The organism is Streptomyces sp. NPDC017991 (assembly GCF_044328075.1).
Lineage (GTDB): Bacteria > Actinomycetota > Actinomycetes > Streptomycetales > Streptomycetaceae > Streptomyces.
Map to the genome: position 1 here is coordinate 57,672 of NZ_JBIRGP010000011.1, position 334,399 is coordinate 392,070.

The window sequence follows — 334,399 nt, forward strand, 5'->3', positions numbered from 1 at the left end:
CCGGGTGATGTCGACGGGATCCTGGACGAGGGCGGCGAAGTCGCTCGACATCGCGCCGACGAACACCGCCGTGCGGCTCTCCCGCAGCTTCGCCGGTACGATCCCGGCGTCCTCCAGCGCCTCCCAGGCCAGCTCCAGCATGAGCCGCTGCTGGGGGTCGGTCGTCGTGGCCTCGCGCGGTGAGATCCCGAAGAAGCCGGCGTCGAACCCGTCGATGTCGTCGAGGAAACCGCCGTGGCGCAGACCGGGCCGGTCCAGCCCCGGGGCGGCCGGGTCCCAGCGGCCGTCCGGGACCTCGGTGATCGCGCTCGCGCCGTCCCGCAGCAGTGTCCAGAACGCGGCCGGGGAAGGCGCCCCGGGGAGCCGGCACGCCATGCCGACGATCGCGATCGGCTCGCCCTCCTCGACGGTCATGACGCCGCGGGGCCCGTGCCGTGCGCGCGCAGCACCGACTCCAGCCGGTCCAGGGTCGTGGCGGGATCGGAGCTCAGGTAGAAGTGGCCGCCCTCGAAGACCTCCAGATCGAACGGCCCGGTGGTGTGCTCCCGCCACGACAGCGCCTCGTCCATCGTCACCTGCGGGTCCCGGTCGCCGGTGAACACGGTGACCGGGCAGCCGAGCGGGGGACCGGGCGTGTACGCGTAGGTCTCGACGGCGCGGTAGTCGGCGCGCAGGGCGGGGAGGAACATCCGCAGCAACTCCTCGTCGTCCAGGAGGGAGTTGTCGGTGCCGTTCAGCAGTTTCAGTTCGGCGATCACGCCCTCGTCGGAGCGCAGATGGACCGACTCCTCCCGGCGGCGCGAGGGTGCCCGCCGTCCCGACACCACCAGCGCGGCGGGTGAGACACCGTCCTCGCGCTCCATCCGCCGGGCCACCTCGAACGCGACGACCGCTCCCATGCTGTGTCCGAACAGGACGGGCCGCCCGGTGAGCACGGGCCGCAGCGCCGCGAAACTCAGGTCCGCCAGGGTCGCGATGTCGGTGAGAGGCTTCTCGGAACGCCGCTCCTGGCGCCCCGGATACTGGACGGCGAGCACATCCACCCGCGGATGCAGTGTCCGGGCCACGGGGAAATAGAAGCTCGCCGCGCCACCGGCGTGCGGAAAACACACCAGCCGGGCTCCGGCGTCCGGGGCCGGCCGGAAGCGCCGGACCCATGCGTTGCTGTCGACGAGCGAGTGCGTCATGGCGTTCATCTCTCCTGCGGGCTGCAGAGCGGGCATTCGATCATGATGCCGTCACCGGCAATTCAACCCAACCCCTAACCTCCCCTAAGAAAGCCGGGAGTTCTTGAACCGGCGCCGAAGGCTGGGAGACCTTGAGGCTGTCCGGATCTTTTCCTGGCCGCTTTCGGCCTCGGTAACCGGCGAGGAGAAACTGTATGACCATGGTCGCGGGGGAATCGGCGGATGTGAAGGGCACGGAGGACGTTCCGGGCCCGGCCGCCGGGGCGGACGAAGGGCCGCCCGACATGCGCTCGGGCGTCGCCGAACTGCTGCAGGCCCGGGCGGAGGCCGAGCGGGGCCCTTCGCCGGGCGCGACCGGGCAGCAGCACGCCCGCGGCAAACTGACGGTCCGTGAACGGCTGGACCTGCTCTTCGACCCGGGCACCTTCCGCGAGATCGAGCAGCTGCGCAGACACCGCGCCACCGGGTTCGGCCTGCAGGACCGGCGCCCGTCGACCGACGGCGTGGTCACCGGCTGGGGCAAGGTGACGGGCCGGACCGTGTTCGTCTACGCCCATGACTTCCGCATCTTCGGCGGCTCCCTCGGCGAGGCGCACGCGGAGAAGATCCACAAGGTGATGGACCTGGCCGAGGCGGCCGGCGCACCCCTGGTCAGCCTGAACGACGGTGCCGGGGCACGCATCCAGGAAGGCGTCACCGCGCTCGCCGGCTACGGCGGGATCTTCCGCCGGATCGTTCGCGCGTCGGGAGTGATACCGCAGATCAGCGTGATCCTCGGGCCGTGCGCCGGAGGCGCCACCTACGCCCCGGCGCTCACCGACTTCGTGTTCATGGTCCGCGACACCTCGCAGATGTACATCACCGGCCCGGACGTCGTGAGAGCGGTCACGGGCGAGGACGTCACCCACGAGCAGCTCGGCGGCGCGCAGGTGCACGGCTCGGTCTCCGGAGCCGCCACCCATGTCTGCGACAGCGAGAGGGAATGCCTCGAAGAGGTCCGGTACCTGCTTTCCCTGCTGCCGTCCAACAACCGCGAACTGCCGCCGGTCGCTCTCGCGGACGACCCGCCGGAACGGCGTTCCGAAGCGCTGCTCGACATCGTTCCACCGGACCCGAAAAGGTCGTACGACATGCGTGCCGTGATCGAGGAGATCGTCGATCACGGTGAATTCTTCGAGACGCATTCCCGCTGGGCCACGAACATCATCTGCGCATTCGCGCGCTTCGAGGGGCATGTCGTCGGAATCGTCGGAAACCAGCCCGCGGCCATGGCCGGAGTACTCGACATCCACGCCTCGGAAAAAGCGGCGCGATTCGTGCAGACCTGCGACGCGTTCAACATTCCGCTGGTGACACTGGTCGACGTACCCGGCTTCCTCCCGGGCACGGACCAGGAACACGACGGCATCATCCGGCACGGCGCGAAACTGCTCTACGCGTACTGCAACGCGACGGTGCCGCGCGTCCAGGTGATCCTGCGCAAGGCGTACGGCGGCGCCTACATCGTGATGGACTCACGATCCATCGGCGCCGACCTGTCGTTCGCCTGGCCGACCAACGAGATCGCCGTGATGGGCGCCGAGGGCGCGGCGAACGTGGTGTTCCGGCGTGAGATCGCCGCCGCCCCCGACCCCGAGGCGGTCCGGGCCCAGCGCATCAAGGAGTACCGGCAGGAGCTCATGCACCCCTACTACGCGGCGCAGCGCGGGCTCGTCGACGACGTGATCGACCCCGCCGAGACCCGCGCGGTGCTGGTGGACGCGCTGGCGATGCTGCGCTCCAAGGACGCGCGGCTCCCCTCCCGCAAACACGGCAACCTCCCGATGTGACGGCGGAGAAGACCATGGACACTCCCGAGATCCCGCTGCTGACCTTCGTACGCGGAACGCCCACCGACGAGGAGGTGGCGGCCGTGCTCGCCGTGGTGCACGGACGCGCCGACCGCGCCGCTCCCGACGAGCCGGCCCGCACAGCCGGGAGCCCGCGCTGGGCGCAGACCCGGGCCTACCGGACACCCCGGGCCTGGACCTCACGCTGACCTGCGCCAAACGTCCGGACGGCGGGCGGCGGACGTTCAACTTCCCGCCATCGCCCGGCTGTGGCGGGTGAGGAACGTACGGGCTGCCGACCGGTCCCCGTCCGGTCCTGTCCTACGGAGTGTCCATGACTGCGGCAGAACCCCAGAATCCCCTGCACAGACGCGCGCTGCTGCGCGTCGCGGCAGCCCTTCCCGTGGCCGGCGCGGCTGTCGCCGCCTTCGATGCGTCCGCGCAGGCCGCCGCCGGCTCGGCTTCCGCCGACGCCCAGGCCTCGGCCTCCGCCGGGCACGGCGCCCGCTTCGACCCGCAGAGCCCGCGGTTCGTCCTGGCCGTCCTGCCCGACACGCAGTACCTCTTCGACGCCGACAGCACCGACCCCGCCCCGCTGCGGGAGGCCTTCCGCCACCTGGTCGCCGAGCGGGGCGAGGCGAACATCGCCTTCATGACGCACCTCGGCGATGTCACGGAGCACGGCACCGAGGACGAGATCGAACGCGCCGCCGACACCTTCAGGACCATCCACGGCAAGGTGCCCTACAGCGTCCTGGCGGGCAACCACGACATCGCCTCCGGGGACGACCAGCGGGGCGACTCCGCGTACCTCGCCGCCTTCGGGCCCGCCCGCTACCAGTCCATGCCGACCTACCGCGGCGCCTCGCCGGACGGCTACAACACGTACCACGTGCTGAAGGCCGCGGACCGGTCCTGGCTGGTCCTCGCCCTCGACTGGCGGATCTCGGACAAGGGCCTGGCCTGGGCGCAGGGCGTCCTCGACGCGCACCCCACGCTGCCCGCCGTCCTCACCACCCATGACATCGCCTGGTCCGAGGACGACGGCAAGGCGCAGCTGTCGGACAACGGCAAGCGCCTGTGGGACGGCCTCATCCGCGCGAACGACCAGATCTTCCTGGCGCTGGGCGGCCACTACTGGCCGCCGGGCCGCACGGTCCTGCGCAACGACTCCGACAACGATGTCCACGTCCACATCACCAACTACCAGGACCGCTACTACGGCGGCGCCGGCATGATCCGTACGTACGGCTTCGACCTGGTCCGCGGTGTCATCGACGTCGAGACCTTCTCGCCGTGGCTCCTGGCCAGGGACCCCGGGAAGCGGTCGCCGCTGGAGGCCGAGACCATCGAACTGACCGGTGACGCCGACCGGTTCAGCCTGGACATCGACTTCGACGAGCGGTTCGAGGGCTTCGCCCCCGTCGTGGTGCCTAAGCCGCGGCCCGCCTCCGCGGTGATGCCGCGCGGCACGGTCGCGTACTGGCGCTTCGACGCCGCCGGGACCTCGGCGGGCGGCACCGCGGGCAAGCCCGTCGCGGACGGCGCCCTCGTACGCGACCTCACCGGCAATGGGAACGACCTGGCCGTCAGCCGGCTGGCTTCGACCGGGTCCGACGCGCTCACCTGGTCGGCCGACCACCACCCCGGCCAGCCCGCGCACGCCAGTCTCCGCTTCGACGGCGGCAAGAGCCCGGACCGCGGCGCCATCCTGACGACCGCCGCCCGAGCCGCCCTGAACAGCGAGAAGTTCCTCCGCGGCTACACCATCGAGACCTTCATCAGGCTGCCCGAGCCCTTCGAGGGCGACCACTCCTGGATGGGCATCCTCAGCTGGGAGGGCCGCAACGGGGACGCGGGCAAGACCACGGGCTGGTCGCCGCTGGAACCCACCTGCAGCCTCAACCTGTCACCCGAGCGGTTCCTCCAGTTCGTGGTCTATCCGCAGCGCCAGGACGCCGACCCCACGTCGTGGAGCCACGCGGTGCCCGTGGGCCGCTGGATGCACATCGCCCTCGTCAACGACGGCCGCAGTACGGTGATGTACGTGGACGGCTCGAAGATCGCCCGCAATCCATCGCAGCCGTCCACCGGCATCGCCACCCTCGGCAAGCCGTTCGTGCTCGGAGCCACCCAGTTCGACGAGAGCTTCGGGCAGGGCTTCTACGGCTGGATGGGCGACACCCGCATCGTGAACCGGGCCTTGTCCGTCCACGAGTTCCTCACGCCGTACGCGTAACCAGCGGTCGCACTTCACGAGTTGAACGCCTCGGTCTTGAGGAGCGGCTTCTGCGAGGCGAGTGCCCGGGTGAACCGCGAGTGACAGGGCGGTCGCGGTGAGGTGGTCAAAGGTCCAAGGTCACCTTCGGGTACGACGAAGGTCACAATTACATATCGGACACTTCGCACTTCAATCTTCACGCGAGACACACAAGTTGGCTAAGTTGACGGCTGGGCCGTACGACTCCCTCCGGTGAACCTCGCCGGGTCGCGCGGTCTCCGCCGAATCCGACCGGCCCTCGTGGCGGCCGGAGCCGGAGGTCCAGTCGACTTCCAGGGTGAATCGGCCCAACTGTCCAGCGGACAGAGGCCGTAGGGCATGCGTTTCGGAACCGCCCGCCCGAACCCGACGGTCGACCCGGCAGGCGGTGCACGGAAGGAGTCGTCTCCCATCGCGCCGGAACGAACGCAGCGCCCCGGAGGCACCGGCCTCCCCGGCATGTCCCGCTCCGCCCTCGTGAAGGCGGCCCCCGCATCCGTGGACCAGTTCACCCCTGCGGGCATTCCCGCCCAGCGGAGCGACGAACCCAGTCGCGAGGAAGTGCAGCAGCGGATCACCAACCTCTACGACCGGGTCGAGAACGCCACAGGCAACTTCAACGCGACCCGTGCGATGAGCACCGCGACGCGCGACACCGTCAAGCCGGCGTCCGGGGACAGGGGCGGCCGGGGCGGAGCCGCCGATGCCGCCGCCCCGCTGCCGGACGTCGCGAAGCAGTGGTTCGACGTGGGCCGCTCGCAGCTGGGCCCCGTCTTCCCGGCGGTGCTGCCGCCCGACAGGATGCCGGACCGGGGTTCCGCCGCGTCCCGGCCCGCCGATTCGGGCGGCCGTCCGAGCGGCGGCGGCCGTGAGGGGCGCGGCGGGCGCGAGGGTTCCGACCGGCCCGTCCTGGAGCTGACCGCCGGCCCGAGCGCCGGCCCCGGTGCCGCAGGCCCCGTCGCGGAACTGACCGCGAGGCCCGTCGCCGAGCTGACCGCCGGCCCCGGCACGGCGCTGCCGGCCGTACCGGCGCAGCGCCAGGCGGCCGAGAATGCCTTGCCCGGACCGTCCGGCGGACCGTCGCAGGAAACGCTGCGGACTTCGAAACGGCGGAACCAGCGGAAGCTCGGACAGGCCCGTGACCTGCTGGCCGGACATACGGCCCGGCGCAGCGCACCCGTCGCGGAACTGCAGCCCTTCCAGGCGATCGAGGGCGCCTGGGGCCCTGCCGCCCAGACGCAGAACTATCGCGCGCCCGCGACCGGCCTGGACGCGTGGCAGCAGCCGGCCGTCGGTACGGACATGCGCGCCGGCACGGACATGTACGCCGGAACGGCTACCTACGCCGGCATACCCGGCATACCCGCCGCGGGAGCGGGTGCCGTCGCCGACCAGAGCATCGGCAACGGCGTGTACCTCGGGGTCGACCAGTACGCCGGTGCCCCGTACACCGGTGCCCAGCAGACCGACACAAGCATGTACGTCGACGCGAGCACGCCCATCGCCACGGGAGTCGCCCTCGACATGCAGAATGCGGCCAACCCCGCATACGGAGCGCCCGCCCCCGCCTATGCGACGCCCGCCTATGGCACGCCCACCTATGCCGCGCCCGACCCCGGGTACGGCGGACAGGGCGCCAGGGCCGTCGACTTCGCACGCGCTCAGATCGGCAAGCCGTGCGTATGGGGCGCGATGGGACCGGGCTCGTACGACTGCTCCAGTCTCACGCAGGCCGCCTGGAAGGTCGCCGGAGTCGTGCTCCCGCGTTCCGTCCAGGACCAGGCGACCGCCGGCACGATGGTCCCCGTCGCGGACATCCGACCCGGTGACCTGGTTCTCTTCAGCGGACAGGTCGGACACGTCGGCATCGCCACGGGCAACGGCATGATGATCCACGCACCGAGCCCGGGCGTCGCCATCCGCGAAGAGTCGATCTACTGGGCCGGCGAGGCGGCGATCCACAGTGTGATCCGCCCTGCCTGAGGGGCCGTTGCGGGCCCATCCAAGGTCAGGAGCCAGGAGCCAGCAGTCAGCGTGATTGTGGCGTCTCCGCCGGCTTCGTGAGTGCCTTGGTGAAGCAGACGCTGAACGGATTGCGGTCGTACGGGGCGTACGGCCGCACCTCCTGCCAGCCCTCCCGCGCATAGAGTGCCCGGGCCTCCGGCTGGAGCGCGCCCGTCTGCAGCCACAGCCGGTCGACGCCGAGACTCAGCGCGGTCGACTCCACCGCCGCGAGGGCCGCTCGCGCCAGACCCCGGCCGCGGTGGTCGCCGTGCACGAACACCCGCTTCACCTCGTGCCGGTCGGGCAGCCTGCGCAGCGAGGCGGTGGCCACGGGCACGTCGTCGGCGTAGGCGACCCAGGTGACGACGATCTCCTCGGCGGCGGGCTGCGGCGCACGTACGCGCCGGTGCTCGACCGGCGCGTAGCGCGGGGCCAGTTCGGCGGACATCTGCTCCCGCAGCCGGGCCGGGGCCGGGGCGTCCCACTCCTCGGTCACCCAGCGGACCACCGGTGCCCGCCGGGCGGCCCGAGTCTCTTCCCCGGTCTCCTTGCGGGCTTCTTCCCTGACTTCTCCCTTGATCATGCGCACATGCTCACACCGGCGGAGGAGGCGTGTCGTCGGCTCGGGCCCCCTGTTCGCAGAACGGAAACACCGCGTTCGCAATGACGCCCGGCAGCCTTCTAGAGCGCCGTCCGCCCACTGCCCCGGAAGGCCGGGTGCAGGCCGAGGCGCCGGACGTACCGATCCAGGTGGGGGTACGCGGACCGGGCGCCGTCATTCGTGTCCGGGTGGGTGAGCGCCACCCAGAGATCCACGTCCGCGGCCGTGATCGCACCCCCCAATACATAGGGGCTGGAGGCCAGTTGATGATCGAGCAGGGTCAGTGTCGCCGCCCGGGCAGGGGGCTGGGAGGTCGGTGTGACGTCCCGGGCGAGGAGTTCACGCAGCGCGTCGATCTCGGCGGCGAGGGCCGGTGGACGCAGCGCGGGCGGGCCGGACGCCTCCTCGTCCCGGAGTCCGGCAAGGTCGGCGAGGTCGCGCAGGATGTCGGGCGTGTGGTTGCTGACGACGCGTCCGCTCCACCGGTCGCACAGCGCGGGCGCGGTGAGCGGGCCGTCGTAGTGGTGCCAGGTCGCCTCGTAGGCCCGGCGCAGCGAGGCGAAGGCATCGGGCGTCTCGGCGGGGCGGGTCAGCACGGTGGTGGCAGTCGAGTCCTCAAGTCCCAGCAGGGCGAGGGTGATCGAGACGCGCAGCGAACGCTGACAGCCTTCGGACAGATACAGCTGATAGCGGTGCGGCGCCGGGTAGAAGCCGCCGGCCAGGCCGACACCTATGCGGCCGCGGAAGCGGTGCGGACGTGCGGTCGCGCTCGGTGCGACCGTGCCGCAGGCGGGCGTGCCGGTGACGGCCGTACGTGCGGCCGTCGCGAAGGTACCTGTGCTCGAACCGCGGGAAACTGTCTCGGGCATGGCTCTCCAGAGGGAATCGCGGAAGCCCTGGCCGCCTTGTGGGCACCAGTGGCGAAACGGAGTGACTGCGCTGTGTCGTGCACGTCCGGCGGGTCCACGGGCCGACGGTCCGGATCGGGCGGACCGCAGGGACCGGGTGAACCGGCAGCGAACTAGTAAGCGCTGGAGACGCGCAACAGATCGATGTGCAGTCGCCTCGTCAAGCCGTTCCTGGGCAATTCCCACCCGTCCCGGTCGGGGCTCGCACGAGGCGAGACCACGCTTGTCCCGCCGCACCGGCGGAACCCGGTCGTCACCCGGGGCACCCCGTCGCGGTGGAAGGGTTGCCTGTCAGCGGGCCGGGGCCGATGACCGCACGGACGGAGGAGGACCTCGTCCGACGGGCGCTGACAATCGTGACCGTCCCCGCAAGTGTCGGCGCGCTGAGTGAGGTCGTCAAGACGCCGAGACGACGTCTCAACAGGTGGGCAGTGTCCCGTGCGGGTCGGTGGGGGCCGGCCGCGCAGTTCCCCGCGCCCCTTGAAGGCGGGGCTTCGCCCTCGCCCCCCAGGGGCGCGGGGAACTGCGCGCTCAGCCCTCACCGACCCGCACCCGACAACGCACCGTTCGCCCAGGGAACCGCCGAGATCAATTTCGGACTGCCGGAAGAAAAGGAACAGCCGTACTGTTGTGAGCGTCGACGAGCAGACGAGCCGCAGGACGGAGGTGACGCACGTGCGACCGCGCCCCGTACCCCGCCTCCGTGTCCCCAAGCTCACTCCGCGCCGCCGCGTCCGCCTGTACTCGCGGCAGCACATCGACCTGCTGCGTGTCGCCGGCGCGCTCTGTCGTCCCTGACCCGTACCTCCGCGGCCCCGCCCTCCTCCGGTGAGGGCCGGCTTCCTCCACGGTCGATCAGGAAGGCACCCCCGTCGTGTCGTCAGTACCTCCTTCTGCCCTGCCCACTTCCCCCGCCCTGCCCTCTACCCCCGCCCTGCGTCTCGCCGTAGCGCTCGACGGAGCCGGCTGGCACCCCGCCGCGTGGCGCGACCCGGTGGCCCGCCCCCGGGACCTGCTCACCGCCGGTTACTGGACGGACCTCGTCACCGAGGCCGAACGGGGTCTGCTCGACTTCGTGACCATCGAGGACGCCCTCGGCCTCCAGTCCTCGCACTTCACCGAGCCCGACGGACGGACCGACCAGGTCCGCGGCCGGCTCGACGCCGTCCTCATCGCCGCCCGGGTCGCGCCGCTGACCAGCCACATAGGACTGCTGCCTACCGTGGTGGCCACGCACACGGAGCCGTTCCACATATCGAAGGCCATCGCCACGCTGGACTATGTGAGCACCGGCCGTGCAGGCGTACGGATCCAGGTGTCGGCCCGCTGCAACGAGGCCGCGCACTTCGGCCGCCGTACGGTCCCGTCGTTCCGTATCGAGGACCTGGAGAGCCCCGCCGTACAGGAGTTGACGGTCGACCTCTTCGACGAGGCGGCCGACTACGTCGAAGCGGTCCGGCGGCTGTGGGACAGCTGGGAGGACGACGCGGAGATCCGGGATGTTGCCACCGGCCGCTTCGTCGACCAGGAGAAGCTGCACTACATCGACTTCGAGGGCGCGCACTTCAGCGTCAAGGGGCCCTCGATCACGCCTCGGCCCCCGCAGGGGCAGCCGCCCGTCGGAGCGCTCGCCCACGAGACCGTGACCGGTGCGCCGTTCCGGCTGCTGGGCCGCTCCGCAGACCTCGGGTTCGTCACTCCGCACGACGCCGGGCAGGCCGGCGCGATCGTCGCCGCGGTGCGCGCCGAACAGGACGCGGCCGGGCGGGCGGGGGAGCCCCTGCACCTCTTCGGCGACCTGGTCGTGTTCCTGGACGACGACCCCGCCGAGGCCGTGGCCCGCAAGGAGCGGCTCGACGCCCTCGCGGGCTATCCGTACACGAGCGACGCCCGGATCTTCACCGGCACTCCGTCCCAACTGGCGGACCTGCTCCAGGAGTTGAGCGAGGTCGGGCTGACCGGCTTCCGGCTGCGCCCCGCCGTCGTCGGCCACGACCTCCCGGCGATCACCCGGGGCCTGGTCCCCGAACTCCAGCGCCGCGGCGTGTTCCGGCACGTGTACGAGGCCGACACCCTGCGCGGACTGCTCGGACTCGAACGCCCGGCCAACCGTTACGCAGCCGCCTCCGGGGCCATCGCCCCCGAGGCCGCAGCCGACGCCGTCACCACCGCCTGAGCCGGAAGGATCCACGAACATGAGCGAGCCCCGCAAGCCCGTCAAGCAGATCCACCTCGCGGCCCACTTCCCCGGCGTCAACAACACCACCGTGTGGAGTGACCCCCAGGCGGGCAGCCACATCGACTTCAACTCCTTCGCGCACTTCGCGCGCACCGCCGAACGCGCCAAGTTCGACTTCCTGTTCCTCGCCGAGGGCCTGCGCCTGCGCGAACAGGGCGGCAAGATCTACGACCTGGACGTCGTCGGACGCCCCGACACCTTCACGATCCTGTCCGCGCTCGCCGCCGTCACCGAACGTCTCGGCCTCACCGGGACCATCAACTCCACCTTCAACGAGCCCTACGAGGTGGCACGGCAGTTCGCGAGCCTCGACCACCTCTCCGACGGCCGCGCCGCCTGGAACGTCGTCACCTCCTGGGACGCCTTCACCGGCGAGAATTTCCGCCGCGGTGGTTTCCTGCCGCAGGAGGAGCGCTACTCCCGGGCCAAGGAGTTCCTGGCCACCGCGAACGAGCTCTTCGACTCCTGGCGCGGGGACGAGATCGTCGCCGACCAGGAGTCCGGCACGTTCCTGCGCGACGCTCGGGCGGGAGCCTTCGTCCACCAGGGACAGCACTTCGACATCGAGGGGCAGTTCAACGTCCCGAGCTCCCCGCAGGGCCGCCCGGTGATCTTCCAGGCCGGCGACTCCGAGGAGGGCCGCGAGTTCGCCGCCGCCGGAGCCGACGCGATCTTCAGCAGGTACGCCACCCTCAAGGAGGGCCAGGCCTTCTACACGGACGTCAAGGGCCGCCTGGCCCGCCACGGCCGCACCCCCGACCAGCTGCTCATCCTGCCCGCCGCGACCTTCGTCCTGGGCGACACGGACGCCGAGGCCGCCGAACTGGCCCGCGAGGTGCGCCGGCAGCAGGTCAGCGGGGCGACCGCGCTCAAGCACCTGGAATTCGTCTGGAACCGCGACCTGTCGGCGTACGACCCGGACGGGCCGCTGCCCGACATCGACCCCGACCTCGGCGAGCACACCCTCGCCCGCGGCCGGGCCCAGGTGCGCATGTACCGCGACCCGCTGGCCACCGCCCGCGAGTGGCGCGAGCTGGCGGCGGCCAACAAGTGGTCCATCCGCGACCTGGTCATCGAGACCGGCAGCCGCCAGGCCTTCGTCGGCTCGGCGGCGACGGTCGCGCACACCATCGACGAGTTCGTCCAGGCCGACGCGAGCGACGGCTTCATCCTCGTCCCGCACATCACCCCCGGCGGCCTCGACGCCTTCGCCGACACGGTCGTCCCGCTGCTCCAGGAGCGCGGCGTCTTCCGTACGGACTACGAGGGCACGACCCTGCGCGACCACCTGGGACTGGCCCGGCCCGCCGCCCGGTCCGGTTCCGCGGCGCGGGGCGAGCGGGCGGTCGCCTCGTGAAGTTCCTTGCGATCACCCTGATCGTGCACGCGCCGGACCCGGTGACCGGCATCCAGAAGTCCACCGGCGACCGCTTCCGCGAGGTCCTCGACAACGCCCTGCTGGCCGAGGAGCTGGGTTTCGACGGTTTCGGCGTGGGGGAGCGGCACGAGCGCCCCTTCATCTCCTCCTCACCGCCCGTCGTTCTCAGCCACATCGCCGCCCTCACCTCCCGGATCCGCCTGTTCACCGCGGTGACGACCCTCAGCCTCCTCGACCCGGTCCGCGCGTACGAGGACTACGCGACCCTGGACCACCTGTCGGGCGGCCGTCTCGAACTGATCATCGGCAAGGGCAACGGGGCCGCCCAGCGCGACCTGTTCCACGTCACGCCCGAGGACCAGTGGGACCGCAACGCCGAGAGCTACGAGGTGTTCCGGCAGCTCTGGAGACAGGACAAGGTGACCGCCGCGACCCGCTTCCGCCCCGAACTGGTGGACGCCGAGGTGTGGCCCAGACCCCTCCAGCAGCCCGTCCGCGTCTGGCACGGCAGCGCCACGAGCAAGGAGTCCGTCGACCTGGCCGCCCGCTACGGCGACCCGCTCTTCTCCGCGAACGTCTCCAACCCCATCGAGCCGTACGCCGAGTTGATCCGGTACTACCGCGAACGCTGGGAACACCACGGCCATGACCCGGCCCGTATCGCCGTCGGCGCCGGAACCGCGGGCTACTACGCGGCCCGTACCTCACAGGAGGCGATCAGCGCCTACCGGCCCGTCTTCGAGGGGCAGTCGGCGTTCCAGAAGCGGCTCGGCCTCGAACCGGTCTTCCCCACCCTGGAGGACTTCGTGGAGCGCAGTTCGGCCCTGATCGGCAGCCCGCAGCAGATCATCGAGAAGGTGCACCGCTACCACGAGCGGTTCGGCCACACCGTCCTCCATCTCCACGCGGACGCAGGCGGTCTGACGGACACTCAGCACCGCGACTCGCTCGCTCTCTTCCAGTCGGCCATCGCCCCGGTGCTGCGCCGCGAGATCCCCGACCCGCCGTTCCCCTGGGGCCCGGTGCAGGCCGGACCCACGCCGGTACCCGTCGCCGCCGACCGCTGAGGAGAACCCGTACACATGTCAGACATCCCTCTCGGCGTCCTCGACCTGGTCCCGGTGTCGTCCGGCTCCACCGCGGCGAAGGCGCTGCGCAACTCCATCGACCTGGCCCGGCGGGCCGAACGGCTCGGCTACTCCCGCTACCGGATTCATTCGCAGCGCATCGGGCTTCAGCCCGGTGGTGAAGCGAATCTGATGGTTGCGACGCGGAGCGTCGCGGTGTCCTTCCGGCGGAGCCGGACTTTACTGTAGGAGCGGTGAGGGTTCGTACGAATGTTCCGTCATGACGGTGTGCGTTCGACGTGTCTAGTGTGTTCGGCATGCAGCTCAGGTACGTCTACAGGGTGTACCCGGACCCCGGCCAGCAGAGGGCGTTGGCGCAGGCGTTCGGGTGCGCCCGCGTCGTGTTCAACGACGCGGTACGTGCCCGCGAGGACGCACGCAAGGCGGGCGCGGCGTTCCCGACGGCCGCCGAGTTGTCCACCCGCCTGATCACCCAGGCGAAGCAGACCACCGCACGCTCCTGGCTGGGCGAGGTCTCCGCGGTCGTCCTGCAGCAGTCCCTGCGCGACGCCGAGACCGCGTACCGCAACTTTTTCGCCTCCGCAAGGGGCCCAGGATCGGTGCGCCCCGCTTCAAGTCCCGCAAGGATGCCCGGCAGTCGATCCGGTTCACCGCGAACGCCCGCTGGAAGATCACCGACAGTGGGCGGCTGAACCTGCCGAAGATCGGGGCGGTGAAGGTGAAGTGGTCCCGCACGCTGCCCACCACCCCCACCTCGGTGACCGTCATCAAGGACGCGGCCGGCAGGTTCTTCGCCTCCTTCGTCATCGACACCGACCCACAGGCGGATGCCGGGCGGATGCCCGCCACCGACCACACGATCGGCATCGACCTGGGCCTGACGCACTTCGCCGTTCTGTCCGACGGCACGAAGATCGACTCCCCGCGGTTTCTGCGCCGCGCGGAGAAGAAGCTGAAGAAGGCCCAGCGGGAACTGTCCCGCAAACAGAAGGGCAGCAAGAACCGCGAAAAAGCCCGCCTCAGGGTCGCCCGCGCCCACGCCAGGGTCACCGACGCCCGCCACGAGTTCCACCACCAGCTCTCCACCAAGCTGATCTCCGAGAACCAAGGGATCGCCGTGGAAGACCTGTCCGTGGTGGGGCTGGCGCGCACCAGGCTGGCCAAGAGTGTCCACGACGCCGGATGGTCGTCGTTCGTGAACATGCTCCAGTACAAGGCGGAGCGGTACGGGCGGACTCTGGTCAGGATCGGCCGGTTCACACCGACCAGTCAGACCTGCTCCACCTGCGGCGTCAAAGACGGGCCCAAGCCCCTGAACATCCGGGAGTGGACGTGTGCCGCCTGCGGCGCGGTCCACGACCGGGACATCAACGCCGCGAAAAATGTGAAGACGGCCGCCGGACTGGCGGTATCGGCCTGCGGAGCGCCGGTAAGACCGGGAGTAATCCCGGCTCAGCGTGAAGAAACAGGAAGTCACGGATTCCCGGCCGAGCCCCGTGCCGCGTAGCGGTACAGCAACAAGTCGAGAAGGCCAGAATCCTCGTGCTTCAGCACGAGGTACAAGTCAATGGTTCGCCGAGCACCACCTCAACCCCGGGGTGGCCGGGACCTCCCCGGCGGTCGTGCTCGCGCTCACCGCGTCCGCGACCTCGACGATCCGGCTCGGCTCCGGAGCCGTACAACTCGGGCACCGCACCGCCCTGTCCACGGTGGAGGAGTTCGGGCTCGTCGACGCACTGCATCCCGGGCGCCTCGACCTCGGTCTGGGCCGCTCCGGCGGCCGGCCGCCCGGCGGACCCGTCGAGCCGCTGCCGGACGCGACCCCGGTCGTGGACGGCCGGGCGCCCAACGGCCTGCCGATCCCCCCGAAGTTCTCCTTCGCGCACCTGCTCGGCTCACCCCGCGTCGCCCTCCAGCTGGCGCTGCTCAAGCAGCCGAACGCCGAGTCGCAGGAGTACGGCGAGCAGATCGACGACATCCTCGCGCTGCTGGCGGGCACCTACCGGTCGGCGGACGGCGTCGAGGCCCATGTGGTCCCGGGCGAGGGCGCCGACGTCCAGGTGTGGATCCTGGGCAGCAGCGGAGGCGAGAGCGCCGAGGTCGCGGGCCGGAGAGGTCTGCGGTTCGCGGCGAACTACCACGTCAGCCCCGGGACCGTACTGGAGGCGGTGGAGGCCTACCGGGCCGCGTTCCAGCCCTCCGACGTACTCGACAAGCCGTATGTGAGCGTCTCGGCCGACGTCGTGGTCGCCGAGGACGACGAGAGCGCCAGGGAACTGGCCGCCGGATACGGTCCCTGGGTCCGCAGCATCCGCACGGCCGAGGGCGCGATTCCCTTCCCCACACCCGAGGAAGCCCGCGCCCATGTCTGGACCGAGGCGGACCGGGCGCTGGTCCAGGACCGCGTCGACACGCAGTTCGTCGGCTCCCCGAGCCGGGTCGCGGGTCAGCTGGAACAGCTGGGGGAGGCCACCGGCGCCGACGAGCTGCTGATCACCACCATCACCCACGACCACGCCGACCGGGGCAGGTCGTACGAACTGCTGGCGCAGGAGTGGCGACGGAGGTGAGGGGGCCGAGGTGAGCGGGCCGAGATGGGGGGGCGCCGGCTCGCCCGCGGCGGGCTCGCGGGCGGGCGGCCGGGTGGCCGGGGCTCAGCCCAGGCCCACGTAGTCCTGCAGTGCCTGCGAGCGGGAGGGGTGGCGCAGCTTCGACATCGTCTTGGACTCGATCTGCCGGATGCGCTCACGCGTGACCCCGTAGACCTGGCCGATCTCCTCCAGGGTCTTGGCCTGGCCGTCCAGCAGCCCGTAACGGAGGGTGATGATGCCTGCTTCGCGCGGGGTCATGGCGGAGAGGACGGTCTGGATGGTGTCCTTGAGGAGACGGAACGACACCGCGTCGAAGGGGGAGACGCTTTCGCTGTCCTCGATCACGTCACCGAGTTCGGTGCCGCCCTCCTCGCCCAGTGGCATATGCAGCGAAACCGGTTCTTTGATGTAGGTGTCGAGTTCCACGATCTTGGAGACGGGTAGATCCAATTTCTCCGCGATCTGCCCCACCGTGGGCTCGACGCCCAGTTCCTGCAGCAATTCCCGACGCAGTCTGGCGACTTTGTTGATCGCTTCCACCGCGTGGACCGGAATGCGGATGGTGCGGCTCTGATCGGCCAGCGCCCGGGAAATCGCCTGCCGGATCCACCAGGTCGCGTAGGTCGAGAACTTGAATCCCTTGACGTAGTCGAACTTCTCGACGGCCCGGATCAGGCCCGTGTTGCCCTCCTGGATCAGGTCCAGGAAGTTGAGCCCGCGCCGCGTGTAGCGCTTGGCTATGGACACGACAAGCCGGAGGTTCGCCTCGGTGAGGTGGGACTTCGCCCGCAGACCGTCCTCGGCGACCGCGGTCAGCTCCCGCCGGAACAGGGGATCCAGACCGCGCTCCTCGTCGAGCTTGCGCTGGGCGAACAGACCCGCCTCTATCCGTCTGGCGAGATCCACCTCCTGCGCGGCGGTGAGGAGCCGGACACGGCTGATCACCTTCAGGTAGTCGCGCACCTGGTCGACCGAGGCTCCGTCGGACGTGAGCACGGGTTCAGGGGCGTCGGACTCGTCGTCCGGAGACAGCGCGAGGGCCGGCTGCTCCTGGTGGTCTGTCTCCATCGCGCTCAGCATCTCTTCCCGGGCCTCAGTCCCCGCGCACACTCAAGCAATGTCAACCAACGTGAACCAGGACCTCTGGGCCCTCTGAACCCCCACATTCTCGTCATTCCACTTTCCGCTCATAAAGGTACACCCGCCCGAGCGGTCGGAGACGGCTAAGAATTACTGCAAAATTCGGGTGAGATGTATCACGTGTTCGGTGCGGTTGCTTTTCGGGACGTTTCATGTGTCCCGCCTTGTGGCCTTTTCGTGGGGCACCGCTCGTGCGACGAGAGCGTCGAACCGGGCGGCTGCCTCGGCAACCGGTTGCGCCGGTAATTTTCGAAAGTCCACGCAAGCCCTTGACGGAAGGTCAGCTAGGGAAGAAGCTCTGCCCACTCGCTGACGGCAACCGGTTGGCATCCCTTCCGGCCGAGCTCCCGCCCACCCGGACAAGGACCCGCCATGCCCGACGTCCACGGCACCGACCGGCTCGTGGTGCACCCCGTCCCGGACGGACTGCCGCGCAATGCCGCCTTCTCCGTCAAGGCCATACGCCCGGCGGCGACTGGCACGCGGTGCCCGTCCTGCGGGCCCGCACCAGGACCGGTCGACGAACGGACCGGTGCCGCAGTCGTCAGGAGCTCCTCGGTCGCCTGCCTGGACTTCACCGGCACGGTGCAGGTCGAGGTCACCTCGTCCAAGGGCGCCATCGCTTCCGCACGGATCCGCCCCCTCTCGTACGGCATCCCGTACGAGGTGAGCGGCGACACCGTCGGCTTCGTCCTCACCGAGCCGCGCGATCTCTCCGTCGAGGCCGACCTGCACGACAACCTCCACCTGCACGCCAATCCGTACTGAAGGCCCGCGTCGAGTTCGTGAACGCCGAGAACGCCCGGCTGACCGGCCGCGGGGTCATCTCGGGCTCGGACGGCGGCATCAAGGTCGCGTTCTCCAGGAACATCGAGATCGACGGCGTTCTCGTCCTCGACCCGCGGTCCGGCTACGCCTGCGCCATCGGGCAGTCCCGCCAGGTCACCGTCCGCGCCCTGCACGCCTACAGCTCCGGGCGGTGGGGCGACGGCATCGACGTCCTCCAGCACCGCGAACCGCAGATCCCGTACCAGGGCTGCTTCGCCCTGAACCCCGGCGACAACAACCTGATGAGGGGCGTCCGGATCCAGGACGTCCGCGTGGAGGACTTCACCTGGGGCCAGCTGATCAACATGCGGGTCATGGCCAACCGCTACACCACCGCGCCCGGCCGGGGCGTCGAGGACGTGTACGTGCGCGACCTGACGTACGAAGGCACACGTGCGAGCACGGCGATCCTGACCGGCTACGACGCCCAACGGCCCGTCAAAAACGTCACCTTCCAATATCTGACCGTCAACGGCACGGTCGTCCACGACGCGATGAGGAAGCCGGGGTGGTTCCTGACCACGGACATGGTGCCGATGTTCGCGGGCGAGCACGTGCACGACCTCCGCTTCCTCGACGAGTCCACGGCCGCCGCCACCACGGCACCCGCGATCACCGGCGCGGGCGAGGCGACGGCCGTCGGCGGTCACGCCTTCTGCCATCTGATCACCGCGAGCGCGCTGCCGACTTCGTTCGACGCCGAAGGACTGCCGAAAGGCCTGGCCGTCGACCGGGCGACGGGTCTGATCTCCGGCACCCCCGAAATGCCCGGCGACCACACGGTCACCGTCTCGGCCACCAACGCCGTGGGCACCGCGACCGAGCCCCTCGAACTCACCGTGCACAGCCCATGACGAGAAACCGGGCCGCGCCCGATGTCCTTCGTCCCGCACCGGTCGAGACATCCACGTGGATCGCACGTACTACTACACGGTCTCCGTCACCGGCCCGCAGGAGGAGAGCGGCATCTCGGGGCGGGTGGCGGCGACCGCCTGCGGCCCGTCGTCCCGCCGACATCGTCTCGAAGAACCGGAAAGGACTGGAGACGCACATGGCGAGCCGCACATCCCCCCACCGGCACCTCCCCCAAGCATCCGGTACAACCGCTACGTCCGGTACAACCGACACGTCCGGTGCATCCGATACATCCGGTGCATCCGATACGAACGTGAGCCGACGCGGGCTGCTCAGGACCGCCGGAGGTCTCACCGCCGCACTCGCGGTCGGCGCCTCCGTCCCCGCCCTCACCGGCGGCAGGGCAGCGGCGGCCCCGGCGGCCTTCACCCACCCGGGCATGCTGCACGCCTACGGTGAACTCAACCGCGCCAAGGTCCGGGTCGCGGCGGGCGACGAGCCATGACTGTCCGGCTGGAACCGGCTGACCGCCAACCCCCACTCGGCGGCCGGCTGGACACCCCGCCCGACGGCCACGGTCATCCGCGGCGACGCCGCCAAGTACGACCAGGCCGTCACCTACTTCAAGAGCGGCGCGGGCAACGGCTCCCTCGCCCACGCCGTGCCCTTCCTGTACGACGCCCAGGGCCTCGCCCAGTGGCAGGAGAGCGGACGCGACCAGGGCCACACCATGATGGGCATGGGGCAACTGGGTGCCTTCTGCGAGATGGCGTGGTCACAGGGCGACGACCTGTACGGCCACGACAACAACCGGTTCATGAAGGCCGGAACAGCGGCGGCTTCGACCAGCTCGGCTTCGGGACGCTGCTCTACGCCAAGTAAGCGCCTCACAGCCGACGTTGGGCTCGTTAGGCTCCCGGCTCCCGGCGTCCGGCGCCCGGCGTCCGGCGTGCGGTCACGCATGGAGCGCCGGGGGTGCCACCGAGGCCCGTACCGTCACGTGGGTGCCCAGGAGCAGGTGTTCGTCGGGGGCGTCCGGGGTGCGCGTCAGGGCGGTACGGACCGCCAGGCGGCCCAGTTCCTCGTAGGGGACGTGGACCGTGGTGAGCGGCGGGTTCAGGTCGCGGGCGAAGGGGATGTCGTCGTAACCGGCGAGGGAGACGTCCTGGGGAACGGACAGGCCCGCCTCGTGCAGGGCGGTCAGGGCCCCCGAGGCCACCATGTCGGTGGACGCCATCACCGCCGTGAAGTCCAGTTCCCGGGCGAGGGCCTGGCGCATGAGGCGATGTCCCGAATCCCGGGTGAAGTCGCCGAAGAGGCGCAGCGCCGGGTCCGGGTCGATGCCCCGGGCCCGGTGGGCCGCCAGATAGCCCTGCTCACGGCCCTGGGCGGTGGTGTTGGAGGGTTTGCCGCCCAGGAACAGGACACGGCGGTGGCCCTGGGACAGCAGATGGGCGCAGAGAGCGAACGCCCCGTTCTCGTTGTCGTACTCGATGACCGTCACCGGAGCGCCCGGGTCCAGCGGCGGCCGGCCGCAGAGTACGAGCCGGGAGCCCGCGGCGGCCAGCGAGTCGGCGATACGCGCCATGCGTGCGCGGTACTCGGCGGTGTCCGCGGTGCCGCCGACCAGGATCACGGCGGCGGCGCGCTGGGCCCGCATCATCTCGATGAACTCCAGCTGCCGGTCCGCGTCCCCGTCCGTGCTGCAGACCAGACAGAGATGGCCGAGCCGGGTCGCCTCGCGCTCCACACCGTGGGCCATGTGCGCGAAGGACGGGCCCGTGATGTCGTCCAGGACGAAGGCGAGGGTCGGGGTGCCCGCCCCCGCGATGGCCTTGGCGCGGGCGTCGGCCACGTAGTCGAGTTCGCGGACCGCCCGCATCACGCGGGTCCGGGTCGTGGCGCTCACCGGGTAGTCGCCGCCCAGCACGCGCGACACCGTGGACGCCGACACACCCGCGCGTGCCGCCACGTCCCGGATGGTGCTCCGGCCGCCGTTGTCGCCGGCGGGTTTCCTCGTCATGGCTCGCCTCTCCCCCGGGGAAGTGCGGCAACGCTTTCGGCAACCGGTTCCCGGGCGGGAGGCTAGCAGCGCGGGAGGGCGGAGGGGAGGGGTCGGAGCCGGGGTCGGATCGGGTCGGATCGGGGCGGGTCGGGGTCGGGTATGTGTCGGGGGACCAGGAGGTCCCGGACGGTTCAGCCGGCGGGGCGGGTGGTGCCGCCGCCGCGTTCAGCTCCGGTAAGCGCGCAGCTTTCGGTACAGCGTGGCGCGGGCGATGCCCAGTGCCGCCGCCGCACGCGCCTTGTTGCCGCCGTGACTGCGCAGCGCCTCCAGGACGGCGGTGCGCTCGGCGTGCTCCATCGGGCTCAGCGGCCGTGCCGGGGGCCCTTCCCGGACGGGGTCCGGCAGTTCGGCCCGGCGCACCGGTCCGACGGTCCGCCTTGCGGCCAACGACCGGACCAGATGGGCGAGTTCGGCGACATTACCGGGCCACGGGTGCCGCTCCAGGGCGTGCAGCGCCTCCAGGGTCCAGGTCAGGGGCGGCTCGCCCGGCGCGGGGCCCGGCGTCAGTTCCGCCAGCAACTCCCTGATGTCGTCCGGGCGTTCACGCAGCGCCGGGAGCGCCACCGAGCGGGCGGCCAGGCTGTCCAGCAGCCGCTGGAGGCAGGGGCCCGGGGGAGTGCCGGGCGTGTACGTGACCAGGAGAGGCGCGTGCGGGTGCGCGTCGAGGAGGGAGTTGAGTGAGGCGACATCGGCCTGCGCGAGCAGCTCGGCGTGGCGCAGCAGGAGCGGGCGGTCGGTGACCGACGTCACGGTCCGGCCGTCGGCCGACGTATTGGCCCAGCCGTCGATCGCGCCTGTGGCCGGCCGTGCCGCCGCGTCCACGACGAGCGGGGCCGGTCCGCCGCGCGCGGCCAGCAACTCCCTTGCCAGGAACGCCTTTCCGGTGCCCCGCTCGCCGGTCAGCAGCAGGGGTTCGAGGGAGCGTGCGAGTTCCGCCGCGCGGCTCGTCGCGTGCCGCCAGGGGACCGAACGCCCGGCGAGCGCGACGCGTAGCGGTCCGACGGGCCGTGCGGGCGGTCCGACGGGCGGTTCGACGACGGCGACCACGCCGATGACGGCACCCCGATGGCGTACCTGCGTGATCCACGCGGTACCGGCGGCGTCGGGCAGCGTGAGCGCGTACGCGGCCGGATCGGGTGGTCCGTGCGTTCCGTGCGGTCCGGGTGGTCCGTGCGGCTCGTGTAGCGCATTCGGTGCGTGCGGCTCGTCCAGCCCGTTCGGCCCGTTCGGCCCGTTCGGCGCGGTGCTTCGCTCCAGCGCCTCCAGTGCCGACGGTGGCAGCAGTCCCGCCGCCGTCTCGTTGAGCAGGCGGTTGCGCCCGTCCAGCGCCACGACCGCCGTGCCCGGCCGGGCGGCGGCCTGCTGGTAGGCGTCGAGCAGCACGCGTTCCGCCGTGCGCGACCGGGTGAGGAGTTCCGCCTCGACGGCCGCCACCGTGGCCTCGGCGAGGGCGGCCCCGGGGTGCGGCGAGCGCTCGGCGCACAGGCCGGACGCGACGGTCACCGTGCCCAGGATCCGGCCGTTCTCCGGCGCCAGCACCGGAACGCTCACGGCGGACACGTTCTGCCACAGGTCGAGGAAGTGCTCCGGACCGTGCACCTCGGCGCGGCTCCTGCTGCGCAGGGCGAGTGCCGCGCTGTTGTGCCCGACCTCGCGCTCGGACAGGTCGGGGCACCTCTCGTCGTGCGGGGCGTTCCCGCCCGACCACAGCACCCGCAGGCGCTCGTCGGTGAGGACCACGGCCGACTGCCCGGAGGAGAGCGGGGGCTCCAGCCGTTCGAGCACCGGCCGGGCGGCGGTCAGCAGGGCGGAACCCGCCGGGGGTGCGGGCCGGGCGGGCTCCGTGAGATCGTGCGGTACGCCGAAGAAGCGGGCGCGGCGCCAGGCGGCGGCGACCTCGGTCGGTACGTCGTCGGGCAGCGGGAGCCCCGTCAGGAACCGCTCGCGCGCCCGGCGGAGCGGTGTGAGGGCGGGAGCGGTGGGGAGGGCGGGGGAGTCTTTTGCGGTGGTCACGGCGTTGCCCACGGTACCCGGTGTTGTTGAAGGGACAACAAGGGGTGGTGTGGGCCGTGGGGCTGTGCGGGTGCGCTGTGGCCGGGCGCGCAGTTCCCCGCGCCCCTTACGGGGCTGGGCGCGGTTGCTTCTGCCCTCGGACGCGACGCGACGGGGCGTGGGCCGTGGGCGGGTGCGGGTGCGCTGTGGCCGGGCGTGCAGTTCCCCGCGCTCCTTGGGGGGCGGGGCAGGCGCGGTTGGGTTCGGGTTCGGACGCCGTGGCGTGGCTGGGCGTGCAGTTCCCCGCGCCCCTTGCGGAGTGGGTGGGGGCAGGCGCGGCGGGCTCGGGGGAGGTGGGGGCGGGGCGATACTTGGCGGGATCCTGGAAACGCGAGGTGGGAGTCGTCATGAGTGTCGATGCCGGTGGGGACACGGTCACCGACGAGGCTGTCGGCAGCCTCGGAGCGGATACCGATCCGCGGTTGCGCGAGGTGCTGAGCGCGCTCATCCGACATGTGCACGACTTCGCCCGCGAGACCCGCCTCACCCAGCAGGAGTGGGAGCGGGCGATCGGCTTCCTGACGGCGACCGGACAGACGTGCACCGACACCCGCCAGGAGTTCATCCTCCTCTCCGACGTGCTCGGGCTGTCGATGCTGGTGGAGACCCTGAACGCCGACCGCGCCCCCGGCGCCACGGAGTCCACCGTCCTCGGGCCCTTCCACCTGACCGAGTCCCCCGTCCGCGAACTCGGCGCTGACATCGACCTCGTGGGCAGCGGCGAACCGTGCGTGGTCAGCGGCCGTGTGCTGTCCCAGGACGGCACCCCGCTGCCCGGAGCGGCCCTCGACGTGTGGCAGGCCGACGCCCACGGGTTCTACGACGTGCAGCAGCCCGGCGTCCAGCCCGCGGGCAACGGCCGCGGCCTCTTCACCACCGACGCGGCGGGCCGTTTCCACTTCCGCACCTGCGTGCCGAGCCCGTACCCCATCCCGACCGACGGCCCGGTCGGGGACCTGCTCCGTGCCACCGGGCGCCACCCCTACCGCCCGGCACACATCCACTTCATCGCCGGCGCCGAGGGGCACACCCCGGTCACCACGCACATCTTCGTGGCGGGCAGCGACTACCTCGACTCGGACGCGGTCTTCGCGGTGAAGCGCAGCCTGGTCCAGGACTTCACGGAAACCGACGATCCCGCCCTGGCAAGGGAGTTCGGCGTCCCGAACCCCTTCAGGCACGCCCGCTTCGACCTCGTACTGACCCCGGAGCGGACCGCGTGAACTTCTCGTACGAGGCACAGCCCATGCGGGTAGTCCTCCGGCCCGGCGCCTCGGTGACCGCGACGGCCGGCGAGGCCGAACGGCTCGGGCTGCGACGGGTGCTCGTGGTGTCCGGCGCGCGCGGCGCGGACACGGCCAAGGCCGTCGCGGACTCGCTGGGCGACCTCTGCGTGGGCGTGCACGCCCACGCCCGTATGCACGTCCCGGCCGAGGTCGCGGACCGGGCCGTCGAGGTCGCGCGCGAGACCGGCGCCGACGGCTGTGTCGCGGTCGGCGGTGGCTCGGCGATCGGCCTCGGCAAGGCGATCGCGCTGCGCACCGGCCTCCCGCTGATCGCCGTCCCCTCGACCTACTCCGGTTCCGAGATGACCCCCGTCTGGGGCCTCACCGAGCACGGCGCCAAACGCACCGGCCGCGACCCGTCGGTCCTCCCGCGCAGCGTCGTGTACGACCCCGAACTCACGCTCTCCATGCCCGTACCGCTCTCCGTCACCAGCGGAGTCAACGCCGTCGCGCACGCCGTCGAGGCGCTGTACGCCCCCGACACCTCGCCCCTGATCGCCCTGCTGGCCGAGGAGGGCGTACGGGCGATGACCTCGGCGCTCCCGGCGATCGCCGCCGAGCCGGCGGACCCGGAGGCCCGCAGCCGCGCCCTGTACGGGGCCTGGCTCTGCGGTTCCTGTCTGGGCGCGACCACCATGGGCCTGCACCACAAGCTCTGCCATGTGCTGGGCGGGACGTTCGGCCTCCCGCACGCCGGGACGCACACGGTGGTCCTCCCGTACGCCCTCGCGTTCAACGCCCCGGCCGTGCCCGCCGCGGTCGTCGCCCTGAACCGTGCCCTCGACACCGACGACGCCCCGCACGCCCTGTGGACCCTCGCCGGAGACCTCGGCGCACCCCGCTCCCTCGCCGGTCTCGGTCTGACGGAGGCCGATCTGAGGGTGGCGGCGGAGCTGGTCGCGGGGCAGGCGTACGCCAATCCGCGCGCTGTCACGACGGAGGACGCGCTGACCGTGCTGGAGGCGGCGTACGCGGGCCGGGCACCGCGCACGGCTGCGACCTCCTCCATGTCTTGACGTACGGCTGCGGGTGAGGCCGGGGCGCCCGTGGCCCGTGGGACACGGGTGGCCCGCAAGCCAACCGTCGGCTTCCGCAAGCTATCGAAAGAGAAAGCGCTGTCATGCGTCTCGACAACCGTTTGTGGCCGCCTCATTCTTCAAGCAGGTTGTGGCATGAGCGCGACAGGAGACCCCATGATCAAGCGCAGATCACTGCTTGCGGCGGCGGGCGGCACGCTGCTGGGCAGTGCGCTGGCGACAGGCACCGCCCGGGCCGACGCGACCATCGCGGTCAACCCCGCGACCAGCTACGGGCGTTGGGAGGGCTGGGGCACCTCCCTCGCCTGGTGGGCCAACGTCTTCGGCGCACGTGACGACTTCGCCGACATCTTCTTCACGACCAAGTCCGTGGCGTACGGCGGAAGGACCCTGCCCGGCCTCGGAATGAACATCGCCCGCTACAACCTGGGCGCGTGCAGCCCGAACAGCGTGGGCGGCCAGAGCATGGCCGCCTCGCCCAACATCCCGGCGTTCAAGCAGATCGAGGGCTTCTGGCAGGACTGGAACAACGAGGACCCCACGTCCACCGCCTGGGACTGGACGGCCGACGCCAACCAGCGCGCCGCACTGGTCAAGGCGACCCAGCGAGGCGCCGTCTCCGAGCTGTTCGCCAACTCGCCCATGTGGTGGATGTGCCTCAACCACAACCCCTCCGGCGCGTCCGGCGGCGGCAACAACCTCCAGTCCTGGAACTACCGCCAGCACGCCTCCCACCTGGCCGCCGTCGCCCTGTACGCGAAGAACAACTGGGGCGTGAACTTCGGATCCGTCGACCCGTTCAACGAGCCCTCGTCCAGCTGGTGGACCGCCACGGGCACGCAGGAGGGCTGCCACATGGACGCCACGGTCCAGGCGGCCGTCCTCCCGTACATGCGCAGCGAGCTGAACTCCCGCGGACTGTCCGGCGTCAGGCTCTCGGCGTCCGACGAGACGAGCTACGACCTGGCCCGTACGACCTGGAACTCCTTCGGGGCCTCGACGAAGGCCCTGGTCGGACAGGTCAACGTGCACGGTTACCAGGGCTCCGCCGGCCGCCGCGACCTCCTCCACTCGGACGTCGTCACGACGGCGGGCAAGAAGCTCTGGAACTCCGAGACCGGGGACAGCGACGGCACCGGCCTCACCCTGGCGAACAACCTGTGCCTGGACTTCCGCTGGCTCCACCCGACCGCCTGGGTCTACTGGCAGGTGATGGACCCGTCCACCGGCTGGGCGATGATCGCGTACGACCAGAGCACGCTGCAGCCGACGACCGTGCAGACCAAGTACTACGTGATGGCCCAGTTCAGCCGGCACATCCGCCCCGGGATGACCATCATCGACACGGGGGCCGGATACGCGGTGGCCGCCCACGACGCGACGCAGAAACGCCTGGTCGTCGTGGCGGTCAACTCCGGTGCCGCGCAGACGCTCACCTTCGACCTCTCCCGCTTCTCCGCGGTCACCGGCGGGACGGGCGGACTCGTACGGCGCTGGAACACGCTCACCTCCGGCAGCGGCGACCTCTACACCGCACGCTCGGACACCTATCTGAACGGCAAGAGCCTGAGCGTGCCGTTCGCCGCCGGCTCGGTACAGACCTTCGAGATCGACGGAGTCACCGTGTGACAGTCCCGGCCCGGACGGACAGTCCCGGCCCGGACGCACTGACCAGGGCGGTGGTGCCGTCGCCCCGGGAGGGCGGGTGTCTCGAAGTGAGACACCCGCCTTCACGCGTCCGGGTCCAGGATCGGCATGAGCTCCGTGCCGTTTCGCCGAAGCTCTGACGCAGGTGAAGAAAGGTGAACACCATGGGCCTCGCACTGCTTCGGCGCCGACGGCGGGAGCGGGCCTCCGGTGCCGGCGCGACGGGCGTCTCGCTTCCCCTCCCGACCGGCGCGGGTGCCATCGGCCGAGAGGTCGTCGACCCCATGGGCCAGCCGATGGGCGCGGCCGACGTGACGGTCACCGCGCTGGACACGCACCGGGTCGTCGCCCGCGGCACCACCGACCCGTACGGCTACTTCCTCGCGGCGCTGCCGCCCGGCCGGTACAGCCTGATGATCGCCGCCGAGGGTCTGCACCCGCACCACGAGACGGTCGACGTGGAGGTCGGACCCGCCGCCCCCGGGGAACCGATCCACCTGCAGCCCGCCAGGCGGCTGGAGCTGCCGGCGCCCGGCACCTGGCTCTTCGACCCGCCCCACACGGCGATCCGGTTCATCGCCAAGCATGTCGGCATGGCCCATGTGCACGGCCGCTTCGAGCGGTTCGACGGCGGCATCCAGATCGCCGAGGACATGGCCGACTCCCGGCTGCACGTCCGTATCGACGCGTCGAGCATCACCACCGGCAACCGCACACGCGACGGCCACCTGCGCTCCGGGGACTTCCTGGACGTCGAACGGTTCCCGCACATCGACTTCCACAGCACACGGTTCGCGTACCGCGGCGGCAGCAGGTGGACCGTGCACGGCTCACTGACGATGCACGGGGTGAGCCGGTCGGTGGCGCTGGACACGACGTATCTCGGCACGGTGAACGGGGGGTACGGCGAGGAGTTGCGGTGCGCTGCGCTGGCGAAGGCGGAGCTGCATCGCGAGGACTACACGCTCAACTGGCGCTCCATGCTGGCGCGGGGCATCGCTGTCGTCGGCCCGACGGTCCAACTGGAGCTGGACGTCCAGGCGATGTACCGCACACATGACACGCCTACGCCGCCGGGGTAGCTGTCGCTGGTTCCGGTTGTCTGTCTGCGGGTGCGTTTGGGCTGGGCGCGCGGTTCACCGTGCCCCTTCGGGGCGGGGCGTCAGCCCTCGCCCGTCAGTAGGCGGCGGGGGTTCGTGATGCGGAAGGCGTAGGCCGCTGCTCCGCCCAGGCCGAAGCCCGGGGATTGCGGAAGGTCGGCGTACGGGCGGTCCGAGCCCTGGACGATCGCGTCGGTGCCGAGGGCGCGGACGATCGAGTCCACCGCGCGCGGACCGTACGACGAGGTCTCGACGAACACGTTCGGGTCGATCTCCTTGTGGCCCTCCGCCCCGGCGCGGGCCACGAAGCGTTCGCCGTGCAGGGGCGCCAGACCGGCCAGCAGCGCGAAGCACACCCGCAGCCGCGGATGACGCGGCCGGCCGAACGCCCGGAACGCGAACCAGGCCGCGTGCATCTGCTGCACGTACGGCACCATCGCGGGCCACCATCCCGGCCTCGGAGCGGTGTCGGCGGCCGGGCCCGGGTGGATGAACAGGGGGAGGTTCCGGTCCGCCAGCAGGTCGAGCAGCGGGGCGCAGCGCGCGTAACCCGCCGCGTCGGTCAGGGCGTTCGCCGGGAGCTGGAGGCCCGCGAAACCCAGGTCCAGGTACCCGGCCGTCGTCTTCTCGTCGATGTCGCGGACACCGGCGGCGGCCCACGCGCCGAACGGGCGGGGCAGCTCCGCCGCGTCCTCGTGGTACGCGTCGAGCAGTGGGCGCGCCTCCGCGGAGGGGAGCCACTCCACGCCCAGCGGGGAGGAGAGCGAGATCAGCGCTCTGCCCAGGCCGTCGGCGACCGCCCGTTCGGCCCGCCGGGCCATGTCGTGGTCGGCGGGGGAGACCTCGTAGGGCGGCTCACCGGCCGTGTGCAGCGTCCAGCCGTCCAGGAACGGCGGCTCGGTGCGCGCCCGCAGAGCCGCGACGAACGAGCCGGTCCACAGATGCTGGTGTACGTCGACGTTGGTCACGAGGCTTCTTCCGTCAGGGCACGCAGGGCGTTCCGTACCTCGTCGGACCCCAGGATGTCATCGTTCACCCGGTCCACGTCCACGCCGCAGGGCCGGTCCTCGTCCAGGGGCGGGACCAGCTCGCGGATCGCCCCGTGGAGCAGGGCGGGGCCCCGCCCGAGCGTGGTGGGCGCGGCCAGGTCCACCGCCTGTGCGGCGGTCACGGCCTCCACGGCGAGCAGTTGCCGCAGCCGGACGAGCACGGTCGACAGCCGCCGCGCCCCGAACGAAGCGTTGGTCGAGTCGTCCTCGACACCGTCCGCGCCGTGCCGGGGGTCGGTGCTCACCGGCGCCGACAGGAAGCGGATCTCGGCGACCAGCGCCTGCGCCGTCTTCGCCAGCGGCGCGAAGCCCGAACGCTCCGGACCGTACGGGGAGAGGTTGGCGGGCAGCCCGCTGAGCCCGGGGTTGAGCAGGCGCCGCATGCGCTCGGCGGAGACCGCCGCGGTCTGGGCCAGGGCCAGCGCGAGGGTGTCGAAGGCCAGGGCGAGGGCCGGGGTGTGGAAGTTGCCGGAGGAGAGGATCTCGCCGGGTACACCGTCGGCGGCGGCCAGGACCACCGGGTTGTCGCCGCAGCCGTTCAGCTCGGGATCCAGTGCCGCGCCGGCGAAGTCGAGCGCGGAGTGCAGCGCTCCGTGCACCTGGGCCGCGCAGCGCAGACTGATCGGGTCCTGGACCCGGCGGGCGTGGAGGGGATCCGTGAGATCGCCGTCGGCCAGGAGAGCGAGCAGCTGCTCCGCCGCCCGGGACTGTCCGGGGGCCGGACGCAGGCCCAGGACCCGGGCGTCCAGGGGGCTGGTGTTCGCCCGGAAGCCCTCGAAGGTGAGCGCCGTGACCGTCTGGGCCAGCAGCAGGACGGTGGCCGCCTCGTGCAGGACGAGCCCGCCGTGGCCGGCGGCCAGCGGGCTCGCGCTGCACAGCACGTGCCCGTCCTTGGGGCCCAGCTCGGCGGGGGACAGCCCGGCCAAACGCAGGGCCGCAGCGCCGTCGAGCACCTTGCCGGAGAGTTCGGCGCGGCCCTCGCCGATGACCACGAGGCCGACATGGGCCATCTGGCACAGGTCCGAGGCGCCGATCGACCCCGTCTCGGGGACCAGCGGGTGGACGCGTCGGTTGAGCAGCCCGACCAGCAGCGGCAGGATCCGCGGGCTGATCCCGCTGCCGCCGGCCGCCAGACCGTTGACGCGGGCGATCAGGGCGGCGCGTACGACGGAGGCCGGCAGCGGGTCCCCGACCGCGTTGGCCCGGCCGCGTACCGTACGCACGCTGAACCGCGCGAGTTCGTCACGCGGCAGGGCGTACGACGAACGGCTGCCGAGTCCCGTCGTCAGTCCGTACGTCGGCACCTCGCGGTCGACCACGTCGTCGACCATCGCGCGCTCGCGCGCCAGCCGGGGGAGCACCTCGTCCGCGAGGACGACCCGGGCACCGCGCAGGGCGACGGCGGCCACGTCCGCGCAGGACAGGGAGCGTCCGTCCACGGTCACAGATCCGCTCCCCGATCCGCTCCCCGATCCGCTCTCCGATTCGGGCACCGGTTCGATCACTGCTTCGGATCGCGCGGGGTAGGGGCCCGTCATGAGAACCGCAGCTTCTGTCCGAGCCCGCGCTCCCCGGCCTTCGCGAGCACGGCCGCGCCCAGGGCGATGTCGGACAGGGACAGGCCGCGGTGCCAGAAGAGGATCGTCTCGTCGGACCGTTCACGGCCGGGCCTGTCGCCGGCCACGATCTCGCACAGTTCGCCGTGCAGGGTCGCCTCGCTGAGCCGGCCCGACTCGACGTGCGCGCGCAGAGCACCGAAGGGCCCGGACCGGCACTGGCCCCAGTCGTCGACGACGACCTTGTCCATGATGTCGGTGAGCGAGAGCTCGACCGCGCTCATCGTTCCGTAGGGGACGACGAGCGCGCCCGGCGCGATCCACTCCGTCCTCAGCAGGGGCTCGGGCCGCTCCAGCCGGGAGGCCTCCACGACGATGTCCGCGCCCTCGACGCACGACTTCCAGTCGTCGGTGACGATCACGGGCTTGCCGAGGTCGTCCTCCAGCCGCTTCGCGAAGGCCTCGCGGCTCTCCGGGCGGCGCGAGTGCACGCGGATCTCGTCGAGATCGAAGATCTGGTCGAGCAGCCGGACGTTCCAGTACGAGGTGGCGCGGGCACCGATGTGACCGAGCACCTTGGAGTCACTTCTCGCCAGGTGCCGTGCGCCGAGCGCGGTGAGCGCGCCGGTCCGCATCTCGGTGATCGTGGTCGCGTCCAGCACGGCCAGCGGCATGCCCGTACGCGGGTCGAAGAGGTTCAGCAGAGCCATCTCGGAGGGCAGACCGGATTTGTAATTGTCGACGTAGTCGCCCACGATCTTGACTCCGGCCATGCCGAGCGGGGCGACATAACCACGCAGGACGTTGAAGTGGCCGTTGAAGGCGGGGTCGGGCGTGAGATGCACCCGTGGTTCGATAACCGTCTCGCCGTGACCCTGGGCGAGCAGTCCCTGTTCGACGGCATCGAGTACTTCGATGTCGCTCAGTTCCAGCTGTTCGATGTCGGAACCGTTCAGGAACGTGAACCAAACGGGGTCAAGAGCGGTCATTCCGGGCGTCCTCTCGCTTTCTTCGGACGAACGTAACGCCCCGTTCACAAAAGGGGATTGACTGAAATTCAGTCACGAACAACTCTGCATGACGATATGCAGTCGGGTAAGGGGCAGCTTTGATCAGATTCGACGCGGTGAGCAAAAACTATCCCAACGGCACCACAGCCGTGGACGCACTGTCCCTGGAGCTGGCCGAGGGCGGCCTCACGGTCCTGGTCGGCCCCTCGGGCTGCGGCAAGACCACGACGCTGCGGATGGTCAACCGCATGGTGGAGCCGTCGGCGGGCACGGTCAGCCTGCACGGCCAGGACATACGGGAGGTGGCCGCCCCCGAACTGCGCAGGGGCATCGGTTACGTGATCCAGCACGCCGGCCTCTTCCCGCACCGAACCATCCTGGACAACGTCGCGACCGTGCCGCTGCTGCTCGGCTGGGGCAAGAAGAAGGCCCGCTCGCGCGCGGCCGAGCTGCTGGAACTGGTGGGGCTGCCGGCAACGATGGCCAAGCGCTACCCGTACCAGCTCTCCGGCGGGCAGCAGCAGCGCGTCGGGGTGGCCAGGGCGCTGGGCGCGGACCCGCCCGTACTGCTCATGGACGAGCCGTTCAGCGCGGTCGACCCCATCGTGCGCGGCGAGCTGCAGGCGGAGTTCCTGCGGCTGCAGAAGGAGCTGCACAAGACGATCGTCTTCGTCACCCACGACATCGACGAGGCCATCAAGCTGGGCGACCACATCGCGGTGTTCCGCACGGGCGGCAAGCTCGCGCAGTTCGACACCCCTGAGCGGCTGCTCGCGCACCCCGCCGACGACTTCGTGGCCGACTTCGTCGGACAGGACCGCGGTATCCGCCGGCTCTCCTTCGTGCAGGCCTCCGGTCTGCCGCTGCGCGAGGGCCCGGTGCTGCCGGTGACGGCTCCCGTCGCCGACGCCCGCTCCCTGGGCGAGCCGTGGGTGCTCGCCGTCGACGCCGCCCGGCGGCCCCTCGGCTGGGCCGCCGTCGCCGACCTGCCGCCCGGCGGCACGCTGGCGGACGCGGCGCTCGCCCCGCTCGGCCACACGTTCGCCCTGGTCGGCGACTCCGCACGGGCCGCCCTCGACGCGGCCCTGCTGTCCCCCTCCCGCCTGGCGGTGGGAGTGGACGCGCAGGGCGCGGTCGCGGGGGTCGCGGACGCGTATGAGTTGTCCGCCGCGATAGCGGGGGCCTCGACGCGCGCCGCCACGACAGCCGGCACCGCTGAAGGTACGGCTGCCGGCGCGTCTGACGGCACGGCTGCCGGACCGACTGCCGGCACGGTTGAGGCTACGGCTGCCGAAGCCGGTGCCCCGGCCGAGGGCGAGGGCGAGGCAGCAGCCGAAGCGGTCACACCAGTGGCACCAGTGGCACCAGTGGCACCAGCGGCACCGGCCGCACCAGCCGCCTCGGCGACGAAGCTCACCAAGAGCGACGCCGACGAGGGTGGCCCGGTGGAGAAGGACAGCACGGGCGGTGGGGACCGATGAGGGACGGGGAGCCGCTCATACGGTGGGTCTGGATCGGCGACCACGTCGGTGAGCTGGCCCACTACACCGGGGTCCATCTGCGGCTGGGCCTCCTGCCGGTGCTGTTCGGACTGATCATCTCCGTGCCGCTCGGCATGCTCTGCCACCGCTACCGCTGGGTCTACCCGCCCACCCTGACCGCGGCCAACGTCCTGTACTCCATCCCGTCGCTGGCCCTGTTCATGATCTTCGTCCGCTATACGGGGCTCACCGAACGCACGGTCATGATCCCGCTGACCCTGTACACACTGTCGGTGCTCATCCCCAACGTCGTGGACGGACTGGCCTCGGTGCCCGATCCGGTACGGCAGGCGGCCACCGCGATGGGATTCAGCACGGTCCGCCGGGTCGTGCAGGTGGAACTGCCGATCGCCGTGCCCGTCGTCGTCGCCGGTGTACGGGTCGCCGCGGTCTCCTCCATCAGCCTCGTCGCCGTGGGGCAGCTGATCGGCCAGGGCGGCCTCGGCTACTACATCACCCGGGGCCTCCAGCTCGACTTCCCGACCCCGATCATCACCGCGACCGTACTGATCATGCTGCTGGCCCTCGTCACCGACGCAACTCTCGTCCTGGCGCAGCGGCTGCTCACACCGTGGGCCCGCGGCAAGGGGGCGAAGGCGTGAACGATCTCCTGAACCAGATCCAGCTCGTCGGTGAGTGGCTTACGTCGTCCGCGCAGTGGCACGGCGACGACGGCATCCCGCACCGGCTCGCGGAGCACCTGACCTACAGCGGTCTGTCGCTGCTCTTCGCGACACTGATCGGGCTGGCGTTCGGCCTGCTGGTCGGTCACACCGGCCGCGGCGCGTTCGCCGTCGCCACCGTCGCCAACCTGGCCCGCGCGATCCCCACCTTCGGCCTGGTCGTCCTCGTGGTCACCCTCGCCGGACTCAGTACCGCTCCGGTGCTGGTCGCCCTGGTGGCACTGGCCGTCCCGCCGATCCTCATCAACACCTTCGAGGGGGTCCGCGGTGTCGACCCCGACGCCCGGGACGCCGCGAAAGGCATGGGCATGACCGGCTGGGAGGTCCTGCTGAAGGTCGAGGTGCCGATGGCGATGCCGCTGATCCTGCTCGGCCTGCGCGTCGCCGCCATCCAGGTGGTGGCCACGGCGACCGTGGCCGCGTACCCCGGTCTCGGCGGTCTGGGCCGCTACATCGTCGACGGGCTCTCCCGCAACGACTACCAACTGGTCATCGGCGGCTCCGCCGTCGTCGTGGCGCTGGCGCTCGTCGTCCAGGCCGTCTTCACCGCGCTGCGGCGCGCCGTCGTCTCGCCGGGGCTGAGGCCCGCGGCGGCCAAGTCATGACCCACGGGCCTCCCGCGCACCCGGACCGCGCGCAGGCCGCACCCGAGTTCCACCAAAGACCCGAGCCCGAGCCGTACCTGAGTCGTACCTGAGAAAGGGAACATCCATGAAAGCCACGTACCGCACCGCCGCCTTCAGCCTTGTCGCCGCGCTCTCCCTGACCCTCACCGCCTGCGGAGGCAGTGACGACAGCGACGACAATCCGCTGACGGGCAGCAGCGGCGACAGCGGAGGCGGCAAGGCCATCGTCGTCGGCTCGGCCAACTTCCCCGAGAACCAGCTGCTCGCCGAGATCTACGCCCAGGCCCTGGAGGACAAGGGGCTGAAGGTGACCCGCAAGTTCGACATCGGCGCCCGCGAGGTCTACTACGACCAGGTCGTCAAGGGAGGCATCACCGTCTTCCCCGAGTACAACGGCGCCCTGCTGTCCACGGCGGTCGACAAGAAGAGCACCGCCACCGGTACGGAGGAGGTCAACGCCGAGCTGAAGGCGAAGCTCCCCAAGTCGGTGGAAATACTCGACTCCGCCGCGGCCGAGGACAAGGACTCGGTCACGGTCACCGCCGAGACCGCCGCCAAGTACAAGCTGAAGACCCTGGCCGACCTCAAGCCGGTCGCGAAGGACCTGACCATCGGCGCCGGTTCCGAGTTCAAGACCCGCACCCAGGGCGGGGTCGGTCTCAAGGACGTCTACGGCGTCGAGTTCGGCAAGTTCCAGCCGCTGGACGCGGGCGCCCAAAGCACCCTGCTGAAGCTGCTGAAGGACGACAAGGTGCAGGCCGCCAACCTGTACACGACCGACCCCGCCATCGTCGAGGACAAGCTGGTGGTCCTGGAGGACCCGAAGAACCTCTTCTCCTCGCAGAACGTCACCCCCCTCGTCTACAAGTCCGCGGTGAACGACAAGGCCAAGTCGGCGCTCAACGCCATCTCGGCCAAGCTCACCACCGATGACCTGCTGGACATGATGAAGAAGATCAGCAACGACAAGGAGGACTCCGCGGACGTCGCGAAGGAGTGGCTGACGTCGGCCGGTCTCGCGGGCTGACCCGCACGGGGACCGGGGTGAGCGACACGGAGGGAGTGGGTGCGGGCGCCTACGGCGGCGCGTCCTTCGGGGCGGTGGCGCCCACGCGGCTGCACCAGCTCTTCGAGGGGCGCCGCCTGACGCCCACCCAACGGCGTATCGCCCACTGTCTGGTCCGCCGGACGGCAGCCGCGCCGTTCCTGTCGAGCGTGGAGCTGGCCCAGCTGGCCGGGGTGAGCCAGCCGTCGGTGACCCGGTTCGCGGTCGCCCTCGGCTTCGACGGATATCCGGCGCTGCGCAGACATCTGCGGGACGTCGTACCCGCCGGGCCGGCCGTGGACACACGGCCGGCCAACCCCTACCAGCAGGCGGTACGGGCCGAGGTCGACCATCTGCTCCAGCTGGCGTCCCTGCTGGCCGACCCCGGGCCGGTGGAGGACGCGGGCCGGCTGCTCGCCGCCTCCCGGCCGCTGCCGGTGCTGGGGCTGCGCGCCTCGGCCGCCCAGGCGCGCGGCTTCGCCTACTTCGCGGCGAAGGTGCACCCCGACGTGCGCCTGCTCGACGAGGGCGGATCGCTGCTGGCCGACCGGCTCGACGCGGCCCGTCACGCGGGGGCGAGCGCGCTCCTGTGCTTCGCGCTGCCGCGCCACCCGGCGGAGCTCCTGGCCGCGCTCGACCATGCCCGGGACGCCGGGCTGACCGTGGTGACGATCGCCGACGGCACGTTCGCCCCGGTGGCCGCCCACAGTGATTTGCTGCTGCCGGCCGCCGTGGGCACCGGCCTGGTCTTCGACACGGTGAGCGCCCCCATGCTCCTGGGGCAGGTCCTCCTGCAGGTGATGTGCGACGCCATTCCCGACGCCCAGGCCCGCCTGGAGGAGTTCGACGCGCGGGCCGCGGCGCGGGGTCTGTTCATCGACTGACTGACCGACCGACGGACCGAGTGGCCCGATCAGCCTGGACCTGGACGGCGCGATCAGCCCCGACGGCCCGGGGGCGACCTGGCAGGCCCGGGCGTCGGCCGGCCGGCGTGCGGTAAGGTTCACCTGCGTCTTCACGCGGTTCACCGCGGCGAGGCGCATCGGGACGTGGCGCAGCTTGGTAGCGCACTTGACTGGGGGTCAAGGGGTCGCAGGTTCAAATCCTGTCGTCCCGACGGAAACGTCGCAGGCAGGGGTCACCTTCGGGTGGCCCCTTTCTCGTGTTCGGGGGTCCGGCGGCCCGTTCAGTCGCCGGGCGTGCCGCCCGGTGTCCGTGCCGCTCGGTGTCCGGGCCGTCGTCGACGACGCTGATCTGTATCACCCGAGCACACTGACCGCCTTGCCCCTCAGGTGAGTTGGTGATGTCGGCATGTCGAGTCGGCTGTCGGCCCGTCAGCGGCGCCGATGCGCCAACGTCCGGTATTTCGTTCGGAGTTCGAGGTTTCGGTGCCGAAATCTAGGCCCGCGGTCACAGCCCGTCAATACCTTCGCCGCATCTGTGCGGGACCGCCACCGCTCCGCAACCGTGCGCTTCCGGTGCGTTACTCAAACGTGACGTGCCTCCTGCTGTCGGCCCCCTTGACCGGCATGAATTGTTAGCGCTCACAATGACCTCCGCAATCACCGGCCGACATCCGGGGCCCGACACAGGTCCGGCACAGGAAATTCTCGGTACACGACCGCCAAGGAGGTGCGGCATGGCACAATCCCAGCTTCGGCCGCCCACCATGGCCGATGTCGCGCGACTGGCGGGCGTGTCCCATCAGACCGTTTCCCGTGTGCTGGGGGATCACCCCCATGTGCGGGACGAGACTCGGGCCAAGGTGCTGCACGCGATCGAGGAGATGGGCTACCGCCGGAACTCCTCCGCACGAGCCCTGGTCACCCGCCGCACCCGGACCCTGGGTGTGGTCGCCTCGGACACCACGCTCTACGGTCCGGCCAGCACCCTCTTCGCACTTGAGGAGGCGGCACGGGCCGAGGGCTACCTCGTCTCCACGGTCAGCCTGCGCGAGCTGACCGTCGAGAAACTGGCCGAGGCGCTGGACCACCTCAGCGAGGGCGGGGTGGAGGGAGTCGTCGCCATCGCCCCGCAGCGGTCGGCGGTCGAGGCCCTCGCGGGACTGCGTCACCCGTTCCCGGTGGTGACCGTGGGCAGCGGGCCAGGCGTGGGGATCCCCAGCGTGAACGTGGATCAGCATCAGGGTGCCCGCCTTGCCACCCGTCACCTGCTGGCCGCCGGCCACCGTACGGTCTGGCACCTCGCCGGACCCGAGGACTGGCAGGAGGCCGCCGACCGGGCCGCGGGCTGGCGGGACACCCTCGAAGCGGCGGACGTGGAACCGCCGTTGGTCCTGCGCGGGGACTGGAGTCCGCTGTCGGGCTACCGGGCGGGACAGGAACTGGCCGGCTGGCTGGGCCGGGGGCTGACCGCGGTCTTCGTCGCGAACGACCAGATGGCGCTGGGGGTGTTGCGCGCCCTGCGGGAAGCGGGGGTGCGCACTCCGCAGGACGTGGCGGTGGCGGGCTTCGACGACATTCCGGAGTCGGAGTTCTTCGCGCCACCGCTCACCACCGTCCGGCAGGACTTCGCGGCGGTCGGAAAGCGCAGCATCGCCCTGCTCCTGGACCTGATCGAGGGCCGGGAGCCGTCAGGGGCACTCCGGATCGCCATCGAGCCCCAACTCGTCGTCCGCGCCAGCACTTTCCCGTACACCTCCGACCAGGGCGCCCCACCTGTCTGAAGCCCTGCCCGCGTGACGCACCACCTCGAAGGCCATTTCCCACCCGCCCCTGTATGACCGATATTTCGAACGATGATCGACATGCTGGACATGGTGGGACGTGTTCCGGCGAGCAGCACGAGTACCAGCAGGCCCTTCAGGGCCGGCTCTTCAAAGGAGAAGAACATGCTCAACAGAAGGAACTTCCTCACCGCGGCGGTCGGCGTGGCGGCCGCGGGCGGCCTGGCGGCCTGTGCCAAGGAGGACGAGGGCTCCTCCGGCTCCGACTCCGGCAGCGGCGGCGGCAAGAAGATCACTCTCGGCTTTGCCCAGGTCGGCTCCGAGAGCGGCTGGCGCACCGCCAACACCAAGTCGGTCAAGGCAGCGGCCAAGGACTCCGGTTACACCCTCAAGTTCTCCGACGCCCAGCAGAAGCAGGAGAACCAGATCTCGGCGATCCGCAGCTACATCGCCCAGAAGGTCAACGTCATAGCCTTCTCGCCGGTGGTCGTCACGGGCTGGGACGCGGTGCTCAAGGAGGCCAAGACCGCGAAGATCCCGGTCATCCTCACCGACCGTTCCATCGAGACCGCCGACGACTCCCTGTACGTCTCCTTCATCGGCTCCGACTTCATCGACGAGGGCCGCCGCGCGGCCAAGATGCTGGAGAAGGTCCTGGAGAAGGCCGGCCACAAGGGCGCGGTGAAGATCGCACAGCTGGAGGGCACCACCGGCGCCGCCCCCGCGATCGAACGCGCCAAGGGCTTCAAAGAGATCATGGACGCCGAGCACAAGGACGACTGGAAGGTCGTCGTCAGCCAGACCGGCGACTTCACCAGGGCCGGCGGCAAGCAGGTCATGGCGGCCTTCCTGCAGTCCAACCCGGACATCAACGTGCTCTACGCGCACAACGACGACATGGCCCTGGGCGCCATCCAGTCCATCGAGGCGGCCGGCAAGAAGCCCGGCAAGGACATCCTGATCGTCTCGGTCGACGGCGTGAAGGACGGCTTCGTCGCGATGTCCGAGGGCAAGATCAACGGCATCGTCGAGTGCAACCCGCTGCTCGGCCCGCAGCTGATGGACCTCGTGAAGAAGGTCAACGACGGCGAGACGGTCGAGCGCCGGATCAAGACCAAGGAGGGCGACTTCCTGCAGGAGCAGGCCAAGGAAGCCCTCCCGACCCGCAAGTACTGACCGGCGTACACCGACCGACCGCACCTACCGCCAGGGAGCCTCCGTCCAAGGGGGCTCCCTGCGGGCCTGAACGAATATCCATGAGGAGCGCTGCCATGGCAGAGCCGCTGCCCGTCCTGGAGATGACGGGCATAGTCAAAGAGTTTCCGGGGGTACGGGCTCTGTCGGGTGTCGACTTCCGGCTCTTCCCCGGCGAGATCCACGCCCTGCTCGGCGAGAACGGCGCCGGCAAGTCCACCCTCATCAAGGTGCTGACCGGGGTCTACTCCCTGGACGGCGGCACCGTCACCCTGAACGGCACGTCCGTACGGTTCCACAGCCCGTCGCAGGCCCAGCAGGCCGGGATCAGCACGGTCTACCAGGAGGTCAACCTCTGCCCCAACCTGTCGGTGGCGGAGAACATCTTCATCGGCCGCGAACCCACCCGCTTCGGCCGCATCCAGTGGAAGCGGCTGCGCCGCGAGGCCGCCGAGCTGGTCGACCGGCTCGGCCTCGACATCGACGTCGAGGCCCCGCTGTCCTCGTACCCCCTAGCAGTGCAGCAACTGGTCGCGATCGTACGGGCGGTGGGGACCGGGGACAGCGACGGTTCGGGGTCGGGCACCAAGGTGCTGATCCTCGACGAGCCGACCTCCAGCCTCGACCGCGACGAGGTGCTCGAACTCTTCGCCCTGATGCGGCGGTTGAAGGGCGAGGGCGTGGCGATCCTGTTCGTCTCGCACTTCCTCGACCAGATCTACGAGGTCTGCGACCGGATGACCGTCCTGCGCAACGGCGCCCTCGTGGGCGAGCACATGGTCCGCGACCTCGACCAGGTCGGCCTCGTCCAGCTGATGATCGGCAAGGCCCTGGACCAGCTGGAGGAGCTGCACGACCACCAACTCCACGCGGACGTCGGGGAGTCGCTGCTCACGGCGGACGGCGTCGGCAGGGCCGGCGGCATCGCCCCCTTCGACCTGGAGATCAAGAAGGGCGAGGTCATCGGACTCGCCGGACTGCTCGGCTCGGGCCGCACCGAGCTGGCCCGGCTGCTCTTCGGCGCCGACCAGCCGGACACCGGCAAGGTGACCATCGGCGGCAAGCAGGTCTCGATGAGCGCCCCGAACGACGCCATCGCCGCGGGCGTCGCCTTCTGCTCGGAGAACCGCAAGACCGAAGGCCTCGTACCGGACCTGACCGTGCGGGAGAACATCATCCTCGCGCTGCAGGCCACCCGCGGCTGGACCCGGCCCATCCCGGTCGCCCAGCGCGACGAACTCGTCGCCAAGTACATCAAGGCCCTGGACATCCGGCCGGCCAACCCCGAGGCGAGGGTGGGCCAACTCAGCGGCGGCAACCAGCAGAAGGTGCTGCTCGCCCGCTGGCTGATCACCCGGCCGAAGCTGCTGATCCTGGACGAGCCGACGCGCGGCATCGACATCGGCGCCAAGGCGGAGATCCAGAAGCTGGTGGTCTCCCTCTCCGAGGAAGGCATGGCCGTGCTGTACATCGCGGCCGAACTGGAGGAGGTCCTGCGGCTCAGCCACACCATCGGCGTGCTGCGCGACCGCAAGCTCGTGGCCCAGCTGGCCAACGGGCCCGAGATCACCCCCACCCGGATCCTGGAGACCATCGCGAGCGGAGAGCACCAGTGACCACCACACCCCGATGGCGAGCGCTGACCCGTCATCACCTGTTCTGGCCGGTCGCCGTGCTGGTCATCCTGCTGCTCGTCAACGTCCCCTTCACACCCGACTTCTTCTCGATCAGGATGACGGACGGCCACCTCTACGGCAGCCTCGTCTCGATCGTGCTCTTCGGCTCGCCCCTGATCCTGGTCGCCGTCGGCATGACCCTGGTCATCGCCACCGGGGGCATCGACCTGTCCGTCGGCGCGGTGGTCGCCATCACCGGCGCCCTGACCTGTTCGTACATCAGTGACCAGGCCGACCAGGAGGCACTCTCCGGAGTGCTGCTCGCGATGGGCATCGGCCTGGTGGCCGCGGTCGTCTGCGGCCTCTGGAACGGCTTCCTGGTCGCCAGGATGGGCATCCAGCCGATCATCGCCACCCTGATCATCATGGTCGCCGGCCGCGGTGTCGCCCAGCTGATCACCGACGGCCAGATCATCACCGTCAACAGCGAGCCGTACAAGCTGATCGGCGGCGGTTACTGGCTGACGCTGCCCTTCTCCATCTTCGTGGTGGCAGCCGTGGTCGCCGTCACCGTGGCACTGACCCGCCGCACGGCGCTGGGCCTGCTCGTCGAGTCGGTCGGCGGCAACGCCGAGGCCAGCCGCCTGGTCGGCATCCGCTCCCGCCGCATCAAGATCATGGTGTACGTGTTCTGCGCGCTGTGCGCCGGGATCGCGGGCCTGATGATCAGTTCCAACACCTCGGCCGCGGACGGCAACAACGCCGGTCTGTGGATCGAGCTGGACGCGATCCTCGCCGTCGTCATCGGCGGTACGTCGCTGCTCGGCGGCCGGTTCTCCATCGGTGGCACGGTCGTCGGCGCGCTCGTCATCCAGACCCTCACCACCACGATCTACACCATCGGCGTGCCCACCCAGACCAACCTGGTCTTCAAGGCCGCCGTCGTCATCATCGTCTGCCTGATGCAGTCCCCGAAGTTCCGCGCCAAGGTGTTCGGCGGCGGTCGCTTCGGCGGCAAAGGGGACGCCAAGCAGGCCGCGGCCCCGGCGGACGCCGCCGCGACGCCCGAGACCGTACGCAAAATGGAGGTGTCGTGATGACCACGACCACCCGGAAGCCCGCGGCGCCGGACAGCCGTGCGCCGGGCAGAGCCGCACGCGTCCTCGCCGACCGGCGCCTGCCCGTCCTGGTGACGGCCGGGCTCTTCCTCGTGATGTACGCCGTCGGCCTCAGCCGATACCAGAACTACGGGTTCGCCGAGACGCAGGTGTTCCTGAACCTGTTCATCGACAACAGTTACCTGCTGGTCGCGGCCGTCGGTGCCACCTTCGTGATCCTCTCCGGCGGCATCGACCTCTCGGTCGGCTCGGTCATCGGCTTCACCACCATGTTCACGGCTTGGCTGGTGGAGCGTCAGGGCCTGCCGCTCCTGGTCGTCATCCCCATGGCCCTGGCCGTGGGAGCCTTCGGCGGCTTCCTGATGGGCTACGTGATCCAGAACTTCGAGATCCAGCCCTTCATCGTCACCCTTGCCGGCCTGTTCCTCTTCCGTGGCCTGTGCCTGGTCATCAGCAAGGAGTCGATCTCGATCGGTGACTCCTCGGTGAGCAGCATGGCCCAGGCCCAGGTGTCCCTGGGGGGCGGGTTCCTCTCGATCGGGGCCATCGTCTCGCTGGTGGTACTGGCCGCGGCCTTCTACGTCCTGCACTACACGCGGTTCGGCCGCCGGGTGTACGCCATCGGCGGCAACGAGCAGTCCGCGCTGCTGATGGGGCTTCCGCAGGGCGGTACGAAGATCGCGGTGTACACGATGAGCGGGTTCTGCTCCGCGCTCGCGGGGCTCCTGTTCACGCTGTACATCCAGTCCGGGGACCCGCTGCACGCGACCGGGCTCGAACTGGACGCGATCGCGGCGGTCGTCATCGGCGGCACGTTGCTGACGGGCGGGTCGGGCTATGTGGTGGGCACGCTGTTCGGTGTCCTGGTACTGGGCCTGATCAAGAGTCTGATCCAGTTCGAGGGCACGTTGAGTTCGTGGTGGACGAAGATCGCGACGGGTGTACTGCTCTGCGCGTTCATCCTGATCCAACGGACGATGACGTCCCGACGCAAGGCGTAGGGGCTTTTCGCCCCGTGGGGGCGGGCCGCGCAGTTCCCCGCGCGCCCAGGTACCCAGGGGCGCGGGGAACTGGGCAAAGGGGGGCGAGGGGGCGGAGCCCCCATGCGGTGACGATATGAGCCCGGCGTCCGAGCCACCACGTGAGTGAACCCATCCCGGGAGGAACACCGTGAGACGTACGATCGCAAGGGCGATGACGGCCCTGTTCGTCATCCTGGCCGCGCTGGCCTCCGGCATCGCCGAGGCCGCCGCCCCCGCCTCGCCCGCCGTCACCTACACCAACCCCGTCGCCGAACAGCGCGCCGATCCGCACATCTTCAAGCACACCGACGGCTACTACTACTTCACCGCGACCGTGCCCGCGTACGACAGGATCGTGATGCGGCGGGCCACCACCCTCCAGGGGCTCTCCACGGCCGCCGAGACGACGATCTGGACCAAGCACGCCAGCGGTGACATGGGCGCGCACATCTGGGCGCCCGAGATCCACTACATCGGCGGCAAGTGGTACGTCTACTTCGCCGCCGGGTCCACCAGCGACATCTGGAAGATCCGGCCGTACGTCCTGGAGAGCAGCGCCGCCAACCCGCTGACGGGGACCTGGACCGAGAAGGGCCGCATCGCCCTCCCGCTCGACACCTTCTCGCTGGACGCGACGACCTTCACCGTGGGCAGCACCCGTTATCTGAGCTGGGCGCAGAACGACCCGGCGGTCGGCGACGGCACCAACATCTATCTGGCCAGGCTGTCCAACCCCTGGACCATCAGCGGCAGTCCGGTCATGATCTCCCGGCCCACCAACGCCTGGGAGAAGGTCGGCCACACCGTCAACGAGGGTCCGGCGGTCATCCAGCGCGGCGGCAAGGTCTTCATGACCTTCTCGGCGAGCGCCACCGACAGCAACTACTGCCTCGGGCTGCTGACCGCCTCCGCCTCCGCCGACCTCATGAACGCGGCGTCCTGGGCCAAGACGGCCACCCCGGTCTTCACCAGCAACGCGGCCACCGGCCAGTACGGGCCGGGCCACAACACCTTCACCACGTCCGAGGACGGCAAGTCCGACGTCCTCGTCTACCACGACCGCAACTACAAGGACATCAGCGGCGACCCGCTCAACGACCCCAACCGGCGCACCCGCTACCAGAAGCTGTACTGGAACGCCGACGGCACACCCAACTTCGGCATCCCCGTGGCTGACGGCGTCACCCCGGTCCGCCTCTCCTCGTACAACTTCCCCGACCGGTACATCCGGCACTGGGAGTACCGGGCGAAGATCGAGCCGAACGTCACCAACCTCGCCGACTCGCAGTTCCGTGTGGTGACCGGCCTCGCCGGCACCGGGACCGTCTCGCTCGAATCGGCGAACTTCCCCGGCCACTACCTCCGCCACCGCGGCAACGGCGAGGTGTGGGTGGACAAGAGCGACGGGAGTACGGCCTTCAAGGGCGACGCGAGCTTCTACCGACGGGCCGGCCTGGCCGACGCCGCCGCGGGCGTCTCCTTCGAGTCGTACAACGTCGCGGGCAGCTACCTCCGGCACTACGAGTACCTGCTCGTCACGCAGCCCGCCGACACGACGACGGCCAAGGCGGACGCGACGTTCTACGCCGAGTGACTCACTGACGAGTGGCTCGGCGCCGCCCGCTTCAACGCCGGGCCGTGAGGATGCTGAGCGCGTTGGCGGCGACGACCGCGCCGACGGCGGCCCACTCCACGGGGCCCAAATTCTGGCCCAGGACGATCCAGCCGACCAGACCCGCCAGTACCGGGTTGACACTCATGAAGAGGCCGAAGGCCGCGGCGGGGACGTGGCGCAGGGTGAACATGTCCGCCAGGTACGGCACCGCGGAGGAGAGCACGCCCGCCGCGACGGCGTACCCCACAGCCGCGGGGGTCGGCGGGTTCCGGAACGCGAGGACGATGCCGACCGGCAGGAACATCAGGGCGGAGACGGCCGCCGCGGCGGCGGAGCCCTGCGCTCCGGGGACGCGGCGGCCCACCGTGCGGTTGAGCAGGATGTAGGAGGCCCAGCAGGCCGCGGCGAGCAGCCCGAGGCCCATGCCGAGATAGTCCGCCGACGGCCGGGGGCGCATCAGGGTGACGACGCCCGCCGCGGCGACCAGCGCGCAGCAGGCGTCGATCCGCCGGCGCGCGGCGGACAGCGCGATGGCCAGCGGGCCGAGGAACTCCAGGGTCACCGCAAGACCGAGTCCGATGCGGTCGATGGCGGTGTAGAGGGACAGGTTCATCGTCCCGAACACCAGGGCCAGCAGCAGGACCGGCCACCACTGGTGCCTGGTGAACGAGCGCAGCGGGGGCCTGGCGACCGTGAACAGGGCGATCGCGGCCACGTACTGGCGTACCGCGACGACACCGAGGGGGCCGAGGACGGGGAAGGCCAGCGAACCGATCGCCGCGCCGGTCTGAGTGGACAGACCGCTGCCGAGCAGGGTGAACAGAGCCGCCAGGCGCCTGTCCTCGGGCGCCGGGACCGACGGCTCCGACGGCTCCGAGCTCGCGGGAGCCGCGGGCGCGTGCCGCGTGGACATCGGGGAGGGCGCGGACGTCGGCGAAGGCGCGGAGGCTGCGTGCATGCCCCGATGCTGCGCCGTTCGCGGGCATGCGCAAAATGCATCGTCGGATTCATCTATACGCTTGAGTCATGGATGTGGAACTGCGGCAGTTGCGCTGTCTCGTCGCGATCGTCGACGAGGGCGGCTTCACCGACGCGGCCATCGCCCTCGGTGTCTCCCAGGCGGCGGTGTCCCGCACCCTGGCATCGCTCGAACGCGCGCTGGAGGTGCGGCTGTTGAGGCGTACCTCCAGGGAGGTGACCCCGACGGCGACGGGCCTGCGCGTGGTGGCACACGCCCGGCGGGTGCTCGGCGAGGTGGAGGGCCTGGTCCGGGAGGCCGCCTCGGGTCGGTCCACCCTGCGGATCGGGTACGCCTGGTCGGCGCTCGGCCGCCACACGCTGGCCTTCCAGCGCGCCTGGGCCGCCGCACACCCCGCGACGGAACTGGAACTGGTCCGCGCCAACTCCGCGACCGCCGGGCTGGCGGAGGGCACCTGCGAACTGAGCGTCGTACGCAGGCCGTTGGACGAACGCCGCTTCGAGTCGGTCATCGTCGGCCTGGAACGGCGGCTGTGCGCCATGGCCTCCGACGACCCGCTGGCCCGGCGCCGTTCGGTCCGGCTGGCCGACCTCGCCGGCCGCACCCTGCTGGTCGACCGGCGGACGGGGACCACCACGACGGAGCTGTGGCCGCCGGACGCCCGCCCGGAGACCAGGGAGTCCCACGACATCGACGACTGGCTGACCACGATCTCCACGGGCCGGTGTGTGGGCATGACCGCGGAGTCGACCGCGCACCAGTACCCGCGGCCGGGGGTCGTGTACCGGCCGGTGCGGGACGCCGAGCCGATCGCGGTCCGGCTCGCCCGGTGGCGTGACGACCCGCATCCGGCCGCCCCGGCGGTGACCGAACTGCTCACGGCCCTCTACCGAGCGGACTGAGCCCCGTAAGGGGCGCGTGGAACGGCGCGACCGGCCCCCACGCTCCCGCACCCGACGAACGACCGAACCACCCGGACGCCCCGCCCCGGGATGGCATCGCCGCCACACGCAGTTCGCCGCGAGGTCCGGCCGGCGCCCCGCGTCGGCCTCGTAGGGGACGGCAGGCTTCCCGTCGGCACCGAACAGCGCCGCGTCGGGGGTCAGCCGGCCGATCACGGCCTGCCCGGCAGTTGCCGACGGGTCCGAGGTCGTCGGCAGCGTCACGGCACCGCCTTCAGGGGGTGTCGCGGACCAACGGGATCGTCAGCGTGAACGTCGTCGTTCCCGGTCGGCTCCGTACGTCGATGGTGCCGCCGTGGGCCCGGACCAGGGAGCGGGCCACCGCGAGGCCCAGGCCGCTGCCGCCGCGGTCCCGGCTGCGGGCCTTGTCGATGCGGAAGAAGCGGTCGAAGACGTGCTCCTGGTCGGCGGCCGGGATGCCGGGACCGGAGTCGGTGACCCGGACGACGGCCGCGCCGGCCGCGACGGACACCTCCACCACGACCTCGGTACCGGCGGGGGTGTGCACGGCGGCGTTGGTGAGGAGGTTGTCGAGGACCTGCCGAACGCGCAGGACGTCGAGCCGCAGCCGCACCGGACCGGAACCGGCCCTCACGGTCAGCGGACGGTCCGCGTGGGTGGCCCGGAAGGCGTCCGCGGCCTGCCGCACCAGTTCCGCGAGGTCGGCGTCCTCCAGCCGCAGCGGCGCTTCCACCTCGGCTGCGTCCAGGCGGGCGAGCAGCAGCAGATCGTCCAGGAGCACACCCATCCGGGCCGCCTCGGCGCGCAGCCTGGCCAGGTGCTTGTCCCGCTCGCCGGGTTCGTTGGCCGCCGCGTACTGGAAGAGGTCCGCGTAACCGCGTACCGACATCAGGGGCGTGCGCAGCTCGTGCGAGGCGTCCGCGACGAAGCGGCGCAGCCGCTGCTCGGCCTCCGTGCGGACGGCCAGCGAGTCGTCGATGTGCTCCAGCATGGTGTTGAAGGCGGTGCGCAGCTCCTCGACCTCCGGGCCGCCGTTGCCGCGGTCGGCGCGGACCGGCAGCCGGGCCGAGTCGGTGAAGTCGTGCGAGGTGATGCCGCGGGCGGTGTGTGCCATGTCGCTGAGCGGCTGCAGGCCCCGGCGCAGCACCGCGCGCCCGAACACCACGAGGCCGAGCAACGCGAGGGCGAACGCGACGACCTGGACCGTGACCAGCTGGTCCATGGTGTCCTCGATGTCCTCCAGCGGCGCCGCGGTGACCAGCACGACGCCCTGCCCGATCTTGCAGGCGCGCAGCCGGTACGCGCCCTCGTCCTCGATACGTGTGGTGTGGGACATCTCCGTCGCCCCGGCCCGGGCCAGCGACTCGGCGAAGGAGGTGAGCTCGACGGTGTCCTTCGGCACGTCACTGGGCTTGCGCAGCACGGCCGAGTCGCCCGAGACGTCGTACACCGCGGTGTACCAGCCGTAGTACGGCCGGCGCTCCACCGTGCCGTGCGCCTGGGCGTCCTTGGACTGGGTGGTCTGGACGAGCTTCATCTGATCGTTGAGCTGGCGTTCCAGGTAGTCCCGCATGTACATCGACAGCGCGGTGCCGACGGCACCGAAGACGACCAGCGAGAGCACGCCCATGCCGAGCGCGAGGCGGGTGCCGAGCCGAAGCCTGCGGTAGGTGTCGCGGAGCCGGCCGGTCACTCGGAGATCCGCCGTACCGCGTACTCGACGCCCCGCACGGTGTGGATGAGCTGTGGCCCGTCCTTCTCGGTGCCGCCGCCGCTGTCCTCGCCGTGGCTGTCGGTGCCTGGCAGCATCAGGTCGAATACCACGATGTTCCTGGCGACCGCCTCCCAGGCCCCGTAGCGGCCGACTGTCGCGACCAGGTCGGCGAAGGGCGGATCGCCGTCCACGGCGAGAAGTCGTACTTTTTCCACGTGCCCATAGTGCTCCACATGGCCGATCACGTCATAGCCGAGGGCACGTCGGGGCTGGATCGATAGACACTTGAAAGGTCGCCGACAGGTAAATGGCAGGGTTGAGCGGGTGGCTCGCTCACTGGTAAAGCCGGTCAAAGGTGGAGTCATACAGAAACCTGCCATCAGACTCCGTCCTCAACGCGGACGTCGGGAGCCGGGCGGGCGGACAAGCCGAGGATGCCGAGCGCAAGGTCGAAACGGCAGTGGTTGCAGCCGCGCGCGTCAGGTACGAGCGTCTGCGGGCTTCGTCATGGTCCGCGGGCCGCCGTCGCTCGCCCGCAGCCGCCGCCCGACGTGGGCTTTCGTACGCTGGGGTGTGGCGGCGGCTGACGATCTCTTGCGTGTCTGGATGGGGAACGAACGAGCACCTGTGCGTTCGCGGCCACCTGGGTGCCGTCTGCCGCGTCAGAACCCGCGGGCGATGGGCCCATTCGTCCAGGGCGACGGAGCCGATGTCGCCGACGGGCAGGTGGTCGAGTTCGTTTCCAGTGCCGTATCAGGCGATGTTCGCCCTGTTGGGCCGTGGAGGGGTGTCGCCTGGTAGCGTCGCTCTCTTCGGTTGGGGCGACCTGCTGGAGTTTTGACGGGGTGCCTTGTGACTCTTCCGGATGCCGATGTCCTCGCCGCTGCGGTGGCCAGGGTCGCGAAAGTCTTCGGCGGCATGACCGCCCGAGTGGACGAGACCGGCTGTGGCCGGTGCTTCGATGCGGGCGAGATCAGACTGCTGCGGACTCCCGATGTCCCAGTCCCAGCGGATCTTGCCCGCCGTGTAGCTCAGAAGCATCCTTCGCACTGGGACGATCAGCCCGCGATCATCAGACGGGTTTTGCCAGAGCTCGTCGTCATCCTGGCTGAGGGGGAGCACGAGTCCGACCTCACGGCTCGGGGACTGGCTGCGGCAGGCTGGCCGCAGTGGCCCCGCCAGCAGGCCCAGGCCGTCGCGGATTTCCTGGACGCCTGGTGGACCAGCACCCTGCGGACAAAGTCTCCGCCGATCTCGTCATCCGAGGTATTCGAGAGCTGCGTGACGGCGACGTCCTCGGTCACTCCATGGCTGGCCCGCTGGGAGATGGAGAAGGGTCCGATCGCCCGCCAGCACCTGGACGCGAGCGTCCATTGGTGGCGGGAGGAGCTGGATTCGGGCGACTCGCCATTCTCCTGGTGGTGGGGCGCGGAGCCAGAGGCGGAAGGGCGGGCCGCCTGGCAGGAAGTGAGGCTCTGGCTGACTGGTCAAGGCCGGTAGTCGAGTTGGGCAAGGGCCGCGGCCTGGCAAGCGGACGTGACCACCCTCCTGCGGCTGCTGCTGGTCGCCCCGTGGTGGCGTGGCTGCCAAGCGTCCACCGAGAAGGAAAGTCGCGAGCTCGCGGCCGGGTACCTGGAGGACATGCCGGATCTCGTGGCCCGAAGGGAACGAGCCGCCGCAGCCCTTGGCCTCGACCTTCCGGACCAGGCAGACGTCCTGGTCCGCTTGCGGGAGGTAACCGTTGGGGTGGGAGAGAACTTCGTTCTCATCTTCACGCCGGAGGGGCACCCCTACGAACCTCTCATCAGGAACTGAGACGCAATGGGACAGCGGACACGGGGCAGCACGCGCCGTCTCGGATCACCAGGCATCAACGGGGATCAACTGTCAGGGCCTCGTGCGTGCCCGTGCGGCCAGGATCTCAGGTGATGCCTTGTCTCTCGGCTTCGGCGAGGATGGCGTCGCGGTCTCTCCATTTCGCCCAGAACGCGCCGCGGTAGCCCAGGGCGGTGAGGGCGGTGAGGAAGGGGTTGTCGGCGTAGTTGTTGTCGTCCTTGGAGCTGCCGGGAGCGGTCGGCAGCATGACGCGCGGGTAGTCGGCGGGGTCGATGTGCGCCCACATCATTTCGACGGTGTGCAGCCAGCGGCCGGCGGGGTCGGCCATGGTGGCGGGGTCCTCGGGAAGGCCGGTTGAGAAGTAGCACACGGGACGGACCGTGCCGTCGGACTGGAACATGAACTGCCGCTCGTACTCCACGGGCGTGTGGCACTGGTCGGCGGTGCGCAGCACGATGGGTTCGGTGGCGGTGTCGGACTGTGTGCCGGGTACGTGCCGTACGCCCGCGCTCTGTCGGGCCAGCCACTGGCCCAGCGGCTGGTAGGGGAAGCAGCGCAGTCCCAGGCTGAACCCGGACACGGTCGCGTCCAGTGCCAGGGTGCGGTCGATGGCTTCGCGCAGGGTCGGCCAGGTCTCTCCGGGCATTCCCGCCAAGACCTCCACCATGCTGGCCATCTCGTATTTGTTGCAGAGCTTCACGAGGCGTTCGGTGTCGGACCAGGTGTAGTAGCGGGTCCCCTTGCCGGTGACTTTCCAGCCGTCCAGCATGTCGTCACGCACGTGGTCGGGCGCCACGTTCACCCCGGCGCACCCGGCCGCTGCCAGCAGTTCGGCGAACTCGTCGTCGAAGGGTTTGGGCTGGGCGTAGATCCACAGGCGCAGCCGGTGCAGCGGGGAGTCGGGGGTGGTGTCCTTGCGGCGGCCGATCTCGCGCAGTACGGCCTTGGTGTTCGCGATGGCGAGGTTGAACTCGGAGTCGGCGGTGTGGACGTCGCACACTCCCTGGTCCACCAGTTCGGTCAGTTCGTCGACCACGGCGTGCACGGACCGTTTCGCGAACGACGTGCCCTTGGCGTCGGGTTCCACGCAGTGCGCGCACGCGTAGGGGCAGCCGCTCTTGGTGAGGATGTTTCCCAGTCCGCCGCGTTCGTAGTAGCCGAGGTTGTCGACCTTCGACCGGTCGCCGGATCGCCGCGTGTAGGAGGAGTCGGTGTCGACCTGCCAGGCGCGCGACTGTCCGGCGCCGACCTCGCCCACCCCGCCCAGGGCGGTGTCGGGGTCGGGGGTGGGGACGCGGGTCACCAGGCCGTCGCCCTGGTTGAAGAGCAGGCCCGGAACCGAGGCCGGGTCGCCGTGGTGGGATAACTGGTCGGCAAGGTCCACCAGGATGCGTTCGCCCGGGCCCTTGACGCCGAAGTCCAGCCCGAAGTAGTCCACGCACGCGTACGGCATCGTGGAGAAGCCCACCCCGCCGCCCACCATGGGGGCCGGAGTCAGCGAGCGGATCTTCCGCACGATCTGCCGGTGCTCGGGGAGGAAGACGCGCTGCTGCTGCGCGTAGAGGGTGTCGGTGTTGCGTACCGAGATCCCTACCAGCAGCGGCGGCGGACGGGAGGTGAAGTACTCCTCCAGGATCTGCGGCCAGGCGTCCCGTGCGAAGCACAGATCGACGACCTCCGCGGTGTAGCCGTGCTGCTCCAGTTCTGTGGTCAGGACGTCCAGCGCGTACGGGGTGATCGGCGGGTGGACCTTGTTCGGGTTGATCAGTGTGATCAAGCTGTTCACGGGGTGTTCCTGCCTTCTTCGAGCGGGGTGAGCTTGGCGGTGAAGTGCCGCATCGGGGGCTGCGGGCCGGTGATGGTGAAGCCGGTCAGCTCCCCGGCCCGGCCGACGACGTCTTTCACCGCGTCCACCACGTACTCCAGGTGGGAGCGGGTGTAGACGCGGCGCGGCAGCGCCAGCCGCACCAGCTCGTGCGGAGCCTGCCCGCCGTCCTGGCCGAACGCCAGCGTGCCGAATTCCACCGTGCGCACCCCGGCTTGGCGATACAGCTCGCAGACCATTGCCTGCCCGGGGAAGTTCTCGGGAGGGATGTGCGGCAGCAGGTGTCCGGCATCGGCGTAGACGGCATGGCAGCCGGCCGGACGCAATGTGGGAAGGCCCGCCTTGGCGAGAGCGTCGGCGAACCACGCTGCGGTGTCGGCCCGGTGCGCCAGGTAGGCGGGGTCGGTGACCTCACTCAACCCCTGGACCAGGGTCTCCAGGTCTCGTCCCGCGAGTCCTCCGTAGGTCGGGAACCCTTCGGTGATGGTCAACCGCTCACGGCAGCGTGCCGCCGTCTCCGCGTCCCGCAGAGCGATGAGACCGCCGGTGTTGGACATGCCGTCCTTTTTCAGCGAGGCCCAGCAGCCGTCCGCGAGGTCGAACATGGCGCGGGCCACCTCACGCGGGGTGCGGTCCTGTTGGCCGGGTTCACGCGTGATGATCAGGTGTGCGTTCTCGGCGAACCGGGACGCGTCCAGCAGCAGGGGTACTTCGTGCTGCCGGCAGATCTCCCGCGCCGACCGCAGGTTCGCCAGTGACACGGGCTGGCCGCCGCCGCCGTTGTCGGTCACTGTCAGGATCACGAGGGCCACTTGCTCGTCGTCCGGTGCGTCCAGCAGTTCCCGTAGCCGGTCGAGGTCGATGTTTCCCTTGAAAGGTGCCTCGCTGACGAGATCGGCGGCCTCGGGGCACGGCAAGTCCACGGCACGGCAGTCCAGTTGTTCGATGTTGGCGCGCGTGGAGTCGAAGTGGCCGTTGGCGACGGTGGTCTGTCCGGGGCACAGCAGAGTGGTGAAGAGCAGTCTTTCGGCCGCGCGTCCCTGGTGGATGGGAATGACCTCCGGGAATCCGGTCAGTTCCCGCACGGTCCGTTCGAACCGCTCGTAGGACGAGGCCCAGGCGTAGGACTCATCTCCCAGAAACAGGGCCGCCCATTGCTTGGACGACATCGCCGTCGTCCCCGAGTCGGTCAGCAGATCGATGGTGACGTCGGCAGAATGCACGCGGAAAACGTTGTAGTCGGCCTCGGCCAGAATTCTCTGCCGTTCTTCCACGGTGCGTAAAGGGATGGGCTCCACGGCTTTGATGCGAAACGGTTCCATCACCGCAATCCATTCCGTCGAAATTGCTTCGCCTGGAAGAGAGACCGGTCGGAATCATGCACTGCGTGGGCGGGTGATAATCCTCCGTTCGACCGTACCGCTGATCGGCGGCGAGCACCTGTCGAGGGCTACGACACCGGTCTGCTGCTGTACTGCCCGGGTGCCCGACGGGAACAGCATGATCGGGCACCCGGGCAGTCAGCGATCTCCATCCGCAGACGTTCTATTCGTGCGGATCATGCGGCAGCGCAGGCATTCCTTGACAAGCGGGCCAGGGCTCGGCTTGCACGACGAGTGGATACGCTCCTTAAGTCCGAGTGCGCCGGGAGGCAATTGCACAAAGTCGTCGATGAGTCGATCGGCTGGGCAGCAGACTGATCCGGGTCACAGATGCAAGCGGAAGCTTTCGGGCTATCTGCGTTTTCGCCCACGGGCCGCGACGCCCGCGAGCAGTGCGCCGACGGCCAGCACGGCCGAACCCCGCACCCATACCTGGCCCTCGAACTGCGAGGCGAGCAGCACGCACGAGGCCGCGCCGAGCAGGGCGACCACCATCGGGGTTCTGAAGTGGTCATGCGGCACGGTGTCGGTCCGTAGCCGTAGAACAGCCGTGTTGACCAGGAAGAAGACGACGAGAAGCAGCAGAACGAGCGTCGAGGCGAGGGCGGCCACGTCACCCGTCGTCGCGAGCAGCAGCGAGAGCAAGGTGGTCACCGCGATGGCGGCCCAGGGAGTACGCCGGCCGGGCAGCACTTTCGTCAGAAACTGTGGCAGCAGCCCGTCGCGGGCCATGCCATACGCCAGCCGGGAAGACATGATGCCGGTCAGCAGCGCGCCGTTGGCGACGGCGATCAGGGCGATCACGCTGAACAGCTGTGTCGGTACGCCGTCCGCGACCTCGACGACGGTCAGCAGCGGTCCGCTGGACTGGGCCAGCGCGCTCGTCCGTACAGCGGAACTCGCCGCGGCACCGACCAGCGCGTAGATCACGCCGGCCGTGGCCAATGCGCCGAACAGGGCGCGCGGGTAGGACCGCCGCGGATCGCGGGTCTCCTCGGCCACATTGACCGATGTCTCGAAGCCGACGAAGGAGTAGAAGGCCAGGACGGATCCGCTCAGCACGGCGTAGGCCGGTGAATGCTGAGCCGTGCCGAGCTGTGTCAGCCGGCCCACATCCCCCTCACCGCGCAGGACCACCCAGGCACCCAGGCCGATGACCAGTACCAGGCCACCGACCTCGACGACGGTCGCGGCCACGTTGGCCCTAGTCGATTCGCTGATACCCCGGGCGTTGAGCAGGGCCAGGGCACCGAGGAACAGAACGGCTACCAGCGACACAGGAAGTGAGACGAAGACACTGAGGTAGTCACCGCCGAACCCGCGGGCGAGGCCGGCCGCGGACACGACACCAGCGGCCAGCATGCAGAACCCCGTGAAGAACCCGGCGAACGGGCCGTAAGCCAAAGTGGTGTAGTGCGAGGCACCGCCGGCCCGCGGGTACTTCGTGGCGAGTTCCGCGTAGGAGGAGGCCGTCAGCAGGGCCAGGCCGAGGGCCACGACCAGAGGAAGCCACACCGCACCCCCGGACTTTGCTGCCACCTGTCCCACCAGCACGTACGCGCCGGCACCCAGCACATCACCCAGGATGAAGAAGTAGAGGACCGGCGTGGTCAGCGTACGTCTGAGGCCTGCCTCGGGAACTCCCGTGCCATCTTGAGCGCGGCTGCTCATGCTCACCTGGCTCTGCGTTGCGGCGACCCGGATAGGGATTTTCATCCCCTTTTATTGATGAATGCCAGTATGTGTTCCGTCGTCATGCCCCGCCACGCTGCGGTGGATCAGAACGCGAACTGGAAGGTGCCTGCCCGTAAGCGCCGGCCATTGGCTGCTGTCGATCCGGCTGCGGTTCGACGCCTCCAGGAATGCGGTGCGTTGTAGACGGCGGTGCTCGCGATAGTCGCGACCGCGCCGCGCCGGCGGTGTTCACCAGCACATCGACCGTACGGCTCTCATCGGCCAGAGTCGTTGACAGGCGATCGGCGGCATCAGGCAGCGACAGATCCAGCGGGACGGTCGCGCGGAGGTAGCGTGAGACGCAGGGAGAAGCCGCAGGTCACGGCGTCGCTGTAGGACACGTGTGTCGAGAACCTACAGGCTTTCAGCGCGCGAGGAGTTGACCGGACCGGGACGCGCACCGCGACTGCAGCCTCGGACCGGTCACCGAGCCGGTCCTGCTTCTCGGCGAGCCTGCGTACGGGTACTGGTGAACCGGACGGCCGGTCCCCAGTTTTCCTGTACGGGGGAGAAGCACCACTGGCACAGGGGCAGTCCGCCACTGCCGTACTTGTGGGTGGGGCGCTGACAGCCGGAGCAGGGTCCGATGTAGCTGCTGGAGGTTTTGAAGGTCGACGGGTCCGGTTCGCTGATCGGTGGCGGGGGAGTGCTGGTCATCGCAGGGATGTCCTGTCCAGGAGTGAGTAAGAGGGTGGACACCGCGGTGCGGCGTGGCAGGCCGTGAGTATGCGGAAAGCCGGTCAGCGCGCCGCGGCGGCAAGGGCCGGGCGGCTGGATAACGGGATGTCGAGCGTGGTGTCCGGGGCGCAGTGGCTGCATGCGCGCGGTCCCGCGTCGGGAAGCCGGCGGGCTTCCGCACGGCTGATCGGCCGACGGCGCTTGCCGATGACGTAGCAGTGCCCGGCATGTACTTCCACGGGTGGGCGGCCGTCACCGATACCGAGTTCGACAACCCACTCCGGTCCCGGGAGCCGGGCGGGGCGGCCGCGTTCCTGCTCGGCTTCCCGTTGCCGAACAGCAGCGATCTTCGCGTCGATGCGGTGCAGCCACATGGCGTGCCAGGTCCTCAATGTGAGCAATCGTGCCAGGTCAGCAGGTAGGTCATCGAACGTAGTCCCGTTTGTGAATCTGCGGACCGATCGGCCCGCCACTCGCGTGTTCGAATACTAGTTCGATACTCTACGGGTGGAGGAGGTGGGGTGCCATGGCGGCAGCGGAAGACCAGATGAGGGTGTCGAGCGTGATGCATGTGCGCTGCCCGGACCGGCTGCCGGAAGAGACGTTCCGGCAGGTCCTGGAACAGTGCGCGGAGCTCTCCCCGACCGTCCAGGCCCTCCCGCCGTCCGCGGCCCTTGTCGAGCTGAAGGGCGCGCTGCGCTACCACGGCGCCGACGCCCGCCGGCTCGGGGAGGTGCTGCGGGTGCGCACGCTCTCGCGGCTCGGCATCGACGTACGCGTCGGGATCGGCCCTACGATCACGGTCGCGGCTACCGCCTCCGCGCAGATCGACGCACCCGGCGGAGTCCTCGCCGTGGACCCGGACCGGGTCCTCGACTGGCTCGGGCCGCTGCCGGTGGAAGCTCTGCATGGTGTGGGTCCGAAGCAGGCGGCGGCGCTGCGCGAGTACGGAGTGCACTGCGTCGGTCTGCTCGCGGCCATCCCGCCGGCCACGGTGCAGCGCCTGCTGGGTGGGAGGGCCGGACGGATCGTCGTCGACCGGGCCCGTGGCATCGACCCCCGCCCGGTCGCCCCGCGCGCTCTGCCCGCGTCGGCGAGCGTGCGGCACTCCTTCGTCCAGCACACCCTGGACGGCGCCGTGGTCCGTGGCGCCCTGCTCGATCTGGTCGTGCAGCTCGGTCTCCAGCTACGCGAGCGTGGTCAGGTGGCGCGCGGCCTCACCCTCGCGCTGCGGTTCGTCGGCGGCACCGGCTGGGAGAAGACGCGCCGCCTGCCGGAGGCGTCTGCGCACGAGGACGACCTGCGCACGATGGCCTTCCGGCTCATCGATGCCGCGGGCCTGCAGCGCGGCAGGCTGACCGGCCTTGTCCTCAAGGGTGAGGACCTGGTCGGCGCCGCCCAGGTGGCCGAGCAGATCAGTCTCGACCGGGCACGCGAGGACCGGCTGGTCGCGGAGGCGGTCAGCGACCGCATCCGCAGGAAGTTCGGGCCCGGCGTGATCGGCCCGGCCGCCGCCTCCCGCCGCGCCTCCTGACCACCCCTCACCCATCGGCCATATCGCCCTGACCTGTCCTGGAGACGACTGGTGCTGCTCAACCCGCCCGGAATGCCGGATCCTGCCTCGCTGCCGCATTGGCCCTACGCACGCGCCGTCGACCAGGAACTCGCCGGCCGCGGCATCCCGCCCGGCGCCGTCCGCATGGAACGTGACTACCGACGCGAGACCGCAATGCGCCTGGTCTTCACCTGGGACGCCTCCCGCTGCGCCGGCCCGGGCGGCATCCGGCTCATCTGGCACGACGACACCGGCTGGGCACACAGCCTGCTCCGCCCCGATGCCGTCGGCGCGATCCCGCGCGGCCCGCTCACCGCACTGCACCGCGTCTTCGCCACACCCGACGACGTCGCGGAGGTGGCGGGCGCGCTCGTGTCCCGGCGCTTCCACCACTACAACGGCGACCACCACCAGGAATGGGAGCAGGCACCGCAGGTGCGCGCCGCGATCGACGCCTTCCACCTGATGTCGGCGTACACGTGACTTTCTCAAGTACGCCGATACGCCGGCACCTGAGAGTGCGTGCAGACAGGGCGAGTTGACGGGACGTCTGTGGCAGCAGCGTTTCAAGGGTTCGGTTCCTGGTGCAGGTCCACAAAGCAGCACAGTCGTACGCCGGGCTCGCGGGGATCCCTCTTTTCATGTCAGCCGCATCGCCCCGTCGCTCCGGCGACACCGCTCGTGTGCAACGAGTCGCATGCCCCGCCGCCGTACTGCCTTTCCGGCCGGCTCCCGTCCACCAGGTCGACAGCGAGCACGCTATCCCTAGGGAGGGGGCAGGTCACCGACCGCTACAACGCCGCCGTCGGCAACGACTCCCGGGAGGTACGCCTGGGTGGCGTGCACGCCCTGCAACGCATCATGCAGGACTCGCCTCGCGATCAGCAGCGTGGTCCCGAGCGGAGGGTCACCGCTACCGGAGAGGGGCTGCCGGCTGTCAGTCGGTGAGGGCGATGTGGGCGGTGACGCGTTTGCCGACCGGTTCGAGACGGACGTGGAACGCCTGGACGACTGCCCTGACGATCTCCAGTCCGTGCCGGCCGATCCGCGTGGGGTCTACGGGGAGGGCGGCCGGCTGTGCCCGGACGCTGTCCTGCACACTCACCTCCACCGTCGTGTCGGCGACGATGCGCAGTTCCATCCGCAGGGGGCCGGGGGCGTACTTGATGGCGTTGGTGACCAGTTCGCTGACCACCAACTGCGTGAGGTCCAGCGCGCGGGCGGACACGGCCACCCCCCGGGAGCGGGCGCGGGTGAGGAACTCGGCCGCGTGGCGGCGCGCCCGGCCGATGCAGGAGCTGTCGCCGCTCAACGGCATCGCAGTGAACAGGGCGTGAGCATCCGGCCTGCCTGCACCGGCACGGCCGTCTGACTCCACAGTTCTGTCCACCTTCGCACTTGCTTGTCCCTCGGGTACCCGGCGTGGTGGGGCCCATGTGATTCTTTTCGGATCGGTCCCAATGAATTGGAGCACGCCTCCCGGTGTTTTCTTCGGGCATGCTCCGGTACGTGCTCGGGCCCGAGCCGCATCAGCGTCGTCGCCCTGTCCGGCGAGCTGGACCACGACGCGCGGGAGCGCATGGAGAGAGCCCTGATCCCGCCTGCCGTCGAGGGGGCGTCCGGGAGCATGGCCGACCTCACGGGCGTGACCTTCGTGGACTCCAGCGGCATCAACATGCTCATCACCGACATGTTTGCGGCTGGAGTCATGGCCGCGGATACGGGGCGCAGGCAACCCGTGGCGTTCGTCGGGGACCGCACTGGAAGAGGCCGACTGTGGACGTGAACAGCGACGGCCAGTACAGCGCCCTGGCCGTGGAACACGCACGCCTGGAAGCAGCGGTCGGAGCCATGGTCGCCGCCTGACCGCGAAGGTCTGCGTTGCCGGGACCGGAGGCGGCCAGACCGGGCCCGGTGCATTCGGCTGCCCCGTCTCATGCGCGCGTCCCGGTCGCGTGGGGCGTCCGGGAGCACCCTGGATGTGGGGCGAAAACGAGCGTCCGCAAGGGGCAGCGAGTGCGGCACCCCGCTGCCTCTTGCGGTCCTGCCGGGTTCCCTACTGGGGCTTGAAGGAACGGATCTGGTAGCTGCCTTGCAGGTTGCCGCCCGCACCGGCCGGAGTGGACCCGACGCGTGCGTGGTGGTTGGTCTGTGTGTAGTACTGCACGCGGTGCCCGGTTCCGTTCCAGACTGAGCGGACGTTCTGTCCCCTCTGGATGAAGGAACAGTTGTCGGCGGTGTTCGCCATACTGGGCTGCGACCACTGACAGCGAGTCCCCCCGCCATTCCAGTCGCTGTAGATGCAGAAGTATCCGGGGGTGCAGTTGTAGGCTGCCCGGCTGCTGACCACCGTGGGGGCCTCGGCCGCGGCGGGGGCGCCGGCCGCAGCAGGTACCGCCCCGAAAGCCGTGACCAAGGCGGCCGCGGCGACGGCGAGCGAATGGATCCGACGCATGGCAGGGTCTCCCTTTCCTCGTCGGCGATGTGGAACAGCCACACCGCCGTGGACGGACTGAGCGACCCAGATAGCTGCTCAGTCACCGAAGAGGCCAACGAGACATCCCCGATCAGGAAACGGGAGAGAACTGGCCGTGACTCCGGCGAACCGCAGCCCCTGATCCGACTTCGTTGGCAGACGGCGGTCAGGGTGGCAGGACCAGCCCCCGCATCCTGCCTACACAACACCCAACCGCCAAGCCCCACCACGAACTTCATTCTGAAACGATCAGTGAGTCGTAGGCGCGACGAGCTGCTTGGTCAGTCGTCGCTACTGGTCATTCCGATCCTCTCCGAAGGCCGTTGACCTGCGGGTTCAAGGTTCAGAAGCGGATGAGCTCTAGGAGCTGTCTCCAGTTGTGATCATTGGGCTTTGAGGAGGTTGCTGATCCAGATGGTGGCTGCGCGGAGATGGAGTCCGGCGAGGTAGCTGTCGGGCGTCTTGTCGTAGCGGGTCGCGATGCCTCGCCAGTCCTTCGTCCTATTGATGGCCCGCTCGACCGTGTTGCGGTCACGGTAGAGATCGGTGTCGTGGGCGACGGGCCTGCTGCCACGGCTGCCTTTCTTCCTGCGGTTGGCGGCCTGGTCCTTCTTCTCCGGGATGACTGCCTTGATGCGGCGTTTGCGCAGGTGGGCGCGGTTGGCGCGCGAGGAAGAAGCTTCATCGCCGGCCACGGCGTCCGGCCGGGTGCGGGGACGGCCGACGGGCAGGCGGACCCGTACCTTGCTCAGGACCGGGATGAACTTGGGACTGTCGGCGGCCTGCCCGGCGGTCAGAAGGAGGGCCATCGGCCGGCAACGCCGGTCGGCAGCCAGGTGGACCTTGCTGGTCAGCCCGCCGCGCGACCGTCCGAGCAGAGCGGCCTTGGGTCGGGCCACTGCGCCAGCGAAGCCCGGTACTCCAGGCGATAGGTCCGGGTCGAGGCGTTGCGCCGCAGCTCCCGCGAGGCCGTCGAGGGCGAACGGCCCAGATGCCTCGCGATCGCACGCACGCCGAGGTCCCTGGCACGCAGCAGAGCGATCTCCTCCCGCTCGGCGAACGACAGATATCGGCCCGAGACGTTCGGGGCAAGGCACGGATTCACCCCGCCAGCATGCCGAAACCACCGCGATCCCGCGGCCGGGGAGACCGCGATCACTACCGCGGCGTCTACCGAACTCAGCCCCCGCGCGATCGCCTGCCAGAACCGGACACGATCCTCACGCCAAGCGACACTTGGCCGGCCCGGCGATGGCATCTGCCCGCGATACTCCCGCGCCGCCCGCTGCCGATTCCCCACACCCACCCACAAACCTCCAGCTCACAGAGGTGTTGCGACGACCGATTGAATCCGCCCTGTGCGAATTCGTGCACTACCAGCTGGCCCTACTCAGGGGGCAGTTTGGCCAGCGCGATGAAGATGCCGATGGCCCGGTCGATCGGAGTCCAGGCGCGCATCGACTCTTTGAGTCGGGCGCTTTTTCAGGATCTCGATCGTCTGCTGCTGTTCGCGGACCTCCTTGCGCAGCCGCTTGAGCTCCTCGCGCTCGACGCTGGTCAGCTCACCGGACTCGCCCTCTCCCCGGACCGCCTTCGCGCGGCGGTACCAGCCGCGCAGGGACTCGGAGCTGATGTTGAGTTCCCGGGCAACGGCGGTGACCGTTCTGCCTGAGGAATCGACGAGCGCGATCGCGTCCCGCTTGAACTCCTCGGTGTACCGCTTCGTGCACTCGCTTCCCACCTGGTGCTACTTCCTCTGGAACTTCAAGATCCCAGTCTCCACATGTCCACGATCAAGGGGAAGCTTCAAGGACGTCCATGGCCGACACTCCGACCTCCGGAACCCGGAGAGCCAGCCCCGACGGGCGGCAGGAACCTCACGAACCATCCGATCCGGCGTCCTACGGAGACGCTACGAGCGGCCCACTCGACCGCGCTCCGCTACAGCCATACAAGTCGGAGCCTCATTAACTACCCGGCCTTGGGTCAAGGCTTTCCCCTCCGGTGGCCATGGCATCCCAACGCAGGCAAAATTGTTTTCAGCTTAGTGTGACTTGCTAGGCACGCGGCCATGACAGCTGGTTCAGTCGGAATGTGAGCGCTGCTCGGCGACTGCCTGGGCGGCATAAGGGAGGCGTGTCATGCGCAAGGTTCTCATCACGGGGTGCGGTACGGGGTTTGGCCAGGAGGCTGCGATGCGGCTGGCGGAGAAGGGGTTTGACGTTATTGCGTCGGTGGAGATCTACGCACAGGTGCAGACGCTGAAGCGCCAGGCGGCGGAGCGTGGTGTGTCGCTTCAGGTAGAAAAATTGGATGTGACAGATGAGGGGGACCGAAGGAAGGCGCTGGCCTGGGGCGTCGAGATCCTGGTGAACAATGCCGGTGTCGGTGAGGGGGGCTCGACTGTGGACGTGCCGGCGTCGAATATCCGTCGGCAGTTTGAGGTCAATGTGACCGGGCCGCTGCTGCTGACGCAGGGGATCGCCAAGCAGATGGCCAAGCGTGGCGCCGGTCGTATCGTGTGGGTGTCTTCTCGTGAAGGCATCAACGTCAATCCCTTCACCGGTATCTACGCGGCGTCCAAGCACGCGGTCGAGGCGATCGCGGAGTCGATGGCGGACGAGCTCCAAGAATTCGGTGTCGAGGTCGCGACGGTGAACCCGGGTCCTTTCCTGACGGGCTTCAACGACCGCATGTTCCAGACGTGGGAGAGCTGGGAGGACGAGCCGTCGGATCGTCTGTTCGACTACTCCGAGCTCGCTTTCCCGCGGGCGCAGTTCGACCCCGAGCCCGTGTACGCCACGCTGACGGCAGTTGCAGCGGGCGAGGTGGACACCTACCGCAACCTCGAGCCCAAGTCCATGATCGAGGAAACCAAGAGCCTTATCAACGCTCCCTGGGACCGCAAGATCAAGGAAAATCTGGGCAAGCGCCCGCCGAAGCTCCAGGCGTCGTTCGACATGGAACCGGAAACACCGGTCTCCGACTAGTCACATCAGTTCGCCAACGCGTTCATCGGCCCGGCTGCTCCGAAGGAATCACATGACCACTGACAGTGTGCTTCACGATCGACGCCGTAATCGCGGGACTGCGTTTACGCTGGAACAGCGGGCCGAACTCGGTATCACAGGGCGGCTGCCTTCTGCCGTCGAATCTCTCGATCAGCAGGCAGCCCGTGCCTACGCGCAGCTGCAAAAGCAGCCGTCTGATCTGCAAAAGTACGTGTACTTGAACGCAGTCCACAACCGGAACCAGGTACTCTATTTCAAGCTTCTGACCGATCACCTCTCCGAACTCCTCCCGGTCGTTTATGATCCGACGGTGGGCCAGGCGATCAAGCAGTGGTCAGATACCTTCCGTGATTCGCGGGCCATCTACGTATCCATCGACAGGCCCGACGACATTGAGGCCTCGTTCAAGTCCCTCGGGCTCGGGCCCGATGACGTCGACCTGATAGTGGTCTCCGACGCGCAAGAAATCCTCGGGATCGGGGACTGGGGCGTCAACGGAACCGACATCTCCATCGGAAAGCTGGCCGTCTACACCGCCGCCGCTGGCATTGACCCCGATCGTGTCATCGCGGTGAACCTTGATGTCGGCACGGACAACGAGCAACTACTCAACAAGCCGGACTACCTCGGCAACCGCCACGCTCGTGTGTCTGGCGAGCGCTACGACGACCTCGTGGACCGGTACCTTCAAACGGCTGCGCGACTGTTCCCGAACGCGCTCCTGCATTTTGAGGACTTCGGTCCATCGAATGCGCGGCGCATTCTTGTCGGTAACGCAGACAAGTATCGGATCTTCAACGATGACATGCAGGGCACCGGAGCGATCGTGATGTCCGCTGCCTTTTCGGGCCTGCGGATCACGGGGGGGCGGTGGGCCGACCAGCGTCTCGTGGTGTTCGGTGCGGGAACGGCTGGCACCGGCATGGCGGATCAGATCCATGCCGCCATGGTCCGCGACGGTGCGAGTCCTGAAGAGGCTGCACGCAATATCTGGCTCATCGACAAGCGCGGTCTCGTCACCGACGACATGGCTGGTCTGCCGGACTACCAGCAGCCCTATGCCCGGCCAAGGTCCGAAGTCTCATCCTGGGCTCAAGGAGAAATTGACCTGCTCACGACGATCAAACAGGTCAAGCCCACCATCCTCATTGGGACGTCGACTGTCCCAGGCGCCTTCACACAGGAAGTGGTCCGAGCCCTAGCTGACGGGGTCGAGCGGCCTATTCTGCTACCGCTCTCCAACCCGACCAGCCAGATCGAGGTCATGCCGTCCGATGCGTTGCGGTGGTCCGACGGACGTGCCCTCGTCGCCAGCGGCATTCCGGTGGCCCCGATCGAGTACAACGGAGTCACCTACACCATCGGACAGGCCAACAACGCCTTGCTCTACCCCGGCCTGGGGCTCGGCACCATCGTTTCGGGAGCCAAGCATGTCACGGACAACATGCTTCTTGCCGCCGCCGAAGCAGTGGCCTCGCAAGTTGATGTGTCTGCACCTGGCGCCGCCCTGCTCCCTCCTGTCGAGAACCTCAGGGCCTCCTCCGCCAGCGTCGCTGTGGCTGTAGCACGCGCTGCAGAAAAGGACGGCGTGGCCACACAGTCACACGAAAACCTCATCCAAGCCGTCCAGGATGCGATGTGGCAGCCCGTCTACCCGAGCGATGACGTGATGCCGGCGGAGAAGGAGCAGTCATGAGCGACGCCACCCCAGAGGTCAGGGACGTTCCGATCGGCATCGACGCGTCGGGACAGCGCGACGAATTCGACAGCATGGGTCAGGTAGCGGTCCCCGCAGACCGCTACTGGGGCGCTCAAACGCAACGTTCTTTGGTGCACTTCTCGATCGGGGACGATCGCATGCCCAAGGCGGTATATCACGCCTACGGCTACGTCAAGAAGGCTGCAGCCCTGGTCAACGGTGAAGCGGGGCGACTACCGGAATGGAAAGTCCAGTCGATCGCTCAGGCTGCGGAAGAGACGATCAAGGGCCTGCTCGACGACCACTTCCCGCTCTACGTGTGGCAGACCGGGTCGGGAACGCAGAGCAATATGAACGTCAACGAGGTCATCGCGAACAGGGCCTCGCAACTTCTCGGCGGAACGCTGGGAACGCAGAAGCCGGTAGGCCCCAACGACGACGTCAACATGGGGCAGTCCAGCAACGACAGCTTCCCGACCGCCATGCATATCGCCTCGGTTCAAGCCATTGACGATCAGCTGCTGCCCCAAGCAAAAAGACTCGCCAAAACCATCGAGAACAAGGCAGAGCAGTGGAAATCCGTCGTGAAGATCGGCCGTACCCATCTTGAGGACGCAGTCCCTCTCACCGTGGGCCAAGAATGGCTTGGCTACGCGGCACAGCTGCGCGCATGCATCAGCGAGATCGAACACGCTAGGGAAGGACTGCTAGAGCTAGCCCTGGGTGGAACCGCCGTAGGTACTGGCCTGAACGCGCCAAAGGGGTTCAGTTGCGATGTCGCTGCTCGCATTGCACAGTTGACAGGAAAGGACTTCGTCACCGCTCCAAACAAGTTCATGGCACAAGGATCGCTGGACGGCATGGTTCGTGCTCACGCCGCACTGCGAGGCCTGGCGGTTGCCCTCATGAAGATAGCCAACGACATGAGGTGGCTTGCATCCGGCCCGCGAACCGGGTTGGCAGAACTGCTACTGCCCCAAAACGAACCAGGCTCCTCCATCATGCCTGGGAAAGTGAACCCGACCCAGTGCGAAGCGATCGTCATGATCGCCATCCAGGTCCTCGGCAACGACTCCGCAGTGGCGTTCGCTGGCAGCCAGGGCAACTTCGAGCTCAATGCCATGCGCCCCGTCATCATCAACAACTTCCTGCACTCCGCCCGCATCCTCGCCGACGGGATGGAGAAATTCCGGACCTTCTCCGTCACCGGCACCGAACTCAACCAGGAAAAGATTACCCGCTACGTCAACGACAGCTTGATGCTTGTCACATCTCTGAGTCCCCTCATCGGATACCAAAACGCAGCGCACATCGCCGAATCCGCACTCGCCAACGGTCAAACGCTCAAAGAGGCGGCGCTGGCAAGCGGGCGCGTCGATGAAAAGACGTTCGATTCCGTTGTCAATCCGCTCTCCATGGTCGGGAATGGCGTTTCCGGCGCCTGATACAGCATGGGCGCCGCAGCCCCGCAGGCCAGCATCCCCCTCGGTGAGCGTGTGGGCCAGTTCACGGTCCAGCGTTGGGCCGACTGGTCTAATAGGGTTATGGTGGTTCCACGGCCGGGAAGCTTTCGACCGATTTCCGTAGGCGACATCGATCGCTCAGGACAGAGAAAGAAGTCTCAAATGCCGCTCGCACGAATCGATCTCCTCGAAGGCAAGTCGGAAGAGTACAAGCGCACCATCGCCGATGTCGTCTACGAGCAGATGATCATCCACCTCGGGGTTCCGGAGGACCGTTTCCAGACCATCTCCGAGCACAAGCCCGGAAACCTCATCGCCGACCCCGACTACCTGGGGATCCGCCGGTCGGAAAACGTCGTGTTCATCCAGCTCGTGTTCCTCGACGTCGCCACTCCCGAACAGAAGGGAAACTTCTACAAGGGCGTCGTCGGCGAGCTGAACAAGCGCCTGCACATCCGTACGGAGGACGTCTTCTTCAACCTCCAGACGGTGCAGCCGGCCGACTGGTCGATGGGCAACGGTGAGGTCACCTACGGCAAGGGAGTCCCCGCCGACCGACTGGACCCCAACAGCGTCCCGGCTGACTTCAAGTGGCCCGACTCCATCCGCGCCTGACGCGGCATCGGCATTCTGGCGGGCGCCTGAACGGCCCGCCAGACTGCCGGACCAACAATCGACCAAACTCCAGGATCATGACAATCGACCCTGCATAAATCAATACCCGTCAACGCATCATCGACGAGGCGCAGGAGATCATCAGCCGCAGGGTTACACCGCGGTGGGAATCAGTGGACTCCTCAAACTGGCCCAAGTCCCCAGGGGCTCGTTCTACCACTGGTTCGCTTCCAAAGATGCACTCGGTGTCGCCGTTATAGAGAATTGCTTCACCTGCTACCTTCGAGACATCGACGAGGTCGTAGCACAGCAGACCAGCGGTGCAGACCGGTTGTTCAAGTACTGGCAGCTTTTCTACGAGATGCAGTCCTACGAGAACTGCCTCGGGAAGTGTCTCGTCGTCAAACTCGGTGCCGAGGTTGCCGATCTGTCCGAACCGATGCGACTGACCCTGCTCGACGGCACCGACAGTGTTTTGGACCGCGTCGAGTGCATGATTCGGGACGGCATCGACGATGGATCACTCACCGCGGTCGGCGAGCCACGTGACACCGCTCGGACGCTCTACGAAAGCTGGGTCGGCGCCAGTGTCCTCGCGAAGATCGCTCGTGCTCCCCGGCCGCTGGACCTCGCCATGCAGATGACCCGCGAGCGACTGCGCTAGGGATTGTCTCCAGTTGTGATCAGGCGGCTTGGGGTGGGGGCTGGTGCGGTAAGACTGTGGTGTGACGCGTGCGCAACTCACCGACAACGAGTGGGAGTTCATCGGGCCGTTCCTGCCGACCGGCAAGTTCGGCCCATACCCCGAACGTCTGCGTGAGCAGTTCGAGGGAGTGATCTGGCGGTTCCGCACCAGCAGTCAGTGGAGAGAGATGCCCGAGCGGTTCGGCGCCTGGCAGACCGGCTACAACCGCTTCATGCGATGGCGGGACGCGGGCGTCTTCCAGAGCCTGCTGGACGAAGCGATCACCGAGGCCGCCCACAGGGACGAGATCGACATGTCCCTGGTCAGCGTGGACTCCACCATCACGCGGGCCCATCACGACGCCGCCGGCATACGGGTCAGCGAACAGACCCTGGCCGCACTTGAGGAGGCGGCCTTGCAAAAGGGGGAGCGCCAGAAGGACAAGACGGGCAAGACGGTGAAAGCGATCCGGTCCGCGCCGAACGCCAACGCGTCCGCTTACGACGGCGGGCCCGACTCAAGGCCGCTCTGCTCGGACGGTCGCGCGGCGGGCTGACCAGCAAGGTCCACCTGGCTGCCGACCGGCGTTGCCGGCCGATGGCCCTCCTTCTGACCGCCGGGCAGGCCGCCGACAGTCCCCGGTTCATCCCGGTCCTGAGCAAGGTACAGGTCCGCCTGCCCGTCGGCCGTCCCCGCACCCGGCCGGACGCCGTGGCCGGCGATAGAGCTTCTTCCTCGCGCGCCAACCGCGCCCACCTGCGCAAACGCCGCATCAAGGCAGTCATCCCGGAGAAGAAGGACCAGGCCGCCAACCGCAGGAAGAAAGGCAGCCGTGGCGGCAGGCCCGTCGCCCACGACACCGATCTCTACCGTGACCGCAACACGGTCGAGCGGGCCATCAACAGGACGAAGGACTGGCGAGGCATCGCGACCCGCTACGACAAGACGCCCGACAGCTACCTCGCCGGACTCCATCTCCGCGCAGCCACCATCTGGATCAGCAACCTCCTCAAAGCCCAATGATCACAACTGGAGACAGCCCCTAGAAGGAAGCTCCGCAGAGTGGCCGTTATGCCGGCGCGGCCGAACACTCGCAGGTGCTCGCGAGCGTCGGCGTAGTGGCGCTCGGCAACGGCCGTGGTGATGACCTAACGGCGATACGGAGTTCGCGTCGCCACCGCGCAGGATCGGTGCCCTGGAATTCATCTGTCGAGACAGCCGCGAGGTAGTCGCAGACGATCAGGAACCTCCTGCGACGGCGACCGAGATGTTGGTCAGGCGTCCGAGTGGACGTGCCACCGGCCTGGGCAGAGACATCCCCGGCGGGAGTCTGCTGCCGGAGCGGCGTCAGCTGTTCCAGATCCACATGGAACTGGTGCGGTCGTTGGCCTGCAGGGAAACGTTGCTTCCGGAGCAGCGGCCGCAGTAGTCGATCGACACACCGTAGTTGCTGTTGTCGTAGAGGGTGACGCTGTTGCAGGTGCCCCACAGCTTCCAGGAACTGAGGCGGTCGTTCCAGTCGTCACCGACGTACGCGATGCCGTAGCCCGAGGAGTCGCATCCGCCGTCATTGCCTCTGACCTGTGTGCTGGCGCCGTTGAAGTCGGAGTCCGCGTACCAGGTCATGAGGAGCGTGTCCTGGGCACCGGCGGGCTGTGCCTGGGCTGCTTGCGTTCCTGTGGTGCAGGTGTGTGACAGGACGCGGGACGACGTCTGTCCGGGCTGTAGTTCGTCCAGGACGATGACGCACTGCTGTGTCTCGCTGCTGTCCGCGGTGCCGGCGGTGGCAGCGGACGCGTATGTGCCGGTCATCGCAAATATCGTCGCGGTGGCCGCGGCTGCCATGGCGAGGCGTCCATGGTGCATGGGGCGGGACATGTGTTCCCCCTTTCGGACCCGGCCGCCGTGACCGTGGTCCACCACGCACGTTAATTCCAACTTACGTGTACCGGCAACGTATTCAGCGGAGACTAAAACTCCCTGATCAGCGCACGGTCTGCCTTCCACTCCGATCCAGCGTGAATCAGTAGGACTGAGCCGTACGTACAGTCGCCTGCGGAGGAACAGACACTCACACCAGTGCCTCTCAGAACCATGAACAGGGGTGCCAGGGCTGCCAGCGGAGGCATGGCACGCTGTGGGAACAGTCGTCCTACGAGATGTCCGACAGTGGCGAACGCGATAACGGTCGTGGTCCCGACAAAGGGTGCGGCGAACGGAGGCGAGCCGTCAGGCCCCCAACTGCACCCGGTGGGCTGGCGCCAGCACCTTGCGGGGCGGAAGACGTCCTGGTGTGGGGCAGGGGTACCTGCGCTTGCAGAACGGGGGCCAGTTCAGGGCGATGCAGTTGCCTTAACTACCATTCCGCTGAGGTCGAGGAGTGAGAAGTCGTCTCAACTGGGCCCGCTCGCTGTGTTGGCGGCCGCTACGGCGATGGTGGAGCGGGTAGTGCCGGACAAGACGCAGTCCAGCGGGTGGTACCGGCTGCTTCGGTGCAGCCTCGGGACATTCTCGACAGTGCAGGGGCGAACATGAACCGAAGACTCGGCTGCCTTGCGGGAGCTCTGATTCTGGCCGCTGTTTCGACCACGACAGGGTGCTTTGCCCGCTACTCACCTTGCCCGGGGCAGGGCCGACAGCCGGGCGGACTGGCCAGTCGGGATCTGGTCGGCATCTATCGGGATGCAGCAGACCGTTCCGTGACCCTCAAGGGTGATGGAACGTTCACGACGGCGGGGTGGCCGACGGACCTTGAGGGTGCCGAGGGCCCACCGGAGCTGAGAGAGGGCAACGGGACGTGGGAACTGACCAGCACTGACGGCGTTGATTACCCCATCTCGCTGACGTTCCACAGGATCAGTGGTTACTGGAACAGTTCGGAGGAGGGTGGCTACTACGGGACGGGGCTGTATGTCGACGGAAGCCGGCAGGTCCCTCGCCTCTATGAGTACCGGGGTGATCCGGACGTCTGCGACCTCAACAGGTTCAAGCGCGGCGATTGAACTTAGGCGTATACGGGAGTCAGCCAGGCCGAAGGCAGCGGTGGCACGGAGCACGTTCCCTTGAACGCCGGTCGTCCGGCCCGGCGGGTGCTCTTCGGCTTCTGGGTCGGGTTGTGGGCCCAGCGGCCGGGCTGCACCATGTTGCGTCCGGCACGGGTCCTTAGCACCGGCCATCGGTTCGGCTTCTTGACCGCACGCGGGCAGTTCCGGCCGCGGCGAGCCGAAAGGAGACGGCTGCGTGCCTCTCGTCCGGCCTCCCCGCAGGAGCGGGTGAGCCTGGCAGTGGTCGCTCCGAGCTGGGACGGGATGCTGCGACGGACGATGCTGAGGATGATGCGGACGCACTTCACGTAGGAGACACGGTCGGTGTCCACTGCCGGACGAGCGAGCGCCGCCGCGTGGGCGAACCCGCGGATCGCATGGTGGACCGCGAGGTAGGCCCACAGTTCCTGCCGGACGCCGTCCGGCGTGGGCGACCTGATCGGCCCGCCGTGGACGTCACCCTCAACCCGGTGGTCTTCCGCTCCTCCGGCCAGGAGCTGACCACCGCCGGCACGTACATCGAGATGGCCTCCCGCCTGACGGATGCCCGTCCTGCGGGCCCTCGCGGCCCTCGCGGACCTCGCGGTCCTGGCCGTCCGCATCCGGGTCACAGGCCGGCCCCGCCCACCCGGCACGAAGCGACCGGTGCACCCGCGCGCTAGGCGTTGCTCCACCCGGCCGTGCTGGAATACGAGGCAAGCAGGTCCACCACGAAGAGGAGGGTCGAGCCCGCGGGGATCAACGGTGACGGCGACTGAGTGCCGTAGCCGAGACGTGGGGGAATGATGATCTCGCGTCGGCCGCCGACCTTCATCCCCTTCACCCCCCGGTCCCAGCCCTTGATGACCCTGCCACCGCCCAGGGCGAACTTGAACGGCCGGCCCCGGTCCCAGGAGGCGTCGAACTCCTTCCCGGACTCGAAGGCCACCCCGACGTAGTGGACCCTGACCACCATGCCCGACTTCACCTCGGGCCCGTTCCCGACGACCAGGTCCCGGATGGTCAACTCGCCAGGCGCGTCACCCTCGGGAACGTCGACCTCGGGCTTCGTCAGTTCACTCATCGCACCCTCATCGCTTGCCGCCGAATGCCCTCCGTACGGGCCCTCCGGACACATGAGACCCCATGCGGCGGATGGACACGCCGTCGGGAGTGCCGAATCCGCTTGAAGGTCACTTCCCGTGATGCCGGCAACGCCGCCCGGTGCCCCGGCCAGGGGCATACGTGCCGGACCGTCACCAGGTGCTCGCACAGCCACTCCGGTCCTGCTTTTTCAGTGACCAACGCGCTCGCGGTCTTGCGACGAAACCCGGATTCCGATGGGATGCGTCCACCCGCTGAGGGTGGGTGTCCGGGACGCGGTGCGACCGTCCCCCGGGCGGCCGTCGCGACGAGCCCGAGGACCCGAGTGACCGAGCATCAGGGTGGCGCTGTTCCAGGACAGGATCCCTTGTACGACGTCTTCATCTGCTACACGTGGGCCGACGGCAAGCAATGGGCCGACGACATGCACGCGGCCCTGAACACCCCGGAACTGAAAGTCTTCCAGGACGACCGGTCGGTGCCCGAGTCGGACGAGTACGAAATGCTGCCGACGGTGAAGGCGGCCCTCCTCAACTCACGGGTCGTCGTTCCCCTGCTCACCCCGTGCTTCGACGACAGCGACCACTGCTGGTCCGAACTGCACCTGGCCCTGTCCTGCGCGAAGGCGCTGGGTGAACCCGCGATGCGCCGGATCGTGCCGCTGACGTGGAAGGTGCCGCCCAGGAACGTCAGGCCCAAGGCGTTGAAGAGGCGCAAGCTCATGCGTGAGGGCCGCTCCGTCGAGGAACTGGCGGACCACGTCGCACGGGTGGTGGACAAGGTACGGCGCGCCGACGGCCGGCGCTTCGGCGACGCGATGACCGACATGCCGGGCCGGCTCGTCGACGACCTGATCGGCGAGTCCGGATTCGTCGGACGGCGCAAGGAACTCTGGAGCCTGCACGACGCGCTGCAGGAGTCCGGCGGGACACTCGACAGCGGTGCGCCCGTCGTCTCCGTACGAGGACCGGGAGGGTCGGGGAAGAGCACTCTGTGCAAGCAGTACGGCCGTTGGGCGGCCCAGGATCACCCCGGCGGTGTCTTCGTCGTCAGGCTGTCCGGCAGCGACTCCCTGGGCCGGGACGACTCCGGCGCCGTCCGGGCCGGCTTCCACACGGAGATCCGGCGTATCGCAGCAGGTCTGTCCCTGCCCGAACACGCGGGCACGGGTGAAGAGTTGCGGCATGCCGTGGGCCGCCGCCTGGAGAGTCTGCCGCCCTACCTCTGGATCATCGACGACCTCCCCTCCTCACTGCGCCTGGACGACCACCCGTACCTGCTCGCCCGAAGCCCCAACGGCAAGAACCTCGTCACTACCCGCGGCAGCGTTCTCGGTAGGAGCCGCGACGAGATCACCCTGTCCGGCCTGGGCGCGAGACCGGGACTGAGCCTGCTGACCGCACGCCACAAGCTGGTCCGGGAGAACCTGGTCCCGGAGAACATCGACGAGCGCAACGCCGCTCGTGCCATCGTGGCGGAGCTGCAAGGACACCCCCTCGCCCTGCAGATCACCGCCGGGCTGACGACGGCGCAGGGATTCACCGGCTACCGTTCCCTCCTCGCGGACCTGCGCGCGGACGCCGAGCCCGTGCTGGAACTCGCGGAACACCTGGGCCACGATCTGCCCGCGCACACCGCCCGGCCGCTGAGCGGAGTCCTGCTGCGCGCGTTCGACGCCCTGCCCACCCCTGCCTCGCGGCTGCTCGCCGCCGCGAGCGTGCTCGCCGCGGCGCCCGTCCCGCACGACCTCCTGGTGGCCCTGACCTCCGAGGCCGACCGCCCCGACACGGACAAGGACCCCCATGCCGCGACGGCGGCCGTGACGGAGGGCGTTCGCGTCCTCGAAGGCCGAGGACTCGTCGAGCAGAGCCAGGACATCTCCGGTACCACCTACTCCGTCCACGCCCTGGTCGGTCGCGCGGCACGCGTCCTGCTGCGTGACGGAACGCGACGACAGGTCTCCCACCAAGCCGTGCGCGCGCTGGCGGACCTGCTCGACGGGGCAGCAGCCGACGCCGCGTCAAGACTGCGCACACTCGGGCTGCTGACACATGTCCAGGCCGCGGCGAACCTGGCGGCCCCGGAGGGCTGGGGCGTCGACATCGACCGGTGGTCCCTCGTCGCCCGATCCGGACAACTGCGCTCGGACCTGGGCGACAGCGCGGGCGCTGTCGACGACTTCCGGGCCCTGTACGCCTCATGCCGTGCCTCCCCGCTCTGCGACCCGTACACCACGCTGCGCGCGCTGGTCGGGTTCGGAGCCGTACTCCAGGAGAGCGGAGCCCTCACGCAGGCGCGCGAGCTACAGGAGCGGGCCGTCGGGGAACTGGACGTCCTGCACGGCCGCGACCTGTTCGGCAACCCCCACCCCGACACCCTGTGGGCCATGAACAATCTCGCCAACACCCACCAGGCGCTCGGCAACCATCAAGAGGCCCGCACACTGCTGCGGGAGACCTGCCACGGCTGGCACGGACGCCACGGCCCGTCCGCCCGGCAGACCCTGACCGCCCTGAACAACCTGGTGACAGCCGTCGGCCGAGGACCCGGCCGTCACGCGGCACCGGCCGCGCTGCGCATCGCCACCTTCGCCCACGAGCGATGGACCAATACGGCCGGCAGCGATGCCAGAGGAACGGTGGACAGCCTGTTCAGCATCGGCGCCAACCAGCTCCGCATCGGTGACACCGAGGCGGCGCTCACCGCGTTCGAAGAGGTCTGGCGGCGACGCCGGTCCCACCTGGGCGACGATCACCCCGACACCCTCGACGCACGCGAGAACATCATCACCGCACGCAGGAGGATCGCCTCGTGACCGCCGCTCCCGACGACTGGAGCCACTACGCCCTCTACGCGGACCGCCTGCGCCTGCAGGGGCCCGATCACCTGGCCACCGTCACGACCCTGTGGGCCCTGGTACGCGCAGGCCTCACCGACCTGCCTGTGCCGGAGGGCGGGAGCGGCACCGTCGGTGAGCCGAGCGACCTGCCCGACGGCGTCGGCCCCGACGGCGTCCATCTGGAGGGCGACCATGACGAACTGCTCTCCGACCTCCTGGTCGCCGCGGTCGATTTCCAGGAACGGCAGGTCGCGCGGCACGGCCCGGACGCCCCCGAGACGCTGCGCGCGACCCTGAGCCTGGCCCACGCGATGGCCGCGGCCAACCAGTACGAAGGACAGCGCGACCATGCCCTGATCCTGGCGCAGGATGCCCGCGAGGGCATCGACGACCTGGCGGTACGGTCACCCGAGACCGTCGGTGCCAGGGACCAGGAGGTCGCCCGGACCCTGCAGCACTGGATCCTCGACCTGCTGGGCGAGGACCCCACCCACTGAGCCGGGTCGCCTGTCGCCGAGGCCCGCCAACTGCGCGGCCACGGCGTCGGCGTCCGACGCGCCCAGCGATGCGAACAGCTCAAGGGACGCCTGCCACCGGGCACGGGCCGCGTCGACACGCCCCGCGGCGGCGCACAGGAAGCCGAGTTGCCGCAGGGCCCGTGCCTCCTCGTACCGGCTGCCGGCTCGTCTGCCGAACGCGATGGCCTGTTCGTAGGCCCGGGAGGCGGCAGCGTCGTCGCCGTCCCGTTCCAGGGCCGCACCGAGGGTGTACGCGGACTGGGAGACGTCGAGGTCCAGGCCGAGCGCGGAGAACAGGGCCATCGCCTCGGTCGCATGGCCCGTCGCGTCGGCGGTGCGCCCCAGCGCGGTCTCCGCCTTGGCCATGCTGCGCAGCGTGATGCCGACCTTCCGCATCACCGCGGTCCGGCGATAGACCTCCAGAGCGCGCTGCTGCAGGTCCAGCGCCTCCGCGTACGCGCCCTGCCGCCGACGGATCGAGGCGAGGTTGGCCAGGGAATCGCTGAGGCCGTGTTCGTCGTCCAGTTCCGCGAACCGGTCGCGCGCCAGCCCGTATTGGCGGGCCGCCTCCTCCACACGGCCCGATTCCAGCAGCGCACGCCCGAGGTTGTTGCGCGTCATGGCCTCGGCCCGGCGGTCGCCCAGGCGTTCGCATCCGGCCAGTGCCAGGTAGTGGCTCTCCGCCCAGCCGTTCAGGTGCTTGGTCAGGTAGAAGTAGTCACGCAGGGTGTAGGCCAGTTGCCAGCGGCGTACGTCGAAGACGGGGTCGTCCAGCCGGCAGAGCGCCACAAGGGTGCGCCACTCGGTGTCCATCCAGTGCAGTGCTTCGGCCCTGCTCGTCATCGGCGGCCCGACCGTGACCGGACGCCCACCGGTCTCCAGGGGGAAGCGGTGGCGGTACGGCATGATGATGCGTCCGGCGCGGTCCGCCATGGACAGGTAGTGGTCGTACAGCCCGCCGAGCGGGTGCGGGTCGTGCGCCGGCACGGTCGCGGACAGCGCCAGTTCGCGCCCGTAGGAACGCAGCAGATCGTGCATCGAGAACCGGTCCCCGGCCGTGTCGTCCACGAGGTGCGAGTCGGACAGCCGGCGCAGCAGACGGACGGCCTCTTCGCCCGGCGTTGCGAGCAGTGCTGTGGCCGACGCAAGGTCGAACGTGTCGCCGGGGTGCAGCGCAAGGAGTGCGAAGGCGTCACGAGCGGGCGTCGGCAGGCCTCGATAGGACCAGGAGAACACCGTGCGCAGGGCGGAGCGTGTGTCGTCGTCCGCGTCGAAGAGATCGAGACCCGCCCCGATGCCGTTCAGTTCGCCGACGAGCGAGGCGATGCTCCGGGCGGGACGCGCGGCGACCCGCTGCGCCGCGATGCGCAGGGCCAGCGGCAGGCCCCCGCAGTGGGCGGCGAGCCGGCCGACGCTTTCCTCCTCGGCTGCCGCCCGCCGCCCGATCGCGGCATGGAGCAGAGCGAGGCTCTCGGTGCCGCCGAGCACGCCGAGCGCCACGGTCCGTACCGAGTGGTGCACGCCCAGTCCGCTCAGTTTCCGACGGCTGGTGACCACCACGGCGCAGGTGTCCGAGCCGGGCAGAAGGGGGCGGACCTGGTCGGTGGAGGAGGCGTTGTCGAGAACGACGAGCACCCGGCGACCGCTCAGCGCCGTACGGAAGGTGGCCGCCCGTTCCTCCAGCGGTCCGCTCTCTGCGGCGAACGACCGGCCCAGAGCGCGCAGAAAGCCGCTGAGCACGGTGAGCGGGGAGAGTGGTTCCTCCGGACCGAAACCCCGCAGGTCCACATAGAGCTGGCCGCCCGGGAAGTCGGCGGCGACCTGGTGTCCCCAGAACGCGGCCAGTGCCGTCTTTCCCGTGGCGGCGGCGCCCGAGAGCAGGACGATGCGCGGCTGCCCGGCCGAGGGGGGCCGGAGCAGGACTCCCAGCTCCTCCAGCTCCGCGGCCCGCCCCACGAACAGACCCGCGCTCACCGGAAGCTGGCGCGGGATCTGGGTTCCCGGTGCGCTTCCGGTCACCTGGATCCCGCCGTCGATCCGGCCTGCCTGGATCACCACGCCCGCGGAGGTGTCGCTGACCCCGTTGGTGACCTCGTGGCCCCGGGGACGCGTATGACGGTCCGCGTGATCGGTCATGCGGCTCCCCTCGGCACACGCTCGCACAGGGCCTCCTTCCCGAGAGTAGCCACCACCGGCCGCCGCGGACACCGTGCTTCGACCGCGACGGGGCTGTGACCGGCAGGCGCCCCGCCGACCCGTGGAGCCGACCGGTCACTCGGTGACCTGCCGGACGACGTATCCGACGCCCCGTACCGTGTGGATCAGCTGCGGCCCGGCGTCCTTGTCGTCCTCGTCGCCGGTCGTGTCGGTGTCGCCGTCGAGTTTGCGGCGCAGGCGGCTGACGACCAGCTCCACCACGTTCGAGCGGCCGCCGAAGCCGTACTCCCAGACGTGGTCGAGGATCTGGGCCTTGGTCAGTACCGTCGGCGACTTGCGCATCAGGTAGCGGAGCACCTCGTACTCGGTCGGGGTGAGCGTCAGCAGCCGCCGGCCCCGGCGTACCTCGCGGGTGTCCTCGTCCATCGTGAGGTCGGCGACGCTCAGCACGGACCGCTGGAAGGCGGGTCCCGCGCTGCGGCGCAGCACGGTCCGCAGCCGGGCCATGAGTTCCTCCACCGCGAACGGTTTGACGAGGTAGTCGTCACCGCCCCTGGTGAGGCCCGCGACCCGGTCCGCCACGCCGTCCCGGGCGGTCAGGAAGACGACGGGCACCATCGTCCCGGACAGGCGCAGGCGGTCCAGGACGGCGAAACCGTCGAGCCCGGGCAGCATCAGGTCGAGCACCACGATGTCCGGGTGGAACTCGGCGGCGCGGTGCAGCGCCTCCTCGCCGGAGTACGCGGTGACCGCTTCCCAGCCCTCGTAGCGGGCGACCGTCGCGACCAGGTCGGCGATGGGCGGGTCGTCGTCCACGACGAGAAGTCGTACTTTTTCCACGTGCCCATAGTGCTTCACGTGGCCGAATGCGCCATAGCCGAGGACCCTCCGGGACCAGATCGATAAACACTTGAAAGTTCATCGACAGGAAAACGACAGGGTTGCCGAGGCAGGCTCGGAGTCCCAGGACCCGCGTCAAGGGATCCGAGGACCCCGATCAAGGAGTTGCCGTCCGTGACGACTGTCCAGACGACCGTTCCGCCGCCGACCGCGGCGGTGCGTCCCAAGGTGGTGGCCCGCGCCGGCCTGTACGGCGTGCTGGCCCTGAACGTGGTCGTGGTGACCGTGTTCTTCATCCAGGCCGGGTTCGCCTCGAACGCCCTCATCGTGCTGGGCAGACTCGCCGGGCTGTACGGCGCGCTCCTGATGGCCTTCCAGCTGCTGCTGGTCGCCCGGCTGCCGTGGTTCGACCGCCGCATCGGCATGGACCGGCTGACCTCCTGGCACCGCTGGGTCGGCTTCGGCCTGCTCTTCACCCTGCTCGGGCACGCCGTGTTCATCACCTTCGGCTACGCCCAGTCGTCCTCGATGGACCCCGTGGACCAGCTGGTGGACCTCGGACAGACCGTCGAGGGCGTGTTCCGCGCGATCGTCGCGCTGGGCCTGATCCTCGTGATCGGCGGGGTCTCGGCCCGCTTCGCCCGCCGCAGGCTCGCGTACGAGACCTGGCACTTCATCCACCTGTACACCTACGTCGCGGTGGTGCTGGCGTTCACGCACCAGGTCGCGGCCGGTACGACGTTCACCTCGTCGTCCGCCGCCACGACGTACTGGTACGTGCTGTGGGGCGTGGCGCTCGGCGCGGTGCTGCTGGGCCGGGTCGTCCTGCCGCTGTGGCGGAACACGCGCCACCAGCTGCGGGTCTCCGCCGTGGTGCCCGAGTCCGACAGCGTCGTGTCCATCCACATCACGGGACGCGACCTGGACCGGCTGCCGGCCCGCGCCGGTCAGTTCTTCCTGTGGCGGTTCCTCACCAGGGACCGGTGGTGGCAGGCCAACCCGTTCTCCCTGTCGGCGGCCCCCGACGGCCGGACGCTGCGGCTCACCGCCAAGACGGCCGGTGACGGCACCGCCGCCCTGCGGCACCTCAAGGTGGGTACGCGGGTCTTCGCCGAGGGGCCGTACGGCGCCTTCACCGCGATGCACCGCACCCGCTCCGAGGCCGTACTCATCGCCGGCGGTGTCGGCGTCACCCCGATCCGGGCCCTGCTGGAAGAACTGCACGGGCACGCCGTGGTCATCTACCGGGTGGGCTCGGACCGGGACGCGGTGCTCTACGAGGAACTGCGCGAACTCGCCCACGCCAAGGGCGCCGAGCTGCACCTGGTGTCCGGGCCGGTCAGCCCCGACAAGCTGGCACCGCACGAGCTCGCGCGGCTCGTGCCGGACATCAACGACCGGGACGTCTTCCTGTGCGGGCCGCCCCCGATGATGAACGCGGTCCTCGGCAGCCTGCGCGAGCTGGGCGTACCCAAGCCGCAGATCCATTTCGAGCGCTTCAGCCTGGCGGGCTGAGACATCGTGAGCGGGATGACAGACGTCCGAGCGGGATGAGAGAGACATCGTGAAGCGAGCAATACCTGTCCTGGTCCTGAGTGTCGCGGGCCTGATCCCGGTGTGGCGCTACGCCCCCTCGGACGGCACGACGACGACCACCGAGGCCTCGGCGCCCGCCTCGACGCCTTCCGCGTCCTCCTCCGGGGACGGCTCGTCCCAGGTGCTCAAGGGCACGACCGTGGACACCGAGAAGGGGCCGGTGCAGGTCGAGGTCACCTTCGACGGCGACGAGATCACCGCGGTGAAGCTGCTCCAGCAGCCGAACCATCCGCAGACCGAGGCGGCCGTGCCGAAGCTCGTCGCGGAGACGTTGGAGGCGCAGAGCGCCGACGTCGACACGGTGTCCGGCGCGACGATCACGAGCGACGGTTACCGGGAGTCGCTGCAGGCGGCCATCGACGCGCAGGGCGAGTCCGCCTCCGCGGCCTCCTCCTCGCCGTCCGCGTCGGCCGCCGCGCCCCAGGTGGTGGCGGGGTCCGCGGTGAACACCGAGAAGGGCACCGTCCAGGTCGAGGTCACCTTCGACGGCGACACCATCGGTTCGGTACGCATGCTGCAGCAGCCGAACCATCCGCAGACCGAGGCCGCCGTCCCGAAGCTCATCGCGTCGACGCTGGAGGCGCAGAGCGCCGACGTCGACGCGGTGTCCGGGGCCACGATCACGAGCGAGGGGTACGTCGAGTCGCTGCAGGCGGCGCTCGACGCGAGGGGCTGATGACGGCGATGTCCACGACCCACGTTGCGGGTGCGGGTACGGACGCGGGTACGGACGCGGGTACGGATGCGGCCGAGGCGGTGCATCGCGTCGAGCAGATCATGGGGCTGCCCATCTCCCTGCGGATCGAGGGGGACGGCATGGGCGCGGGGGCTTCCGGGGCCGCGGACCGGGTGTTCGCCTGGCTGCGTGAGGTCGACGCGCGGTTCAGCCCCTTTCTGCCCGACAGCGAGGTGTCCCGGCTGGACCGGGGCGAGCTGGCGGACGACGAGCTGAGCGCCGATCTGGTCGAGGTCCTCGACCTGTGCGAGCGGTACCGGGTCGAGAGCGGCGGCGCGTTCCAGGTGCGGCTGCCCGGCCGGGGGCTCGATCCCTGCGCCGTGGTCAAGGGCTGGGCGGTCCAGCGTGGCGCGGAGCTGCTGCGGGCGTCGGGCGCGACCACGTTCTGCCTCAACGCGGGCGGTGACGTGGTCGCGGCGGGGCGGCCCTGGCGGATCGGGATACGGCATCCGGAGCGGGCCGACCGCGTCTGCGCGGTGGTGGAGGTCGCCGATGGGGCGGTGGCCACCTCCGGGCGGTACGAGCGGGGGGACCACATCTTCGACGGCCGTACGGGGCGGGCGGCGACCGGGCTGCTCAGCCTGACCGTGGTGGCGTCCTCGCTGACGGAGGCGGACGCGGTGGCGACGGCTGGGTTCGCGATGGGTGTGGAGGGGGTGGAGTGGGCCGCGGCGCGTGCGGGGTGCGAGGTGTTCGCGGTGGACGCGGGGCGGGGGGTGCGGCGCAGTTCGGGGTTCCCCGTGGGATGACTGCCCGCCGGCTGCTGCGGGTGGGTGGGGGCTGACCGCGCAGTTCCCCGCGCCCCTCGGGGGCGCCGCGTGATGGCTGCCCGATGCGGGCTGCGGGGGCGTTGTGGTTGGCCGCGCCGTTCCTCGCGCCCTTCAAGGGCGCCGCCGCTAGCCCCGCCGGATCGGTGCCCCTCAGGGGCGCGGGGAACTGCGCGATCAGCCCCCACCGGGGCGCAGGGAACGAACAATCCGCCGTCAGGCGCCGGGGCCCCGTCAGCGGGGCCCTTTCCCGTTACCGCCGTCGGACCGGCGACTAATCACGAACAAAATTGTTGACAATCTTGTTCGTCTAGATTTAGGTTCGACAGGCACTCACTCAGGGAGGGCACACATGCCGAAAGAAGCCCGTCCGAGCACCGGAGAGCAAGCCAAGCGGCACGCGCTCACGCAGCTGCGGCAAGCCATCCTGCGAGGCGAAATGGCCCCGGCCCAACGCCTGGTGGAGAACGAACTCGCCGAGCAGTTCGACGTGACACGGGCCAGTGTCCGGGCAGCCCTGATCGAGCTGGAGTCGGAAGGACTGGTCGAACGCATCCGCAACCGCGGCTCACGGGTGCGGGTGGTGACCGTCGAGGAAGCGGTCGCCATCACCGAGTGCCGCATGGTCCTGGAAGGACTGTGCGCGGGCAAGGCGGCCGTCGAGGCCAGCGACGAGCAGCTGAACCAACTGGCCGCCCTGGGTGAGGCGATGTCCAAGGCCGTCGCCGACGGCGAGCCGGTGACCTACTCCGACCTCAACCACGAACTCCACGCCCACATCAGGCAGTTCAGCGGCCAACAGGTGGCCGTGGGACTGCTGGAACGGCTCAACGCGCAACTGGTACGCCATCGTTTCCAGCTCGCGCTGCGGCCGGGGCGTCCCCAGAAGTCCCTGAGTGAGCATCTGGCCATGATCGACGCGATCAGGGCCAGGGACCCGCAGGCGGCCGAAGAGGCCGTCCGCTCCCACCTCGCGGGTGTGATCGACGCACTGCGTGAATGACGTACTGCGTGCATGACGCCGCGGGGTGGGTCAATCGGCCTGTCCAGCAAGGAGATCGCAGGAATGACCCACGGCAACGCGCCCAACACCCCACGGTCGACGCTCGTCGTCACCGCTCACGCGGGGGACTTCGTGTGGCGGGCGGGGGGAGCCATCGCCCTCGCCGCCGCCCGCGGCGAGAAGGTCACCATCGCCTGCCTGACCTACGGCGAGCGCGGCGAGTCCGCGAAAGCCTGGCGCGCGGGCAAGTCCCTGGAGGAGATCAAGGCGATCCGCCGCGGTGAGGCCGAGGCGGCGGCCGCCGCGCTCGGCGCCGAGGTGGTCTTCTTCGACGCGGGCGACTACCCCCTGACCGTCACACCGGAACTGACCGACCGTCTGGTGGGTGCCTACCGCGCGGCCCAGCCGGACGTCGTGCTCACCCACCCGCTCGACGACCCCTACAACGGCGACCACCCGGCCGCCGCCCGCATGGCCCTGGACGCGCGCGTCCTCGCACAGGCCATCGGCTACCCGGCCGAGGGAGAGATCATCGGCGCCCCGCCGGTGTTCTTCTTCGAGCCCCACCAGCCCGAGATGTGCGGCTTCAAGCCGCAGGTTCTCCTCGACATCTCCGAGGTGTGGGAGACCAAGCGCAAGGCGATGGAGTGCCTGGCCGCCCAGCAGCACCTGTGGGACTACTACACGGACCTCGCCGTCCGCCGCGGTGTCCAGCTGAAGCGCAACGCCGGACCCAACCTGGGCCTGGCCCACAAGACCATGGCCGAGGCGTACATGCGGCCCTACCCGCAGGTCACGGAGGAGCTGGCATGAGCGGCGTGATCGTCACCGACCCGCCGAAGGCGGACGCGAAGGACGTCGAGGCGCTCGCCGCCTACGGAGTCGCCACCGTGCACGAGGCGATGGGCCGTACCGGCCTGCTCGGCACCCACCTGCGCCCCGTACAGCAGGACACCCGGGTCGCGGGCACCGCGGTCACGGTGCTCTCCTGGCCCGGCGACAACCTCATGATCCACGCGGCCGTCGAGCAGTGCGGCGAGGGTGACATCCTGGTCGTCACGACCACCTCGCCCTCCACCGACGGCATGTTCGGCGAGCTGTTCGCCACCGCGCTCCAGCGGCGCGGCGTACGCGGTCTTGTCATCGACGCGGGCATCCGGGACACCGTGGAGCTGCGCGAGATGGGCTTCCCCGCCTGGTCCGCGGCGGTCAGCCCGCAGGGCACGGTCAAGGCGACCGGCGGCAGCGTCAACGTGCCGGTGGTCGTCGGCGGCCAGGTGATCCGACCCGGTGATGTGATCGTCGCCGACGACGACGGTGTGGTGTGCGTGCCCCGCGAGCGGGCCCGCCGCACGGCCGAGGCCTCCGAGGCCCGCGAGGCCAAGGAGGCCGACGCCCGCGCCGCCTTCCAGGAGGGTCAGCTCGGCCTCGACCGTTACGGCCTGCGCGAGACCCTGGAGCGCTTGGGCGTCTCCTACCGGTCGTACGACGAGTACGAGCGGGAGCGCGAGGGCGAGCGGGACGGAGCGGGCTCGTGACCGGCACCGCCGGGGCCCGTACGGGAACCCCCGCGCAAGCCCGTACCGAAGAGGTGCGCTGCATGCTCATGCGCGGCGGCACCTCCAAGGGCGCCTACTTCCTCGCCGACGACCTGCCTGCCGAACAGGCCCCGCGCGACGCCCTGTTGCTGCGGATCATGGGCAGCCCCGACCCGCGGCAGATCGACGGCCTGGGCGGTGCGCATCCACTGACCAGCAAGGTGGCGGTGGTCTCCGTCTCGGCGGATCCGGAGGCGGACGTCGACTACCTGTTCCTCCAAGTCGGCGTCGAAAAGCCGGAGGTGAGTGACCGTCAGAACTGCGGGAACCTACTCGCGGGCGTGGGCCCCTTCGCCGTGGAGCGCGGTCTGGTCGCCCCTGGCCGCGACCGCACCGCCGTACGGATCCGCATGCTGAACACCGGGGACCTCGCCGTCGCGGAGTTCCCCACGCCGGGCGGGAGCGTCGACTACGCCGGCTCGGCGGAACTCTCCGCCGAGATCTCCGGCGTACCGGGGTCCGCCGCGCCGGTGGTCATCGAGTTCCCGCCGGGAACCGGTCCGCTGCTGCCGACCGGCCACGTGCGTGACCTCGTCGCCGGCACCCCGGTGACCTGCGTGAACAACGGCATGCCCACCGTGCTGATCGCGGCGTCCTCGCTCGGTGTCACCGGCTACGAGGAGCCCGCCGCGCTGGAGGCGGACCGGCAACTGGCCGAACGGCTCCGGGAGATCAGGCTGGAGGCCGGGAAACTGATGGGCCTGGGCGACGTGGAGAACACCACCGTGCCCAAACTCAGCCTGCTCGCCCCGCCGTCGGAGGGCGGCGCGGTCATGACGCGCACCTTCATACCGGTGCGCTGCCACACCTCGATCGGGGTCCTGGGCGCGGCGAGCGTCGCCGCCGGACTGCGTATCGAGGGCGGCGTCGGCGAGGGCGTGGCGAGCGTGCCGGAGGACGGGGACCGGATGCGTATCGAGCACCCCACCGGCTTCCTCGACATCGAGACGGCCCTCGCGGAATCCCTTGCCGAAGCCCTCCCGGTCGCCCGGCGCACCGCCGTCGTCCGTACCGCACGCAAGATCTTCGACGGCACGGTCTTCCCCCGGCCTGCCTGAGCCGCACAACACCCCTGAACCGCACAGCACCCCCGCGCCGCACCACACCCCTGAGGAGGCCTCATGGCCCCGCCGCTCGGCGACATCGCCCACCTCGGGCACGTCGAACTGCTCACCCCCGCCCTGGACGCCAGCGTCCGGTTCTTCATCGACTACCTCGGCCTCACCGAGAACGGCCGCTCGGCGGACGGGACCTCCGTCTACCTGCGGACCTGGGACGACTACGAACACCACAGCCTGGTCCTGACCGCGCACGAGACGTCCGGCATCCGCCGCACCGCCCTGCGCGCCTCCAGCGAGGAGGCCCTGCGACGCCGGGTCAAGGAGGCCGAGAGCGCCGGCCGGACCGGCCGCTGGGTCGAGGACGAGCCGGGCCTCGGCCCGCTGTACGTCACCACCGACCCCGACGGCCACGAGATCGCCCTCTACTGGGAGAGCGAGTGGTACAGGGCGCCGGACGGGCTGAAGCCGGGCCTCAAGAATCAGCCGCAGGCCAAGCCCGGCCACGGAGTGGGCGTACGTCGCCTGGACCACGTCAACTTCCTCGCCGCCGACGTCGGTCCGAACGGCGACTTCGTCCACGAGGTGCTCGGCGCCCGTCCGACCGAGCAGATCCAGCTCGACGACGGCAGGATCGCCGCCCAGTGGCTGACCTTCAGCAGCAAGTCGTACGACGTCGTCTACACCGAGGACTGGACCGGCTCCCAAGGGCGCCTGCACCACATCGCGTTCGCCACGGACACCCGTGAGGACATCCTGCGGGCCGCCGATCTCGCCCTGGACACCGGTGTGTTCATCGAGACGGGCCCGCACAAGCACGCCATCCAGCAGACGTTCTTCCTGTACGTCTACGAGCCCGGCGGCAACCGGATCGAACTGTGCAACCCGCTCACCCGTCTGGTGCTGGCCCCCGACTGGCCGCTGGTCACCTGGACGGAGAACGAGCGGAAGAAGGGGCAGGCGTGGGGTCTGAAGACCATCGAGTCCTTCCACACCCACGGCACCCCGCCTGTATCCGCTCCGTAGGTTGCCACGCCGGTGGTTCCTATGATTGTTGACAAAAACGTTGACAATCTTGGGCCGGATTCCTAGCGTCGAGCGCATCACCGGGTCAGCCGTCGGCCGTCAGTCGCACGGGTCGCGCGGCCCACCTCCCGAATCCCCTCCAGGCACCCGACTCCTGGACGAGAGGAACAACGATGTCCCCCTCCTCTTCCTCCTTCGCCCTGTCCGCACGCGGCAGCAGAATGGCCCTCCTGGTCCTGGGCCTGTGCTGGCTGGCCGTGCTCTTCGACGGCCTCGACATGTTCATCTACGGCTCCGTACTGCCGCACATGCTGGCCGAGAAGTCCCTCGGCATCACCCCGGACATGGCGGGCGACCTCGGCAGCTACGCCACCTTCGGCATGCTGGTCGGCGCGCTGACCGCGGGGACGATCGCCGACCGGGTGGGCCGCAAGAAGCTGATGGTCGCCTGCGTCACGCTCTTCTCGCTGGCCTCCGGCCTCTGCGCCATGTCGGGCAGCGTGGCGGTCTTCGGCCTCGGCCGGACCCTCGCCGGTGTAGGCCTCGGCGGGCTGCTGCCCACCGCGATCAGCATGGTCTCCGACTACGCCCCACGCGGTCGCGCCGCCCTCACCATCGGCATGCTGATGACCGCCCACCACGCGGGCGGCATCCTCTCCGCCTATGTGGCCCTGTGGATCGTGGAGCCCCTCGGCTGGCGCGCCGCGTTCTGGGTCTGTGTGGTCCCGCTGCTCTTCGTCCCGGCGCTCGCGAAGCTCATGCCCGAGTCGCTGAGTTTCCTCGTCGCCAAGGGCCGCACCGAGGAGGCCCGCGTACTGGCGGGCCGCTTCGAGGTGGAACTGCCCGCCGAGACCGGGAAGAAGGCCGCGGGCGACCGCTGGAACGCCCTCGCGAACCTGTTCCGCGGCGGTGAGTGGACCCAGACCCTGCTGTACTGGCTTGCCTCCTTCGGCGGTCTGCTGCTGGTCTACGGAGTCGCCACCTGGCTGCCCACGCTGATGCGCGGCGAGGGGTACGAACTGGGCTCGGCCCTGACCTTCGTCGTCCTCTTCAACCTCGGCGGCATCGTGGGCATGCTCGTCGCCGGACGGGCCGCGGACCGCTTCGGCGCCCCGCGCATCTCGTCGCTCTGGTTCGCGCTGACCGCCGCCGGGGTGTTCCTGCTCAGCGTCCACATGCCGCTGGCGCTCACCTTCGCGGTCGTCTTCCTCACCGGAGTGTTCCTCAACAGCGCCCAGGTGATGATCTACGCGACGGTCTCGATCCGCTCCACCCCCGACAGCCGCGCCACCGCCGTCGGCTGGACCTCGGGCATGGGCCGCTTCGGCGCCGTGTTCGGGCCCTGGCTCGGCGGCCAGCTGCTCGCCGCCGGGAACGGCGACTGGGGCTTCACCGCCTTCGCGATCGCGGGCCTGTCGTCGATGGTCTTCATCGGCATCGCCGCGCTGCGCAGCTCGAAGCGGGCGTCGGGGAGCGACACACGCCAGGGGCTGGTCACCGCCCACTGAGCCGCCGTCGCCGGGAGCCCGGGCCGCCGTGCGGGACGCTCAGCCGTGGGCGTCCCGCCGGTGTCCGGTCAACTGGTGGCCGGCCAGCGCGTGGGAGATGTCCCGCGTCGCCGGATACAGCTGGAGGTACAGGGCGTACAGCTCGTCGTAGCGGGCGCGCAGGAGCGGGTCGGGAGCGATCTGCTCGCGCACCGGGTTCCATACGTCGATCCGCGGGTCGCCCGCCGAGGCGGCGGCCAGGAAAGCTGCCCCGTAACTCGCGCCGAGCGACACGGTCCTGACCTCCTGCTCCAGGCCGGTCACCGAGGAGACGATCCCGGTCCACAGTCCGCCGCGGGTGCCGCCGCCCACGGCGACGACCCGGCGGACGTCCGCTCCGGCCGCGCGCATCGCCTCGACGTTGTGCCGGACACCGAAGGCCGTCGCCTCCAGGGCGGCGCGGTAGAGATCGCCGCGGGTGTGCTCCACCGTCAGCCCGGCGATCACACCCCGTGCGTACGGATCGGCCACCGGCGTCCGCTCGCCCGCGAAGTAGGGGAGCATCAGCAGCCCTCGCGCGCCGGGCCCGGACGCCTCGGCCTCGGCGAGCAGGGTCGCGTGGTCGGGCGCTCCGGACAACTCCCGCAGCCAGTCCGTGATCACGCCGGACGTGGCCATGCCGCCCGCGAGGCTGCGGGTGCCGGGCAGGGCCCCCACGGTGCTCCACAGCTCGGGCACCAGCAGACGGTCGGCCAGGGTGTGGATCAGGAACATGGTGCTGCCATACATGAGCATGAGGTCACCGGTGTGTTGTGCCCCCACGCTCAGCGCCTCCGACCAGGCGTCGACCGTTCCGGTGATCACCGGGACTCCGACGGGCAGACCGGTGGCGCCCGCGGCCCCGGCCGTCACGCGCCCGGCGATGTCTCCGGGCCACAGCAGGCGGGGCAGTTCCAGCCAGGGCGCGATGTGCCGCGTCCAGGGGGCGTACCACTCCTGGGTGACGGAGTCGTACAGCGGGACGGCCTGGCTCGCCGAGTGGTGGTCGAGCGTGTAGGCCCCGGTGAGCCGGCGCACCAGGTACGAGCTGGGCATGTAGAGGCGCCGGGCCCGCGCGACCGTCTCCGGCTCGTGCTCCGCCAGCCAGGCGATCTTGGGTCCCACGGCCTGGGTGGACAGCAGGGAGCCGCAGCGCCGCAGTACGGCCTCCCGGCCCAACTCGGCCTCCAGGCGGGCGATCTGCTCGGTGGCGCGGGTGTCGACGCCGTACAGGATCGCCGGACGCAGCGGGTCGTCCGACGCGTCGGTGAGCGTGACGCACGGGCCCATGCCGCTGACGCCGACCGCGGTGACGGACTCACCGCCGGACGAGGACTTCAGCAACTCCCGGGCGAGGGAGGCGAACTCGTCCCACCACACCCGTGCGTCCATCTCGACGTGCCCGGGGCGCGGCCGGTCGACCGTGTGCGGCCGCACGGCCGTCGCGAGGACCGTTCCGTCCGCGTCGACCAGCACGCCCTTGCTGCTGGACGTACCGATGTCGACCCCGAGCACCGTCATGGCCGCGTGCCCCGCCCTCTCGTCGCTGTTCTCTCTTCCGCTGTCCTCCCTTGTTCTACGGGAGGGACAGGGAACCGTCGCGCTGCGGGGGAATCGCCACGCCGTTCTGCTGGAGGGCGACCGTGCGCGCGGGGGAGGGGATGCGGATGCCTTCGAGGCGGTACCGCTTGTGCAGCCGCTTGATGAACTCGTGCTTGATCCGGTACTGGTCGCTGAACTCGCCGACGCCCAGGATCACCGTGAAACTGATCCGCGAGTCCCCGAACGTGTGGAAGCGGATGGCGGGTTCGTGCTCGGGCATCGCGCCCTCGATCTCCGTCATGACCTCGACGACGACCTCCGAGGTGACGCGCTCCACGTGCTCCAGGTCGCTGTCGTAACCGACGCCGACCTGCACCATCAGGGTCATCTCCTGTTCCGGCCGGCTGTAGTTGGTCATGTTCGTGCTGGACAGCTGGGCGTTCGGGATGATGACCAGGTTGTTAGAGAGGTTGCGTACGACGGTGTTGCGCCAGTTGATGTCGACGACGTACCCCTCCTCCCCGCTGGTGAGGCGGATGTAGTCGCCGGGCTGGATCGTCTTCGAGGCGAGGATGTGGATGCCCGCGAAAAGGTTGGCGAGGGTGTCCTGGAGGGCCAGCGCCACCGCCAGACCGCCGACGCCCAGGGCCGTGAGCAGCGGGGCTATCGATATCCCCAGGGTCTGCAGCACGACCAGGCAGCCGATGGCCAGGACGACGACCCGGGTGATGTTGACGAAGATCGAGGCCGATCCGGCGACACCGGAACGGGACTGGGTGACGGCCCGCACCAGACCGGCGAGGACACGGGCGACGGTGATGGTGGCGGCGAGCATGACCAGGACCGTCAGGATCTGGTTGACGGTGTGGTTGATCTTGCCGGTCAGCGGCAGCGCCGCCGCCGCGGCGGCCACTCCGCCCGTGATCGCCGCTACCGGTACCAGCGCGCGCAGAGCGTCGACGAGGACGTCGTCGCCGGTCCACCGGGTACGGGTCGCGTGCTTGCCGAGCCAGCGCAGAAGAAAGCGGAGCAGGACGGTCGCCACGAGCCCGGCGATCAGCCAGACGCCTGCCACGATCCAGTCGTGGGCGGTGAGGTCTCGGTTCACCGACTGCCTCCCGTCGTGCGGGGGAGAGGACGTACGCCCGTTATGTGTGTCGTCACCTTGTTGCCACCTGCTGCTCGATTCCGGGATGTGCCGGCCCGTCGGTCATGACGGGGCGTCGACCGGCGGGACTGGCTCATCTTGCTACATGCGCACGGGTGCTTCGCGGCGCAGCCGCACAGGTCAGGCCATCTCCCACGGACAACGCCGTCAACTCGGCACATCCCTGCGCCTGTTGACGCCCTGTCCGGCCGGTACGGGAGCCGAGTCCGCCCTGCCGTCCGCCCTGCCGTCCGCCCTGCCGTCCGCCCCGGCGGGCCGACGGCGAGGCCTTTCCGGGCCGGGTGCCAAGTTGGCCTGGATACATCGACACACGCGCCCCAGGAGTCCCTGGACGATCCACGACGCCCGCCGGCCCGGGTCCCCTGTGGCTCTGAAGGCAGGGGCGCAGCCAGGCTTTCAGGGGCGCGGGGAACTGCGCGGCCCGCCCCCACCGGCCGGCAGCCGTCCGACGGGGCACGGGGGCGGGCCCCCGGGGCGAGCGCCTCAGATCATCTTCAGGCGCACCAGCGCGCCCAGCGTGAGCGCTCCGGGGAGCAGAGGGAGCCACACCGTGATGACGCGGTAGGCGAGCACCACCGCCGTCGCCAACGCGGCGGGCCCGCCCGCCGCGACCAGCGCCACGATCAGCGCGGCCTCCACCGAGCCGATCCCGCCCGGCGTCGGTACCAGCGCGACGGCGACCGTGGCCGCCAGATAGGCGACCGCGATGTGCAGCGGGGGGACGGGCAGCCCCAGCGCCTGGCCGACCGCGGCCAGCCCCGCCGCCTGGAGGACGGGGAACGAGAACGAGCCGCCCCACAGCGCCAGCGCGCGAACGGGCCGGCTGTGCACCGACCGGGCCTCGCCCAGCGCGGTCCGCAGGAAGGAGAACACGGCGGTACGCACCCGTCGTACGAGGAGCAGGACCGTCACCGCGACGAGCACCACCCCGCCGACGGTGAGCAGCAGCGGGCCCACCGTGCCGTCCGGGAGGAGCCCGCCGACCCGCAGCGCGTCCGGGAAGGCGATCAACAGGGCCAGCAGCAGGCCGACCCGGGCGACGGACTCCGCCAGCAGATAGAGCGCGAGCGCGGACGACGAACGGGCCAGCGGAACCCCGCACACCGTCATGAACCGCAGATTGACGGCGCTCGCGCCCAGCCCCGTCGGCAGGAGGTGGTTGGCCGCCCCCGCCGCGAACTGCGTCGCCAGCAGTCGCCGCCTGGGCAGCCGCTGGACCAGGGCGCCCTGCCGGGTGACGGCGGCCGCCACCCACGTCAGACAGGTCGCGGCGGCAGCGGCCAGCAGCCAGGGCCACTTCGCCGAGGCGAGATGCCCGAAGCCCTCCGCGAGCACGGACCGCTGCCGCACCGCGACCACGACCACGAGGGCCAGCGGGAGCAGACAGAGGATCTGCCGGACCGGAAGGCGTCCGGGGAGGCTGTGGGGGAGCTGTTCGACCGTCACATCGCACAAGGCTTTCCGCGCCGCACCAACGTGGGGTTGCGGACACGGGGACAAGGGCTGACACGCTGCGCACGGCCTCGCGTCGCCCGGTTCGGCCGGAGCCGCCGCGGCGGGCAGGGGTTTCGATTCGGTGAGTGTCATCGGTATTCCCTTGACCTCAAGATTGCTTGAGGTTCTACGGTCGTTCCCATGAGTATGGAGACGACAGCCTGGACGCAGTTGTACAGCGTCATGAACGCCCAGCGGGAGCGCCGGCCCTTCGCCCGCGCCACCCTCCGACGCATCGCCGGATTCGCCCGCCCGCACCGGCGCCGGATCGGACAGTTCGTGGTGCTGAGCGTGGCGACGGCGCTGCTCGCCGTGGCGACGCCGGTTCTCGCCGGACGCGTGGTGGACGCGATCGTGGCCGACGGCGACGAGGCGACGGTCGTCCGGCTCGCCCTGGTCATCGCGGTGATCGCGCTCGCCGAGGCGGCGCTCGGCCTGGTGAGCCGATGGTTCTCCGCGACGCTGGGCGAGGGACTCATCGTCGATCTGCGGACAGCCGTGTTCGATCATGTGCAGCGCATGCCGGTCGCGTTCTTCACACGCACTCGTACGGGCGCGCTGGTCAGTCGTCTCAACAACGACGTGATCGGCGCCCAGCGCGCCTTCAGCAACACCCTCTCCGGAGTGGTCGGCAATGTCGTGACCCTGCTGCTCACACTCGCCGTGATGCTCACCCTGTCCTGGCAGATCACCCTGCTGGCGCTCGTCCTGCTGCCGGTGTTCGTGGTGCCCGCCCGCCGGGTGGGCAGGCGGATGGCGAAACTCCAGCGCGAGGCCGCCGACCTCAACGCGGCGATGGGCACGCGGATGACCGAACGCTTCTCCGCGCCCGGCGCCACCCTGATCAAACTCTTCGGCCGGCCCGCCGAGGAGTCCGCGGAGTTCGCGGCGCGCGCCCGCCGCGTACGGGACATCGGGGTGCGCACGGCGATGGCGCAGACCGTGTTCATCACGGCCCTCACCCTCGTCTCCGCCCTGGCCCTCGCGCTGGTCTACGGACTCGGCGGCTGGTACGCGCTGCGCGGCAGCCTGGAACCGGGCGCCGTCGTCTCACTGGCCCTGCTGCTGACCCGCCTGTACGCACCGCTCACCTCGCTCGCCGGGGCGCGCGTCGAGGTCATGAGCGCGCTGGTCAGCTTCGAGCGCGTCTTCGAGGTGCTCGACCTGAAGCCGCTGATCGAGGAGAAGCCGGACGCCCGCGCGGTGCCCGAGGGCCCGGCCTCCGTCGAGTTCACCGACGTCCGCTTCGCGTACCCGTCCGCCGACAAGGTTTCCCTCGCCTCCCTTGAGGAGGTCGCCGCGCTCGACACCCGGGACGGCGCCGAGGTCCTGCACGGCATCTCCTTCCGCGCGGAACCCGGCCAGACCGTCGCCCTCGTCGGCTCGTCCGGCGCGGGCAAGTCCACCGTCGCCGCACTGCTGCCCCGGCTGTACGACGCCGACGGGGGCTCCGTACGCATCGGCGGCGTCGATGTCCGCGACCTGAGCGCCGAGTCGATGCGGGCGACCCTCGGCATGGTCACCCAGGACGGCCACCTCTTCCACGAGTCCGTCCGCGCCAACCTCCTGCTCGCCCGGCCGGACGCCGCCGAGGACGACCTGTGGGACGTGCTGCGCCGGGCCCGCCTCGAAGACCTCGTACGTTCCCTGCCCGACGGCCTCGACACGGTGGTAGGCGAGCGCGGCTACCGGCTCTCCGGCGGTGAACGCCAGCGCATGACCATCGCCCGGCTCCTGCTCGCCCGCCAGCGCGTGGTCGTCCTCGACGAGGCCACCGCCCACCTCGACAACACCTCGGAGGCCGCCGTCCAGGCGGCCCTGGCCGAAGCCCTGGAGGGGCGCACCGCCGTCGTCATCGCCCACCGGCTGTCGACGGTACGGGCCGCCGACCTGATCCTCGTGGTCGAGGCGGGCCACATCGTCGAACGCGGCACGCACGACGAGCTGCTGGCCGCGGGCGGCCGGTACGCGCAGTTGTACCGCACCCAGTTCGACAAGCCGGTGCGCGAGGGCCGGGCCCTGGCGGACGGCGCGGACGTGACCGGGATCGCCGGCGGGGGAGTGGCGGTCGCGGGAGAAGCGGTCGCGTAGGGGACGCGCGAGGGGCCCGGCCGGTTCGTCATTCGGGCGCGGGCGGCCATTACAGGCCTTTCCTGTGCAATGAACGGCTCTTTGAGGACGGCGTCGGCGACTTGATCGGTACCGTCGGTTACGCCCTGGAGCAGGTGCGCGCACAGCCCGCATCGGCTCCAGGGCAGGGCAGTTGATCAAGCGCCGCAGACCCTCGCGGGGCCTCCTCGGCACCGGCCCCGGTACCGCGAAGTGGATCGACCGGTTCGGCTACCAGCGCTTTCCCGGTTCGACCGGATACATACCGTCCCACGAGCGCGTGACCGGCCATCACGCCCACCGCGGGCCCCAGTCGGCCACTGCAGTCGACGCGCATAGCTTCCACCGCCCCCGGAGCGGTGTGCAGAGCACATGACAGGTGTTTTTCGTCAAGGCACTCTCAAGACTCAAAAGATAAGCGCAAGTTGCACACATCCCCTCTACATACTGGCCCTCATGGTCTAGATTGACCGTGCTTCAACAGTTCGGACACATGGCGACAAATAATGATCAAAAGGTTTGGCGCCACAAACAGGCAGTAGTCGCGTCCCAGATGCCCGACGCGGCAGTGATCCATTCCCGGAACCCGGGAAGGACCTTCGAGTGCGGGGAGCACCCGAGGTCCTGACGGGTTTCCGCGCACCTTCGGAGTGGGCGCGACCTTCGAGTCCGCCGCAGCCGGGGTGCGTTGACCAAGCAGCGCTCGCACAGCGGGATCGGCGTGCGCGGGAGGCGGGGGCCTCCCAGGGAGATGGCACAGCGCGACACGGGGGGCGGGGCCTCTCGGGGGGAGGACCGGTGCGGGGGGCGGGGGCCTCCCGGGGGGAGGGGCGGTGTCGGGCGAGCACGTCGAATCACTGGGGACCTTGGGGGGTTCTGTGCAACGGGGGGATCTAGTCAACCCTTTGTCGACGGCGCGCGGGCGGCTGGCGAACGAGGCCATCAGCCGGCCCGTGGTCGACTGGGAACAGCGCTACCGCCGTACCGTGATCATCAGCGATACGGTGGCCACCGCCGTCGTGGTGGCGTCGATCGGCAACTTCTTCGGGGCCCGGGACGCGGCCAACTGGCACGAGAAATGGGTGATCCTCGCTTTCGGCACCGAACTGCTGGTGCTGGGAGCGCTCGCGGTGAGCCGGTCATGGGCTCCGGCCGTGCTCGGCCAGGGTGCCGAGGAATTCCGCCGGCTCGGACGCTCGCTGTTCACGGCGGCCGTCGTACTGGCGCTCGGCGGAATCGCCCTCACCTCGCGCAACATCAAACTCTGGATCTTCGTCGCGATCCCGGCGATCGCGATCGTCACCATGATCGCGCGCTATCTGCTGCGCCTCAGGCTGCACAAACAGCGCAAGCAAGGACGGTGTCTCAGACCGGTGCTCGCCGCCGGGAGCCCGGACACCGTGCGCGACCTGATCAGCCGGGCCCGCAAGCTTCCGCACCTCGGCTGGCGGGTGGACGGGGTGTGCACGACGGACGGCCTCGGGCCCGACGGTGACCACCTGGACGGAGTGCCGGTCGTCGGCCGACTGGCGGACGTCGCCAACCACGTACGCCGCGACGGCTACCGTGTCGTCGCGGTCACGCCGGACCCGCACTGGTCACCGGACCGGCTGCAGCGGCTTGCCTGGAACCTCGAAGGCAGCGACGCCGAGATGGTCGTGGCCCCCGTGCTGATGGAGGTGGCCGGCCCGCGGCTGCATGTCGACGCCGTGCTCGGGATCCCGCTGCTACGGGTCAGCATGCCGACCTTCACCGGAGGCCGCCGGGCGGTCAAAGGAGTCGTCGACCGGCTGGGCGCGGCGATCCTGCTGATGCTGTTCGCGCCGCTCCTGGTGCTCGTCGGGCTGCTCGTACTGCTGGACAGCCGGGGCGGGGTGGTCTACCGCCAGCGCAGAGTCGGCAAGGACGGCCGCGAGTTCACCATCTACAAGTTCCGCACCATGGTCGCCGGGGCCGACCGGGCCCGTACCGCGCTGGCCGACCGCAACGAAGGCGCTGGCCTGCTGTTCAAGCTCCGCCGGGATCCGCGGGTGACCCGGCTGGGTGCGGTGCTGCGCCGGTACTCGATCGACGAACTGCCGCAGCTCTTCAACGTACTCACCGGATCGATGTCGCTCGTCGGTCCGCGGCCCCCGCTGCCGGAGGAGTCCGCCGCGTACGGCCCGGACATCCGGCGGCGGCTGCTGGTCAAGCCCGGACTCACCGGGCTGTGGCAGATCAGTGGGCGCAGCGACCTGCCGTGGGAGGAGGCCGTCCGCCTCGATCTGCGGTACGTGGAGGACTGGTCGCTCGCCCTGGACACGGTGATCTTGTGGAAGACGCTACGCGCGGTGCTCTACGGACACGGGGCGTACTGATGCGAGGGGGGACCACGGCTCAGGAGGCCGGCAGACGCACGGACCGCAGGCCGGGAGGGCCTGCCCGGGGGGAGGAACGGATCATGAAGGTCAGCGTTTTCGGTCTCGGCTACGTGGGCTGCGTATCAGCCGCGTGCCTGGCCAGCATGGGGCACGAGGTCATCGGGGTGGACGTCAACCAGGTCAAGGTCGACCTGGTCAACGACGGCAAGGCCCCGGTGGTGGAGGAACGTATCGGCGAGCTCATCGCCGACGTCGTACGGACCGGCGCCCTGAGAGCGACGGACGACGTCCGTGAGGCGATCATGGGCAGCGAGATCTCGCTGGTCTGCGTGGGCACGCCCTCGGAGGCCAACGGCAGCCTGTGCACCACCTACCTGGAACGGGTCACCGAGGAGATCGGCGCCGCGCTCGCCGAGCGGGGCGGCCGGCACACCGTCGTGTTCCGCAGCACCATGCTCCCGGGCACCTGTCTGAACCTGCTCCTGCCGATCCTGGAGAAGTACGTCGGCGGCACGGCCGGGGTGGACGTCGGGGTCGCGGTCAACCCGGAGTTCCTGCGCGAGGGCTCCAGCGTGCGGGACTTCTTCGACCCGCCCAAGACCGTCATCGGTGAACTCGACCCGGCGAGCGGCGACGCGGTGCGGGCCCTGTACGACGGCCTGCCCGGCGAGGTGTTCCGGGTGCCGATCCCCACGGCCGAGGCGATCAAGTACGCCGACAACGCCTTCCACGGCCTCAAGATCGGCTTCGCGAACGAACTGGGCGCCGTCTGCCAGGCGCTCGGGGTGGACTCGCACCAGGTGATCGACGTGTTCCTGGCCGACCGCAAGCTGAACATCAGCTCCGCCTATCTGCGGCCCGGCTTCGCCTTCGGCGGCTCCTGCCTGCCCAAGGACCTGCGCAGCCTGGTCCACGCGGCCCAGCGGGCCGACGTCTCGGTCCCCATCCTGTCCCATGTGCTGCCCTCCAACTCCGCCCATCTGCAACGCGCGGTGGAGATGGTCGAGCGCACCGGAAAGCGCCGGGCCGGACTGTTCGGGCTGTCCTTCAAACCCGGCACCGACGACCTCCGCGAGAGCCCGCTCGTCGAACTGGCGGAACGTCTCTTCGGCAAGGGGTACGACCTGAAGATCTACGACGCCAACGTCAGCCTCTCCAGGCTGCTCGGCGCGAACCGCGAATACATCGAGACCCGGCTGCCGCACCTCGCACACCTCCTCGCGGACTCCGTCGAAGAGGTGCTCGACCACGCCGAGGTCTGCCTGGTCGGCACCAGGGATCCGGCCGTCCTGTCGGCACTGCCCCATGGCGAGGGCCCCGTGCTCATCGATCTCATCCACCTTCCCGACGCCGAGGCGCGCCGGACCGAACCGGGGTACATGGGCCTTGCCTGGTAACAGATCGTCCGACGACACGACCGGCACCGACCGGCCCGGCCGGCGCGCGCTGATCCTCGTGGAGAACCTGTCGGTGCCCTTCGACCGACGGGTCTGGCAGGAGTGCACGACGCTGCGCGACGCGGGCTGGGAGGTCCACGTCATCTGCCCGCAGGGAAGCAAGCGGGACACCGAGCCGGAGGCGGAGATCGACGGGGTGCGCATCCACCGCTACCCGCTGCGCGCCGCCACCGGAGGACCGGCCGGCTATCTGCGGGAGTACGGATCCGCGCTGTGGCACACGCTCCGGCTGGCCCGCAAGGTCGGCCCGGTCGACGTGGTCCACGCCTGCAACCCGCCCGACCTGCTGTTCCTGCCCGCCCGTTGGCTCAAGCGGCGCGGTGCGCGGTTCGTCTTCGACCAGCACGACCTGGTGCCCGAGCTGTACCTCTCCCGGTTCGACCGCGGCGAGGACCTGCTCTACCGCGGCGTGTGCGCGCTGGAACGGATGACCTACCGGGCCGCGGACGTCGTGCTCGCCACGAACGAGAGCTACCGGGACGTCGCGGTCAGCCGTGGCGGGCAGCGGCCGGAAGACGTCTTCGTGGTGCGCAGCGCGCCCCAGACCGACCGGTTCCAGCCGGTACCGCCCGAGCCGGAACTCAAGCGCGGCAAGCCCCATCTGCTGTGCTACCTCGGCGTCATGGGACCCCAGGACGGTGTCGACTACGCCCTGCGGGCCCTCGCGAAACTGCGCGACGACCTCGGCCGGACCGACTGGCACGCGGTGTTCGTCGGCTCCGGCGACGCCTTCGACGCCATGGTGGAGCTGTCCCGAAAGCTCGGCCTTGCCGAGCAGGTGCAGTTCACCGGGCGCATCCCGGACGCCGACCTGGTGCGCTACCTGTCCACCGCGGACGTGTGCCTCTCGCCCGACCCGCGCAATCCGCTCAACGACGTGTCGACCATGAACAAGGTCCTGGAGTACATGGCCATGGGCCGGCCGATCGTCTCGTTCGACCTCCGCGAGGCACGCGTCTCCGCCGGCGATGCCGCCGTCTACGCGCCCGCCAACGACGAGGCCGAGTTCGCGAAGCTCGTCGCGCTGCTGCTGGACGATCCGGCGAGGCGTGCCGAGATGGGCAAGATCGGCCAGGAGCGGATCACCGGACAGCTCTCCTGGCGGAACTCGCAAGCGGCGCTGCTCGCCGCCTACACCGCTGCCTGCCGCGACCGCGCGCCGGTCCCGGCGGGCCGCCCCGCCCGCACAGGGAGGAGGCCGCTCCGTTGAGCGACGACACGATACGCCTGGTCACGATCGGGCGGATTCTCCGCCGCCGCCGTCGGCTCCTCGCCCTCCTCGTCGTGGTGGGCGCGCTCGTCGGCTACGGCACCTCGGTGCTGTTCCCGCCGCAGTACACGGCGTCGGCATCGGTCCTGCTGCCGGGGCAGTGGGAGGAGCGCGAACTGCTGACCCAGGCGGAGATCGCGACCAGTTCGGTCGTGGTCGACCGCGTGGCCGCCACGCTCCACTGGCAGGGCGTCAGCGGCGGCGACCTGCGGGACAAGGTGAGCGCCGCCGCCGCGAACGGGAACATCATCAAGATCTCGGGCACGGCCGACACCCCGGAGCGCGCCCAACGGCTCGCCGACCGGTCGGCCCAGCAGTTCGTCGCCTTCGCCGCGCGCGTCGCGGGCGACAGCACCGACTCCGACGCGGCCACGGGTCCCGAGGCACTGCGGCAGCAGGTGGAGGAGACCAACCGCCGGATCACCGACCTGTCCAAGGCCGCCGATCCGGGACAGACCGTGGAGAGCGTGCAGGCCCGCACCGCGCTCGCAAACCTGCGCACAGCGCTGGAAGAGGCCATGCAGAAACTGGACGAGGCCGACCCGGCGACCAACAAGGCCGGCATGGTGGTCATGGGACCGGCGGCCCGGCCGACCGGCGAGGCGCCACCGACAAGGGTGCAGCTCATCGTCGGCGGGGCGCTGCTGGCGTTCCTGCTCACCGTCATCGCCCATCTGGCCGCCGCCCGGATGAACCGCCGGCTGCGCACCGAACCCGAGATCGCCGCGGCACTGGGCTCGACGCTGCTCGGCACCGTCGACGTGCCCGAGGAACGGCCCGTCCACCGGCCCGAGGACAGCGGCCGGTCGGCCCGGATCCGCCGACTGCTCGGCGCCGACACCCGGTGGGACGTCCCGGACCCGCAGAACTACGGCGACGAGGCCGGCCGGCGGATCCGCTACCGGCGGGTGTGCGTGCGCCTGCGCAACCAGCTGCCGGCCCCCCGGCGCCTGCTCGTCGTCGTACCGGACGGCGACGGGACCGCCCGCCGGGCCGCCGATCAGCTCGTCGCCGAGGCCAAGAGCGATCCGGTGCTGCGGGTGGTGGACGTCGCGGTGTCCCAGCCGCTGGTCCCCGACCGCGACACCGAGTCCGGAGTCCTGGTCGTGCTCAGCGCGGGCAGCTGGACCGCGGGGGAGCTCGCCGCCGTCGCCGAGGCCTGCGCGGACGCCAGGCACGAGGTCGTCGGCATCGTCGTCGCCGGCACGGTCCGGGCCCGGCCTACGCGCTCCGCCGACCGGCCCGCGGACGACACCCCGCTGGCCCTCGCGGTTCCCGGCAACACGACGGGAGGTCCGGCATGACGACGCGTACGACCGCGGAGCCGTCGGCCGCCACTCCACTGCTCGACCTGCACGCGCTGGTGGTGGCGGTGCGCAGGCGCCGCCGCCTCTGGGGTTCCGTGGCCCTGCTGGGGCTGCTCCTCGGCGCGGCCGTGGCCGTCCTGCTGCCGCCACCGCCGAGCGCGACGGCCAAGGTGCTGGTCGTGCACCAGGAGGACCAGCCGAACGACACCGGAACGCTGATCCGTACCGACGTCGCGCTGCTGGGCACCACACGGATCGCCGACAAGGCCCTGCAGGCCCTCAAGTCCCCGGAGAGACCCGAGGACTTCATGAAGGACTACCGGGGCACCGGCCTGACCAACAACCTGCTGCAGATCGATGTGACGGGCAAGAGCGACGAGGAGGCGGTGGCCCGGGCCACCGCGCTGGCCGAGGCGTTCGTCGCGGACCATGTGCGAAGGATGCGGGAAGCCGCGCAGGCCGAGGCCAAGGCCCTGCTCGACCAGCGCGACCGCATGCGGGACGAGCTGACCGAGGTCAACAACGCGATCGGCGACCGACCGGAGAGCGACCCGCAGGCGTCGGCGAGCCTTGAGTCCCTCTTCGCCCGCCGGGCCCTGCTCAACTCACGGATCGCCGACTTCGACCAGCGCGCCGCGGACGCGCGCACCGGCACACCCAAGGTCATCGCCGGCACCCAGATCGTGGACGCCCCGCGCGCGGTCGAGCACTCCCTGCCGAGATCCGCCGCCACCAACGCCGTGATCGGGCTCGTCCTCGGGCTCGTCCTCGGGCTCGGGCTGGCCGCGGTCGGCACAGTGGTCGCGGACCGACCCGTGCTGCGCAAAGAGATCGCGGCGAACCTGGGCGCCTCGGTCGTCGCGGAACTGCGCGCCCTGCCCCGCTGGTCGCCCGGGCTGTGGCGGCCCCGACGGGCCCGGGCGGCCCGCGAACGGCTCACCGCGACCCTGGCCCGCGCCGTGCGCGGCTCCGCGGAACCGGTGTCGCTGCTGGAACTGGGCTGTGCGCGCAGCACGAGCGTGATCGCCCTGAACGTCGCCAGGGCGCTGGCGGCGGAGGGACCGGTAGTCGTCATCGACGGCCTGCCCGGACGGGAACTCGCCAACAGCCGCCAGGAGCCGGGAGGCCCGACCGTTATCAGGGGCGAGGACGCCGCGGCCGTGCCGAAGCAGGCACGCCGGCTCGGCGTCGGCTCGGTCGCGCCCGGCACGGCGTGGACCGATCTGCAGTACCTCGGCGCCCGGACCGTGCTCGTCGTGCGGGCCGGGCACGGCAGCGCCGCATGGCTGCACACCGTGGCGCGGCAGCTCGCGGACCAGCGCATACCGGTGATCGGTGTGGTGCTGATCGACCCCGATCCGCGCGACCGGACCGACGGCACGCTGTGGGACGGGCTGCACACCGCGCTGCGCGGCGCCCAGGAGCGGCCCGCCCAGCAGCACGGGACGGGCCGCCCGCGGACGGAACGACCCTCGATGACGGCCGCACGCGTCCCGTACAGCGACCAGGAGGCCAGGTAGAACATGTGTGGCATCGCAGGCACTTACCGATGGCCGGACGGAAAGGCCGTGACCGACCGGCTCACCGATGTCCTCGCCCACCGCGGCCCGGACGGGGCGGGCCGCTACAGCCACTCGGCCGGTGACGGCGAAGTGCACCTCGGGCACCGCCGGCTGGCCATCATCGACCTGTCCGAGACCGGCGCCCAGCCGATGGTCTCCGACGGCCTCTCCCTCACGTACAACGGCGAGCTGTACAACGCGCCGCAACTGCGTACCGAGCTGGCGGCCACCGGGGTGCGCTTCCGCGGCACCTCCGACACCGAGGTGCTCCTTGAGGCCTGGCGGCGCTGGGGCACCGACTGCCTGCCCCGGCTGCGCGGCATGTTCGCGTTCGCCGTCTTCGACGAGCGGACCGGTGAGCTGGTGCTCGCCCGCGACCAGCTCGGCATCAAGCCGCTGTTCCTGCTCCGGCGCGGCGGCGGCCTGATGTTCGCCTCCGAACTCAAGGCGCTCGCCGCCGTGACCGGCGGAACGCTGGAGGTGGACCAGGCGGCCCTGGTGGCCTCACTGCTCTACTACTGGGTGCCGGACTCGCGCTGCGCGTTCCGCGAGGCGGAGAAGCTGCCGCCGGGAAGCTGGCTGCGGTGCCGGCCCGACGGCCGGATCGAGCGCGGCCGGTACTGGAACCTCAAGGACGTCGCCGCCGAAGGCCGGGAGCGCGCCCGCAGCGGTGAACTCCCGGACCTGGCCGCCGTCGTCGAGGAGTCGACCCGGCAGCACCTGCTCTCCGACGTCCCCGTGGCGACCTTCCTCTCCGGCGGTCTCGACTCCAGCTATCTGACCGCGCTGGCGGCCCGCGACCGGCCGGGGATCTCCGCATACACGATCGGGTTCCGCGCCGAGGACGCCAAGTTCGAGGCGATGCCGGACGATCTGCGCTACGCCCGGCAGGTGGCCGAGCAGTTCGGCGTCGACCTGCACGAGATCGAGATCGCCCCGGACGTGCTCGACCTGCTGCCGCGGATGACGCACCACCTGGACGAGCCGATCGGCGACCCCGCCGCGATCAACACCTTCCTGATCTGCTCGGCCGCCCGCGAGGCCGGGGTCAAGGTGATGCTCTCCGGCATGGGCGCGGACGAGCTGTTCGCCGGCTACCGCAAGCACCTCGCCAACCTGCTCGCGCTGCGCTACCAGCGCATCCCGCGACCCCTGCGGCGCGGCCTGTCCGCGACGGTGGACCGCCTGCCGGTCGCCACCGCCCGCCGCGGCTACCGGTCGGTGCGCTTCGCGAAGCGGTTCCTCTCCTTCGCCGACCTGCCGGAGGAGACCGCGTTCCGGCGCAGCTACACCATGTACGACCAGGACGAACTGCTCGCCCTGGTCAATCCGGACCTGGCCGGGACGGTCGACGACGTGCTGACCGAGCACGCGGACATCTACGAGGACAACGACCTCGACGACTTCGTCAACCGCATGTGCCTGGGCGACGCCCGGATGTTCCTGCCGGGCCTGAACCTCGCCTACACCGACCGCTCCAGCATGGCCGCGTCGACCGAGGTGCGGGTGCCGTACGTGGACGTCGAGGTGGTCAGGGCGGCGTTCGCCGTGCCCGGCGACCGCAAGATCGTCGGACGGCAGGGCAAGGCCGTCCTCAAGGAGGCGGCCACCTCGATCCTGCCCCGGGAGATCGTCTACCGGCCCAAGGGCCTGTTCAGCGCCCCGCTGCGCGCCTGGATGAGCCGGGACCTGGCACCGCTGGTGCGCGAGGTGGTGAACGACGGCGTGCTCGTCAACTCCGGGATCCTGCGCCGTGACGCGCTGGCCCGCATGGTCGCCGAGGACGCCGCCGGGCAGCGGGACTTCTCCAAACATCTGTGGCACGTGCTGACCCTTGAGTACTGGTATCGCGACGCGACCTCCGGGTCCGGCCGGAGCGAGGCGGCATGACACGGCACGGCATGACACGCACGGCATGACACCGCACGACCGCACGACGGCTTGACGGCGTAGAAATCAAGAGGAGCTCGGGTGAAACAGGTTGTGCAGAACTACAAGAGCGGCGAACTGGCGCTGCTCGACGTGCCCGTGCCGGGGTGCAAGCCCGGCGGGGTGCTGGTCCGCAGCGCCTACTCGCTGATCTCCACCGGCACCGAGCTCATGAAGGTGTCCGAGGCCGGTATGTCGATGGTGGGCAAGGCCCGCTCCCGGCCGGACCAGGTGGCCAAGGTCATGCAGAGCGTGGCCACCAACGGGGTGCCCGCCACCTACCGCAAGGTGATGGGCAAGCTCGACTCGTACACACCGCTCGGCTACTCGCTGGCCGGGGTGGTCGAGCAGGTCGGGCCCGGGATCGACGATGTGAAGGTCGGCGACCTCGTGGCCTGCGCGGGCAACGAGCACGCGCTGCACGCCGAGCTGAACTGGGTGCCGAAGAACCTCTACGCCCCGGTACCCGACGGCCTCGCGCCACGGCACGCGGCCTTCGGCACGGTCGGGTCGATCGCGATGCAGGGCGTCCGGCAGGGCGAGCCGCAGCTCGGCGAGGTGGCGCTGGTCATCGGCCTCGGCCTGATCGGGCAGCTCGTGGCCCAGCTCCTCACCGCCTCGGGCGTACGCGTCGTCGGGGCCGACCCCGACCCGGCGCGCTGCGAACTCGCCGAGCGCCTGGGCGCCGTGGCCTGCGGGGATCCCGCGTCCGCGGCCGTGGAGGCGGCCGTCGCCGAACTCACCGACGGCCACGGCGTGGACCAGGTGTATCTGGCCGCGGGCGGCGGCAGCAACCAGCCCGTCGAGCTGGCCGCCCGGCTCTGCAGGGACCGCGGCCGGGTCGTCGACATCGGCAAGTGCCGTCTGGACCTGCCCTGGAACGCGTACTACGAGAAGGAACTCGACGTCCGCTTCTCCCGCAGTTACGGCCCCGGGCGCTACGACCCGGCGTACGAGCTGGAAGGACGGGACTACCCGATCGGCTATGTGCGCTGGACCGAGCGCCGCAACCTGGCGTGCTTCCTCGACCTCCTCGCCCGTGGCCGCGTCGACGTGGAGCCCCTGATCTCGCACGTCGCCGCCTTCGACGATGCCGTCGAGACCTACCAGCGCCTGAAGGACGGCGAGTTGAAGGCCGTAGCCGTCCTGTTCCGCTACCCGGGCCGCACGGAGGACCCGGCCGGGGCGGAGACCCCCGCGCCCACGGTGACCGTGCCTGCCGTGCCCGCGGTGCGACGCGGCGGCACGGCGGCCACCCCGGCCCGGTCGGCCGACGCGCCCGTGCGGGTGGCGTTCGCCGGCGCCGGGAACTACGCGACGTCGATGCTGCTGCCGCACCTGGCACAGCGCGACGGCGTCGAGCTGTCCACGGTCGTCACCACGACGGCCTTGTCCGCGGCCAACGCGAAGCGGAAGTTCGGCTTCGACGAGGCGAGCACCGATCTCGACGCCGTGCTCGACGACAAGTCCATCGACGCGGTCTTCGTCGTCACCCGGCACAGCTCGCACGCCGAACTGACCCGCAGAGCGCTGCTCGCGGGCAAGGCGGTGTTCGTGGAGAAGCCCCTCGCCCTCTCCGAGGACGAACTGGCCGGTGTGCTCGCGGCGGTGGAGGAGTCCGGCAACGACCGGCTGCAGGTGGGCTTCAACCGCCGCTTCGCACCGCTGCTCCAGGAGGCCAAGAAGCGGTTCGGCGCCAGGACCGGCCCGGCGAGTCTGCGCTACCTGGTCAACGCGGGCCGCCTGCAGCACGGCAGCTGGTACCTCCAACAGGGCACCGAGGGCTCCCGGTTCGCCGGTGAGGGCGGCCACTTCATCGACACGGCGAGCTGGCTCCTCGACGCGGACCCGGTATCGGTGTACGCCACCGCCGCGCCCGGCAACGAGGACCTGCAGGTGCTGCTGCGATACCCCGACGGGTCCACCGCCACCATCAGTTACGTCACCACCGGCGCGGCCGGCTTCCCCAAGGAGACCCTGGACCTCGTCGCGGACGGCAAGGTGCTGCGGCTCGACGACTTCGTCCGTGCCTCGCTGTATGCCGACGGCGGGGCCGGACGCAAGCGCTGGGTCAGTTCACGGCTGCCCAAGGCCCGGGACAAGGGGCAGAACGCCGAACTGGCCGCGTTCATCAAGGCCGTGCGGACCGGCGGCCCCATGCCGGTGCCGCTGGAGTCGCTGGTCGCCACCACGGCGGCCACCCTCGCCGTGCCGTCCGGCCTGGCCGGCGGCGCGCCGGTGACGTTGGCGAGGGCGCGATGACCGTGAGCACCACCGCGGGCTGGTACCTGCGGCGACTGTCCCGGATGGGACCGCTGGAGGTCGCAGGACGGGCGGGCGACACGGTCCGCAGACGGCGCTGGCGGGCCGAGCCGCCCGACGCGCCCGACGTGACCGGCGCCCGGTTCACCGCGTTACTGCCCGCGGGGACGCTCGCCGCGATAGCCCCGGACGCCGCGAAACGTCTCGTCGCCGAGGCGGACCGGCTGATGGAGGGGCACGCCGAGTTCTTCGGGGTGGTCCGCGACGACCTGGCCGATCCGGACTGGTGGTACGACCCGAAGACCGGGCGCCGGGCCCCGGGGGGCTACGCCTTCGACGTGCCGTACCGCAGCGAGGACGCGGCCGGGGACATCAAGCAGATCTGGGAGCCGTCCCGGCACCAGTACCTCACCGTGCTCGCCGCCGCCTACGCGATCACCGGTGACGAGCGGTACGCCGAGCGCGTGGCCGGGCAGCTGCGGTCGTGGTGGGCGGTCAACCCGCCGCTGCACGGCGTGCACTGGATCAGCGGTATCGAGCTGGGGATCCGGCTGCTGTCCTGGGTGTGGATCCGCCGGCTCCTCGACGGCTGGCCGGGCGCGGCCCCTCTCTTCGAGGACAACCCGGTGGCGCGGAACCAGATCTGGCACCACCAGCGCTGGCTGGCCGCCTTCCCCAGCCGGGGCTCGTCGGCGAACAACCATGTCATCGCCGAGGCGGCCGGGCAGTTCGCGGCGGCGTGCGCGTTCGGCTGGTTCCCCTCCTCCGCACGGTGGCGGACCGACGCGCTGCGGACCCTCGACCGGCAGCTGCGCGCCAACACCTTCGGCTCCGGCCTCAACCGCGAACTGGCCAGCGAGTACCACGGACTCGTACTGGAACTGGGCCTGGCCGCGCTGGCCGAGGCGGACGCCGCCGGCGTACCGGTCCCCGCGACGGTCCGCCTGGTGCTGCTGCGGATGACCGACGCGCTCGCCGCCGTCGTGGACGACCGGCTGCGGCCACCGCGCCAGGGGGACGCGGACGACGGACACGGTCTGGTCGTGGACGGCACGGGCACCGACCGCTGGGCCTCGCTGCTGGCCACCGGGGACGCCGTGTTCGGCCGGCTCGACTGGTGGCCGGAGGTGACCGGCACCGATGTACGCACCCCGCTGCTGGCCGCGCTCGTCCGCCCGTACGCGAAGGGCCGGCCGTCCCCGAAGAACCAGCCCTCCCCGGAAAAGGGGGCCGCGCAGGCCGTGGCCCGCCCGGCGAGCCGGCCGGCCCACTTCGCCGACGCGGGCATGACGGTCCTCCGGGGCCCCGCCAAGATCTGGTGCCGCTGCGACGGCGGTCCGCACGGCTTCCTGTCCATCGCCGCGCACGCCCACGCGGACGCGCTGTCCGTGGAGGTCCGGCACGACGGGGTCGACGTCCTCGCCGACCCGGGGACGTTCTGCTACCACGGGCAGCCCGAGTGGCGGCAGTACTTCCGCTCCACCCTCGGCCACAACACCCTGCAGCTGGACGGCACCGACAGTTCCGTCTCCGGCGGCCCGTTCCTGTGGACCCGGCATGCCCGCAGCCGCGTCCTCGACACGGACACCTCCGACGAGGGCGTGTCCCGCTGGTGCGCCGAGCACGACGGGTACCAGGGCTCCGTGCACCGCCGCCGGGTCGAACTGACCGCCAAAACAGCGGAGTTGCGCGTGGTGGACGAGGTCCGGGGCCCGCGCCGGGCCGCGCGCCTGGCCTTCCACCTGGGGCCGGCGATCACCGCGGACCTGGCGGGAGACCGGGCCGTACTCACCTGGACGCGGGACGGCGAGAAGCGCTCCGCGGTCCTCGACCTGCCCGGGCAGCTCGACTGGGGGGCGCACCGCGGCGAGAGCGACCCGCCGCTCGGCTGGTACTCCCCGGGCTTCGGGCGCAAGGAGCCCGCCACCACGCTCGTCGGCACCGGCTTCACCGACAGCGCGCAGCAGTTCACGACCGTACTCGGGTTCCGCGACTAGGGAGGGGAGGAAGCGTGCGATTCAAGTGGCGCAAGCGGGCGTTGCCGGTGGCGGCGCTGGCTCTGCTGGCGACCGGGTGCGTGAGCACGCCGGGCCCCCCGTCGAAGCCGACCGCCGCGCCGTCCACATCCGGCGCCCGGTCCGTGGCCGGGGTGTGCGCCAAGCCCGCGGCCGGACCGGCGAAGGCACCGGAGGGCGCGGTGACGGTCGACCCCGCGAAGACCGGTGACCTGGCCACCAAGACCAAGAGCAGCCCTCCGAACACCACGTTCTGGCTCAAGCCGGGAACGCACAGGCTCGAAGCGAACCGCTACGCCCAGGTCATCCCCAAGAAGGGAGACCGCTACCTCGGCGCGCCGGGCGCGGTCCTCGACGGCCGCAAGACCAACCAGTACGCGTTCGGCGGCAGCGCCCGTGACGTCACCATCAGCCATCTGACCGTGCAGAACTTCGTCGCGCCGCACGACGAGGGCGTGGTCAACCACGACTCGGCCGACGGATGGGTGATCGAGCACGCCACGGTCCAGCGCAACTCCGGCGCCGGGCTGATGGCCGGCGCCCGCCAGCAGGTCCGCGCCAGCTGTCTGCGCGCCAACGGCCAGTACGGCATGAACGCGTACAAGGCCGGCGGCCCCCTCAAGGACCTGGTCATCGAGGGCAACGAGATCACGGGCAACAACACCGGCGACTGGGAGCGGCGGCGGGAGGGCTGCGGCTGCACCGGAGGCGTCAAGTTCTGGGCCGTCGACGGCGCCGACATCCGAGGCAACTGGGTGCACGACAACCGCGGCGCCGGACTGTGGGCGGACACCAACAACAACGACTTCCGTATCGAGAACAATGTGCTTGAGGACAACGACGGCGCCGCGCTGATGTACGAGACCAGCTACAACGCGGTCATCCGCAAGAACACGATCCGGCGGAACAACTGGGTCGAGGGCCGCCGGTACGCCGAGCGCGGCGACAGCTTCCCCTTCGCGACCGTCTACCTCTCCGAGTCCGGCGGCGAACCCCGGGTCCGCGCCCGCACGGACAAGATCGAGATCTACGGGAACGTCCTGGAGAACAACTGGTCCGGCATCACCCTGTGGGAGAACGCCGACCGGTTCTGCAACAGCCCCGCCAACACCTCGTCCGGCGACTGCACGTTGCTGACGCCGGACACCGACCGCTGCGTGCGGCCGGCGATCGCCCGAGCGCCGCTCTACGGCGACTGCCGGTGGAAGACCCAGCGCGTGGACATCCACGACAACCGCTTCACGCTGGACAAGTCCGTCGTCAAGTGCACGGCGAAGTGCGACCGCATGGCGGTGCTCTCCAACTACGGCACCTATCCGAAGTGGTCGCCGTACAAGGGCGAGCGGGTGGCCGAGGCGATCGTCCGCAAGCAGCACAACCGCTGGCACGACAACGTGTACGTCGGACCCTGGCAGTTCGTCGCCCACGACCCCAGCCGGGTGCTCGACTTCGGCCAGTGGCAGGGCACGCCCTACCGGCAGGACAGCGGCAGCACCCTCGACCCGCGGGCCGGTGGCTGAGATGACCGAGGACCTGCGGAGCGGCACACCGAAGCTCGTCGGCGTCGTCTGGGGACTGCTGATCCTCAACACGCTGGGCTCCGCCGGGGCGAAGACCATCGTCCCGCTGCCGCGCTCGCTCATCCAGCTGGTCACCATGGGCGCGCTGGTCGCCGCGTTCACGCTGGCGCTCGCGCTCAATCTCCGGCTGCGCATCCGGGCCAGCGCCTTCGTGCTCCTGCTCACCCTGCTGCTGGTGCCGAGCCTGATCTCCAGCCTCCAACTGGAGTCGGGGCTGGGCGCGTTGTTCCGCTGCGCCCGGCTGGCCCTCTTCGTCGGCACGCTGTGGCTGCTCAGCCGCTGGTGGGACGGCGACCTGACGTTCGTACGGCACCACATCCGGATGTACTTCGCGGTGCTCGGGTCGGTCGCCGCCGGGCTGGTCGTCTCACCGGGCGCGGCCATGCCCGAGCTGTACGGCGGGCGGCTGGTCGGCGCGCTGTGGCCGCTCACCCCGCCGCAGATCGGACAGTACGCGGCGGTGATCATCGGGCTCACCGTGCTGCTCGTACTGGGCCGCCGGGCCGACCGGACCAGCGCGACGGTCGTCATCGTGCCCTCGCTCGTCCTGCTCGCGCTGACCCACACCCGGACGGCCACCATCGGCATGCTCATCGGGCTGGTGCTGGCGATCGGCTCGCTCGTCCTGACCAGCGCCGCCGCCCGCCGCTTCTTCACCTGGGCGGTGCTCGTCGCCGTGGTGGCCGCGGTGGGATTCGCCTCCGCGCTGCGGGCCTGGTTCCTGCGCGGACAGAGCGAGGAGAACCTCACCAGCCTCACCGGCCGGGCCAAGGTCTGGGACGCCCTGCTGGCGGCGCCCCGGACGGCCGGGGAGAAACTGTTCGGGATGGGCCTGGGCGACAAGTCGTTCGGCGGGCTGCCGATCGACAACAGCTGGCTGGCCGTCTACCACGAGCAGGGCTGGATCGGCGTCACCCTCGTGGCGGCCGTCTTCGTCGTGCTGGGCGGGGTCGCGCTGCTGCGGCCCCCCTCGCTGCCGAGGGCCTGCGCGATTTTCCTGATCAGCTACTGCGCCATCGCGTCGTACACCGAGGCGGGCCTCGGCGACGCCTCGCCGTATCTGCTCCATCTGGCCCTGGCCGCCTCGCTGCTGGCGGTACCCGCCCCGCCCCCGCCCCCGTTGCAGCCCGCAGTCCCCAGACGACATGTCCCGAGCTGGGCCAAGGAGGGGAGGTGACCTCGAACATGCACGTCCTCGTGGTGCACAACCGCTACAACTCGGCACAGCCGAGCGGGGAGAACAAGGTCGTGGACCAGGAGGTGGAGCTGCTGCGTGCGGCCGGCCACCGGGTCGGCCTGTTCGAGCGGCGCAGCGACGACATCGCCGCCCGGTCCCTGCTGGGCAAGGCCGCGCTGCCGCTGCTCGTGCCGTGGAACCCGGCGGTCCGCTCGGAGCTGGCCGACCGGCTCCGCACCGAGCGGCCGGACGTGGTGCACATCCACAACGTCTTCCCGCTGCTGTCGCCCGCGGTGCTCGCCGCCTGCGCCGACGCGGGCGTGCCCGCCGTCGCCACGCTGCACAACTACACCCAGGTCTGCCCGCCCGGCACGCTCCAGCGGGACGGCCGGCCGTGCACCGAGTGCGTCGGCTCTTCGCCGCTGCCCGCCGTGCGGCACGGCTGCTACCGCGGCTCCCGGCTGGCGACGGTGCCGCTCGCGGTCAGCCTGTCGGTCAACCGGCGGCGGTGGTGGTCCGGCGTGGAGCGGTTCTTCTGCATCTCCGCCGCACAGCGCGACGTCCTGGTGCGGTCCGGCATGCCCGCCGAACGGCTCGCGGTGAAGCACAACTTCGTGCCCGAACCGGACGTCCGCCGCTCGGGCCCCGGCGAGCACCTGCTCTACCTCGGCCGCCTCGCGGAGGCCAAGGGCGTACGGCTGCTGATGGCCGCGTGGGACGAGATCGCCGCGAGCGGCGGGGTGGGCGTACCGCTCGTGATCGCCGGTACGGGACCGCTGGAGGCCGAGGTGAGTGCCTGGGCGGCGGACCGGGACGACGTGCGCCACGTAGGCCTGTACGACCCCGCCCAGTGCCGGCAAGCCATCGCGCGGTCGGTCGCCGTGGTGGCCCCCTCGACCTGGCTGGAGGCGTTCGGCCTGGTGGCCGTGGAGGCCATGGCGGCGGGGGTGCCGACCGTGGCCGCCGGTCACGGAGCCTTCGTCGAACTCGTCGAGGACGGGGTGAGCGGGCTGCTGCACCAGCCGGGCGAGCCCGCCTCGCTCGCCTCCTGCCTGCGCCGGATCACGGCCGGGCAGGAGCGCAACCAGGAGATGGGCCGGGCGGCCCGGCGCCGGTACGAGCAGGGCTTCAGCCCGGCCGTCGGCCTCGAACGCCTGGTGGAGGGGTACCGCACCGCGATCGCGGGTCGGTCCGGCGGCGGGGACGGCCCGCCGCCGATACGTGACGGAATCACTGGCTCGCGGCGGGGACACCGGCGCGAGCGGGATGGGGGCAGTAGATGACACGATGCCGACTCTGCGGCTCGGCGGCGCTGGAAAGCGTCGTCGACCTGGGAGCGACCCCGCCGTGCGAGAGCTTTCTCGCCGCGGACCGACTGGACGAACCCGAGCCGGCGTACCCGCTGCACCTGCGGGTCTGCACCGACTGCTGGCTCGCGCAGATCCCTCCGCTGATCACGCCGGAGGACACGTTCAAGGAGTACGCGTACTTCTCCTCGTACTCGACCTCCTGGGTGGAGCACGCGCGGACGTTCGTCGCCGACGCCGTGCAGCGGGTGGGGCTCGGCCCCGACGCCTTCGTGGTCGAGGTCGCGAGCAACGACGGATACCTGCTCAAGCACGTGGTGGACCGGGGGATCCGCTGCCTGGGCATCGAGCCGTCGGTGAACGTCGGGGCCGCGGCCCGGGACGCGGGGGTGCCCACGCTCACGGAGTTCCTGTCCCCGCGGACCGGCGCCGCCGTCCGCGCCGAGCACGGCCCGGCGAACCTGGTCGTCGCCAACAACGTGTACGCGCACATCCCCGACGTGGTCGGCTTCACCCAGGGACTGCGCGCCCTGGTCGCCGACGACGGCTGGGTCTCCATCGAGGTGCAGCACCTGCTGACCCTCATCGAGGAGAACCAGTACGACACGATCTACCACGAGCACTTCCAGTACTACACGGTCGCGTCCGCGGCCCGGGCGCTGGCCAGTGGCGGACTCACGCTCGTGGACGTCGAGTTGCTGCCCACGCACGGCGGCTCCATCCGGCTGCTGGCCCGGCCCGCCGAGGTGGCGGGCGAGCCGTCCCGTCGGGTGGCCGAGGTACTGGACCGGGAGAAGGCCGCCGGGCTCCAGGAGCTGTCCGGATACACCGAGTTCTCCGCGCGGGTCGCCAAGGTCCGCCGGGACCTCCTGAAGTTCCTCATCGAGGCGGCCGAGCGCGGCGAGACGGTCGTCGGCTACGGCGCCCCCGGCAAGGGCAACACCCTGCTCAACCACTGCGGCATCCGGCCCGACCTGCTCGCGTACACCGTCGACCGCAACCCCTACAAGCACGGCAGGTTCACCCCGGGCACCCGCATCCCGATCCTGGCGCCCGAGCAGATAGCCGCCGACAAACCGGACTACGTCCTCGTCCTGCCGTGGAACCTGCGCACCGAGCTGGTCGAGCAGTTGTCCTACGTGCACGAGTGGGGCGGCCGGCTGGTCTTTCCCATTCCGGAACTCAGCATCGTCGAGGACGCGTCGTGAAGGAGATCGCAGCATGAAGGTTGTTCTGTTCTGCGGCGGTTACGGACTGCGCATGCGCGACGGAGCCTCCGACGACACGCCCAAGCCGATGGCGATGGTCGGCCCCCGACCGCTGATCTGGCACGTCATGCGCTACTACGCGTACTTCGGGCACACGGAGTTCATCCTGTGCCTCGGCTACGGGGCGCACCACATCAAGAACTTCTTCCTCAACTACGAGGAGACGACGTCCAACGACTTCGTGCTGCGGGGAGGACGCACCGAGCTGCTGTCCACCGACATAGCCGACTGGACGATCACGTTCGCGCAGACCGGCATCGAGTCCCCGATCGGGGAGCGGCTGCGCCGGGTACGGCACCACCTCGACGGCGACGAGATGTTCCTCGCCAACTACGCCGACGTGCTCACCGACGCCCCGCTGCCCCAGATGATCGACCAGTTCGCCCGTCGCGACGCCGGCGCGTCGATGATGGTGGTGCCTCCGCAGTCCTCGTTCCACTGCGTGGACCTCGGCGAGGACGGCCTGGTCGGAGGCATCACCGCGGTGAGCGACATGCCGCTGTGGGAGAACGGCGGCTACTTCGTGCTCCGCCAGGAGATCTTCGACCACATCCCGGCGGGCGGCGACCTGGTCGCCGACGGATGCGCCCAACTGGCCAAGCAGGGAAGGCTGGTGGCGCACCAGCACCGCGGCTTCTGGAAGCCGACCGACACCGTCAAGGAGAAGGCCGCGCTCGACGAGGCCTACGCCCGGGGCGACCGCCCGTGGGCCGTGTGGGAGCGGGACGGCGTGACCGCGGACAGAGCCGGCGTCACGGCGGGGACCGCGTGATCGGGCTCGGGTCCGGACGTCTGGACCGGATCGTCGCGGTGGGCGCGCACTGCGACGACATCGCCATCGGCGCCGGCGGCACCCTGCTGACGATGTGCCTCGCCCGGCCCGGCCTCCGCGTCGACGCCCTGGTGCTCACCGGCGGCGGCAGCGAGCGCGAGCAGGAGGAGCAGGCCGCGCTCGCCGCCTTCTGCCCCGGCGCCGACCTGCGGCTGACCGTGCTCAAACTGGCCGACGGCCGGCTGCCGGCGCAGTGGGAGGAGGCCAAGGCCGCCGTCGAGGAGCTGCGCGCGCGCACCGACCCGGACCTGGTCCTCGCCCCGCGCACCGACGACGCGCACCAGGACCACCGCGGCCTGGCGCGACTGCTGCCCACCGCGTTCCGCGACCACCTCGTACTCGGCTACGAGATCGTCAAATGGGACGGCGACCTCGGCCGGATGGCGGCGTACCAGCCGCTGACACCGGACACCGCCGAACAGAAGGTGCGGCTGCTGCAGGAGCACTACCCCTCGCAGCGGCACCGGCCCTGGTACGACCGGGAGGCCTTCCTCGGCCTCGCACGCATCCGCGGCATCGAATGCCACGCGCGCTACGCCGAGGCGTTCGCCGTCCACAAACTCACGCTCGACCTGGGCACTTGTGACCTGGGCACTTCACCACTGGGGGAATGAACCTTGCGCGTACTGCTGACCGGACACCAGGGCTACCTGGGCACCGTGATGGCCCCGGTCCTCAGCTCCGCCGGACACGAGGTCGTCGGCCTGGACGCCGGCCTGTTCGCCGACTGCGTCCTCGGCCCGCGGCCCGACGACCCGCAGGGGCACCGGGTGGACCTGCGCGACATCACGGCCGACCACGTGGCCGGGGTGGACGCCGTGATCCACCTGGCCGCGCTCTCCAACGACCCGCTGGGATCGCTGGCGCCCGACCTCACCTACGACATCAACCACCACGCCTCCGTACGACTGGCCCGGCTGGCCCGCGAAGCCGGGGTGCGGCGCTTCCTGTACGCGTCCACCTGCTCGGTCTACGGCGCGGCCGGCGGCGGTGAACTCGTGGCCGAGGACGCCCCGCTGCGCCCCGTGACGCCGTACGCGGAGTCGAAGGTGCGGGTGGAGGACGACCTGCACGCGCTCGCCGACGACGACTTCAGCCCCGTGTTCATGCGCAACGCCACCGCCTTCGGCTACTCGCCCCGGCTGCGCGCCGACATCGTGCTGAACAACCTGGTGGGCCACGCGCTCCTGTCCGGCGAGGTGCTGGTGCTCTCGGACGGCACACCCTGGCGCCCGCTGGTGCACGCCGCAGACATCGCACGGGCCTTCACGGCCGCGCTGAGCGCGCCCAGGGAGGCCGTGCACGACCGGGCGTTCAACATCGGCAGCGAGGTCAACAACGTCACGGTCGCCGAGATCGCCGAACAGGTCGCCGAGGCGGTCGCCGGCTCGAAGGTGCGGATCACCGGTGAGAACGGCGCCGACCCGCGCTCGTACCGGGTGGACTTCTCCCGGTTCCGTGCCGCGATCCCCGGCTTCGACTGCGAGTGGACGGTGAAGCAGGGCGCCCACGAACTCGCCGACGCCTACCGGAAACACGGGCTGACCAAGGAGGACTTCGAGCGGCGCTTCACCCGCCTCGCCGTGCTGCGCGCGGCCTCCGAGGCCGGCTCCGTCGACGACACCCTGCGGTGGCGCCGATGACCACGCCCGGCGAACAGATGCACGCGCTGGTGGAGCGGCTGTACCCGCTCTGCCGGAGCATCACCGGCGACGGGGTGCGCGCCACCCTGGAGATCGTCGACGAGTACGTTCCGCTGCGGGTGCACGAGGTGCCGACCGGGACGCAGGTGCTCGACTGGACGGTCCCGCAGGAGTGGAACATCCGGGACGCCTACATAGCCGACAGCGCGGGCAACCGGGTCGTCGACTTCGCCGCGTCCAGCCTGCACGTACTCGGCTACAGCGTGCCGGTGGCGAAGACCATGCCGCTGTCCGAGCTGCGCGAACACCTCCACACCCTGCCGGACCGGCCGACCTGGGTCCCGTACCGCACGAGTTACTACGAGCCGAAGTGGGGCTTCTGCCTGGCCCAGGAGACCCTGGACGGGCTGCCGGACGGCGAGTACGAGGTGTGCGTCGACTCCACCCTCGCCGACGGACACCTCACCTACGCCGAGCACGTCGTCCCCGGGCAGGTCTCCGACGAGGTGATCGTCTCCTGCCACGTCTGCCATCCGTCGCTGGCCAACGACAACCTGGCCGGCGTCGCGGTGGCGGCCTTCCTGGCCCGGGCACTGGCCAAGACGACGCCGTACTACACCTATCGGTTCATCTTCGCGCCCGGCACCGTCGGGGCGATCACCTGGCTGGCCCGCAACGCCGAACGGATCGAGCAGATCAAGCACGGGCTGGTGCTGGCCTGCGCCGGCGACTCGGGCCAGTTGAACTACAAGCAGAGCAGGCGCGGCGACGCGGAGATCGACCGCGTGCTGCAGCATGTGCTGGCCGCCTCCGAACGCCCGCACCGGATCAACGAGTTCACCCCGTACGGCTACGACGAGCGGCAGTACTGCTCACCCGGGTTCAACCTCGGAGTGGGCTCGCTCAGCCGGACCCCGTACGCCGGCTACCCCGAGTACCACACCTCGGCGGACAACCCGGACTTCGTCTCCCCGGAGGCGATGGAGGACACCCTCGCCGTCTGCCGCGAGGCCTTCGCCGTGCTCGACCGCAACCGGAGCTACGTCAACCTCAGCCCCTACGGCGAACCACAGCTGGGAAGGCGAGGGTTGTACGACTCGCTCGGTGGCCGCAGCGACGCCAAGCAGGCCCAGCTGGCCATGCTCTGGGTGCTCAGCCTCTCCGACGGCGAGCACAGTCTGCTGGACGTCAGCGAACGGGCCGGGCTGCCCTTCGACACCGTCGCCGTCGCCGCCGACGCCCTGCACGGCGCCGGGCTGATCAAGGCATGACGCCGATGGCCACCGAGGGGGACAGGACGCCGACACCGGCGGACCGGGCAGCGGACGCCCGCCGGTCCGCCGACCGGTCCGCCCGGCGGGGGATCGTCGGCCGGCTGTCCTGGGGACTGGCCGACCAGGCCGCCTCCAGCATGACCAACTTCGCGGTGGGCATCTACGTGGCACGCTCGCTGGGGCTGACCGCGTTCGGCGTGTTCAGCCTGGCCTGGCTGACCTACGGCGTGGTGCTCAACGTCGCCCGCGGGCTGGCCACCGATCCGCTCGTGGTGCGCTTCAGCGGCGTACCGGAGGCGTCCTGGCGCTCGGCGGCGGCCCGGTCGTCGGGCGCCGCACTCGGCGTGGGCACCGTCCTCGGCGCGGTGTGTCTGCTGGTCGGGCTCGGTCTCGGCGGGCGCGTGGGACCCGCGTTCGCCTGCCTCGGCCTCGCCCTGCCCGCGCTGCTCCTGCAGGACGCCTGGCGGTTCGCGTTCTTCGCCGCGGGAGCCGGACGCAAGGCATTCTTCAACGACCTCGTGTGGGGCGTCGCGCTCATCCCGGCCATGGTGATCGCGGCCCGCGTGGACACCGTGGCCGCCTTCGTCCTCGCCTGGGGCGCCTCCGCCGCGGTCGCCGCCGGGTACGGCTGCTTCCAGTCCGGCATCCGGCCCCGCTTGACCCGGGCGCGCGGCTGGCTGCGCGAACAGCGCGATCTCGGCTACCGGTACCTGGTCGAGAACGTCAGCCTCAGCGGCGCCGGCCAACTGCGGGCGTACGGGCTCGGTGCGATCGTCGGCGTCGGCGCGGTGGGCGCGGTCCGGGGCGCCGAGCTGCTCCTCGGCCCGTTCCTCGCGCTGCTGATGGGGCTTTCCCTGGTCACCGTCGCGGAGGCGGCCCGTGTACTGCGGCGGGCCCCGCACCGACTGGCCAGGTTCTGCCTCCTCCTCGGCGGCGGCCAGGCCGTCGCCGCGCTGCTCTGGGGCGCGGCACTCCTGCTGATGCCGGACAGGGCGGGCGAGTTCGTGCTCGGCGGCGTCTGGGACTCCGCCTCGCAGCTCATCGTGCCGGCCACGCTCGGCGTCGCGGGCGCCGGCCTCGGCAGCGGCGCGGCGGCCGGGCTGCGCGCACTCGCCGCGGCCGGCCGCAGCCTGCGCTGCCAACTGTTCGCCTCCGCCTGCTACGTGGGCGGCGGCCTCGGCGGGGCCGCCCTGGCCGGCACGGTCGGCTCGGCCTGGGGCGTCGCCGCCGCGACCGTCTGCGCCTCGGCCGTCTGGTGGTTCCAACTGCGGTCCGCGCTGCGCGAGCGCGGCCACCATCCCATCCCCGAAGTGAGGACCCCATGACCGCCCAACCCAGGCTGAGCATCGGCCTGCCCGTCTACAACGGCGAGGAGTACCTCGCCGAGTCGTTCGACGCCCTGCTCGGCCAGACGTACGAGGACTTCGAGCTGGTCGTCTCCGACAACGCCTCGGCCGACGGGACCCAGGACATCTGCCGCGCGTACGCCGCGCGGGACTCGCGCATCCGCTACATCCGGCTGCCCCGGAACATCGGCGCGGCCCCGAACCACAACTACGTGTTCACCGAGTGCCGCGGCGAACTGTTCAAATGGGCCTCGCACGACGACCTGTACGCCCGCGACCTGCTGAGGGCCTGCGTCGAGACCCTGGACGAGCGGCCCGACGTGGTCCTCGCGCACAGCGGCCAGGCCGTCATCGACGGCGACGGCAAGGTCAAAGTCCCGTACGAGTACGGGCTGGCCACCGACTCGCCGCACGCGCCGGAGCGCTTCCGCAGCCTGCTGTTCGAACCAGGAGGCGACGACTTCTACGGCGTGATGCGGGCCGACATGCTGCGCCGGGTGAAGCCGCACGACAGCTACCACCACGCCGACCGCACGTTCGTCGCGGAGATCACCCTGCACGGCCCCTTCCACCAGGTGCCGGAGCTGCTGTACTTCCGCCGCGACCACCCCACCCGCGCCGAGCGGGCGAACCCCTCCAAGCGCTCCCGCTGCGTCAACCTCGACCCGCGCCGGGCAGGCCTCCTGCACCCGACACCGCGGCTGCTCGCCGAGTACGTCTGGGGCTTCGCCTCGGCGATCCGGCGGGCCCCGCTGTCCACGGCCGACCGGCGCGCCTGCTACCGCCACCTTGCCTCCTGGATGACCAGCCGGGCCCGGCCGGGCGCCGGCGAGCGGGTCGAGGACCGCGCCCCGGTCGACCCGGGCCGGCTCACCGTCTCCGTGGACGCCGTCGTCGCCGGCCGCGAGGGCAGGCAGGCATGACGTCCGGAACCGAGGTGCCTGGGGTGCCTGGGGTGCCTGGGGGTGAAACCCCGGTGCGCGTCGGGGTGTTCGGCCTGCTCGGCTCCGGCAACCTCGGCAACGACGGGTCGCTGGAGGCCGTGCTCGGATACCTCCGCACCCGGCACCCGGACGCGGCCGTGGACGCGCTGTGCGGCGGACCCGAGGTCGTCGAGGCCCGGTACCGGATCCCCGCGACCCGGCTGCACTGGTACCGGGGGGAGTACCGGACCGCGTCACGCCTGGGGGCGATCGCGGGAAAGGGCCTCGGCAAACTCGTCGACGTCTTCCGCACCGCCGCCTGGGTGCGCCGGCACGACGTGGTGATCGTGCCGGGCATGGGCGTCCTGGAGGCCACACTGCCACTGCGGCCGTGGGGCTTCCCGTACTCGCTGTTCCTGCTCTGCGCGAGCGGCCGGCTGTTCGGCACGCGGGTCGCGCTGGTCGGCGTCGGCGCCGCCGCGATCGGTGACCGGCCGACCCGGGCTCTGGTGCGCTGGTCGGCGCGGCTGGCCGCGTACCGGTCGTACCGGGACACCCTCTCGCGGGACGCGCTGCGGGACATGGGCGTGGACACCGCGCACGACGAGGTCTACCCGGACCTGGCGTTCGCCCTGCCGACACCGCCGGCGAACGCGTCCTCGGAACAGGCGGCGGGCTCCCCGGGTCCGGTCTGCGTCGGTGTCATGGACTTCCACGGCGGCAACGACGACCGTGCCCGCGCCGAGGAGATCCACCGCCGCTACCTCGACGGGACCACCCGGTTCGTCCGCGCGCTGGTCGAGGACGGCAGGCCGGTCCGGCTGCTCACCGGCGACCAGTGCGACGCGTCGGTGGTCGCCGCGATCCTCGACGCGGTGCGCTCACCGCTGGTCACCGCCTCCGAGGCGTCCTCGCTCGCCGACCTGATGAAGGAGATGGCGGCGGCCGACACCGTCGTGGCGACCCGCTACCACAACCTGATCTGCGCGCTGAAGGTCGGCACACCGACGCTCGCCCTCAGTTACGCGGCGAAGAGCGAGGCGCTGATGGCCCGGATGGGTCTCGACGCGTACTGCCACCCGGCCCGGGAGGTCGACGCCGACCGGCTTATGCGGCAGTTCCGGGAGCTGGAGCGGAGATCGCCGGAGGTCCGGCGGACCCTCACCGAGCGCAACCTGATCGCCGCCCGCCAACTCGACGACCAGTTCACCGCGTTGACCTCGGCCCTGTTCCCGGCCGCCCACCCTGCGCACGCCCTGCGGAAGGCCTCATGAAAGCGACCGAAGTCCCGGCGATCGCCGGCGCGTACCTGTTCGAGCCGACGCCGTACGCCGACGAACGCGGCTTCTTCTGCCGCACCTTCGACGCCGACGTGGTCCGCTCGGTGGGCCTGGACCCGAACGCCTTCATCCAGGACAGCGTGTCCCGCTCGGTCCGGGGCGTCCTGCGCGGCCTGCACCTGCGCTCCGGAGCGGGGGAGGCCAAGCTCGTGCGGTGCTCGTACGGGAAGATCTTCGACGTCGTCGTGGACCTGCGGCAGGACTCGCCGACGTACCGCGAGGTGGCTTGGTTCGAGCTGTCGGGTGAGACGCAGAAGACCCTCTACATCCCGGCGGGCTGCGCGCACGGTTTCCAGGCGCTGACCGAGACCGCCGACACCTCGTACCGCATCGACCGCCCGCACGATCCGGCCGAGGACGTGACGATCGCCTTCGACGACCCGGAGCTGGCCGTTCCCTGGCCGCTGCCCGCCGTATCGATGTCCCAGCGGGACCGGGAGGCGCCGAGCCTCGCCGAGGTCCTGAAGCAGAGAGAGAGCTGAAGCAGGCGTGGACACCGAAGACACCGAAGCCACCGAAGCCACCGAAGCCACCGAAGCCGGTCAGGAATTCACCCTGCCGCGGTCGCGGCTGGCCAACGAGCGGCTGCACGCCCTGATCCCCGGGGGCGCGCACACGTACGCCAAGGGCGACGACCAGTACCCCGAGAACCTGGCCCCGGTCATCGACCACGGTCGCGGGGCCCACGTCTGGGACGTCGACGGCAACCGCTACATCGAGTACGGCTCCGGCCTGCGGTCGGTCAGCCTCGGCCACGCCCACCCGCGGGTGATCGAGGCGGTACGCCGCGAACTGGACCGCGGCAGCAACTTCGTACGGCCGTCCCTCGTGGAGGTCCAGGCCGCGGAACGCTTCCTGGCCACCGTGCCGACCGCCGAGATGGTGAAGTTCGCGAAGAACGGCTCCGACGCCACCACCGCCGCGATACGCCTCGCCCGTGCGGTCACCGGACGCCCGAGGGTGGCCATCTGCGGCGACCACCCATTCTTCTCCACCGACGACTGGTTCATCGGCACCACCCCCATGCCGGCCGGCATCCCGGCGACGACCACCGACCTCACGGTGACGTTCCCGTACGGGGACCTGGCGGCCACGGACGAACTGCTCACCCGGCACCAGGACGACATCGCCTGTCTGATCCTCGAACCCGCCACCCACACGGAACCGCCGCCCGGATACCTCGCCGGGCTGCGCGAACTGGCCGACCGGCACGGCTGCGTACTGATCTTCGACGAGATGATCACCGGTCTCCGCTGGTCCGAGGCGGGCGCCCAGGGCCTGTACGGCGTCGTCCCCGACCTCTCCACGTTCGGCAAGGCGCTGGGCAACGGGTTCGCCGTCTCCGCGCTGGCCGGGCGCCGCGACCTCATGGAGCGGGGCGGGCTGCGCCACTCGGGAGAGCGGGTGTTCCTGCTGTCCACGACGCACGGAGCGGAGACGCACTCCCTGGCAGCGGCGATGGCCGTGCAGGCCACCTACGTCGAAGAGGGCATCACGGCACGGCTGCACGCCCTCGGTGAGCGGCTGGCCGCCGGTGTCCGCGAGGCCGCGGCCGGTATGGGCGTCGGCGACCACGTCGTCGTACGGGGCCGGGCCAGCAACCTGGTCTTCGCGACGCTCGACGAGAACGGGCAGCCGTCGCAGGAGTACCGCACCCTGTTCCTGCGCAGGCTCCTGGCGGGCGGGGTGCTCGCCCCGTCGTTCGTGGTGAGCAGCGCGCTCAGCGAAGCCGACATCGAGTACACCGTCGACGTGGTGGCCCAGGCCTGCGCGGTGTACCGGAAGGCGCTGGACGCGGGTGACCCCGGCCCGTGGCTGGGCGGACGCCCGGTGAAGCCGGTCTTCCGCCGCCTGGCGTGAGGTGAGGTGGCGTCAGCGGTGCTCCGGCTGAGCGGCGCCGGCCGTCCGGTCGCTCAGCCGCCCGGTCGCTCAGCCGCCCGGTCGCTCAGCCGCCCGGTCGATCAGCCGCCCGGTCGATCAGCCACGCGGTCGCCGGTACCACCGCCAGCGCCGTGCACCAGCCGCCGAGGACGTCGGTCGGGTAGTGCGCGCCCAGGGCGACCTGCGCCCAGCCCATGGTGGCGCCCGCCACCAGGCCCGCGGCGAGCACGAGCAGCGCGCCGACCCCCCGGCCGAGGCCGGACCGCCCGATGACGAGCAGCGCCACGATGAGCGCGAGCGCGGTGAGGAAGGCGGTGTGCCCGCTCGGGTAGGACAGATTGTCGGGGCCGTGGATGGTGCGTCCCACCAGGGACTTGAGGAGCGTGGCCGTCACCACGGTGACACCGACGCCGGCCACGACGAACACGGCCGCGCGAGTGCGCCGACGCAGCAGACAGCCCGCCACGGCGACCAGGATCAGCGCCGCCGCTCCGACGGGCTCGCCGAGGAAGTCGACGGCGAGCGCGACGCCCCGCCACGGCTGCCGCACGCTGTCCGCGGTCGGTTCGACGAACCATCTGTCCACCGTGCCGGGTTCGCTGTGACCGGCGTACATGGCTCCGAGCGCGACGACCACGAGTGCGGCGAGGGCGGCGACCGACGCGAGGCAGGTGCGCAGCGGCGTGGGCAGTACGGGGGGCGCCGGGCGGGAATCGGTGTCCAAGGCCACGTCTGCCTACTCCGCCGCAAGCGCTATGAACGCCGCCCACTGGTCCCGGCCGACCCGAAGCACCGGCCCACTACCCGCGACTTTCGAGTCCCGTACGAGGACGGTGTCCGGCCTGGCGGCCACCTCCACGCAGTTGCCGCCCCCCGAACCGCTGTAGCTGCTCTTGAACCAGCGCAGCCCGTCCACGTTCTCGGATGCCTGCTCCACGCTCATGCCTCTCCAACCAGCCGTTCGATGAGCCGTGCAGACTCGACGCTGTTCAGAGCCCGCGACCGCAGCTTGCCATACCGCAAGCCGAGGGCACTGACCACTGCGGGGTCGTGCACCACGCATCCGACTTCCTGGGACTCGATGTAACCGAGGTGCTGGTGCTCCTTGGTCTCCAACACCACGAACGGCCCGTTCAGGCCAGGGTGGAACCCGCACGCGGCAGGCATGACCTGTACTTCCACGTTTCGCAACGTACGCACCTCAAGCAGGTGCTGCCATTGTCCGCGCATGACCTCCGCGTTGGCCACCGCCACGCCGCCGGCAGATCGGGCCCCTCCTCCTTCGGCTTCGCCGTGCGCGCCGTGCGCGCCGTCCGCGTGTCCCCGACGTCCCGTACCGTCCTCACAGCCCACGCCCTTCCATCCCACTCCGCACCTCACCGGTCGATGTTCAACGCGGCTCGCGGAAACCGGGACACGCGCCGGACCCGTACAACGCCCGTACAACTCCCGTACGAACACCCGGGCGCGCGGCCGAGCCGGCGTCGAACACGGTGCGCCACGGTAGGAACTGGTGCTGTGAAACCGGCGATGTCACCGATGCCGTAGGGCCGGAGCAGCCCTATGGTGTTGCTGCTTCGGACGGCACGGGCCCCCACGGCCCGGTCGCAGGTCGTCCTTCGGATCCATTTCGCACGCAGGATCGTGCACCGCCCCAACGCGCCATCCGAGACAACCTCATTGCTTCCGTGACGTGACGCCACGTCCTGCGACTCGCGTCGGACAGGGCCGGGCAAGCCGGGGCTCGACCAGCCACGGCACGCTCGACCGGCCACGAGCAGGGCACGCACCACCGGAGTCACCGCTCCCGTGTCACCCACGGAACCTGGTGAAAGGACCGATCGTGCAAGCATCCCCCACACCCAGACCCACCTCCCCGGGCTCCGGCTTCTCCGCGCGGGCGGAGCGCGCGTCCCGTCTTCGCCGACCGCGTGGCCGGCTCGTGACGTTGCTGACCACGGCCGCCGTACTCGCCGGTCTGACCACGTCCTTCACCGGTGTCGCGGACGCCGCGGACAACCCGTACGAACGCGGCCCAGCGCCCACCACCGCCAGCATCGAGGCCGCCCGAGGCTCGTACGCCGTCTCGCAGACGACCGTGTCCAGGGCGAGCGTGACGGGTTTCGGTGGTGGCACGGTCTACTACCCGACCAGCACCAGCGACGGTACGTTCGGAGCGGTTGCCATCGCGCCCGGGTTCACCGCTTCGCAGTCGGCGGTGTCGTGGCTGGGCCCCAGACTGGCCTCCCAGGGCTTCGTCGTGATCACCATCGACACCCTCAGCACCCTCGACCAGCCCGCCGCCCGCGGTGACCAACTGCTGGCAGCCCTGGACTACTTGACCCGGAGCAGCAGCGTCCGTACCCGGATCGACAGCACCCGGCTCGGCGTCATGGGGCACTCCATGGGCGGCGGCGGCTCGCTCGAAGCGTCCAAGGACCGGCCGTCGTTGCAGGCCGCGGTCCCGCTCACGCCGTGGAACACGGACAAGACCTGGCCGGAGGTCCAGACGCCCACCCTGATCGTCGGAGCGGACGGTGACACGGTCGCGCCGGTCTCGTCGCACGCCGAGCCCTTCTACACCAGCCTGCCGTCCGCTCTGAACCGCGCGTACCTGGAGCTGAACGGCGCCACGCACTCCGCCCCGACCTCGTCGAACACCACGGTCGCGAAGTACAGCCTTTCCTGGCTGAAGCGGTTCATCGACAACGACACCCGCTACGAACAGTTCCTGTGCCCGCTGCCCGCGGCGAGCACCACCATCGAGGAGTACCGCGGCAACTGCCCGCACACCGGCTGAGCCGTTCACGACCTGTCCGCCGCCCTGCCCAGCAGGCCGGCGGACAGCCCGTGCCGGGCACCTGGGCGCACCCGGGGACACGATCCGTACTCGCCCCGTACGTGCCCTCCGCTAGGACTAGTTCTCCAGGCGAACCGGCATCAGGAGCGAGAAGGAGCCCTCGTCGTCGGGTCGGCGGATCACGAGCGGTGCCGTGGGCGCGCCCAGCTCCAGGATCAGCTCGTCCCGGGCCCCGGCGGCGAGCGCGTGCAGCAGAAACGTACGGTCGACGCCCACGCCGCCCTGGTCGTCGTCACCGTCGTCGCACACGACCACGGTTCCGTCCTCCGCCACCCTGAGCACACTGAGGTCGCGGGACGCGCCGTCCGGCTCCGCGGCCTCACTCGCACGGACCGGACCGTTCTCCAGCGCCGCGCGGAAGGCCGCCGTATCGATGGGAACCCGGCGACCGGCCGGGAGGTTGATGAGGCGACGGTAGTCCGGGAACTCATGGCCGATGACGTGCCCGGCCGCCTGCCGGTCCCCGGCCTCCAGCGTGACGCGGTCACCGTCCACCGCGAGCTGGACACGTTCGCCGCCGGTCAGCAGCGCCCGCATCGCGTCGGCGAGCGGAAGAGGCACGATCACCTGCGTCCGGGGCCCGTCGTGCCCGGCGGTGCGCGCTCGTGCGACGGCCATCCGATAGCGGTCGGTGGCCACCAGCCGGAGTTCGTCACCTTCGACGTCGAACAGGACACCGGCGAGCATCGGCAGTTCCGGATCGGAGCCGGCCGCGAAACGGACGGTGTCCAGCGCGGCGGCCAGCTCCAGCGGAGGCGCGGACACCCGAGTGGCAGCGGCAGCGGTGGGGGTACGGAGCGAGGTCATGGGGTTCTCCCGGTGGTCGAGCAGAGCACGGAGCGTGGAGAACTCACCGCGGGCGTCGGACAGCCCCAGTTCGAGACGGCGCAGGTGGGCCTCAAGGAGACTTCGCACCAGATCGGGGTCCGCGCCGGCCCACCCGGCCAGCACGAGCCGGATGTCCGCCAACGGCATGCCCGCCCGGCGCAACCGGGCCAACAACCGGGCTTCCTCCAACTGCCCGGGCTCGTACCAGCGATAGCCGCTGACGGGGTCCACCCAGGCGGGAACCAGCACCCCGGCACGGTCGTAGAACCGCAGGGCGCTCACGCTCAGCCCACTGTCCCGGGCCATCTCCCCGATACTGCGCATCTCGTTCTCCACACCCGAAACCCTGGGCCCTCGACTAGGTCGAGGGTCAACCCGGCCCAGTAAAGGGCTGGTATGGCCCGGACGCGCACGAGCACATTCTCGGCATGGAACCGGGACGCGAGCGGGCATGGGCGAGAGCGGACAGGGGCCGTGGGGCACGGCGCGATGCTGAACATGCCGGAAGCCGGGAAGCCGGGAAGCCCGGAGGTCGGCCCCTGAGTCCGGAAGTCGGCCCCTCCCGGTCGGGCCGGGCCGCGCCTGTCAGACGGCGATTGGCGCCGAGGTCCGGGCGGCAGCGGGGGCCGGGACGGTGTCTGTGTCCTTGGTGGCCTCGGTCTTCGCCGGTGTCCCGATTCCGAGCTTCTCCAGGATCTTCTTCTCGATCTCGTTGGCGAGGTCGGGGTTGTCCTTGAGGAAGTTGCGCGCGTTCTCCTTGCCCTGGCCGAGTTGGTCGCCCTCGTACGTGTACCAGGCGCCGGCCTTGCGGACGAAGCCGTTCTCCACGCCCATGTCGATCAGGCCGCCCTCGCGGCTGATGCCCTGGCCGTAGAGGATGTCGAACTCGGCCTGCTTGAAGGGCGGTGCGACCTTGTTCTTGACGACCTTGACGCGGGTGCGGTTGCCGACCGCGTCGGTGCCGTCCTTCAGGGTCTCGATGCGGCGGATGTCGAGGCGCACCGAGGCGTAGAACTTCAGGGCCCGGCCACCGGTCGTGGTCTCCGGCGAGCCGAACATCACGCCGATCTTCTCGCGGAGCTGGTTGATGAAGATCGCGGTGGTCTTCGACTGGCTGAGCGCGCCCGTGATCTTGCGGAGCGCCTGGCTCATCAATCGGGCCTGCAGGCCCATGTGGGAGTCGCCCATCTCGCCCTCGATCTCCGCGCGCGGCACGAGGGCCGCGACGGAGTCGATCACGATCAAGTCGATCGCACCGGAGCGAATCAGGATGTCGACGATCTCCAGTGCCTGTTCGCCGTTGTCCGGCTGCGACAGGATGAGGTTGTCGGTGTCGACGCCGAGCTTCTTCGCGTACTCGGGGTCGAGGGCGTGCTCCGCGTCCACGAAGGCCACCTGGCCGCCGGCCTTCTGCGCGTTCGCCACCGCGTGCAGGGTCAGGGTCGTCTTGCCGGAGGACTCCGGCCCGTACACCTCCACCACTCGGCCGCGCGGCAGGCCGCCCACACCGAGAGCTACGTCGAGTGCCGTCGAGCCGGTGGGGATGACCTCGATGGGTTCATTGGGCCGGTCGCCGAGGCGCATCACCGCACCCCTGCCGAATTTCCGCTCGATCTGTGTGAGCGCGGTGTCCAGCGCCTTTTCGCGGTCGGTACCTGCCATGAGCTTTCACCCGGTCCGATTGAGTGGCGCGCCGCACGTCGGAGGACGTGAGCGTCTGCTGCCGACAACGGACGTCTCGGAGATCCCAGTAAGCGAACATCCGATCGATTCTCGTCTCTGGTGAAAGGTACCAAACCGAAGGAAGCGGGACGGGTGGCGCACCGGACCGCCGACGGGCGAGTACGTGCTCCGTGCGGCGGGCCCGGCGTGCGCTGCGGCGCGGGCTGTTCGCCGGTGAGCTGCGGCTCCCTCCCAACCGGTGGTTTGCCCTGGAAGGCCGGGGCCCGCTCCGTCACGCGTTCACCGACGCCGACGACCAGGACGCCCTCACCCTGCTGCGTGCTGTGCGTAACGCGGTTCTCCGGGTCGGCTGAACGGTGTGGCCGAAGTGCGGGGGCGCGTGGCCGAGGGTGATAACCCCTTCGCTGAGTACGTGAAAATCTATGCTGGCGAGAGTAGACATTGGGCTGTGGTGTGGGTATGGTTTTTCTCGTAGCCAGAGAGACAGCAGGGCCTGGCAGAGATGAACTGCCGGTCAGTGGTACGTAGTTGCTGTGAGCAGGACCGCAGTACATGCGGTAGCGGTACCAGCAGGTGAAAGACGCAGGATCCAGCAGTGCAGTAAGAGAGCAGCACCTCGGTAAAGGCGTCGGCTGCGGGCGCGCGTATCGGGAAGTTCGGCAGTGGGGTTCCAAGCCCAGAGCAATTGCAGGACGGGCGACGGGGCTGGCTGCCGAAGAGCGGCGCCGACACAGGCCGCAGAGCAGTTCGAAACCGTAGGACAAGAGGGACGAACGGAGGAGCGAAGCGCCATCAGGATCGCCCGGACGGAACCATTGCGTCCGGGTACCGCAGGACATCGATAGCGAGGTGGTCTCCGGTCAAGCAACCGCGATCCCAGCACCCCCGGCAGCATTCCGGTCGGGTCTGCTGAAAACAGCAGGCCGGCGCAGTACCAGAGCCGGCCGATGGTGTAGCAGTTCCTTCGGGGCCCTGGTGCCGTACGGCACCAGGGCCCCTCCACGCGTTCCATGGATTTCGCCGAGAGGTGCCAGTGACAGCAGACGACGCGTTCGGCCGTCTTGAGGACGATGACTATCCCGCCTACACGATGGGCCGGGCCGCCGAGATGCTCGGCGCCACCCCCGGCTTCCTGCGCGCCATCGGGGAGGCCCGCCTGATCACCCCGCTGCGATCCGAGGGCGGCCATCGCCGCTACTCCCGCTACCAACTGCGCATCGCCGCCCGCGCCCGGGAACTCGTCGACCGGGGCACCCCCGTCGAGGCGGCCTGTCGCATCGTCATTCTTGAGGACCAGCTCGAAGAAGCCCGGCGTATCAACGCCGACCACCACCGCGCAGCGCGCGAACCGCAGCGGACGACCGTGGCCTGAACCGTCCCCGTCGGCGTTGCCCGGGTGTGAGTGTCGAGGCTCTACAGGGCAGTGGTCCGGTTCTCCGCGAGGGCCTTGCCTGCTGCACCGCCACCGGCCGCCGGCCGTCGCCGCAACCGCAGAACTGCAAGTCACGCAGTGCTGCATGCCACCCGGCCGTAGCCACTGAGCGTGGGAGACAGCAGCGGGCCCCTGGGGGCTCAACCGACCTGGTCCGCCTCGCGCTGTGGCCGGGGGCCGGTGGCCGAACCGATGGCCGTTCGTCGGACGGGGCCGGTCGGCCCTGGTGCATCCGGTGCAGAAGGGTGATGCTCGTCATCACAGTCGGCATGTGGTCCGTAGTCCGAGGTCCGAGGTCCGTGGTCCACCAGTGAACGAGGGGTCGTCATGACCGAGGCGCGTGTCTTCACGGAGCAGAACCCGATCCGGGTCTTTCTGCTGGACGACCACGAGGTCGTACGACGCGGTCTCAGTGACCTGCTGGATTCCGAGCCGGACATCGTGGTGGTCGGCGACGCGGACAGCGCCGAGCACGCGCTGGTGCGCGGGCCCGCACTGCGCCCCGACGTGGCCGTCCTCGACGTACGCCTGCCGGACGGTGACGGGATCAGTGTCTGCCGCGAACTGCGCAGCCGGATGCCGGAGTTGGCCTGTCTGATGCTGACCTCCTTCGATGACGAGGAGGCCCTGCTCGACGCGATCATGGCCGGGGCGGCGGGTTATGTGCTCAAGCAGATCAGGGGCTCCGATCTGGTCGCGGCGGTCCGCACGGTCGCTTCCGGCCAGTCGATGCTGGACCCCACGACGACCGCCCGTCTGATGCGCTCCCTGCGCGCGGACGCCACTGAGGGACCGGCGCTCGCACCCGAGCTCGCCGGCCTGTCGCCGCGCGAGCGGGACATCCTCGCGCTCATCGGGGACGGGCTCACCAACCGCGAGATCGGCAAGAAGCTCTACCTGTCCGAGAAGACGGTGAAGAACCACATCTCCCGGCTGCTGGCCAAACTCGGCGTCCAGCGCCGCGTCCAGGCAGCAGTCCTGGCCAGCCATCTCGAACAGCCCGCCTCCCGCGACGACTCGACGCGATGAACCCCCGCTGCCCCGCCCCGTCGTCCGGGCCTGCCGCACAGCCGCGACCTTCTACGGACCGCCTCCGTCCGCATTCACGTGAACCCGCCACACCAGCTGCGTGCCGCCGCCCTCCGGCCGTTCGTCGAGGGTCAGAGTTCCGCCGAGGGTGACCGCCCGCTCCTCGATGTTCTTCAGCCCGCTGCGCCCGACGCCACCTGGCACTCCGCAGCCGTCGTCCGTCACCGTGAGCGTCAGTTCGCCCCGGGCGCACTGCATCCGGACGTCCACCGCCTGGGCTCCGGAGTGCCGGGCCGCGTTGCTGAGCGCCTCGCTGAGCACCGCGACCGCGTGATCGGCGATGTTGTCGGGGACATCGGTCTCGACGAGGCCCTCGATGCGCAGCGCGGGCGAGAATCCGAGTGATGTGGCCGAGGATCTGACCGCCTCGGCCACCCGGCCGCGCAAGCCGTCGTTCTCCCGCCCGGCCCCGCTGTGGGTGCGCAGTCCGAAGATCGTGGACCGAATGATCTTTATCGTGTCGTCGAGGTCGTCCACGGTCCGCGTCAGGCGCTCCATGCCCTCGGGGTGCTCCATGAAGCGCTGGGTGCTCTGCAGGGTCATGCCGGCCGCGAAGAGCCGCTGGATGGCGAGGTCATGGAGGTCGCGGGCGATGCGGTCCCGGTCCTGGAGCAGGGTGATCTGATCCGCGTCCCGCCGTCGTTCGGCCAGTTCCAGGGCCAGCGCCGCCTGGTCGGCGAACCCGAGCAGCGGCCCGGTGTCCGCGTCGCCGAACGGCCTGCCGGCCGGCACACGGCCCAGCAGCAGCACACCGCGCGTCTTTCCGCCGGCGCCGAGCGGCACCGCGACCACGGGTCCGAGCCCGGCCCACTGGACTTCGCCCTCGCCCGTACGCGCGTCGCGCTCGATGTCGGCGCTGACCACCGGCTTCGCCGCGCCGAGCGCCGCTCCGACGAAACCGTCCCGCGCGGACAGCACCAGACCGCTGCGTTCCTCCCGGCCCAAACCCACCGCCAGGGCCGGCCGCAGTGTCTCCTCGCCCGGCACACGTTCCGCGATCAGCCCCATGTCGGCGGAGACGATCTTCCGGGCCTCGTCGACGATCAGTTCCAGCACGTCCGCGCTCGGCGCACCCGCCAGAAGCATGCTGGTGACCTCGCCGCTGGCCCGCTGCCAGCGCTCGCGCAGCCGGGTCTCCTCGTACAGCCGGGCGTTCTCGATGGCCACCCCGGCGGCCACCGCCAGCGTCGACAGGACGGACTCGTCCTCAGCGTCGAACTCCCCGGCGCTGCGCTTCTCGGTGAGGTAGAGGTTCCCGAACACCTCGTCACGCACCCGAATCGGTACGCCGAGGAAGGAGTTCATCGGCGGATGGTTGGCCGGAAAGCCGTACGAGGCCGGGTGTTCCGACAGTTCCGGCAGCCGCAGGGGCTCCGGGTGCCGGATCAGCTCTCCGAGGAGCCCGTGCCCGCTGGGCAGCGCCCCGATCTCCGACCGCTCCTGCTCACCGATGCCTACGGTCAGGAACTCGGACAGCTTCTGGTCGTCGCCGATCACACCCAGCGCCCCGTACTCGGCGTCCACCAGCACCACCGCGGCCTCGACGATGCCGCGCAGCACCTGCGGCAGGTCGAGCTCCCGCCCGACCGAGAGGACGGCCTCCAGCAAGTTGTGCAGGCGGTCCCGGGTCCCGCGCACCGCGTCGATGCGCACCTGCAGCTCGCCCAGCAGTTCATCGAGCCGCAGCTTGGGCACATGCTCCTCGGAACCGCCGCGTCCGTCCGTGCTCATGACTTCCTCCGACCGACACAGCAGACAGGGCGGCTCGGACCGGTTGCCCTGTCGCCACCGTACTGTCCGGAGGGTCTCGCCGGTGCAGTCGGGCGGGCCCGAGGCAGATTGGTAGCTCGGCCACGCGGACCGACCCTCCGAGCACAACGCCGGCTCCGTCCCACCCGTCGCCGCCCGGTCCCGGTCCCGGTCCCGGATCCGACCTTGCCGTGTCGCACGTCTGCTGCTCCTCAGCGCAGTCGGCGCAGATAGGGGTCCTGGGCCCCGCGCGGCAGCAGGCGCACCCGTGCGTCGAGCACGGTGACCGCGTCAGGCGTCGTAAGGACGGGATTGAAGTCGGCTTCGGCGAGCTGGGGCAGATCGCTCGCCATCCGGGACAGGCGCAGGAGCAGCTGTTCGAGCCCTTCGAGGTCGACAGGCCCGCTGCCGCGTGCCCCGAACAGGAGCGGTGCGCAGCGCGGGGCGGTGATCAGGTCGTGCACGTCGAGGTCGGTCAGCGGGGCGAGGCGGGCGGCGTGGTCGGCCAGGACCTCGGTCGCGGTGCCGCCGAGCCCGAACAGCACGAGCGGGCCGAAGACTTCGTCCTGCGCGACTCCCGCGAACAGTTCGGTGCCACGCGCGGCCAGTGGCTGGACGACCACCCCGGTCAGCAGGCCGGTGAACCGGTCCTCGAAGTCCCTGAAAGCGGCGCGTACTTGCGCGTCACCTTCCAGGTCGAGGTGCACGGCGTGCTGCTCGCTCTTGTGCAGCTGGCCGGGCCAGTGCGCTTTCATGACCACCCGGCCGTCGGGACCGCGCAGCCGCTGGGCCGCGATGACGGCGTCGTCCTCCGTCTCCGCCCAGGACCAGGGAAGCTGGGGAATGCCGTAACAGGTGAGGAGTTCGGCGCAGGTGTGCGGGTCGAGCCGACCGCCGTCGGGGTGGGCCGTCAGGTAGGTCTCGACGACCACGCGGGCCCGGGCCGTGTCGACCTCTGCGAGTTCCGGGGCAGTGCCCGCGGGCCGGCTCAGCCAGGCCGCACGGCGGGCGGCGTGTGCCAACGCCCGCGCCGCCGCGTCCGGTTCGGCGTACGACGGGATGGCGCCGCCGTCCCGCGTCGTCAGCAACCTGACCGGAAGGTCCTGCTCCAGACGTACGACGGCGACGGGACGGGCACGGTGTGCGGGGCCGTTGGTGAGGGCCCGGACGAGATTGTCACCGGTCGCCGCGGCGACGGCCGTGGGAACGAGGGCGAGCAGGACGGCGTCGATGCCGGGGTGCCGGATGATCCGGTCCACGCAGTCCCTGAGTTGCCCCTCCGTGACGGCGGCGGTGGCGTCGACGGGGTTGTTCACGGTGGAACCCTCGGGCAGTACGGCATACAGGCTTTCGACCACCGAGGGAGTGAGCGGCGGAAGCGACAACCCCGCTTCCGCGCAGGCGTCCGCGGCCAGGACGCCCACCCCGCCCGCGTTGGTGACGACGGCCACGCGGCTGCCCGTCGGGAGCGGCTGGGAGTGCAACAGGGCGGCGGTTTCCAGAAGTTCACCCACCGAGCGGGTCGCCGTGATCCCCGCCTGGGTGAACAGGGCCTGCCGGGCCATGGCCGGGGTGGCGGCGGCAGCGGTGTGCGAGGCCGCGGCGCGACGGCCGGCGTCGGTGCGGCCGGCGTCGACCGTGAGCACGGGCATACGGCGACTCACGCGCCGGGCGGTACGGGAGAAGGCCCGCGGGTTGCCGAAGGACTCCAGGTGCAGCAGGGCGAGTTCGGTGCGGCTGTCGCTCTCCCACCACTGGAGCAGGTCGTTGCCGCTGACGTCGTACTTGTCGCCGAGCGAGGCGAAGGACGACACACCGATGCCCAGGCGGGACAGTCCGTCGAGCAGGGCGATGCCGACGCCACCGGACTGGACGGCGACGCCCGCCGTACCGGGCCGCGGATGATCCGCCGCGAGGGTGGCGTCGAGGGAGAGCGCCGGATCGGTGTTGGTGATGCCGAAGGAGTTGGGTCCGAGGAGCCGCATGCCGTACGTGCGGCACGCCGTCAGCAGCGCTTGTGACTGATCACTGTCCAGCCCGGCCGACACGACGAGCAGTGCGCGTACGCCTGCCTTGCCGCACTCCTGCGCGGTGTCGGCAAGGGCCGCGGGCGGCAGGGCGAGGATCGCCAGATCCGGGACCTCGGGCAGCGCGCCGACCGAGGGGTAGGAGGGCACGCCGAGGATCGAGGTGGCACGGGGGTTGACCGCGAAGAGCCGCCGGGTGAAGCCGCCCTCGTGCAGATGGTGCAGGAGGGCGCGCCCCACTGATCCGGGTCTGCGACCGGCGCCGACCACGGCGATCGCGTTGGGCCGCAGCAGCAGTTCCAGACTGGCCACGTCGGCGGCCCGGCCGCGGGCCTCGACGGCCGACAGGTAGGTGTCGTCCTCCGAGAGAGTGATGGAGCAGCGCACCTCGGGGCCGACGAAACGGCGTGCGGTGCGCAGGCCCAGGTCGGTGAAGAGCCGCAGCATTTCGTGGTTCTCCGAGAGCGCCTCCGCCGTGAACGTGGTGATGCCGTCCGCACGGGCCGCGGAGACCAGGTGCTCGACGAGGAGCGTGCCGACGCCGCGGTGATGCAGCCCGTCGGCCACGGCGACGGACATCTCCGCCTCGGCCGCGTCGGCGCCGACCTCGTACTCCGCCACGCCGATCACCTGGTCCTTCGACTCGGCCATCAGCGCCCGGTATCCGGGGCGCACCGGCGCACAGGCCCGGTCAGCGGCCATGTCGCCGGAGCGCCTGCTCGCCGCGAAGAACCGCAACCGCAGATTCTCCGCCGACATCCGCTCGTAGAGCCCCCGCAGATCCTCGTGATCGGCCGCCGTGACCGGACGGACGCACACAGTGGTGCCGTCCGCAAGCAGGGCATGGACCGCGGGTCGGCTGAGCGTGTCATCCGTCATCGTGGGTCTCCTCCAGAACCTTGTGACACTTCGAGAATCCAGCGGACAGGGCAGCGGTCCCATGGGCTGGCCGGGGGTGCGGGGGTGGATGCCGACGCGTACGGTCATGGCCTCAAACTTCTCTGCCGGTCAGTCCCTTGGGACGGTTCACGCGGTCCAGGTCCAGTCCTCGACCTCGGGCAGGTCGGTGCCGTGCTCGCGGATCCAGGCGTGGTGGCGGGTGCGGGCGTCGGCCATCCGCTGGCGTACGGCTGCCGCGCGCACCGCCAGGCCGGGGACGCGGTCGATGACGTCCATGACGAGGCGGTAGCGGTCCATGTCGTTGCGGACGACCATGTCGAACGGGGTGGTCGTGGTGCCCATCTCCTTGTAGCCGCGCACGTGCAGGTTGGCGTGGCCGGTGCGGCGGTAGGCCAGCCGGTGGATCAGCCAGGGGTAGCCGTGGTAGGCGAAGACGACCGGCTTGTCGGTGGTGAACAGGCCGTCGTACTCGAAGTCGCCCATTCCGTGCGGGTGTTCCTCGCGCGGCAGCAGCCGGGCCATGTCCACGACGTTGACGACCCGGACGGCGAGTTCCGGCAGATGCCCCCTGAGCAACTGCGCGGCGGCCAGAACCTCCAGGGTGGGTACGTCGCCGGCGCAGGCCAGCACCACGTCCGGTTCCCGCTCGCCGTTCTCGCTGCCTGCCCAGTCCCAGATCCCGGCGCCGAGGGCGCAGTGGGCGCGGGCCTCGTCCATGGACAGCCAGTCGAAGCAGGGCTGCTTGCCCGCGACGATCACGTTCACGTAGTCACGGCTGCGCAGGACGTGGTCCGCCACGGAGAGCAGGGTGTTGGCGTCCGGCGGCAGATAGACCCGTACGACCGCCGGGCTCTTGCTGAGGACGTGGTCGACGAAGCCGGGATCCTGGTGCGAGAAGCCGTTGTGGTCCTGGCGCCAGACGTGCGAGGTGAGCAGGTAGTTGAGGGAGGCGATCGGGGCACGCCACGGCAGCTCCCTGGATGTCTTCAGCCACTTGATGTGCTGGTTGACCATCGAGTCGACGATGTGGACGAACGCCTCGTAGCAGGAGAACAGCCCGTGTCGGCCGGTGAGGAGGTAGCCCTCCAGCCAGCCCTGGCAGAGGTGTTCGGAGAGGATCTCCATGACCCGGCCGTGGCGGTCCAGGTGTTCGTCCACCTGGAGGATCTGGGCCTGCCAGGCCTTGCCGCTGGCGTTGAGGACGGCGCCCAGCCGGTTCGAGGCGGTCTCGTCCGGGCCGACGAGGCGGAAGTCGCGCCGTTCCGAGGTGTCCCTCATGACCTGTTCGAGGAGGTCGCCCAGGACCCGGGTGGGCTCGTGCGAGGTGGTGCCCGGCTTGTCGACGGGTACGGCGAAGCGCTCCAGGGACGGCATCGGCAGGTCGCGTACGAGCAGGCCGCCGTTGGCGTGCGGGGTGGCGCCCAGCCGTCGGGCCCCCTCCGGGATGCAGGCGAGGACGTCGGGGGCGGGCCGCCCGTCGGCGTCGAAGAGCTCCTCGGGGCGGTAGGAGCGCAGCCAGGTCTCCAACTGCCGCAGGTGGTCCGGGTTGTCGCGGACACCGGACAGCGGGACCTGATGGGCACGCCACGTGCCCTCGACCGGGAGGCCGTCCACCTCACCGGGTCCCGTCCAGCCCTTCGGGGTACGCAGCACGATCATGGGCCAGTGGACGCGCTCGGTCACGCCGTCCTCGCGGGCCCCGCTCTGCATCACGGCGATGCGGTCCAGCGCCTGGTCGAAGGCGTCGGCCATGGCGCGGTGGACCTGACGCGGGTCGTCGCCGGTGACGTGGATCGGCTCGTGGCCGTACCCGCGCAGCAGTTCGTCGAGTTCGGACTCCGGAAGGCGGGACAGCACGGTCGGGTTGGCGATCTTGTAGCCGTTGAGGTGCAGGATCGGCAGGACCGCGCCGTCGTGCACCGGGTCGAGGAACTTGTTCGAGTGCCAGGAGGCGGCCAGCGGCCCGGTCTCCGCCTCGCCGTCACCGATGACGCAGGCGACCAGCAGATCCGGGTTGTCGAAGGCGGCACCGTACGCGTGGGCGAGCGAATAGCCCAGCTCACCCCCCTCGTGGATCGAACCGGGCGTCTCCGGCGCGACATGGCTGGGCACTCCGCCGGGGAAGGAGAACTGCCGGAAGAGGCGCCCCATGCCCGCCGCGTCCCGCGAGACGTCCGGGTAGGTGTCGCTGTAACTGCCTTCCAGCCAGGAGCCTGCGAGCACGGCCGGCCCGCCGTGACCCGGCCCCCACACGCACAGCGCGTCGAGACCGCGAGCCTTGATCACCCGGTTGAGGTGGGTGTACACGAGGTTGAGGCCCGGCGAGGTGCCCCAGTGGCCGAGCAGCCGCGGCTTGATGTGCGCGGGAGTGAGAGGTTCGGTGAGGAGCGGGTTGGCCAGCAGGTAGATCTGGCCGACGGCCAGGTAGTTCGCCGCCCGCCAGTGGGCGTCCAGACCGCGCACTTCCTCGTCGGTCAATACGGTGCTGTTCCGGTGTTCGACCTTGGGCATGGTGACTCCGTACGTCATCGGGGCGAGCCGGGGCTCCGGGAAGCGACGCGAACCCAGGCCACCCGCTCGTCGTGGTGTTCGAAGGGCCCCGTGTCTTCGAAGGGCCCCGTGTCCAGGCCTGTCCCGGAGCTGGACCCGTGCGTCGCGCCCACCGGGCGGTGCTTCGAGCCGGTCATGCCCGCTGGGGCACGACGGCCACGGGACAGCTGGAGTGGTGCAGGACCGCGTGGGCGACCCTGCCTATCTGGAGCCCGAAGTGACCATGGCGCCGCCGGGCACCGACGACGAGCAGGTCGGCTCCGGCAGAGGCGTCGAGCAGCACCTTGTGGGCGGGGCCTTCGGCGGTACGCCGGTGCAGGTCCACCCCTTCCGGAGCGTCCCGAAGCGCCGCGTCCAGGGCCTGCACGGCCTGCTCCTCGTGCAGCCGGGCGGGTTCGCCGGCCATCAGAGGGTGGTCGGTGGTCTCGTACCCGGGGCACCGCCAGGCGCGGACGGCCTCCAGAGGCACCCGGCGTTCCGCCGCCTCCTCGAAGGCGAAGCGCACGGCCGCCGAGTGCTCCGGCTCCTTGCCGACCCCCAGCACGACGCGCCCGCGCATAGTGGAACTCGCCTGGTTGTCGTGGCCGCCACGCAGCACGATCACCGGACAGTCGGCGCGGGCGGCGACCGCGAGGCCGACCGAACCGAGCAGCAGCTCGGCGATGCCGCCGCGGCCACGCGACCCCAGGACCAGGGCGAAAGCGGTGCGGCCCTCGCGCAGCAACACCGGCACCGGCTCTTCGGGCACCACCTCGGTGGAAATCTTCACATCCACCTCACGGCGGTGTGCCCGCTCCGCCGCCGCCTCGACGACGGCGTCGGCCAGCATCTGTTCCGAGGATCGGCCACCACCCGCGGCGCTCTCGTACTGCTCCCACAGCGAGGCGAACACCAGCCGCAGCGGCAGTCCGCGCAGGGCGGCCTCGTCGGCCGCCCAGTCCACCGCGCGCAGACTCGACTCGGAACCGTCGACGCCCACGACCAGGGGGAGTTCCATCGCCGTCACCCTCCCGCAACCATGTCGAGGACGATCCGCGCCTTGATCTCACCGCGCGGCACGTCGTCGCTGGAACCGACGACGGAACCGTCGATGGACTCCGTGACGTTCGCAAGCGGCCGTGTCTCGTGGACGACCGGCGCGCCGAAGGCTCGTACGACTGCTGCCTTCATGGTTCTCTCCTCCTCCGGACGGGTCAGCCGTGTGCGACGACGGTGACGGGGGCAGTGGCGTGATGCAGTACGGCCTGGGTGACGGGGCCGGTGTGGGTGCCGAGCGCACTGCGGCGAATTCGTCGGCCGACGACGACCAGGGAGGCCTCGCGGGAGGCGTCGACCAGGTGATGGGCGGCCGATCCGTACCGGGACGTCTCGATGACCTCGACGGCGGGGAACTTCTGCCGCCACGGGCGCAGGACCTCGGCGAGAGCGCCGGCCTCCTGGCGCGCCAGCTCGTCGTGGAGTTCGACGTCGGCGGAGAGGCCGTACGCGTAATAGGGCGGCGGGTTCCAGCCGTGGACGACCCGCAGCGGGGTGGCACGGCGGGCGGCGGCGTCGAAGGCGAACCCGATGACCGAGTCGTCCGGGTGGTCGATGTCCAGTCCGAGGACCACGGGCCGGTACGGGGCCGCGGCGGACGGGATGCCCGCCGGATCCGTCACGTGCTCGTCGGCGGCCTGTTCCCCGGCACGGACCAGAACGACGGGCTGTTCGGCGTGCGCCACGACGGCCTGGCCGACCGATCCGACCAGGAACCCGCCGAGCCCGCTGAGGCCACGGGATCCCAGGACGAGCAGCTCGGCGTCCTTCGCCAGGCCGGCGAGCACATCACCCGGCCGTCCGGAGAGCTGCTCGGCGCCGACCTCGACGCCGGGGTGACGCAGCCGAAGACCCTCGGCGAACTCGTGCGGGATTCGCCCCCGTTCCTCGGCCGGGGGCGCCTGCGTGGTGGGCTCCGGCACGGGCTCCCGGACGTACACCAGTTGCAGCGGCAGTCCGCGCAACTCGGCCTCGCGGGCCGCCCATTCAGCGGCCGCCCGGCTCTCGGACGAACCGTCGAGACCCACAGTGACGGTGCGGGGCATGGTCTCCACCTCCTGCTGTCGGGGTATCTGTGATGTCAGCGTTGTGCGGGACGGGCCTCCGGTGCGGGGGCCCGCCGTGTCCCTGCGCGGTCAGCGGAGCCAGCCGTTGGTGCGGACGAACGGCAGCGCGGCCCAGAGCTTTCCGACGCCCAGGGTGTTGCCGGCGGAGGCCAGCGCGAGGGCGATCAGGACGACCGCGTAGATCAGGTGGTAGTCGACGAGGGGATTCGGCGACATGGTCGGCGAACCGTCGGACAGGTGCCGGGCGGGCGGCCACTCGGCGATCCACATCAGCGCCATCATCGCGGTGCCCGCGACGGCCGCGAGCCGCAGCGCGAAGCCCCCGACAAGGGCGAGGCCGACGCCGAGCAGTCCTGCCATGAACAGCCAGTCGGCCCAGGTGGCACCGGCCCAGGAGTGGAAGGTGGACTCCATCGGCCCGGCCGCCACACCGCCGAGGAAGCCCTGGGTCGGCGAGCCGCCGTCGATCCAGGACTTGTCGGACGGCGTGGCGTAACCGAACCCGAAGGCCTTGTCCAGGAAGGCCCACAGGAAGACGAACCCGGTGAGCAGGCGCAGGGAGGCGAAGGCGTAGGCCTGCGTGGTGTGCGTGTCGGCGCCGGCCGACACGGCGGACTCGGAGGAGGTCCGGCTCCTGCGCAGCGACGACAGGCGGAACCCTGGGCTCCGGTGCGGGTGCTCGTGTACGGCCATGGTGATGATCCCTTCGGAAACGATCGGGTCGGTGTCCGACGCTCTGACGTCCCTCACTCTTGTCGTGCGGGGCGGGCCGCGCCGGGTGCCGAAGGTCCGCCGGGGGAGGGCCGAACGGCCCTTTCCCGAGGGCCTGTTGGGGCGCTCGGTGCAGTGGGCACGCGGCGGAAGGCGGCGCATGGCCCGGAGCGGTTCGAGAGGGCTCGGGCGGGCGGGTCCCGGAGTGGCGCCGACTCATGGCCCGGCCCGGCAAATGCGTCGGCTATGTCGGCGAGCGGTTCGTCGGACGCGCGGGCGCCCCGGGGCGTCCGCCGCACGCCGGGCCACGCCGACGGTGGACCCAGCGGTTGGGGGTACGGCTCCCGCTACGCGTACGAGCCCCCGGCTCCGTCCGGCCCGGCGGGCACGATCAGCACAGGGCAGTGGGCCCGGTGCAGCAACGTACGGGCGGCGGAGCCGGGTCGGCGGCCGTGCCCGCCCGGTTCGGGCCGACAGGCGATCATCACGAGGTCCGCGGTGCGGGTGGCGTCCAGCAGCTCCCGTACTGTACGGGTGGCGGCCGACCGGATCTCCGTACGCACCCGACGCACGCGCGCCTGACGCTCGCTCGGAACCGCCGGCTCGTCCGGGTCCGCGGGGTGCGGGGCGGCAGCCGCGATCCCGCCGTGCGGCACCGGGCTCGCGACCGGATGCCGGTGCGCCGAGAACCGCAGGAACCGCAGCTGGGCACCCCGGAGTGCGGCCTCCTGGAAGGCATACGCCGCCGGAGTCGCATCGATCGCATCGATCGCGTCGGTTTCGTCGTCGAGGACGAGCAGCACCTCGTCGTACGGGGTGCCAGGAGAGTCACCCCGTACGACGAGCAGCGGGCCGTGCGCGTGAGCGGCCAGCCGTGAGCTCACCGAGCCGAACACCGAACCTGCGAATCTACCCATGCTCCGGCACCCGACGACCGTGAGCACCGAGTCACCGCCGCATTCCGCCAGCACGGCCGCGGAGTGGCCCTCGACGGGCACGGCCACGACCGGCAGCCCCGGATGACGGACGTGTACCCGCGAGACCGCGGACGCCAGGATCGGCCCGGCCTCGTCGAGGTCCGGCACGGCGTACACGACCTCCAAAGTGGTGGCGCGCAGAGCCGCCTCGTCGGCGGCGCGGTCCAGGGCTCGTACGGCGACGAGTGAACCGTCCACTCCGACAGTCACCTGACCAGTGGTCATGGCTGTTGCTCCATTCGGTCGTTGGCACTCACAAGCTTTTCCGGGCGCGGTTCAGGCGTGCGGGACGACGACCACGGGGCACCTGACGTGATGCAGCACCGCGTGGGCCACCGGGCCGAGGTGGGCGCCGAACCGGCCCTCCTGTGTCCGGCGTCCCACGACGACGAGACAGGCTCCGGCCGACGCCCGCACCAGTTCGGTGGCGGCCCGTCCTTCGCGGACGGTCGCGGTCACGGAGACCTCGGGGAACCCACAGTGCTCACCCCTTCTCGCCGGGTTTGCTTCACGCACACCCTCAGCGAACAGCGCGGCGGACGACGGCACAGGGTGCCGAAAGGCTCTCGCCCGGTACCGGGCGGCCCCTTCGTAAGGCCGGGTGGCCCATGGCCGACCCGGCGGCACGCGAACACGCGGGAAGCGGTGGTTCCGTACGCGCGGCCTGGAGGCCCCCTGAACGCTCCCCCGCCACCATCGTGTCGGCCGCAGCGGCGGGCAGGGTCAGCTGCTTCCAGGCCGTGCCCGACCTCTGCCACACCCGCACGGTGGGTGTGCACTCAGCCCGCTGAGCACGCCGTCGACCTTCGAGACTCACACCTTCGAGGCTTACGCCGTCGCCGGTTCATCCCTGGGGCCGGGGCGCACTCAGGGACGTGTCCTCGCCGCGCTGCACCAGGACCGAGGGCTCCGTGTCTCCGGGAGCGGGGACCGCCTCCGATGCCGCCGCTTCCGTGCTGCGCCCCGGCAGCCACTGCATCCAACGGGGGAGGGCCCAGGTCTTCTCGCCCAGCAGGGACATCACCGCGGGAAGCAGCACACCCCGCACGACGGTCGCGTCGATGACGATCGCCAGTGACATCCCGACACCGAGCATCTTGTACTCGATGGCCGACAGCGTGACGAAGATGCTGAAGACGGCGACCATGATGACGGCCGCGCTGGTCACCACGCCGGCACTCGTGGCGATACCGCTGACGACGGCGGTCTTCGGTTCCTCGCCGGCCAGCCGTCGTTCACGGATACGGCTCAGGATGAAGATGTGGTAGTCCATGCTCAGGCCGAAGAGCAGTACGAACATGAACAGCGGCAGCCAGCTGGTCACTCCGCCGTAAGGCGTGAAGTCCAGGAGCGAACTGAGGTGACCGTCCTGGAAGACCCAGGTGACGGCCCCGTAGGCGGCAGTGATCGACAGCAGGTTGAGGACGATCGAGATGACCGGGACGGCCAGCGACCGGAAGGAGACGAGCAGGAGGATGAAGGCCACGGCGAGCACGAACGCCAGGACGACGGGTGTGGTGTCCTTCAGCGTCTTGGTGAAGTCGTACGGCTGGGCCGTCTGACCGTTCACCGCGTACTCGATGCCTTCGACCTTCCCCAGAGTCGGGGGCAGAAGGTCCTCGCGGAGGGTTTCCAGGGCGGCGTTCGATGTCTTGTCGGTCCCGGAACCGGCCAGCGGTACCTTGACCACGAGCGCGTCGCCGACCGTGGTGCTGGTGATCGAGGTGCCGATCTGCCCGTCGGTGTCGGCCGCCCGCTCGCGCAGTGCGTCGACCGCTCGGCCCACCAGCGGGTCGCCCACCTTGTCGCCCCAGACCACGAGCCGCGCCGGAGACGGATCACCGGGGAAGGCCGTGTCCATGCGGGCCACTGTTTCGACGGTGGGGTTGGTGTGCGGCATGCTGTCCGTGACGGACGGATCCTGCAGTCGCATGTCCAGCGCGGGGAGCGCGACCGCGATCAGCGCGAGCAGCGCGACACCGCCCCACGCCAGCGGCCGACGGACCACGGCCCGGGCCACCGCGGCCCACACCCGTGACTCTCCCGCGGCGGTGCGCCGGCGGCCCAGCCAGGGGATCCGGCCCTTGTCGACGCGGTGGCCCAGTACGGACAGGAGGGCCGGCAGTACGGTCATGGAGCCGATCACCGTCAGCCCGACGACGATGCTGGTGCCGATGGCGAGGCCGCGGAAGACGTCCATTCCGGTCAGGTACAGGCCGGACAGGCAGAGCATCACGGTGACACCGGAGAGCACGACGGCGTGCCCGGAGGTACGGGCGGTCACCTGGAGGGCTTCCTTGAAGTCGCGGCCCCGCTGCCGTTCCTCCCGCTCGCGGCGCAGGTAGAAGAGGGAGTAGTCGACGCCGACAGCCATGCCGATCAGGAGCACCACGGAGGAGACGGTGCTGTTGATCGGGATCACATGGCCGAGTGCCTGGAGGAACCCGAGGGTGGAGAGCACGGCGGTGATCGAGAGCAGCAGGGGGACGCTCGCCGCGATCAGCGCGCCGAACACGACGAGCAGGATGACGAGGGTCAGCGGCAACGAGATGACTTCGGAACGCTGGAAGTCGTCGTCGTAGGCGTTGTCCACCGCGGTCCGCGTACTCATGTCGCCGGCCTGGCCCACCCAGAGGTTCTCGTGGCGGTCCTGGACGGCGTTGATCGATTTCCACGCCGTCTCGGAGTGCAGGCCCAACTCGTCGTCGGGACCGGTGACGGCGAAGGTCACGAGGCCGGAGCGGCCGTCTTCGGAGAGGAGGCTCTCGTTGCCCTTGTCCAGAGGCGAGCGGATGTCGGTGACCGACTCGGACTCGCGCTGCAACGTCTTCACCATGTCGGTGACCGCCGCCTGGATCTCCGCCGAGGAGAACCGGGTCCGGCTGTCGGCCTCGCGCGGCTGGATCAGTACGTTCTCGTGGACGGGCTCGTCGGTCTGCTGCGAACGCAGCACGTCCTGTGCACGTCCCGATTCCCCGGGGTCGGTCGTCAGAGCTTCGCTGCCCGTCACCAGGACGCTGGCCAGTAACGCGACGAGGACCAGTGCGAACCAGCCCCCGATCGCGGTCTTGCGATGGAGTACCGACCACGCGGTGACGCGTTCGACGAAGGTGCCGCGGGGGCCGCCGACCGCCTCGTCGGGACTCGGCTTGCCAATGCCCGGCATGACGTGTAGTCCTTCCTCAGGGAGTGTGTACCTGCGAGAACTCGCCTACGGCGAGGTGGAGCGCTCTTCCATACCTGGGCCGACGAGTTGCCGCTCGTCGGCCCGGGGTCGTTCTGCGGTGTCGCGTCGAGATCGCTGCTCGACCGCTACTCGATCTTTATTCGGCGCCCAACTCGGCGCCCAACTCGGCGCCCAACTCGGCGCCCAATCGGCGCTCAACCGGCGCCCGTTTCGTGCTACTCGGTCTCCTTGAGGATTCGTTCCACGCCGTCCAGCCGGTTCTGCATGTCCTCAAGCCGTGAGTTGACCGTCTCCAGCTGGCGTAACAGCGTCTGCTGTGTCTTCGCGCCCTCCTCGGACAGGGCCCGGTAGTCCGACTCGCGGGACAGCAGCGCCTTGGCGCGGGTGGTGGTGGCGCGCTTCCAGATGAGGACCACGATCACGGACGTGGCCAGGATGAAGACTCCGATGATCGCGGCTACGGCCTGCCACTGGTACTCGTCATCCATCGGATGACTCCTTTCGTCCGGTCTGTGATCCATCACGAGGAGGCAGTGTGAGGGTCTGCGCGGCGTCCGCGATGGTCTCCGGGGTGAGGAGGACCGTGAAGGGGGTCACCTCGTAGTACTTCATTGCTTTCCCGTCCTCCGAGAGCTGAAGTTCAGCCGTGACCAGCTCGGCCGCCTCCAGCTTGCGGAGGTGCACCTGCAGCAGGGCGCGGCTGATACCCAGCTCCCGAGCCAACTCGCTCACATAGCTGCGCTTGCCTGAGAGTGCCGCGACGACACGCATACGGTGCGGATTGGCGAGCGCCGACGCAGCCCGCAGCATGTGGTCGCCATTCATCCTCCGCATACCAGCTCCTTGCTCGTGCTAAGAAATACTTGCAGGTGCCTGCGGATAGTGCAACCCCTGTCTACGTGTGCGGCGCGGGGCGCGGGCCCGAGTGCCACCGGCCGTCGCTCCCGCCGCCGTTGTACGGCAACCGCCGTCCCGTCGGCTGGGGGAGCTGCCTGGACACGCGACTCGTTGTAGGGTGTGGAAACAGCCCTTGACCTGCAAAAACGCAGGCAGGGAGCCTAGTTCTGGGAGTGCCTCCATGTTGCGCACCATGTTCAAGTCCAAGATCCACCGTGCCACCGTCACCCAGGCCGACCTGCACTACGTCGGCTCCGTCACCATCGACGCCGATCTCCTCGACGCCGCCGACCTGCTGCCCGGCGAACTGGTCCACATCGTCGACATCACGAACGGTGCCCGTCTGGAGACGTACGTCATCGAGGGTGAGCGCGGATCAGGGATCATCGGGATCAACGGCGCCGCGGCCCACCTCGTGCACCCCGGCGATCTGGTGATCGTCATCAGTTATGCCCAGGTCTCCGATGCCGAGGCCCGTGCGCTGAAGCCGCGGGTCGTGCACGTGGACGGGGGCAACCGGATCGTGACGCTCGGCTCGGACCCGTCCGAGCCGGTACCGGGCTCGGACCAGCAGCGCAGCCCGCAGGCCGTCCCGACGGCCTGACCTGCACCGCGCCCCGACCTCACAGCCGCACCCGCGCCCGTACCCGCACCGCACCAGCACCAGCACCCACGAGGAGAATCCATGAGTGAGATCACCATCCGCGACGACCGGGGCCGCGGGCTCCTGGAGGCGTACTCCGGTGACGAAGTGGCGGGTCGCATCGAGTACTTCGTCCTCGAAAGCCCCGGCCGCGCCCTCGTCCCGGTGCACACCACTGTGGAGCCCGCCCATGAGGGCAAGGGCGTCGCGGGCTCCCTCGCCCGTGAGCTGTACGCGATCTCCGAGCGTGAGGGCGTGCCGGTCGCGCCGCTCTGCCCGTACGTCGTGAAGTGGGCCGAGCGGCACCCTGAGGAGGCGCCGGTGGCTGACCCCGCGTTGCTGAGTGCGGCCAAGGGGTGGCTTGTGGCGCATCCCGGCCGGTTCTGAGCGGCCCATGTGCGGCCCCTGTGCGGGGGCGGTTCTCGTAGTGCGGGACGGTGGGGGCTTGTCGCGCAGTTCCCCGCGCCCCCGAAAGGGAACGGCCCCTGAAAGGGCACGGCTCCCTGAAGGGGCCACATGGGCCCCGTTCGGTCCGCGACGGAGTGAGTGGGTGCGCGGGGCACGGGTAGGCGGGGGAGAAGTCCAGAGCCGACGTTCCCTCTGGCTGGAGGACATGATGACGCAACCGTTCCCCGATCCCGTGCATCCGGATCCCACGCCCGGCCCAGGCCCGGACCGACCGCAGCCCTTCCCGGAACCGGACCCGGTGCCGGCCCCGAAGCCCCGCCCGGTCCCCGGGCCGCCCCCGCGCCCGGCCCCAGGCCCGGACCCGACCCCGCCCCCGGAGCCCCAGCCGGACCCGCTCGGCTGAGAGCGCCCCAGAGCCGGGGGGGGGGGGGGGGGGGGGGGGGGGCCGGGCCCCCCGCGCGCGCGGGGGGGGGGGGGGGGGCGGGGGGGCGCGCCCCCCCCCCCCCCCCCCCCCCCCCCCCCCCCCCCCCCACCCCCCGGGGGGCCCCCCCCCCCGGGCCCCCCCCCCCCCCCGCGCCCCCCCCCCCCCGCCGCCCGATGCGCCGCGCGTCCGCCCCCCCCCCCGGGGGGGCCCGGGGGGCCCGGCCCCCCCCCGGCGCCACCGGCTCTGTCTTCAGGGGCGCGGGGAACTGCGCGACCGGCCCTCACCCCGCAACGAACCGCCGGTTCCCCAGCCCCCAGCCCTCAGCCGGAGACCTCGGACCGGTCCCCGCCCCACAGCGTGTGGAACGAGCCCTCCCGATCGGTCCGCCGATACGTGTGCGCACCGAAGAAGTCCCGCTGCCCCTGCGTGAGCGCGGCGGGCAACCGTTCGGCGCGCAGCGCGTCGTAGTACGCCAGGGCCGCCGCGAACCCGGGCGTCGGCACCCCCTGCTGCACGGCGGAGACGAGCACCGCGCGCCAGTCGTCCTGCGCCGCCGCGATCTCCTGGGCGAACGTGTCGTCGGAGAGCAGACTCGGCAGATCCGCGCGCGCGTCGTACGCGGCCCGGATCCGGTCGAGGAACGCCGCCCGGATGATGCAGCCCCCGCGCCAGATCGAGGCGACCGCGCCCAGGTCGATGTTCCAGTCGTACTCGGCGCTGCCGGCCGAGACCTCGTGGAAACCCTGCGTGTAGGACACGATCTTCGACGCGTACAGCGCCTGCTCCACCTGGTCGGCGAAGGCCGAGGCCTCCGACTCGCTCAGCGCCGACGCCGAAGGACCTGCGAGCCCGCGGGAGGCCTCGCGCAGCGCGCTGTGGCCAGACAGCGACCGGGCGAAGACCGCCTCGGCGATGCCCGACACCGGTACGCCCAGGTCCAGCGCGATCTGCACGGTCCAGCGGCCCGTGCCCTTCTGCTCGGCCTGGTCCTGGACGACGTCCACGAACGGCTTGCCCGTCGCCGCGTCCACGTGCGACAGGACCTCGGCGGTGATCTCGATCAGGTACGAGTCGAGCCGTCCGGTGTTCCAGGTGCGGAAGATGTCGGCGATCTGTGCGGGGGAGTAGCCGGCCACGTCACGCAGCAGCTGGTACGCCTCGCCGATCAGCTGCATGTCGGCGTACTCGATGCCGTTGTGCACCATCTTCACGAAGTGCCCGGCGCCGTCGGGGCCGACGTGGGTGACACACGGCGAGCCGTCCTCGGCCTTCGCGGAGATCTTCTCCAGCATCGGGCCCAACGACTCGTACGACTCGACTGGACCGCCCGGCATGATGCTGGGGCCGTTGAGCGCGCCCTCCTCGCCGCCGGAGATGCCCGCGCCGACGAAATGGATGCCCTGCTCGCGCAGCTCGCGCTCCCGGCGGCGGGTGTCCGCGAAGTGCGCGTTGCCGCCGTCGATGATCATGTCGCCGGGCTCCAGGAGCGGGGCGAACTCCTGGATCACCGCGTCGGTCGGCTCGCCGGCCTTCACCATGATCACCAGACGGCGGGGCCGCTCCAGCGCGGCCACGAACTCCTTGGCCGTCTCCGTCGCGATGAAGTCGCCCTCACTGCCGAACTCCTCCACCAGCGCGTGCGTGCGCGCCGCCGTCCGGTTGTGCAGGGCGACGGCGTATCCGTTCCGCGCGAAGTTACGGGCGAGATTGCGCCCCATCACCGCGAGTCCCGTGACGCCGATCTGCGCTGAGTTGCTCATACGGTTTGGCTCCTAAGATCCTGAATCAGTGGTGCCGGTCCTGCCCGCCAGTATTGACCCACTGACCATCCTGACTTGCCGGTTCTCCGACCGCACATCCTGCCTTGCCGACGTTGTGTACGCAGAAGAGGCGTCCTCGCCTCAGCCTTCCGGCGAACTTCACCCCCGTACCTGCCACCGGCATGGACACCAACCATCGCGAACGAAGGTGCATTCCTGGTCACTTGGCGGGATAGGGCGGCTGATTGCCCTCTTGTCATGGCCTGTTAGGAGCGTTTACTTTTGCCGCTCCTGACGCTTGTTTAGGGGGCACCTTCATGGCCGTACGCGGTCGGCACCGCCGGTATCAGCCCAACAGGATCAACCGCGCGTCACTCACTGTCACGGTGGGCGGTGCCGGAATGGCGATACCGCTCATCGGAACCGGCGTCGCGAACGCGGCCGATGTGGACACCTGGAACAAGGTCGCCGCCTGTGAGTCCACCAGCAACTGGCACATCAACACGGGCAACGGCTACTACGGCGGGCTCCAGTTCAGCCGGTCCACCTGGGAGGCCTACGGCGGCAGGGCCTACGCGGCCCGCGCCGACCTCGCCACCAAGGACCAGCAGATAGCCGTCGCCGAGAAGGTCCTGGACGGCCAGGGGCCGGGCGCCTGGCCCACCTGCTCGCAGCGGGCGGGGCTCACGCGCGGTGGCGACAGCCCCGATATCAGCCCCTCGGGCACGTCCACGCAGACCACCAAGCGCAAGGTCGACGTACAGCCGCAGACCACGCCCCAGTCCCGGGCCGGCACCGCCGAGATGTACACGGTCGTCCACGGCGACACGCTCTCCGAGATCGCGGGGACCCGCAAGATACCCGGCGGTTGGCGGCAGTTGTACGACGCCAACCGCAGGACCGTCGGCGCCGACCCGGATCTGATCGTTCCCGGCCAGCGGTTGAGTCTGCACACCACTGCGCCCGGTTCGAAGGGCACCTCCACGTCGTCGTCCGACAAGGCGCAGACGAAGGACAAGAAGGATAGAAAGGACAGGAAGAGTAAGAAGGAGAAGGTAGAGAAGGCCGAGGAGAAGGTCGAGAAGAAGACCCACTCGGTCACGCACACGCTCACCGCCCCGGTGAGCGCGAGCACCGGCACGCCGTACCACGCCGCGGGTTCCTCCTGGTCGAAGGGCTACCACACGGGCGTCGACTTCCCGGTGCCGACCGGTACGTCCGTCAAGTCGGTCGGGGCGGGCAGTGTGGTGGCCGCCGGTTGGGGCGGATCCTTCGGCTACCAGGTGGTGGTCCGGCACGGCGACGGCCGCTACACCCAGTACGCCCACCTGTCCGCGATCTCCGTGAAGGCCGGGCAGAGCGTGGGAGCCGGCCAGCGCATCGGCCGCTCCGGGTCCACGGGCAACAGCTCGGGCCCGCATCTGCACTTCGAGGTGCGGACGGGGCCCGGTTTCGGCAGCGACGTCGATCCGGTCGCCTATCTGCGGGCCGGCGGCGTCAGGATCTGACGCAGGAGCGCAGCGCCATCGGGGCGGGCAGCAGGGGCAGGAACGGAAGGCCGTAGTAGGGGCCTTCCGGCCACGTCACCTCGTCCGAGCCGTCCGGCACGTCGCCGGGCGGCGGGGGCCCGTTGGACCCGGGCGGCGGCACGAGGGCCGCCTCGCGCCGGGCGGCGAGCATCCCGGCCGGAGCATGCGACTCCTCCCGGCCACCAGGTACCGCGGCGCCGGACGCGCCCGCTTCCTCACGACGCACCGCGCTGCCGGGTGCCGCGCCTGCCGTACCGGACGCGCGCGCCTGCTCACGTACGCCATGGCCCGCGTGCGCGGCCGGTGCGAGTGGCTCTCCCCGCACCGCAGGCACCGTGAACGATTCCTCTCGTACGCCCGTTCGTACACCTGTCGGCGTATACGCCTTGTCCCGCATTCCCGAGGGCACCCGCCGCTCGGCGGAGGCCGAAGAGGAGACCGAAGCAGAGGCCGCGGCGGAGGTGGAAGGGGTGACGGCGGTCCGCTCGGGAGGAAAAAGCGTGGCGGCCTGCTCGAAGCGGCTCGTCGCGGCCTCCGGAGCCGCTGTCCGGGACACGTCCTGGATCGCCGAGTCCTGGTCCGTGCCCTGGACCGCGTCCGCAGCCATGGGCGCCGCTCCGGAAACCGAGGGAACCGACGCGGCGGGCGCGACCGGCCGCGTACGCTCCGAGCCGCTGATCCGCTCCGTGGTGAGCAGGATCAGACCGCCCGCGGCGACGACCCCGCAGCCGAGGGCGAGCATCGTGCCCGTCTCGCCGTAGCGGAACGTCTCGCCGAACATCGTGAGACCCACCGCGGCGGCCACGATCGGGTTCACGACGGTCAGCGTGGCCAGCGGGGCCGCGAGTCCGGCGCCCCGGTAGGAGGCCTGCGACAGCAGCATTCCGGCGGTCGCCAGAACGCCGATCACGGCGAGGCTCGGCAGGTCGGCGAGCGCGACGCCGCCCGTCCAGTCCACCGCGACCGTCTTCGTGAACACCGAGGACATACCGAAGGCGGCGCCCGCCGCGATCGCCAGCAGCACACTGCGCACGGCCGGATGCCGGTGCGCCGCGCGGGCCGCCGTCATCAGCGCCACCACCGCACCGCCGGTGACCAGGGCCACCACGACGCGCTGGGTGCTGTTCAGGGACTGCGAGTCGGTGGTGCCGACCAGCGCCAGGATTCCGGCCAGACCGACCGTCGCCATGATCGCGCCCCGCCAGGCGGCCGCCCCGGCCCTGCGGCGGACGAACACGGCGGCCATGGGCAGCGCGAACACGATGGTCAGCGCGCCCAGCGGCTGGACCAGGCTGAGCGGCCCGTAGGCCAGCGCCACGACGTGCAGCAGTCCGCCGAGCGCGTTGAGACCGACCGCCGCCCACCAGGCGAGCTGGCGCATGGGGGCGTACGTGCGGTCGGGCGTGGTCGCCGCGACGCGTTCCTGCACGATGGCCCCGCCCGCGTAGGCGACGGCGGAGACGAGGGAGAGCACCACAGAAAGCACTAGTGCGCTCATGTGTCTCTCCTCTGCGTGTGGCGGACGCGCTCCGGCGGCTGAAGAGTCCGGTGCGGCGAACGGTCGGCTTCCATGGTGATGACGATCCCTTGCGAAAGGTCCCGTGTCGTCGTACCTGAGCAGTCATTGGGTCCTACTGCCGATGGAGTACGTCTTGACCGGAGTCCTCCCCAGGTCGGGTGACACGAAGTACAACCCGCCCTCCGGCGCCGTTATGCCCCTTGGTGTACTTGTTCTTCGTGAATCTTGATCCGGACCTCGATCGGCTCGCCGCTCTCGAAGGTTTCTTCGCCCTGCGCACGGGCCGGCCGCGCCCGCGCGCCGGACGGCCGCCGCTGCCGACGCTCGCCGAGGTCTACGCGACACCGAGCGTCACCGACGCGCCGGATCCCTCCGGGCCGGATCACGAGGATCACGACGGGGTGGATCCGCTCACCTTCCGTGTCCGCAAGGTCGTGCGGCTGCTGGCCGCGCCGGAGGTGCGCGTCGGGGTGTCCGTGGCGCAGCAGGGGCTCGCCGCCCGGCTGTGGTCCGTGGCCCTGGGCGCGGCCGTGCTCTACGGCCGGGTACCCGACCTCGACCCCCGCCTGCTGCACTGGGACGTCGACGGCAGCGCCCCCGACGACCTGTGGCTGGCGCGGGTGCGCGCGCTGCCCGGCGACGCGGCGACGATCCGGCGGCTCGTGCACCACGGCCACCTGGAACCCCTCTCTGCGGCGCTGCGGGCCAGGCACCCGGTGGCCGCGGGGCTGCTGTGGGGCAACGCGGCCTCCGCGCTCGCGAGCACCGCGCGCCTGCTCGACGGCTGGGCCGCCGCTCACGGCCGTACGGACGTACGCGATCGAGTGCGGGCGCTGACCGCCGAACTCCTCGGCCACCCCGACCTGAGGGACACCGGGACCCTGGACGGAACCGGCTTCCGCCGGCGCAGTTGCTGCCTCTATTACCGGGTACCCGGCGGCGGGGTGTGCGGCGACTGCTGCTTCACGGAGGCACCGCGCTCTTCCCCAACCGACCCATGTGGGTGACCATGTGGGAACCAGCCGCAGAGACAGGGGGTTCCGGGTGCGTGTGGGACTGCTGACCCGCGAGTATCCGCCGGACGTGTACGGCGGAGCGGGAGTCCATGTCGAGTTCCTCGCCCGGGAGCTGAGGCCCCTCACCGACCTGGGCGTGCACTGCTGGGGCGAGGGCGCCGGCGGCGGGGTGGTCCGGCACCGGCCCTGGCCCGTGCTCGACGGCGCCAACGACGCCTTGCGCACCTTCTCCGTGGACCTCTCCATGGCTGCCGCGCTGGAGGACCGCGACCTCGTCCACTCGCACACCTGGTACGCCAACCTCGCCGGTCACCTCGCGAAGCTGCAGTACGGCATCCCGCACGTCATGACCGCCCACTCGCTGGAGCCGCTGCGCCCCTGGAAGGCCGAGCAGCTGGGCGGCGGTTACGCCCTGTCCAGCTGGGCCGAGCGCACCGCGATCGAGTCCGCCGACGGTGTGATCGCCGTCTCCGGGGCCATGCGCGAGGACATCCTCGGCTGCTATCCGTCCCTGGACCCCGCCAGGGTGCACATCGTGCACAACGGCATCGACACGAGCCTCTACCGCCCGGACCACGGCACGGACGTCCTGGAGCGGCTCGGCCTCGACACCTCCCGGCCGTACGTGCTGTTCGTGGGCCGTATCACCCGGCAGAAGGGTGTGCCGCATCTCCTGCGCGCGGTGCGCGACATCGACCCCGCCGCACAGGTCGTGCTCTGCGCGGGCGCGCCGGACACCCCCGAGATCGACCAGGAGTTCCGTGTGCTCTTCGAGGAGCTGAGCCGGGTCCGTGAGGGAGTGCACTGGATCCCGCAGATGCTGCCCCGCCCCGAGGTCATCCAACTCCTCACCCACGCCGCCGTGTTCGTCTGTCCCTCGGTCTACGAGCCGCTCGGCATCGTCAACCTGGAGGCGATGGCCTGCGGAACCCCGGTGGTCGCCTCCCGGGTCGGCGGCATCCCGGAGGTCGTTGAGGACGGCGAAACCGGGGTACTGGTGTCCGTGGACGAGGACTTCGAGACAGGACTCGCGCAGGCGCTGGACTCGGTCCTCGGGGATGCCGGGGCCGCCCGGCGGATGGGCGAGGCCGGACGGCAGCGCGCGGTGGGGGAGTTCGGCTGGGATGCCGTCGCCCGGCGCACGGTCCGGCTCTACGAGGAGATCCTCAAACAGGCGTAGTCCGGCCTGCTCGAAGGCAGGCCCGGATCAATGAGGGTTAGGGGAGCGGCCATGCGTCGTGGTGGACCTTCGGTGCTCGGGATCGTGCTGGCGGGCGGGGAAGGCAAACGCCTGATGCCCCTCACCGCGGACCGTGCCAAACCAGCGGTCACGTTCGGAGGCACGTACCGCCTCGTCGACTTCGTACTGTCGAACCTCGTCAACGCCGACATTCTGCGCATCTGCGTCCTGACGCAGTACAAGTCGCACTCGCTCGACCGGCACGTCACCACGACCTGGCGGATGTCCAGCCTGCTGGGCAACTACGTGACGCCGGTCCCGGCCCAGCAGCGCCTCGGCCCGCGCTGGTACCTGGGCAGCGCCGACGCGATCCTGCAGTCCCTGAACCTCGTGTACGACGAACAGCCCGAGTACGTGGCGGTGTTCGGCGCCGACCACGTCTACCGTATGGACCCGCGCCAGATGCTCGCCCAGCACATCGACAGCGGGGCGGGTGTGACCGTGGCGGGCATCCGCGTCCCGCGGGCGGAGTCGTCGTCCTTCGGGGTGATCACCCCGGGCACGGACGGGCAGACGGTGGAGCGTTTCCTGGAGAAGCCCGCGGACCCGCCAGGACTGCACGACGACCCCGAGTGCGTCTTCGCCTCCATGGGCAACTACATCTTCACCACCAAGGCCCTGATAGAGGCGCTGCAGCGGGACGCCGAGGACGCGAACTCGGTGCACGACATGGGTGGTTCGATCCTCCCCCAGCTCACCGAACGCGGCGAGGCCGGGCTCTACGACTTCAGCGACAACCATGTGCCCGGCGAGACCACCCGCGACCAGGGCTACTGGCGTGACGTGGGCACCCTCGACGCGTACTACGACGCCCATATGGACCTGATCGCCGAGCGGCCCGCCTTCAACCTCTTCAACCGCAGCTGGCCCATCTACACCAGCTCCGGCCAGCTGTCGCCGGCCCGGTTCAACGCGGGCGGCATCGCGAGCGAGTCGATCATCAGCGCGGGCTGCCTCATCCGGGGGCAGGTCACGCGCTCGGTGCTCTCCCCGGGCGTCCTCGTCGACCCCGGAGCCGTCGTCCAGGGCTCGATCCTCCACGACAACGTGCACATCGGCCGGGGCGCGGTCGTGCGCGGCGCGGTCCTCGACAAGAACGTGCAGGTCCCCCCGGGCGCGACCATAGGCGTCAATCCGGAACGGGACAGGGAGCTCTACACGGTCTCCAAGGACGGCGTGATAGCCCTCGGCAAGGGCCAGCAGGTGCCGTAGAGCTGCGCGGCCGTAGGGCCGTACAGGCCAGGAGTGCGGGGGCGCGCGTTGGGCTGCCGGGGTGGCAGCGGCGCGGCCCGCCCACGGAGGTCCGGTGTGCCGGGCGAACCGGGCGGTCTCATGACGTACGAGACCGCCAGGTGACAGCCCGACACGATGGAGGACATCCGTATGCGACGGACCCGACGCCCCGGCCTGCGTACAGCCGCGGTGGTGACCGTCGCTCTGCTGGGGCTGGGCGGCGCCCTCGCGGCCCCCGCCCCCGCCGCCTTCGCGGGAGCGGCCGGGCCGGGCGGGGACCGGCTCACCGATCTGGTGAACCCGTTCATCGGCACCGAGAACGAGGGCAACACCTTTCCGGGCGCCGCGGTGCCCTTCGGCATGGTGCAGTTCTCCCCGGACACGGGCCACAACACCGGCTACGACCACTCCGACACCCGTATCCGCGGCTTCTCGCTCGTGCACCTCTCCGGAGTCGGCTGCCGGATCGGGGGCGACCTGCCGGTCCTGCCCACCACGGGCGAGGTCACCCTGACCGACCACGCGAAGTGCGCCGCCCGCTTCGACCACGCCACCGAGAAGGCGAGCCCCGGCTATTACAAGGTCGGCCTGGAGAACGGTCCCGATGGCGAGACAGACGGCGGCGGTACGGGTCGCGTCGACGCCGAGCTGACCGCGACCGGCCGCACCGGGGTGCAGCGCTACACCTTCCCGGCCACCGACAGGGCGAACGTCCTGCTGAACGCGGGCCAGGCGCTGCACAGGACACTCTCCTCGACCGTGGAGATCCTGGACGACCGCACCGTCCGCACGGCGATCACCGGCAGCGGCTTCTGCCAGGCCGCCACCCGCCCGTACACCGTCCACACGCTCACCCGGTTCGACCGGCCGTTCACGACGTCCGGCACCTGGCGGGGCGACTCCGTCACCGAGGGTTCCACCCGGTCGAGCGGCACGGGACGCGGCGGCGCCTACGTCCGCTTCGACACCACGCGGGACCGTACGGTCGAGGCGACCACCGCGCTGTCGTACGTCGACGCGCGCGGCGCCGCCGTCAACCTCCGCGCCGAGGGCGGCCGTTCCTTCGACCGTGTCCGCGACGACGCCCGGCGGGCCTGGGAGGAGCGGCTCGACGACGTACGGGTGAAGGGCGGGAGCGAGACGCTGCGCCGCACCTTCTACTCGTCGCTCTACCGGTCCTTCCTCGCCCCCAACCTCGGCGACGACGCGGACGGCCGCCACCGGGGCTGGGACCTGAAGGTGCACCGCGCGAAGGGCTTCACCTACTACCAGAACTGGTCCCTGTGGGACACGTACCGCACCCAGGCGCAGCTCCTCGCGCTGCTCGCGCCGCGCGAGTCGCGTGACATGGCACTGTCCGTGCTCACGGTGGGGGAGGAGGGCGGCTGGCTGCCCAAGTGGGGTTACGGGCCGGTCGAGACGAACATCATGACCGGCGACCCCGTCACCCCGTTCCTCACCAACGCCTACCGGCACGGGCTGCTCAAGGGGCAGGAAGAACGGGCCTACCGGGCGCTCAGGAGGAACGCCGACGGCCTGCCGCCCGCCGACTCGCCCGCGGCGGGGCGGGACGCGAACAAGGAGTACATCGCGGGCGGATACGTGCCCACGGTCAAGGGGCGCCCGCACGCCAAACACGGCCACTCGGACTTCGACCACGGGGCGTCGGCGACACTGGAATACGCCCTGTCCGACGCGATGCTCGCCGAGATGGCCCACGACCTCGGACACCGCGCGGACGCCGAGCGCTATGCCGCCCGCGCCCGGAACTATCGGCGGATTCTCGACCCCTCGACCGGCTTCTTCCGGGCGCGGGACGCCTCGGGAGCCTTCACGGGCGACCCCGATCCGGCGAGGAGCACGGGATTCCACGAGGGCACGTCCTGGCAGTACCAGTGGCTCGTCCCGCAGGACCTGCCCGGACTGATCGGCCTGCTCGGCGGCAGACGCGCGGTGAACGAGCGGCTCGACACGTTCTTCGCGTACGAGCGACTTCTGAAGGACCCCGTGCGCACCGCGCGTGAGGTGTGGGTCAACGGGCCGTACGCCTACTACGACGCGGCGCACTACAACCCGCAGAACGAACCCGACCTGATCGCCCCCTACACCTACCTCTCCACCGGGCAGCCGTGGAAGACCACGGACGTGGTGCACGCCGCCCTGACGCTCTTCACCGACGCGCCCACGGGAATGACCGGCAACGACGACCTGGGGACCATGTCCGCCTGGCACGTGCTGTCGTCGATCGGGCTCTTCCCGGTACAGCCCGGGTTCGACACCTGGGGTCTGTCGACGCCGGTCTTCGAGCGGACCGACCTCGTGCTCGACCGCCGCCACCACCCGCTCGGAGCGCTGACCGTGACGGCTCCGGGCGTCCCGGACTCCGGCCGGTACATCCGGTCGGTACGCGCCGACGGCACCGCCCACGACCGTACGTATCTGACGACGGGCGCGCTGCGGGGCATCCGCAATCTGGTCTTCACGGTGGGCCGGGAGCCTTCGCGCTGGGGCACGGGAGCGGACGCGGCGCCGCCGAGGCTGGGGTGCCTCGTGGGCCGCACAGGTCCCGCTCCTGTCACCGGTAGCGGTGGGAGCGGGACTTAATCTGCTGTTAACTGAGCGTAGCTTGATCGTACTTGACCGTAATCGTCCGGTCGGGATTGACTGCTGGCTCACCCGTAGTCGACGCGAGAGCCAAGCCATTGAATGTAAGGCCCTCTGACTCCGACCTTCTCGCACCACTCGACCTGGCGTTCTGGAACATCGAATCGCGCGAGCACCCCATGCACCTCGGGGCGCTGGGGATCTTCGCGGCCGACTCGCCCGCCGCCGGCCGGCACGCGGCCGATCTGCTCGCGGCCCGCGCGGCCGGCGTACCCGGGCTGCGCATGCGGATCCGCGACATCTGGCAGCCCCTCGACCTTCGGCGGGCATCGGGGTTCGACCTGCGCCGACCGCTCGCCTTCGGCGGCGCCGCCCGGGAGGCCGTCCCCGACTTCGAGCCGCTCGACCACGTCCGTCTGCACGCCCCCGCCGCCGACTTCCACGCCGCCGCCGGCGCGATCATGCAACGACCCCTGGAACGCGACAGGCCTCCGTGGGAAGCCCACGTCGTGCCCGGCGTGGACGGCACCTCCTTCGCCGTGCTGTTCAAGTTCCACCACGCGCTGGCCGACGGGCTGCGGGCGCTGACGCTCGCGGCGGCCGTCCTCGACCCCATGGACATGCCAGCGCCCCGCCCACGCTCCGCGGAGCCGGCGCGCGGCCTCCTCTCCGACCTCGTCCCCGATGTGACGAAGCTGCCGGGACTGGTCCGCGGCGCCCTCTCCGACGTGGGTCGGGCCCTCGACATCGGCGCCTCCGTCGCCCGCGCCACCTGGGACGTACGGTCCTCCGCCGCCCTGGTCTCGAAGCCCACCGGCACCCGCCGGGTCGCGGGCGTGGCGGTGGAGCTCGACGAGATCCACACGATCCGCAAGAGCGTGGGCGGCACGGTCAACGACGTCCTCATCGCCGTCGTCGCGGGCGCCCTGCGCCGCTGGCTCGACGAGCGCGGCGACGGCAGCGAAGGAGTGTCGCCCCGGGCCCTGATCCCCGTCTCCCGGCGGCGCCCGCGCACCGCGCACCCGCAGGGGAACCGGCTCTCCGGGTACCTGATACGGCTTCCCGTCGACGACTCGGACCCGCTCGCGCGGCTCGCCACCGTGCGCGCGGACATGAACCGCAACAAGGACGCGGGACCCCACCGGGGCGCGGGCGCCGTCGCCCTGCTCGCCGACCACGTCCCGGCGATCGGCCACCGGCTCGGTATGCCCGTCGTCGGCCAGGCGGCCCGGCTCCTCTTCGACATCCTGGTCACCAGCGTGCCGCTGCCCAGCCTCGGCATGACGCTCGGCGGCTGCCCGCTGACCGAGGTGTACCCGCTCGCCCCGCTGGCCCGAGGCCAGGCCCTCGCGGTCGCGGTGTCGACGTTCCGCGGGCGCGTCCACTACGGCCTCGTCGCCGACGCGGAGGCCGTCCCGGACCTCGACCTGCTGGCCAAGTCGCTGACGCTGGAGGTGGCGGAACTGAACGCCGCCTGCGTGTCCTGAGACACATCCCGCGGGTCCGGTGGATACCCGGAGGGCCGTGTTCCACGGGCCTCCGAGATGCTGGGCACCGGTCCGCGGGAGACCGGTGATCATCGTGGGTTTGGTGCCTTTGCCCTGTGCTCCGTAAAATTCCGCCTTCGAAGGCGAGCGCGGTCGGAGCGCCGCGCGAAAACCCTAGGAACGGCAACGGCGATGACGGTGACACAGGACAGCCCGGCGGCACCCGCCGTGGACACGGCGCAGGCCCCGGACGGTTCGTACGGTCCCGGTATCGACCCGGAGCGGCTGGCCGTCTGCCTCGCCGTGCTCGACGAGCTGGAGAAGATCGACGTCGACCATCCCGACGCGATCGCCGTGCGCCGCGCCACCGCGGGGATCTACCGCTCGGTCAAGCAGCGCCGCCGCCAGGACCGCAGGGCCGCCAAGACCGCCCACGACAAGGCGGTCACCGAGGCCACGGCCACCGGCTCCGCCCAGCGCATCGACGACGAGACCGAGGGCGTCCTGCCGTCGTCCGTCACCGAGGCCGGCGCCATCGCGGGGATACTCCAGCGCCCGCGTTCCTGCTACACCTGCAAGGTCCGCTACACCGAGGTCGACTACTTCTACCACCAGCTCTGCCAGAAGTGCGCGGCTGAGAACCGCGCCCGCCGTGACGCCCGCACCGACCTCACCGGCAAGCGCGCGCTGCTCACCGGCGGCCGGGCGAAGATCGGCATGTACATCGCGCTGCGCCTGCTGCGGGACGGCGCGCACACCACGATCACCACGCGCTTCCCGAACGACGCCATCCGCCGGTTCAAGGCCATGCCCGACAGCGACGAGTGGATCGGCCGGCTGAAGATCGTCGGCATCGACCTGCGCGACCCCGCCCAGGTCGTGGCGCTCGCCGACTCGGTCGCCGCCGCGGGGCCGCTCGACATCCTGATCAACAACGCCGCGCAGACGGTACGGCGTTCGCCGGGTGCCTACAGCGAACTGCTCGCCGCCGAGTCGGGGCCGCTGCCCGCGGGTGAACTGCCGCCCGCGCAGGTCATCGGCACGTTCGGCTCCGGGGCCGTGTCCGCGCTGCCGGTGGCCGGGGGCGGTGCGCTGACCGCGCAGGACGTGACCGACCTCGCGCTCGTCTCCGGCTCCGCCTCCCTGGAGCGGATCGCCGCCGGTACCGCCATCGACGCGGGCGGGCTCGTGCCCGATCTGCACGACACCAACAGCTGGATCCAGGCGGTCGAGGAGGTCACGCCGATCGAGCTGCTGGAGGTCCAGCTCTGCAACTCCACCGCGCCGTTCATCCTCATCAGCCGGTTGCGGGGGGCGATGGCGGCGGCCGAGGCCGGGCGTACGTACATCGTGAACGTGTCCGCCATGGAGGGTGTCTTCAACCGCGGTTACAAGGGCGCCGGGCATCCGCACACCAACATGGCCAAGGCCGCGCTCAACATGCTCACGCGCACCAGTGCGCAGGAGATGTTCGAGAAGGACGGCATTCTGATGACCGCCGTCGACACGGGGTGGATCACGGACGAGCGGCCGCATCCCGACAAGATGCGGCTGGCTGACGCGGGGTTCCATGCGCCGCTCGATCTCATCGACGGGGCGGCGCGGGTGTACGACCCGATCGTGCGGGGTGAACGGGGGGAGGACCTGTTCGGGGTCTTCTTGAAGGATTACGCGCCGGGTAAGTGGTAGTTCGGCTGAGCCGGCTTGAGCGGGGCCCGGGCTGGGGTTTGAGCTGAGGCTCGGGTGCCTGGGGGGCGTGGGGGTCTGCGGGCCCGGTGGGGGCTTGTCGCGCAGTTCCCCGCGCCCCTGAGACGGGGGGCGTTTGTTTTGAGGGTGAGGCCTTGTCGGGGCTTGTCGCGCCGTTCCTCGCGTCCCTAAAGGGTGCGCGCCGCGCGCACCCTTGTTCCGCCGTCCACCAGTAGGTCCGTGCCTGTGATCCACTTCGCGGCGTCCGAGGCCAACCACAGGACTGCCTGGGCTATGTCCTCCGGTTCGCCGAGGCGGCCGAGGGGGAGTCCGGCGGCCGGCTCCTCGTTCGGCCGGTCCCAGACGAAGCGGGCCATCTCGGTGCGTACGAGGCCGGGGGAGACCGAGTTGACCCGGACCCCTGGGGCCAGTTCGCCCGCCAGTTGCCGGGTCAGATGGAGCAGGGCCGCCTTGCTGGTGCCGTAAGCGCCCAGGCCGGGGCCGACGTGTGTCGCTCCCTCGGTGCAGATGTTGACGACCGAGCCGCCGTGCACGCGCATCCAGGCCCGCCACGCGTGCTGCGTCAGCCGCAGCGGGGCCTCGACGTTGACCGTGAACGCCTCGCGCCACCGGTCCGGGTCGGCGTCCATGAGCGGGCCGTAGGGCTGGTTGGTCGCCGCGTTGTTCACCACCACGTCGACACGGCCGTACTCGTCCATCGCCAGCTCGGTCAGCCGGCCCAGGTGAGCCGGGTCGGCCACGGTGCCCGCCAGACCCACGGCGTCGCCCAGGCGCGCGGTGGCCCGGCTCAGCCCGTCGGCGTCCCGTGCCGTGACGCACACCCGTGCGCCCGCCGCCACGAACGCCTCGGCGACAGCCAGCCCGATCCCGCGCGAGGCCCCGGTGACGAGGGCCACCCTGCCCTCGAATCCGTGCGGCGACGTCATCCGCGTACCGTCTCATGACGGTCCGTCAGGCGACAGGGTCCGTCACCGTCGAGCGGGGCCTCGTCGTGGAGTGGGTCCGCGAAGGGGTCAGTCGACCGCGCCCAGGCGGGCGTGCCGGGCCGATACGAGTTCCAGCACCGTGCGCCAGTCCTCCAGCACTCCGGCGTCCAGGCCGGCGGTACGGGCGGACTCGTCGGCCTGGCGCAGAATCAGTACGTCCTCCGTGACCGGACCGTCCGGGGCCGGACCGACGGGGGTCGGCTCGTGCAGCCGGTCCTCCCGCTGGAGGCGTACGAGGCGGGAGACCCGCTCGCCCAGCAGCGGCCGGACCGCGTCTGCCGCGAGGTCGGCGCGGCCGGTGGGATCGCCCGGCCTCAGCAGTTGGCCGACGACGTGCACCAGCCCGGCCACCTGGAGTTCCTTGTCGGCCGGGCGGCTTCGGCGCAGCAGCGCGGCGGTCTGCAGGGCGTGATCGTGCAGATCGACCGGGGCGCCGCCGAGGCAGGCGGTGCCCCGGGCTCCTCGGCAGGCGTGCAGCAGATCCATCAGCTCTTCGACTCCGCGCAGCTCCATGCGCCAGTCCTCCCTGCGGGCGAGAAAGGCCGTCGTCTCGCGCCAGCAGATCATGGCCAGATTTCGATCGGGCCAACGGGAACTGAACTGCGCGCCTGTCCGAAGGCCCGCCGGCTCGTTCAGTGGCCCCTGTCGATCCACTCCTGGAGGTTCGGGGCCTCGGCGCCGACCGTCGTCGTGTCGCCGTGGCCGGTGCGGACCACCGTCCCGGGAGGCAGATCGAGCAGGCGGGTCCTGATCGACTCCACGATCGTCGGGAAGTGGGAGAAGGACCGGCCCGTCGCGCCGGGGCCGCCCTGGAAGAGGGTGTCGCCGGTGAAGACGGTGCCCAGCTCCGGGGCGTACAGGCACACGGCCCCCGGCGCGTGACCCGGCGTGTGCAGGACGGTCAGCTCCACGCCCGCCACGGAGAGCCGCTCGCCCTCGGACAGCGCACCGTCCGGGAGACGGTCCGGGTGCGTCTGCTTCCAGAGCGGGAGGTCGTCCGGGTGGAGCAGGATCGGTGCGCCGGTGCGCGCCGCCAGCGCCGGGGCCGCGTCGATGTGGTCGTTGTGCGCGTGTGTGCAGATGATCGCGCGCAGGGTGCGGGTGCCGAGTGCCTCCGCGATGGCGTCCGCGTCGTGCGCCGCGTCGATGACGACTGCCTCGGTGTCGTCGCCCACGATCCATACGTTGTTGTCGACGTCCCAGGTGCCGCCGTCCAGGCTGAACGTGCCCGAGGTGACCAGGTGCTCGATGCGTGCGGTGGTCACAGCTCCACCACCGATCGCAGGACGTCGCCCTCGTGCATGCGGTCGAAGGCCTGCTCGACGTCGTCGAGCGTGATGGTCTCCGTCACGAATGCCGCCAGGTCCAGCCGGCCCTGCTGATGGAGGTCGATCAGCATCGGGAAGTCCCGCGAGGGCAGGCAGTCGCCGTACCAGGAGGACTTCAGGCTGCCGCCGCGGCCGAAGACGTCCAGCAGGGGCAGTTCGAGCTTCATCTCCGGTGTGGGGACGCCGACCAGGACCACCGTGCCCGCCAGGTCGCGGGCGTAGAAGGCCTGCTTGTACGTCTCCGGGCGGCCGACCGCCTCGATGACGACGTCGGCTCCGAAGCCGCCGGTCAGCTCGCGGATCGCCTCGACGGGGTCCGTCTCCTTGGAGTTGACGGTGTGGGTGGCGCCCATCGTGCGGGCCTTCTCCAGCTTCCGGTCGTCGATGTCGACGGCGATGATCTTCGCGGCGCCCGCGAGGTTCGCCCCGGCGATCGCCGCGTCGCCCACGCCGCCGCAGCCGATGACGGCCACCGAGTCGCCGCGACCCACCCCGCCGGTGTTGATGGCCGCTCCGATGCCGGCCATCACGCCGCAGCCGAGCAGGCCGGCGACCGCCGGGGACACGGACGGGTCGACCTTGGTGCACTGGCCGGCCGCGACGAGGGTCTTCTCGGCGAAGGCGCCGATGCCCAGGGCGGGGGAGAGCTCGGTGCCGTCCTCCAGGGTCATCTTCTGCTTCGCGTTGTGCGTGTCGAAGCAGTACCAGGGGCGGCCGCGCAGACAGGCCCGGCACTGCCCGCACACCGCTCGCCAGTTGAGGACCACGAAGTCGCCGGGGGCCACGTCGGTGACGCCTTCGCCGACGGACTCGACGACGCCCGCTGCCTCGTGGCCGAGGAGGAAGGGGTAGTCGTCGCTGATGCCGCCCTGCTTGTAGTGCAGGTCGGTGTGGCAGACCCCGCAGGCCTGGATCTTCACCACGGCCTCGCCGGGGCCCGGGTCGGGGATGAGGATCGTCCGGATCTGCACCGGCTCGTTCTTGCCGGGGGCGATGACACCGCGTACCTGCTGGGCGGCCATGTCGGGCTCCTTCACATGGACAGTGGGGCGCTGATCATGTTGGCACAGGGCCGGACGAGTGCGTCATCGCCTGTGGACAACCGACGTGGACAACCGGCTGGACAACAAGCGCCGTATGTCGAACGGAGTGTCGACGGGGCGGGCTCGGAGGCCGGATGACTCCAGATGGTTACACCTTGTTTTCAGCCCCATCGAGCGGCGGCCCGCTCATTTGGTTACTCTGTGCGGGACGGACAGCTCATTTGGGTCCCACCCACACCCACGGTCCGTCCCGGGACAAGCCAGTCACCACGGCCTGCTCTCATGCGAGTTGACCGGCGCCACCGCGTCCGAAGTGCCCTTGTTCAGACCCGAGCGGACGCAGGCGACCGACAGCAGAACGGTCCTGTGCGCCCCGAGGGTGACCCGACACATAAGGAGTGCGCGGTGACACCGGAGACGACGAATCTCGATCAAGGCCTCAAGGAACGGACAGAGGTCACGGACCGGGCGGAGAAGCTCGGCAGCCTGGAGGTGTGGGCCAGGTCCGCGCCCATCCGGCTGGCGGGCTACGAGGACGACCTGGCCGAGCCCCACATCCTGCCCAGCGTGGACTGACCGCAGGGCCGGGACCCGCCTGGTAACGGTGGGTGGGTCGGGGCCCGGCCCGCTCCCGTGGTGTCGCAGGTGCCGGTCGGCCTGGGCGGACGGGGCGGCGGGTCCGCGGTCGGCGGGTCGTGCCAGACTCGTATCCATGCTGATCAGAGACGCCGTGGCCGACGACTGGTCGCGGATCTGGCCTTTCTGGCACCGCATCGTGGCCGCCGGCGAGACCTACGCGTGGGACCCGGACACCTCAGCGGAGGATGCCCGGGCCCTGTGGATGGCGCCGGGCAAGCGCGTGTTCGTCGCCGAGGACGAGGTCTCGGGTGCCGTCGTGGGTTCCGCCTACGTCACCCCCAACTACGGCGGCCCCGCGGCCGATGTGGCCAACGCCGGGTTCATGGTCGACCCGGACCGGACCGGCAGGGGCGTCGGTCGCGCCCTCGCGGAACACGTCCTGCGGACGGCCGGGGCCGACGGCTATCGGGCGATGGTCTTCAACGCCGTAGTGGAGACCAACCCGGCCGTGCGACTGTGGACATCCCTGGGCTTCGAGATCGTGGGCACGATTCCGGCTGCCTTCACCCATCCGGCCCACGGCAGAGTCGGCCTGCACGTAATGCACCGAGAACTCTGACGGGGGGCGCCCATGCGCCTTCAGGGGCGCGGGGAACTGCGCGGCCGACCCCCACCGGCCCGCACCCGACCCGCAATCCTTACCCCGCAGCCCCCGCAGCCCCCGCAGCCCCCGCAGCCCCCGCAGCCCCCGCACCCAGCGGAGCTGTCCGCGTCCAGGGCCGCAGCCCCTCCAGCTCCCCGGCGACCTCCAGCAGAGCGCCTTCGCTGCCGGGCCGCCCCACCAGCTGGACAGCCCCCGGCACACCCGACGGCGACACCCCGAACGGCACCACCATCGCCGGCCACCCCGTCAGATTCCACGGCGGAGTCAACGGCGAGTAGTTCGTGTTGACCAGAACATTCCGCAGCCACCCCCGCTTGTGCCACGCGGCCGCGGCAGGCCCCCGCCGGGCCAGCGCGGGCGTGAGCAGGACATCGTGCTCCGCGAAGAAGGGCGCGAGCCGCTCCCGCAGCTGCTGCCGGCGCACACCGGTCCGTACCGAGTCCACGAACCGGCGCCCGAGCCCCGCGTGCACCCGCGTCCGCCGTGCCAGCCGCCGTGGATCGAGCCCCGCCGAGTCCACCGCCGTCCCGGCCGTCCAGTGCGCCAGCGAGGTCGTACCCAGCCACACCGGATACGGCGGGTCCGCGCGACGTACCCGGTACCCCGCGCCGGCGAGCAACCCCGCCGCCTCACGCGCGGCTGCCGCGTAGGGCCGGGTGACGGCGACGCCCGCCAGGGGGCTGCGCACGGAGACGGCGACCGAGAGAGCGGTGGGCTCCCCGGTGCGTACGACGTCCGTGGCGGCCAGTACCGAGAACATCAGCCGGGCGTCCTCGACCGTCGTCGCCAGCGGCCCGTTCTCGGACATACCGAACCAGTCGCCGTGACCGATGCCCGCCGGGATCACACCATGGCCCGGCTTCAGGCCTATCAGGCCGCAGTTGGCGGCGGGTATCCGCAGCGAACCCATGCCGTCGTTGCCGAGGGCCAGGGGCACCATCCCGGCGGCGACCGCGGCCGCGCTGCCGCCGGAGGACCCGCCTGCCGTGCGTGTGGTGTCCCACGGGTTGCGGGCCGTGCCGTACACGCCCTCCGTGGTGCCGAAGACACACAGCTCGGGGACGTTCGTCACGCCCACCACGACGGCTCCCGCCGCCCGCAGCCTGGCCACCGTGACGTGGTCCTCCGCCGCCGGGGTGTCCGGGCTCGCCGCGCTGCCGTTGCGGGTGGACTCGCCGCGTACGGCCAGATTGTCCTTGACCGCCACCGGTACGCCCGCCAGGGGGAGGTCGGACAGGTCCGCCCGGGACGCCACCTCGTCCGCCTCGGTGAGCGCCGCCGCCGCGCGTACGTGGCGGAAGGCGCCCACGCGCGCGTCGAGCAGTTCGATGCGCGCCAGGTGCTCGGCCACCACCTCGCGCGGTGTGACCCGCTTCTCGCGGACGGCGGCGGCTATCTCGGCGGCGGTCCGGCCGGCCCAGCTGGTCACGGTGGCTCCTCGGAGGCTTGGTCCTACTAGATGCTGCTGCTGGGTACTGATGGGGCACTGGTAGGCACTTGTGGGTACTGGTGAGTGCCAGAAGTACTGTGCCCCGGCGCCGGGCTTCCCGTCGAGAGTCGTTCTGCCGGCAGTCGTCGTGCCCGGACGCGCTTGGACATTCGCTGCGTTCCCCTTGGACTTTTGGCGCCTTGTCCTTTCGGTTGTCCGTGCGGAGTGGCAGGTCATCCGACCACTCGCCCGTCTCGGTCCCCACCCCACCCCATTGACATGCCTTGAAGGCGGCTCAATCATCACACCTCCGATGAATGGGAGGTGTCCGTGAGTACGGACGGCAAGAGTGCGTATCCAGGCCGGAGTGCGTCTTCGGGACGGTCCCGGCTGGTCGTCGGTGTCGTGACGGCGCTTCTCCTGCTCGTGGCACCGGTCCCGGTGGCGGGTGCGGCCGAGGCAGGCCGGGCGGCCGATACCGCAGTCCCTGTCACCGTCCCCGCTTTGGCCGACTGGACGCCGGAGACCGGTCATTACGCGTACGAGAGTGGTGGCCGTGGCACACGCCTGGTCGCGGGCGGCAGGGCGGAGCGCCGCGTCGCGGACACCCTCGCCGACGACCTGCGTGCGGCTGGGCGGGGCGGCGTTCCGGTCGTGAGTGGGGGAGCGCGTACAGGTGACATCGTTGTCGACGTTAGGCCCGGCAGAGCCGGGTTGGGGAAGGAGGGTTACGAACTCCGCGTGGGCAAGCGCCTGTCGGTGACCGCCGCCACCGAGGCGGGCGCCTTCTACGGCACCCGGACCGTCCTTCAACTCCTCGCTCAGGGTGACCGGTTGCCCGCCGGCCACACCGTCGACGTGCCCCGGTACGAGGAGCGGGGTGTCGGCGTGTGTGCCTGCTACGTCCACATCACCACGGAGTGGATGGAGAACCTCGTACGCGACATGGCGTACCACAAGCTCAACCAGCTGTTGCTCGAACTGAAGGTGAAGAGCGACGCGCACCCCGAGGCCAACACCTGGGGCTATTACACCAAGGACGAGATACGGCGGCTCGTCGCCCTCGGCGAGAAGTACCACGTCACGATCGTTCCGGAGATCAACTCCCCGGGACACATGGATCCCTGGATCGAGAACCGGCCGGACCTCCAGCTCACCGACTCCGACGGCAACAAGCAGCCTTCGCGGCTCGACATCACGCGCCCCGAGGCCTACGCCTACTACACGAGCCTGATGGACGAGTACGCGCAGGTGTTCAAGGCCGACTCCTGGCACATGGGCGCCGACGAGTACATGCTCGGCTCCGACTTCGCCAAGTATCCGCAGGTCCTGGAGTACGCCCGGGCCGAGTACGGGGAGGACGCCACCCCGCAGGACGCCTTCATCGACTTCGTCAACCGTGTCCACTCCTACGCCGCGGGCAAGGGGAAGCGGCTGCGGATCTGGAACGACGGCCTCACCGGCGCCAACACCGTGCCCGTCACGGCCGGTACGACGGTCGAGCACTGGCTGGACGTGGCGACGAAGCCCAGTCGACTCCGTGCGCAGGGGTACCCCTTGATGAACGCGGCCTATGCCCTCTATCTCGTGCGCGGCGGCTTCCACTCGGACACCAAGGGTCTGTACGAACAGAGTTGGGATCCGCGCAGCTTCGAGGGTGAGAAGCTCGCCTCGCGGGAGGGCGTCACGGGAGCCAAGATCAGTCTCTGGCCCGACAACGGTCGCGGGGAGACCGAGAACGAGGTCGCGGACGATGCCGACCCTGCCCTGCGCCATATCGCCCAGGTCACCTGGGGCACTCCCCACCCGGACGCCACGTACGACCGGTTCACCGCTCGCGCGGCGGCCGTCGGCCACGCACCCGGTCGGCGCGACCTCACCCGCGTGCCGGTCGCGAACGGCACGTACACCCTCCGCTCGGGGGCAGCGAGTATCACCGCGAAGGTCGCGCGCACGCCGGACGGATACGTGACCTTGAAGGCCGTGGACGGCTGCCTGGAGGTGCGCGGCGGCAAGCTCACGCTCAACGTGCCGCTCCAGCCGGGCGTTGAGGTGTCCGAGCAGGCCTGTGACCCCGGGAACACCCTGCAGCGCTGGCAGTTGGCGTCGGTGCGGGGTGGCTATCGGCTTGTCAACGCGATCACGCAGATGGCCGTGCACGTGTCCGATGACGGACGGCTGGCGCAGTACCCGCCGGACCGACCGCGCGCTGCTGTCTGGCAGTTGACCGTCGCGTAACCGGTAGCCCCTGCCCTTCTCTGCCTCTGCCCCCTGACCTTGAGGAGTCCGACCCCCATGGCAGTCTCCAGACGTCTCTTCGTCACGGCCGCCGCGGCACTCGTGGCGTCCAGCGGTACGTCCCTGGCCCTCGCGCCCGCCGCCTCCGCGACCCCTGTCTCTCCGGACGAGCCCTGGTACCGGATCCCCGTCGGCCCCCACGACTCCCCGGCCGAGCTGGTCCGCAAGGCGTCCCAAGTGCGGCCCACGGAACGGCAGATCGCCTGGCAGGCTCTCGAACGCACCGCCTTCCTGCACTTCGGGGTGAACACCTTCACCGGTCTCGAATGGGGCACCGGGGACGAGGACCCCGACGTCTTCCAGCCGGTCGGCCTCGACACCGACCAGTGGGCCCGCGCCCTGCGCGACGGAGGCTTCAAGCTGGCCATCCTCACCGTCAAGCACCACGACGGCTTCGTGCTCTACCCGTCCCGCTACACCACCCACTCGGTGGCTTCGAGCAGTTGGCAGGGCGGACAAGGGGATGTCCTGCGTTCGTTCGCGGACTCCATGCGGCGCCACGGGCTCAAGGTCGGCGTCTACATCTCACCGGCCGACGAGAACCAGTATCTGCACGGCGTGTACGCCAACGGCAGCGCCCGCTCCGAGCGCACCATTCCCACTCCGGTCCCCGGGGACGAACGCCCGGACGGGCCGACCTTCACCCTCCCGGCCACCGACTACGGCGCCCATATGCTCGACCAGCTGTACGAGGTCCTCACCGAGTACGGACCGGTCGACGAGGTCTGGTTCGACGGCGCCCAGGGCCGTATCCCGCCGGACAAGGTCGAGACGTACGACTGGGACAGCTGGTACACGCTCGTCCGGACCCTCGCGCCGGACGCGACGGTCGCCGTGTCCGGACCCGATGTGCGCTGGGTCGGCAACGAGGGCGGGCTGGCCCGCGAGAACGAGTGGAGCGTCGTTCCCGTCCAGGAGAAGGCCAACGGGCGCATGGACTTCGCGCTCTCGTACGACGCGCCGGACATGGGCGGCCGGGACGCCCTGGTCGCCGCCCAGCCGGTCGCCGACCATCTGCAGTGGTGGCCGGCGGAGGCCGATGTGTCCATCCGGGACGGCTGGTTCTACCACGCCGACCAACAGCCCAAGTCGGTCCAGCAGTTGACGGACATCTACTTCGGCTCGGTGGGCCGCAACGCGGTACTCCTGCTCAACATCCCGCCGGACGACCGGGGACTGCTCCCGGCCGCCGACGTCACCCGCCTGCGGGAATTCCGTGAGCGCATCGACAGGGAACTCCCGGAGGACCTGGTACGCGGCGCGCGCACCACCCGGTCCCCGGGCACGATCACGGTCGACCTGGGCCGCCCCCGCGAGGTCGACCGAATCCGCCTGGCGGAGGACATCCGCCACGGCCAGCAGGTGGAGGGCGTGGTGATCGAGGCCCGCACCGACGGAGCCTGGAGGCGCGTCACCGAGGCGGGCACACTCGGCGCCAGCCGCATCCTGCTCCTACCGACCCCGGTACGGGCACGACACTGGCGAGTACGGGTGACACGTTCGCGCAGGCCCGCACACCTGGCACAGTTCGCCCTGCACCGCTCACGAACCTGACCCCCTTAAGCAGGGACAAGCCCCAAAAGGGGCGCGGGGAACGGCGCGCCCAGCCACGACGGGCCCGCAGCCAACGAACAACCCCCGCCCCCGGGCTTTTAAGGGGCGCGGGGAACGGCGCCCCCAGCCACAACGAGCCCGCACCAAACGAACAACCCCCGCCCCCGCCCTGCAAGGGGCGCGGGGAACGGCGCGCTCAACCACGACGAGCCCGCAGCCAACGAACAACCCCCGCCCCCGCCCCCACCCCCGCTCAAGCCCCGCAGGGCCCCGTACTGTCCCGTTCGATCAACCCCGGCACAGGCACCCCCACAGCCCGCGCGGGCCCCCCGTCCAACAACGAGGTCAGTTCCGCGGCCGCGGTCCGGCCGAACGCCACCGTGTCCCGGGACAGCGCCGACAACCACGGCCTGACCATGCGGCACAGCGCCGAGTCCTCCCAGGCCACGACCGACACGTCACCCGGTACCGAGAACCCCAGCTCCGTCGCGGCGGCGACCCCGGCGACGGCCATCACGTCGTTGTCGTAGACCAGCGCGGTCGGCGGCGACCCACCCCCCAGCACGCCACCCTCCAGGACGCGGCGCGTGACAGCCGCACCCTCCGCGTCGGAGTAGTCCGTGGTCACCGAGCACACCTCCGCGAGCCCCCGCCGGTCCGCCTCGGCGCGCAGCGTACGGATCCGCCGCTCGGTGTGCGCGAGACCGGGCAGCCCCGCGATGTGCACGATCCGCCGGTGCCCCAGCTCGTACAGCCGCCCCACGACGGACGCCATCGCCCCCGCGTCGTCCGCCCAGACCGTGGACAGACCCGGATGCCGGGCGTCCGGAGCCCCGCCGATGACCACCGCCGGCAGTCCCAGCTCGTCGAGCAGGTCGGGGCGCGCGTCGTCGGTGCGCGGGTCGACGACCAGCACCCCGTCCACGCGGTGCTCGGCCCACCAGCGCCGGTACACTGCGCACTCGCCGTCGACGTCCTCGACCACCTGGAAGAGCAACCCGAGGTGACGCTCGGCCAGTACTTCCTGTATGCCCGAGATGAGCTGCAGGAAGAACGAGTCCACCCCGAGCGTGTCCGCGGGCCTCGCGAGGACGAGCCCGACCGTCGCCGTGCCCTCGCCGGACAGCTGGCGCGCCGCCGTGCTGGGGCGCCAGCCCAGCTGTTCGGCGACCCTGCGCACCCGGTCCCGAGTGATCTCGGAGACCCCTGGCCGGTCGTTGAGCGCGAACGAGACCGCGCTCTCGGAGACCCCGGCGCGCTGCGCGATGTCCTTCATCGTCGGCCGGCGCGCGGGAGACCGCTTGGCTGGCAACTGCTCCCCATTTCCCTGAAGCCCTGCTCGATGACGTCCTGCTGTCCTTCTTGCTGACGTCCTGCCCGGCGGTGACCCGCTCGATACCGGTCTGTGCAATGGCGTTTCGCACTAAAGCGCTTGAGTCAGGACACTCTAAAGCGCATTAGTGATCTGTTGCAAGAGGGCTGGCACACGCCTCTGACCTGGCTATATGGCGAACTAATGAATTTAGCGAGGCGGAATCCATTGACTTCTCCGCCGCGCAGGATGCAAGGTCTGCCCGTCACCCCTGACCCACACCGTCGCAAAGGAGCCCGGTCACCGTGCGCATGCCTCGCAGAGCACTCGCCGCCGCTGTCGTCGCCCTGGTCCTGCCGCTCAGCGCCTGCGGCTCCGGGGGTGACGACAGCGGTTCCACGGACGCCTCCGGCAAGGTCGAGGGCGACATCACCTTCCAGACCTGGAACCTGCGGGCCAACTTCAAGCCGTACTTCGAGGGTCTGGTCGCCGACTTCGAGAAGAAGTACCCCGGCACGAACGTGAAGTGGGTCGACCAGCCCGCCGAGGGCTACGCCGACAAGATCAGCGCGGACGCGGCCGGCGGCACCCTGCCCGACGTCGTGAACGTCTCGCCCGACCTCGTCGCCCCGCTCGCCAAGGCGGGCCTCGCGCTCGACCTCGACAAGGCCGCCGCGAAGTACAAGAAGGAGTACCTGCCGGGTGCGTGGGCCAGCCATGAGATACCGGGCATGGAGGGCACGTACGCCTTCCCGTGGTACCTGAACACCGGCCCGCTCTTCTACAACAAGTCGCTGTTCGAGGAAGCGGGCCTGGACGCCTCGAAGCCTCCGAAGACGTACGACGAACTCTTCGACGACGCTCTGGAGTTGGCCGACAAGAGCGACGGCAAGGTCGCGACTCTGGCGAACGTGCCCACCATCGAGGACTTCGGCCGCTACGGCGTCGAGCTGATGAACAAGGAAGGCACGGCCTTCGCCTTCAACGACGCCAAGGGCGTGGAACTCCTCACCAAGTACAAGGAGTTGTACGACGCCAAGGCCCTGGACTCGCAGGCGCTGACCGCGACCCCCGAGTCGTCCGGCAAGAAGTTCCTCACCGGCGCCGTCGCCATGAACCCGGGCAGCGCCCTGGACCTCGGCAACTTCAAGAAGCAGGCGCCGAACCTCTACAAGAACATCGGCATCACCGATCAGATCACCAGCACCGGCAAGGTCAACATGTACGTCATGGGGGTGATGGTGAACGCCCGGACGAAGCAGAAGCCCGCCGCCGTCGCCTTCGCGCACTTCGTCACCGACGCGCAGAACCAGATGTCGTTCGCCAAGAAGGTCGCGATCTTCCCGAGCACGGCCGGTTCGCTCGACGACCCGTACTTCACCGAGGAGGACGGCACGGACGAGACCCGCGTCCGGATCGCCGCCGCGAGTTCCCTGAAGAACGCCGTCAACTACACGCCGGTGCTGTTCAGCGAGCAGATGAAGACGGAACTGCGCAACTCCGTCGCCAAGGCGCTGCAGGGCAAGGTGAGCCCGAAGGAAGCCCTCGACAACGCTGTCAAGGCGTGTGACCGCCTGCTCCAGCAGCAGGGCTGATCGACATGCCGAGTTCCTCCAGCACGGCTTCCCCCGGCAGGGTCTCCTCCGGCAAGGCGTCCGCCGGTGCCGTTCCTCCCGGCAACGGCAACGGCAACGGCAACGGCAACGGCGACAGCGGCGGACGCCCGGCCGGGGCCGTCGCCCGAGTGCGGCGTCAACTGCCCGCCAGTCCCTGGCTGTTCGCCGCACCGGGGCTGCTGGTCGTGGGCATCTTCATCCTCTATCCGTTCGTCTCGACCGTGGTCAACGCCTTCACCGACCGCCGGACCCTGATCCCCGGCGAGTTCGTGGGCCTGGCCAACTTCCGGGAGCTGCTGGACGACGAGATGTTCTGGATCGGCCTGCGCAACAGCACGCTGTACGTCCTCGGGGTCGTCCCCGCGCTTGTCCTGCTGCCCCTGCTGCTCGCGCTCCTGGTCCAGAAGAACATCCCCGGCATCGCCTTCTTCCGGTCGGCGTTCTACACCCCGGTCGTCGCCTCCATCGTCGTGGTGGGACTCATCTGGGTGTGGCTGCTCGACGAACGCGGCCTGGTGAACTCGCTGCTGGAGGCGATCGGGGTCGGCAGGGTCGGCTTCCTGAGCGACCAGTGGCTGCTCCTGCTGAGCGCCATGACGGTCACGGTCTGGAAGGGCCTCGGCTACTACATGATCATTTATCTGGCCGCGCTCGCCAACGTGCCGCGCGAGCTGCACGAGGCCGCGGCCGTGGACGGCGCCGGCGCGGTCCGCCGCTTCCTCACCGTCACCGTGCCCGCCGTCCGCTCCACGATGGTGCTGGTGGGCGCGCTCTCCTCGGTCGCCGCCTTCAAGGTGTTCTCCGAGGTGTACCTGATGGCGGGGCCCGGCGGCGGCCCCGCGGGCGAGGACACCACGCTCGTGATGCTCGTCCAGCGCACCGGCACCGGACTGACCGGCCGGGTCGGCTACGCCTCCGCCATCTCCGTCGTCGTCTTCGTCGTCACCGTCGCGCTGATGCTGCTCGTGCTGCGCGCCGACCGGAAGGAGGACGCGTGAGTATCACCGAGAAGGTCGGCGAGGTGCCGGCCGGCGCGGACGCGCCCCACCGTCGTCGCCGGCGTGTCACCGACGAGCACGGCAAGCACGTACGGGTGTGGGAACTCGCCCTGCGGTACGTGTTGTTGCTCGCCGTTCTGGCGCTGACCGTCGGGCCGTTCCTGTGGCAGCTCTCCACCTCGCTGAAGGGGCCGACCGAGGACATCTTCAGTTCGCCGCCCAAGTTCCTGCCCGGTGAACCCACTCTGCACAACTACGACCGGGTCGCCCAGACCATCCCGGTGTGGGACTACGCCTTCAACTCGCTGAAGGTCGCTGCCGCCAACGTAGTCACCAACTGCGTCGGCGCGGCGCTCGCGGGCTACGCGCTGGCCCGGCTGCGCTACCGGGGCCGCAAGGTGGCCACGCTCGTGTTCATCCTCGCGATGCTCGTGCCCGTGGAGGGCATCATCATCGCCCAGTTCACGACCATGCGTGAGCTGGGCCTGAACAACACCCTCGTCGGAGTCGTCCTGCCCGGCTGCATCGGCGCGATGAACGTCCTGCTGATGCGCAACGCGTTCCTCAACCTCCCGTACGAGATCGAGGAGGCGGCCTTCGTCGAAGGCGCGAACACCTGGCAGCGGTTCCTGCGGATCGCGCTGCCCTCGGTGAAGGGGACGCTCGCTGTCGTGGCGATCTTCGCGTTCATGGGCGCCTGGGACGACTTCCTGTGGCCGCTGATCGTGCTCAGTGACCCGGACAAGTTCACTCTGACCATCGGGCTCAACTATCTGCACGGGACCTTCGCCAACGATGAACGGCTGGTTGCCGCGGGCACGATCATCGCGGTGGCGCCGCTGATCGCCCTCTTCGCCTGTCTCCAGCGGTACTTCTTCCGCGGGGTCGGCGAGGGGGCGGTGAAGGGGTGAGGCTGGCGGGGGTGGTTGCGCAGTTCCCCGCGCCCCTCACGAGCGGCGGCCGGTCGTCGGGTGCCGGTTGCGCGGTTCCCCGCGTCCCTGAACGGCCGGCGGTCGGTCTTCGGGTCGGCGTCCGGCTCGCGAGTCGTCCACAGCCGTGGCCCCCCGACGGCGAGCAGCCCGTACACCCCCACGTACGCACCACGGAAACAGGACTAGGACCTCCGAATGTCTTCTGCCGTGCGCTTCGGCGTCAACTACACACCGAGTGAAGGGTGGTTCCATCACTGGCTCGACTTCGATCTCGACTCCGTGCGCGCCGACCTCGACTCGATCGCCGCACTCGGCCTCGACCACATACGGGTCTTCCCGATCTGGCCCTATTTCCAGCCGAACCGCTCGCTGATCCGCCCGCGTGCCGTGGAACAGCTCGTGGCGCTGGCGGATGCGGCGGCCGAGCGGGGTATGGACGTCAACGTGGACGGACTGCAGGGCCACCTGTCGAGTTTCGACTTCCTGCCCGCGTGGACGCAGACCTGGCACCGGCGGAATCTCTTCACCGACCCGGAGGTCGTCGAAGGGCAGGCCGAGTATCTGCGGACCCTCGCCGCCGCCCTCGCCGACCGGCCCAACTTCATCGGCATGACCGTGGGCAACGAGGTCAACCAGTTCTCGGCCGGTCCCCATCCGGACCCCGACCGGGCGGTACCCGATGCGATCGACTCCTGGCTGGAGCGGATGCTCACGGCGTGCGAGAAGGGTGCCCCCGGCAAGCTGCATCTGCACGCGGAGTACGACGCCGCCTGGTACCAGGACGACATGCCGTTCACCCCGGCGCAAGCCGCGCGGCGCGGCGCGGTCACCGCCGTGCACTCGTGGGTCTTCAACGGCACGGCCCAGCGGCACGGGCGTACCGGCGTCGCGACCGAACACCATGCCGCCTATCTGATCGAGTTGAGCAAGGCCTGGGCCGACGGTCCGGCGCGCCCGGTCTGGCTCCAGGAGGTCGGCGCACCGGCGCCGCTGGTCCCCGCCGAGCATGCCGCCGCCTTCACCGAGGCGACCGTCGCGAACGCCCTGGACTGCACGGACCTCTGGGGCATCACCTGGTGGTGCTCCCACGACGTGTCCCGCGAGCTCGCCGACTTCCCCGAACTCGAATACGGGCTCGGGCTGTTGAGTAATGACCGCAGCCCCAAGGACAGCGCGCGGGCACTGGCCCGCGCCGCCCGCTCGGCCCGTGAGCACCCGGCCTCGCCCAAGACCCGTACCACCGCGCTCGTCGTCCCCGACGACCCCGCAGGCCGTTCCGTGTGCGCGCCGGGCGGCCCGGTCTTCGAGACCTTCTTCCGGCTCACCGCCGATGGCGCCCGACCGACCACCGTCCTCGCGTCCCGCGCGAACGACGTGGAGCACCTCACCGCACGAGGCATCACCGAGGTCGTCACTCCCGATCAGGTCCCGTGACCCCCACAGGAAACAAGAACCCCCACAGGACACCAGAACCCCCACAGGAAACAAGAACTCCCACAAGGAGGCACTTGCTCGTGAACCCCACCAGACGCACCGTGCTGCTCGTCGCCGGCACCGGGACGGCCGCCGCCCTGCTGCCGGCAGGACCGGCCACCGCCGGTCAGGAGGCCGCGGCCACCCCCGCCGCCGAGGCCGCCGCCTCGGCGCTCCAGCCGTACGCCTCCTACTGGTACCCGGACTCGTTCCCCTCCGGCTCACCGGGCGCGGGCATCACCTGGCGCAGTCTGAAGGCGTGGAGCGCCGCCACCGACACCGACCTCGCCTTCAACACGGCCTCCGTGCCGCTCGCCGAGCGGTTCACGCCGACACCGGTGAACACGACGGCCCGCGCCGGCCAGGCACGTATCCAGTCGCTGGTCTCCTTCGGCCCCACCGCGAGCAACCCCTCGCAGGGGTCGGCCACCGCCGACTACTACGCGCTCACCCACTGGAGTTACGTCGACGAGCTGGTCTTCTGGGGCGGTTCCTCCGGCGAGGGCCTGATCCTCGCGCCGAACGCGCCCATCGTGGACGCCGCCCACCGGCACGGCGTACCCGTCCTCGGCAATGTGTTCCTGCCGCCCACCGCGTACGGCGGCCAGCTGCAGTGGACCCGTGACCTGGTGCAGAAGGACGCGGCGGGGCACTACCCCCTGGCCGCTCAACTCGTCGCGGTCGCCGAGGCGTACGGCTTCGACGGCTGGTTCGTCAACGCCGAGACGAGCGGCGGGAACGCGGCGCTCGCCACCGACATGCTCGGCTTCCTCACCGAGCTGAAGGCGCTCAGCGCGGCGAAGGGACAGCGGGTCACCTGGTACGACTCCATGACCGTGAGCGGCTCGGTGAGCTGGCAGGGCGCCCTCAACAACCAGAACCGGGTGTTCTACCAGGCCGCCGACACGATGTTCATCGACTTCCGCTGGTCGGCGGGCAGCCTGGCCTCCTCCGGTACGGCCGCCCAGCAACTCGGCCGCAGCCGTTACGAGTTGTGGGCGGGCGTCGATGTCGAGGCCAACGGCTGGAACCGGTCCGTGAACTGGGACGCCATGGTCCCCGGCGGTTCGGCGCACGTCGTCTCGGTGGGCTTCTACCGGCCCGAGTGGACCCGCAACCACCTGCCCGCCACCCGCACACCCGGCGACTTCCACGCCTCCGACGACCGTTTTTGGAGCGGCCGTTCACTCGATCCGGCCCGGCCCGACACCACCGACACCTGGCGGGCACCCGCCGTCTCCGTAGCCGACCGCTCGACCGTCACCGGGCTGCCGTTCGCGAGCACGTTCAACACCGGGCACGGACTGCGCTGGTACGAGGACGGCGAGGTGACGTCGACGGCGCAGTGGAACCATCTCGGTCTCCAGGACCGGCTGCCGTCCCGGCGCTGGGTCGTACGCACGACGGGGCAGCGTCCCGCCGTCACCCTCGACTTCTCCGACGCCTGGCACGGCGGCAGCAGCGTCCTGGTCGACGGCACCCTGGACGCCCCCACCACGCTCGACCTCTACGGGACCCGCCTGCCGCTCGGCGCGGACACGGTCGTCGAGCTGACCCACCGGACCGACTCGGGGAACGTGAGCGTCGAACTCGCCGTCGCCACCGCCGAACCGTCGGGCCCGGGGCAGCCGTACACGTACACCTACTTCCCGGTCACCGCCGGTGACGGCTGGGAGACCTCGACCGTACGGCTGACCGGTCTGCCCGCGGACGGCACGGTGCACGCCCTCGGGGTCCGGCTCGCCGGGGCCGGGGGCGGTGGTGCCGTGAAGTGGCGGCTCGGCGGGCTCGCCGTACGCGAGGAGGATGCCCAGGCGCCCGGCACGCCTGTCGACGCGCGTATCACCGGCGCCTCGGGAGGCGACCTGCGCCTCGCCTGGCGTGCGGCCACCGGCGGCGGCGTACGCCATTACACGCTGCACCGGGTGCTGCCCGACGGCACCCGGCGCTTCCTCGGCGGAACCGCTCAGCAGGCCTTCTTCGTTGGAGGACTGACAGCGGAAGGAGGTGAGACGGCGGCGAGGTTCGAATTGCGGGCCGTTGGGGAGCTTTACACCGCGTCGGCCCCCGCGACCCTGACCCACACCTGGTGACCGCCGACCACCGGTACCACCGGTAACAGCGACAACCCGCACAACGGAGTTACGGAGCACCCCACATGCATGACGACCGCGGCCTGGTCGAAGCCCGCCTCAAGCGCGTGCTCGACGAGCGCATACGACCCGCCGTGTACCCCGAGTCCGTACCGCTGGAAGTGGCGGTGTGGAACGCGCCCGGCGAGCCGGTGCCCGTCGAGGAGGGGCTGGCGGCCACGCCGTCTCCGGTGGCGGTCGGCGACAGGTGGGGTGCTCCCTGGGGCACCAGCTGGTTCCGTGTCACGGGGACCGTGCCCGAGGAGTGGGCCGGGAAGACCGTCGAAGCGCTCCTCGACCTCGGTTTCGACGAGAACATGCCCGGTTTCCAGTGCGAGGGCCTCGTCTACCGGCCCGACGGGACCCCCGTGAAGGGCCTCAACCCGCGCAACCAGTGGGTACGGATCGGGGCGCCCGTCGCCGGCGGCGAGGAGGTGCGTCTGCACATCGAGGCCGCTTCCAACCCCGTCATCCTCGACTACCACCCCTTCCTGCCGACCCAGCTGGGTGACAAGGAGACGGCCGGGGCCGAACCGCAGTACAAACTGGCGCGAATGGATCTCGCCGTCCTCGACGAGACAGTGTGGCAGCTCGTCATCGACCTGGAGGTCCTCGGCGAGCTGATGGCCGAACTGCCGGTGGAGTCCGCCCGCCGCTGGGACATCCTGCGCGCGGTGGAGAAGGCCCTCGACGCCGTCGACCTGCAGAACGTCGGCGCCACGGCCGCCGCGGCCCGCTCCCAGCTGGAAGCGGTGCTGTCGGCTCCGGCCGTCCCCTCCGCCCACCGCATCAGCGCGGTCGGCCACGCGCACATCGACTCGGCGTGGCTGTGGCCGCTGCGCGAGACCGTGCGCAAGGTCGCCAGGACCACCTCGAACATGACCGCACTCCTGGAGGACGAGCCCGACTTCGTCTTCGCCATGTCGCAGGCCCAGCAGTGGGCCTGGGTGAAGGAGCACCGGCCCGAGGTGTGGACCCGGGTGAAGAAGGCGGTCGCCGACGGGCGGTTCGTGCCCACCGGCGGCATGTGGGTCGAGTCGGACACCAACATGCCCGGCTCGGAGGCCATGGCCCGCCAGTTCGTGCACGGCAAGCGGTTCTTCATCGACGAGTTCGGTGTGGACAACGACGAGGCCTGGCTGCCCGACACCTTCGGTTTCGCCGCCGGCCTGCCGCAGATCATCAAGGCGGCCGGCTCCAAGTGGCTGCTCACGCAGAAGATCTCCTGGTCGCAGACGAACAAGTTCCCGCACCACACGTTCCAGTGGGAGGGCATCGACGGGACGCGGATCTTCACGCACTTCCCGCCCGTCGACACGTACAACTGCTCGATGAAGGGCAGCGAGATCGCCCACGCGGCGAACAACTTCAAGGACAAGGGTGTCGCCCGGCACTCCCTGGCACCGACCGGCTGGGGAGACGGAGGCGGCGGTACGACCCGGGAGATGGTCGCCAAGGCGGCCCGCATGAGGGACCTCGAAGGCTCGGCGACCGTGGTCTGGGAGGCGCCGGAGAAGTTCTTCGAGAAGGCGGAGGCCGAGTACCCGAACGCACCGGTGTGGGTCGGTGAGCTGTATCTGGAGCTGCACCGCGCCACCCTCACCAGCCAGGCGAAGACCAAGCAGGGCAACCGCCGCAGCGAGCACCTGCTGCGGGAGGCCGAGCTGTGGGCGGCGACCGCGGCGGTCCGGACGAAGTTCACCTACCCGCACGAGAAGTTGGACCGGCTCTGGAAGACGGTCCTGCTCCACCAGTTCCACGACATCCTGCCCGGCTCGTCCATCGCCTGGGTGCACCGCGAGGCGCGTAAGACCTATGAGGCGGTGGCCGAGGAACTGAACGGCATCATCGGCGCCGCCCAGCGCGCGCTGGCCGGTGAGGGGACGACCACCCTCGCCTTCAACTCCGCGCCGCACACCCGTGACGGGGTCCCCGCCGGTGGCGCGCGGACCCCGGCCGTCGGCGGCGAGTGCACGCTCGTACCGCGCACGGAAGGCGGCTTCGTCCTCGACAACGGATGTCTGCGGATCGAGATCGACGAGCGCGGACTCGTGGTCTCCGCGTTCGACCTCGCCGCGGACCGGGAGACCCTCGCACCCGGCGAGGCGGCCAACCTGCTGCAGATCCACCCCGACTTCCCCAACATGTGGGACGCCTGGGACGTCGACGAGTTCTACCGGAACACCGTCACCGACCTGGTCGAGGCCGACGAGGTCGCCCCCGGTGACGACGGTGTCTCCATCCGGATCGTACGGACCTTCGGGGCGTCCAAGGTGACGCAGGTGCTGTCGCTCCCGCCGGGGGAGTGGCGGCTCGACATCGACACGGAGGTCGACTGGCACGAGACGGAGAAGTTCCTGAAGATGGCCTTCCCGCTCGACGTGCACGCCGAGCGGTACGCGTCCGAGACGCAGTTCGGGCACTTCTTCCGGCCGACGCACACCAACACGTCCTGGGAGGCCGCCAAGTTCGAGGCCTGCAACCACCGGTTCGTCCACATGGAGGAGCCCGGCTGGGGCGTCGCCGTCGTCAACGACTCGACGTACGGCCACGACGTGACGCGTACGGTCCGCGGCGACGGCGGTACGACCACCACGGTCCGCGTCTCGTTGCTGCGTGCCCCGCGCTTCCCCGACCCGGAGACCGACCAGGGCGTCCACCGCTTCCGGCACGCGCTGGTGCCCGGGGCGGCGATCGGTGACGCGGTGCGGGAGGGGTGGCGGATCAATCTGCCCCAGCGGAAGGTGGCCGGCGGGGCGTCGGAGGTCGCGCCCCTGGTGACCGTTGCACAGGACGCTGTCGTGGTCACGGCGCTGAAGCTGGCCGACGACGACAGTGGTGACGTGATCGTCCGCTTCCACGAGTCGAGGGGCGGGCGCAGCCGGGCGACGCTCACGGCGGGCTTCGACGTCGGGTCGGTGACGGTGACTGACCTCTTGGAGCGTCCGCTTCCGGATGCCGCAGCCCCCGACCAGGACGGCAACCGCCTGACGCTGCAACTCCGCCCGTTCGAATTGGTGACCCTACGGCTCAAGCGCACCTGAGGTTGCCTCGCAGACCGCGGGTGCGCCGCGGTCACCCGCGCAGTTCCCCGCGCCCCTGAAGGCCGGAGACCGGGGCTCGGTGCGCACCTGCGGGCCCGGTGGGGGCTCGTCGCGCAGTTCCCCGCGCCCCTGGAAGCGAAAGACCGGGGCGCAGCCCCGTTTTTCAGGGGCGCGGGGAACTGCGCGATCAGCTCCCACCGGGCCGCGGGCGAACGCACCACCCCGGCCTCGGGCCCACCTTCAGCCCCCTAAGGCTGAAGCTGGGCCCGAAGCCACTGCTCGACCTCGCCCACATGCGCCGCCGCAGCCGCCCGCGCCGCCTCGGGATCATGGGCGACCAGCGCCCGGTGGATGGCGGCGTGCTCCCGACGAGTCCGCTCGAACGCCCCCTCCTCCTGATACCCCCGCCACACCCGCGCCCGGAACGTCCGTGAGGACAGCCCGTCCAGGATGGCCGCCATCGTCTCGTTGCCCGCGGCCCCCGCGATGACCCGGTGGAACGCCAGATCGTGGGAGAGAATCTCCTCCGGATCGTCCGTGGCGTTCATGGCCGTCAGGTGCTTCTCCACCTCGGCCAGCTGGTCCGCCGTGATCCGCGCGGCGGCCAGCGCCGTCGCTGTCGACTCCAGGATCCGCCGCACTTCGAGGAGTTCGACCAGCTGCGGACCGCGGGACAGATCCGCCACCACCCCGAAGGTCTCCAGCAGATCCCCGGCCTCCAACTGGGTGACGTAGATGCCGGACCCGTGCCGGGCCTCCAGTACGCCCAGCACCGTGAGCGCCCGGATCGCCTCGCGCATCGAGCTGCGCGAGATGCCCAGCTGCGAGGCCAGATCGCGCTCGGTCGGCAGCCGTGCGCCCGGTTCCAGGCGCCCCTCGCCGATCATCGCCTTGAGCTGGTCGATGGCGCGCTGCGTCACGGTCCCCTTCGGCGGGGCCGGAACCGGGGCCGCCGTCACCGCCTCGGGCAGACTCTCGTCCACGCCATGTCCTCCTGTCGCCGGGTGCGCCGCAGTCTAACCACTCAGGTGGTCGGACCACTACGCGCAAAAACAGCAAAAATCGCGGCCGAGGGGTGTTGTCAGAGCGAAGTGGTCTGATAAATATGCCTGGCACCTGCTCGATCACGCTCGATCACGCTCGATCACGCTCAATGAGGAGCCGATAGATGGCCGGCAGAACTGTGCGGTACAGGAACGGGCGAAACGCCTCGCGAGCGATGTGCGCGACGGCCGCGGCCGTCTGCGCCGCCCTCGCGCTCACGGCATGCGGCAGTACCAAGGACACCGTCGACTCCGGCGGCGGCAAGGGCGGCGGCAGCGGCAAGGTCGGGGTGATCCTGCCCCTGCTGACCTCGCCGTTCTGGCAGTCCTACAACGACTACGTGCCCAGGATGGCGAAGTCCGAGGACGTCGACGCCCTCAAGACCGTGAACTCCAACAGCGACCCCTCGCAGCAGATCACGGACATCAACAACCAGCTGAACCAGGGCGTGAAGGGCCTCGTCGTGGCTCCCCTGGACAGCGCCGCGATCTCCGCGGGCCTCGACCAGGCCGAACGCAAGGGCGTGCCCGTGGTCGCCGTCGACGTGGCGCCCGAGAAGGGCAAGGTCGCGATGGTCGTCCGCGCCGACAACGTGGCGTACGGGGAGAAGGCCTGCGAGTACCTCGGCAAGCAGATCCCCTCGGGCAAGGTCGTGCAGATCATGGGCGACCTCGCCTCGGTCAACGGCCGCGACCGTTCCGAGGCCTTCCGCACCTGCGTCAAGGAGAAGTTCCCGAAGCTGAAGGTCCTGGAGATCCCCGCCAAGTGGGAGTCCGACACCGCGGCCTCCAAGCTGGACACGCTCCTCAACGCCAACCCCGACATCAAGGGCATCTACCTGCAGGCGGGCGGCGTGTACCTCGCGCCCACGCTGCAGACCCTCAAGTCCAAGGGGCTGCTGAAGAAGGCCGGCGAGAAGGGCCACATCTCGATCGTCTCGAACGACGGCATCCCGCAGGAGTTCGATGCGATCCGCAAGGGTCAGATCGACGCCACGGTCTCGCAGCCGGCCGACCTCTACGCCAAGTACGGCATGTACTACATCAAGGCGGCGATGGAGGGGAAGACCTTCAAGCCGGGTCCGACCGACCACGACTCGGAGATCGTCAAGCTGTCGAGCGGCATCCTTGAGGACCAGTTGCCCGCCCCGCTGGTGACCAAGGAGAACGTCGACGACCCCGAGCTGTGGGGCAACACGGTCGAATGAGCACACCACCACTCGTTGAGGCGCGGGGCATCGCCAAGCGGTACGGCCCCACCGTCGCCCTCGCCGACGGACGACTGACCGTGCACGCGGGCGAGTCCCACGCGCTCGTCGGCCGCAACGGCGCGGGCAAGTCCACCCTCGTCACCGTCCTGACCGGCCTCCAGGCGCCCGACGAGGGCACGGTCCGCTTCGACGGCGAGCCCGCGCCCGCGCCGACCGACCGGGACGCCTGGCGGCGCAAGGTGGCCTGCGTCTACCAGAAGCCCACCGTGGTACCGGAGTTGACGGTCGCCGAGAACCTCTTCATCAACCGGCAGCCCCGGGGCCGCGGCGGCTTCATCAGCTGGCGCCGGCTGAAGAGCGAGGCCGCCGAGGTCCTCGACACCTGGGACGTGCGGGTCGACCCCGGGACGCGGACCGCCGACCTCAAGGTCGAGGACCGTCAAATGGTCGAAATCGCACGGGCGTTGAGCTTCGGCGCGCGGTTCATCGTCCTCGACGAGCCGACCGCCCAGCTTGACAACCGCGAGATCGAGCGCCTCTTCACCCGGATGCGCGCACTCCAGGAGTCCGGCGTCACCTTCCTGTTCATCTCGCACCACCTCCAGGAGGTGTACGAGGTCTGCCAGACCGTGACGGTCCTGCGGGACGCCCGCTGGATCACCACCGCGCCGGTGGCGGAATTGCCGCGGGCCGCCCTGGTCGAGGCCATGGCGGGGGAGTCCATCGCCGCCGTGCAGGAGAAGGCCGCCCGCGGGGAGGTGGACGCCGGCGCGCCCGTCGTCCTCGAAGCGCACGGGCTGACGTCGGACGCGTACGAGGACGTCGATCTGACCGTGTGCGGCGGGGAGGTCGTCGGTCTTGCCGGGTCCAGTGGCAGCGGGAAGACCGAGCTGGCCGAGTCCTTCACGGGGCTGCACACACCGACCGCCGGCACCGCTCAACTGGACGGCGAACGGCTGCCGTTCGGCGACGTGACCGCTGCCCTGCGGGCCGGTGTCGGCTGCGTACCGCGCGACCGGCACGGCCAGGGCCTCGTCTTCGGCATGACCGTCGGGGACAACGCGACCATGAGCGTCCTGGACCGGCTCGGCCGGTACGGATTCGTCGGCACCGGCCGCCGGCGCGGCGTCGCCGGCGAGCTGATCGAACGCCTCGACATCCACACCGAGGGACCCGACCAGCCCGTGTCCGACCTCTCCGGCGGCAACGCCCAGAAGGTCGTCATGGCCCGGGCGCTCGCCTCCGACCCCAGGCTGCTGGTCCTGATCAACCCCACCGCGGGCGTCGACGTGAAGTCCAAGGAGTCCCTGCTCTCCCGCATGGACTCGGCCCGCGAGGACGGCACCGCCGTCCTCGTCGTCTCCGACGAACTCGACGACCTGCGCCGCTGCGACCGCGTCCTCGTCCTCTTCCACGGCCGTGTCGTCGCCGAGCACCCGGCGGGCTGGCGCGACCACGAGCTGATCGCCTCCATCGAAGGAGTGGACCACCATGGCTGACACGAAGGCCCCGTCGGCCTCGGCCCCCACACCCCTGCGGCCACTGAGGAGCAAGGCCGACGCCAAGGCCGTACTCCTGCGCAGGGCGCGCGAACTCGCCCTCGTACCGGCCCTGTTGCTGCTGCTCGTACTCGGCGCGTTCGTCAACGACGCCTTCCTCACCGAGCAGAACCTGATCTCCGTCCTGGGCGCCTCGGCGGCCCTCGCGATGGTGGTCCTGGCCGAGTCGCTGGTGCTCATCACCGGCAAGTTCGACCTGTCCCTGGAGTCGGTCGTCGGTATCGCGCCCGCCGTCGGCGCGTTGTTGCTGCTGCCCGCCGCGCAGTCCGGCTGGGGCACGGAGCTGCCCGCGGGGATCGCCCTGCTCGCGATCCTCGTCGTCGGGGCGGTCATCGGCGGGTTCAACGGCTTCCTCGTCGTCAAGCTCAAGCTCAACGCGTTCATCGTGACGCTCGCGATGCTGATCGTCCTGCGCGGTCTGCTCGTCGGCGCGACCGAGGGCAAGACGCTGTTCGGGATGCCCGACGCCTTCTACTCGCTGGCCACCACCACCTTCCTGACCGTGCCGATCTCGGTATGGCTGGCGGCGGCGTCGTTCGGCGTGGCCGGATTCGTCCTCAAGTACCACCGCTGGGGACGGGCCCTGTACGCGATCGGCGGCAACCCGGACGCGGCACGCGCGGCCGGTATCCGGGTCGAGCGCGTCATGCTCGGCGTGTTCGTCGTCGCGGGGACGCTGGCCGCGGTCGGTGGGCTGATGCAGACCGGGTACGTCGGCGCGATCAACGCCAACCAGGGGCAGAACATGATCTTCACGGTGTTCGCCGCGGCAGTGATCGGGGGGATCAGCCTCGACGGGGGCAAGGGCACGATGTTCGGCGCCCTTACGGGCGTCCTCCTTCTTGGGGTGGTCCAGAATCTGCTGACCCTTGCGCAGGTGCCGTCCTTCTGGATCCAGGCGATTTATGGGGGGATCATTTTGGTTGCCCTGATGATCGCCCGTGTGACCACCGGCCGTGCGCAGGACTAGGGGTGGTGTCTCGCTGCGGGCCCGTTGTGGCTGGTCGCGCCCACGCGGCGGAGCCGCAGATGTCACAGCCCCGCGCCCCCGACGGGGTGCCGTGCCGCGCCGAATATCGACAGTCCGCCCCCTGTCCCTGACCGAAAGGCACCTCTGTGTCCTCATCCGCCGCCCTCCGCGTCACCGCGGTCGACACCTATGACATCCGTTTCCCCACCTCGCGTGAGCTCGACGGGTCCGATGCCATGAATCCGGATCCCGACTACTCGGCCGCGTACGTCGTCCTGCGTACCGATGGTGACGACAACGCCGACGGGTCGGAGGGGCACGGGTTCACCTTCACCATCGGGCGGGGCAACGATGTCCAGGTCGCCGCGATCGAGGCGCTGCGCCCGCACATCCTCGGTCGATCGGTCGACGAGCTGTGCGCCGACCCGGGATCACTCGCCCGTGACCTCACGGGCGACAGCCAACTGCGCTGGCTCGGGCCCGAGAAGGGCGTGATGCACATGGCGATCGGTGCCGTCGTCAACGCCGTCTGGGACCTCGCGGCGAAGCGCGCCGGCAAGCCCCTGTGGCAGCTCCTCGCCGACGCCGCTCCCGAATGGCTCGTGTCCCAGGTGGACTTCCGGTACATCGCGGACGTCCTCACCCCCGAGGACGCGCTCCGCCTGCTGCGCCAGGGCAGGGAGGGTTCGGCGGCACGTACCGCGCTACTGAAGGAGCACGGTTTTCCCGGCTACACCACCTCGCCCGGCTGGCTGGGCTACTCCGACGAGAAGCTCACCCGGCTGGCCCGCCAGGCCGTCGCCGACGGCTTCACCCAGATCAAACTGAAGGTCGGCGCCGACCTCGCCGACGACATACGGCGCTGCCGGGTGGCCCGGGCCGTCGTCGGACCCGACATCCGGATCGCCATCGACGCCAACCAGCGGTGGAACGTCGACGAGGCCATCGAGTGGACCAGGGCACTGGCCGAGTTCGACCCGTACTGGATCGAGGAGCCCACCAGCCCCGACGACGTCCTCGGCCATGCCGCCGTCCGCAAGGCCGTCGCGCCGGTCAAGGTCGCCACCGGTGAGCACGTACAGAACCGGATCATCTTCAAGCAACTGCTCCAGGCGGGCGCGATCGACGTCCTGCAGATCGACGCGGCCCGGGTCGGCGGCGTCAACGAGAACCTCGCGATCCTGCTCCTGGCGGCCAGGTTCGGTATCCCCGTCTGCCCGCACGCCGGCGGCGTCGGACTGTGCGAACTCGTCCAGCACCTCTCGATGTTCGACTACGTGGCACTCTCCGGCACGACCGAGAACCGCGTGATCGAGTACGTCGACCATCTGCACGACCACTTCCTCGACCCGGTGGTGATCGGCGAGGGTCGGTACATGGCACCCACCCTGCCGGGCTTCTCGGCGACCATGCGGCCGGAGTCCATCGCCGAGTTCACCTTCCCCGGCGGCACGTTCTGGGCCGCCGACCTCGACCGGCAGCAGACCGAGCAGAAGCAGCGGCAGAAGCGCGAGCAGCAGAAGGAGCAGGCGGCATGAGTGACTTCGAGGGACTCAAGGCCCTGGTGACGGGCGGCGCCTCCGGCATCGGCCGGGCCACCGCGGAACTCCTCGCCGCCCGCGGCGCGCAGGTCGCCGTGCTCGACCTGGCCCCGGAGGGCGTTCAGAAACCCCTGCTCGGCTACCGGGCCGATGTCACCGACGACGACTCCGTGCGCCGGGCCGTCACCGCCGCGGTCGCCGACCTCGGCGGCCTGGACGTGCTGATCAACAACGCGGGCATCGGTGCCCAGGGCACCGTCGAGGACAACGACGACGCGACCTGGCACCGCGTCATGGACGTCAACGTCGTCGGCATGGTCCGGACGGCCCGGGCCGCCCTGCCGCACCTGCGGAAGTCGTCGCAGGCGGCCGTCGTCAACACGTGCTCCATCGCCGCCACCGCGGGACTCCCGCAGCGCGCCCTGTACTCCGCGTCCAAGGGCGCCGTCCTGTCGCTGACCCTCGCCATGGCCGCCGACCACGTCCGTGAGGGCATCCGCGTCAACTGCGTGAACCCCGGCACGGCCGACACCCCGTGGGTCGGCCGCCTCCTGGACGCCGCGGCCGACCCGGCTGCCGAACGGGCCGCGCTGGAGGCGCGCCAGCCCACCGGACGCCTTGTCTCGGCCGACGAGGTCGCGGGCGCCATCGTCTACTTGGCGAGCCCGCTGTCCGGCGCCACCACAGGTACGGCCCTCGCGGTCGACGGCGGCATGCAGGGGCTGCGGCTGCGCCCTGCGGCGGGGTGACCGGCATGCGCACGCGTCTACGCACCCATGCGCTCGGCCGCCGTTCCGTCGACGTCACCGCGCTGGCCCTCGGCGCGGCCGGTATCGCCGGCCTCTACAGCGAGGTTCCCGAGGAGCAGGCGCACGAGACCGTGGACGCCGCCTGGGACGCGGGCATCCGCTACTTCGACACCGCGCCCCACTACGGCACGGGCCACTCCGAACGACGCCTCGGCGCGGCCCTGCGCGGGCGTCCGCGGGCGGAGTACACCGTCTCGACCAAGGTGGGCCGCCGTCTGGAGCCCACCGACACGGGCGGCACCGACCTGGCCAACGGGTTCGCGGTGCCCGCCACGCACCGCAGGGTGTGGGACTTCAGCGCGGACGGGATACGCCGTACCCTCGACGCCAGTCTGGAGCGGCTCGGCCTCGACCGGGTGGACGTCGTCTACCTCCATGACCCGGACGACCATGCCGAGGAAGCCTTCCGCGAGGGGTATCCGGCGCTGGAGAAGCTGCGTTCGGAGGGAGTGGTGGGCGCGATAGGCGCGGGCATGAACCAGGCCGGGATGCTCACCCGTTTCGTGCGCGACACGGACGTCGACGTGGTGCTGTGCGCCGGCCGCTACACGCTGCTCGACCAGCGGGCGCTCACCGACCTGCTGCCGGCCGCCCAGGAGCGCGGCACGTCGGTCGTCATCGGCGGCGCCTTCAACTCCGGCCTGCTGGCCGACCCGAAGCCCGGGGCGAGGTACGACTACACGGCCGCGCCGCCCGAGCTGCTGGACCGCGCGCTGGCCCTCAAGGCGGTGGCGGACCGGCACGGCACGACTCTGCGGGCGGCGGCCCTCGCCTTCTGCGCGGCCCACCCGGCGGTCGCGGCCGTCCTCGTCGGCGCACGGTCGCCCCACGAAGTACGCGACTGCGCCCAGCAGTTCACGGCCACCGTGCCCGACGGTCTCTGGGAGGAGCTGCGGGAGACGGGTCTCCTGCCTGCCGAAGCGCCGGTCCCGTCCCAGGAGCCGTCATGAGGATCGCCCTGCACACCAAGGTCCGCGCCGACCGCATCGACGCGTACGAGGCCGCCCACCGCGAGGTTCCCGCGGAACTCACGGACGCGATCCGCGCCGCGGGCGCCACGTCCTGGACCATCTGGCGCAGCGGCTCCGACCTCTTCCACCTCCTGGAGTGCGAGGACTACGCGCGACTGCTCGCCGAACTGGAGAAGCTGCCCGTCAACATCGCCTGGCAGTCCCGGATGGCCCAGCTGCTGGACGTGGTGCACGACTACTCGGCCGAGGGTTCGGAGGCTGGGCTGCCGGTCGTATGGGAGCTGCCGTGACGGCCCGCACGGGGATCGTGGACGCCCACCACCACGTCTGGGACCTGTCCGTACGGGGCCAGGACTGGATCGTGGGTCCCGAACTCGCGCCGCTGCGGAGTGACTTCACGGCCGAGGAGCTGGCTCCGCAGGCCCGCGCCGCCGGGGTTGCCCGAACCGTCCTCGTGCAGACGGTCACCGTGGCGGAGGAGACCCCCGAGTTCCTGGCGCTCGCGGAGAGCAGCGAGCTGATCGGCGCGGTCGTCGGCTGGACCGACCTCACCCGCCCCGACGTCGCGGACGAACTGGCCCGTCTGCGGGAGCTGCCGGGCGGCCGGCACCTCAAGGGGATCCGTCACCAGGTGCAGGGCGAACCGGACCCGCAATGGCTGCTGCGCGAGGAGGTACGCCGAGGACTGGCGGCGGTCGCGGAAGCGGGCCTGGCCTACGATCTCGTCGTCCTGCCGCACCAACTGCCCGCCTGCGCGCGGGCGGCGGAGCGGCACCCCGGCCTCACCTTCGTGCTCGACCACTTGGGCAAGCCGTCCATCGGCACAGGTGAACTGGAGCCCTGGTCCACCGATGTGCGTGCCCTCGCCGCCCTGCCCAACACCGTCTGCAAGCTCTCCGGGATGGTCACGGAGACGGATCCGCGAAGCTGGTCGGTGGGCGACCTGGCACCCTACGCGGACACGGTGCTCGAAGCCTTCGGCCCCGGCCGGCTCATGTTCGGCTCCGACTGGCCGGTGTGCACGCTCGTGGCCTCGTACGCCGAAGTCGTCGACATCGCCGCCCAGTTGACCGAAGGGCTCGACGAGAGCGAGCGGGAGGAGATCTTCACGGGCACGGCCACCCGCGTCTACGGTCTCTGAGCCAGAGGCCCCCACAAGCCCCCTAGGTGTCCAGCCGGGTCGGCGGCAGGAACTCCCTCACATACGTGCGCTCCCAGCACGCGCCCGTCCTGCGCAGTTCCTCCCGGGTCGTGTACCGGTAGCGGTAGAGGCGGGCCCGGACGTAGTGGGGCGGGGCGTCCGGGGGGAACGGGGAGCGGCGCAGGAGGCGGAGCGTGTCGCGGTCGTTCTCCAGGAGCCGTTCCACGAAAGAGCCGAACCAGGGCTCGGCGTACGCGGGGGAGAGCGCGGCGAACCACATCATCCAGTCGAGCCGCAGGTGGTAGGGCGCGAACTGGCGGGGCCAGCGCCGGGGATCACCCGGCTTGCCCCGGAACTCGTACTCCAGCCAGCCCGCGTCCTCGCGGGGTGCGGCGTCGGCCGTGCCCTCGACCACCACCTCGTAGCGGATCCGGCTGACGCTGCCGAACGCCCCGTAGGTGTTCACCAGGTGGAGCGGGTCGAAGGAGCGGTTCATGGTCTGGCGGCGCGAGATCATGTTGCGGACCGGGCCGTGGCTGAGGAACACGATCAGTGCCGCGGCCGACAGGACCACGATCTCGTACCAGAGCGGGGTGTCGGGGACCTCCGGGGCCCGGCCGGGCAGGGACAGGGCCGGCACGGCGAGCACGATCGTGATCCAGTTCAGCCAGGAGAAGTTGCCGGACAGGACCAGCCACAGCTGGGTGACGATCATCAGGGCCGCGGCGGCCGTGGCGACCGGCTGCGGGGCGAACAGCAGGAACGGCACGACGAGTTGGGTGACGTGGTTGGCGGCCACCTCCGCCCGGTGGAACGGCCTCGGGAGATGGTGGAAGAACCAGCTCAGCGGACCCGGCATCGGCTGGGTCTCATGGTGGAAGTCGAGGCAGGTCAGTCTCCGCCAGCAGGCGTCGCCGCGCATCTTGATCAGGCCGGCCCCGAACTCCACGCGGAACAGGATCCAGCGCAGCAGGAAGAGCACCACGACGGGCGGCGCGATCTCGTCGTTGCCCAGGAACACCGCGAGGAAGCCGGTCTCCAGGAGCAGGGACTCCCAGCCGAAGCCGTACCAGGTCTGGCCGACGTTCACGATCGACAGGTACAGCACCCAGGGGACGAGCCAGAGCAACATGGCGCCCCACAGCGGAAGGCGGTTGTCCAGTCCCGCGACGAGCGCCAGCGACACCGCGCAGCCCGTCCAGGCCCACACCGCGAAGAAGCGGTCGGAGCAGTGGAGGTGGAACACGCTCGGCGCCCGCCGGAACGGCACCCGGGCCACGAACCGGGACACCGGCAGCATGCCGCGTTCGCCCATCAGCGCGCGGAACTGGAGAGCCGCGCCCAGGAACGCGACGAGATAGACCACCGCCAGCGCCCGCTGGAAGACCAGTCGGCCGGTCCAGTACTCAGGGGCGGTGAACCACTCCACGCCGACCGCTCCCTTCCCTCTCGACTCCCTCGTCCCTCTTGCCCCTCGTGTGTCCCTCTCATGGTGGCGCCGGGCGGCCCTGTGCGCGGGGCGACCAGATTACGGCCTGCGTCGAGTCGAGGATTCGGGTAAACCCTGACAAGGTGGGCTCATGGTTGATCGGGGTGAGGGCGCTCTGTCACTCCCGGACGACTGGCCCGCCCGACCGGATCCGATCCTGGCGCTCAACCGCATGGGCAGCTTCGACTGGGACCTGGACACCGGTCTCATGCGGATGGACGCCCTGGCCCACGAGATCTTCGACGTGCTTCCCGAGGAATACGGCGACCGTCCGGAGAACCTCGCCCCGCGCGTGCCGCCGGACGAGGCCCACCGCCTGGACACGCACGTCTCCCAGTCCCTCAAGGACGGCAGCGAGAACTACGGGGCGTACTTCCGCATCCGCCGCCGGGACGGCGCCCTGCGCTGGACCCACACCCAGGGCTACATCCAGCGCGACGAGACCGGTCGGCCGCGCCGCATCATCGGCATCGTCCGCGACGCCACCCGGGAACTGAGCGAGGCCCAGGACCGCCGTGAGAAGGCCGCCCTGGACATCGAGGCCCGCCGCCGGCAGACGAACGTCGTGCAGATCACCACTGCGGCCCTCGCCCACGCCCGCACGGTCCAGGACGTCATCGACGTCCTGAAGAACAACCAGGGCGTCGCCCACCTGGGCGCGACCAGCCTCGTCATGGGGCTCGTCGAGGCCGGCCGCATCCGGCTGGTCGCGGAGGGCCCCAAGGGCAGCTTCGTGCCCGGCACGCTGGTCACCGGCATCGACGAGCAGTACCCGATGAGCGAGGTCGTGCGCACCCTGACCCCGCGCTTCATCGAGTCGCCGAACGAGTTCGCCCGGCTCTATCCGCTGCTGTGGCCGCACATCACCGAACTCGACATCACCTCGGCGGCCTATCTGCCCCTCATCGCGCAGGCCAGGCCCATCGGAGCCATGGGGCTGCTCTACAACGACCGGCGCGGCTTCTCCGCCCAGGACCGCAACGTCCTCGTCGCCCTCGGCAGCAGCATCGCGCAGAGCCTCCAGCGCGCCATGTTCTACGAGCAGGAGAAGGACCTCGCCCAGGGCCTCCAGCAGGCCATGCTGCCGCGCACGATCCCGCGCGTCCCGGGCGCCGACGTCGCCGTGCGCTACCGCGCCGGTTCCCTCGGCCGCGAGATCGGCGGCGACTGGTACGACGTGATCCCGCTGCCCGGCGGCCGGGTCGGAGCCGTCATCGGTGACGTCCAGGGACACGACACGCACGCGGCGGCCGTCATGGGCCAGCTGCGGATCGTCCTGCGCGCCTACGCGGCCGAGGGCCACACGCCCGCGACCGTCATGGCCCGCGCCTCCGTCTTCCTGCACGAACTCGACACCGAACGCTTCGCCACCTGCCTGTACGTCGAGGCCGACCTGGCCACCGGAGTGATGCAGCTCGTCCGGGCCGGCCATATCGACCCGCTGCTCCGCGACACGGACGGCAGCTGCCGCCGGCTGCCCGTCGAAGGGGGCCTGCCGCTCGGTCTGTCCGCCCTCTTCGGGCGCCTCGAATACCCGGTCGTCACCCTCGAACTCGATCCCAGGCAGACGCTGCTCCTGTGCACCGACGGCCTGGTCGAACAGCCGGGCGTCGACCTCGCCGACGGCATGCGCACCCTGCGCGCGCTCGTCGCCACGGGACCCGGCAACGTGCACGACCTGGCCGACCGGCTCATCGACGTCGCGGAGGAACGCGGCGGCGAGGACGACGTGGCACTGCTCCTGCTCCGCAGGGTGGGGAGGGACGCGCAGCGCTCCGGCGGGCGGGTCCGGCAGCACGTGGGGCCCGGGGACCCGGAGGCGCTCACCGAGGCCCGGCACATGGTCCGTGCCGCCGTACGGGCCTGGGGAGGCCGGGAGCGCGCCGACGAGATCGAACTGGTCGCGGACGAGCTGATCACCAACGCCCTGATGCACACGGAGGGGGCGGCCGTCGTCACCCTGCGCGCCCTCACCGGACCGGGCCGCCGGATCCGTGTCGAGGTCGAGGACGCGTCCAGCGCGCTGCCCCGGCGCCGGGAGCCGGGGGAGTCCGGTGTGTCCGGCCGGGGCCTCCTGCTGGTGGACCGCATCGCGGACGTGTGGGGCGTGGAGGCCCGGGGCGGCGGCAAGTGCGTCTGGTGCGAGTTCCTCGTGCGGGAACGGGAGTGAGGGCGCCGGGTTCGCGTGGAGGTGACGTGCGGCTCGGTGGGGGCTGGCCGCGCCGTTCCCCGCGCCCCTCGCGGGGCATCGGTGGCACCCTGGAATCATGCCGGAACTGCCCGAGGTCGAAGCGTTGAAGGACTTCCTGGCCGAACACCTGGTCGGCCACGAGATCATCCGCGTGCTGCCCGTCGCCATCAGTGTGCTCAAGACGTACGATCCGCCGCTCGGCGCTCTGGAAGGACGCGAGGTCACGGCCGTGCACCGGCACGGCAAGTTCCTGGACCTGGAGACCGCCGGCGGCCCGCACTTCGTCACGCATCTGGCGCGCGCGGGCTGGCTCCACTGGAAGGACCGGCTGCCCGACGGACCGCCCCGCCCCGGCAAGGGCCCGCTCGCCATGCGCGTCGCCCTGGAGACCGGCGAGGGCTTCGACCTCACAGAGGCCGGCACCCAGAAACGGCTGGCGGTCTACGTCGTACAGGATCCCGGGGAGGTGCCCGGGGTGGCCCGCCTCGGCCCGGACCCGCTGGCCGACGACTTCGACGAGGCCCGCTTCGCCGCGCTCCTGGAGGGCGAGCGCAGACAGCTGAAGGGCGCCCTGCGCGACCAGAGCCTGATCGCGGGGGTGGGGAACGCCTACAGCGACGAGATCCTGCACGCCGCGAGGATGTCGCCCTTCAAGCTGGCCTCCGCGCTGACCCCGCAGGAGACCCGACGGCTGTACGAGGCGCTGCGCGCCACCCTCATGGAAGCCGTCGAGCGTTCCCGCGGAGTGGCCGCGGGCCGGCTCAAGGCCGAGAAGAAGAGCGGACTGCGCGTCCACGGACGGACGGGCGAACCCTGCCCGGTCTGCGGGGACACCGTCCGCGAGGTCTCCTTCAGCGACTCGTCGCTCCAGTACTGCCCCACCTGCCAGACGGGCGGCAAGCCCCTCGCGGACCGCAGGACGAGCAAGTTCCTCAAATAGCCGGCGCTCAGGGTGCCTCGATCGTCACGAGACGTTTCTTGTCCGCCGTGCGCACGACGTACTCGGCGACGTCCGAGGGGTGCATCGCGGCGGCGCCTCGCATGCCGTCGGAGGGCGAGGAGGCCCCCTTGGGCACCGTCCAGCTCAGGATGACCTCTTCCGAGTGGTCGCGGCCGATGGCGACGAGTTCGCAGGACTGCTCGGCGGGCGCGTGCTTGATCCTGGCGTCCACTTCGCTGCCGTAGGCCCGGTCGTGGATGGTGACCTCGGCCCACACACCCGTTCCCTGATCGGTCGCGGCGACTGTGTTGGCGTCGGTGCTCTCGTCGCCCGAGAAGACCGCGACCGCGGGCCCTCCGACGGCGAAGACCACGGCGGCGGCGACCGCGAACAGCCAGCGCCTGCGTCCGCTCCTGCGTGCCGTGACGACATCGTCCAGGAGCCTGTCCAGCAGGCCGGGGCCGGCCTGCGTCATGGGGTTCACCGAGCGTGGCGTCGCCTGTGCGTACGCCCTCAACGACCGTGTCGTCGCGGACAGTTCATGTATCTGAACCGCACACTGGGGACACTCCATGAGGTGGTCCTCGAAGCGGAAGGCATCCGCCTCGTCCAGCACGCCTAGCGCGTATGCGCCGACGTCGCGGTGGCGTTCCAGCGACCTCATACCAAATCCTCATGCCGTGCCGATGGGTGGGGGTGTGCGGGGAGTAGCTACTTGCCCACCGGTACGCAGGGGACCGCCGAATCACTCAAGCCCCGCCCGGAATGCAACCTGGAGATTCGGAGCGGTCGGGCCCACGGATTGGTCGAGGTTCGAAAAAAACTGGTCAGGGGAGCCGGCCGGGGGCTCCGTCGGTGGATCGGTCGGGGGATCGGTCGGAAAAGTCAGAAAAGGTGGATCGCCAGATGTCCGAGCGGCAGCCCCAGCTGCCAGGCCGGGGTCCACACCTTGGGGCCGTCGTCCTCGCCGATGACGGGGCCACCGCCCGGCACCGCGTCCAGGTCGGGCGCGAGCAGTTCGGTCTCCTCCAGCCAGCGCCAGGCCGCCGTCGCCAGATCCAGATCGGGCGACGGACCGCCCGAGTCGGCGGCCTCGGCGGCGAGCCCGGCCATGCACTCGCCGACCCAGTCCTGCCACGGCTGGTCGTACGCCGTCAGCGACAGCCAGGTCTCCAGCTGCGTCACCACCCGGATGCCGGAGAGCTCGCCACTGGTGTCGGACAGGAAGATGGTGAGAGCCAGCGCGTCACGCCCGGCTCTGAACTCGAAGGACGTGGGCGGCATCAGGTCGCCGGTCCGCAGCAGTTCGTCCGCGATGTACTCCGCGTACAACCACGCCATGGGGACGGTGAGTTCACCGCCGCCGGTGCCGTCCGTGCTCTCTTGACCTCTGTGCAGCATCCCTTCCTGCCTTCCTCCGGTGCGTGCGCGTCGCCCGAACCCGGGCCCCGTCGGGGAACACGGATGAGGACAGCTGATTGCTCAACCATGATCCTCAGCAAGGCGCTTTACGGAGGCTTGACCTAACCCACGGTTTCATCGCAGGTCGGCCGCATATCCCGGAAGGACCCGGCGCAGGGCACGCAGCGCGTAGTACGCGCGGGACTTCACCGTACCGGCCGGAATACCCAGGGCGGCGGCGGCCTCCGCCACGCTGGCCCCGCGGAAATACACCTGCACCAGGACTTCACGGTGTTCGGGAGTGAGAGTCTTCACAGCCTCCCGCACATCGAGGGTCGCCACGGAGCGTTCCGCGTGATCCGCCGCGACCCGCGCGCTCTCCAGCACGGCGTCCCCGACCTCCGCGGGCCGCGCCTGCCGGGCCCGCCGCGCGTCGATGGCCAGGCGCCGCCCCACGGTCAGCAGCCAGGGCCGTACGGAATCGAAGTCGTCGGCGCGCAGGGCCTCGGGATGCTGCCAGGCGCGTACGAATGTCTCCTGCACCAGGTCCTCGGCGCGCTGGCGGTCCCCGTCGGAGAGCCTCAGCATCAGGGCGAAGAGCGGTGCCCCGTGCTCCCGCTGCAATTCGGCCAGCTCGTGCTCGGCGGTCGTCCTGCTGGTCATGGTGATGGCGGCCGTCATGGCCGTATGCCAGCGCAGGGCGTCCCGCCGGGACAGGGCCAGGACACGGCTCGTCGGCCAACGGTCGAACCCGTCGGCGAACGGTACGACGAACGGTCAACCGGGACGGAAGGCTCCGCCTCCGCATGTGTCCCGTCCTCGACGGTCCGGTCCGCGGCACCACCGCCATCGCGGCCCGCGGCCCACCGTCACCGGTCTACGGCACCACTGTCACAGGCCAGCGGCCCGCCTTCACCAGCCGGATCGCGACGGAACCGACGATCCGGTGCCCCGCCTGCTCCGACGCGCCCACCACGACCGCGTCCGCCTTCAGCTGCTCGGCCGCCGAGACCAGCCCGTTGTACGGGTCGCCGCGGAAGGTGTGGAACTCCCAGCGCACATCGAATATGCCCTTGACCTGCTCGGCCGCCTCCTGGATGTCCCGGACCAGCTCCTCGGCGATCTGGTCGGTCGTGTCGGCGACCGGCACCCCGAGCGCCGCACCCGCCGCCATCACCGGCTGTACGTACACCAGCGTGAGCAGCGCCCGCTGCCGCCGGGCCAGCCCCGCGGCATAGGAGGCCGCCCGCAGCGAGGACTCGGAGCCGTCCACGCCGGCCAGGATGACCTTGGGCCCGTCGGTGCCACGTTCGAACTGGTGGGAGTGCTGTTCCGTCACGGCCCGAGGCTATCGGAACAGGCGGAGCCGACCGCCGTCCGGGACCCCGCCCGCCGGTGCAGGACCGCTCGGCAGATGCTCCCAACGGGTGTTTTCATACGACCGCACCGGTGGCGATGTGCTGGGGCGGGCCACCACCGGGCGACTGATTAGTCATGAATAAGGATCAGTTCCTCTCGCGGCGCCGGGCGTTGCTCACCGGTGCCGCCGCCCTGGGAGCGGCGGGTGCGGCCGGCGCGGTACAGCTGCTCGGCGCGGACCCGGGCCCTTCGGCCCGGTCCCCCGGCGTGCCCGCCGCCGGTGCCCAGGCGAACAGAGCGGTCCGCAGGCCCTCCGCCTACCGGCTTCAGCCCATCGCGGGATACGGGCCGGCCCGCGGTACGCCCGCACGCACCCCCGTACGGCACGAGCCGTTCCTGCGGGTGTCGGAGCGGGAGCGCGGCATGGTGCTGAGCTTCGACGACGGCCCCGACCCCCGCTACACCCCCGGCATCCTGCGGACCCTCAAGGCCCACGACGTGCGCGCCATGTTCTTCGTGTGCGGCGAGATGGCCGCCGACAACAAGGACATGCTGCGCCGGATGTCGGACGAGGGGCATGTCGTCGGCAACCACACCTGGTCCCACCCGCTCCTGACCCGGCTGAGCAGGTCCGCGATCCGCTCCCAGATGGAACGCACCTGCGATGTCGTCGAGGAGGCGTACGGCGAGCGGCCCGGCTGGTTCCGTGCGCCGTACGGGGCCTGGAACCGGGCCGTCTTCGAGGTCGGCGCCGAACTCGGCATGGAGCCGCTCGCCTGGACCGTCGACACCCTGGACTGGACCACGCCGGGTGCCAGGACCATCGAGCGCCGGGTCATGAAGGGGGCCGGCCCGGGCGTCGTGGTCCTCGCGCACGACGCGGGCGGCAACCGCTCACAGAGCGTGCGGGCCCTGCGCGACTATCTTCCGCGGCTGCTGGACTCGGGCTACCACATCACCGTGCCCCGGCGGCAGCTCACCTAGCACCCTGGACGTACTCCGGCCGGGCGGGCTTTCCGCCCACCCGGCCGGGCTGCGTTCAGCGGACCTCGACCAGGCGGGCGAACGCGACGACATTCCCGTCGTAGCCGTTCTGCTTGGAGAAACCGCCTCCGCAGGTGATGACACGCAATTCGGGGTTTCCGGTGTTCCCGTAGACGCGGTCGCCGGGGAAATTGTTCTTCTCGAAGACCTCGATGCCGTAGATCTCGAACACGGCGGTCTTTCCGTCCCTGCGCCGGACCTCCACGCGGTTTCCCTTTTTCAGGGCCCCGAGACCGTAGAAGACGGCGGGCCCCTGCCGGTTGTCGACATGGCCCACGACAACGGCCGTGCCCTTCTCGCCGGGGGAGACCGCGCCCGAGAACCACCCCGCGAGATTCGGGTCCTCCGGCGGCGGCGCGTCCACCCAACCCTCCATGTCGAGGCCCACCGGCACGGCGGGCGCGTCGACCTGGATCGCCGGGATCCTGACGCGGTCCGCCACGGAGAACGACAGGGGAGCAGGAGTGCCCGGCCGCGACCTGTCGGTGCCGGCACTGTCCGCGGCGGCGGCCGTCGCGGGCTGCGGGGGCCCCACGTCGAACTCTCCCGAGCCATTGCGAATAAGAGCGAGGCCGGTCAGCAGAACAAGCGCTATGACACCCCAGGGAGCGCGCTTCCTGGGGCGCTCCTCCTCTTCGGCCAGCTCGGACACGGACATTCGCAAACCCCTCTCGACGCGGCCGTCGCCAACGTCCGTCGCGCATATGAGAACGCTAAGCGCAGCCCGCGCGCGGGGCGACGGGAGAAAGGCGAACGGGTGGTGGACGGGGCCGCCGTGCGCCATCCGAGTCGTGGCCGCGAGGAAATTTCTGACGGTGCGTGACCTGCGGCAATATCCGATTGTGTTCCTTTTCGTCGGCGTGTCCTCTCACCAGGACGGACCATTCTCGAAATGCGGCCCTGTGCACGACAACTGAGTGTCTGTCTGGGAGGCGTTCTCTCGCCGATCGACCCGGGGACGTTCCCCGGGGCGCCTTCCGCGGAGGATCACATGCGTAGCACTCGTGCCCTGGCGGTCTCTGCGACAGCAATCGCCGCCCTCGGACTCACCGCTTCCCAGGCCGTCGCCTGGGACACCTCTAGCAACATCGTCGCCATGCCCAGCGCCATCGCCCGGGGCGGACAGCTCACCGTGACCGTCGACGGGTGCCCGCACGGCGGCAGCATGACGTCGAGGGCGTTCCCCCGGACCGATCTCTCGCCGATCAACAACCACAGCGAGACGTCGAAGGGAACCACGACGATCAACAGCTCGGCCTCGCCCGGCGCGTACGACATCAGGGTCCACTGCCAGGGCAAGCCCGCCCTGACGAAGTCCGCCGCCTTCACCGTCATCGGCGGTGTCCGCGGTGGTCTCGGCGGCAGCAGCTCCGACGGCGCCACGCCGACCGACATGGCGATCGGCGGTGCTCTGGTCGGTCTCGCGCTCGTCGGCGGCGGGGTGTTCTGGATGCGCCGCCGCGCCGAGAGCAGGATCTGAGCCCGCTCTCCTCGGAGACGATCTCTTCCCTTCGGAGACCGGATCGCACGTGAATCGCACGTGAACGGCCCTTCGCCCCGGACCCTCATGGGTTCCGGGGCGAAGGGCCGTCCGGCGCGTCAGCCGCTGTTCTCGCCGGCGCGCCTGCGCGACCAGTGGTACGCCGCGCCGACCGAGCCGGCGATGAGCGCCGCCCCGAGGCCGATCTCACCGAGGTCGAAGCCGCCCGCAGTGCCGCCGACGCCCGCCTTGACGCCCCGGTGGACAGGGGGATGCGTCGGGTCGTCCGGGCGGCCACCCGCGATGGTCAGGTCCGTGTGGCCGGATTCGTGCCCGCACTGGAACGTCACCTCGTACACCGCGCCCGGCTTGGCGTCCCAGTCGACGGTGGCCGAGGCGTTGGACTGGCCCTTGTGGATCGTCACCGTGTCGAAGACACCGGAACTGACCTTCGTCTCCTTCTTGCAGCCGTTGACCGACAGCGAGACGCGGCCACCCGCGGCGATCGTCGACGGCGAGACGTCGAAGCCGAACGAGGTGATGTTGCGGTCCGGCTCATGGTCCCCTTCGCCCTCGGCGACGGCGACGGGCATGGCGAGGGTCAGTGCGGTCATGCCCAGCAGTGCGGCCGAGGCGACGCGTATCGCGCGCATGGTGAGTCCTCCGGGTCCCCGAGGAGCAGCCCGCGGACCGTTTCCGCTGCGCCGTACATGCACCTCGATGACCAAAACGCTAGGAAGGTGCGGGCGCGGGCGCGATCGCAGTCGCGCGAATGGGGCAATCGTGTGGGCCGAACCGGCTAATCCGTACCCGCGCCCGGGGGACGGACACGGCGTGGCGCCCGCCCCCGGGCACGGGTTCGGTCGCCCTGTACGGGTCGCCCGGTACGGGTCCGTCGATCGCCGGCGCCGGGGGAGGTCGTCTCCCGGCGCCGGGCAAGGTCATTTCCCGGCGTCGGGGAAATGCGTCAGGAACGGGTCGGCGGTCGCCGTGATCCCGCGGCTGTAGGGCGCGTCGAAGTCCCAGATCAGGAAGAGCAGGAAGGCGATCAGCGCGGCGAACAGGCCCGCCAGGATCACCTCACGTGCTGTGCGGCGGATCTGCAGGGCGAAGATCAGCCCGACGGTCACCACGGCCCCGGTGATCAGACCGAACCACACGACGCCCGGCATGGTCGGCGCCGTCGAGTCGGCGCGGGCGGTGCGCGCGGTGTCCGCCGCGGTCACCTGGTCGAGGAGCGGCTGGTAGGCCTGGGCCTCGTAGTCCGTCTTCGGTTCGTAGGCGGTGACGTCCTGGCGGACCCGGTTCAGCAGTTCCGTTCCCCGCCCCGTGACGTGGCCGTGGTCCGCCATGGTCTTCCACTCGGTGGTGACGACGTGATCGACATAGGCGTTGACGTCCTTCCGGATGCGGTCGCGGACGTCCGGCGGATAGACGCGTACCCGCTCGTTGATCTCGTGCAGCGCCTGCGCCTCCGTCTGGACGTGGTCCTCGGCGACGCCCCGCGCCTCCCAGACTCCGGCGATGGCGAGACCGAGCACGATGGCGTACACCACGCCGATCATCATCGTCATGTACTCGATGACGTCCGGGGTGTCGGACGGATCGTCGTCATCGGAGACGGTGCGGTGCCGCACGAAGGTGACGACGAGGACGACGACGGCCGCGGCGGCCATCGCGAGGGCGAGAACAAGCCATTCCGACAAGGATTCCTCCAGGGGTCAGTGCGGGCGCCGGGTCAGCGCGGGCGCAGCGCGGCGGCGGCGAGCACGGCGGGCGCGGTGATGAGCAGGGTGAGCGACACCAGGGACGGGCCGCCGCGGGGCGGGGCCTTGCGCGCCCTGACGCGGTACGGCGGATAGCTCACCGGGGTCGGCGACGGACCGGGCCGCGCGCTGGGGGGCGGTGCCGGGCGTGGCGAGGGAGGCGTCGGGCGTGGCGTGGCGGGGGTAGGCCGTGGCGTCACGGGAGCGGGCGGTACGACGACCGGAGCGGCGGGCGCGGGTCGCGGCGGGGGCGGCGGCTTCGGCGGAGGCGTCGGGGTGGGGGTGGGGGTGGGGCTCGGCTTCGGCGGCGGTTTCGGTGGGGGAGAGGGTTTCGGAGGCGGACTGGGCGGAGGGGGCGTCGGGCACGGAGTCGAGGGCGGGGGCGGCGGGGGTGGGGTCGGGGTCGGGCAGGTGCCCGCGACCGACACCGCCGAGACTCCGCCGGGGCCCGAGGAGGCGTACGCGCACGCGTCGGCGGTCGCGGGGGCCGGCGCGCCGCCCGCGACCCAGGTCAGGGTGAGCAGCGCCAGTAGCCGTATGCCGAGAGCGAGTCGGAGCGGACGCTTGGTTCTTTTTGGTCCAGGCACGATCGCGATCATCGGCCCCCGTGCACCCACATATAGGGGACTGGGCGTGTAATTGCCCCGAAGGAGGGACAAAGGTGCCTCAGACCGTTGCCGAATGGCGCCGGAAGCGTTCCGGGACCGGGACCGCGCCGGGCGCAGGGTTCTTCAGTGGCCTCTCCCCGGCTGCTCCCCGACCTCTCCCCGGCCCTTCTCTGGCCCCTCTCTGAGCAGGGCTCTCGGGCGTTATCAGAAAGAAATGTGTGCTCACTTTGAACACTCACCGCACCCCCGCCCGTACCTAGGGCCATACGCGGTGCTGAGCAGTGCCGCAACACCTATGCAAACAGCGGGAGTTACCAATGAAGACCTCCTGGCGGAGCGCCTCACTCGTAGCGTCAGCTGCGGCAGTGCTGGTGCTGACGACGGCGTGCGGTCAGGAAAAGGCGAGCGATGCGACCGGCAGCCAGAACGTGGGCGCGGCGCCCGCGGCGGGTGGCTACGGTTCGGCGGGAGCGACTACCGAGACGGGCGCCGCAGCGGCGGACGGGCAGGGCGCCGTTGCCCAGAGCGCCGGTCAGCTTGCCGTGGCGGACACCGAGAAGCTCGGTGAGGTGGTCACGGACAGCGCGGGCATGACGCTGTACCGCTTCGACAAGGACACGGCCGAGCCCCCGAAGTCGACCTGTGACGGCGACTGCGCCACGGCCTGGCCCCCGGTCCCGTCCTCGGGTGCCGCGGCCCCGGTCGGCATCGACAAGGCCCTGCTCGGCGAGGTCACCCGTTCCGACGGTACGAAGCAGCTGACCATCGACGGCTGGCCCCAGTACCGGTTCGCGAAGGACACCAAGGCCGGTGACGCCAAGGGCCAGGGTGTGGGCGGCACTTGGTACGCCTCGGCCCCCACGGGCAAGAAGGCGTCCGCCGGCGCCGGGGGCGGCACGGCGGAAGCCGCCGACCTGCCCGGTCTGTCGACCCGTAACGACCCGGAGCTCGGCGAGGTCGTCATCGACAAGAACGGTATGACGGTCTACCGGTTCGAGAAGGACGTCCCGTGGCCGATGAAGTCCAACTGCATCGGCGCCTGCCTGGAGAAGTGGCCGGTCGTCGAGCCGGTGGACGCCGCCGACACCAAGGGCATCGACAACAAGAACGACGGCAAGCGCGGCTACGTCATCAACAACCGTCCGGACGGACTCAAGCAGCAGAGCATCGACTGCTGGCCGCTCTACACCTTCGCGGGTGACAAGAAGCCCGGCGACACCAACGGCCAGGGCGTCGGCGGCACGTGGTACGCCATCTCCCCCGAGGGCAAGCCGCTCGGCAAGCCGAAGTAGCCGCACCGCAGGGGTCGGCAACAGGAACCGCAGCAGCTGGAATCACGACCGCAGGAATCACGACCGCAGGAATCACGACCGCAGGAATCGCGACAGCAAGAACCGCGACTGCAGGAATCATGACAAGAGGGCACAACCACCGCTTCGCTCCCTCCGTACCGCACGGAGGGAGCGAAGCGGTTTTTTCACATCCGAACGCGTCCCGGTACGGCTCTCGTGACTCCGCTCGTGACTCCGCGCGGTTCCCCCGGATCTCTTTGGAATGCTTCGGGGCGATTTCGCTGGGCCTTCCATTCGGCACGTGCCCGAGGCAGTGGCCTTGAACGGACGGTCAATTTCCGTTTCCACTCGCTCCATTGGCGGGCGATCAGTAGCCTCAGCTCGAACACCGGATCGTCTACGCCTTGGAGACATAGATGGAGCGTCCCGCCTGGGCCCCACGCGGCATCGACATCTCGGTGCCCAGTGTGAGCCGCGTCTACGACTACTACCTGGGCGGATCGCACAACTTCGAGGTCGACAGGGAAGCCGCGCGCAGGGCCATGGAGTTCATGCCGGGACTCCCCAAGATCATGCAGGCGAACCGGGCGTTCCTGCGCCGCGCGGTGCGCTTCGCGGCCGCCGAGGGCATCGACCAGTTCCTGGACATCGGCTCGGGCATCCCCACCTTCGGCAACGTCCACGACGTGGCCCAGAGCGCCCGTCCGGGCGCCCGCGTCGTCTACGTCGACCACGACCCGGTGGCCGTCGCACACAGCGAGGCCGTCCTGGCCGGCAACGAGAACGCGGACGTCATCACCGCCGACCTCCGCAAGCCCCGGGAGATCCTGGCGAGTCCGCGTCTGCAGCGCCTGATAGACCTGAATCGGCCAGTCGCTCTCCTTCTCGTTGCCATACTGCACTTCGTGGAGGACGAGGACGACCCGTACGATGCCGTGGCCGAGCTGAGGGACGCCCTGGCGCCCGGCAGTCTGTTGGTCGTCACGCACGCCTCGTACGAGGGAATCCCGCTCCCCCCGGAGCGGGCCGGGGGCGCCGTCGACGTCTACAAGGACATCCGAAACCCGCTGATCATGCGCTCGCGCGAGGACATCGCGCGGTTCTTCGAGGGGTACGACATGGTGGAACCCGGACTGGTGCCGATGCCGAACTGGCGGCCCGACCCGGCGTCCGAGGACGAGGATCCTTATTCCTACTCGGGTTTCGCGGGCGTGGGGCGCACGGCGTGACCGCGGAGCCGGACGGGCCGGAGGACAGACTGCGCAGGTTCGCGACGATCTGGAGCCGGGCCGTCTTCCCGGTGACCGCCACGTCGCTGACCCGCCCGGAGTTCGAGCAGCGCCTCGTGCCGCTCGCCAGGCGGCTCAGTGAGGCGCTGCGGGCCAGGACGTTCGAGGCGGCCGAGGGGCAGGCCGTCGGCGCCGCGCTCATCGGGGCGCACTGCACGGAACCCGAAGCACTCAGCGCCACACTCGACTGCGTCGACGCCTACCTGGTGCTCTACTGCGGCGGGGACGGAGCCCAGGACGCCCTGCGCGCCCGCTCCGCGCGGCTGCAGCACGCCATGGCCGCCGGGTTCGCGAGGGCGCTGCGGGAGCGGACGCTGGCCGAGCAGGAGACCATCGCACGCGCCGCACTCCAGGCCCAGGGCATCGTCGCGGACGCGCTGCACGCGACCGAGGCACGCTTCCGCGCGGTCTTCGAGGGCGCTGCCATAGGCATCGGCGTCGCGGACCTCGACGGCAACATCCTGCAGGTGAACAACGCCCTGCTGCGTATGTTCGGCGGCACCGAGCAGCTGATGCGCGGGCGCAACGTCACCGAGTGGACCCACCCCGAGGACGCTCCCCAGGTCTGGCGGCTCTACGAGGAGCTGGTGCGCGGCGACCGCGAGCACTACCACGTCGAGAAGGCCTTCTACCGGCCTGACGGAACGGTTCTGTGGACCAACCTCACCGTCTCGCTGCTGCGTGACGCCGACGGCCGGCCGCAGTATCAGCTCGCCCTCATGGAGGACACCACCGAGCGCAGGCTGCTCAACCTCCGGCTGCGGTACGAGGCCACGCACGACGCGCTCACCGGGCTGCCCAACCGCACGCTGTTCTTCGAGCGGCTCGACAAGGCGCTCGCGGCGGGCGACGGCCAGCGCTTCGGCCTCTGCTACCTCGACCTCGACGGCTTCAAGACCATCAACGACAGCCTCGGGCACGCGGCGGGGGACCGGCTGCTCGTCGAGGTCGCCGACCGGCTGCAGTCCTGCGCGACCGCGCCCGGTGAGATGGTGGCCCGGCTCGGCGGCGACGAGTTCGTGGCCCTGACCACCGGGCCCGACACCGAGAGCGAGGTCGACGCGCTCGCCGACCGCATCATGAACGCCCTGATCACCCCGGTGCGTATCGACGGCCGGGAGTTGACGGTCCGCGGCAGCATCGGCATCGTCGAGGGGCCGGCGGGCGAGCGCGGCCCGGCGGAAGTGCTGCGCAGCGCCGACATCACGATGTACCGGGCCAAGTCGGCGGGCGGCAACCGTTACGAGCTGGCCGACGCCGAGGCCGACGCCCGCGCGATCACCCGGCACGGGCTCACCACGGCGCTGCCCGCGGCGCTGGACCGGGGCGAGTTCTTCATCGAGTACCAGCCGCTCGTGCATCTCGGTGACGGCAGTGTGCACGGTGCCGAGGCCCTCGTCCGGTGGCTGCATCCGCAGCACGGTGTGCTCGGGCCCGACCGGTTCATCCCGCTCGCGGAGCACACCGGGCTGATCGTGCCGCTGGGCCGCTGGGTCCTGGAGCAGTCGGTCCGGCAGGCCCGTGAGTGGCAGGAACGTCACTCCGACGCCGGTCCGCTGCGGATCAACGTCAATCTGTCGCCGTGCCAGCTGACCCATCCCGGTCTTGTCTCCGACACGGTGGACATCCTGGAGCGGATCGGTCTCGAACCGAACGCGCTCTGCCTGGAGGTCACCGAGTCGGCGCTGATCGGTGCGGACGACGACTTGTTGAAGCCCTTGCGTCGACTGGCCGAGATGGGTGTCGACATCGCGCTGGACGACTTCGGTACGGGGTACTCGAACCTGGCCAATCTGCGGCGGCTGCCGGTGAGCATCCTGAAGCTCGACCGGTCCTTCACGCAGGGCATGCAGCAGTTTCCCGCCGATCCTGTCGACCTCAAGATCGTCGAGGGGATCGTCTCGCTGGCCCACAGCCTGGACCTCGCGGTCACGGTGGAGGGGGTGGAGACGGGGGCGCAGGCCGAGCAGCTGCGGTTGCTGGGCTGCGACACGGCTCAGGGCTGGTACTACGCCCGCCCTGGCCCGCCGGACCGTCTCCACGACCTGTCCCTGGTGGACGCGACGGGGTGACGGCGGTGGGGTGCGGGGGCCTGCTGCCGCGCCTTGTTGCGCAGTTCCCCGCGCCCCTGAGGGGGTTGCGGTGCGCATCTTGCCCGTGCGGGTGCGTCGTGGCTGAGCGCGCAGTTCCCCGCGCCCCTGGGGGTGGCGACGGGCTGCTTGGACGTGCGGGCACGCCGTGGCCGCCCGCGCAGTTCCCCGCGCCCCTGCAGGGGCACCGATGGCCACGCGTCCAGCGCCCCCGAAGGGGCACGAGGAACGGCGCGCGCCACCAGCGCCCTCGAAGGGGCGCGGGGAACGGCGCGCGCAACCACAACGCACCCGCACGGGCGAAACGGGCCCCAGCCCTCGAAGGGGCGCGGGGAACGGCGCGCTCAGCCACGACGCACCCGCACGGGTGAAACGTGCCGTAGCCCGCGAAGGGGCGCGGGGAACTGCGCGCGCAACCACGACGCACCCGCACGGGTGAAACGTGCCGTAGCCCTCGAAGGGGCGCGGGGAACTGCGCAACAAGCGACAGCGGGCCCGCGCCGGGCAACCGCCGCTCACCGTTCCAGCAGCATCCGCTGCAGTTCGCGCGCAGCCCGCGGTGGCGCCACGTCACTGCGATGCGCCAACGCGATGGTCCGGGCCAGCCCGGGCCGGGCCAGCGGCGTCACCCGCAGCCCCGCCCCCGACCGCACCGCCACCATCCGCGGCACCACGGCCACCCCCAACCCCGCCCGCACAAACCCCAGCACCGCGTCCATCTCCCCGCCCTCCACCGCGAAATCCGGCTCGAACCCCGCGGAGCGACACGCGGCGACCGTCAGCTCCCGCAGGTCGTACCCGTGCCGGAACATCACCAGCCGTTCCCCCTCCAGGTCGGGGACACCGACGGTCCGCCGCCCACCTCCCGGCGCCGCCGCCGCCGGCGAGGACACCACCACCAGGTCCTCCCGCAGCACCTCCACCGTGGTCAGCGCGGGCGACGGCGTAGGCAGTGGCAGGACGACGAGAGCCAGGTCGAGCGCCCCGCGCGCCAGCTCCCGTACGAGGTCGTGGGAGCCCCCTTCCTCGATCAGCAGCCTGATCCCCGGATAGCGGTCGTGGAAGGCGCGCAGCACATCCGGCAGCAGCCCCGTGCACAGGCTCGGAGTCGCACCGAGCCGCACCCGCCCGCTGCGCAGCTGAGCCAGCTCCTGCACCTCGTGCCGAGCCGTCTCCGCGTCCGCCAGGATGCGCCGGGCCAGCGGCAGCAGCGCCTCCCCGGCGTCCGTGAGCGTGATGTTCCCCCGTGCCCGGAGGAAGAGGTCGGCCCCCAACTCCCGCTCCAGCGCCTTGATCTGCTGGGAGAGCGACGGCTGAGCCACATGGACCACGTCGGCCGCCCGGGTGAAATGCCGCGTCTCGGCGACCGCCACGAAGTACTGGAGCTGCTGGAACTGCATTCCCCCATCGTACGCCCGCGATAGGCACCACCTATGGAAACGAGCCGGACCATGTCTTGGACCGATCGACCCTGTCGGCCGTAGCGTCGATCACATGGCTCTGGCAACGCGGACGGAACGAAAACCGTCCATGACGCGCACCATGTGGGACTCGTCCGTCGGCAAGAAAGCCGTGATGGCCGCCAGCGGCCTGATCATGCTGGGGTACCTGGCCGTCCACATGCTGGGCAACCTCAAGATCTTCTTCGGAGAGGGCGAGTTCGACCAATACGCCCACTGGCTGCGCACCCTCGGCGAGCCGTTCCTGCACTACGAGTGGGCCCTGTGGATCGTCCGCGTGGTCCTGGTCGTCGCCGTCGTCGCGCACGCCGTATCCGCGTACCAGCTCAGCCGCCGTGACATCGGGGCGCGTCCCACCAAGTACGTGCACAAGAAGCCCCGCGCCAGTTACGCCACGCGCACCATGCGCTGGGGCGGGATCATCCTCGGCCTGTTCATCGTCTGGCACATCCTGGACCTGACCACCGGCACCGTGCACGCAGGCGGCTTCCAGCCCGGACACCCGTACCAGAACGTGATCGACACCTTCTCCACCTGGTACGGCAACGTCATCTACATCGTCGCCGTGCTCGCGCTCGGCCTGCACGTCCAGCACGGCTTCTGGAGCGCCGCACAGACCCTGGGCGTGGGCAGCCGCACCCGCGACCGGGCCTTCAAGACCATCGCCAACGTGCTCGCCGTGGTGCTCACGGCGGGCTTCGTCGCCGTACCCGTGGGCGTGATGACCGGAGTGGTGAGCTGACATGACTGCTGAATTCGCCGGACACGGCACCTTCGCCGAGTACGCGACCGGGGAGCCGGTCGTCGACACCAAGGCCCCGAAAGGGCCGGTGGACGAGCGCTGGGACACCCGCCGCTTCGAGGCCAAGCTGGTCAACCCGGCCAACCGCCGCAAGCACACCGTGATCGTCGTCGGAACCGGCCTGGCCGGGGGCGCGGCCGGCGCCACGCTCGCCGAACAGGGCTACCACGTCGTGCAGTTCTGCTACCAGGACTCACCGCGCCGGGCCCACTCCATCGCCGCGCAGGGTGGCATCAACGCGGCCAAGAACTACCGCAACGACGGCGACTCGGTGCACCGGCTGTTCTACGACACCGTCAAGGGCGGCGACTTTCGCGCGCGGGAGTCGAACGTGCACCGCCTCGCGCAGATCTCGGTGGAGATCATCGACCAGTGCGTCGCACAGGGGGTGCCGTTCGCGCGGGAGTACGGCGGTCTGCTGGACACCCGGTCGTTCGGCGGGGTGCAGGTGTCCCGGACGTTCTATGCCCGTGGCCAGACGGGGCAGCAGCTCCTGCTCGGCGCCTACCAGGCCCTCAGCAGGCAGATCGCGGCCGGCACGGTGGAGATGCACCCGCGCACCGAGATGCTCGACCTCATCGTGGTCGACGGCCGGGCGCGGGGGATCGTGGCCCGCGACCTGATCACCGGGAAGATCGACACCTACTACGCGGACGCTGTGGTGCTGGCGAGCGGCGGGTACGGCAACGTCTTCTACCTGTCGACCAACGCCATGAACTCCAACGCCACCGCGATCTGGCGAGCGCACCGGCGGGGCGCGTACTTCGCCAACCCGTGCTTCACACAGATCCACCCCACCTGTATTCCACGGACCGGCGAGCATCAGTCGAAACTGACGCTGATGAGCGAGTCGTTGCGCAACGACGGGCGGATCTGGGTGCCGAAGGCGAAGGGTGACGAGCGCCCGGCCGGCGAGATCCCGGAGGACGAGCGGGACTACTACCTGGAGCGCATCTATCCGGCCTTCGGCAACCTCGTACCGCGTGACATCGCCTCGCGGGCCGCGAAGAACGTGTGCGACGAGGGCCGCGGGGTCGGGCCCGGCGGGCAGGGCGTCTACCTCGACTTCGCCGACGCCATCGCGCGGATGGGCCGCGAGGCCGTGGAGGCCAAGTACGGCAACCTCTTCGACATGTACGCGCGGATCACCGCCGAGGATCCGTACAGCGTGCCGATGCGGATCTATCCGGCCGTGCATTACACGATGGGCGGTCTGTGGGTGGACTACGACCTGCAAACCACCGTCCCGGGGCTGTTCGCGATCGGCGAGGCCAACTTCTCCGACCACGGGGCGAACCGGCTGGGCGCCTCCGCGCTCATGCAGGGCCTCGCCGACGGCTACTTCGTACTCCCGTCGACCATCAACGACTACCTCGCCCGCAACCCGCACCACGAGCCGGTGAACGACGAACACCCGGTCGTGGAGGAGCTGTTGGCCGACACCGAGGACCGGCTGCGGCTGCTGCTGGCCGTGGACGGGGACCGCACGCCCGACTCCTTCCACCGTGAACTGGGCGAGCTGATGTGGGAGTTCTGCGGCATGGCTCGTACGGAGAGCGGGTTGCGCAAGGCGTTGGAGCGGATCCCGCAGATCCGCGAGGAGTTCTGGCGGCGTATCAAGGTGCCCGGCAGCGGTGAGGAGTTCAACCAGTCACTGGAGAAGGCCAACCGGATCGTCGACTATCTGGAGCTGGCCGAGCTGATGTGCCTGGACGCGCTGCACCGCGAGGAGTCCTGCGGTGGGCACTTCCGGGAGGAGTCCCAGACCTCGGACGGTGAGGCGGCCCGCCGCGACGAGGAGTTTTCCTACGCGGCCGCCTGGGAGTTCACCGACACCGGCGACGCGCCCGTCCTGCACAAGGAAGACCTCGTCTTCGAGTACGTCCACCCCACCCAGCGGAGCTACGCATGAAGCTCACCCTGCGCGTCTGGCGGCAGAGCGACGCCGACGCCGACGGAGCGATGTCCACCTACGAAGTGGACGGAATCTCGGCCGACATGTCCTTTCTGGAGATGCTCGACACGCTCAACGAGGAACTCATCCTCGCCGGTGACGATCCGGTCGCCTTCGACCACGACTGCCGCGAGGGCATCTGCGGCGCGTGCTCGCTGGTCATCAACGGTGACGCGCACGGGCCGGAGCGCACCACCACCTGTCAGCTGCACATGCGGTCCTTCCGGGACGGGGACACGATCGACGTCGAGCCGTGGCGGGCCTCCGCGTTCCCGGTCGTCAAGGACCTCGTGGTCGACCGGTCCGCGTTCGACCGGATCATCCAGGCCGGTGGGTACGTCAGCGTGCCGACCGGGGCCGCGCCGGAGGCGCATGCCACGCCGGTGCCCAAGCCCGACGCGGACTTCGCGTTCGAGCACGCGGAGTGCATCGGGTGCGGGGCGTGTGTGGCCGCCTGTCCCAACGGGGCCGCGATGTTGTTCACCTCGGCGAAGGTGAATCATCTGAACGTGCTGCCGCAGGGGGCTCCCGAGCGGGAGACGCGGGTGCTGGACATGGTGGCGCAGATGGATGAGGAGGGGTTCGGGGGGTGCACGCTTGTGGGCGAGTGTGCGACTGCTTGTCCCAAGGGGATTCCGTTGTTCTCCATCACCGGGATGAACAAGGAGTGGCTGCGGGCCGGGCGGAAGGCCGCCAAGCGGTAGGCTTCGCGGCCTTTCGCAACTGGCTTCGGTTGTGTGTCGGGTGCGGGTGCGGGTGCGTGGGGGCTGGTCGCGCAGTTCCCCGCGCCCCTGAAAGACTGCGCCGTTCCCCGCGCCCCTGAAGACAAAGGATTGCGCCGTTCCCCGCGCCCCCAAAAAACTAGAAGACTGCGCCGTTCCCCGCGCCCCCTACGGGGCTGCGCCCCTGGGGTTCAGCAAGCTCACACTCGGGCTCTCTCCGTGGGTTACTCGGTGGTCAGCCGGTGTCGGAAGAACAGGAGCGCACGGACCTGTACGCCTCGGTCCGCCGCGCCGCTCCGCCGCATCCGGCCTGTGACCAGGAGAGAGCCATGACCGGCGTTTCCACGCTCGACAGCCCCCCACTGTCGACGGCACCCACCCGCTACACCGTGACCCTCGCCCGCGACGAGTCCGACGTCCGGGACGCACAGCGACTGCGCCACGACGTCTTCGCCGGGGAGATGGGCGCCCTGCTGGCCACCTCGCGGCCGGGCCTGGACGTCGACGCCTTCGACGCGTACTGCGACCACCTGCTCGTGCGCGACACCACGACCGGCCAGGTCGTCGGTACGTACCGGCTGCTGCCGCCCGAGCGTGCCGCGGTCGCGGGACGGCTCTACTCGGAGAGCGAGTTCGACCTCGGCCCCCTCGCCGCGATCCGCTCCGGCCTCGTCGAGGTCGGCCGCTCCTGCGTCCACCCCGACCACCGCGACGGCGCTGTCATCGGCCTGATCTGGGCCGGTATCGCCCGCTACATGGTCGACGGCGGCCACGAGTGGCTGGCGGGCTGCTGCTCCATCCCGCTCGCCGACGGCGGGGCGCTCGCCGCGGGCACCTGGGACCGGGTGCGGGACAAGCACCTCGCGCCCGAGGAGTACCGCGTACGGCCGCTGCTGCCCTGGAACTCCGAGGGCGTCGCCCGGGCAGGCCGCGCCGAACTGCCCCCGCTCCTGCGCGGCTATCTGCGCCTGGGCGCCTGGGTCTGCGCGGAGCCGGCCCACGACCCGGACTTCGGCGTCGCCGACCTGTACGTGCTGCTGTCGATGCGCCGGGTCAACCCGCGCTATCTGCGGCACTTCCTCTCCCTCGTGCCCGCGTGATGAGCGCGTCCCGCATGGGTGTGGTCCTGCGTCCCCGACGGGGCTCGGCGACCTACGGCGGCCCGGGCGCGGGCGGTCCCTCCTTTCCGGGCCCGGATTCCGGAAAGGTGCCGAGCCCGCGCCGCGGCGGATCGCCGGTCGCCTCCCGCCCTGCCGGGACACGCCCGTCAGGGGCGCGGCCGGCCACCGCTGCGGCCACCGCTCCGGCGAGCGCCTGGCTGCCCAGTGCCCCGTGCACCCCCGGGGCCTGCGTGGAGTCCGTTCGGACGGTCGCCGCCGTGCCGCGTGCCGTGCTGCGGCTGGTCGCGCTGCTCGTCGTGGTCGCCACCGGGATCGTACTGATCCCGGCCGTCGCCAGGTTTCCCGCCGGCCTGCGCGACAGGCTCATCAGAAGGTGGTGCCGGACGATCGTGCGCGCCGCGGGAGTACAGCTGCGGACCACCGGCGCGGCCCCGCCCACCGGCGGTCTGCTGCTGGTGGCCAACCACATCTCCTGGCTCGACATCCCGCTCCTCGCGGCCGTCCGGCCCGCCCGGATGCTCGCCAAGGCGGAGATCCGGCAGTGGCCCGTCGCCGGTGCGCTCACCGCGAGCAGCGGCGCGCTGTTCATCGAGCGCGACCGGCTGCGTGTGCTGCCCGAGACGGTCGGCCGGATCGCGCGGTCCCTGCGCGACGGCGGAGCGGTCGTGGTCTTTCCCGAGGGAAGCACCTGGTGCGGCCGGGCCCAGGGCCGGTTCCACCGGGCCGCCTTCCAGGCCGCCCTCGACGCGGACGCGGCCGTCCAGCCGGTGCGCCTCCGGTACCGGCACGACGGGGGCGCGGTGAGCACCGCACCCGCGTTCGTGGGCAGCGACCCGCTGCTCACCTCGGTGTGGCGGGTCGTGTCGGCCCGCGACCTCGTGGCCGAGGTGCAGGTGGCTCCGGTGCTGCCGCCGGGCTCCGCCCCCGACCGGCGGGCCCTCGCCCTGGCCGCCGAAACGGCCACCACCCACCCCGTCCGTGCCGTGCGTCCGATCACCCGTGCCCGCCTGCACACGGAAGCGCACGCACACCTCTGACGGGCCGTCATTTAACCGCGGTACCGTCCCCGCATGTATCCCGGAGCGTACGACCCCGCCAGGACGGCCGTCGTCACCGCCGACGGCGGCCGTGCCCTCACCTACGGCCAGTTGGAGGACCGCTCCCTGCGGCTCGCCGACCATCTGCGGTCCGCCGGGCTGCGCGTCGGTGACCATCTCGCCCTCCTCGCCGACAACGACCCGCGCGTCCTGGAGGTCTACTGGGCGGCGCTCCGCTCCGGCTTCTACCTGACCGTGGTCAACCACCACCTGACCGCCGACGAGGCCGCCTACATCGTCCGCGACTGCGGGGCGAAGGCGCTCATCGTCTCGGCGCCCCTCACCGAACTCGGCCGCGCGGTCCGCGAGTCGGCCCCGGAGACCGGACTGCACCTCGACTTCGACGACGGCTCGTACGAAGGCGCCCTCGCCGACGCCTCACCCGAACCCCCGGCCCACCAGCCCCGAGGCGTCGACATGCTCTACTCCTCCGGCACCACCGGTCTGCCGAAGGGCATCGCGCCGACGCTCCCCGAGGGGGACGTCCGTGAGGAGATGAGCATGTACCAACTGCTCTTCCAGCCCATGTACGGCTTCGGTGAGGACACCGTCTACCTCTGCCCGGCCCCGCTCTACCACGCGGCGCCCCTGCGCTTCAGCTTCGTGGTGACCGCCACGGGCGGCACGGTCGTCCTGATGAACTCGCTCAACTCCTTCGACCCGCGCGGTGCGTTGGCGGCGATCGAACAGCACAGGGTCACGCACAGCCAGTGGGTGCCCACCATGTTCGTACGGATGCTGAAGCTGCCGGACGAGGTGCGCGGCGCGTACGACGTGTCGTCGACGAGGGTCGCCGTCCACGCCGCCGCGCCCTGCCCCGTCGAGGTCAAACGCCGGATGATGGACTGGTGGGGACCCGTCCTGTACGAGTACTACTCGGCGACGGAAGCCAACGGGATCACCTTCGTCGGTCCCGAGGAGTGGCTGCGCAAGCCCGGGACGGTGGGCCGCGGCGGATTCCTCGGCGAGCTGCGGATCTGCGACGACGACGGCAAGGTGCTGCCCGTCGGCGAGACCGGGACCGTGTACTTCGAGCGCGACGAACTCCCGTTCCGCTACCACAACGACGAGGCCCGCACCCGGCAGGCGCAGCACCCCGAGCATCCGAACTGGACGACCACGGGGGACATCGGGCACGTCGACGAGGACGGGTATCTCTTCCTCACCGACCGCAGGGCGTTCACCATCATCTCCGGCGGTGTGAACATCTACCCGCAGGAGATCGAGGACTGTCTGACCCTGCACCCCCAGGTCGCCGACGTGGCGGTCGTCGGCGTACCGGACCCGGAGATGGGTGAGGCGGTCAAGGCCGTCGTCCAGCCGGCCCCCGACGCGACCCCCGGCCCGCGACTCGAACGCGAACTCCTCGACTTCGTCCGCGAGCGCATCGCCCACTACAAGGCACCCCGCAGCATCGACTTCACGGACGCGCTGCCGCGTACCCCCACGGGCAAACTGACCAAGTCCAAGCTGCGTCAGGCCTATTGGGACCGTCCCGTCGACTGAACCAAAGACCGCGAAGGTCTCCAGGTCAGCCACTCAGGGTGCGTCAAACGCCCTTCAGAACACGATCGAGTGCCGCCTGGCCCACGGGTCCCCAGTGCGGCTTGCCGCCGGGAAGTCCCCGATCTCCGTTCTGCCCCATGAGCATCAGGAAGAGGCTCTTCATAGCGGCCAGCCCGCGGGCACGCCGAATCGCCGCCTCGTCCGCACGCGCGTACGTGTCGAAGAACCGTGAGGCCGTGCCCGCCGGTAGCAGCACCCATGCGGCGGCGAGGTCCCATGCCGGATCGCCGGCGAACATGTCGCCGAAGTCGACGATGCCCGAGAGCGTTCCGTCCGAGACCACGACGTTCGCGGGATGGAGGTCGCCGTGCACCCACACCGGCGGGCCCGCCCACTCGGGCGCCGCGACGGCGTCGTCCCAGACAGCCCGGACCTCGTCAGCGAGGTCGTCGAGGGCGACGGCGTGGAAGAAGTGGTCGAAACCGTCCGTGCAGTCCCTTGGATGCGCACCGCGGTCCGTAGCGATCGGCGCTTCGGGGGGCGCCTGCACGTGCAGCGCCCGGAGGAAACCCGCCAGCGTGTCGGCCGCGTGAGCGCCCCGGCTGATCGAGCCGCGGTCCAGCGGCTCGCCGGAAACCCAGGTCATCACGGTCCAGTGCTTGGGGAAGCGTTCGGACGGTGCACCGAACCGGACCGGGGTCGGCACCGGGAGCGGCAGGCGCGGAGCCAGCACGGGCAGCCACCGCCGCTCCTTCAGCTGGAGCTCCGCGGTGGGGTCCATGCGCTGCATGCGCACGGCCAACTCGTCCCCGAGGCGCCACATCTGGTTGCCCCAGCCACCCGCTACCTCGCGGATGGCCAGCCCCGCAAGGTCTGGATGTTGCTCCTCCAGCAGGTTGCGGACCAGGTCTGCGGTGATCTCGGTCTCGGTCTCGATCTCGGTCTCCATCTCGGTGTCGGCGTGCGGTTCCGGATTCATGACGACGACTCAGCATTCACCTGCCCGAGTCGATACCCCGAACGTGTACTTCGGTTGCTTCACCGCTCCCGCGTCGCCGGAGAGGCCGGGTACCACCGTCTCGATGTATCCGGCGTGCGTGCGCTGGACGTGCATGCAGAAAGACGCCCCCGCTCCGTTGGCCGTGATCCGGTACCGCGCCTGCTCGGACGTCTTGTCAGTGAGTGCGGCGTCCACGCCGAACTGCGGGGCGTCACCACCACCGTGCTCAACGACCTCGTCCTCGACCTTCCTGGCGTATTCGCCGCCGAAGTCGGCGGGAGTATCGTCCTCAAGCGGGCCACCGTAGGTGAAACTGCCGTCCAGGGCGTCCGTGGCGCCCTCGACCGCGCTCGTCAGCTCGTCATCGCTCCACCCGCCGTTGTCCTCCGCGGCGATGCCCTGGAACGCGATGACGACGCCGACGACGGCCATGACGACCAGGATGAGGCGGGCGACCGTGAAGCCCGCGTCGGGGATGTCCGGAGCCGAGGGGTTCAATGACGCGCGCCAGGAGCGGACGCGGTCCGCCTTGACGCAGGCCATGAGGATCAGCAGGGCGGAGAGCACGAAAATGACGACGATCACCCCCGTCATGCCTGGCCCTCCAGCCCGGGACGCCACTGCGGCGCGTCCCGTACCGCCCATCGCCGTACCACCGAAGCCCGCCACCAGGACCAGCCTCTCCGAGCGCGGCGCTGGGGACCGGATCCCCGGTGGCTGGTTCGAAGATCAACACTCATCAGAGAATGATGACAGACCGGCACACGGGGTCCGAGTGGGCTGTGCCGGTGGAAGCTGCGAGCTGCGGCTAGCGCGGCTGAGTGCCGCTTCGTGGCAGCGTACGTGCGAGGTACGGCGCCGTGGCGCTGCCCGCAGCCCGCGCGACCTCCGCCGGAGGTCCCGTCGCCACGATCCGTCCGCCCGCGTCGCCTCCGCCCGGGCCGAGGTCGATCACCCAGTCGGTGTCCGCCACCACCGCCATGTCGTGCTCCACGACCACGACGCTGTGACCGCCGTCGACCAGACCGTGCAACTGCCGCATGAGGACCTCGACATCGGCCGGGTGCAGCCCGGTGGTCGGCTCGTCGAGGAGGTAGAGCGTGTGACCCCGGCGTACGCGCTGGAGTTCGCTCGCCAGCTTGACGCGCTGCGCCTCGCCGCCGGACAACTCGGTCGCCGGCTGTCCGAGCCGCAGATAGCCGAGGCCGACGTCCAGGAGTGTGGCGAGGCTGCGGGCCACGGCCGGGGTGTCCGCGAAGAAGTCTGCGGCGGCCTCGACCGTCAGGTCCAGCACCTGTGCGATGTTCCGGTCCCGGTAGGTCACTTCGAGCGTCTCGGGGTTGTAGCGCGCCCCGCCGCAGTCCGGGCACGGGGCGTAGGTGCTCGGCAGGAAGAGCAGTTCGACGCTGACGAACCCCTCGCCCTGGCAGGTCTCGCAGCGCCCGCCCGCGACGTTGAACGAGAACCGGCCGGCCCCGTAGCCGCGGCTGCCCGCCTCCTCCGTCGCCGCGAAGACCTTGCGCACGACGTCGAAGAGACCTGTGTACGTCGCCAGATTCGAGCGGGGCGTACGCCCGATGGGCTTCTGGTCGACGCTCACCAGCCGCCCCACACCCGGCAGTTCCTCCGTGAGCTGTCCGATGAGTGTGGACTTGCCCGACCCGGAGACACCGGTGACCGCGGTGAGGACGCCGAGCGGGAACTCGGCGCTCACGCCGCGCAGATTGTGGCGGGTGACCGGTCCGACCTTCAACCAGCCGCCTGCCGCCCGGACGTCACGCTCCGGAGCGGGGGAGCGGTCGAAGAGGAACCGGCCCGTCGCGGACCCGGGGACGCGCTCCAGCTCCGCCACCGGGCCGCTGTGCAGCACCCGCCCGCCGTGCTCGCCCGCCCCCGGGCCCACGTCGACCAGCCAGTCGGCGCCGCGCATGACGTCGAGGCCGTGCTCCACGACGAACACCGAGTTGCCGGCCGCCTTCAGCCGGTCCAGGACCGTGAGCAGGGCCTCGGTGTCCGCCGGGTGCAGTCCGGCGGACGGTTCGTCCAGGACGTACACGACTCCGAAGAGTCCGGAGCGCAACTGCGTCGCCAGGCGCAGCCGTTGGAGTTCGCCCGCGGACAGGGTCGGGGTGGTCCGAGCGAGGCTGAGATAACCGAGGCCCAGCTCGGTGACGGGGGAGATACGGGCGAGCAGGTCCTCCGTGAGGACGCGGGCCGTCTCCGAACCGCCGTGGGACGCGAGGGAGTCGGCCAGTTCGACGAGCGGCAGCGCGGCCAGCTCCGCGATGGTCCGGCCCGCGAAGGTCACCGCGAGCGCCTCGGGCCGCAGCCGGCTGCCGCCGCACATCGGACAGGACGTCGCGGCGAGGAACCGCTCCGCCTTCGCCCGCAGGGTCTGGCTCCTGGAGTCCGAGAACGTCTTCAGGACATAGCGGCGTGCGCTCATGTACGTGCCCTGGTACGGGCGTTGGATGCGCTCCGCGTCCCGTACCGGATGGACCGTCACGACCGGCTGCTCGTCGGTGAAGAGGATCCACTCGCGCTGTTCGGCGGGCAGGTCGCGCCACGGCCGGTCGACGTCGTACCCCAGCGCGTCGAGGACGTCGCGCAGGTTCTTGCCCTGCCAGGCGCCCGGCCACGCGGCGATCGCGCCCTCCCGGATCGACAGCGCCGGATCGGGGACCAGCAACTCCTCGGTCGTGCGGTGCACCTGCCCGAGCCCGTGGCACTCGGGGCAGGCCCCGGCGGCCGTGTTCGGCGAGAAGGAGTCCGAGTCGAGCCGTGCGGCGCCCGGCGGATACTGCCCCGCGCGGGAGAACAGCATCCGCAGGGAGTTGGAGAGATTGGTGACCGTACCCACCGACGAGCGCGAGGTGGGCGTCGACCGCCGCTGCTGGAGCGACACCGCGGGCGGCAGTCCGCTGATGTCCCCGACCTTCGGCGCCCCCACCTGATGGATCAGCCGCCGCGCGTACGGGGCCACCGACTCGAAGTACCGCCGCTGGGCCTCCGCGTAGATCGTCCCGAAGGCCAGCGACGACTTCCCGGACCCGGACACCCCCGTGAACACCACCAGCACATCCCGTGGGATGTCGACATCGACCCCCTGCAGATTGTGCTCACGGGCACCACGTACGCGGACGTACGGGTCATGTCGGCTGTGCATGGGGTGACTCCTACGGAAGGATGGGCGTGTCCTGGGCCCCGCGAGGGGCGCGGGGAACTGCGCGACCAGCCCCAGCCGGCCCGCACTCACCCCACAGACCCGAGGTCACCCCAGTGGAACACTCACTCGGGCCCCAGCCCCACGACCCGCGCCAACCGCCGGAACGAGTCCACCAACGCCGCCCGGTCGTACGTACTGGTCGTGACCAGCACCTCGTCCGCCGAGGTCTCCTTGATCACCGTCGACAGCTCATGGGCGACCTGCTCCTCCGTCCCGGCGACATGACCGGAGAGCCCGGCCTCGTAGAAGCCCCGCTCCTTCTCCGTCATCGTCGGTGTCAGCGACTCGACCCGCTCGGCGGACGGCAACGGCGGAAACGTACCGTGCGTGCGCGAGTACGCCATCGACCACGCCTCCGGGAGCAGCAGCCGCCGTGCCTCCTCCGGCGTCTCCGCGACCGCGACCGTCCCGGAGATGACGACGTACGGCTCCGAGGCCCACACGGAGGGCCGGAACGTCTCGCGGTAGTGGTCGATGCCCCGGCGCATCCTCTCGCGGTTCCTGAGGTCGCCGATCACCATGGGCAGCCCGGCCCGGGCGGCGATCGTCGCGCCCTCGCCCATGGCCAGCACGAACGGCGGCACGCTCAGGCCCTCGGCGGGGCGTGCGCGCACCCCGGTCGGGGACGTGCCGCGGAACCAGCCCAGCAGCTCGTCGAGCTGCGCCGCGAAGTCGTCGGCCACGTCCTTGTCCCGGCCCAGCGCCCTGCGGACGCCGTCCGTGAACCCCACGGAACGGCCGAGACCCATGTCGATGCGGCCGGGAAAGAGGGATTCCAGGACCCCGAACTGTTCCGCCACGACCAAGGGCTGGTGGTTGGGCAGCATCACCCCGCCCGTGCCCACCCGGATCGAGCGGGTCGCGGCGGCGACCGCGGCGGCCAGGACGGTCGGCGCGGAACCGGCGACGCCCGGTACGCCGTGATGCTCCGAGACCCAGAACCGGTGGTAGCCGAGCCCCTCCAGCTCCCGCGCCAGCCGGACGGTGTCGCGCAGTGCCTCGGGGCCGCCGTGGCCCTCCCTGGTGCGCGAGCGGTCGAGGACGGAGAAGCGAATCTCGCGCTCCTGCTGCTGTGACATGGCTTCTCCGCTGACTTCTCCGCCGGAAGGGCTGTCGTGGAAGGACCGTGGTGGAAGGACTGTGGTGGAAGGGCTGCGTTCCGTCTTCCGTTTCAACAGTCGTTTCGCTGATTTCTTCCGCGAGGGTCCAGCCCAGGGTGCGAATGACGGGAAAAAGATGGACACGATGAGGCCCCGCTGAGGGATCCACCCCTTCATTTTTGTGCCGGGCTGCACTTAACGTTGCGCCATGGACACTCGAACACCCCGGATCGCCGGAGCGCCCATCTCGTGGGGCGTGTGCGAAGTACCCGACTGGGGTTACCAGTTGACGCCCGAGCGCGTGCTGAAGGAGATGCGCGAGGTCGGCTTGGCCGCCACCGAGTTCGGGCCCGAGGGCTTTCTGCCCGGCGAGCCGGCGGCCATGGCGCAGGTCCTCGCCCACCACGACCTGCGGGCGGTCGGCGGCTTCACCCCGCTGCTGCTGCACGTACCGGGGCATGATCCGCTGCCCGGGGTGGACACGCTCCTGGAGAGCTATGCCGCGTCCGGGGCCGACGTCCTCGTCCTGTCGGCCGTCACGGGGCAGGACGGGTACGACTCCCGGCCCGAGCTGGACGCCGACGGCTGGAAGCTGCTGCTGTCCAACCTGGACCGGCTGACCGCGCTGGCCGCCGAACGGGGCGTACAGGCGGTACTGCACCCGCACGTCGGCACGATGGTCGAGAACGGCGAGGAGGTCCAGCGCGTGCTGGAGCACTCCGCGATCTCGCTCTGCCTCGACACCGGCCACCTGCTCATCGGCGGTACCGACCCCGCCGAGCTGACCCGGCAGGCCCCCGAGCGGATCGCCCACACCCATATGAAGGACGTGGACGCCGCCCTCGCCGCCAAGGTCCAGTCGGGCCGCCTCAGCTACACCGACGCCGTCCGGGACGGCATGTACCGGCCGCTCGGCGCCGGTGACGTGGACGTCCGGGCCATCGTGAGCCACCTCGGGGCACGCGGCTACGACGGCTGGTACGTCCTGGAGCAGGACACCATCCTCACCGGGGAACCCGCGGGCAAGGGGCCCGTGGACGACGTGTGGAGCAGCGCGGAGTTCCTGCGCTCGGTGCTCCGCGACGCACAGCGGTGACGCGCTGAAGCAGCCGGGAAGAGAAGGGGCAGGACCGCTCAGGGTGTGGACGGAAGAGCCGTCCGCGGCCTGAGCGGCATTCCCGCACTCCGGTAACAGTCGTCGATGAGGCGCATCGTGGCGAGCGCGTCATCGGCGTCCAGGCGCACCGGCGTGCCCCGGCGCAGATGCGCCGCGAAGGCTTCGAGCTGATAGGTGTACGAGGACCGGCGGCCGAGCATCTCGACGCGCTCGCCCGAGGCGGTACGGACCCGGACCCGGTCGTCCAGGTGCGGCTGGACGAAGTTCACCGCCGTGGCCTCACCGCGCGAGCCCACGATCCGGCAGCTCATCTCCCACGCGGTGTGCGCCATGTGGCAGCGGGCGGTACCGGTGGCGCCGCCCGGGAACTCCAGGTCGGCGTCCAGCCACTCGTCGACCCGGGGCGCGCCCGGCCTCCCCCGGACTCCGTCCGGGGGTACACCCCTTTCGCTGCGCTTGCCGCCGCGTGCCGCGACGAGCCGAGGCGCGCCGCCCGCCCAGGGCGCGAGCATCCGCTGGGCGTGCAGGCTGTAGCAGCCCAGGTCCATCAGGGCGCCGCCCGCCAGTGGAAACGACCAGCGCGGGTCGGTGTCCGGCGGCGCCGGCATGACCATCGTGGTCTCCACATGACGCAGCTCGCCCAGTTCCCCGCTCTCCAGCAGCTCGTGCAGGCGCCGGGTGACCGGGTGGAACAGATAGTGGAAGCCCTCCATGAAGACCGTGCCGGCCTTCGCGACGGCGTCCCGGATCTCGACGGCCTCCTCGGTGTTGCTCGCGGAGGGTTTCTCGGTGAGCACATGCTTGCCCGCGGCGAGCGCGGCGAGGTTCCAGGGCGCGTGCAGGCCGTTGGCGAGAGGGTTGTAGACGACCTCGACCGCCTGGTCGGAGACGACGTCGGCGTACGAGTCCAGGACCCGTTCGACGTCGTGCTCGGCGGCGAAGGCCTCGGCGCGGGACCGGTCGCGGGCGGCCACCGCCACGATGCGGTGGCCGGTCACCCGGGCCGGTCCCGCGATCGACAGCTCGGCGATGCGGGCCGCGCCCAGCACGCCGATCCGCAGGGGTTCGTCCGTCATGCGGTGCGCACCTCTTCCAGTCGTACGGGCCGGTGCTCGCGCAGCGACAGCGTGCATGCCTCGGCGATCCAGCTCGCTTCGAGGGCGTCGGCCACGGTGCACGGGGAGGGCCGGGAGCCCGCCACGACCTCGGTGAACGCGGTGAGTTCGGCGCGGTAGGCGGCGGCGAAGCGGTCCATGAAGAAGTGGTGCGGGGGGCCGGCGGGGAAGGTGGCCCCCGGCTCGACGGACCGCAGCGGCAGCTTGTCCTCCAGGCCCACGGCGATGCTGTCCAGCATGCCGTGCACCTCCAGGCGGACGTCGTAACCGCGGGCGTTGTGACGGGAGTTGGAGATGACGCCGATCGTGCCGTCGTCGAAGGTGAGCAGTGCGGAGGCGGTGTCGACGTCGCCCGCCGCCGCGATGAAGTCCGCGCCCCGGTTGCCGCCGGTCGCGTACACCTCGACGACCTCGCGGCCGGTGACCCAGCGCACGATGTCGAAGTCGTGCACGCTGCAGTCGCGGAAGATGCCGCCGGAGACGGCCACGTACGCGGCGGGCGGCGGCGCGGGGTCCAGGGTGGTGGACCGCACGGTGTGCAGCGGGCCGAGTTCGCCGCTCAGCACGGCCTGGCGCGCGGCGACACAGCCCGCGTCGAAGCGCCGGTTGTAGCCGATGTGCACCTCGACCCCGCCGGCCTCCACCGCGCGCAGCACTTCGAGACTCTCCTCGACGCCGCGGGCCACGGGCTTCTCGCAGAAGACCGGGATGCCCGCCTTGACGGCGGCGAGGAGGAGTTCGGGGTGGGCGTCGGTCGCGGCGGCGATCACGACACCGTCGACTCCGGCGGCGAACACCGCGTCGGGGGAGTCCACCGCCGTCGCCCCGAACCGCTCCGCCGCCGAGGAGGCCGCCGCGGCGACCGGGTCGGTGACCACGAGCGAGTCGACCGCTTCGAGTCCGGCCAGGGTCTGCGCGTGGAACGCGCCGATCCGGCCCAGCCCCATGATGCCAATACGCATGCGAATCTTGCTCCTTCAACCCAATGGTTCAGCCCAGAGGTTCAACCCGGAGGCTCAACCCGGAGGGCGGTTCAGTCGAGCCCGCCGAGGACGGTCTGGTCCCAGTCGATGACCGAGCCGGTCACCACACCGCTGCGGTCGGAGAGCAGGAGGACGACGAAGTCGGCGATCTCGTCGACCTGCCCGAGCCTGCCCATCGGCAGGGCCGCCGCGGCCTTGTCCCGCCAGTCGTCGCCCGCGTCGTGGAAGGCGCGCTGGGTGGCGTCCTCGCCCTCGGTGTCCGTCCAGCCGATGTTCAGGCCGTTGATCCGGATCCGGTCCCAGCGGTGCGCGTGGGCCGCGTTGCGGGTCAGCCCCGCGAGACCGGCCTTCGCCGTGGAGTAGGGCGCCAGATGCGGCGGGCCGCCGTGCGCGCAGTTCGAGATGATGTTCACGACCGTGCCCGGCGCCTCGCGGCTCGTCATGTCGGCGACCGCGGCCTGCATCGCGAAGAACGGCGCCCGCAGATTGGTCGCGATGTGCGCGTCGAACAGCTCCGGCGTGGTGTCCAGGAGCGAACCGCGGGAGGTGAGCCCCGCCGCGTTGACCAGGCAGTCGATACGCCCGTACGCGTCCACGACCTGGACGACGCTGTCACGAGCCTGCGTCGCGTCCGACAGGTCGGCGCGTACGAAGCGGGCGCCGGTCTCCGCGGCGAGCTTCTCGCCGACCTCGGCCCGGCGTCCGGTGAGGACGACGGTCGCGCCCTCGCGTACGGCCGCCCGGACGATCCCCGCGCCCACCCCCTGGCTGCCGCCGTTGACGAGGACGACCTTGTCCTCAAGAAGTCCCATGAGTGCGTTGTTCTCCTTCGGCTCAGGCTTCGGCTCCGGCGGCGCCGCTGTCAGTCTTGTGAACCAGAGGCCGTCATACAATCCGCAGAGACCCATCAAAAGTCCGTCATTTGCATGCGGGGGCCGCCGTGCGCCATCCCTATCCGATCCGAGAGATCGCCCGTCAGGCCGGTCTGAGCGAGGCCACGGTCGACCGGGTCCTCAACGACCGCGGCGGTGTTCGGGAGAGCACCGTCATGGAGGTGCGCCAGGCCGTCAAGGACCTGGACCGGCAGCGGACCCAGGTACGCATCGGCGGCCGCACCTTCATGATCGACATCGTGATGCAGACGCCGGAGCGGTTCTCCGATGCCATACGGGACGCCCTGGAGGCCGAACTGCCGTCCCTGCAACCCGCCGTGGTGCGCTCGCGCTTCCACTTCCGGGAGACCTGTCCCGCCTCGGACCTGGTCGCGACCCTGGACAAGATCGCCAAACGCGGCTCGCAGGGGGTGATCCTCAAGGCTCCGGACCTGCCGGAGATCGTCGCCGCCGTCAGCCGGCTGGTCGCGGCGGGCATCCCCGTCGTCACGCTGGTGAGCGACCTGCCCGGCAGCGCGCGCATGGCGTACGTGGGGATCGACAACCGGGCGGCGGGCGCCACCGCCGCCTATCTCATCGGCCAGTGGCTCGGTGACCGGCCCGGCAACGTGCTCGCCACGATCAGCCGGGGCTCCTTCCGCGGCGAGGAGGAGCGGGAGATGGGTTTCCGCAGCGCCATGCGGAGCGCGCAGCCAGGCCGGTCCCTGGTGGAGGTCACCGACAGCGACGGACTGGACGCCACCCAGCGGGACCTCGTCCTGGACGCCCTGAAGCGCGACGAGGACGTCATCGCCGTCTACTCGGCCGGGGGCGGCAACGCGGCGACCCTCGACGCCTTCGACATCCTCGGGCGGGAGTGCGCGGTGTTCATCGCCCACGACCTGGATCACGACAACACCGGGTTCCTGCGCGAACGCCGGCTGTCCGCCGTGCTCCACCACGACCTGCGCCAGGACATGCGGCGCGCCTGCCAGACCATCATGCGCGCGCACAAGGCCCTGCCGGACGAAGGCCCCTTCCTGCCCTCGGCGATCCAGGTGGTCACGCCCTACAACATGCCGCCCGGCGCCCCGCTCACGCCGTCCGCACCCATCAGCCCGCCCGGGAACTGAGAAGGACCCCGCTGTCTGTATATGCAGACACCGTCTCTAATATGGAACGTCGACGCGGGGCGGGCACAGGGCGCCACCGCACCCGTGGAGACAAGAGGGACACGTGCAAGCGCTCATCGCCGGGATCGACTCCGGCCGCGTCCTGCTGCTCCTGGCCGCCGGTGTCGCCTCCGGGCTCGCCGGTTCCATCGCCGGTCTGGCCTCGCTGTTCAGCTACCCCGCGCTCCTCGCCGCGGGCCTGCCGCCCGTCGCGGCCAACGTCACCAATACCGTGGCGCTCTTCTCCAACACCGTGGGAAGCGCGGTGGGATCCCGGGCGGAACTGCGCGGGCAGCGTGCCCGGCTCGTCCGGCTGGCCGTCGCGGCGGCGCTGGGCGGGGCGATCGGCGCGGCCCTGCTCCTCGGCACACCGTCGTCGACGTTCGAGCTGGTCGTGCCGTGGCTGGTGGCCCTCGGCTCCGTACTCATCCTGATCCGTGAGCCCCTGCGGCGGCTGACCACGCGGTTCAGGCCGGACCAGGCCGCCGTGCCGGGACTTGCCGTCTTCTGCGCCGTGCTGCTGGTCGGTCTGTACGGCGGCTACTTCGGCGCCGCGGCGGGCGTCCTGATGCTCGCCGTGCTCTCGCTGTCCGCGACGGAACCGCTGCCCGTGACCAACGCGGTCAAGAACATCGCCACCGGCGCGGCCAACGTCACCGCGGCCGTCGCCTACGCCTTCCTCGCCCCGGTCGACTGGAGCGCGGCCGTCACACTCGGCGTGGGCTGCTTCGCGGGCGCCTGGATGGGGCCCGCGGTCGTACGGCGACTGCCCGAGGCGCCGCTGCGGATCGCGATCGCCCTGGCCGGCTTCGGACTCGCGTGGACGCTGTGGCGGGACGCGACCGCGTCCTGAACGGAGGGGAGCGGCGTCCTGAGCGGGCCGCGGCGGGGCCCGGAAGCGACCGAAGCGGCGTTCTAGGGTGGCCGCTGTGACGAACAACAGCACGCCCCTGGCCGTCTTCGACCTCGACGGCACGCTTGCCGACACCGCGCACCGGCAGCGGTTCCTGGAGCAGAAGCCGCGGAACTGGGACGCCTTCTTCGCCGCGGCGCCGCACGATCCACCGCTGGCCGAGGGCGTGGCACTGGCCCTGGAGCATGCCGAGGAGTGCGAGGTCCTCTACCTGACCGGGCGGCCCGAGCGCTGCCGCAAGGACACGGTGGCCTGGATCGCCGCCCAGGGCCTGCCCGAGGGGCGCGTCCGGATGCGGCGCAACGACGACCGCAGGCCCGCCCGGCGCACCAAACTGCAGATCCTTCGCGAGCTGGCCCGCCACCGCGAGATCAGGGTGCTCGTGGACGACGACGAGCTGGTGTGCGAGGACGCCGAACGGGCCGGGTTCACCGTCGTACGGGCCCGCTGGGCCGCCGCCTCGGCGGCGCTGAAGGAGGCGCAGGAGCGGGAAGGGCGGACCTGACGGGCGGGCCTGAGGGGTGGGCCCGAGGAGTGGGGCAGAGGAGTGGGTCCGACGGGCGCCGGCCCCTCCCGAACGCGTCGGAAGGGGCCGGTGCCCGTGCCGGGTGCGGGCCGGGCAGAACCGCCGTCAGGCCGAGTCCTCCAGGCGGAAGCCGACCTTCAGGCCGACCTGGTAGTGCTTGACCTGCCCGTTCTCGATCTGCCCGCGCACCTGCGTGACCTCGAACCAGTCGAGGTTGCGCAGGGTCTGCGAAGCCCGGGTGACGCCGTTGCGGATCGCCTGGTCGATGCCCTCGTGCGAGGTTCCGACGATCTCGGTGACCCGGTAGGTGTGGTCGGACATGCGGGTGCTCCTCTCCGCCGTGGCCCGTGTGCCACGTGTCGTTCCACGGTGCCCCACTGGGCGGGGGACCGCGAGATGTGGGCCCGGGGAACACGGGTTCCGGCGGGCTCCGACCCGGTGCGGTTCACCGGGCCGTGCTCAGCGACAGCGCGAACCTCCCCTCGCTGTCCGTCCACCAGTGGGTGAGTTCGAGTCCGGTGGCGGCCAGTTCCGCGCGTACGCCCGCCTCGCGGAACTTCGCCGACACCTCGGTGCGCATCTCCTCGCCCTCGGCGAACTCCACGGCGATGTCGAGCGCCGGGATCTTCACGGTCGCGGCCGAAAGGGCGCGCAGCCGCATCTCGATCCACTCCTCCCCGGCGTTCCAGCGGGCGACATGGCTGAACCCGTCGGGATCGAAGTCCGCGCCGAGTTCGCGGTTGACGACGCTCAGCACGTTCTTGTTGAACGCGGCCGTCACCCCCGCCGCGTCGTCGTAGGCGGCGACGAGCACCGACTCGTCCTTCACCAGGTCGGTGCCGAGGAGCAGGGCGTCTCCCGGCGACAGCAGGGAACGTACCGACGCCAGGAACGAGGCACGTTCGGCGGGCAGCAGGTTGCCGAGCGTGCCGCCGAGGAACGCGACGAGCCGCGGGCCGGGCGTGCCGGGCAGCGTGAGACCACCGGTGAAGTCGGCGATCAGCGCGTGCACGTCGAGCGAGGGGCGCTCGGCGATCAACGACTCACCGGCCTGTGTGAGCGCGCTCTCGCTCACGTCCACCGGCACATAGGTGTGCAGGGCCGGCAGCGCGTCGAGCAGGTGCCGGGTCTTCTCGGACGAGCCGGAGCCCAGCTCGACGAGCGTGCGCGCGCCGGTCGCCGCGGCGATCTCGGGCGCCCGGGCGGCGAGGATCTCGCGTTCGGCGCGCGTGGGGTAGTACTCGGGCAGCGCGGTGATCTTCTCGAAGAGCTCGCTGCCGAGCGCGTCGTAGAACCACTTGGGCGGGAGCGTCTTCGGAGTGCGGGTCAGACCGTGCAGGACGTCGGCCCGCAGGGCCGCGTCCGTGGCGTCCTCGGGCAGCGTGCGGGTGACCAGGAACGGACTCACGTACGGGGCTCCTTGCTCGGAACGGATGCGCTCGGTACGGACGGGGCGGGTGGGGATGTGCTGGGTGCGGAGGCGCCTGGTACGGATGCCATGGGTTCGTCGATGTCCTTGAGCGGGGTGAGCAGGACGTCCGTGCGGCTCGCGGCGAGCAGCGTGCGGTCCGGCACCTCCCGCCAGTGCGGATCGTCGTCGTACGGCTCGGACGCGACGACGGTGCGCCGGCCGGGCTCGGTCAGATACCAGAGCGTGTCGCCCCAGGCGGTGGCGGCGATCACCTCGCCGTTGGTGAGCAGCAGGTTGAGGCGTGAGCCGGGAGCCGCCGCCGCCACGTCGAGAACCGTGTCGGCGAGGGCCTGGCCCTCCTCGTCACCGCCGCGCAGCCGGTTCAGGACCAGCGCCCAGACGAGCGCCGAGTCGCAGCGCGCCTCCATCGACAGCAGGTCCTCGGCGGGCAGCGTCCGGGCCAGCGGGGCCAGCGAACCCGGCCAGCCGGCGATCGCGCCGTTGTGGCTGAACAGCCAGGTGCCCGCGGCGAACGGCGCCGCCGCGGCCTCCCCGTCCGCCCCCGCCAGGGTCGCGTCGCGTACCGCGGCGAGCAGCGCGCCCGAGCGCACCACCCGCCCCAGGTCGGCGAACGACCGGTCGCCCCAGATCGGCCCGGTACGCCGGTAGCGCCCGGGCACCGGGTCGCCCTCGGCGTACCAGCCGACGCCGAAACCGTCGGCGTTGACCGTCCCGTACCGCTGGCGCCGGGGCGCCCACGACTGGCGGTACAGGCTGTGGGCCGGGTCCACGAGGAGCCGCCCCAGCGGCTCCTCGGGCCCCAGGTATGCCAGGTGACGGCACATCAGGCGGTATCCGGGTGGGCGTCCCGAGCGGTACGGAACCCGGAGAAGATCTGCCGCCGGACCGGATAGTCCCAGTTGCGGAACGTTCCCCGGCACGCCACCGCGTCCACGGCGAACGAACCGCCGCGCAACACCTTGTGCTCCGAACCGAAGAACACCTCCGAGTACTCCTTGTACGGGAAGGCGTGGAAGCCCGGATAGGGGAGCAGATCGCTGGACGTCCACTCCCACACGTCACCGATCAACTGCCGTACACCGAGCGGCGACTGGCCCTCCGGATAGCTGCCGGCCGGCGCCGGGCGCAGATGGCGCTGGCCGAGGTTGGCATGCTCGGGAGTGGGGTCGGCGTCGCCCCACGGATAGCGCGTCGAGCGGCCCGTCTCCGGGTCGTGCCGCGCGGCCTTCTCCCACTCGGCCTCGCTGGGCAGGCGCCGCCCCGCCCAGCGCGCGTACGCGTCGGCCTCGTACCAGCTGACGTGCAGGACGGGCTCGTCGGGCGGTACGACCTCGGTGGCGCCGAAGCGCCGCCGCAGCCACTGCCCGCCGTCGCGGCGCCAGAACAGCGGCGCCTCGATGGAGTGTTCCCGGATGTGGGCCCAGCCCTGCGGCGCCCACCAGCGCCGGTCGGTGTAGCCGCCGTCCGCGATGAACGCCTGGTACGCCTCGTTCGTCACCGGAGTGGTGTCGATGAGGAACGGTGGCACCAGGCGCGCGTGCGCCGGCCGTTCGTTGTCCAGCGCCCACGGCTCGGTGGACGTGCCCATCGTGAACGGGCCGCCCGGGACCAGCACTTCGGCCGGCCCGGTGAACGCGGGTACGGGTATCGGGTCCGGAGCCGTCAAGGCCACCGGGCCCCTGCGGAGCTGATGGGTAATCAGCATGGTCTCGTCGTGCTGCTGTTCGTGCTGGGCGATCATGCCGAAGGCGAACCCGGCCTCGGTCAGCCGGGCGCCGGTGCCCTCGAACGCGGCGCTCTCCAGGATGTCGAGCGCCCGGCCGCGAACCTCGGCCGCGTAGTCGCGGGCCTCCGCGGGCGGCAGCAGCGGCAGCGAGGGCCGTTCGGCGCGCGGGTGCTCGAACGCGTCGTACAGGCCGTCGATGTCGGGCCGCAGCGCGTCACGGCCGGCGACCGTCCGCAGCAGCCACAGCTCTTCCTGGTTGCCGATGTGCGCGAGGTCCCACACCAGCGGGGACATCAACGGCGAGTGCTGCGCGGTCAGTTCGGGGTCCTCGACACAGGACGTCAGCAGCGCCGTGCGCTCGCGGGCCGTGAGCAGCGCCCCCAGCGCACGCTTCCTGAGGGTCTCCGGGTCGTCGAGTGAAGTGCCGGTACCGGGGTCGGTCATGGGCGGAAGTCCTTCCCGCTGAGCAGGTGTTCTGTGCTGTGTTCTGTACTGCGGTCCGTACTGCGGTCCGTACTGCGATCCGTGCCGCGGTCCGTGCTGTGTCCTGCGCCCTGTCCGGTGCCGAACAGCGTGCCGTGCTGCGGATGACCGGAGTCGGCGGCACGGTCGAGCAGGTCGTCGGCGGGACAGCGGCCCCGGGCGACATAGCGGTCGGTGAACTCCGCGACCGCCCGCTGCACCTCGGCGCTCGCGCCGATCCTGGGCAGCGCGTCGGCGGCCGCCGCGAAGCAGGTCACCGCCGCCTCCCGCAGCTCGGGATCGGCCAGGCCCGAGCGGGCGGCGGCCGTCCACAGCGGGTTGCACGGGGCGGGCAGCGCGCCGGCCCGTTCGGCGAGGGGTTTCACCGTCCGGTAGGCGGTCTCGGCGGCCTCGGGGTCGTCGAACAGCGCCGCGGTCACGGCCAGCGGCACGATCCAGCCGTCGTCGCCCGGCTGCGCGTCGATCATGCGCAGCTCCAGATGCCCGCGCGGGCGCACCGGCGGGAACAGGGTCGTCTGGTGGTAGTCGAGGTCCTCCCGGCCCGGTGGTGCGTCGGACCGGGTCCAGGCACGGAAGCTCAGCCCCTCCGGTACGTCCCAGGGGCCGTCGGGCGCGCGGACGCACATCACCGGCGCGTCCAGGACGTGCCGTGCCCAGGCGGCCCGCGGGTCGCCGTCGAGGGGCGGGGCGCTGGTGCGGCCCGGATCCATCGCGGCCCACAGGGACTGCCGCGTGGAGCGCCAGCCCGTGGGCCGGCCCCGGGCCATCGGGGAATTGGCGAAGGCGCCCACCAGCACCGCGCCCAGCTGATGGGCCAGCCACCAGCGCCGCCCGAGACCGAGCGGTCCCGGTTCCTCGTACCCGGCGTCCAGGCAGACCTGTACGGAGGCGGAGGAGCACATCATGGCGCGGCCCTCGGGGCCCGCACGGTCGAGACAGGTCTCCATGGCGTCGTAGCGCGGCTCATGGAGAAAGCGGGTGGGTTCGTTCCAGGGGTCCTGGCCCAGTCCGCAGAGGGCGAGACCCGCCTCGCGCAGTACACCGCGTACGGCGTCGAGGTCGGCGGAGACGGAGGTGATGACTTCCGTCAGGGAGGCGGCGGGTGCGGAGCTGAGCTCCAGCTGTCCGCCCGGTTCGACGGTGACCGCCGAACTCAGGGGCAGGGCCCGCACTGCGGCGTAGGCCGCTTCGCGACGTTCAGGTGGTACGGGGAGCCGCGGGGAGCGCGGCTCGTGGACGAGCCATTCGAGTTCCACACCGAGGGAGCGGGGCGGTCCGGTCTTGAAGCATATGCCGCGGACCAGTGCCTCCACTTCGGCCTCGGTGACGGCGGAGCGGCGTGGCTCCGAACAGTCACTCACCGAATCGGACATGTCGGGATCCTCCTGAGATTCCATCCATGCCGCCGGACCGGCTTCGGATGGGCCGGTCCGACAGACGCTCGTCCCACCCAAGACCCTTGAGCCGGTTCGCACAAGGGTGCGTATCGCCGCTTATGGGTGCGTGAAACTCTGTTGCGACTCCAGACCAGGATCGCTCACCATGCGTTCATGAGCACGACGGGGGATGCGACAGGGGTACCGGGGGAGATCGCGCAAGGCGCGAGCACGGCGCCTACAGGGGTGGCGCCATGAGCGCACGGCTGCGCGCGATCGCACGGCAGACGGAGGAGATCGTCGCGGCGGGTTCGTACCGCGCGTCCGACGGGCGCGAGGTGTCGATCGCCGCGGCGGTGGCCGCCGCCCGTGCGGGCACCCGGATGTACGGCCCGCAGCCCGTCGGGACACCGCGCTCCACCGGTTCTGCCGCCTCCACGGGCTCTTGCGCGGACACGTTCTTCGAGGTCACGGGCGAGAGCAGCCTGGAAGCGGCCCGCCGGCTGACCGGTCCGGTCGCGGTGCTGAACTTCTCCTCGGCGCGCAACCCCGGCGGCGGCTATCTGAACGGCGCGCAGGCCCAGGAAGAGGCCCTGTGCCGGGCCTCGGCGCTGTACACGTGTGTGGTGGAGGTCCGTGAGTTCTACGACCACCACCGGACACACCGCGACGCCTTCTACACCGACCGGGTGATCCACTCACCGGCCGTCCCGGTCTTCCGCGACGACCGGGGAGCGTTGCTCGACGAGCCGTACACCGCCGGATTCCTCACGGCCGCCGCACCCAACGCCGGAGTGATCAAACGCACGACGCCGGAGCGCGTGCCCGAGCTGCCGCACGCGCTCGCCTCCCGCGCCGAGCGGGTGCTGGAGACCGCCGAGGCACACGGCTACCGCCGGCTGGTGCTCGGCGCAGGGGGCTGCGGAGTGTTCCAGAACGACCCGGCGCGGGTGGCGAGCACCTTCTCCACGCTCCTCGGGGACGGCGGACGCTTCTCCGGCACCTTCGAGCACGTCGTCTTCGGCGTCCTGGACCGGACGAGGGGAGCGGTGGTCCGGGCGGCCTTCGAGCAGGAGTTCAGACCCGTTCAGCGCCAGCCGTAGCGTTCCCGCAGCCGGTGCACCACCAGGTTGAACCGCATCCGGTCCAGCGCGCACGCCTCCCGGCGCATCCCCTTCTCGTGCAGCCGCAGCACCCGGTCCACGTCGACCCACGAGTCGCGCCCGGACCGGTCCCACGGCCCGCTGCCGATCGGCACCCACTCCCGGTCGCCGCTGTGCCCCTTGCTCGACAACTGCACGGCGAGGAACGTATCGGCTCCCTCGCGGGCGACCACCAGCACCGGCCGGTCCTTGCCCCGCCCGTCGTTCTCCTCGTAGGGCACCCACGTCCACACGATCTCGCCCGGGTCCGGGTCGCCGTCGTGCGCGGGGGAGTACTCGGTCCGCACGACCCCGACCCGCCGCGGATCGGCCTCGACGGTGGCGGAGGGCCCGAATCGCCCGGGAACGTCTTGTTGCTCGGCAGAAGCAGTCACAGCCGACACGTTAACCCGCGCCTCCCGCGGCGATTCCCGTGCCCCTTTCCAGCCGGGGACACGGGCAACCGCCGCTTTCAGGGGCGCGGGGAACTGCGCGATCAGCCACAGCGGACCCGCACCCGGCAACGAACACCCACACCGACGGCGCTGCTACGACTCCCCGTCCACAGGCACCCTCTTCGAGGAACTCCCCGCGCTCCCCGGGGCGAACCCGTTCACGGGCGAACCCTCCGCGCCCACCCGCCCGTTCGCGCTCATGGAGGCGAGCAACTGCCGGGCCAGCCCGAGCCCCGTCCCACCCATGGTCAGGGCCTTGGCGAACATGTCCGACATCCCCTCGGCCCCGTTCAGCAGCACCATGTGCTCGACGTTCCCGAACGCCCCCGCACCCGCCTTGACGATCTCCGGCCAGTTCTCCGCGAGTTGCTGCGCGACCACGGCCTCCTGGTTCTCGGCCAGCGCGGCGGCCCGGGCCGCGATGGCCTCCGCCTCCGCGAGCCCCTTCGCCCGCGTGGACTCGGCGATCGCGAGCCCCTTGGCCTGCGCGGCGGCGGCCTCCGCCTCACCCGTGGCCCTGGTCGCCGTCGCGGCGGCGGCGCCCCGCGCCTTCGTGGCCTCGGCCTCCGCCCCCGCGGCCGTCTTGACCCGTGTCGCCTCCGCCGCGGCGGCCAGCTCCGTCTCCTTCGCCTGGTCTGCGCGGCGGAGATCCGCACATCACGCTCCGCCTCGGCCAGCGTGCGCTTCTCGTACGCCTTCGCGTCCGCGGGCTTGCGGACGTCCGTCTGGAGCTGCTGCTCGCGCCGGTGCGACTCCAGCTCGGCGACGCGTGTCTCCTGGACCACGACCTCCTGCCGGGCGGCCGCGTCGGCGAGCGGGCCCGCCTGCCGCGACTTGGCCCCGGCGTGGTCGCGTTCCGCCTGGTACCCGGCCTGCAGGATCTCGCTGTCCCGGGTCGCCTCCGACATCCGCGCGGCGGCCTGCTGTTCGGCCTCGGTGGCCAGCCGGTTGGCCTCGGCCTGCGCTATCCGGGCGTCCCGCTGGACGGCCGCCGCGTGCGGCATGGCCAGGTTCTTGATGTACCCCGTCGGATCCTCGATCTCGTGGATCTGCAGCGAGTCGACGATCAGCCCCAGCTTCTCCATCTCCGTACCGCACGCGGCACGGGTCTGCCCGGTGAGCTTCTCCCGGTCGCGGATCATGTCCTCGACGGTCAACCCGCCGACGATGGACCGCAGATGACCGGCGAAGACGTTGTGCACCCGCTCCGCCATCAGCTTCTGCTGGTCGAGGAAGCGGCGGCCCGCGTTGGCGATCGACACGAAGTCGTCGCCCACCTTGAAGATGACGACGCCCCGCACCTTGAGCGGAATGCCCTGGTGGGTCACGCAGTCCACGGACAGTTCGGTCTCGTTGAGGTCGAGCGAGAGTTTGCGTACCGCCTGGACGCCCGGCAGCACGAGCGTGCCGCGCCCGGTGACGATACGGAAGCCCATGCCTTCCTCAAGGCCCTCCGTACGATGCTTCGAACCGGAGATGATCAGCGCTTCGTTGGGCTCGGCGACCCGCCACATGAGCTTGAAGACCACCACGATGAAAACGAGCGCGAGGACCGCTGCCCCCGCCACGACGCCGACGATCATCGGCATTCGCCCCCTGTTGCCTGGTGCCCTGTCGGCACCGAACGAAGGGAGTGTGCGCCCGCGCGGACCCGTGGGTACAGAGCCCGACGCGTCCTTGGGACATCCTTGATACGTACTACACGCTCACATGGTCAAGACGCCCACACAGGCTTCAACTGTCGTACGCGGGCGACACGTACACCGTGCGCGGCGGCAGGTACTCCACCACCATGACCACCGTGCCCGACTCGATACGGTCCTTCGAGGAGGCGGCGTACGCGAGGAAGTGCTCGGCGCCGCCACGCACCCGGACGATCACCTCGCCCACGAGCCCGGGCCCCACCGTGCCGGTGACCCGCCCCATGAGTCCCACCATCGACGCGTCGTCCATGTCACCAAGCCTACGGGCCCGTGGCCCACGGACCGGCGTGCGGACCGAACTCCGTCGCACCGCCGCCCGTCTCGCGACCCGCCGCGCGGTCGGGCCACCGCTCGTACCACCGCTGGTCCGCCTCCAGCTGCGCGGCGAGCGAGACGAGGAGCGGCTCGCTGTTCGCGGGGCCCAGGAGCTGGGCACCCACGGGCAGGGAGCCGTCGACGAAGCCCGCCGGGACGTTCACCCCGGGCCAGCCCAGCACGTTCCACGGCCAGGCGTACGGACACGCGGCGATCATGGCCCGGTCGGTGCCGAAGCCGCTCAGACCGTGCAGCGCGCCGATCCGCGGCGCCGGAGCGGCCGTCGTCGGCGCCAGGATCACGTCGTACGTCGCGAAGAGCGCACCGATCCGCCGGTGCAGCCGTGCCTCGGCGCGCCGGGCGGCCCGCAGCGGGGCACCGCCGAGCAGCCGCCCGAGCCGGGCCGCCTCACGGGTACGCCGGTCGAGCAGAGCGGGATCGGGCACGTCACGCACACGCTCGGCGATACCGGCGGTGGCGCGCGGTACGAACGCGAGACCGATCCGTCCGTACGCCGGGTCGGCCTCCTCGACCTCGTGCCCGAGCGCGGCCAGCCGTTCCGCGAGGGCGACGACCCGGGCCCGTACGTCGGGGCGCAGGCGGGCGGGCAGCGCCGTGAACGGAGGCTTCAGCGACAGCGCGATCCGCAGCCGCCCCGGATCCCGGCCCACCGCGTCCGTCGTGCGCAGCGCGGGCGGACGGTGCAGATCGCGTGCGTGGCTGCCGCTCGCCGCGTCCAGGAGCAGCGCGGCGTCCTCGACGGTACGGGCCAGCGAGCCGTTGACCGTGATGCCGTGGAAGGACTCGGGGCGCGGCCAGGTCGAGATCCGGCCCCGCTGCGGCTTGATGCCGATCAGATGGGTCCAGGACGCGGGGATGCGCACCGAGCCCGCCCCGTCCGAGCCCAGCGCGGCGGGGACCAGGCCCGCCGCGACGGCGGCGGCCGAGCCGCCGGACGAGCCGCCCGGCGTGTGCCCGGTGTGCCACGGGTTGCGGGTCTCGCCGAAGGCCGGGCCCTCGGTGAAGGGCCACTGCCCCAGCTCGCAGGTGTTGGTCTTGCCGACGATCACGGCCCCGGCCGCCCGCAGCCGGCGTACCGCCTCGCCGTCCTCGGCGACCGGTGGGAACTCGCCGCGGCAGCCGAAGGCCGTCGGTTCCCCCGCCACATCCATGTCGTCCTTGACCGCCACCGGCACCCCGAGCAGGGGCCGGTGTCCGCCGGCCGCCAGTTCCTCGTCGGCGGCGTCGGCCTCGGCGAGCGCCGCCTCGGCGCGCACCAGCCGGAAGGCGTTCAGTGTGCCCTGGGTCGCCGCGATCCCGGCGAGGGCCTCCTCGACGAGCGCCCGCGAGGACACCGAGCCCTCGGCCAGGGCACGCGCGCGCTCCGCCAGTCCCGCGGCCCGGCCGGACGTCACGCGGTCTTCCGTACACGGTGGGGAGTCATCAGGGGCTGCCACCTCCGGGAGCACGATGTCTACCGAACGGTAACCCCCGGATGGCGTATGCGGTACGGGTCGGGCAACTTCGTTGCCGGGGAAGGCGGTTCGCCCGCGCGCCGAGCGCTTCCCGGTGGTCCGGGCTTGCCTTCGAGCGCTCTTCACGTCCTACGGTCACGGGAGTCGGCGACGGTCCGGCGGTGCTTCCAGGACGACGGAGACGGACATGCGGGTCGGCGTGCACATCAACCGGTTCAACCATCCTCGCGGCGCGGCCGCGATCGGCCCCGAACTGGCCGCGGCGGGCGCCGCCGCCGAGGCCGCGGGGGTGAGCTGGATGTCGGTCATGGACCACTACTTCCAGATGGAGTTCAACGGCGGTGCCGAGGACGCCATGCTGGAGTCGTACACGACCCTCGGCTTCCTCGCGGCCCACACCTCCACGGTCCGGCTCGGGACGCTGGTGACCGGGGTGACCTACCGCCACCCCGGACTCCTCGCCAAGATCGCCACCACGCTCGACGTCCTGTCGGGCGGGCGCGCCACGCTCGGGATCGGGGCGGCCTGGTACGACCGTGAGCACGAGGGCCTGGGCGTGCCGTTCCCGGCGCTCGCGGAGCGTTTCGAACGGCTGGAGGAGACGCTGCGGATCTGTCTGCGGATGTGGGACCCGCAGACGAACGGACCCTTCGAGGGCAAGCACTACCAACTCGCCGAGACCCTCTGCGTACCGGCTCCGGTGAGCACCCCGCGTCCGGAGATCATGGTCGGTGGCGGCGGCGAGAAGAAGACGCTGCGGCTGGTCGCCCGGTACGCGGACGCCTGCAACCTGTTCGCCTCGACCCCCGAGGAGGTCGGGCACAAGCTGGACGTCCTGCGCGGACACTGCGATGCCGTGGGGCGCGACTACGCCGAGGTGCGCAAGACGATGGTCCACTCGGGCGACCCCAGGAGCGGGGCCGAACTGGACGCCTTCACACGGGAGATGGCGCAGTACGCGAAGCTCGGGATCGAGACCCTGATCCTGGGCCCGCGCGTCGACGAGCCCGCCGAGTGGATCGAGCGCGGGGTCGCGCCGGTGGTGGAGCGGCTGGCCGGACTCGGCTGAGGCGCACCCGTACCGCGTACGACTGTGACGCGCGGCGGTGGCCGCGCGTCAGCAGGAGATGTGCAGGTGGCCCGGTGTCAGGCGGCGACGGGGGCGGTGGCCTCGCCGTGGATCCGGCTGATGACCTCGGTCAGCTGGGCGGCGACCTCGGCGTCGTCGGAGGGGTGCGTCTCGGCGAAGCGGACGACCGAGCCGGCGATGGAGAGCTTGATGTCCTCAAGAACCTTGGCTCCGGCGATGCCGGCGGACTTGCGGGCCTCGTCCTGCGCCCAGACGCCGCCGAACTGGCCGTAGGCGGTGCCGACCACGGCGAGGGGCTTGTCCTTGAGGCCGCTCGCGCCGAACGGGCGGGACAGCCAGTCGATGGCGTTCTTCAGGACGGCCGGGATGGTGCCGTTGTACTCGGGCGAGAAGAGCAGGATGGCGTCGGCGCCTCCGGCGGCCTCGCGCAGCCGGGCCGCGGCGGGCGGGACGTCGCCCTCGATGTCGATGTCCTCGTTGTAGAAGGGGATGTCGGCCAGGCCCTCGAACAGGTCGACCTCCGCGCCCTCGGGCGCGAGCTTGACGGCGGCCTCGGCGAGCTGGCGGTTGTGCGAGCCGGCGCGAAGGCTGCCGACGAGCGCGAGGATACGAACAGTCATGGGGGCTCCAAGGAGGATGAAACATTGCCGTTACGATCCGGACCGGGGTCCGTTTAGAGTTCTACCAGTCAAACGGACCGCGGTCCAGTTTTCTTCCCCCGGCGTTACGCTGTCTTCATGTCCGCCTCCCTGCCGCCCTTTCCCAAGCCTCAGGAGCCCACCGGCGAGCCCGTTCTCCTGGAACTCACCTCCGGTGAGGACGAGCCGTGCCTGCGTGCCGACGCGGCCCGCAACCGGGCCCGGCTGTTGGAGGCGGCCACCCGCCTGGTCGCGGAACACGGCGCGGCCGGCGTCACGATGGAGGCCGTGGCCGTGGCCGCCGAGGTCGGCAAAGGAACCGTCTTCCGCCGCTTCGGTGACCGCACCGGCCTGCTGATGGCACTCCTGGACCACTCCGCCAAGCAGCTCCAGGCCGCCTTCCTCGGCGGACCGCCGCCGCTGGGCCCCGGCGCGCCGCCCGTCGAGCGGCTGAGGGCGTTCGGGTCCGCCGTCCTGCGCCAGTCGGTCGAGCAACTGGATCTGCAACTGGCCGCCCAGCCGGAACCGGCCCGCCGCTTCTCGTTCCCGCCGCAGCGTTTTCTGACCGGCCACGTCACCCTGCTGCTGCGCCAGGCGGCGCCGGACGCCGACTGCGCCCTCCTCGCCCAGACACTGATGGGGTACCTCGACCCCGCGCTGATCCACCACCTGACCAAGGAGTGCGGGATGCCGCTGGAGCGGCTGGAAGCGGGCTGGACCGACCTCGTCGCACGCGTGACGCGTACGGAGTCGCCCGCCTGACGCGTACCGGGTTGCACGCCCGACCCGTACGGAACTGCCTTGGCGGGGAAGCGACTTGGGCCGCCCCCCGGCCCCGGGCCCGCGCGGGGCTTCTGCAAGGATGCCGTACCTCATGGTGCAGCTACCGAAAACGTCCGCCCCTCCGCCGCCCGCCCAGCGCTCCGTGCCGACGAGTGCCGACGTGGCCCGCCTGGCGGGTGTGTCCCGCGCGACCGTCTCCTACGTCCTCAACAACACCAGCGCCGTACGGATCAGCGAGCCCACCCGCCGCCGTGTCCACCAGGCCGCCGAGGAACTCGGGTACGTGCCGCACGCCGCGGCCCGCAGTCTGCGTGCCGGGCACAGCCGCATGGTCCTGATGCCCGCGCCGGACGTGCCCGTGGGCCCGCTCTACAGCCAGTTCTTCAACGAACTCCAGTGGGCGCTCAGCCGACTCGAATACACCGTCGTGCAGTACGGGGGACTGGGCCTGCGGGGTGACGAGGCGGCCCGCGCCTGGGCCGAGCTGCGGCCGGTCGCCGTACTGGCGCCCGGCGGGGGACTGGGCCCGCGGGGCGTGTCCGTGCTCAAACGCTCCGGCGCCCGGGCGGTGGTCACCCTCGGTCCCGAACGCATCGAGGGCGCACACGCGCTCCTCATGGACCACCAGGAGGTCGGCCGCAGCGTCGGCGCGCACCTGCTGGCCCGGGGCTACCGCCGCGTCGGGGTGCTGGTGCCCGAGGATCCCGGTCTGGAGATCTTCTCCAGGCCCCGGCTCGCAGGCGTACGGCAGGCTCTGGCCGGCTCGGACGCCACGGTGAGCGAGGTGCCGCTCGCCTACGACGAGAAGGCCGCGGCCGATCTCGCGGGGCGCTGGCGGTCGCTCGGCCTGGACGCCGTCTTCGCGTACAACGACGAGTTCGCGATGCTGCTGATGCGCGCGCTGCAGGACGAGGGGATCGGTGTACCGGGCGAGACGGCCGTCGTCGGCGCCGACGATCTGATGCTGGGACGGCTGCTGCGGCCCCGGCTGAGCACGGTCCACATCGAGCTGCCGTCCGGGCGGGAGCTCGCCGAGCTGGTCGACCGTGCGGTGCGCGAGCCCGCGGCGGAGCCGGAGGCGCACGAGGTGCTGGGGGCGGAGGTCGTCCACCGGGAGTCGAGCTGACGGCTCGGCGGGTGCCGGCCGGCCCGGGGCGTGTGCCCTGCGGGCGGCCGACGTGCCGCCGTGCGTGGTGATCCGCGGGTGCGTGGGGGTTGCTCGCGCCCGCCCGGCGGAGCCGCACGTCGATACAGCCCCGCGCCCCATACGGGGCCGCTACTCGGCCTGCTTCGCCTGCTCCTCCGCGACCGACTTGCGGACCTCTTCCATGTCCAGCTTGCGGGCCTGGCCGATGACGTCCTCCAGGGCTGCCTCGGGCAGCGCACCCGGCTGGGCGAAGATCGCCACCTGGTCGCGGATGATCATCAGCGTCGGGATCGACTGGATGTCGAAGGCCGCCGCCAGCTCCGGCTGCGCCTCCGTGTCCACCTTGGCGAACACCAGGTCGGAATTGGCCTCCGCCGCCTTCTCGTAGACCGGGGCGAACTGCCGGCACGGGCCGCACCAGGACGCCCAGAAGTCGACCAGGACGAATTCGTTGTCCGTGACCGTCTGGTCGAAGTTCTCCTTGGTGAGCTCCACGGTGCTGCTCATGGCGTTGAATCCCTCTTCTCGGGGTCGGTGCGTGGCCGTTGTCCACAACGGCACCGACCGGCGCCGTATTCCGCGCGCATACCCGTGTGGCCACGACCCACACCAACGACCAGACTGACCCCATGACGGAAACGGAAACCAACGTGTACGACGTCGTGGTGCTAGGGGCCGGGCCCGTGGGGGAGAACGTCGCCGACCGCGCCCGGGCGGCAGGCCTCTCCGCCGCGATCGTGGAGAGCGAGCTGGTCGGCGGCGAGTGCTCGTACTGGGCCTGCATGCCCAGCAAGGCCCTGCTGCGCCCGGTGATCGCCCGCGCGGACGCCCGCAAGGTGCCCGGCCTGAGCCAGGCCGTGCAGGGCCCCCTCGACGCGGCGGCGGTCCTCGCCCACCGCACCTACTACACCTCGGACTGGAAGGACGACGGCCAGGTCCAGTGGCTGGAAGGCGTCGGAGTCGACCTCTACCGAGGACACGGCAGGCTCGACGGGCCGCGCCGGGTCACGGTCGAGGGCCCCGACGGGGAACGGCACGTGCTGACCGCCCGGCACGCCGTGGCGGTCAGCACCGGCACCCGGGCCGTACTGCCCGACCTGCCGGGAATCGACGAGGTCAAGCCCTGGACCAGCCGTGAGGCCACCAGCGCCCGGACCGTCCCGGGCCGCCTCGTCGTCGTCGGCGGCGGAGTCGTCGGCGTGGAGATGGCCACCGCCTGGCAGGCCCTCGGCTCCCAGGTCACGGTCCTCGTCCGGGGCAAGGGCCTGCTGCCCCGCATGGAGCCCTTCGCCGGCGAGCTGGTCGCCGAGGCCCTCACCGAGGCGGGCGCGGACGTACGCACCGGCGCCTCGGTCGAGTCGGTGACACGGGAGGGCGGCACGGTCGTCGTCACCACCTCCACGGGCGACCGCATCGAGGCCGACGAGATCCTGTTCGCCACCGGACGCGCCCCGCGCACCGACGACGTCGGCCTGGAGACGGTCGGCCTCACCCCCGGTTCCTGGCTGGAGGTCGACGACAGCCTGCGGGTCACGGGCAGCGACTGGCTGTACGGGGTCGGCGACGTCAACCACCGCGCCCTGCTCACCCATCAGGGCAAGTACCAAGCGCGGATCGCGGGCGCCGCCATCGCCGCCCGGGCGGCCGGTGTCCCGATCCTGGAGAGCGACCCCTGGGGCGCGCACTCCGCGACCGCCGACCTCGCCGCCGTCCCCCAGGTCGTCTTCACCGACCCGGAGGCCGGCTCCGTGGGACTCTCCCTCGCCGAGGCCGAGCAGGCCGGCCACCGCGTCAGGGCGGTCGACGTCGACCTCTCCACGGTCGCCGGCGCCGGCCTGTACGCCGACGGCTACCGCGGCCGGGCCCGGATGATCGTCGACCTGGACACCGAGACCCTGCGCGGTGTCACCTTCGTCGGTCCCGGCACCGGCGAGCTGATCCACTCCGCCACGATCGCGGTCGTCGGAGAGGTCCCGGTCGACCGGCTGTGGCACGCGGTTCCGTCCTACCCGACGATCAGTGAGGTGTGGCTGAGGCTGCTGGAGGCGTACCGCGACAGCAAGTAGCCCGGCCTGGCAGGGAAGTAGCCCGGCCTGGCAGGAAGTAGCCCGGCCGGGCAGGAAGTAGCCCGGCCGGGCAGGAAGTAGCCCGGCCGGGCAGGAAATAACCCGGCCCGGCAGCCCGGACTACAGGGGGAAGCCCAGCCGCTTCGCCGCCTCCGACGGAGTCGGCTGGGCCCACCACCGCCCCATCGCCTCGTTGGAGGACAGCGAGCGCGGTTCCGCCCGGTCGAGATAGAGCGTGCCGTCCAGATGGTCGGTCTCGTGCTGGACGATCCGGGCCGGCCAGCCCGTGAACACCTCGTCCACCGGACCGCCGTGCTCGTCCCGCGCCAGGAGCCGCACCTCGGCGGGCCTCGCCACCACCGCCTGCCAGCCCGGCACGCTCAGACAGCCCTCGAAGAACGCGGCACGCGCGGTGCCCACGGCCTCGTACACCGGGTTGACCAGGACCCGGAAGGGCAGCGGTACCCGGCCGCGTACCTCGCGGATCTCGTCCGGGACGGGCGCCGGGTCCTCGATCACCGCGATGCGCAGGGGGATGCCCACCTGGGGCGCGGCCAGCCCCACTCCCGGCGCCGCGTGCATGGTGTCGCGCAGGGCCGAGACGAAGTGCGCCAGGAGCGCCGGCTCAAGCTGGCCGTCGAACGGCTCGGCCGCACCGCGCAGCACGGGGTCACCGGCGGCGACGATCGGCAACGGGCCCGGACGGGAGAGGAGTTCCTCCACTCGGGCGCTGAGGGGCGTGAGGTCACTGGATGATGCCATCGCGCCAGCATGCCAAGCGGATCTCCGGGGTGCGAGGCGACTCCCTGGCACCCGAACAGGCGTGTGACCCACGCCATATGAATCTCCGGGAACTCGACGGGCCCGCCCACCGACTACTGCACCGCACGGCCGAGTACGGCCCCGTCGTCCCCTGCCCGACCGGAGAAGCCAGCCGATGTCCACCGCTCCCACGACCGAGACGGACGAGCCCCCGCGGTCCGCCACCCCCGCCACGCCCAAACCCGGCGGCTGGGCGCCGCTGCGCCCGCTGGTGCTGCGGCTGCACTTCTACGCCGGCGTGCTCGTCGCCCCGTTCCTGCTGGTCGCCGCCACGACCGGATTCCTCTACGCGGCGTCGTTCCAGGCCGAGAAGATCCTCTACTCGCACGAGATGACCGTCCCGGCCGGCGACGAGAAGCTGCCGATCTCCGAGCAGGTCGCCGCCGCGCGCAAGGCCCACCCGGAGGGAACGGTCTCCGCGATACGCCCCTCGCCCGAGGACGACGCGACGACCAGGGTGATGCTGTCCGGCGTCTCCGGCATCGGCGAGACCCACACCCTCGCGGTGTTCGTCGACCCGTACACCGCCGAGGTGCGCGGCGCGCTCGAACAGTACGGATCCACCGGGGCGCTGCCGCTGCGCACCTGGATCGACGAGTTCCACGCGAACCTGAAACTCGGCGACGACGGCCGCCTCTACAGCGAACTGGCCGCCAGCTGGCTGTGGGTGATCGCCGGCGGCGGCCTCGTCCTCTGGTTCGGCCGCCGTCGTACGCAGCGCAAGCTACGCGGCACCAGCGGGCGCCGGCGCACCCTCGGTCTGCACGGCTCGGTCGGCGTCTGGGCCGCGGCCGGCTTCATCTTCCTCTCGGCGACGGGCCTGACCTGGTCGACGTACGCCGGAGCGAACATCGACGAACTGCGCACCTCGCTCCGCCAGGCGACCCCGTCGGTGTCGGCCGCCGCGGGCGGGGAACACTCGGGCCACGACTCCGGTGCGGCCGAGGGCGGTGTCGAGCACGGTGTCGGCCTCGACAAGGTGCTGGCCGCCGCGCGGGCCGAGGGGCTGGGCGACCCGGTGGAGATCGTGCCGCCCGCCGACGACTCGTCGGCCTACAAGGTCGGCCAGGTCCAGCGCAGCTGGCCCACCAAGCAGGACGCGGTCGCGGTCGACCCGGCGACCGGCGAGGTGACGGACACCGTACGGTTCGCCGACTTCCCGGTGCTGGCGAAGCTCACCCGCTGGGGGATCGACGCGCACACCGGTGTCCTCTTCGGCGTCGTCAACCAACTGGTGCTGATGGCCCTCGCCCTCAGCCTGATCCTGCTGATCCTGTGGGGCTACCGCATGTGGTGGCAGCGGGGCCGCGCCTCGGCCTTCGGCCGTCCCGTCCCGCGCGGCGCCTGGCAGCAGGTGCCCGCGCACATCCTCGTCCCGCTGATGGCGGGCATCGCCGTCCTCGGGTACTTCGTGCCCCTCCTCGGCATCTCGCTGGCCGCCTTCATCGCGGTGGACGTCATCCTGGGCGAGATCGCCTACCGGCGGGGCAGACGCACGTACGGCCCCGCGAAGGGGTCCGTCAAGGAGGCGGTGCGGGAGACCGAGAAGGAGACCGAGAAGGAAGCCGCCAAGTAGCGCCGCCCCGGGGCCCGGTGGCCCGGTGGCGCTGTGTCGCGCCACCGGGCCGGCAGAGCCTCCGGCGGAGCCCTCCACTCACCTCCACTCACCCTCCGCTCACAGCGAGTCGAAGTCTCCCGCGAGGGCGGAGGCGAGCCGCAGGTGCGACTCGGCCTCGTCGTCGCGGCCCTGGCGCTGGAGCGTCCGGCCGAGCATGAGACGGGCGTAGTGCTCCACGGGGTCGTTCTCGACGAGGACGCGCAGCTCGGTCTCCGCCCGGCTCAGCTGGGCCGAGTGGTAGTACGCGCGGGCCAACAGCAGTCGGGGACCCGTCTCCCGCGGCACCTCCTCGACCAGACTGTCGAGAACGCGCGCCGAGGCGGCGTAGTCCTTGGCGTCGAAGAACATCCGGGCGCGCTCCCAGCGCTCCGCGGTCGTCCCGTGGTCGTAGTAGGTCGTGTCCACGTCTGTGACCTCCTCTGTTTCCTTCGACGGGCAGAACCGTCCCGGTTTGTTGAATATTCCACGACCTGTACGGCGGTCCCGGTGGTCCCGGTGGTCCATCACCGGCCTCCCGGCGCGTGCGCCGGTTCTCGGCCGAGCGGCTGTCGGAGACGGCAGGACGGCATGACGGAGGGTCCTCCACGGGGCTAGGTTGTGGGCCATGAGCAATCTTGATCGCGAGGCCGTTCCCGCTCTGTGCGGCGGCCGGGGTTTCGTGGTGGCGGAGCCGGTACGTGAACTCCTCAGCCCCCGCCGGGTCAAGCTCGGCGAGTCCAGCGAAGTCCGGCGGCTGCTGCCCAACCTGGGTCGGCGCATGGTGGGCGCCTGGTGCTTCGTCGATCACTACGGTCCCGACGACATCGCCGAAGAGCCCGGGATGCAGGTCCCGCCGCATCCGCACATGGGTCTGCAGACCGTCAGCTGGCTGCACGAGGGCGAGGTGCTGCACCGCGACTCCACGGGCGGCCTGCAGACGATCCGCCCGCGTGAGCTGGGCCTCATGACCTCCGGCAGGGCCATCAGCCACTCGGAGGAGAGCCCCAAGGCGCACGCCCGCTTCCTGCACGGCGCGCAGCTGTGGGTCGCCCTGCCCGACAGCGACCGCCACACCGACCCGCGTTTCGAGCACCACAGCGAGCTGCCCGTCGTCACGGCCCCCGGCCTCAGGGCCACGATCGTCCTGGGCGGTGTCGACGGCGCCGCCTCGCCCGGCACGACGTACACGCCGATCGTCGGCGCCGATCTGGCCCTCGCCCGGGGCGCGGACGTACGCCTGCCGCTGGAGCCGGACTTCGAGTACGCGGTGCTGTCCATGTCCGGCGAAGCCCACGTGGACGGCGTACCGCTGCTGCCCGGCTCCATGCTCTACCTCGGCTGCGGCCGCACCGAACTGCCCCTGCGGGCCGAGTCGGACGCCGGCCTGATGCTCCTCGGCGGCGAGCCGTTCGAGGAGGAGCTGGTCATGTGGTGGAACTTCATCGGACGGTCCGGTCAGGACATCGAACAGGCCCGGTCGGACTGGATGAACAGCTCGCGCTTCGGTGAGGTGAAGGGCTACGACGGGGACCGGCTCCCTGCGCCCGCCCTGCCGCCCGGGCCGCTGAAACCGCGGGGACGGGTGCGCTGACCAGTACGGATGCTGCGGTCGCTGTCGGCGGTGGGCGCGACCCGGGTAGGTCCTGAGCGCGTCGAATGCGGGTAGCCCTGGGCGAGCGATAATGCTCGGCCCGGAGGGCTTGGGGGCGCGCACCAATTCGCGGGTTTAGCCGTCTGTAGCAAGGTCTGGCAAACCCAATGCTGACCCGATGCTGACTCTACTGACGCGTAATCAGATGAGCTCGTGGCTGATCGCCGCGGACGTGCTCAGGACCACCTCGGCCCCTTCCGGTAGGCGTGGCCGACGTCGGACCGTGCGGGGCTCGCAAGACAACGCACGGCCGCGTGGGATCCCGTTCTGTTGAGCGTGGGCGTCGCGGCTGTTTGTCGGGAGCCGACAACAGTGACAAGGGGTGGCGAGCGGCGGCCCAGTGGTGCGTGTCATCGCCTGCCCGCGAGTGCACGTCTTTTCGATCGGCGGAATGTATCGGTCTGTGGACGGTCGGACGTCTCTCGAGAGCTTTGCAAGGAGTCGCGCCGTGGCTCGTCGAGCAGGTCCTCTGGCTGAACGCGGCATGCGCGCGGCGATGCCGGAACGTGAAGGTGTTGGTGTCCTGGCGAAGCGCTGTGCCAGTGCGTACCACCAGGGCACCCTCGTGGTCAGTTGAGTCCAACTGCACAAGCGAGCGACACACGGTTGCCCAACGCGGCAGGTCAAAGGGCCCGCTGATCTCTTCTGGGGTCCACTCTCGGCTCGGCTCTGTGCAGGGTAAGGGCCTGGGGTGCGGGCGGGGGTGCGTGCATAGGTGGTCCGCGTTGAACGAACGGCAGCGCGTGTTTCTGGAGTGGCTCGGGGCCGGTGAGGAACCTGAAGCTTGGGTGCTGGGGGAGCAGAGCTCGGCCTGCTTTCGGGCTCGCAACCTGTTCGGACTATGGCAGGCGGCGCCGCTGGGACGAGGAGAGGGCGCAAGCGGCACGCTCTGACCGTTCGTCCAGTGCAACGGCCGGCCGCTTGGTTCGCACTCTGGTCAGGCGTCCAGGGGGTCCCGGGGAAGCACGCTGCCTGCGGCGGAGGGATTGTCCCTGCCGCCCGGAATGCTGGAGAGCCTCCATGCGCCAGCAGGCCCCTCCGTGCGACAACACTGACGTCGCCATCACTCCTGTGTGTTCGGCTGGTGTCCCCGGACCCACCCCCGCTGGGGGGAATCTGGGGAACAGCGACGTCGCTGGAAAGCGCGTGGAGAGAGTCGGCTGCGTACAGCAGGAATCGATCGAACAAATCGCCCGGCGGGAGGGTTGACGCGGTAGCCAGTCCATCCGATCGGCTGAAGCAGGTACGTTGCGTGACTTCGTCGTTGGCCAGGCGAAGGAGTCCCAGCAGGTTCTTCGTCTGTTGGTGGTACGGGCTCGCCATAGCCTCTGACCTGTTGTTGTGGGTGAAAGTTCCTGCGTCTGAGCCGAGTTGGTCCGCACCTGGCCCGGATCTTGGTACCGCTTGTGACGTTGGGATGCGAGGCCCGGGGTCCGAAATGGCGCGTGGGGCTGGGTCGGCATCATGGCGGGGCTTGAACTGTTCTGTGCTCAGGCGGAGCAGTCCGGGGCTGTTTCGGATCGGGATGCCTTTGGCGAGTGGCCAGTGTCCATGGCGTGGTCCGGCCGACGGTGTGCGTCCTGCCGACGGCAGGGGCCACTGTCGCGGCCGCGCTGCGGATCCGGGCCGCCGCACAGCACCACCAGGCGGTGCAGAGTTCGCTCGGCACTGGGCGACGCTCGATATCGCGACGGACCAGGCTGGCGACCGGGGTGTCGGCCGGGAGGTTGGACAGCCAGTAGTTGCTCGGCGCCTCGGCGGGTGCCCGGCAGGGCGTCCGCTCTGTTGCTGTCGCTCTGTCACTGCTCTGTGGTGACGGTCGGAATCCATACGCGCATGGCGCCCGGGTCGCGGTGATCCCAGGCGTAGTAGGGCAGGGCGGTCAACGCGATGGGCCGGTCGGGCCGCGGCGGTACTGATCCGTGCGGGAGGTAGGGCCACCAGCCGGGTGCTTCCGGCGGGAGAAGGCGACCGGAGCCGGTGACGGTGGTGAGACCGCCGAGCAGGTCGGGTTGTTCCTGCTCGGTCAGCGGCACGGCCGGATCCAGGGCGATGGTGTCCGGGTCGAGGCCGTCGGGCTGATCGGTCTGTTCGAGGCAGTAGACAAGCGGTCCGCGTTCGACGGCGACGCAGCCGCGGACGGCGTCGACCCGAGGACCGGGACGGGTCAGCCGGGGTGCCATCGTGAGGTCGAGGCGGATGGTGTCGCCCGAGCGGAAGTGCCGGGTGACTCGCAGCCAGCCGTCCCGCTCCACGGTGTTCTCCGGTGTGCCGTTGACGGACAGACCGTGGCCGGTGCACCAGATGGGCAATCGCAGTGACAGCGTCCGTTCCGAGGCGGGGGCGGCCTCGACGGTCACGTCCACGACACCGTGCCAGGGGTAGTCCGTGGCGACATGCACCGTGAAGTCGTCACCGCCGTAGGTGCCGCCGGCGTACTGGTGCAGTTGCAGGCCGCCGGCGTCGGCGCTGGCGATGTAGTGCGGCAGGGAGGCGAGCAGGCGCATGGCGTTGGGCGGGCAGCAGGCGCAGCGGAACCACGGGGTGCGGCGGGCGGCCTGGTCGCCGGGGCGCTCGTGCGTGCCGGCCCGTCGGTGCAGCGGGTTGACGTACAACCAGGTCAGGCCGTCCAGGCCGACGCCGCCGAGGAAGCCGTTGAACAGGGTCCGTTCGATCAGGTCCGAGTAGCGGGCCTCACCGGTGAGCAGGGCCATCCGCCAGCTGAACTGTACGGAGGCGATGGCGGCGCAGGTCTCGGTGTAGGCACGGTCGGCGGGGAGCTCGTGGGCGTCGCCGAAGGACTCCCAATCGTGTCGTGAACCCAGGCCGCCGGTGAGGTAGGCCTTGCGGGACGCCATGTCCTGCCACAGCCGCTCCAGAGCCGCGCGCAGCACGGGGTCCGCGGACTCGGCGGCCAGGTCGGCGGCCCCGGCGAGCAGGTAGAGCTGCCGTACGGCATGACCCGCCACCTCTTCGGCCTCGCGGATCGGGGTGTGGTCCTGCCAGTACTCCGGGCCGGGGTCGCGGTCGTGCCCGCGGTCGGCGCCCGCGGCGAGGGTGCCGTGGCCGCGCCGGTCCAGGAAGTAGCGGGCCAGCTCCAGGTAGCGTTTCTCGTCGGTCGTGCGGTACAGCTCGATCAGGGCGGTTTCTATCTCGGGGTGGCCGCACACGGCGTCGACCTGTTTGCCGGGGCCGAAGACGGACTCGATGTGGTCGGCGAACCGGCATGCCACGTCGAGCAGTCGACGCCCGCCGGTCGCTCGATGATGGGCGACGGCGGCCTGCATCAGGTGCCCGGCGCAGTACAGCTCGTGGCCCCAGCCCAGCTCGGTCCATGGTTCGCCGCCGCCGAGCTGGTAGTACGTCTGGAGGTAGCCGTTCGTCCGCTGGGCAGCGGCGATCAGTTCTACGATCCGTTCCACCTCGGCGGCGAGTGCGGGGTCGGGTGTGTCGGCCAGCTGCCAGCAGGCGGCCTCCAGCCACTTGTAGACGTCGGAGTCCTGGAACTGGAAGTCGCCCGCGAACCTGTCCCGCGCGCCGGTGTGGCCGGCCGCGGCACGCAGGTTGGCGAGATTCCCGGCCTCCTCCAGCAGCCGTGGGCCCTGCGGGACGGACACCTCGGCGTTGGTCCGGCGGCGCTCGGCCCAGAAGCCGCTGTCGATCCGCGCGTAGGCGACGGGACGCAGCGTCGTGGTCGCGTCCCGGCTCGGGTGTACCGGTCCGGGGGTTACGGCGTTCAACACAACCTCCATGGGAGACAAAACATCGCGAGAGAACATCGGGAGAAAACAGCGCGAGGAAACAGCGGGGGACAGACACGGGGAGAGGAAACGTGCGCGGAGGCGGCCCCTGGATGACCGCCCCGGTTCAGTCCGCCGCCTGTTTCGCTGCCCGGTCCGCGGCCCATCGCTCGATGAGCCGGACGGTGCGGCCGGGATGCTCCTCGTGCAGGTAGTGGCCGGTCGCGTCCCAGTGCTCGACCCGGGAGCCGGGCTCCCGCAGGGTGCCGCGTTCCCAGTCGGCGGCCTCCGCCGAGGTCCACACCGTCAGGGCGGGGCAGGTGCGACGCCGCAGGTACGCCTCGCTGTGCGGACGGATCCCCACCGCGCCCGGGTCGGTGTACATGCCCGCGTACGCCTGGGCGACGACATGGCCCGGGGTGCCGAGCATGGTGCGGATGTGCGCGGTGCGCAGACCGGGCGGGGCGGTCGGGGAGAACGCTCCGGCCACCAGTGGCACGGCGGCTTCGGAGCCGTTCTCACGGTACGCGGCCAGGCGGCGCGGGATCTCGTCGAGCTCGGCGCCGTGCGCCCCGTGCGCGGGGTCGAGGGCGACCACGGAGCGTACGAGGTCCGGGCGGTGCACGGCGAGCAGGTTCACCACCTGGCCGCCCATGGAGTGGCCGACGGCGACGACGGGTCCGGTGCCGAGAGCGGTGAGGAGCATGGCGAGATCCCCGGCCATCGCCGCGGGGGTGTTGTCCCGCTCCGGGACGGGGGAGCGGCCGTGGCCCCGGAGATCGGGCACGATCACCCGGTGGCGTCCGGTGAGGGCGTCGGCGTGCGGCGACCATTCGCGGCCGTCGCCACCCCAGCCGTGCACCAGCAGCAGGGGTGGGGCGGCGGTGGGACCCAGGACGGTGTGGAAGAGGTCGACGAAGGCGGTCATGACTGTCGGCCCTCCGTGTCCGCCGCGTCCCCGGCCGCATAGGTGGCGTGCGCGAAGTCCGCGTGGACGCCCCCGCCGTCGAGATCGTGGACCCACAGGCAGAGCATCGCGCCGGTGAAGCCCAGGACACGCAGTTGACCGTTGTGGAACTCGTCGGCGTGCTCGTCGGACAGCACGGTGGCGTCGAGGTCGAGCGGCAGGACGCGCAGCGGGCCGGCACCCTGGACGGCGTACGAGAAGCGCAACAGGGGACCGTCGAGTGTCGCCCGCAGGACGATCGGCATGCCCTGGGGGAGGGGGACGCGCGGCGGATGTGCCGTGAGCCGGCCGGCCTCGCAACTCAGCGCCCGCAGTTGCGGGGAGCCGTCGTCGTCCGAAGTGACGTACAGGTAGTGCCAGTTGCGGGTGTTGTAGTACGCCGTCACTCCGGCCATGTGGTCCGGTGTGCGTGGGTTGAAGGTCATCCGGGTCTCGAAGGCGCAGCGGGCGTCCGTGACCCGGCGGGCGACCAGGCTCGGGGTGCGGCGGCCGACGGGCGACTGGCCCCCGTGGACGCGCAGCCGTCCGGGGGCGGGCTCCACCCAGTCGGGGGTGGCCGGGCGGCGCAGGGTGGACCAGTCGGGTCCGAGCGCCGGGGAGTCGAAGGTGTCGGTGGCGGACGGCTCGGGAAAGGGAGCGGGCTCCAGCGCCGGGGCCGGGACGGTCACCGCGGGGACGGCGCCCGCGATCCGCGGCCAGCCGTCGTCCGTCCAGGTCACCGGCTGGAGCGCGGTCTCGCGGCCCAGGACGCAGCGCCCGCGCTCGGTGTGGGGACGGGCGACGATGTGGGCGGCGTACGACTGGCCCGTGGCAGTCTCGACGAGCGAGCAGTGACCTGCCTTCTGCAGCTCCAGTGTCGGGTCGTGACGTGAAGTCAGGAGTGGTCCCGCCGGGTCGGGTTCGTAAGGGCCGAAGAGATCGCGGGAACGGGCGACGGCCGCCCCGTGCTCGTAGCCCGTGCCGCCCTCCGCGTGCACCAGGTAGTACCAGCCGTCCCTGCGGTACAGATGCGGGCCCTCGGCGACCCCGGCGGCCGTGCCCACGGAGATGGTCCGGGGTTCGCCGAGCAGCTTCCGGGAGGCGCGGTCGTACTCCTGGAGTTCGATCCCGGCGAACGACTCCCGCTCCGGACGCCAGTCGAAGCGCATGTTGAGCAGCCAGCTGCGTCCGTCCGCGCCCTCCCCGTCGTCATGGAACAGGGACACGTCGAAGCCGCGGCCGTGCAGCGGTACGGGATCCGACCACGGTCCCTCGATCGACGCGGCCGTGGTGACGTAGTTGGGCAGGTCCTTCCAGCCCTCGGCATAGGTGTCGACGACCGTGAAGACGAGGTGGAACAGGCCGTCCGTGTACGACAGGCCGGGCGCCCAGACGCCTCCGGAGTCCGGCACCCCGGTGAGGTCGAGGAGCCGGCGGTCGTCCAGAACCCCGCCCAGCGAGCGCCAGTTCAGCAGATCCCGGGAATGGTGGATCCGCACCCCCGGGTACCACTCGAAGGTGGACGTGGCGAGGTAGAAGTCGTCGCCGACCCGCAGTGCGACCGGGTCGGGTTCGAAGCCGCGCAGAACGGGGTTCTGGATCACGGGGTGCACCGGGCGAAGACTCCGATCAGTGGGTGGATGTCAGAGGGTGGACGTCAGAGGGTGAACAACAGGGTGCCGAAGCCCGGGTGGTCGCACTGGAAAGCCGCGCCTTCGGGGCGTATCCGCTGGATGGCCGTGTAAGTCCAGGGCGCCGCGAGCCCCCGGCGCTTGACGTAGTGGTTGTGGACCATCTCGTAGACCGGGCGCAGATTGCCGCGCTCGACCGTGGACAGTGAGGTGAATGTGGCCTGGCAGCTGCCCCACGTCGTGTACGGCACGTCGTTGCCGGTGTTGTACTTCGCGGTGTACTCGAAGCCGGCCAGTAGCCGGTTGGCGGCGGCGGAGTACAGGTCCTCGGTCTGGATCCAGGCGATCTCGCACGCTTCGGCCAGGCTGGCGAGGATGAGCTGGGTGTGGGCCTGGTCGCGGCCGCTGTCCACGCACTGGCCGGTGTCGCTGATCACCCGGTCGATCCTGCAGCAACTGTGGGTGTGGAAGGCGTCGACGGCCGCGTTGTAGAGGGAGGTGTCGTTGCAGAACACCCCGAACGCCATCATCGCCTTGATGCAGTTGGTGCCCCAGCCCGCGTCCCCGAACGTCCTGACCAGCGGCACGAGCACGTTCTTGATCATGTTCTCGGTCTGGGTGATGTCGGCCGCCGACCAGGAGCCCGAAGGCGCCGTGTAGCGCATCAGCTCGGCCGCCGCCGCGAACTTGAACCCATAGATGGAGGCCGCGAGTTGGGCGTCCTTTCCGGTGATCGAGGTCAGTGTGGACGACCAGGCCCTGATGATCTGGAGCGCCTTGGTGGCGTGCGCGGTGGTGCCGGTCAGGTTCCACATCAGGGCGTTCTGGTAGGCCGCGTTGCAGTCGTTCCAGAACTCCCAGTTGTGCACCTCGGTACTGCCCCGGTCGACCGAGGCGAACGGGCCCTGCATGGCGTACGTCGACTGGGAGTACGTGTTCGCCCTGAAGGCGTTCCAGCCGCTGAGCCAGGGCTCGGTGCCGGCGGCGATCCGGGTCTTCATCCGCGTGATGTCGGAGACCTTGTGGAGCACGCCCGGGTGGATGAAGGACGTGATGGCGTCGGCCCGGGATGCCAGGGCGACGGAGGTGGCTGCCGCCGTCGTACCGACCGCGGTGATCTGCAGGAAGCGCCGACGGCTTGGCGCGCCGGACGTGGACCGGGATGTCGAGAGGGACTGTGGCTCGGACATGGATCTCCTCGTTCACTCGGCGTCGAGCGGGGAAAGGCGATGCACGGGGAACTGCTGTGTGCGCGGTGGAGCGGGTGCGGTACAAGAACCGCACCCGCTCCACCGGTGGATCAGTGGGCCTTGTGGGGACCGCGGTAGAGCACGAGTGTGCTGCGTGGGCTGAGCCTGGGCCGGTGGCCGGCGCCGATCGTCCGTCCCGTGGCGAGGTCGCGGGCCGGTCCGAAGTCCTGCCGGGCGGGCAGGGTGAAGGTCTTGTCGGTGCTGGTGTTCATGGCGATCAGGTAGTCGCCGTACTCGCACAGATAGAAGGGGGCGCGGCCGACCAGCATGGTCTCCACCCCGTCGAAGTCGACGCCGAGGGCGGGGTCCGGGATGTCGGCCGGGATGGGCGCGAGCCGGTAGACGTCACCCTTCTGCGACTGGTGGAGGGTCTCGTCACCGGGCGGGGGGAATCCGCCGGGCGGGATGTGCCCGGCCCCCGGGTCGTTGATGGCGTAGTCCCACAGGATCCAGTCCCGGGCGGTGAAGGTCTTGTTCGTGGTGCCGGCGGAGTGCTGGCGGACGGTCGCGGAGCGCTGGTCGACGGGGGTGAGGTGGTGGATACGGGCGTAGTCGTTGACCCCCTGGCGGGCCCGCCAGTAGAGGGAGGCGAAAAGGAGTTCCCTGCCGTTCTTGACGGCTACGCAGCCGGTCTCCTCGTCGGTGAAGACGAAGTCGGGCTTGTCCCAGTCGGTGGGAATACGACCGGGGCGGTTCGGCAGGGCGTGAAAGGCGTCGAGGTCGCGGGAGACCAGGCGCAGTGCGGCGAGGCCGACGCGGGTCCAGGTGTGGTTGATGAGCAGGTCCAGCTGGTTGTGGAACTGTCCGTCGGCGACCATCTCCTGCGTCCAGCCGACGATGTCGGGGTCCTTGAACACCGCGGCGGCCATCAGCGGGTGGGAGTCCCAGGCGGTACGGGAGGCGTAGGCGATCTCGCCGGGGTAGACCTCGTTGCGCCAGCCGATGACGGTCTCGATACGGGAGACCCGGGCGCCTGTCTCGTCGACGTCGACCACCCGGAACCGGCCGCGGGCTTTGGTCATGGCGACCATCTGCTTGCGCAGTTCCGGCGCCTCCCTGCCGTCGTGGCCGCGTGTGACGGACTCGTACATCATGACCAGCCAGTCGATGACCTCGCCGTAGCTGCCCACGTATCCGAGTTCGCGCGTCAGGCCCGCCCTGGTGACCTGGTAGTAGCTCTCGCCCAGCGGCTTGGTCGGGTTGCCGTCCTTGTCCTCCTTGCCGAGGTAGGGCTTCATGCCGAGTGACTGGTACATGTAGTCGCGGGCCTTCGCCTCGGGCAGGGCGAGGTCGGGGGCGAGCAGCCTGAGACCGCGGTTGGCCTGGTAGATGCCGATGGCGCAGATCTGCGACTGGTTGGTGTAGTGCGGGAAGTGCTGCCGCCAGTAGTCGCGGCTGGACTTGAGCATGTCGGTGTACGCCTCGCGGCGCACCGGCTGCCCGGTGGTGCCGGCGCTCCGTGGCGGTACGAGGTCGTCGAACCAGGCCGCACCGGGGCCGGACAGCCGCAGGTGCATCTCCACCTGGGTGGCGCCGGCGGGGGTCTCCAGGTCGATGGAGACATACTGCCAGTCATGGGTGCCGGTGGCGGCGTACTGCCGGTGGTCACTGCCGACCAGGTTGCCGGAGGCGTCGAAGAACAGCGGGTCGATGTGGGCGCCGGCGCCGGTCACGCCGTCCGTCCTGATCCACGCGCCGTAGGTGTAGGTGCCCTTGCCTATCCGGGTCTTGGGCGAGGAGAAGACGGTGATGAAACCGTTCGCAGAGGTGGCGGTGACCTTGAGGGAGGCGGTTCCGGAGCGGGAGACCGTGGTGTCCCGGGACCAGTTGGCGTCCGCCGTCCTGCCCCAGCCGGGCACCTCCCAGCCCGTAGGGGTGTCGGCGCCCTCTTCGAAGCCCGGGTTGGCGAGCTCGTACGGGTCACCGGTCACCTTCTGGTCCAGGCGGTCCCCCAGGTGTGGCCAGAGCAGGGCGAGAACCAGGCCGACCCGCCCGAAACCCTGCCATTGCTGGTCGGAACCGGTGAGGACGGAGGCGTCGTTCTTCCACGCCAGGTAACGGCCGTCGATCGCCCGCAGAACCCGGTCCAGGGCGGCGTCCTGCTGGTAGGCCGGGCTGCCGGACCACAGGTAGCCCTCGGCCAGGGACTGGAAGGCGAAGGCGTCCATGCCGGCCGGGTTCGCGGTGGTGAGGTAGTTCTTCTGGTCCCTCTCGACGCGCTTGTGCACGGCCTCAAGTGCCTCGGGGCCGGGGCTCGTCCGCACGGTGGGCACCGGGGCGGGACCCTGGACCTCGCCCTTGGGTGGCGCGAAGTACGGCTCGGTGTGGGTGTAGAGACGGTAGATGCCGCGCGAGGGCGTGGTCATCTTGTAGTAGAGCTGCTCGGCGTTCTGCCCGTACGACCAGATGCGGCCCATGGAGCGGATCTCCAGGGTCACCTTCTTCTTGCCTGCGGTCATCTTCTCGGGCAGGGGGAGGGTGTGGAGGAAGAACCGGCCCGGGCTGCGCGGAGAGGTGTCGAGGATGTCGAGGTTGTCGACGGCGCCCTCGTCCTGATAGCCGATCTGGAGGCCGTCGCAGAACAGCTGGAGCCGCCACATGTTCGTACCGGAGGCGGACTGCTGACTGGTGGAGTCGTAGTCGTCGCCCCACAGCCGGACGGTGACGTACGTGGTGCCGGTCGGGCTGACCTCGACGTGGAACTTCAGGGTGCCGCCCCAGTACGTGGCCGGCTGTGAGGGGTTGAGGACGCGGGCGCTCTGGCCGAGGCCGCCGGTGACGGTCTCGGCGTTCGCGGCGGTGAGGCCGTGGGCGGTCTCGGAGGCCGGGTCGCCGAAGACAACGATGTCCAGGGGCTTGCGGGCGGTCCTGGTGAGCGTGCCGGACGCGGCGGGCGCGTCGGCCGGGGAGGCGGGCGCGGCCGTGGCGGACGGCGTGGTGAGCCAGCCGAGTCCGGCCGTGGCGGCACCGGTGGTTCCGGCGTACTTGAGCACTTCACGACGTCGGGGAGTGTTGGCCATTGCTGATCCTTATTTGAGGCTGCCCATGAGAATTCCGCTGCGCCAGTACTTCTGGAGGGTGAACATGAGGACCGCCAGCGGAATGATCGACAGCAGGGAACCGGTCAGGACGAGCGTGTTCATGTCGCGGGCGGTCTGCGCTTGCTGGAGCCAGGAGAAGAGGCCCAGGGTCACGGGGAAGCTGCGCTCGCCGTTGAGCATGAACAGCGGGAGGAAGAAGTTGTTCCAGATGTTGATGAAGTCGAGCATGAAGATGGTGATGCCGCCGGTCCGCATCAGTCGCAGGGCGACGGCCAGGAAGATGCGCAGCTCACCGGCGCCGTCGATGCGGGCGGCCTCCATCAGTTCCGTCGGCACCGAGCTGTCGGCGTAGACCTTGCCGAGGTAGACCCCGAACGGGTTGATGAAGTACGGGATCAGCACCGACCAGATCGTGTTGGTGAGCCCGATCTCGGCGAACACCAGATAGAGCGGGAAGGCCAGCAGGGTGCTGGGCAGCAGCGAGGCACCGACGACGAGGGCGAACATGGCGCCCCGGCCGCGGTACTCGTACTTGGCCAGGCCGTAGCCGGCGGCGAGCGAGATGAGTGTCGAGCCCGCCGCCCCGACGGTGGAGTAGAGGACGGAGTTCCCGATCCAGCGCAGGAAGACGCCGTCGTGGTAGCTCGCGATGTCCTGGAGGTTGTCCCCGAGGTGGTTGGCGGAGAACCACAGACCGAACGTGGAGTACAGATCGGTCTGGTTCTTGGTCGCCGACACCAGCAGGAACCAGGTGGGGGCGAGAGAGTAGATCAGGAAGAAGATCAGCAGGCCGGTGGTGAGCGCCACGGCGCGGCGGGTGGGGCGCACTCCGCCCCCGGACGTCTCCGCGGCACGGGGGGCCTTGGAGGTACGGGGTGCCTCGGCGGTAGGGACGGCCTCACGGGCATGGCCTGCCTTGGTGGCGCTGCTCATGACATCTTCCTGTTCGTGACGTGATAGAAGACGAAGGCGAGGATGCCGGTGGCGACGGCCAGGACCAGCGACTCGGCCGCGGCGTACTGGTAGTCGCCGGTCTTGAAGGCCTTGTCGTAGATCTCCATCATCGGCGTGAAGTCGGTGTTGATCGACTCCGGTGCGATCTGCCGCAGCAGGAGCGGCTCGGCGAACAGCTGGAGCCGGCCGATGAGCGAGAACATGCCGGTCAGTACGAGGATCCCGGTGATGTTCGGGACCTTGATGGACCAGGCGATGCGCGACTCGCGGGCGCCGTCGAGCCGGGCGGCCTCGTACAGCTCCCGCGGCAGCGCCTGCAGCGAGGCGGAGATCAGGATCATGTTGAAGCCGATGCCCTGCCAGGTGAGCAGATTGCCCAGCGAGAGATAGGTGTTGAGGCCGCCGAAGAACTCGATGTCCATGCCGGCGCGGTCCGCGAGGTCGATGATCGGACTGCCGGTGGGGCTGTAGAGGAACAGCCACATCAGGGCGGAGACCACCGTGGGGATCACGTACGGGATGAGCAGCCCGGCACGGAAGAAGCGCACCGCCCGCGCGGCGACGCCGTCCAGCAGCAGGGCCAGCAGCAGGGAGATGCCCAGCATCACCGTGATCTGCGCCGCCCCGAAGAGCAGGGTGCGCAGCATGCTGGCCCAGAACGCGTCGTCGGAGAGGACCGACGCGAAGTTGTCGAAGCCCGTGAAGACCACCCGTGTCGGGCCGAAACCCAGGCCGGTGCCCTTCTTCTCGTGCAGGCTCTCGTTGAAGGCGTAGGCGATCGGCAGGACGTAGGTGAGGAGGAAGCCGAGCAGGAAGGGCAGTGCGAACAGCAGGCCCTTGTAGGCTCCCCGTCTCCCGGTCCGGCGGGGGGAGGGCCGCCGGACCGGGGAGTCGGTCGCGGCCGGCGGCCGCGTCAGGGTGGGCACGGGTGTCTCCAGATGGGGTGCGTCGGCTGTCCTTGGGGTGAGGCTTCGGGAGGTGTCAGCTGCCCGCGACGGCCTTGATGTCCTTGCTGTTCAGATCGTCGACGGTCCACTTCTGCAGGCCGGTCAGCATGTCCTTGACCGTGAGTTCCTTCTTGATGACCTTGCCCCACTGCTTCTGCATCTGGGAGTACATCGCCGCGTAGTTCGGTCCGTACTGCCACTGGTCGCCGACCCGCGAGGCGGCCGTGGTGATCACTTCGGCGCTGTCGGACTCCTTGTTGAACATCCCGGTCGGGATGATCTTGTCCACGTACGGCGACACGTCCTTGACCGCGGGGAACAGGCCGGACTTGGAGGCGGGGTCCGTGAGCGTGGTCAGGGACTCCTTGCTGCTGCTCAGCCAGGCGGCGAACTGGGCGGCGCGGTCGGGGTACTTACAGCCCTTGAGGACGGCGGTGGTGTCGAAGTTGCTGGAGGTCCGAGGCTGGGCGCTGTCGAAGAGAGGAGCGTCCGCAAGCTGCCACTTCCCCTTGGACTTGGGGAAATTCGTGTCGTAGATCGGCAGCTGCCAGGTCGAGGTGGTCATCGCGATGGTCTTGCCGAGATCCCAGGTCTTGAAGACGCCCGGGTCGGCGTAGGAGGCGTTGGAGGCAAGGTCGTCGTCGACGAGCTGCTGGACGATGTCACCGGCCTTGAGCGCCTCGGGCGAGGTGAAACTGATCGTCCAGTGGTCGCCGTCGGCCTTGTACCACTGGGCGCCGGCCTGCCAGGACAGGTCGACCAGCGTGCTCGGGTCCTCGCCGGCCATGTTGAAGATCTTGACGTTCTTGTTCCGCTGCTGTGCCTTCTTGCCGGCCGCGATCAGGTCGTCCCACGTCTTGGGCGCCTCGATGCCGTACTTCTTGAACAGGTCCGCGCGGTAGGCGGTGAACAGCGGCGAGGAGCCCATCGGGATGCCGAAGGTGGTGCCGCCCGGGCTGACCGCGTTCCAGGCCGGGGCGGTGTACTGCCCCTTGTACTGAGCCGCGGTCTTGCCGATGTCGGTGAGCAGGCCGTCCGCGGCGAAGCCCGCCAGGTTCATTCCGTCCATCTTCGACAGACAGGGCGCGGTACCGGCGTTCACCGCGGCGCGCAGCTTCTGGTACACGGTCTCGCCCGCCGCGTTGACGAACTTGACCTGGGTCTCGGGGTGCTCCTTGTTCCAGACCTTGGTCTGGGCCTCGATGCCGTCCGTCCAGCTCCAGAACTCCAGAGTCACCTTGCCCTCGGTGCTGGGCCGGGCCTCGGCGTTCGTGTCGTCGCCGCCCGAACAGGCGGCGAGAAGGAGACAGAGGGAAACGGCGGCGGCCGACGCGGTGAGGGTTGTGGCGCGATATGTGGTCATCGGTCCTCCACAGGGGAACAGGACGGCGCGTGCGGTGTGGGGGCCGGCGCGGTGGTCAGCGAGGCAATGGCGGCAAGGTCACCCGTGACTGCGAGAAGTAACCGTTTGCTGTGTGGACCGTAAAGTGTGGCTGGCCGGAACCACAAGAGGGTGAGGCCGGATTGTTTCATCGAACTTTCCAGCGCATTACCCGGAGCCTGCTCTGACCTGCACTGTCCATGTCCATGGCGATTTGGGTCGGGCGACCGGCGTGGTGACACAACCTCGGGTGAAGTCATTGACCCACGGCCAAAGACGTATCTAGCGTAGAAGACGTTTACTATCCAGTGCAGTCTCCGCGTCGAAGCAGGAGTCCCATGCCCAACCCACACCTGCCCGCAGCCGTGTTCGCGATGAACCCGGCTCACCTGCCCGAGCTCCTTCCGCCCCATCTGATGTCGCGACTGGGAGAACTGGTACGGATCGACCCCGCGTTCGTGGTCCGGGACTTCACCGACCCGGCCGCGCGGGCGGCTCTGGCCGAGGCCGAGATCCTGATCACCGGATGGGGCTGCCCGCACATCGGTGCCGAGGCGCTGGCGGCCGCTCCCCGGCTGCACACGGTGCTGCACGCGGCGGGCAGCGTGCGCAACCTCATCGGGGAGGACGCGTGGCGACGCGGACTCACGGTCTCCAGCGCGGTACAGGCCAACGCGCTCCCGGTGGCGGAGTACACCCTCGCCGCGATCCTGTTGGCCGGGAAGGACGCCTTCGGTCTGCGTGAACGCTTCCGGGCCGAGCGCGTCTACCCGGCCTCCACCGACTACGCGGACATCGGCAACCTCGGCCGGCGCGTCGGCGTGATCGGCGCTTCACGGGTCGGCCGCAGGCTGCTCGAACTCCTGCGCCCCTTCGAGTTCTCGGTCATGCTGCACGACCCGTACGTGGACGACGCCGAGGCGGCAGCCCTCGGAGCCGTACCGATGTCGTTGGAGGAACTGCTGCGTGCCAGCGACATCGTCAGCCTGCACGCTCCCGACATCCCGCAGACCTACCGGATGCTGGACCGCGACCGGCTGGCACTGATCAGGGACGGCGGTGTGTTGATCAACACCTCGCGGGGCGCTCTCGTGGACCCCGAGGCGCTCACCGACGAACTGGTCGGCGGGCGGCTCAGCGCCGTGCTCGACGTCACCGAACCCGAGCCGCTGCCCACCGGGTCCCCGCTCTACCGGCTGCCCAACGTCTTCCTCACCCCGCACATCGCCGGATCGCTCGGCAACGAGCTGGAACGGCTCGGCCGCACAGTCGTCGAGGAGCTGGTACGCCTCGGCGCAGGGCTCCAGCTCGCCCACCCCGTACACCGGGCGGATCTCACGATCAGCGCCTGAGCCGCTCGCCGGCACCGGCCACCGCCCGGCCGTACACGTCTGCGTGCCGTATCCACCGCTTGCCTTGGCGCACTGACCCGCGGGAGCACTGTGGCCCCTCGACGAGCACCGAGGGGCCACAGGCATGCCGTGCGGGCTGCGGGCTCAGGGCGGCGTACCGCCCGGGTCGGCGCCGAAGGACAGCAGTACCGCCGACCGCTCGACCGGGAGGGCCACCCGCACGGTTCGCTCCCGGTCGTCCCACTCGTACGTCGGCTCCGGCCCCGCTCCGAACATCAGGTGCGGCCGGTCGGCCCCGGCGGTCCACGGGAGCGGCACGGTGACCGTCTCGGGTGCGCCGTCCCGACGCCACAGGGCCAGCAGGGTCGTGCCGTGCCGCTCGTCGACGTCCTCGGTGGTCAGCGCGAGGGCGATCCAGCCGTCGCGCCAGCCGGGCAGACCCAGCGGCCAGCGGGGCCGGGCCCCCGTCAGCAGGGGGCGGTAGGCCTTGTACGTGTCCACGGCCCGGCGCACGAGAGCCAGCTGCTCCGGTGCCAGGAGATCGGGACGGCCGCTGAGGTGGATACGGCCGAGCATGGCCGACACCATGACCATGCCGAGCTCGGCTTCGCTGTGCTCCGGCAGCGGATACGCCCAGATCGCGCCCTGCTCGGGGGTGACGGCGGTGGGTGCCGCGGCGGCGACGGCGGGCAGGAGCCGGAAGTCCTGCTGGTCGGTGACGGAGTGGATCGGCAGCCGGGACAGGACGGCGTGGTCGGTGCGGCTGCCGCCGGCCGCGCAGCTCTCCAGGACCAGGGTGGGGTGCCGGTCGAGAACACCGTCGAGCCAGTCGAGGTAGGCGCGGTTGTGCCCGAGCAGCCCGTCACCGGCGCTCGTGGTGCCGTCCGGACCGTCGGTACCGGGGCCGATGTCGATGTTGTAGTCGAGCTTGAGATAGCCGACGCCGTAGTCACGCACGAGCCGGTCCACGACCCCGTCGAGGTGGGCGCGCGCCGCAGGATGGCACAGGTCGAGCTGGTGGCGGCCCCACTCCACCAGACGGACACCGTCCCGGCGGAAGAACGCCTCGTCGGGCAGGATGGCGGCGACCGGGCTGCGTACGCCCACGACCTCGGGCTCCAGCCACAGCCCCGGCACCATGCCCGCGCCGCGGACGCGGTCCAGTACCTCGCTCAGCCCGCCGGGGAAGCGGGGGGCCGACTCCGTCCACTCGCCGACCGAGTCCCACCAGCCGGGCACCCCGCCGGGGCCCACGGTGCCGGGCGGCTCGGCGTCGTACCAGCCGGCGTCGACACAGAAGTACTCGGCGCCCGCCGCGGCGGCCGCGTCCACCAGGGGCAGCAGAGCCTCGGTACTGGGCTCGCCCATCAGGCTGTTCATGAAGTCGTTGAAGACCACGGGCAGGCCCTGGTGGTCGGGGTGCGGGCGCCGGGTGGCGCGGCGGTACCGGGTCAGGACGGCGAGCGCGGCCTCGAAGCCGCCCGAAGGGACGACGGCGACCGAGGCCGGCACGGTGCGGAACGACTCGCCGGGCGCCAGATTCCGGCGCCACTGGTGCTCGCGGTCCGTCGGCCCGGACAGGGCCAGGTACACGTCGTCGAAGCGGTCGGCGACCTCGGCGTGCCAGGAGCCGTTGTGCTCGATCTGCCACAGGAGGGCACGGCCTGTCCGGGTCTCCTCCAGGCAGCCCATGGGCAGGTGCTCGGAGGACGACCATGAACCGGTGCTCGTCACGGCGATCCGGTTCTTCGACCCTGTCTGGCCGAAGGGCACCATGCCCACGTCGAGGAGACCGCGCTCGGCCAGGGTGGCCCTGGACCAGCGGTACTCGCCGCTCCAGGGGTTGCTCGCCAGCCACAGGGACAGGCCGTCCTCCCAGCGCTCCCCGTCGCCGAGGTGGCGGGCAAGGTTGGAACAGGTGAAGGAGGAGACGTACTCCAGGGTGACCGGACGGTCGCCGGCGTTCTCCACGCAGGTCTCGGTGCCGAGCACCGGTATGCCCTCGTGCAGGGTGCAAACGACGGTGACGTGCAGACCGATGGTCTCGTCGGCCATCCGGACCCGCAACGTCCGTGCGTCCCCGCCGCCGTGCCGCCCGTGCTCCTCGTCGTGACCGGCGTAGCGAAGTGCGAGCGAGGCCGCGCCGTCAGTGTGGCGCTTGCCCGAGGTGCCGAGCCTTCCGCTGCCCGCGGTCTGGATCTCGGCCAGTGGCAGGGCCCGCTGCGCGAGCAGTGCGCACCGGGCGGGCTCCCGTACCGGATCGGGCAGCGTGGCGGCCTCGCCCACCGCCAGCAGCCGCACCGGACCGGCCGGGTCGAGTGACAGAAGGATGGACATCTCGGCGGTGCCCCAACGCAGGTGGGTGACGGGCATGGCAGGCGACTCCCGAGATGTCAGTAAACGATTACTGTTCGAAGACCGTAGTTCGTGCATCAACGGCTCGCAAGTAGCGCCATCTGCAGTAACGTAGAGCCGTGACGGACAACGGAAACGCTGCTCGAACGAGCCCTGACCGCAAGCAACCCGGCAAGCGCCGACGCGACAACAGTGCGGGAGACAGGCCCAGCACGATTCGCGATGTCGCCGCCAAGGCCGGCGTTTCGGTAGCAACCGTTTCCCGAACCCTCGCCGGAAACTATCCGGTCTCCGATGCCACCCGTGCTCGGGTCATGGCGGCGGTCGAGTCCCTGCGCTATGTGGTGAACGTCCACGCCAAGGCACTCTCCGGCAGAGTCGCGGGGCCCATAGCCCTGGTCCTCCAGGACATCACCGGACCCTCGCTGGCACACGTCGCGGCAGGGGCGGAGCAGGAGGCGGCAGCACGCGGCAGGCTCAGCCTGGTCTGTGCCACCCACGACGACCGGGACCGGGAGGACGACCTGGTGCAGCTCATGCGTGAACAGCATGCGGCCGCGGTGGTCCTCGTCGGCGGAGCGGTGCTGTACGACGGATACCACGCGCGCATGGCCGAGTACGCCAGGGCGCTGGACACCGCCGGCTCGCGGCTGGTGCTGTGCGGCCGGCCGCCCCTGCCGGGCAACCTGCCGGTGACGGTGGTGGAGTACGACAACCGGGGAGGCGCCTTCCAGGCCGTCGACCACCTGCTCGCCGCAGGACACCGACGCGTCCTGTTCCTGGCCGGTGGCCCCTTGATCAGCAGTGCCGAGGAGCGCCGGGCCGGCTACTGCCAGGCGTTGCGGGCACATGGCGTCGCATACGCCGAGGAGCTGGACGTACCGGGTTCGTACACGCGGGTCTCCGGCTATCAGCGGACCCGGGCGGCGCTGGGGGAGGGGCTGGATTTCACGGCGGTCTTCGCCGGCACCGACATGGTGGCCGTCGGCGCTCTGGCCGCGCTGCGCGAGGCCGGCCTGTCCGTGCCCGGTGACGTGTCCTTGGTCGGTTTCGACGACGTCCCCTTCGCCGCCGACCTGACACCCGCCCTCACCACGATCCGGGTGCCCTACGAGGACCTCGGACGCACCGCGGTCCGCCTGGCGCTGGAGCGGGAGAACCGCCTGGCCGGAGACGACCATGTGGTGCTGAGCACGCAGCTGGTGATCCGGCAGTCGGTACGGCCGCCGAAGTGAGGCAGGAGCCCGGCCGCTGCCGGGTTCCAAGCTGACAGTGCAGGACGCGGTCAACCTCGGTTGGAAGCTGGCCGCTACAGTGCGCGGGTGGGCTCCCGCGGATCTGCTCGACACCTACGACGACGAACGTCGTCCTGTCGCGGAACGGGTCGTGGCATCGACCCTGTCACAGTCGGCGCTGGTGCGCCCCGGACCGGAGGTCAGTGCCCTGCGGACCGTCTTCGACGAGCTGCTCGCCTCATCTGGAGGCACTGAACGCATCGCTCACCTGCTGGCTGGAACCACCGAGGGCTTCGCTCCCCGCAGCCGACCACAACCGTCTCGCGCACGCGGCGGCACTTCGGCCCGACGGGTCATTCGAAGAAGCTGGTCGTGCTTGCCTCCGTGGTCGCCACGGCGGCACTGTTCATGAGTGCCTTGCTCGTGAACAGGACGACGGAGAAGAGCATCGGCGGTGCCAGAGTGTCGACCAGCCAGCTTCCGGCGGGCGGCGCCACGATGTCGCAGTCCGCGGACCGATCGACGGCCACTTCCGTCTCCTCACCTTCGAGTTCCACACGTTCCACCGCGACGACCCCGATGGAGGACACCCCATCGCGGAAGTCGACGCCCAAGGCCGAACGTGAGGAGCGGGACGCGGAATCCGGTGACGAGAGCCCGTCCATGAACAGCGGATCCGGCTCATCGGATGCCGCGTCCGGTCGTGCCCTGGTGGTCGTCGGCTCGGGGGAGTGCCTGAGCCGCGGCGACGGAACCGAGGGGATACAGCTGGTCCAGGCCACGTGCGACAACTCCGCGGCGCAGCATTGGCTGATCGGGTCGGATGGGGGCATCCGGTCATCGGGGAAATGTGTGACCGTGGCCGGAGGGGCGACCGCCGACCGGACCGAGATCCAACTGACCAGGTGTCGCGGCGACGCGAGCCAGAGATTCCACTTTTCCGGCGCGGAACTGTTGGCTGATCAGTCAAAGAAATGCGTCACCGTTTTTCGGGGGCTCAGGCGGAACGGTGGTGGTCCTCTGGTAGTGCAACAACTGGGACAAGCAGGGCTGGACGATTCGATGAGGCGCGTCGCCTGCGGCGGGTGTCCGCCGCGGTGACGATCCGGTCCACGCCGAGCGGTTCCGCCAGCTCGATGGCGCGCCACAGGTCGGCCGCGTGCTTCGGACCGGCCACCGGATTCGGTTCGAAGGGGTCGTCGTTGACGTCGAGTCCCGTGAGCTCGACCCCCGTGTCCTCGAAGACCTTCAAGTAGTCCTCCGGCGCCGGTTTCCCCGACAGTAGTTCCTCGACGGGCAGGTGCGGTGCGGCGAGGAAACCGCCCGCATCGATCTCGGCGCCGTTCAGGCCGAGGGGCTTGATGACCTCCAGTGCCTTTCGCAGCGGCCGGTCATGCAGACCGCCGTGTGGATGCCGAGCTTCATGCGGCCAGTTCCTTTCGCATACGGTCGAGCATGAACGCCGAGGACTCACGGGCGCGTTCCTCCCAGGCGAAGACACAGGCGGTGGCGACCCCGTCGAAGTTCAGCTCGCGCAGGGTGGCGAAGAAGACGTCCCAGTCGACCTCGCCCTGGCCGATGTCCAGATGCTGGTGGATACGGGCGGCGGTGCCGGGCGGGTTGAGGATGTAGCGCAGACCGCTGGAACCCTTGTGGTTGAAGGAGTCCGCGAGGTGCAGGTGCTGCAGCTTGTCGCCCGCGTACCGCAGCATCGCCGCGATGTCCGCCGTGGGGTCCGAGCCGGAGAGGTGGAAGGAGTGCGGAGCGCAGTACAGGTAGTTCACCCAGGGCTTGTTGATCGCCCGTACGAGGTCGACCCCGGGGGTGTTCTCCTCGCAGAAGTCGTCCGGGTGCGGCTCCAGGTTGAGCGCGATGCCCTCGCGCTCGAAGACCGGCAACAGCTCCTCCATCGAGCGCCAGAACGCGGCCTCGCTCTCGGCGGCCCGCTCGGGGCGGCCGTTGAACTCCGAGTTCATCAGCGGACACCCGAGGTCGGAGGTGATCTCGATCATCCGCTTCCAGTACCGTACGGCGGTCTGCCGCTCGGTCTCGTCGGGTGAGGACCACTTGTACAGCGGAAGCACGGAGGACAACTGCACCCCGTGCCGACGCAGTGAGTTCTTCAGCTCCGCCACGCGCCTGTCATCCGCCCGTGGATGCAGGAAGAACGGCATGAAGTCGTTGCGCGGCGACAACTCGATGTATTCGTAGCCCAGTTCGGCGACCGTGCGGACCATGTCGTCGATTGGCAGGGCACGGAACATGTACGGGTCGATGGCGAGCTTCACACGGCACCTCCGTAGAAGACGGGACGGGGCTTCATGTCGACGGAGACGACCGGGCCGCCGGACTCCAGGGACCGCACGGCGGCGTCGGTGATGACGGTCGCGGCGTAGCCGTCCCAGGCGGACGGCCCGCTCGGCTCCTCGCCGGCCGCGATACCGGCGATCCACTCACGGAACTCGGTGTCGAAGGCGTTCACGAACCGGCCCTGCCAGTCCTGCAGGACCGCTGTGCCGCTCGTGCCCCCGGTGCGCACGGCGACCGCCGCCGGGTCCGGCAGCCTGGCCAGGCCCGTTTCACCGACGGTCTCGCACTGGATGTCGTAGCCGTACTGGCAGTTGACGAAGACCTCCAGGTCGATGCGGACACCGTTCGTCGTCTCGAAGAGCATGATCTGCGGGTCGCGCAGGTGCTCGTGCCGGTGGCTGGTGGCGCGGGGGGTGATCACCTGCGCGGAGACGATCTCGTCGTCGAGCAGCCAGCGCAGTACGTCGATCTCGTGGACCGCCGTGTCCTGCGCGGCCATGTGCGAGGTGTACGACTTGGGGACGGTCGGGTTGCGGTGGGCACAGTGCACGATCAGCGGGGCACCGATGCTCCCGGCGGAGAGCACCTCCTTCAGCTGCCGGTAGCCCACGTCGTAGCGGCGCATGAAGCCGACCTGGACCAGACGGCGACCGTGCGCGCGCTCGGCTTCGACGACTCGCAGACAGTCCTCGGAGGTCGTAGCGAGGGGCTTCTCGCAGAACACCTGTTTGCCTGCGGCGATCGCGCCCAGGACGTGCTCGGCGTGGGTCGGTCCCCAGGACGTGACGAGTACCGCGTCGACGTCGTCCGCCGCGATCAGGTCGGCGGCCGAGGCATGTACCCGGGCACCGGTCCGGGCCGCTACCTCTTCGGCACGTGCGGCGTCGATGTCCGTGACCGCGGTGACCTCGGCGCCGGTGACGGTGTCGGTGAGCCGGCGGATGTGCTCCTGGCCGATCCACCCGGTGCCGATGACACCTACACGCACAGTCATGGGATTTCCTTTCTACGGCCCCGGGCCGTCGTCGGCCCGGGGCGTGGGGGTGATGGGGGGAAGAGGTCAGGAGAAGCGGGCCTTGAGTTCCGTCTCCAGGTCTTCCAGCGAGCGGCCGCGCGTCTCGGGGACGTAGAACTTCACGAAGGTGAGGGACAGGAGTCCCAGGGCGACGAAGACGAAGAACGTGTGGGACACGCCGATCGAGTCGACCAGGACCGGGAAGAGCAGCCCGATGAGGAAGTTGGTGGTCCACAGGGCGAAGGCCGCGATGCCGAGGCCGAAGCCGCGCATCTTCAGCGGGAAGATCTCGGACAGCATCAGCCAGGTCACCGGGGAGATCGAGCCCTGTTGGAAGGCGAGGAACATGACCGTCATGGCGAGCACGGCATAGGCGCGGCCGTCTCCGGCGGGCAGGGTGAGCGAGAAGACGGCGATCAGCAGCTGGGCGGCGATGGTGCCGAGTTGACCGACCATCAGCATGGGTCGGCGGTTCACCTTCCCCAGGAGGTAGATACCGACGAAGGTGGCCAGTACGGAGATGACGCCGTTGGCGATGTTCGCGGTCAGCGCGCTGTCGGCGGCGAAGCCGGCGTCCGTGAGGATCTGCGTGCCGTAGTACATGATCGTGTTCACACCGGTGATCTGCATGACGATCGCGATGCCGATGCCGACACCGACCAGCTTGCGGACCCACGGGACCTTGAGATCGGACCAGCCGCCGAGCTTCGCCTTCTCGTCCTCGACGGCGAGCGCGGTGACCTCGCGCAGCTCCGCCTCGGCGCGCTGCTGGGAACGGACCTGTTTCAGTACTTCGAGCGCTTCGGGGTAGCGCGTCTTGTAGGCCAGCCAGCGGGGGCTCTCCGGCATCACCAGCATGCCGAACCAGAGCGCCACGGCGGGCAGCGTCGCGATGACCAGCATCCAGCGCCAGATGCCGGCGCCCTCGCCGCCGACGTTCGCGATGACGGCGTTGAAGGTGAAGGCCGCCAGCTGACCGGAGACGATCATCAGCTCGTTGCGGGTGACCAGCCCGCCGCGGCGCTCCGCGGGAGAGATCTCCGCGAGGTAGACCGGCACCGTCACCGAGGCGCCGCCGACCGCGAGCCCGAGCACGAAGCGCGCCACCACCATGATCGCGGTGTTGGGGGCCAGGGTGCAGGCCAGCGCCCCGACGAAGAACACCACGGCGAGCAGCAGGATGTTGCGGCGGCGTCCGCGGGCGTCGGAGAGCCGGCCGCCGAGGAGCGAGCCGAAGGCCGCGCCCAGCAGCAGCGAACTGGTGACCATGCCCTCGGTGAAGGGGGTCAGACCCAGGTCATCGGTCATGTACGGCAGCGCGCCGTTGATGACGCCGGTGTCGTAGCCGAAGAGGAGACCGCCGAAGGTGGCGATGAAGGTGATGATCCGCAGTCGCCGTGAGACCGCCGGCGGAGCGTCGTCGATGGGAGTGGGTGTGATCGTGCGTGCCTGTGGTACGTCGTCCCTGACGTCCATGGTTGCCTCCTACCGGTTGTTGTCGGGGCGTCGGGTTCCACAGAGGCCGCTGTCGGCCAGGTGCTCACGCGTGCGTACGGCGATAGGAAGCGGTACGTCGGGAGCGCAGGGATACAGGTCCTGCTCGACGATCACGAACAACTCGGCATCCAGCGCGGCGAGTTCGGAGACGACCTCGCCGGCGTCCGGCACACCTGCCGGAGGGGAGACGCACACCCCGCGCTTGACGGCCTCACCGAACGACAGGTCCTCGGCGGTGACCTGCGCGAGGATCTCGGGGTCCATCTGCTTGATGTGCACGTACCCGACGCGCTCCCCGAAGCGGCGGATCAGGTCGAGGTTGTCGCCGCCGCCGTAGGCGACGTGCCCGGTGTCCAGGCACAGGTTGGTGTAGCGGGAGTCGGACTCGTTGAGGAGTCGCTCGATCTCCGGCTGGGTCTGGATGTGGCTGTCGGCGTGCGGATGGACGACGAGCCGTACGTCGTACTCGTCGAGCAGCAGCTTGCCGAGCCGGTCGGCGTTGCGGCCGAAGCCCGCCCACTGTCCGGCGGTCAACTTGGGCGACTCGGTGAAGGCGCCGGTCTTCTCGTCCCGGTACATGGGCGGGATCAGCACGAGGTGGTGGGCGCCCGCGGCGGCGGTCAGGGTGGCGACCTGCCGGACATGGGCGAGCATCTCGTCCCACACCTCCGGGCGGTGCAGTGCGCCGAAGGCGGTACCGCCGGAGACCTGGAGCCCACGCGACTCCAGCTCTTCCTTCAGGCGTCGCGGATCGGTGGGGAGGTAGCCATAGGGCCCGAGCTCCAGCCATTCGTAACCGGCCTGCGCCAGCTCGTCGAGGAAGCGGCTGTACGGGACCTGCTGTTCGTCCTCGGGGAACCAGATGCCCCAGGAGTCAGGGGCGGAGCCAAGACAGAGGTTGCCCGCGACGGTGCGGAGCGGGGATGGCGTCGTTGCCATGGTCCAAGTCCTTCGGGATATGGGACGGGGTGTGGTGTGGTGTTTCTTGGAGTGGGGGGCTCTCCGTGGGGTCCGTGTGCCGGACCGGGTTCAGCTGGAGGTGGGGAAGTCGAACCCTGCGGCGACCTGCTGGGCGGGCTTGGGCCATCGGGTGGTGACGACCTTGGGCCGGGTGTAGAAGCGGATGCCCTCGGGGCCGTGGATGGCGGAGTCGCCGATCAGCGAGTCCTTCCAGCCGCCGAAGGAGTAGTAGGACATCGGCACCGGCACCGGCACGTTGACGCCGATCATGCCGATCTCGACGTTGCGCTGGAAGCGGCGGGCGGCCTCGCCGGAGTCGGTGAACAGGGCGGTGCCGTTGCCGTAGGGGTTGGCGTTGATGAGAGCGATCGCCTCGTCGAGGGTGTCGACGCGGACGACGGCGAGGACCGGCCCGAACAGCTCTTCCTTGTAGGCGTCCATCTCGGCCGTGACGTGGTCGAGGAGGGAGGGGCCGGTGAAGAAGCCGTCCTCGTGGCCGTCGACCTTGAGACCCCGACCGTCGACGATGACGGTGGCACCCTGCCCCGCGGCGGCGCCGACGGCGTTCTCGACGCGTTCCTGGGCCGCCTTGGTGACCAGCGGCCCCATCTCGGTGCCGGGGGCGTCGCCGGGGCCGACCTTCACCTCGCGGGCCTTGCGCTCCAGGATCTCGACCAGACCGTCGGCGGCGTCGCCGACCGCGACGGCCACGGACACGGCCATGCAGCGCTCGCCGGCCGAACCGTAGGCGCCGGCGGTGATGTGGTTGGCGGCGAACTCCAGGTCGGCGTCGGGCAGGACGACGGCGTGGTTCTTCGCGCCGCCGAGTGCCTGGACGCGCTTGCCGTGCGCGGTGGCCGTCTCGTGGACGTACTTGGCGATCGGCGTGGAACCGACGAAGGAGACGGCCTCGATGCCGGAGTGGGTGAGGAGAGCGTCGACCGCCTCCTTGCCGCCGTGCACGATGTTGAAGACGCCGTCCGGCAGTCCGGCCCTCTTGTACAGCTCCGCCACGAAGACGGCGGCGGACGGGTCGCGTTCGCTGGGCTTGAGGATGAACGTGTTGCCGGTCGCGATAGCCATCGGGTGCATCCACAGCGGCACCATGGCCGGGAAGTTGAACGGCGTGATGCCGGCGACCACGCCGAGTGGCTGGCGGAAGTTGTGCACGTCCACACCGCGCGACACCTGATCGGAGAAGGCCCCCTTCAGCACGTCGCCGAGGCCGCAGACGAACTCCACGACCTCCCGGCCCCGGGTGATCTCGCCCCGTGCGTCGTCGATGGTCTTGCCGTGCTCGGCGCAGATGATCCGGCCCAACTCCTCCTCATGCTCGACGAGCAGTTGCCGGAAGGCGAACATCACCTGAGTGCGCTGGGACAGAGAGGTCTCCGACCAGGTCTCGAAGGCCTTCGCCGCGGCGGTGACGGCCGCGTCCACCTCCGCAGCCGAGCCCAGGACGACCCGCGCCTGTTCCCGGCCGGTGGCCGGGTCGAACACGGGCGCGGTCCGCGCCCCGGTGCCGTCGGCGGGGGAGCCGTTGATCCAGTGCTGGATGGTCTTCACAGTGCGGTCTTCCTTTACGGGGACGTTCGTGCGCTTGCGGGAACTCATGAGGAGGGGGCCTACAGGTAATGCCGCTGGTCGGTCTTGCGGGCGGCGTACGTCTCGTAGGCCTCGCGGGTGGAGTCCAGGACGGAGGTCTGACTGACCGGCACGTCCCACCAGCCGTGACCGGGCGGGTTCGGGCCGTAGAGATCGGTCTCGACGTGCACGACGGTGGTGCGGTGGGATGCCTGCGCCTTCTCCATCGCGGCACGGAAGTCGTCGACGGAGGCGGCGTGCAGGACGTCCGCGCCCAGCGAGGAGGCGTTGGTGGCGAGGTCGACGGGGAGCACGTCACCGTCGAGCCGGCCCGAATCTCTGTCGCGGAAGCGGTACTTCGTGCCGAAGCGCTGCGAGCCGAGCGACTCGGACAGGGCGCCGATGGAGGCGAAACCGTGGTTCTGGACCAGGACGATGATGACCTTGAGTCCCTCGGAGACCATGGTCACGATCTCCTGGGCCATCATCAGGTAGGAGCCGTCACCGACGAGGACCACGACCTCGCGCGAGGGGTCGGCCATCTTCGCACCGACACCGGCGGCGACCTCGTAGCCCATGCAGGAGTACGCGTACTCGACGTGATAGGCCTTCGGGTCCCGGGCCCGCCACAGCTGCTGCAGGTCACCGGGCAGGGAACCGGCCGCGTTGATGACCACGGCACGGTCGTCGAGGACGTCGTTGAGCGCGCCGAGGATCTCGGTCTGGGCCGGCAGCGGACCATGGCCCACCTGGAAGCACGCCTCCTCGATCTCCCGCGTACGGGCGATGAGTCCGCGCGTGTGCAAGCGGTACTCCGCACCGACCTCCCAGCCCGCGAGCGCGTCGGCGAGCGCCCCGACACCGAGCCGTGCGTCGGCCACCAGTGGCTCCGCCGAATGTTTCACAGCGTCCAGCCGAGTCACGTTCAGGTTGACGAAGGTGACGTCGGGGTTGCCGAACACGGTGTGGCTGGCCGTGGTGAAGTCGGAGTAGCGGGTGCCGATACCGAGGACGACATCGGCCTCCCTGGCCAGCTCGTTCGCCGCGTAGGAACCGGTGGACCCGAGGCCGCCGACCGCGTACGGGTGGTCCCACGGCACCGCGCCCTTGCCGGCGTGCGTGTCCGCGACCGGGATGCCGGTGGCCTCGGCGAAGGCGCGCAGCGCGGTCTCGGCACCGGAGTACACGACACCGCCGCCCGCCACGATCAGCGGCTTGCGCGCACCGCGCAGGAGCCGGGCGGCCCGCTCGACGGCGGCAGGCTCCGGCACCGGACGGCCGACGTGCCACACCCGGCGCCGGAAGAAGGCGACCGGCCAGTCGTACGCCTCGGCCTGCACGTCCTGCGGCAGCGCCAGCGTCACGGCGCCGGTCTCCACCGGGTCGGTCAGCACCCGCATCGCGGCGAGCGCGGCCGGGATCAGCTGCTCGGGACGCGAGATCCGGTCGAAGTACTTGGACACGGCACGGAAGGTGTCGTTGACGGTGACGTCCCCGCCCCGGCCGTCCTCCAGCTGCTGGAGCACCGGGTCGGCGGCGCGGGTGGCGAACATGTCGCTGGGCAGCAGCAGGACCGGGATGCGGTTGGTGGTCGCGAGCGCCGCACCCGTGATCATGTTCGTCGAGCCGGGCCCCGTGGAAGCCGTGCAGGCGAAGGTGGCCAGCCGGTCGCGCATCTTCGCGTACGCCACCGAGGCGTGCACCATGCCCTGCTCGTTGCGGGCCAGGTAGTAGGGCAGGTCGGCCTCACGGGTGACGGCTGCCTGGAGCAGCGCCTGACCGAAGCCGGCGACGTTGCCGTGGCCGAAGATCCCCCAGACGCCGGGGACCAGCCGCTGTTCCTGGCCGTCGCGCTCGCTGTACTGCCGTGCCAGGAAGCGGACGAGGGCCTGCGCGGTGGTGAGACGGACGGTCTCCATCAGGGGGCCTCCTTGCCGCTGAACGGGAGTCGCGGGTCGATCGCCTGCGCGTCCCAGGTCGTACGCACCCAGCCGTGCGCCGGGTCGTCGCAGATGAGCCAGGCGCGGTCCTGTCCGGGACCCGCCATGACGTTGAGGTAGTAGAGGTCGTAACCGGGGGCGGCGACCGACGGGCCGTGCCAGCCGTGCGGGACGAGCACGGTGTCGCCCGAGCGGACCTCGGCGAGCACGTCGAGGGGCCGGTCCTCGGTGCCGTACACCCGCTGGTAGCCGAAGCCGTGCTCGCCCGCGACCTGGAACCAGTAGATCTCCTCCAGCTCGGACTCCTCATCGGGCCGGGCCTCGTCGTGCTTGTGCGGCGGGTAGGAGGACCAGTTGCCGCCGGGGGTGAGCACCTCGCACACCAGCAGTTGCTCCGCCTCGAAGGTGCCGGGCAGGCAGTAGTTGTTGACCTGTCGCGAGCAGTTGCCGGCGCCGCGCAGTTCGACGGGCACGTCCCCTTTCGGCCCGTACCGGGCGGGGAGGCCGCCACGCTCGGTACGGGCGCAGGGCAGCGCGTACGTCCCGCCGGACGCACTGCTGACGACGGCCTCCGACGACGGCGGCAGGTACGCGAAGTCGGTGACCGAGTCGAACACCCCGCCGCGGCCTTCCAGGGCGAAGGTCTCGCCGGCCACGGTGACAATGCAGCCGCCGCGCAGTGGCAGGACCAGGTACTCGAAGCCGTCGGTGTCCAGCGTCCGGGACTCGCCGGGGGCCAGGGTGAGGATCCGCAGACCGGTGTGGCTCCAGCCCGCGGACTCGGGGGTGATGACCAGGTCGTACGGGCTTGTCGCCGCACTTCCCGCGGGCAGGTGGTACGTGCCGCTCACAGCAGGCTCACCGCCCGGTCCACGGCGCCGGCGACGTCGCCGTCCGCGGGGTAGAGCAGGGAACGGCCCACGATCAGGCCCTGCGCGGTGGGAAGCTTGAGGGCCCTGCCCCAGGAGGCGAAGGCCGCCTCGGGGTCGGTGACCTCGCCGCCCAGCAGGAGCGCCGGCAGCGTGGAGGAGGCGAGCACCCGCTCCATGTCGGCCACGACCGGCAGCTTCAGCCAGGTGTAGGCGCTGCGGCGGCCGAGGCCCGAGGCGATGGTGACCGACTTGACGACGGCGTCGGTGGAGAGGTCGTTGCGGATCCGCCCGTCCTGCCAGGAGGACAGGAACGGCTCGATCATGGCGATCAGCCGCCGGTCGTTGAGCTCGTCCACCGCGTGCGCGGTGTTCTCCAGCACAGACGGGGTCGCCGGGTCGTCGAGGGCGATACGCGTGAGCATCTTGCCCCCGTCGAAGCCCATCGCGGCGATCGTCTCGGCGTCGTACCCGGTGAACCGGTCGTCGATCTCGAAGACGGAGCCCGCCAGCCCGGCCCGGTTCATGGAACCGAACACGCTCTTCCCGTCCAGCACGCCGAGCAGGAGCAGGTCCTCCAGGATGTCGGCGGTGGCGAGCACGCCCGTCACACCCGGCCGTTCCAGGGCCGCGCACAGCCGGTCGAGCAGCGCGAAGCGGTCGGCCATGGCGTGGGGGTCGGCGCCGACGCCGTTGGCGCCGCGCGCGGGATGGTCGGCGGCGATGATCATCGCTTTGCCGTGCTCGCCGAAGGGCGACGCGGCCCTGACACGCCGGGCGGCCGCCGCCGCGACGGCACCGGGGTCCTTGACCCTGGCGTCCACGATCCGGCTCACCTTGTCGGACAGCACGTTCACACCTCTCGGTTCGGTACGCCGGCGGTCGACGGACCGGCGGTCTCGGTGTCCGCGAGGCCCGCGGCCTCACGGACCTTGGCGTCCACCTCGGCCTCGGTCGGCATGGCGTCGGAGCACGCCAGCCGGCCCGCGACGAGGGCGCCCGCGGCGTTGGCGAAGGTCACCGTGCGCCGGGTGTCCCAGCCGGACAGCAGTCCGTGACACAGCGCGCCGCCGAAGGCGTCCCCGGCGCCGAGACCGTTCACGACGTCCACCGGTACCGGTGGGACCTCCGTGACGGTGCCGTCCCGATCCATCGCGAGGACACCCTCGGGCCCCTGCTTCACGACGGCCAGCTCGACACCGGCGCCGAGCAGCGCCTCGGCGGCGGCGTACGGCTCGCTCTCTCCGGTCGCCACCTCGCACTCCTCCCGGTTCCCGACGGCGACGGTGGTGTGCCGCAGTGCCTCGGCGTAGTACGTACGGGCCTGCGCGGGGGCCTGCCAGAACATCGGCCGCCAGTCGAGGTCGAAGACGGTGGTGCCCGACTTCGCGCGGTGCCGCAGGGCGGCGAGGTGCGCGGACCGGCTGGGCTCCTCGCTCAGACCGGTCCCCGTGATCCAGAAGACCGAGGAGGTCCGGACGGCGTCGAGGTCCAGTTCCTCGGGGCGTATGTCCAGGTCGGGAGCCTTGGGCAGCCGGTAGAAGTAGAGGGGGAAGTCGTCCGGCGGGAAGATCTCGCAGAAGGTGACGGGGGTCGGCGCGATGTCCGACGTACCGACGTAGCGCGGGTCCACGCCGTAACCGCGCAGAGTGGTGCGGACGAAGGTGCCGAACGGGTCCGCGCCGGTCTTGGTGATCACGGCGGCGGAGCGTCCGTGCCGGGCCGCGGCGACGGCGACATTGGTGGGGCTGCCGCCCAGGTACTTGCCGAACGAGGTGACCTCCGCCAGCCCCACGCCCGTCTGGAGCGGGTATACGTCCACCCCCGTACGGCCCATGGTCAGCACATCGAACGACATCACGCTGGTTGTCCCTTCGCTCCGGAGAATCCGGGGGTTGCGAGTTGCACTGCCGCGCTCTACTAGCGCGCTCTAGTGGGAGTACGATGACCTCTGTTCAAATGTCATGTCAATAGGTTGTTGCCGCGAGATTTCGTGAGCGGCCGGCGCAGTGGGGAGCACGGAAGGATGGGTTCACACGTGGACGGGTCGGGGAAGCAGCGCCCCACCATGGCGGATGTGGCCGTGCAGGCCGGAGTGTCCCGGGCGCTGGTCTCGATCGTCTTTCGCAACCAGCCGGGAGCGAGCGACGACACCCGCGAGCGTGTGCTGCGCATCGCCGACGAGATCGGCTACCACCCCGACAGCGCGGCCCGGCTCCTGGCCCGCGGCCGCAGTCGCACGCTCGGTGTGATGCTCACCGTCCACCAGCCCTTCGAGGCGGACCTGGTCGAGGGCATCTACCCGGAGGCCGAACGCCTGGGCTACGAGGTCCTGTTGTCCGCGAACGCTCCGGGCCGCGACGAGGCCAAAGCGGTGGAGGCCCTGCTCAGCCACCGCTGCGGCGCGCTCATCCTGCTCGGCCCGGGCGCGGAAGCCGCCGCCCTGGACGACCTCGGGCGGCGCACGGTCACGGTCTCGGTGGGCCGGCGCGTGTCCGGTGTGCACGTCGACAGTGTGCACACGGCCGAGAGCAAGGGCGTGCGCCAGGCCATGGACCACCTCGTCGAGCTGGGACACCGGCGCATCGTGCACGTCGACGGCGGGCGCCAGTCGGGCTCGGCGGAGCGCCGCCGCGCCTATCGCGCCGCGATGCGCCGGCACGGTCTCGGCGACGAGATCCGGGTCATCCCGGGAGCGCACGACGAGGACGCGGGCATCGGGGCCGGCCGTGCGCTGCTCGCCGAGCGCGACCGGGGATCGTCCCTGCCGACGGCGATCCTCGCGGGCAACGACCGTTGCGCCATGGGCCTGTTGATGACGTTCACCCGGGCAGGCGTCGAGGTTCCGGACCAGGTGTCGGTCGTCGGCTATGACGACAGCCACCTGTCACATGTGATGCCCGTCGGCCTGACGACGGTCCGTCAGGACGCGCCGCTCATGGCCGAGTACGCCGTACGGTTCGCCGTGGAGCGACTGGAGGACGCGGCGCTCAAGCCCCGCGAGGCGGTACTGGACCCGAAACTGGTGGTCCGGGGAACCAGCGGTCCGCCTCGGAAGGAGTGAGGCGGGACGCTCCGACGACTCCCTCCGCGTTCCTCGCCGCGGAAGGGCCGTTCGGCCCTTGTCGCCGGTCGGGCGTACTGACTTCACTGATTGCCGCAGCGCCGCACCAGCCGTAGCTCCCGGAACCTGTCCGTCGTCTGCGGGAAGAAGAAGCAGAACACCATGAAGGCCACCGCGATGGCCGACTGGCGTGGCCGCATGTTGTGGACCGATGCCTCGCGACCTGGACGTATGCACGACGCCACGACCGCCCGCAACGAGGGCATCGCCATCTGCTTCCAGCACTTTCCCGACGCCGAGGTCCTCCTGGACGACGGCTACCTCGGCCTGAGCCGCGACCACCGCGGACAAGCCATCACCCCGCCCAGAAATCCGCGACCGGGAGGACTGCCCGTCAGAGCCGAACAGCGGGAACGCGAGCGCCACCGGCACTCATCCGAGTGCATCACCGTCGAACACGCCCTCGCCCGGACGGCTGGCATGGCATGCACCTGCACGCACGCGTCCACGGCGATCGGCGCCTGTACGACCCGAACGGTTTCTCAGACCGTGGCCTTTTCAGTGACCTGCGGCGGTTCGAGCACCGACGGCGTGTCGGTGCGGGTGGCGCGGATTGCAGCGAGGGTGAGCAGCGGCACCAGGCCGAGTCCGACCATGATCATGCCCACCAGGGCCGGACCGGTCAGGCCCAGTGAGGAGTCCAGTGCGATGCCGGCGATGAGGGAGCCGCCCGCGATGCCGACGTTGAAGGCCGAGGCGGACAGCGCGTAGGCGAGGGTGGGGGCGTTGCTCGCGAAGCGTACGGCCAGAGTGGTGGAGACCGGCGGTATCGACTGGCCGGCCAGGCCCATGAGGACCAGCAGTACGACGGTGGCCACCGGGTGGGTGGACAGCGAAGTCTGCAGTAGGACCAGGGCCAGGAAGGCGAGCAGGGCCGCACCGATCAGTGAGGCCAGTGGCGCGCGGTCGCCGAGGCGTCCGCCGATGTTCGTGCCGATCAGGGCGCCGATGCCGTATCCGACGAGGATCAGGGAGACGGCGCCGGTGGGGACGCCGGACCGGTCGGTGAGCAGCGGTGCGACGTAGGAGTAGACGGCCATGACCCCGCCCAGCAGCAGCACGCCCGCGGCCCATGCGAGCCAGAAACGGCCTGAGCGCAGCGCCGCGAACTGCGACCGTACGGAGGGTGCACCGTCGGTGTGGGACGCGGCGGGGATGTACCGGCCGATGATCAGGGCGACGACGCCGGCGAGGACGGCCAGGGCCCAGAACGCGCCGCGCCAGCCGATGTGGTTGCCGACCAGCGAGCCGAGCGGGACGCCGATCACGGTGGCCAGGCCGATACCGCTGATGATCATGCCCGAAGCGCGGGCACGGGCCGTGGGTACGACGGCGGCGACGGCCACGGCGCCCGCGATCGCCCAGAAAGTGCCGGTGGCGAACGCGGTGATCACACGGGCGATCAGCACGAAGGCGAAGGAGGAGCTGAGTGCGGCCATCACATGGCCGAGAGCGAAGACGGCCAGGGCCAGCACCAGGGTGGACCTTTGGGGCAGTCGCAGCGTGGCGATCGCCATCGTGGGCGCGCCGACGATCATGCCGATGGCGAAGAAGGTGATGAGCAGGCCGCCCTGGGAAACGCTGACCCCGAGATCGGCGGCCATCTCGGGCAGGATGCCGGCGACGATGAACTCGGTGGTGCCCATCAGGAACGTGCCGAGCGTCAACAGCCAGACGACGAACGGCAGCTTGGCGGATTGCTTCGCGGAAGAGGACATCAGTGCGTGGAACCTTCGGGGAGGTAAGGGGAGGGAAGTGGAGGGAAATCGTTCGAAGAAGAGGCCCGGGGTTTGGGGCAGGGGGCCGGTCCGAAGACCGGCCCCCTGGTTCGCGGGCAGGTCAGGTACCCGAGGGGCAATTGCTTGCGCCCGTCGAGGCCTGGAGTTACCTGAAGAAGGCGGTGAGTTCCCGCACGATGTCGTGGGGGCGTTCCTCAGCGAGGTAGTGACCCGCCCCCTGCAACTCGACGTAGCGTGCGTCTGCCGCCAGTCCCTCCATCTGTGCAAGAAGGAGCTCGTAGTACTTGCCACCGATTCCGAGCAGGGGCATGGTCAGTACCGGGTAGTCCTTCAGATCGGCTATGTCCTGCTGGAAGGTCTGGTACCAGCCGTTTCCTCCGCGGATCGCATCCGGCGTGTCGTACGCGGCGGCGTAAACGGCTCGGGTTTCCTCGCTGAAGGCTTTGGGGTCCCCGCCCTGGAAGTCGATCAGCCAGTCGACGATGAACCGGAACCGCCCCTCGAGGAGTTGCTCGGGCAACTGGTCGAGCACGTTGAAGGCGAACCACCACGGTGCCGGTTGGCCCGGCTGGGGCAGCATGCGTATGTCGTTGAATACCTCGGTGGGATGTCCGGCCTCCCACAAAGCGACCTTCCGGGTCGCTTCGGGGTGGTTCGCGGCGAAGCTGTGGGCCACCATCGAACCGATGTCTTCGCCTGCGATATAGGCCTGGCTGTGTCCGAGGGTGCGGACCAGCTCGTAGATGTCTCGGGCCATGGTCTTCTTGTCGTACCCGCCCGCAGGCTTGTCGGAGTCGCCCATGCCGCGCAAGTCCGGGGCAATCACCTGGTAGTGCCGCGCCAGTGCCGGCATGATCTTGTGAAACTGGTACCAGGTGCGTGGCCACCCGGGGAGCAGGACGAGGGGGTCGCCCTGGCCTCCGATGACATAGTGCAGCCGCGTGCCGTTGACTTCAGTGAAGCGGCTTGTGAAACCTTTGAGCATCGGTGCCCTTGGTGTCTGGGTCCTCGGGGCGGCAGCTGCGGTGCCGGCCGACAGGCCGAGCAGGGCCGCAGCGCCAGCACCCGCGGTGACGCCGAGCATGTTGCGTCTGCCAAGCCGGTGGAAGGGCTCGGAGTCGTCGGACTTCTTGAGGCTCATATCAACAATTCCTTCGCGTTTCAGGTGCTTTCGCCATGTTCGATTGCCATGGAGTGGCAGTGCGCAGACGGTTGTCTCGGCAGGTGGGCGTATCCGCCGCACCCCTCAGTGGGAACTAGGCCTGAATGCCGTCGACTTGGCACTCGCCACTGGCGCCGACGGCCGCCTCGACATCACTCCGCCCGTGCTGGCGCCCATGCCCTCCGCACACTTCGAGCATTGATCGGTACCGATCGGTACCGATCGACACGGAGGGGACTGTAGCACTTTCGCACCGATCGGTACAGAAAGGATGGCGAGTCGGCCGAGCCGCAGCGGAAGCCTGGAAGTCCACGATCGGCACCCTGGCCGAACGCGCCCCCGCTATGTGGGCCCACCCGCCAACAACATCTGGCCGTCGTCGCGTCGCCAATCAACTCGACCGCCGCCCACGCAAAACGCTCGGCTGGGAAGCTCCAACCGGGCGCTTGCATGAACTGCTCGCGGTCAAGGCTCGACCGTTCATGAGTCCCGGTGAGCCCCGCGGGGTGAGTCGGCGTCCCTCGCCCCCCCCGTACCGCGCCGCCCAGGCTCTCCGTGAGGGGGCCGGTGCCGGTGACGATCAGGGCGCCGAGCGACAACTCGGCCTCCGGCAGGTCGGGGCGAAGTCGTCTATGCGGTTCTGCTCTGTTTCGCCTGAAGGCTCGGGCGCTTCCGCTTCCGCGGGCTCGCCGCGGCCGACCGTCATGGACCAGTGCACCGATGAGGGGTCGAGGAGTGACACGGTGCCCTTCTTCTCCACACCCTCGGCGCCGACCTGGTTGTAGGTGGTGCTTGCTTCACCATCGACGCAGTTCAGCGGGAAGCCGACGTTCACCGGCTTTACGGAGACCTTGATCTCCCCTTCGTCCTGGCATCGGACGGCGACAATCGGGGCATCGCCCTTCTTGCCCGCACTGAATTCGAAGGTGCCGCCACCACGGGTTGCGCCTTGGCGGCCGGCGACAGTCCCGGTGTCGTCCGACTCGGGCGGGGACTTCACCGAGTCCTGCTCAGGACTGGGGCCGCTGCGGGCGCGGATGAGCTGGGCGTCGCCGGCTCTGGAGTACTTGCGGCGTCCGTCTTGTCGGCGGTGCAGGCAACTCCGAGAAAGGCCAGGTAGTTACGGGGGTTTCGCTCGTAGCGGGCGCCGAGTCTGCGGTAGCCGGACAGCCGGCTCATGGTTCGCTCGATGACCCAACGGCTCCAGGAGGGATATCGGCGGGCCTGGTGTTCATCGAGCCCGGCCAGGCCCTTCTCGGTCTGGAAGGTTTTCTCGATCCGCCACCGTGAGCCGGCCGTCTTGACCAGGGCGTGCAGCGGGACCGGTACGCTGGTCAGAGGTCCAGGAGCGCGGGATGTACAACCCCCAATCCACCGCCGCGTGCCCGCGGGCGACGGCGTGGACCAGATGGACGGCAACCCGGGAGTTCCCGATCCGGTCGGCAGTGCCGGTGCATTGGTGCTGCAGCCCGACCGTGCGGGTGCCCTTCTTAGCGTCGCTGGTCTCGTCCACGACCAGCACCGCAGAATCGTCATGGAGATGTTCCACGACGTACTCGCGCACGTCGTCGCGCACGGCATCGGCGTCCCAGGACGCCCGGCACAACGGATGCCGCATGCCGTGCGGGGCTTTCTCCCCGGCCTACTCCGCGATTGTCCAGCAGCTCTCGCGCGGCAGGTCCGACATCAGGCCCAGCACCAACCGCGCGGTTCGCAAACGGGGTTCGACCCGGGCGAACCGGCCCGCGATACGGCCCATGGCCGCCTCGAACGCTTCTCGCCAACGGCCGGGATCCATACTGCGACCTGCGGCCACCGCCTCCTCGTATGTCTTTACAAACAATGATTATCATCGGTGGTCGTACTCGTGCCCGCCCCGACCGGCAAGATGCCGGGTCTTGGTCTGAGCGCCGGCTCTGGAGTTGAATCAGCCGATGAACATGTCTCCCAAGAGATCCGCATGCCCCTCGACGAGGTCGTCGCAGTCCTGCAGGACCTGAACGAGTTCGTGGTCTCCCTCGACCGGCTCGGATCCCGATAGGCATCCGGAAGTGCCGACGAACGCACCGTCGGCAAGTTCATCGACGACTGGGATGTCGCCCGGAGATCGGCCCGTGCCCGGCGCGTTATCAGTGTCGCGCTGGATGCGCAGCTGAGCGAGGAAGACAACGCCGAGATCGACACCCTGTGCGGCCAGGGCCGTTTCTACGGCAGCCCCTCCACTGATCAGTTCGCCTGACTCCACGGCGTAAGAACGGTTCCCCGGCTCGGCATTCATGTCCGCGTCGGCGGCGTCGATGTCCCCCTCTCCGCAGCCTCGGCGTACGTGTTCCGTCGCGCCGGACAACCGGCTGTTCGCTCCCCGTCACCCACTTTCTGCTCATGAGAGCAAAAAAACCAGCATGTGTTGCCGTGAAGTTAATTCTGGACCTACTGTCCGTCGCCAGGACCACATCAGGAGGCCCATATGCGTACCAAGCGCATCTTCGGGATCTTTATCACGGCATCCACTCTTGTATCGCTCACCGCGTGCTCCGTCTCGACCACCCCGGGCGGCTCGGACAGCAGTGGCAAGAAGGCGGCCTCGGACGGCCTGTCCATCGGCTTCAGCCAGGCCACCCAGCAGTCGCCGTTCTACGTGCAGCTGCGCACCGGCGCCGAACAGGCCGCCGAGAAGGCCGGCGCCAAGCTCAGCTTCGCCGACGCGGGCGACGACGTGACGAAGCAGAACAACGACATCCAGGACCTCATCACCCGTGGTGTCGACGTGCTGCTGGTCAACCCCGTCGACCCCAAGGGCGTCAAGGCGGGACTGGCCGCAGCCAAGGCAGCGGGTGTCCCGGTCGTCACCGTCGACCGCCCGGTACCCTCCGGCGCCGTCGCGCACGTCGGTCGCGACAACAAGGAGATGGGCCGGCTCGTCGGCGCCGAGGTCGTCAAGGCCCTGGGCGCCAAGGGCGGCAAGGTCATCGAGATCAAGGGAGACGCGGGCGGTGCCGTCGCCCGCGACCGCAGCGCCGGGTTCCATGAGGCCGTGGCCGCCAACAGCAAGATCAAGATCGTGTCGGGGCCGTACTGCGACTACATACGCGCCAAGGCCGTCACCGCCATGCAGGACCTCGTCCAGACCAACCCCGACGTCAAGGCCGTCTACGCGCACAACGACGACATGGCCCTCGGCGCGCTCCAGGTGCTGAAAGAGAACAACCGCACCGACGTCAAGGTCGCCGGTGTCGACGGACTGATGGAGGCCGTGAAGTCCATCGCCGCCGACGGCCCCTACATCGCGACCGCGCTCAACGACCCGATCTCGCTCGGCGCCACCGCCGTGCGGACCGCGCTGGACGCCGAGAAGGGCAAGAAGGTCTCCGCCGAGGTCGACGCCGGAACCGGTCTGATCGACACGGGTAACGCCGCCACGTACAGCGGCTCCACCACGTTCGCCCTGGCGGACAAGAAGTAGCCCCGAGCAGTACGCCGCAGACCGGAACCGGTCCGCCCCACCCGAGAGAGCGATACGAAAATGCCGCGAACCATGCGAGCCGCCCTGCTGCACGCCCCGGGCGACATCCGCGTCGAGGAGGTGCCCGTACCGGTGCCCGCGCCCGGGGAGGCGCTCGTCCGTGTCGCCGCGTGCGGGGTCTGCGGCTCCGACATACCCAGGATGCTGCGCCCCGGAGGGGCCTACCACCTCCCGCTGATCTGCGGCCACGAGTTCTCCGGACACGTGGTGGCGCTCGGCGCGGAGCTCGCGGCGGCAGGCACGGTCAAGGAGGGCGACCTCGTGGCCGTCCCGCCGCTGATTCCCTGCCGCCGCTGCACCCCTTGTGCCCAGGGCCACTTCAGTCTCTGCGAGGACTACGACTACTTCGGCAGCCGGCGGGCCGGTGCCTACGCCGAGTACGTGACCGTCCCCGAGGGCAACCTGATGGTGCTGCCGGCTCACCTCGACCCGCGTGCCGCGGCGATGCTCGACCCGGCCGCCATCGCCCTGCACGCCATCTGGCGCACCAAGCTGCGCACCGGTCACCGGGTCGCTGTCGTCGGCGCGGGCCCCATCGGTCTGTTCGCCGTCCAGTGGGCCCTGCTCGCCGGCGCGCAGGAGGTGCTCTCCATCGACGTCAGCGAGGAGAAGGCCGCGATGGCCCTGGAGGCCGGCGCCACCCACACCGCCACCACCGCCGAGCAGGCCACCGAGCTGGCCGGCCAGGGCTACGACGTCATCATCGAGTCCGCCGGCGTGCCGGCCACCGCCGACCAGGCGGTCTCCCTCGCCGCCCGGCACGGGCAGGCCGTCTTCATCGGCATCCCGCACGACCCCGTCGTCCTGCCCAAGGCCACCTTCAGCAACTTCCTGCGCCGCGAGGTCACCCTGCACGGCGCCTGGAACTCCTTCTCCGCGCCGTTCCCCGGCGACGAGTGGCGCACCGCCGCGCGTGCCATGGGCGACGGCAGCCTCCGCTGGAAGTTCATGATCACGCACGAACTGGGCCTCGACGACGTCTCCGCCACCCTGCACCAGCTCGGAGAGCGGTCCGTCTTCAGCTCGAAGGTCCTCTTCCTGCCGAACGGAGACCGTCCATGAGCGCGCTTCTCGCCATCGACCTGGGCACCGAGAGCGCCCGGGTGGCCGTCTACAGCGCCGAGGGCGCGGAACTCGGGCTGAGCCAGAGCGGCTACCCCACCTCCTTCCCGCACCCGGGCTGGGCCGAGCAGAATCCCGAGGACTGGTGGAGCGCCGTGGTCACCGCGACGCGCGCGGCCCTCTCCGAGGCAGGCTCGCCCCCGGTGGCCGGCGTCGCCGTCGCCACCACCGCGTCCACCGTCGCCGTACTGGACGAGGCCGGACGGCCGCTGCGCCCCGCACTGCTGTGGATGGACAGCCGGGCCAGCGCGGAGTCCGCGCTGACCGCGGCGTCGGACCATCCGGTCCTGCGGTACGCGGGCGGCTCCGACGCGGTCGAGTGGCTCGTGCCGAAGGCCATGTGGCTGGCCCGGCACCAGCCGGACGTCTACCGCGCCGCCGCTCACATCACCGAGGCGGTCGACTACCTCGTCTGGCGCCTCACCGGCGAGTGGACCGGCTCGCGGATGAACGCCGTCTGCAAGTGGAACTACGACCCGCGCGGCGCCGGGCTCCCCGACGACCTCTACGCGGACCTGGGTGTCCCCGACCTCCGTGACAAGCTCCCCGGCCGGATCGTCCCGGTCGGCGGCCTCGTCGCCCCCGTGCGGCCCGGTGTCCGCGACGAACTCGGCCTCACCGGCGAGGCGATGGTCGGCGCCGGCGGCATCGACGCCCACCTGTCCCTGCTCGCCGTCGGCGGCGCGCGGACCGGCCGGGTGTCGGTCGTCAGCGGCACCTCCACCGCCTTCGTCACGGAGATTGACGAACCCGTCTTCCCGCCCACCGTCTGGGGGCCCTACCCGGACGCCCTCAACACCGGCCGGTGGCTGGTCGAGGGAGGACAGGTCACCTCGGGGTCCGTGCTCACCTGGGCCGGTGAACAGCTCCTGGGCCGGCCCCGCGCGGAACTGCCCGCACTCATCAAGGAGGCCGCGGCCCTGCCGCCCGGCGCGCACGGGCTGATGGTCCTCGACTACTTCATGGGCAACCGCACGCCGCTGCGCGACCCGCGGCTGCGCGGCGCCGTTCTCGGACTGACCCTCGGCAGCCGTCCCGAGGAGGTCTACCGGGCCGCCGTCGAAGGCGTCGCCTACGGCACCCGGCAAGTCCTCGACTCGTTCGTCGACGGCGGCGTACCCGTCGAGGAGGTCTTCGTCTCCGGAGGCATCCGGCACAACCCGCTGTGGCTGCGCACCACCGCGGACGTCCTCGGCCGCCCGCTGCTGCTGGTCGCCGAGGGCAACCTCACCCTGCGGGCCTGCGCGGTCGCCGCCGCCACCGGAGCCGGCCAGGCCGCCTCCCTCGCCCGGGCAGCCGCGGGCTTCGCCCCCCGAGTGACGGTCATCGAACCGGACTCGTCCCACCGCGCGGCCTACGAACAGGGATACGCGGAATACCGGGCCGCCACCGAGGCCACCCGCGAGATCGCCCACCGGCTCAGCGCACCGGACCGCCACACCGGCTGACCCGGCCGTCGGACAAGGAGGTCCGGATGACCAACATCGAGGACGAGGCCCTGCTCTACCAGGTCGCCTCCCTGTACTACGAACAGAACCGCACCCAGGAACAGATCGGCGAGGAACTCCACTTCACCCGCTGGAAGGTGGGCCGGCTGCTCGCCGAGGCCCGGGACGCGGGGATCGTACGCATCGAGGTCGTCCACCCCAAGGCCCGTATGCGGAGCCTGGAGGAACGACTGCGCGACGTCTTCGGGCTGCGTGACGCCGTCGTGGTCGCCGGCGACCGCGCGGACGACGAACGGCTGCGCGCCAGGGTGGCCGAGGCCGGCGCCGACTACCTCGCCCGGCTCCAGCCGGCCCCGCGCCAACTGGGCGTCTCCTGGGGCCGCACCCTCGACCTGCTCGCCGCCCGCCTCCACCCCGGCTGGGCGACCGGTGTCCACGTCGTCCAGATCAACGGCGGACTCAGCCGCTCCCGCACCCCCACCTCCGCCCAGGACATGGCGGGTCGGATCGCCCACCTGGCACAGGGCACCCTCAGCGTCCTGCCGGTGCCGTCCATCGTGGAGCAGGAGACCACCCGGCGGCTCCTGGAGCAGGACAGCGCGGTCGCCGACGTCCTGGACCAGGCGGCCGCCGCGGACACCGTGCTCTTCAGCCCCGGCGGCATAGGAGCCGACTCGGTGCTGGTCAGCTCCGGATACCTGACCGCCGACGACCTGGCGTCCCTGGCCGCCGCCGGAGCCGTCGGCGACGTCGCGGGCCGCTTCATCGACGCCCGGGGAGCCATCGTCGACCAGCCGCTCGACGACCGCACCCTGGGGCTCCCGCTGGAACACCTGCGCAACAGCGCCGTCTCCGTGGCCGTCGTCTCGGGCACCGCGAAGCACGCCGTGTGCGCGGCCGTGGTCTCCAGCGGCCTGTGCAACACCCTCGTCACCGACCAGCACACCGCGTCCCACCTGCTCGGCACACACCAGCGGGAGGAGCTGTGAGCGCAAAGAGCCAGAAAGGAGGAGCCGTGAGCCCTCACGACACCGGTGCCCGGCAGGCCGCCCCGGACACACCGCGGCTGGTCATGCGCGGCATCGTCAAGCGATTCCCCGGCACCCTCGCCAACGACGGCGCCGACCTGGTCGTGCGCCCCGGTGAGGTCCACTGCCTGCTCGGTGAGAACGGCGCGGGCAAGAGCACCCTGATGAAGATCCTGGCCGGTTCCTACCGGCCGGACGCGGGCGAGATCCTGCTCGACGGCGAACCGGTCACCCTGGCCGGCCCCCAGGCGGGACTGGCCGCCGGCATCGCCGTCATCTACCAGGAACTGGACCTCGTACCCGACCTGACGGTCGCCCAGAACCTGCTGCTCGGCCACGCCCCGTCCTGGGGTCCCGTCGTACGCCGCAAGGAGCGCGCCGAACTGGCCCGGGCCGCCGTCGCCCGGGTCGGCGGGGACTTCTCCGTCCACACCCCTGTCCGGGACCTGCCCATCGCGGCGCAGCAGCTCACCGCGATCGCCAGGGCGCTCACGGCCGACGCCCGGCTCATCGTCATGGACGAGCCCTCCGCCACCCTCGGCGAGAGCGATCTGCGCACGGTGTTCCAAGTGATCCGCTCCCTCACCGCACAGGGCCGCTCCGTCATCTACATCTCGCACCGCCTGGACGAGGTCATGGAGATCGGCGACCGCGCCACCGTGATGCGCGACGGCCGCTCGGTCGCCGTCAGGGATCTCGCCACCACGACGGCGGACGAACTGGTCGCCGACATGATCGGCGAGAACCGGGAACTCGTCAGCACCACCGACCGGCCCAGGCCCGACGGCCCGCCCCTCCTGGAGATACGTTCCGCCACAAGCCCCGGACTGATCGACATCAAGGACATCGAGGTCCGGGCGGGCGAGATCGTCGGCCTCGCGGGGCTCGGCGGCGCCGGCCGCACCACCCTCCTCAAAGCCCTGTTCGCGGACACCCGGGCCACCGTCTCCGTGGCCGTCGACGGCAAGGTCCTGCGGCTGAGCAGCCCCGCCGCCGCCGTACGGGCCGGTCTGGCCCTGGTCCCGGAGAGCCGCAAGGAACAAGGGCTGATGCTGGACCTGTCCGTCGCCCGGAACGCCGCCGTCACCGCACTGAACCGCCCGCCCTGGCTGTTCCCCCGACGCCTCGGCCGCCGGCTCGCCTCCCCCGTCATCACCGATCTCGGCGTGCGGTGCTCCTCACCGGACCAGCCCGTCGGCAAGCTCTCCGGCGGCAACCAGCAGAAGGTCGTACTGGCCAAGTGGATCACCAGGGGCGACATACGGGTCCTGCTGCTCGACGAACCCACCCGAGGTCTGGACGTGGGCGCCAAGGCCGATCTCTACCGCCAGGTCCGCCACCTCGCCGACCAGGGCGTGGCCGTCCTGCTGGCCAGCAGCGAACTGAGCGAACTGACCGCCAACGCCGACCGCGTCTGGGTCCTGCACGAAGGCCGCAACGTGGCCTGCTTCGACCCCCGCACCACCGACGAGAGCACCATCGCGCACACCGTCATCACCGGTGCGACACCCACCAGAGCGACATCCCCTGGAGCACCCTCATGAGCACATCCACCACGGTGGCCGACCCGAAATCGGCCCCCGGCGACAGGAGTCCGCGGCCCCCCTCGCCCCGGTGGCGGGGCGCCGACCTCATCGTCAGGTTCAACCTGGTACTGGTCTTCCTGGCCCTGTGCGTGGTGGCGAGCCTGCTCGCCCCCGAGTTCCTCACCGTCCGCAACATGTCCAACCTGCTGCAGCAGTCCGCGCTCACGGGCATCGTCGCCGTCGGCATGACGCTCGTCATCCTCACCGCCGGGATCGACCTGTCGGTGGGGAGCGTCGCCGCCTTCGGCGGCATGACCGTCGCCCTGCTGATCGACCACGACATCAACTTCGTGCTGGCCATCGTGGTGAGCCTGGCCGCGGGAGCCGCCTTCGGTGCCCTGATGGGCGGGCTCTCCGCCTACCTCTCGCTGCCCGCGTTCATGACCACCCTCGCCGGACTCACCGCCATCCGCGGTCTGACCTACCTGCTGACCGACGGCGAGCCGGCCGGGGGCGAGATCCCGCACGCCTTCCAGCTCCTCGGCGGCGGATTCGTCGGGTACGTACCCATCGTCGGCCTGATCTTCGTCGCCGTCGCCGTCGCTGCCGGGCTGCTGCTGCGCGGGACGACGTTCGGCGAGTACATCTACGCCGTGGGCAGCAACAAGGAAGCCGCCCGCCTCTCCGGACTGCCGGTGCGCGGCGTGATCACCGCGGTCTTCGCCCTCTCCGGCGCGCTCTCCGCCCTCGCCGGGGTCCTGCTCACCTCACGGCTCACCATCGGACAGCCCACCGCGTTCAACGGCCTCGAACTGGACGCCATCGCCGCCGTCGTCCTCGGCGGCACCAACCTCTTCGGCGGACGCGGCGGCGTCATGGGCACCTTCGTCGCCGTGCTGCTTCTGTCCGTGCTGCGCAACCTCTGCAATCTGATGGGTCTCGGTTCGTTCTTCCAGATGGTCGTCACCGGACTGATCCTCGTGGTCGCGCTCATCCTCAACATGCTCATAGAGAAGCGAGGTTCCCGTGCCTGACACCGCCGGCCCCGCCACCGAGGCACCCCCGGCCCCCGCGAACAGCAACGCCGCGCTGCGTGCCCTCCTGGACTCTCTGCCTGGCGTCGACGAGGCGGGCGTCCACGCCCGTGTGGCCGACCTGGCGACCCGCTCGATCAAGACGACCGCCAAGGCCCGCGCCATCGACCTGGCCATCCGCATGGTCGACCTGACGACCCTGGAGGGCGCGGACACCCCCGGCAAGGTGCGGGCCCTGTGCACGAAGGCCCTGCTCCCTGACCCCACCGACCGCACGGTTCCGCCGGTGGCCGCCGTCTGTGTCTACCCGGACCTCGTCCGCGTCGCGGTAAGCGCCCTGGAGCCGACCCCGGTGGGCGTCGCGTCCGTCGCCTCCGCCTTCCCTGCGGGCCGCGCACCGCTCGACGTCCGTCTCCTCGACACCCGGCACGCGGTCGCCGACGGCGCCACCGAGATCGACATGGTGATCGACCGGGGAGCCTTCCTCGCCGGGGACTACCGCAAGGTGTACGACGAGATCGTCGCCGTCAAGGAGGCCTGCCACCGGCCGGACGGCCCGGCGGCCCATCTGAAGGTCATCCTGGAGACCGGCGAACTGGCCACGTACGACGCCGTGCGCCGCGCCTCATGGCTGGCCATGCACGCCGGGGCCGACTTCATCAAGACGTCCACCGGCAAGGTCGCGCCCGCCGCGACCCCCGCCGTCACCCTGATCATGCTCCAGGCGGTCCGTGACTTCCGGGCCGCGACCGGCCGCCAGGTCGGGGTCAAACCCGCCGGCGGGATCCGCACCACCAAGGACGCCCTGCGCAACCTCGTGATGGTCAACGAGACGGCAGGGCCCGACTGGCTCGACCCGCGCTGGTTCCGCATCGGTGCCTCCAGCCTGCTCAACGATCTGCTGATGCAGCGGGCGAAGCTGACGACCGGCACGTACCCCGGTCCCGACTACTACTCAGCGGACTGAAAGGGATCGAGTACGCATGTCCGACCGTCCCACGCCCCACACCGTCCCCGCCCCGCAGGACTCCGGAACCGGAGCCCTCCTCTACGCTCCCGCACCCGAATCGAGGGCCGTCGTCTCCCTGCGGCCCTCCTACGGACTCTTCGTCGACGGCGAGTTCACCGAGCCCGGCGAACAGACCCTCGTCAGCGTCAACCCGGCCGACGAGGAGAAGCTCGCCGAGGTGAGCGTCGCCACCGAGGCCGACCTGGACCGCGCCGTCGCCGCGGCCCGCCGCGCCTACGACGGCGTGTGGTCCCGGACGAGCCCCTCCGAGCGCGGCAAGTACCTCTACCGGATCAGCCGGATCATCCAGGACCGGGCCCGCGAACTCGCCGTGCTGGAGTCCCTCGACAACGGCAAGCCCATCAAGGAGACCCGGGACGTCGACATCCCCCTGGCTGCCGCGCACTTCTTCTACTACGCGGGCTGGGCCGACAAACTCCCCTTCGCCTCGCCGGGCGTCCCCGCCCCGCGGCCGCTCGGCGTCGCGGCCCAGGTCATCCCGTGGAACTTCCCGCTGCTGATGCTCGCCTGGAAGATCGCCCCGGCGCTCGCGGCGGGCAACACCGTGGTCCTCAAGCCCGCCGAGACCACTCCGCTGACCGCCCTGGTCTTCGCCGAGATCTGCCAAGAGGCCGAACTGCCGCCCGGCGTAGTCAACATCGTCACCGGTGCGGGTGCCACCGGCCGGGCGCTCGTCGCCCACCCCGGCGTGGACAAGGTGGCGTTCACCGGCTCCACCGACGTGGGCCGGGAGATCGCCAGGACCGTCGCCGGCACGTCCAAGCGGGTCACCCTCGAACTCGGCGGCAAGGGCGCGAACATCGTCTATGCCGACGCGGCGCTCGACCAGGCGGTGGAAGGGATCGTTACGGGGATCTTCTTCAACCAGGGGCACGTGTGCTGCGCCGGGTCCCGGCTGCTGGTCCAGGAGTCCGTCGCCGAGGAGGTGCTGCACCGGCTCAAGGAACGGGTGGCCCTGCTGAGGCTCGGCGACCCGCTGGACAAGAACACCGACATCGGCGCCGTCAACTCCGCCGCCCAGCTCGCCCGTATCCAGGACCTCGCCCGGGCCGGCCGGGACGAGGGAGGCGAGCAGTGGTCCCCGTCCTGCGAACTGCCCTCCCGGGGCTACTGGTTCGCGCCCACCGTGTTCACCGGGATCACCCAGGCACACCGGATCGCCCGTGAGGAGATCTTCGGCCCGGTGCTCTCCGTCCTGACCTTCCGCACCCCGGAAGAGGCCGTCGAGAAGGCCAACAACACCCCCTACGGTCTCTCCGCGGGCATCTGGACGGAGAAGGCGAGCAGGATCCCCTGGACCGCGAACCGGCTGCGCGCCGGGGTGGTCTGGTCCAACACGTTCAACAAGTTCGACCCCACGAGCCCCTTCGGCGGCTACCGCGAGTCCGGTTACGGGCGCGAGGGCGGACGGCACGGACTGGAGGCGTACCTCAATGGCTGACACGGTCACGGCACTCGACCCCGCACCGACGGCTCCGCAGTCCCGGCGGCTGCCGGTGCGCAAGACCTACAAGCTCTACCTCGGCGGCGCCTTCCCCCGCTCCGAGTCGGGCAGGAGCATCCCCGTGACCTCATCGGACGGCGCCCACCTGGCCAACGCCGCGCTCGCCTCACGCAAGGACGCCAGGGACGCCGTCGTCGCGGCGCGTTCCGCGTTCGGTCCCTGGGCCTCGCGCACGGCCCAGCTCCGGGGCCAGATCCTCTACCGGATCGCCGAGATGATGGAGGGCCGCCGCGCCCACTTCGTCCAGGAGACCGTCGACGCGCAGGGCCTCGACGAGGCGGCGGCCCAGGAGGTCGTCTCCGCCGCGATCGACCGCTGGGTCTACTACGCGGGCTGGACCGACAAGATCGCGCAGGTCCTGGGCGGCGGCAACCCGGTGTCGGGCCCTTACGAGAACACCTCGTCCCCCGAACCCACCGGCGTCGTAGCGGTCCTCGCCCCTCAGGACTCACCGCTGCTCGGGCTGGTCTCGGTCGTCGCCCCGGTGATCGCCGCGGGCAACACCGCGGTCGTGGTGGCGAGCGAACGCGCCCCGCTTCCCGCCGTCACCCTCGCCGAAGCACTCGCCACCTCCGACCTGCCCGGCGGGGTCGTCAACATCCTCACCGGCCGCACCGCAGAGATCGCCCCGACCCTGGCCGCGCACGCCGACGTCAACGCGCTCGACCTGGCCGGAGCGGGAGACCTCGCCGCACAGCTGGAGACCGCGGCGGCGGCCACCCTCACCCGGGTGCTCCGCCCGGCACCGTCCCCGGACTGGAACGCGCTGCCGGGCCTCGCCCGTATCACCCCGTTCCTGGAGACGAAGACCGTCTGGCGGACCGTCGGCCGCTGAACAGCCCGAGGTGTGCTGTACCGCGGGCCCGGCCCGCGGTACAGCACACCGACCGCCGCCCGGCCCGGTCCGGCGGTCAGCGCGGTGTCAGCGGGTGACCATGAGCTTGCGGACGCCGTAGTTGGTGCCGGTGAAGTCCATCGGGACCTCTTCCAGCGGGGTGGCGAGCCGCAGGTCGGGGAAGCGCTGGAAGAGCTTGGGCAGGACGGTCTTCAGTTCGGCGCGGGCGACGTTCTGGCCGAGGCAGGCGTGGACGCCGTACCCGAAGCCGATGTGGCGGGCCATCTTGCGGTCGATGTCCAGGGTGTCGGGGTCCTGGAAGGCACGGGGGTCGCGGTTGGCGGCGTTCATCGCGACCACGACCAGTTCGCCCTTCTTGATGTGCGCTCCGCCGAGTTCGAGGTCCTCCTTGGCCACCCGGCCCAGGCCGAACTGCACGATGGTCAGGTAGCGCATCAGCTCCTCGACGGCCGTCCCGATCTTCTCGGGGTGTTCCGTCAGCTCCTTGCGCTGTTCGTCGTGCGTGAGCAGCGTGAGCGTGGACAGCCCCATCATGGCGGCCGTGGTGTCGTGGCCGGCGAACAGCAGCAGCACACCGAGGCCGATCAGCTGCCGCTCGGTCAGCACGGCGTCGTCGCCCTCGGCCTTGTTGACGAGTTCGGCGAGGATGCCGTCGGTGGCTCCGGTGCGGCGCTTGTCGGCGACCAGTCCGGTGATGTAGTCGATCAGCCAGTGCGCGCCCTTGTCGCGTACCTCACGGCTCTTGCCCATGTCCATCAGGTCCACGGTGGCCTCGTGGAAGCCGTCACGGTCCGCGTAGGGCACGCCGAGCAGTTCGCAGATCACCAGGCAGGGAATGGGCAGTGCCATGGCCTTGACGAAGTCGAAGGTCTTCGGTCCCGCGGCGATGGCGTCCAGGTGCTCGTCGACAATCTTGTCGATATAGGGCTGGAGCTTGTTCTGTACGGACTTCGGGGTGAAGCGCGCGGTGAGCAGCCGGCGGTAGGCGCCGTGCTCGGGTTCGTCCATCATCACGAACCCCGCGTCGAAGGGCGCGCTCTCGCCCGCCTCGTCGACCTCGCCCTCGGGGGTGTCGTGGCGCGGTCGCCGTGCGCTGAGCCGCGGATCGGTGAAGACCTGGCTGCCCTCCTCGAAGCGGGTGACGATCCAGCCGCTCGAACCGTTGGGGAAGCGGACCTTGACGATGGGCTGCTCCTCGCGCAGCCGGGTGTACTCGGCCGGCGGGTCGAGGGGGCGGTTCGGGCTGCGGTAGACGGGCTGGTCGATGAGAGGCTCGGTCACTTCTGCTCCTGCGCTGTGGGGGAGGGGGCGGCGGTGTGCGCGGCGATGGCGGCCGTGATGCCCGCCTGGGTGGCGGTGGCCTTGCACCAGCCGGTGTAGACGGCCAGGTGGAGTACGGCCTCCCGCAGTTCGTCGGGGGTCAATTCACCGTTGACCAGGCCACCGTTGGCGATGATCTGGATGAGTTCGGGGCGGCCGACCGTGGCGGCGACGCCGAGGGTCAGCAGCCGGCGATCGCGGACGGACAGGCCCTCGCGGCTCCACACCTGCGCGAAGAGGTAGTCGACGGTCTGATCGGTGAAGGGGTCACTGCTGCCCTGGACCGCGCCGCTGAAGCCGGGGCCGTACACCTGGTCCATCATGTCCAGGCCGTACTGGTGCAGATCGCCCTCTGCGGGAGACGGTTCCGCACCCAGTTCCAGCGTCTGACGGGCTCGGGCGCGGACCACTTCGACCAGGGGGACATCGACACCGAGCGTGCCGGCCAGGTCGCGGGCGGCGTCGAGATCCTTGGTCATCAACGGCTCGATCTGCCGGCCGACGGCTTCGGGCAGGGAGCCGTCGGGGCCGTGCATGCGCAGGAGTTGCAGCAGGGTGCGCCCCTCGGGGTCCGCGGTGTCGATGACTTCCGCGAGGCGGGCCGGATCCACCCCCGCGGCGCGCGCCAGTCCGGCGGCCTCGGCGACGGTGCGCCAACTGCCGTACGTGATGATGTTGCGGGCGATCTTGGTGGCCATGCCGGCGCCGGGCGGGCCGCAGTGCACGATCTTCTTGGCCCAGTCGTCCAGCACGGGCATCGCCGCGTCGAGGGTGGCCCGCTCGCCGCCGACGATGGCGACCATGCCGTTCTCGGCGGCCTTGTCGCCCGGTGTGACTCCGCAGTCGAGGAAGCCCACGTCGTGCCGGGCGCACAGGGCTCCCAGCTCGTGCACGACCGGCAGGGCGACGGTGGCCAGCAGGACGACGACCAGCCCCGGATGCGCGGCCGACAGCAGACCTTTCTCCCCGCCGATCACCTCGCGTGCCTGGTCCGCGTCGACGACCGCGACCATCACCACGTCGCTGGCGGCGGCCACGTCGGCAGGGGTGCCCAGGGGGTCCGGGACACCGGCCAGCTTCGCCGAGGCGTCCGGCCGGATGTCGTGGACAGCCGGAACGCGGCCGCTGCGGGCCAGGCTGACGGCCACACCGCCGCCGATCATGCCGAGACCGACCACGCCGGCCCGTAGATTCTGACTGCTCGTCATGCCACGCTCCTCGCTCCGAGTGGGGCCGCGTCGGCCACCTGCGCGCGGTAGCCCCGCAGGGCCCGCATCATGTTGACGCCGACCGCGGCGCAGACCCGGCCGTTCCTGCCGTACAGGGCGACCAGCCTGCGTTCGGCGATGCCGCCCTCGACGACGCGGATCTCGTCGGCGCCCCGGGTACGGCCGTAGATCTGGATCTTGAGGTCGTACTGGTCGGTCCAGACGTACGGGACCGTCTCGAAGGGGGTCGCGTGCTCCGGGCCGGCGAGCACGTTGCGGGCGACGGCCAGGCCCTGTTCGGCGGCGTTCGTACGATGCTCGACGCGGGTCGGCTCACCGGTGAGCGGGTGCGGCCAGGCGGCGACGTCCCCGGCCGCCCAGACCCCGTGGCCGGCGTACAGGGTGGCGTCGCACAGGACGCCGGCCGCGACGGGAACCCCGCTGTCGGCGAGCCACTCCACGTTCGGCTGTGCGCCGATGCCGACCAGTACGGCGTCCGCGGCGACGGTGCGGCCGTCGGCGAGACGAATCCCGGTGGCCCGTCCGCCGGCTGTGAGGACCTGGTCGACCAGGACGCCGGTCACCACGCGTACGCCGTGTTCCACGTGGACGGCGCGAAGCAGGGACCCCAGGTCGTCACCGAGGGCATCGCCCATGGGCTGGGCCGTGTCCGTGACCAGAGTGACCTCGCAGCCCAGCCCTCGGGCCACCGCGGCGGCCTCGGCACCGATGAAGCCGCCGCCGACCACGACCAGGTGCGGTTCGGTGGCCAGTTCCTCGCGCAGGGCGAGGGCGTCCTCCAGGGTGCGCAGGACATGCACCCCGCTCACTCCTTCGGTACCGCGCAGTCGGCGGGCCCTGGTGCCGGTGGCCACGACGAGCGCGTCGTACGGGACACGGCTGCCGTCGCTCAACACCACCTCGGCGGCGCCGGTGTCCAGCGAGACGGCGGGGGTGCCGAGCCGCAGATCCAGGTCGAGGGCCTCGATCGCGTCGGACGCGCGCAGGAGCAGCCGGTCGGCGTCCCACGTGCCGGACAGGAGCTGTTTCGACAGCGGCGGCCGATCGTAGGGCAGATGCGTTTCCTCGCCGATGAGTGCCAGACGTCCGGTGTAGCCCTCGCGCCGCAGCCCCTCCACCACGCTGAGGCCGGCGGCCGAGGCGCCGACGACGGCGATCCGGGAGGGCGCGTCGCGCCTCACTGTCGCGCCTGGATGGCGACCGCCGGGCAGACCGCGGCGGCCTGATGGACGTTCTCGTACTGCTCGGCGGGCGGGTCGGGGTCGAGCAGCACCACGATGCCGTCCTCGTCCCGCTGGTCGAAGACCTCGGGGGCGGCCAGTACGCACTGGCCGGCACCGCAGCACTTGTCGAAGTCGATGGAAATTTGCATGGGGGACCACCTCCGTCAAGCCCTGTGAGGGCGACGTGAGTTAGGCGTGCAGAGGTAGTTGCCTCTGTAACCTAACTAAGTTCAGCGGGGACTGTACTCCTGGACGGGGGGACCGGCAACCGGCCCCTGGAGGTGTGCGGGAATTATGAGCTTCTCGGGATCCGCCTACGGCACGGGCGGGCGCGCGCACGAGGGCGCCGCGTGTGGCGGCCTGGCCGGATTACGCGGGTTCCCCTACGGCTGCGTCGGTGAGAGAAGGCCCCTGATCAGGCGGGAAGCCTCTGTCTCGGGAGCGGCGGTGGGGGAGTGTGACGGCATGCCGGACGGGTCCACGACGAGCGAGTCGACCATCCCGTCCGCCAGGTGCAACGTCAGGGTCTCGGACGATTCGTCGTGGTAGAGGCTGTGATGCAGCGCCACCATGCCGTGCAGTGCGGCCCACAGGGTCTGCGCAGCCTGCTCGATCGGCAGAGGCAGGGTGTACCCGGTCTCCCGGCACCTGTGCAGGGCCGCACGGAAGCTGGCCGAAACATGTCGGGCGGGGTGACCGCTGATCCTGGAGGGCTCCACCGTCGGTTGGCGCACTTCGAACATCAGCCGGTAGTGGCCCGGGTTGTTCATCGCGAACAGGCAGTAGGCATGCGCCTGAGCCCGCAGCCCGTTCCGGGCGTCCGTGCCGGCCCGGGCCTCGGCGGCGGCCATCTGCGCGACGAGTTCGTCGTACCTGTCGGCCAGGGCCGCCCACACCAGCTCCGTCTTGTCGGCGAAGTGCAGGTAGATGCTCGGAGCCGAGATCCCCACTTCCTTGGCGACCGCGCGCATGGTCAGTTTGTCGGCGCTGCCCCACTCCGCGAGCAGATGCTGAACGGCGGCCACGATCTCCCGGCGGAGCTGTGCCCCCTGCCCGCGCTGGCTGCGCTCCCGCCCGTTTCCCGCACCGGTGTCCTTCGGTCGTGTCTCCATCAGTCGCCTTTCCGCCTGGTTACAGCCTAGCCAGGTGGAAGACGGGACTCGGCCCGGCAGGTGCTCAACGCCCGAACTACGACGGACCGGGGACCAGGCCGGGGACCGGTCGGCATCCCACCTCCGGGGCGGCTGCGGCCACTGGGTGGCCCACCAGGAACGCCCCGGCGCGGTCGACCGCCTGCTGAACGACTGGCTCGCCATCCTCCAGGGCCGAACCGGGCGGGCCACCCGGACGCGGCAGCCGCTGCGGGGGCGGCGTACGGCGGTGTGGGGTCAGGAGGCGGACATGCCCGCGTCGATCTTGTGTTCGGCGCCCGTGATGTAGGAGGACTCGTCGGACGCCAGGAACAGCACCAGCGACGACACCTCGTCCGGTTCCGCCAGCCGGCCGAGGAAGATCTGCGCCAGGGCGTCGCCGCCCCCCTCGTCGGTCGCCTCGACCATCATCGGCGTGTTGATGAAGCCGGGGTGCACGGAGTTCACGCGGATGTTGTCACCGCCGTACTCCTGGGCCGCGGCCTTTGTCATCCCCCGGCTGGCGAATTTGCTCGCGACGTAGGCGAGGCTGGGGAATCCATAGTTCGCCCGCAGTCCTGCCAGCGACGATATGTTCACGATCGACCCGATGCCCGCACGCTGCATCGACGGGATGACCGCCTTCATCCCGAGGAACTGGGAGTGCTGGTTGATGGCGCACACCTTGAGGTAGTCGTCCTCGTCGAGGTCCGCCGTCTTGGCGATCGGACCCAGGATGCCCGCGTTGTTCACCAGGACGGTGACGTCACCGAAGGCCGCTTCGGTCTCCGCCACGACACGCGCCCAGTCGTCGGACTTCGTGACGTCCTGCACCGTGTACCGGGCACTGTCGCCGAGCTCGTCGGCGAGTTCCCGGATGGCGGCCTCGTTGACGTCCGTGAGGGTGACCTTGGCCCCCTCCTTGATGAAGCGGCGGGCGTGCGCGGCGCCCATGCCCCGGCCCGCTCCGGTGATGATCGCGACCTTGTCGTCCAGACGGCTCATGAGGGGACTCCTTCGTCCTGTGTGGTCCTGGGGGAGCATCCGAATTTCGGAACCCAGTCCCAAAAATACACCTCGGCCTCGGGCGCGCTGGCTCAGCCCCGCGTCGCACCGTCCAGGACCACCTGGAAGGCGTCGGTGACCGGACGCAGCGCGGCGTTCAGCTCATCGATGTCGACGGCGTCCTCGGCGGCGGCCCCGTCCGCCTCGGCCCAGCGCCTGAGTACCGCGACGTAGGCCGCCTGTACGGCGCCGCCGATCGCGGCCGGGGTCGGGGCGTTCGCGTCGAGTCCGGTGCGTTCGGCCGCGTACCGGCTCACCACCTCGGCCCATACGCGCCAGTGCGCGGCGGCCTCCGCGGCGAGCGCGGCATCCTGGTCGAGGACGCGGAACCGGTCGAGCCACGAGTCCGGCGCCGCCGCCCGGGACAGGTGCGTCGACCGGACGACCGCCGCCCGCACGGCCGCCATCACGGGCACGTCATCGGCGTCGTCGAGAGCCGACCGCAGCCGCTCGACGGCACGGTCGAACTCGCCCCACACGATCCCCGCCTTCGAGCCGAAGTAGCGGAACAGCGTCGAACGCCCGACTCCACCGGCGGTCATGATGGCCTGGAGCGTCGTCGCCTCGTAGCCGTCCCGGAGCAGCAGCTCGAAGGCGACCTCCTCAAGGGCTTCGCGGGTCGAGGCGGGCGGTCGCCCCCGGCGGGCGCGGGAAGTCGTCATCACCCGAGCGTAGTGAAGTACTTTTGGGATGCGGTACCAAAAAGGTCCGATGGCCGCCCGCACCGTGCGGCCGTCACCAGGAGACAAGCGTCCAAGGAGCAGACGATGCGCGCATGGCAGTTCACCGAAGTCGGTAAGCCACTCACCCTGAGGGAGGTGCCGACCCCAACGCCGGCTGCGGACGAACTCGTCGTGCACGTCCGCGCCGCCGGTCTCTGCCACAGCGACGTCGGGTTCCTCGACGGCACGCTGACGCCACTGCTCCCGTTCAGTCCGATCACGCTCGGTCACGAGATCGCGGGCGTCGTCTCGGCCATCGGATCCGACGTGACCCGGTTCACCGTCGGCCAGAAGGTCGTCATCCCCGCCGCCATCGAGGGACCGGGGACATCGAAGAACGGCGGCTTCGCGGACGAGGTCGTCGTCCTGGAGCGACTCGTCGTCGCACTGCCCGACGGGGTGCCGTTCGACCAGGCGGCAGCCGCCACCGACGCCGGTCTCACCTCCTACCACGCGGTCTCGGTGCAGGGTAAGGTCTCCGCCGGTTCCCGGGTCGGGATCATCGGCCTCGGGGGGCTCGGCTCCCTCGGCGCGCAGACCGCGCTCGCACTCGGCGCGAGGCTGTTCGTCGCCGAGAAGAACGAACGTGTACACGACTTCGCCCGCTCGCTCGGCGCCGAGAGGGTCGCCACCGACATCACCGAGTTCGCCGGCGAGAGCCTCGACGTGGTCATCGACTTCGCCGGGTTCGGGACGACCACCGACGGCGCGATCCATTCGGTCCGACGCGGCGGACGGATCGTCCAGGTCGGCCTCGGCCGCGCCCGCGGCGAGATCGACCTCCAGGCGCTCACCCTCAACGAGGTCGAACTCGTCGGCTCGCAGGCCGGTTCCAAGGAGGACTGCGCGGCGGTGTTGGACCTCGTCGCCGAGGGCAAGCTGTCCTCGCGGATCACCGAGATCGGCTTCGAGGACATCGCCGAAGGGATCGGCCGACTCGAACGCGGCGAGGTCATCGGACGCCTGGTCGCCACATTCGGATGACATCCCACTCGGCCGCTGTCGCACCGGCACCTACACCGGTGCCGACAGCGGCACCGACTGGAGATCTTCAACCGCCGGGGTGATGCGAACTATTCGGTGGTGCTGGAAGTCGGCATCAGTGGCCGGCGTGGTGGATGTTGACCGGGAATCGGCTCGTGACTGACGTTCCCGTCATCTAGATGGCACAACTCGTTGGGTTCTCCGAGCAAGCTGATTTCTCGCACGCTCAGGGGCGGTCGCGCTGCTCTGGCAGACCTGCAGGGTGTCCGACAGGCGTGCTGGCAGGAGGAGGTGTGCCGACGGAACGCGCGGGAGCCCGGGGGGCTCGTGCCGTGCGCCGGGGGCCGCTGACCCGGTCGACCGGTCGTTCAGTACGCGTTCTTCACAGGCTTAACGGTCATTGCGGAAACAAATTTCCACCCGCCCGACGTTGTTGATCTCCGATGTGAGAGCGGGGATGTTGGCTTGAAGCTGTTCCGTACGGACACAACGAAAAGCGGCATGACTAAGCCTTTTCCATCTTCATTCTGAGCTGGCCAGATGGAGGGTGAGGATGGCCTGGACGAGGCTGGTGATCCGGGTGGTCGAGCACCGCAGTTTGCGGAGGAGTCTCCAGGACTTGAGGGTGGCGATGGCCTGCTCGACGAGGGCCCGGATCTTTGCATGGGACCGGGTCGCCGCCTTCTGGCCTGTGGAAAGGGTCTCCCACCGGCCCCGGTAGGGGATCCGGACTGTGCCGCTGGCGCCCCGATAGCCTTTGTCGGCCCATCACTTGATGCCGGCTTCGGCGAGGGCGTCGATGATGCCGTGTTCACGGGCCGCGCGGATGTCGTGGACGGCGCCGGGCATGGCCGGTGAGGCCCACAGCAGTCGGCCGAAGGGGTCGGCTATGACCTGCACGTTCACCCCGTGCCGCTTGTGTTTGCCGGAGCAGAACGGCCGGTCCGCGGTGATACGGTCGATCGGCAGCAGCGTGCCGTCCAGGATCACGAACGCCTTCACCGACGCGGTGCGCACCGCGTCGGCCAGGTTGGGGGCGAGGACGGCCAGAAGCTCGACAGCCTCGGTGACATAGCGGTATGCGGTTGTGGTTCCGACGCCGAACCCGGCCGCAAGTTGGGCGTAAGTGTGTGCCACCCACAGATGGGCGAGCGCCAGCAGGGCTTGGCGGCCAGCGCTCAGGCGCCGCCAACGCGAACCGATCGCGCGGCGGTGCAGCCGCAACTGCTGCGTGAGGAAGCGAAGGGCAGAACTGGACATGTCGACGCCGGACGGGTGGGCAAGCGTGTGAAGCCTCTGATGGAGACGGTTCTCTTGGTCGAAAACCCAGCTACCAAGGACTTCACCACGTAGCCAGCCCAACCGCCTTACCTCACAGGCAGGTTGTAAAGGAATCACTGAGTGCCAGGCGCTGAAGAACGAGGTTACCTGCACTTCCACCATGGCACACGAAGATCATTCCGCGAGGAATCCTCAGCCGGATACATCCATGCGCTGTGTGCCGATGACCGACAGCAGCCGCAGCGCCTCCTGTGCGGGAGAGCCGGGCTCGACCGTGAAGAGCACGATCTGCTGGTCCCGGCCGGCGATGTCGAGGAAGGTGCAGTTGAGGGTGATGGAGCCGATCAATGGGTGATCGACGGTCTTGAGCAGGGTGGGCTCGGGGCGCACGTCGTGCGCGGCCCACAGCCGGGCGAACTCCGCGCTGCCGGCAAGGAGGTCGCCCACCAGCGTGGCCACCTCGCGGTCGTCGGGGTAGCGGGCGGCGGCGGCGCGCAGGCGCCGGACCGCGGCGCGGGCGAACGCCTCCGCGTCGAACGGGTCGTACGGTGGTCGCTTTCGCGAGGGCGGTGCGAGGTAGGCACGGCGCACGAGGTTGCGCTCGCGCCGGGGCAGAGGGGAGAAGTCCTCCAGGAGGGCGGCGGCCAGATCGTTCCAGGCGATCACCTCGTAGGTCGCGGAGAGCACGATCGCCGCGGTGTGCGGCAGCCGCCGCAACAGGTCGAGGATGCTGTGCGGCACTTCGTGCGGGGGCCCGGCCGGCGGGCTGGAGGGTGCGCCGGCGAGGTGGTGCAGGTGGTCGCGCTCGGCGTCCGACAGGCGCAAGGCCCGGGCCAGGCCGGCCAGGACCTCGCGCGAGGGGCGCGGGCCGCGGGCCTGTTCGAGGCGTGTGTAGTACTCGGTCGAGATGAACGCCAGCTGTGCCACCTCCTCGCGGCGCAGCCCCGGTGTGCGGCGGCGCGGCCCGGCGGGCAGACCCACGTCGGCGGGGGTGATGTGCTCGCGCCTGCCACGCAGAAAGCGGGCCAGCTCTCCTCTGTCCATACCTCCAGTGTGCGTGGGTGCTGCGGAGCCGATCCAGGTACCGCCGGTGCCTGGATCGGCTCCGCGGCCGGGCGCAGGCTTGCTGCCATGGACAACGCGCAGATCACCGATACCGCAGTCCCCGCCGCCGAGGGCCTGCCGTCAACGGTGGTGTGCACCCGACCGGTCCCGGCGCGCGTATCGGCACATTCGCTGGCTGGTGATACCGGGCCGGCGAATCATCACTCATCGAACAGAAGCGGACAGGCATCATGATCAAACTGGTCATCACGTTGAAGCGTCGCGAGGGCATGACTCATGACGAGTTCACTCACTACCAGCGGAACGTCCACAGGCCGCTCCTCATGTCCGTCCCGGAGGCGCAGCAGTACATCCGCCGCTTCGTGGTGTCGTATCCCGTCCCCGCGCCGAACTACCCCGAACCGGACTACGATTCGGTGGTCGAGACATGGTTCGACACGATGGACGACCTCAATGCGCTCTTCTCCTGCGAGAACTGGCTGAAGACCGTCGACCCGGACCACAAAAACTTCATCGACCTGAACAGCTTTGGAAGCATCATCTCCGAAGAGGAGGTCGTCGTCGGCTGAGAGCCCGGCACCGAGTTCGCCACGGCCTCCACCAACAGCCGGGCAGGACCAGCAGGCCGGCCTGGGGGGAGGCCCGGCCCGCTGCGCTCACCGCGTATCGTGCACCGGCTCGCGCGCATCCTTGTCCAGACCACCGTGCAAGGTCACGATGCGCACGCCGTCGACCGTGGTGAGGGTGAGGGCGAGGGCGGCCAAGAGGTTGGCGGCCTCGGTGTTGTCTCGGTAGGCGGTGGTGGTGCCGATCCCGAATCCGGCCGCGAGCTGGGCGTAGGGCTGGCCGTTGCGCAGGTGGGCGAGGGCGAGCAGAGCTTGTCGGCCTGCGTTCAGGCGGCGCCGTCGGGTTCCAGGAGTGCGGCGGTGTTCCCTCAGACGGGCGGCGGGGAAGCGCGGGGCAGAACTGGACATGTCGACGCCGGACGGGTGGGCAAGCGTGCGAAGCCTCTGGTGGAGATGGTTGTCTTGGTCGAAAACCCGTCTACCAAGGACTTCGTCTGTCTGCCGACCCAGCTGACTGGCTGTCATGGGAGGTTGGAAAGGGCCCATTGTCACGGACAGGGTGGACCTGCTGCTGGCTCACGTGGGCGCGGTGAACATCCAGGACCGCGACGCTGTGAAGCCTTCATTGCTGTGTACTCGCCTGGAACATCCTGGCGTGCAAAAGGTTTGAGCGCACCAAGGCTTCGCTGGCCGCCGTATGTGACCTAGCTATGCGATCAATCCCATATCGAGAACCTTGGCAGCGGCGCTGATGGAGCCGGGGAGGAGGTGTCGGTAAATCTTGTACGTGATGTCGATGCTCTTGTGGCCCATCCACTCGGCAACGTCCGTGATGGGAATGTTGTGGCTCAGGCAGTTGGACGCGAAGAAGTACCGCATCCCGTACACGACCATCCCCTCAGGGATCTCGGCCTCGCCGGCTTTCTTGATGCGCATCCACCGGTTGTCCAGGTAGTAGCACGGCAACGGCCTGCTCGAAGATTCGGTACACGTCATGCGCCACCATGCCGCGTAGATTGACGGCGGCCGCGTTGCCATTGCGCAGCCCGCAGCCCGCAGCCCGCAGCCGCTCATCAGATCGGCGATCAGCCGGAAGGTGTCGTCGCCGGGCCTCGCGTATCTGGGCCAACTGTGCCACCGACGGGATGACCGCCTTCGCCGGGTTGTACTGCGGAGGCTTCACACCCCCCAGCGGACTGCCGTCGTAGAGCCCCAGCCGGTGGGCATCCAGCAGAATCGACTTCACCTTGTCGAACGCATTCGACTGCGTCGCCAACCCCGCCCCACTGCGCTCCATCGTCTTGATGAAACCGTCCACCACCTTGTGGTCGAAAGCATCCATCCGCCGGCTCCCCAACGCCGAAAAGATGTGGTGCTCCAACAGCAAATCCAGATGCCGCAGAGACGACCCCTCCAGATGACGCTGACTCTCCCGCCACTCCCTCGCATACTCCTCCAACCGCAACGCCCCCATACTTCGCAACACGAACCGCCCTACCCGTGCGGCTGGGTGCGGCCTTCTTCGCGTTGCAGATATCCGTCAAACGCGTGATCGCCGCAACGTCGGTCTTGAACCCGGACTCGACGGTCTGCTTCCCAGCGGCGTTGCGGAACTGGATTTTATAGAGGTGCGGGCACCTCGGCCATCTCGACTGGGCATGCTCGCAGTCCTTGAAGAATGAGCCCATGCCGTGAGCCAGGGTCTTGCTCGCCATCGTGTCGCCGACTCCTCAGGTCCGATGCTGACGGTTTGCTGAACCGCTGAGGACTGAGACGCCTTTGACCTGCGCAAAGAAGCGAAACACTTGTTATGTGGTGGAACTTCATCGGCCGTTCCCAGGCCGAGATCGAACAGGCCCGCGCCGACTGGGCGACGGGGTCGCGGTTCGGCGAGGTGAAGGGCTACGACGGTGACCGGCTCTCGGCACCGAACTTGCCGCCTGTGCCGCTGAAACCGCGGGGACGGGCGCGCTGACCAGCGCGGTTGCTGTCGTCAGGGTCGCAGCTCGGGGCGGTTGCGAGTGCGGCGGATGAGGGTGCCCCTGGATGAGCGACGAGGCACGGTTCAGGGGCTGCGGACTCGGGCAGCGAGTCGCGGGTTTGGCAGTCTGTGGCCAGGTCTGGCAAACCGAATGCTGACCCAATGCTGACCCTACTGACGTGTAATCAGGAGGCCGTGCCGCTGGGTTACTCGGACGCGCTCAGGTCTGCTTCGGCCCCTGCCGGCAAGGGTCGCTGACATTGAACTGCGTGAGCTTCGCGAAGAAGGACGTGGCCATCGCAGCCGTTTTTCGAGAACTGACAACAGTGGCTAGGGACCGGCGGCCGACGGCATTGTGGTGCGTGTCAGCGTCCGCGCGCGAGCACGTTGGTGACGCATTGGTCTGTAGGCTCGGACGCCGCCTGGATGAGCTTTATTGCTGGCAGAAGGTGTGCGGCCAGCTTGGTGGAGCGGCTATGGAACGCGGGCTTCGTCAGGAGGTCGCGCCATGGCGGCACCGCCTGAAACCGAGACCGACTTCTCTCGCTGAGTGCGTTCGCTACCGGGTGCCTTATGCCGAGGATCGAGAATTCGATGACATGGCGAACGTCGGTACGTTTTATTTCGGTTATCGAGAGTCGTCCAGGACGCCCCCGAACAAGCCGCAACCGACGCCGCCCGCGTCCTGGGCCACTTCATCCGCCGACATGCCCCCAAAACCGCGCCCCCGCCCGCCCCCGCCCGACTCCGACGCCCCCCACCGCGGCCCGCTGCCCACCGAGCCGGACGCTGACGTACAAGCCGTCCTCACCCGAACCGAATCACGCACCCACGTCGACCCTCGGAAAAAACTCGACCTCCACGGCCTCCACCTCGCTGGCGCTCACCTCAACCAAGCCGACCTCATCGAGGCCATTTTGGGCGGGGCGACGCTCACAAAGGCCGACCTGGCCGGTGCGGATCTCATTTCGGTTGTCTGGTCAGAGCCGGTGGCCCTCTGAATACGGGGCAGGAGTACGGGAGCGATCGGTATCTGTGGGCGACGACTGGCGGCTTGTCCAGGAACCTGGGAACAATGGCGCAGATCCGTCAGAGCCGCCGCTTGCGGCGGGTGAGTGCGTAGCAGTTGGAGTCGTTTAACTGGTGAAGAGGCAGTATTTCGACTCTGCGCTATGCAGTGACCTCGCCGGGGCCGTGAGCCTCAGGTTCGCACCTTGCCGTTCGCGCCGGTCAGGTCCGTGCTCACCGGCTGCGTAGGGCTGGCACGCAGGTGCAGGACGAGGATCTAACCCGACTGTCCCCACTGAAGGCCAGACACCTCAACGTTCTGGGCCAGTGCAGCTTCCTCCCATCCGTTCCCGGCGGTGGGATGAGGCGGACCTGCGTGACCCGGCTGCTGGCGGCATGGAAACGGAGTACGACCCGTAGGGGGCAATGCCTCGTCGAGGTTCAGCCTGGAGCGTCGGCGGGCCGGAGTGTGGCAGGTTCTCGGGAACGCGACGGCCGTGACGTGGTTTCCGCTAGGTTCGCGCCGGGAGAAGTAGCCGGATTGCGGACCACCATGATCGGAACCTGCAGCTGACGCGGCCAGAGGCAGAGACCAGCGGGAATCCACACGACACAGCAGGGGCCATTGATTACTCTCCAGCCGATAGAAAGAGGAGGCCATGGCACTGGTCAAGAAGGGCTCACGCCGCATCACCGTCGACGGCGTCACCTACCGATGGAGAACCCGAGGGCGGCCAACTTATGACCAGGGATTGGTCTGGAGTCCGCTGACTTACGCCGTCGAACATGCCGAAACGCCAGGCACCACCTTGGTGGTCACCACCAACCAGCCGCATCCGAGCAACTGGTTCGAAATCCCCGCCGGGCCCGTACTGCCCGCGGAGGTGGCCGCCACGATTCGCACGGCTCGCGCCGGAGGCTGGACACCCGAGGAACCAGGTTCCCCCTTCATGCTCGACCAATCCCAGGGCTTCGTGCCTGCTCGCTACCCGGCGCAGTCGCAGTGCCCGCCGAGTTCGGCATCGGCGGGCACTGCGGCCTTGAGATCCACATCAACACAGTGAACTGCACCACACCTGAAACGCCGGAATGCAACACACGCCGCTATCAGCGTCGCGAAACTTCTCGCGCCGACGCACCTGCTCGATCGCCACACGGGATCTTCCGAACACGGCCTCTGCGGACACAAGGCACTCCTATGCCTCGCTCATGCTGGAGGTCGGAGAGTCCGTCGTGACCTTGGCGCGGTGGCTCGGGCACTCCTCGCCCGTGATCACCCTCGGTTACTGTGCTCACTTCATGCCGGAGGCCGGAAGCAAGGGGCGCACCGCCATCGATGGATTGCTCGGGGAGCGGGGGGATCGGCAGGCCGGCCGAAACTCCCCAGATTCTCCCCAGGCTCATTGACGGATGATTTCCGTTGCTACGCCCCCCACAGGTGTCCGTTGATTGCAAGGTCAAGAAGACAGGTGGTCCAAGAAAATGCCGAGAGAGGTCACCGCGACCCGCTACATCGCCTGACGTCCGTCAGGCGAGGGCCAGGCCATCCAGAGCGCGCTGGAGGCTCACGGCCTTCACGTGCGGTGCCGACATCATCGACTCGATGCGCCCCTTCTTCTCCTGAGCCTCCCAGTGACCCTTGGCCCAGTACGGGTTGGCGTACACGTTCGGGGAGTGCACCCAGACCACGGTGACGGTCGTGTCCGTGTCCGGCTTCGCCCAGCGGTCGATGAACGTGGTGATCCCCTGCCACGACATCTGAGCCGTCTCCAGCGTCCAGCCCTTGCTCTCGGCATAGCTCTTCGCCGAGTCCCGCTCTTCGATCTTCACGACGCCTCCCCTGGTTCTGGGCGAATGAGTCTTCCAGACGTGACGCCCGTCAGAGCCTGCCCAGTCACCCGTCGACTCCATACGCGCGAGGAATCAGGCCGGCCACGCCTTCTCCACCAGCGCGCCACCGTGCAAGCACGGACATACCTTGCACAGATCGACAGACAAAGCGGCACACTGATCTGATGGCATACGACCTCTCCAAGGGTGCGCCTGCGCCCCAGCCTGAGCCCCAGGTCTTCAAGGGCTACGTCGCGACGGTGACGCTGCACGCAGATCGCGCCGAGATCAAGCGCAAGCTCATGGGGAAGGTGACCGGCGCCAAGGACTCCATGATCCCGCTCGGCGACGTCATCAAGGTGCAGTCCAAGGAGCCCACCCGCCTCGTGAACGGGTACGTACAACTCGCCACCGAGCAGGACCGCGGACAGCTCCGGATCGCGACCGCCGAGGCACAGAAGGCCATCGCGAACAACTCGCGGACCGTCCTCTTCACGTGGAACCAGCGGGAGACGTACGCCGCCTATCTGGCGGCAGTCACTGCCGGAGTCCAGGCACAGGGTGGCAACCCGTTCGGATAGAACGCCCCTTCGCTCAAGTCGGTGGAGCTGGGCCGGCGAGCAAGGACTTGGCGGGATCAGCCCCGGGAGGATGGCCCTGTCGGCATGATGTGGCAGTGGATCACCAAACGCTCGCCCTGTTGGGCTTGGACAAGGACAGTCTCGGCGCCGTCTTTGGGGTCGTAGGAACGCTCCTGGGCGCGACCGTTGCCTTCTTCGGCATCCGCTACCAGGTGGAGAGGCAGCACAAGGAAGCCCAGCTTGACTACGCCACGAAGGAATGTGGTCGGGCCTTGTTGACGCTCCTGCGTCAGTTTCGCACTGAGCCCGTCTCAGACGGGGCATGGACCGAGATCGTGGCCGATCAGCTCGACGCACTGAAGCTGACGTCACCCCTCTTCCGCGACAAGGCCCTCCGGGAGCGCCTCGCGAAGACCGTGAGCATCCTGGAGGAGTGGCACTACACCGTCTTCGACCAACCGAATCGGGACGAGTACGACGCAGCTTCACCGATCATCCTTGCCGTGCTCAAGCACGCGATCGACTGCATCGGGACCCACCGGCGCGGCGAGAAAATACCTGAGCCCAATGCGGCCTTCGTTCAAGCACAGAACAACATCAGCACGTACTGGGACTGGTCGAGCGAGAGCTGAAGCGCATGGAAGCAGAGATGCTGGCGGGACTAGGGACTGTCTCCAGTTGTGATCATTGGGCTATGAGGAGGTTGCTGATCCAGATGGTGGCTGCGCGGAGATGGAGTCCGGCGAGGTAGCTCTCGGGCGTCTTGTCGTAGCGGGTCGCGATGCCTCGCCAGTCCTTCGTCCTGTTGATGGCCCGCTCGACCGTGTTGCGGTCACGGTAGAGATCGGTGTCGTGGGCGAGGGGCCTGCCGCCACGGCTGCCTTTCTTCCTGCGGTTGGCGGCCTGGTCCTTCTTCTCCGGGATGACTGCCTTGATGCGGCGTTTGCGCAGGTGGGCGCGGTTGGCGCGCGAGGAAGAAGCTTCATCGCCGGCCACGGCGTCCGGCCGGGTGCGGGGACGGCCGACGGGCAGGCGGACCTGTACCTTGCTCAGGACCGGGATGAACCGGGGACTGTCGGCGGCCTGCCCGGCGGTCAGAAGGAGGGCCATCGGCCGGCAACGCCGGTCGGCAGCCAGGTGGACCTTGCTGGTCAGCCCGCCGCGCGACCGTCCGAGCAGAGCGGCCTTGAGTCGGGCCCGCCGTCGTAAGCGGACGCGTTGGCGTTCGGCGCGGACCGGATCGCTTTCACCGTCTTGCCCGTCTTGTCCTTCTGGCGCTCCCCCTTTTGCAAGGCCGCCTCCTCAAGTGCGGCCAGGGTCTGTTCGCTGACCCGCATGCCGACGGCGTCGTGATGGGCCCGCGTGATGGTGGAGTCCACGCTGACCAGGGACATGTCGATCTCGTCCCTGTGGGCGGCCTCGGTGATCGCTTCGTCCAGCAGGCTCTGGAAGACGCCCGCGTCCCGCCATCGCATGAAGCGGTTGTAGCCGGTCTGCCAGGCGCCGAACCGCTCGGGCATCTCTCTCCACTGACTGCCGGTGCGGAACCGCCAGATCACCCCCTCGAACTGCTCACGCAGACGTTCGGGGTATGGGCCGAACTTGCCGGTCGGCAGGAACGGCCCGATGAACTCCCACTCGCTGTCGGTGAGTTGCGCACGCGTCACACCACAGTCTTACCGCACCAGCCCCCACCCCAAGCCGCTTGATCACCACTAGAGACAATCCCTGGTTCGGGTGGGGCGACGCCCTCTTCGCCGAGCTGCTCCTCGACCTCACGGGACGCTCGACGGCAGCCCTGCACCCTCGCCTGTCCATCACCGAACCGCCGTCACGGTAAGAACACTTCCGACCTCCCGGCGCCGGCGGTCGCTACGATCTGCGGCGTGTGCGCAAACATTGTGGTCGCCGAAGACGACGCGAAGCAGGCCGAACTGGTGCGCCGCTACCTGGAGCACGAGGGCCACGCCGTCACGGTCGTCGAGGACGGCCGGACGGCTCTTGAGACGGTCCGGCACCAGGAACCCGACCTGGTCGTCCTCGACGTGATGATGCCCGGGGCCGACGGTCTCGACGTCGTACGGATCCTGCGCGCCGAACGCCGGGAGGTGCCGGTGCTGATGCTGACGGCCCGCAGCACCGAGGACGATCTGCTGCTCGGCCTCGACCTCGGCGCCGACGACTACATGACCAAGCCATTCAGTCCGCGTGAACTCACCGCCCGGGTAAGGACTTTGCTTCGCCGCAACCGGCGCGGCCCCGACCCGGCACCGGTGACCGTACCCGCCCCCGCTCCCGCCTCGGAGCCCGAAGCGGTCCCGGACGACGAGGTGTTGACGGTCGGCGTGCTCAGGGTCGATCCCTCGCGGCACGAGGTGTCGGTCGCCGGGACGCCCGTCGAGTGCACGCCCGGTGAGTTCCGTCTCCTCGCGGCGATGGCGGCCGAGCCCGACCGGGTCTTCACCAGGGCACGGCTCCTGGACGAGCTGCACGGCTTCGACAAGTACATCAGCGGCCGGACCGTCGACATGCACGTCATGAACCTGCGCAAGAAGATCGAGCGCACCCCACGACGGCCGGCCCGCCTCATCACCGTCTTCGGCGTCGGCTACAAACTCACGGACCCCGCGAAGAACGTGCGCCATGCGTCGTCCTGACAGGGGAGGTGCGGCGGGTGCCGCCCGGCTGCCGCTGCGCAAGAGCCTGGCGGGGCGGCTGTTGACCGTGACGGCGCTGGTGGCCTCGTGCTCGGTCGCCGCGACCGCCTGGCTGGCCGTGCAGACGACCTCCGTCGCGATCCGCCAGGAGCAGGGGCAGAACCTCAAGTCCGACGCGAAGATCTACAACACCCTCCTCGGCTACGCGGCCACCCACCCCGGCTGGGACGGCGTCGACACCACCGTGCGAGATCTGGCCCAGGAGTCCGGGCGCCGGATCGTACTCACCACGCCGGGCCGACGCCCGATCGTGGACTCGGCCGACTCGCGCTCAGCGGGCGGCGGTCCGTCCGACGATCTGCTCGCTCAGCAGGCCTCGGCGGTCGTGGATCCACGCTCCGTCGACACCGTGCTGGTGCCCGACGCGGCCAAGGCCGGCGCCGACCGCGTCGATCCACGGGCCGTGGGGCCCTTCCGGCTGCCCGCGAAGGAACACGACGCACTGCGGAAGGCCGCCGCCGGGAGGGTGCGATGTCTCAGCCAGATGGGTATCGCCGCCGACGTCGTCGAGAGCCCGGGCGGACGGCCCCGCGTCCAGTTCGTGAGCGACGAGACCGAGGGGGGGACCGACAGCGTCACCGACCGTGACATGGGGGCCAAGTGCTTTGCGTCCTACCCGGTCGGTCCCACCGCGACCGAGCGGAAGGCCCTGAGCGCCCTCAACCAACTGGCTGACGCCTGTCTGAAACGACAGGGTCGTACCGCCGTGAAACTGAACCTGGACCTGTCCTGGGACCGGAGTTACGCATACGGGCGGGACGACGCGGTCTCCGGTGCCCAGGACGGCCTCAGCGATCGGGAGGCGAAGGCCCTGGCCGCCAAGAAGGCGGAGGACGCCGCGACGGCCGAACGCAAAGCGGCTTCCGGCGGCGCACTCGACTACGCTCCCGCCGAGATCCGCGACAGCGCGTACGACCGGGCCGTGGGCAACTGTGTCGAAAGCGCCCGCCGGGAACAGCTCACGGGCTATGTCGCCGAGTCCGCACTCCTGTTCATCGACGGCCCCGGTGCCGCCGGCGTGCCTGGCTTCGACCTCTCCCGCGCCAACACCGCACGCATCGCCGGTGTCACCGCTCTGGTCCTCGCCCTCACCGTCGGCGCCTCGGTGCTCGCCGGAGCCAGGCTCGTACGCCCGTTGCACGCGCTCACCGGCGCCGCCCAGCGCATGCGGGAGGGCCTGGACGCGACGCCGGTGCCCGTGCCCGTCGTCTCCGACAATGAGATCGGACGGCTGACGGCGGCCTTCAACGACATGGCCGCGCACCGGGCCCGCCTGGAGGAGCAGCGCAAGGTGATGGTCAGCGATGTCGCCCATGAGCTGCGAACGCCACTGAGCAACATCCGGGGCTGGCTGGAGGCGGCCCACGACGGACTGGCCGTGCCGGACCCCGCGTTCGTCTCCTCGCTCCTGGAGGAGGCGGTGCAGCTCCAGCACCTCATCAACGACCTCCAGGACCTGGGCGCGGCCGACGCGGGCGCCCTGCGGCTGCACCGGAAGCCGGTACGGATCGACGAGCTGCTCGGCCAGGTCGCCGCCGCGCACCAGGGGTTGGCCGAGACGGCGGGCATCACCCTTACGCTCGTGACACCGCCGCCGGGCACCCCTCACCCACCGCTCCTCGACGCCGACCCCGTACGGCTGCGGCAGACCGTCAGCAACCTGCTCTCCAACGCGGTGCGCCACACCCCGGCCGGCGGCACGGTGACCCTGCGCCGGTACGTCACCGACCCGGGGGACGAGCTCGCCGTGGAGGTGTCCGACACCGGCAGTGGCATTCCGGCGGGCGACCTCCCGTACGTGTTCGACCGTTTCTGGCGGGCGGAGAAGTCCCGCAACCGCAGCACCGGGGGCAGCGGCCTCGGCCTGGCGATCGTCCTCAAGCTCGCCGAAGCCCACGGCGGCACGGTGGACGTGGCGAGCACGGAGGGGGAAGGGGCCACCTTCACCCTGCGGCTGCCGACAGCCGAGTCACGGAAGCCGGAGGGCCCCGGTCGGCCCTGACGGGATGGCGACAGCGCTCTGACAGTTTCCTCACAAGTGGCCGTCAGGGTGAAGCCATGCCCGGAACCTGGTGCGGATCGGTAACCAGGAACGACCAAGCCGGGCTGGAACTGGAGCCCTCACATGTCCCGCCGTCTCACCCTGCGCCCGCTGCGTATCGCTGTCCTGACCGGCGTCGCGGCCGGCGCGCTGCTCGTCCCGGCCACCGCGGCCTTCGCCACCGATCCGACTCCGACGCCGGGCGCGACCGACTCGACCTCGGCCGACAAGGAGGCCCTGGCGAAGAAGAAGGCCGAGGACGCCAGGACGCTCAAGGAGGCCGAGGCCCGGAAGGCCGCCGAAGCACAGAAGGCCGGAGGCAAGGACTACCCCCGTGGCGGTGTCGCCGCGGGCGAGGCCCCCGCCCAGGACGACAACACCGGCACGCTCATCGGTTCGGCCACCGGCGCGCTGCTGCTCGCGGGCGCCGGCACCTACGTACTGCGCCGCCGCACCACCGCCCGCCGCGAAGGCTGACCCGGCAGCACGACCTCTCGTACGAAACGGTGGCGCCGCCCTTCACCAGGCGGCGCCCTGTGCGTTCCGGCGAACCCTCGCACCCTGTTCTGGAGCCCGAGTTGCCCCCTGCACACCGTCCGGCCCTGTCCCGGGCCAGCCTCGCGACCCTCACCCTGTTGACCCTCGTCACCCTGCTCACCGGCTGTTCGTCCGGCCCCGACCCGGCGGTCCGGGCCGCCCCGACCGCCCCCGCCGCCGCGTCGGGCGCTCCGAAGTCAGAGCGGCCCGCGGCCGACGCTCCGGCGGCCCCTGCCGAGGTGGCCGTTCCCTCCGTGGGGATCACCAGCTCGCTGATGGAGTTGGGCCTCAACACGGACCGGACGGTCCAGGTCCCGCCGGCCGAGGAGGGGATGACCGCGGGCTGGTACACGGGCGGTGCGGTGCCCGGTGACATCGGCGCGGCCGTCATCATCGGCCACAACGACACCCGCTTCGGGGAGGCCGTCTTCCACGACCTGAAGAAGATCAAGGAGGGTGCGGACATCGCCGTCACCGACAAGACGGGAAAAGCCCTCCACTTCACCGTCACGGCCACGGAGAGCGTCGCCAAGAACGCCTTCCCGACGGAGAAGGTCTACGGGCCGACCCAGGAACGTGCTCTACGGCTCATCACGTGCGACGGCGACTTCGACGCGCAGGGGCACCCTGTCGACAACCTCATCGTGTACGCGACAGCGAGCTGAGGGCCGTAGGCGTGTCCGTTTCGCCCTCTCGTCACGAGTAACGTCCGCAGCTTGATCGTCAGCGGCCAGTTGGCCCGAGAACCGCGCCAGCCGCTGCACCAGTCTTAAACGGTGGCTGATGGTGTCGTCTTTCAAGAACCAAACCCGCTGCTGACGAGCCCAGCCCTCCAACATCGCCTCGGCCACCCGCGGCTCGGGATCCGCCGAAGCCGACGACCAGCGCGGATACGCCTGGGCACTGCGCGGCGTCGCCGACATCATCTCCGCCCGGAACGGAGACACCGCCCGCGCCCTGGACCTGCTCACCGAAGCGGAAAAGCCCTGCCGCACCATGCGACTGGACAGCGCACTGGCCTACAACCACAAGATGCGGGGCAACGTCCTCTACCGTGCCGGGCGCTACGCGGAAGCCCGCGCTGTCTACGAACAGGCTCTGGCAGAGTTCCACGCCTTGGGCGAGCGACGTGGCGAAGCTCTCGCCCGACTCGGGCTGGTGAAGTCCCGCGCCCGACTTGGCCAGGAACACGGACAGACGGCAGTCGACCTGGAACAGGTGGACTTACGGCACAGTGGCTCCTGTCTTCATCGCTCGGCAGCTCCCAGACGGGCCCCGCCATGCCAGAGGTTGAGCACCCACCGACGAAGACATCGCATCTGTTGCCTGCGGGCAGGCATGATGCTTGCGTTCCGAACCTGCCAGCGACGTACCTGACTCGGTGTAACCTCCCGTTCCTTTATAAGGCGGGGCAGCTTCCGGGCCCGCACGTTGGCTGCCCCATCAAGGGGCTACGTATGTACAAGTTGTCAGGTCGTCCATGGGGCACAGTCATCGATTTCCCCCGCAGTTCGGTGGCCGTGGCATGAACGAGCCTCTCAGCCTCCGTGTGCTGGTGCTGCTTTTCATCGGTCTGATGGGGACAAAACTCGCCCATCATCATCCTGAAGAAGCCCAACCTGCGTTGTTCGGTATCACGCTAGTGACTCTCATCCATCTGCTGATGGATGACGGTGGTGACAGTTGATCGTGGAAATGGTCCTTACCGTGGGGTAAGGAAGGCAGGTACGTCGGGGTGCGCTGCCGACTCGACGTACGTGCGCGGTCCAACGAGGTGAAGACGTAACATCCGTCACACAGTCTGTACGGAGATTTGCCAGTACCCGCCACATGCTGAAGGTCTTATTTCCGCAGGTCAACCCCCATTTCCGGAGTCGGTGCGGACTTTGACAACTCCGGGCGCGCACCCCCGACCGCCCTCAGCAGCAGAGCCAGGCGTTCCAAGACGGTGCGGTGGGCCGGTGACGTTGTTGTCGTCCAAGCGCCTGCCCTGGCCGTTGGTGCCGTAGGAGACGAAGTCGTCATACAGCAGCCGCGTCAGCGCGGTGGCGAACATCTGGATCCGTCCGGCCGATTGGAGGACCGAACCGCAGCGACTCAACCGTCTCGATATCGAGCGCCCACGGTTCACCCCAGCCGTCTCCGCTGCTGAAGAACATCCCGACGTCCATGCACCCCACCCCTCCGGCCCGGCCAAGAGCGCCCTCGCCCTGCCGTGCCAGCGCTCAGTCCACCAGATGCCGCTGACAAACCCCGTGCTCAGGACCGATCCCAGCCCGCTGCGGGTGTGGTGGTTACTGGCCGGGATGGACGGCCTGGACGCCGGTGCCCGCGTACGCCTTGGGCGTGAGGGTGAGCAGGAACCGCTCGGCGGGGTGGGCGGCTGAGGGACGGGCGGCGTGGATGGCGTGGACGGCGCCCGAGGAGTGCCCGAAGCGCAGCAGTTCGGTTACCACCTGCGACGCCAGGGCGTGAACTTCGTCATCCTCGATGCTCAGGCCACTCCTGGTGGGGCCTGGCAGCACGCCTGAAACTCGCTGCACCTGTTCTCCCCGGCGACCTTTTCCTCCCTCCCCGGCCGACTCATGCCGGCGCAGCCGGGCGAGGAGTACCCAACTGCTGGGCACGTGGTGGCGTACTTGAAGGACTACGAGAACCGGTAGGAGCTTCCCGTGCAGCGACCGGTCCAGGTGCTTGGTGTGTATAAGGACGGCCGGCTTCTGAGGGTGGACATCGACTCCGGTACGTGGCACGCGCGTGTGGTGATCAGCGCGACCGGTACCTGGTGGCGCCCCTTCCTCCCTGCAATCCCCGGCCGCGAGGACTTCGAGGGTAGGCAACTGCACACCGTCGCCTACCGAAGGCCGCGGGACTTCGCGGGCCGCCGCGTGATAGTCGTCAGTGGTGGCAACTCGGATGCACAGATCGCCGTCGACCTCGCACACGACACAGAACTGACCTGGGTGACCCAGCGCCCGCCCCGCTTCCTCGCCGACGACATCGACGGCCGCGCTCTGTTCGACGCGGCCACCGCCCGCCGCCGCGCACTCGACGAGGACCACACCGACACCGGAGGCGTCGCCGCACTGAGCCTGCGCCAATTTGAAGTCGCAGGTCTAAGGGTCGGTGTGACCGGTTCTCGGGATGCTCACGCTGGTCGTGAGCGGCTGTCTGAGGAGTAGATCATCCGTCAGCAGTTGACTTCGAAGTTCGTCAGAACGAGCAGGGCGCGCAGGAGGTGGGTGGCGCGGTCGGGATCGGTGCGGAGCTTGGTGAGGATCCGCCTGTATTGCACTTTCCGGACACGGTGGCGCATCGTGGTCGTCCCACCGCCTCACCGGCGCGCTTCCCTCCGCGGGAGCCGGCGCCTCCCGGGGGCGGTGGCCCGGCGCATGGTGACGCTTCCCGGGTGGACTGGTGGTGCCACGCCCCCGCCGCACCCCCTCAGCGGGGGGCAACGTCCTGCGCAGCCGCCCGGCAGCGCTGCCGACCTCGGGCGAGGGGATCAGCGGAGATGACTGCCGAGCCAGCTCCACGGTGGACTTTTCATCCGGATAGTTGGGCAGCAGGTCCTAACAGGGACAGCGCTCGAAGTCGGCGTGACGCGGATGAAAGAGCTGCGCCCGGTGACGGGGTCCAGCACCGCGGACCTTCAGCGGGGACCGGGCAGCGGCCTGGATGCGCGAGAGCCAGCCCTGGTTCGGGACCAGGATCGTCAGCTCCGCCGGCCCCTCGACGAGTGCTCCGGGATCTGGGCAGATGATACCGGCCAGTTGCAGTATGAAGGCGTGGATCGCGCACCCGGCAGCCAGACGCGGCGCGTCCCCCGGGCGCGCCGCGTCGCTCTACGCCTTCGCCGTCAGTAAGGGCTCAGCCACCACACCCAGCCCCAGGGTGCGTGGCGGTCCTCGCTGTAGCCGCCCGGCGAGGTCCAGCCGAGGTTGCCGTTCGAGTCGTAGAACTTGGCGTACAGGGTGGAGCGCTGGTTATTGATCCAGGAGCCGGTCTCGGCCCAGGGGATGTAGTTGAGGGCGTTGCAGGTGAACAGGCGCAGTTCGTCACCGGTGAAGTTCTCGCCCGAGTAGGCGCACACATAGGTGTACGGGCAGCCGCCGGCCTCGCTGAGCCCCGCGTCCGGGGCGGTGAGATCGCGGGCGTTCCGCTCGCCGGGGAGCGTGAGCAGCAGCTCACCGCCGCCTGCCAGGGCGATCCTGTTGGCGCCTCGCACGGGTCCGCGCGTTCATCGAGGCGAACCTCGCCGATCCCGGCCTCGGCCCCGCCACCGTCGCGGCGCACCACCACATCTCCGTACGGTTGCTCCACCTGCTGTTCCACGATGAGCCGGACACGGTGGGCGCCACGATCCGCTGGCTCCGCCTCGAACGCAGCCGCGCCGACCTCGCGAACCCGGGCCTCGGTCACTGCCGGATCGGCGAAATCGCCGAGCGATGGGGATTCCGTAACCAGGCGGACTACAGCAGGGCCTTCCGTCGCGCGTACGGAATGCCGCCGAGCGACTTCCGCAGACAGGCCTTGCCCAGGTGACGACGAAGAGGTCGGCGCCGGATGCGTTCCGGTACCGAGTTCTTCGTACACGCCCCCAGGGCGAGGTCGCCCGGCCGCAGGCCGCACCCGGTGCGCACCATCGACGATGCCCGGCACTCTCGCGCGCACCACGATACGCCGCACTGAGCCGCCGCCAACTTGAAGCAGCAGGTCAGGGGGCTGGTGTGACTGCCCTCCGTAACACTCGGGGCTGGCTGTGGGCTGCAGTCTCCGACGTAGATCGTCTGACAGGAAGGTCGGCTCGCCGGTTGCTGTTTGTGCCGGGGCCGGTCACGCCCTGGGGGACGTGACCGGCCTGACTTCCGGCGGCGGGATGCCGAGTGGCCGGGGGTCAGCCCGGCAGATCACCGGTGTAGCGGTAGATGTTGCCGGCCGAGTTCACGCCCCAGACTGTGCCGTCCACTCCTGCTCCGACGTCGGTGAGCGCGCCGGGGATCTGCACCCAGGGGCTGGCGTCGTCGTTGGTGTAGCGGTAGATGTTCCCTCCGGCGTTCGCTCCCCAGACCGAGGTGCGGGAGCCTGCTGAGATCACCTTGAGTCCGCCGCTGATCTGCTTCCAGTGGCCGCTTTCCTGGTCGCCGGTGTAGCGGTAGATCTTGTCGGCGGAGTTGACGCCCCAGACGGTGCCGTCCGCGGCGGCTCCGATGTCCGTCAGTGCCCCCGGGATCTGCACCCAGGGGCTGGCGTCGTTGTTGGTGTAGCGGTAGATGTTTCCGGCCGCGTTGACGCCCCACACGTTGGTCCTCGACCCGGCCGAGATCCGAACGAGCGCACCGCTGATCTGCTTCCAGTCGGCCATTCCACGGGCTCCTTGTCGTCGGCGATGTTGCATGCAGACGCTCCCGCGAGGGAACGATTCAGCATGCAAGCGCGCTTGCGGCATGATCCTTACTCTTGTCCGTAAAGCCTCGTTTATCGGATGGGTCGCGTACTTCGAGCTGGGACGGTGCGGCCGGCGGCTGATCCAGGGGCGACCTGATCAGAGGTCCCACTTGCGGGTTATTCGCAATCGCCAGGTTGACGTCGACGAGCGAGCGAGAGCGTCGGGAGGCCGACCCGGGGTGGTGGACATGCCGGAGGAGGCGGAAGGGCCTGGTCGGTTCACCTGTTCCTGTCCCGTATGGCCGGGTGGCCTTCTGCGATCCTGTGCATGGATCCCGAGCTGCTGGAACGGGTCAGCGCGCGGCGCGCAGAACTGGACGAACCCGCCGTCGCTGAACGGGTCCGTGAACGGGTGAGCGAGCAGCTCGCCGACGAGCGCGCCTCGGCCGTGCCAGCGCCCGGACAGGTGGGTGGACGGACGGTGATTGCTGATCCCGCACCGCGCACCGGACGTGGAGGAGGCCATGCTCCCGCCGGACTACCAGCGCATCCTCGCCGCGGTACGGCAGGCCGCTGGACCGGTCATGGCCCGGCAGGTCGGAGAGATGCTGGGCGTGGACATCAGCGTGCGGGCCAAGCTGGAACCGCTGCGCGCGAAGCTGGTCAGGCTGGTCGACCGCGGCTGGCTGCGCAAACTGCCCGACGGCCGGTTCACCACCCGCCTGTGAACTGCTCCACCAGCGCCTGGGACAGTGCGGAGAGGGCGTAACCACGGTGCCTTCGACGGCTGTTGGAATCGCGTGACGCATACCAATGAGCACGCCGAGGACCCCTGCCTGCTTGTCCACCAGTGCCGACTGACGGTGTCCACGCGCACCGTCAACCACCTCACCGGTCTGCTGCGGCGCCACCTGAAAGCGATCCGGTCCCGGTGGCGGATCCTGCCGCCCCGAAATATCGCGGTGATCGTCCTGGTCTGCTGCGACACGACCAGCGCCTGGCCGACATGGCCGACGGAAACAACGTGTCCGAGCCCACCGTCCGCCGCCGGCGCGACGAGCTGATCACCCTGCTCGCCGCCCAAGCCCCGCGCCTGGACCGAGCCCTGAAGAAGGTCACCAAGCAGGGCGTGGAGGTGGTCCTGATCGACGGCACTCTCATCGCCACCCAGCGTCGCACCGAAAAAGCCGACCGGCGGAACTATTCCGGAAAGCACTACTGTCACGGCCTGCACGTCCTCGCTCTGACCGACGACAGGGGGCGCCTGATCTGGATATCCGCCGCCCGGGCCGGCCGCACCCATGAACAACACCGCCGCCCGCCACGACCGCAGCCTGGCCCACCTACGCGCCGCCGGCCTCGGGGCACTGGCAGATCTCGGCTTCCGCGGCCTGGACAACGACGTACGCGATTCTGTGATCATCACTGGCTTCCACGCCAGCCGCACCCACAAGCTCACCCCCGGCCAGAAGACCGCCAACCAGGTCCTTGCCATCGCATGCGCATCGGTCGAACACGGCTTCGCCTACCTCAAGAACTGGTGGATCCTCACCAAGCTCCGCACCGACCCCGCTCGTGCGACGCGTCTCCTGCGTGCCCTGCTTGTTCTGACGAACCCGGTCAACCGCTGACGGGCGATCTACTCCTCAGACTGGCGCCCGCGACCAGCGTGAGCACCCCGAGAGCCGGTCACACCAGCCTCCTGACCACCGGGTTAGCGCGGCGATGGCTGTGTCTCTGTCATCCGTGTGTCGCCGACCAAGTGGCTGTTGCGCAGGGGGTTGATGAGTCATGTGGCTGCGGTGTCTCTCTAGCCTCGCGCTTTCACGCAGCGGACTGTCCGACGGGCGGTCAGGTAAGCGAAAAGTGCCTCTGACCAGCAAGAATGAGGATTTTTGAGGTCCTTTTTCCTGCCCAGCCGGAGGTACTTCTCAGGTGAAGAGGAGTATCGGGTCGTACCCGCGTGTCCGCATTGAGGGCGTCGGCCGGACGGTGGTCTCGCAGGCAGGGAGCGTGCTGCTGGTCGAGACGGCCCGCAAGGCCGGCTTGGACACCGCGATATCAGCGGCGCTGACGCCGTGGCGGAAGCCGCGGGCGCTACACGATCCGGGCAAGATCCTGCTGGACGTGGCCTTGGCGGTCGCGCTGGGCGGGGACTGCCTCGCCGATGTGGGGATGCTGCGGGCCGAACCGGCCGTGTTCGGGCCGGTGGCCTCCGACCCGACGGTCTCCCGCCTCATCGACACCCTCGCCGCTGCCGGGCCGACGGCCCTCACCGCGATCCGGTCCGCACGGGCTGAAGTCCGCCAGCACGTCTGGCTGCCGGCCGGAAAGCGCCTGACGCGGACGGGACGGTGACCGTGCACCTCGACGGAGTGCCGGTGATCGCGCCCGAATGCCGGCAGTGCAGCGCGGTCAGCGGCATCGACCTGGCGCCGGGGCGGGGCCGGTCCGCAGCCGGGCATCATGGCGGCGGCGCTAGGCACGGGCCTTGTCCTCCTCCTGGACGAACAGGTCCGCCTGCTGGAAGAAGACGGCATCGACTGGAAGCCCCTCCCACCCTTCGAACGCAAGTGGCGCGAGGGCCTGGCCGCCGCGAAGCGCCACCACGTCCTCCACGGCAACCTCAGCTGCGCCCAAAGCTACATCGCCGACGACGAGTTCCGACTCGGATCATGGCTGGAGAGGAAACGTCGCTTCCCAGAGCGGCTCAGCCCCGAGAAGAGAGAGGCACTGAGCGTGCTGGGGATACGCTGGAGCACGCAGAAGAAGGACACCTGACTCCGAAGGATCATGCCGCCGGGCAGCGCCGCCACCGGTGGACGACGGGGGACGGCCTGCCGTCCAGCGGCCCGGCGCCGATGCCCCGGGCCGCCACGCCGTGCCCCCGTCACCGCTGCGCCGGCAGCTCCAGCCGCTTCGCCCAGTTCCTCAACGTGGTGTCAGTACCCAAATGAGTTCGTAGACGCCCGGGGCGCGGCGGATGCCCTTGACACCGCGGTTCTCGGCCGTGCCCGCGCAGAGTACGCGGGCAACGCGGTCGGTGACGTCGTGCGTGGTGGTGCGGGTCGATGTCACCGGGGCCAACGCCTAGTAGGAAGGCGGATCGATAAAAAACTTCTGGGATCCCTTGTCGGCGCAGGGCTGCTGCAGCAGCGGGGCACGATTAGTGTCCAGGCCGTCGACCTCGACACACTTCCCGGCGAAGGTGCGGATCATGTAGAACGGGCCGCCCATTGGGAGAAGACCGAATCGCTGGGCTTGGCCGCCGTCGCAAGGGTACGTCTGGACGACCGCCCTGTCAGCGGTGCTGACACCCCGTACGCCGACACACAGGCCGCTCGTGCGGATCTCCCACTTGTCGTCGGCCACGGGGCGCAGGTCGAACCGCTGCACGCTCGGGTTGTTGCAGGTCTCCTGGATCAGGCCGACCGAGGCGGCCTTGCTGCCCTGCACACATCTGCCGGACAGCGTCTTGATCTCGGTGTTGGGGGCCAGCAACGACGGCTGGTCGGTGACGGACTGCGCCGTGGGGGCCGACAGCACGGTGGCCAGCAGACCCAGGGACACAGCAACCACGGCCTTCCGGCAGGGACCAGGCATTCTCACAGAGAGTCTCCTTCTTCATAGGGGCGTGACTCTCACTTTCTGCCCTGCCGGCCCCTGTCACTCCCGCGCCACGCGTGGCGATAAGGAGCGCGCCGGGGGAGTGCGCGAAGCACACCCGGAAGGAAAAAGCAGAAGGGCGCCGGAGACGCTCGAATCATCTCCGGGCCCACCACTCAGCCTCCTACGACACCCGACCCCCAGTTGTCGTCGATGTCGTCTTGGCCGTGGTCGGGGTGGAGGCCGAGGAAGAAGCGCAGCCGTACGCCGGGCTCGCCGGGGGAGCGCACGGTACGGCCCGCCGCGGAGACCGCAGCGTGCGCGGTAAGCAGCTCCTGGACGGCGAACGCGGTCGCGTCATCGAGGGCGGCGACCTCCACCACAGCCAGGCCCGGCCGCGCGACGTGTGGCGTCGCTGATCGGTTGCATGTCCGCTCACACGCGACGCCGTGCGCCGGTGGTTCGCCGGGCCCGGGGACTGTCACCCGATCGGGGCGCTCACCGAAGCCCGGCGCCACCTCGCCTGCGTCCTTACGCGGCCGGCCCCACCAGCCCCCGGCCCTGGACGACCAGATCGTGCGAGGGCGCCGGGACCCGACTTCGCTCACACTCCGCCTGTCTCGGCGCGAGGGAAGAGAACCGGCGGCATGACCACGGCGAAGCGGTCCACTTCGCGCGAACGCGGCCGTCAGCCTGGTCGGCGCGCGCCGGACGACGTCTCGCTGAGCACGTGGGCGACCAGGCTGACGGCCGCGAGGCGCCGAACTCCCGCCCGACGGCCGTGACCCGTGTCGGGTGGTCGCCCTGCGCGGGCAGGCGCCGTGCACCGGCTGAGGCACGGCCGGCTGTCCTGAGATCGGGCAATCAGGTCCCAGGCAAAGGGTGTTGTTCGTATTCTGGCGTTCCGCCGGGGTCCGTGGGGGGAGCCCGGCTTGAGCACCTCAAGGACGTTCATGTTCCGTACCCGCAACGCCGCCGCTGTCGCGGTGGCCGCGGCGTTCGCCGGCCTCGCGCTCCTGCCCGTGCAGGCGCTGGCGTCTTCCGGCTCCGTGCACTTGTACAAGATCTACTACGACAGTCCTGGCAAGGACACCCGCTCGACTACGAGTCTGAACGCGGAGTACGTCCAGATCCGCAACACGACCTCCGCGGCCGTGAGTCTGAAGGGCTAGACGCTCGTGGACGCCTCCCGCCACACGTACACCTTCGGCACGTTCACCCTCGGCAAGGGCAAGACCGTCACCGTGCACACGGGCAAGGGGAAGAACACTCCGCGAGCGTCTGTCAGGGGCGGTCGGCGTACGTGTGGAACAACGACAAGGACACCGCCACCCTCAGGAAGTCCACGGGCACCAAGATCGACACGTGCTCGTACAACTCCACCCGCGTCGACTACAAGATGTGCTGGACCGCCACCCCGGCGGCGGTCCAGTTCGGGATCTCTGACCGCCGCCTGACTGTTTCGCCACAAGCTGCCCGCGGAACCGCCGAGAGAACCCTCGTCGGGGTCCGGCCACCCGTGCGCACGCGCCTGACGGGCCCTCGGGCCGCATGGCTCATACGATCCGGATGGCACCTCCCGCAGGACGGACTGGCGTTTCCACGGTGGCCCTGCGTTCCTTCGCACGTACGCGGGGCCACTACCGACCCGCCCGCGAACGCGCCGCGGCGACGCTCCCGCCGCCGGACGGCGCCCTCTGGGACCCGTTCCCGCCGCGCCCCGTCCGTGATCCCATGCCCGCAGGCGCTGTGCCCGGCCGGTCCGGCTGGCCTGGCCCGGGTTCAGGTGGCGTGGATGACGAGGCGGTTCTGTTCGCCGTCGAAGAGATCGGCCAGGACGCGGCCGTCGGGGTGCTCGCCGGTGAACAGGCCGGCCAGGTCGACGTGGACGGTCAGAACGCTGTGGTCGTCGATGGTGTCGGAGATGCCGCGTGTGTCGATGGTGTCCGACCAGGCGTCGAGGTTGCGGCCGAACCACACGGGCAGCCCCGCCGGGGGCGGAGCGCTTGGTGCGCAGGTGGTGCGGGCGGAAGTTCACCGACGAGCGCTGGGAGGAGATCACCGTGCACCGGACCGCCGTGGGGGTCGGGGACAAGTCTGTGTGCGGCCCGTACGCGCGGACGAGGTCGTCCGCGGGGAAGCCGCCGCTGAGGCTGCCCGCGTCGAGGCCGCCGCGCCGCCGGAGCCGGAGGACGACCACAGTCGAAGAGGGGCGGTGGCTGGTTCCGCCGGCGACCCTGACGAACAGGTTGTGCCCGCCGCGCCCGCTGGCGGCCCGGCGGACCGGGCCGAATCGGAGGCTGTGCGGGTGTCGGCTACGGCATTAGCCCCGGATCCGCTTCCACCTGGCGACAGCGGCGTCGCCGCCCCTCTGCAACACCAAGAGGTAGCGGGAGCCCGGCCGCTGGTTCTCGCGCCACATCTGGCTGGACAGGCCCGATTCGGTTCTGGGCACGCCCGGGTGGAAACATCGCGCTCGCGGTCACCTTGGCCAGCGCTGACCTGGCCTGAGCTCCACGGCCGGTGACGGCTGACAAGGGGCAGAGGAGGGTGGCGGGGCGGCGGTGGTTCGCGGCCTGCCGACCGTCTGCCAGGTCCTAACCTCGGGCTTTCACGAGGTGGGCTGTCCGAAGTGTGATCGAAAACGCGAGAAGTGCTCCTGAGCTGCAACGATAGGACTTGTCGAGGGTCCAGGTCGTGCCGTGGAAAGAAACATACACAGGTGAAGAAGCATATCGGGTCGTACCCGCCTGTCCGCATCGAGGGCGGCGGGGCGGTGGTCTCCCAGGCCGGGGGCGTGCTGCTGATCGAGACCGTCCGCAAGTCCGGCTTGGACACGGTGATATCAGCGGAGCTGGCGCCGTGGCGGAAGGCTCGGGCGGTGCACGATCCGGGCAAGACCGTGCTGGACGTGGCCCTCGCAGTCGCGCTGAGCGGCGACTGCCTCGCGGATGTCGGGATGCTGCGGGCCGAGCCGGCTGTGTTCGGCCCGGTGGCCTCCGACCCGACCGTCTCCTGCCTCATCGACACCCTGGCCGCGGCCGGCCCGAAGGCCCTGACAGCGATCCGGTCAGCACGAGCCGAAGTACGCGAACGGGTCTGGTAGTTGGCCGGAGCCTCCTTGCCGGACGCCACCGGACAGGTGTTCGTGGACCTGGACGGGGTGCTGGTGCTGGCCCACTCCGACAAGCAGGACGCCACCGCGACCTGGAAGAAGACCTACGGCCACCACCCGCTGATGGGCTTCGTCGATCACGGAAGCGACGGCACCGGAGAGCCGGTGGCCGCGCTGCTCAGGCCCGGGAACGCGGGCTGCAACACCGCCGCCGACCACATCACCACCACCCAACTCGCCCTGGCCCAGCTGCCGAAGAAGTACCGGCGTGGACGCCGGACGCTGATCCGTACCGACTCCGCAGGCGGCACCCACGAGTTCGTCGCCTGGCTCGCCCAGCGGGGCAGGTGGCTGACGTACTCGGTCGGCACGACCGTCACCGACGCCATCCACCAGGCCGTCCTCAAGGTCCCGCCCGCCGCGTGGACACCCGCCGTCGAACCGGAAGGTGAGATCCGCGACGGCGCCTGGGTCGCCGAACTCGACGGCGACGTCCTCAAGGGCTATCCGAAGGGAATGCGGCTGATCGTCCGCAAGGAACGACCCCACCCCGGCGCTCAGTTGCGCCTCACCGATGCCGACGGCCTCCGGCTCACCGCGTTCGCCACCAACACCACCGACATCCCGATCGCCGCACTCGAACTGCGGCACCGCCAACGCGCAAAGGCCGAGGACCGCATCCGGGCCGCCCGCGCCACCGGCCTGCGCAACCTGCCCCCGCACAGAACCAGATCTGGCTGGAGATCGTCCAGATCGCCTCGACCTGCTGGCCTGGATGCCCATGCTCGCTCTGACCGGCGAAACCCGCAGGTGGGAGCCCCGCCGCTTCCGGCTCCGCCTCTTCTCGGCCGCCGCCCAGCTCGTCACCACCGCCCGCCGCCAGCACCTGAGGTTCGCACGCCACTGGCCCTGGACCGCCGTGATCACCGACGCCATCGGCCGGCTCGAAGCTCTCCCGAACCCAGGCTGACCAGGCAGTTCCCGCCCCCGCGAGCAGCACCATGCCGACCGGAGCCGTGGAACCCGGCGCCCACCCGATGCGAGAGCCGGGCCATCAGCACGGCCATCACCAGCCCGAACAACCGAAACAGCCCGCCGAAGAAACCGACGGACCGTCACGAAAGATCGGGGCTAGGCAGTCCAGCGCGTCGGCTGATGCGACGGACAGTCTCCTCATCCCGCTCAGCGCTCGCTGAGGTGTGTGACGGATGCAGCGTGGACACCTTGTGAACGGCATCGGATGACCACACACCGGTACGCGGTGAGGTGTGATCCAGGGACTGAGGCCGGTCCATGCCTCGTCGTTGTTCCAACGCGACGAACCTGGGATCGACTTGCGGTAGGCGCACCTACGCGATCAATCCCCTGTCGAGAACCTTGGCGGCGGCGCTGATGGAGCCGGGGAGGAGGTGTCGGTAGATCTTGTATGTGATGTCGATGCTTTTGTGGCCCATCCACTCGGCGACGTCGGTGATGGGAATGTTGTGGCTCAGGCAGTTGGACGCGAAGAAGTGCCGCATCCCGTAGAGGACCATTCCCTCGGGGATGTCTGCTTCGCCGGCCTTCTTGATGCGCTGCCACCGGTTGTGCAGGTAGTAGTACGGCAACGGCCGGTTCGGATCCTGTGGATGACGGAGCAGATAGCCGTCAACCGTGCCGTGCTTTTCGGCGTACCACTCGATGGTCTCCCGGGTTCGGGTCGGCAGCGGCACGTCCCGGTACGCGCCGGCCTTGCGGTGCTTTAGGCGTGCGTACTGGCCGCTGGTCTGGTTGACCTGTTCGGATATCCGGTACACGTCGTGAGCCACGATGCCGCGGAGACTGACGGCGGCCGCCTCGCCGTTGCGCAGCCCGCAGCCGCTCATCAGATCCGCGATCAGCCGGAAGGTGTCGTCACCGGCCACGCGTATCTGGGCCAACTGCGCCACCGACGGGATGACCGCCTTCGCCGGGTTGTACTGCGGAGGCTTCACACCCTCCAGCGGACTGCCGTCGTAGAGCCCCAGCCGGTGGGCATCCAGCAGAATCGACTTCACCTTGTCGAACGCATTCGACTGCGTCGCCAACCCCGCCCCACTGCGCTCCATCGTCTTGATGAAACCGTCCACCACCTTGTGGTCGAAAGCATCCATCCGCCGGCTCCCCAACGCCGGAAAAATATGGTGCTTCAGCAGAGAATCCAGATGCCGCAGAGACGACCCCTCCAGATGACGCTGACTCTCCCGCCACTCCCTCGCATACCCCTCAAACCGGAACAGGCCCCCGCCGACTGGGCGACGGGGTCGCGGTTCGGCGAGGTGAAGGGCTACGACGGTGACCGGCTCCCTGCCCCGAACTTGCCGCCTGGGGCGCTGAAACCGCGGGGACGGGTGCGCTGACGCTGACCAGTACAAATAGCGCGGTGGCTGCCGACGGGGCCGCGCTCAGGTCTGCCTCGGCCTCCCCTCCTCCAGCGAGCCCGTTACGGATTGCCGCGTGGTCGCGATCACTGCGGCCGGCGTGGCGGGTCCTCGTGGCCGGGCATCACCTGGGAAGTTCGCGATCGTGGAGTGCTCGCCGGCCGGCAGGTCGGCCGGGAGCTTGGGCACGTACTGCTCGTCGGCGCTTACGGGACCTGCACGCGCTCGCCGGTGAGGACGATGCGGACCTCGATGTCGGGGGCGAGACGGGCGACGGCGTCGGCGTAGTGGCGGGGGTCGGGGTCGGTCTTGGTCATCATCTTGTCGCCGAGGCGGCCGCTGGTGAAGGCGTAGTGGTGCGGGATCGCCAGGGTGGGGCGCAGTGCCGCGGTCAGGCCGGCGGCTTGTTCGGCGTCCATGACGAACTGCCGCATGCCGGCTGGGCGGACGCACAGGCCGTTCGTCGGCAGGATGGTGAGGTCGACGGGGCCGATCCGGTCGGGGATGGTGTCGAGTTCGGGGACGCGCAGCGAGTCGCCGCCGAAGAAGACGGTGCGGCCTTCGGCCTGGAGGACGAAGGTCACCTCGTGGACGCCGTGCTCGCCCGGGGTCGCGGTCACCACCAGGGGGCCGACGGTCGCCGACTCCCAGGCTTCGATGGCACGGACGTCACGGAAGCCCTTGTCGCGGGCGATGGTCGCGACGGTGCCTGGGCCGATCAGCGGGACGGAGAGGTCGAAGCCGCCGTCGAGGAGGGCGTCGAGGTCGCAGTGGTCGTAGTGCTCGTGGCTGACGACGACGGCGTCGATCCGGCCGAGGCCGGCGACGTTCGTGGCGAGCTGTTCGCCCGGGTGGTAGGTGGCGGTCTCGGTGAACCAGGGGTCGGTGAGGATCCGGGTCTCGCCGATCTCGATCAGCTGGCAGGCGTGCCCGATCCGGGTCACGGCAAGGGGGGTGTTCATGGTTTCTCCTGCTTTTTCTTGAGGGGTGGCCGGTTGTCCGGGTGGGTCAGGCGCCGAGGTCGATGTCGAGGATGGCGCCGAGGAGTTCCTCGGGGGTCTCCACCTGCGGGAGGTGGCCGGTGCGGGGCAGCAGGGTGAAGGCGGCGTAGGGGATGGCGGCGGCGTAGGCGCGGCCGTAGTCGGGGGTGACGATGCCGTCGCTCTCGCCCCAGATGACGTGGACGGGCAGGTGGAGGCCGGCCAGCCGGTCGATGAGCGTCGGGTCGGACATCGTGGGGCCCGTGTAGCCGATCAGGGCCTGGAGGTCGGGGCTCGGCCCGGCCTGGCCGGCGGGCGGGAGGGGTGCCTTGCGCGGGTCGTGGAAGGAGTGGGTGCTGATCTGCTGCGGTGTCATGCCGGCGAGGTTGGTGATGGGGTGGCCGTCCACCTCGATGCCGACGCCGTCGATGATGACGGCGCCGCTGACGCGCGGGCTTTCCTGCAGGGCGATCTCGGCGGCGAGCCAGCCGCCGAAGGAGTTGCCGACGACGGTGACATCGGTGAGGTC

Annotated in this window: 280 protein-coding genes, 1 tRNA gene, 26 pseudogenes and 1 riboswitch (1 of these 308 running past the window's edge); of the genes and pseudogenes, 173 read left to right on the top strand and 134 right to left on the bottom strand. The window is 70.3% G+C overall.

What is annotated here, in order from left to right:
* Together ACH4DZ_RS29285 and ACH4DZ_RS29290 are read right to left on the bottom strand one after the other, a co-directional pair.
* Positions 1–414: the 5' portion of a type I polyketide synthase gene (locus ACH4DZ_RS29285; protein WP_398290389.1), read on the bottom strand. Its footprint begins 5,352 nt before the window's first position; the window shows 414 of its 5,766 coding nt (coding positions 1–414); its start codon is at positions 412–414; its stop codon lies off the left edge, out of view.
* Positions 411–1,187: a thioesterase II family protein gene (locus ACH4DZ_RS29290; RefSeq protein ID WP_398290652.1), complete on the bottom strand. Its 777-nt coding sequence runs from the start codon at positions 1,185–1,187 to the stop codon at positions 411–413. Before ACH4DZ_RS29290 ends, ACH4DZ_RS29285 begins: the two co-directional genes overlap by 4 nt.
* 194 nt (positions 1,188–1,381) lie before the next feature.
* Between ACH4DZ_RS29290 and ACH4DZ_RS29295 the strand changes: the two genes are divergently transcribed.
* From ACH4DZ_RS29295 to ACH4DZ_RS29310, 4 genes are all read left to right on the top strand, one after another.
* Positions 1,382–3,016 (top strand): acyl-CoA carboxylase subunit beta, encoded by a 1,635-nt coding sequence (locus ACH4DZ_RS29295; protein WP_398290390.1) that lies wholly within the window; start codon positions 1,382–1,384, stop codon positions 3,014–3,016.
* A gap of 14 nt (positions 3,017–3,030) precedes the next feature.
* On the top strand, positions 3,031–3,225 hold the full coding sequence (locus ACH4DZ_RS29300; RefSeq protein WP_398290391.1) for an acyl-CoA carboxylase subunit epsilon: 195 nt from the start codon (positions 3,031–3,033) through the stop codon (positions 3,223–3,225).
* A gap of 125 nt (positions 3,226–3,350) precedes the next feature.
* A complete protein-coding gene (locus ACH4DZ_RS29305; protein WP_398290392.1) occupies positions 3,351–5,255 on the top strand; it encodes a LamG-like jellyroll fold domain-containing protein in 1,905 nt (634 codons plus the stop codon).
* A 480-nt stretch (positions 5,256–5,735) separates the two neighbouring features.
* Positions 5,736–7,259 (top strand): C40 family peptidase, encoded by a 1,524-nt coding sequence (locus tag ACH4DZ_RS29310; RefSeq protein WP_398290393.1) that lies wholly within the window; start codon positions 5,736–5,738, stop codon positions 7,257–7,259.
* Between the two features lie 46 nt (positions 7,260–7,305).
* Here the strand turns inward: ACH4DZ_RS29310 and ACH4DZ_RS29315 are convergent, their stop codons facing one another.
* Complete coding sequence (locus ACH4DZ_RS29315; protein ID WP_398290394.1) at positions 7,306–7,863, bottom strand: GNAT family N-acetyltransferase; 558 nt, start codon at positions 7,861–7,863, stop codon at positions 7,306–7,308.
* A 98-nt stretch (positions 7,864–7,961) separates the two neighbouring features.
* Positions 7,962–8,750 (bottom strand): glutathione S-transferase family protein, encoded by a 789-nt coding sequence (locus tag ACH4DZ_RS29320; RefSeq protein ID WP_398290395.1) that lies wholly within the window; start codon positions 8,748–8,750, stop codon positions 7,962–7,964.
* A gap of 253 nt (positions 8,751–9,003) precedes the next feature.
* Positions 9,004–9,151: riboswitch (SAM riboswitch) on the bottom strand.
* A gap of 268 nt (positions 9,152–9,419) precedes the next feature.
* Between ACH4DZ_RS29320 and ACH4DZ_RS29325 the strand changes: the two genes are divergently transcribed.
* From ACH4DZ_RS29325 to ACH4DZ_RS29355, 7 genes and pseudogenes are all read left to right on the top strand, one after another.
* Complete coding sequence (locus ACH4DZ_RS29325; protein ID WP_398290396.1) at positions 9,420–9,587, top strand: putative leader peptide; 168 nt, start codon at positions 9,420–9,422, stop codon at positions 9,585–9,587.
* A gap of 76 nt (positions 9,588–9,663) precedes the next feature.
* Positions 9,664–10,965: an LLM class flavin-dependent oxidoreductase gene (locus ACH4DZ_RS29330; RefSeq protein ID WP_398290397.1), complete on the top strand. Its 1,302-nt coding sequence runs from the start codon at positions 9,664–9,666 to the stop codon at positions 10,963–10,965.
* 19 nt (positions 10,966–10,984) lie between these two features.
* Positions 10,985–12,385 (top strand): NtaA/DmoA family FMN-dependent monooxygenase, encoded by a 1,401-nt coding sequence (locus tag ACH4DZ_RS29335; RefSeq protein ID WP_398290398.1) that lies wholly within the window; start codon positions 10,985–10,987, stop codon positions 12,383–12,385.
* The gene (locus tag ACH4DZ_RS29340; RefSeq protein WP_398290399.1) at positions 12,382–13,473 is read left to right on the top strand and encodes an LLM class flavin-dependent oxidoreductase; all 1,092 of its coding nucleotides are present in this window, start codon (positions 12,382–12,384) and stop codon (positions 13,471–13,473) included. Before ACH4DZ_RS29335 ends, ACH4DZ_RS29340 begins: the two co-directional genes overlap by 4 nt.
* Positions 13,474–13,488: 15 nt before the next feature.
* Positions 13,489–13,615, top strand: a pseudogene (locus ACH4DZ_RS29345) (LLM class flavin-dependent oxidoreductase); the annotation flags it as partial.
* Between the two features lie 175 nt (positions 13,616–13,790).
* Positions 13,791–15,001: pseudogene (locus ACH4DZ_RS29350) on the top strand (RNA-guided endonuclease InsQ/TnpB family protein).
* Positions 14,991–16,064: an MsnO8 family LLM class oxidoreductase gene (locus tag ACH4DZ_RS29355; protein WP_398290400.1), complete on the top strand. Its 1,074-nt coding sequence runs from the start codon at positions 14,991–14,993 to the stop codon at positions 16,062–16,064. Before ACH4DZ_RS29350 ends, ACH4DZ_RS29355 begins: the two are co-directional and overlap by 11 nt.
* Positions 16,065–16,148: 84 nt before the next feature.
* On the opposite strand, the pseudogene ACH4DZ_RS29360 reads toward ACH4DZ_RS29355, so the two are convergent.
* Positions 16,149–17,186: pseudogene (locus tag ACH4DZ_RS29360) on the bottom strand (RNA polymerase sigma factor); the annotation flags it as partial.
* A gap of 411 nt (positions 17,187–17,597) precedes the next feature.
* Between ACH4DZ_RS29360 and ACH4DZ_RS29365 the strand changes: the two are divergent.
* From ACH4DZ_RS29365 to ACH4DZ_RS29375, 3 genes and pseudogenes are all read left to right on the top strand, one after another.
* Positions 17,598–17,993 carry a hypothetical protein gene (locus ACH4DZ_RS29365; protein WP_398290401.1) on the top strand — a complete coding sequence of 132 codons (396 nt, stop codon included), beginning with the start codon at positions 17,598–17,600 and terminating at the stop codon, positions 17,991–17,993.
* 17 nt (positions 17,994–18,010) lie between these two features.
* Complete coding sequence (locus ACH4DZ_RS29370) at positions 18,011–18,907, top strand: Ig domain-containing protein (RefSeq protein WP_398290402.1); 897 nt, start codon at positions 18,011–18,013, stop codon at positions 18,905–18,907.
* Positions 18,908–19,221: 314 nt separating this feature from the next.
* Positions 19,222–19,749 (top strand): annotated as a pseudogene (locus tag ACH4DZ_RS29375) (cell wall anchor protein); the annotation flags it as partial.
* A 114-nt stretch (positions 19,750–19,863) separates the two neighbouring features.
* Here the strand turns inward: ACH4DZ_RS29375 and ACH4DZ_RS29380 are convergent.
* The gene (locus ACH4DZ_RS29380) at positions 19,864–20,931 is read right to left on the bottom strand and encodes a LacI family DNA-binding transcriptional regulator (RefSeq protein WP_398290403.1); all 1,068 of its coding nucleotides are present in this window, start codon (positions 20,929–20,931) and stop codon (positions 19,864–19,866) included.
* A 207-nt stretch (positions 20,932–21,138) separates the two neighbouring features.
* A complete protein-coding gene (locus ACH4DZ_RS29385) occupies positions 21,139–22,986 on the bottom strand; it encodes a helix-turn-helix domain-containing protein (protein ID WP_398290404.1) in 1,848 nt (615 codons plus the stop codon).
* Between the two features lie 386 nt (positions 22,987–23,372).
* Here ACH4DZ_RS29385 and ACH4DZ_RS29390 point away from each other — a divergent pair, with 386 nt between their 5' ends.
* The 4 genes from ACH4DZ_RS29390 (at position 23,373) to ACH4DZ_RS29405 (ending at position 28,077) form a co-directional block, all read left to right on the top strand.
* Positions 23,373–24,248, top strand: a complete 876-nt coding sequence (locus ACH4DZ_RS29390) for an intradiol ring-cleavage dioxygenase (RefSeq protein ID WP_398290406.1) — start codon at positions 23,373–23,375, stop codon at positions 24,246–24,248.
* 23 nt (positions 24,249–24,271) lie between these two features.
* On the top strand, positions 24,272–25,327 hold the full coding sequence (locus ACH4DZ_RS29395; protein ID WP_398290653.1) for a maleylacetate reductase: 1,056 nt from the start codon (positions 24,272–24,274) through the stop codon (positions 25,325–25,327).
* Between the two features lie 177 nt (positions 25,328–25,504).
* Positions 25,505–26,977 (top strand): beta-1,6-galactanase, encoded by a 1,473-nt coding sequence (locus ACH4DZ_RS29400; protein ID WP_398290654.1) that lies wholly within the window; start codon positions 25,505–25,507, stop codon positions 26,975–26,977.
* A 182-nt stretch (positions 26,978–27,159) separates the two neighbouring features.
* Positions 27,160–28,077: a YceI family protein gene (locus tag ACH4DZ_RS29405; RefSeq protein ID WP_398290407.1), complete on the top strand. Its 918-nt coding sequence runs from the start codon at positions 27,160–27,162 to the stop codon at positions 28,075–28,077.
* A gap of 80 nt (positions 28,078–28,157) precedes the next feature.
* Here ACH4DZ_RS29405 and ACH4DZ_RS29410 read toward each other — a convergent pair whose 3' ends face one another.
* The 3 genes from ACH4DZ_RS29410 to ACH4DZ_RS29420 all read right to left on the bottom strand — a co-directional run bounded on the left by ACH4DZ_RS29410 (position 28,158) and on the right by ACH4DZ_RS29420 (position 31,689).
* Positions 28,158–29,063, bottom strand: coding sequence for an amidohydrolase family protein (locus tag ACH4DZ_RS29410; RefSeq protein ID WP_398290408.1), 906 nt, complete (start codon positions 29,061–29,063; stop codon positions 28,158–28,160).
* Positions 29,060–30,589, bottom strand: a complete 1,530-nt coding sequence (hutH, locus tag ACH4DZ_RS29415; protein ID WP_398290409.1) for a histidine ammonia-lyase — start codon at positions 30,587–30,589, stop codon at positions 29,060–29,062. The genes ACH4DZ_RS29410 and hutH overlap by 4 nt, the downstream gene beginning before the upstream one ends.
* Before the next feature lie 89 nt (positions 30,590–30,678).
* Positions 30,679–31,689, bottom strand: a complete 1,011-nt coding sequence (locus ACH4DZ_RS29420) for an ornithine cyclodeaminase family protein (protein WP_398290410.1) — start codon at positions 31,687–31,689, stop codon at positions 30,679–30,681.
* 119 nt (positions 31,690–31,808) lie between these two features.
* Between ACH4DZ_RS29420 and ACH4DZ_RS29425 the strand changes: the two are divergent.
* From ACH4DZ_RS29425 to ACH4DZ_RS29480, 12 genes and pseudogenes are all read left to right on the top strand, one after another.
* A pseudogene (locus ACH4DZ_RS29425) lies at positions 31,809–32,966 on the top strand (ABC transporter ATP-binding protein); the annotation flags it as partial.
* A gap of 221 nt (positions 32,967–33,187) precedes the next feature.
* On the top strand, positions 33,188–33,853 hold the full coding sequence (locus ACH4DZ_RS29430; RefSeq protein WP_398290411.1) for an ABC transporter permease: 666 nt from the start codon (positions 33,188–33,190) through the stop codon (positions 33,851–33,853).
* Complete coding sequence (locus ACH4DZ_RS29435) at positions 33,850–34,539, top strand: ABC transporter permease (protein WP_398290412.1); 690 nt, start codon at positions 33,850–33,852, stop codon at positions 34,537–34,539. Before ACH4DZ_RS29430 ends, ACH4DZ_RS29435 begins: the two co-directional genes overlap by 4 nt.
* Before the next feature lie 106 nt (positions 34,540–34,645).
* On the top strand, positions 34,646–35,587 hold the full coding sequence (locus tag ACH4DZ_RS29440; RefSeq protein ID WP_398290413.1) for an ABC transporter substrate-binding protein: 942 nt from the start codon (positions 34,646–34,648) through the stop codon (positions 35,585–35,587).
* Positions 35,588–35,622: 35 nt separating this feature from the next.
* A complete protein-coding gene (locus ACH4DZ_RS29445) occupies positions 35,623–36,489 on the top strand; it encodes a MurR/RpiR family transcriptional regulator (protein ID WP_398290655.1) in 867 nt (288 codons plus the stop codon).
* A gap of 159 nt (positions 36,490–36,648) precedes the next feature.
* Positions 36,649–36,722, top strand: a tRNA-Pro gene (locus ACH4DZ_RS29450).
* Between the two features lie 522 nt (positions 36,723–37,244).
* Complete coding sequence (locus ACH4DZ_RS29455; protein ID WP_398290415.1) at positions 37,245–38,291, top strand: LacI family DNA-binding transcriptional regulator; 1,047 nt, start codon at positions 37,245–37,247, stop codon at positions 38,289–38,291.
* A gap of 165 nt (positions 38,292–38,456) precedes the next feature.
* Positions 38,457–39,467, top strand: a complete 1,011-nt coding sequence (locus ACH4DZ_RS29460; protein WP_398290416.1) for an ABC transporter substrate-binding protein — start codon at positions 38,457–38,459, stop codon at positions 39,465–39,467.
* Between the two features lie 95 nt (positions 39,468–39,562).
* Positions 39,563–41,101 carry a sugar ABC transporter ATP-binding protein gene (locus tag ACH4DZ_RS29465; RefSeq protein ID WP_398290417.1) on the top strand — a complete coding sequence of 513 codons (1,539 nt, stop codon included), beginning with the start codon at positions 39,563–39,565 and terminating at the stop codon, positions 41,099–41,101.
* Positions 41,098–42,198 (top strand): ABC transporter permease, encoded by a 1,101-nt coding sequence (locus ACH4DZ_RS29470; RefSeq protein ID WP_398290418.1) that lies wholly within the window; start codon positions 41,098–41,100, stop codon positions 42,196–42,198. The genes ACH4DZ_RS29465 and ACH4DZ_RS29470 overlap by 4 nt, the downstream gene beginning before the upstream one ends.
* Positions 42,198–43,220 carry a galactofuranose ABC transporter, permease protein YjfF gene (yjfF, locus tag ACH4DZ_RS29475; RefSeq protein WP_398290419.1) on the top strand — a complete coding sequence of 341 codons (1,023 nt, stop codon included), beginning with the start codon at positions 42,198–42,200 and terminating at the stop codon, positions 43,218–43,220. Before ACH4DZ_RS29470 ends, yjfF begins: the two co-directional genes overlap by 1 nt.
* Positions 43,221–43,413: 193 nt before the next feature.
* On the top strand, positions 43,414–44,835 hold the full coding sequence (locus ACH4DZ_RS29480; RefSeq protein WP_398290656.1) for a family 43 glycosylhydrolase: 1,422 nt from the start codon (positions 43,414–43,416) through the stop codon (positions 44,833–44,835).
* A gap of 31 nt (positions 44,836–44,866) precedes the next feature.
* Here the strand turns inward: ACH4DZ_RS29480 and ACH4DZ_RS29485 are convergent, their stop codons facing one another.
* On the bottom strand, positions 44,867–45,814 hold the full coding sequence (locus ACH4DZ_RS29485) for an EamA family transporter (protein ID WP_398290420.1): 948 nt from the start codon (positions 45,812–45,814) through the stop codon (positions 44,867–44,869).
* A gap of 68 nt (positions 45,815–45,882) precedes the next feature.
* Here ACH4DZ_RS29485 and ACH4DZ_RS29490 point away from each other — a divergent pair, with 68 nt between their 5' ends.
* Positions 45,883–46,737, top strand: a complete 855-nt coding sequence (locus ACH4DZ_RS29490; protein WP_398290421.1) for a LysR family transcriptional regulator — start codon at positions 45,883–45,885, stop codon at positions 46,735–46,737.
* 274 nt (positions 46,738–47,011) lie between these two features.
* Here ACH4DZ_RS29490 and ACH4DZ_RS29495 read toward each other — a convergent pair whose 3' ends face one another.
* Both ACH4DZ_RS29495 and ACH4DZ_RS29500 read right to left on the bottom strand, forming a co-directional pair.
* Positions 47,012–48,451, bottom strand: a complete 1,440-nt coding sequence (locus ACH4DZ_RS29495) for an ATP-binding protein (RefSeq protein WP_398290422.1) — start codon at positions 48,449–48,451, stop codon at positions 47,012–47,014.
* Complete coding sequence (locus tag ACH4DZ_RS29500; RefSeq protein WP_398290423.1) at positions 48,448–48,687, bottom strand: hypothetical protein; 240 nt, start codon at positions 48,685–48,687, stop codon at positions 48,448–48,450. Before ACH4DZ_RS29500 ends, ACH4DZ_RS29495 begins: the two co-directional genes overlap by 4 nt.
* 637 nt (positions 48,688–49,324) lie before the next feature.
* Between ACH4DZ_RS29500 and ACH4DZ_RS29505 the strand changes: the two genes are divergently transcribed.
* Both ACH4DZ_RS29505 and ACH4DZ_RS29510 read left to right on the top strand, forming a co-directional pair.
* On the top strand, positions 49,325–49,972 hold the full coding sequence (locus ACH4DZ_RS29505; protein WP_398290424.1) for a hypothetical protein: 648 nt from the start codon (positions 49,325–49,327) through the stop codon (positions 49,970–49,972).
* A 36-nt stretch (positions 49,973–50,008) separates the two neighbouring features.
* A complete protein-coding gene (locus tag ACH4DZ_RS29510; RefSeq protein ID WP_398290425.1) occupies positions 50,009–50,287 on the top strand; it encodes a hypothetical protein in 279 nt (92 codons plus the stop codon).
* Between the two features lie 106 nt (positions 50,288–50,393).
* Here the strand turns inward: ACH4DZ_RS29510 and tsrT are convergent, their stop codons facing one another.
* From tsrT to ACH4DZ_RS29530, 4 genes are all read right to left on the bottom strand, one after another.
* Positions 50,394–52,094 (bottom strand): tryptophan 2-C-methyltransferase, encoded by a 1,701-nt coding sequence (gene tsrT / locus ACH4DZ_RS29515; RefSeq protein ID WP_398290426.1) that lies wholly within the window; start codon positions 52,092–52,094, stop codon positions 50,394–50,396.
* On the bottom strand, positions 52,091–53,455 hold the full coding sequence (locus ACH4DZ_RS29520) for a tryptophanase (protein WP_398290427.1): 1,365 nt from the start codon (positions 53,453–53,455) through the stop codon (positions 52,091–52,093). Before ACH4DZ_RS29520 ends, tsrT begins: the two co-directional genes overlap by 4 nt.
* A 411-nt stretch (positions 53,456–53,866) precedes the next feature.
* Positions 53,867–55,186, bottom strand: coding sequence for an APC family permease (locus ACH4DZ_RS29525; protein WP_398290428.1), 1,320 nt, complete (start codon positions 55,184–55,186; stop codon positions 53,867–53,869).
* An 803-nt stretch (positions 55,187–55,989) separates the two neighbouring features.
* A complete protein-coding gene (locus tag ACH4DZ_RS29530) occupies positions 55,990–56,301 on the bottom strand; it encodes a DUF6233 domain-containing protein (protein ID WP_398290429.1) in 312 nt (103 codons plus the stop codon).
* Between the two features lie 152 nt (positions 56,302–56,453).
* On the opposite strand from ACH4DZ_RS29530, the gene ACH4DZ_RS29535 reads away from it, so the two are divergent.
* Positions 56,454–57,461 carry a hypothetical protein gene (locus ACH4DZ_RS29535; RefSeq protein WP_398290430.1) on the top strand — a complete coding sequence of 336 codons (1,008 nt, stop codon included), beginning with the start codon at positions 56,454–56,456 and terminating at the stop codon, positions 57,459–57,461.
* Between the two features lie 51 nt (positions 57,462–57,512).
* The gene (locus ACH4DZ_RS29540; RefSeq protein ID WP_398290431.1) at positions 57,513–57,965 is read left to right on the top strand and encodes a hypothetical protein; all 453 of its coding nucleotides are present in this window, start codon (positions 57,513–57,515) and stop codon (positions 57,963–57,965) included.
* A 454-nt stretch (positions 57,966–58,419) separates the two neighbouring features.
* Here ACH4DZ_RS29540 and ACH4DZ_RS29545 read toward each other — a convergent pair whose 3' ends face one another.
* Positions 58,420–58,800 carry an ATP-binding protein gene (locus ACH4DZ_RS29545; RefSeq protein ID WP_398290657.1) on the bottom strand — a complete coding sequence of 127 codons (381 nt, stop codon included), beginning with the start codon at positions 58,798–58,800 and terminating at the stop codon, positions 58,420–58,422.
* 147 nt (positions 58,801–58,947) lie between these two features.
* Here ACH4DZ_RS29545 and ACH4DZ_RS29550 point away from each other — a divergent pair, with 147 nt between their 5' ends.
* Positions 58,948–59,268, top strand: a complete 321-nt coding sequence (locus ACH4DZ_RS29550) for an STAS domain-containing protein (RefSeq protein WP_398290432.1) — start codon at positions 58,948–58,950, stop codon at positions 59,266–59,268.
* Positions 59,269–59,538: 270 nt separating this feature from the next.
* Here ACH4DZ_RS29550 and ACH4DZ_RS29555 read toward each other — a convergent pair whose 3' ends face one another.
* The 4 genes and pseudogenes from ACH4DZ_RS29555 to ACH4DZ_RS29570 form a co-directional block, all read right to left on the bottom strand.
* Positions 59,539–59,937: a peptidase inhibitor family I36 protein gene (locus ACH4DZ_RS29555; protein WP_398290433.1), complete on the bottom strand. Its 399-nt coding sequence runs from the start codon at positions 59,935–59,937 to the stop codon at positions 59,539–59,541.
* A gap of 404 nt (positions 59,938–60,341) precedes the next feature.
* Positions 60,342–60,851: pseudogene (locus ACH4DZ_RS29560) on the bottom strand (IS5 family transposase); the annotation flags it as partial.
* A 2-nt stretch (positions 60,852–60,853) separates the two neighbouring features.
* Positions 60,854–61,264, bottom strand: a pseudogene (locus ACH4DZ_RS29565) (helix-turn-helix domain-containing protein); the annotation flags it as partial.
* 84 nt (positions 61,265–61,348) lie between these two features.
* A complete protein-coding gene (locus ACH4DZ_RS29570; protein ID WP_398290434.1) occupies positions 61,349–61,699 on the bottom strand; it encodes a transposase in 351 nt (116 codons plus the stop codon).
* Between the two features lie 400 nt (positions 61,700–62,099).
* Here ACH4DZ_RS29570 and ACH4DZ_RS29575 point away from each other — a divergent pair, with 400 nt between their 5' ends.
* From ACH4DZ_RS29575 to ACH4DZ_RS29605, 7 genes and pseudogenes are all read left to right on the top strand, one after another.
* A complete protein-coding gene (locus ACH4DZ_RS29575) occupies positions 62,100–62,948 on the top strand; it encodes an SDR family oxidoreductase (protein WP_398290435.1) in 849 nt (282 codons plus the stop codon).
* 52 nt (positions 62,949–63,000) lie between these two features.
* Complete coding sequence (locus tag ACH4DZ_RS29580) at positions 63,001–64,665, top strand: NAD-dependent malic enzyme (RefSeq protein WP_398290436.1); 1,665 nt, start codon at positions 63,001–63,003, stop codon at positions 64,663–64,665.
* Positions 64,662–66,113, top strand: coding sequence for a class II fumarate hydratase (gene fumC / locus ACH4DZ_RS29585; RefSeq protein ID WP_398290438.1), 1,452 nt, complete (start codon positions 64,662–64,664; stop codon positions 66,111–66,113). The genes ACH4DZ_RS29580 and fumC overlap by 4 nt, the downstream gene beginning before the upstream one ends.
* A 180-nt stretch (positions 66,114–66,293) precedes the next feature.
* The gene (locus tag ACH4DZ_RS29590) at positions 66,294–66,746 is read left to right on the top strand and encodes a tautomerase family protein (RefSeq protein ID WP_398290439.1); all 453 of its coding nucleotides are present in this window, start codon (positions 66,294–66,296) and stop codon (positions 66,744–66,746) included.
* A gap of 163 nt (positions 66,747–66,909) precedes the next feature.
* Positions 66,910–67,410, top strand: a complete 501-nt coding sequence (locus ACH4DZ_RS29595; RefSeq protein WP_398290440.1) for a TetR/AcrR family transcriptional regulator — start codon at positions 66,910–66,912, stop codon at positions 67,408–67,410.
* 61 nt (positions 67,411–67,471) lie between these two features.
* Positions 67,472–67,856, top strand: a pseudogene (locus ACH4DZ_RS29600) (transposase); the annotation flags it as partial.
* A 70-nt stretch (positions 67,857–67,926) separates the two neighbouring features.
* A pseudogene (locus ACH4DZ_RS29605) lies at positions 67,927–68,454 on the top strand (IS5 family transposase); the annotation flags it as partial.
* 324 nt (positions 68,455–68,778) lie between these two features.
* Here ACH4DZ_RS29605 and ACH4DZ_RS29610 read toward each other — a convergent pair.
* Positions 68,779–69,243, bottom strand: a complete 465-nt coding sequence (locus tag ACH4DZ_RS29610; protein WP_398290441.1) for a peptidase inhibitor family I36 protein — start codon at positions 69,241–69,243, stop codon at positions 68,779–68,781.
* 887 nt (positions 69,244–70,130) lie between these two features.
* Here ACH4DZ_RS29610 and ACH4DZ_RS29615 point away from each other — a divergent pair.
* Entirely contained in the window at positions 70,131–70,433 is a 303-nt protein-coding gene (locus ACH4DZ_RS29615) for a hypothetical protein (RefSeq protein ID WP_398290442.1), read from the top strand.
* 700 nt (positions 70,434–71,133) lie between these two features.
* Here ACH4DZ_RS29615 and ACH4DZ_RS29620 read toward each other — a convergent pair.
* Positions 71,134–71,538: an FKBP-type peptidyl-prolyl cis-trans isomerase gene (locus tag ACH4DZ_RS29620; RefSeq protein ID WP_398290443.1), complete on the bottom strand. Its 405-nt coding sequence runs from the start codon at positions 71,536–71,538 to the stop codon at positions 71,134–71,136.
* A 387-nt stretch (positions 71,539–71,925) separates the two neighbouring features.
* Here ACH4DZ_RS29620 and ACH4DZ_RS29625 point away from each other — a divergent pair, with 387 nt between their 5' ends.
* Positions 71,926–74,373 carry a tetratricopeptide repeat protein gene (locus ACH4DZ_RS29625; RefSeq protein WP_398290444.1) on the top strand — a complete coding sequence of 816 codons (2,448 nt, stop codon included), beginning with the start codon at positions 71,926–71,928 and terminating at the stop codon, positions 74,371–74,373.
* Positions 74,370–74,894, top strand: coding sequence for a hypothetical protein (locus ACH4DZ_RS29630; protein WP_398290445.1), 525 nt, complete (start codon positions 74,370–74,372; stop codon positions 74,892–74,894). The genes ACH4DZ_RS29625 and ACH4DZ_RS29630 overlap by 4 nt, the downstream gene beginning before the upstream one ends.
* Here ACH4DZ_RS29630 and ACH4DZ_RS29635 read toward each other — a convergent pair.
* Both ACH4DZ_RS29635 and ACH4DZ_RS29640 read right to left on the bottom strand, forming a co-directional pair.
* Positions 74,802–77,051 carry an ATP-binding protein gene (locus ACH4DZ_RS29635; protein ID WP_398290446.1) on the bottom strand — a complete coding sequence of 750 codons (2,250 nt, stop codon included), beginning with the start codon at positions 77,049–77,051 and terminating at the stop codon, positions 74,802–74,804. The genes ACH4DZ_RS29630 and ACH4DZ_RS29635 overlap by 93 nt on opposite strands.
* Before the next feature lie 135 nt (positions 77,052–77,186).
* Positions 77,187–77,912: a response regulator transcription factor gene (locus ACH4DZ_RS29640; protein WP_398290447.1), complete on the bottom strand. Its 726-nt coding sequence runs from the start codon at positions 77,910–77,912 to the stop codon at positions 77,187–77,189.
* A gap of 174 nt (positions 77,913–78,086) precedes the next feature.
* Between ACH4DZ_RS29640 and ACH4DZ_RS29645 the strand changes: the two genes are divergently transcribed.
* From ACH4DZ_RS29645 to ACH4DZ_RS29685, 9 genes are all read left to right on the top strand, one after another.
* Entirely contained in the window at positions 78,087–79,427 is a 1,341-nt protein-coding gene (locus ACH4DZ_RS29645) for a ferric reductase-like transmembrane domain-containing protein (protein WP_398290448.1), read from the top strand.
* Positions 79,428–79,476: 49 nt separating this feature from the next.
* Entirely contained in the window at positions 79,477–80,184 is a 708-nt protein-coding gene (locus ACH4DZ_RS29650; RefSeq protein WP_398290449.1) for an FMN-binding protein, read from the top strand.
* Positions 80,185–80,264: 80 nt separating this feature from the next.
* Positions 80,265–80,993 (top strand): FAD:protein FMN transferase, encoded by a 729-nt coding sequence (locus ACH4DZ_RS29655; protein WP_398290658.1) that lies wholly within the window; start codon positions 80,265–80,267, stop codon positions 80,991–80,993.
* Positions 80,994–81,363: 370 nt separating this feature from the next.
* On the top strand, positions 81,364–82,014 hold the full coding sequence (locus tag ACH4DZ_RS29660) for a GntR family transcriptional regulator (RefSeq protein WP_398290450.1): 651 nt from the start codon (positions 81,364–81,366) through the stop codon (positions 82,012–82,014).
* A gap of 63 nt (positions 82,015–82,077) precedes the next feature.
* Entirely contained in the window at positions 82,078–82,827 is a 750-nt protein-coding gene (locus tag ACH4DZ_RS29665) for a PIG-L deacetylase family protein (RefSeq protein ID WP_398290451.1), read from the top strand.
* Positions 82,824–83,552: a 4-carboxy-4-hydroxy-2-oxoadipate aldolase/oxaloacetate decarboxylase gene (locus ACH4DZ_RS29670; protein WP_398290452.1), complete on the top strand. Its 729-nt coding sequence runs from the start codon at positions 82,824–82,826 to the stop codon at positions 83,550–83,552. Before ACH4DZ_RS29665 ends, ACH4DZ_RS29670 begins: the two co-directional genes overlap by 4 nt.
* A 62-nt stretch (positions 83,553–83,614) precedes the next feature.
* On the top strand, positions 83,615–84,670 hold the full coding sequence (locus tag ACH4DZ_RS29675; protein WP_398290659.1) for a 4-oxalomesaconate tautomerase: 1,056 nt from the start codon (positions 83,615–83,617) through the stop codon (positions 84,668–84,670).
* Positions 84,671–84,733: 63 nt separating this feature from the next.
* On the top strand, positions 84,734–85,696 hold the full coding sequence (locus ACH4DZ_RS29680) for a catechol 2,3-dioxygenase (RefSeq protein ID WP_398290453.1): 963 nt from the start codon (positions 84,734–84,736) through the stop codon (positions 85,694–85,696).
* Between the two features lie 173 nt (positions 85,697–85,869).
* Positions 85,870–87,204: an MFS transporter gene (locus tag ACH4DZ_RS29685; protein ID WP_398290454.1), complete on the top strand. Its 1,335-nt coding sequence runs from the start codon at positions 85,870–85,872 to the stop codon at positions 87,202–87,204.
* A gap of 39 nt (positions 87,205–87,243) precedes the next feature.
* Here ACH4DZ_RS29685 and ACH4DZ_RS29690 read toward each other — a convergent pair whose 3' ends face one another.
* The 3 genes from ACH4DZ_RS29690 to ACH4DZ_RS29700 all read right to left on the bottom strand — a co-directional run bounded on the left by ACH4DZ_RS29690 (position 87,244) and on the right by ACH4DZ_RS29700 (position 91,282).
* Positions 87,244–88,743: an FGGY-family carbohydrate kinase gene (locus ACH4DZ_RS29690; RefSeq protein WP_398290455.1), complete on the bottom strand. Its 1,500-nt coding sequence runs from the start codon at positions 88,741–88,743 to the stop codon at positions 87,244–87,246.
* A 55-nt stretch (positions 88,744–88,798) separates the two neighbouring features.
* A complete protein-coding gene (locus ACH4DZ_RS29695; RefSeq protein WP_398290456.1) occupies positions 88,799–89,872 on the bottom strand; it encodes a mechanosensitive ion channel family protein in 1,074 nt (357 codons plus the stop codon).
* Positions 89,873–90,415: 543 nt separating this feature from the next.
* Positions 90,416–91,282, bottom strand: coding sequence for a YbhN family protein (locus ACH4DZ_RS29700; protein WP_398290660.1), 867 nt, complete (start codon positions 91,280–91,282; stop codon positions 90,416–90,418).
* 291 nt (positions 91,283–91,573) lie between these two features.
* Between ACH4DZ_RS29700 and ACH4DZ_RS29705 the strand changes: the two genes are divergently transcribed.
* The 22 genes from ACH4DZ_RS29705 to ACH4DZ_RS29810 all read left to right on the top strand — a co-directional run bounded on the left by ACH4DZ_RS29705 (position 91,574) and on the right by ACH4DZ_RS29810 (position 122,247).
* Positions 91,574–93,517, top strand: a complete 1,944-nt coding sequence (locus ACH4DZ_RS29705) for an ABC transporter ATP-binding protein (RefSeq protein WP_398290661.1) — start codon at positions 91,574–91,576, stop codon at positions 93,515–93,517.
* An 896-nt stretch (positions 93,518–94,413) separates the two neighbouring features.
* Positions 94,414–95,892, top strand: a complete 1,479-nt coding sequence (locus ACH4DZ_RS29710; protein WP_398290457.1) for a sugar transferase — start codon at positions 94,414–94,416, stop codon at positions 95,890–95,892.
* 83 nt (positions 95,893–95,975) lie between these two features.
* Positions 95,976–97,292, top strand: a complete 1,317-nt coding sequence (locus ACH4DZ_RS29715) for a nucleotide sugar dehydrogenase (protein WP_398290458.1) — start codon at positions 95,976–95,978, stop codon at positions 97,290–97,292.
* On the top strand, positions 97,282–98,562 hold the full coding sequence (locus ACH4DZ_RS29720) for a glycosyltransferase family 4 protein (RefSeq protein WP_398290459.1): 1,281 nt from the start codon (positions 97,282–97,284) through the stop codon (positions 98,560–98,562). The genes ACH4DZ_RS29715 and ACH4DZ_RS29720 overlap by 11 nt, the downstream gene beginning before the upstream one ends.
* Complete coding sequence (locus tag ACH4DZ_RS29725) at positions 98,559–99,926, top strand: Wzz/FepE/Etk N-terminal domain-containing protein (RefSeq protein ID WP_398290460.1); 1,368 nt, start codon at positions 98,559–98,561, stop codon at positions 99,924–99,926. Before ACH4DZ_RS29720 ends, ACH4DZ_RS29725 begins: the two co-directional genes overlap by 4 nt.
* Positions 99,923–101,449, top strand: a complete 1,527-nt coding sequence (locus ACH4DZ_RS29730) for a Wzz/FepE/Etk N-terminal domain-containing protein (RefSeq protein ID WP_398290461.1) — start codon at positions 99,923–99,925, stop codon at positions 101,447–101,449. The genes ACH4DZ_RS29725 and ACH4DZ_RS29730 overlap by 4 nt, the downstream gene beginning before the upstream one ends.
* Before the next feature lie 3 nt (positions 101,450–101,452).
* Positions 101,453–103,381 (top strand): asparagine synthase (glutamine-hydrolyzing), encoded by a 1,929-nt coding sequence (gene asnB / locus ACH4DZ_RS29735; protein ID WP_398290462.1) that lies wholly within the window; start codon positions 101,453–101,455, stop codon positions 103,379–103,381.
* 81 nt (positions 103,382–103,462) lie between these two features.
* Complete coding sequence (locus ACH4DZ_RS29740; RefSeq protein WP_398290463.1) at positions 103,463–105,682, top strand: bi-domain-containing oxidoreductase; 2,220 nt, start codon at positions 103,463–103,465, stop codon at positions 105,680–105,682.
* A complete protein-coding gene (locus ACH4DZ_RS29745; RefSeq protein ID WP_398290464.1) occupies positions 105,679–107,679 on the top strand; it encodes an alginate lyase family protein in 2,001 nt (666 codons plus the stop codon). The genes ACH4DZ_RS29740 and ACH4DZ_RS29745 overlap by 4 nt, the downstream gene beginning before the upstream one ends.
* 14 nt (positions 107,680–107,693) lie before the next feature.
* Positions 107,694–109,217 carry a right-handed parallel beta-helix repeat-containing protein gene (locus tag ACH4DZ_RS29750; RefSeq protein ID WP_398290465.1) on the top strand — a complete coding sequence of 508 codons (1,524 nt, stop codon included), beginning with the start codon at positions 107,694–107,696 and terminating at the stop codon, positions 109,215–109,217.
* A 1-nt stretch (position 109,218) separates the two neighbouring features.
* Entirely contained in the window at positions 109,219–110,454 is a 1,236-nt protein-coding gene (locus tag ACH4DZ_RS29755) for an O-antigen ligase domain-containing protein (protein WP_398290466.1), read from the top strand.
* A gap of 8 nt (positions 110,455–110,462) precedes the next feature.
* Positions 110,463–111,737, top strand: a complete 1,275-nt coding sequence (locus tag ACH4DZ_RS29760; RefSeq protein ID WP_398290662.1) for a glycosyltransferase — start codon at positions 110,463–110,465, stop codon at positions 111,735–111,737.
* Complete coding sequence (locus ACH4DZ_RS29765; RefSeq protein ID WP_398290467.1) at positions 111,734–112,969, top strand: class I SAM-dependent methyltransferase; 1,236 nt, start codon at positions 111,734–111,736, stop codon at positions 112,967–112,969. The genes ACH4DZ_RS29760 and ACH4DZ_RS29765 overlap by 4 nt, the downstream gene beginning before the upstream one ends.
* Before the next feature lie 13 nt (positions 112,970–112,982).
* Positions 112,983–113,801, top strand: a complete 819-nt coding sequence (locus ACH4DZ_RS29770; protein ID WP_398290469.1) for a glucose-1-phosphate cytidylyltransferase — start codon at positions 112,983–112,985, stop codon at positions 113,799–113,801.
* The gene (locus ACH4DZ_RS29775) at positions 113,798–114,475 is read left to right on the top strand and encodes a PIG-L deacetylase family protein (RefSeq protein ID WP_398290470.1); all 678 of its coding nucleotides are present in this window, start codon (positions 113,798–113,800) and stop codon (positions 114,473–114,475) included. The genes ACH4DZ_RS29770 and ACH4DZ_RS29775 overlap by 4 nt, the downstream gene beginning before the upstream one ends.
* Positions 114,476–114,478: 3 nt before the next feature.
* On the top strand, positions 114,479–115,504 hold the full coding sequence (locus tag ACH4DZ_RS29780; RefSeq protein ID WP_398290471.1) for an NAD-dependent epimerase/dehydratase family protein: 1,026 nt from the start codon (positions 114,479–114,481) through the stop codon (positions 115,502–115,504).
* Entirely contained in the window at positions 115,492–116,775 is a 1,284-nt protein-coding gene (locus ACH4DZ_RS29785) for a DUF4910 domain-containing protein (protein ID WP_398290472.1), read from the top strand. The genes ACH4DZ_RS29780 and ACH4DZ_RS29785 overlap by 13 nt, the downstream gene beginning before the upstream one ends.
* A gap of 5 nt (positions 116,776–116,780) precedes the next feature.
* Positions 116,781–118,103 (top strand): hypothetical protein, encoded by a 1,323-nt coding sequence (locus tag ACH4DZ_RS29790; protein WP_398290473.1) that lies wholly within the window; start codon positions 116,781–116,783, stop codon positions 118,101–118,103.
* Positions 118,100–119,047 (top strand): glycosyltransferase family 2 protein, encoded by a 948-nt coding sequence (locus ACH4DZ_RS29795; protein WP_398290474.1) that lies wholly within the window; start codon positions 118,100–118,102, stop codon positions 119,045–119,047. Before ACH4DZ_RS29790 ends, ACH4DZ_RS29795 begins: the two co-directional genes overlap by 4 nt.
* Before the next feature lie 32 nt (positions 119,048–119,079).
* On the top strand, positions 119,080–120,321 hold the full coding sequence (locus ACH4DZ_RS29800) for a polysaccharide pyruvyl transferase family protein (RefSeq protein ID WP_398290475.1): 1,242 nt from the start codon (positions 119,080–119,082) through the stop codon (positions 120,319–120,321).
* On the top strand, positions 120,318–120,869 hold the full coding sequence (gene rfbC / locus ACH4DZ_RS29805) for a dTDP-4-dehydrorhamnose 3,5-epimerase (RefSeq protein ID WP_398290476.1): 552 nt from the start codon (positions 120,318–120,320) through the stop codon (positions 120,867–120,869). The genes ACH4DZ_RS29800 and rfbC overlap by 4 nt, the downstream gene beginning before the upstream one ends.
* Positions 120,870–120,876: 7 nt before the next feature.
* On the top strand, positions 120,877–122,247 hold the full coding sequence (locus tag ACH4DZ_RS29810) for a glutamate-1-semialdehyde 2,1-aminomutase (RefSeq protein ID WP_398290477.1): 1,371 nt from the start codon (positions 120,877–120,879) through the stop codon (positions 122,245–122,247).
* 85 nt (positions 122,248–122,332) lie between these two features.
* Here ACH4DZ_RS29810 and ACH4DZ_RS29815 read toward each other — a convergent pair whose 3' ends face one another.
* The 3 genes from ACH4DZ_RS29815 to ACH4DZ_RS29825 are packed head-to-tail and all read right to left on the bottom strand — an operon-like array spanning position 122,333 to position 123,522.
* On the bottom strand, positions 122,333–122,998 hold the full coding sequence (locus ACH4DZ_RS29815) for a phosphatase PAP2 family protein (protein WP_398290478.1): 666 nt from the start codon (positions 122,996–122,998) through the stop codon (positions 122,333–122,335).
* 6 nt (positions 122,999–123,004) lie between these two features.
* Positions 123,005–123,211, bottom strand: a complete 207-nt coding sequence (locus ACH4DZ_RS29820; RefSeq protein WP_398290479.1) for a DUF397 domain-containing protein — start codon at positions 123,209–123,211, stop codon at positions 123,005–123,007.
* Entirely contained in the window at positions 123,208–123,522 is a 315-nt protein-coding gene (locus ACH4DZ_RS29825) for a Scr1 family TA system antitoxin-like transcriptional regulator (protein WP_398290480.1), read from the bottom strand. The genes ACH4DZ_RS29820 and ACH4DZ_RS29825 overlap by 4 nt, the downstream gene beginning before the upstream one ends.
* Before the next feature lie 688 nt (positions 123,523–124,210).
* Between ACH4DZ_RS29825 and ACH4DZ_RS29830 the strand changes: the two genes are divergently transcribed.
* Positions 124,211–125,068 carry an alpha/beta hydrolase gene (locus ACH4DZ_RS29830; protein ID WP_398290663.1) on the top strand — a complete coding sequence of 286 codons (858 nt, stop codon included), beginning with the start codon at positions 124,211–124,213 and terminating at the stop codon, positions 125,066–125,068.
* Between the two features lie 117 nt (positions 125,069–125,185).
* On the opposite strand, the gene ACH4DZ_RS29835 is transcribed toward ACH4DZ_RS29830, so the two are convergent.
* Complete coding sequence (locus tag ACH4DZ_RS29835) at positions 125,186–126,280, bottom strand: MerR family transcriptional regulator (RefSeq protein WP_398290481.1); 1,095 nt, start codon at positions 126,278–126,280, stop codon at positions 125,186–125,188.
* A gap of 261 nt (positions 126,281–126,541) precedes the next feature.
* Entirely contained in the window at positions 126,542–127,618 is a 1,077-nt protein-coding gene (gene recA, locus ACH4DZ_RS29840) for a recombinase RecA (RefSeq protein WP_398290482.1), read from the bottom strand.
* Between the two features lie 1,054 nt (positions 127,619–128,672).
* Here recA and ACH4DZ_RS29845 point away from each other — a divergent pair.
* Positions 128,673–129,011, top strand: coding sequence for a MerR family transcriptional regulator (locus ACH4DZ_RS29845; RefSeq protein ID WP_398290664.1), 339 nt, complete (start codon positions 128,673–128,675; stop codon positions 129,009–129,011).
* A gap of 387 nt (positions 129,012–129,398) precedes the next feature.
* Entirely contained in the window at positions 129,399–130,100 is a 702-nt protein-coding gene (locus tag ACH4DZ_RS29850) for a response regulator (protein ID WP_398290483.1), read from the top strand.
* Between the two features lie 51 nt (positions 130,101–130,151).
* Here ACH4DZ_RS29850 and ACH4DZ_RS29855 read toward each other — a convergent pair whose 3' ends face one another.
* From ACH4DZ_RS29855 to ACH4DZ_RS29910, 12 genes are all read right to left on the bottom strand, one after another.
* The gene (locus ACH4DZ_RS29855) at positions 130,152–131,891 is read right to left on the bottom strand and encodes a GAF domain-containing protein (RefSeq protein ID WP_398290484.1); all 1,740 of its coding nucleotides are present in this window, start codon (positions 131,889–131,891) and stop codon (positions 130,152–130,154) included.
* Positions 131,892–132,121: 230 nt separating this feature from the next.
* On the bottom strand, positions 132,122–134,815 hold the full coding sequence (locus ACH4DZ_RS29860; protein WP_398290485.1) for a GNAT family N-acetyltransferase: 2,694 nt from the start codon (positions 134,813–134,815) through the stop codon (positions 132,122–132,124).
* A gap of 147 nt (positions 134,816–134,962) precedes the next feature.
* Positions 134,963–137,347, bottom strand: coding sequence for a phosphoketolase (locus ACH4DZ_RS29865; RefSeq protein WP_398290486.1), 2,385 nt, complete (start codon positions 137,345–137,347; stop codon positions 134,963–134,965).
* A gap of 172 nt (positions 137,348–137,519) precedes the next feature.
* Positions 137,520–138,383, bottom strand: a complete 864-nt coding sequence (locus tag ACH4DZ_RS29870; RefSeq protein WP_398290487.1) for a universal stress protein — start codon at positions 138,381–138,383, stop codon at positions 137,520–137,522.
* Between the two features lie 5 nt (positions 138,384–138,388).
* Positions 138,389–138,556: a hypothetical protein gene (locus tag ACH4DZ_RS29875; RefSeq protein WP_398290488.1), complete on the bottom strand. Its 168-nt coding sequence runs from the start codon at positions 138,554–138,556 to the stop codon at positions 138,389–138,391.
* A 23-nt stretch (positions 138,557–138,579) separates the two neighbouring features.
* Complete coding sequence (locus ACH4DZ_RS29880; protein WP_398290489.1) at positions 138,580–139,467, bottom strand: universal stress protein; 888 nt, start codon at positions 139,465–139,467, stop codon at positions 138,580–138,582.
* 90 nt (positions 139,468–139,557) lie between these two features.
* Positions 139,558–140,181 (bottom strand): hypothetical protein, encoded by a 624-nt coding sequence (locus tag ACH4DZ_RS29885; RefSeq protein WP_398290490.1) that lies wholly within the window; start codon positions 140,179–140,181, stop codon positions 139,558–139,560.
* 365 nt (positions 140,182–140,546) lie between these two features.
* A complete protein-coding gene (locus ACH4DZ_RS29890; protein WP_398290491.1) occupies positions 140,547–141,401 on the bottom strand; it encodes a universal stress protein in 855 nt (284 codons plus the stop codon).
* A gap of 51 nt (positions 141,402–141,452) precedes the next feature.
* Complete coding sequence (locus ACH4DZ_RS29895) at positions 141,453–141,803, bottom strand: universal stress protein (RefSeq protein WP_398290492.1); 351 nt, start codon at positions 141,801–141,803, stop codon at positions 141,453–141,455.
* Positions 141,804–142,020: 217 nt separating this feature from the next.
* The gene (locus tag ACH4DZ_RS29900; RefSeq protein WP_398290493.1) at positions 142,021–144,342 is read right to left on the bottom strand and encodes an MMPL family transporter; all 2,322 of its coding nucleotides are present in this window, start codon (positions 144,340–144,342) and stop codon (positions 142,021–142,023) included.
* Between the two features lie 236 nt (positions 144,343–144,578).
* A complete protein-coding gene (locus tag ACH4DZ_RS29905; protein WP_398290494.1) occupies positions 144,579–144,851 on the bottom strand; it encodes a hypothetical protein in 273 nt (90 codons plus the stop codon).
* Positions 144,844–145,197: an ArsR/SmtB family transcription factor gene (locus ACH4DZ_RS29910; RefSeq protein ID WP_398290495.1), complete on the bottom strand. Its 354-nt coding sequence runs from the start codon at positions 145,195–145,197 to the stop codon at positions 144,844–144,846. The genes ACH4DZ_RS29905 and ACH4DZ_RS29910 overlap by 8 nt, the downstream gene beginning before the upstream one ends.
* 244 nt (positions 145,198–145,441) lie before the next feature.
* Between ACH4DZ_RS29910 and panD the strand changes: the two genes are divergently transcribed.
* Complete coding sequence (panD, locus tag ACH4DZ_RS29915; RefSeq protein ID WP_398290496.1) at positions 145,442–145,864, top strand: aspartate 1-decarboxylase; 423 nt, start codon at positions 145,442–145,444, stop codon at positions 145,862–145,864.
* A gap of 81 nt (positions 145,865–145,945) precedes the next feature.
* A complete protein-coding gene (locus ACH4DZ_RS29920) occupies positions 145,946–146,290 on the top strand; it encodes a GNAT family N-acetyltransferase (RefSeq protein WP_398290497.1) in 345 nt (114 codons plus the stop codon).
* Positions 146,291–147,055: 765 nt separating this feature from the next.
* Here ACH4DZ_RS29920 and gndA read toward each other — a convergent pair.
* Positions 147,056–148,495 (bottom strand): NADP-dependent phosphogluconate dehydrogenase, encoded by a 1,440-nt coding sequence (gene gndA / locus ACH4DZ_RS29925; protein ID WP_398290498.1) that lies wholly within the window; start codon positions 148,493–148,495, stop codon positions 147,056–147,058.
* A 317-nt stretch (positions 148,496–148,812) separates the two neighbouring features.
* On the opposite strand from gndA, the gene ACH4DZ_RS29930 reads away from it, so the two are divergent.
* Positions 148,813–150,003 (top strand): transglycosylase family protein, encoded by a 1,191-nt coding sequence (locus ACH4DZ_RS29930; protein ID WP_398290499.1) that lies wholly within the window; start codon positions 148,813–148,815, stop codon positions 150,001–150,003.
* Here ACH4DZ_RS29930 and ACH4DZ_RS29935 read toward each other — a convergent pair.
* The gene (locus tag ACH4DZ_RS29935) at positions 149,993–151,522 is read right to left on the bottom strand and encodes a DMT family transporter (protein ID WP_398290500.1); all 1,530 of its coding nucleotides are present in this window, start codon (positions 151,520–151,522) and stop codon (positions 149,993–149,995) included. The genes ACH4DZ_RS29930 and ACH4DZ_RS29935 overlap by 11 nt on opposite strands.
* Before the next feature lie 239 nt (positions 151,523–151,761).
* Here ACH4DZ_RS29935 and ACH4DZ_RS29940 point away from each other — a divergent pair, with 239 nt between their 5' ends.
* The 6 genes from ACH4DZ_RS29940 to ACH4DZ_RS29965 all read left to right on the top strand — a co-directional run bounded on the left by ACH4DZ_RS29940 (position 151,762) and on the right by ACH4DZ_RS29965 (position 160,812).
* Positions 151,762–152,550 carry a (2Fe-2S)-binding protein gene (locus ACH4DZ_RS29940; protein ID WP_398290502.1) on the top strand — a complete coding sequence of 263 codons (789 nt, stop codon included), beginning with the start codon at positions 151,762–151,764 and terminating at the stop codon, positions 152,548–152,550.
* 37 nt (positions 152,551–152,587) lie between these two features.
* Positions 152,588–153,739 (top strand): glycogen synthase, encoded by a 1,152-nt coding sequence (gene glgA / locus ACH4DZ_RS29945; RefSeq protein ID WP_398290503.1) that lies wholly within the window; start codon positions 152,588–152,590, stop codon positions 153,737–153,739.
* Positions 153,740–153,790: 51 nt separating this feature from the next.
* Positions 153,791–155,011, top strand: a complete 1,221-nt coding sequence (glgC, locus tag ACH4DZ_RS29950; RefSeq protein ID WP_398290504.1) for a glucose-1-phosphate adenylyltransferase — start codon at positions 153,791–153,793, stop codon at positions 155,009–155,011.
* Positions 155,012–155,182: 171 nt separating this feature from the next.
* The gene (locus ACH4DZ_RS29955; protein WP_398290506.1) at positions 155,183–157,636 is read left to right on the top strand and encodes a GH92 family glycosyl hydrolase; all 2,454 of its coding nucleotides are present in this window, start codon (positions 155,183–155,185) and stop codon (positions 157,634–157,636) included.
* 98 nt (positions 157,637–157,734) lie between these two features.
* On the top strand, positions 157,735–159,123 hold the full coding sequence (locus tag ACH4DZ_RS29960) for a wax ester/triacylglycerol synthase family O-acyltransferase (protein ID WP_398290507.1): 1,389 nt from the start codon (positions 157,735–157,737) through the stop codon (positions 159,121–159,123).
* Positions 159,124–159,315: 192 nt separating this feature from the next.
* Positions 159,316–160,812 carry an SDR family NAD(P)-dependent oxidoreductase gene (locus ACH4DZ_RS29965; protein WP_398290508.1) on the top strand — a complete coding sequence of 499 codons (1,497 nt, stop codon included), beginning with the start codon at positions 159,316–159,318 and terminating at the stop codon, positions 160,810–160,812.
* A gap of 185 nt (positions 160,813–160,997) precedes the next feature.
* Here ACH4DZ_RS29965 and ACH4DZ_RS29970 read toward each other — a convergent pair whose 3' ends face one another.
* From ACH4DZ_RS29970 to ACH4DZ_RS29985, 4 genes are all read right to left on the bottom strand, one after another.
* The gene (locus tag ACH4DZ_RS29970) at positions 160,998–161,756 is read right to left on the bottom strand and encodes an SDR family oxidoreductase (RefSeq protein WP_398290509.1); all 759 of its coding nucleotides are present in this window, start codon (positions 161,754–161,756) and stop codon (positions 160,998–161,000) included.
* 87 nt (positions 161,757–161,843) lie between these two features.
* Positions 161,844–162,329 carry a hypothetical protein gene (locus ACH4DZ_RS29975; protein WP_398290665.1) on the bottom strand — a complete coding sequence of 162 codons (486 nt, stop codon included), beginning with the start codon at positions 162,327–162,329 and terminating at the stop codon, positions 161,844–161,846.
* A 119-nt stretch (positions 162,330–162,448) separates the two neighbouring features.
* Positions 162,449–163,081 carry an MBL fold metallo-hydrolase gene (locus ACH4DZ_RS29980; RefSeq protein WP_398290510.1) on the bottom strand — a complete coding sequence of 211 codons (633 nt, stop codon included), beginning with the start codon at positions 163,079–163,081 and terminating at the stop codon, positions 162,449–162,451.
* The gene (locus tag ACH4DZ_RS29985; RefSeq protein ID WP_398290511.1) at positions 163,078–164,166 is read right to left on the bottom strand and encodes an S-(hydroxymethyl)mycothiol dehydrogenase; all 1,089 of its coding nucleotides are present in this window, start codon (positions 164,164–164,166) and stop codon (positions 163,078–163,080) included. Before ACH4DZ_RS29985 ends, ACH4DZ_RS29980 begins: the two co-directional genes overlap by 4 nt.
* Before the next feature lie 426 nt (positions 164,167–164,592).
* Here ACH4DZ_RS29985 and ACH4DZ_RS29990 point away from each other — a divergent pair, with 426 nt between their 5' ends.
* Together ACH4DZ_RS29990 and ACH4DZ_RS29995 are read left to right on the top strand one after the other, a co-directional pair.
* A complete protein-coding gene (locus tag ACH4DZ_RS29990) occupies positions 164,593–164,763 on the top strand; it encodes a hypothetical protein (RefSeq protein ID WP_398290512.1) in 171 nt (56 codons plus the stop codon).
* 136 nt (positions 164,764–164,899) lie between these two features.
* Positions 164,900–165,385, top strand: a complete 486-nt coding sequence (locus tag ACH4DZ_RS29995) for a GNAT family N-acetyltransferase (protein WP_398290513.1) — start codon at positions 164,900–164,902, stop codon at positions 165,383–165,385.
* A gap of 79 nt (positions 165,386–165,464) precedes the next feature.
* Here ACH4DZ_RS29995 and ACH4DZ_RS30000 read toward each other — a convergent pair whose 3' ends face one another.
* Positions 165,465–166,859 carry an amidase gene (locus ACH4DZ_RS30000; RefSeq protein ID WP_398290514.1) on the bottom strand — a complete coding sequence of 465 codons (1,395 nt, stop codon included), beginning with the start codon at positions 166,857–166,859 and terminating at the stop codon, positions 165,465–165,467.
* Between the two features lie 405 nt (positions 166,860–167,264).
* Here ACH4DZ_RS30000 and ACH4DZ_RS30005 point away from each other — a divergent pair, with 405 nt between their 5' ends.
* On the top strand, positions 167,265–169,097 hold the full coding sequence (locus ACH4DZ_RS30005; protein WP_398290515.1) for a family 20 glycosylhydrolase: 1,833 nt from the start codon (positions 167,265–167,267) through the stop codon (positions 169,095–169,097).
* Positions 169,098–169,154: 57 nt separating this feature from the next.
* Positions 169,155–170,711, top strand: coding sequence for an alpha-L-fucosidase (locus ACH4DZ_RS30010; protein WP_398290516.1), 1,557 nt, complete (start codon positions 169,155–169,157; stop codon positions 170,709–170,711).
* 253 nt (positions 170,712–170,964) lie between these two features.
* Here the strand turns inward: ACH4DZ_RS30010 and ACH4DZ_RS30015 are convergent, their stop codons facing one another.
* Positions 170,965–172,023, bottom strand: a complete 1,059-nt coding sequence (locus tag ACH4DZ_RS30015) for a LacI family DNA-binding transcriptional regulator (RefSeq protein ID WP_398290517.1) — start codon at positions 172,021–172,023, stop codon at positions 170,965–170,967.
* A 311-nt stretch (positions 172,024–172,334) separates the two neighbouring features.
* Between ACH4DZ_RS30015 and ACH4DZ_RS30020 the strand changes: the two genes are divergently transcribed.
* The 6 genes from ACH4DZ_RS30020 (at position 172,335) to ACH4DZ_RS30045 (ending at position 182,218) form a co-directional block, all read left to right on the top strand.
* The gene (locus ACH4DZ_RS30020) at positions 172,335–173,618 is read left to right on the top strand and encodes an ABC transporter substrate-binding protein (protein WP_398290666.1); all 1,284 of its coding nucleotides are present in this window, start codon (positions 172,335–172,337) and stop codon (positions 173,616–173,618) included.
* A 5-nt stretch (positions 173,619–173,623) separates the two neighbouring features.
* The gene (locus ACH4DZ_RS30025) at positions 173,624–174,637 is read left to right on the top strand and encodes a carbohydrate ABC transporter permease (protein WP_398290518.1); all 1,014 of its coding nucleotides are present in this window, start codon (positions 173,624–173,626) and stop codon (positions 174,635–174,637) included.
* Positions 174,634–175,548 (top strand): carbohydrate ABC transporter permease, encoded by a 915-nt coding sequence (locus ACH4DZ_RS30030; RefSeq protein ID WP_398290519.1) that lies wholly within the window; start codon positions 174,634–174,636, stop codon positions 175,546–175,548. Before ACH4DZ_RS30025 ends, ACH4DZ_RS30030 begins: the two co-directional genes overlap by 4 nt.
* A gap of 216 nt (positions 175,549–175,764) precedes the next feature.
* Positions 175,765–177,003, top strand: a complete 1,239-nt coding sequence (locus ACH4DZ_RS30035; RefSeq protein ID WP_398290520.1) for a glycosyl hydrolase — start codon at positions 175,765–175,767, stop codon at positions 177,001–177,003.
* Positions 177,004–177,083: 80 nt separating this feature from the next.
* Positions 177,084–179,135, top strand: coding sequence for an endo-beta-N-acetylglucosaminidase (locus ACH4DZ_RS30040; protein WP_398290521.1), 2,052 nt, complete (start codon positions 177,084–177,086; stop codon positions 179,133–179,135).
* A gap of 65 nt (positions 179,136–179,200) precedes the next feature.
* The gene (locus ACH4DZ_RS30045) at positions 179,201–182,218 is read left to right on the top strand and encodes an alpha-mannosidase (RefSeq protein WP_398290522.1); all 3,018 of its coding nucleotides are present in this window, start codon (positions 179,201–179,203) and stop codon (positions 182,216–182,218) included.
* Positions 182,219–182,466: 248 nt separating this feature from the next.
* Here the strand turns inward: ACH4DZ_RS30045 and ACH4DZ_RS30050 are convergent, their stop codons facing one another.
* A complete protein-coding gene (locus ACH4DZ_RS30050) occupies positions 182,467–183,201 on the bottom strand; it encodes a FadR/GntR family transcriptional regulator (protein WP_398290523.1) in 735 nt (244 codons plus the stop codon).
* A gap of 185 nt (positions 183,202–183,386) precedes the next feature.
* Here ACH4DZ_RS30050 and ACH4DZ_RS30055 point away from each other — a divergent pair, with 185 nt between their 5' ends.
* From ACH4DZ_RS30055 to ACH4DZ_RS30090, 8 genes are all read left to right on the top strand, one after another.
* A complete protein-coding gene (locus ACH4DZ_RS30055) occupies positions 183,387–184,469 on the top strand; it encodes a sugar ABC transporter substrate-binding protein (RefSeq protein WP_398290524.1) in 1,083 nt (360 codons plus the stop codon).
* Positions 184,466–185,971 carry a sugar ABC transporter ATP-binding protein gene (locus ACH4DZ_RS30060; RefSeq protein ID WP_398290526.1) on the top strand — a complete coding sequence of 502 codons (1,506 nt, stop codon included), beginning with the start codon at positions 184,466–184,468 and terminating at the stop codon, positions 185,969–185,971. Before ACH4DZ_RS30055 ends, ACH4DZ_RS30060 begins: the two co-directional genes overlap by 4 nt.
* Positions 185,964–187,001 carry an ABC transporter permease gene (locus tag ACH4DZ_RS30065; protein WP_398290527.1) on the top strand — a complete coding sequence of 346 codons (1,038 nt, stop codon included), beginning with the start codon at positions 185,964–185,966 and terminating at the stop codon, positions 186,999–187,001. The genes ACH4DZ_RS30060 and ACH4DZ_RS30065 overlap by 8 nt, the downstream gene beginning before the upstream one ends.
* 146 nt (positions 187,002–187,147) lie before the next feature.
* Positions 187,148–188,539, top strand: coding sequence for an L-fuconate dehydratase (locus ACH4DZ_RS30070; protein ID WP_398290528.1), 1,392 nt, complete (start codon positions 187,148–187,150; stop codon positions 188,537–188,539).
* The gene (locus ACH4DZ_RS30075) at positions 188,536–189,291 is read left to right on the top strand and encodes an SDR family NAD(P)-dependent oxidoreductase (RefSeq protein ID WP_398290529.1); all 756 of its coding nucleotides are present in this window, start codon (positions 188,536–188,538) and stop codon (positions 189,289–189,291) included. The genes ACH4DZ_RS30070 and ACH4DZ_RS30075 overlap by 4 nt, the downstream gene beginning before the upstream one ends.
* Positions 189,292–189,296: 5 nt before the next feature.
* A complete protein-coding gene (locus tag ACH4DZ_RS30080; protein ID WP_398290530.1) occupies positions 189,297–190,301 on the top strand; it encodes an aldo/keto reductase in 1,005 nt (334 codons plus the stop codon).
* The gene (locus tag ACH4DZ_RS30085; protein ID WP_398290531.1) at positions 190,298–190,612 is read left to right on the top strand and encodes an L-rhamnose mutarotase; all 315 of its coding nucleotides are present in this window, start codon (positions 190,298–190,300) and stop codon (positions 190,610–190,612) included. Before ACH4DZ_RS30080 ends, ACH4DZ_RS30085 begins: the two co-directional genes overlap by 4 nt.
* Positions 190,597–191,463, top strand: a complete 867-nt coding sequence (locus ACH4DZ_RS30090) for an amidohydrolase family protein (RefSeq protein WP_398290532.1) — start codon at positions 190,597–190,599, stop codon at positions 191,461–191,463. The genes ACH4DZ_RS30085 and ACH4DZ_RS30090 overlap by 16 nt, the downstream gene beginning before the upstream one ends.
* 22 nt (positions 191,464–191,485) lie before the next feature.
* Here the strand turns inward: ACH4DZ_RS30090 and ACH4DZ_RS30095 are convergent, their stop codons facing one another.
* Positions 191,486–192,892, bottom strand: coding sequence for a lipase maturation factor family protein (locus ACH4DZ_RS30095; RefSeq protein WP_398290533.1), 1,407 nt, complete (start codon positions 192,890–192,892; stop codon positions 191,486–191,488).
* Positions 192,893–193,043: 151 nt separating this feature from the next.
* On the opposite strand from ACH4DZ_RS30095, the gene ACH4DZ_RS30100 reads away from it, so the two are divergent.
* Together ACH4DZ_RS30100 and ACH4DZ_RS30105 are read left to right on the top strand one after the other, a co-directional pair.
* Positions 193,044–195,122, top strand: coding sequence for a SpoIIE family protein phosphatase (locus ACH4DZ_RS30100; RefSeq protein WP_398290534.1), 2,079 nt, complete (start codon positions 193,044–193,046; stop codon positions 195,120–195,122).
* 97 nt (positions 195,123–195,219) lie between these two features.
* Positions 195,220–196,083 carry an Fpg/Nei family DNA glycosylase gene (locus tag ACH4DZ_RS30105; protein ID WP_398290535.1) on the top strand — a complete coding sequence of 288 codons (864 nt, stop codon included), beginning with the start codon at positions 195,220–195,222 and terminating at the stop codon, positions 196,081–196,083.
* A gap of 7 nt (positions 196,084–196,090) precedes the next feature.
* Here the strand turns inward: ACH4DZ_RS30105 and ACH4DZ_RS30110 are convergent, their stop codons facing one another.
* The 4 genes from ACH4DZ_RS30110 to ACH4DZ_RS30125 all read right to left on the bottom strand — a co-directional run bounded on the left by ACH4DZ_RS30110 (position 196,091) and on the right by ACH4DZ_RS30125 (position 198,823).
* The gene (locus ACH4DZ_RS30110) at positions 196,091–196,747 is read right to left on the bottom strand and encodes an anti-sigma factor family protein (protein ID WP_398290536.1); all 657 of its coding nucleotides are present in this window, start codon (positions 196,745–196,747) and stop codon (positions 196,091–196,093) included.
* Between the two features lie 221 nt (positions 196,748–196,968).
* Positions 196,969–197,484, bottom strand: coding sequence for a hypothetical protein (locus ACH4DZ_RS30115; RefSeq protein ID WP_398290537.1), 516 nt, complete (start codon positions 197,482–197,484; stop codon positions 196,969–196,971).
* 135 nt (positions 197,485–197,619) lie between these two features.
* Complete coding sequence (locus ACH4DZ_RS30120) at positions 197,620–198,165, bottom strand: sigma-70 family RNA polymerase sigma factor (protein WP_210887081.1); 546 nt, start codon at positions 198,163–198,165, stop codon at positions 197,620–197,622.
* 196 nt (positions 198,166–198,361) lie between these two features.
* Complete coding sequence (locus tag ACH4DZ_RS30125) at positions 198,362–198,823, bottom strand: universal stress protein (RefSeq protein ID WP_210887078.1); 462 nt, start codon at positions 198,821–198,823, stop codon at positions 198,362–198,364.
* Between the two features lie 155 nt (positions 198,824–198,978).
* On the opposite strand from ACH4DZ_RS30125, the gene ACH4DZ_RS30130 reads away from it, so the two are divergent.
* Positions 198,979–199,827 (top strand): polysaccharide deacetylase family protein, encoded by an 849-nt coding sequence (locus ACH4DZ_RS30130; RefSeq protein WP_398290538.1) that lies wholly within the window; start codon positions 198,979–198,981, stop codon positions 199,825–199,827.
* A 55-nt stretch (positions 199,828–199,882) separates the two neighbouring features.
* Here ACH4DZ_RS30130 and ACH4DZ_RS30135 read toward each other — a convergent pair whose 3' ends face one another.
* Positions 199,883–200,545, bottom strand: a complete 663-nt coding sequence (locus tag ACH4DZ_RS30135) for a class F sortase (protein ID WP_398290539.1) — start codon at positions 200,543–200,545, stop codon at positions 199,883–199,885.
* Between the two features lie 333 nt (positions 200,546–200,878).
* On the opposite strand from ACH4DZ_RS30135, the gene ACH4DZ_RS30140 reads away from it, so the two are divergent.
* Positions 200,879–201,367 (top strand): hypothetical protein, encoded by a 489-nt coding sequence (locus tag ACH4DZ_RS30140; protein WP_398290540.1) that lies wholly within the window; start codon positions 200,879–200,881, stop codon positions 201,365–201,367.
* Positions 201,368–201,486: 119 nt separating this feature from the next.
* Here ACH4DZ_RS30140 and ACH4DZ_RS30145 read toward each other — a convergent pair whose 3' ends face one another.
* From ACH4DZ_RS30145 to ACH4DZ_RS30155, 3 genes are all read right to left on the bottom strand, one after another.
* Positions 201,487–202,020 (bottom strand): hypothetical protein, encoded by a 534-nt coding sequence (locus tag ACH4DZ_RS30145; protein WP_398290541.1) that lies wholly within the window; start codon positions 202,018–202,020, stop codon positions 201,487–201,489.
* A gap of 288 nt (positions 202,021–202,308) precedes the next feature.
* The gene (locus ACH4DZ_RS30150) at positions 202,309–203,073 is read right to left on the bottom strand and encodes a hypothetical protein (protein ID WP_398290542.1); all 765 of its coding nucleotides are present in this window, start codon (positions 203,071–203,073) and stop codon (positions 202,309–202,311) included.
* Positions 203,074–203,088: 15 nt separating this feature from the next.
* The gene (locus tag ACH4DZ_RS30155; protein ID WP_398290543.1) at positions 203,089–203,601 is read right to left on the bottom strand and encodes a hypothetical protein; all 513 of its coding nucleotides are present in this window, start codon (positions 203,599–203,601) and stop codon (positions 203,089–203,091) included.
* Between the two features lie 457 nt (positions 203,602–204,058).
* Between ACH4DZ_RS30155 and ACH4DZ_RS30160 the strand changes: the two genes are divergently transcribed.
* From ACH4DZ_RS30160 to ACH4DZ_RS30170, 3 genes are all read left to right on the top strand, one after another.
* The gene (locus ACH4DZ_RS30160; protein ID WP_398290544.1) at positions 204,059–205,033 is read left to right on the top strand and encodes an SCO0930 family lipoprotein; all 975 of its coding nucleotides are present in this window, start codon (positions 204,059–204,061) and stop codon (positions 205,031–205,033) included.
* 416 nt (positions 205,034–205,449) lie between these two features.
* On the top strand, positions 205,450–206,262 hold the full coding sequence (locus tag ACH4DZ_RS30165; protein WP_398290545.1) for an SAM-dependent methyltransferase: 813 nt from the start codon (positions 205,450–205,452) through the stop codon (positions 206,260–206,262).
* Positions 206,259–208,394 carry a putative bifunctional diguanylate cyclase/phosphodiesterase gene (locus ACH4DZ_RS30170; RefSeq protein WP_398290546.1) on the top strand — a complete coding sequence of 712 codons (2,136 nt, stop codon included), beginning with the start codon at positions 206,259–206,261 and terminating at the stop codon, positions 208,392–208,394. Before ACH4DZ_RS30165 ends, ACH4DZ_RS30170 begins: the two co-directional genes overlap by 4 nt.
* A gap of 533 nt (positions 208,395–208,927) precedes the next feature.
* Here ACH4DZ_RS30170 and ACH4DZ_RS30175 read toward each other — a convergent pair.
* A complete protein-coding gene (locus tag ACH4DZ_RS30175; RefSeq protein WP_398290547.1) occupies positions 208,928–209,812 on the bottom strand; it encodes a LysR family transcriptional regulator in 885 nt (294 codons plus the stop codon).
* Between the two features lie 130 nt (positions 209,813–209,942).
* On the opposite strand from ACH4DZ_RS30175, the gene ACH4DZ_RS30180 reads away from it, so the two are divergent.
* The 6 genes from ACH4DZ_RS30180 to ACH4DZ_RS30205 all read left to right on the top strand — a co-directional run bounded on the left by ACH4DZ_RS30180 (position 209,943) and on the right by ACH4DZ_RS30205 (position 217,074).
* Positions 209,943–210,614: a succinate dehydrogenase gene (locus ACH4DZ_RS30180; RefSeq protein WP_398290667.1), complete on the top strand. Its 672-nt coding sequence runs from the start codon at positions 209,943–209,945 to the stop codon at positions 210,612–210,614.
* 1 nt (position 210,615) lies between these two features.
* Entirely contained in the window at positions 210,616–212,586 is a 1,971-nt protein-coding gene (locus ACH4DZ_RS30185; protein ID WP_398290548.1) for a fumarate reductase/succinate dehydrogenase flavoprotein subunit, read from the top strand.
* A complete protein-coding gene (locus ACH4DZ_RS30190) occupies positions 212,583–213,332 on the top strand; it encodes a succinate dehydrogenase/fumarate reductase iron-sulfur subunit (protein WP_398290549.1) in 750 nt (249 codons plus the stop codon). The genes ACH4DZ_RS30185 and ACH4DZ_RS30190 overlap by 4 nt, the downstream gene beginning before the upstream one ends.
* Before the next feature lie 347 nt (positions 213,333–213,679).
* Positions 213,680–214,450 carry a GNAT family N-acetyltransferase gene (locus tag ACH4DZ_RS30195; protein WP_398290550.1) on the top strand — a complete coding sequence of 257 codons (771 nt, stop codon included), beginning with the start codon at positions 213,680–213,682 and terminating at the stop codon, positions 214,448–214,450.
* A 251-nt stretch (positions 214,451–214,701) separates the two neighbouring features.
* The gene (locus tag ACH4DZ_RS30200; RefSeq protein WP_398290552.1) at positions 214,702–215,508 is read left to right on the top strand and encodes a lysophospholipid acyltransferase family protein; all 807 of its coding nucleotides are present in this window, start codon (positions 214,702–214,704) and stop codon (positions 215,506–215,508) included.
* Between the two features lie 33 nt (positions 215,509–215,541).
* On the top strand, positions 215,542–217,074 hold the full coding sequence (locus ACH4DZ_RS30205) for an acyl-CoA synthetase (RefSeq protein ID WP_398290553.1): 1,533 nt from the start codon (positions 215,542–215,544) through the stop codon (positions 217,072–217,074).
* Between the two features lie 43 nt (positions 217,075–217,117).
* On the opposite strand, the gene ACH4DZ_RS30210 is transcribed toward ACH4DZ_RS30205, so the two are convergent.
* The 4 genes from ACH4DZ_RS30210 to ACH4DZ_RS30225 all read right to left on the bottom strand — a co-directional run bounded on the left by ACH4DZ_RS30210 (position 217,118) and on the right by ACH4DZ_RS30225 (position 222,379).
* Positions 217,118–218,053, bottom strand: coding sequence for an aminoglycoside phosphotransferase family protein (locus tag ACH4DZ_RS30210; RefSeq protein ID WP_398290554.1), 936 nt, complete (start codon positions 218,051–218,053; stop codon positions 217,118–217,120).
* A gap of 9 nt (positions 218,054–218,062) precedes the next feature.
* On the bottom strand, positions 218,063–218,668 hold the full coding sequence (locus ACH4DZ_RS30215) for a hypothetical protein (RefSeq protein WP_398290555.1): 606 nt from the start codon (positions 218,666–218,668) through the stop codon (positions 218,063–218,065).
* Between the two features lie 214 nt (positions 218,669–218,882).
* Positions 218,883–221,240, bottom strand: a complete 2,358-nt coding sequence (locus ACH4DZ_RS30220) for an ATP-binding cassette domain-containing protein (RefSeq protein ID WP_398290557.1) — start codon at positions 221,238–221,240, stop codon at positions 218,883–218,885.
* Between the two features lie 122 nt (positions 221,241–221,362).
* Positions 221,363–222,379 carry an LLM class flavin-dependent oxidoreductase gene (locus tag ACH4DZ_RS30225; protein WP_398290558.1) on the bottom strand — a complete coding sequence of 339 codons (1,017 nt, stop codon included), beginning with the start codon at positions 222,377–222,379 and terminating at the stop codon, positions 221,363–221,365.
* A gap of 229 nt (positions 222,380–222,608) precedes the next feature.
* Here ACH4DZ_RS30225 and ACH4DZ_RS30230 point away from each other — a divergent pair, with 229 nt between their 5' ends.
* Complete coding sequence (locus ACH4DZ_RS30230) at positions 222,609–223,496, top strand: sugar phosphate isomerase/epimerase family protein (protein ID WP_398290559.1); 888 nt, start codon at positions 222,609–222,611, stop codon at positions 223,494–223,496.
* Between the two features lie 38 nt (positions 223,497–223,534).
* Here the strand turns inward: ACH4DZ_RS30230 and ACH4DZ_RS30235 are convergent, their stop codons facing one another.
* The 3 genes from ACH4DZ_RS30235 to ACH4DZ_RS30245 all read right to left on the bottom strand — a co-directional run bounded on the left by ACH4DZ_RS30235 (position 223,535) and on the right by ACH4DZ_RS30245 (position 226,427).
* Positions 223,535–224,593, bottom strand: coding sequence for a Gfo/Idh/MocA family protein (locus ACH4DZ_RS30235; protein WP_398290560.1), 1,059 nt, complete (start codon positions 224,591–224,593; stop codon positions 223,535–223,537).
* Complete coding sequence (locus ACH4DZ_RS30240) at positions 224,590–225,594, bottom strand: Gfo/Idh/MocA family oxidoreductase (protein WP_398290561.1); 1,005 nt, start codon at positions 225,592–225,594, stop codon at positions 224,590–224,592. Before ACH4DZ_RS30240 ends, ACH4DZ_RS30235 begins: the two co-directional genes overlap by 4 nt.
* A 71-nt stretch (positions 225,595–225,665) precedes the next feature.
* On the bottom strand, positions 225,666–226,427 hold the full coding sequence (locus ACH4DZ_RS30245; protein WP_398290563.1) for an SDR family oxidoreductase: 762 nt from the start codon (positions 226,425–226,427) through the stop codon (positions 225,666–225,668).
* A gap of 128 nt (positions 226,428–226,555) precedes the next feature.
* Between ACH4DZ_RS30245 and ACH4DZ_RS30250 the strand changes: the two genes are divergently transcribed.
* From ACH4DZ_RS30250 to ACH4DZ_RS30260, 3 genes are all read left to right on the top strand, one after another.
* A complete protein-coding gene (locus ACH4DZ_RS30250; RefSeq protein ID WP_398290564.1) occupies positions 226,556–227,620 on the top strand; it encodes a LacI family DNA-binding transcriptional regulator in 1,065 nt (354 codons plus the stop codon).
* A 103-nt stretch (positions 227,621–227,723) separates the two neighbouring features.
* On the top strand, positions 227,724–228,512 hold the full coding sequence (locus ACH4DZ_RS30255; protein ID WP_398290565.1) for a sulfite exporter TauE/SafE family protein: 789 nt from the start codon (positions 227,724–227,726) through the stop codon (positions 228,510–228,512).
* 76 nt (positions 228,513–228,588) lie between these two features.
* Positions 228,589–229,077 (top strand): hypothetical protein, encoded by a 489-nt coding sequence (locus ACH4DZ_RS30260; RefSeq protein WP_398290566.1) that lies wholly within the window; start codon positions 228,589–228,591, stop codon positions 229,075–229,077.
* Positions 229,078–229,203: 126 nt separating this feature from the next.
* Here the strand turns inward: ACH4DZ_RS30260 and ACH4DZ_RS30265 are convergent, their stop codons facing one another.
* From ACH4DZ_RS30265 to egtA, 5 genes are all read right to left on the bottom strand, one after another.
* Positions 229,204–229,419 (bottom strand): dodecin, encoded by a 216-nt coding sequence (locus ACH4DZ_RS30265; protein ID WP_189779845.1) that lies wholly within the window; start codon positions 229,417–229,419, stop codon positions 229,204–229,206.
* A 124-nt stretch (positions 229,420–229,543) separates the two neighbouring features.
* Complete coding sequence (gene egtD, locus ACH4DZ_RS30270; protein WP_398290567.1) at positions 229,544–230,506, bottom strand: L-histidine N(alpha)-methyltransferase; 963 nt, start codon at positions 230,504–230,506, stop codon at positions 229,544–229,546.
* Positions 230,503–231,354 (bottom strand): ergothioneine biosynthesis protein EgtC, encoded by an 852-nt coding sequence (egtC, locus tag ACH4DZ_RS30275; RefSeq protein WP_398290568.1) that lies wholly within the window; start codon positions 231,352–231,354, stop codon positions 230,503–230,505. The genes egtD and egtC overlap by 4 nt, the downstream gene beginning before the upstream one ends.
* On the bottom strand, positions 231,354–232,700 hold the full coding sequence (gene egtB, locus ACH4DZ_RS30280; RefSeq protein WP_398290569.1) for an ergothioneine biosynthesis protein EgtB: 1,347 nt from the start codon (positions 232,698–232,700) through the stop codon (positions 231,354–231,356). The genes egtC and egtB overlap by 1 nt, the downstream gene beginning before the upstream one ends.
* Positions 232,697–234,112 carry an ergothioneine biosynthesis glutamate--cysteine ligase EgtA gene (egtA, locus tag ACH4DZ_RS30285; protein WP_398290570.1) on the bottom strand — a complete coding sequence of 472 codons (1,416 nt, stop codon included), beginning with the start codon at positions 234,110–234,112 and terminating at the stop codon, positions 232,697–232,699. Before egtA ends, egtB begins: the two co-directional genes overlap by 4 nt.
* Positions 234,113–234,369: 257 nt before the next feature.
* Between egtA and ACH4DZ_RS30290 the strand changes: the two genes are divergently transcribed.
* Complete coding sequence (locus tag ACH4DZ_RS30290) at positions 234,370–235,218, top strand: TIGR02452 family protein (RefSeq protein WP_398290571.1); 849 nt, start codon at positions 234,370–234,372, stop codon at positions 235,216–235,218.
* Here the strand turns inward: ACH4DZ_RS30290 and ACH4DZ_RS30295 are convergent.
* From ACH4DZ_RS30295 to ACH4DZ_RS30310, 4 genes and pseudogenes are all read right to left on the bottom strand, one after another.
* Positions 235,203–235,661: a type II toxin-antitoxin system PemK/MazF family toxin gene (locus ACH4DZ_RS30295; protein ID WP_398290572.1), complete on the bottom strand. Its 459-nt coding sequence runs from the start codon at positions 235,659–235,661 to the stop codon at positions 235,203–235,205. The two genes, ACH4DZ_RS30290 and ACH4DZ_RS30295, sit on opposite strands and share 16 nt — an antisense overlap.
* A 144-nt stretch (positions 235,662–235,805) precedes the next feature.
* Positions 235,806–237,301: pseudogene (locus ACH4DZ_RS30300) on the bottom strand (SPFH domain-containing protein).
* A 145-nt stretch (positions 237,302–237,446) separates the two neighbouring features.
* Positions 237,447–237,665: a hypothetical protein gene (locus ACH4DZ_RS30305; RefSeq protein ID WP_199854866.1), complete on the bottom strand. Its 219-nt coding sequence runs from the start codon at positions 237,663–237,665 to the stop codon at positions 237,447–237,449.
* 10 nt (positions 237,666–237,675) lie between these two features.
* Positions 237,676–239,145: an amidase gene (locus ACH4DZ_RS30310; RefSeq protein WP_398290573.1), complete on the bottom strand. Its 1,470-nt coding sequence runs from the start codon at positions 239,143–239,145 to the stop codon at positions 237,676–237,678.
* Between the two features lie 247 nt (positions 239,146–239,392).
* On the opposite strand from ACH4DZ_RS30310, the gene ACH4DZ_RS30315 reads away from it, so the two are divergent.
* On the top strand, positions 239,393–240,274 hold the full coding sequence (locus tag ACH4DZ_RS30315) for an LLM class F420-dependent oxidoreductase (protein ID WP_398290574.1): 882 nt from the start codon (positions 239,393–239,395) through the stop codon (positions 240,272–240,274).
* 77 nt (positions 240,275–240,351) lie between these two features.
* On the opposite strand, the gene ACH4DZ_RS30320 is transcribed toward ACH4DZ_RS30315, so the two are convergent.
* Positions 240,352–240,915, bottom strand: a complete 564-nt coding sequence (locus ACH4DZ_RS30320; protein WP_398290575.1) for an NADPH-dependent FMN reductase — start codon at positions 240,913–240,915, stop codon at positions 240,352–240,354.
* 117 nt (positions 240,916–241,032) lie between these two features.
* On the opposite strand from ACH4DZ_RS30320, the gene ACH4DZ_RS30325 reads away from it, so the two are divergent.
* Together ACH4DZ_RS30325 and ACH4DZ_RS30330 are read left to right on the top strand one after the other, a co-directional pair.
* The gene (locus ACH4DZ_RS30325) at positions 241,033–241,695 is read left to right on the top strand and encodes a TetR/AcrR family transcriptional regulator (protein WP_398290576.1); all 663 of its coding nucleotides are present in this window, start codon (positions 241,033–241,035) and stop codon (positions 241,693–241,695) included.
* 112 nt (positions 241,696–241,807) lie between these two features.
* The gene (locus ACH4DZ_RS30330) at positions 241,808–242,842 is read left to right on the top strand and encodes a LacI family DNA-binding transcriptional regulator (protein WP_398290577.1); all 1,035 of its coding nucleotides are present in this window, start codon (positions 241,808–241,810) and stop codon (positions 242,840–242,842) included.
* A gap of 150 nt (positions 242,843–242,992) precedes the next feature.
* Here ACH4DZ_RS30330 and trxA read toward each other — a convergent pair whose 3' ends face one another.
* On the bottom strand, positions 242,993–243,418 hold the full coding sequence (gene trxA / locus ACH4DZ_RS30335; RefSeq protein ID WP_398290668.1) for a thioredoxin: 426 nt from the start codon (positions 243,416–243,418) through the stop codon (positions 242,993–242,995).
* Positions 243,419–243,492: 74 nt separating this feature from the next.
* Between trxA and ACH4DZ_RS30340 the strand changes: the two genes are divergently transcribed.
* Positions 243,493–244,929 (top strand): dihydrolipoyl dehydrogenase family protein, encoded by a 1,437-nt coding sequence (locus ACH4DZ_RS30340; protein WP_398290578.1) that lies wholly within the window; start codon positions 243,493–243,495, stop codon positions 244,927–244,929.
* 120 nt (positions 244,930–245,049) lie between these two features.
* On the opposite strand, the gene ACH4DZ_RS30345 is transcribed toward ACH4DZ_RS30340, so the two are convergent.
* The gene (locus ACH4DZ_RS30345; protein ID WP_398290579.1) at positions 245,050–245,691 is read right to left on the bottom strand and encodes a peptide deformylase; all 642 of its coding nucleotides are present in this window, start codon (positions 245,689–245,691) and stop codon (positions 245,050–245,052) included.
* Positions 245,692–245,866: 175 nt separating this feature from the next.
* Here ACH4DZ_RS30345 and ACH4DZ_RS30350 point away from each other — a divergent pair, with 175 nt between their 5' ends.
* Complete coding sequence (locus ACH4DZ_RS30350; protein ID WP_398290580.1) at positions 245,867–247,327, top strand: PepSY-associated TM helix domain-containing protein; 1,461 nt, start codon at positions 245,867–245,869, stop codon at positions 247,325–247,327.
* A 99-nt stretch (positions 247,328–247,426) separates the two neighbouring features.
* On the opposite strand, the gene ACH4DZ_RS30355 is transcribed toward ACH4DZ_RS30350, so the two are convergent.
* Complete coding sequence (locus ACH4DZ_RS30355) at positions 247,427–247,774, bottom strand: tetratricopeptide repeat protein (RefSeq protein WP_398290581.1); 348 nt, start codon at positions 247,772–247,774, stop codon at positions 247,427–247,429.
* A gap of 199 nt (positions 247,775–247,973) precedes the next feature.
* On the opposite strand from ACH4DZ_RS30355, the gene ACH4DZ_RS30360 reads away from it, so the two are divergent.
* Complete coding sequence (locus ACH4DZ_RS30360) at positions 247,974–248,939, top strand: pirin family protein (RefSeq protein ID WP_398290582.1); 966 nt, start codon at positions 247,974–247,976, stop codon at positions 248,937–248,939.
* 1,859 nt (positions 248,940–250,798) lie between these two features.
* On the opposite strand, the gene ACH4DZ_RS30365 is transcribed toward ACH4DZ_RS30360, so the two are convergent.
* The 8 genes from ACH4DZ_RS30365 to ACH4DZ_RS30400 all read right to left on the bottom strand — a co-directional run bounded on the left by ACH4DZ_RS30365 (position 250,799) and on the right by ACH4DZ_RS30400 (position 262,871).
* Complete coding sequence (locus tag ACH4DZ_RS30365) at positions 250,799–252,739, bottom strand: glycoside hydrolase family 127 protein (RefSeq protein WP_398290583.1); 1,941 nt, start codon at positions 252,737–252,739, stop codon at positions 250,799–250,801.
* A gap of 127 nt (positions 252,740–252,866) precedes the next feature.
* The gene (locus ACH4DZ_RS30370; RefSeq protein WP_398290584.1) at positions 252,867–253,667 is read right to left on the bottom strand and encodes an alpha/beta fold hydrolase; all 801 of its coding nucleotides are present in this window, start codon (positions 253,665–253,667) and stop codon (positions 252,867–252,869) included.
* A complete protein-coding gene (locus ACH4DZ_RS30375) occupies positions 253,664–255,289 on the bottom strand; it encodes a glycoside hydrolase family 43 protein (protein WP_398290585.1) in 1,626 nt (541 codons plus the stop codon). The genes ACH4DZ_RS30370 and ACH4DZ_RS30375 overlap by 4 nt, the downstream gene beginning before the upstream one ends.
* Positions 255,290–255,342: 53 nt before the next feature.
* Positions 255,343–256,506 (bottom strand): alginate lyase family protein, encoded by a 1,164-nt coding sequence (locus ACH4DZ_RS30380; RefSeq protein ID WP_398290586.1) that lies wholly within the window; start codon positions 256,504–256,506, stop codon positions 255,343–255,345.
* A 110-nt stretch (positions 256,507–256,616) separates the two neighbouring features.
* Complete coding sequence (locus ACH4DZ_RS30385; protein WP_398290587.1) at positions 256,617–259,586, bottom strand: Tat pathway signal sequence domain protein; 2,970 nt, start codon at positions 259,584–259,586, stop codon at positions 256,617–256,619.
* Positions 259,587–259,595: 9 nt separating this feature from the next.
* Positions 259,596–260,435, bottom strand: coding sequence for a carbohydrate ABC transporter permease (locus ACH4DZ_RS30390; protein ID WP_398290669.1), 840 nt, complete (start codon positions 260,433–260,435; stop codon positions 259,596–259,598).
* A 101-nt stretch (positions 260,436–260,536) separates the two neighbouring features.
* The gene (locus ACH4DZ_RS30395) at positions 260,537–261,487 is read right to left on the bottom strand and encodes a carbohydrate ABC transporter permease (protein WP_398290588.1); all 951 of its coding nucleotides are present in this window, start codon (positions 261,485–261,487) and stop codon (positions 260,537–260,539) included.
* A gap of 55 nt (positions 261,488–261,542) precedes the next feature.
* Complete coding sequence (locus ACH4DZ_RS30400; RefSeq protein ID WP_398290589.1) at positions 261,543–262,871, bottom strand: ABC transporter substrate-binding protein; 1,329 nt, start codon at positions 262,869–262,871, stop codon at positions 261,543–261,545.
* 356 nt (positions 262,872–263,227) lie between these two features.
* On the opposite strand from ACH4DZ_RS30400, the gene ACH4DZ_RS30405 reads away from it, so the two are divergent.
* Positions 263,228–264,241, top strand: coding sequence for a hydroxyacid dehydrogenase (locus ACH4DZ_RS30405; protein ID WP_398290590.1), 1,014 nt, complete (start codon positions 263,228–263,230; stop codon positions 264,239–264,241).
* 144 nt (positions 264,242–264,385) lie between these two features.
* Here the strand turns inward: ACH4DZ_RS30405 and ACH4DZ_RS30410 are convergent, their stop codons facing one another.
* Entirely contained in the window at positions 264,386–266,614 is a 2,229-nt protein-coding gene (locus ACH4DZ_RS30410; RefSeq protein ID WP_398290591.1) for a glycoside hydrolase family 36 protein, read from the bottom strand.
* Between the two features lie 101 nt (positions 266,615–266,715).
* Between ACH4DZ_RS30410 and ACH4DZ_RS30415 the strand changes: the two genes are divergently transcribed.
* Positions 266,716–267,831, top strand: a complete 1,116-nt coding sequence (locus ACH4DZ_RS30415; protein WP_398290592.1) for a LacI family DNA-binding transcriptional regulator — start codon at positions 266,716–266,718, stop codon at positions 267,829–267,831.
* A gap of 31 nt (positions 267,832–267,862) precedes the next feature.
* Positions 267,863–268,243, top strand: coding sequence for an FAD-dependent monooxygenase (locus tag ACH4DZ_RS30420; protein WP_398290670.1), 381 nt, complete (start codon positions 267,863–267,865; stop codon positions 268,241–268,243).
* Here the strand turns inward: ACH4DZ_RS30420 and ACH4DZ_RS30425 are convergent.
* Positions 268,185–268,445 (bottom strand): hypothetical protein, encoded by a 261-nt coding sequence (locus ACH4DZ_RS30425; protein ID WP_398290593.1) that lies wholly within the window; start codon positions 268,443–268,445, stop codon positions 268,185–268,187. The two genes, ACH4DZ_RS30420 and ACH4DZ_RS30425, sit on opposite strands and share 59 nt — an antisense overlap.
* A 49-nt stretch (positions 268,446–268,494) precedes the next feature.
* On the opposite strand from ACH4DZ_RS30425, the gene ACH4DZ_RS30430 reads away from it, so the two are divergent.
* A complete protein-coding gene (locus tag ACH4DZ_RS30430) occupies positions 268,495–268,932 on the top strand; it encodes a ricin-type beta-trefoil lectin domain protein (RefSeq protein ID WP_398290594.1) in 438 nt (145 codons plus the stop codon).
* On the opposite strand, the gene ACH4DZ_RS30435 is transcribed toward ACH4DZ_RS30430, so the two are convergent.
* The 10 genes from ACH4DZ_RS30435 to iolC form a co-directional block, all read right to left on the bottom strand.
* On the bottom strand, positions 268,829–269,305 hold the full coding sequence (locus tag ACH4DZ_RS30435; protein ID WP_398290675.1) for a hypothetical protein: 477 nt from the start codon (positions 269,303–269,305) through the stop codon (positions 268,829–268,831). The genes ACH4DZ_RS30430 and ACH4DZ_RS30435 overlap by 104 nt on opposite strands.
* A complete protein-coding gene (locus tag ACH4DZ_RS30440; RefSeq protein ID WP_398290595.1) occupies positions 269,253–270,119 on the bottom strand; it encodes a sugar phosphate isomerase/epimerase family protein in 867 nt (288 codons plus the stop codon). Before ACH4DZ_RS30440 ends, ACH4DZ_RS30435 begins: the two co-directional genes overlap by 53 nt.
* Entirely contained in the window at positions 270,116–271,135 is a 1,020-nt protein-coding gene (locus ACH4DZ_RS30445) for a Gfo/Idh/MocA family protein (RefSeq protein ID WP_398290596.1), read from the bottom strand. The genes ACH4DZ_RS30440 and ACH4DZ_RS30445 overlap by 4 nt, the downstream gene beginning before the upstream one ends.
* 66 nt (positions 271,136–271,201) lie before the next feature.
* The gene (locus tag ACH4DZ_RS30450; RefSeq protein WP_398290597.1) at positions 271,202–272,632 is read right to left on the bottom strand and encodes a sugar porter family MFS transporter; all 1,431 of its coding nucleotides are present in this window, start codon (positions 272,630–272,632) and stop codon (positions 271,202–271,204) included.
* Between the two features lie 9 nt (positions 272,633–272,641).
* Positions 272,642–273,592 (bottom strand): TIM barrel protein, encoded by a 951-nt coding sequence (locus ACH4DZ_RS30455; protein WP_398290598.1) that lies wholly within the window; start codon positions 273,590–273,592, stop codon positions 272,642–272,644.
* A 90-nt stretch (positions 273,593–273,682) separates the two neighbouring features.
* Positions 273,683–275,179: a CoA-acylating methylmalonate-semialdehyde dehydrogenase gene (locus ACH4DZ_RS30460; RefSeq protein WP_398290599.1), complete on the bottom strand. Its 1,497-nt coding sequence runs from the start codon at positions 275,177–275,179 to the stop codon at positions 273,683–273,685.
* Positions 275,180–275,238: 59 nt separating this feature from the next.
* Positions 275,239–277,116, bottom strand: coding sequence for a 3D-(3,5/4)-trihydroxycyclohexane-1,2-dione acylhydrolase (decyclizing) (gene iolD, locus ACH4DZ_RS30465; RefSeq protein ID WP_398290600.1), 1,878 nt, complete (start codon positions 277,114–277,116; stop codon positions 275,239–275,241).
* Positions 277,116–277,988, bottom strand: coding sequence for a 5-deoxy-glucuronate isomerase (gene iolB, locus ACH4DZ_RS30470; protein WP_398290601.1), 873 nt, complete (start codon positions 277,986–277,988; stop codon positions 277,116–277,118). The genes iolD and iolB overlap by 1 nt, the downstream gene beginning before the upstream one ends.
* Entirely contained in the window at positions 277,985–278,857 is an 873-nt protein-coding gene (locus ACH4DZ_RS30475; RefSeq protein WP_398290602.1) for an aldolase, read from the bottom strand. Before ACH4DZ_RS30475 ends, iolB begins: the two co-directional genes overlap by 4 nt.
* 2 nt (positions 278,858–278,859) lie before the next feature.
* A complete protein-coding gene (gene iolC, locus ACH4DZ_RS30480) occupies positions 278,860–279,864 on the bottom strand; it encodes a 5-dehydro-2-deoxygluconokinase (protein WP_398290671.1) in 1,005 nt (334 codons plus the stop codon).
* 210 nt (positions 279,865–280,074) lie between these two features.
* On the opposite strand from iolC, the gene ACH4DZ_RS30485 reads away from it, so the two are divergent.
* Positions 280,075–281,070, top strand: a complete 996-nt coding sequence (locus ACH4DZ_RS30485) for a LacI family DNA-binding transcriptional regulator (protein WP_398290672.1) — start codon at positions 280,075–280,077, stop codon at positions 281,068–281,070.
* Positions 281,071–281,205: 135 nt separating this feature from the next.
* Positions 281,206–281,538: pseudogene (locus ACH4DZ_RS30490) on the top strand (transposase family protein); the annotation flags it as partial.
* A 74-nt stretch (positions 281,539–281,612) separates the two neighbouring features.
* Here the strand turns inward: ACH4DZ_RS30490 and ACH4DZ_RS30495 are convergent.
* From ACH4DZ_RS30495 to ACH4DZ_RS30515, 5 genes and pseudogenes are all read right to left on the bottom strand, one after another.
* Positions 281,613–282,848: an MFS transporter gene (locus ACH4DZ_RS30495; protein ID WP_398290603.1), complete on the bottom strand. Its 1,236-nt coding sequence runs from the start codon at positions 282,846–282,848 to the stop codon at positions 281,613–281,615.
* 166 nt (positions 282,849–283,014) lie between these two features.
* Complete coding sequence (locus tag ACH4DZ_RS30500; RefSeq protein ID WP_398290604.1) at positions 283,015–284,010, bottom strand: alpha/beta fold hydrolase; 996 nt, start codon at positions 284,008–284,010, stop codon at positions 283,015–283,017.
* A 601-nt stretch (positions 284,011–284,611) separates the two neighbouring features.
* Positions 284,612–285,031 carry a hypothetical protein gene (locus ACH4DZ_RS30505; protein WP_398290605.1) on the bottom strand — a complete coding sequence of 140 codons (420 nt, stop codon included), beginning with the start codon at positions 285,029–285,031 and terminating at the stop codon, positions 284,612–284,614.
* Positions 285,028–285,790 (bottom strand): annotated as a pseudogene (locus ACH4DZ_RS30510) (transposase). Before ACH4DZ_RS30510 ends, ACH4DZ_RS30505 begins: the two are co-directional and overlap by 4 nt.
* Positions 285,791–285,958: 168 nt before the next feature.
* Positions 285,959–286,378, bottom strand: coding sequence for a hypothetical protein (locus tag ACH4DZ_RS30515; protein ID WP_398290606.1), 420 nt, complete (start codon positions 286,376–286,378; stop codon positions 285,959–285,961).
* A gap of 120 nt (positions 286,379–286,498) precedes the next feature.
* Between ACH4DZ_RS30515 and ACH4DZ_RS30520 the strand changes: the two genes are divergently transcribed.
* The 9 genes from ACH4DZ_RS30520 to ACH4DZ_RS30560 all read left to right on the top strand — a co-directional run bounded on the left by ACH4DZ_RS30520 (position 286,499) and on the right by ACH4DZ_RS30560 (position 297,081).
* Positions 286,499–287,494 carry a substrate-binding domain-containing protein gene (locus ACH4DZ_RS30520; RefSeq protein WP_398290607.1) on the top strand — a complete coding sequence of 332 codons (996 nt, stop codon included), beginning with the start codon at positions 286,499–286,501 and terminating at the stop codon, positions 287,492–287,494.
* Positions 287,495–287,566: 72 nt separating this feature from the next.
* Positions 287,567–288,616, top strand: coding sequence for a galactitol-1-phosphate 5-dehydrogenase (locus ACH4DZ_RS30525; RefSeq protein ID WP_398290608.1), 1,050 nt, complete (start codon positions 287,567–287,569; stop codon positions 288,614–288,616).
* Positions 288,613–290,124 (top strand): ribulokinase, encoded by a 1,512-nt coding sequence (locus tag ACH4DZ_RS30530; protein ID WP_398290609.1) that lies wholly within the window; start codon positions 288,613–288,615, stop codon positions 290,122–290,124. Before ACH4DZ_RS30525 ends, ACH4DZ_RS30530 begins: the two co-directional genes overlap by 4 nt.
* A gap of 26 nt (positions 290,125–290,150) precedes the next feature.
* The gene (locus tag ACH4DZ_RS30535; protein WP_398290610.1) at positions 290,151–291,113 is read left to right on the top strand and encodes a sugar-binding transcriptional regulator; all 963 of its coding nucleotides are present in this window, start codon (positions 290,151–290,153) and stop codon (positions 291,111–291,113) included.
* A 26-nt stretch (positions 291,114–291,139) separates the two neighbouring features.
* Positions 291,140–292,696, top strand: a complete 1,557-nt coding sequence (locus ACH4DZ_RS30540; protein WP_398290611.1) for a sugar ABC transporter ATP-binding protein — start codon at positions 291,140–291,142, stop codon at positions 292,694–292,696.
* Entirely contained in the window at positions 292,693–293,712 is a 1,020-nt protein-coding gene (locus ACH4DZ_RS30545; protein ID WP_398290612.1) for an ABC transporter permease, read from the top strand. Before ACH4DZ_RS30540 ends, ACH4DZ_RS30545 begins: the two co-directional genes overlap by 4 nt.
* Complete coding sequence (gene deoC / locus ACH4DZ_RS30550) at positions 293,705–294,679, top strand: deoxyribose-phosphate aldolase (protein ID WP_398290613.1); 975 nt, start codon at positions 293,705–293,707, stop codon at positions 294,677–294,679. The genes ACH4DZ_RS30545 and deoC overlap by 8 nt, the downstream gene beginning before the upstream one ends.
* Positions 294,680–294,695: 16 nt before the next feature.
* The gene (locus ACH4DZ_RS30555; protein ID WP_398290614.1) at positions 294,696–296,183 is read left to right on the top strand and encodes an aldehyde dehydrogenase family protein; all 1,488 of its coding nucleotides are present in this window, start codon (positions 294,696–294,698) and stop codon (positions 296,181–296,183) included.
* A complete protein-coding gene (locus tag ACH4DZ_RS30560) occupies positions 296,176–297,081 on the top strand; it encodes an aldehyde dehydrogenase family protein (protein ID WP_398290615.1) in 906 nt (301 codons plus the stop codon). The genes ACH4DZ_RS30555 and ACH4DZ_RS30560 overlap by 8 nt, the downstream gene beginning before the upstream one ends.
* 87 nt (positions 297,082–297,168) lie before the next feature.
* Here ACH4DZ_RS30560 and ACH4DZ_RS30565 read toward each other — a convergent pair whose 3' ends face one another.
* The 7 genes from ACH4DZ_RS30565 to ACH4DZ_RS30595 all read right to left on the bottom strand — a co-directional run bounded on the left by ACH4DZ_RS30565 (position 297,169) and on the right by ACH4DZ_RS30595 (position 303,731).
* Positions 297,169–298,383, bottom strand: a complete 1,215-nt coding sequence (locus ACH4DZ_RS30565) for a cytochrome P450 (RefSeq protein WP_398290616.1) — start codon at positions 298,381–298,383, stop codon at positions 297,169–297,171.
* Positions 298,380–299,630, bottom strand: coding sequence for an NAD(P)-binding domain-containing protein (locus ACH4DZ_RS30570; protein ID WP_398290617.1), 1,251 nt, complete (start codon positions 299,628–299,630; stop codon positions 298,380–298,382). The genes ACH4DZ_RS30565 and ACH4DZ_RS30570 overlap by 4 nt, the downstream gene beginning before the upstream one ends.
* Positions 299,627–300,862: an NAD(P)/FAD-dependent oxidoreductase gene (locus ACH4DZ_RS30575; protein ID WP_398290673.1), complete on the bottom strand. Its 1,236-nt coding sequence runs from the start codon at positions 300,860–300,862 to the stop codon at positions 299,627–299,629. The genes ACH4DZ_RS30570 and ACH4DZ_RS30575 overlap by 4 nt, the downstream gene beginning before the upstream one ends.
* A complete protein-coding gene (locus ACH4DZ_RS30580) occupies positions 300,829–301,023 on the bottom strand; it encodes a ferredoxin (RefSeq protein WP_398290618.1) in 195 nt (64 codons plus the stop codon). Before ACH4DZ_RS30580 ends, ACH4DZ_RS30575 begins: the two co-directional genes overlap by 34 nt.
* Positions 301,024–301,257: 234 nt before the next feature.
* On the bottom strand, positions 301,258–301,986 hold the full coding sequence (locus ACH4DZ_RS30585) for a TetR/AcrR family transcriptional regulator (protein WP_398290619.1): 729 nt from the start codon (positions 301,984–301,986) through the stop codon (positions 301,258–301,260).
* 276 nt (positions 301,987–302,262) lie between these two features.
* On the bottom strand, positions 302,263–303,009 hold the full coding sequence (locus tag ACH4DZ_RS30590) for an SDR family NAD(P)-dependent oxidoreductase (protein WP_398290620.1): 747 nt from the start codon (positions 303,007–303,009) through the stop codon (positions 302,263–302,265).
* A 92-nt stretch (positions 303,010–303,101) separates the two neighbouring features.
* Positions 303,102–303,731: a TetR family transcriptional regulator gene (locus tag ACH4DZ_RS30595; protein WP_398290621.1), complete on the bottom strand. Its 630-nt coding sequence runs from the start codon at positions 303,729–303,731 to the stop codon at positions 303,102–303,104.
* Between the two features lie 105 nt (positions 303,732–303,836).
* On the opposite strand from ACH4DZ_RS30595, the gene ACH4DZ_RS30600 reads away from it, so the two are divergent.
* On the top strand, positions 303,837–304,775 hold the full coding sequence (locus tag ACH4DZ_RS30600) for a zinc-binding dehydrogenase (RefSeq protein WP_398290622.1): 939 nt from the start codon (positions 303,837–303,839) through the stop codon (positions 304,773–304,775).
* 522 nt (positions 304,776–305,297) lie between these two features.
* Here the strand turns inward: ACH4DZ_RS30600 and ACH4DZ_RS30605 are convergent.
* Positions 305,298–306,035 (bottom strand): annotated as a pseudogene (locus tag ACH4DZ_RS30605) (transposase family protein).
* 213 nt (positions 306,036–306,248) lie between these two features.
* The gene (locus tag ACH4DZ_RS30610; protein WP_398290623.1) at positions 306,249–307,100 is read right to left on the bottom strand and encodes a helix-turn-helix transcriptional regulator; all 852 of its coding nucleotides are present in this window, start codon (positions 307,098–307,100) and stop codon (positions 306,249–306,251) included.
* A gap of 251 nt (positions 307,101–307,351) precedes the next feature.
* Here ACH4DZ_RS30610 and ACH4DZ_RS30615 point away from each other — a divergent pair, with 251 nt between their 5' ends.
* Entirely contained in the window at positions 307,352–307,690 is a 339-nt protein-coding gene (locus ACH4DZ_RS30615) for an EthD domain-containing protein (RefSeq protein WP_398290624.1), read from the top strand.
* A gap of 171 nt (positions 307,691–307,861) precedes the next feature.
* On the opposite strand, the pseudogene ACH4DZ_RS30620 reads toward ACH4DZ_RS30615, so the two are convergent.
* From ACH4DZ_RS30620 to ACH4DZ_RS30630, 3 genes and pseudogenes are all read right to left on the bottom strand, one after another.
* A pseudogene (locus tag ACH4DZ_RS30620) lies at positions 307,862–308,095 on the bottom strand (transposase family protein); the annotation flags it as partial.
* A gap of 300 nt (positions 308,096–308,395) precedes the next feature.
* On the bottom strand, positions 308,396–308,623 hold the full coding sequence (locus tag ACH4DZ_RS30625; protein WP_398290625.1) for a hypothetical protein: 228 nt from the start codon (positions 308,621–308,623) through the stop codon (positions 308,396–308,398).
* Positions 308,586–309,029, bottom strand: a complete 444-nt coding sequence (locus ACH4DZ_RS30630) for a hypothetical protein (protein WP_398290626.1) — start codon at positions 309,027–309,029, stop codon at positions 308,586–308,588. Before ACH4DZ_RS30630 ends, ACH4DZ_RS30625 begins: the two co-directional genes overlap by 38 nt.
* Positions 309,030–309,485: 456 nt before the next feature.
* On the opposite strand from ACH4DZ_RS30630, the pseudogene ACH4DZ_RS30635 reads away from it, so the two are divergent.
* From ACH4DZ_RS30635 to ACH4DZ_RS30650, 4 genes and pseudogenes are all read left to right on the top strand, one after another.
* Positions 309,486–309,662: pseudogene (locus tag ACH4DZ_RS30635) on the top strand (pirin-like C-terminal cupin domain-containing protein); the annotation flags it as partial.
* A gap of 275 nt (positions 309,663–309,937) precedes the next feature.
* Positions 309,938–310,669, top strand: coding sequence for a pentapeptide repeat-containing protein (locus tag ACH4DZ_RS30640; protein ID WP_398290627.1), 732 nt, complete (start codon positions 309,938–309,940; stop codon positions 310,667–310,669).
* A gap of 666 nt (positions 310,670–311,335) precedes the next feature.
* Positions 311,336–311,650 (top strand): annotated as a pseudogene (locus ACH4DZ_RS30645) (hypothetical protein); the annotation flags it as partial.
* Positions 311,651–311,864: 214 nt separating this feature from the next.
* Positions 311,865–312,083, top strand: a pseudogene (locus ACH4DZ_RS30650) (site-specific integrase); the annotation flags it as partial.
* Between the two features lie 120 nt (positions 312,084–312,203).
* On the opposite strand, the gene ACH4DZ_RS30655 reads toward ACH4DZ_RS30650, so the two are convergent.
* Complete coding sequence (locus ACH4DZ_RS30655; RefSeq protein ID WP_398290628.1) at positions 312,204–312,506, bottom strand: hypothetical protein; 303 nt, start codon at positions 312,504–312,506, stop codon at positions 312,204–312,206.
* 185 nt (positions 312,507–312,691) lie between these two features.
* Here ACH4DZ_RS30655 and ACH4DZ_RS30660 point away from each other — a divergent pair, with 185 nt between their 5' ends.
* Together ACH4DZ_RS30660 and ACH4DZ_RS30665 are read left to right on the top strand one after the other, a co-directional pair.
* Positions 312,692–313,087 (top strand): hypothetical protein, encoded by a 396-nt coding sequence (locus ACH4DZ_RS30660; protein WP_398290629.1) that lies wholly within the window; start codon positions 312,692–312,694, stop codon positions 313,085–313,087.
* Between the two features lie 95 nt (positions 313,088–313,182).
* Entirely contained in the window at positions 313,183–313,719 is a 537-nt protein-coding gene (locus tag ACH4DZ_RS30665) for a hypothetical protein (protein ID WP_398290630.1), read from the top strand.
* A gap of 52 nt (positions 313,720–313,771) precedes the next feature.
* Here the strand turns inward: ACH4DZ_RS30665 and ACH4DZ_RS30670 are convergent.
* A pseudogene (locus tag ACH4DZ_RS30670) lies at positions 313,772–314,299 on the bottom strand (IS5 family transposase); the annotation flags it as partial.
* A 70-nt stretch (positions 314,300–314,369) separates the two neighbouring features.
* Positions 314,370–314,754: pseudogene (locus tag ACH4DZ_RS30675) on the bottom strand (transposase); the annotation flags it as partial.
* Between the two features lie 38 nt (positions 314,755–314,792).
* On the opposite strand from ACH4DZ_RS30675, the gene ACH4DZ_RS30680 reads away from it, so the two are divergent.
* The 9 genes and pseudogenes from ACH4DZ_RS30680 to ACH4DZ_RS30720 form a co-directional block, all read left to right on the top strand.
* Positions 314,793–314,927, top strand: coding sequence for a hypothetical protein (locus ACH4DZ_RS30680; protein WP_398290631.1), 135 nt, complete (start codon positions 314,793–314,795; stop codon positions 314,925–314,927).
* Between the two features lie 46 nt (positions 314,928–314,973).
* On the top strand, positions 314,974–315,744 hold the full coding sequence (locus tag ACH4DZ_RS30685) for a response regulator transcription factor (protein ID WP_398290632.1): 771 nt from the start codon (positions 314,974–314,976) through the stop codon (positions 315,742–315,744).
* The gene (locus ACH4DZ_RS30690) at positions 315,731–317,806 is read left to right on the top strand and encodes a sensor histidine kinase (protein ID WP_398290633.1); all 2,076 of its coding nucleotides are present in this window, start codon (positions 315,731–315,733) and stop codon (positions 317,804–317,806) included. The genes ACH4DZ_RS30685 and ACH4DZ_RS30690 overlap by 14 nt, the downstream gene beginning before the upstream one ends.
* Before the next feature lie 123 nt (positions 317,807–317,929).
* Entirely contained in the window at positions 317,930–318,322 is a 393-nt protein-coding gene (locus ACH4DZ_RS30695) for a hypothetical protein (protein ID WP_398290634.1), read from the top strand.
* Between the two features lie 101 nt (positions 318,323–318,423).
* A complete protein-coding gene (locus ACH4DZ_RS30700; RefSeq protein WP_398290635.1) occupies positions 318,424–319,047 on the top strand; it encodes a class F sortase in 624 nt (207 codons plus the stop codon).
* 205 nt (positions 319,048–319,252) lie between these two features.
* A pseudogene (locus ACH4DZ_RS30705) lies at positions 319,253–319,759 on the top strand (tetratricopeptide repeat protein); the annotation flags it as partial.
* Between the two features lie 148 nt (positions 319,760–319,907).
* A complete protein-coding gene (locus tag ACH4DZ_RS30710; RefSeq protein WP_398290636.1) occupies positions 319,908–320,069 on the top strand; it encodes a hypothetical protein in 162 nt (53 codons plus the stop codon).
* A gap of 550 nt (positions 320,070–320,619) precedes the next feature.
* Positions 320,620–320,769, top strand: coding sequence for a hypothetical protein (locus tag ACH4DZ_RS30715; RefSeq protein ID WP_398290637.1), 150 nt, complete (start codon positions 320,620–320,622; stop codon positions 320,767–320,769).
* Positions 320,770–320,781: 12 nt separating this feature from the next.
* A pseudogene (locus ACH4DZ_RS30720) lies at positions 320,782–321,471 on the top strand (NAD(P)-binding domain-containing protein); the annotation flags it as partial.
* Positions 321,472–322,241: 770 nt separating this feature from the next.
* Here ACH4DZ_RS30720 and ACH4DZ_RS30725 read toward each other — a convergent pair.
* Positions 322,242–322,610, bottom strand: a complete 369-nt coding sequence (locus tag ACH4DZ_RS30725; protein WP_398290638.1) for a peptidase inhibitor family I36 protein — start codon at positions 322,608–322,610, stop codon at positions 322,242–322,244.
* A gap of 14 nt (positions 322,611–322,624) precedes the next feature.
* Here ACH4DZ_RS30725 and ACH4DZ_RS30730 point away from each other — a divergent pair, with 14 nt between their 5' ends.
* Positions 322,625–322,927 carry a helix-turn-helix transcriptional regulator gene (locus ACH4DZ_RS30730; RefSeq protein WP_398290674.1) on the top strand — a complete coding sequence of 101 codons (303 nt, stop codon included), beginning with the start codon at positions 322,625–322,627 and terminating at the stop codon, positions 322,925–322,927.
* A gap of 352 nt (positions 322,928–323,279) precedes the next feature.
* On the opposite strand, the gene ACH4DZ_RS30735 is transcribed toward ACH4DZ_RS30730, so the two are convergent.
* Positions 323,280–323,747: a tectonin domain-containing protein gene (locus tag ACH4DZ_RS30735; RefSeq protein WP_398290639.1), complete on the bottom strand. Its 468-nt coding sequence runs from the start codon at positions 323,745–323,747 to the stop codon at positions 323,280–323,282.
* A gap of 508 nt (positions 323,748–324,255) precedes the next feature.
* Here ACH4DZ_RS30735 and ACH4DZ_RS30740 point away from each other — a divergent pair.
* From ACH4DZ_RS30740 to ACH4DZ_RS30765, 6 genes and pseudogenes are all read left to right on the top strand, one after another.
* Positions 324,256–324,498, top strand: a complete 243-nt coding sequence (locus tag ACH4DZ_RS30740) for a hypothetical protein (RefSeq protein ID WP_398290640.1) — start codon at positions 324,256–324,258, stop codon at positions 324,496–324,498.
* A gap of 72 nt (positions 324,499–324,570) precedes the next feature.
* A complete protein-coding gene (locus tag ACH4DZ_RS30745; protein WP_398290641.1) occupies positions 324,571–324,834 on the top strand; it encodes a hypothetical protein in 264 nt (87 codons plus the stop codon).
* Positions 324,777–325,019 (top strand): annotated as a pseudogene (locus ACH4DZ_RS30750) (IS5/IS1182 family transposase); the annotation flags it as partial. The gene ACH4DZ_RS30745 and the pseudogene ACH4DZ_RS30750, both read left to right, overlap by 58 nt.
* A 52-nt stretch (positions 325,020–325,071) precedes the next feature.
* Positions 325,072–325,401 carry a transposase family protein gene (locus ACH4DZ_RS30755; protein ID WP_398290642.1) on the top strand — a complete coding sequence of 110 codons (330 nt, stop codon included), beginning with the start codon at positions 325,072–325,074 and terminating at the stop codon, positions 325,399–325,401.
* A 304-nt stretch (positions 325,402–325,705) separates the two neighbouring features.
* Positions 325,706–326,164 (top strand): annotated as a pseudogene (locus ACH4DZ_RS30760) (transposase); the annotation flags it as partial.
* Between the two features lie 72 nt (positions 326,165–326,236).
* Entirely contained in the window at positions 326,237–326,551 is a 315-nt protein-coding gene (locus tag ACH4DZ_RS30765; protein ID WP_398290643.1) for a helicase associated domain-containing protein, read from the top strand.
* 150 nt (positions 326,552–326,701) lie between these two features.
* On the opposite strand, the gene ACH4DZ_RS30770 is transcribed toward ACH4DZ_RS30765, so the two are convergent.
* The 3 genes from ACH4DZ_RS30770 to ACH4DZ_RS30780 form a co-directional block, all read right to left on the bottom strand.
* On the bottom strand, positions 326,702–326,848 hold the full coding sequence (locus ACH4DZ_RS30770) for a hypothetical protein (RefSeq protein ID WP_398290644.1): 147 nt from the start codon (positions 326,846–326,848) through the stop codon (positions 326,702–326,704).
* A 12-nt stretch (positions 326,849–326,860) separates the two neighbouring features.
* Complete coding sequence (locus ACH4DZ_RS30775; protein ID WP_398290645.1) at positions 326,861–327,349, bottom strand: RICIN domain-containing protein; 489 nt, start codon at positions 327,347–327,349, stop codon at positions 326,861–326,863.
* A 203-nt stretch (positions 327,350–327,552) separates the two neighbouring features.
* A complete protein-coding gene (locus ACH4DZ_RS30780) occupies positions 327,553–327,756 on the bottom strand; it encodes a DUF6207 family protein (protein ID WP_398290646.1) in 204 nt (67 codons plus the stop codon).
* A gap of 573 nt (positions 327,757–328,329) precedes the next feature.
* Here ACH4DZ_RS30780 and ACH4DZ_RS30785 point away from each other — a divergent pair.
* A pseudogene (locus ACH4DZ_RS30785) lies at positions 328,330–328,781 on the top strand (lamin tail domain-containing protein); the annotation flags it as partial.
* Between the two features lie 377 nt (positions 328,782–329,158).
* Here the strand turns inward: ACH4DZ_RS30785 and ACH4DZ_RS30790 are convergent.
* A complete protein-coding gene (locus tag ACH4DZ_RS30790) occupies positions 329,159–329,356 on the bottom strand; it encodes a hypothetical protein (RefSeq protein ID WP_398290647.1) in 198 nt (65 codons plus the stop codon).
* A gap of 742 nt (positions 329,357–330,098) precedes the next feature.
* Between ACH4DZ_RS30790 and ACH4DZ_RS30795 the strand changes: the two are divergent.
* Positions 330,099–331,461: pseudogene (locus tag ACH4DZ_RS30795) on the top strand (IS1380 family transposase).
* Positions 331,462–331,840: 379 nt separating this feature from the next.
* Here the strand turns inward: ACH4DZ_RS30795 and ACH4DZ_RS30800 are convergent.
* Positions 331,841–332,623: a tyrosine-type recombinase/integrase gene (locus ACH4DZ_RS30800; protein ID WP_398290648.1), complete on the bottom strand. Its 783-nt coding sequence runs from the start codon at positions 332,621–332,623 to the stop codon at positions 331,841–331,843.
* 123 nt (positions 332,624–332,746) lie between these two features.
* Here ACH4DZ_RS30800 and ACH4DZ_RS30805 point away from each other — a divergent pair.
* A pseudogene (locus ACH4DZ_RS30805) lies at positions 332,747–332,869 on the top strand (pirin family protein); the annotation flags it as partial.
* A gap of 227 nt (positions 332,870–333,096) precedes the next feature.
* On the opposite strand, the gene ACH4DZ_RS30810 reads toward ACH4DZ_RS30805, so the two are convergent.
* Both ACH4DZ_RS30810 and ACH4DZ_RS30815 read right to left on the bottom strand, forming a co-directional pair.
* Positions 333,097–333,852 (bottom strand): MBL fold metallo-hydrolase, encoded by a 756-nt coding sequence (locus tag ACH4DZ_RS30810; RefSeq protein WP_398290649.1) that lies wholly within the window; start codon positions 333,850–333,852, stop codon positions 333,097–333,099.
* 46 nt (positions 333,853–333,898) lie between these two features.
* On the bottom strand, positions 333,899–334,399 hold a 501-nt coding region (locus ACH4DZ_RS30815; protein ID WP_398290650.1), incomplete at its 5' end, for an alpha/beta fold hydrolase.

What these genes read in the sequence shown, in the direction of transcription:
- ACH4DZ_RS30165 (WP_398290545.1), top strand. Translation starts at nt 205,450, where the DNA reads ATGGAGCGTCCCGCCTGGGCCCCACGCGGCATCGACATCTCGGTGCCC.
- egtC (WP_398290568.1), bottom strand. Translation starts at nt 231,354, where the DNA reads ATGTGCCGTCACCTGGCATACCTGGGGCCCGAGGAGCCGCTGGGGCGG.
- ACH4DZ_RS30695 (WP_398290634.1), top strand. Translation starts at nt 317,930, where the DNA reads ATGTCCCGCCGTCTCACCCTGCGCCCGCTGCGTATCGCTGTCCTGACC.
- ACH4DZ_RS29760 (WP_398290662.1), top strand. Translation starts at nt 110,463, where the DNA reads ATGCACGTCCTCGTGGTGCACAACCGCTACAACTCGGCACAGCCGAGC.
- ACH4DZ_RS30010 (WP_398290516.1), top strand. Translation starts at nt 169,155, where the DNA reads ATGGCAGTCTCCAGACGTCTCTTCGTCACGGCCGCCGCGGCACTCGTG.
- ACH4DZ_RS30020 (WP_398290666.1), top strand. Translation starts at nt 172,335, where the DNA reads ATGCCTCGCAGAGCACTCGCCGCCGCTGTCGTCGCCCTGGTCCTGCCG.
- ACH4DZ_RS29690 (WP_398290455.1), bottom strand. Translation starts at nt 88,743, where the DNA reads ATGACGGTGCTCGGGGTCGACATCGGTACGTCCAGCAGCAAGGGCGTG.
- ACH4DZ_RS30290 (WP_398290571.1), top strand. Translation starts at nt 234,370, where the DNA reads ATGAGCGCACGGCTGCGCGCGATCGCACGGCAGACGGAGGAGATCGTC.
- ACH4DZ_RS29965 (WP_398290508.1), top strand. Translation starts at nt 159,316, where the DNA reads ATGACGGTGACACAGGACAGCCCGGCGGCACCCGCCGTGGACACGGCG.
- ACH4DZ_RS30500 (WP_398290604.1), bottom strand. Translation starts at nt 284,010, where the DNA reads ATGAGCCTCAAGAAGTCCGACGACTCCGAGCCCTTCCACCGGCTTGGC.
- rfbC (WP_398290476.1), top strand. Translation starts at nt 120,318, where the DNA reads ATGAAAGCGACCGAAGTCCCGGCGATCGCCGGCGCGTACCTGTTCGAG.
- ACH4DZ_RS30105 (WP_398290535.1), top strand. Translation starts at nt 195,220, where the DNA reads ATGCCGGAACTGCCCGAGGTCGAAGCGTTGAAGGACTTCCTGGCCGAA.
- ACH4DZ_RS30025 (WP_398290518.1), top strand. Translation starts at nt 173,624, where the DNA reads ATGCCGAGTTCCTCCAGCACGGCTTCCCCCGGCAGGGTCTCCTCCGGC.
- ACH4DZ_RS29670 (WP_398290452.1), top strand. Translation starts at nt 82,824, where the DNA reads ATGAGCGGCGTGATCGTCACCGACCCGCCGAAGGCGGACGCGAAGGAC.
- ACH4DZ_RS30160 (WP_398290544.1), top strand. Translation starts at nt 204,059, where the DNA reads ATGAAGACCTCCTGGCGGAGCGCCTCACTCGTAGCGTCAGCTGCGGCA.
- ACH4DZ_RS29955 (WP_398290506.1), top strand. Translation starts at nt 155,183, where the DNA reads ATGCGACGGACCCGACGCCCCGGCCTGCGTACAGCCGCGGTGGTGACC.
- ACH4DZ_RS30630 (WP_398290626.1), bottom strand. Translation starts at nt 309,029, where the DNA reads ATGGATGCTTTCGACCACAAGGTGGTGGACGGTTTCATCAAGACGATG.
- ACH4DZ_RS29295 (WP_398290390.1), top strand. Translation starts at nt 1,382, where the DNA reads ATGACCATGGTCGCGGGGGAATCGGCGGATGTGAAGGGCACGGAGGAC.
- ACH4DZ_RS29985 (WP_398290511.1), bottom strand. Translation starts at nt 164,166, where the DNA reads ATGGCCGCCCAGCAGGTACGCGGTGTCATCGCCCCCGGCAAGAACGAG.
- ACH4DZ_RS29910 (WP_398290495.1), bottom strand. Translation starts at nt 145,197, where the DNA reads ATGCGGAGGATGAATGGCGACCACATGCTGCGGGCTGCGTCGGCGCTC.
- ACH4DZ_RS30195 (WP_398290550.1), top strand. Translation starts at nt 213,680, where the DNA reads ATGACCGGCGTTTCCACGCTCGACAGCCCCCCACTGTCGACGGCACCC.
- ACH4DZ_RS30060 (WP_398290526.1), top strand. Translation starts at nt 184,466, where the DNA reads ATGAGCACACCACCACTCGTTGAGGCGCGGGGCATCGCCAAGCGGTAC.
- ACH4DZ_RS30065 (WP_398290527.1), top strand. Translation starts at nt 185,964, where the DNA reads ATGGCTGACACGAAGGCCCCGTCGGCCTCGGCCCCCACACCCCTGCGG.
- ACH4DZ_RS30180 (WP_398290667.1), top strand. Translation starts at nt 209,943, where the DNA reads ATGACGCGCACCATGTGGGACTCGTCCGTCGGCAAGAAAGCCGTGATG.
- glgC (WP_398290504.1), top strand. Translation starts at nt 153,791, where the DNA reads ATGCGTCGTGGTGGACCTTCGGTGCTCGGGATCGTGCTGGCGGGCGGG.
- ACH4DZ_RS30520 (WP_398290607.1), top strand. Translation starts at nt 286,499, where the DNA reads ATGCGTACCAAGCGCATCTTCGGGATCTTTATCACGGCATCCACTCTT.
- ACH4DZ_RS30245 (WP_398290563.1), bottom strand. Translation starts at nt 226,427, where the DNA reads ATGGGACTTCTTGAGGACAAGGTCGTCCTCGTCAACGGCGGCAGCCAG.
- ACH4DZ_RS30595 (WP_398290621.1), bottom strand. Translation starts at nt 303,731, where the DNA reads ATGACGACTTCCCGCGCCCGCCGGGGGCGACCGCCCGCCTCGACCCGC.
- ACH4DZ_RS29555 (WP_398290433.1), bottom strand. Translation starts at nt 59,937, where the DNA reads ATGCGTCGGATCCATTCGCTCGCCGTCGCCGCGGCCGCCTTGGTCACG.
- ACH4DZ_RS29855 (WP_398290484.1), bottom strand. Translation starts at nt 131,891, where the DNA reads ATGAGCACGGACGGACGCGGCGGTTCCGAGGAGCATGTGCCCAAGCTG.
- ACH4DZ_RS29935 (WP_398290500.1), bottom strand. Translation starts at nt 151,522, where the DNA reads ATGAGCGCACTAGTGCTTTCTGTGGTGCTCTCCCTCGTCTCCGCCGTC.
- ACH4DZ_RS29905 (WP_398290494.1), bottom strand. Translation starts at nt 144,851, where the DNA reads ATGGATGACGAGTACCAGTGGCAGGCCGTAGCCGCGATCATCGGAGTC.
- ACH4DZ_RS30570 (WP_398290617.1), bottom strand. Translation starts at nt 299,630, where the DNA reads ATGACGAGCAGTCAGAATCTACGGGCCGGCGTGGTCGGTCTCGGCATG.
- panD (WP_398290496.1), top strand. Translation starts at nt 145,442, where the DNA reads ATGTTGCGCACCATGTTCAAGTCCAAGATCCACCGTGCCACCGTCACC.
- ACH4DZ_RS29405 (WP_398290407.1), top strand. Translation starts at nt 27,160, where the DNA reads ATGGGCCTCGCACTGCTTCGGCGCCGACGGCGGGAGCGGGCCTCCGGT.
- ACH4DZ_RS30090 (WP_398290532.1), top strand. Translation starts at nt 190,597, where the DNA reads ATGGGAGCTGCCGTGACGGCCCGCACGGGGATCGTGGACGCCCACCAC.
- ACH4DZ_RS29520 (WP_398290427.1), bottom strand. Translation starts at nt 53,455, where the DNA reads ATGGAACCGTTTCGCATCAAAGCCGTGGAGCCCATCCCTTTACGCACC.
- ACH4DZ_RS30225 (WP_398290558.1), bottom strand. Translation starts at nt 222,379, where the DNA reads ATGTCACAGCAGCAGGAGCGCGAGATTCGCTTCTCCGTCCTCGACCGC.
- ACH4DZ_RS29975 (WP_398290665.1), bottom strand. Translation starts at nt 162,329, where the DNA reads ATGGAGCTGCGCGGAGTCGAAGAGCTGATGGATCTGCTGCACGCCTGC.
- ACH4DZ_RS29485 (WP_398290420.1), bottom strand. Translation starts at nt 45,814, where the DNA reads ATGCACGCAGCCTCCGCGCCTTCGCCGACGTCCGCGCCCTCCCCGATG.
- ACH4DZ_RS30370 (WP_398290584.1), bottom strand. Translation starts at nt 253,667, where the DNA reads ATGACCGCCTTCGTCGACCTCTTCCACACCGTCCTGGGTCCCACCGCC.
- ACH4DZ_RS30535 (WP_398290610.1), top strand. Translation starts at nt 290,151, where the DNA reads ATGACCAACATCGAGGACGAGGCCCTGCTCTACCAGGTCGCCTCCCTG.
- yjfF (WP_398290419.1), top strand. Translation starts at nt 42,198, where the DNA reads ATGACCACGACCACCCGGAAGCCCGCGGCGCCGGACAGCCGTGCGCCG.
- ACH4DZ_RS30265 (WP_189779845.1), bottom strand. Translation starts at nt 229,419, where the DNA reads ATGTCCGACCACACCTACCGGGTCACCGAGATCGTCGGAACCTCGCAC.
- ACH4DZ_RS29680 (WP_398290453.1), top strand. Translation starts at nt 84,734, where the DNA reads ATGGCCCCGCCGCTCGGCGACATCGCCCACCTCGGGCACGTCGAACTG.
- ACH4DZ_RS30525 (WP_398290608.1), top strand. Translation starts at nt 287,567, where the DNA reads ATGCGAGCCGCCCTGCTGCACGCCCCGGGCGACATCCGCGTCGAGGAG.
- ACH4DZ_RS29820 (WP_398290479.1), bottom strand. Translation starts at nt 123,211, where the DNA reads ATGAGCGTGGAGCAGGCATCCGAGAACGTGGACGGGCTGCGCTGGTTC.
- ACH4DZ_RS30140 (WP_398290540.1), top strand. Translation starts at nt 200,879, where the DNA reads ATGCGTAGCACTCGTGCCCTGGCGGTCTCTGCGACAGCAATCGCCGCC.
- ACH4DZ_RS30190 (WP_398290549.1), top strand. Translation starts at nt 212,583, where the DNA reads ATGAAGCTCACCCTGCGCGTCTGGCGGCAGAGCGACGCCGACGCCGAC.
- ACH4DZ_RS29545 (WP_398290657.1), bottom strand. Translation starts at nt 58,800, where the DNA reads ATGCCGTTGAGCGGCGACAGCTCCTGCATCGGCCGGGCGCGCCGCCAC.
- ACH4DZ_RS29850 (WP_398290483.1), top strand. Translation starts at nt 129,399, where the DNA reads ATGACCGAGGCGCGTGTCTTCACGGAGCAGAACCCGATCCGGGTCTTT.
- iolC (WP_398290671.1), bottom strand. Translation starts at nt 279,864, where the DNA reads ATGTCGTTCGATGTGCTGACCATGGGCCGTACGGGGGTGGACGTATAC.
- ACH4DZ_RS30100 (WP_398290534.1), top strand. Translation starts at nt 193,044, where the DNA reads ATGGTTGATCGGGGTGAGGGCGCTCTGTCACTCCCGGACGACTGGCCC.
- ACH4DZ_RS29320 (WP_398290395.1), bottom strand. Translation starts at nt 8,750, where the DNA reads ATGCCCGAGACAGTTTCCCGCGGTTCGAGCACAGGTACCTTCGCGACG.
- ACH4DZ_RS30755 (WP_398290642.1), top strand. Translation starts at nt 325,072, where the DNA reads ATGAACAACACCGCCGCCCGCCACGACCGCAGCCTGGCCCACCTACGC.
- ACH4DZ_RS29795 (WP_398290474.1), top strand. Translation starts at nt 118,100, where the DNA reads ATGACCGCCCAACCCAGGCTGAGCATCGGCCTGCCCGTCTACAACGGC.
- ACH4DZ_RS30580 (WP_398290618.1), bottom strand. Translation starts at nt 301,023, where the DNA reads ATGCAAATTTCCATCGACTTCGACAAGTGCTGCGGTGCCGGCCAGTGC.
- ACH4DZ_RS30590 (WP_398290620.1), bottom strand. Translation starts at nt 303,009, where the DNA reads ATGAGCCGTCTGGACGACAAGGTCGCGATCATCACCGGAGCGGGCCGG.
- ACH4DZ_RS29390 (WP_398290406.1), top strand. Translation starts at nt 23,373, where the DNA reads ATGAGTGTCGATGCCGGTGGGGACACGGTCACCGACGAGGCTGTCGGC.
- ACH4DZ_RS30350 (WP_398290580.1), top strand. Translation starts at nt 245,867, where the DNA reads ATGTCCACCGCTCCCACGACCGAGACGGACGAGCCCCCGCGGTCCGCC.
- ACH4DZ_RS30120 (WP_210887081.1), bottom strand. Translation starts at nt 198,165, where the DNA reads ATGACGGCCGCCATCACCATGACCAGCAGGACGACCGCCGAGCACGAG.
- ACH4DZ_RS30405 (WP_398290590.1), top strand. Translation starts at nt 263,228, where the DNA reads ATGCCCAACCCACACCTGCCCGCAGCCGTGTTCGCGATGAACCCGGCT.
- ACH4DZ_RS29400 (WP_398290654.1), top strand. Translation starts at nt 25,505, where the DNA reads ATGATCAAGCGCAGATCACTGCTTGCGGCGGCGGGCGGCACGCTGCTG.
- ACH4DZ_RS30615 (WP_398290624.1), top strand. Translation starts at nt 307,352, where the DNA reads ATGATCAAACTGGTCATCACGTTGAAGCGTCGCGAGGGCATGACTCAT.
- ACH4DZ_RS30735 (WP_398290639.1), bottom strand. Translation starts at nt 323,747, where the DNA reads ATGGCCGACTGGAAGCAGATCAGCGGTGCGCTCGTTCGGATCTCGGCC.
- ACH4DZ_RS30660 (WP_398290629.1), top strand. Translation starts at nt 312,692, where the DNA reads ATGGCATACGACCTCTCCAAGGGTGCGCCTGCGCCCCAGCCTGAGCCC.
- ACH4DZ_RS30360 (WP_398290582.1), top strand. Translation starts at nt 247,974, where the DNA reads ATGAGCAATCTTGATCGCGAGGCCGTTCCCGCTCTGTGCGGCGGCCGG.
- ACH4DZ_RS29335 (WP_398290398.1), top strand. Translation starts at nt 10,985, where the DNA reads ATGAGCGAGCCCCGCAAGCCCGTCAAGCAGATCCACCTCGCGGCCCAC.
- ACH4DZ_RS30800 (WP_398290648.1), bottom strand. Translation starts at nt 332,623, where the DNA reads ATGGATGCTTTCGACCACAAGGTGGTGGACGGTTTCATCAAGACGATG.
- ACH4DZ_RS29610 (WP_398290441.1), bottom strand. Translation starts at nt 69,243, where the DNA reads ATGACCGGCACATACGCGTCCGCTGCCACCGCCGGCACCGCGGACAGC.
- ACH4DZ_RS30625 (WP_398290625.1), bottom strand. Translation starts at nt 308,623, where the DNA reads ATGCGCATCAAGAAAGCCGGCGAGGCCGAGATCCCTGAGGGGATGGTC.
- ACH4DZ_RS29715 (WP_398290458.1), top strand. Translation starts at nt 95,976, where the DNA reads ATGAAGGTCAGCGTTTTCGGTCTCGGCTACGTGGGCTGCGTATCAGCC.
- gndA (WP_398290498.1), bottom strand. Translation starts at nt 148,495, where the DNA reads ATGAGCAACTCAGCGCAGATCGGCGTCACGGGACTCGCGGTGATGGGG.
- ACH4DZ_RS29995 (WP_398290513.1), top strand. Translation starts at nt 164,900, where the DNA reads ATGCTGATCAGAGACGCCGTGGCCGACGACTGGTCGCGGATCTGGCCT.
- ACH4DZ_RS29790 (WP_398290473.1), top strand. Translation starts at nt 116,781, where the DNA reads ATGGCCACCGAGGGGGACAGGACGCCGACACCGGCGGACCGGGCAGCG.
- ACH4DZ_RS30765 (WP_398290643.1), top strand. Translation starts at nt 326,237, where the DNA reads ATGGCGGCGGCGCTAGGCACGGGCCTTGTCCTCCTCCTGGACGAACAG.
- ACH4DZ_RS29305 (WP_398290392.1), top strand. Translation starts at nt 3,351, where the DNA reads ATGACTGCGGCAGAACCCCAGAATCCCCTGCACAGACGCGCGCTGCTG.
- ACH4DZ_RS29395 (WP_398290653.1), top strand. Translation starts at nt 24,272, where the DNA reads ATGCGGGTAGTCCTCCGGCCCGGCGCCTCGGTGACCGCGACGGCCGGC.
- ACH4DZ_RS29765 (WP_398290467.1), top strand. Translation starts at nt 111,734, where the DNA reads ATGACACGATGCCGACTCTGCGGCTCGGCGGCGCTGGAAAGCGTCGTC.
- ACH4DZ_RS29745 (WP_398290464.1), top strand. Translation starts at nt 105,679, where the DNA reads ATGACCGTGAGCACCACCGCGGGCTGGTACCTGCGGCGACTGTCCCGG.
- ACH4DZ_RS30230 (WP_398290559.1), top strand. Translation starts at nt 222,609, where the DNA reads ATGGACACTCGAACACCCCGGATCGCCGGAGCGCCCATCTCGTGGGGC.
- ACH4DZ_RS29530 (WP_398290429.1), bottom strand. Translation starts at nt 56,301, where the DNA reads ATGTGGCTGCACCGCATCGACGCGAAGATCGCTGCTGTTCGGCAACGG.
- ACH4DZ_RS30215 (WP_398290555.1), bottom strand. Translation starts at nt 218,668, where the DNA reads ATGACGGGGGTGATCGTCGTCATTTTCGTGCTCTCCGCCCTGCTGATC.
- ACH4DZ_RS29730 (WP_398290461.1), top strand. Translation starts at nt 99,923, where the DNA reads ATGACGACGCGTACGACCGCGGAGCCGTCGGCCGCCACTCCACTGCTC.
- ACH4DZ_RS29440 (WP_398290413.1), top strand. Translation starts at nt 34,646, where the DNA reads ATGAAAGCCACGTACCGCACCGCCGCCTTCAGCCTTGTCGCCGCGCTC.
- ACH4DZ_RS29290 (WP_398290652.1), bottom strand. Translation starts at nt 1,187, where the DNA reads ATGACGCACTCGCTCGTCGACAGCAACGCATGGGTCCGGCGCTTCCGG.
- ACH4DZ_RS30485 (WP_398290672.1), top strand. Translation starts at nt 280,075, where the DNA reads ATGGCGGATGTGGCCGTGCAGGCCGGAGTGTCCCGGGCGCTGGTCTCG.
- ACH4DZ_RS30610 (WP_398290623.1), bottom strand. Translation starts at nt 307,100, where the DNA reads ATGGACAGAGGAGAGCTGGCCCGCTTTCTGCGTGGCAGGCGCGAGCAC.
- ACH4DZ_RS30110 (WP_398290536.1), bottom strand. Translation starts at nt 196,747, where the DNA reads ATGAGGTCGCTGGAACGCCACCGCGACGTCGGCGCATACGCGCTAGGC.
- ACH4DZ_RS30345 (WP_398290579.1), bottom strand. Translation starts at nt 245,691, where the DNA reads ATGGCATCATCCAGTGACCTCACGCCCCTCAGCGCCCGAGTGGAGGAA.
- ACH4DZ_RS30410 (WP_398290591.1), bottom strand. Translation starts at nt 266,614, where the DNA reads ATGCCCGTCACCCACCTGCGTTGGGGCACCGCCGAGATGTCCATCCTT.
- ACH4DZ_RS30385 (WP_398290587.1), bottom strand. Translation starts at nt 259,586, where the DNA reads ATGGCCAACACTCCCCGACGTCGTGAAGTGCTCAAGTACGCCGGAACC.
- ACH4DZ_RS30600 (WP_398290622.1), top strand. Translation starts at nt 303,837, where the DNA reads ATGCGCGCATGGCAGTTCACCGAAGTCGGTAAGCCACTCACCCTGAGG.
- ACH4DZ_RS30530 (WP_398290609.1), top strand. Translation starts at nt 288,613, where the DNA reads ATGAGCGCGCTTCTCGCCATCGACCTGGGCACCGAGAGCGCCCGGGTG.
- ACH4DZ_RS30305 (WP_199854866.1), bottom strand. Translation starts at nt 237,665, where the DNA reads ATGGACGACGCGTCGATGGTGGGACTCATGGGGCGGGTCACCGGCACG.
- ACH4DZ_RS30430 (WP_398290594.1), top strand. Translation starts at nt 268,495, where the DNA reads ATGAACAGCGGATCCGGCTCATCGGATGCCGCGTCCGGTCGTGCCCTG.
- ACH4DZ_RS29755 (WP_398290466.1), top strand. Translation starts at nt 109,219, where the DNA reads ATGACCGAGGACCTGCGGAGCGGCACACCGAAGCTCGTCGGCGTCGTC.
- ACH4DZ_RS29705 (WP_398290661.1), top strand. Translation starts at nt 91,574, where the DNA reads ATGGAGACGACAGCCTGGACGCAGTTGTACAGCGTCATGAACGCCCAG.
- ACH4DZ_RS30455 (WP_398290598.1), bottom strand. Translation starts at nt 273,592, where the DNA reads ATGGCAACGACGCCATCCCCGCTCCGCACCGTCGCGGGCAACCTCTGT.
- ACH4DZ_RS30555 (WP_398290614.1), top strand. Translation starts at nt 294,696, where the DNA reads ATGTCCGACCGTCCCACGCCCCACACCGTCCCCGCCCCGCAGGACTCC.
- ACH4DZ_RS29455 (WP_398290415.1), top strand. Translation starts at nt 37,245, where the DNA reads ATGGCACAATCCCAGCTTCGGCCGCCCACCATGGCCGATGTCGCGCGA.
- ACH4DZ_RS30450 (WP_398290597.1), bottom strand. Translation starts at nt 272,632, where the DNA reads ATGGACGTCAGGGACGACGTACCACAGGCACGCACGATCACACCCACT.
- ACH4DZ_RS30445 (WP_398290596.1), bottom strand. Translation starts at nt 271,135, where the DNA reads ATGACTGTGCGTGTAGGTGTCATCGGCACCGGGTGGATCGGCCAGGAG.
- ACH4DZ_RS29880 (WP_398290489.1), bottom strand. Translation starts at nt 139,467, where the DNA reads ATGCCCCGCACCGTCACTGTGGGTCTCGACGGTTCGTCCGAGAGCCGG.
- egtA (WP_398290570.1), bottom strand. Translation starts at nt 234,112, where the DNA reads ATGTCCGATTCGGTGAGTGACTGTTCGGAGCCACGCCGCTCCGCCGTC.
- ACH4DZ_RS30035 (WP_398290520.1), top strand. Translation starts at nt 175,765, where the DNA reads ATGTCTTCTGCCGTGCGCTTCGGCGTCAACTACACACCGAGTGAAGGG.
- ACH4DZ_RS30560 (WP_398290615.1), top strand. Translation starts at nt 296,176, where the DNA reads ATGGCTGACACGGTCACGGCACTCGACCCCGCACCGACGGCTCCGCAG.
- ACH4DZ_RS30710 (WP_398290636.1), top strand. Translation starts at nt 319,908, where the DNA reads ATGAACGAGCCTCTCAGCCTCCGTGTGCTGGTGCTGCTTTTCATCGGT.
- ACH4DZ_RS29865 (WP_398290486.1), bottom strand. Translation starts at nt 137,347, where the DNA reads ATGCCCAAGGTCGAACACCGGAACAGCACCGTATTGACCGACGAGGAA.
- ACH4DZ_RS30330 (WP_398290577.1), top strand. Translation starts at nt 241,808, where the DNA reads ATGGTGCAGCTACCGAAAACGTCCGCCCCTCCGCCGCCCGCCCAGCGC.
- ACH4DZ_RS30115 (WP_398290537.1), bottom strand. Translation starts at nt 197,484, where the DNA reads ATGCTGCACAGAGGTCAAGAGAGCACGGACGGCACCGGCGGCGGTGAA.
- ACH4DZ_RS29875 (WP_398290488.1), bottom strand. Translation starts at nt 138,556, where the DNA reads ATGAAGGCAGCAGTCGTACGAGCCTTCGGCGCGCCGGTCGTCCACGAG.
- ACH4DZ_RS30715 (WP_398290637.1), top strand. Translation starts at nt 320,620, where the DNA reads ATGCCGCTGACAAACCCCGTGCTCAGGACCGATCCCAGCCCGCTGCGG.
- ACH4DZ_RS30325 (WP_398290576.1), top strand. Translation starts at nt 241,033, where the DNA reads ATGTCCGCCTCCCTGCCGCCCTTTCCCAAGCCTCAGGAGCCCACCGGC.
- ACH4DZ_RS29430 (WP_398290411.1), top strand. Translation starts at nt 33,188, where the DNA reads ATGAGGGACGGGGAGCCGCTCATACGGTGGGTCTGGATCGGCGACCAC.
- ACH4DZ_RS30205 (WP_398290553.1), top strand. Translation starts at nt 215,542, where the DNA reads ATGTATCCCGGAGCGTACGACCCCGCCAGGACGGCCGTCGTCACCGCC.
- ACH4DZ_RS29590 (WP_398290439.1), top strand. Translation starts at nt 66,294, where the DNA reads ATGCCGCTCGCACGAATCGATCTCCTCGAAGGCAAGTCGGAAGAGTAC.
- ACH4DZ_RS29660 (WP_398290450.1), top strand. Translation starts at nt 81,364, where the DNA reads ATGCCGAAAGAAGCCCGTCCGAGCACCGGAGAGCAAGCCAAGCGGCAC.
- ACH4DZ_RS29525 (WP_398290428.1), bottom strand. Translation starts at nt 55,186, where the DNA reads ATGAGCAGCCGCGCTCAAGATGGCACGGGAGTTCCCGAGGCAGGCCTC.
- ACH4DZ_RS30235 (WP_398290560.1), bottom strand. Translation starts at nt 224,593, where the DNA reads ATGACGGACGAACCCCTGCGGATCGGCGTGCTGGGCGCGGCCCGCATC.
- ACH4DZ_RS29890 (WP_398290491.1), bottom strand. Translation starts at nt 141,401, where the DNA reads ATGACCACTGGTCAGGTGACTGTCGGAGTGGACGGTTCACTCGTCGCC.
- ACH4DZ_RS29460 (WP_398290416.1), top strand. Translation starts at nt 38,457, where the DNA reads ATGCTCAACAGAAGGAACTTCCTCACCGCGGCGGTCGGCGTGGCGGCC.
- ACH4DZ_RS30315 (WP_398290574.1), top strand. Translation starts at nt 239,393, where the DNA reads ATGCGGGTCGGCGTGCACATCAACCGGTTCAACCATCCTCGCGGCGCG.
- ACH4DZ_RS29365 (WP_398290401.1), top strand. Translation starts at nt 17,598, where the DNA reads ATGCCCGACGTCCACGGCACCGACCGGCTCGTGGTGCACCCCGTCCCG.
- ACH4DZ_RS30080 (WP_398290530.1), top strand. Translation starts at nt 189,297, where the DNA reads ATGCGCACGCGTCTACGCACCCATGCGCTCGGCCGCCGTTCCGTCGAC.
- ACH4DZ_RS29665 (WP_398290451.1), top strand. Translation starts at nt 82,078, where the DNA reads ATGACCCACGGCAACGCGCCCAACACCCCACGGTCGACGCTCGTCGTC.
- ACH4DZ_RS30545 (WP_398290612.1), top strand. Translation starts at nt 292,693, where the DNA reads ATGAGCACATCCACCACGGTGGCCGACCCGAAATCGGCCCCCGGCGAC.
- iolD (WP_398290600.1), bottom strand. Translation starts at nt 277,116, where the DNA reads ATGGAGACCGTCCGTCTCACCACCGCGCAGGCCCTCGTCCGCTTCCTG.
- ACH4DZ_RS30690 (WP_398290633.1), top strand. Translation starts at nt 315,731, where the DNA reads ATGCGTCGTCCTGACAGGGGAGGTGCGGCGGGTGCCGCCCGGCTGCCG.
- ACH4DZ_RS30175 (WP_398290547.1), bottom strand. Translation starts at nt 209,812, where the DNA reads ATGCAGTTCCAGCAGCTCCAGTACTTCGTGGCGGTCGCCGAGACGCGG.
- ACH4DZ_RS29900 (WP_398290493.1), bottom strand. Translation starts at nt 144,342, where the DNA reads ATGCCGGGCATTGGCAAGCCGAGTCCCGACGAGGCGGTCGGCGGCCCC.
- ACH4DZ_RS29535 (WP_398290430.1), top strand. Translation starts at nt 56,454, where the DNA reads ATGGCGGCAGCGGAAGACCAGATGAGGGTGTCGAGCGTGATGCATGTG.
- ACH4DZ_RS30055 (WP_398290524.1), top strand. Translation starts at nt 183,387, where the DNA reads ATGGCCGGCAGAACTGTGCGGTACAGGAACGGGCGAAACGCCTCGCGA.
- ACH4DZ_RS29480 (WP_398290656.1), top strand. Translation starts at nt 43,414, where the DNA reads ATGACGGCCCTGTTCGTCATCCTGGCCGCGCTGGCCTCCGGCATCGCC.
- ACH4DZ_RS29835 (WP_398290481.1), bottom strand. Translation starts at nt 126,280, where the DNA reads ATGCGCAGTATCGGGGAGATGGCCCGGGACAGTGGGCTGAGCGTGAGC.
- ACH4DZ_RS29620 (WP_398290443.1), bottom strand. Translation starts at nt 71,538, where the DNA reads ATGAGTGAACTGACGAAGCCCGAGGTCGACGTTCCCGAGGGTGACGCG.
- ACH4DZ_RS29635 (WP_398290446.1), bottom strand. Translation starts at nt 77,051, where the DNA reads ATGACCGATCACGCGGACCGTCATACGCGTCCCCGGGGCCACGAGGTC.
- ACH4DZ_RS29885 (WP_398290490.1), bottom strand. Translation starts at nt 140,181, where the DNA reads ATGGCCGTACACGAGCACCCGCACCGGAGCCCAGGGTTCCGCCTGTCG.
- ACH4DZ_RS29970 (WP_398290509.1), bottom strand. Translation starts at nt 161,756, where the DNA reads ATGACGTCGCCGCACGGATTCGAGGGCAGGGTGGCCCTCGTCACCGGG.
- ACH4DZ_RS30145 (WP_398290541.1), bottom strand. Translation starts at nt 202,020, where the DNA reads ATGCGCGCGATACGCGTCGCCTCGGCCGCACTGCTGGGCATGACCGCA.
- ACH4DZ_RS29920 (WP_398290497.1), top strand. Translation starts at nt 145,946, where the DNA reads ATGAGTGAGATCACCATCCGCGACGACCGGGGCCGCGGGCTCCTGGAG.
- ACH4DZ_RS30210 (WP_398290554.1), bottom strand. Translation starts at nt 218,053, where the DNA reads ATGAATCCGGAACCGCACGCCGACACCGAGATGGAGACCGAGATCGAG.
- ACH4DZ_RS29310 (WP_398290393.1), top strand. Translation starts at nt 5,736, where the DNA reads ATGTCCCGCTCCGCCCTCGTGAAGGCGGCCCCCGCATCCGTGGACCAG.
- ACH4DZ_RS30240 (WP_398290561.1), bottom strand. Translation starts at nt 225,594, where the DNA reads ATGCGTATTGGCATCATGGGGCTGGGCCGGATCGGCGCGTTCCACGCG.
- ACH4DZ_RS29930 (WP_398290499.1), top strand. Translation starts at nt 148,813, where the DNA reads ATGGCCGTACGCGGTCGGCACCGCCGGTATCAGCCCAACAGGATCAAC.
- ACH4DZ_RS29380 (WP_398290403.1), bottom strand. Translation starts at nt 20,931, where the DNA reads ATGACGAGGAAACCCGCCGGCGACAACGGCGGCCGGAGCACCATCCGG.
- ACH4DZ_RS30320 (WP_398290575.1), bottom strand. Translation starts at nt 240,915, where the DNA reads ATGACTGTTCGTATCCTCGCGCTCGTCGGCAGCCTTCGCGCCGGCTCG.
- ACH4DZ_RS30185 (WP_398290548.1), top strand. Translation starts at nt 210,616, where the DNA reads ATGACTGCTGAATTCGCCGGACACGGCACCTTCGCCGAGTACGCGACC.
- ACH4DZ_RS29490 (WP_398290421.1), top strand. Translation starts at nt 45,883, where the DNA reads ATGGATGTGGAACTGCGGCAGTTGCGCTGTCTCGTCGCGATCGTCGAC.
- ACH4DZ_RS30380 (WP_398290586.1), bottom strand. Translation starts at nt 256,506, where the DNA reads ATGTCCGAGCCACAGTCCCTCTCGACATCCCGGTCCACGTCCGGCGCG.
- ACH4DZ_RS29870 (WP_398290487.1), bottom strand. Translation starts at nt 138,383, where the DNA reads ATGGAACTCCCCCTGGTCGTGGGCGTCGACGGTTCCGAGTCGAGTCTG.
- ACH4DZ_RS30495 (WP_398290603.1), bottom strand. Translation starts at nt 282,848, where the DNA reads ATGTCCTCTTCCGCGAAGCAATCCGCCAAGCTGCCGTTCGTCGTCTGG.
- fumC (WP_398290438.1), top strand. Translation starts at nt 64,662, where the DNA reads ATGAGCGACGCCACCCCAGAGGTCAGGGACGTTCCGATCGGCATCGAC.
- ACH4DZ_RS29685 (WP_398290454.1), top strand. Translation starts at nt 85,870, where the DNA reads ATGTCCCCCTCCTCTTCCTCCTTCGCCCTGTCCGCACGCGGCAGCAGA.
- ACH4DZ_RS30135 (WP_398290539.1), bottom strand. Translation starts at nt 200,545, where the DNA reads ATGTCCGTGTCCGAGCTGGCCGAAGAGGAGGAGCGCCCCAGGAAGCGC.
- ACH4DZ_RS30810 (WP_398290649.1), bottom strand. Translation starts at nt 333,852, where the DNA reads ATGAACACCCCCCTTGCCGTGACCCGGATCGGGCACGCCTGCCAGCTG.
- ACH4DZ_RS29770 (WP_398290469.1), top strand. Translation starts at nt 112,983, where the DNA reads ATGAAGGTTGTTCTGTTCTGCGGCGGTTACGGACTGCGCATGCGCGAC.
- ACH4DZ_RS30075 (WP_398290529.1), top strand. Translation starts at nt 188,536, where the DNA reads ATGAGTGACTTCGAGGGACTCAAGGCCCTGGTGACGGGCGGCGCCTCC.
- ACH4DZ_RS29860 (WP_398290485.1), bottom strand. Translation starts at nt 134,815, where the DNA reads ATGACGGATGACACGCTCAGCCGACCCGCGGTCCATGCCCTGCTTGCG.
- ACH4DZ_RS29465 (WP_398290417.1), top strand. Translation starts at nt 39,563, where the DNA reads ATGGCAGAGCCGCTGCCCGTCCTGGAGATGACGGGCATAGTCAAAGAG.
- ACH4DZ_RS29300 (WP_398290391.1), top strand. Translation starts at nt 3,031, where the DNA reads ATGGACACTCCCGAGATCCCGCTGCTGACCTTCGTACGCGGAACGCCC.
- ACH4DZ_RS30130 (WP_398290538.1), top strand. Translation starts at nt 198,979, where the DNA reads ATGAATAAGGATCAGTTCCTCTCGCGGCGCCGGGCGTTGCTCACCGGT.
- ACH4DZ_RS30585 (WP_398290619.1), bottom strand. Translation starts at nt 301,986, where the DNA reads ATGGAGACACGACCGAAGGACACCGGTGCGGGAAACGGGCGGGAGCGC.
- ACH4DZ_RS29580 (WP_398290436.1), top strand. Translation starts at nt 63,001, where the DNA reads ATGACCACTGACAGTGTGCTTCACGATCGACGCCGTAATCGCGGGACT.
- ACH4DZ_RS30340 (WP_398290578.1), top strand. Translation starts at nt 243,493, where the DNA reads ATGACGGAAACGGAAACCAACGTGTACGACGTCGTGGTGCTAGGGGCC.
- asnB (WP_398290462.1), top strand. Translation starts at nt 101,453, where the DNA reads ATGTGTGGCATCGCAGGCACTTACCGATGGCCGGACGGAAAGGCCGTG.
- ACH4DZ_RS29575 (WP_398290435.1), top strand. Translation starts at nt 62,100, where the DNA reads ATGCGCAAGGTTCTCATCACGGGGTGCGGTACGGGGTTTGGCCAGGAG.
- ACH4DZ_RS29420 (WP_398290410.1), bottom strand. Translation starts at nt 31,689, where the DNA reads ATGACCGCTCTTGACCCCGTTTGGTTCACGTTCCTGAACGGTTCCGAC.
- ACH4DZ_RS29315 (WP_398290394.1), bottom strand. Translation starts at nt 7,863, where the DNA reads ATGATCAAGGGAGAAGTCAGGGAAGAAGCCCGCAAGGAGACCGGGGAA.
- ACH4DZ_RS30220 (WP_398290557.1), bottom strand. Translation starts at nt 221,240, where the DNA reads ATGCACAGCCGACATGACCCGTACGTCCGCGTACGTGGTGCCCGTGAG.
- ACH4DZ_RS30085 (WP_398290531.1), top strand. Translation starts at nt 190,298, where the DNA reads ATGAGGATCGCCCTGCACACCAAGGTCCGCGCCGACCGCATCGACGCG.
- ACH4DZ_RS29675 (WP_398290659.1), top strand. Translation starts at nt 83,615, where the DNA reads ATGCTCATGCGCGGCGGCACCTCCAAGGGCGCCTACTTCCTCGCCGAC.
- ACH4DZ_RS30400 (WP_398290589.1), bottom strand. Translation starts at nt 262,871, where the DNA reads ATGACCACATATCGCGCCACAACCCTCACCGCGTCGGCCGCCGCCGTT.
- recA (WP_398290482.1), bottom strand. Translation starts at nt 127,618, where the DNA reads ATGGCAGGTACCGACCGCGAAAAGGCGCTGGACACCGCGCTCACACAG.
- egtB (WP_398290569.1), bottom strand. Translation starts at nt 232,700, where the DNA reads ATGACCGACCCCGGTACCGGCACTTCACTCGACGACCCGGAGACCCTC.
- ACH4DZ_RS30045 (WP_398290522.1), top strand. Translation starts at nt 179,201, where the DNA reads ATGCATGACGACCGCGGCCTGGTCGAAGCCCGCCTCAAGCGCGTGCTC.